We start from the raw sequence: 455749 nt of genomic DNA, 5'->3' as shown, positions 1-455749 counted from the left end.
AGCGACCGGTAGGTCCGGAGCGCCTCAACCGGTTTGAACAGCGTGTCGTCCCAACCCTGAATCAGGAAAGTCGGCGCGTTCACGTTCGAAATCTCGTCGGCGGGCGACCGCTGAGCGAACGCGTCTTTCGCGTCTTGGGAGAGTTCGTTGTTCCACGCCGCGTCGAGGTACCAGTCCCACAGGTCGGCGTCGAGTCCATTGCCGGTCTCGAAGTCCCACGACTTGATGCCGCCGAGTCCGAGCAGGAGGGTGAGCCACCCGATTTTGACGACCCCGTGAGGTGCTACCGCGTATTCGAGGTCGTTCCACGTGATTCGCGGGACGATGGCGTCGATGCGGTCGTCGGCCGCCGCCGCGAGCAGTTGGATGCCTCCCGAGTACGAGTAGCCGTCCATCCCGACTTTCGGGTCGCCGGTCCCGTCCATCAACACGTTGTCCCGGCCCGCGAGCCAATCGACGAGCGTCGAGGCGTCGTCTACCTCTTTGGGTCCGTCGAGACCGACTTCGCCGCCGGATTCGCCGAACCCGCGCGAGTCGTAGGTCAGTACCACGTAGCCGTTCGAAGCGTAGAGTTTCGCCTTCTCGGTCACGCGACCCGACTTGCGGTTCGACCCCCAACCGTGGGTCATCAGCACCGCCTCGTGTGCCTGCCCGTCGTCGGGTTCGTAGAGGGTCGCGGCCAGACTCGTCCCGTCGTGGGACGAGATGGTCAGGTCGGTCGTGGTGTACGACCCCGCGCTGGCGGGGGTCGCTCCGACCGCGACGGTCCCGGCGGCCGCGCCGGTGGTCTTCAGGAATCCTCTGCGGTCTATCTCGGCCAAGCGAACGTTGGGTTCGTCGCTCATGGAGCAACTCGATAATGTCGCTCCATCTAAAAATTATTTTTGCGCAGAATGAAATTAGAACATAAGTTGATTCGGCCCGCGGACCTATCGGTTCGGGTCGTCGGACTCCTCGCCGTCGTCCCTTTCGCCGCTCTCCACGTCGATTCGGAACGCCTCGGTCTCGCTCCCGCGGTCGGACCCGCTACTGCTCTCGCCGCCGAGGAACCGCGACCGGAGGTCGTCTGCGACCGACTGAACTTGGTCCCGGAGCGTCTCGACCTCCCTCTCGAACTGTTCGACCGTCCGCTCGACGTGGTAGACCCGCGAGGCGGGGATGCGCCGCACGAGGTCCCGGCCCTGCTCGTCCTCGCCGGTCTTGACTATCCAGTGGTCCTGAAAGTACGCGACGTGTTCGTTCTGGACCGTCTGGGTCTCGGTCTCGCCGTCCGGTCCCTCGTAGGTGATGGTAGCCTCGCCGAGGTCTTCTTCGACCATAGCGGTACGTCGTCCTCGAAACGGGTAGCGACTGTGGCCGACCGACCCGGCCGTCGGCGCGCCGACGGCCGTGACCCAGCGACTCGGGGCGCGATTCCGGCGCGACTACAGTTCCGGCCGGGGGTTCGAGGCGTGTGCCGGGTCCATCTCCTCGCCTTCGATGTCGTAGGGGTACTCGCCCGTGACACATCCCATGCAGAGGTCGGCACGCTCTTGGCCGAGGGCGTCGGCGACTGCCTCCGTCGAGAGGTACGCGAGACTGTCGGCCTCGATTTCGTCCCGAATCTCCTCGGTGGACCTGTCGGCGGCGATGAGTTCCTCGCGGGTCGCCATGTTGATGCCCATGTAGCAAGGAGCGGCGATGGGCGGCGCGCCGATTCGCATGTGGACCTCGGCCGCGCCGCAGTCTTTGAGCAGTTGGACCAGTTGGGTGGAGGTGGTTCCACGGACGATGCTGTCGTCTACGAGTGTCACCGTCTTGCCCTCCACCGTGGACTTGATGGGATTGAGTTTGAGGCGGACCGCGCGCTCGCGTTCGTCTTGGGTGGGCATGATGAACGTCCGGCCGACGTAGCGGTTCTTCATCATCCCCTCGGCGAACTCGACGGTCGCGCCGTCCTCTTGGGCGGCTTCGGCGTACCCGCTGGCGAACGCGCGCCCGGAGTCGGGCACCGGCATCACTACGTCGGTGTCGATGCCGTTCTCCTCCCAGAGCTTTCGGCCGAGTTCCCGGCGGACCTCGTAGACGAGACTGCCGTCCACGACGCTATCGGGCCGGGCGAAGTAGACGTGTTCGAAAAAGCAGTGGGCGGTGTTCTCGCGCTCGAACAACTGGTAGGAGTCGAAGCCCTCGCCGTCGGACTGGAGGACGACGAGTTCGCCGGGTCGCACGTCCCGAACGAGTTCGCCGTCCAACGTGTCGATGGCGGCCGACTCGCTGGCGACGACGTAGCCGTCTTCGACTTCGCCGATACATAGCGGGCGGTTTCCTTCGGGGTCGCGCACCCCCAGAACCGTATCGTCGTGCATGATGGTCAGCGAGTACGACCCGTGGATGCGACCCATCGTGCGTTTGACCGCGCGCACGAGGTCTGCCTCCAGCAGGTTGCGCGCCAAGTCGTGGGCGATGACCTCGGTGTCGCCGTCGGAGGTGAACGCGTGGCCCTGCGCGGCGAGTTCGTCGCGCACCTCGTCGGCGTTGACGAGGTTGCCGTTGTGACTCAGACCCAAGGCTCCGCTCCGGAACGAGACGGTGAACGGTTGGGCGCAGGACTTGTCCACGCTCCCCGCGGTGGGGTACCGAACGTGTCCGATGCCCGCGCTCCCGCGCAGGGACTCTATGTCCTCCTCGTCGAAGGCGTCTCCGACGAGTCCCATCTCCACGTGGTCGTGCTGTTGGAACCCGTCGTGGGTCACGATTCCCGCCGACTCCTGCCCGCGGTGCTGGAGCGCGTACAGAGAGTAGTAGAGCGGTCGCGCGGCGTCTCGCTCCGCGAGCGAGACGCCGACGACGCCGCACTTTTCGGTCGGCCCGGAGAGGGCGTTGTCGGACTGGCCCGAAGGGGCGCTCTCGGTCGGACTACTGGGGACCGGGTCCCGGCCGTCTGGCATGGTCGAAGCTACTGGGCCACCGTAGTAAAAACTCTCGTTATCGTGCCGAATTTTCGCTCCGACGGACAAGAAGTATGCACGTTTACGGATACTCCTCGGCGTGCGGGCGCGGCGCATACGCGCCGCGCCCGTCCGCGAGCGGTCTTCGGGTCGAGAAGTCGCTCTCTGGCGCGCCGTCGGTTTCCGCTCGCCGTCCGCGGAACGAACCTCCGAGTGGAGAACGACACGAGATGCTTAAACAATGGAAAATGTGTGTTAAACGCAGGTATATATTTCTCGACCACCGAACCCGCTCTCGCCCCACGCCCAAGCGCGCCCGCGAGAACGGACACAACAGTTAATCGACGGCGGAACGTGGGAATCGAGGATGGGAACGGGTCACGACGCGGGCGACCGATGCACGCACCGCGAGGGGGAGAGCGAAACCGACCAACACGGAGCGACCATCCCGCAGTCGGAACTCCGGTGGGTGCAACTCGACGCACCGCGACACGCTATCGAAATCGGACCGAACGGCCGAATTCTCGACAGTCGTTATCACGGGGGGTACGACGCGTGGGAAGTCCTGTTGGAGACCTACGAGGGCGAGGTGTCGGGGTGAGCGGCGGCGCGGCGACCCCGGCGCGTCAGAACAGGTAGAGCAGTAGGTACACCACGACGCCGAGCGCGAACGAAGTCAGCCACAGCGACGCCGCGACTCGGCCGACGCGCGGGTGGTTCGTCGCGGGGAGTTCCGACGCGGGACGGGTCAGCGCCAGCAGGAGAACGTAGTAGAGCAAGGGGATACAAATCACCGCGAGCAGGACGTGAATCGCCAGAATCGGGTAGTAGACGAACTGCTCGACGACCGCCGGTCCCTCGAAGTGAGTCGGCCCGAGGAGCGCGACTCGGTAGAGGTACAGCGTCAGGAAGGCCGCGAACAGCACGACGCCAGCGAGCATCCCGACGCGGTGTTTCTCGACTTCGCCTTGTCGAATCCATCGCCACGAGGCCGAGACGACCCCGAACGCGACGACGCTGATGACGGCGTTGACGTGCGGGATGGCCGCGAGAACGGGGTCGGGCGCGCGCGGGAGCGATCCTGCGGGCACGACGCGGAGCGCGGCCGCGAACACCAGCGCGAGCGAGACGACGGTCAACAGGCCGGTCAGCGCGGGGACGTGACGCTCTGCGAGTCGTTGCATGGACGCAGGTAGGGAGTCGAGGGAAATACGCCTTGCCGTGTGCCTCGATACCGTCCCGAAGTTGAAACGAAAGGCATTTTATTGGGGTAGCGTCTACAAGTGAATGCAGAGAAAGACACCGCGAGCGTGGGTAGCCAAGCTAGGCCAACGGCGCAGCGTTGAGGGCGCTGTCCCGTAGGGGTCCGCCGGTTCAAATCCGGTCCCACGCATCGCACGCGTGGCTTTGCCACGTACGAGGCGGCTTTGCCGCCGAGGACGATGCAGGTGGAGTCCCTTGGGACTGCACCCACGCACAATTCCTTTCGGACGCTAACTTCTGAGCGACAGTTCTACGCGGACTTGCGGGCGCTGTCCCGTAGGGGTCCGCCGGTGAGCAGTCGCGTAGCGACTGCGAACGTCGTCACGGAGCGAAGCGGAGTGACGGAAGTTCAAATCCGGTCCCACGCATCGCACGCGTGGCTTTGCCACGTTAAAAGCGCGGGTTCGCCCGCGATATTCGAGGCGGCCTCGCCGCCGAGGACGATGCAGGTGGAGTCCCTTGGGACTGCACCCACGCACAATTCCTTTCGGACGCTAACTTCCGAGCGAGCTCTCGTCGCCGTTCGACGGCGACGAGAGCCCTCGGGAGCCCTTACTCTCTCCGGGAACGCGTCCCCCACGAACTCGTCGGGCGAAACCCCACCGTCCGAAATCGGTCCGACGGGACGCCCCGCACGTCCACGACGCGATACGACCGCGACGGCGGCAGGTCACACTGCGGTCCCGCCAGAAGCGTCGTCGGTTCGCCATCGACTCGGACCGCGACCGCTCGGTACATTCGCGTCGGTCCGGCGTCGTCGCTCGGCCGACGGACGAGTCTCGCTCCGCGGCGGGCGTGGTCGCTCGGCAGAAGTCCGCAGACGAACGTCTCGTCGTCCGATACCGGACTCGCGGCGTCGGTCGCGTCGTGGAAGTCGTTCACTGACCACGTTTTCACTGACGGGCGAATAAACGGTCAGGACGGTTCAGTCCGACTCCAGTTTCCCGGTCGAAACGCCGGGCGATGAACGATACTACTGGGGTCGTGAACGGTTCTGTGGAGGTACAAACGGTTCGCGCGCCGGGGAAACCAGAGCTTACAGCCCTTCGAAGTCGCGTATCTGCTTGCGCCACGCGTCGGGAATCGGCCGCGAGGACTTTGTTTCGCTATCGACCGCGACCTGTACCGTCTCGCCCGTCGCCGCGACGTGGCCGTCGGCCCGGACCTCGTACTCCATCGGAACCGACGACTCGCCGAGTTCGGGCACTCGGAGCGCCACCGTCACCTCGTCTTCGATTTCGACCGGTCGCCGAAAGTCGATTTCGAGGCTGGCGAGGACGGACTCGATTTCTCGGAGGGGCACGTCCAGCACTTCCTCGAAGTAGGCCACGCGCGCCTGCTCGAAGTAGGAGGCGTAGACAGCGTTGTTGACGTGGCCCATCGTGTCGAGGTCCCGATAGCGAACGTCTACGTCGACGGTAAACCAGTCGTCGGTCATCGGTGCCACCTCGTCGCGCCCGGTAGTTCCGTCTATCGCTTTCGGGCGTCTGTTCGGAGTGAAGTCGCGGACCGTCACGCCTCCCTCACCCGTAGGTCTCGCGCAGATACTCGTCGATGTCGGCGACCAACTCGGGGTCGTAGGTCCAGAACCCGCGGAAGAAGTCCGAGTCGGGTTGGACCTCTTCGGCGACCAGCGCGCAGGCCTGCCGGTCGTCGTCGCCGCCGTCGAAGACCACGAACCAGAACGCGCCGAGTTCCTCGCTCTCCTCGGCGTGGACCGTCGTGCCGGGCACGTCGGGCGACCAGTCGGGTTCGCCGTAGACGTGAACGTCGAGGAGGTTCTCGGACGCGAGCGTGGCGTACACGTCGCGCTGGACCTTCATCGCCGACAGCGACTGGAAACCGGTCCGGAGCGTGCCGGTCCCCTGCCGGTAGGCCCGGTCCTCGATTTCGCGGGCGGTCAGCAGCATCTGGCGCTTGTCGAACGAGACGAACGTCGTGTCCGCGAGGAGGTCGAGCAGTGCCCGCGTCGGGTCGTCCGTGCCGGGTTCGAGGTCGGTCTCCGTCGGCGAGACGAGGTGGTTGACCGCGGTTCCGCCGACGCTCCCGACGAACTCCCCGCTTTCGGTCACGACGACGAACCCGCCGGAACTGTCGTCGGGAATGTACTCGTGTTCGACCGCGACGTTCCGCGTCTCGAAGTGCGATTCGAACGCGCGGTTGGGTTCCGGTGCGAACACGGTGATGGTCTTCCGGCGGTCGGCCACGGCGTCTAAGAACTCGTGGAGACCCATCCTGTCACCCCGCGCGGTGGTCGGAGACTGACCTGTCGGACCGGTCGGCGGCGTCACGCTGTTGGTCGAGAGACCGGTCGAGGACGGTCTCTGCGAGTTCCGGAAGCAGTTCGAGCGTCACGTCGTCGGTCTCGGGGTCGTAGCGGACGTACTCCGCTTCCGCGAGTTTCGGGAGGTGGACGTGGTGGAGCGCGGTTCGCTCGCGCTCGCGGTCCTCGGGCGTGACCACCTTGCCCGCGTCCTCGCGGGTACCGAGCCATCCGGCGAGAATCGTCGCCAATTCGTCTACGGTCGCGGACTCTCGGTCCCGCAGGTAGTAGAGGGCGTATCGCCGGTGAACGTCTGAGAGGACGCCGAACACCGCATCTACCTCGGCGGTCGCGTCGGCGTCCGGCGCGTCGTCGTTCATGTTCTCTCACGCCACATTAGTCACGAACAAGTATTAACTTTGGGCGGGGGAACGGAGCGGTGACGGGGACGTGAACGGCAAGCGGGGTATTCAAATGTGTCGTGCCCTAACTGGTTCCCACATGGCTAAATACTCGACTGGCGGGTCGTCCGGCGGTGGTAGCGGCGGCTCGTGCGAACTCTGTGGTACGTCGAGCGACTCGCTGACCGAGGCGAACGTCGCCGGAGCGCAGTTGCAGGTGTGTTCGGACTGTGCGTCCTCGCACAACGACAACGCCAAGACCGAGACGACCGGCGACGACCGAGAGCGCGAACGCAAGCGCAAGGCCGCCCAGAACACGGCGAAGGCCAGCGGCGTCTACGACGGCGATTCGAGTCGCTGGGAGGAAGAGGGCACCAACTACGACGACGACCCCCTGCCGTATCTGGTCACCGACTACGGCGAGACGGTCGAACAGGCCCGGCGGGACGCCGGTCTCCAGCGCGGCGAACTCGCCGACGAACTCGACGTGCCCGAGAACGACCTGCTCGCGGTCGAACAGGGTCGGGCGAATCAGGCCAACGTCGGCGGGACGCTCATCGAGGCGCTCGAAGACCGACTCGACGTGCAACTCGCCGAGGGTCGGTAAGATTCGCCGACGTTTCCGGTCCCGTAATCTTATTCACTACGTTCGTAGTGAGTAGAAACGTATGGATATTGGCGTTCACACACCACCCTTGTACGGAGAGTCGTTAGAAGACGCGATGGCGTACCTCCACGGCATCGGCGTCGATGCAATCGAACCGGGCGTCGGCGGACATCCCGGCGACACCCACCTGCCCCGCGAAGAGTACCTCGGCGACGACGAGGCCAAAGACCACCTGTTCGACCTGTTGGACGAGTACGAGATGCGCATCTCGGCGCTGGCGACACACAACAACCCGCTTCATCCCGACGACGAGACTGCCGAGGAAGCCGACACCGAACTCCGCGAGGCCATCGAACTCGCGGACCAACTCGATGTAGACGCGGTGACGTGCTTTTCGGGGCTTCCCGCCGGGAGTCCGAACGACGAGACGCCCAACTGGATTACGGCCCCGTGGCCGGGCGAACACGCTGAGGCCCACCGCTACCAGTGGGAAGAAGTCGCCATCCCCTACTGGCAGGACATCGCCGAACACGCCGCCGACCACGGCGTGAACGTCGCCATCGAGATGCACCCCAACATGCTGGTCTACGAACCCTCGGGGATGCTCCGCCTGCGCGAGGAGACTAACGAGCGCATCGGCGCGAACTTCGACCCCTCGCACCTCTACTGGCAGGGCATCGACGTGACCGACGCCATCCGGTTCCTCGGCGAACACGACGCCATCCACCACTTCCACGCCAAGGACACCAAAGTCTACGACGCCCAAGCGCGCTACAAGGGCGTTCTCGACACCACGCCCTACGACGAAGAGTCCGACCGCTCGTGGCTGTTCCGGTCGGTCGGGTACGGCCACGACGAGGGCCACTGGAAGGACATCGTGAGTACCCTCCGGATGGTGGGCTACGACGGCGCGCTCTCCATCGAACACGAGGACTCGCTGACCAGTTCCAACGAGGGTCTCGAAAAGGCGGTGTCGATGCTCCAGCGCGCAATCTTCCGCGAGCAACCCGGCGAGGCGTACTGGGCCTGAATCGCGCGTCGGGGGCATTCGCCCCGGTCCGATTCTTCGCGGCGTCCTCCGACGTACAGAACCACATCTGTTTCTCTAACAATTCTATAGAACTGTTATGTGTGTCTATAGGATTGTCTACGGGCTACCCGCACGTCTCGCTCGGTGTCGAACGTCGTGGGGCAAGTGGACGACGTTTCGATAGTCTCCGAAGTTTTCCGAGTCCTGCGACAGGACCGCCAGCAAATCGAGTTGCCCAACATGGCGCAGTTTCAATCCCTTCGTGGGTTTTCTGGGTTCTGCGACCGCTGTCGTCCGAGTCGTCCGAGTCGTGTTTCAATCCCTTCGTGGGTTTTCTGGGTTCTGCGACGTGCGCTCGGGGAGCGTCGTCCGCTCGACGATGTGTTTCAATCCCTTCGTGGGTTTTCTGGGTTCTGCGACGCTCTTTCAGGTCCGACTTCGAGACGGTCGGCAGGTGTTTCAATCCCTTCGTGGGTTTTCTGGGTTCTGCGACGCGTCTCGACTTCCCGCCGGTTCTCGTCGTCCTCGTGTTTCAATCCCTTCGTGGGTTTTCTGGGTTCTGCGACGTGACAGTGCCCGTCCCTGTGTTCGGGCCGAGGTCCGTGTTTCAATCCCTTCGTGGGTTTTCTGGGTTCTGCGACCACTCCAGTACTTCACCATGGGCTTGTCGCTGTTGGTTTCAATCCCTTCGTGGGTTTTCTGGGTTCTGCGACCATCCCGACGCCGCCCTGTCCGGCGTCCAACTCGCGGTAGTTTCAATCCCTTCGTGGGTTTTCTGGGTTCTGCGACGGTTCTGCGACGGCGGCCCGTCCCACGACCAGCCTGCACTGTTTCAATCCCTTCGTGGGTTTTCTGGGTTCTGCGACAGGGGGTGAAAATCCGTCTAGCGACCAAATAAACCTTTCTCACCCCGTCGCTCTCCACCCGCGATTCGTGGACCCCCGCTGTACACGGACTTTAAAAAGGTCCACGAAGACCGGGAGACCTTCGGTCTAACTCCCTCGCCACCTTTCTATCTCCTCGGGCAAAACCTCGGGGGTCGATTCCCGAGTCGCCGGGACCGCCACTAGCACTTTTCCTGCTGTGTGTTGACGGAGGGGGTATGGGGGAAATTGTCTCGGACGACCTCGCCGACCAGTTAGTCAGTACCTGTCGAACCGCCGTGGGTGACGAACTCCGGAGCGTGACGTACTTCGACGAGAACGAGGAGGAACAGCTCTACCTTCGCGGGGACCTCGAAGCCGACGCCGACCTCGTGGGCTTCGCCGACAACGAGCGACTCGGGTTCCACTCCCAAGCACTCTACGAGGAGACCGAACTCGGCCCGTACCAGTTCACGATGCGCGTGTTCGACCACGGCTACCTCACGCGGGTCATCGTCGGCGACCACGGCGCGTTCGTCACTACCGACGCGATGGAGATGGACCGGTTCAGGGAACTCGCGTCGGCGATGGGGTCAGTCCTCGAAGGAGAGTAGCGGACCCGAGACTTCTTTTCTCGCCGTCGCGTCGCTCGACGGTTCCGCCGTCTCTCACCGAGTGGGAACCGCCTTCCCGTCTTATGCCCGCTCGGTGCCCACCTTCTGATAGAGGTGAGACTCCGTGACCACCACACTCAAAATCGCCGCGACGGTCCTGATTGCCCTCGCAGTCTTCGGTCTCGGTGTGACCGCGACGGCGGGCGCTCACGTCACCGACTTCGCGGCCGACCCCGTCTCGACCGTCGGGCACGTCTGCGACCAGTGGGGCCTCCAGAACGACTGGGGAGACCACCGGCACGGCGACGACTGGACGAACCATCCCCACCACGGCGACGGTGACGGCCACTACGGGCAACCGGGTCACCACGGCCCGCACGGGGGACCCCACGGTTCGCCGGGAACCCACGGCCCGCATCACTGACCGACTCCTGAAAAACTAAGCGTCTCCCCCGAGTACGTCCGACGACATGACTCTCGAAGTCGGAGTTCTCGGCTACCGTTTCATGGGTAAAGCCCACGCCAACGCGATGGCGCGACTACCGATGTTCTTCCCGGACGCCCCGGACGTGGAGCGCCACGTCCTCGTCGGGCGCGACGAGGACGCGCTCGCGGACGCGGCAGACCGCCTCGGGTTCGAGAACATCGCCACCGACTGGGCGGACGTGGTAGACGAGGTAGACGTTTTCTACAACCTCGGTCCGAACCACGTCCACGCCGACCCCTCCATCGCGGCGCTCGAAGCGGGCACGCCCGTCCTCTGCGAGAAACCGCTCGCAAACGACCTCGAAAGCGCCGAGCGCATGGCCGACGCCGCCGAGTCCGCCGGGGTGCCGACCGCCGCGGCGTTCAACTATCGGTACGTCCCGGCCATCCAGTACGCGAAGAACCTGATAGAGAGCGGTGAAATCGGCGAGATTCACCACTTCCGCGGCCAGTACCTACAGGACTGGCTCGTGGACCCCGAGGCCCCGTGGTCGTGGCGCAACGACGCGGAGATGGCCGGGAGCGGAGCCTTGGGGGACCTCGGCGCGCACACCATCGACCTCGCGCGGTTCCTCGTCGGCGACGTAGCGCGCGTCTCGGGCCACCTCCGGACCTTCGTGGACGAGCGACCCGTAGACGGTGGAGACGAAGCGCGCCCGGTCACGGTGGACGACGCCTACTCCGCGCAGGCCGAGTTGGAGGGCGGCGTGATGGCGACCCTCGAAGCCTCCCGGTTCGCCACTGGCCACAAGAACGACCACAGCATCGAGATTCACGGCTCGGAGGGGAGTCTGAAGTTCTCGCTCGAACGCCTGAACGAACTGGAAGTCCTCCGCGGCGACGACCGGGGCTACGAGACGATTCTCGTCACCGACGAGTCGGACCCCTACGTCGAACACTGGTGGCCGCCGGGCCACGTCCTCGGGTGGGAACACACCTTCGTCCACGAGAACTACGAATTCCTCTCGGCGGTCGAGAGCGGCGACGAGCACCACCCCGACTTCCACGACGGACTCGCGGTCCAGCGAGTTCTGGCGGCGATTCAGGAGAGCGACGAGCGCGGCGAGTGGGTCGAAGTAAACTGAACCCGCTCGGTGTGCGGGCTAGAACTCCCGGACGCCCTCGTCCGTGACCACCGCGTCGAGCAGGTCGGTCGGGGTCGCGTCGTAGGCCGGATTCTCGACGGTGAAGCCCTCGGCGGGTTCCAGCAGGACCTCGCTGGGCGACCGGAAGTCGTTCTCGAACCGGAAGCCCTCGCCGACGAGTTTCGCCGACGACCCGACGACGGTGACGGGAACGTCTACGTTCTCGGCGGTGGCGGCAAGCGGGAAGGTGCCCACGCGGTTGTAGAGGGTGTCCTCGACGATGCAGTCCATGCCGAGGAACACGCGGTCGCACTCGGGGAGGTAGTGACCGCAGGCCCCGTCAACGACGAGGTGGGCGTCCACGCGGTCCATCTCCGCGAGGGCGCGGGCGGTCTTTCGCCCGAGGTAGCGCGGCCGGGCCTCGGTGACGTACACCGTGAGGTAGCGTCCGTCGGAGACGGCGCGCTCGATGGCCTCCAGCACCGTCGATGAGTAGTCGTGGGTCAGGATGGTCGCGCCGTCCTCCACGAACCGCATGGCATTCTCGGCGGCCCGGCGCTTTGCGGTCTCGACCTGCTCAACCACGTCGCCTACTGCCTCGCCGAGGGCGTCCTTGGCGTCCGCGACCGTCTCGGTCCCGGCGTCTTCTACCATCGAAACGATGGCGCGCTGGGTCGTCACCAGCGAAGCGTGGGAGGGGTTCGCACGCCGGAGGGCCGACGAGTTTCGTTCGAGGTCGCGCTCGAAGTCCTCGACCGACGCGAAGTCGCGTTCGAGCAGGTCCTCCAGCGCGCGGGCGGCCTTCATCGCGACGACGGAGGAGCTATGGGTCTGCATCTCCCGAATCTCCTCGACCGTCTCGTCTATCATACCCGAAGGGTCTCCGCCGCGGGCCAAAGGTCTTGCTTCTCGGTGCGCGAGGCGGTAGGCTCGGGGATTCGGTGGGGGTCTCGGTCGGATTCGGCGGGATTCTCGGAGCGTCGCAGATAGGCCGGACGCGCTCGAACGACCATTCACCACGGCGCGGATGCCTCGCTTTTCGACCGGCGCGTGCGGGCGTGGCGTACGAGCGCCGCGCCCAACCGCGCGAGGTCAGTCGGGAGCGGAGCGACCGATGGCTCGCCGGAACTCGCTTCCGACGGCGGACGCGGGAGCGAAGCGACCGCGAGGTTGGGGAGGTGTGAGGTCCGCGGTGCGGGGCGGTCGCGGTGCGGTATGATTGGCGTCGGCAGTAGTTCGCGTCTCGGAACCGGTTCCCGGAGGTCCGTGAAAGAAAGACGAACTGAGGAACGTGGGGAACGAACCGAGGACCGCGCCTAGGCAACAGTCGAAAGTAGCCGCCGCGCCTACCACCGACCATGACCGACGTTCGGTACTACTGCCCGCGATGCGGGGCCGTCGCCGCGCTCGACCGCGAGGGGTATCTCGCCGACAAGTGCGTCACGCCGACTCCGCTCGACGGGTGGGAGTACGCCGACGCCTACGACGACTTCGAGGCGGCCGACGGCGTGCAAATCGTCTGCGGGGCCGACGAGACCGACGGAGAGGGATGCGGCGAGGTGTACTACCTGAGTTTCGTGAAGTTCGAGGACGGCCGCGAGGTTGACCCGAAAGACCGGTCGTTCGTCCCGCCGTCGGTCGAAGGGCCGTCGATAGACGACTCGGACGACGCGGACGACGACGGGCCGCGGTTCGACTTCAAGCCGTAGACCACGCGGCGCTCGCACCTCGTCACTCGGACTCGTCGCTCCCGCGCTGTTTCAACCACCGGTCGAGAAGTTCGCGTATCGCGGCCTCGCGGTTGTCCCGGTGGTCCGCGAACGCGATGTCGTCGATTTCTTCGAGTTCCTCCTCGCCGAGTTCGAGCGTGACCGACTCCATGTCGAGGTGGTCCTGATTCATATTGGAAACCCACCGAAGCACGGACACAAATAGATTCGTCAGACGAGCGGCCGACGCGCGTCGAAGTAGTCGAGCAGGAAACGGAACGGAGAGAAGAGGGGGACGATGGTCGGTCTACTGTCGGACGGTCGGAGTCGCGGGCGCGTCGGTCGCGGGCGCGTCGGTCGGGGTCCGGGCGAACATCGCGTGGCCTATCATGCCGACGGAGACAGTGCCAGCGAGCGGAACGGCGGTGGTGAGACCGAACCCGAGAGTCGTGAGGACGGCAGTCAGGCCGAGGAGCGCGAGCGGAATCAGACCGAGAATGAGGTCGTAGTAGTTCATGCGTACTACATACTACGGGCCGTATCTATATAAATCCATAGGGTTGGAAACGGGATGGGTAAGAAAATAATCGGTATAACTTATGCGAGCGCCCCGGTCCGAACTCGGCCGCGGTCCCGCCGCGCTCGGCCCGACGACCCGCTACGCTCTGGCGGCGCGTCGGTCCACGTTTGGCCGACGGCGAGGGCCGAGACGAACGCTCGGTCCTCGCCGATTCGGACACAATCTCGTTTGCTTTAGCGTTGAAAATACGCGTCTAACGATTACTAACGATGCCGAAACGACGGTACTTCCGTCTCCCTACTCGGCGGTGCGGCGCTCGACCACGACCTCCTTCGTCGGTTTGGCGTCGATGCCGAACAGGAACCCCGAGATGAACAGCAGTTCGTTGCCGAGGTAGTACCGGTCCACGATTTGGTTCACGAGGGCGATGTCGGGCGTCGTGGTCCCGAGGACGACGAGGACGAGGGCGACGATTGCGGCCAGACCCGCGAACCACCGGACCACGCTCCCCGAGACGAACCCGACGAAGAAGACGAGGAGTGCTTCGAACAGAGCCATCGCTCGGAAAATCGGTGGGCCGACGTATCAACTTCCGGGCAAGGGGGTCGGCGGGTTCGCTTCGTCCGAGTCACCCCTTGATGTTGCACACCGGGAACGTCCGGGCCACCTTGTCGCCGATTCCCAGCGCGTCTGAGACCCGAACCACCTCGTCCACGTCCTTGTAGACGCCCGGCGCTTCCTCGGCGACCGTCGCGCCGCTCTGGGCCTTGACGTAGATGTGTTCCTGTTCGAGTTCGTCCTGCACGTCGCCGCCCCAGTAGTCCTTCTTGGCCTGCGTGCGACTCATCGTCCGGCCAGCGCCGTGGGCCGTCGAACCGAAGGTGAGGTCCATCGACTCCTCGCCGCCCCGGAGAACGTAGCTTCCCGCGCCCATGCTCCCCGGAATGATGATCGGCTGACCCACGTCGAGGTACGCGCCGGGAACTTCCTCGTGGCCCGCGGGGAACGCGCGAGTCGCCCCCTTCCGGTGGACGTACAACTCCCTCTCTTCGCCGTCTTCCACGGTGTGGGTCTCCTTCTTGGCGATGTTGTGGGCCACGTCGTAGAGCAGGTCCATTTCCATCGACTCCCAGTCGCGGCCGAACACCTTCTCGAACACCTGCCGGACGCGGTGCATGATGAGTTGGCGGTTCACCCACGCGAAGTTGATGCAGGCGCACATCGCGTCGTAGTAGTCCTCGGCGAGGTGGCTCCCCGCGGGCGCGGCGGCGAGTTCCTTGTCGGGCAACTGGTTCAGCAGGCCCGCGTGGGCCTTCTCGATGTCCCGCAGGTAGTCGGTACACACCTGATGGCCCAACCCGCGACTCCCGCAGTGGATGAGGACGACGATTTGGTCCTCTTCGAGTCCGTAGGCGTCGGCCACGTCGTCCAGATACGTGTCGGTCACGCGCTGAACTTCGAGGAAGTGGTTGCCAGACCCGAGACTGCCGATTTGGTTCTTCCCGCGGTCCTTGGCCTTCTGGGAGACCTTCGCGGGATTCGAATCGTGGCGCACGCCCTCGTCCTCGCAGTGGGCCAAGTCTTCTTCGACGGCCCACCCTTCTTCGAGCGCCCACTCCATCCCCCGGTCGAGGATGGCGTCCACGGCGTCGATGTCGCCCTCCACGATGCCGCCACCGCCGAGACCCGACGGGACGTTCGCAAAGAGGGCGTCCACGAGTTCCTCCTCGCGGCCCCGCACGTCCTCGTAGGAGAGGTTCGTCTTCATCATCCTGACGCCGCAATTAGACACGACGAACTGATTTGCGACGAAGTTGTGTGCATCGTGTTCGACACCAATGTCGTAGACAGTCTCGGAACCCGCTTCGGAAATCGAGTCGATAGTCGTTTTGACCGTTAGGTTCTCTTGAACCTCCGTTGCTTCGCAGAACTCCTCAAAACTGGGGAAGTCCGCGGGTGGTCGTGGTCGTCCGTCTCGACCACTCCAGACGCTTCGCTCGATGAAGCGACCGTTAATGTCGTACTGAGTCTTGATTTCAGAAACCGCTGTACCTCCATCCGCAAGTACGACTGCTTTCTCGGCGATGCGCTCGCGTTTTTCGATGGCTTTCTCTTTCGTCTTGAGATACTGCGTTGCTAAGACTGCTTTCGTCCGCTTTTCTCGGTTGTATCGGTAGCCGACAGTCGTGAAGAACCGAACGAGGTTCTGTGAGTCGTTCGTAATACCGAGACGGAACCGTCGCATCTCGTGGTTACGGTTCGAGTCGGTATCGAACGACTCGATTTCGTTCGTTTCAATTCCGAGTTCACCAAGGTAGTCGGCCATCTTTTCGAGGAATCGTCGCCCCGCTTCGGCGTTCTCTACCGTTCGGTTCTGCGAAACCTTCGGGCAGTAGAGGTTCTTGTCGGCCATTGCTGACGGGGCACTCATCTCTGCACCGAAGAATGCCGAGAGATAAAGTGCGCGTTGCCAGTTCGTGAGACGGTCGAGGTACGATGGGATAGTAAAGTCTGACTCGACTTTTCGCCCCTCGGGAGCGCCGAGTTTCACCAGAAGACGCTGGAATGCTTTTGAAGTGGACCGAACGCTGTGTTCCGTTCGAGTGAACTCCGTCCCGTCGATGTCGTGGTCTCGCTCACGGGAGTAGATTTTCGACGGCTTGAATCCAACCCGTCGGATGTCATCCTGAATCGCTCGGAGGTCCGCTGGTTCGCCGTAGAACCACGTCTGACCACCGTGGCCGATAGCACCGTCACCGGTATGGAAGCCGACTAATTTCAGAAGCGGCGCGAGTTCGGAGTCAGTTGACTTCAAGGGAAGAACGTCACGCTCTTTCAAGACGCGGACGAGTTGCTGGCTCTCTTCTTCGAAGTCCGATTCGTCGAGAAGGACGAACTCGTCCGGGTCTTCGTCTGCAACCCCCTCGAAAGGATGGGTGTAAATCTCGTCGCCCTCCGAAAGCTCACTAAGCTCTTTCATACCTTCCGGAGTGGAAAAGGGATGGTCCGCGGTCGCCTCGACAGTCTCACCCGTTTCCGTCTCAACTTCGTAAACGGTCTCGTCGTCGGTCTCTGTGTACAGGCGAATCTGGGATTCGGTTAGCTCTTCACCCGCAACGACGGCGCTTTCGTTCTCGAAACGACTGGCGAGTTCAGCAATTTCCCGTCGTCGTCCGTCTTGTAAGAGGACTTCCGAATCTCCCGAAAGGCAATTGATGTCGTATCCGACCGCTCCGGGGGAGATACAGCCTTCCTCGGCGTCGATTCCGGCCACGCCGCCGACCGGGAACCCGTACCCCTGATGGCCGTCGGGCATGCAGACGTTGTACTTCCGGACGCCCGGCAGGTGCGTCGAGTTCCGCAACTGTTCGAGCGTCTTGTCGTCGGCGATTTGGTCGAGCAGGGTCTCGCTCGCCAGCACGCGCGCCGGAGCGCGCATGTCTCCTTCTTGTGGAATCTCCCAGACGTACTCACGGACCTTCTGGAGCGTAACGTCGCCCGCCTCGTAGGTATCTCTCGCGTCGTCGTCGGTCATACTCGTTGGTTCGTCGTCCGACCGGAATACGTTTCGCCATTCGTCTTGCTCCATGACGTGCCAAAAATAGATAAGATTACATACTGGGGTATCGAACCCATAAATATCATAGAAACAGATAAATTATAAAAGTATAAATATTTAGGTATTTATGATTAGGTATGGTCAAAGGAAACCACGACAACTCCGATGTAACGAAGCTCTCGCGTCGCAGTCTCATGGCGCTCGGCGCGGCACTCGCCGGAAGTGCGGGCGTAACAGCATTCAGCGGAACAGCATCTGCGCACAATCTCATGGAGTTCCGTGATGCATACGTGGGTGACGATGCCGAGAAATCAGGACTCGGCTCTCGCGGTTGGTTGTTTTTCGCCGAGGACACGGGGAAAATCTACAAGCACAACGGTAGTGAATGGATAGAAACGGGGATTGGTAGTTCTGCTTCGGAGACGACGCATAGTACTACTTCCGTATATCTCTCGTCCGACCAGTCTATAGCTAAGAGTACGCACGAGATAGTTCAGTTCGACACGGTTGAGTGGGACGAGCTAAATGCATTCGATACGACAGCAAATGAATTCGTCGCTCCGACGGCAGGAACGTACAAAATCAAGACGAGCGTCACGTACAACTCTCTCGGTGGGGACCACGTAGTGACTATAATAGAAATAAACGGGGAGGATTATGAAGCGAGATGGTCCACGACGCCGAAGGGAGACTGGGAATCAGTTCCGGTATCGACGATTGCTCGTCTCTCCAAAGGCGATTCCGTAACAATCACCGCCTGGAATCAAGACAACGACGACACATTGGTCGGTGAACGGTTACGGACTAATCTGCAAATTGAACAAATAAATTAATTTTTACACGTCCAACACGACGTAAGCCCGCCATCCCTCGTCGGTTTCGGCCAGTTCCATCTCGGAGTAAGTGACGGCCTTGATTTCGCGGGCCGAAATCTCGCCGAGTGGAACGCCGCGGGCGCTCCCCGACACCGCCCACTCGCCGGTTCCGTCCTCGCCGTCCTCTCGCCGAACTTCGGCCTCGTTCTCGACGGGCAGGACCGCCCGCACGTCTCGCTCGTAGATGAGTTCGTCCAAGTAGTCGAACAGCAGTGCCTCGCGGCTTTCGGCCCGAACGTCGAGTTCGAACCGGTCGCCGGACTCGGGCACGTCCTCGCACATCGCGGCGGCCATTCCGTCTGCCGCGGCCGCGAAGACCGACCCGAGGTTCCGACCGGTCGCTTCCACCGCAACGTCTGCGGTGTGGTCGCGGAGTTCGTAGCTCATACTGCTACCCACGGAACGCCGCGGGAAAGGTTTCGCTATCTCGTCGGTGTCGGAACCCGTCGCTCTCCGACCGTCCCGAAAGTCGCCTCCCGGAGCGTAGACGAACCTATTTCCCGGTTCCACACCTACGGTCGGACGACACGCATGAGTCGGACCACGCGGACCGCGGTGGCGCGAACCGCAGAGCGAGCCATCAGATACGGACTCGTCGCCGTGTTCGGAGAGGGATTCCGCCGCCGAAATCCGGGCGCTATCGTCAACGCCGTCGTCGCGCTAGCGGCCACGTTCTTCCCGAGCGCCGTCGAACGCTGGTACGGCGTGGAGTTCCGGCCGTGGCAACGCGTCTACGCCGGGATTGCGATGCTCGCCCACGCCATCGGGATGCTCGGACCGTACGACGACACGTGGTGGTGGGACCACGTGACCCACACGCTCTCGACCACGATTCTCGCCGGATTCGTCCACGCCGCCGCCGACCGCCGCGGCAGGGACCCCGCGCCGCGGGTTCTAGCCGTCGTCGTCTTCGCCGGACTGCTGTGGGAACTGCTGGAGTACGCCATCCACGCGGTGTCGCGTCGCCTCGGCATCGAACCGATTCTCGTGACCTACAGCAGGAAAGACACGCTACTCGACCTCGTGTTCAACATGGTCGGCGCACTCCTCGTCCTCGCGTTCGGCGACCGCTTGCTCGGGAACTTCACCCGGCACGGGGAGTGAGGGAGAGGCGGAGTATCCTGTCTCCGACCGCAGAAATGAATACTCACTCACACATCAGAGCGTTTTTGTACGCCCAATAATGTAGATAAATATATGCAAGATTCCGAAGAGGTGAAGCTAGACGGGAAGTTCGCAATCGCCTTCATAGAAGCCGTAGCCGACGTATCCCCGGCGTTCGAGGACAGAGCGCGCACGTTCCTCGAAGAAAACGGTATCTCGGAACCGTCGGCGGACGAAGCGTATCCGGCCGACGCGTTCGTAAACGCGTTCGAGCAGATTACCGACGAAATCGGCTCTACGACGACTCGAAAGATTGGGATACGAGTCATCGAAACCGTCGATTGGCCGCCGGGAATCGACTCCGTTGAGAGCGGATTTGATGTTCTCAACGAGACGCACGCGGAAGTCTACGGCGATGCCCCCGAGAGTATAATCGGCCGCTACCGGTTCGAGAAGACGGGCGACCGGGAAGCGCGCGGTGCCGTCACCGAGAACTTTCCCTATCCGCGTGCGTGCATCGAGGGTCTCTTCGAGGGCATGTTAGAGGAATTCACGTCGGACTCGGTGTTCCCGAACGTGTCGGAGACCGACGCGCGCGACGACGAGAAGTACGCCTTCGAGTTGAGTTGGTAGACGACCGAAGGTGGCGTCCGACGACGCAGAATCGCTCTGTAGGACCGATTCTGCGGACTACGCCAACCAGTCTTCCGGCTTGGTGTCGTAGTCCACTTCGGTCGCGGCGATGTCCTCGACTTCGCTCCACTTCAAGTCCTCCATCGTGAACGTCTCGCCGTCGTAGCGCAGGAGTTTGCCGACCTCCTCGGGTTCCGGTTCGCGGTCGCGCCGTCGGGCGATTTCGGCGTCCCGGTCGTCCACCTCCTTCACGATGGTCTTGAGGTTCACCGGCCGACCCCACAGGTCGAACACGCGCTCCAAGGTCCGCTTGGCCTGCTCGATGTCGAGCATCACGCCGTTGTAGTGGTGGCCGAGCAACAACTCGTTACGGTTGTTGTAATTGCCGTCGTACACCGCGACGGTCGGTTTACCGAAGTTCGTGAACTGGAGCATCAGTTTCTTCTTCACGTCCTCGTAGTCCGTGCTGGCGACTCTGTAGTCGCCCGTGGTCTGACTGAACTCGTAGGTGAAATACTGGTTGTCCGTGACGAACTCTTGGGTCAGATAGCTGTCGAGGAAGGTCACGTCGTTGTTCGACGCCCGAACGTCGCGCATCTTGTCCCATCCGGTGGTGTAGTCCACGTCCGCGATGGCTTGCTCGACGGACTCGAAGCGCGCGTCGTCCACGATGTAGCGCGCGAACTGCTCTAAGTCCTGTTGAGAGACCGACCGCAGGAACCCGCGGTTCTGGCGCTTGCACAGCGAGAAGTGGCGCTCGGCCAGTCCTTCGTAGGTCAGAACCTTCCACGGATAGCTCTCGACATCAATTTCATTGTTCTTAGCCTTCTCTAGATTTTCTTCGTCCACTTTCTCAGGTGCGAGCGCGTCCAACTCGTCCAGACTCTCGGGGTCGATGCCGTCGATTCTGGGGTCGGGCGCGAGCAACTCCTGCACTCGGTCGAAGTCCACCGTGTCGTGGAAGTTGCGCCACGTAACGCCCTCGGTCCGGAGGAGTTTCCGGCAGACCTCCCGGCGGTTCTCGGTGTTCTCGATGTACTCCCAGAGTTCCTTGCCGAGCTGGTAGGGGTTGAGTCCCGGCGAGTTCAGGACCCGCGCCTGATGGTCGGCGTACAGCAGGAACTCGTCGTCGCCCGCGAACGCCTCTTCGCCCATCATAGCCGATTCCCAATACGCGGCCCATCCCTCGTTCATCACTTTCGTCAGCTTCTGGGCCGCGAAGTAGTACGACTCCGCTCGAAGCATCTCCAGAATCTCCTTCTGCCACTCGGTCATCTCCTCGGCCTTGCCCGACTCCTCGTCGTAGGCCTTGCCGTGGTCCCGGAGGAACGCCAGCACGTCTCTCTCGGGTTCGTCGAGTTCGGCGGCGTCGGCCTGCTCGTCTAGCCACTCCTCGTCGAACACCTGCTGTTTCACCTCGTCGGAGAGGTCCATCTCTTCGAGTCGCTCGGCCAACTCGTCGTCGGGCATCTCGTCTTCGTCGTCGTCCTCGCGCTCGAACTGGCGCTTGAACGGTTCGTGCTGGTCGATGTTGTCCTCCAGACACAGCACGCTGTCTATCCACTGCTCGACCGCCTCGCGGTCGATTTCCGGGTCGGACATGTACTCCTCGATGCGCCGAGCGTGGCGTTCCAGCATCGCCGCGGCGTCCAACTCGTCGGCGAACATCCGGTACCACCGGTTCTTGGCGAAGAAGTCGGCGTGGGCCTCGACGTGGGTGATGACCGCCTTCTGGTCGGCCACGGCGTTGGACTCCTGCAGGAAGGCGTGGGACGGGTCGTCGTTGATGACGATTTCGAAGGCCTTCCCGCCGGTGTATTGGCCCTGCTTCTGCTGGCGGTCGTACTGCATGCCCCACCGCCAGTGGGGGTAGCGCTCTTGGAAGCCGTTGTACGCGATGAGTTCGTTCATCTCGTCGTAATCGACCACCCAGTAGTTCACGTCGTAGGGGTCGAGTCCGAGTTTGTGGGCCAGATTCCGGGCTTCGTCGGCCGGTTCCCGCAACGGTTCGGCTGCCTTCTCGGTTCGGGGTCGGTCTCTCATGATTCGGCCTCCGTGCTGAGAATCTCGTAGATGGCGTCGGTCACGTCCTCGGGACTGTTGACGTAGCTCACGGCCACCTCGTTCGACTCGCCGAAGTGTTCGTCCACTTCCTCGGCGTGGGTCGCGTTGATTGCCTTCCCGTCGGGTTGGGTCTCGACGTAGGCGTGGAGGTTCGCCGGAATCTCGTCCATCATCGGGATGACGTTCTCGCTGGTGTCGTTCCGGGAGTTTTCGCTGTCCCCGGCCGCGAACACGTAGCGGTTCCAGTCGGTCCACGGGTAGCGCTCGTCCAAGATTGCGGCGGCGAGTTCGTAGGCCGACGAAATTTTCGTCCCGCCGCCCGACCGAATCCCGAAGAACTCGTCGCGCTCGACTTCCCACGCCTCGGCGTCGTGGGCGATGTAGACGAACTCGGCGTTGTCGTACTTGCCGGTCAGATACCAGTCCAGCGGGGTGAAGGTTCGCTCGACCAACTCGCGTTTCTTCTCGCGCATCGACCCGGACACGTCTCGGATGTTGACGACCACGACGTTCTTCTCGCGCTCCTCGATGATTTCGGGGTAGCGGTAGCGCTCGTCCTCCTTCCGGAAGGGGACGTGGCGGATGCCCTCCTCCTTTATCTTCTGGGCCGTACTCCGGTGGGGGACGCTCTCTTCGACTTCCTCGATGGACTCGTACGTCGTCTTCTCGTCGTCGGGAATCTGCTTGTAGGCCTCTTCGAGCCAGTGTTTCGAGACGTTGATGGAGTTCTCGCGCGCCCAGTCGAACGTCTTGTCCGGTCCCCACCCGTCGATTTTCAGCACCTCTTCGAGGAAGTCGGGGTCGAAGTCCATCGCTAGCTTTCGCTTCAGACCCTCCTTGAACATCCGCTCGAAGTCGAGGGTGGAGTCCGGGCCGGTCCGGGTCATGTCGGTGAAGTCGCCCTCTTTCTCCTCTACGACCTCCTTGCCCTTCGGTTCCAAGTCGAGACCCAACTCGTCGTCCAACTCCTCGGCGAACTCCTCGGGGTCCATCTCGTAGTAGTCGTGTTCGCCCGACTCGTCGCCGGGGTCGCCCTCCTCGTCGCCGTCGCCGGGTTGGGGTTGTGGCTCGCCCACCGGGTCGCCCACGTCGGGGTCGCCCTGCCCGATGCCGCCCTTGTCCATCTGGTCGTAGGCGAACTCCGGCAGGTCCACGATTTTGATGGGGATGTTGATTTCGTCGGGCAGGCTCTGGCCGAGGTCCCCGTACTGGATGAAGTCGGCGAGGTCTTGGCGCTTGTCCTCGCCCACTTCGCGGTACCGTTCTATGTCCTCTCTCAGTCCCATTTGTAGCTCACTTGGTCCATGACGTGTTGGCTGGTCAGCTCGGCCGACGCCTCGGTGTAGCCGAACATCTCGACTAAGTTCGAGACGGTCTCGTCTTTCACCGCCGCCGTCTCGGTGTCGCTCGGCGGGTCGGCCCACTGGTGGGGGTCGAAGTCCTCGTACACCCGGCGCACGTCGTCCCAGTCGTAGTTCGCCAGCACCGTCTTGATGATGGGAATCTCTTTGGGGTCGATGTCCGACACCGAGAAGTCCTCGTCGCGGTTCTCCCACGCGTGACGGTTCAGCGCGGTGATGACCTTGTTGCGCCGGAACTCCTCGACCGCCGGGGCGGGTTCGTGGTCCGACCCGTAGCTGTCGGGCGAGAACCGACCGAGGTGGTCGGTCTCGAACACCTTCATCTTCAAGGCGTCCGGTTCGACGCGCTCGCCGCGGTCGTTCTCGACGGTGTCGTCGGTCGCCCACGCGTAGACGTGTTCGATGTACTCCTCGACCGTCTCCTCGTCCACGCGCTTGTCCCGCATCATCGCGTCGAGAACGTCCTCTTCCTGCTTTTGGAAGATGTGGTTTTTCACGGGGACGAGTCGGTTCTCGTACTCGGTTCGCTCGGCCGTCGAGAAGACGGGCGCGCCCGTCAGGTCCTCGGCCATCGCGTTCAGGATGTCCCGAGGCATGATGACCTCCTCGACCGGGTAGTCTGCGTGCGCCCGGTCGCTCTCGTCGTTGAGCAGGTCCGCAATCACGTCTCTGGTGTAGGTGACTGGGATGCCCTGCTCGCCGTCGTCTGCGTCGTCGCCGAACTCGAAGTCGTCCTTGTCGAGTCGGTCGTCGCCGTCGAGCAGGTAGCCTCTGTCGAAGAGTTTGGCCTTGTCCACCAAGTCGAGACCCGCGGGCACGTCCTCGCCGTCGAGTCGGGAGACGACGCTGTAGAGCGCCGCGGCCTCGATAGCGTGGGGCGCGAGTTCTCGCTCGCCCACGCCAGCCCCGTGGTCTTCCTTCCGGACGCGGACCGAGAGGGGTTCCCGGATGAGGTTTTCGAGTTCGTCGTAACTGTCGGCCTTCCACACGTCGGTCTCGTTTGTCAACTCCCGGCGGATGAGTTCGGCCTCCAGACTCAGGTTGGTGAGGTACTTGAACCGCCGCCGGTCGAGTCGGCGCTTCAGGGCCTTCAGCGGGTCGGCACCGCCCGCGTCGGCGTGCTGGTTGAGTTGGGCCTCCAAGTCCGGATTCGAGATGATGAGCAGTTGGGTGTCGATGTCCATCTGGATTCCCTTGTCCAACTTGACGGTCTTCTCGTCGGGCACGTTCAGGAGCTTCTGGAGCAGGTCGGCGTGCTGGGCGGCGTCCTCCACGATGGTCAGCAGGCCGTTACCCTGCGAGAGAACCCCGTCGTAGCTGAACGCTTGGGGGTTCTTCCGGCCGCGGGAGTCGAGTTCCTGCAACATCCCGCGCATCCACGACCCGACGAGTCGCTCCTTGGGCGGCCCGGAGTCCTCCGAGTGGAGGACGCCGATGCCGTGGCCCACGTCCACGACGTAGTTCTTCACCCGGAGGTGGTTCGGGTCGGTGATGGCGCTGAACAGGTCCTCCTCGCCGGTCCGCCGGTACTGCTCTTCGAGGTAGTCGTAGGCTTCCCTGCTGAAGGGGTCGAGCGCGCTATCGACCGTCACGTCGATGTGGTCGGAGACGCCCTCGTTGACCTGCGCGAGGATGTCCTCGCGGACCTCCTCGGGGAACACCGTGAGGGGATTGGTCTGCACCGGACTCGGGAACCAGTTCTCCTCGTCGGCGGCCGCCCGTTCCTCGCCGTAACTCAACCCTCTGGTCTCGCTGGCGCTGGCGATGTTCCACTCGACGGTGTACCGGCGTCCCGCCTCGGTCTTCGAGAACTCCCGGAGGCCGTTGACGAGACACCGCTTGAGTTCGGACTTGCCCGTCGCGGTCGGGCCGTCGAACCAGATAATCTTCTCGGCCTTGCCGCGCTCGGCCGCGATGGACCGCAGGTCGTCCACGAAGGCGTTCAGGACCTCGGTGTTGCCGAGGATGGCGTGTTCGCCGTCGTTGGCGGGGTCGTCGAAGAACAGGTACCGCTCTTTCTCCTCGCCCTCCTCGATGACGGTCCGAGTGCCCATCGACTCGATGGCCTCCAGCAGGTACTTGCTCGCGTGGGCCGCGACGGTGGAGTTCTCGAACGCCTCGTCCACGAACTCGGGGAGGCTTTTCGGCTCTTCGTAGGTCTCCCGGAGTTCGCGGTCTGCGGCCTCCACGAACTCCTGTCCGTCCGGTTCGTCGCCGTCCCCGTCGTCTCGGAACCCGTCTCGGCCGGTAGCGTCGTCGCGGCCGGTCCGGTCGTCGTGGCCGGTCGCCACGGTTAGTCCTCCATCTCCGCGCGAGCGACTTCTGCGCCAGCGAACTCCAGCACCTCCTTCGCGCCCTCGCGGGAGTAGCCTTGGTCGGTGAGCGCGTCTATCCACGCGTTCTGCTCGTCGTCGTCCATCTCGTTGGACGACACCAGCGCCGAGAAGTTGATGTTGTGCTTCTTGTCCTCCCAGAGCTTGCGTTCGAGGGCGCGGCGCAGGCGGTCGTTGTCCTGCGGGTCGAAGGGCGACCCCTCGCGGGCGCGCCGGGACACCCAGTTGCTGACCTCTTGGCGGAAGTCGTTCTTCCGGTCGCGCGGGATGTCGAGTTTCTCCTCGACCGCTCGGAGGAAACTCTCGTCGGGTTCCTGCTCACGGCCCGTGAGTTCGTCTTCGACGGTATCGTCGTCGATGTACGCCATCACGTGGTCCATGTACTTCTCGCCCTGCCGCTGGATTTCCTCGATGTCGTAGGCCAGCGCGTGGCGCACGTCCTCGATGGCGCGGTCCTTGTACTCCTCGCGGACCATTTCGAGGTAGCGGTAGTAGGTGTCGAAGTTCTCCTCGGGGATGGAGCCGTGATTTTCGAGGTTCTCCTCGAAGTGGTTGAACACCGACAGGGGACTCAGGAACCCGCGGTCCCGGTGGGTCGAGTTCATGATGGCCTCGGCGATTTCGTCGCCGATGAACCGGGCCGAAACCCCTTCCATCCCCTCGCCGATGTCGGCGGTCTCCTCGCCCTCCTCGCGGAGTTTCTTCACGTCAACGTCCTCGCCGTCCTTTATCTCGCCGTTGTAGGCTTTGACCTTCTGCATCAGGTCCACCGTCTCGGAGTCGGGTTCCTCGATGCGGGTCAGGACGCCGAACAGTCCCGCCATTTCGAGGGTGTGTGGCTCGATGTGAACGTCGGGCACGTCGGCGTTGCCCAGCATCTTCCGGTAGATTTGGGCCTCCTCGTCGTATTCGAGGACGTACGGGAAGTCGATGCGCTTGGTCCGGTCGTTGAACGCCTCCATCTTCTCGTCGCCCTTCTTGTCGCGGTACTCGGGCATGTTCGTCCGGCCGACGATGACTTGGTCGATGTCGATTCGGGGGTTGTTCTTCGGTTTGATGGTCTGCTCTTGGGTCGCGTGGAGGAAGTCGTAGAGGAACTCGCGCTGAAGCTTCAGGAGTTCCTCGCCGCTGAAGATGCCGCGGTTGGCGTTACAGAACGCCCCCGAGTAATCGAAGGCTCTGGGGTCGGACTCGCCGTAGATGGCGATTTTCGAGTAGTTCACGTCGCCCGTGAGTTCGGTTTCGTCCTGATTCTTCTTGTCCTTGGGTTCGAAGGTCTCGACGGCTTGGCGCTTGTTCTCGTCTGCGGTCAGGCGGATGACTTCGACGTGGTTTTCCAGCACCTGCTGGATGTCGTCGTCGTAGTACGCCAGCAGTGCGTCCATGTAGAACGCCGACGCGGGGTCGAGGCTCTGCTCGTTCTGGATGGTGTAAGGAGCGTCGAGGTTCTCGTTCAGGTCGTCCACGACCCGCTGGCGCTGGTCGAGGGGGAGCAGGACGAGGGGGTCTTGGTTCATCGGCGACCGGACCGTGTCGTCGGCCGGGTCTTGGTCGTGAATCACGTCACAGAGGTTGGTCCACTTGTAGGTGTACATCCGACCCTCGTCGCTGAGGGTGTAGTCCTCGAAGTAGGTCCGAACCTGCCGGTCGAAGTCGGACTTGCCGGACCCGACCGGGCCGAGCAGGAGTTTGATGCGCTTTTCCGGCCCGAGTCCGCGCGCGCCGGACTTGACCTTGTTGACGAACTCGTGGATTGCTCGGTGAATCTCGTGGCCGTAGAAGGTGTTTTCGCCGTCGTGAAGCGGGTCTTCCGAGGCCAGTAGGTACTCGACTACTCCGGCGTCTTCGTCGTACTCGGTGCCGTAGTAGTCGAACATGTCCGCGACCCGCTGGTGGGCGTTTCTGGCGATTTTGGGGTCGGCGTACAACTCGTCGAGGTACCAGTCGAACGACTTGGTCTCTCGGAGGTCTTCGGGCATCGATTCTTGGTACCGCTGGCTGAGTTCTTCCAGTGTTTCTGTCATCGTATCACGTGTTTCGTTGGGAGAGGCGAGAGAGGCGAACGGCTGACCGGTGGTTTGGCAATTTGCGGTCGAAATATGTGGTAGTCGTACACGTACAAAGGTGTGACGGCTAGTTTGGCAACTGACAACTCATCACGGACATGGCGGTGTCGGTGCCACGTCGCCCTGCCGAAGATTCCTTCGGTCTCGCTCGTCCGCGAGACGCTCCGTTGCTGGTCCGTCATGTGCGTGCCATCCCCACACCCCATTCACGGCGACGACACGGCAGAGGGCGACGAACTCGTTCGGTCGTGACGGGGCTTTGGTAGGTGTTACCGAGTACCGCGTGGGTCTCTACCACCGATACTATTTAATGGATGGGATGAGACAATATATAACTGTTGGCTCGACTCACATGCTACTTAATATAAATTAATATCTTTGAAGGACGACGACTGACGCGGGCGAGAGGTGTCGTCGGTTCGTTGGCGGTTGGTAGCATATACCATCTTTAAGTCCGGACGCGCGAGGGGGCGTCAGTCGGCCGTGTGCGACCGCCAACGCCTTATCGCGCAGGACCGAATCGGCGTGCATGAGCGACGGCGACCCATCGGCGGACGAGACGCCGCGCGGCGACGACCCCGACGCGCCCGACGACGCGGACCTCCCGGAAGGGTGGCGCGTCTGGAACGACGAACCCGGCGGGCGGCGAATCCTCGCGTACCGACCGGACGTGTTCGACGCCGCCCAGTTCCCGGCGGCGTGCATGCCGACGCTGTACGTCGCGGCGGGCGCGCCCAACCGCCCGGCGTCGGAGGCCGAGTACGGGACGACTCGCGTCTGGCGCGTCGAGTTCTTCCTCGAACCGGAGGTCGAAGTCGTCCCCGCGCGGACGTACGACACCCGCGAGGAGGCGCTGGCGGGCGCGCGCGAACTCGCGGACGAGTTCGCGCGCGGCGAACTCGACTACCGCGGCGCGTACCAAGTCCCGCGCGAGGAATATCTGGACGAACTGGACGAGTTGACCGGCGAGTGACGTGATTCGGCCGTGGAACCGTCGTCGGAGGCGACGACTCCCGACCGACCAACACACCCCAGACGCTCGGCCCGACAACCGCCGGGAGGATAAAGGGGCCGCCCGCTCGCGTTCACTTCAGTCGTCTCCGCGGGGCCCCTATTCGACGCGCCGAGCGAAGCGAGGCGCGAGAATATCCCGCGGAGCGACCGCGAGCGGGCGGGGGCTTTCTGGACGCTCACGGTCCCGATTCTCGCGGTCGATGTCACGACTCCAGCGATGCGTAGCGAACGGGCGAAGGCGTTCCGAACCGACTCGACGCAGGGACGGAACCACCGAGTAGAAGGACGAGACCCTTAACCGGGAGGCCCGCATACGCCTCGCTATGTCAACTATCACCCTCATCGGAACCCGCCTCGCCGACGCCGGACAGGAGTTCGTCTATCAGGGCGAAGCCTCGGCCTGCGAGGGGTGTCCGTACCGCGACCAGTGTCTCAACCTCTCGGCGGGCGTGCGCTACCGCGTCAGCGACGTGCGCGACGGCGCACAGACCCTCGACTGCGGCGTCCACGATACGGGCGTCACGGCCGTCGAAGTCGAACCGGTCGGCGTGAAAGCCAACGTCCCGGCGAAGAACGCCTACGCCGGGAGCAAGGCCAGTCTCGCCGGGCCGTGTCCGCACACCCAGTGTCCGAGCCACGAGTTCTGCGAACCCGCGGGCGCGGAGTTCGAAGAGGACTATCAGATTTCCGAGATTCTGGGCGAACCGCCACACGACTACTGCATGCTCGACAGGGACCTGACGCTGGTGGAGTTCGCACCCGAAGACGAGTAGACGTTAATCTGCCATGCTTTCGCATAGATTCTTGTTTTCCTTAGAAACATCCACGTTGCTTAGACGGTCGTATAGTTGTTCGAGACAGGGGGATTTCTCCGTCCGTGGGCGCGGCGGCGACGGGGACGGAAAATCGGTAGGAGTGACCGGCTTGAACGACGGACGCCTCGCACCGCGACCGCACGGCACCGCACAGCAACGCAGACAGAAATTCGTAGAGTTGGCGACCGGCTTGAGCCACTGAAGACCGCACCGCGACTGCGAGCCACGTCCTCCCCAACCGACTGCGTTCCCTGCCGACGTTCGCAGGTCAGCGAGACGCTTCGCGTCTCGCAAGCCTCGCCCCTCCGGTCGCTGTGGTACTCGTCCACCGGAAGACAAACCGCGTCTTCCGAGCAGTCGGCCCAGAGCGCCGACGACGCCAGCGCGCGCGGGTCGCAGGCCGTGAAGTCCGCACGCGCCGAGTCGCGGACGGGGAGGCGTAGTGGGGAAGCTTATTTTATACGCGGGACACTACCGTACCGTATGATACCACTCGAAGAGGCGGTGACTGCCCGCCTCGAATCTCACGGCGAACGGTTCGAGGTACTCGTAGACCCGGACGCGGCGCTGGAAATCAAGCGCGGCGAGTTCGAGGGCGAACTGGAGGACGTTATCGCCGCCGAGGACGTGTTCGAGAACGCGAGTCGCGGCGACCGACCGGCCGAGACCGCCCTCGAAGACGTGTTCGGCACGACCGACCCCCTCGAAATCATCCCCAGAGTCATCGAGGACGGGGAGATTCAGATTACCGCCGAACAGCGCCGCGAGATGCAAGAACAGAAGCACAAGCAACTGGTCAACCGCATCACGCGCAACGCGGTCAACCCCCAGATGGACAACGCGCCCCACCCGCCCGAGCGCATCGAGTCCGCCTTAGAGGAGACCGACTTCCGCGTGGACCCGATGGAACCCGTCGAGACCCAAGTGGACGACGCCTTGGACGCGCTCCGACCCGTCATCCCCATCCGGTTCGACGAGGTGACGGTCGCGGTTCAGGTGCCCGCCGACTACGCCGGGAGCGCGCAGGCGAAGATTCGGCAGTTCGGCGAACTCGAACGCGAGGAGTGGCAGAACGACGGCGGATGGGTCGGCGTCCTCACGTTCCCCGCCGGGATGCAGAACGACTTCTACGACCTCGTGAACGAACACACCAGCGGCGAGGCCGAGACTCGCATCATCAAAGACGAGGACGACATCAGTATGCGGTGAGATGGCGCTCGTAGACGTGCTGGCGTACGACCTCCCCGACGGCGAGACGGCGTATCGGGCGGTCGAAGCGGGACGCGCCAGCGAAGTCGTCGCGGCCCACGAAGACGAGTACCGCAAGCGCAGAATCCTCCTCCGGGCATTGGTCGGACTGGTCGCGACGGTGATGGTCGGCTACAGTCTGCTCGTCGTCCAGCGACCCCTGTTCGGCGTCGCGGCGGCGCTGGTCGTCTTCGGACTGGTCGAGTATCGGTCGAAGAACGGGGAGACGCTCGTTCCGAGCGTCGTCGCGGAGCGAATCGACCGCCGCGAAGCGGCCGAAACCCACGGTGTGGACGCTACCCCTTCCGGAAACCGAGCAGGAACCCGCCGGTGAATCCGGCACCCACCGAGAGCGTAGAGAGGATGGTCGTCATCCACGACGGCGGCGTGCCGCCTTGGGCCGCTTCGCCCGCTTTCAGCGCGCCCGCGGTGAGTCGTTCCCAGTCCACCGTCAGGATGCCGCGCGATTCGAGGAACTTGAAGAGAGCTAGTTCGAGACCGACGATGACGGCGATGAGTTTCGCCACCTTCTTGGCGGCGAACCCGATGACGCCGCCGACGACGGCCCCGGACCCGAATTCGAGTCCGAGCTGTTGGGGGTCGATTTCGAGGGGCATACGACCAAACCCACATCGACGGAATAAGACTCTTGTGGTACTCTCAGTGCGGCGACACCGGCTCGTCGCATCATTGAAATGGAACGGGGTCGTAGACCGGGACATGGGCACCGTGGGTGCGGAAACCGAGGTGAAGGCCCGGCGAGGCTAGCGTCGTCGGCGTGGACATCAGCGGCCGCCACGAGGAGTCCGGCGAGTACCTGATGGTGGCCGCGGCCGTCTACGCCAGCGTCGGCACCACCCGACTCCGGAACGTTGAGGGGATGGGGTTCGCCACGAGTCGGAACCCGCCGACCTTCGAGAACGCCGCGAACGTCGTGGCCGACGCGGTAGCCGAACTGCCCGACCCGCCCGAGGGTCCCGTCGTCGCCGAGAGAGGCGAGTTCTACGAGGAACCGGAAATCAAGGTCGAGCAGTTCCTCGGCCCGGATTTCAAGTACGTCGAGAGTATAGCCGAACGCAAGACCGTACAAGCCGCACACTACGCCGCGTACGCCGCCCGAAAACTGTTCCTATGAAAGCGATAATCGTCAAGCGAGTCGATTCCGGCACGCCAGACACCGAAGAGATACGCGACCTCGCCCGAGCCGCGGGTTACGAAGTCGTCGCCGAGTTCACCCAGTCGCGCAAGGAGGACCCCGCGCTACAGGTCGGCGAGGGGAAAGCCGCCGAAATCGGGCGCGCAGTCGCCGAGTCGGGGGCCGAAGTCGTCGTCTTCGACAACGAACTCGGCCCGTACCAGACGTACAACCTCGGCCAGCAGTTCCCCGAGGACACCAAGGTCATCGACCGATTCAGACTCATCCTCGAAATCTTCGGCCAGCGCGCACAGACCCGGAAGGCCCAGTTACAGGTCGAGTTGGCCGAACTCCGGTACGAACTCCCGCGCGCGGAGGCCAAGACGAGTCTCGCCAAGCGCGACGAGCGACCGGGGTTCATGGGTCTGGGCGAGTACGACGAGAGCCGCGAGCAGGACATCAAAGACCAGATTTCGAACATCAAGGACGAACTCGACTCCATCGCCCGGACCGAGGCCGACCGCCGGGACAGGCGGCGCGAGTCCGGATTCGACCTCGTGGCGATGGCTGGCTACACCAACGCCGGGAAGTCCACGCTGATGCAGAGTCTCGCGGCCGACATCGAGTTGGGTGAGAACGAGGAGTTGCATCCCGACTTGGACACGACGGCCGAGGCCCAAGACCGCCTGTTCACGACGCTCGGGACGACCACCCGGAAGATGGACATGGAGCGCCGCGACGTGTTGCTGACCGACACGGTGGGGTTCATCAGCGACCTTCCCCACTGGTTGGTCGAGTCGTTCAAGTCCACGCTCGACGCGGTGTACTACGCCGACCTCGTGTTGCTCGTCGTGGACGTGAGCGAACCCATCGAGGAGATACGCGAGAAACTCGTCACCAGCCACGACACCCTCTACGAGCGCAACGAGGCCCCCATCGTGACGGTGCTGAACAAGATAGACGCCGTGGACGAGGAGGAACTCCGCGAGAAGACCGAGGCGCTCTCGGCGCTCGCTCCGAACCCCATCGCCGTCTCGGGCAGAGAGCAGATAAATCTGGAGGGCCTGCGCGACCGAATCGACGCCGAACTCCCCGACTGGGAGCGCGAACGACTCGTCCTGCCGATGACCGACAACACGATGAGCGTCGTCTCGTGGGTTCACGACCACGCGCGGGTCAACGACGTAACTTACACCGCTGACGAGGTAATTCTGGACTTCGAGGCCCGACCGTCTATCGTGGAACGCTCGCGGGCGAAGGCGGGCGAGTTGACCAGCGCACCGTCGGCGTGAAGACGCGGGGTAATCCTCGTTACGACTCGGGTGGGTCCAAGTAACGGATATATCCGCGAGCGGTCGGCTACGCGCCGTTCGGCGGTTCGGTGATTATTTCGACGCGCGACTCGGGAGCGCGGCGAATAACAAAGTAGCCCTGACCGGCACATTCCCACGGCAGGAATCGGCCGACCGACGGGAGTACTCGACGCTGGACGCCTGCCGTACAGACGATGGCCCGCGAATCGAATCCGACGCGGGTGGCGTGGCCCAAAGTGTACCTCGTGCTGACCGCGCTCTCGACAGGCCTGCTCGGACTACTCCGGTACGACGTTCCGCCGTTCGACCGCTTACCTCCGGTCGCCGCGGCCGTACTCATCGTCGCCGTGTTCGCGGCGGCGAGCGTCGGCCACTGGTACGACGTGAATCGGAGAGAACGCCGGGCAGAGGACGCGCCGCCCGACTTTCCCGCAACCCTCGACGAGGAAATCGCGTATCGGGAGACCGATGAACCGGACGAAAAGAGAGACGGCGACGGGAGAGGGGACGACGACACCACCGACGAGACGTGAGTCCGAGACTACAACTCGCGCTTGGTCTTCTCGACCACCCGCACACGGTCGATTGACGTTTCGGGATACTGGTCGTCGGCGTTCTCCGCGCTCTTCTCCGCGGCTTTCACCATGTCCCACACCACGTTCAGACCGGTCGTCACGCCCTCCAGCGCCTCCATCTCGCAACCGGTCTTGCCCGTCGTCTCGACGGCGACTTCGAGGGTCACGCGGTCGGCGAACAACTCGAAGTCGGTCTCGACGTTCGTGATGGGAATCTGGTGGCACATCGGGATGGTCTCCCACGTGTGCTTGACCGCCTGCACCGCGCCGACGCGGGCGGTGGCCAGCACGTCGCCCTTGCTCACCTCGTCGTCGCGGATGGCTTCGACCGTCTCGGGTCGGAGGTTGATTTCGCCCGCGGCGACCGCTCGGCGGGCCGTGTCGGGCTTGTCGCCCACGTCCACCATCTGGACCTCGCCCTCGGCGTCGGTGTGGGTGAGGTCGGTCTCGTCTCCGGCGGTCTCGCCGTCTTCACTCATCGTCGTCACCCCACAGGGCGCGGGGGAGGGCGTCGAGTAAGTCCGAGGCCAGCAGACCGTCGTGGCGGTCCTCGTCCAGCAGTTCGGCCGCCCGTCCGTTGGCGTAGGTCGCCATGCACGCCGACTGGAAGGGGTCGTGCGCGCCGAGCAAGCCCGCGACCGCGCCCGCGAGCGTGTCGCCCGTGCCGCCGACGCTCATGCCCGACGTGCCCGCCGTCGAGACGCGAGTGCGCTCGCCGTCGGTCACGATGTCGTCTCTGGCCTTTGCGACCACGACGTGGCCGAGGTCCGCGGCGAAGTCCTCGATTTCGTCGGCGTGGTCGCGCAGGGCGTCGGCGCTCTCGACTTCGGGACCGCCCATCTTCGCCAGTTCCTTCCGGTTCGGGGTGCAGACGAGGGTCGCGTCGGTATCAACGTCGGGGACGACCGGGAGGGCGTCGGCGTCCACGACCGCCCGGCCCGAGAACTCCGCGAGGAACCGTTTCGCGGCTTCGAGGGTCTCGTCGGCGTTGCCGAGACCCGGCCCGAGGACCACCACGTCGTCGTAGCTCTCGGCGGTGTCCACGAGGTTCGGGACCTGTTCGGGCGCGAGTCGGTCGCCGTCGTAGGACTGGACGATGAGGTCCTCGGCGTAGCTCTGAATCTGGGGCGCGACGGTCTCGGGCGCGGCGACGAACGAGAGGTCCGCGCCGGTCCGGAGCGCGGACTGGGCCGCGAGCGCCGGGGCACCCGTGTAGGGGCCGCCGCCGACGACGTAGGCCCGGCTATCCTCGGGTTTCGCGCCGCGCCGGACCGGGAGCAGGTCGCCCGGCCCGACGAGTCGCTCGGCGGCCGCGGGGATGCCGATGTCCGCGACTGTCACCGCGGCGTCCAGCGAGTCGAGACCGGGTTTCAGGTCGTGGAACGTGACCACGCGGTCGGCCTCGACCGCGGTACCTTCGGTCTCCCCCGTGTCCGCGTTCACGCCCGAGGGCACGTCCACCGAGACTACGGTGGCGTCGGCGTCGTTGATTCGCTCGGCGGCGGTGGCCTCGGGTTCGCGGAGCGCGCCCGTGACGCCGGTTCCGAGCATCGCGTCCACGATTACGTCGCAGTCGGGCAACTCGAAGCTACGGGAGTCGCCGACTTCCTCGACTTCGTACTCGCCCTGCCGGAGTGCGTCCCAGTTCCGTCGGGCGATGTCGGTCGAGATGGTCTCGGACCGTCCGAGCAGGTGGACCGAAACCTCGTAGTCGTCCAAGAACCGGACCGCGACGAAGGCGTCCCCGCCGTTGTTTCCGCGGCCAGCGACGACGGCCACGCGCGCGCCGGGGTCGGCCGCCTCGCGGACCGCGCGGGCGACGGCGTTGCCGCTCGACTCCATCAACTGCTTCTGTGGGACGCCGAGAGCGGCGGCGTTGGCGTCTACCTGCGCCATCCTGTTTGCCGAAATCATGCCGGGTGATTGGTCGGCAAGCGCGTTAAGTCCTGTCGTCGCGGACGACGGCGGCGGTTCCGCGAATCGTCACCGACGGCGGGATGCACCCGACCAATCGACCACGGGACGCGCACCGCGAGCGCCGGTCGGCGCTCGCGGTGCGGGGAGGCACGGGGCGCGGTGCTGTGCGGTGCGGTTGCGGTATGATTGGCTCAAGCCTGAAGCTAGTTCTTCTCGATTAGTCCGTTTATCGCCGAGCAGTCTCGTTTACCTCCGACGAGTCGGTCTCCCTCCGAGTAGTCCCGTTCGACTCCGACGAGGTGTGACGACGGTCCCCCTCGTCCGAGAGAACCCTATAGAAGTACTAAAGAATGCAAAATATTGCTAAAAAACAAGTAAACATATCTAAAGCGCGAATGTCAGCCCACTCTAGCCAGCACCGATAAGAGTCTCGCGGGCCGAACGTTCGGCGGGGAGATTACCGATGTCGAACGACCAGTACCGACGGGGCGGCCGCGAGGAACCGCGATGGGGACGAACCACCGAAGAACGCGGGCGCGGCGACCCGCGAAGTCCCGAACAGGTCGAGTCGGCGGTCAAACGGCGGATGCAGGGCGAGGAACTACTGATTCCGGTCGGCGACGAGGACCAGTCGGCGGGCGGGGACCGGGCGAGTTTTCGCTACGGTGCCGAGGCGCGACAGCGGGGCGACCACGTTCCGCGGGAGTCGTCGCGCCAGAGCGAAGGGACGGGCCAGCCGTCGCAGAACCCGGAGGAAAGCCGTCACGGACTCCAACACGGCGGCGAGTCCCGCCACCAGTCGAGTCACGCCGGGCCACCGCACGGCGGCGAGCAGTTCTCCGAGCGAGAGCGGAACGCGTCCCGACAGCAGTCGCGGGGGCGGGACCCGTCCGCCGAGCAGTCGCCGGAGCGACGACCGTCGCCACAGCAGACTCACCAGCAGACGCCGACGGAGCAGACGCCCTCGAAGCAACCGCACCAGCGGCCGACGGAAGGGAATCAGCGACCCACCGAACAACCGCATCAGCGACCCGCCGACGACCGGTCGTACTCCCGGCGTCTCGAAGAGTCGAGACGCCGGACGGAAGGGCCGTCCGGCGACGAACAGGCCCGGAGCGGTTCCGCTCGGACGCGGCGGTACGGGAGTCGCCGGACCGTGAGTCAACGCCGCGGTCACGACATCCGCAACCAGCAGACGCAGGGCCGGGAACGCGACCAGTCCGGGAGCGACCGATTCGAGCGGTTCGGTGGTCGGAACGACGACGCCGACAGTCGGGACGCGCGCCGCGACGACCGGTACTGAATGCCGGAGTTCCGACCAGAGTCTCTTCTTTCGGAAGCGCGGTCCCGCTATCGTCGAATCCGGAAGCCGTCTTCGCCTTCGGGGTCGCCGTACTCGACTGTCACGTCGTCCACGTCGGCGGCCGGACTGCCGGTGTGACACCACTCGACCATCGACTCCACGTCGTCGTCCGGTCCCTCGAAAACCGCTTCGACCCGGCCGTCCGCGAGGTTCTGAACCCACCCGTCGATGCCCTTCTCTCGGGCGGTGTCGCGGGTGTTCGCTCGGTAGTAGACGCCCTGTACCCGCCCGGAGACGAAGACGTGCGCTCGGGTTCGCTCGTCGTTCTGGGAGTCCTCAGGCATTGCCGGTTGTTCGGCGTTCTGACTTTTAAAGGTGGGTCCCGGCGTCCGCGTTTCGGGTCGGCGAAGCGGTCGAGTCGGACGTTACAATCTTTAATATTAATTCTTTGCGCGTGCGAAGAGTACCGGCGCTCTCCCGCTCTCCGGACGCGCGCTGGCGGGCCGTCGGGAGCGGAGAGACCGACGGCCCTTACCCTCGGTTTCGGAGGTAGTGGAACACGTAGGTCTGGGCGTACCCCGCGAACTCGCCGCCGAACGCCGCGCGAATCGCGTCGGAAGTCTCGGCGTACGACCCCTTCTCGCAGTCGGGGTAGTAGTCGGCGATGGCGGTCTGAATCCACGTGTCCAGCGGAACCGCCTCCAGATAGCCCAGCGAGAACAACAACACGCAGTCGGCCACCTTGTCGCCGACGCCGACGAACGTCTGCATCGCTTCGCGGGCGTCCGCGTAGTCGAGACCACGAACGTCCTCGGAGGTGGCCTCGCCGGAGGCGACCAGTTCCGCCGACCGCCGGACGTAGGGAGCGCGGTAGCCCAAGCCTAACTCCCGGAGTTCGTCCTCGGTGGCACGCGCGAGGCGGTCGGGCGTCGGAAACCCGTGGTAGGTCTCGCCGTCGAAACGCACCGTCTCGCCGAACTCGCGGGCGAGGGCGGTCTGCATCCCGTGGATGCGCCCGACCCGCATCTGGGCCGAACAGATGAACGACACGAGACACGGGAAGAAGGGGTCGTCCACGATTCGGAGGCCCCGGTAGGCGTCGCGGGCGTCCGCGAGCAGGGGGTCGTCGGGGATGCGGTCGAAGATGGCGGGCAGGTCGTCGTCGAGTCGGAGTCGGTCCGCCAGAAGCGAGTCGGCGTCGGTCGTCGCCTCCCACTCGACCATCCCGTCTCGCTGTCGCGCCCGGACGACTTCCGGGTCGGCGTCGTCGTTCCAGCCGACGACGGTGTAGTACCACGCCGACCCGCCGGTCGCGTCGGCAGTCTCGTAGGCGCGTCCGTCCTCGCGCCGCCAGAGGAACGTCTGGCCGCTCTCCAACGTCGCCTGCAAGTCGAGACCACCCGAGAGGTCGCCGACAGGTATCGAACCCGAGTCCATCGGGAGACCGAAAGGTTTGGCACGGTGGAAGTCTTTCGCTTTGGGGCCAAAGTTGATACTGTTGGCGCTACAACTTCTATGCGCCTATGAACTGCAGAGTTGTCGTGGAAGCCGCAGTCCCGGTCTACGACGTGGAGACACCGGACGAGGCAGTCCGCATCGCAATCTCCAAGACCGGAGAGTTGCTCAACCCCGACCTCAACTACGTCGAAATCAACATGGGGGGTCGTTCCTGCCCTCACTGCGGGGAGGAACTCGAACCGGCGTTCATCGCGGCCGACGAGAGCCTCGTCGCTCTCGAACTGGAGATGTCGGTGTTCAACGTCGAACGCGAGGAACACGCCTCGCGCATCGCGCGCAAGGAAATCGGCCAGCGCCTCGAAAACATCCCCCTCACCGTCCTCGAAGTCGAAGTCATCGAGGAGGACGACGACGAGTCCGAGGAGACCGACGCCGAGGAAACCGATTCCGAAGAGGCCGAAGTCGAATCTACGGGTCAGAGCGACAGCGACGATGAAGTCCTCCCCGAGTTCGAGGACCTCATCGAGTGACGACCGACTCTGCTAGCCCCTCGCCTTCGCGCGGCGTGACGGGCACGTCTATTCTCCGGTAGCCGATACTCGTAGCTTACTGTTTCTCGGTCGAAACGTTTCGCACCGTCTCGTGGGCGGTTCGGCCGGGAACTATCGAGTTGTTCGCAGAACAGAGACGCCACTAGCGAGTCGTATCGAGATTTCGAGGAACGTCGTTCGCAGTTCAGTCGGCCTTGGCGGCGACTTTCTCGTCCGCCTCGGCTTCGTGCATTTCGGAGGTTATTGCTTTCGCCATAGCGAAGACTGCCGCTTTGTGGTCTGTCTTCGACTTGTGAATAGAAGTTGGTCGTACGCCGAGCGAATCGTACTCGGAAAGGTCGACTTCGGTGCTGTTCTCTTCCTCGAAGTAGTTCCCGACCTCGGCGAGAAGGCCGTGAAGGTGGATGAGTTCCTGCTTCTTCATAAGCAAACGAGGCTAACAGTTGCAGGGTTATAGTATTATCTTGAGTCCCGTTAACACGGAGTACGAATTACTCCGTCATGTAACGCCATAATCGCAACGAAGCGGGAGTAAGACGATGTTGTGAAACGGTTGCAAACTGTTGTGTCCGTTTCACTTCGGGGCGCAACCAACCGCCCGGCACGCTGGCCGACCCCCATAGTTCCCTTCGAGTCTGAAAGGTTTTTATCCGATTGCGGCCCTTGAGCCAACCATGAAGGGCTACGACGACCATCTCGAACGGGCGATGGACGAAACGCCCGAAATCGACGGTGACGGCGACCGCTTCGAGGTTCCCGACGCCGAAGTGCGCCAAGAGGGGAACGCCACCGTCTACGAGAACTTTCAGGACACGCTCGACAGACTCGGCCGCGATGAGGACCACGTTCTGAAGTTCCTACAGGACGAGTTGGGGACCAGCGCACACATAGACGAGAGCGGACGCGCGCGTCTGACCGGCGAGTTCAGCGAGCGCCGAATCGACGACGCTATCGACGACTACACCGAGGCGTTCGTCCTCTGTCCGGAGTGTGGCTTGCCGGACACGAAACTCGAACGAGAACAGAGCGCGCTGTTGTTGCGGTGCGAAGCGTGTGGCGCACGCTCCGCGACCAGCAACTGACTACTGGAACTGTTTTAGCGTCTCTAAGTCCCGTTCAGTCCGCGTGAACTCCGCGGTCCGACGACTGGCGTGACAGTTCGGACAGTGGAACATCTCGTCGTGGGACGGGAGGTCGTCCGGTGACTCTTCCCAATCCTTGCTACATTCCGGACACACCAGCCGTACGTACGTTTCGTTCATACAGATGTGCCATGCGCGTGGCTGATAGAAAAAAGTTGTCGCAAAACCACGCTCGGTAAGAACGAGCGACGACCAAAATAGCTAAGTTGTACCATGCTAAACTCAGATTTAGATATGTCTAAAACACCCTCGAATGCGCATTTCACGGTCTCGGAGGCCGAAAGAGATGGCGAGTAGTATCGAGATATTCGTGGCGTCGGTCCGCGACGGCTACGTCCAAGTCAGTGCGTTCGTCGCGGTCACGGTCCTGTTGTTCGGTCTCGTCCAGTACCGGACCGGCGGCGCGCTGGTCGAACGACTCGGCGAGAACGAGCGCGCACAACCGCTCGTCGGCGCGGCGATGGGACTGACGCCCGGATGCGGCGGGGCCATCGTGATGATGCCCCTCTACGTCCGCGGGACGGTCAGTTTCGGCACCGTCGTCGCCACGCTCATCGCTACTGCGGGCGACTCCGCGTTCGTCATTCTGGCGCTCGCGCCGAAGGCGGCCGTCTACGCCTACGGACTCGCGTTCGGGGTCGCCATCGTCTCGGGGTACGTCATCGACCGCTTCGGGGTCGGCGTCGGCCGCGTGGACGCCGCGGTCCGGAAAATCGACCGGACCGCGACCGACGGCGGCGCGGCCGCGACCCCTTCGAAGGCCGCTACCGGACCCCACGACTACGACGACGGGAGTTGCGCGACTCACGACCACTCGCCCGCGAAGGAGTCGCCGGTGCTGACGCCGGTGTCCCACGCCGCCCACGCCCTCTGGTGGGTCGCCGCCGTCGCCGCCCTCGGACTCGGGATTACGTACCTCCTCGCGGGCGCTCCCGAGGTGCCCCTCGAAGTCGGGACTTCGTTCGCGGGCCTGTTCACCGTGGTCGGTATCACCGGGACCACGCTGTCGTTCTTCCTCTACTTCGTCGGCCGCCGGTACCTCGGCGACGGGCAGGTCGGGCGCGCCCGAGAGTCGTTCTCGGGGACCTACGATACGCTCGTCCACGCCGCGATGGAGACGAGTTTCGTCACGGTGTGGGTTCTGGCGGCCTACCTGCTCTACGAGTACGGCGTCCTCGCGCTCGGGGTGGACGTGGGCGCGCTCGCGGCGGCCGCGGGCCTGCTCGCACCCGTCGCGGGCGCGCTCGTGGGGCTGATTCCGGGGTGCGGCCCGCAAATCGTCCTCGCGGGGGTGTACGCCGAGGGCGCGATTCCCTTCTCGGCGCTGACGGCCAACGCCATCAGTCAGGACGGCGACGCGCTGTTTCCCCTGCTGGCGGTAGACAAGACGGCGGCCGTCGTCGCCTCCATCTACACCACGATTCCGGCCCTGCTCGTCGGCATCGCGCTCCACCTGCTGTTCGGTCCGATGTTCGGGTTCGGGTTGCTTGGATAGCCAGCCACCAAGTCCAAGGACGTTCTCGGGCAATCATCTTCCGGGGGTTTCGAAGATGGCTAATCCGCACAGAGAACAGCGACGGCGCGAAGCGGCGAACGAGGACCGACTCCACGAGAGCGGCGAGACCCGACGCGGCGACCACCCCGCCGACGAACGACACACGAACGAGTACGGCGACGCCGCCGACCGGGACCGAGAACGTCGCGCCCGACAGTTGAGGCACGACGAGACCGGCCACGGACACGCGAATCGGTGGGGGAGCAACCGGACGACCGAAACCGAGACGACTCACTCCGATACTGAGTCCCCGAACGCCGGGAGTCAGCGGGGCAGTCACCGCGAGGACGGAATCTCGGGGCGGATAACCGGCCAGCGAGGTGAGACCACCCGCCACTCCGACCCGAGCGACTCGTCCTTCCGCGAAGGGACCGGCGGCGAGCGAGAACACCGTCACGGCGGCCGAGAAGGGACGAGCGAGCGCGACCGGCGGTACGGCAGTCGCCGCGGTCACGGGAGCGAACGCGACACCGAGCGCCGCCACTCGTCGCGCTGAGACGAGTCCGAACCGCCGACTCTCGACGCTAAAGCAACTTGTTTCGTTCTTTTCCGATTAATATCATATTTTAGAGGGTTCCACGAACGTCTCTCGTCAGTACGGCCCGCCACCGCCGCCGTCCCCGGTGGTCGTTTCCGTCGCCGTCCCGCCTGTCGTCGTCCCGCCCTGTGTCACCTGCCCTCGCATGCTCTCGGGGTGGTACTCGCAGTCGTAGCGCGCGAGTCGGTCGGTCGCTTCGAAGACGACCGACCGACTCGCACCGACGGCCGACGACGAGGAAGTCGAGACGACTTCCTCGTCGTTTCCGTCGAAGACGCGCAGTTCGTGTTCCACGCCGTCGAGGTTGACCCACACGACTTCGTAGACGGTCCCCGGTCGCATCGTGAGCGTCGGGTTCTCCCGTCCCTGAATCTCCGACGGCGCGAGACCGTACCAGTACTCGACCTGTCCGCCGAGAACGACGGTCTCGTCGGATTGTCGGGCCGTGGTCGTCTCCCCAGTCCCTTCGGTGGTCGTTTCGGTCTCCTGTCGGTTCTCGCTCGCGCCCGCGTACCCCGCAATCGACCCGGCGACGCCGAGCGCGGAGGCGCGCAGAACCGTCCGTCTCGTAGGTGCCATGCTAGCGAGTATCACGACAGGGGTAAAATCGGTTTTCCAAACTTCGCGTCAGGTCTCGTCCAAATTCACCGCGTTCGGGCACGGAGAGTTACGTTTCGGGGGTGCTTCCCGCAGGAGCGCCCGCCGGTCGGCGGGGTCGCCGCCAACTGGCAGTCTCCGGCCTACACCGTGAACAGGTGGCCCTCACGGGGCACGTCGAACAGACCAACGCGCGCGCCCGCGTCCAACCAAGCGTGGCCGTACGAGAACGACGCCAGCGCGTTCACCAAGTCGTCTTCCTCCCGGAAGTGACGGCCGTCTTCGAGGTAGGAGGTCGCCATCTCCAGACACTCCGCCGCGGCCTCACCCATCGGGGTGTCCTCGGGCGGCGCGATTTCGGCGGCGGCTACGGCTTCGGCGAGCAGACCTTCGTAGCGGTCGGTCTTCTCTTCGAGGTCGGCGGGCATACTGGTGGTAGGGTCAAACGAGAAGTAAAGACTTCGACCTTGCTACGCGACGCAGTTACTCGTCTTCCGAGTCGTCTTCGGTGCCGGATGTGTTCCCGTTACCGAAGGTCGTCGCTCCGGGTTCACCGAGGTCGTCCGGGGTAATCGTGACGTTTCTAGTACCAGCACTGCTCTCGTCCATGCTTTACGCTTGAGTGTATATGCTCAAAAGCATTCTACCGAGTAGCATCATTATCGCCCCTAGAAAGGCCAGTAGCGAGTACTCTATCCACTGCTCTTTTTCGTCGCTCTTTTCGACACCATTCTCTATCCACTTCGGGTATCCGAGCGTGAGTACCCAGTTTAGATACTCGTCTTCGCGTAACTTGTACTCGGTCAACTTGTCGAAGGCATCTGTACTGACACCTCCGTCTACGGTCTGTCTCGTATAGCTCAGCGTAGCAAAAAATGCGGAACCGATGAAGAGTAACACGGCCCCAACCGACAGTACGTTGACGTACGTTCGGAGATTACGTACGTTTGACGAAACTGCCACGAGAATAGTGAGAACGAGACCGTTGAGACGAACGAGTCGAAACGCCGTGTCTGAGAGGTCGGAGAACGTTTGAAGAGTCTGCTCTAGAACCAGTTGGGCGTCCGAATGCGCTCGTTCCAAAGCGTCGGGGTCGAGGTCACGTTCCTCGGCTACCTGTTTCAATTTTGCTTCCCGATCGTCGGGCGCTTCGTTTCCCTCACCGAGCATTTTAGTCGATAATAACTATATTAGTGGTATACAAAATCCGACGAGTTCCGACGACTCCCGAAACCGGAAAGCCGACGCGACAACACAAGCTAAATACCTCCCCGGTAGCAATATTGTACTATGGCCGAACACCCGCACGTCGAGATTTACTGCAAGGAGAACTGCCCCTACTGCGAGAAGGCCAAGGACCTCTTCGACTCGAAGGGCGTCGAGTACGAGACCTACAACGTCACCGGTGACGAGGAGCTATTCGAAGAGATGGTAGAGCGCGCGAACGGCCGGAAGACCGCCCCGGAGGTGTTTATCGACGACGAACTCATCGGCGGGTACGACGACACGAAGGCGCTGGACGAGTCCGGCGAGTTGGACGAGAAGTTGGGCATCGCCACCGCCGATGGGGGGAGCGCTGGGCCGCAGGGCCAGCGAAACGGAGGCGGTGTAACCGCCGAAGTCGAACACCGCAAACTCATCATCTCGGGGAGCGGCATCGCGGGCCTGACCGCGGCCATCTACGCCGCGCGGTCGAACAACGACCCCCTCGTACTGGAGGGCGACGAACCGGGCGGTCAGTTGACTCTGACGACCGACGTGGAGAACTACCCCGGATTCCCCGAGGGTATCAGCGGTCCGGACCTCATCAACAACATGAAAGAGCAGGCCACGCGCTTCGGCGCGGAGGTCAAAAACGGCGTCATCGCGGACGTTGACGACTCCTCGCGGCCCTACCGCGTCGAACTCTCGAACGGCGACGTGTACACCGCCGACGCGTTCATCGCCGCCTCGGGCGCGAGCGCACGGACCCTCGGCATCCCCGGCGAAGACGACCTGATGGGCTACGGCGTCTCGACGTGCGCGACCTGTGACGGCGCGTTCTTCCGCGACGAGGAGATGCTGGTAGTCGGCGGCGGAGACGCCGCGATGGAGGAGGCCAACTTCCTCACCAAGTTCGCCTCGAAGGTGTATCTGGTCCACCGCCGCGAGGAGTTCCGCGCCGAGGACTACTGGATAGACCGCACCGAACAGAAGGTCGAGGAGGGCGAAATCGAGATTATCGAGAACGCAGAGGTCACCGAGATTCACGGGTCGGTCGAGGAGGGCGTCGATTACGCGCAACTGGTCCGCCACCCCGAGGGCCACCCGACCGACAAACTCGACGACCCTGAAACCGAGGAGTTCGAGATGGACGTGGGTGCTGTCTTCCTCGCCATCGGCCACACCCCCAACACCGAGTACCTCGAAGACACGGCGGTCGAGATGGACGAAGCGGGCTACATCAAGACCGAGGGCGGCAAGGGCGGCGGCCAGACGAAGACCGGCGTGCCGGGCATCTTCGGCGCGGGCGACGTGGTGGACTACCACTACCAGCAGGCCGTGACCGCCGCGGGCATGGGATGTAAGGCGGCGCTCGACGCCGACGACTACCTCGAAACCGCGGAAGTCGAGGCCGAAGAGGGTGCGACCGAGGCGGCGGCGAGCGACGACTGAGGACGCCCGTGCAAGCCATCTCCGTCGTTCTTTCGCAATCAGAAATATTTTCTAAACATAGGTAGCTATATCTCCGCGGTGGCCGACGGCCACCGCGGACGCCTCGGCCGACCGCCAGCGAACGCTCGGCCAATCAGCCGATAGGATGCGCTCGGCCGACCGACCGCCAGCGAACTCCCGAGGCGAGAATCACCCGCCGAACCCTGACAACTGTTAACGTAGGCTCGTCGCGTGCTTAAACCTGCCGGGGATACTTTTTAGATTGCCAGTGACAATCGTTCTCATATGGAAGGCGAAGTGACTGTCCGGGACGTGATGTCTCGGGAGTACGTCGGCGTCAGCGAATCTGATACGGTTCTGGGAGCGGTCAGACTCATGCGCGAAGAGGGAGTGGGGTGTGCTATCGTCCTTCGAGGGAGCGACCCGGTGGGTATCGTCACCGAGTCGGACGTTCTCGCACTGGTCGCCGACGAGGGCGTCCCGGCCGAAACCGAGGTGTCGTCGGTGATGTCCGAACCGGTCGTCTCGGTGAACGCCGACCGCGAGTTGTCCGACGCCGCGGGCACGATGTCCCGCGAGGACATTCGTCGTCTGCTCGTGACGAACGACGGCGAACTCCTTGGCGTCCTCTCGGAACGCGACGTGATTTCGGCGTCGGCGTCGCTGTCCGGCGTCCCCTCGCTCCGGGAGGAACCACTCGGCGGCGAACCGATGGGTAGCGAATCGATGGGCAACGAGCGATTGGCGAGCGAATCCGCCGAGACCATCGCAGACGACGGCGGGGACCGCTACGACTACTCCGACCGGAGCATCTGCGAGACCTGCGGCACCCTGAGCAGGGAACTCACCAACGTCAACGGCCAACTCATCTGCGCCGACTGCCGGGACGTGTAATCGCTCTATTTCTCGGTCTCGAATCCCTCAGCCGTCGCTCTCACCTCGTATCCTCCGGCCGTCGGGGTGTGAAAAAGCGCAAGACACAAATAGGTCGGGCTTGCGAGATACGATATATGGTAGGTTGTGACAGGCAGACACGCGAGGTGGTCGCACGTGCCACCTAGCACTGGGTTGGCAAATGCGATAGTGACCGGCTTAGTTACCGGCAGTATCGTCGCACTCGGCGCTATCGGACTGGCGCTGGTGTACAATATCGCAGAGGTACCGAACTTCGCGCACGGGGAACTCCTCATGCTCGGGGCGTACATGGCGCTATTCGTCAACAAACCCGACACCGTTCCGGTGTTCGAGGAACTCGTGACGGCCTCCCGGACGCTCGACGCGGTGGGGATGGCCGTCCTATTCGCACTCGCCACTGGGTCCGTACTAGCCGCGGTGTACCTGCTCGGCGGCATGCGGGCGCTGAAGGGGTCGTGGTGGCCGGGCGACCCGAGTCCGGCGGTGGCGCTCGGGGTCCACTCCCTCGCCGCCGGTGTCCTCGGTGCCGTCGTCGTGGTCGGGTTCCCCTCGATATGGGCCGGACTGCTCCTGTCGGCGCTGATGCTCGCGTGGATTGCACCGTTCCTCGAAAAAGTCGTCTTCCAGAAGTTCCGCGCGAAAGACGCGTCGCTGGCGACGATGCTCATCGTCACGCTGGGTCTCTCGTTCGTCCTCCGGTTCGGGACCCAAGCGTTCTACGGCGGACAGGTCCGGACCTACGTCGTGCCGCAGGTCGGTAGCGTCTTCGGCTACGACGTGGGACTGTCGGCCGCGAAGTTCTTCGACTTCTACGTCACCGGGAGCGGTCTCACGATGCACGTCATCGACACGGGACCGAACCCCGACCAAGCGATGTTCACCGCGGCCTACTCGTGGCTGGCGCTCCTCGGACTGGTCGTCCTGACCCTCGGGGCGGCGCTCGCGGCCTATCGCTGGCGAAGCGGCGGCGCGGAGGGCTACGGCACCAGCTACACCGTCGGCCCGAAACTCAGCGCGGCCGTCGCGGGTATCGTGACGTTCGTCGCGTTGCTGTTCCTGCTGGCTGGCGGCGGGTCGATTCCGCAGTCGTCGTCGTTCTCGACGCGGGTCCGCCTCTCGGTGATGCGCGCATCGGTCATCTTCATCGCCGTCGGGATGATGGCGTCGTTGCACTTCCTGCTACAGGAGACCAAACTCGGCAAGGCGATGCGGGCGTCCAGCGACAACATCGACCTCGCCAAGATTACCGGCATCAACACCGACCGCGTGATGATGGCGACGTGGATTATCGCCGGGGCGTTCGCCGCGGTCGGCGGCGTGATGCTCGGCGTCCTGTTCAGTCAACTGACGGTCAACATGGGGTTCTTCCTCCTGCTCCCGATGTTCGCGGGCGTCATCCTCGGCGGACTTCAGTCGGTGTACGGCGCGATTCTCGGGAGCTACATCGTGGGTCTCTCGATGGACGTTGGCATCTACGCGATTCCCAACGTCGGTTCGACCTACCGCATCCCCATCGCGTTCGCCATCCTGTTCGTCGTCCTGCTGGTCAAACCGGAAGGCATCACGGGAGGGAGCTAACATGGCACTATCATCCAGCCTCGTATCGCTCGGCATCATCGTGGGTATCTACGCGATACTCGCGCTCGGACTGAACATCAAGTTCGGCTACACCGGCCTGCTCGACATCGGTCACGTGGCGTTCTATCTGGTCGGTGCGTACGTCACTGCGTTGCTGGTCTTACCACCCGCCAGCGAACAGCAGTTCGCCACGTACATCCTCGGGTGGAACTGGCCGTGGCTCCCGGCAATCGCCGTCGGGACGCTTGTGGCCGGGTTGCTCGGCATGTTGGTCGCGCTCCCGGCGATACGTCTCCGAGAGGACTACCTCGCAATCGCGGTGTTGGGAATCTCGGTCATCCTCAAGCGCGTCGTCCAGTCGGAAGGCTGGCTGGCGAACGGGCCGGGGTCGCTCCGCGGGTTCAGCCAACCGTTCCGCGAACACTTCCCGCTCCCCGGTGACACACTCGCGGCCGCGGCGCTCCTCGGGTTCGTCGTCCTCGTCCTCTGGACGGTGGCGACCTACCTGCTCGCGCAGGTGGGCACCGAGCGCGGAGGCGAGATGGCCACGGACGGCGGAAAAGCGAACCGGACCGACGGCGGCGTCACCGCGGGCCGAACTATCTCGGATACGCCCGGCATCGGCGGGTGGGTCGTAGACGGCCTACTCGCGCTGACGACGCTCGGCGTCGGCTACGTCGCGGCTCGACGCTCGCGCATGGAGACCAGCGAGTCCGAACAGCGCCTCTTGCTCGGTGCGGGTGCGCTGTTCGGTCTGGCCGCCGGTGCCGTCGCGTGGCAGGCGTTCGAGTGGTGGACCGTCTTCGGCGTGAGTCTGAATTGGTTGTTCGGCGTCGTCGTCTTCGCGGGCGTCACCGCGGGATTCTACGGCGCGAACCGTCGGTACGCGCCGATGGCCGGGGCAGTCGTCGCGGCCGCCGCCTTCGGAGCCGCGTTCGTCGCGGGCGACTCGCCGATGGTCGCGTTCGTCTTCCTCGCGGCGATGTCGCTGTTCGTGTGGGTGTTCGGTGCCGTCGCGGTCGCCCGCCGGTACAGCGACCTCTCGGGGCGCGACTTCGCCATCGCGCTCGGTCTCGCAATCGTGTTCGTCGCGTGTTTCGCCCCGCTCATCGTCCTCGGCGGCGGGTCGGGCGACGCGATGAGCAGTATCGGCCTGTTCGTCACGATGGGTCTGCTCGCGGCGTTCCTCTACGGCGTCTACTACCTCGGGTCGAACTGGGGACGGTTCGGGTCGGGCGTGGAGTTCGTCCGCATCGTCGGCGTCGGCGCGATTTGGCTGTTCGTCATCCGGTACTTCGTGATGGCGAACATCGTCCCGTTCCAGCGCGCCGGGGTCGGTGCGGCGGTGAACAACACCGTCCAGAACCTGCTGTGGCTGATGAAGTTCCAAGCCGGGACCGCAGAGTTCGACTACTCGCGGTTCCTGCTGGTGTTGACCCTCGCCTCGCTCGGCATGCTCTACTACCTCTCGGAGATTACGGTCGAGTCGCCGTTCGGCCGGGTGCTGAAGGCCATCCGAGAGGACGAGGACGTGGCGACTTCCCTCGGGAAGAACACGTTCGCCTACAAGGTCCAGAGCATGATGCTCGGGTCGGCGCTGGCCGGATTCGCCGGTGGCCTGACCGCCATCTACTTCCAGAGTCTGGTCCACACGATGTTCGCGCCGCGGGTGACGTTCATCGCGTTCCTCGCGCTCATCATCGGCGGTACCGCCAACAACAAGGGGATGATTCTGGGCGCGACCATCTACTGGGCGTTCCAGAAGGCGACTGCCGACATCGCGGCATTCTTCCCAACGGCGGCCCGGTCGTCGGTGCAGGCGCTCCGCCTCGCGTTCATCGGCGCGCTCCTTATCGTCATCCTCTACTACCGCCCCGAAGGGCTGTGGGGCGAGAAACGAACGGTCGCGGAGGTGGCAGAAGAATGAGCGAGACAGTCGAATCCGAACACGAGACTCACGGAACCGGCGAAGCGATACTCGAAGTAGACGGCCTGCGAAAGACGTTCGGCGGCATCACGGCCGTCGATGGCGCGACGTTCGAGGTCGAAGAGGGTACCGTCACGGGTCTCATCGGCCCGAACGGTGCCGGGAAGACCACGACGTTCAACCTCATCAGCGGGTTCTACGAACCCGACGGCGGAGAAGTCCGGTATCGCGGCACCGACTTGCAGGACATCATGCGCCCGAGCGACACCGAGCAGGGCATCTGGATGAGCGCGTCGGGGATGACCTTCGGCGGCGTCGGTCTCGCGGCGGCGGCGTCGGCGGGGGTATCGACGCTCGCGACCGGTGGCGCGGCGCTCGTCGGCGCGGGTATCGGCGCTGGCGTCTATCAGGCCGAGGAGAAGGTCAAGAACGACTACCTCGACGTGAAGAACAAGCGGCCGTTCCGGGTCTCCCAAGAAGGTCTCTCCCGGACGTTCCAACTCACCCGCGAGTTGCAGGGACTGACAGTGCTGGAGAACCTGATGCTCGCGCCCCAAGACCAGCGCGGCGAGAGTCTCACCAACGCGTGGCTTCGCCGTAGCGCGGTCGCCGACGAGGAGCAGGGGGTCCGCGAGCGCGCGCTGGAGATGCTCGAATTCCTCGAAATCGACCACCTCACCAACGAGTACGCGGGCAATCTCTCGGGCGGTCAGCGCAAACTGCTGGAGTTGGGTCGCGTGCTGATGACCGACCCGGACCTCATCCTGCTGGACGAACCCGTCGCCGGGGTCAACCCCGCACTGACCGAAAAGCTGTTGGAGCGAATCGAGAGTCTGCGAGAGCAGGGCTACACGTTCTGCATCGTCGAACACGACATGGAGGTCATCATGAACCTCTCGGACACCATCATCGTCATGGACCAAGGAAAGAAACTCATGCAAGGCACGCCCGAAGAGGTACAGAACGACCAGCGAGTTGTGGACGCCTACTTGGGGGGATAATCGTGGCGCTACTCGAAGCCCGCGACATCGTGTCGGGGTACGGCGACGCCCAAATCCTCCACGGCGTCTCGATGGACGTGGCGGACGACGAAATCGTCTGCATCATCGGGCCGAACGGTGCCGGGAAATCGACGTTCATGAAGGCCGTGTTCGGTCTCATCGACTGCTGGGACGGGTCGGTGAACTTCGACGGCGCGGACATCACCGACCTCCGCCCGGACGAAATCACCCGCGAGGGGATGTGTTACGTCCCGCAGGTCGAGAACGTCTTCCCGAACCTCACCGTCCGGGAGAATCTGGAGATGGGCGCGTACATCCTCGACTCGATGCCCGAGGACGCCCTACAGGAGGTGTTCGACCGCTTCCCGATTCTGGAAGAGCGCCAGAACCAGAAGGCCGGAACGATGTCCGGCGGCCAACAGCAGATGCTCGCCATGGGCCGGGGCCTGATGGTGGACCCGGACCTGATGCTGGTGGACGAACCGAGCGCGGGTCTCGCGCCGGACCTCGTGGACGAGGTGTTCGAGAAGATAATCGAAATCAACGAGTCGGGCACGGCCATCCTGATGGTCGAGCAGAACGCGCGCAAGGCCCTGCGGAACTCCGACCGGGGCTACGTGCTGGAGATGGGCGAGAACCGCTTCGAGGACACCGGTGACGCCCTGCTCGACAACGACGAGGTGACGGAACTCTACCTCGGCGGTGGCGGCGGCGAAACCGGCGAAACCGGTGAGACCGCGACGGACGACTAGAGACCACTTTTTTCTCGTCGGGCGTCCTCACGCCCTCGCTTCGCTCGGTCGTTGCGGACACCACTCCCCGAAAAATCTGGACCAAAAAGGCCGCTCGCTCGTCGCGTCGCTCCTCGCTCGCGGTCGGTCGCGGACCGTGGAGTTGGCTCAGCCCTCTCGGGGTAGTCGGACTGGCGGTTCCGCGGCGCGCGGGTAGTGCCCGCGCGCCGCCCGCGCCCGGAACCGCGCGAGGCGTCCGCGCCGAGTTCGTCCCGTCCTCGTACTTGAACCCTCGCGTCGGTCCTCCCGCGACGCGCCCGGTCGGACGTTCGCGCCCGGAGAAATGCTTAGCTTTGTTTGAGAAATCGAAAAGTTGCTCAAGAAAACAAAGATAGTTCTCCCGGCCGTCTTCCCGTGGTCGCCTGCGACCCTCAAAAAGGTGGTTCGGATTCGCCGCCGCTCGCTTACAGTTTACCGCGGAAGAAACTCCGCGGAATCGTCTCCAGCGTCTCGGTCGAACCGTCGTCGGCCACCTGCAGGATGGCGAACTGGTTCAGCGGTTCCAGCGACTCGTTGAGGTTGACCGGACTCGACGCGCCCTGATAGTTGATGTCCTCGCCGTTCGACAGCAGGTCCTTGGCCTTCTGGAACTCCCCGACCGTGACGGTGGCGGCCTGCTGACCGCCGCCGCCATCGACGCCGTCCGCGGCGGTCGTCGCGGTCTGTTGGCTCGCGCCCTCCTCGGGCCGCGAGACCGACCGGATGTTCTGGGCGATTGCCGTCCCGGTGGCCTCGCCCGCGGCCTGTATAGCGAGTGCTTGCAGGAAGAGTCCGTCGTAGGCGTGGGGCGCGAACAGCGTCCCGGCTTGGTCGCCCATCTTCTCCTCGAACGCGGTCCGGCCCGGCGTCTGCTCGGGGTTCGGCGAGGCGAGGTACATCCCCGACGTGATGTTGCTCAGACTGCTCAGGAAGTCCGAAGAGTTCAGTCCCTCGCTGAGGACCCACTCGCCGCCGTAGCCGCCGTTGTTCCACTGGTTGAGGATGGTCCGACCGTTGCCGGGGTAGCCGATGAATCCGATGGCGTCGGGATTGTTCTGGAACAGCGAGTCGAGCGTCGAGGTGTAGTCGCTGGCCCGTTGGCTGTAGCCCACCATCCCGACCGTCTCGCCTTGGAACTGCGCGCGGGCTTTCTCGGCCAAGCCCTGTCCGTAGGGGTTGTCCACGAAGAGGAACGCCGCCCTGTCCGCGCCGATGTACTGGTCGTCGTTCAGGATGCGGCCCATCACGATGCCCTGTTGGGCGTCGTTGGGCGCGGTCCGGCCGAAGTACTTGATGCTCTGGTCTTCGTTGTAGCCGATTTCGGCCAGCGCGGGCGACGTGCTGGCGTTGCTCATCTGCATCACTCGGTCGGCGGCGACGTTCTGGGCGAGCGGTACCGAGACGCCGCTCGACGCCGCCCCGACGAACCCGATGATGTTCTGCTCGTTGACCAGCGAGTTGTACTGCTGGATGGCCCGAGACGGTTGGGTCTGGCTGTCGGTGTTGGACATGTTGATTTGCCGACCCAGCGGCCCGCCCGCGTCGTTCACGTCTTGGACGGCGACGTTGACCGCTCTCTGCATCCCGCTCCCGTACGCGCTCAGGTTCCCCGTGATTGGCAGAATCGACCCCATCGAGATGGGTCCGCCCTGCGCCGCCCCCGCGGACGCCGACAGTCCGGTCAACCCGGCCACCCCCGCGGCCGTCGCGCCCTTCAGATACGTCCGTCGCGTCGTTCGATATTTCTCTGACATCTCCGTCGTATCACACAACGCGACAGTAATAAACAATTGTGTATGATTCCCGTGAGGCGACAGGATAGTTCAACGAAATTCGAGAGGCGACCCGGAAGAAAGCCGCGTTTGCGCGTGGTTCGAGCGACGTGAGAGTGCCGACGGGAGCGTCACCCTCGTTGTCGGTAGCTTACAGTTTCCCCTCGAAGTACGTCCGCGGAATGGTCTCTAGTTCTTTCCGCTTGGCACTTTGGACCTGCATGATGGCGAACCGGTTGAGCGGTTCGAGCGACTCGTTCATGTCCACCGGACTCGACGCGCCCTGATAGTTGATGCTCTCGCCGTCGTCGAGCAAGTCCTTGGCCTTCTGGAACTCGCCCGCGTACACCTTCGTTCCGTCGCGGGACACCGACTGGAAGTTCTTGGCGATGGCCTCGCCGGTCGCTTCCCCGGCCTTGTGGATTGCGAGCGCCTGCAAGAAGAGTCCGTCGTAGGCGTGCGGTGCGAACAGCGTCCCCGATTGGTCGCCCATCTCGCCGTCGAACGTATCGGCGCTCTTGGTGGACTCGGGACTGGGGGACGCGAGGTACATCCCGTCGGTGATTTCCTTGAGATTCTCGAAGAAGCCTTTGTCGTTCAGACCTTCGCTGAGAACCCACTCGCCGCCGTAACCGCCGTTGTCCCACTGCTTGAGGATTGTCTTCCCGTTACCGGGATAGCCGACGAATCCCACGGCGTCGGGGTCGTTCTCGAAGAGTTTGTCGAGCGTCGAAGTGTAGTCCGAGGACTTCTTGTCGTAGGGCACCATCGCCACCGTCTCGCCGTCGAAGGCGGCTTTCGCCTTCTTCGCCAGTCCTTCGCCGTAGGCGTTGGCGACGTGGAGGAACGCGGCCTTGTCCGCGCCGATGTAGTCGTCCTCGTTCATGATGCGGCCCATCACGATACCCTGTTGGCCGTCGTTGGGCGCGGTCCGCCCGAAGTACTTCGTGTCGCCCTCGTAGCCGATTTCGGCGAGCGCCGGAGTGGTGCTGGCGTTGCTCACCTGCATCACGCCGTCGGACGCGACGTTCTTAGCGAGCGGGACCGACACCCCACTGGACGCCGCCCCGACGAACCCGACGATGCCTTGCTCGTTGACCAGCGACTTGTACTTCTGGGAGGCCTTGCTCGGTTTGGTCTCGCTGTCCTTGTTGTGTACTTTCACCGTGCGCCCGAGGGGACCACCCGCGTCGTTGATGTGCTTTTTAGCGAGGTTGACCGCTTCCTGCATTCCGTTACCGTAGGCGCTCAGTGCCCCCGTAATCGGCAAAATCGAACCCATCTGGATGGGGTCGTCGCTCCCGCCGCTACCACCGGAGATGCTACCGATACATCCGGAGAGACCGGTGAGACCGGCGGCACCGAGTGCCGCCGTCGTCTGTAGATACGCACGCCGCGACTTTTCCGTGCCTGTCATAGTCTATCAGAAGGTCTCACACCGGGTATAAAAAAGTTTGCAAAACGTGAACCCGTCACAGAGGCGCTGAAAGTTCACTCGGAAGCGAATTTGTATTTGTCGCCTGCCCCGACACATATTTCACTCGGGCTGTCGGAGTCACGTACATGCCGATAGAGACCCTGGACGACCTCGCCGTCCAAGGGACCACGCTCGGAGTGCGTATCGACATCAATAGCCCGCTGACCGACGACGGGGAACTCGCCGACGACGCCCGCTTGCGCGCCCACGTCGACACCCTCTCGGAACTGCTCGGACGCGGCGGACGGGTCGCCGTCCTCGCCCACCAAGGTCGTCCCGGCGGCGACCAGTTCAGAAACCTTCGCCCGCACGCGAACCGCCTCGACGAACTGCTCGACGCCCCCGTCGAGTACTCCGACGCCACCTTCTCCGCCGACGCCCGCCGGTCCGTCGAGAACTTGGGCGACGGGGAGGCCGTCGTGCTGGAGAACACCCGCTTCTACAGCGAGGAGTACATGGAGTTCCCGGCCGAACGCGCCGGTGAGACCGAACTCGTGGACAAACTCGTCCCCGCGCTAGACGCCTACGTCAACGACGCCTTCGCCGCGGCCCACCGGTCTCAGCCCTCCATCGTCGGCTTTCCGTCCCGGATTCCGGGCTACGCGGGCCGCGTGATGGAACGGGAACTCGACGTTCTTGGCGACATCGAGGGGACGCCCGAACCCCGGACCTACGTCATCGGCGGCGCGAAAGTTCCCGACTCGATGGCGGTGGTCGAGAGCGTCCTCGAACGCGAACTCGCCGACGAGGTGCTGACGACCGGCGTCGTCGGTAACGTGTTCCTGTTGGCCGACGAGACCGACCTCGGCGACGCCAGCGCCGATTTCGTCTACGAACAGGGCTACTGGGACGAAATCGACCGGGCGGCCGACCTCCTCGCCGAGTACGGCGACCGCATCCGACTCCCGGTGGACGTAGCGGTCGAACGCGACGGCGAACGCCACGAAGTCGCGGTAGACGACCTTCCCCCGCGGGAGGGCGAGGCCGCGATGGACGTAGGCACGGAGACGGTAGACGCCTACGCCGAAGTCGTCCGCGACTCGGGCACGGTCGTTCTCAACGGTCCGGCGGGCGTCTTCGAGGACGAGACGTTCGCTCGCGGTACCCGCCAACTCTTCTCGACTGCCACGGACGCCGAGTACAGTATCGTCGGCGGCGGCGACACGGCGGCGGCCATCCGAAAGTTCGACATCGAGGGATTCGACCACGTGAGTACGGGCGGCGGCGCGGCGCTCAACATGCTCACCGGCGAGGACCTGCCCGCGGTGGAGGCGCTCAGGGACTGAATGGTCTCCGTCGAACTCGGAAGTATCGAGGACGCGGACGCGGCGGCCGACCGGTGGGTCGAACTCGCCGCCGACCAGCGCGGGTTCGGGTCGCACCTGCTGGCCGACGAGAACCGGGCGACGATTCGGGAGGCAATCGCCCGGAGCGCCGTCTCCGACGAACTGCTGGTGGCGCGCGACGACGCGGGCGAACTCGTCGGGTTCGTCACCTTCGGCGTCGAGTCGAGCAACTACGAACAGGACGCGACTCGCGGGTTCGTCCAGAACATCTACGTCGTCCCGGACCGCCGCGACGAGGGCGTCGGGTCGGAACTGCTCGGGGCCGCCGAGACGAAACTGGTCGACGACGGGGCCGACACCCTCGCGCTGGAGATGATGGCCGACAACCGCGACGCCCGGCGGTTCTACCGACGCCACGGCTACGCTCCCCACCGAGTAGAGCTGGAAAAATCGGTCGAAAGCGATACGCTCACAAAGGAGTAGCGAGAACGGAACGGTACGCGCCAGGGGAGCTTGGGCGGTTCAAGCACCCGACTTGTAATCGGGAGTTCGTGGGTTCAAATCCCACCCCTGGCTTCCTGTCGCTGGCAACGTCGCCAGCGACGGAACCGGTTCGGTCGGATTTGGACCCTGCCAGTCACGGCCCGCGGAGCGTAGCGAGCAGGAATGTCTGGCTTCGGGTCAAATCCTACCCCTGAGTTCGTTTCCGTCTCGAATCGCCGTCCGCACCTCCGGCGTGCCGGAGGTGCGGACGGCCGCCGTTCTCGACGGCTTCTACGCGTAGAACGCCGTCAGGTGGTCGCCGAGACTGGCGGCCGTCTCCGGCGCGTCTTCGTCTCGGTTCGCGTCTTCTAGCCAGTCGCGGACTGTACTCAACTTCGGCGACGGAACGACCGTTCCGTCGTCGTACTTCACGACGCCAGCGTCGGCCAAGCGCGGCAAGTGGTTGTGATGAAGTGCGATGCGCAACTGCCGCCGGGTCGTCCGGTCGGAGTCGCCGGTTTCGAGGCGGGCGAGGAGTTCGGTCGTCAGTTGCCGTCGGGAGACTGGGCCAGTCTCGTCGAGGGCGGCGACGACGAGGCGTCGATGTTCGTTACTCAACAGGTCGAACGCGGTTTCGAAATCCATGACTGAGGAGACGACACGCATCTTACGTGTCGGCAGTTAGTCCATTCGCTTCGATGGTAATCAATCCTGTTGCCGTTGCATCCGTTCGAGTTCGTATCGCGCCGCTCGCCGAAAATTCCTATCCCGACTTGAACTGAAACGGTCCGGGAGTCTGACGGCGTTTTAAATATCGCACCCCTGTTCTGACGAGTGGGCGGTAATCGACCGCCGCGACGTGCTTCGACTCGCGTGCCAGAGTCTACGTCGAAACTCCGCCGCGAACCCACCGAACGACTCCCGTTCGAATCTGCTTTGTCTGTGACGATGGGTTTCCGCCGGGCGCACACTACTCGCTCGGCGGCCCGCCGACGCTCGGTGTCCGGCCGTCAGTCCGCCGGACAAAGGGGAAGACGACGCTCTCAGGCCGTCTCGTTTTCGTACGACAGTGCCGCAATCCGGCCGTCGCCGTAGGTCGCCAGTATCTCGGCCGCCGGGTCGTCGTCCACGTCGGCCAGCGTCGGATTCGTCCAGAGCGGCGTCTCGCGCGAGTACGTCGCCAGTATCTCGCCGGAGGCCGGACTGACGACCGCGATTCGACCGTCGTTCGACGCCGCGACGAGTTCGGCGTCCCCGTCGCCGTCCACGTCGCCCAGAACCGGCGGCGGCGTCATCTGGGCGTTGACCGTGGTGAGACTCGTCGTCCACTCCACGTCGCCCGACTCGGCGTCGATGGCCCGGAGGTTCCCGTCCCGCGCGGTGGCGTACACCTCGGCGGTGCCGTCGTCGTCGCCGTCGCCGACCGCATCGACTGCGGCGTACGCGCTGAACGACTTCCGCCAGAGGCGGTCGCCGTCCTCGCCGTCGAACAGCGAGACGTTCCCGCCGGAGGTGGCGGTCACGAGTTCGGCCGGTCGGTCGTCGTCGACCTGCCCGGTGGTGAACCACGTCACGGAGTCGCCCGCGCCGACCGACCGGTTCCACGCCACGCTTCCGTCGTTGTCGAGTAAGGTGAGTCGCCCGTTACCGAGAGCGACGGCGAGTTCGGGCGACCCGTCGCCGTCGAAGTCCTCGACGTGGGGTTGGCCCCACACGTAGTCGGCCGGAAGTTTTCGGGTCCAGACGGTCTCGGCGTCCGCCGATTCCTCGCCGCCGGGTCGGACGACGAAGACGGTCCCGTGAACGTCCACCACGACGACTTCCGGCCGGGAGTCGCCCGTGAAGTTCGCTACGACCGGCCGGGTGTAGCCGTAGGCCGAGAGGTTGCGCTCGAAGGCCACCTCGCTCGTCGCCGCGTCGAACGCGACGACGGTCTTCTCGGTCGAGGTGGCGAGAACTTCGCGCACGCCGTCCCCGTCCACGTCGGCCAGCGTCGGGTCCGCGACGGAGTGGATGGTGCAGTTTTCGGGGGGCACCTCGTAGGTCCAGCGGACGCCGCCGTCGGTCCCGTTCAGCGTGACCAGTCCGCACCCGGCGGACGCGCCCGATTCGGCGCTCCCGTGGTCGTGGCCGTGGCCGTGGTCGTGGCTGTGACCGTCGTCGTGGGCCTCGCCGCTGATGGGCGCGAACACGAGCGACCGGTCGCCGACGGTGCCCCCGACCGCGACGTGGTGGTTTCCGGTGACGTTGCGCTCCGTGTCGCTGACCCAGTTGGCCGTGAGCGTCGCCCCCTCCTCGGCGTCGGTTCCGCCGTTCTGCGTGGTGACGACGCCGACTCCCACGAGAACGACCGACGCGAGGACGGCGACGGCGACGAGGACTCCCTTCGAGTTCGCTGTAGACATGACGAGAAATCACCCGATTCAGGTACTTCCTCGACAGTCGGGGCGCGACTGGAATAAGCGCCTCCATTCGGCGACGGCCGACGTTCCGGAACGTGACGGCTGGCCGACCATCCGACAGGACGCGCTCGGCGGAACAGTCCACGGGGGCACGCCCGGCGGAACAGTCTACGGGGCGCGCCTACCCGACCAACCCGCTGGCGAACCCTCGGCGAACCGACTACCGTAGAGACGAAGGGACCCCCGCTCGCGGGACCGCGTGCGGGCGGTCCCTTTCTGGACGTTCGTCGCCTCTCCGGTTCCTGCGGTCGCGGCCACGATTCGGAGGGGCTAGACTTCCGAGAGCGGGACGACCGACACCTCCGACAGAGACACGAAATAAATCGTTAAGAAATCTTATTCGAAGCTCTAAGAACGAACTACAATTACAAAAGCAATCTTTGAATTGCCGATGCGCGGACGCCACGCTCCGTCACTCGAACTTCCCGATGTTCGAGAAGTCGTCGTCCTCGCAGGTCGAACACTCCTTCGGTTTCGAGATGAAGACGGCCCCGCATCCTTCGCACTCGTAGAGGTCGGGACCGTCGTCTCGCGTGGCGTCGTCCTCGTCAGCGTCGGAAGCCGACGACCGCATCAGACCCTTGACCCGGTCGGCGACTGCGGAGAGCAGTTGCTTCAACGTGGGTGGATGCATACCGGGGATACAAAATCTTTGTCACCGTTCAGGCGCTCTGATACGTCTGAATTCCCGACTATTCGGGACGGACGCGGTTCGGACTATCGGTGAACGACGACGGTCCCCGGTCGCCGGTCGGCCCACGGGGACCGACTACTCCTCGGGACGCGGGAGCGCCACGAAAGACAACTGGACGATGCTGAACGGGTCGTACACCGACTGGTGACACTGGCAGTAGATTTCGTTCTCCGCGCCGAACTTGCTACTGTCCGGGAGCGTCTTGAACCCCGGCACGCAACAGAAGTGGGTGCATTTGTTCAAGTTAGCGAGGAACCCCTCCTCGGTGCTGGCCGAGAGCCACTGGTCGCCTTTGTCCGCCATCCGCTGAATCCGGGGACTCCGGAGTATCTGGACCGGCATCGTCCCGCTGGCGGGCACGTCCTGCGAGCGCCACGTCGCCAGCGCGGGTTTGCCCAGACCGTCCTCTCCGATGCCGTTGCCCCACGTCTCGTAGTCGCTGAAGTCCTCGACGTTTACCCTGTCGCCGGGTTCGACTTCCTCCTGTTGCCACTCGTACGGTGCCGACCCCGAGTACCGGAAGAAGTTGTCTTGGTCGGCGTCGGGTTCGACGCCGGGGTACGTCTGGACGCCGCAGTACTGGAACCACTCGCTGGAGTAGGTGATGCCGCCCAACTGCGTCTCGGCGACAATTATCTCGCGGCCCTGTTCGGTCACGGTCTGGGGTTCGGGCCAGACGCCCTTGAGGAACCCCTCGTCGTCTATCTCTATCGGAATCTGGGGCATCGCCCGCGGCGCAGGCCCGGCGACGTTCTCGACGCCGAAGTACTGGATGATACCGCCACCTGCCCCGGTCGGCGCGGTGGCGGAGTTGATGCTCGCCGCCGCCGCGGTGCCGACTCCCGTGAGCGCGGCGCTCCCGACGACGCCCTTCACGAACCGCCGTCGCCCCGATTCCTCGGGATACTTGTCGTCGGCTTCAGCCATACTGCCCCCCTCGAATCCTAATCGTGTTACTACTAAGCATACACTCCCCCGTCGTAACACTCCGGCGTCGAGCGACAAAAGGGTTGCCGGGTTTCGCCGGTTTCGGGTTCGCCGCGGGTCGTTCAGCAGTCAGATTCCGAGAGAGTGGCCACCGTCTTTTTGGTGTTGCCGTGAGTCCCAACGGGTATGCCCCTTTCAGAAGACGAGCGTGAGCGTATCGAGCAGTTCGTAGCGACACCGCGCTACCAGCGCACGCCCGACCAGCTCTGTCCCGAAGAGGAAAAGGAGTAGCTACTCGGCCACTGCGAACTGTTCGTCTCGTTTCTCCACGAGTCCGCGCTCGCGGAGCGTCCGAAGGATACTGTACAGCGTGATTTTCTCGACATCGAGGTCCGCCTGTAACTCGTCTATCGACGCCGCCGCGGGTCGAAGGTACAAGTAAATTAGTTTCGCGCGCGGCGACTCCAGTTCCGTCGGCAGTTCTCTGGCGGGTGTCGTCGGTCGTTGAACGCTCATTTCGGTATTGGATGCCAGAACTTCGACGATAATAAATCCCGTCTACAACGATTGTCGAAACCCGGCGGGTCGTGACCGCGCCGGAGCCGCCGGTCCCGTGCGCGACCCGTAGCTTTCGCGAAAACAGGCGGTGGGTTTATGTGAAATCGAACGGTAGCGTATCCCAATGAGTCCGATGCCGGACGGCGGCCGAGACACCGACGAACGCGTCCCTCTGCGGCCTGACGAGGCCAAAGGTAGCGACGACGGGTCGGCGCTGTCACCGGACGAACTCGACATCGAAGAAGAAGAGCAAGTCGTCTCGCTGGACGACGACCGGTACGTCATCGGCACCGACGACCGGCCGAGTGTCCCCGACGACGCTGGCGGTGGCGGTTCGACTGGCGAGTCGTCCGCGGCGGTCCCCGCCGCGGACGACGACCCGACCGACGACGCGCCTCCGGCGGGCGAGGTGGACTCGGGCGCGGTCAAGCAGTGGCTCGAAGACGACTTGCAGGGGGTAAGCGCCCAGTACGGCTTCCACGTCAGCGCGAAGGCCGAGGACGCCGTTAGCCACCAGCAGATGTTCTCCGACGACGTGGGTACCGTCTTCGACAGTCTCCTGCGGTGGTACGCCCAGCAGTTGACCACCGAGACGGCCGTCGAAGACGTGTTGGGCATCCTCCTCACCGAGTCGAACGTCCGTGTGCGCTACTCGCCGTCGTGCTTGCAGGCCATCCTCGAGGCCTACGACCTCGGTCCCGACGACACCATCGCCGACCTCTTCGAGAAGGTCCAAGACGACCGCGGGATGGTCTTCCCGCCGGAAAACGTCTGACTCGGACCGAATAGAAATGACATTATAAATTACTATTCGGACGCCGAGTAGGAATTGTTTTGCCGTCGGCATCGAAAACGACGAACTACCCATGACTGCCGAACACTCCGACCAATCACTCCTATCGCACGTCCTCCTGCCCGTGGCGGACGAAGAGGACGCCGAATCGTCGTCGCTCGCGCTCGAACCGTACGCTCCCGAGCGCGTGACTACCCTCCACGTCGTTGAGAAGGGCGAAGGCGTCCCGGACAAGACGCCGGTCGAGCAGTCCGAGGACATCGCACAAGCGGCCTTCGAGACCGTCCGTCAGGTGTTCCCCGACGCCGAGGACCGCACCGCGTACCGCCGGGACGTGGTTGAGGCCATCCTCGAGGTGGCCGAGGACGTAGACGCGAGCGCCATCGCGTTCCGCCCGCGCGAGGGAGGCCGACTCGCCCGATTCCTCTCCGGCGGTCGCACGACCCAAATCGTCACCGAGGCCGACCGGCCGGTGGTCGTACTCCCGCGGGAGGGTGAGGGCGGATGAGTTCGGACGACGAGGAACTCGCCAAGGACCTCGGTCTCCTCGCGGCGCTGACCATCGGCGTCGGGACGATGATTGGCGCGGGCATCTTCGTCCTGCCGGGGCAGGCGGCCGCGGCCGCGGGTCCGGCAGTTGCGCTCTCGTTCGTGGTCGGCGGCGTCATCTCACTTTTCACCGCGCTGTCGGCGTCCGAACTCGGCACCGCGATGCCGAAAGCCGGTGGGAGCTACTACTACGTCAACCACGCGCTCGGGCCGCTGTTCGGGTGTATCGCCGGATGGGGTAACTGGATGGGGTTGGCGTTCGCCAGCGCGTTCTACACCCTCGGATTCGGCGAGTACCTCGCTACGTTCCTCCCGATTCCCGCAATCGGACTCGGAATCGTCACGCTCTCGTCGTTCCAAATCGGCGCGCTCGCGGCCGGTCTCGTCTTCATCGCCGTCAACTACGTCGGCGCGAAGGAGACGGGTCGCCTACAAGTCTTCATCGTCGTCACGCTCGTCGGTATCCTCACGCTGTTCTCGGTGCTAGGGTTCCTCCAGACCGACCTCTCGACGCTCCGCCCGTTCTTCCCCGCCGAGACCGGCGGTGCGACCGCGATTCTTCCGGCGACGGGTCTAGTGTTCGTCTCGTTCCTCGGGTTCGCCAAGATTACCACGGTCGCGGAGGAACTCAAGAATCCGGGGCGAAACCTCCCGCTGGCCGTGGTCGGGAGCGTCCTCATCGTCACGACGATGTACGCCATCATCATGGTCGTCCTGATGGGCGTCATCAACTGGCGGCAACTCAGCCCCGAGTTCACCAAGACGCCGGTCCTCGACGTGGCGGAAATCGCGTTCGGAACCGTCGGTCTCGCGGCCGTCGGCGTCGGACTGCTCACGTTCGCCGGACTGCTCGCCACCGCGTCGAGCGCGAACGCTTCGATTCTGGCCTCCTCGCGCATCAACTTCGCCATGGGGCGGGACAGACTCATCAGCCCGAAACTCAACGACATCCACCCGAACTTCGCCACGCCGTACCGGAGCATCGCGGTCACGGGCGGTCTCATCCTGCTGTTCATCGTGGTCGGCGACGTGAAGACGCTGGCGAAGGCCGGGAGCGTCCTCCACCTCATCGTCTACGGTCTGTTGAACGTCGCGCTGATAATTATGCGCGAGTCGAACAGTGAGGAGTACCAACCGGAATTCGAGGTCCCGCTATACCCCATCGTTCCCGTCCTCGGCGCGTTGACTTCGTTCGGTCTCATCGCGTTCATGAAACCGATAGAAATCGGACTCGCGCTCGTCTTCGTCGTGGGCGGCGTCGTCTGGTACTTCGCGTACGCTCGCTCGAAGACCGAAAAGCAGGGCATCCTCTCGGAGTTCATCCTCTCGCGGAGCGAGGAGATGCCCGACTCGGCGGTCACGGCCGCGAGTTCGATGAAACCCGACGGCGGCCAGTTCCGGGTGATGGTGCCGCTTGCCAACCCCGAACACGAGAAGGACCTCATCACGCTGGCCAGCGCGTTCGCCAGACAGCGAAACGGGATTCTCGAAGCGGTCCACATCATCACGGTGCCCGACCAGACCTCGCTGGAGTACGCCGCCGACCACCTCGACGAACACGAGCATAACTACCACGAGATTCTGGACGAGGCCCAGCGAGACGCCGAGACGTTCGGCGTGGACGTGGAGACCCACACCATCGTCTCCCACCGGTCGTTCGAGGAAGTCTTCTCGACGGCCCGGTCCCACGACGCCGACCTCGTGGTGATGGGATGGGGCGAGGACGCCCACGGGTCGCCCGGACGGGTCGAGAGTGCGCTCGACGACCTCGGAATGGACCTGCCCAGCGACTTCCTCGTCCTCAAGGACCGCGGGTTCGACCCGGAACACGTCCTCGTGCCGACCGCGGGCGGTCCCGACTCGGACCTCAGCGCGGAGGTGGCGCGACTCTTCCGGGACGCCTACGACTCGGAGGTGACGCTCCTCCACGTCGCGGACGACGCCGCGGAGGGCGAGGCGTTCCTCGAAGAGTGGGCCACCGACCACGACCTCGCGCACGCCAACCTCCGGGTCGAGACCGGCGACGTGGAGCAGGCCATCGAACGCGCCGCCGAGGACTGCTCGATGGTCATCCTCGGTGCGACCGAGCGCGGTCTGGTCTCGCGGTTGGTCAGCGGGTCGCTGGTCGCGGACGTGGCCGAGGGCGTGGACTGCTCGGTCCTGCTGGCCGAACGCGCCCACAAGCGCGGCATCGCCGACCGACTGTTCGGGCGCTGAACCCGGCTTTTCTCGGCCGTCGCGCTCGTTTTCCGGTTCGGCGCGTTCTCCCGTCTCGGTCTGTTCTCTCGTCTCGATTCGGTCTCTTTCCACCTCCGGGTGCGCTCGTTCCGATGCTCTCTCCGGCGCGCGCGGGCGCGACCGCGCAAGCGGGTCGCGCCCATGTCGTGCGAGGGACGACCGAACGAGCGCCGAAGGCGCGAGTGAGGGAGTCGGTTGGGGAGGGCGTGGCCCGCGGTGGCAGTGGGGTAGCGGTCTTCATCGGAGTCGGCAATAGTGTCGTTCGCGGTGGCGGTGCTGTTCGCAACGACAGTGTGGCGGCGGTGCTGTCCCAGTCGGCGCGACTCGACTCCGAACCTGCGCTTTCGCCCACGAATCCCACGACCCCGCTCGGAAACGGAACTCTACTTCTAAGCAACCGAAATAATGCCCAAGAACAACTATACGAATGCTAAAGCAACCGGAACGCGTCCGAAACCTGATTTCGACCCCCGCGACGAACCCCCCGACTTTTCACATTTAACCTCTGTGGCCAATTATCATCTCCGAGAGACGAGGCTGGGTTTTATATTCTCGGGTTCGATGATTGTATCAGAGAGTGCCATGCAGGTCGAAGAGACCGACGCCGAACCCGGTGACGGAACCGACGCGCCCGACTCCCCCGAAGTCGAGGACGTTGCGACCAGACAGGTCGTGGAGTTCCGACTCGGCGAGGACTACTGCGCGGTCGATATAGACGAGGTGGACAGCATCGTAGAGATAAAGAAGGTGACGCGCATCCCGCGGACGCCCGACTCCATCGACGGCGTGATGGACCTCCGCGGGGAGACCACCGCCATCATCAACCCGCGGACGTTCCTCGGCATCGAGGGCGACGCGCCCGAACGACACGAGCAGAACATCCTCGTGTTGGACCGTCCCGACGACAAGCAGAAAATCGGAATTCGAGTGGACGAGGTGTTGGAAGTCGCCACCTATCCCGAGGACAAAATCGACACCGACGAGGACCTCTCGGACCTCGACACGCGAGGCATCGAGCAGAAGGTCTCTCGGGGCATCATCCGCAAACCCAACGGCGACGGTCTCGACCTCGTGGTGTGGGTAGACATCGACGCCATCATCGACCAGTTGAAATGAGCGCGAACAGTCCAGACGTGAGTCGCGTCGTATCGGCCGACCGATGCCGCGGTGTCGTCCCGCGAGTTCCAGAGAGCATCAGTCGTGATAACTACAGGGGAGAATTTATTTCACCCCGTTTCAAATCAACCGCTTGGTGACTATCGCATGGCTAAGAACGTACTCATCGTAGACGATTCGGAATTTATGCGGAATCTACTCCGGGAGATACTCGAAGAGGAGTTCGAAATCGTGGGCGAGGCCGAGAACGGCGTCGAGGCGGTCGAACTCTACGAGGAACACCGACCCAACCTCGTGATGATGGACATCGTGATGCCGATTCGTGACGGCATCGAGGCCACTTCCGAAATCAAGGAAGAGGACCCCGATTCGAACATCATCATGTGTACGAGTATCGGACAGGAAGAGAAGATGAAAGCCGCAATCAAGGCGGGTGCGGACGGCTACATCACGAAACCGTTCCAGAAACCCAGCGTGATGGACGCCATCGAGGACGTAGTCTCAGCATGACGCGGGCAGTCGTCGTCGATGACTCCCACTTCATGCGGACGGTCATCTCCGACATCCTCGAAGAGGGTGGAATCGAAGTCGTCGCACAGGCCGGAGACGGCGAGGAAGGGGTCCGAGCGGTCGTCGAACACGACCCCGACGTGGTGACGATGGACGTGGAGATGCCTTCCATGGACGGCATCGAGGCCGTCGAGGAGATAATGGCGACGAACCCGACCCCCGTACTGATGCTGTCGGCCCACACCGAGGACGGCGCGGAAGCGACGTTCGAGGCGTTGGAGAAAGGCGCGGTGGATTTTCTCGCAAAACCGGGCGGCGAGGTTTCGACCGAGATTTCGGCCCACGGAGACGCGCTGGTCGAGAAGGTTCGGTCGGCGACTCGCGCGGACCCCGAGTCGGTCGAGGAAGTGGACGACCCCGCCGGAACGGTCGATACAGACCACGGATACGTCGAGAACCCGACGCTCGTCGTCGGGGCCTCGACCGGCGGACCCCGCGTAGTCGAGCGCGTCCTGTCGAGTCTTCCGCTGGAGGCCGACCTCCGGGTGTTGGTCGTCCAGCACATGCCCGACGGTTTCACCGGTCGGTTCGCGGAGCGACTCGACCGTCGGAGCGAGTACGACGTGTGCGAGGCGACGAACAACCTCCGAATCGGCGGCGGCGAGGCAGTCGTGGCGAAAGGCGACTACCACATGGAAGTCGCCGGTTTCGGAAACGGCCGACTCCGCCTCCGCCTCCAACAGGAAGAGGCGATACACGGCGTGCGCCCGGCCATCGACGTGACGATGGAGACGGCCGCCGAGAAAATCGACGGGCCGCTGACTGGTGTCGTCCTCACCGGGATGGGTTCGGACGGCGCGGCAGGTATCGAAGCCATCAAGCAGGCGGGCGGGGCGACCCTCGCGCAGGACGAGGACACTTCTTCGGTGTTCGGCATCCCGGCCCGCGCTATCGAGACCGGATGCGTCGATTCGGTGCGTCCGGCCGACGAGATGGCGAAGGCGATTCTCGACACGATTCGTGATAACGGGTGAAAATAAATGGAAGATTACTTACAGGATTTCATACGTGAGAGCGAAGAGAACGTCACGGAGTTGAACAACTCCCTGCTCGAACTGGAAGACGACCCCGGCGACGAGGCCGCGATGGACTCGATATTCCGGACGGCCCACACGCTGAAGGGCAACTTCGGCGCGATGGGCTTTCAGGACGAGAGCGACCTCGCACACGCCATCGAGGACCTGTTAGACGAGATTCGGCAGGGTCGGATGGAAGTCACGCCCGAAATCATGGACCTCGTGTTCGCGGGCGTGGACGAAATCGACCGTGCGCTCGGCGAAATCGAGGAGGACGGCGAGTCCGACATCGACCCCGAAGACATCATCGCGGACATCCGTGAGGTCATCGAACGCGGCGGCGCGGCGGCCGACGGTGACGACGCCGACGAATCCGCCGACGAGGACACCGCGGACGACGAGAGCGCCGACGCCGACGAGTCGGCGACGGCGCTCGACTCGATTCCCGTCGAGGACCTCGACGACCCGGAGGCACTCGCTACCGCCGACGGCGACGTGTTCCACGTAGACGTGGACATGGGCAACCCCGACATGAAGGGCGTAGACGCGATGTTCGCCCTCGAGGGTCTGAGCGACGACCTCGAACTGCTCGGGGCGGTCCCCGACGTGGACTCGCTCAACGACGGTGAGTACGACGACGGCTTCGACGCCTTCGTCGTCGGCGAGAGCACGAGCGACGTGAAGTCCGTCATCGAGTCCGTCGGCAAAATCTCGGGCGGGACGGTGACGCCCCTTGACGTGGATGCAATCGACGTGGATGCAATCGACGTGGAGAGCGCGGGCGACGCGAGCGCCGACGGGTCTTCCGGAACCGACGCCGAGACGAGAGACGAGAGCGAGACGACCGACGAATCGGCGAGCGGTTCGACCGACACCGCCGACGACGTGATAGAGACGGGCGGCGACGATGCGGACGACGGGTCGTCGGGTTCCTCCAGCGACGACTCCACCGCCGAGGAAATCGAGGCGATTCAGTCGGTGCGCGTGGACGTGGACCAGTTGGACGACCTGCACGGACAGGTCGAACAACTCGTCACGAGCCGAATCAAACTTCGCCGGTCGGTCGAACAGTCCCAGCTCGACAGCGCCGAGGACCACCTCGACGAACTCGACAAGATTACGTCGAGTCTACAGGACACCGTGATGGACATGCGGCTAGTCCCGCTGAAGAAGGTGGTCAACAAGTTCCCGCGCCTCGTTCGTGACCTCGCCCGCGAACAGGAGAAGGAGATAGACTTCCGGATGGAGGGGACCGACATCGAGTTGGACCGCACCATCTTGGACGAGATTAGCGACCCGCTGATGCATCTGCTCCGGAACGCGGTGGACCACGGCATCGAACCGCCGGAGGAGCGCGAGGCGGCGGGCAAACCGGCCGAGGGGAAGATTCGGCTCCGAGGCTTCCGCGAGCGTGACCGCGTGACCATCGAAGTCGAGGACGACGGCGGCGGCATCGACGCCAACGCCATCCGGACGAAAGCCATCCAGAAGGACATCCTGACCCGCGAAGAGGCCGAGAAGTTGAGCAAGGAGGAGGCCCAGAAACTCGTCTTCCACGCTGGCTTCTCGACCAACGACGAGGTGACGGACGTGAGCGGACGCGGCGTCGGCATGGACGTGGTTCAAGATACCGTCTCCCGACTCGACGGCGAGATTCGGGTGGACAGCGAACCCGGCGAGGGGACGACAATCAGCCTCTCGTTGCCGGTCACGGTCGCCATCGTGAAGGTTCTCTTCGTCCAGTCGGGCGACGAGGAGTACGGCATCCCCATCAAGAACGTGGACGAGATTCGCCGGATGGAAGACGTACAGACCGTCGAAGGCGAGGAAGTCGTCACCCACGACGACACGGTGTATCCCCTCGTGCGACTCGGCGAGGCGCTGAACGTCCCCGGCGAGACGAAGAACGGCGACGGTATGCTGGTTCGGGTCAAGGAGTCCGAGCGGAAAGTCGCAATCCACTGCGACGCCGTGAGCCGTCAGGAAGAGGTCGTCGTCAAACCGTTCGAGGGCATCCTCAGCGGCATTCCCGGCCTGTCGGGTGCCGCGGTTCTCGGCGAGGGCGACGTGGTGACGATTCTGGACGTTGAAACACTGTAACAGAGGAGAGAGATATGAGCCGAGGTGACGATAGAAACTTGCAAATCGACATACGAAAGCTGAACCTGTTCAACCAGATGGCCAAAGAGGGGGCGAACACGGTCGCCAATCACCTCAACCAGATGACTGGAATGGAGACCGAGATGGAGATTACCAAAATCAACTTCCTCGACATCGAGGACATCAAGACCCACGTCGGTCACAACAAGCAGGTCGGTACCCACATCGAACTCGTAGAACCACCCCACGGCTACATCCTGTTCCTGTTCAGTGCGAGCAGTGCGAAGAAACTCGCCACGGGGATGCTCCCCGGAAGCGCCGACCCTTCCTCGAAGGGCTTTTCGGACATGGAGCGCTCGGCGGTCCAAGAGATAGGCAACATCATGACCAGCGGTTTCATCGACGGATGGGCGAACGTCCTGAACACCACCATCGACATCTCGACGCCGAAGTTCACCTACGGCGCGGGGTCGAAGATGGTCGAGAACCTCGTCGGCGCACGCCGAGACGAGATGGCACTCGTGTTCGACTCGCGCGTACACGCACGCGAGGCCGACGTGGAGGTGAAGGTCTACACGTTCCCCGAACTCGAGGAACTCGTTTCGCTGATGCAACAGATAGAGATATGATACCATGAACGTCGATATCGAGTCGTTGGGAACGTTCAGTAGAACAGCCCAGACGGGTGCAGAGCGCGCCGCCCAGAACCTCACCGGGATGACCGGTATCGAAACCGCAGTGGACGTAACGGAAGTGACGTTGGCGTCCGCCGACGAACTCGGCCGTGAGGACGAGCGCATCGGCGTCGTCATCGACTTCGAGGGCGGTATCGACGGGAAGAGTCTGTTGACTTTCTCGCCGGAAGGCGTCGAGACGCTGTTAGATACCCTCCTGCCCGGTGCTGGCTTCGAAGAGAGCGCGGTCAAGGAAGTCGGCAACGTCGTCACCAGCGGTTTCATCGACAGTTGGGCCGACCACCTCGAAACGACCATCGACATCTCGCCGCCCGAGTACGTCGAGGGGTCGGGCGAGGAACTGCTCGACGCCACTGGATTCGAGCGAGACCGGGCGTTCGTCTTCCGGAACCGCGTCGGCGCAGTCGGCGAGGCACTGGACGTGGAGTTCCACATGTTCCCCGACCCCGACTCCATGCAGGAGATGCTCTTGGGCGGCGACGAGAAGATTCCGGTCGAGAAGTTCGCCACCCTCCGCGAGATGGCGGAAACCGGGGCGGAGACGGCCTCCGAGACCATCTCGGCGATGACCGGCATCGACACGGGCGTAGACATCACCCAACTGAACTTCGTCCCTGTCGAAGACGTGCCCGCGGAACTGCGCGACCAGAAGTACGTCGGCGTCGTCCTCGAGTTCGAGACGGCGCTCGGGGGGTACGTCATGATACTGTTCGACGAGGCGTCGGCCCGCGAAGTCGTCGCGGCCTTGGTCCCCGGCACCGACGAGGTGGAAACGTTCGACGGCAAAGAGCAGTCGGCGATGAAAGAAATCGGTAACGTGATGACCAGCAGTTTCATCGACGGGTGGGCGAACGTGTTGGACACCACCATCGACATCTCGCCGCCGCAGTTCGTCCACGACATGGGTCGGGCAGTCGCCGAGTCCGTGGTCGCGCGCCTCGGCCAGCGACAGGCGTTCGCGTTCCTGTTCGACGCGACCCTGCGCGCCGACGACCGGGAGTTCGACTGCGAAATCTACGCCATCCCCGACGAGAGCGAACTCCGGGCCGCCTTGGAGGACCTCGACCCGGACGCGACGGCCGAGCGAACGACGAAAGCAGGGTCGTTATGAGTATGACGACGGAACGCCAACCTCTCACCGACGACGCACCCGACCGCGTGAAAGTCGGGGTCGCCGAACTCGCAGTCGCCAGTGGCGACACTCGACTCACGACCAGCGGTCTCGGTTCCTGCGTCGGCGTCGCAGTCGGGGACCCGACCGCCGGTGTCGCAGGGTTGGCCCACGTCATGCTCCCCGAGGCGACCGGGGACGACAGAGGCAAACCCGCGAAGTCGGCCGACATCGCGGTCGAACGACTGATAGCCGCGGTCGAAGACGCGGGGGCCGACCCTGCTCTCACGGAAGCCAAACTCGCGGGCGGCAGTCGGATGTTCGACTTCTCGGGGGTCAGCGAAGGCGTCGGCGAGCGAAACGTCGAGCGGACGCGACAGGCCCTCGAAGACCGAGACGTTCCGGTCGTCGCCGAGGACGTGGGCGGCGGTCACGGCCGGTCGCTCGTGTTGGTCCCCGAGACGTGGACCCTGACGGTGACGAGTACCCACCAAGGAGACGAGACGCTATGACGCCCGACGACGAGGCGTTCGACCGACTCTTGGACTACGTGGAGACCGACCTCGGATTCGCCACGAGTTACTACGACGACGCGTACTTAGACCGGCGGGTCTCCTCGCGGATGCGCCGGACCGACACCGAGGGGTACGACGGCTACCTCGACTTGCTCGAAGACGACGAGCGCGAACAGGAGGCCCTGCTAGACGCCTTCTCGGTCAACGTCACGAGCTTTTTCCGAAATCCCGAGGTGTGGGAACAGCTACGGTCGGTCCTCCGGACGCTCTCGGCCGAGCGCAACCGAGTTCGACTCTGGAGCGCGGCCTGTTCGGACGGCCGGGAACCCTACTCGCTGTCGATGCTGGCGCTCGACGACCCCGAAGTCGACGACTCGGCCATCGAGATTACCGCGACCGACATCGACCGCGAAATCCTCTCGGCCGCCCGGCGCGGCGTCTACGAGAGTACGCGCACGACCGACATCGGCGAGCAACTCGCACCGTTGGACGAGTACGAGCAGTACGTCGAACGGGACGGCGACCGGTTCGCCGTGACCGACGCGGTGAAAGACCTCGTGTCGTTCGAGCGCCACGACCTCATCAACGGCGACCCGAAGTCGAACTTCGACCTCGTTATCTGTCGGAACCTCTTTATCTACATCGACACCGAACACAAACTTCCGATTCTGGAGACGGTCTCGAAGTCGCTGTCGAAAGACGGCTATCTCGTCATCGGTAAGACCGAGACCCTCCCCGAACTGCTCAAGCCAGCGTTCGAGCCAGTGGCTCGACGGCTCCGTATATATCGAAAAATAGATAGTATATCAATCCAGCAGTAACTACTACGAAACGAGACCGCGGGGCGTTCTGTGGCGGCTTAAGAGCGGCTGGGCTGGCAGTATCAGAGTTGATAACTCAGGGGGAAGATTAATGTGCTGGAAGTTCGCTGTTGACGACAATGAAACTTATCGGTCTCAGCGACCAGTTCGTCTACCTCCTCGGGACGGGCTTGGTCGGCATGGGAATCATGGATTTCATGGACGAAGAGGAGGGTGAGAGCGTCGAAGCCGACAGCGGCGGCGGTGGCGGCGGCGACGACGACCTCTTCGGCGACGGTATGGGCGACGACGGGGGCGGCGAGATGGACGACGACTTCGGCGGTATGGACGACGGTATGGGGATGGACGGGGAGATGGACGACTGGGCCGACGGGGGGGGAGACGACGAGTTCGACATGGGCGACGGCGGGTCCGGGCCGTCCCAAGAACTGGAGAACCGAATCGACGACCTCGAAAACGAAGTCGCGGAAATCTCCTCGACGGTCGGAACCGTCAGGAGCGAGAACGAACAGATTAGCTCGAAGGTGGACGAGACCGAGGAGAACGTCCGGAAACTCCTCGAAATCTACGAGATGGTCACCCGCGGCGTCAACCCGTTCGTGGACGACGTTCAACAGGGCGGCATGGGCGGCGGCGACGGGTTCGGCGACGACGGTGGCGGTGGCTTCGGCCTGTTCGACGGCGACGAGGAGGAGGAGGAGCAAGAAGGCGACCTCAACGAAGACATCGCCGACGCCGAGGCCGAGAGTTTCTTCGACGACGACTTCGACGAGGAAGAAGATTTCGAGGAGACCGACGATTTCGAGGAAGAAGACGATTTCGAGGAGACCGACGATTTCGACGACGTAGACGACTTCGGCGAAGAAGACGGCCTCGAGGACGACGAAGACGACTTCGAGGAGGACCTCGGTTTCGACTCACCCGACGAGGCCTTAGACGACGACCCCGCGATGGACGCCGACGAGGGCGACGAAGACGACGGCGGACAGGCAGGCGGTTCGACGTTCGCGGAACTCAAAGAGGAGTACGAGTCGGGGGAAGCAGACTGGGCCGAGGAAGGAGAAGGCGCGCCCGAAGGGGGTCCCGACCCCGAGCAGACGCTCGAAGCCGAGGCTACGTCGGACGACCCCGCCGACGGCGACTTCGAGTTCGAGGAACCCTCCGACGACGAACCCGCTCCGCCCGATTCCGCGGAACCCGCTACGCCCGCCGCGGGGAACTCCGCACGCGGGGGGAAACCCTACCTCGCGGAACTCCCGAACGGTTACGTCTCGGACCTCGTGGTGATGGAGTGGTTGGAGTTCCTCGTCACGGAGTTCGGGGCCGAGGACGCGGTTCGCACGATACAGTACTACGGCGACATAGATTGGATTAGCGAGTCGGTCGAGGAGGAGCTTCTGGCGTTCGTGAGCGGATTCGCCGACGTGGACTCGGTAGACACCGAGGAAACTGGTCCTGCCACACTCGAAGTTGACGACCACATCCAGAGCCTCACCTTCCTGAGCCAGCTGACCGGCGACGCCGTCCAGCGGAAAATCGTCGAACACTGCGCGCAGATTCGAGGTGGGCGCGATGGGATTCAGCGTTAGCGGCGCGACGGTGGTCCTGTTCCTCGGGATATTCATCAGCTTCGGAATCGCGTACTCGGCCGCGAACGACGGCTTCGAGCGCGTGAACGAAGCCTACGAGGAGAACACCGACCACGAGTTGGTGCGCCAGAACACCGACGTTAGCATCGCCGACGCCTCGGTCGCAAACGCGGGTGGCGAGACGTACCTGAACGTGAACGCGACCAACACCGGTTCGACTACCCTCTCGGTTAATGACACCGACATTCTTATAGATGGAAACTACACGCCTCAAACGAGTCAGAAAATGGTGACGGTGGAAGTCGATGGAAACAACGAGACCGACCTGTGGCTCCCCGGCGAGACGCTTCAACTCAACGTCTCTGTCGCCGACCCCGACCGAGTGAAGGTCGTGACCGGACCGGGCGTCGCGGCGTCGGAGGTGGTGTGAGTGGCGAGCGTATCCAGTTCACACCTCATCCTGTTCATCGCCAGCCTCATCATCGCCGCGAGCGTGGCTGGCACGTTCACGCAGGGCGTCCAGCGCCTCTCGTCGGCGCTTGGCGACCGGAGCATCGACGTGAGCGGCGACATCCGCACCGACATCTCCATCATCAGCGACCCCGGTAGCGGCGCAGTGTACAACGAGTCCGAAAACAACGTGACGGTACTCGTGAAGAACACGGGGTCACGCTCACTCCCCGCGGAGAGCGACCGCATCGACGTACTGATAGACGGCCAGTATCAGGCGACGGCGACGGTGACGGTCCTAGACGGCCCGTCGTGGCGCGTCGGCAACGTCGCCAAAATCGAGTTTTCCGAGACGCTGGCCGAGAACGAAGACCATCGCGTTGCGATTATCGTCAACAACGACAAGGAGGTGCTGAAGTTCAGAACATGAGCCAAGACAATCTCTACTCCCTCGGCCTCGAAGACCACGACCGACTGAACCACGAACTCGGCGGCGGCATCCCCCGTGGCTCCATCGTCCTCATCGAGGGCGACTACGGTGCCGGAAAGTCGGCCATCAGCCAGCGGTTCAGTTACGGCCTCTGCGAGACGGGCCACTCGGTCACGCTCCTCTCGACCGAACTGACCGTCAGCGGGTTCATCGACCAGATGCACTCGCTGTCGTACAACATCGAGGAACACCTGCTGGACGAGCGACTCCTGTTCCTCCACGCCGACGTTGACACCGGCGGCGGGCGGTTGACCACGACCGAAGACGAGGACGGCAACCGCAAGGAACTGCTCAATCGACTGATGAACGCCGAAGCGATGTGGCACGCCGACGTTATCGTCATCGACACGTTCGACGCAATCCTCCGTAACGACCCCAAGTTCGAGGCGCTGATTCGCCAGAACGAGGAGCGCCAAGCCGCCCTCGAAATCATCTCGTTCTTCCGTGACCTCGTGTCCCAAGGGCAGGTCATCGTCCTCACGGTGGACCCCTCGACGGTGGACGAGGAAGCAATCGGCCCGTTCCGGGCCATCGCCGACGTGTTCATGGAACTCCAGATGGTCGAAGTCGGCAACGACGTTCGCCGGAACATTTCGGTTAAGCGGTTCGCCGGGATGGGTGAACAGGTCGGTGACACCATCGGGTTCTCCGTGCGGGCCGACGCCGGAATCGTCATCGAGAGTCGTAGCGTCGCCTAACGACCGTTTACATCTACTATGACAGAACACGGGACCGCACAGATTCAGGACGACCTTCGGGAAGTCGCCATGCGGCGACCCCACCTGCGGGACTATCTGAAGCGGTTCAAACAGTTCACCGGGGAGTTCCCGCGACTCATAGACGAACCGGACGACGAGTGGGAGGCCGAAAAGCCCAACGTCATCTACCCGGTCGGCGGTCCCATCTACTGTCACATCTACGGTGACGTGGGCCAAGACACCGAGTACTACGCGGTCGAACCCGAACTCTCGGGCACCGAACAGGAGCTGTTCGGCAAGGTCCGCGGCGAGATTCTCGAAAAGAGCGTCAAGAAACCCGCACCCCAAGACGAGGCGGAGTACGACGACCGAATCGAGGAACTGCTCGACGACACGGTGCTGGTCAACGACGGCGAGAACGGCGGCGGTGGCGGCCGGATGAACCTCCAGAACGTCTCGGCCGAGCAGATTCTCAACTGGATAAAGAACGTCTCGTACAACGATTTCAAGCAGGGCGTCCGGACGTTCTCGACCGACGACATCGTGCGGGTCGTCAAGGACTTCACCAACATCGGAACCTACGAGGTGTCCGAGCAGACCTACGAGAACATCCGGTACCGCCTCAACCGCGACATCGTGGGGTTCGGCCCGCTGGAACCCATCATGCGCGACCCGGCCAACGAGGACATCCACGTCATCGGTCCCCACGAGACGTACGTGGACCACGGCACCTTCGGCATGCTCGGGACCAGCGTGGACTTCGGGTCTCCCGACCGGTTCGACAACTGGCTACGCAACATGGGCGAGCGAATCGGCGACCCCGTGAGCGACTCCGACCCCATCGTGGACTCCACTCTGCCCGACGGGTCCCGTATCAACATCATCTACTCCGACGACGTGAGTCTGAAGGGACCGAGCCTCACCATTCGTCAGGGCGAGGGGACGCCGCTGTCGGTGGCCCAGATTACCAAGTGGGGGACGCTCTCGCCAAAACTGGCGGCGTACCTCTGGCTCTGTCTGGAGAACGAACAGACGGTGTTCGTCGTCGGAGAGACGGCGTCCGGGAAGACCACGACGCTGAACTGTATCATGTCGTTCATCCCGCGGGACTCGAAGATTTACACCGCGGAGGACACCTCCGAGGTCCTCCCGCCACACGACACGTGGCAGCAACTCCTGACCCGCGAGGGCGGCGGCGAGGACTCCTCGGACGTGGACATGTTCGACCTCGTGGCGGCCGCGCTCCGTTCTCGCCCGGACTACATCATCGTGGGTGAGGTCCGTGGCGAAGAGGGTCGAATGGCGTTTCAGGCGGCACAGACCGGCCACCCCGTGATGCTGACGTTCCACGCTTCGGACATCGTTTCGATGATTCAGCGTTTCACCGGGGACCCCATCAACATCCCCGAGACGTTCATGGACAACGCCGACGTTGCGCTGTTCCAGAACCGAGTCAAGCAAGGCGACGACGTGCTTCGTCGCGTGACCTCCGTGCAGGAAATCGAAGGCTACTCCAAGGAGATGGGCGGCGTCGTCACCCGCCAGTCGTTCTACTGGGACCCCGTGGAGGACGAAATCGTCTTCCAAGGCATGAACAACTCCTACGTCCTCGAAGAGCAGATTGCGACCCTGCTCGGGTACGAGAACACCCGCGACATCTACGACGAACTCGACTTCCGCGCCGAACTCATGGAACGGATGATAGACGAGAACATCCTCGGCTACCACGAGGTCAACGAGACCATCGAGGCGTTCCAGCGCGGCGGCGTGGACGAACTGCCGTTCGACATCCACCGGTCCATCGACTAGCCGGGTTTTGGTCGCTGTTTCCGGTGGTCGGTCGCTTTTTCGCGTCGTCGGAGTGTGCTGTTGTCGGTGTCGTCGCTGTTGTCGTCTCTGTCGTCGGTGTTGGAATTGCTGTTTTTGCGGTCGAGGTCGGTGTCTCCGTCGCTGTCGCCGGAGATGGAGAGTTTCGAAAGCCCCCGCCCGCTCGCTACGTGACGACACAGCAACTGCAACCGCAGGAACCGTCGTGACGAACGCCCAGAAAGCCCCCGCCCGCTCGCGGTCGCTGACCGACATATCCGTCGCTCGCTTCGCTCGCTCGGATAGTGGTCGCTCAGACGACTAAAATGGACGCGAGCGGGCGGCCCCTTTATCCGCCCGACGGCGGGTGGTCGGCCGAGCGTTTGCCGTCGGTTGGTCGGTCGGGCGCGTTTCCGTGGAGTGGTCGGCCGGGGCGTCCGGTGGTCTGTCGGGCCGAGCGTTCGCCGGTGGACCGTTCGGTCCCGGCGCGCGGCGTCGGGAGCGAAGCGACCGACGCCGCGACAGTCGCGCGCCCGGCGGCGCAGTGAGCGGGACCGTCTCCGAACGGCACCGGCGAAGGAAAGCAATATTTGTGTTTATTATCCATAGATATTTATTTCTTTAGGGAATATATGTTTACCCGGCCGCCGTCCCGCTCGTCGCGATGCGTCGCGACGAGCGGTCGTAGTAGGGCCGCTACCTCCCGACGACGGGTCCGTGGCCGGTCGAACGCCGAGCGGCCCGGACTCGGTTGCCGACGAGTCGCTCGATAAAGTATCAATACAAATACTTCGAGGGAAAAAGAGATGAAGGTGGGACGAAAATCCCGCGAACACCTGCTCCCCAACTGACCACCATGGCGACCAACGAACAATCCGGGGAACCGTCGAAGGACGCCAAAGACCTCCTCGCTAGCTTCGCGTCCTCGACCATCGAGTCCTACCAGCACATGGAGACGCCCGTCTCCCGATACCTCGCGCTGGTCGTGGCCCCCTCGATACTGTTCTTCCTGCTGACGGTGGCCGTCTACGTCGTCACGAGTTTCCCGCCGCTCATCGCCACGCCGATTCCGTTGCTCGGTCTGCTGTCGCTGGTGGTCGCGGTCATCTACCCGAAGATTCTGCGCGACCAGAAGCGCAAGGAGATAGAGGACCGACTCCACCTGTTCATCACCCACATGACCATCCTCTCGACGGCGAACATCGACCGCGTGGAGGTGTTCCGGACCCTCGGCGAGGAAGAGGAGTACGGCGCGCTGGCCGAGGAGATGCGCCGCATCACCCAACTGGTGGACACGTGGAACCAGAGCTTAGACGACGCCCTGCGCCTGCGGGCGAACAAGTCCCCGAGCAAGCCCTTCGCCGACTTCTTGGACCGCCTCGCGTACACTATCAACGCCGGACAGGAGATTCAGGACTTCCTGCTGAGCGAACAGGACGTGGTTATCGAGAACTACGTCACTATCTACGAGGGGTCGCTGGAGAACCTCGAAGTGATGAAGGACCTCTACCTCTCGATGGTGCTGTCCGTGACGTTCGCGCTGGTGTTCGCAACCGTCCTACCGATTCTGACGGGAACGAACCCGACGATGACCGTCAGCGCCGTCGTCGTCATGTTCGCGTTCGTCCAGACCGGATTCCTCGTGATGATTCGCAACACCGCGCCCTACGACCCGCTCTGGTACCACCCCGAGGGCCAGACCACCGATAGCGAGTGGCGCATCCGCATCTCCGTCGCGGCCGGTCTCGTCCTGACTCTGCTGGTCATGGGCGCGTGCCTGCTGATTCTGCTCGGACGGACCGGCATCGACCCCGACTCGATTCCGTTGCCGTTCTACGCCGCGATTCCGTCCACGCCGCTTCTGATACCCGGCATCGTCGCGCGCAAGGAAGAAGAGCAAATCAAGGAACGCGACGACGAGTTCACGAGTTTCATCCGGGCGCTGGGTGCCACCGAGAGCGCCAAGCAGAGTACGACGACGAAAGTCCTCGAAAGTCTCCGCGGGAAGGACTTCGGCGCGCTGACCGACAACGTCGACGACCTCTACAAGCGCCTCAACATGCGCATCGAACCCTCGATGGCGTGGCGACACTTCACGTCGGACTCGCGGTCGTACCTCATCCAGAAGTTCAGCGAGATGTTCCTCGTCGGCCGCCAGATGGGTGGCGACCCCAAGAAACTCGGGGAACTTATCTCCAGCAACATGAACAAAGTGTTACAGCTCCGCGAGCGCCGCGCCCAGTCCACCGTCACCCTCATCGGCGTCCTCTACGGGATTACGGCGGCCTCTACCTTCGCGTTCTTCATCGGTCTGGAAATTGTGGAAGTGCTGTCGAGCATGTCGGTGGGTCTCAACACGAGTCAGTTCGACTTCGGGACCATCATCCACACCGACGTGTACGACATCCCGACCATCGAGTACCTGCTCATCATCATCATCCTGCTCAACTCCGTGCTGTCGTCGCTGATGATTCGCATCGCCGACGGCGGCCACAAGATAAACGCCTACGTTCACTTCGTCCTGCTGACGTGGATTTCCAGCAGTATCGCGGTGTTCACCCGCATCGTCGTCGGGTCGTTCCTGAACGTCTGAGATTCCGTTTTCGCGTCACGTCCGGTGGATGACGGTGAACGCCGCGAGTCCGCCGAGCGCGAGTGCGAACCAGTAACTCGCCACCCGGTAGACCAACGCCACGCTCGCGGCGAGGTCGGTCTGAAGTGCCGCCAACGCGACCAACAGGCCGACCAGCGCGAACTCGACGCCGCCGACGCCGCCCGGCGTGGGGACGATACCCGCGAGCGAACTCGCCGGGACGACGAACAGCACCAGCATCGGATTCAGGTGGACGCCGAGGGTTCGGCCCGCGAGGTAGAGCGGCGCGGCGAAAAACAGCCACCCGACGTACGCCAGAACCAGCGTGTAGCCGAGTTGCCGCCGACTGTCCGCGATTCGGTCCACGAGACCGTAGAACTCCCCGATTCGGTCCCGGACGCTCTCGGCGTCGATGCGGTCGGTGCGGGCCGCCACGGGCGACAGCACCTTCACCACGAGACGCTCCACGAAGTTCCGGTGGCGGTACGACCCGTAGATGGCGAGCGGAAGGACGATGGCGAGCGTCCCGAGTCCGGCGACGAGCATCTCCGCCTGTCGGGGAATCTCGCCCTGAATCAGGAGCGCGACGGTGCCGAGTCCCGCGAAGGTAAAAAACGGGAGCAGGTTCAACAGGTCGGCGGTGACGACGCTGGCGAGACTGTCCTGATAGTTGGCCTCGGTGTCGGCGGCCAGCACGTAGGCGATGAACGGGCCGCCACCGGCCTTCCCGAACGGCGTGGCGTAGTCGGCGAAGGTGGCCGCGAAGTAGGTCACGACGATTTTCCAGAAGGGCACGTCGATACCCACCGCGCAGAGAATCACGTCCCACGACTTGGCCCAGATGACCAGCGAGACGACAGTCGAGAGACAGGCCACTCCGAGCCAGACCGGTTGGGCGCGCCGGAGCGTTCGCAGGATTTCGCCCCACCCGATGACCCGACCGAAGAAGTACAGAAGCACCACCGCCACCCCGAATCCGACGACGACCTTGAGGGTCGTGCGCCGGTCGAACACCTCGCCGGACGTTTCGGTGGACATCTACACACGAAACGGCGACGAGGCAGTTAGGTCTCGTGGCTCCGGGGGTCGCGCGCAGAACTACGCGTCTGGGGCCACACGCCGCGCGCGGCGGGTCGCGCATCCTGTGCCCGCACGCGCGCCGCGCTTCGTGCGCGGCGCGCGTCCGAGAGAAGACGCTCTCGTCTCGATGGACCGAAAAAATATTTACCCTTACTGAGAATTGCTCTTCAAAGAGAGACGCGCCGACCGCGGGCGTCGCTCGACAAACCATGTCCGAAAAGGTCATCGCCGACTTCGTCGCACGCTTCAGCCTCGATACGTTCGATTCGCCCGAACCAGTCAAGGGTCGAATCGTCCTCAGCCAGAAGCGTCTGGTGCTTGCGACTACGGACTCGAAGACGACGGTGCCGCTCACCGACATCTTCGACATCAACGTCGGGCACGTTCCGGGCGACTTGGAGTCGTTCTTTCAGGACACCATCACTATCGCCTACCGGGACGGTGACAGTCGCCGGGTGGCAGTCGTGGAGGCGGGAACCGAGGAAGTCTCCCGATTCAAGACCGTGCTGTTCAAAGCCGAACTCAACGGTTCGGAGGCGAAAGTCAAACACCCAACGCGGGTCGGCGGCCGAGTCACGGGCGCGTCGTTCCGTCCGGCGAAACTCAAGATAGAACCCGGCGCGGTCCGGTTCGTCGGTTCCGAGTCCGTCACGGTGAACCTCAACAACGTCACCTACTTCCAGAAAGAGAAGCGCGACATCGGACTCGTCCTCGTCGTGCGCCACGCCGCCGAGGGGCAGGCCGTGACCTCCGAGTTCGCCGTCGGGAGCGACCGCAAACTCAACTTGCTCGGGCGCTACCTCCGACTGGAGTACTCCGAACTCGCTCAGGAGGTGGAGGACGTGAAGACTTCCGAGACGGAGATGGAGGCGCTCGTCGCCATCTACTCCGGCGCGCGAAGCGGGGACCTCGCCGGAACGCTCGGTGTCGATTCGAGTCGGGTCACGATGCTCCTCAACGACCTGCGCGAGAAGGGTCTCATAGACGAGGGCGAGAAGGGACTCTCGCTGACCGCACAGGGGCAACTCTTGGTCAGCGACCGCATCGAGACGGTGAACACCTAAGATTTACCGTCCGTCTCGCCGTTCGGCAATTTATTCCGGGCTATATATTTCTGCAACACTCCTATGGATTTTTATACTAATGAATGGTAACAATAACCATAGTATGGGGAACGCCATCCGCGTCCTGCTGGTGGACGACGACTCGGCCATCGCGGATTTGACCGCTACGTACTTACAGCGGGCGAACGACCGGATAGAGACGGTCGTGGAGACCGACCCGGACGACGCACTGGCCCACGTAGTCGGCGGGGAGGTCGATTGCGTGGTCAGCGACTACGAGATGCCCGAGATGGACGGACTGGAGTTCCTCGACCGAGTTCGGGAGGCCGCTCCGTACCTCCCTTTCGTCCTGTTCACGGGGAAGGGGAGCGAGGAAATCGCCTCGGAAGCGATTTCGGCGGGCGTCACCGACTACCTCCAGAAGGGGACGGGCACCGACCAGTACGCGGTGTTGGCCAACCGCGTCGAGAACGCGGTGGCCCAGTACCGCGCCGAACGCGAGGCCGAGGAAGCCGACGAGCAGATTCGGCGCATCTTCGAGCGCATCACCGACGCGTTCTTCGCCCTCGACGACGACTGGCAGTTTCGCTACGTCAACGAGCGCGCGGCAGACTTCTTCGGTCACGACCCCGAGCAACTGCTCGGCGAGGACATCCGCGAGGCGTTCGACGTGGAGATGGGCCAGCAGTTCCGCGACGCCTACCGAGAGGCCCTCGAAACCCAAGAACCGGTCACGCTCGAAGCCGAGTCGAAGTTTCGGCCGGGGACGTTGCTGGAAGTGCGCATCTACCCCGCCGAGGACGGCCTGTCGGTCTACTTCCGGAACGTCACCGAGCGCCGTCGCGCCCAGTTGGAACTGCGCGAGACCAAGCAGAAAATCGAGGCGCTCCACGACGTTGCCGCCCGAGCGGTCGCCTGTGAGTCCGAACAGGAGGTCTACGACCTCGCCATCGAGACTGCCGAAGAGATACTGGCGTTCGACCTCTGCACGGTGGACGCCCACGAGGACGGCGCGCTCCGGACCCGAGCGGTCTCTAAGATGGTCTCGACCGACGACTACTACGACGAGACGCCGATAGACGCCGAGGACAACCTCGCGGCCCGAGCGTACCGCGAGGGCGAGTCGTCGCTGGTCGAAGACCTGCGCGAGACCGGTGCGGTGCCCGCCGAAAGCGAGTATCGGTCGGCGCTCACCGTCCCGATAGGCGACTTCGCGGTGTTTCAGGCGGTCACGAAGGAACCCGACGGGTTCGACGCCGACGACCGCGAGTTGACCGAACTCCTCTCGGCACACGTCTCGGAGGCGCTGGCGCGCGTCCGGACCGAGACCGAACTCCGGGCCGAACGCGACCGGTTCGCCGCCCTGTTCGAGAACGTGCCAAACTCCGTGTTGCGCTACGAGATAGACGGTGCCGACGCGGTGTGCAAGTCGGTGAACCCGGCGTTCGAGGACGTGTTCGGGTGGTCCGAAGACGTTATCGTCGGCGACCCGGTGGACGACTACATCCTCCCCGAGGACTGCCACGAAGAGGGCAGGTCGCTCAACGAGCGAGTGCGCCACGGCGACCGAATCGAGGGCGAGGAGGCCCACCGCCGGACCTGCTGTGGCGACCGGGACTTCCTGCTCCACACCGCTCCGGCGGGCAACGGCGAGACCGAAGCGTTCGCCATCTACGTCGATATTACCGAACAGAAAGAGCGCGAGCGCCAACTAGCCCGGCAGAACGAGCGACTCGAAGAGTTCGCCAGCGTTGTCAGCCACGACCTGCGCAACCCGCTCAACGTCGCGCTCGGCCGGTTCGACCTGCTCGAATCCGAGTGCGACAGCAGTCACCTCGCTCCCATCGGTCGGTCGCTAGACCGGATGGACTCGCTGGTCGAGGACTTGCTCACGCTCGCCCGGCAGGGACAGGTCGTAGACGAGACCGAACCGGTCGCGCTGTCGGCGGCCGCGGAAGCCGCGTGGGAGACTGCCGACACGAAGGAGGCCACTCTGTCGCTGGCGGACAACGTGGTGGTGGACGCCGACCCCGCTCGCTTCCGGGAACTGCTGGAGAACCTCTTCCGGAACGCGGTGGAACACAGTTCCCCGGGCAGTCGCTCCGAGAGTGACGACGCCGAGGAGCGCGGCCCCGCGAGCAACCGGCCGGGGGCCGATGACGCCGCGGAACGTGACGACTCGGTGACTCGAATCGAAGTCGGCGTCCTCGACGACTGCACGGGGTTCTACGTCGCCGACGACGGGCCGGGCATCCCGCAGGACCTGCACGGGAACGTCTTCGACCACGGATTCACCACCGACGAGGAGGGAACGGGCTTCGGACTCGCTATCGTGGAGTCCATCGCCGACGCTCACGGCTGGTCGGTCGATATTGCCGACGACCGGGACGACGAGACGGGCGCGCGTTTCGAGTTCTCGCGCGTGACGGTCCACGAGAGCGAACCTGCGGAACGTTGATAGGCCTCCCGGACGGAGGTTCTGGCTGTACGCCGACCGTGGAAGGGTAGCTCAGTGGTAGAGCGTCACCGGCTCTCCCGGTGGTCGCCTTACAGGCTTCGCGTGGTTCGACTCCCGCCCCTTCCGTTCTGTGGCTCCTAAATCGGCGAGTACCGCGTAGCGTGTACTCGCCAGACTGTGAGCCACAGAACGAGCAGAAGGGAGTCGAGCAGACGAGTCGCAGGCCCGGAACGGCGCGAAGCGCCGCACGCCCGGACCGTCTCGGCGAGTTCGACTCCCGCCCTTCTGCTTTTCCGACGGACGTTAAGGAAACCTCTAGAATCCTTTTAGACACCTATAGGTATTCTTCAAATAGATACATATTTGCAAAAGATTGCTATAGATGTCTCCCTGTCGGACCTGCACGGCACCGTGACTGCTACCGTACCGTCGAAGCGGCTAGCTGTCCGTGAACCACTCGGACCGCGACTGCGAGCGAAAACGACGACGCTGGCTTCAGGCTCGAACCGATGAAGACCGCACCGCTCCCCCGTTCCTCCCCGCACCGCTCGCGCCTGTCGGCGCTCGCGGCGCGCGTCCCGTGGACTGTGACACTCCGCGCGTCCCGTGGTCCGATGTCTCGGTCGCGCGGATTTCGACGCTTCAGCGGTCTCGGTTGGCGGGAACGAGTAGTAGAGTCGCGTCGAGTTGTCGAAAAGAGACGGAGAAAGCGCCCACCTCGTCCGGAAACCCCCAGTTCCCAGTTCTCGGTTCTCAGTCCGAAGTCGCTCAGCGCGGGCCGATGGGTTCGCGCGGAAGCGGTTCGTCGTCCTTGACCTCGGACGCGATGGACCCCATCGTCTGGACCCGGAGCGGCGTCGTGTCCCGGACCTCCGCGAGGTGTTCGAGGATGGTCTCCATCCGCTCGAAGTCCCGTTCGTCGGTCAGGTTGTTCGGGTGGAACCACATGTGGAACACGCCGTCTTCGGTGCTGGCGCGGTCGATGCCCCGCTTCGCCATGCTGACGATGGGGTCCTCGGTCACCCGCTCGACGGCGTTTCGCGCCCGGCCCTCGAAGCAGAACAGATAGAGCGAGGCCGGGACGTTGACCAGTCCGTACTCGTCTTCCTCCGGCGTGACCAGCGTGGGCGAGACTGCCCCCGTGGGCCACCCGAGCAGTTTCGACGCCGACCCGAAGACCCCCCGGTCGTACCACCGCCGGGGTTGGGTCCCCCGATAGCTCTTGACGCCGTAGGCCGCCAGCACGTCGCGGTGGCCCACGTAGTTGCGCGGGTAGACCACCGAATCGACCGAGAGACCCCGGCGTTCGGCGAGTTCGACGCAGGTTCGCATCTCCGCCGACGCGATTTCCCGCGTGGTGTGGCCCATCTCGACGTGCGAGAAGGTGTGGCTCCCCACCTCGTGGTCGGCGTCGGCGTCCTCGATGGCGTCGATTAGCTTCGCGCCGTACCACTGCTCGTCCCGGCCCTCCCACGTTCCGGGGTCGCGGTCGAACCAACCGTCTTCGGCGGCGGGGTGGTCGGCGTGTTCGCCGTCGCACGAATCGAGGAGCAGGTGGCCGACGACCGCCCACGTCGCCGGGACTCCGTAGTCGTCGAACAGTTCCAACAGTCGAAGCCACGACTCGCGGGCCGTAGTCACCCGGTCTTCGGGCATCGCCTCGCGGTCGTGGAACCCCCACGCGAGTTCGGCGTCGAGGGAGAGTACGACAGAACCCATCGTATCGTTACTATGCGTCGGTCGGCGAGTAAATCGGGCCGACTGTTCAACAGTGTTCTGCACGGTAATCGTGGGTTTCTACTCGACGGTCACGCTCTTTGCGAGGTTTCTGGGCTTGTCGATGGCACGCCCGAGCAGGTCGGCGGCGTGGTACGACAGCAGTTGCAACTGGACGTTCGCCAGCACGCCCGCCACGTCCGGGTGGGTGTCGGGAATCGTCAACACCTCGTCGGCGTACTGGTGGACCGACTCCTGTCCGTCGCTGGCGACCGCAATCACCGGCGCACCTCGCGCCTCGGCCTCCTTGACGTTCCCGAGGGTCTTCTCGTCGTTGCGCCCGGTGAACACCGCGAAGACGGGCGTCTCGGGCGTGACCAGCGCCAGCGGGCCGTGCTTCAACTCGCCCGCGGCGAACCCCTCGGCGTGTTCGTAGGAGATTTCCTTGAACTTGAGCGCGCCCTCCAGCGCCACCGGTCGGACCGACCCCCGGCCGATGAAGAAGTAGGCGTCGCTGTCCCGGTAGCTCTCGGCGATGCGCCGGGCGCTCGTGTAGTCGAGAATCTGCTGGACGTGGCCCGGCAGGTCCGAGAGGGCTTCGAGTCGCTCGCGGGCGTCGTCGGTCCGCGAGTCGGTCACGTCCCGGACGAGTCGCTCGCCCAGAAGCGCCAGCGAGACCACCTGCGAGGAGAACGTCTTGGTCGCGGCCACGCCGATTTCCGGACCGGCCCGGATGAAGAGCGCGTCGTCGCACTCGCGGGCGGCGGTCGAACCCACCACGTTCGTCACCGCGAGGGTGGTCGCGCCCGAGGCGTTCGCCCGCCGGAGCGCCGACAGCGTGTCGGCCGTCTCGCCGCTCTGGGTCACGCCGATTACCAGCGTCTCGTCGTCCACCGGCGGTTGGGCGGTGGCGTACTCGCTGGCGAGGAACGCTTGGGCGGGCACGCCGCCCTCCGAGAGGAACTGCGCGCCGACGAGTCCGGCGTGGTACGAGGTGCCACAGGCGACGAACTGGACGCGGCTCACGTCCTCGAACGTTCCCGCCGGGAAGTCTTCGAGGTCGATGTCGCCCGTACTCGGGTCGGCCCGGCCCCGTAGGGTCTGACGGAGCGCGGCGGGTTGCTCGTGAATCTCCTTGAGCATGTAGTGGTCGTACCCGCCCTTCCCGGCGTCCTCTGGGTCCCACTCGACCGTCTGGACCGACCGCTCTACGGTCTCGCCCTCTTCTGCCGAGATGCGGTGGCCGTCGGGTTCAACGACCACAACGTCGCCGTCGTCCAGATAAATCACGTCGTCGGTGAAATCGAGGAACGCGGGCACGTCGCTGGCGAGGAAGTACTCGCCGTCGTCCACGCCCAACACCAGCGGCGACCCCCGCCGCGTGGCGTACACCGCGTGGTCGCGGTCGGTTATCATCGCCACGGCGTAACTACCCGAAAGCCGGTCGAGCGTCCGCCGAAACGCGGTTTCGGGGTCGGCCCCCACCGCGAGTTCCTCCTCCACGAGGTGCGGGATGACCTCGGTGTCGGTGTCGCTCTCGAACTCGTGGCCGCGGGCGACCAACTCCGATTTGAGTTCGTCGTAGTTCTCGATGATGCCGTTGTGGACGACCGCCACGTCGCCGGTGCAGTCGGTGTGAGGATGGGCGTTCGCGTCGGTCGGCGGGCCGTGGGTACTCCACCGCGTGTGTCCGATGCCGAGTCCGCCGTCGGGAACCTCGTCGGCCAGCGCTTCCTTCAGGTTCGAGATTTCGCCCTCGCGCTTGAAGACTTCCGGCCCGCCGCCGTTCTTGATGGCTAGTCCGGCCGAGTCGTAGCCGCGGTACTCCAGATTTTCGAGTCCGGTGAGCAGTTCGTCTACTGCGCTGTCGTCGTCACCGCCGATACGGGCGATGATTCCACACATCAGCAGTACACCCCCGTCGTCTCACGCGCCAGCATCGTGTTGGTAGCTATCATGGTTAGAGTCTCGTACTGCGATAGTTCGGGACGGTGCCGCACAGTCCGTCACGTAACCTCCGCCTATCGTTCGCGCCGTTCGGTCCATCGCGCATTGTACCGTCCTGACCGCCCCGACGTACGGAAGCGGGTGCTGTTCGACAGATTGCCACCAGACCCCTTTGTTATACGCTCGCTGATTGGGCGGTAGGAGAAAATACGCCCCGCGTAGGGCCGACTTATCCCGAGTCGCGCGGTCATTTGCCCCGCCCGTACCGGCGTCGGTCCGACCCGCTGGGTCTCCATTAATCGGGAGAAGCGTCCGCCATCGGTTCGGTACCTCCCACTTACCGGCGCGCAAGGAGATGGTAACAAAGTCTCCGCCCCGAGTCTGTCCCACGATGACAGCCCAGAGCGTTCAGGCAGTCGTCCTCGCGGCGGGCGAGGGTACTCGGATTCGGCCGCTGTCGGCGTCACTCCCCAAACCGATGTTGCCGGTCGCCGACCGACCGCTGGCCGCGCACGCGGCCGACGCCGCGGTGCAGGCGGGCGCGGACGAACTACTTCTCGTCGTCGGCTACGAGGCCGACGCGGTGCGCGAGTACTTCGGCGATGAGTACGCGGGCATCCCGGTCAGTTACGCGGTCCAAGAGACTCAAGCCGGGACCGCCGACGCGGTGCGGGCGGCCCGCGACCAGTTGGACGGTCCATTCGCGGTCCTCAACGGCGACAACCTCTACGACCCCGACGCTATCGCCGAACTGTTCGATTCGGGACCCGCGGTGGGCGCGTTCCGGGTCGAGGACCCCTCGAACTACGGCGTCCTCTCGACGGAAGGCGGCGTCGTCACCGACATCGTGGAGAAACCCGCCGACCCGCCGACGAACCTCGCAAACACCGGCGCGTACCTCTTTCCCGACGAGGCCCGCGAGTGGCTCGACGTACCGGAGAGCGAGCGTGGCGAGCGCGAGATTACCGACGTTCTCGCCCGCACCGTCGCGGAGTACGACGTGTCTGCGGTCGAACTCGACCGCTGGTTAGACGTGGGCCGACCGTGGGAACTGCTGGAAGCCAACGAGTGGAAAATCGACGAGTTAGACCGCGAGATACGCGGCGAGGTCCACGAAACGGCCGACCTTCGCGGTCCAGTCGTCGTCGAAGAAGGCGCGAGCGTGGACGCCGGAGTCGTTATCGAGGGTCCCGCGCTCGTCCGGGCGGGCGCGAGCGTCGGCCCGAACGCGTACGTCCGCGGCGCGACCCTTCTCGGCGAGGACGCTAAAGTCGGCCACGGCGTCGAGGTCAAAAACAGCGTCCTGATGCCCGGCGCGACTGTCGGCCACCTCAGCTACGTCGGCGACAGCGTGCTGGGCCGGAACGTCAACTTCGGCGCGGGGACGAACGTCGCCAACCTCCGCCACGACGACGAGCCCGTGAAACTCACCGTGAAAGGCGAACGGGTTTCGACCGGCCGCCGGAAGTTCGGCGTCGTCGTCGGCGACGACGCCAAGACCGGCATCAACGTCTCGCTGAACGTCGGCACGAAACTCTCGCCGGGCGTCGGAGTTCCGCCGGGAGAAACCGTCACGCGCGACCGATAGGAAGGGAAACCGGGTCGCCGACTCAACTGTTTATCTCGGCGGGTTTGACCCACACCACGAAGTCGTCGTCCTGCCGGACGATTCCCCGGACCGACCCGCTCTCGACGCTCTCGTCTACGTCGTCGGTGTCGATGCTGACGACCTGCGTCACCGCGTCGATGAGCCATCCGACGTTGCCCTCGCCGTCGCTCTCGAGGACGACGACGCGCTCGCCGGTTTCGGTCTCGTCTAAGTCCAGCACCTTCTTGGGGTTGATGATGGTAGTCGTGGTTCCGCGGAGGTCCATCACGCCCTCGACTCGCGGGTCGGAGTTCGGAAGCGGCGTCAGTTCCTTCTTGTCCACGATTTCGTCCACGTGCGCGATGTCGATGCAGTACTTCCGGTCCTCGAGCCGAAATTCGAGGACCTGAACGTCGCCGACGGTCTCTGACATACTCGATGAAATCCGCGGCGACCACTTTACTGTTCCGACGCCGACCAATCCGGTCGAGTGACGAGTCGCCTACGGTACCTTTTTAACCCGCGTTTTCAAACGCGATAATTGATGGAGGCCGTGGAACTACTCCGGGTACTCGGCAACAAGTACAACGCCGAGATACTCCGTGCCACGAGCGAACCCAAGTCGGCCCAAGAGTTGAGCGACGAACTCGAAATTCCGATAGCGACGAGCTACCGCCGGATAGAGGAACTCACGGAAGCCGACTTGCTCGAACTCTCGGGCAGAGAGTTCTCCGACGAGGGACGACGAACGAAAGTCTACCGTCGGAACGTGGACGCGCTCGAAATCTCGTTCGAGGACGCGAGCATCGACGTGTCCGCGGAGGACCGCCCGAACGTGGAGAACTCGCTGGCCGACGTGTGGCGCGACCTCAAAGCGGAGTGACGCCCGGAAGCGGCGACCACGGCCGTCGCCGGTTCGGACGCCGTGCCCAGACGGACGGCCTCTCAGCATAGAAAACCATGCAAACGATAGAACTGCTGTACGTCGTGTTCAGCCTCACTCTCGCAACCGCCGGTCTCTCGATGGTCGGATTTGCGGTACGTGCCTACAATCGAACTTCTCGGCAGGCGATGTTTCACCTCTCGATAGGTTTCACGCTCATCGTCGCCGCGGCCATAGCGACGACGGTCAGCGCGTTCGTGACTCGCTTCGAACAGACCCGACTGCTGTTGTCGGTCAACTACCTCATCACGACGGTCGGCTACCTGTTCGTCATCTACAGTATCACTGCGGGCGAATGAGTCACCTCGGCTTACGTCTCGCTCTTCGGAGGATTCTGCCGAACATCGGGCGATTTATCGGATTTCGGTCGTGTGTATAGTCCAATATCACGTCTGATAATCGCGGCCGTAGATTTATTACGGAGGTTCGTTTCGTTCCGGATAGAGTCCGTAGTCAATGTCACATTGACATTCGGACAGGACGTGAAAAAATGAGAGACAAAATAAAACAACGACTAACTGACAGAGGTCAAGTTGGTATCGGTACGCTCATCGTGTTCATCGCGATGGTGCTGGTCGCCGCGATTGCCGCAGGCGTCCTCATCAACACGGCCGGGTTCCTCCAGACTAAGTCCGAACAGACTGGTCAGGAATCCAGCGCACAGGTGTCGAACCGCGTGCAGGTCGTGAGTGCGTTCGGTAACGTCGGTAACGAGCGGGTGAAAGACATCAGTCTGACGGTCATGCGCGGGTCCGGTTCCGACGACATCAACCTCTCGGCCGCCACTATCGAGTGGATTGGACCGGAGAAGGCCAAGACGCTGACCTACAACGAGAGCGGCACTGGCGCGTCGAACTTCACGGTCAACACCATCAAGGACCCCGACAGTTCCTCGCCCGTCCTCAACACGCAGGACGACCGCCTCGAAGTCAACATGAGCGCAGAGGAGATTTCGAGTCCGCTCGGTGAGGGCGAAGAGGTCAAACTCAAGCTCACCACGCAGTACGGCGCAGTGACGCTCTACCGCGCCAACGTGCCCCAGTCGCTCTCCCAAGAGAGCGCGGTCACGGTCTAACGCGAACAGTCCGCCAACCGACCTTCCTCTCGATTTTTCGACCGAGTACCGCAACGTTTTTTCTCGTACCAACTCGATTAAACAGTCGTGACTTCGCTGTTCGAACTGGAGAAGACGGGCGACGTAGATAAACTCACCACGCTGTTGACCCAGAGCAACAGCGAACCGGTTCGTCAGCGCTCGGCCGACATCCTCGGTGAGGTAGACGCCGAGGACCACGAGGTAGTGGACCCGCTCGTGACGGCCGCCCAGAGCGACGACAGCGAAGCCGTTCGCGCCGCGGCCATCGACGCACTCGACCAGCGTCACGAAGTCGAACGACTCGTGGCGGCGTTGACCGGCGAGGAGATTCCCACCGACGGCGCGGAGTGGGCGCGGGCCGAAGCGTTGGTCGAGACGCTCTCGGCAGACCAACCCGAACTTCGGATGGCGTCGGCCAACGCGTTGGGCCGACTCGGGAACAAGGCGGGGACGAAGGCACTGATTCAGCGCCTCGGCGACCCCGACCAGCGGGTTCGAGCGCGCGCGGCGCGGGCGCTCGGACGCATCGAGGACCCGCGGGCAATATCCGCGCTCCGGAAGCGACTGAAGGACCCGAGCGTCGAAGTCCGGCGGGAAGCCGCGGACTCGCTCGGGCGTATCGGCGGCGAGGAGTCGCTGGCGGCGCTCCTCGACTTGCTCGACGACGAGAGCGAGACGATTCGGCGCATCGCGGCCAACTCGCTCGGCAACTTCGGGAGCGAAGAGCCGTTGGACGCGCTCGTCTCGCTGTTGACCGACGAGAGCGAGACGGTCCGGCGCGCGGCGGTGTTCTCGCTCATCGAACTCCTGTCGAACGCGCCGGGTCAGAAGAGCCACGACTTGCGCGAGCGGATGGTCGAGAAACTGAGCGCCAACGACCACCGGAGCGTCGTGGACTCGCTGGTGGACATCCTCGACCAAGGGACTCAACCCCACCAGCGCCGGAACGCGGCGTGGCTACTCGGCAGAGTGACCGGTGAGCGGAACCGCGAGGCGGCTATCGAGGCGCTGGCGTCCGTGCTGGACGACAAAGACGGCATGACCGCCCAGTTCGCCGCGACCAGCATCGCCAAGGTCGGCGGCGAAGTCGCCGAAGACGCGTTACTCGACGTACTCGACGACTCGGAGGCCAGCAGTGACGCCCGAGCGAAGGCGGCGTTCACGCTCGGGAAGGTGGGCGGGGAACGCGCACAGAACCGACTCGACGACATCATCGACAACACCGACGACGAGGAAGTTCGGAAACGGGCGTTCTCCGCGCTCTCGAAACTCGGCGGGCGAACGTAGACCGACGAACACTCGGAAGACTCTCCGAGAAGGTCGTTTTTTGGTGCGTAGCCGACACGACGACGGCCCGGATTGGCACGCGGTAGCAGGGTTATCGCGCGTGAAATTTGCGTAAAACTTTATATCCGGTTGGTGTCTCTTTCCAGAACAAGATGGTTAGGGACCGGTTGAGGAAAATTCTAACGCGCTTACGTGTAGGGGAAAATCAGACCGACCGGCAACGAAACGTGACGTTCGACGGTGGGACGCACACCGGGGACGTGTCCGTCTCGGCCGGGGGGACCGTCACGCAGTCACAACTGTCCGAAACGTATCGAGACACCGACGCGAGCGACGACCTCCAGCAGGCCCAAGCGGTCCACCTCGGACAGGTCATCGAGGACCCGGCGGACGCCGCCGAGGACGCGACCGACCTCGGGCGACGGCACGTCGAGGCGGAGGTGTCGGCCGCGACGTTCGCCGGGACCTACGCCGCGGGGGTCGAGCAACTGGTCGGCGAGACGTTCGAGCGACTCGAACACCGACTGGGCGCGGACAACGAGGCGGTCGCCGAGGAACTTCGGCGTGCGGAGGGGGAACTCCAGTCGGCGCTCTCGGCGACGTTGGCCGACATGCAGACCGGACTCGACGCCTACGACGCGCCCGCCGAGACGGAGGACGAACTGGCCACGGTCGAGACGGAGGACGAACCGGCCGACAGCGAGGACGACGAACTCAACGTCGAAGACGACGAACTGCTCGACGGCATCGGGGTTCCGGTGTTCATGATAGACACCCAGCGCGACGAGGTGGCGGCGTGGAACTCCGCGCTGGAGGAACTCACCGGCGTCTCCGCCGAGGAAGCCCTCGAAACCACCACCGTCAGCGAGGCGTTCTACCCCGACGGTCGGCGCGTGAAGACGCTCGCCGACAAGGTTGCGGAAGCCCCCAAGTCCGCAGACGCCGAGTTCGACGTGGACCGGGCCGACACCACTCAGACGCTCTACACCGACGAGAGTACCATGGTTGACCGCGACGGCGTGGAGCGCAAGATAGAGTTCTCGGCCATGCCGCTGTACGACGACGAGGACGAACTCATCGCCGTGGTCGAGACGGTCCGCGACCGGACCGAGGACATCCGGCGTCAGGAGGGCGTCACCTCGCTGGTCGAGGAACTCATCGGTACCCTGACCGCGATGGAGATGGGCGACCTCTCGGCCCGCGCGTCGTTCGAGGACGAACACGACGTTGTGGACGACTCGCTGGTCGAAGTCGTAGACCAAGTTAACGACATGGCCGACCGGTTCGAGCAACTGACCGCGCGCGTCGGCGAGAAGGCCGACGACCTCGAAGGGTCGGTCGAACAGGCCGCCGAGTCCGCCAGCATCATCGACGAGCGAGTGGACGAACAGACCAGACAGCTCTCGGAAGTCGCCACCCAGATGGAGAACTTCTCGGCGAGCATGGAGGAAGTCGCCGCGAGTTCCGACGAGGTTGCGTCGGCCGCCGAGCAAGCCAAGGCGTCGGCCGACAGTGGTCTCGAATCCAGCGAGGGCGCACGCGAGGCCACCAAAGAGGTCATCGAGCAGAGCGACGAACTCGTGGAGACGGTGACGGAACTCGAATCGCAGATGGACGAAATCGAGGAGGTCGTCGAAGTCATCGCCGAAGTCGCCGACCAGACCAACCTGCTCGCGCTCAACGCCAACATCGAGGCCGCACGCGCCGGAGACGCCGGAAGCGGGTTCGAAGTCGTCGCCGACGAGGTTAAGGAGCTAGCCAACGAGACGCGCGAACACACCGAAGAGATTGCCGAGCGCATCGAAGACGTGCAGGCGCAGGCCAACGAGACGGCGACTGCGGTCCAAGAGGGCAACGACCAAATCAAGGTCGCTGGCGACGAAATCGAGGACGCACTCGTCGCACTCGAAGAAATCGCCGACGCGGTAGAGGAAGCCGCGACCGGCGTGACCGAAGTCGCACAGGCGAACGACGAACAGGCCGCGAACGTCGAGCAAGTGATGGCGACGGTTGAGGACGTGCGCGACCAGACCCGCGAGGTTGAGGACGCGACCGACGACATCGTGAAGGCGACCCGCCAGCAGACCGACGCTATCGACGAGCTATCGGCGCGAGTCGACGACATGCGAACCGAATCCTGAATCCCCGGTCCCTGCTATGACCGTATCGAACACCAACGAACGGCGTCCCTTCGAGGAACCACGAGGCGAGCGCGGCCGACCAGAGCAACCGCGCCGAGAACGTAGACACCACGCATGAGCAAGGAAGGCGAGCACAAGATAACAGACACGAAGGGGAAGTTCCTACAGGTCGTGAAGAACGGCCGCAAACTCAACGACCCCGAATGGACTAGCGGCCGCGTTCTGCTGTCGAACAAGCGACTCGTGTTGGCGGGCAATCAGGGCAAGCGCTCGATTCCGCTCTCCGAGGTGAAGGGGCTGAAAGGCCGCTACGACGTGAATCAGGCGGTCGCATCGGTCTCGGACTACCTGAGCGTCGAGTTCGGCAAGAACGTCGTCCTCATCGGGACCAGCATGGACGTAGAGGAGTTCGAGACCGACCTCTACGGTGCCCTGCTGAACCAGAAGATGATTCTGACCAAGCACCCCGCCGTCGAGGGGGGCGTGGTGCAGGACACCGACTGGGAGAAGGCCCGCATCAAGATTACCGAGGGGATGGTCAACGTCGCCATCGCCAGCGGGACGTTCGTCGGCATCGAACTCGACGACATCGGGTCCGTAGAGCGCGCGACTCGGACGGTCAAGGGCGAACAGCGGACGGTCCTCGAAGTCGAACACACGCAGGGCGACACCAGCGTCCAGACGTACGTCTCGGGCCAGACCCGGCGGTGTGCGCTCCTCGAAACCCTCTTCGAGAAGGGCGAGCGCAAGAACGAGGGCGGCGTCGAACTCGACGAGACCGAGAAGGAGGTCCTGATGGCGCTCTACTCGGGCGTCTCGTCGTTCGAGATTCCGGACTTCCTCGGCATGGATGTCGAGGAAGTCGAGAGCATCTTCGAGCGCCTCATCGAGGTGGACGTGCTGGAGGAGGTTCGCAAACGCCGCGAGGTGAGTCTGAAGACCCGCGGCCGGAACATCGCAAGCGAGTCCATCAACGAGAAATAGCTGTCTTTAGGGCTTGCACTGGATTTCATGAAGTCTATTTACAATTGCTAAAGCAATGTTTAGTTATGTCTGGGCCGTTTCGGGGGGTTCGACGGCGTATCGGGCGACCGAGGAACGCGACGGTGTAGAAGGACGAAAAAAGCCGACGACAGGCTTGAGCCAATCAGACCGCACAGCACCGCCACCGCGGACCACACCCTCCCCAACCGACTGCGTTGCTCGCTTCGCTGCGCTACTCATCCACCGTCGGAAGCGAGTTCCGACGAGCAGTCGGTCGCTTCGCTCCCGACGACGCCAGCGCGTGCCGACCGCACGGTACCGCAACTGCACTGCAATCGCACGGTACCGCAACCGCGTCTCACTATCTCGGCGCGGGTCCGTCGAACTGGGGCGTCGCTATCCTTGACCGTCCGCGTGCGGTGCTGTGCGGTTGGGTTTTGATTGGTTCAAGTCGTAGTCGTCTCGTTCCTGCCGTCTCTGCGGTGCCATGCGTGCAGTTGCGGTGCGGTCACGGTGCTGTACGCTTGCGGTTCTGACCGTCCTAGTCTCCGGTTTCTGTAGTCTCGAACGACGCGGGTGCAGTCCGGAAAACGGCACTCGGACCCCTCGGAGAACCCTCTCCGGAAGCGAGACGGACTCGGAAGGACGTGAAAATCGAGAGTCGCGCCGTTATCGGGCGCGCTTGACGAGTCGGCGGAGGTCGAGGTGGCCCGCGCCGTGGTAGAGTTCGCCGCCGGGGGCGTCACGAGCGGTCTCCTGAATCATCGCCTCGACTTCCTCGACGCTGGCGTCGGGTCGGAGCGAGCGCACGAGCGCAACCGCGCCCGTCACCTGCGGTGCCGCCATCGAGGTGCCCGCCTTCCACCCGTAGCCAGCCACGGGTCCGTTCTCGGTCTGTTCGACGACGGTGGAGAACACGAGGTCGTAGTACCAACCCGGCACGTCGTTGGCCGCGGCTTCGAGGTCGGCGTCCCCGCCCGCCGCGCTCACGTCGGTCCCCTCGCCGTAGTTGGTGTAGAAGGCTGGCGAGTCGGTGCCGTCTTCGAGTTTCACGAGCGCCTTGTCCTCGCGGCTCGCCTGCTTGTCGTCCCAGAGGTAGCCGATGGGTCCGGTCGCCGAGACGCCGAAGATGCCCTCGACTTCCGTCGGGAGGCTGATAACGTCGTCGGGGGTCATGTCGATGCCCGCGTTGCCCGCCGAGTTGACGATGAGCATGTCCTGCGAGCGGGCGTACTCGGCGAGTCGCCGGTAGGCCATCTTGACGCCGGACACCCACTCGTCGGTCTCGGGGTTGGCGGGCGGGTAGCCCACGCTGAAGTTCGCGGCGTCACAGCCTTTGGTCGCCGCCGCCGCAAGCGCCGCAACCGTGTCGCCGGTCGATGCGCCCTCGCCGGGGACGCCAGAGAAGACGCGGTGGGCGACGATTTCGGTCTCGGGCGCGGTGCCGAGGATGCCCTCGCCGTCGGCGTTCGTCCCGGCGATGGTGCCCGCGACGTGAGTCCCGTGGTCGCCCGCGCCGTTGGGTCGGAAGTCGTACTGGTCGGTCGTGAAGTTCTCCGACAGTTCGGCGTTCACCACGTCGGCGAGGTCCGGGTGTCCGTCGTAGACGCCCGTGTCCACGACGGCGACCCGACTGCCTTCGCCCTTCGTCGTGTCTTGGACCGTCTTCCCGTCGCCGGGGTTCTCGGTCAGGTCGCCCACGCGCTGTTCGCGCTTGTCCCACTGGAGCTCCGTCGCGGTGGGTGCGCCGCTGTCCCACGCGGGGCCGTTGCCGCCGCGCGCTTTCGCGTCGCGTTCTTTCACCGGACCGCCCTCGTAGGTGCTGTCCCGGTAGACCGTCACGTCCGGCGTCGTGGACGCCGTGCCGGGGACCGCCTCGGGGTCGCCGCGGGCCGCCAGCAGGTCGAGTTCCGCGATGTCGTGGACGACTTCCACGTCCTCGGGCACTTCGCTTCGGGAAACTTCCCGCAGGTCTACGAGGAACCGCGTGTTCGGGGTCTCGCTTCCGCCTGCGCTGACCGTTCCGCTCACCAGTGCCGCGCTACCGACTGCGCTCCCCGCCGCTTTGAGGAACGTCCGCCTGCTTTGGTCTGACATTACATCCCACACTTCACCCACATTTCTTATAAATGTTTATATTTGAAATATAAACTGGTTCCGGTGGAGATGTTGGTTTATTCTCGCTGTATCGCCCATATCGTAAATGATGGAAGGGTGATTGGTTTCGGAACGTCTAGCCGAGCTAGAGCGTCGAGTCCCGGACCGACGCCGGACTTCCGACTACCGGAGTCCCTTCTCCTCGGCCAACTCCCGGAGTCCCGTCTCCAGCGACACCGCCGGTTCGTAGCCGAGTTCCGACCGCGCCTTCGAGATGTCGGCCTCGCTGTGCCGGATGTCGCCGGGTCGCGGGTCAACGTGGGTGATTTCGGCGTCGGAGTCCGTCACCTCGACTACCGTCTCGGCGAGGTCCCGAACCGTGACGCTGTGGCCCGTCCCGACGTTGAACGGTTCGCCCACGCGGTCGGTGGTCGCCGCGAGCAGGTTCGCCCGCACCACGTCCCGGACGTGAACGAAGTCGCGGGTCTGTTCGCCGTCGCCCTCGACGGTGACGGGACCTCCGTCGGCGGCCTGCCGGAAGAAGACGTTCACCACCGCGCTGTACTCCGGATTCTGGCGCGGGCCGTAGACGTTGAAGTATCGCAGGGGGACCGTCTCCAGTCCGTAGAGGTCGTGATACCGCCGCGCGTAGTGGTCGAGCGCCAATTTGTCGATGCCGTACGGCGAAGTGGGGTCTTTCGAGTCGCCCTCCGAGACCGGCACCGACTCGGGGTGGCCGTAGACGGCGGCCGACGACGCCAGCACCACGCGGGCGTCCTCGTCGCGGGCCTGTTCGAGCAGGTTCACCGTCGCCGCGGCGTTGATTCGGTTGCTCTCGGGCGGACTTTCGACCGACTTCTCGACGGACACCAGTGCGGCCTCGTGGAACACGAGGTCCGCGCCGTCCATCGCCTCGGCCACCGTCTCGGAGTCGCACACGTCGCCCTCCACGAGGTCCGCGCCCGCGGGGACGTGTTCGCGCACGCCGCCCGAGAGGTCGTCTAACACGCGTACCTCGTTGTCCGCGACCAGCGCCTCCGCGAGGTGACTCCCGACGAAGCCAGCGCCGCCGGTTATCAGCACGGTCCGGTCCGACAGGTCGGCGCTCGCGTCGGACGCGAGTAGCGCGTCCGACGCGGCAGGCGTGGGTTCGGCGTGAGCGTCGGTTTCGTGAGTCATCTCGCTAGCCTCGCTACGCGCTTATTTATAAATTGAACGAAGTTTTTGAAGTCTTTCGGCGCACTCCGGGGGACCCGCGGGTCGGAGTCCGACATCAGTCCATGTAGCCCAGTCCCTTGAGGCGCGACTCCACCTCGTCGAAGTCGGCGTCGTGGGACTCGTCGGTGCCGCGTTCGACGTAGGCGCGTTCCTCGACGCCGCGCCTCGCGGCGGCCGAGTCGGGCGCGAACACCTCCGAGAGGACCCGGCCGTCGGCGTCGGCCGGGACGGGTTCGCCGACGCTGTGGAGGAGCGTCGGCGCAACGTCGGCCACCGTCGCCTCGTCGGGTTCGCTTCCGGGTTCGACCGACGGACCCCACGCGAGAAACACCCCTTCGGGCCGGTGGGTGGCGTTCATTTTGCTCTCGGTGAACACCGAGTCCGCGAGCGAATTTCCGTTCAGATACCCCTCGTCGGTCCGACCCCGGACCACGAGGTCCGGCGACTGGTCGTCGGTCTCGAACACCTCGTCGCCGTCGAACACCCGCAGGACGCGCTCGCCGGTCTCGGGGTCTTGAAGTCCTTCGAGCGCGGTCCGGAGTTCGGCCTTGACCGCGGGTCGCTGGTCGGGCGCGACGACACCCTGCTCGAATCGTTCGGTGTCGTTGACGTAGAGGTTCCCCTCGCCGTGGGTGAACGCCACCGTCTCCGAGAAGTCCACGTCGAACAGTTCGTGGCTTCCGGGGACTTGGGAGGCCACCGACTCGATGACCGTCTCGGGCAGGTGGTCGTAGAGGTCCTCGACGGTGATGCCCGCGGTCCCGAGCAGGTTCTCCACCCGGTCTTTCGTCAGGCCGAGTCGTTCGAGCGCACCGCGACCAGAGCCGGTTTTCCGACTCAGGTAGCCCTCGCGTTCGAGGAAGGTGTTGGTGTGGACGTAGGTGTCGATGGGACCGAACCCGTGGTCCGAGACCACGAAGAGGTTGGCACCGCGTTCCTCGACGTACTCCAGCACCTCGCCGAGTACGTCGTCTAACTCCCGGTAGTGGTCGCGTAGCACCTCCTCGTCCCACACCAGATGCTGGAGTCGGTCGGGCGTGGTGAGGACGAAGAAGAACAGTCGCCAGTCCTCGACTTCCATCTGCATCCGGAGAAGTTTCGTCTGGGTGGCGACCAGCGTCTCGAAGTCGTCGAGGAACGCCTCCCGGTCGTCGTGGTACTGCTCCCACGGGAGACCCACCTGATACTCCGGAATCCGGTCCAGCACCTCGTCGGCCAACTCCGGCGGGTGGGTGAACCCCTCGCCGAATCCGGGCGTCATCATGCCCGTGACCATCCGGCCGTCGATGTCGTCGGCGGGGTAGGTCATCGGGACGTTGCCGACGACTGCGGGCGAGAGTACGTCCCAGAGTTCCGGGCGGTCGAGGTCGTTGCTGGTGTTCATCTGGTTGGTGTAGTCCGACTGGACTTCTTGGAAGGAGTAGACGCCGTGCTTGTCGGGCCAGACCCCGGTAGCGATGGTCGGCCACGCCAGCGCCGTGGTCGGCGGCGTCGTGCTCTCCAGTCGCCCGGCCGACCCCTCCTCGACGAGGCGCGCGAAGTTCGGCAGTTCGCCGTCCGCAACCAAGTCTTCGAGGAGATACCACGGTACCCCGTCGAGTCCGAGAACGACCGCCTTGTTCGGGTCTGTTGGTTTCATCGACATAGTTTGTCGGGCGGGAGATTCCCCGCCGCTTGAACGTTCGCAGGCCGCCAGCGACCTTTGTTATACCCCGTCTGCCGAAGATTACGAGTCGTCTGTGCGCGCGTAGGCGGTTCGTTCGGCCGCGAAACCTGCTGTCGGGCGGTCGGTGTCCGACCGCCCGGCGACCTTGCGCCGTCAGGAGAGAACCGAGACGACCCGGTTGGGGTCGAGCAGACCCCGGCGACCGAGAGTCCGGCCCACACCGCAATCCCGAGCGGGATTGCGGCGGCGACCGCGAGCGCGCCGGAGGTCGCGGTCATCACGAAGTAGACCGCGACCGACATGGCGACCGTGACACCGGCCACCGCCGCGAGGTGGCGTGCGAGTCGCCGGACCGACAGCGAGAGTTCCGAGTGGATGACCGCGACGTTGACCGCGGTGTAGCCCCCGAAGGTGACGACGGTGGCGGCGGCGGCACCGACGACGCCGAACTGGGGAATCATGACGAGGTTGAGCAGGAAGTTGCCTATCGAAGTCGCTCCCTTGGCGTAGGCCCGAGAACGCGCCCGGCCGAGGTAGTCGAGGGCGTCGCTGGTCACGAAGGCGACGGCTTGCAGGACGACGTAGCCCGAGAACACCTGCAAGACGGGCGCGGCCGGACCCATGTCGGAGCCGAAAATCAGGGTAATCGTGGGTTCGGCGACGAGGACGATTCCGGCCGCCGCGGGCACGTAGAGCAGGAGGGTGTACTTCAACGTCGTCTCGTAGATTCGGGCCGCGCGCTCGGAGTCGCCGTCGGCCTTGTGTTCGCCGTAGGTCGGCGAGAGGGTGAACCCGAGCGACGCCGCGGGTGTCTGGACGAACCCGACGATTTGCTTGGCGAGGTAGTAGTAGCCGACCGCGACCGGGCCGATGAAGTAGCCCACGAGGATGGTGTCCACGCGCTTGTCGATGACGTTCGCGCCGCGGGTCACGGTCAGCGGGACGCTGTACCGCAGGACCTTGCGCGCCAGTCCGTCCTCGGGGGTCTCGGCGCGTTCGGCGTCCCGGTAGCCCACGACGTACAGCAGACTGAGACCGAGGACGGCACCGACGCCGTAGCCGACGATGTAGCCGGTCAGCGCACCCATCGCGCCGCCGAAGACCGCGACGAAGAGGACCGCGAGTCCGAGGCGCGAGACGGTGCCGACCGCGCGGATGGCACTGCTGTAGGTCACCCGGTTGAACCCCTGAAACAGGACTTGGGAGAACGTGAAAAGCGAGTGGACCGCGACGTAGCCAGCGCCGAGGACGAGCAGTGGCCCGATTTCGGGTTGACCGATGAGGTCGGCGACGAGACCGCCGAACAGCAGGAATCCGCCAGCTACCACCGCGACCGCCGCGATTCGGTAGGCGAACGCGGCCCGGAGGACGTGGGGAACTTGGTCGGGTTGGGTCTCGCGGTACTCCGTGACGTAGCGCGCGGCCGCTTTCCCGATGCCGAGGTCCCCGAGCAGTTGGGCGACTCCGAGAACCGCCAGCGCCGACCCGAGCAGACCGTACTGCTTGCTCGACAGCAGGTAGCGCACGAGGACGACCATCAGCAGGCCGCTGGCGACCATGTGGAGCAGGCGCGCGCCGAACGTCGCCTTCAGTCCGCGCGAGACGCGTTTCAGGTCCATGTTAGCTCGTTCCGTTGATTCGGTACATCTGGAAGCCGCCGTTGGCCTGCACGCGGTTCAGTCCGGGCGCGGAGTCGAGCGACCGGAACCCCCGCCTGTCGAACCGGAAGCCGTCGTACACCCGTAAGTCCTGCTGGCGCGCGCGGTCCGTGAACGCGAGGTACTGCCCCCCGTAGTGGCGGGCGACGTAGCCCCCGGTGAAGTTCTCGCCGACCGCGGGGTGTGTCTCGTCGGCGTAGAGGCTACCGGCAGACAGACTGCGCTCGCGGCTCCGTTCGTAGCCCAGAACCGCGTCGGTCCACCGCTCGCCGTTTCCGCGGACACCGACCAGCGGTCCCGCGCCGTGTCCGACCGCCGTCTCGTACCCCTGTATCTGGGCCTCGGAGACGTGGCTCGAACTCTGGTACATGTACGGCGACTGGTAGAGCGAGAGGGTGGACAGCGCGAGCATGGCGACGATGGCGACTCCGACCGCGGTTCGGGCGCTCCGCGGCGACAAGCGGGTCGAGAGGGCGTCAACGCCGCGGGCCAGCGCGACCGCGCCGAGTATCGTCACCGGAACCATCACGAAGCCCAGTTGCCGAAAGTGGAGTTGCTCGTAGCTCACGACGAAGAACGCGGCGAACAGGACGCCGAGCGGGACCAGCGCGAACCCGAGATAGCGCGAGAACGCCGCCACGTTCCGGTCGTCGAACCGGCCGAGGAACCCGCCGAGGACCAGCAGACCCGCGAGCGCGCAGAACACCAGACTCACGGCGAAGAGCTTTGCGAACAGCACTTCGATGGACCCGCCGACCGACGCCACCGACCCGGCGCGCTGGGTGGTCTCGGACCCGACTCGGAACCCGTTGGCCAGCATGTTGACGAGCGCGGAGGTGGCCCCCGACGCTCGCTCGTGGCGGGGTGCCCACACCGCGAACACCCCGGCGAGGAATATCGTCTGGAGCGCGAGCGTCCGGTGTCGGGTCTCGAAACTCCCGACGAACCGGGCGAGCAGTTGGAGCGCGAGTATCGACCCGAAGACGACGAGGACGTTCGCGGCCTGTTGGGGGTGGACCAGCACGATTGCGACCGAGGTCAGCGCCAGCAACGCGCCCGTCGGCGTGCCGACGAACCGGCCGTCCCGGTCGGTCCGCGTGAGGTATCGCGCGGTCAGATAGAGGACCAGCGGCAGGAACAGGATGGCCTGCGTCGTCGGGTGGGGCATGTCGTAGACGCTGATGTTGTTGACGGGGAGAAAGAGCAGTCCCGACAGCGCCGCCAGCGCCGTCGCGGTCCGGTCGCGGGTGATGGTCCACGTCGTCAGCGGGACGAAAAGCAGGAAGATTGCGGTGAACGCCGTCACCATCACCAGCATCGAGCGATGGAGCGCCATCCCCGTCGCGTCGGCCAGCAGGACCGCGACGGTGTGCGTGCCGGGGTAGAGAAAGCCCAGAACCGACATCTTCTCGGCCGAGATGTCTTTCGCCCACGCGAGGTGAGTCAGCGAGTCCCCGGCACCGAAGAAGTAGTACGACCGCAGGACGGGGAGCGAAGCCACCGCGAGCATCGCCAACCCCGAGAGGACGAGCGCGAGTCTGCGCCCGACGCCGCCGTCGCGGAGACCGACGAAGATTCCGACCAGTAGCGCGACGCTCGCTCCGACCCAAAACGCCACCGGCGTCCCGGCGTAAATCGAGAGTTCGTACGCCTCCGGCGGCGACCCGTGGGCGACCAGTATCGCCGCGGCGAGCGAGACGAAACCGACGATGAGTGCGCCTTTCTCCCATCGCTGGGAGGTACGTGTGTCCGTAGCCATGGTAATCAAATCGCGTCCGACCGGACGCGGAGTTACTTCCCAGACTCCCCGCGTCGGGGCTTTGTTATGGGCCTCCTGTCCCGGCGTAGGCGACGAAAACGCCGTTTCGAGTCCCCCGAAACGACGACCGGGCTTCAGAACGATTTGCGGGGGCTTCAGAACCGTCGGCGGGTCGGGCGGCCGTGAGCGGCCGCCCGACCCGCCAAAGACTCTTTTATATTGCTTAAACAATTCTAGAAGTTTCTAAAGAAAATCTGGAGGTGTCTGAAAGCGGCCGGACGCCGACCCCGAAGACGGTCGAATTGGCGTCGCGGTACTCCTCGACGCCTCGCGCGGAATCTCGCACTCGCCGACTTACCGAACGGTTAGCGAAGCCTTATCAGGGTACGGCGGTAAGTTACCGATAGAAACCCGCTTACCAGATACAAGTGAGAGACATCCCAATGACCGAGAAATACGACAACGAGAACAACAGGGACGAAGACGAGTTCGAGACCGACCGCTACGCCGCCGTCAGCGACGGCGCGGGCGAAATCGGCGTCTACGACACCGAGAACACCGCCGCGTGGCTCAAATCCGACGCGGCAGTCGAAGTCGGCGAGATGGCGTAGCGGAGCGCAGTCCTAATCGAGCGTCTTCGGCCGTCCGTCCGGCGAGTCGAGCGCGCTCACGTCCGGGTCGCGGCCGCCCGCGGGACCGCGGCCGACCGCGCGGTCGGCCGCGACCGCACGCTCGTAGACGCCCGCGAGACGCGCGGCCACTCGCTCGACGCGCAGGTCCGCGACCGACTCCCGGCCGTTCGACCGGCGCGGGTCGGTGAGAACGTCGGCCAGCGCCGCGGCGAGTTCCTCGTCGTCGTCGGCGACCGCAGACGGCGAGACCCCGCGCAGTCGCTCGCGCACGTCGCCCACGTCGGTCGAGACCACCGGGAGGTTACAGCAGAGCGCCTCCTTGACCGAGTTCGGAAGCCCCTCGTGTTCGGATGTCAACAAGAGCGCGTCCGCGGCGTTCACGTAGGTCGGCATCTCGCCGTGGTCCACGTCGCCCAGCGGATGGAGTTCCACGGGGTCGCCGACTCGCTGGCGGGCCGCCTTCACCACGCGCCCGGCCCGCGGGAAGTCCTTGACCGCCCGGCCGGGGTCGTAGGGAAACAGGACGTGGCGGGCGTCGTCGGTCCACCCGACGGCGGCGCGGGCCTCGGCTTTCGGCGCGGGCCGGAACTGCTCTGCGTTCACGCCGTGGGGCACGACGTGGGTCTCCCGGTCGAGTTCGGCCGCCATCCCCTCCGACATCACGACCACCTCGTCGGCGCGCCGGGCGCAGGCCCGCGAAAGCCACCCGAACTCCCCGAGCAGGTCCGACCCCCACAGCGAGACGACGACCGGAAGCCGAATCTGCGCGAGTGCGGCCGGGGCCGTCAGTCCGTAGTTCGCGTGAACGAGGTCGTAGTCGCGCGTGGACTCGGCCAGCACCTCCGGGACGAACCGGAGGTAGTCCACGACCGACCGGCCGGTCTCGGCGTCTCCGGGCACTTCGAGCGTGGTCCGCTCGACACCTAACTCCGACAATGCGTCACTCTCCCGCCGGTAGAACCCCGGCACGTTCGCGGTCACGCTCAGCACTCTCATTGGTCTCGGTGGTCCGCTCGGACCTCTCTGCCCGCGACGTTAGCGAGGTTCGACCTTTGTAATTCGCTCGTTGAACCGGCGAAACGGAGCAGTGGGACGAAACGGCTCGACGGCCGATTCGGTAAGCCGCTCCACTCGGAGAAACAGTTCGGCTCCGCGACTACTCACCCCGCCGGGAAGCTCACTGTACCAACTTGTACGCTCGCTTGGCGACGTTCATCGCCGCGCCCGACGACTCCACGACGTAGTAGGGCACGAGGTCCGCGCCGAACTTGGCCTTGTACCGGCAGAGTCGCTCGGTGTTCGCGCCCATCAGGTCGTAGTTCGTGACCGACTCGACCGGCGGGTCCGAAACGAGGTCCTCGATGAGTCGCCAGTGGATGAGGCTGTTGACCGCGGTGCCCTCGTAGATGGCCTTCGCGCCGCCCTGCCAGAAGTAGGCGTGGTCGTTGGAGTACAGCGCCGTGATGCCCGAGAGGTACTCGCCCGAGGAATCGCGGGCGACGTAGGCCCGCGCCCGGTCGTCGTCGGCGAGCGCCTCGAAGAGGTCCCGGACGTAGGGCCACGTCAGCGGGAAGGGTTCGTCCTGTTCGGCGTAGCGCTCTCTGGTCGCCCGGAACACGTCGCGGGCACCCTCCAGTCCCTCCGTCTCGACGGTCACGTCGAGGTCCTCGGCGTCCCTGATGTCCCGGCGAAGGCTCTTGGAGAACGACTTTCGGACCTCCTCGGCGCTCCGGTCGGCCACGTCGAGGAAGTAGGTGAAGTTGGGTTCGACCTGCAGGTTCCCCCACGCGTAGGGCCGGGGGTCGCCGTAGGCCGCGTTGCACTCCATCCGGAAGAGGGTCAACCGCGAGTCAACGTCTAAGGTGTCCAGCATTCGCTCGGCCATCGGCGACTCGACCCCGGCCGCGGCGAGTCGCTGGTCCAACTCCAAGTCAGTGCCGACCTGCTGGAGGACCTTCTCGGTGAACTCGTTGTTGACCTTCTCCTGTTTGCGGCGCTTGGGACTCGTCGGCATCAGTATCGGGCCGAGACGCGGAATACCCATGCTCGGCGGCGGCGACGTGACCGCGGTCCCGACCGACTTCTGCTGGACGAACACCGGCAGAAGCGCGATGGGTTGTTGACCCTTGAACCCGCCGAACAGTTTCATCTCGGCGTCGGCGTGGTTCGCGACCACCTCCAGCGCCCCCGGCCGGTGAAACACTTCGAAGCCGTCGCTCGGCAGTGCAGACTCCCACTCCGACAGTTCGAGTTGCTCGACTCTCATCCTGTTGACTCGGTGTTCGCGCCGGTTTTCACTTTGTTATCCTCCACCTGCGGCGAGCGTAGGCGACTCCTGTAGTCGCTCTCGGCCGCGGTTCTGTTCGCTCGCGCCTCGTCGGCGGTTCCTTCGGTTTCGGTCGCCTCGCTCGCCTCCGTCTCGCCGCCGGGGTGGTCCATGAGGTCGTAGTAGTCGCCGGGCGAGCCGACCCACGCACCCATCTCTAGCGCGCGTTCGATTAGCCGCCGGTAGAGTCGCCGATACCCCGGAAAGTCGGTCTCGGTGAACAACCGGGGGTGCCACAGCGCCGACATCACCGCGTCGTTGGCCGCCGCCTCGTCCAGCAACCCCTCGCACTCGGCCCACGCCGTCTCGAAGTCCTCGCCGGGGTCGGTCAGCGCCGCCTCCATCACGGTCAGCGGGAAGACGACGAACTCGTCGTCGAAGGGTCGAAGCGGGAGGTGGCCGTGGTCGAAGCCGAACGTCTCGCTCGACCCCGGACTGGCGTCGTACCGGAGACCAATCGAGCGGTGGTGTTCCCACGTCCGGGGACCGCGGTTGAGGTGGTGCTGTCGGCCGCCTCTCACCTCGTCGCCGAGGGCCGACTCCAGCGTCTCCTTCTCGACCCGGAGGCGGTTCCGGTCGTCGTAGGCGTCGTAGGACCCGTGGAGACCGACTTCCCATCCGCCTTCGTGGAGTCGTTCGAGCAGGTCGGCTATCTCGGGGGTCTCGGGGTCGTAGCGACCGAAGTGTTCTATCCAGTAGAAGGGGTCGAACCAGTCGCTCGGCGGGCGTTCGAGCAGATGTCGCTCGCGCAGGAAGTAGAACGCCGACCGGACGCCCAGCGACGCTTCGAGACTTGCGATGGTCTCGAACTGCCACCACGGGTTCTCGCCGGGCAACAGCGCCCTCAGTTGGCGGGGGTCGCGGCGCTCGATTGCGTGGTAGAGCGACTGGACCGTCTTGTAGGGCCGGTCCACGTCGTGGGTCAGCAACAGCGCGAACTCGGCGTCCGCGACTGCCGAGGGTGACCCGGCGATTCGGGGGTCGGAAATCTCAGGCATCGTCTAGCAAGTTGGTAATCGTCGCCGCGGCATCTCCGTCGCCGTAGGGCCGGGGCTTGTCGGCGGGCGGTTCGGCGTTTGCCAGCGCGCGCCGGATTGCTTTCTCGTTCGCGCCGACGAGCGTGTTCCACCCCGCTTCGACCGTCTCGCGCCACTCGGTCTCCTCGCGCATCGTCACGCAGGGGGTGTCGAGGAAGAACGCCTCCTTCTGGACGCCGCCCGAGTCGGTCGCCACCACGTCGGCGCAGTCCTGCAAGCGCACGAAGTCGAGGTAGCCCGCGGGGTCGGTCAGCGTCAGTCGCTCGCGGGCGTCCTCGTACATTCCGTATTCCCGCATACGGTTTATCGTCCGGGGGTGTGCGGGCAGGACGACTTCCCGCGAGTCGCCCGCCAGCGCGTCGAGGATGGCCGCGAGGCTCTCGGGGTCGTCGGTGTTGGCCGCGCGGTGGACCGTCGCTAGCACGTACTCGTCGGGTTCGACGCCGAACTCGTCGAGTATCTCGGAGTGTTCCTCGGCCCGTTCGCGCGCCCACAGCACCGCGTCGTGCATCACGTCGCCGGTGTCGTGGACCGCGCCGGGGACCGACTCCTCGCGGAGATTTTCGACCGCGCGCCGGGAGGGTGCAAACAGCAGGTCCGCGGCGTGGTCGGTCAACACTCGGTTGACCTCCTCTGGCATCTGGCGGTTGTAACTCCGGAGTCCGGCCTCGACGTGGGCGAGGCGGGTGTCCATCTTCGAGGCGGCCACCGCCGCCGCCAGCGTCGAGTTGGTGTCGCCGTAGACCAGCACCGCGTCGGGGTCCTCCGAGTCGATGCGCGCTTCGAGTCCGGCTATCATCTCGGCGGTCTGAGCGCCGTGGCTGTCCGACCCGACGCCGAGATTGTCGTCGGGTTCCGGCATCCCTAACTCCTCGAAGAACACGTCCGACATCTCCTCGTCGTAGTGCTGGCCGGTGTGGACCAGCACCTCGTCGTGGCGTCGCCGGAGTTCCCGGGACACCGCGGCGGCCTTGACGAACTGCGGGCGCGCGCCGACGACGGTCAGGACCTTCATCGCTGGCCCTCCCCGTCGTCGGGTCGGTCCGCGCCATCCGGCCGGAATTCGTCCTCGTCGGCGTCCACGGTGACGTGCAGGTCCTCGTTCTCGGCGGCGTCGAACGCCATCCCGACGCCAATCGCGGCGAGACCCGCCAGCGTCGTCACGAGGCTCCCTCCGTTCGTCGCTTCGCTTTGACAATCGTCCGTCCGTCTCTTAGCATGATTTTCATTTTCTTTAGCATTGTTTTGGTTTCTAATAGCATCGTCTCACTCTGTCGCTCGGCTCGCTTCCGTCGAGGGCGTCCCGAACCGTCGCGTAGGTTCCGGCCAGCGTCCCGACGACGCCGAGTCCGTAGAAGGCGACGAGCGGGTGGGACTCCCGTCGGACGTGCTTCTCGGCGAGTCGCCACCCGAACCCCTTGGCCAACAGCGCCGACAACTGCGGGACGAACGTCGAGTACCGGATGCCGCTCTCTTCGTCGCCGTACTCGGCGGGCATCGGCACGTCGGCGACCCGCGCGTCGGCCACGTTGAGGTGGACCAGCATCGCGTTGGCGAACCCGTAGTCGTCGAACACCGAATCGACGGTCTCGTCCGCTCTCGCGCCGGAATTGCTCGTCTCCGTCGCGCTCGCGCCCGAACCGCCCCCGGCGGCGTCCGGTCCGGACTCGTCCGGACCGGACGCGCGGAACTCCCCGCGCCGTCGGCCACTCTGTCGCCGCGCCCGTTCGTCCGCCGCGCCGCGGACCGAATCGCGGCCCACGTCGCGTCCGTCGAGGCGTCGTCTACCGGGTACACTCGGTCCACGAACGCCGGAATCGTGTCGATTACCTCGCCGACGAACCCCGCTTCGTCGTGCGCGGGGACGACGACGGTGACGGTCTTCTCCCGGTACATCCGTTAGCCGCTCCCGATGGTGTAGACGCGGTGGTCGGTGTCGTCGAGCGCGAGGCTCTGGCGGCCGTCCACGACCACCAGCGGGTCGAATCGGTCCCACGAGACGCTCTCGAACTCCTCGTGGGGCGTCACCAGCACCACCGCGTCCAAGTCCCGTTCGTAAAGCCTATCCTGCGATACCTTTTCGGCGGCGAACCCCTCGGCGTCGTCCAGCATGGGGTCCACCGCGAGGACTTCCGCGCCGAGGTCCGAGAGTCGCTCTGCGATTGGTTCGGCGGGCGTGGCGCGGGTCTCCTCTACGCCCGGCCGGTAGGTCAACCCGAGAACCGCAATCGTGGCGTCCTCCGGCGACTTCCCTTCGGCGTCGAGTTCGCGGGTCAGCGTCTCGACGGTGAACCGGGGCATCGAGTCGTTGACCTCGCGGGCGGTTTCGAGTAGCGGCGAGTCGGCGTCGAAGCCGTTGATGACGAAGTAGGGGTAGTAGGGGATGCAGTGGCCCCCGACGCCGGGACCCGGAGAGTGAATCTCGCAGAACGGTTGGGTGTTGGCCGTCTCGATGGCCTCGTTCACGTCGATGCCCAACTCGTCGGTCAGCGTGGCGAGTTCGTTCGCCAGCGCGATGTTCACGTCCCGATAGAGACCCTCGAACACCTTCACCGCCTCCGCGGTGGTGGCGTCCGAAACCGCCAGCACGTCGTTGTCGGTGAGTTCGCCGTAGACCAACTCGGCGACCCGCGTACTCTCGTCGTCCGCGCCGCCGACGACTTTCGGGTACGCCCCGCGGATGTCTTCGAGCGCCCGCCCGCTGGCGGTTCGCTCGGGGCAGAACGCGAGTCCGAACTCGTCGTGTCCGGCCGCGTCCGCGAGCATCGGTTCCAGCAGGTCCTCGCAGGTCCGGGGCGGCACCGTACACTCCACGATTACGAGGTCGCCGGGGTCCAAGCCCGACCCGATGTCCTCTGCGACAGACCGGAGGATGGAGAGGTCGGCCTCCCGGTCGTCGGTGATGGGCGTGGGCACGATGACGACGTGAATCGCGGCCCGACTCGCGGCCGCCGCCGGGTCGTCGGTCGCCTCGAACGCGCCGTCCGCGACGGTTTCGGCGACCAACTCCGGCAGACCGGGTTCGCGCTCGACGTGGCACTCGCCGTCGTTGACCGACGCGACCACCTCGCGGTCCACGTCCGCGCCCACGACGTTGCCCGACACGTCGGCGTACACCGCCGCGAGCGGAAGCCCCATCTTGCCGAGACCGTACACCCCGACCGGGACCCGGCCCGACCGGAACGCCTCTCGCTGGTCGGACTCGGGCGCGTCACTGCCGTACAGGTGGACGACCTCCTGTAGACTCACCGGACGCTCACCTCCGCCTCCGGTCTCTCGTCGGCCGCGATGCCGTCGATTTCGCGCGCGACTTCGAGGACGCGCAGGCCGTCCTCGCCCGAGACCACCGGGTCGGCCTCCGAGGTGGCGGCGGCGACGAACGACTGCAACTGGTTTTTGAGCGGTTCGCCCGTCTCGACGGTGGGTCGCTCCACGATGCTCTCGTGACGGTAGCGCACGTCGCCGTTGTCCTCGATGTACTCGGGGAGCGAGTGGCGGTGAATCTCGACCGAGCGGTCGATGTAGTCCACGTTGACCCGACACTCCTCGGCGGTAATCGAGAGCTTTCGGATTCGTTGCTGAGTTACCCGACTCGCGGTCAGCGTCGCCACCGCGTCCGGAAATTCGAGGCTCGCCGTGGCGTACTGGTTGTTCCTGACGCCGCGGGCGTTCACCTCGTCGGGTTCGCCGTCGAGAATCGCCAACACCACGTCGATGTCGTGAATCATCAGGTCGAGTACCGCGCTCTCGTCCACCTGTCGGTCGCCCGGCGGCGGGCCGAGTCGCTGGGCGTCCACGGCGATTACGTCGAGGTCGGCCACGATGTCCGCGAGCGTCCGAATCGCCGGATTGAACCGCTCGACGTGGCCGACCTGAACCGTCACCCCCGCTTTTTCGGCCCGGTCGAGCAGTTCCCTGCCGGTCTCGGGGTCGTCCACGAAGGGCTTCTCGACCAGCACGTCAACCCCGTGTTCGATGCACTGGGACGCTATCTCGGCGTGGAACTGGTTGGGGACCGCGATGGACGCCACGTCCGCGGCGCGGACGAGCGCTTCCATGTTCATCGCGCGAGTCCCGTGGTCGGCGGCGACCTCGCGGGCCTGTTGGTCGTCCACGTCGAAGACGCCGACGAGGTTCACGTTCGGGAGTTCGCTGTACACTCGCGCGTGGTGACGACCCATGTTGCCGACGCCGACGACGGCGGCGTTCGTCGCGTCCGGGGAATCAGCGTTCATACTCTTGGATGGCGGAGGCGATGGTTCGGAGGTCCTGTTCGGAGACGTTCGGGTGGACCGGAAGCGAGAGTACCTGTTCGGCGGTTCGCTCGGCGACCGGTGCGGCGTGGGCCACGCCGTCGTAGGCAGGTTGGTCGTGGATTGGCGTCGGGTAGTAGACGCCCGTGCCCACGCCCGCCTCGTCGAGGTACGCCGCGAGTCCGTCCCTGTCGTCGGTCCGGACCGTGTACTGGTGGTAGACGTGTTCGCAGTCGTCGGGGACGGTCGGCGTCACCACGTCGGCGTCTGCCAGCGAGTCGGTCAGATACGCCGCGTTCGACCGGCGGGTCTCGTTGTAGTCGGGTAGTCGGTCGAGTTGGACCCGACCGATGGCCGCGGCTATCGAGGTCATCCGGAAGTTGTGGCCGACCCGGACGTGTTCGTAGCCACCCTCGGGCGGTCGCCCGTGGTTGACGAAGCTACTCGCTCGCTCGGCCACGTCGTCGCGGTCGGTCGTTATCATCCCGCCCTCGCCCGTGGTCATGTTCTTGGTCGGGTACATCGAGAAGCAGGCGGCGTCGCCGAACGACCCGACGCGCCGACCTCGGTACTCCGCGCCGTGGGCTTGGGCGGCGTCCTCGACCACGGCGAGTCCGTAGTCGTCGGCCACGTCGAGGAGGTGGTCCATCTCCGCGGGGAGACCGTAGAGGTGGACCGGCAGGACGGCGGCCACGCCGTCCTCGCGCCGGGCGACTTCCTCGACTGCCGTCGGGTCGAGGTTGAAGGTGTCCGGGTCGATGTCCGCGAACACCGGCTCTGCGCCCGCGAGTCGAATGGCGTTTGCACTGGCGATGAACGAGAACGGCGTCGTCACCACCTTGTCGCCCGGTCCGATTCCGAGCGCTTCGAAGGCGGCGTGGAGCGCCGTCGTCCCGTTACTCGTAGCGACGCCGTGGTCGGCCTCGCAGAACGCGGCGAACTCCGACTCGAACTCCCGGACTCGGGGACCGTCGGCGATTCGGCCCGACTCGATGACCTCCCGGACGCGCTCGACTTCGCGCTCGCCCAGTTCGGGGTCGGCGATGGGAACGTCGGTCATGCGATGTCGTTCCCCCCTTCCAGCACGTCGGGAAGCGGCCGATGCTCGGCGGGCGCACCCAGCGCCAGCGTCTCCGGCGGTACGTCGTCGGTCACGACTGCCCCGGCCGCGACGAACGACCCCTCGCCGACGGTCACGCCGGGCAGGATGGTCGCGTTCGCACCGACCGAGACGTGATTTTCGAGCGTCGGACCTTCGAGTTCCACGTCCTTCCGAATCGGGTAGGGGTCGTTGGTCAGGACCGCGCGGGGTCCGACGAACACCTCGCTCCCGATGGTGGTGTCGGTCGGGACGTAGACGCCCGTCTGGAGGCTGACGTGCGACCCGATGGTGGTCGTCCCGTCGATTACGGTGTCGGTGCCGACTACCACGTCGTCGCCGATGGTGGTGTTCTCGCGCACGAGAACGCGGTGGCCGGTCGTGAAGTCGTCACCGATTTCAACGTCGGCGTAAACGATGCTCCCGGAGCGAATCGTGGCGTTGTCGCCCAGAACCGGCGGCGAAGCGTCGTCGCGGTGGCGGTGGCCGACCGTTGCACCGGGGGAGACCTCGCAGTCGTCGCCGAGTCGGGGGTCGATTCGGTCGTCGGTGTCCGACCGGGTATCGGCTTTAGCCACGCGGACGCACCTCCGCGTCGGAACGGGGGACCGGTCGAGCGATTGCAGTCGATAACGGAATCATAGTAGGTCAGTCGATTTGCCCGGCCAATCGCCGGACCGCGGGCCGGGCGTTATCGTCTCAATGCCTTGCGCACCTCTTTGTTATACGCCGCTTGGGTCGAGGGTACAGGCCGCCTATCGGGGCATAGCCGGGCGAATACGGTCGTACGGGTCGGGGTCGGAGACCGGGAACGGCGGGCGTCCCGCGTCCTCCGGCCGACTCGGGTAACTGGCGGGTACCGTGTGGCGAAGCGGCCGTACCGTGCCGTTACCCCCGAACAGCAACTGGGTAACAAAGTGACAACACGCCAATTTCGAGGGTATGCGGCGGTCTCACCTGCGGACATCCTCCCACTCCGGTGGCTCCGAACGTGCATCGCCTCCGACGACCTGCCGAATACCACGGGAGCATGTCTCGCGCTGACGAACTCTCTCAGGACGAGGTGTTCGAGGTCCTGAAGAGTCCACGACGGCGATACGCCCTGTACTACCTCCGACGGGAGGGCGGCGAGACCGAACTCTCGGACTTGACCGAACAGGTGGCGGCGTGGGAGAACGAGACCACGCCCACCGCGCTCTCTACCGAACAGCGAAAGCGAGTCTACATCTCGCTCTACCAGACCCACCTGCCGAAACTCGACGAGGCGAACATCGTGGAGTACGACCGCGACGAGGGCATCGTGCGCCTCGGCGACCGGGCGTCTGACCTCGACATCTATCTGGGCGACGTGTCCCGCGAGGAGTTCCCGTGGGACCGGTACTACCTCGGACTGGTGGGGGCCAGTTCGGTGCTGGTGGCGGCGGTGTGGCTGAACGTCTACCCCTTCAGTCTGATTCCGGGGCTGATACTGGCGACTCTCATCCTCGTGGTGTTCGGCGTCTCGGCGGTCGTCCACTACGTGGCGTACAGACGCGGCGGCGACGTGGGGACGCCGCCTGAACTCCATCGCGCGAACGGACAGGAAAATTAAGATGTTCGGAACCAGTGGCATCCGCGGACGAATCGGCGACGAAGTGACCTGCGACCTCTCGCTGTCGGTCGGCCGGGCCGTGGCCAGCGAGGGCTACGACCGGGTGGTCGTGGGACGAGACGCCCGCGAGAGCGGCGAGATGCTGGCCGACGCCGCGGTTTCGGGTCTCCGGGAGTGCGGCGCGGACGCGGTTCGCCTCGGCGAGGTGGCGACCCCGACGGTGTCCCGGAGCGTCGGGTGGGTGGACGCGGACGCCGGACTGATGGTGACTGCGAGCCACAACCCGGCCCCGGACAACGGCCTGAAGCTCTGGAACCCCTCGGGACAGGCGTTCGGCGAGCGCCAGCGCGAGGCAATCGCCTCGCGCGTGCGCGCAGAGAACTTTGAATTACGAGCGTGGAACGAACTCGGCGAGGTCGGCGAGTGGAACGAGGCGACCGAGCGCCACGCGAGGGCGCTTGTTCGCGGGGCCGCGCCCGGCGACCTCTCTATCGCCGTGGACGTGGGAAACGGCGTGGGCGGCGTCACCGCCGAGGCGCTCCGGCGACTCGGCCACGAGGTCCGGACGCTCGACGACCGGCCCGACGGGTCGTTTCCCGCCCGACCGAGCGAACCCACCGCCGAGAACTGCCGGGCGCTCTCGGAGTTCGTCGGAGCGACGGACGCGGACCTCGGCATCGCCCACGACGGGGACGCCGACCGGATGCGGGCGGTAACGGGTCGCGGCGAGTTCGTCTCGGGCGACCTCCTGCTCGCGCTGTTCGCCCGCGAAGCCGCGAGTCCGGGCGACGAGGTAGCGGTCCCGGTGGACACGAGTCTGACCGTCGCGGACCTGCTCGAATCGCAGGGCGTCTCGGTCTCGCGAACGCGCGTCGGCGACGTGTACGTGGCCGAGCGCGCGACCGACGCCGGGGTCGCCTTCGGCGGCGAACCCAGCGGCGCGTGGATTTGGCCCGACGAGACGCTCTGTCCCGACGGTCCGCTGGCGGCGTGTCGGCTCGCGGGACTGGTCTCCCGTCAGGGGTCGCTCGACGCGCTGGTCGGGGAAGTCGAGAGCTACCCGCTCCGGCGCGGGAGCGTCGAGACCGGGCAGAAAGAGGCGGTCGTAGAGCGCGTCCGCGAGCAGGTTACGGCGGCCTACGACGACGTGGCCACGATGGACGGCGTGCGCGTCGGGACCGACGACGGGTGGTTCCTCGTGCGCGCCAGCGGGACCCAACCGCTGGTCAGGGTGACGGCGGAGGCCAGAAGCGAAGCGCGGACCGACGAACTGTTCGCGGAAGCCCGGGCGCTGGTAGAAGACGCGAGTCGGTAGCGTCGGCGGGGGTCGCTGACTCTCAGATGCGGTCTATCACGTCGCACACCGAACAGGCGTCGGCGACGATGAACGCCTCCTCGCGGAGCATGTCCTCTTGTTCGGGGAGAAACATCAGGTGGCCCCGGTCGTTCTTCCGGGCGCGGATGACCTCCCAGTCGTCCATCTCGTAGCCGAGGTCCGACGGTTCCGGGTCGCGGGGGACCTCCTGCCAGCCCTCGGTCGCGTCTTGGGCGTTCTTAGGAGCCATCCTGCACCTCCACGACGGTCGAGCCTTCGAGACTGAACTGCGTGATTTCGCCCGAGAACCGGAAGCCGTCCCGACCGTTCCACACCTCGCCGGATGCGTCGCCTCCGTCCGCGGCGTCCCCGCCCTGCACCGACCCGAGGTCGGCGCTCTTGGCCGCGTCGCCGGAGACTGTCACCGTGCCGTCGCCGTTGTCGGTCACGCTGTCGCCGCTCTCGGCGACGTAGCCCGAGTCCGTGCCCGAGGTGCGCTTGCGGACGTTGCCCTCGACGGTGAACTCGTACCGGAGGTCGGCGGCGTCGTCGGCCGAGACGAATTCGAGGAGTGTGCCGGAGGAAGACGAGTCACCGGAGGAAGACGACCCGTCGCCACCGGAGTCGCTGGAGGAAGTCGAGGACGCGCTGGCGGCTTCCTCGGCGGAGGTGGGGACGCCCTCGGGCGGGGAGGTGTCGGCGGCGCTCCCGATGCGCGAGTCGTTTTGCTCGATGGAACCGCCGTCGCGGGTGGCGAGCGCGGAGCCGTAACTCCCGGTCTTCACGTCCCAGTCGTGGAGTTCGACCGGTCCGTCCCACGCCCAGACGCCGCGGGCGTTGACCGCGCCGGGCGACGAGCAGTTCGTCTCGCAACCGTTGACCGAATCGTCCACGTGGATGGTCGTGTTCCGGACGTGGCTCGTGCCAGCGGAGGAGCCGAGTCGGACGTTCGCGATGTTGTTGGAGTTGAAGTACGAGTCCTCAACGTGGACGAGTCCGGACTGACCGCGGTGGCCGGGGGCCGACCCGTAGAGTCCGTTGTTCGAGGAGTGAGCCACGTTGACCCGCCGGAACGTGAGTTCGCCCTCGTGTCCGGGGTCGTAGTGGACGTAGATACCGCCTTTCGAACCTGCCACTGCGCCGTCGCCGAGGTAGACGTTCTCCACGAGACCGGTCGCTCCCGCGCTCGGGACGCACACCTTCAGGAAGTTCTCTTCGCCGGGGTGGACGCCCTCGATGCCGACGTTGCGGACGGTGAAGTCGTCGGCGAACGCCGTGAGGACGACGCTCGCGCCGTCGGCGGTGATGTCGACGAGTTCGTTCTCGAACGCCTCGCCGTCACCGACGGAGATGCGTCGGGTCTCGCCAGCGGAAACCGTAATCGTGTCGTAGGACGACCCACTGGCGGCCGCCGCGGTTCTGGCCCCGACGACTGTCGCCGCGGCCGCGCCCGCCAGCTTGAGGTACGAACGCCGGTCGAGGGGGGCCGTTTCGGATTCGGAGTCGCGTGCCGTCTCGTCGCGTGCCATGCAGTCTTCAATGCATCATTACCGGTTGAAAAAGGTACCGACTTCCATTCAATGCTAGCTTACTGATTTAAGTTCCAATTTCCCCGGTGGGAGGACCGACCGGTTCTCGTTCCCGTCCGTTCGTCCCGACGGACCGCTCCGAGGTAAGTTCTCCCCTGCCGACGCTCGGCGGTAAGCCCTCATTTCCGGCCGCCGGTCCGCGTGAAACGTCGCGCAACGGTGACTGAAGTGACAGGTTCGTCCTCTGTTCGGCGCGCTAACCGCTAGTCGGTCGGCGGCGGTGCGCGACGGGTCCAGTTGGTATACGCGAACCGACGCGACCGACCGGGGTCGGTCGTCCGCGACGAATCGGTCGATTCGTCGCGGACGGCGCGCGGTGGAACTTCGATAGACACGTCTCTACCGTTCTCTAGAAAATAGAAATATGTCTCAAAGAACTGTAAAAGTATCTCAAGAAACGAATTTCGAAGGGTCAGGTCTCGGAAGAAGGGCACCGAGACCCGTCGTCGCAAGCGAGGGGGAGTCGCGGAGGGCGGGCGCGAAGCGGGGTGTCGCAGGCGTGTCGAACGGGAGTCGCGTGGGGGAGTGCCGAACGAGGGAGGACGCCGAGCGTCAGTCGGGGGACGCGCCGAACGCGGGTTAGGACCCGTCTTCGACGCTGATGTTGGCGGGACCGTCGAGGTCGAAACCGGTGACTTCGCCGGAGAACCGGTAGCCGTCCTTACCGCCGAACACGGTACCGGTAACCGTGCCGTCCGAAACGGTGTCGCTCTTCTGGACCGACCCGAGGTCGGTACTCTTGCGGACCGCGCCGCTGACCTCGAAGGAGTAGTCACAGGCCTGCCGGGGCCGGTTGCCGCCGTCTACGACCAGTTTGTTCGGGAGGGTCAGGTCGTCCGCGTTGACCTCGCTACCGGCGTAGCGGAGGGTCCAGACGCTCTCGTCCAGATTCATCGACGTGATGGCCCCGTCCACAAAGAAGGCGTCGCCGTAGCCGTTGCCCGCGACGCCGGAGACTGTCACCGTGCCGTCGCCGTTGTCGGTCACGCTGTCGCCCGCCTCCGCGGTGGGGTCGCCGGAAGTCTTCTTCCGGGCGCTTCCCTCGACCGTGAACTCATACTTGACCTTCGAGGCGTCGTCGGCGGCGACGAGTTCGAGCAGGTCGCCCTGTCCGTCGGTCGAGTCGCCGGACTGCTGGTCGCCGGACTGCTGGCCGTCGCCCGAGGAGGGCGAAGTCGTGCCGTCCGACGAGTCGATTTTGCCGGAGGCGGCTTCCTCGGCCGACATCGGGACGCTGGCGGGCGGCGAGGTGTCGGGACTGCCCGAAACGTTCACCTGTTCGACCGGCCCGGTGACGGGACCCTCCACGCGGCAGTTCTCCAGCGTGCCCGACCCGCTGTCGCTGGCGAACACCGCGTGGGAGCCTGTAACCGAGATGTCGCAGTTGATGGCCTTCATGCCCGACTGCTCTTTGAACCAGAGACCGCGGGCGTTGACCTGTCCGGACTGGTTCGAGGAGACGGCGTCTTGGCTCTCGACGTGGATTACGCTGTCTTTGATGTAACTGCCGGGCGTGCCGAGCCGACAGTTCTCGATGTTGTTGTTCTTGAGGAAGGCGTTCTCGACGTGAGTTTCGCCCATGCCGTGACTCTTCGAGACGCCCGCGTGGGACATGTACATCCCGTCGGCCGCCCAGCCCTGAACGTGAATGTTGCGAATCGTGACCGTCCCGTGGTTGTCCCAGTCGGACATCGCGGCGTGACCGCATCGGTCCACCGCGCCGTCGCCAAGGTAGATGTTCTCGGCCAACCCTTCGCCCTCCTCGGTGCATCGGAGGTAGAACGTGCCGTACGTCCCGCTCATGTTGTTGTTCTGGCCCTTCACGCCGACGTTTCGGACCGTCCAGCCGCTTCCTTCGGTCAGAAGCTTCACGTGCGCGCCGTCGGCCGTGATGTCGATGAGTTTGTTCTCGAACGTCTCGCCGGGACCGACCTTGATGGTCTTCTTCGAGTTGGCGGGCACCTTGATGGTGTCGTAGGACGCCGCCTTCGCGGAACTGCTCGATGCGCCTGCCGCGGCGACCGACGCGGCCGCCGCACCCGCAAGCTTGAGGTACGAGCGTCGGTTGAGGAGCGATTCTTCCGAACTGCGTTCGCGTGCCGTCTCGTCGCGTGCCATGTGATTTTCAATGCGAGCCTATCTATTCTTAAAGGTTCCGACTTCCGTTCAATGCTACATTACTGATTTAAGTGTAACGGCCGTCTGTGAAACGGTCGTAACGAAGCGTCGGAAACTGTTGCTTTCCCACGGGTAACACGGACTTAATCCACCGTTCCACCGATAGGTCTTGTTTGTCGGGTGACAGACGGCCCATAACAAAGACCGAACGAACGGTGGTAGACGGTACATGGCTGACTACCCGCAGACGAGCATGCAGACGCTGTTGGTCGGGTTGGACGCCGGGTGTCGGTCCGTGCTTGGTCCGCTGTTCGAGGCCGATGCGGTCCCGAATCTGGAGTCGGTAGTCGAGACGGGGGCGTCCGATGCGCTGGAGTCCCAGATTCCGCCGTGGACTCCGAGCGCGTGGCCCTCTCTCTACACCGGGGTCAACCCCGGTAAGCACGGCGTATTCGGCTTCCTCACGTTCGACGGCTACGACTGGGACGTGGTGAACGCGACCCACGTCCGGGAGCGAACTCTCTGGGAACACCTCGACCACCACGGCAAATCCAGCGTCGTGGTCAACGCGCCGGTGACCCACCCGCCGCGGGAAATCGACGGCGCGGTCGTTCCGGGCTACACCGCGCCCGAGGACCCCGACTGCCACCCGCCGGGACTGTTGGACGAGATTCGGGAGGAAGTCGGCGACTATCGGGTGTACGCCCCGCGGGACGCCGACGGCCGCGAGAAAGTCGAGTGGTACGAGCGACTGGTCGAGATGCGGGGCCGGGCGTTCCGGTATCTCGCCGACCGCTTCGACCCCGAGTTCGGTTTCGTCCAGTTCCAGCAGACCGATACCGTCTTCCACGAGTTCCCCGGCGACCACCGGAAGGTCCGGACCGTCTACGAGGCGGTGGACCGGCAGGTCGGCACCATCCTCGACGAGTGCAATCCCGATACCGTGGTCGTTGCCAGCGACCACGGCATGGGCGAGTACACCGGCCGCGAGTTCCGACCCAACGAGTTCCTCCGCGAGCGCGGACTGGTCGAGACGACCACCGAGGGCGAGGGGATGCCAACGTGGTCCACCATCGCCGACAACCAGTTGCAGGACGGCGAGGAGGGGAAAGTCGAGTCCGACGACGACCCGGCGCTCCTCGAACGCGGCGTAGCGGCCCTCGCTAGCGTCGGCGTGACGAGTCAACGCATCCGGGCGGCCCTCGACGCGGTGGGTCTCGCGGACTTCGTGGCCGCGCGCGTCCCGACCGAGGTGGCCCGCGCCGGGTCCGAGCAGGTGGACTTCCCGGCCTCGCGCGCGTACATGCGCGACCGAATCGAACTCGGCGTCCGGGTGAACCTTGCGGGCCGGGAACCCGAGGGGGTCGTGCCCGAGAGCGAGTACGACCGACTCTGTGCGGACCTCGTGGACCTGCTGTCGGGCGTCGAGACGCCCGACGGAAAGCCGGTGTTCGAACGAGTCGCCCACCGCGAGGAGGTGTTCTCCGGGCCGTACGTCGAGGAGGCCCCCGACGTGATTACCGTCCCGCGCGAGTACGACGAGTTCCTCTCGACGCGCGTGGGCGACGGCCGGTTCGCGCCGCCGAGCGAACCGTACAACCACAAGCGTGAGGGCATCGTGGCGCTCTCGGGCGAGGGTGTAACGACGAGCGCGGACCTCTCGGAGGCCCACCTCTTCGACGTGGCCCCGACGGTGCTGGCGACGATGGGGGTTCCGGCGGCCGACCGGATGGACGGGTCGGTTCTCCCGGCGGTGGAGGCGGTCGGCACGGAATCGTACCCCGCGTTCGACGCGGGCGAACAGGAAGCGACCGACGACGGAAACGTCGAAGCGCGACTCGCGGACCTCGGTTATCTCGAATAACATGAGTGTGACAGTAGAGCAGAAGGGTATCACTATCGGACGTGTAACGGAATTCGAACACCACGATTGGAACGACCTCGTGGACCGGTCGCCACAGGCCAGCGTCTTCCATTATCGGGAGTCGCTCGCGGTGCAGGCCGACCACGCGAACGCTCGGGTCCACCCGCTCGTCGGCTACAAGGGACAGGAACCCGTGGGGGTGTTTCCCGTCTTCGAGACTCGAAAGGGCGGGATGACGATGGCGTTCTCGCCCGCGCCGGGTCTCTGGGTCACGTACGCGGGACCGGCGCTGTTGAACCACCGGAAACTCAAGCGCCGCAAGCGCGAGCGCCGGAACAAGCGGTTCGTGCAGGGGTGTCTCGACTGGATAGACCAGCGACTGAACCCCAAGTTCACGCTGGTTCGGCCCGGTCCGGACTATCGTGACGTGCGACCCTTCGAGTGGGCCGACTTCGACATCGACGTGCGTCACACCTACTCGGTTGACCTCACGCCGGGCGAAGACGACGTGCTGATGTCGTTCTCGAGTGACGCCCGGAACAACATCCGGACCGAGGGCGACTACCGCATCTACGAGGGCGGTCCCGACGAAATCGAGGCTATCGTCTCGCAGGTCCGGGCGCGCCACGACGAACAGGACGAGAGCTACGGCGTCACGTCCGCGTTCGTCACCGACCTCTACGAGCGACTGCCCGAGGGCGCGGTCCGGCCTTACGCCTGCGAAATCGACGGCGAAGTCGCGGGCGGGATGATTGGGCTGGAGTTCGGCGACACCGTGTATCGGTGGCAGGGCGGCGCGAAACACGACCACGACCTGCCGGTCAACGACCTCGTGGACTGGGCCATCATGACCGACGCGATGGACCGCGGCGTCGAGAACTACGACCTCGTGGGCGCGAACGAGGAGCGACTCTGTGGCTACAAGGCCAAGTTCGGTCCCGAACTCCGGTCGTACTACAGCATGGAGAACGGCTCTCGGGTCACTAACGCCCTGTCGAGCGTCTACAAGAAGATTCGTTGAACTGTCCGCAACCGACGAAGGTTTTATTTTCTTCCACGAGGTATGTTAACTATCGACGGAAGCGACCGCTCCGTCCTCGATTGGTTCGTTGCTCTCGCGGCGTCTCGCCGTGACGGGGTGGGTACCGAGAGGGAAACGACTCCGGTCCCCGAACCAATGACCTCCAAAGACTCCGACTCGAAACCCGAGACCGACCCGACCAGCCTCGTGTGGGCGAAACTGCGTCTGCGCGTCGAACGCGCGAGCGTTCCGACGCTGGGCGAACTCGAAGGCGTCAAACTCGTCGTCGAGACCAACTCCGGCGGCCGCCTCGCCAAGGTGGTACTCGTCGTCCTGTTCGTCCTCGCTCTCGCGTACTTCGGAATCGTTCCGGTGCCGTGGTAATCCCGGACTGTCGGCGCGTTCAGGTCGGCCGTAATCGGCCGCAGGTGGCGTCAGCCACTTCGCTCGTCGGTCTGCGGTCGGCGCGGGTCGCGCGTCCGTTCGGCCCGACCAGCCGCCGCAATCAACTGCAACAGAAGTTGTTAAACGTCCAATGTGTGGGGGCTAAGCGCCCGACAACAATACCGCGCGGCGTCGTAGTCGTCTCCGACAGCGGTCGCGAAAACACCGGCCGCGAGACACCGATGTCGAACGAACACAACACGGTCGTTCTCGGATTCGACGCATTAGATTTCGACTACCTCGACCGCTTCGAGTCGTCGCTCCCCAACTTCGCGGCGCTTCGGGAGTCCGGCGTCGAGGCACCGCTCGAGTCTACGTTTCCGCCGTGGACCGGGAGCGCGTGGCCGTCGATGTACACCGGCACCGACCCGAGTCACCACGGGGTCTACGGCTTCTTCCACCACACCGACGACTACCCCGACGAAGACGTGTTGGTCACGCGCGACCACGTTCGGAAACCCGCCGTCTGGAACTACCTGACCGCGCTCGAAGAGCCAGTGGTCGTGTTGAACGTCCCGGTCACGCACCCCGCCGAACCGGTCGAAGGCGTCCTCGTGCCGGGGTATCTCGCTCACGAAGAGGACGCCGGATACCCGGAGGGCGTCCGCGACGAGTTGTCGAACGCTCTCGGCGAGGAGTACCGCATCTACTCGGCGGCCGAGACCAGCGAGGAGTGCGAGGACGAGCGCGGGAGTTCGCTCGACCTGATTCGGATGCGCGGGGCGGCCGCCGAGTACCTGCTGACCGAGTACGACTGGCGGGTCGCAATCGTACAGGTCCAGAAGACCGACACGGTGTTCCACGAGTTCGACGACCGCGCGACGTTCAGGCGGGCGTACGAGCGTGCGGACGACGTACTCGGGCGCGTGCGCGAGGCCGCGAGCGAGGCCAACGTCGTGGTCTGTTCGGACCACGGCATGGGCCGGGTCGATGGCTACACCGTCTACATCAACGAGATTCTGCGTGACGCCGGGTTCGTCGAGACCACGACCGACTCGTCGGGGCCGAGTCTGATGACCGAGAAGGCCACGCTGACCGGAAAAGCGGCGGACGACGTTGCCGGGGGCGGCGCGACCGGCACTCGCTCCGTCACCGGACAGGTCGTCTCGGCGGCGACGGCCACCCTCGGCCGGGTCGGGATTTCGCCGGGCGACGCCTACGCGCTGGCGACGCGCCTCGGCGTCGGCGACTTCCTCTCGGAGGTCCTGCCCTACGAGGCGGTGTCGGCCGCCAGCGAGGGCGTCGATTGGGCGAACTCGACGGCCTACTGCCGGAGCGTCGAACTCGGCGTCCGGGTGAATCTGGCGGGCCGGGAACCCGCGGGCGTCGTCACGCCCGAGGAGTACGAGGGGGTCCGCGACGAGTTGATTCGGACGCTCTCGAACCTTCGGACGCCCGACGACGACCCGGTTTTCGAGTGGGTCCGGCGGCGCGAAGACGTGTACGACGGGCCGTACGCCGAGTACGCCTGCGACGTGCTGTTCATGCCCGCGGAGATGAACCACGTCCTCAGCACGAACCTCATCGGCCAGCGGTTCGTGCCGGTAGACGACCACGACCACCAGCGAGACGGGGTGTTCGTCGCCGCGGGTCCGGCGTTCGAGGACGCCGACCCCGCCGCCGTCCCCGACCGCTTCTCGCTGACCGACGTAGCCCCGATTGCGATGGCGTCCGCGGGTCTCGACGTGCCCGCCCGGATGACCGGCGAGGTGCCCGCTGGCCTGCTCTCGGCGTCGGTCTCGCGGGCCGACTACGGCGAAGTCCCGTTCGGAACCGACGCGGCCGAGGACCCGACCGACGACGGGTCGGTCGAGGAGCGACTCAGCGACCTCGGCTACATCTGAGGGGTCCGCCGAGGGCGGATTTTCCCGTTTTCACCGGCGCGCGCTGGCGGACCCTCGTGGTCCGCCAACTCGTGCGAGGGATGACTGAACGAGCGAAGCGAGTGAAGGAATCGGTTGGGGAGGGCGTGGCCCGCGGTTGCGGTGCGGTGCTGGGCGGTTTTGATTGGTTCAAGCCCGACGCTAGTTCTCTCGTCGGAGTTCTCGTACTGTTCTCCGAACCGGTTCCCACCGCCATATTCGAGTCCGAAGCTATGCTCTAGTCCCTACCCCTCGTGCCCGGCGTCGTCGGCCAGTCCGTCTAACAGGTACTCTGCCGAGGTGCGGGTCGTCGCCATCGGCACGTCGTGAACGTCACAGAGGCGCAACAGCGCGGTGATGTCCGGTTCGTGGGGTTGGGCGGTCAGCGGGTCGCGCAGGAAGACGATGCCGTCGATGTCGCCCTCCACGACCTCCGCGCCGATTTGGGTGTCGCCGCCGATTGGTCCCGACTCCTTGCGTTCGACCGCGAGACCGGTCTCCTCGGTGATTCGCTCGCCGGTCGTGCCGGTTCCCACGAGGTCGAACGTCGAGAGGACCGACTCGTACTCGCGGGCCAGCGAGACCACGACCGGTTTTTCGTCGTCGTGCGCGATGAGTGCGACTCGGGGCATACCCGTTCGTCTGTGTGCAGGGACAAAAGCGTACGCTATAGAGAAACTTCTGGCGTGCTTTGAGAAACAAAATGATTTCTTTCGCAACGAAAAAATAGTCCTCTACCTCGGCTAGCACGACCCGTCGGTTCGGACGCCGCTGGTCGTCACCGTCGCGTCCTCGCTCCGAATCGCCTCGCCGGTCACGTCGATGGTCGAGTTCCGGACCGAACACCCCTCAGAGTGGGCCACCGAGACGCCGTGGCGCGACCCGCGGGGGTGGCGGACGCAGACGTTCTCGAAGCGACAGTCGTCCCGGCGGTTGGCCCGGACCGCGGTGCCGTCGCTCGCAGTGCCGACTATCCGGACGTTTCGGGCCGTGAAGCGCGTCCGCGACGGGAGCGACTCCATGCTCGGGATGCGCTGGCCGCGCATGCTCTCGATGGGGTTCCGGACGTGGAGGGCGTAGGCGTCGGTGTCGGTCCGAATCCGGGTGTTCTCCACCACCGCCTCGCCGAACTGCCGTCCCACGACGATGCCACCCGAACTGTAGGTGCCCGTGAGGTCGGTGACGGCGATGTCGCAGTTCTCGACGCGGACGAATCCGCCCTCTTCGGCCCAGATACCACGCATGTTCGGCTTGTTCCGGGGCCGTCTCGGGTTGTCCACGCGCACGGTCACGCCCCGGACGAGTGCGCCCGCCGTCCCGCCGCCGACGCGGACTTGCTCGATGCCGTTGTTGGCGTAGTAGCCTCCAATCACCCGGAGCGGTCCGGAGTGGTACGCGGCGTACAGGCCCTCCTTCCAGTGTTCGACCCGGCAGTTCCGGAAGGTCAACCGGCCGACGCTCTCGGGGTAGACGTAAATCGCGTGGCCGTTCGCCGACCCGTCGGGCATCGAGAGGTTCTCGAACCGGAGGGTCGCGTCCGGGGCCACCGCCTCGACTTCGAGGGCCGTCGTCGCCGCGGGACGGTGGCCCCGGACCGTCACGTCCCGGACGACGTTGGTGCCGCCCGACACCGATAGGTGGGTGATGGGCGCGACGTTCTCGCCGCGACAGTCGATGGTGAACCCCGCGAACAGAAAGTCCCGGAGGTCGCCCCACATCAGCCAGTAGTTCTGCTCGCCCTCGGGGGGAACGAGCGCGGCGTCCTCGCCCACGACGCCGAGGTTCCGATAGCCGGTCGCTCGCCACTCGGTGAGTCGGTACCGTCCCGGCGGGAAGTACAGCAGGGTGTCGTCGCCGGTTCGCCCGTCGAGAATCGAGTCGATTGGCTTCCCGCCCGTCGGGTCCGCGCCCGCGTCGGCGACGTTCACTACGGTTCCGTAGTCCGCGGCCTCGACCAGTTCGGCGGTGGTCGTCTCCCGTCGCTCGGGGTCGCCGCGGGAAGTCGTCTCCGCGGTCCCGACTTCACGCGGCGTCTCGCGCGCCGTCGTCTCGGTCGTCTCCCGCGTGGTCTCGGTCCCGAACTCGCCGCACCCCGCCAGCAATCCGGCCGTCGCCGTCGCTCCGACGGCGCGGAGATACGCGCGCCTCGTCGCCGAACGCTCGTCACCGTTCACGCCTTCCTCTCCGATAGTCGATACCTTTGTTATGGTCGGCCTGTGGCCCGCTACGGGGAGGCTTCGGTCTCGGTCGGCCTGCCTCGGCGACGGAGCCACGACCACAGCGACCCGAACGGCGGTGCGCCGTCGGCCACCCACAGCAGGACGACCGACGCCAGCAGGCCGAGTTCGACCGCGACGTACGCCGACACCTCCCCGCCCGCCAACTCCGAGACGTATCGGGCGAACAGCGTCCGGACCATCTCGGCGAACCCGACGCTCGTCTCGGACGCCGACGCCGGAACCACCGGCCAGAACAGGAAGTCGTAGTTCGGGACGCCGCCGACGAGAACCGGATAGAACACGTCGCCCGGCAGGTGGCTGAGATAGCCGAATGCGAACGCCGCGCCGACCCTCGGCCGCCCGAGCGCCCACGCGAGCGTGACCGCGAGCGCCGCGGCCGGGAGTGCCGCGAACAGCGAGTGGGCCAGCGAGTGACCCGACGGCAGGACGCCGAACGTCCACGCCAGCGGCTTGTCCACGAGGTCGGGGAACTGCGTGCCGAGGGCTACTGCGACGACCGGCCACGCGCGCGGCGCGGTGCGTCCGAGCGCGCGGACCGAAAGCGAGTAGCAGAGATAGCCGACTGCGAGGTGTTCCCACGGCCACATGAGAGAGCTACGCGGTCACGTTCACCCAGACGTGGACGCGTCGGTAGGCGTTGTCGGTGGTCGGTTCCGCCGGGGGTTCGCCCTCGTAGACGAGGTAGACCAACCGGAGGTTCCGGCCGGTCATCGTCGGCGTCACCTCGTGGGTGGTCCGCCACTGCTGGCCCGCGCCGACCGTCGGCGTGAACGTCGCCAGCGTTCGCTCCTGTAGCACCTTCGCGCTCCCGTCGCCCGACTGCCTGACTCGCTGAAGTTCGACCACGACCGAGTAGTCTGTGCGCTCGCCCTCGCGGTTGTTCAGTTCGACTACCAGTGGCCTGCTCTCGCCTCGCTGGAATTCCTTCGGGTAGTCGTCGGCGACGAGTTCGCCGGTCTCGTTCTGCGAGAGCAGGGAGACGCCGGTAAACTCCTGTCCGCCCCCCGGCGCGGCGACGGCGTAGCCCATCGCGGCGAACGAGACGAGGACGGCCGCCGCGAGTCCGACGTTGACGGCGCGGTCGGCCAGCGACCCGGTGGAGACGGCCCGGCGACCGCTCGCGGACCACGCTCGAATCGGAAGCGAGAATCGCCGGTCGGCCGGACGCCGGAGTCGCCGAACCGCCGCGGCGACCGAGAGTCCGGCCGCCAGTCCCGCCACCGACAGCAGGACAGTCGCGGGCGCGATTGTCCACGGCGAGAGCGCGAGTGCGACCCCGACGAGCGGCAGGAGCGCCACGCTGAGACCGAACCCGAGCGCGGCGCGTTCGCTCTCGACCAGTCCGTGCTGGCGGACCTCGGTGAGGGTCCGACCGCTCGCGGCGTCGTCGGGGACCGCGCCGGGGAATAGCAACGAGACGAGCGCGTACCCCGGCGCGAACAACAGCAACGGCAGGCCGACAGCAACTGCCAGCGGAGACCCGTACACGCCGGGTTGGGACAGAACGACCACCGCGACTGCGGCGTAACCGACGACCGCCAGCAAGTCTACCGGGAGCGCCGGACGCGCGAGTCGCTCGACCAGCGTCCCGTCGGGCGTTTCGTGACTCATGAGTGGTTCGGCGAGGCGACGACGTTCGTTCGAGACCGACCGAAGGCGGTTCGACGGCTCATTACGTCGGCAAACGCGAGGTTGCCACTTTGTTATCTGGCGACTGTGGGGGTATAGCTCCGGGCTACCGACGTTTGGAGACAGTTGCGACGCTCTCAACGTCGCCGCCTTCGGGGGTTCGAGACCCGACGAAACGACGGTCAGGTGGCGATTACTCGCTTTCAACGCACGTATAACAAAGGCTCGGACGGCGACACATACGAACTAACGTTCGCTCCGGCGTTCTCTGACCGGAGAGAGCGACTACAACGGGGGAATAAAACCCCGAAACCATCCAATACCATGTTCTCGAACGACGATAGAGCGACTCCCGAACGGAGGACGGAAGCGTGAAACGAGCGGTTTGGGCGACCGTGTTCGCCTTGCTCGTCGTCGCGGCCCCGATTACCGGACCGGCCGTGGCCGCGAGCGCACCCGACGACGCGGGCAACTCCGCGGACGACTCGCCCGGCGAGTCGTCCGCCCCGTCCGAGCGATGGACGCGGACGCTCGGCGGCGGCGACGACGACAAACTGGCGACCGGTCTGAAAGTGGACGACGGCTACCTCGTGGTCGGGTGGTCGAACAGTTCGGCGGACGACGGCCACGACGACGGCTACGTCGCCATGCTCGACCGGGCCGGACGAACCACGTGGGAGAACACCTACGGCGGGCCGGGAACCGACCGAATCTACGACGTAGAACGCGTCGAAGACGGCTATCTCGTCGTCGGGATGGCGACCGAAGAGTCCGGGGAACCGTGGCGAGGGTGGCTGATGAAACTCGGTTCCGACGGCGAGAAGCGCTGGGAACGGACCTACGGCGAACGCGAGGCCGGAGCGTTCTGGTCGGTCGCGAGCTCCGAGGGCAAGACCTACGTCGGCGGGTGGCAGGACGACGGCGGGTCCGCCGAAGGTTGGCTGATGGAAGTGGACGCCAGCGGGAACGAGCAGTGGAGCGAGACCTACGAGACTGGTCGCTCGGGTGCCGACGAGTACGTCAACTCGGTGTTCGTGACGGTCGACGACGAACTACTCCTGACCGGAACCACCGAGGGGAGTTCCGCGGACCCGGCCGACGCGTGGGTGCTTCGGGCCGACGGCGACGGCGACGTGGAGTGGAGCGAGACCTACGGCGGGGCCGAACTCGACAGGGTTCACGACGCGACGGCGGCGTCCGACGGCGGGTTCGTCCTCGCCGGGCGGACCGCGAGTCGGGGCAACGGCGGGGAAGACGGTTGGTTGCTGAAGATTGGCGGCGACGGCGAGAAGCGATGGGAGCGCACCTACGGCACCGACAAGTCCGACGCCTTCTTCGGGATTCACGACGACCCCGACGGCGGATACGTCGCCTCGGGCACGAAACACGTCCTCGGTGACGCGGGCGCGGACGGATGGGTCATGAAGACCGACGCCGCAGGTAAGCGCGACTGGCAACGAACCTTCGGCGAGAACTACTGGGACAAACTCTGGCCGGTCGTGGAGGGTCACGGCGGAGGCTACCTCGCGGTCGGCGAGTCCACGAGTTACGGCGACAACCGCGACGGGTGGGTCGTCCGGGTCGGTGGCCCCGCAGTCGCGGCCATCGAAGACGCCGACGCTGACGAGTCCGGGACGACAGTGCGATTCGACGGGTCGCCGGTCCGGGCGGTCACGCTCTCGGATGCGAACGTCTCGGGCGTCCTCGCGGTGGCCGAGCGGACCGACCTCTCGGCGCTCTCGCCGCCCGGCGACCCCCTCTACGCGGTGACGATGAACGGCACCGGCGCGCCCGAGGGGTCGGCGCGCGTTGAGTTCACGGTTCGGACCGAAGCGGTCGAGGCCGACCTCTCGGACGTGCGAGTCGCCCAGCGGACGGGCGAGGGCGACAACTGGTCGGTGCGCCGAACGACGGTCGTCTCGGAGACGAACGGGACCGCGGTTCTCGCGGCGGAGACCGACGGCGCGGGGACGCTGGCCGTGACTGACGTGCCCGCACCGACCGCGAGCATCGACGCCGCCGAGTCGGTGCCGGTCGGGGAGTCGGTCGAACTGTCGGCGGACGGGTCGCTGGCCGGGAACGCGACGCTAGCGAGTTACGAGTGGTCGGTCGGCGACCGGTCGGCGACCGGCGAGCGCGCGAGGTTCAGCTTCGAGAGTCCCGGCGAGCGCACGGTGAACCTGACAGTCACCGACGAGTCGGGACTGCGCGACACCGCGACGGCGACCCTCGTGGTCAACGACCGGCCGGAAGTCGGCGTTCGGACGCCCGACACCGCGACGGTCGGGAAAGCAGAGCAGTTCTCGGCCGACGTGAGCGACGACGTGGGCAACGTCACCGTGACGTGGACGTTCGGTGACGCGAGCGTGACGGGCCAGTCGGTCGAACACAGTTTCGGGTCGGCCGGGACGAAGACGGTGACGGTGGTCGTCGAAGACGAGTACGGCGCGTCGGTGAGCAAGGACGTGCAGGTTGAAGTGCGCGCGCAGGGCGACGGACCGACGACCGGTACGCAGACGGACGCCGACGGCGGCGTCCCCGGATTCGGCGTCGGCGCGGTACTGGTCTCACTCGTCGGGGCCGCACTCCTCGCTGGCCGACTCTGGGGGTGAAACGGCCCCGGAAGGTTCGTTTCGAACCGTTTTGTCGACGGTACGAACGCCGTAACCTCCCGTTACGGTCGGAACGGTGGTGTATACTAAAGGGCGTACCGCGACCAGTGGGTAGTACGTCGAACCGAACGACGGTGATTTACCCTGAGTTGGACCATCCCCACCACGGACCTCGACGAATCGTTCGAAGAGGGAGAAGTCATGTTCGCTGTCGACGACAGCGACGACGAGCGCACGACTGTCATCGCCGACGTGTCGAACGACGAGGCGTATCTAGCGATGCCCTTCGAGAAGTCGAACACGCTCTCGCAGTGGCGATAACGCGGCGACCGGTTCGTCGCTTCGGTCTCCGCTGTCGGTATCAGCGTCCGCGCGAACCGGCGCTGTCGGACGAATCGATTCTCGACGCGTTAGACCGCTACAGCGCCTCGTTCACCGAGCGAAGACGGGATGGTGAGTCGATACACGCGGACGATTCCGTCTCCGGTCAGCAGGCGTAACTCTACGCTTTGGTCGCTCGTGAGTGGCCGTTTCCGAATCGAAGTCACGTCCATCACGAGTTCGAACCTGTCGCTCTCGGTGAGAAGCGGGGCGGACGTGTCCGGGTCTCGAATCGGGACGACGGTGAATCGGTCCACCCTCTTCGGGGCGTCCGCGTCTGCCGTCGGCGCGTCCCGGTAAACGAGCGTCACTCTCCTGTCGGGACCGAGCCACGTAATCGTGACTGCGGAGAAGTCTACGTCCGTGGTCCCGTGCGCGACTGTCAGGTTCACGTAATCGACCGTCCCGTTGGCCGTGACGTTCGCGGAACCGCCGACGATTTTCGCGTGGGCCACCCCCGCGTGGTCGCCGTCCCTCCCGAAGTCCCGTTCGGGGGACTGCTGGAGAACGCCCGTGCCGACGAGTACGCCGCCGGTCGTGGCACTGAAAACGAGTGCTATCACGACGACACGTCGTATCGTACTGTCGAACTCGTCACGACGAACTTCCTCGTCCATAGTTCCGGTCTTCCGACTTCGTGTAACCTCTCGTCCTCGCTAAATAGTTAAATAAGTTATTGTTTTGCGGTGATGAGAACTGGTGCGTGGCTCGGCTCGTCCGACTCGCGCGCGTCGAGCGTCGTCCCCGACTCCACCGAACCAGAAACGGCTTTTGAGTCCGAGCGCAACGCCGACAGTATGAACGTCACACTCACTCTGCTGGCACTCCTGACGGGGTTCCTCACGGGCGCGCTGTTCACCCTCCTCGGGATTCCCATGCCCGCGCCACCGGAACTCCCCGGCGTGGTCGGCATCTTCGGCGTCTATCTCGGGTACAAGGCCGTCGAACACTTCGACGTGGGCGTGGACATCCTGTCGATGCTCGGACTCGCCGGGTGAACGACCCGCGTCTCTCCGCGGGCGATTCTCCCGCACCGACGAGTCGGCCGTCTTCGCCCTGAAAGCAACAATTTCCATTCTTAAAGACGCCCATACATGTCCCTACAACGTGAAAATGTTCCCGAGACGCCCGAACGTTCAAGTACGAGAAGGGGACGAACTCGGCCCGGACGCCTCGCGCGGTTCCGGGCGCGCCGCGGGACCGCCAGTCCGACTACCCCGAGAGGGCTGAGCCAGAACGACTTCGGGCGCATCGGTAGCAGTACCGCGAGCGACCGTCGAGCGAGCGGCATCGCTGTCGCTCCGCATTCCACCGCGGGAACACCGGTAGCGACTGCTGGCGGTGAGCGAGTCGCGTCGCCAGCGGTTGTGCGAAGACACGTGACCCGAACGAGTACGGGCGTAGCCAGACCGAAAACGGTAGCGCTCGCTCGGTTCGAGTCACGCAGACGGCGGGAGCGGAAACTACGGGTTTGCATCGAGGAAGACCCCACAGCGCCGCACCGCGACGGCCGAAAACAGACGAGAGAGGCCGTCAGTAGCTACGCTCTTTCGGTTCGTAGGTCTTCGCTTCGCCTTCGAGGATGACCGGCTTGTACCAGAGTTCCGGACTGCCGTCGTTCCACGAGAGCATCGTGTGCTTGAGCCACTCGTCGTCCTTGCGCTCTTGGTGGGCTTGTCGCCAGTGGGCACCGCGGAACTCGTCGCGGGCCAACGCACCGAGCGTGATGGCTTCCGCGAGGTCGATGAGGTTCCGCGTTTCGATAGTGTGGATGAGGTCGGTGTTGAACGTGCGCGACGGGTCGTTGACGTACACGTCCTGATACGCCTCGCGGACCTCCCGGATGTCTTCGAGGGCCTGCTTCAGGCCCTCCTCGTTCCGGAAGACGTTGACGTTCGCCGTCATCGACTTCTGGAGGTCCTCGCGGAGTTCGGCGTGCTGGATGCCGTCGTCTTTCTCCATCAGTTCCTCGATGCGGGTGCGCTCGCGTTCGACCGCAGTCCGGACCGTCTCGTCGGGTTCGACGACTGCGGCCCCGCCGTCGGCGACGGCGTCCTCGTCGCTCGCGCCGACCGCGCCGGGTTCGACGGGCGTGTCGAGACCGTCCTCCTGCTCGATTTCGGGCGTCTTGCCCTTCGTAATCTCTGCCTCGCCGAGGTCCGCGCCCGCGGCGTGTCGGCCCGCGCGAGCGCCGAAGACGATGAGTTCCGGCAGGGCGTTGCCGCCGAGTCGGTTCGACCCGTGGACCGAGACGCAGGCGCACTCGCCCGCGGCGTAGAGTCCGTCGATGAGGGTCTCGCCGTTCTCGTCGGTCTCGATGCCGCCCATCTCGTAGTGCTGGCCGGGCTTGACCGGCATCGGTTCTTCGAGACCGTCCACACCCTCGAAGTCCCGCGCGAGGTGGAGGATGTTCTCCAGTCGGTCGGTGATGCGCTCCTCGCCGAGGTGACGCATGTCGAGGTAGACGTACTCGTCGTTGACGCCCCGCCCCTCGTTGACCTCCGTGAGTTCGGCGCGCGACACCACGTCGCGGGAGGCCAGTTCCCCGGCGTTGTTGGCGTATCCGTACTCGAACATGAACCGTTCGCCCTCGGCGTTGTAGAGGATGCCGCCCTCACCCCGGACGCCCTCGGAGATGAGGACCCCCGTCGAGGGGAGCGTGGTCGGGTGGAACTGGACGAACTCCATGTCTTCGAGCGGGACGCCCGCACGGTAGGCCATCGCCGCACCGTCGCCGGTGTTAGCCACCGCGTTGGTCGTGTGGTCGTACACCTGCCCGGTGCCACCCGTAGCGAGGATGACCCCGTTGCGGGCCTTGAATCCCTCGACCGCACCGGTCTTGATGTCGTAGGCGACGACGCCGTGACACTCGCGGTCGGCGGGGTCGTCGTGGTCGGTGACCGCGAGGTTCGAGACGTACCACTCGTCGTACACCTGAATCCCTCGCTTGACCACCTGCTCGTACATCGTGTGGAGCATGTGGTGGCCGGTCTCGGCCCCGGCGTAGGTCGTCCGGGCGAAGGATAGTCCGCCGAACGGTCGCTGGGAGACTCGGCCGTCGTCCTCGCGGGAGAACGGCATCCCCCAGTTTTCGAGTTGGATGGTCTCTTCGGGACTGTCCTGTGCGAGGGTCTCGATTGCGGGGGCGTCACCGAGGTAGTCCGACCCCTTCATCGTGTCGTAGGCGTGGAGTTCCCAGTCGTCTCCCTCGCGGAGCGCCGCGTTGATACCGCCTTCGGCCGCGCCGGTGTGACTCCGAACCGGATGGAGTTTCGTGACGATGGCTACGTCCGCGCCCTCCTCGTGGGCCGCGATAGCCGCACGGAGTCCGGCACCGCCGCCGCCGATTACCAAAACGTCGTGTTCGTGCATAGTTTTACCAGAATTTCAGGTTTTGCTTGACCGCTTCGCGCTTGAGTTCCTGAATGTGTTCGGTCAGCGGGATGTCCTTCGGACAGACGTTCGTACACGAGAACTGGGTCTGGCACCGCCAGACGCCGTGTTCTTGGTCCATGACGTTCAGGCGGTGTTCCTTCATGTTCTCGCCCTCGCGCTTGTCCATGGCGAACCGGTAGGCCTTGTTGATGGCCGCCGGGCCGAGGTACTGGTTGTCCCCGGCCGCGACGTTACACGAGGACATACAGGCACCGCACCAGATGCACCGCGTGGACATCTTGATTTTCTCGCGGTTCTCGCGGGTCTGTCGGTACTCTTCTAAGTCGCCGTCCGACTCCTCTTCGGGTTGGAAGAACGGCTCGACCGCGTGCATCTGGTCGTAGAAGTGTTCCATGTCCACCACGAGGTCTTTCACCACGTCCTGATGAGGTAACGGTTCGACCCGGACGGGACCTTCGAGGTCCGAAATCTGGGTCTGACAGCCGAGTCGCTGTCGGCCGTTGATGAACAGGGCGTCGGAACCGCACACGGCCTGTCGGCACGAGTGGCGGAACGTCAGCGTGGTGTCGTAGCGGTCGCGGGCGTAGATGAGAGCGTCGAGGACCGTCATCCCCTTCTCTCGGGGAATGGCGAAGTCGTCGAAGCGCGGTTCCATCTTCCCCTCGACTTCGGGGTCGTAGCGGAACACCTTCAACTGGAAGGTGTCGCCCTCGATTTCGGCGGGCGCGCCCGACACCGACTGCTGGCGCTTGGCGTCGCGTTCGGCACGCCGCCGGTCGCCGTGGGACGCCGGTTCCTCTTCGACAGCGGTCTCGGCCTCTTGTTCTACGCTCTCGGGTTGCTCTTGGTCTTGCTCTTCTGGTACTTGTGTACTCATGTTACATCACTCCGGACATGACGAGTGCGAGGTAGACGCCCTGTGCCGCCAGTGCGAGACCGGCGATAGCGAGGACACCTTTCACGGCGGTCTTCTTCGTTCCCGTCAGTCCCTGATTCAGTAGCGCGGCGTAGACGCCGTTGACGCCGTGGAACGTCGCGGTCAGGAGGAACAGAACCATGGTGGCGAGATAGCCCCACTGCTCCATGCGGGCAGTGGTCCCGGCGAACGTCACCTCGGAGGCGTGGTTCACGAAGTGGAGCAGGAAGAAGTGGAACGCCAGCACCACGACGAGAAACGCCGCCGTGACACGCTGGAGAAGCCACGAAAGGCTTCCGCTCTGGAACGAGGAGTAGCGCTCGGCCATCTTAGAACGCCCCCTCGAGGAACGTCGGGATACTTGCCAGCACGATGACGCCCGTAACGACCAACGACGCGTAGAAGCTCTTGTCCTGCGACTCCAGTCCGAGTCCGAGGTCCACGAACAGCAGGCGGACGCCGTTCAGAATGTGGAAGACGGCGACTGCCAGCAGTCCGACCTCCATGACCCGAACGAGAAGCAGGCTTTCGAGCCCCTGAATCGTGTCGGTGTACGCGTTCGCACCGGAGATAGCGGTACTCAGCACGGCGATGTGGGTGAACAGGTAGCCGACGAGTACCCACCCGGTGAACTTGTGGAGTATCCAGGCCCACATCCCGGCCGTGAACTCCCGCCACCGGCCGAAGTCTTCGACGAGGCCTCGATTGTACGATTGACTCATACTTGTCCGTTCGGGAGGTTGGACTGTGGGCAAATAGAAGTTTCTACCTACTGCCGGAGTCGAACTCCCTACCGACGTTCGGATTTCGACGCCACGTCCCGAAAGACGCTCAGGCGAGTCGCTCGCTCTCGAACTTCCGGGCGGCCCGTCGATACTCGTCGTACACCGACTCGGCCCACTCGCGCACCGCCTCGGCGTCGGTCTCGATGAGCGCGCGGGGCATCCCGTCTTCGTCCTCGACGCCGACGTGGACCAACTCGTCGTAGAGACCCAGAAAGTACGGAATCGACCCGTCGTACACCCACATCTCGACCCGCCCGGACCGCAACATCTCGGCGATTCGGTCGGCGTAGTGCGGTCGTTCTCGGAGGCGTTCCGCCACGTCTCGCTCGACCACGATGCGCTGGCGCTGGTCGCCCTCGACTGCGGCCTCCCGCCCGGCCTCCAGTTGGTTCAGGCCCACCGCCGGGAGAAGCGCCCGAAAGTTCTCGGCCTGCGACGCCACGTCCGCGTGGTGGTTGGCCGGTGCGTAGGGGTCGTCGGGCGTCGAGACCACCAGTTTCGAGTCGGTGAGCGTTCCGAAGTCGAGGTCGAACTCCTCGACCGGAAGCCACTCCAGCGCGGGCTTGAGTCGCTCCAGCGTTTCGACGCGCCGCTCGAACCGTCGGTACTCCTCGACCGCGAGTCGCCCGAACGTCGTCGGTCGGTACTCCCCCTCGGCGTACTCCACGAGGTCGTACGACTCCAGTTCCCGAACCGCCCTATCGACCGTCGAACGCGAACAGTCGAGACTCCCGACGAGTTCGCGCTTGTCTCGTCCGTCGTCCAAAAGCCGGTCGAGAACGTCGATACGTCGCTCCACAACGTCCCGTAGTGCCGTTTGCCGATACTGTGAACACACGAGTTCCACCCCAAAACTAGTCGTCACTAGCGTCGGAAATATACGTATTGGACCCGAACACCGCGTTTCTCTTCGGAACTAATCAGTCCGGTTCGTTCTGTCCTTTTCGGCAGAGGATTTTTTCTATCTCCGCTCTCTCGGCGAGCGATAGTCGGAGAAGACCCGGAATAGATACGAAACTGCTACAGGCCGTTCGGAGTCGTGGGCGGTGGGGTCGGCGTCTCTCTGGTCTCGCTCCGGGCGCGGTCGCGCTTGAGCGCCTTCCGGGTCTTGGCCGAGAGTTCGACCATGTGACACAACGGGTTGCCGGGGTAGACGACGGGGTTCTCAAGCACCCCGACGAGCAGACCGGTGAACGGCGCTTCGACGGGTTCGCTGTCGGTCTTGAATGGGTTGGTGATGGTACAGATGGTGTCGCCCTCGTAGACCAGCGACCCGCGGTCGTGGTGCATGTCTACGAGTCCGCCCGCGTCGGCCCGAATCCACGTCTTCTCCTTGGCGTCGTCGATTACCGTGCGCCATCCCGGCCACTTCACCGCCTCGGTGCGGTGGACGCCGTACTCCGAGAGGACGCTCTCTACCCCTTCGAGACCCCGGTCGATGAATTCTCGCTGGAAGCGGTGGGCCTCGCCCATCTCGATGGTGATGGTCGGGATGCCGTAGTCGGTGGCCTCCCGGCGGAGCGACCCCGTGGGTCCCTCCGAGGAGATGATGACGTTCGACCCGAACGCCTTGGCGAGGCGGGCCACGTCGGGGTTGTTCACGTCTCCCCGGACGTGTAACATGTTTGTTCGCCCGCGCGTGGAGGTGTGGAAGTCCAGACCAACGTCGCAGGGCGCGAGGAAGTTCCGGAATATCTGGTAGGCCATCCGCTTGGCGCTGGTCGAACCCTCCCGGCCGGGGAACGACCGGTTCAGGTCCCGGTCGTAGATGGGGAGGTAGCGCTCTTGGGCGAGAAAGCCGGGGACGTTGAGTACGGGGAGACAAACCAGCGTTCCGCGGAGGTCGTCGTGGTTCCACTCGTGGGCCACCTCGCGGACCACCTCGATGCCGTTGAGTTCGTCGCCGTGGGCCGCCGCCGAGAGGAACACCGTCGGTCCGGGTTCGGTCCCGTTGACGATAGTGACGGGGATGCGAACCGGGTCACCCAGATACGTCTCGCTGATGCCGTATCGGATGTTCTGGGTCTCGCCCGGTTCGACGATTCCGCCGTTGTAAGTAAACGCCTCCGGGTCTGCGTCCGAACCGGTCATACCACTCACTCGGACCCCGGCATATATAAAGGCGTGGCAGTCGCCGCGGTATCAATTACCGGAGGGTTGTTCGATGTTTTCCCTTTTTAAGGGAGGCCGTAGAATAGATAACCACCAATGACTGCAGACGGTTCAGGTGTGCGGGTCGGTGTACTCAGTCTCCACAACAGTAAAGAAACTAAGGCGATTCTCAACGCAATCGACGACCTCGGTCACGAACCCTTCTGGCTTCGGGAGGAGAACACGGCGGTTCGGGTGGCGGACGGAGAGGTCCACCTCGAACCCGACGTTGACATCGTGACGAATCGACTGTTGCTGTCGAACACCGAGCAACCCTCGGAGGCGCTCGGTCTCGCCAAGATTTACGACTCGGTTCTTCCGGTCCTCAACGACCCGAGTTCGGTCATGACGGCCATCCACAAGTTCTCGGCCGCCACCGCGATGGCCAACGAGGGCCTGCCGGTTCCCGACGCACTGCTGGCGCTGTCGAACGACCGACTCAACGACGGCCGGGGAGAGTTCGGCGAGGAAGCCGTCTACAAGACGGCAATCGGGACCCACGGCGGCGGGACGTGGAAGGTCGGCCCGGACGAACTCGTCAACCCGCGGGTAGGCGACCGTCAGGCCTTCCTGCAGGAACTCATCGAACGCGACGACACCCGTCACCGGGACCTCCGGGTGTACGTCGTCGGCGACCGCATCGTCGGCGCGATGAACCGCTACGCGCCCGAAAACGACTGGCGGACCAACGTCGCGTTGGGCGGCGACGTGGAGGACGCGACCGACAACCTGCCGCGGGAAGTGGCCGACATCGCCCGAGACGCGGCCGACACCATCGGTCTCGACTGTGCAGGCGTGGACCTCATCGAGGGTCACGACGGGTGGTACGTCCTCGAAGTCAACCCGACCGCTGGCTTCAAGGGCCTGTTCAAAGCGACCGGCAAGAGCGCCGCGCCGTACATCGCCCAACTCGCCATCGAACGCGCGGGCGGCACGGTGGACGAGCAGAGAGTCAAGGAGTTGACCGCCACGCTGGACGACTCGGTGCCCGCGTGCAAGCCCCGACCGAAAGAAACGGGGTCGGGCGAACCTATCGTCATCGGCTACACCGAGGAGGTCATCCTGAGCGGGACGAGTGGCTCAGAAACCGTGGTCGCCAAGTCCGACACGGGCGCGACCCGGACCAGCATCGACACCAAACTCGCCGCCCAAATCGGTGCCGGTCCCATCAAGAGCATCGCTCGCGTCAAGTCCGGGAGCAGTAAGTCGAGTCGCTCGCGGCCGGTCGTGGACGTGGTGGTCGGCGTCGGCGGCAACCGACACACGGTCACGGCGAGCATCGAGGACCGCGGTCACATGGACTACCCGGTCCTGCTCGGCCGGGACATCCTGAAGCACTATCAGGTGAACGTCCAGAAGCGCGTGGACGCCGAGGAAGAGGCCGAAGAGGAAGAAGAAGAGACCAACGAATAAACCGGCGGTTCGGCGTCGGTTTCGGGAGTCACGGACGCTGACCTCGCGCCTCGCTCTTCGCGTCTCGCTGATTTGCGACCGTCATTCCCAAACGTCGAAGCCAGAAGCGACCGGAGGGAGCGACGACCGAGACGCCCAGTCGGTTGGGGCGGGGTGAGGCCGTCGCGGTGGCAGTGCAGTGGCGGTGCGGTAGCGGGGCAGTGCGGTGGCGGTTCGGTTTTCAGCGGCTCAAGCCTGTAGCTGACTCCGTTCTTCTCCGCTCACGGCCGCTCTCCCTTCTCCGTCCACCGTCGTCGCGTTCCACGTCCACCGTCGTCGCCTCCCGATTGTCCGAAACCCCGACACCCCATCTTTTTGCCGGTAGCCGTGTTCTACCGGACGATGGCCGACCGTCGGGTCGAACCGACTCACTCCGCCGACCGGGACCAGTCCCACCCTGCCAGACAGACTCGCGCGGCCGAAAGTCGCCGTCGCCAATCGTGGTCCGGGTGGGGCGAGGGCCGAGTCACCGAGAAGGACGGCGTGGGCGTGTTCTTAGACGACGTGACATACGCCTTCGCCGACATCTCCGTCCTGAGTCTCCCGGTTCTGTCCGTCCTGCTGATGGCCGAGACGAGCGAGTGGTTCGGCCTGAAGGCGTTCGCGCTGGTCGCGTGGGCGACGATGGTCGTCTGTGCGGCGCTGATTCGGGGCGGGTGGGTCACGCCGCCCGCCACCGACGCCCCCGGATGGGTGGCGATGACGCCGTTGCTGGTCGCGCTTCGACTCGGCTACTACAACGGGACGCTGGCGCTCGCGGCCTACGGCGGGCGTGCGCTCGGACGGTCGGGGTCGCCGCTCGCGGGCGGTGCGTTCGCGCTCCTCGCGGGCGCGCTCTCGGTGGCGCTGTTCCCGCGAGTCGCCGAATCGTTCTACGGCGTCGTGGGGAAGTGAAATTTCTTTAGTTGTCCTTTAGAAATGTTTTTGTTTGTCTTAGGTGTGTATAAACGACCTTCAGAATAGTGGAGTTGTGTCCAGCGTCACCTCTCGTCGCGGCCGTGGCGCGCGCCGTCGGAGTCGCCACGACGACCGCTACCGCAGGAACCGCTAGAAAGAAGTCCTCGAAAGCCCCCGCCCGCTCGCGGTCGCTCCGCGGGATATTCTCGCGCCTCGCTTCGCTCGGCGCGTCGAATAGTGGCCCGCGGAGACGACCAAGCGTTGCGCGAGCGGACGGCCCCTTTCGTCCACCCACACCGTGGTTGGTCGTGCCGAGCGCGTTCCGGCAGTTGGTCCGCTTTCGCGCTACCGGCGGTTGGTCGGCCGAGCGTCTGCCGACCTGTGGCGTCTCGACGCCGGGCACCGGCGTCGAGACGCAGGGCGCGGTGCCGCGCGCATCTCTCTTCACGTAAGCCACACGCTCATCTACCTCCGGACCCTACGCCCGGCCGAATGACCGACGACGCAATCGCGGCGCTCCGAGACGACCGGTACATCGGTCCGCTGGTCGCCGAGTACGGCCCGCTCACCATCGACCCCGCCGAGAACTTCTACTCGCGGTTCGTCACCTCCATCCTGCGCCAACAGGTGTCGATGGCGTCGGCGGCGGCGACCCGCGAGCGACTCTTCGACGCCGTGGAGGTGACGCCCGAGGGCGTCCTCGCCGCCGACCCCCAGACGCTCCGGGACGCCGGACTCTCGCGCCAGAAGACCGAGTACGTCCGGAACGTCGCCGAAGCGTTCGTGGAGGAAGGCTACTCGCGGGCGTACTTCGCCGACGCGCCCGACGAGGAGGTGCTGGCCGAACTCACCTCCATCACGGGCGTCGGGACGTGGACCGCGAAGATGCAACTCATGTTCTCGCTGGGCCGCCCCGACGTGTTCCCGGTGGGTGACCTCGGCATCCGGAAGGGGATGGACGCGCTGTTCGACGCCGACCTGACGCGCTCGGAGATGGTCGAACGCGCCGAGCGGTGGTCACCCCACCGGAGTTACGCCAGCCTCTACCTCTGGCGGGTAGACGAAGACGTGACCGAGAGCGTCGGCGAAGTGACGACGCTGTAGGAACGCCGGAGGACTCCGGCACAACCGGCCGGGGACGGAACAGGGCTGAAAAGTGTGAAAAGAGCAAGAAGAGCGAAAAACAAGAAGAGTGAAAAGAGCGAAGGGGAGAATAGTGAGCCAAGAGGGAGGCCGCCAGAGCGGAGAGCGAGGGGGAAAGCGGGGACCAGTACGCGAGGACGGCGAATCGAAACGAGCGGGGAAGGGCGAACCGCCAGAGCGCGGTCGGAGAGTCCGTAGCGTCGGGGGACCTCGGGGCCGAAGGGTCGCGGGGGACGGGCGACGGTCTCCGCCTCAGACCACGCTCTCCTCGCTGGCGGCGAGGTCGAGGTACTCCACGAGCGGCGTGTCCTCGCTACTGGCGAGCGACACGTACTCGTCCTCGGCGTCGAACGTGACGGCGTCGGCGTCTTCGAGTCGGGGGAGTTGGCTGTGGTAGAGGTCGGCGAGGACCCGTTCGAAGTCGGGCGCGTCGTTCACTGACGGCGGACTGCTCGGCGAGGCGTGGTCGTCTACTTCGCGTTCCCACGTAGCCACCTGTTCGGCGAGTTCGTCAAGCGTGACCGCGCCACCCTGTTCTCGGAGGTAGTAGAGGACGTACCGTCGGCGGCGGTTCGAGAGGAGGTCCAGCGTGGCGTCGAGCGTCGGGGAGACGCCGCGGTTCTCTCCCGCGTGGCCGTCGGTCACGTCCGGAGTATCCGTATTCATCATACGATGAGTAGTGAACACTCCGGCACAAAAAGCACGGTACCTAAACGATTAGGTCCTGTCGAAGATTATCAGAGAATCTAAACTTTCTCCGGGGAACGCGGTACTAATTCGCGGAAATTCGCCGTTACTCGCGGCGTCGTCTCGGCGTCGGACCAGCATCTCCGGGGACCGTCGGAAATGCTTAACCGCCGCGAGCGCCAATCGGTGCGTGCGTACCTCAAGTCCCCGCCCGAGCAATCCCACTCGGGAGCGATGACAGCGCGGAGAACCCGGGTACGCGACACAGTGGTTCGTCACACCCGAACGTGACCGTCTACCGGTTTCGCCGGGACGACGCCCGGCGCTGGTGACAGCGCCCGTTCGCCGGACGATACCGGTTTCCAAGTCGTGGCGTCTCTCGCCACGCACGCCCGGCACGAGGGTTTGCCAGCAGACTCGGCACGCCGCCACGGATGATGCTGGAGGTTAGTGTTCCGGGCGACACTCACGCACGACAGAGCCTTCTCCGTCACTCGTCGGTTCTCTCGACGCCATCGACCGCGAGTGCTACGTCCTTCCCGAACGCTCCGGCGGGCGTCTGAAAGCCGGTCGGAGCGTCCCCGTCCCGGACCCGTTCGACCAGATGGAGCGCGCTCTGGGCGGTGAACTCGTAGGACTCGGGCGTCCGCATCCGCGAGACGACGGTCTCGTCGCCGTTCGACGCGCTTCCCCAGACGTACGTCGTGGCTTCCGCGCGCGCCGTCTTGTCCGGGCCGTCCACGAACCGGTCTACGAGACCGTGGAGGACGGATTTGACGGGCCGGGTTCCGAGAAGCCAACCGAGTTCGTTCGATAGTCGCATAAACTGGACCGCCCGCTCCGGTTGGGCGATGTAGACGGTGACGTTCGGAATACCGGTCGTGTAGTACGCGGTCGAAACGTCGCCCCACGGAATCGCCGCGGCCGTCGTCGGACCGTCGCCGAAGTCGATGGTCCGCACGTCGTGGGCCACCGGAACCTGCCGAATCGTCCCGTCGCGCCTGACCGACCCGCCCTCGCCGAGCGAATCGACGGCGGTGTGGGCGGTGCCCGGCGACATCTCGTCGAGTCCCTGAAAGCCAAGCGAGAGGTGGGTCGCGTCGGGGAGTCGGTCGGCGAGGTGGGCCGCGAGGCTGTCGGTCGGCACCACGTCGAATCCGACGCCCGGCAGGAGTGTCACGCCCGCGTTCTCGGCCTCCTCGTCGCGTGCGGCGATGGTCTCGAACACCTCGATTTCCCCGGTGATGTCGAGGTAGTGGGTTCCGGTTTCGAGACAGGCGTCCACGAGCGGTCCGCTCGTCTCCGCGAACGGTCCCGCACAGTTGAGGACGACGCTCACGTCTTCGAGCGCCTCCGCGACGACCTGCGGCGAAGTGAGACTGAACACCCTGTGGTCGAGTCCGTACTCGACGGCCTGCCGTTCGACCTTCGCGGCGGTCCGACCCGCGACGATTGGGTCGAGTCCGTCCGCGACTGCCTGCTCGGTCACGAGTCGGCCGGTGTAACCGTACGACCCGTAAATGAGGATTCGGTTGCTCATAACCGAACTGGGCCGGGCGATGCAGAAAGGAACTTCGTCTCCTCCCCGAACGAGGACTGGGCTTTTACTCTTCAGGCCCCTACCGTGGTTGATGGTCCAGCAGAACTGGAAACACCGCGGCCAGTCCGCGGAGACGGCGCGCGCCGAGACGAGCGAGTCCCAGACCGCAATCGCGGTCGAGGGACTCCGCAAGCGGTTCGGGAGCGGCGACGAGGCGGTGACTGCGGTCGATGGAGTGTCGTTCTCGGTCGAACAGGGCTCGGTCGTCGGTCTGCTGGGACCAAACGGCGCGGGCAAGACGACCATCATCAAGTCGATTCTGGGGATGGTCCTGCCCGACGCGGGAAACGTCCGGATTCACGGCATCGACGTGTACGACGACCCGCGGGCGGCCTACGCCCACGTAGACGCGATGCTCGAAGGTGCCCGCAACGACTACTGGCGGTTGACCGTCCGGGAGAACCTCCGATATTTCACCACCATCAGCGGTATCGACCCCGACTCGATAGCCGACCGCCACGACCGACTGCTGGAGAAACTCGACCTCGCGGAGAAGGCCGACGAACCGGTCCGGACCCTCTCGCGCGGTATGAAACAGAAAGTCTCGCTGGCGAGCGTCCTCGCCAGCGAGTCGGACGTGGTGTTCCTCGACGAACCGACGCTCGGTCTCGACGTGGAGAGTTCGCTGACGCTCCGCCGGGAACTCCGCCGAATCGTCGCGGAACGGGACCTGACAGTGGTGGTGAGTAGCCACGACATGGACGTTATCGAGGACATCTGTGACCGGGTGGTCATCGTCAACGACGGGCGAGTCGTCGCCGACGACACCGTGGCGAACCTTCTGCACGACTTCGACACGCGAGGCTACCGAATCACCAGTCCCGACTTCGGCGCGGCGGTACTCGGGGGTCTCCGCGACCGGTTCGAGGTCACCGCGGTCGAGCAGTTGGGCGACCGGACCCGCGTCGAAGTAGCGACCGACAGCGACGGGTTCTACGCGCTGACGGCGTACCTCCACGCAAACGATGTGACGCTCGATTCGGTCAACACGGTCGAACCGGACTTGGAGGACGTATTCGTGGAGATGACGGGCGGTGAGTCACGATGAGCGACTCACCTCCTAACTCCAGCGACCCGCGACCTGCGGGCTATCGACACCTCGCGCGCGCGGTTCTCTACCGGGAGTACCTCGTCTTCGTGCGCTACCCAGCGAACGCAATCGGGGGCATCGTCGTCTCGCTTTTCTTCTTCGGACTGCTGTTTTACGGCGGTCGGATGATTGCGGGGCAGGCGTTAGACGACTCCATCGAGGGTCTGGTCGTCGGGTACTTCCTCTGGACGCTCTCGGTGGGCGCGTACTCGGCCATCTCGAACGACATCGGGGCCGAAGTGCAGTGGGGAACGCTCGAACGCCACGTCACGACGCCGTTCGGGTTCGCGCCCGTCGCCTTCCTGAAGGGGATGGCGAAACTGGTCCGGACGTTCGTCACCTCGGCGGTCATCCTCGCCGCGATGCTGGTCGTGACCGGGACGAGCCTCCAAATCGACGTGCTGACGGTCGTTCCGGTCGCCGTTCTCAGCGTCGCCTCGGTGTTGGGGTTGGGGTTCGCGGCGGGCGGCGTCACGGTTCTCTACAAGCGCATCGGGAGTTGGCTCGGTCTGCTCCAGTTCGGGTTCGTCGTCCTCATCTCCGCGCCAGCGTTCGGTCTCGGGTGGACGAAGTTCCTTCCGCTCGCGCTCGGGAGCGCCCTGCTCCAGCGCGCGATGGTTGATGGGACCCACCTTTGGGAGTTTCCGCCCGGAGACGTGGCGATTCTCGTCGGGACCGCAGTCGGCTACGTCGCGTTCGGGTACGCCGTGTTCGCTTACGCCACCCGGCGCGCTCGGCGACTCGGCGTCCTCGGCGACTACTGACGAGTGGGGTACGCGCTCCGCGAGCGACGTGACACGTCGCTTGCGTCCGTCCTCCGGCGACGAGACGGTGCGAACGTCGCCGACAGAGGACTTCCGGACGGCTATCTATCCACGGGGCGGACGATTCTCGCAACGGTGGTCACGGCTATCGCTGGAAATATATTTTTGCTTTGGTCGTGCGCGCTCGCGTACGCGAGCGCGAACAACAATCGCTAGAGGATGAACGTCCGCCGCCGGTTCGTATCGAAATTCTACCAGTAACTACTCGTTGAGTCGTACGGGAACGTACCTCTATGTAAAGGTCCCTCAATGGACGTTCGATTCGATGGCCTTAAATTAGTCCGGGGCATTCGTAATGATGTAGGCGGCGTCCCGTGGTTCGACGCAAACGGGACGCCCGAGATTCAGAACGCTTAAGTGGGGTAGTCCCCTACTACTGAATCCGAAGAAAGACTCAACGTGATGGTCGGACGTTCGATTCGTCCGACGCTCACACCGATGAGGATTCCACCCCTGCGGTCCGCCGTACACGATGGAATCTGATGTTAGCCTTGGTAGTTCGGTGATACTCGGTTGGTCACACGACCGGTGTCGTCGAACTAACGGACCATAGAAGATAGACACGATACATGTGTCTCCGCCAGAAACCCACCGAGCCTCTGCGCTCGGCAACCATTCCGGTTGATCCTGCCGGAGGCCATTGCTATCGGAGTCCGATTTAGCCATGCTAGTCGCACGGGTTTAGACCCGTGGCAGATAGCTCAGTAACACGTGGCCAAACTACCCTATAGACCACCATAACCTCGGGAAACTGAGGCTAATGCTGGATACGAGTTCCACTCTGGAATGACGGAACTCAGAAACGCTCCGGCGCTATAGGATGTGGCTGCGGCCGATTAGGTAGACGGTGGGGTAACGGCCCACCGTGCCGATAATCGGTACGGGTTGTGAGAGCAAGAGCCCGGAGACGGAATCTGAGACAAGATTCCGGGCCCTACGGGGCGCAGCAGGCGCGAAAACTTTACACTGCACGACAGTGCGATAAGGGGACTCCGAGTGCGAGGGCATATAGTCCTCGCTTTTCTACACCGTAGGGCGGTGTAGGAATAAGGACTGGGCAAGACCGGTGCCAGCCGCCGCGGTAATACCGGCAGTCCAAGTGATGGCCGCTATTATTGGGCCTAAAGCGTCCGTAGCCAGCCAGACAGGTCCGTCGGGAAATCCACTCGCTCAACGAGTGGGCGTCCGGCGGAAACCAGCTGGCTTGGGGCCGGAAGACTTGAGGGGTACGTCCGGGGTAGGAGTGAAATCCCGTAATCCTGGACGGACCGCCGGTGGCGAAAGCGCCTCAAGAAGACGGACCCGACGGTGAGGGACGAAAGCTAGGGTCACGAACCGGATTAGATACCCGGGTAGTCCTAGCTGTAAACGATGCTCGCTAAGTATGGCACACACTACGAGTATGTGCTGTGCTGTAGTGAAGACGAGAAGCGAGCCGCCTGGGAAGTACGTCCGCAAGGATGAAACTTAAAGGAATTGGCGGGGGAGCACTACAACCGGAGGAGCCTGCGGTTTAATTGGACTCAACGCCGGACATCTCACCAGCTCCGACAGTAGGAGTGACAGTCAGTGTGATGAGCTTACTAGACCTACTGAGAGGAGGTGCATGGCCGCCGTCAGCTCGTACCGTGAGGCATCCTGTTAAGTCAGGCAACGAGCGAGACCCGCATCTCTAATTGCCAGCAGTACCCTCGTGGTAGCTGGGTACATTAGGGAGACCGCCACGGCTAACGTGGAGGAAGGAACGGGCAACGGTAGGTCAGCATGCCCCGAATGAGCTGGGCTACACGCGGGCTACAATGGCCGAGACAACGGGTTCCCACCCCGAAAGGGGACGGTAATCTCTTAAACTCGGTCGTAGTTCGGATTGAGGGTTGAAACTCACCCTCATGAAGCTGGATTCGGTAGTAATCGCGCTTCAGAAGAGCGCGGTGAATACGTCCCTGCTCCTTGCACACACCGCCCGTCAAAGCACCCGAGTGAGGTCCGGATGAGGCCACCCACGGTGGTCGAATCTGGGCTTCGCAAGGGGGCTTAAGTCGTAACAAGGTAGCCGTAGGGGAATCTGCGGCTGGATCACCTCCTAACGCACGGGACCAAGCGACACGCTTGGCCCACCACCCGTCCGTCACTACGACGGACACACGAGGGTTCCTCGACAACACTGTTGTGAGACCAACCGAGCACCTTAGAACTACCAAGGCTGACGCACACCTTCCCCGACGAGGGGAACGGGCCCATAGCTCAGTGGCAGAGCGCCTCCTTTGCAAGGAGGAAGCCCTAGGTTCGACTCCTAGTGGGTCCATACCCCGGACTGGAGTGAAACCGTGTCCCTTAAGTGGGAGACGGCGTAACGTTCAGGTCCGGAAGACCGATGCACCACCCCGTGAAAGCGCGGGTGGGAAGGGTTCGATGCACGCTCCTATACCACCTATAGGACGTGGCAATGACGACCGTATGTACGTGCAATCCAGGCGTCCACTGGATCCGACCGACCGGGTCACAGTGCGACCAACAATTCCAACAGCGTGGCTACTGTGCCAGCTGGTGGATGGCTCGGCTCGAGCGCCGACGACGGACGTGCCAAGCTGCGATAAGCCTAGGGGAGCCGCACGGAGGCAAAGAACCTAGGATTTCCGAATGGGAATCCCCACCGCAATTGCTTCGCGCAATGGGGAACGCCGGAAACTGAAACATCTCAGTACCGGCAGGAAAAGAAACCGCAAGAGATGTCGTGAGTAACCGCGCGTGAAAACGACCCAGTCCAAACCGAAGCCCTCACGGGCAATGTGGTGTTCGGACTGACACTCATCGCTCGACCAGTCTCGTGAAGTCTCCTGAAACGGAGCGCGATACAGGGTGAAAGCCCCGTAACGAGACTCAGTACGGCGTGCGTCAGCTCCAGAGTAGCGGGGATTGGAAATTCCTCGTGAATATCGCGGGCATCGACCGCGAAGACTAAACACGTCTCGAGACCGATAGCGAACAAGTAGCGTGAGCGAACGCTGAAAAGCACCCCACAACGGGAGGTGCAACAGAGCCTGAAATCAGTTGGCGATGGAGCGACAGGGCACACAAGGTCCTGCGAAAAATGACACGGGTGCAAACCCACAGTAAGAATCGTAGGAAGCCGGTGTTCTGTCGTACGTTTTGAAAAACGAACCAGGGAGTGCATCTGACTGGCGAGCCTAACCGGTGTATCCGGGCAGGCACAGGGAAACCAACATGGCCGCAGCCTTCACAGGCGAGGGCCGCCGTCTTCAAGGGCGGGGAGTCATTCGGATGCGACCCGAAACCAGATGATCTACGCGTGGGCAAGGTGAAGCGTGGCGAAAGCCACGTGGAGGCCTGTTAGGGATGGTGTCCTACAATACCCTCCCGTGACCTACGTGTAGGGGTGAAAGGCCCATCGAATCTGGCAACAGCTGGTTCCAACCGAAACATGTCGAAGCATGACCTCCGCCGAGGTAGTTCGTGAGGTAGAGCGACCGATTAGGGGCGCCGACTTCGAGAGAAGTCGGCCCCCTTGTCAAACTCCAAACTTACGAACGCCGTCGACGCGGGGAATCCGGTGTGCGGGGTAAGCCTGTGCACCAGGAGGGGAACAACCCAGAGCTGGGTTAAGGTCCCAAAGTGTAGACTAAGTGCAATCTGAAGGTGGTCTCAAGCCCTAGACAGCCGGGAGGTGAGCTTAGAAGCAGCTACCCTCTAAGAAAAGCGTAACAGCTTACCGGCCGAGGTTTGAGGCGCCCAAAATGATCGGGGCTCAAGTCTACCACCGAGACCTAGCCGCACCCGTAACACGGTGATCGAGTAGGTTGGCACTCTGTTCGGACGGAAGCGCGGACGAGAGTTCGTGTGGACCGAATAGGGACGAAAATCCTGGTCATAGTAGCAGCGTTAGTCGGGTTAGAACCCCGACGACCTTACGAGTAAGGGTTCCTCGGCAATGCTGAACAGCCGAGGGTTAGCCGGTCCTAAGTCTCACCGCAACTCGACTGAGACAACAGGGAAACAGGTTAATATTCCTGTGCCGCTATGCAACAAAACCAACGCCTTGGGAACCATCAAGCCGGGCTTTCGCCCGGTCAAATCCGAGAACTTCGTGGAAGCCGTAACGGCACGAAGCGAACGAATCCGGAAATAGCGCAAGTTGATGCTACCTAGGGCCCGTGAAAAGGGAGCATAGCGTCCGTACCGAGATCCGACACAGGTACTCTGGCGGCGAAAGCCAAGGTCTGTCGGGAACAACCGACGTTAGGGAATTCGGCAAGTTAGTCCCGTAAGTTCGCGATAAGGGATGCCTGCCTCACATAGAGGCAGGTCGCAGTGACTCGGACGCTCCGACTGTCTAGTAACAACATAGGTGACCGCAAATCCGCAAGGACTCGTACGGTCACTGAATCCTGCCCAGTGCGGGTATCTGAACACCCAGTACAATGGGGCGAAGGACCCGTTAACGGCGGGGGTAACTATGACCCTCTTAAGGTAGCGTAGTACCTTGCCGCTTCAGTAGCGGCTTGCATGAATGGATCAACGAGAGCGTCACTGTCCCAACGTTGGGCCCGGTGAACTGTACGTTCCAGTGCGGAGTCTGGAGACCCCCAAGGGGAAGCGAAGACCCTATAGAGCTTTACTGCAGGCTGTCGCTGAGACACGGTCGCTAATGTGCAGCATAGGTAGGAGCCAGTACACAGGTACCCGCGCCAGCGGGCCACCGAGGCAACATTGAAATACTACCCGTTAGTGACTGTGACTCTCACTCCGGGAGGAGGACACCGGTAGCCGGGCAGTTTGACTGGGGCGGTACACGCTCGAAAAGATATCGAGCGTGCCCCAAGATTTCCTCATCCGCGTCGGAAACGCGGAACAGAGCGCAAGAGCAAAAGGAAGTCTGACAGTGTCCTGCACAACAAGGGACGCTGACGCGAAAGCGTGGTCTAGCGAACCTATCAGCCTGCTTGATGCGGGCGATAGATGACAGAAAAGCTACCTTAGGGATAACAGAGTCGTCACTCGCAAGAGCACATATCGACCGAGTGGCTTGCTACCTCGATGTCGGTTCCCTCCATCCTGCCCGTGCAGAAGCGGGCAAGGGTGAGGTTGTTCGCCTATTAAAGGAGGTCGTGAGCTGGGTTTAGACCGTCGTGAGACAGGTCGGCTGCTATCTATTGGGGGTGTTACGGTATCTGACGGGAACGATCGTATAGTACGAGAGGAACTCCGATTGGTCACCACTGGTTTACCGGTCGTTCGAGAGAGCGCGTGCCGGGCAGCCACGTGACACGGGGTAAGAGCTGAACGCATCTAAGCTCGAAACCCACCTGGAAAAGAGATACCAACCGAGACCACTCGTAGAAGACGAGTTCGATAGACTCGGGATGTACGCGTCGAGGCAACGAGACGTTCAGTCCGCGAGCACTAACAGGTCAACGCCACACACTCATATTGCCGCACTGCACCCGGAAAGTCGGGTCCAGGCGCTATCTGGATTGCACGTACATACGGTCACACCATCGAACTACCGACGTTGGACACATGGTTCGCGGTTCGATTCCGCGAGTCGGCGTTAAGGCGGCCAGAGCGGCGGGGCGACACCCGTACCCATCCCGAACACGGAAGTTAAGCCCGCCTGCGTTTCGGCAAGTACTGGAGTGCGCGAGCCTCTGGAAACCCCGATTCGCCGCCTCCCATTCATATCAGACCCCGCGACGGCATCCCGCCGTCGCGGGGTTTGTTCATTCTGAACCACGCCCGCGTAGCGACGGCTATCGTCGGCCGGTCGGTGGCCGTCTGCGACGGCCACCGACCAACGCAACGTTCATGACTCGTCCTTCCGTCCACCAGACGATGACAGTCGCACGCACAGTCGAACTCGAGGGTCACATCATCGACTCGGGGATGATGCAGCGGTGTTTCGGCGTGGTGATGGACCTCGGCGGCAACTTCGACGTGGAAGTCTTCGACGTGGGCAAGCACAAAGACGAGGAGTCGTACTGTCGGATGTTGGTGACGGCCGACGACGAGGAGTCGCTTCGGGAAATCCTTCACGAACTCCACCAGAGCGGTGCCCACCTCCCGGACCCACCCGACGCGACGCTCGAACCCGCGCCCGCGAACCAAGTCGTCCCTCACGGCTTCTACTCCACGACGAACCATCCGACGCAGGTCAGATACGACGGCGAGTGGCTTCCCGTCGAGAACGTCGAGATGGACTGCGCAATCGTCGTGGACCCCGACGCCGACGGTGGCGCACGGGCGTACACGAAAGTTCTGAACGCTATCGACGGAGGCGACCTCGTGGTGACCGACGAGGCGGGCGTCCGCGTGGACCCGCCCGAGCGACCGCGGGACTCGAACAGTCCGTTCGGATTCATGCAGGGCGGCGTCTCGGCCGAGCGACCTTCCGAGTCACTCATCAGGGAAATCGCCGACGCTATCGAGGAGACCAAAGCCGACGGCGGGTCGGTGCTGGCAGTCGCCGGGCCTGCGGTCGTTCACTCGGGCGCGGGCGACGCCTTGGCGCGCCTCGTCCGTGAGGGCTACGTAGACATGCTCTCTGCGGGCAACGGCTTCGCGGTCCACGACCTCGAACGCGGTCAGTACGGCACCTCGCTCGGTATGGACGTGGAAACGCTCGAAAGCCCTCGAAAGGGCCACAAACACCACATCTACACAATCAGCGAGATAATCCGTGCGGGCGGCATCGAGGAGGCGGTCGAGCAGGGACTCGTCGAGGAGGGCGTGATGTACGAGTGCGTCGAGAACGACGTGCCCTACATCCTCGCGGGGTCGATTCGGGACGACGGTCCGCTCCCCGACACCATCACCGACTCGGTGGAGGCCCAGAACGCCATCCGCGAACAAGCACATGAGGCCGACCTCGTGGTGATGCTCTCGACGCTCCTGCACTCGGTCGCGGTCGGTAACTGCTTGCCCTCGACCACCCGCGTCGTCTGCGTGGACATCAACCCCGCGACGGTGACCCAACTGCTGGACCGCGGGAGCGCCCAAGCGATTGGGATGGTGACGGACGTGGGAACGTTCGTCCCGACGCTCGCGGACCAGATTCTGGACGAGTCGTAGTCTCACCCTCGGGCGTCGGCCAACGCCTCTCGATACCGACTGACCAGCGTCGCGCCGAGTCGTCGCTCGACTTGCGTGAACCCGAGCAGTTGGAGCGACTTGGCGTACGCGACTAGTCCCGCTACGCTCCCGACGACCGGAGCGGCGGCCCCCGAAACCGCGGCTTTGACGCCGAGAGCGACCGCCGCCAGCGGTATCGCCGCGACGAGGGGTTTGGCGTGGAGTCGCGTGAACGGTTGAAGTCCTTCGAGATAGTACAGCACCGCCACCTCTAGCCCGTTGTTCACCGTGAGCATCAGGACGTAACCCGCGACCAACCCCGCCAACCCGAATCGCCTCGTGAGCGGAATCGCGGTCACGGCTAGAAACGCGGTAATCACGACGTTGACCACGAGTAGCGCCCGCTGGTTGTCGGTCATCGTCAGCAGGATACCGACGCTTCCAGCGGCGCAGGCCGCGTACTGCGCGACGATGAACCCCGGCAGGAGCGGCGCGTACTTGACGAACGTCGGGCCGAACAGTCCCATCACCGCTTCCCGGTAGACCACGACCGGAATCGAGAGCGCGGTGACACCGATTAGCACGAGTCTGCTCGTGACGTGGTAGAGTCGTTTCAGCGCCTCGCGGTGGTCCTCCTCGTTGAGCGCCGCCGCGACCGGCGGGATGAACTGGTTGATGCCCATCAGGGGCAGTCGGACCAGCGTGCCCAACAGGACTCCGACCGCGAACACCCCGCCGGCGACGCTCGACAGGAACACCGCGATGAGCGGGTAGAAGCCGAGTCGCTGGGTCGTCGTGGCGAACCCGCCGAGGAAAAGCGGGAGCGTGAACCGCAGGTACTTCCGGCGGAGTCGGCGTGCCTCGGCCCCGCGGAGTCGCGGTCGGAACCCGCGTTCGCGGACCAGCCAAATCGCGGCCGCGACCCCGACCAGTCCCATGGCGGCCAAGACGCCAACCGCGGCCACCGCGAGGTCCTCGAACACGTAGGTAGCGATTGCACCGACGACCAGTTGCGCGGTCGGAAAGCCGACCCGGAGCGCGAGGTTCAGCGGGCCGACCGCTTCGATGCCTCGGAGAACCTCGGTGACGGTGAACAGCCACACTCCCGCGGGGAGTCCGACCGCGAACACGCGCAGGAGGAGTCGAAACGTCGGTCCCTCGTTGGCCGCCTCGGTCACGAGCGGTGCGGCCGCGAACAGCGCGACCCCGAACGCGGTGGCGACCCCGACCAACAGCAGACTCGCAAACGTGGCGAGGGCGTCACGCTCGTCGTCCGACGCCGCGTTGGGCAGAAATCGGCTCAAACCGCTCCGGAATCCGAGCGTGAGTCGGAGGAGGAACCGCTGGAGTCGTCGCGCCAGCGCGAACGCCCCGTAGGAACTCGCCGCGAATCCGTTGGTCAGGATGGCGGTGAACGCCAGCGTCAACCCTCGCTGGACCAGAATGGCCGGTACCGAGACGGTCGCGCCGTGGGCGACTCGCTCTAGGGCGTCTTCGAGGCGCGCCTCCGCGGGGTCGTCGGCCCGGTTCGAATCGGAAGCCACGGGCGCACTTGCCCCAACTGGTGGATAAATCCGCTGGTGTCGGGCGACCGTTTCCGCGGCATCGCGCCGAGCGTATTATTTGTTTTAGGTATTTGGTTTGTATTTACATATTAACCTATGGTTAGATTATCGTTCGATACGTGGTACCTCGTGTCACGTCATGAACTACGATAGACGAACGTTCCTCAAATCGGCCGGAAGCGCAGTCGGTGCGGCAACCGTCCTCGGCAGTGCTGGCACTGCCGCGGCCTCTGGGTCGTACACGAACCACTACTACAGCGGTTTCGACTACTGGAAGTACGTTCCGGATGGGGTCGGCGCTGGCGACCCCCTCGTGGTGATGCTCCACGGGTGTTCCCAGACCGCAGACCAGTTCCGCGAGGAGACCCAGATGAACGCGGTGGCCGACCGCGAGGGCTTCGCCGTCATCTACCCCGACCAGTACAACGCCAGAAACACCTACCAGTGCTGGAACTGGTACTACGACGCGAACACCACCCGCGGCGACGGCGAGGCCGCGGTCATCGCCGGGATGACCCAAGAGACCGTCGAGGCCGAAGGGTTGGACCCCGAGCGGGTCTACATCGCGGGTCTCTCGGCGGGTGCGGCGATGGTCCCCAACATGCTCGCGGAGTACGCAGACATCTACGCCGCGGGCGGCATCCACTCCGGACTGGAGTACGACGCGGCCGAAACCTCCTACGGCGGCACGATGGCGATGACCTACGGCGGTCCCGACCCGCAGGACCAAGGGACGCAAGCCTACGAAGCGATGGAGGACTACGGCATCACGAGCAACCTCCCGACCATCGTGTTCCACGGCACCGACGACACCACGGTCTACCCTATCAACGGCCATCAGGCCACGGAACAGGCGACCCAGACCAACGACCTCGCCACCGACGACACCGACGACGACGGGATGGACTACGACGCCGACGCGGTGAACGACGGCTACTCGGACTCCTACAGTTACACCTCCTACGAGTATCACGACGAGAACGGCCGGTCGATGGTCGAGAAGTGGATGGTCGACGGCATGGGCCACGCATGGTCCGGCGGTGCCTCGGGCGGCGAGTACACCGCGCCGGGCGGTCCCAACGCCAGCCAAATCATGTGGGACTTCTTCAAAGGCTGGACGCGGAGTGAGTGACGATGGAGATGCAACGACGCACCCTGCTGAAGTCGCTCGGAAGCGCGGCGGGCGCGGCGGCGTTCGCCGGAGTCGCCGCGGGCGCGGCCGGAAGTTACACTTCCGAGACCTACAGCGGTCGGACCTACACCAAGTACGTCCCGACCGTGGCCGACGGTTCGACGCAACTTCCGCTGGTGGTGATGCTCCACGGGTGTACCCAGAGTCCCGACGGGTTCAAAGACGAGACCCAGATGAATCAGGTCGCCGAGCAAGAGGGCTTCGTAGTCATCTACCCCGACCAGACCACCAGCGCCAACTTCAACGAGTGCTGGCAGTGGTTCAACGACGCCAACACGACGCGGGGCAACGGCGAACTCGCGCTCATCAAGGGCATGGTGGACCAAGTGAAAGGCGACCACGCTATCGACGATTCGCGGGTCTACGCCGCCGGATTCTCGGCGGGCGCGGCGTTCGTCCCGAACCTCGTCGTGGAGTACGCCGACGTGTTCGCCGCGGGCGGGGTCCACTCCGGTCTGATGTACGACGTGGCCGAGACCCAATCGGACGGGTCGATGTACATGTCCAGTTGTAGTTCGGGTCCGTCCCCGTCCGAGGAGGGTCAACACGCCTACGACCGGATGGAACAGCACGGTATCACCCGGCCGGTGCCGACCATCGTGTTCCACGGCACCGACGACTACACGGTCTACCCCTGTAACGGCGACGAGGAGACCGAGCGAGCGACCGTCACCAACGACCTCGCACTCGACGGCACCGACGACGACAATCTGGACTACACCGCCGACGAGACGATAAACGGGTCGGGCGACAGTTTGAGTTACACCCGGAAGAAGTACGCCGACGACGCCGGAACCGTCTGGGTCGAGAAGTACAAGGTCGATGGCATGGGCCACGCGTGGTCCGGCGGTGCCTCCGGCGGGTCCTACACCGCGCCGGGCGGTCCCGACGCCAGCCAAATCATCTGGGACTTCTTCAGTCGGTTCACCCTCGACGGCAGTTCGGGCGGCGGCGACGACGACAACGCGGCCCCGACCGCTTCCGCGAGCGCCAACCCGACCGACCCCGCGGTGGACGAGACGGTCTCGTTCGACGGGTCGAACTCGTCGGACTCCGACGGGTCCATCGCCTCCTACGAGTGGGACTTCGGCGACGATGCGACCGCGACCGGGCAGACCGCCAGCCACAGTTACAGTTCCTCGGGAGACTACACCGTCACGCTGACCGTGACCGACGACGCGGGCGCGACCGACACCGACTCGGTGACGGTTTCGGTCGGCGGCGGGAGCTTCGAGGGCTACTGCGGCACCGACGACAACTACTCGCACGTCCAGAACGGTCGGGCGTGGACCGACGGAAGCTACGCCTACGCCGAAGGCTCCGACCAGAACATGGGCCTGTACAACACCTTCGAGACCACGACGCTGAAAGAGACCTCGGAGGGCTACTACGAAATCGTGGACAGTTGCTGAAGCGCGCCGGACGGTAGGTCGCTGTCGAAGACGGCCGCGGCGTGTGCCGCGGCCGTCCTCGGCACGGTACCGTCTTCGGACTTCGAGCAATATTCTGATTTCCTTTGAACGGAACGAGATTTTTCGAGGATTCCTATCCCAGCCTCTCGTCGCAACCCAGACGAAAACGCTGTCCCACTCGCCCGTCGTCACTGAGAATCACTCTCACGGGGGGAGAGGCTTATATCTCCCGAGCGTCAACGGTCGTATCCATGATGGTCGGCCACGCGATGCTGGCGTTCGCCGTCGCTACCGCGGTGACGGCGCGGTGGTGGTCCCGAGAGCGCGCGCTGGCGTTCGGTCTGGTCGCGGGCGCGTTCGCGGCGGTCCCCGACGTAGACATGCTCTACGCGGTGTTCGGACTGGCGCAGGTGGGTCTCGCGAGCGTCTGGACCATGACCGACGCGTTCTGGTCGAGTTCCCACGTCGTCCACCGGGCCGTGACCCACTCGCTCGTCGTCGGTGTCATCGCGGCGGTAGCCTTCGCCGCGAGCGTCGTCGGCCGCGGCGGTAATCGTACCTACGCCACCGACGGCGGCAACGTGACCGACGACCCCCGCCTCGCCGACGCCACGGCGGGCAACTGGTCACGACTCGTCGCCGTCTCGCTCGTGACCGGACTCGCCGCCGTCGCGTACGTCGAGAGCGGCCTGCTCGGTGGCGCGGTCATGCTCGCGTTCCTCGTCGCGGGTCTCGCCGTCGCCGCCGTCGCCTCGCGCGCGACCGACTTCGGACCGCGGGCGGTGTTCGCCGCGGCGCTGGTCGGCCTGCTCACTCACCCGTTCGGCGACGTGTTCACCGGCGCGCCGCCGCGGTTCCTCTACCCGCTGGACTTCCGACTCCTGACCGAACGCGTCGTCCTCCTGTCGGACCCGACGCTCAACCTGCTGGCGGTGTTCGGCGTCGAACTGGGGACGATTTGGCTCGCGGGGTACGTCTACCTCCGCGCGACCGACCGCCGGGTCCTCTCGCACGTGGACACGCGCGCGGCGTTCGGAGTCGCCTACGCTATCGCGGCGGTGGCGATGCCCGCGCCGACGATGGAGGTGTCCTACCACTTCGTGTTCTCGATTTTGGCGGTCGGTGCGGTCGGGGTCGCACCGAACCTGCTTCCCTCGCGGCCGATGATGTCGGCGGATTTTCACGAGGCCGTGACGTGGGTGATAACCGGTCTCACAGCCGTCAGCGTGGCCGCGCTGACCTACACGCTGGTCTACGTGGTGTATCCGCTCCCGTGAGTTTCGGGTCGGTGACCATCCGCGAAACGCCGACGACTCCGGCGCTACCTGCAGAGAGTTCGTCTCGACACCCGAACCTTTCTTATCCCCGGTTGTCTACGCCACGACATGGCACGTCGCGCGGGCACGCTCGACCGGGTTGTAGAAGACGAGCGCGTGAACGCCGGACTCGGGTGGGCACTCGTCGCGTTCCTCGCACTCGTCGCGGCCGAGGAGGTACTCGACGAACACTTGCTCTGGGCCGGGTTCACGGCGTTCGTTGCGACACTGGCGCTGATTCCGTCCGCCGTCCACCGTGACTGGACCGTCATGCTCCCGTGGGAGGTGTTGGTCCTCGCGGCGCTCCCGATACTCGGCCGGGCGCTGGCGACACTCTCGTACACCTCGCGGGTGACGACCTACCTCTCGGTGGCGGCGCTGGCGCTCATCGTCGCCGTCGAGTTGCACGTCTTCACGCCCGTCGAGATGACCCACTGGTTCGCGGTGCTGTTCGTCGTGGTCGCTACGATAGCGACCGCTGGCGTCTGGGCCGTGGTCCAGTGGCTCTCGGACCTCTATCTCGGGACGGCGTTCCTCCAGAGCGAACACCGACTGATGTGGGACTTCGTGGCCGCCACCGTCGTCGGCGGAGTGGCCGGGGTCGTCTTCGAATGGTACTTCCGCCGGTTCGCACGTGTCGAAACGCGCCTGCCCGACGAACTCGGTGAGAATCTGTGAGAGTCCGCGACCGACTCGGCATCACCGAGCGACGACAGAAGCAACTCACCCGAGCGATGGAGTTGGGACTCGTCGGCATCCTCGCCATCGGTCTCGACCGCGGAAACGTCGGTATCGTGGTCAACTCGGGCATCGCGCTCGCGGTCACGTTCCTCCCGGCGATGCTCGAACGCGACTACGACATCCCGATGGACGCCGGACTCACGCTCTGGATTACGACCGCGGTGTTCCTCCACGCGCTGGGAACCATCGGACCCTACCGTGACCCGACGCTCTGGTGGTGGGACCACGTGACCCACGCCCTGTCGTCGTCGCTGGTCGCGGCCATCGGCTACGCGACCACCCGCGCGCTGGACGAACACACCGACGACGTTCACTTTCCGCCGCGGTTCATGTTCGTGTTCATCCTCCTGTTCGTGATTGCGTTCGGCGTGGTCTGGGAGGTCATCGAGTTCGGCGTCGGCGGATTCGCCACCTTACTGGGGAGCGACAAGATACTCACCCAGTTCGGACTCGAAGACACCATGAAAGACCTCCTGTTCGACACGGTAGGTGGTCTCCTCGTCGCGGCGTGGGGCACCGCCTACCTCTCGGACGTGGTGGGTGCGCTCACCGACCACTTCGACAGTCCCGGACAGCGAGCGGACTGACTGTCTGCCGACCACTTCGACAGTCCCGGCCCTCGCGCCGGGGTCGCTGGCCGCGTAGCTTTATACGTCTCTACGTGGTACCCGAGACGCACCATGGTTTTCAAGAAAATCACGCTCATCGGGACGAGCGACGAGAGTTTCGACGCCGCCGCGGACGACGCCATCGACCGGGCCGAACGGACGCTGGAGAACGTCAAGTGGATAGAGGTGGACGAGTTGGGCGTCGAGATAGCGAGCGCACCGGACCGCGAGTATCAGGCCGAAGTCACGGTGGCCTTCGAGTTGGAAGAACCGCGAAGCTAACGCCGCCGACCGGTTTCCGGAGGCTCAGCCCTCTCGGGGTAGTCGGACTGGCGGTCCCGCGGCGCGCGGGCAGTGCCCGCGCGCCGCCCGCGCCCGGAACCGCGCGAGGCGTCCGAGGGGAGTTCGTCCCGTCTTCGCGGATAAACCTTCGCTCGGAGACGCGTCCGAACCGGCGTCAAGATTAACACCCCCGACACCTAATCTCCCTGTATATGAGTACCGATACCGCACCCGACGGGAACCCGACGCCGAAAATCGAGGTGTCGGAAGACGCCGCCGCCGAAGCCCTCGCGCTACTCGAAGGCGAGGAGTTGGACACCGACATCGCCGGTCTTCGCCTGTTCGTCCAGCAGGGCGGGTGTGCGGGTCTCTCGTACGGGATGCGCTTCGACGAGGAACCGGAAGACGACGACACGGTGTACGAACACCACGACCTCCGGGTGTTCGTGGACCCCGCGAGCATGAACTACATCGAGGGGAGCGTCGTGGACTACGAAGACGGCTTGCAGGGCGCGGGGTTCCACGTGGACAACCCGAACGTCGTCAGCGAGTGCGGGTGTGGCGAGAGTTTCCGGACGTGACCCGGCCGAGACGCCGACGAACGCTCGCATTCCCCGAAACGTGAGTAATATTTTTGGTATTGGATTTGGTATGTGTCGGTATGAAACGAAAGCGAACGCGCCGCGGATTCCTCGCGGCGCTCGGTAGCGTCGCACTGGCGGCCCCGGCCGCCAGTGCGACGGCGGACGAAGGTGTCGAAATCGCGAAGTTCGAGTTCGAGAGTGGCCGAATCGACGTGACCGACGACGAGACGGCGACCGTCTCCGTGACCTACCGGAACCCCGCCGACTCCGACCGGACGATTTTCCCGTCGTTCACGCCGTTCCGGAGGGAGACCGACGAGTCGGGCGAAGTCGATTTCGAACCGGTCGCGTGGTGGAACGGCGACGTAAGCGGCCGTGAGGAAGTCGTCCCCGCGAACGGGACGGTCCGCCGGGAGTACGAGTGGTCGCCCGACCCGATTTTCGACCGAAACGCGACCTACGGTGCCGAGTTACAGGTCCACCCGGCCGACGACGACCGCTGGATGCACGTCTCCGACAGCGAGCGAATCTCGACCGCGTTCAGCGTGTTCACCGAAGGCGACTGCGAGGGTGCGACCCCCGACGAGACGGCCGGGACCGTGTTCGTGGTCCCCGGCGACGGCGAGTGCGAGGCCCGTGGGTCCGACGACGAGGACGACTGGCACGACTGGTGGGACGACGACGATTGGGACGACGACTGGGACGACGGAGACGAAAACGAGACCGACGACTGGTGGGGCGACGACGAGGACGACTGGGACACCGGTGACGAGGACGACTGGGACACCGGTGACGAGGACGACTGGGACGACGACTGGTGGGGCTAGGGCGGTTCGGCCCTCAGTCCTCGAAGCGCTTGCGGACGCTCTCGGCGTGGGCCTCCAAGCCCTCGGCCTCCGCGAGGGTGGTGACGGTGTCGCCGAGGTCCGAGAGGGCCTCCCGGTCAAGTCGCTGGACCGTGGTCTCCCGCAGGAAGGTATCGACCGACAGGCCGCCGGTGAGCTTCGCCAGTCCGGTGGTCGGCAGGACGTGGTTCGTTCCGCTGGCGTAGTCGCCCGCCGCGACCGGAGTGTACGGGCCGAGGAAGACGCTCCCGGCGCTGTCGATGCGGTCTAAAATCGCCTCGTCGTCGTCGGCCTGAATCGAGAGGTGTTCGGCGGCGTACTCCTCGGCGAACAGGACCGCCTCGCTCGGCGACCGGGCCAGCAGGACGCCGCTGGCGTCGCTTTCGAGCGCCTCGCGTGCGATGTCGGCGCGTTCGCGGTTCTCGACCTGCGTCTCGACTTCCTCGGCGATTTCCTCGGCGGTCTCTTCGTGGTGAGTCACGGCGACCACCGAGGCGTCGGAGTCGTGTTCGGCCTGCGCCACGAGGTCGGAAGCGACGAACGCGGGGTTGGCCGTCTCGTCGGCGAGAACGAGGACTTCGCTCGGTCCTGCGAGGAAGTCGATAGTCACGTCGCCACGCACCTCGGCTTTCGCGGCCGTGACCCACTTGTTTCCGGGACCGACGATTTTCTGCACGCAGTCGATTTGCTCGGTACCGTAGGCGAGGGCGGCGACGGCCTGCGCGCCGCCGACGTTGAACACGCGGTCCGCGCCCGCGACGTGAATCGCGGCCAGCGTCACGGGGTTCATCTCCTCGGCGGGCGGGGTCGCCACCGCGACCTGTTCGACGCCAGCGACCTTCGCGGGAATCACGCCCATCAGCGCGCTGGAGGGGTAGGCCGCGGCCCCGCCGGGGACGTAGACGCCGACGCGTTCGAGGGGTCGGAAGCGCCGCCCCAACTCGCGGCCCTCGGAGAACTCCCGTCGCCAGTCGTCGGGGAGTTGGGCCTCGTGGAACTCCCGGACGTTCTCGGCCGCGGACTCTATCGACTCGCGCACGTCGTCGTCTATCTCGTCGTAGGCGCGTTCGGCCTCGTCGGTCACGTCGAGGTTGCCGACCGACACGCCGTCGAACTCCTCGCAGAACTCCCGGACGGCCACGTCGCCCTCCTCGCGGACGCGACCGATGATGTCGCGCACGTCGTCGCGTACCGCCTCGATGCCCGCGTCGCGGTCGAACAGCGCCCGCCGGTCGTCGGGCCGGAGGTCCGCCACCTTTCGAACGTTCATGGGAGAGGGTTCGGAACGCGGGCGAAAAACGGTTTCCTTCCGGCGAGACCACGGTCTCGGAGTCGGTGGACCGTCGCCCGTTCGAGCAACGTTCGATAGTCCTAGACAAACAATAATAGTTCTTAGACGTTTCGAGATGTATGTGAAAGAATCCTCTACGATTGTCTAACGGTCGCCGTCGAAAGCGGTGAAAATCGGCCCCCGGCAGTGGTGTCGTCGTCTGCCGGGGTCGGTCGGAAACACTCCAAAGACGGCTCGGGTCGCCGCGCGAGCGGGTGTGGGCCGCGAATCGGCCGTCCTCCAGTCGTGCCCGCACGGGGTCGAACCAACCTCCCCCGTTTAGTCCGACCCTCGTGCGCGCGCTCGTGGCCGTTCGTCGGTCCCCCCGCGTAGCGGTCCCCCGCAGGTCCGGTCGTGCCGTTTTCGAAATTCTCGCCCGCCGAACGCGCCCCCGTCGCGTCCGTCGGGGCGTTATCTCGTAGGCCGGACAGCCGAATAAACCGGTGCGACCGTTTCGTCCGTTCAGTCCGTCCAACGACGTGTTTCCCCGACGCCCAGAGACTCCGAGCAGGTCAACGCCGCGTTACGTCCGGCGGCACGTCCCGACAACGCGGTGATAACGCCGGGTATCGGGTGGAACTTTTTAAGTCGTCCGGGACCGATACCACGCGACATGGTGGAGAAACCGGACGTTGGCGAGTTGACACCGCCGGACAGAACGCTCATGGGGCCCGGACCGAGCGAGGTCCACCCGCGAGTGCTTCGCGCGATGAGTACGCCGCTGGTCGGCCACCTCGACCCCTCGTTCATCGAAATCATGAACGAGGTCCAAGACCTCCTGCGGTACACGTTCCGGACCGACAACCAGTGGACGATTCCGGTCTCCGGAACCGGGTCGGCCGCGATGGAGGCCGCAATCGGCAACGTCGTGGAACCGGGCGACACGATGCTGGTCCCGACCAACGGCTACTTCGGCGGCCGGATGGCGGAGATGGCGACCCGCGCGGGCGGCGAAGTCGTCCACGTCGATGCGCCGTGGGGCGAACCCTTAGACCCCGCCGACGTTGCCGACGCGATGGCCGAACACCAACCCGACGTGTTCGGGTTCGTCCACGCCGAGACCAGTACCGGCGTCCTCCAACCCGACGTGGCCGAACTCACCGACGCGGCCCACGACCACGACGCCCTCGTGATTGCCGATACCGTCACGTCGCTCGGCGGTGTCGAGTTGAAGGTGGACGACTGGGCCATTGACGTGGCCTACGCCGGACCGCAGAAGTGCCTGTCGTGTCCGCCCGGCGCGGCACCGCTGACGCTCAACGACCGCGCGATGGAGAAAGTTCTCTCGCGCGAGGAGGACGCCCGGTCGTGGTACCTCGACCTCTCGCTGCTCGAAGGCTACTGGGGCGACGACCGGTCGTACCACCACACCGCGCCCATCACGAACGTCTACGCGCTCCGGGAGGCCCTCCGCCTCGTCGCCGAGGAGGGCATCGAGAACCGGTGGGAGCGCCACCGCGAGGTAGCGGGCGCGCTGAAGGCGGGCGTCGAGGCGATGGGCGTCGAGATGAACGCGCCCGACGACTACTGGTTGCCGAGTCTCAACGCCGTCCGCGTCCCCGACGGCGTGACCGATACCGACGTGACCGACTACCTCTTAGACCAGTACGACCTCGAAATCGCCACTGGTCTGGGCGACTTGGACGGCGAAATCTTCCGCATCGGTTGCATGGGCTACTCGGCCCGCGCCGAGACCGTCTCGTACCTGATGGCCGCACTCGGTGACGCACTCTCCGAACAAGGTGCCGACGTGGACGTGGAGGCGGGTCTCGCCGCGACTGCTCGGAACCTAGGCGAACAGTAGGACAGAGAGTCGAAAAATCGGAAGTCGAGCGAAGCGGCGCGCCGGGAACCGGCGCGCCGACGATTCTGCGTGGAAACGAAGTTAGACCGCAGTCCGTACGCTCGGTGGCGCGCGAAAGACCTCGTAGTCGCCGCCGTCTCGAACGCCGATTATCGCCCACTCGTACTCGGGGTCGGTCCGTCGGAGTCGATTCCGGAGTTCCGACGCGTCGTCGTCCCACGTGACGAAACATCGAAGGTCGCCGTCGTCTGGCGTGTCGTCGGAATCGGTTACGGCGGTGACGCGGACGACTCGCCACTTTCGTTCGGCCCGGAACTCCTCGCCGTCGCCGGAGACGTTGTATCCCAAGTCGGCAAAAATCGTCTTGGCGTGGTCGATGGGCGGTGTGCTAACAGTGGCCATCCGAGTGAGGGTACCACGCAAGAGGTAATAAACTTTCCTGCGATTACGGAACTCTGAGCGTCGGGTCTCGATGTTGAGTTGCGAACGCTTCGATTTCGCCGTTTTTCCGTAGCTCCTTTATCCGCTTCTCGGTGTCGGACTTCTCGATGCCCGCGACGGTCTCGGCCACGCGAATCACTTTCGGTTGGGGCACGCCCCGTTCCTCCGTGACCGCTTCCTGCCGGTCGCCCTCGGGTTCGGTGACTTCGGCCTGAATTACCTCGATAACGTCGCGGATGTCGTGGGTGTCCGAGACGGTCTCGTGCCAGTCGAGCGGATAGGCGCTGATTCGGTCGCCGAGGTCGTAGAACCGCCCGCCCGCCTCCCACTCGTCGCTGTCTGTCAGTCGCTCGTCCACCGCGTCGAGGTCCACGTCGAAGTACACGGCGTCGGCGTATTCCGCGAGCAACTCCCGGTCGATGCCCCTCCCCTCGTCGCGGTGGTGGGTCTCTATCGTCTGGACGAACTCTTCGAGCGTGAGCGTCTCGCTGTGACTGTCGAGTTCCTCGACCACGTGTTCCCGTACGTCGGTCATGGGAGTCCTTCGGGAATCGCGTGGAAAAGTCGAGTGGCCGACCTACTCGTGGGCCGCGTCCCACTCGGTCGGCTTTCGGACGTTCCCGCAGACGTTGCATTCGATGCGGCCCATCGGGTCCATCGCGTTGTCGATGCGCTCGCAGTTTCCACAGAGGTAGCCGTAGCGGTTCTGGCGGCCCTCGTCGCCGTAGACGACGAAGAAGGGACCCTTCGAACCGCGGTCGCCCTCGTCGCGCGAGACGTACACCGTCCGTCCCTCGGTCGTCGTGGTCGCGTCCATCACCTCCGAGTAGACTCCCGAGGGGTTTAGGCGTGCTGACTCCCGGTCCGTGCCGAAGGAGTCATAGCCGACGCCTCGCAACTCCGAACAAATGGCTCCCCGTCTCGTCCACTACTCCGACGTGGAGAACGTCTACGACACCCCCGAGCGCGTCGGTCGCCTCGCCGGACTCCTCCGGGAGTTGCGCGAGAAGGCCGACGGAAACGCTATTCTCGCCGGGTCGGGCGACAACACCTCGCCGGGCGTCCTCTCGCTGGTTGAGGACGGCGCGCAGGCGCTGGACTTCTTCGAGGCGGTCGAACCCGACGTGGAGACGTTCGGCAACCACGAGTTCGACCACGGCATCGACTCGCTCCGGCGACTCGTCGCCGACTCGCCCCAGACGTGGGTCAGCGCCAACGTCTGGGCGGACGCCGAGACCGGCGCGCGATTCGCCGGAGATTCGGGCGTGGTTCCTTCGACCGTCGTGGAGACCGACGAGGGGTCGGTCGGGTTCGTCGGCGTCACGACCGAGCGAACCGCCTCCATCAACCCCGACGCGACCGCGCTCGGCTTCACGGACCCCATCGCCGCCGCGCGGGACGCGCTGGCGGCCCTCGACGCCGACTACTCGGTCGTCCTCTCGCACCTCGGACGCGGCGACGAGGAACTCGCCCGCGAAGTCGAGGCCGACGCCATCCTCGGCGGACACGTCCCGACCGAGCGCCGGGACCGAATCGACGGCACTTTGCTCACCCGACCGGGCGACGGCGGGTCGGTGGTGCTGGAGGTGGACCTCGCTGGCGACGTGACGCGACACCGGGTCGCGGACGCGCCCGTCCACGAGGGCGTGGCCGCGGCCATGCGCGAACGACTCGCCGAGACGGGTCTGAACGACGTGGTGGCGACCGTCGAAACTCCCATCGACCGCGGGGAGGAGACCCTCTTCGGCGGCGAGTGTCGCCTCGGCAACCTCGTGGCCGACGCATACCGGTGGACGACCGGCGCGGACGTGGGACTCCAGAACAGCGGCGGCGTCCGGACCGGCGACGACTTGGCGGGCGAGATTACCGCCGCGGACCTCGTGAGCGTCACGCCCTTCGAAGAGCGTATCGTGGTCGCGGAGGTTCCGGGGGTGGCCCTCCGGGACGCCTTCGAGTGGGCCGCCGGGCCGGACCTCGGGTTCGCGGAGTCCGACTGGTGGCACGCGCAGGTCAGCGGTGCAGAAATCGCGTGGGACCCCGAGACCCACGCCGTCGAGTCGGTCCGGGTCGGCGGCGACCCCATCGAATCGGACCGAACCTACTCGGTCGCGCTTTCAGATTACGTCCTGCACACGGACGACGAGTTTCCCTCCCTCCGGGAGTCCCATCGAGTCGCTACGGCCGGAGTCCAGTACGAGGTGCTGGTCGAGTACGCCCGAGAGACCGGGGTCGACCCCGAAATCGAGGGGCGAGTCGCCGAGACCGGGGTCGACCCCCGAGCGACCGAGAGGTAAAAGGGTCCGGGCGGCGTCGGCCGAGACGTGACTCGCGTCGTCGTCCCGGTACGCTACCCGCTGACCGACCACTCCAAACGGACGCTCGCGGAGGCGATTCGCGTCGCCGAGGAACGCGACGCGGCGCTGACCGTCCTGCACGTCAACCTCTACCACATGGGGCGAGAGGTGTCGCGTGCGGAACTCAAGCGCGCGGTCGAAGCCGAGTTCGGCCGGGTGTCGAACGCCCGGTACGTCGTCCGGGAGGGGTTTCTGGTCGAGGAGACCATCCTCGAAGAAGTCGCGGCCGAGGGTGCCGACGTGGTTGTCATCGGCCACAAACAGGCCGGGCGCTGGCGGCGCATGCTCCGGAAACTCACCTCCGACCCCGACATCGAGGGCTACCTCCGCGGGAAACTCGACGCCGAAGTTCTCACGGTGGGGAAAAAGTAGGCCGGAGTCGTCCGGTCGGACGACTCCGGCCGGGTCAGTCTGCCGGACGGGACCGTCCCGTCGGGGTCAGCCCGGCGGGTCGAACTCCTCGGGTCGTGGCTGGCGCTGGCTCTCTTCGACTTCGACGCGGGCGGTGCCGCTGGTCTCGTCGAACACGAGGTGCTGGTGGGGGTAGGCGATGTCCACGTCGGCGTCGTCGAGTTCGCTCCAGATGCGCTCGTTAATCTTCGACCGGACGCGGGGCACGTAGTAGGGGTCTTTCACCCAGTAGCGCAGGTCCAACAGGACGCCGTGGTCGGCGTACTCCTTGATGTAGGAGACGGGCGCGGAGGGATAGCGCGCGCTCCCAATGCGGATGTCCGGGCCGCCCTCCACGACTTCTTGGGTCTCGCGAGCCGCACGCTCCATGATGGCGCGGGCCGCGTCGAGGTCCCCCTCGTAGGTCACGAGCAGTTCCAGCGAGAGTCTCGACCGGGTGTCCTCGGCGGAGTAGTTGATAACGTCCCGGTCGCGCATGTTGGAGTTCGGAATCACGAGGAAGGTGTTTTCGAGCGTGAATATCTTGGTGTACCGGAGCGTGATGTCCTCTACGTACCCCCGCGTGTCGCGGTCCACGAGTTCTATCATGTCGCCGATTTCGTAGGGCTGGTCGGCCAGCAGGAACAGGCCGTTGATGACGCTCCCGATGATGGGCGCGAGGACCAGACCGAGGACCGCGGAGAACACCGTCACCGACAGCAGGATGTCTCCCGGCTTGAACCCGAGTTGACTGGCGGCCACCGACGCCGCGAACACCATCACGATGGCCCGAATCCCGCCGAGGACGGTCTTGGTCAGACTCGGCCGCTGGAACCGCCGGGCGACCGGACGGCCGAGAAACCGGATGAGAAACCGACTGCCGTACCACGCGACGACGAGTATCAGCGTGACCACGACGTATCTCGCGCCCGGCAGACTCCAGAAGGTCTCGATTGCTCCGTCGAGTACGTCCGCGACACCGACCATGGAAGCAACCTTTCCCGCGGTTGGCAAAACGTTAGGGGTTCGTTCGTCGGGTCGCGGGGGGTTGGTGATTATCGTGGGGTCGGAAGTCGCTCTGTTCGGCGGTTTCTCTCCGGTAGTCGAGTTGGAAGAGCGACTGGTCGTGTTCGAGTCGAAGGAGCTAGCTCCTGCTCAAGTCGAGTTAGAAGAGTAGCGTCAGGCTGGAACCGATGAAGGCCCCACGGCTCGTGGGAGCGACGCTCCCACGAGCCGTGACTCACTGCGTTCGTCACGACACCGCTCCGCACCGCGACCGCGGCCCGCGCGCTCCGACCGCGACGTGGAACGAGACATCTATCCCGTTCCCAAAGAAAGAAAAATAATTTTCTAGGGTTGATAAAGAAACCTCAGAGAACGATATTCCCGTCCTCGACGGAACGCCCGAGGATTTAAATCCGAGGACGGGGTGAACTCGTCGCGTGCCGAACCCGACCGCTCAGTCGAGTTCCAGACCGCGAATCGCCACTGAGTCGCCCTCTCGGACCTCGCCGACGACTCGGCCGTCGGTCTCGTCCGCGAGCGACTCGGCGTCGTCCTCCGGAAGCGCGACCACGAATCCGGTGCCCATGTTGAACGTCCGGTGCATCTCCTCGTCTCCCACGTTGCCCTCGCGCTGGACGAACTCGAAGACCGACTGGGCGTCGAACGGGTCGGTAATCTCGTACCGGTGGTCGCCCATCCGCGCGAGGTTGGTCCACCCGCCGCCGGTGACGTGGGCCGCGGCGTGGACCTCGCGCTCTCGGAGGTGGTCCAACAGGTACGTGTAGATGCGCGTGGGTTCGAGCAGGACCTCGCCGACCGAGGGCTTTCCGTCGCCGTCGTCCGCTACGCCGAGCGGGAAGGTGTCGTCGTAGTCGTATTCGCGGGTCGCGGCCTCCCGCGCCAGCGTCAGGCCGTTCGAGTGGATGCCGCTGGACGGGAACCCGACCAGCGCGTCTCCGACCTCCGCTTCGCCGGGGAACACGGCGTCTTTCGGTGCCAGTCCCACGCACGCGCCCGCGAGGTCCAAGCCCTTGATGACCTCGGGCATGACCGCCGTCTCGCCGCCGACCAGCGCCACGCCTGCCTCCTCTGCCCCGGTCGCGAGTCCGTCGCCGACCTGTTCGGAGAACTCCTCGCTGGGTTCGTCCACCGCGAGGTAATCCACGAACGCGACGGGTTCGACCCCCGACGCCACGAGGTCGTTGGCGTTCATGGCGATGCAGTCGATGCCCACCGTGGAGTAGTCGCCGAGGGCCTCCGCGACCAGCAGTTTCGTGCCCACGCCGTCGGTCGCCAGCGCGAGGTAGCGGTCGCCGATGTCGAGCAGACCGGCGTACTCGCTCTCGTCTATGTCGCCCACCGCGCCGACCAGCGCCGAGGTAGCGGCCTCGCTCGCCTCGATGTCCACCCCTGCCTCCGCGTAGGTGAGTTCCTCGTCGTCGCTCATGGTCGAACCGCCGCGACGCGCGAGTAAAGTTCCACCGTTTGCGCTCGGGGGTCGGGTCGTCTCGAACTATTCACTTTTCATCCAGCGCGCGGGAGCGACCGCGTAGCGTGTCGCGCCCATCCGCGCGAGAGACGACCGAACGACCGGAGGGAGTGAGGGGGTCGGTTGGGGAGGGCGTGGCCCGTGGTCGCGGTGCGGAGCGGTGTCGTGACGAACGCAGTGAGTCACGGCTCGTGGGAGCGACGCTCCCACGAGCCGTGGGGCCTTCATCGGTTCCAGCCTGACGCTAGCTCTCGTCGTTCTCGGAGAACGGCGCGGACACGTTAGAACGAGAGAAAACGTCGAGGAGACGAAGAGCAACCACCCACGCTAGAACCCACCCGAAACCCACGCCTCAAAACGCCGCGAGACTCGACTGCAACTCTCGGTCGGTCGCCTCTTCGGAAATCTCGTAGCCAACCACGTCCCGCAGGTCCACGGCGTAGGTCGTGCCGCCGCGCTCCAGCACCAGCACGCGGCCCTGCACGCCGAGAATCTCGCCGGTCAGCACGGTTTCGGCGACCGGCGCGGCGTCCAACTCCAACCCGTAGTCGAAGTCGAACGTCTCGATGGGGTCGAACGCCGCCAGCGTTGATTTCCAGTCTTCGGCGTCCACATCGCGGTGCAACCCCGAAACCTTCGCGGGCACACGCACGCGGTCGGTGTACTCCTCGGCCAGTTGCGACTCGATTTCGCGGGCGACTCGGCCGTTCTCGACCGTCCGGAGGTGGGCGGCGCGGTCCGCGCCTTGCTCGCGCAGGCGCGTGCGGAGTCGCCACTCTTTGGTCACGCCGACCTTGAACGTCGCGGGCGCGAACGCCGCGAGGTAGAGAGCGTGGTCGTCGTAGCAGTCCATCTCGTCTTTGAGACACGTGCCGGTACACCGGGCGCACACCCACGTACTCGCGTGCTGGCCGCAGTAGGGCGCGGTCTCGTTCTCACAGTCGTAGTGGGTCGTCCCGTCTAACGCGCCCGCACACCGGCGCTCGCCGAGCGAGTAGCCGAGACTCCCGCCCTGCGCCAGCGGTTCGCGGCGTACCTCTCGGCCGTCCGCCACGAACAGCGCCGGTCGTCCGTCGTCACGTTCCGTCTCGTACCCGACGATTTGCACGCCCGCGGCTACGCGCTCGGGTCCTAAAGGCGTGCCGTTCGGTCGAAATCAGACGGAATTTGACAAGAGAAAGAGAATTTAGGGATAGAATGGCAAAAATCAGAGTCGTTAATTTAGTAATGCCATCTAGAAAAAATTTTATTATGAATGGGTATAATGTACAAATGTCATGGCACATAATGACAAAGGTGTGTCGAGGCGAAACGTTCTGAAAGGCGTCGGTGCGTCCGTGGCGACCGCAAGCGTCGGAAGCGGTCTCGCGGCGGCGAAACCCGACGACACGGTGGAAGTCAACGTCGGATTCGCGTCCGAACGCGGGCGAAAAGCGGCACTGGACAAGGCCAGCGAGACGGTTCGGGAGTTCAACTCCATCGACGCGGTTACGCTCCGCTTGCCGAAGAAGGCGGCGACGGCACTCGAGAAGAGTCCCAACATCCGCTACGTCGAACAGAACGGGACGATGGAAGCGCTCGCCCAGACCCTACCGTGGGGTATCGACCGCGTGGACGCCGAAGTCGCTCACGCGAACGGCGAGACGGGCGCTGGCGCGGACATCGCTATCGTAGACACGGGAATCGACGACGACCACCCCGACCTACAGGGCAACCTCGGTGCGGGCGAGTCGTTCGTCTCCTGCGGTAACGGCGGGTACTTCGGCAACTGCGCGTGGTCGGGTAACAGCAACTCCTGTAACCGGTCGTGGTCGGACGACAACGACCACGGCACCCACTGCGCCGGGACTGCCAACGCGGTCAACAACGGCGAAGGCGTCGTCGGCGTCTCGACCGAAGCGACCCTCCACGCGGTCAAAGTACTGGACTGTGCCGGGAGCGGGTCGTTCTCGGACATCGCGGCGGGCGTCGAGTACGTCGCCGACCAAGGCTGGGACGTGGCTAGCCTCTCGCTCGGCGGCGACTCGAGTTCTCAGACGCTCAAGGACGCGGTGCAGTACGCCAACGACAGCGGCGTCCTCGTGGTGGTCGCGGCGGGTAATCCCGGTCCATGTACCGACTGTGTGAAGTACCCCGCGAAGTACGAAGAGGTCGTCGCGGTCTCCGCGACGACCGAGAGCGACTCGCTTGCGGACTTCTCCGCGCAGGGTCCCGAGGTGGACATCGCCGCGCCCGGAAAGGGCGTCTACTCGACGGTGCCGAGCGGATACGCCAACTTCGACGGTACGTCGATGGCCTGCCCGCACGTCGCGGGCGCGGGCGGCCAACTCATGGCCAGCGGCAAGTCCAACTCCGAGGCTCGAAACGCGCTCGAAAGCACGGCCGAGGACATCGGTCTGTCGAGCAACGAACAGGGCAACGGTCTGCTCGACGTGGCGGCGGCGCTCGGACTCGACTCAAGCGACAACTGAGCGCGTCCCGACTCACCGGTTCCCGGTTTCTTTTCGAGCAATCACCCTTCTTTCCCAAAGTCTTTTAAAATTAAAATTATGGGTTTAAACAATTAGGTCATAATTTTAATCTGTTATTCGATAATAGTTAAATTGCTATGTTCCAAAATAGCAGTGGTGTGTCGAGGCGAAACGTTCTGAAAGGCGTCGGTGCGTCCGTGGCGACTGCCGCGGCGGGGAGTGGTCTCGCGGCCGCGAAACCCGACGATACGGTCGAAGTCAACGTCGGGTTCAAGTCCGAGAAGGGTCGCAAGCAGACGCTCGACGCCGCGACCGAAGTCGTCCGCGAGTTCGACTCGCTCGACATCGTGACCGCCAAGATGCCCAAGAAGGCGGCGAGCGGTCTCGAAAACAATCCGAACGTCGAGTTCGTCGAGGAGAACGGGACGATGCACGCGCTGGCCCAGACCCTGCCGTGGGGTATCGACCGCGTGGACGCCGAAGTCGCCCACGCGAACGGAGAGACGGGCGCTGGCGCGGACATCGCCATCATCGACACCGGAATCGACGACGACCACCCCGACTTACAGGGCAACTTGGGGTCGGGCGAGGCGTTCGTCAACTGTGGCAACGGCGGGTACTTCGGCGACTGCTCGTACTCGGGCAACAGCAACGCGTGTAACTACACGTGGTCGGACGACAACGACCACGGCACCCACTGCGCTGGCATCGCCGACGCGGTGGACAACAGTCGGGGCGTCGTCGGTGTTTCGACCGAAGCGACCCTCCACGCCGTGAAGGTGCTGGACTGTTCGGGCAGTGGGTCGTTCTCGGACATCGCGGCGGGTATCGAGTACGTCGCCAATCAGGGCTGGGATGTCGCGTCGATGTCCCTCGGCGGCAGTTCCGGGTCGTCCACGCTCAAGAGCGCCGTCGAGTACGCCCAGAGCAACGGCGTCCTGCTGGTCGCCGCGGCCGGTAACTCCGGTTCCTGCACCGACTGTGTGGGCTACCCCGCCGCCTACAGCGAGGTCATGGCCGTGAGTTCGACCGACTCGAACGACGACCTCTCGGACTTCTCGTCGCAAGGTCCCGAGGTCGAAATCGCCGCGCCCGGCACCGACATCTACTCGACGGTGCCCGGCGGGTACGACACCTTCTCGGGTACGTCGATGGCTTGCCCGCACGTCGCGGGCGCGGGCGGTCAACTCATGGCGAACGGTTACACCAACGGCGAGGCCCGCGACCAACTGAAGTCCACGGCCGAGAACATCGACCTCTCGGACAACGAGTCCGGCGCTGGTCTGCTCGACGTGGCGGCGGCGCTCGGACTCGACTCCAGCGACAGCACGTAACGACTCCGAAGTAGCTTTTTTCGGCCGCGCTCTCGGCGTCGTTCGACTGTCTCACGACGAACCGGTACGAGTCTCGCGCGCGTAGATTTTAAGTAAATAGGTAGAAATTTGATTATTAGTTCCATTGCTCATTCGAACGTCATGTCCTATAATGACAACGGTGTCTCAAGGAGGAACGTACTCAAAACGGCGGGCGCGTCCGTCGCAACTATCGGGGCAGGGGGTCTCGCGGCCGCGAAACCCGACGATACGGTCGAAGTCAACGTCGGGTTCGAGTCCGAGAGCGGCCGGAAAGTGGCGTTCGACGCCGCGACCGAGGTGGTTCGGACCTTCGCGTTCGACGCTCTGACCATCCGCCTTCCCAAACGGGCCGTCGCCGGACTCGAACGGAGCGCCGGGATTCGGTACGTCGAGGAGAACGGGACCATGGAGGCCCTGAGTCAGACCCTGCCGTGGGGTATCGACCGCATCGACGCCGAGGTAGCCCACGCGAACGGCGAGACGGGCGCTGGCGCGGACATCGCCGTCATCGACACCGGAATCGACGGCGACCACCCCGACCTACAGGCCAACGTCGGGGCGGGCAAAGCCTTCGTGGACTGCCGACCACTGCAAGGTCGGCCGAACGGGTGTCGGTACGGAAGCAGAACGAACGACAACCCCTGTAACTACGCGTGGTCGGACGACAACAACCACGGGACCCACTGCGCCGGTATCGCCGACGCCGTGGACAACACGCAGGGGGTCGTCGGCGTCTCGACGGAGGCCACCCTCCACGCCGTGAAGGTACTGGACTACTGCGGGAGTGGGACGTTCTCGGATGTCGCGGCGGGCATCGAGTACACCGCCGACCAAGGGTGGGACGTTGGGTCGCTGAGTCTCGGCGGCGGCAAGTCCCAAGCCGTCGAGGACGCCGTAGAGTACGCCTACGGGAAGGGCGTCCTGTTGGTCGCGGCGGCCGGGAACGACGGTCCCTGCACCGACTGCGTTAGCTATCCCGCGGCCGAACCCGAGGTCGTCGCGGTCAGCGCGACCACGGAGAACGACCAGTTGGCGAACTTCTCGTCGCAGGGTCCCGAAGTCGAACTCGCCGCGCCCGGTACCGACATCTACTCGACGGTCTACGGCGGGTACGCCTACTACGGCGGCACGTCGATGGCCTGTCCGCACGTCTCGGGGACCGGCGGGCAGTTGATGGCGAACGGTTACACCAACACCGAGGCCCGCGACCGCCTCCACGCCACCGCGGAGGACATCGGTCTCTCGGACGACGAACAGGGGTACGGACTGGTCGATACGGCCGCCGCCCTCGGACTCGACTCGTCGGACAGCACGTAGCGTCGCAACCCTCCGACCAGCGAAATTTTCCACCAAAATGCACTTGTAATTTTATAGTAATATATCTGAAGAAAAATTTATTATTCTCCAACAACTTATTTAATTTGCCATGTTAGGTAACGACAATGGTGTGTCGAGGCGGAACGTTCTCAAGATGGCCGGTGCATCCGTGGCAACCGCCGCGGGAAGCGGACTGGCGGCGGCAAAGCCCGGCGACACGGTGGAGGTCAACGTCGGGTTCAAATCCACCAGCGGTCAGAAGGCGGCGCTCGACGCCGCGAGCGACGTGGTTCGAAAGTTCGACTCGCTGGACATCGTGACGATTCGCGCCGCGAAACAGGCCGTCTCGGGTCTGGAGAACCGCGCAGACGTGCGATTCGTCGAGGAGAACAGCGAAGTTCACGCGCTGGCCCAGACCCTGCCGTGGGGTATCGACCGCGTGGACGCCGAAGTCGCTCACGCCAACGGCGACACCGGCGCTGGTGCGGACATCGCCATCATCGACACGGGAATCGACGGCGACCACCCCGACCTACAGGCCAACGTCGGGTCGGGCAAGGCGTTCGTCAAGTGCCGCGGCAAGGGTTGTAACTACAACTGGTCGGACGACAACGACCACGGGACCCACTGCGCCGGTATCGCCGACGCGGTGGACAACAGTCGGGGCGTCGTCGGCGTCTCCACCGACGCGACCCTCCACGCCGTGAAGGTGCTGGACAACAGCGGTAGCGGGACGCTCTCGGACGTGGCGGCCGGTATCGAGTACGTCGCCAATCAGGGCTGGGACGTTGGTTCGATGTCTCTCGGCGCGTCCTCGGGCGGTCAGACGCTGAAGAGCGCGTGTACCTACGCCTACAACAACGGCGTGTTCCTCGTCGGCGCGGCCGGAAATTCGGGTCCCTGTACCGACTGCGTGGGCTACCCCGCCGCCTACAGCGAGGTCATGGCCGTGAGTTCGACCGACTCTAGCGACAATCTCTCCGGGTTCTCCTCGACGGGTCCGCAGGTCGAAATCGCCGCACCCGGTTCCAGCATCTACTCGACTGTCGTCGGTGGCTACGACACCTTCTCGGGTACCTCGATGGCGACCCCGCACGTCGCCGGTGCTGGCGGTCAACTGATGGCCAACGGTGCCAGCAACACGAAGGCCCGCGACACCATCAAGAGTTCCGCGGAGAACATCGGTCTCGCGGACAACGAGTCCGGCGCTGGTCTCCTCGACGTGGCCGCCGCACTCAACTACGACTCCAGCGACAACTAAGCGCGTAACGAGGGTTCGCCTCCGTCATCACCTACCATCCCTGCCTCGTTTTCGCCGCGTTCCCGTTTCGTTGCGCTTTCGCTTCGCCGCGTTTCTGTTTCCGTCGCTTCTCGACCAGTCGCCTCGAAGCGACTGCCGAGTCCCGTCACCGAGCGCCGACTTCGAGGAAGTCGGCGCTCGTCTCGCGCGCCGTCGCCGATTCCGACCGAGGCGGCTCGTACTACTCCACCTCTTTTTAATACTTCGTCAGATGAAATCGGAATCGTAAGAAAATACGGCCTCAGAGAGTTATTTTCACAGCAAAATAAGAAAAACTTATTAGTAACCGGCATTATGGATTAATTGCCATGCTAGATAACGACAATGGTGTTTCGAGGCGGAACGTTCTCAAGATGGCCGGTGCGTCGGTGGCGACTGCGGCGGCAGGCAGTGGTCTCGCGGCGGCGAAACCCGACGACACGGTGGAGGTCAACGTCGGGTTCAAGTCCGAAAGCGGGCGTCAGAAGGCGCTCAGCGCGGCCGACGAAGTGGTCCGTGACTTCAACTCCATCGATGTCGTGACGATGCGCGCGGCCAAGAAAGCCGTCTCCGGATTGGAGAACAACCCGAACGTGCGCTACGTCGAGCAGAACGGCACGATGCACGCGCTCGCCGAGAGTCTGCCGTGGGGTCAGGAGCGCGTGGACTCCGACGTTCTCCACGCCAACGGCGAACTCGGCGCGGGTGCGGACGTGGCCATCCTCGACACGGGTATCGACGACGACCACCCCGACCTGACCGACAAACTCGGCGCAGGGAAGGCGTTCGTCTCCTGCAACACGAGCGGTGGCTGTCGCTACGGTGCGAAACCCGCGAACAACACGTGTAACTACTCGTGGACCGACGACAACAACCACGGCACACACTGTGCCGGTATCGCCGCAGGCGACAACAACAGTCAGGGAGTCGTCGGTGCCGCGCCCGACGTGACCCTCCACGCGGTGAAGGTCCTCGACAAGTGTGGGAGCGGTTCGTTCTCGGACATCGCGGCGGGTGTCGAGTACGTCGCCGACCAAGGCTGGGACGTTGGGTCGATGTCGCTCGGTGCCAGCTCCGGCTCCTCGGCGCTCAAGGACGCGGTGCAGTACGCGACGAACAACGGCGTGTTCCTCGTCGCGGCCGCGGGTAACTCCGGACCGTGTACCGACTGTGTGGGCTACCCCGCCGCCTACAGCGAGGTCATGGCCGTGAGTTCGACCGCCAGCGACGACAGCCTCTCGGACTTCTCGTCGCAAGGTCCCGAGGTCGACATCGCCGCGCCCGGTACCGACATCTACTCGTCGGTCGCGAACGGCGGCTACGACACCTACTCGGGGACCTCGATGGCGACCCCGCACGTCGCCGGTGTCGCGGGCCAACTCGCCTCGAACGGTACGACCGGCAGTAACATCCGTTCGACGCTGGCGAACTCCGCCGAGAACATCGGTCTCGCCAGCAACGAGTCCGGTGCCGGTCTGCTCGACGCCGCGGCCGCACTCGGCTACGACTCCAGCGACAGCACGTAAACCCTTTCCCGGTTTTTTCGGTGTCAGTGTCTGTCACTCTTTCCCTTCGGTCGGCGTCCCGGTTCGCGTTCGTCTAAACCAGTCAGGTCAGGTCTCGTTTCGGGACGCTCCGGCCGCTACAATTATTTTTCCTAACTATTTCTACATAGCAATTGTTGGATGTTTATTATTTTAACGATAAAAAAGAAAGTATTTTATGCACGTGGTGGTTGCTATCGAGTGCAATGTTAGGTAATGACAATGGTATGTCGAGGCGGAGTGTTCTGAAAGCGGCCGGTGCGTCGGTGGCGACTGCGGCCGCGAGCGGTCTCGCGGCGGCAAAGCCCGGCGACACGGTGGAGGTCAACGTCGGGTTCAAGTCCGAGAGCGGGCGTCAGAAGGCGCTCAGCGCGGCCGACGAAGTGGTCCGTGACTTCAACTCCATCGATGTCGTGACGATGCGCGCCTCGAAGCAGGCGGCCAAGGGTCTGGAGAACAACCCGAACGTGCGCTACGTCGAGCAGAACGGCACGATGCACGCGCTCGCCGAGAGTCTGCCGTGGGGTCAGGAACGCGTGGACTCCGACGTTCTCCACGCCAACGGCGAACTCGGAAGCGGCGCGGACGTGGCAATCCTCGACACGGGTATCGACGACGACCACCCCGACCTGACCGACAAACTCGGCGCAGGGAAGGCGTTCGCCACGTGTAAGACCAAGGGTGGCTGTCGTTTCGGCGCGAAGAAGGCCAACAACACGTGTAACTACTCGTGGACCGACGACAACAACCACGGCACCCACTGTGCCGGTATCGCCGCAGGTGACAACAACAGTCAGGGAGTCGTCGGTGCCGCGCCCGACGTGACCCTCCACGCGGTGAAGGTCCTCGACGGCTGTGGGAGCGGTTCGTTCTCGGACATCGCGGCGGGTGTCGAGTACGTCGCCGACCAAGGCTGGGACGTTGGGTCGATGAGCCTCGGCGGTAGCTCTGGCTCCTCGGCGCTCAAGGACGCGGTGCAGTACGCGACGAACAACGGCGTGTTCCTCGTCGCGGCCGCGGGTAACTCCGGACCGTGTACCGACTGTGTGGGCTACCCCGCCGCCTACAGCGAGGTCATGGCCGTGAGTTCGACCGCCAGCGACGACAGCCTCTCGGACTTCTCCAGTACGGGGCCGGAAGTGGACATCGCCGCGCCCGGTACCGACATCTACTCGTCGGTCGCGAACGGCGGCTACGACACCTACTCGGGGACCTCGATGGCGACCCCGCACGTCGCCGGTGTCGCGGGCCAACTCGCCTCGAACGGTACGACCGGCAGTAACATCCGTTCGACGCTGGCGAACTCCGCCGAGAACATCGGTCTCGCCAGCAACGAGTCCGGCGCTGGCCTATTGGACGCCGCGGCCGCGCTCGGTTACGACTCTAGCGACAGCACGTAATCCGTCCCCCTTCGGAACCGACTCTTTCTTTCGACGCCCGCATCGAGACTCCGACCAGCGGCAGTGTTTTACGTTACCAATCCCCTCCACGAAAATAGCTGTCAATATTTGCGAATAAACACTGCCAAATAATTCTTTAAGCAACCAAATTAATTGCATCGTTATGATACACATTCTCTGAAGCAACGAAAACATATTTCGTATCCCATATATAGATATTGTTCCTAACATCTAGTTCTAGAATAAAACTTTATTGTTGGCCAACATCTTCGTTCAACTGCCATGCTCGAAGAAAACAACGGCGTTTCCCGTCGTAAAGTTCTGCAAACCGCCGGTGGTTCGCTCGCCGCCCTGAGCGCGACCAGTCTCGCGGCGGCCAAGCCCGACGACACGGTAGAGGTCAACGTCGGGTTCAAGTCCGAGAAGGGACGACAGAAGGCGCTCGACGCCGCGAGCGACGTGGTCCGGAAGTTCAACTCGCTCGACATCGTCACCATCCGTGCGCCCAAGAAGGCGGTCACGGGTCTCGAACAGAGTCCGAACGTCCGCTACGTCGAAGAGAACGGCCAGATGCAGGCCCTCGCCCAGACCCTGCCGTGGGGCGTCGACCGTGTGGACGCCGACGTTCAGTCCGCCGAGGGTAACGGTGCAGACGTAGCAATCATCGACACGGGTATCGACGGCAACCACCCCGACCTCGAAGCCAACCTCGGCGCTGGCGCGTACGCTACCCAGTGTAGCTCCTACTCCGCCGAGTGTACCTACGGCTGGGGAGACGACAACGGCCACGGTACTCACTGTGCTGGCATCGCTGGCGCAGTCGACAACTACGAGGGCGTCGTCGGCGTCGGGTCGGAAATCACGCTCCACGCCGTGAAGGTCCTCGGTAGCAGAGGCGGTGGGTCGTACTCCGACATCGCGGCGGGTATCGAGTACGTCGCCGACCAGGGCTGGGACGTTGGTTCGCTCTCGCTCGGTGGCAGTGCGTCCAGCTCGGTCCGAGACGCGGTGCAGTACGCCGACAGCCGAGGCGTCACGCTCGTCGCGGCCGCCGGGAACTCCGGTCCCTGTACCGACTGCGTGGGCTACCCCGCCGCCTACCCCGAGACCATCGCCGTCTCCTCGACCAACTCCAACGACGACCTGTCGAGTTTCTCCTCGACCGGTCCGGAAGTGGACATCGCCGCGCCCGGTTCCGACATCTACTCGACGTACGTCGGTGGCGGTTACGAGACGCTCTCGGGTACCTCGATGGCCTGTCCGCACGTCGCCGGTGCCGCTGGCATCCTCCGTGCGCAGGGCTACTCCAACTCCCAGACGAAGAACCGCCTCCTGAGCACCGCCGAGAACATCGGTCTCGCGGACAACGAGTCCGGCGCTGGCCTGCTCGACGTGGGCGCGCTGTAACGGCGACAACTGCCATCTTACCAGTCGGCGAGAGACCCGGCGTGGGTCGCTCGCTGGCGTAAGTCCGCCCGACCCCGCTTTTCTCGCGCCAGTCGGATAGCGACAGCGTTGAACCTTCAGAATATTGTTTCATTTATATTAAGTACAAAATTATTTTATCCTAAGAACACTTTGCAGTATACTGATGCTCCCCGAACAGGCTGTCTCCCGACGCACCGTGCTGAAGACGACCGGCGGTTCGCTCCTCGCTGTCGGCGCAGGTGGTCTCGCCTCGGCCGACCCCGACGACGTGGTACGAGTCAACGTCGGGTTCGACTCCGAGGCGGGTCGCGCCGCCGCGCGCGAGGCCGCAAGCGAAGTCGTCCGCGAGTTCGACTTCGACGCCGCGACCCTCCGACTCCCGAAACGCGCCGCGACTGCGCTGGCCGACCGCGGTGGCGTGCGCTACGTCGAACACGACGGCACCGCACACGCCCTCTCGACGACGTGGGGCTACGACCGCATCGACGCCGACGTGACCAACATCAACGGGTACACCGGCGACGGCGTGGACGTGGCTATCATCGACACCGGCCTGCCGTGTAACAGTTCTTGTCTGCCGAACGTCGGTGCCGGCAAGGCGTTCGTAGACTGCACTTCGAGTTGCTGTGCGCCGTGGGACGACGACAACGGCCACGGGGCGAACGTCGCGGCGGTCATCGGCGCGAGCGAGACCTGCGACTGCACCACCGGCATCGCGCCCGACGCGACCCTCCACGCCGTGAAGGTGCTGGACGACTACGGCGCGGGGTCGTACTCCGACATCGCCGCGGGCGTCGAGTACACCGCGAATCAGGGGTGGGACGTGGCGAACATGAGTCTCGGCGGCAGTTCCGGGTCGTCGGTCCTGCGGGACGCTTGCCAGTACGCCCAGAACAACGGCGTCGTCCTCGTGGGCGCGGCGGGCGGAAGCGGTCCCTGCACCGACTGCGTGGGTTACCCCGCCGCTTACTCCGAAGTCGTCGCCGTGGGCGCAACCAACGAGAACGACGGTCTCGCGTCGTTCTCCAGTCAGGGTCCTGAAGTCGAAGTCGTCGCGCCCGGCACCAACATCACCACGGTGGACCCCGACGGCTCGTGCATCACTCTCTCGGGCACGTCGATGGCGACGGCCCACGCCTCGGGCGTCCTCGCCCTCCTGATGGGCGCGGGATACACCAACACCGGCGCTCGCACCCGCCTGCGCGACACCGCTGAGGACCTCGGCCTGCCGAGCGACGAACAGGGCTACGGACTGGTCGATGCGGCCGCGGCGCTGGGACTCGATTCGAGCGACGACTAAGGTCGTCGCTCTCCGCCGTCTTCCTCTCGAATTTAAGATAGCTAGCTTACAATTTTAATAGCGGCAATTCGGTAACTTCGCCACATGCAGTTCGAAACCAACCTCTCCAGACGTGCCGTCCTCCGTGCGACCGGCGGTTCGCTCGTCGGGGCTACCGCGACCGGTCTCGCGGCGGCGACCCCCGGCCGGTCGGTCGAAGTCAACGTCGGGTTCGCCGCCGAGAGCGGGCGGAGGGCCGCGCTCGACGCCGCGGGCGAAGTCGTCCGCGAGTTCGATTCCCTCGACGCACTGACGATGCGCGCGCCCAAGCGGGCCGCGACCACACTCGGCAAGCGCGCCGACGTGCGCTACGTCGAGGAGAACGGCCGGATGGAAACGTTCGCCCAGACCCTACAGTGGAGCGTAGACCGGGTAGACGCCGACCGGACCTCTGCCGACGGCACCGGCGCGGACATCGCAATCGTGGACACCGGCATCGACAGCGACCGGTCGGACCTCGAGCAGAACCTCGGCGAGGGAGTCGCCGTCGTCCCCTGTTCGGACGAGAGCTACTGCAACGGCTGTAAGGTACCGTGGGACGACGACAGCGGTCACGGGACGCAGCTAGCGACTCTCGTCGGGGCGGTGGATAACTACGAGGGGACCGTCGGCGTGGCACCCGGCGCGACCCTCCACGCGGTCAAAGTCTTCGGCGCTGACGGGTCGGGGTCGTACTCGGACATCGCGGCGGGTCTCGAAACGGTCGCGGACAAGGGTTGGGACGTGGCGAACATGAGTTTCGGCGGCAGTTACTCCAGCACGCTGTACGACGCAATCAGGTACGCCGACGACGAGGGCGTCACCCTCGTCGGTGCGGTCGGAAACAGCGGCTCTTGCACCGACTGCGTGAGCTATCCCGCCAAGTTCGGCGAAGTGATAGCCGTCAGCGCGACCAACCGGAACGACTCGCTCGCGTACTTCTCGGCGACCGGACCGGAAGTCGAACTCGCCGCGCCCGGCACCGACATCTACTTCGAGTCCTGCGACGCGAGCGACGGCTACCAGTCGCTCTCGGGGACTTCCTACGCCGCCGCGCACGTCTCGGGCGGCGCTGGCATCCTCCGCGCGCAGGGGTACACGAGCGACGGCGCTCGCACCCGCCTCCGGGACACCGCCGAGGACCTCGGCCTGTCGAGCAACGAACAGGGTTACGGTCTGCTCGACGTGGCGGCCGCGGCGTGAATCGACCGACCGAACGACATCGACGGAAGAACCATGACACGACACACCCCCATCGACCGACGAAGCGTCCTGCAAGCGACCGGCGGCGCACTCGCCGGACTCGGAGCGACCGGTCTCGTCTCGGCCGACTCCACCCCCGTCGTAGTCAACGTCGGGGTCGCCGCCGAGAGCGGCCGAAAGGCCGCTCTCGACGCCGCGGGCGAGGTGGTACGCGACTTCGACTCGCTCCCCGTCGTGACGGTCCGAGTCCCGAGACGGGCCGCGAGCGAACTCGGCAAGCGTCCCGACGTGCGCTACGTCGAGCAGAACGGCCGGATGCACGCGCTCGCCCAGAACATCTCGTGGGGTATCGACCGCATCGACGCACCGGAGGCCCACCCCTGCGCGAAGGGGAAGGGAACCGACGTAGCCATCATCGACACGGGCATCGACGGCAACCACCCCGACCTCGAAGCCAACCTCGGCACTGGCGCGTACGCCGTCTCGTGTAGCTCGTGGTCCGCCGAGTGTACCTACTCGTGGGGCGACGACAACGGCCACGGCACCCACTGCGCCGGAATCGTCGGGGCCGTCGATAACAGCCAAGGCGTCCTCGGGGTCGCGCCCGAGGCGACCATCCACGCCGTGAAGGTGCTGGACAGCAACGGCGGCGGGTCGTACTCGGACATCGCGGCGGGCATCGAGTACGTCGCCGACCAAGGTTGGGACATCGCCAACCTGAGTCTCGGCGGAAGCGCGTCCAGCGCGGTCAAAGACGCGGTGAAGTACGCCGACAGCAAGGGCGTCCTGATGGTCGCGGCGGCGGGCAACTCCGGGCCGTGTACCGACTGCGTGGGCTACCCCGCCGCCTATCCCGAGACCCTCGCCGTGAGTTCAATCGACTCCAGCGACAACCTCTCGGGATTCTCCTCGACCGGTCCGGAAATCAACATCGCCGCGCCCGGTTCCGACATCTACTCGACGTACGTCGGCGGCGGTTACAAGACGCTCTCGGGCACCTCGATGGCGGCACCGTTCGTCAGCGGTGCGGCGGCGTTGCTGATGGGCGACCCGTTCAACTACACGCGCTTCAAGACGTGGAACATCCTCTGCGAGACGGCGGAAGACATCGGTCTCTCGGACGACGCGACCGGTTGCGGTCTGGTGGACGTGCAGGCCGCGGTCGACTGCTGAAGTCGCTCGCACGAAAAGTTTTCAGGGACACGCGATGCAGTAGAAACCATGACGCTTCAAAGCTCCGTCACCGCATCCGTCGAGTCCGACCGCGTGGTCTTCGAGTACACCGTCGAGAACGTCGGCGACTCCCCGGAGGACGTTCAGCTCCGGAGCGCGCTGACCGCCGACTTCGCCGTCCTCGAAGACGGCGAGGAAGTCTGGCGGGCCAGCGACGGCCAGATGTTCGCCCAGATGATGCAGACCGAGACCATCGACGCCGGGGACGGCGAGACGTTCCCCGGCGAGTGGGACGACCCCGAACCCGGCGACTACACCGTGGTCGCGGAACTGAACGCGACCGGCGACACGGCCGAGGCCCGGACCGACTTCTCGGTGTAGGTCGCCCGGCCGAAATTATACTCTGCTTTACCAAATCTCGTTTCAGCGAGCTTTCAAGTCGCTCGTCTCCGAACCACGAGACGAGAAACGCCATGTCTCCGAACACCGACGCCTACCTCTCGCGCATCGACCTCGACCCGGCGCGGGTCGAAACCGCCGACCGCGGGACGCTCGAACGCCTCCAGCAGGCCCACGTCGCCGCGGTTCCCTTCGAGACGCTGGCGGTGACCGGCGACCCCTTCGGACCGGCCGACGGCGAGGGCGTGACCCTGACCCTGCCCCACCTCTACGAGAAGGTGGTGGAGCGAGAGCGCGGCGGGTTCTGCTTCGAGTTGAACGGCCTGTTCGGGTGGTTGCTCGCGGAACTCGGCTTCGACGCCGACCGAATCGCCGCCCGGATGCTGAGCGACGACGGCGACCCCCGGCCGCCCGCGAACCACCACAGTCACCTCGTCTCGCTGGACCGTCGGTACGTCGTGGACGTGGGATGCGGGACGCCGCCGCTCCGCCGACCGCTTCCCCTCGACGGAAGCGTCAGCGAGGACGCGGCGGGGGTCGCGTGGCGCGTGGTCGAGAGCGACCGGTCCGACGCCGAGTACCTGACCCAGTACCGGACGCCGGGCGGCGAGTGGTCCGACCGGTATCTGTTCGACACGACGCCGCGGAAACTCGGCTACTTCGAGGCGACCTGCGACCACCTCGCCACCGCGCCCGAGTCGGCGTTCACGGGCGACCCGACCGTCTCGATTGCGACCGAGCGGGGGTATCAGAAGCTCTCGCCCGAGAAGTTCACTCGAACCGAGCGCGGCGACCGGACCGAGCGCGAAGTGACCGAAGCCGAGTGGTCCGACCTGCTGGAGTCGGAGTTCGGCCTGCGGTACGGGTGGACGTGACGATTACGGAGTGACGACTGGCCCTCTTAGTGACATTAACTTGACTGGAAAGACGAGTAGTCCGGTGTGAGGTCGGTACGGCCGTTCGCTAGTCGCTAACACAGCCACGGAATCAAGTCTAATCGGTCGCAGGGACCGGGAATGAAGACACCAGTACCCCCACCACCGCCACCGCCACCGCCACTACCACCACTACCACCGCCGATACCGGGGCGCGGGTCGTCGTCCATCGGTCCGACGGAAATTCTCTCTACGTTCTCACTGGCTGAGGGCGCTGGAGACGTTTGACCGGACGCGCTTCCCGCAACGACGGTTCCGAGCAATACGACCGCGACGACGAGAGTGAGTAGCGTTCGTCTCATCAGATTATCGTTGACGTATGACACATCAACGAATATTCTGTTCTTCTCTTGATTTATAATTTTTGTGCTTTTTTGGGTGCGCCCCGTTCCGAAACCCCCTAACCCGCCGACCACCGATGCACGGGCATGCAAGGCGAACCCGAGGTTGCGGTCCTCCGACTGGGCCATCGGCCGGGCCGCGACGAGCGAATGACGACCCACGTCGGCCTGACCGCGCGGGCGCTGGGGGCCGACCGCGCGATTCTGGCGGGCGACGCGAGCAAGTCCGAGGGCACCGTCGCGGACATCACCGACCGCTTCGGCGGCCCGTTCGAGGTGGAACTGACCGACAGTCCGAAGGCCGTCATCCGCGACTGGGCGGGCCGGGTCGTCCACCTGACGATGTACGGCGAACGGATTCAGGACGTGGAAACGACCGTCCGCGAGTGCCACGCCGACGGCGAACCAATCTTGGTCGTCGTCGGGTCACAGAAAGTCTCGTTCGACGTGTACGAGGCCGCAGACTGGAACGTCGGCGTGACCAACCAACCCCACTCCGAAGTCGCGGGGTTGGCGGTGTTTCTGGACCGCCTCTTCGAAGGCCGGGAGTTGGACCGCGAGTGGACCGACGCCGACCAGACCGTCGTGCCGCGGGCGACCGGCAAGAAGGTCGTCCCGGCCGACGAGGAGTGAGGCGGTCACGGAGCAATCTCTACTTATATATAACAATCCAAAATTTATCTGGAAAGTATCTACATATTGCTAATCAAAACCTAAATTTATCCTCTGCACGGCTCACGCCTCCCGGAGGCGACCCTCTATCTTCGCGTCGAGTCCGTCCTCACGGACGTACTCGACGATGGCGTCGTACTGGACGCCGAACGACTCCACCACGTCGTCGGTCGTCAGCGTCTCAACCGCGTACTCGACCACGTAGGCGTTCGTGGCGACCGATAGCTCCGCCTCGGGGTCCAGCGAGTCGCCGTCGTGTCGGACTTCACGGATGCGCCCGTCCTCGGGGTCGTGGACGATTTCGAGACCGGCGAAGTGGCCCCGCCACGTTCGGCCCTCCGGGTCGTCGGGGGCGTAGGACTCGGCGACGAGTTCGCGCACTCGCTCGCCCGTGAGCGAAACGGTGTGTAACTCGCCGTCGAACGGCGAGACGCCCACGAGGTCGGCCACCGTCACCTCGCCCGAGAGCGCGGGACCGTCGCGGAGACCACCGGTCTGTGTGAACCCCACGTCCGCGCCGGTCGCCCACCGGTAGGCGTCGGTGACGAGGTTGGCGAGGCGACACTCCCCGCCGTAGTGCCGTTCGGCCTCCCGGACGATTGGGTCCTCGACGCGCCCGACGACTTCGGTAAGACCCGTCGCCTCCATCCGGTCGCGGAGCGCGCTCGCTACCGTCTCGTCGCGCGGGCCGTCGGCCACGGCGTGTCGGGTCGCCGTCGCTCGCTCGCCCAGTTCGACCTCCCAGACGACCCGGCCGTTCGCGCCCGGTCGCAGGAGGAGGGTGTCTTCCACTCGGTCGTGGCGCTCGCTGTGGACGTGCCCGCCGAGGACGGCGTCTACGCCGTCGAACTCCGCGATGGTGCGCTCTGTCGAATCTCGGAGGTGCGCGAGGACGACCACGTAGTCGGTCCGCTCGCGGAGCGCGGGTAGCGCCTCGCGCACCTCGTCCACCGGGTCGGTGACGGTGAGTTCGTTCGCACCGACCGAGATGTCGGGCGTCTCCGGGTCGGTCACGCCGACGAGTCCGATTCGCTCGCCGCCGCGTTCGACCACGGCGGTCGGGTCCACGTCGGCGAATCGGCCGCCGTCGGTCCCGTAGACGTTGGCGCTCAGCCACGTCTGGGGCGAGTCGGCGATAATGCCTCTCAGTTGGTCGGTGTCGAAGTCGAAGTCGTGGTTGCCGAACGTCTCCACGTCGGGTTCGACCGCCCGGAAGAAGTCCAGCGACTGTCTGCCGTCGGTCCGGAGCGCGAGGACGCCCGGCGCGGTGTCGTCTCCGGTCCCGACGACGACGGTCCGGTCGTCCCGGAGCGACTCGATGGTTCCGGCGAGACGACCCACGCGCTCGGGGTCGTCGTAGGCGTTCTCGATGTCCGAATACTGGAGGATGCGGGGGGTCATCGGCGGGATTTCTCGGGGAGCGGGCAAGGGCGCTTCGGTTCGCCGACCGGCCGACGAGATGGCTTCTCCGATGGTTTTAAACGCTCCAACGCCCCACTACACGATAATGGCTTTTGAGGACTTACTGGAGGACCCAGTAATTCAGAAATATCTTCACGAGTTGGTCGGTCCGAAGGGGATGCCGGTCGCCGCGGCCCCGCCGGACGGCGAAGTCACCGACGAGGAACTCGCCGAGGAGTTGGACCTCGAACTCAACGACGTTCGACGCGCGCTGTTCATCCTCTACGAGAACGACCTCGCCACGTACCGCCGCCTGCGCGACGAGGACTCGGGGTGGCTGACGTACCTCTGGACGTTCCAGTACGAGAACATCCCGGACAACCTCGAAGAGGAGATGTACCGCCTGCTAGACGCCCTCGAAGCGCGCCAAGAGTACGAGTACCAACACGAGTTCTACCTGTGTGAGGTGTGTTCGATTCGCTTCGAGTTCGGCGAGGCGATGGACTTCGGCTTCGAGTGCCCCGAGTGCGGGTCGCCGCTCGAATCCATGGAGAACAGCAGGCTCATCGACGCGATGGAGCGACGAATCGAGAACCTCCGAGGCGAACTCAACGTCGAACACCGTGAAGAGGCCGAGGCATAGATGGTCGTACTCGCCACGAAGGTGTACGTGCAGGGCGACGCCCGCGAACGCGCACTCGACGCACTCCGGTCGCTCGTCGGTAACGAAATCGAGGACCTCGACGTGGAGTACACCGTCGGCGTCCGCCGCGACGAGTTCGCGGTCGTGACCATCGAGGGCGACGACGAAGTAGTCGCCCGAAACGTCCTGCGCGAGGAGTTCGGCGAAGTAACCCCCGACTTCGAGTCGGGCGAGACCTACGTCGGCACGCTCGAAGCGTGGGACGACGAGGGCTTCGTCCTCGACGCGGGCGAGGAGATTCGCATCCCCGCGAGCGAACTCGGTCTCGGACAGGGGACGCCGGTCCAAATCGTCGAGCGGTTCGGGTTGGTCCAACACATGCCGCTGACGTTCGTCTACTCGGACCCCGACGCCGAGAGCCACCGCCTCGCCGACGCCGAACGCGACCGACTCTACGACTGGACCCGCGGCGCGGGCCGAGTCAACGTCAACAGCGCGACCCGCGGCGAGGTGCGCGCGACGGTCAACCGCGCGGGCCACGCCCGGGACATCGTGACGGTCGAACGCCTCGGACTCCTCGAACAGAGCATCGTCTGCAAGGACGAGACTGACCCGCCGGGCCTGCTCGCGGCTATCGGCGACTACCTGCCCGCGGAGATTCGGTGCGTGATTCCGTAACCACAGCATGAATCGGCGACTCTTACTCGCGTTCGCGTCGGTCGCACTGCTCGCTCTCACCGCCGGATGCGCGGGTATCTTCGGCGGCGACCAGATAAGCGAGAAGCGTCTGGAGGGCGACGGCAACGCGACCTACGAGTGGAACAACTCCGCCGCCGTGACGCTGAACGTCACCGGCGGCCAGTATCAGGCGGTCTACGACTTCGACAACCGGTCGCAACTCGCCATCTTCGAACGCGAGTCGCTCGGCGAGAAGACGCCCGTCGAGGTGGGGACGGTCAGGTTCCAGTACCCCAACGGGACCGTCGTCACCCTCGGACAGGAGCGCGTGCTGAAGAAAGACTCCAAGACGGTGTTCCTGCTCCCGGTCTCGGACGGGAAACTCGCATACACCGCGCCCCACCGCGGCAAGTCGTTCAGCACGCCGACCTACGTCGAAGGCTCCTACGAAGTCGTCCTCCCGTCGGGGATGCGCGTCGGGATGCCGATTCTGAGTCAGGTCCGGCCGAACGCCGACGACAAGGCCCAAATCGACGGTCGGGTCCACCTCTCGTGGGCCGAGGTGACGGCCGACAACGTGGTGGTGCGCTACTACCTCGCCCGCGACCTGACCATCTTCGGCGGCATCATCGCCGCCGGTATCCTCGTCGCTCTGGTCGGGTTGGCTTACTTCCGCCTCCAGATTCGGCAACTCGAACAGGAGCGCGAGGAGATGGGCCTGAACGTCGATACCGGTGACGACGAGTTCGACCAAGGGCCGCCGCCGGGGATGGGCTAGCGGTTTCGGCTCGCAGTTTCTGATTCGTTTCGCGGTCTCGAATCGCCGTGATAGTCGTCGCGCTACTGGTGGAAATCACACTGAGCGCACGCTGTCGGTCGCGGCGCTTCCGGCGACCGCCGGAAGCGCCGCCATCCGAGAAGTCGGACGTGCCGCCGAGAAGGGGAGAAGAGAGAGGCGGAACGCCCTCTTTTTGGTCGCTCGCCCCCAACCAGAACCCATGCAGGTAGCCCTCGTCACCGTCGGCGACGAACTGCTGGCGGGCGACACCGTGAACACGAACGCCGCGTGGTTGGGCCAGCGACTCGCCGACCGCGGCGCGAGCGTCGAGCGCGTGGTCGTCGTTCCCGACCGGGAGGCCGACATCGCCCGCGTCGTCAACGAGTTGCGCGCCGACTACGACGCCGTTCTCGTCACCGGCGGTCTCGGGCCGACCCACGACGACCTGACGATGGAGGGCGTCGCCGCCGCCGTCGGCGTTCCGGTCGAGGAACACGACGACGCCGTGGCGTGGATAACCGACCACACCGACTACGAACACGCCGACCTCGTGGAGGGGACGACCCACCTCCCGAAGGGGTCCCGGATGCTTCCCAACCCGGAAGGGGTCGCGCCGGGGTGCGTCGTCGAAGGCATCTACGTCCTGCCGGGCGTCCCCGACGAGATGGAGGCGATGTTCGAGTCGGTCGCAGACGAGTTCTCGGGCGCGTACCGCCACGTCCGGACCGTAGAGGCCGACGAACCCGAGAGTGCGCTGGTGGACCGACTCGCGGAGGTCCGCGACCGGTTCGACGTGACCGTCGGAAGCTACCCCGGCGACCACGTTCGCATCAAGGTCCAGAGTACCGACGAGGACGAACTCGAACGCGCGGTCTCGTGGCTCAGCGAGCGCGTCGAACCGACGAGTAACTGACTTGTATCGCGGGGGAGTTTCGACGGTCGTATGCGCGACATCGTAGCCCAAGCCCTCGAAAGCGCGGCCGAGACCCGGGAGGATGCCGAAGACGCGGACGACGACCGGGACCCCGAGGCGTTCGGACCTCCGCAGTTCGCGCTGGTCGGGTGCGGCGAGGCGGGTATCGACAGAGCGAACGTCGGCGTCCAGTCGCCGTCGAGAGACCGGTACTCGTTCGAATTCGACGTGACGACCGTGGCGGTCGGCGCGCCCTCCTCGTTGGACTCCGACCGCGCGGACGTGTGCGTGCCGGTCGAAACAGACGACCGGAGCGCAGTCGAGTCGAGCGACCTCTCGGCCGACGACGCGGCGCTCGAATCCCGACTCGAAACCGTCGATGTCGCCGTCGTGACGGCCCACCTGTCCGCCCCGGAGACGGCCGAGTTGACCGCGGCGGCCGCCGACTGCCTCCCGTCGGACGCCACCGTCGTCGCCGCCGTCTCGGTTCCGGAGTCGGTTCCCGCCACCGACCGGTTTTCGGCGGGATTCGAGCGAGTCGCCGGGGCCGCGGACACCGTGGTTCCTCTCGACTTCGCTCACCTCCGGTCGGGGTTCGACGCCGCGTTCGAGGACTCGACCGACGCCGACGACCCGCCGGTCCGTTCGCTCGCCGACGGTCTCGTCCGCGAGTTGACGACCGACTGTTTCGAGGTGATTCAGGCACCGCTTTCCGCCCCCGTGAACGTCGTCCGTCTCTACGACCTGCTCGACACCGGCGGAATCGCGCTGGCGTATCGAGGGGTGGGAACCCGAGACGACGTGGCCGCGGAACTCCTCGACCACGCGGTCGCTCACCGACTCTGCGACGGCGACCGTTCGACGGCCGATGGCGGACTCGGCGTCTGTCGGTTCGGTGAAGCGTTCACTCTGCGTGAGTATCAGGACTTGTTCGGGACCGCCGCCGACCGCTTCGGGACGGCGGTCGAACCCGACCGATGGGTCCACGCCGGAAACGCGACGACTGGGCTGGGCGAGGAGTGTCGGGTCACGATTCTGCTGACGGGCGTCGAACCGTCGTCGCTCCGGTTCTTCGACCTCGCGGATGACGGCGCGGGAGCAGAACGCCCGCCGGAAACCTATCGGTAGAGATACGCCAGCCACGCGACCGTAATCAGGAGTCCGAGGACGCCAGTGACGATACCTGCGGCGTTAGCCGGAACGCTCGCCGATTCTGCGAGTACGAACATGCCCGACGGTTCCGGGCCAGTTCCCTTAACGCTTGCCAACCCCGGCCGGGTCCCCCGGCTTCGGCCGTCGAAACCCGTCGTTGACGCCGCGAACGATTCGGAAACGTCCGCGTAACCTGACGTTTGTTTCCCCCCGGAAATCGGTTTTTTCGACCCCGAACGACCGGAAACACACCGTTGCTCGATTGAACAATTGCCAACGGTCGGCCCGGTTTATCTGTATTTCCGGCGAACCGGAGTTTGCCCGCTGAGGGCGTCTTCGAGTGTAGGAGACGCCTATGCGGGGGAGTGAGTAATAATGTCAGAGCAATACCAGCAACCGACGGGTAGCATGGGACAGCAGACGTACGGACAGACCGGCGGACGACAGACAGGACAACCGATGCAGGGTTCACAGGTAGGCGGCCAGATGGGTACGCAGCAGTCCGGCCAGAGCCACAAGATGACTCACGAACGCGTCGGCCAGCAGTTCGAATCGGAGATGACCAACGAACTGAATCAGGCACTCGAATCCTTCGACCGCGTGGTCGAAATCTCCGAGTGGTGTGCCGACAAGTGTATCGAGAGCGGTCCGCAGATGGCCGAGTGCGCCCGACTCTGCGAGGACCTCGCGGACCTCGCGTCGCTGAACGAGAAACTCATCGCACGCGACTCCATCAACGGTCCGGAGGTCGCCGAGGCGTTCCTGAAGGTGGCCCAGCAGGGCCTGCCGATTCTCCAGCAACACCAGCAGTCGCCACACGTCCAAGAGACGTATCAGGCGGTCCAGCAGGCCCTCGACGCGACGAACAAACTGCTGAACTCCATCGGTGGAGGCCAACAGAGTCGGACGACGGGCATCCGCGAGCAGGTTCAACAGCAGGGCCAGCAGTCGATGGGCCAGCAACCGCAGGGCCAGTCGTTCCAGCAACCGCAGGGCCAGTCGTTCCAGCAACCGCAGGGCCAGTCGTTCCAGCAACCGCAGGGCGGACAGTTCGGCGGCACGCAGAACTACTGAACCGCCTGCGACTACTGCGCCGGTAGCGTCTTCTTTCTTTCGACGGAGCGCCGCATCGGGCCGTTTTTGCTCCCGACTCGCGTAGCCACGGCCATGCGAACCATCGGCGTCGTCGTCAATCCAATCGCCGGGATGGGCGGTCGGGTCGGCCTGAAAGGGACCGACGGAAAGGTCGTGGAGGCCCGCGAACGCGGCGCGGAGGCGCGGGCACCCGACCGAGCGCTCGCGGCCCTGCGCGCGGTGGCCGAGCGCGCGCCCGAGACCGAAATCGTGACCTACGGCGGCGAGATGGGCGAGCGAGAGGCCCGAGACGCGGGGTTCGGCCCGGAAGTCGTCGGGGGTCCCGAGAGCGAGGCGACCACGACTGCCGCCGACACGCGCGAGGCGGTCCGCCGATTCGCGGCCGAAGGGGTGGACCTGATACTGTTCGTCGGCGGCGACGGAACCGCGGTAGACGTGGCCGAGACCCTAAAGGAAGAAGGCGTCGAGACTCCGACTCTCGGAGTCCCGGCGGGCGTGAAAGTTTACTCCGCGGTGTTCGCGGTCACGCCCGAGGCGGCGGGCCGGGTCGCCGCGGATTTCGACCGGACCGAGACCCGCGAGGTCAACGACATCGACGAGGACGCCTACCGCGAGGGGGAGGTCCGGGCCGACCTGAAAGCGCTGGCCGAGGTGCCCGTCGCCGAGGACCTCCAATCAAGCAAGCAGGTCGGCGGCGGCACCGTCGAGAGTCTGGCCGCGGGCGTGGCCGACGACGCGAAGGCAGACGAGGGCGCGACGTACGTCCTCGGTCCCGGAAGCACCGTCGGCGCGATAAAGTCCGAACTCGGCTTCGAGGGGTCGCCCCTCGGCGTGGACGTGTGGCGCGACGGCGAGGTTCTGGTGGCGGACGCCACTGCCGACGAGATTCTCGACCACCTCGGCGACCGGAACGTCGTCGTGGTGTCGCCAATCGGCGGGCAGGGGTTCGTCTTCGGTCGGGGCAACGACCAGATTTCGCCCGAGGTGATTCGCCGGTCGGAAGTGGAAGTCGTCGCCTCGAAGTCGAAACTCGACGGCGTGGGCGTCCTCCGGGTCGATACCGGCGACGACGGGGTGGACGACTCCCTCCGCGGGTGGCGGAAAGTTCGGGTCGGCCGGTTCGAGCGCCGGATGATGAAGGTCGTTTAAGGCACAATAATTGTCTACTAGTGAAGTTTAAGGTCTTCGGGGGCAGAGTGGAAATACATGGAAACGCGAAAGGTGCAACGGTTGGGTCCCTCTACGCTGGCGATGACCCTCCCCGCGGAGTGGGCGTCGGAGAACAACGTCGAGAAAGGCGACGAAGTGTCGCTTCGCATGGGCGGAAAGGGGACGTTGACGGTGCTTCCGGAGTCGGCACACACCGAGGAGTCCGAGGCGGTCATCCACGCCGAGAATCTGGACGCCGACGCGGTGGAGCGAGCGATCGTCGCCCAGTACGTCCTCGGGCGGCGGGTCATCCACCTCGAAAGCGAGGAGACCCTCGACAGCGCCCACATCAACGCGGTGTACAAGGCCGAGACCCAACTGATGGGTCTGGGCGTGGTCGAAGAGACGCCCAACAGCATCGCCATCCGGTGCTCGGTGGACCCCGAGGACTTCAGCCTCGACAACCTGCTCGAACGCCTCGAAAACACGGGTTCGACCATGCGCGGCGAGGCGGTCAAAGCCCTCGCGCACGGCAACCCGGACCTCGCTCAGCGCGCGCTCAACCGCGAGCGACAGGCGAACAAGATTTTCGTCCTTCTCCTGCGTCTCATCTTCACGGCCTACCAGAACCCGACGCTGGCGCGAGCGGTGGACTTGGACAGCGGGTTCCCCCTCATCGGCTACCGGTCTATCGCCAAGAACCTCGAACTCATCGCGGACAACGCCGAGGACATCGCCGAAATCGCGCTCGAAGCGGAGGGTCACACCTTGGACGTGGACGGCCAGACGATGCGTCGCATCCGGGAGTTCACCGACCAAGTGGACGAAATCACCGCGAAGGCGGTCCAAGCCGCCGTCGAACGCGACTACGACAAGACGCTGGAAGTCCGGGCGCTGTTCCACGAAATCGGCGACAGGGAGAGCGACATCCTGTCGGACCTGCCAGAGATGGACAACGACGCCCTGCTCGCAGTCCGGGAGGTGCTGGTCAGCCTCCAGCAGACCGCCCAGTACGCCATGCGAAACGCCGAAATCGCGGCCAACCTCGCGCTGAACGAGGAGAGCGAACACACGACCATCAACTGACTCCGGGGGAAACGTCGCCGAGACGCCGCGTCACCGGACCGAGCGCCGACCCCGATTCGGTCGCCGAGACGCGGCGCATCGCGCCGCGTCTCGGCGAACTCGGCTCTCGGAGAATTCGCCGCGCCGTGACCTCGCTTCTCGGGAAAAACTCGGTCGCCGGAGCGTCGGCCGACGCTCCGGCGACCGAGAACCGTTTCGCTGTCCGAAACAATTCTCAATCGTTCCGAAAGCAATAATTTAGTTGCGCAGACGATGCGCTACGCGGCTTTTCACCTGCTAGAAGTTTGTCGATGATACTGCACGACGCCGAAACCGGGGTGTGACGCGCTCAGTCCGCGCTCGCCACCTCGCTCTCGTCGCCGGTCATCGTCTTCTCGCGGGCCTGTGCCTCGTTCGTCTTCTCGGCGGTCAGCGGGTTCCGACGGGTGATGTCGCAGTCGAACGCCGGGTGTTCGGCGAAGTGGCGCACCAGCATGTGGCGGCGCGACCCCGTGATGCCCGTCCGTCCCACGTCGTCGGCGGTGAACTCGACGGGCAGTCGGTCGAACATCCGGCGCAGGGCCTCGAAACTCTCGAACACTTTCGAGTTGCCCGCCGAGTCCGCACCTCGGCGCGTGACCTCGTAGGTGCCGTCCTCGCGGTGGACGCCCGCGGTCCGGAAGAACTCCCGGCGTTGGGTCAGGGCGTCACCGACCGCCTCCTGCAGGTCGGTAGCCTCGTCCCTACTCAGTTCGTAGTCGCGGCCATCGACCGCCAGAACTATCGACTCGCCGTCTCGTCGGACCGAAACGTCGTTCTCATCGCCCGAGAAGAACTCGATCAGGAGCGTCTACACTCCGTGTCATGTGTTTCTACGTCCCGTCGCTAAGTATAAAGCTCTACCGACGGATACGAATTTCTGCGCCTTTCTTCGAGAACTCACATCCGCGAGAGAAGCGTCTCGACCGAATCGGCCGTCCAACCGAGGAGTCACTGCCAGCGATAGCCGGAACTTACTCCCCGGTAACGCCGACTTTCCCCTTCCGTTCGGCCCCGCGACGAACGCGCCCGCCGGAACGTCTCGCCTCGCTGACCGACGAGTAGAATGAACTAAGTCCCGGCCGACAGAACCGCCACGCATGGCCGAACACGAGACTGTTGGGAGCGACAAGGGCATCGGACTCGCTACGCTGTTCACGCTACTGGCGGCCGGGGCCACGGTTGCGATGTTCGTCGCGCCGGGCACCGAACTCGCCGCGTGGGGATTCGCCGCCGCCGTGACCGCCGGTGTCCTCGCCGTCGCCGCCGTCCACCTCTTCTGGTAAATCCCAACCTACTCACGGGCGCGGTACAGGTCTACGAAGTGAGCGATTTCCCGCGGGAAATCGTTAAGGGTCACAACGCCCTACGTAGTAGTGAGGATGACTGATTACACCGACGAGGAACGGCGTATCATCGCGTATCTCCGCGAGAGCGTCTCTAAAGGCGAGCGTTACTTCCGCTCGAAGAACATCGCCGAACAACTCGGTCTCTCTTCGAAGCAGGTCGGTGTCAGACTTCCGGAACTCGCCGAGAAGAGCGAGGAAGTGGACATCGAGAAGTGGGGTCGCGCGAAGTCCACGACGTGGAAGGTCACGCCGGGATAACCCGCCGAGAGGTCCGGCGGGTTTTTGACACCGCGGCCCGAAACCCCGATATGACTGTCCGGGTGGAGCGAACGTTCGACCTCGGGGTTTCGCCGGAGAACGTCTGGAATTTCATCGCGGACCCGGAGAAGCGGGCGAGCGTCATCAGCGTCGTCGCCGATTTCGAAGAGACCGGCGAGAACACCTACATCTGGCACATCCGACTCCCGATTCCGTTTCTCGACACGACGGTACCGGTCGAAACCGAGGACGTGGAGTCGGACCCGCCGCGCTACGTGAAGTTCGTCGGCCGGTCGTCGGCGCTCCGGGTCACGGGCGAACACGAGGTTCGGGAGGCCGAGAACGGGTCTCGGTTGGTCAACCGGTTCACCGTCGAGGGCAGAGTCCCGGGCGTCGAACGCTACTTCAAGAAGAATCTGGACGACGAACTCGACAACCTCGAAGCGGCGCTCAGGGAGGAAGCCGCGGCGTGAGACTCGCACTCGCACAACTCGACGTGGAGGGCGGTGCGGTCGAGGCCAACCGCGAACGCGCGGAGGCGGCTATCGCCGAGGCCGCGGACCGCGGCGCGGACCTCGTTGCGCTCCCCGAGATTTTCAACGTCGGCTACTTCGCGTTCGACACCTACCAGCGCGGTGCCGAACCCATCGAGGGTCCCACGCTCGCGCGCATCGCGGACGCCGCGCGCGAGTACGACGTGGGCGTCCTCGCGGGGAGCATCGTGGAGGACCTCGCCGAAACCGAGAGCGTCGAGACGCCCGCCGACGAGGGACTCGCCAACACCTCCGTCCTGTTCGACCGGGAGGGAAAGCGACTCGCGGTCTACCGCAAACACCACCTGTTCGGCTACGAGTCGGCGGAGGCCCGGATGCTCGTCCCCGGCGAGACACTCGGGGTCGCCGAGTTCGAGGGTGCGACCGTCGGGATGACGACCTGTTACGACCTCCGGTTTCCGGAACTCTACCGCGACATCGCCGCGGAGGGCGCGGACTTGATTCTGGTTCCGAGCGCGTGGCCCTACCCCCGCGTCGAACACTGGAAACTCCTGCCGCGCGCTCGCGCGGTCGAGAACCAACTGTTCGTTGCGACCATCAACGGGTCGGGCGAGTACGACGACGCCACCCTGCTCGGGCGCTCGACGGTCTACGACCCGTGGGGGACGACGCTGGCGAGTACGGGCGACGACCCGGCCCTCGTCGTGACCGACGTGGACCTCGGCCGAGTCGAACGGGTCCGCGACGAGTTCCCGGCGTGGGACGACCGGCGAGTCTGACGCGAGTCAGACGGCCACAAGACTCAAAACCCGAATATTAATTACGGAGTAGCAACGTCTAGACAATAATAGACAGATGGCTGAAGCGAAAACTGTGTCCTCCGCTTCGAACGTGGGTGGGGAGGCCGAGCAGGGTCCCTCGCGGGAGGTGATGTTCGACCTTCTCGGGAACTCGCGCCGCCGCCGAGTCCTCCGTCACCTGCTGGACGAGCGCGAAATCACCCTGACCAACCTGAGCGCGCGCATCGCGGCGTGGGAGAACGACACCACCGTCGCCGACCTCTCCTCGCGCCAGCGAAAGCAAGTGTACTCCTCGCTCTACCAGACTCACATCCCACGACTGAGCGAACACGACATCGTGGCGTACGACTCCGAGGACCGGCGCGTCCGACTGACCGGCGACCCCGAGCGACTCCACCGATTCCTCGACGTGGAGGAAGCGCCGTGTAGCGGGTTCTCCCACCAGTGGAGTCGGTACTTCTTCTGGACCGCCGTGGTCGGGAGCGCCGCCATCGCGGGCAACTGGCTCGGGACGACCCCGGCGACTCACCTCGGCACCGAGAGCCTCTACGGTCTCCTGACGGTGGTGTTCATGATGCTCAGTGTCTCGTTCGTGATGGCCGTCGAGGGACCCAAGATACTCCGTCTGGTGGACTAACTCCTTCGTTCTTTCGACATTCTTTTTGTTTGTCTTCGGTGGGTAATTGTTTACTTCGGAAGTGTTTCAGTTGGCCCGTCGGTAGCCGCGTTTCCCGCCTCCGAGCGGCGCGAGTCTCGTCAGCGACGGGGGCAGACGACGGGGGACCGCGACACGCGTCGCGGTCGCGCCCGTACGCGCCGAAGTTGAAAAAGAAAATCTCGTCGTTCGCGTCTCGGTCGTCGCGCTCGTCTTAGTCGTCGCTTTCCGTCTTGATGTCCGCGCTCAGACCCTGCGCCATCTCGATGTCCTTACTGTTGTTCAGCGTCCACGCCGTGCGCTCGGTGACGGCTTCGATGGCTTCGCGGGCGCTCGGGTAGCCGTTGCCGGACTTCTTGACGCCGCCGAACGGCAGTTGGACCTCCGCGCCGATGCACGGGAGGTTACCGTAGGCCAGACCGAGTTCCGCCTCGTCGCGGAACTGGTTGACTTGGCGGTAGTCCTCGGAGATGACCGCCCCGGCGAGTCCGTAGGGCGTGTTGTTGTGAATCTCCATCGCGCGGTCCATGTCGCCGGAGTACTCGATGAGCGCGACGTGCGGGCCGAAGACTTCCTCTTGGATGCACCGCAGGTCCTCGTCGTAATCGACTTCGTAGACGAACGGGCCGACCCAGTAGCCGTCGTCGTGGCCCTCGGGAATCTCGTCGTCGTCCAACTCCTCGCGGTCCACGAGGACGTTCGCGCCCTCCTCGCGGGCGAGTTCGTTGTACTTGCCGAACTTCTCGACCTGTTCTTCGTTGACCATCGGACCCATGAAGGTGTCCTCGTCGAGGGGGTCGCCGACCGAGACGTTCTTCGCCAACTCAACGTAGCGCTCCTTGAACTCGTCGTACACGTCCTCGTGGACGATGAGTCGCTCGCTGGAGACACAGCGCTGGCCCGTCGTCTTGAACGAGGACATGATGGCCGAGTGGACCGCGATGTCGAGGTCCGCGTTCTCGGTCACGACGATGCCGTTCTTGCCGCCCATCTCGCAGGCCGCGAGTTTGCCGGGTTCGCCGCCGACCTTGCCCGCGATTTTGTGGCCGACCTCGCTACTGCCCGTGAACAGCACGGTGTCCACGCGGTCGTCTTCCACGATGGCGTTTCCGGCGTCGCCGAAGCCTTGGACCATGTTGAAGACGCCCTCGGGGACGCCCGCGTCTTCGAGCATCTCGGCGATAATCTGGCCGCACCACGGCGTCTGCTCGGCGGGTTTCCAGACGACGGTGTTGCCCTCGACCAGCGCCAAGGCCATGTGCCAGAACGGGATGGCGACCGGGAAGTTCCACGGCGTGATACACCCGATGACGCCGCGGGGCTTGCGGCGCATGTAGGCGTCCTTGCTCCCGATTTCGGAGGGCACCACGTCGCCGTGGGGGTGGCGGGCGTTGCCCGCGGCCCACTCGACCATGTGCGCGGCCTCCACCACGTCGGCCTTCCCCTCGGAAATCTCCTTGCCGCACTCCTTGGTGACGACTTCGCCGAGTTCGTCGGTACGCTCGCGGAGTTCGTGGTACACGTCCCAGAGGTACTCCGCGCGGTCGATGTACGAGAGGCTGGCCCACTCGTCCTCGGCCTCCTTCGCGGCCGCGAGCGCCTCGTCTACGTCTTGCTCGGTCCCGCGGTGGAACTCCCCGAGTACTTCCTGATTCGAGGGGTCTACGCTCTCGAAGGTCTCGTCACCGTGGCCTTCCGTCCACTCGCCGCCGATGTAGTGCTCGTACGTCTCCTCGCTGGCTTGCTGGCTCATACTCAGGTGAGAATTGCGTGGGGCAAACTAAAAACCCTCTCTCTTGTCGCTCCAACTCACCAGAAGACACTTGTTATTTCTGTGCTACTTTTTTAGTATGCAACGTCGTACAGTCCTCAAGAGTTTATGCAGTGGAACTATAACCAGCTTCCTTACTGGCTGTATCGGTGCTAAAGATGATAGCGGTGGTGCGGAAACCGGTGAGAGAAACACCTCCGTAAAGGGGTCTACTAGCACACGCGTATACCAGACAGAAACAAAATATACATCCAAACAAACAACAAGTAGAACTACAAAAACTAGAGAAGACAGAAAGACTACAAACGACACGACGACCGTGGTTCCATCCTGTAACGAACTCCGAGAACCAGATTTCTCTTTTAACGAGAACGAAATCACGTATGATTCGTTAAATGGCTTTGAACTCAAAGCAACCCCAAAAGTAGTTAGAATTGGGGAGAAAATTATATTCGAACTCGAAAATACTACTCAAGAGAATCGTGAGACAGGAAACAAACAAAAATACGATCTACAATACCATTCAAAAGATGGCTGGAAATCGATTTTTAAATTGAAACACAGAGGATGGAGTAGTCAAGCATTCTCTCACCCACCAAATGAAGGATTTGTCTGGAAACAGAATTTTTCCAAGACCGGACTATCATCAGAACACAAATATGACCCGTCGTATTATGTTTGCTCAGAAATCCGAACTGGAACGTATCGTTTTCTCTATTGGGGGCTCACAAACACAGAAAAACACAGCGTGTTAGCAACAAAATTTACTGTGAAAAAATAGGGGATTAGTAATTTAAATAGTTACGTTGAATTCGTTTTCAGCTTTACCAACCCAAATCGCGCCACTATACGAACAACCCGAATTTTCACCGTAGCTGTGTATCCCTGCGATGGAGAAATTCTTCTCGCGGTTGTCCCCATACACTTCGTCGTAATGGGGGCCTCCAGAATCCCCATCGTTGGATACGGCCGAAGTTTCGAATGTCTGATTAGTAAATGCAGTTGTGACTTCTCCAGATTGTCGCCCCGACGTTCGCCCTTGTCTTTTTATAGTAAATCCATCTTTTATTAGATCCCAGCCGGTTCGCCCAACGATACTTTCTATTGAATATGTTCCGTCGTCCTCTGCGAAAGTATAGCTTACGTCCACACCACTATCTGGTGTGATTGTGGCACAGTCGAATGCTCTACTGGCGTCAGCGTCCTGATCACCAGAGTCTTTGTCATTCCACCTCCAAACAGAAGCGGCACAGTTTCCGATTTTAGTTCCAGACTGGTTTACCGCATCTCCTTCACCGTTTTCTCCGAAGAGATGAGCACAAGTTAGTAGTTGTTGTGCACCTGTGCCATCGTTTTGTGCGGGTGTGCATACTGTTCCTATTCCACCGCTGGAAATTTGGCACCCCCCGGGAACATTATCGCTAAAGTCTTGATCATAGTAGGGTGTGTCCCAGCTACAGGTAGCGGAAGTCGCCAACTCTCTTTCGTCAAACGTCACTTCGATATCTGATACAACCTCCGAAACGTTTTTATTGCCTGCGTTGCCGTCAATCGCGGCTGGAAGCCGCTCTGAGAGTTCCTCTATCGAGATATTTGCTTGCTGAGAACGGTTTGGTAGCTTGTCGCGTCGAACAACTACAACAGGCTTCGAACGATGACCTGTCGTCTTTTCTGTTACTCCGACACGCACAAGCGAAGAATTCGTTATTTTACGAACTTTTTGTTTTATCCGGTTCGCTGCATCGTGTGCACTTTCCACTTGAACCCATTTGTCGCGGGGAATTGTGTAGTAAATCGGTTCTCGCTTGGGAGGTTTCCCATTCTCCACCTCTTCGTGGTTCGTATGCACTAGTGCCTTTAGGCGTGGCACCTCCTTTTTAGGGTTGTCTGTCACCTGAGCCAGGACATCTTTACTCATGTGTTGCAAAGCTTCACCAGAAATCCCGAGTCCTGCAAGTGTGCTTAGGAATCGCCGCCGACCCATCTTGAACAAATCTCTTTGCATCTGCAATTTATCCTCCCCCACCTATATTAAAAAAAGCTACCGATGTCATCGGTATACCACTTATGCCGCTATCTTCTCGATTTCGCCCTTCACCTGCACCGCGTCGAAGTCGTGGTCGGGCCGGATGTTCACGAAGTCCAGGAACTCGCGGGCCGCGAGCAGTTGGTCGGGCGAGTAGTGTTCGGCGGCGGCCGCCACCGCGGTTCGCGCGCCGATGAGGGGTTCGAGCGCCGCGAGCGCGCACGCGAGGTCGTACGACCGGGCCTCCTCGATGGCGTCCTCACGGACGCTGGTCGCGTCGATGAAGTACACCTCGCCGTCCTGCACCAAGACGTTCTCGCCCCGCAGGTCGCCGTGGGCGAGTCGGTTGTCGTGCATCACCGACAGCGCCGCGAACACGTCGGGCGCGAAGCGTTCTACCTCCTCGGCGGTCAGGTCGTCGAGAATCCGAAACTCCGGTAGGTACTCCATCACGAGGACGCCCATGCCGTCCACCTCGAACGACTCGACCGGCGCGGGGACGTTCAGACCGATTTCGCGCATCCGGCGGGTCGCCTCCAGTTCGTGTTCGCACATCTCCATCGGGTCGGCGAAGTGTTCGAAAAATCCCTCGGTGCCCGACGAGAACGCCCCGAGGTTTCGCGCGCCGGTGAAGACGGCGTGGACCAGCGAGTTCTGGTCGGTGACGATTTTCACGAACCACTGGTCGTCCACGACGCAGGGCGTCGAGAGCCAATTGTCGGCGTCCAGAAACTCCACCCGGAGTCCCGACTGGTCGTACCGACGAGCCATCTCTTCGAAGACCGCTTCGAGACGCTCCCACTCGATAGTGCCGCGTACCAGCCGCCGGATGCTCATCGGAGGCGACTAAGCGTCCGGCCCTCAAAAAGCCACTTGCCCGACTCAGAGCAGTGCGGTGACGCCCGCCGCGGCGTAGCCCAGTGCGGCGACGAGGGTCAGGACGAGAATCGACCGGAGCGAGACGAGCGAGTCGGTGTCGAGCGACTCTCGCGTCGGGAGCGAGAGCGACGACCACCGGAGTTCCAGACCGCCCCAGACGGCCACCGCGACGACCAGCGCGAACGTCGCCAACACGTCGTACAAGCCCATCCACCACGGGAAGAAGTAGCCGAGCAGTCCGTTTTGGACCTCGATTGGCACCGCGTCGCGGACCGCCTCCTCGAACTGCTCGGCCGGACCCGACGGCGGTTCGGCCCGCCGCGATTCGAGGTCTGCCGACGCCGCCGAGGGACCGCCCGCGCTCTCGTCGCCCGTGCCGAGGCGTTCGGCCTCGTACGCCCGGTCTACTGGAACCTCCCAGACGATTTCGCCCTCGCGGTTCACCTCGAACACTCGGTCGCCGATGGTGTCGGTGACGAGGGTGTTACCGTCGGGCAGGCGGTCGGCGTCCCGCGACCACTGCATCTCGTCGTCGGACCACACCCACGTCCGAGTCCACTCGCCGCCTTCACGCTGGTACTCCACCACCCGGTCGTTCTCGGAGTCGGCGACGACGACGGCAGGACCGCCCTCCGAGGCGGGGATGTAGTCGGGGTTGTGCTGTTCCCGAAGCACGTCGTAGTCGTCGTCGGTTCCGAGCGTCCAGTTCTCCACGATGCCCGTCCGGTTCAGGAAGGCCACCTTGTCCTGATTCCGGAGGTCTACCATGATTCGGCCGTCGTGAAGGTACTCCACGTCGTTGAGGTGGACCCAGTCTTTCCTGTAGTCGCCGCCGCCGGTTATCGGCAGTTCGCTCTCGGCGGCCCACGTCCACTCACGGATGCCCGACGAGGTGTTGACGACGAACACCGCTTCGTTGGCGATGTCCCCGACGAGGATGTGGGTGTCGTTGATAACGTCAACGTCGTGCCACCGGCCCCCCTCCATCCGATAGCTGTAGAGTCGGGTCCGCTCGCCGGTGGTCAGGTTCAGACGCTCGACCACGTTTCGGCGGCAGTTCCCCCGGTCGGCCAGCATCGGACCGCCGCCGCACACAGATTTGTTCAACCACTCCGTGGCGACGTAGGTGACGGTCCGGTCACCGCGGGGACTCGGGTCCACGTCCCAGTAGGTGCTGTAGCGCTCGGACTGGTAGAGGACCGTTCCGTCGGGTCGGAACGCGACGATTTCGCCCGAGAGGTCGCGCATGTCGCCGCGCTGGGCCGTGATGACGGTGACGCCGCTTCTCGGTTCCACGACCTGTTCCTGTGCGGTGGGAGCGACTCCCGCCGACCGGTCGTATCGTTGGTTGGGCGACTGGCCAGCGGTCACGAATCCGGCGGCGAGCGAGAGGACCAACCCCAAGACGACGACGGCGAGGACGGCTCTGGACGACGTGCGACGATTCACGTTTCGCGGCTACGCCCGGTTGTAATAACAGCGTTTCGATGACCGTTCGATAGTTCGACGGGTCCGATTGTCGTCGCTTCGCGCCGGTCGGCGTCGTCGCTCGCTTCGGAGATTTTATACTGCTACTGCCGCAAAATTTGCGTATGGATTTCAGCCTTCCCGACGAGCATCGGATGATTCGGGACACCGTCCGCGAGTTCTGTGACGAGGAGATAGAACCCATCGCGCAGGACGTAGAGGACGAACACCGCTTCCCCGAGGAAATCTTCGACCAACTCGCCGACCTCGACATGATGGGCGTCCCCGTCGGAGAGGAGTACGGCGGACTCGGCGGCGACCAGTTGATGTACGCCCTCGTGACCGAGGAACTCGGCCGGGTGTCGGGGTCCATCGGTCTCTCGTACGCCGCGCACGTCTCGCTGGCCTCGAAGCCCCTCGAACTGTTCGGCACCGAGGAACAGAAAGAGCGGTGGCTCGAACCGCTCGCGGAGGGCGAGTACCTCGGGTCGTGGGCGCTGACCGAACCGAGCAGTGGCTCCGACGCCAGCGACATGGACACAATGGCCGAGAAGGAGGGTGACGAGTGGGTTCTGAACGGCACCAAGCAGTTCATCACCAACGCCAACGTCGCCGGGTCGGTCCTCGTGAAGGCGGTCACGGACCCCGACGCGGGCTACGACGGCATCTCGACGTTCATCGTGGACCCCGAGGAGGACGACGGCTTCGAGGTGACGACGGTGTGGGACAAGATGGGGCTGAACGCCTCGCCGACCTGCGAAATCAAGCTCTCGGATGTGCGCCTGCCCGAGAACCGACTGCTCGGCGAGGAGGGCGACGGTTGGGACCAGACCAAGAAGACGCTGGACGGCGGCCGAATCTCCATCGCGGCGCTCTCGACGGGTCTCGCGCAGGGCGCGTACGAGGCGGCCAAGGAGTACAGCAAGGAACGCGAGCAGTTCGGCCAACCCATCTCGAAGTTCGACGCCATCCGGAACAAGGTGGTCTCGATGGACCGCAAAATCGAGCGCGCCCGCCTGCTGACCCACAAGGCGGCGTGGAAGTACGACCAAGGCGAGTCGGTCAGCCACGAGAGCGCGCTGGCGAAACTCGACGCAAGCGAGGCGGCCCGTGAAGTCTCCGAGGACGCGATTCAGACCCTCGGCGGCTACGGCTACACCGAGGACTTCGCGCCCCAGCGGTTCTTCCGCGACGCGAAGCTGATGGAAATCGGCGAGGGGACCAGCGAGATTCAGCACCTCGTCATCGGGCGCGAGTTGGGTCTCTGAAGACGCGCGACGCCGGGCGCGAGACGCAAACGTCCGGGCGCGCGGGCGGCGTCGCCGCCCGCGCGTTCGAGTCCGAGGAACCGACGCTAGGAACGAATATCCATTCTCTAAGAAATATTTTTATTTCCAAAAGGCCACCGAAAATGGCCGAACAGCGCCGTCGCCGGACGGCGCTGTTCGGCCCGAGAAGAGAGAGAAAAGAACCGTCGGCGGAGTCGAGGAGAAAAGAACCGTCGCAGATGCGACGTGGGTTACAACTGGACGGCCTGCTTGTTGGTCAGCGTCTGCGGAACGCTGTGGTGGTACGTCACCGCGCCTGCGGACGTGACGATTTTGACCGTGAAGTCCTCGCTCTCGCGCAGGCCGTGCGTACCGTCGGTCAGGACCGTCGCGTCGAGGGTGACGCGGAATCGGTCGCCTTGTTTCACGAGGACCGGAAGGGTGTTGTCGATGTCCTTGATGGCCGAGACCGTGAAGTTGTCGGCGGTGGCCGAGTCACCTTCCGTCAGAATTTCCGCGCCGTCGGGTCCAAGCCACTCGACGGTGGCCGTCGAGAGGTTCACGTCACCGGACCCCGAACTCTTCATGACGGTCATGTTCACGCCGTGAACGGAGTCGTCATTACCGACGGTTCCGACCGTACTGACCACGGTTACGCGGTTGGTCACTTGCGCAGTGGACTCTTCTCCTGTTTGCTCGGACTTCGTTTGGAGGAAGCCCGCAGTGTTGATGAGGACGCCCGCCGCGATAGCGGCAACCAGCACCATGGCGATAAACACAATGAGGGTGCCGATGCCGACCTGTGCGCGGTCGGCCCGCCCGTCTTCGATGTCGAACATGGTTCTCTTCTGAACAACTTTTCTCGGACGTAGGACATAAAACCCCGATACCATTATCAGAAATGAAAATAAGACTAAATCCGAGCGAAACGGTCTCATGCTGGATTCTACGGCAATCCCTCGAAACGACTGTCAGAGGGCGGGAAGTACGTTACTTCGGAAGAAAACGCGCTCGAACCTGTTGACGGTTCGGACGCCGCGTCAGGGCCAGTTGCCGCTCTCGTCGTAGGCGTCTACGACGCGCTGGATGGCGACCACGTAAGCGGCGGTGCGCATGTTGGGCGCACCCGTCTCCTCGTAGGTCTCGACCAGATTGTCGAAGGCGTCGGTGATGATGCGTTCGAGTTCCTCGTTGACGCGCTCTTCGGTCCACGAGAACCGCTGGCGGTTCTGGACCCACTCGAAGTACGAGACCGTCACGCCGCCCGCGTTGGCGAGGATGTCCGGGAAGACGTAGGTGTCGGTGTCGCGCAGTACGTCGTCGGCCTCGGGCGTGAGCGGCCCGTTCGCGGCCTCGACGACGACATCGGCCCGCACGTCCTCGGCGAGGTCACCGTCGATGGCGTTTTCGAGGGCCGCGGGCACCAGCAGGTCCACGTCGAGGGTGAGCAGGTCGTCGTTCGAGAACTCCTCGTCGGCACCGTGGTAGCCGGTGACGCTTCCGGTCTCGTTCTTGTGGCTCTTCACGTCCACGGGGTCGAAACCGTCCTCGTTGTAGACGGCACCGCTGGAGTCCGACACAGCGACGACGTTCGCGCCGAGTTCGTGGATGAGTTTCGCGGCAATCCACCCGGCGTTTCCGTAGCCCTGCACCGCGACGGACGCGCCTTCCATGTCACGGTCGAGGTAGTCGAACGCTTCGCGGGCGGTGAGCATGGTCGAGCGACCGGTCGCTTCGACGCGGCCCGCGCTCCCGCCGCTGTCGGGGGACTTGCCCGTGATGACGCCGGGTTCGGTCGTGTTCTCCAGCGTCTCGTAGGTGTCCTTAATCCAGTTCATCTCGCGCTGGCCCGTGTTCACGTCGGGCGCGGGGATGTCCTTGTCCACGCCGATGAACGGACGCAGTTCCTTGGCGAACGACCGAGTGATGCGTTCGAGTTCGCCCTCGCTGTAGTCGTCGGGTTCGATGACGATGCCGCCTTTCCCGCCGCCGTAGGGGATGTCCACGACGGCGCACTTGTAGACCATCCACCCCGAGAGGGCTTTCACCTCGTCGCGGTTGACGCCGGGGTGGTAGCGGATGCCGCCTTTGTACGGGCCGCGGTCGCCGTTGAACTCCGACCGGAACGCCTTGAACACTTCTACGTCGCCGTCGTCCATCTCGACCGAGAGGTTCGTCTCCAGAACGCGCTCGGGATGTTTGAGTCGCTCGATAACGTCGTCGGAGACGCTCATGTATTCCGACGCGTCGTCTATCTGTTCTTGGAGGCTCTCGAAGGGATTTGCTTGCTCGGACATGGGTGGTAAATTCTCTCGTCGCGTTACAGATTTGCCGTAGCCACTCATACAGTTTCCGAAACTGGAACGGTCGTTCGCGGCGTCGTTCGGCCGCAGACGGCCGATTTTGTCTAACCTATCCCCCATCCTCGGAGATGTGTAAGTATGTGTATAAGGACCTAAGATGAGTCTATAACATTAATATTTTATGCGACTACGGGAATCTACGCCTACGATGCGTCGCCGTGACGACTCGCGTCGGTCTCGGGGGACTCTCTCGCCGGTGCGGGAGAGCGGAGACGCGACGTGCGAGTCGCCGCCGACGTGACGATACACCATGCCTTCAGGAACTGTCGAAACCACGGAAAAGCAGGGTAACGACGAAGAGACCGACCAACCCGAGTCCGCACTCGAAACGGCCCGTCGGCAACTCGAACACGCCGCGGCCCACCTCGACGTGGACGAGGGCGTCATCGAGCGACTCAAGCACCCGACGAAGGTCCACCGAGTCGCGGTTCCGCTCGAACGCGACGACGGGTCCGTCGAGGTGTACACGGGCTATCGTTCCCAACACGACGACGTGCGCGGTCCCTACAAGGGCGGCCTGCGCTTCCACCCGCACGTCAACGAGGAGGAGTGTGTCGGTCTCTCGATGTGGATGACGTGGAAGTGCGCGGTGATGGACCTGCCGTTCGGCGGCGGGAAGGGCGGCATCGTGGTGGACCCGAAGGACCTGAGCGGCGACGAGAAGGAGCGTCTGACCCGGCGGTTCGCCGAGGAACTCCGCAAGTTCGTCGGTCCGAAAAAAGACATCCCCGCGCCCGACATGGGGACCGACGCCCAGACGATGGCGTGGTTCATGGACGCCTACTCGATGCAGGAGGGCGAGACCATCCCCGGCGTCGTCACGGGTAAACCGCCCGTCGTCGGCGGGAGCGAGGGCCGCGAGGAGGCACCCGGTCGCTCGGTCGCAATCGTCGCACGCGAGGCGGCCGACTACTACGACTACGACCTCGAAGACACCACCGTCGCCGTGCAGGGATTCGGTTCGGTCGGTGCGAACGCCGCCCGTCTGCTCGACGACTGGGGCGCGAACGTCGTCGCGGTCAGCGACGTGAACGGGGCCATCTACGACCCCGACGGTCTGGACACCCACGCGGTCCCCTCTCACGAAGAGGAACCCGAGGCCGTGATGACCCACGACGCGCCCGAGAAGCTCTCGAACGAGAAGATTCTCGAACTCGACGTGGACGTGCTGATTCCGGCCGCTATCGGCAACGTCGTCACCGCCGAGAACGCCGACGACGTGCAGGCCGATGTCGTCGTCGAGGGCGCGAACGGCCCGACCACGTTCGCGGCCGACGAAATCCTCGAAGAGAACGGCGTCGAAGTCATCCCGGACATCCTCGCCAACGCGGGCGGCGTCACCGTCTCGTACTTCGAGTGGTTGCAGGACATCAACCGCCGCCAGTGGTCGCTCGAACGCGTCAACGACGAACTCGAGAAGCACATGCTCTCGGCGTGGGACGAGGTGCGCTCGGAAGTCGAGGCCCGCGACGTGAGTTGGCGAGACGCCGCCTACGTCGTCGCGCTCTCGCGCATCGCCGAGGCGAAAGAGACCCGCGGTCTCTGGCCCTGAAAATTCGTCGCTGACGCTCGGTTCGTCCTACTTCTCGTCGGACGCCTCGGCGTACGCCAGCACTCGTTCTGCCTGCGAAATCAGGGGCGCATCTATCATCTCGCCGTCCACCCGGAAGACGCCGCGGCCCTCGGCGTCGGCGTCGCGTTTCGCTTCCAGCACTCGCTCGGCCCACTCGACGCGTTCGGGGTCGGGCGTGAACGACTCGTTGATTGGAGCGACCTGCGCTGGGTGAATCGCCATCTTGCCGTCGTAGCCCAGTTGGATTGCGAACTCGGTCTCCTCGTGCAGGCCCTCGGCGTCCTCGATGTCGGTGTACACCGTGTCGATGGCGTCCACGTCGGCGGCGCTGGCCGCGAGGACCACCTGCTCGCGCGCGTGGAGGACTTCGGTGCCCTCGTCGGTCCGGGTCGCGCCGATGTCGGCCGCGAGGTCCTCCGCGCCGAAGACGAGGGCGTCCACGTCGGGGACCGCCGCAATCTCCTCGGCGGCCAGAATCCCGGCGGCCGTCTCGACCAGCGCGAGAATCGGCACCTCGGCGTCTCGTTCGGCCAGCAGGTCGGCCAGCGTCTCGGCGTCCTCGGCGTCTTCGGTCTTCGGGAGCATCACCGCGTCGAGGGTCTCGGCGGCGTTGCGGGCCGCTTTCCCGTTTCCGAAGACGCCGTGAAGGTCGTCGTCCGCGGCGATTCCGGCCGGGTTCACCCGGACACAGACCTCGCAGTCCGGCGAGAAGTCGGGGTCGGCGAGAACCTCCCGCACCGCGGCGCGGGCCTCGTCCTTGTTCGGGGGAGCCACCGCGTCTTCCAAGTCGAAGACGATTACGTCGGCCCCGGCACTCGGCGCTTTGCGCATCATCTCCGGGCGGTCGCCCGGCGTGAACATCACGCTTCGTCGTGGCATGTTCGAGACGACGCGCTCCGACGGTTCAACTATTCCGAAAACGAAAGCGCAGTGACGGCCGCGCCGCAGTCGGTCACGTGCGCGTCCCACCCGAGGCGGTCACGGGTGCGACCGCGGCGTCGTCCGCCCGGCACCACCACAGTACCGTTCCCTCTTCCCTGTCTATCGCGTCGACGTTCCCTGCGTCGGTCCCGAACTCCCACCGGTGGTCGCCGGTCGCGGCGTCGAATGCGAGGACCGTCCCAGTCCCACCGTCGAACGCGTGCGTGCAGTCGCTCGCACAGTCGAGAAACACCGTCCCGTCGCGGACCGCGGGCGCGGTTTCGGCCGAACCAGCGCACCGAAACCGGAATCGAACCCGCGGCCGCTCCGAAGTCGCAAGTCGGCCGTCCGCGGCGGTCACACGCCTGTCACGCGCGTCTGCCCTCGTCGGACGCGTACGCCGTCGGCCCGTCGCCTCGCGTGCGTCCGACCCACCGGCCGAGGGCGTCAAGCCCTGCGGCGTCCCTCGCGCCGCGTTCCGGCCAGTGCCAGAGCAGACCCGCTCTTCCCCTGTCTGCGGTCGCGCCCACTCGAACCGACTTCGGTCTTCGGACATCGTAAGCCTCGACTGTGACTGACTGCAAACAGTGTTACTCGCGTGTTACCCTTTGTTATGTGCTCCTTACCGAGTCTCAGGCGCGGCCTGAAACCCGACGACGGCGGGGTCTCACCCGAAATCGGCGGGATTTTTGGCCCGACGCGCCGACGGTTCGCTCATGAGTGGTCTTTACTACGAGGAGTTCGAGGTCGGCCAGACAATCGAACACGACAAGCGCCGAACGATAAGCGAGAGCGACAACCAGCAGTTCTGCGACATGACGATGAACCAGCAACCGCTCCACCTCGACGCCGACTTCGCCGAGGACACCCAGTTCGGCGAGCGGTTGGTCAACGGACTCTACACCATGAGTCTCGCCGTGGGCGTCTCGATTCCGGACACCACCGACGGCACCATCGTCGCCAACCTCAGTTACGACGAGGTGGAGCATCCCAACCCGGTGTTCCACGGCGACACCATCCGCGCCCAATCGACCGTGACCGACAAGCGCGAGACTTCCGACGGCGAACGCGGCGTCGTGACGATGCACGTCGAGGCGTTCGCGGTCAACCGCAAGGACGACGACGGCGAGGAGTTGCTGGTCTGCGAGTTCGACCGAACCGTCCTGTCACTGAAGAAAGCGAACCAGTAGCGCCGACCCGTCCTGCCGCCGGGTCGCCAGTCGGCGAGCGAGGGAACGCAGTGACCGAGCGAGCGCGACGCCCACGCCCGCAGTCCTCCCTCGTCGTCACAGCAACTTTTTCAATTGTTAAAGAACTTTTTTGATTGTTTAGTAGGCGTAAAGGTTGCTCGCACTAAGTTGCCCGGCCGTGGTGGTCTATCGGTTTGACGACCGGGCTATCGTGACGACGGGATAGCTACTGATAGGGTAATATACCTTATAAGCTAAAGTGACTATCTAGTCAAAACATTAATTATACATTAACATAATGTTAAATTGCGATGCAACGACGAAAACTACTCAAATCACTCGCTGCGAGTGGTATGGCGGCAATTAGCATCGGTTCGGTCCAAGGACGAACTGTCCCGAAAGGGCAGGTCGAGGGCATCGACACGCTCCACGTCGTTCGGGACGGTGAGAAAGTCGAGACTGTCGAGAACCCGACCCACAAGCAGTTCCTCGAACTCGAGTTGTCGCTCGGGAACGATGAAGGACTCAAGGCCAACGACGCGGAATACTGCGCGTCCTACTGCAAGGAGAACTGTCGCGCCAATTGCGAGGACGATTACGACCACTGTAGCTACGAGTGTACCTGCTCCGACTGCAAAGTGTGTTGTAGCGTGTCAGAGAACTAGTAAAACACGCTTCCCGTCCGGCGGTCTCTTTTAAGTGGAATCGTGCCCATGAGTGCCGGTAGCGCCGCTGGCCGACGAACAAAACGGTGCTACAGCACGACGGCGTACAGAGAGAGGTTGACGACGACGGCGGCGCTCCACGGCACCGCTAACCCGGCCGGAACCAGCGCGCCGTGTCGGTCCGGGAGCAGTTGGCGACATGCCACGCCGACGCCCAGAGCGAACAGTTTCAGGACCACCATCGCCGAGAAGCCGAACTGGTCGAGCGCGGCCTGTGCGACCGGGTTCGACTCCGTGAGACCGATTCGGAGACCGTAGTAGGTCGTGAGCAGGTCCCCGACGAGCGCGACTCCGACGAGCGCCCAGAGCGCCCGCTCTCGGGCGCTGATGCTCGCCAGCGCGGTGGTCACTCGTCGGCGGCCCGTGCGGGTCAGCGTCGGCCAGTGGCGTCCGTCAGAACTCATAGTGAAAACCCGGCGCGGCGTGCGCCTCGTGACGGACTGACCGACGACGAGACCGACCATTGTTATACGCCTCCTTAGCCGCTGATACGCGGGATTAATCGGACTGCGACGTGACCTACCGGCCGACGACCGACGCCCGAGAGACGACGTTCTTAGCGCCTCTACGTGGCGAAATCTGCGATTACGTGGTCGATACGTCCCGACAGCGATGCGTTGCCGAAGCGGCTCTCGGCGCGGACGGGAGGGTTTTCCGCGTCCGAGTACCTACCCCCGGATATGTCCCGAAGCGGTCCGCGCCGCACCGTCGAATCGGCGTTCGGTAGAGTCGCCTCGTCGCTTCCCCCGTCGGCCACGCTGACGCGCGCGGGTCTCGGCGCGATGCTGGTCGCGGCGGGCGTCCACAAACTGCTCGACCCGGCGGCGTGGGCCGTCTACGTCACCGATTGGTTCGCGCCCTTCCTCGTCGTCTCGCCCGTCGCCTTCATGCTGATAAACGGGTGGCTCGAAATCGGGTTCGGACTCGCGTTGCTCGCGGACCGTTACACCGCGTTCGCCGCCGCAGTCGCCGCCGTCTCGCTGTCGGCGACGATTCTCTACCTGCTGGTCGTCTGGGTCACGACCGGACTGTTCGGCGACGTTATCGCGCGAGACGTGGGACTGGCGGCGCTGGCGCTCGCGGTGTTCGCGGATAGCGCGAGCGACGACTAATAGTTAGATAACTAGAGTTTTATGGTTGACCAATCCGTTGGTGCGTTTGCGCCATGAAACGAAGACAAGTCCTCGAAGGCGTTGCGACCGGAAGCGTCCTGACGCTCGGAATCGGCAGTGTGGCCGCGTCCGGACGGACGGACGGAAACCACCGTGAAATCGGCCGAGAACCTCGACGAGGTACACGTCGCGGGTGCCGACGGAAGGGTCGTCCGGACCGTCGAAGACCCGAGCGAGACCGACCTCCGACGACTCCGCACGGAAATCGGTCCGGACGAGCAGGTGGTGAGTCCCGAGTGTACGGTCAAGTGCAGAGTCGACTGTGGGTACACCTGCTGTGGCTACCGATGTGAGTGCAAGACCTGCGACGACGGGTCGAAAGTGTGTAGCGATTGCTCCTGTCCCGACGGTTGTTAGGCCGACGGTATCGCGGCGGTACGTCCGACTCGTCGGGACCGTATCGCTCGCGATTCGTCGGTCGAATCCCCGCCGCGACCTTTCCCCTTAGCTAGAAAATAATTTATTTCCAACTATTACGTAGTAGTTGTCGCGCCATGAAGCGTAGAAACCTCCTGAAAGGCATCGCGGCGAGTAGCGTCCTCGGTACCGGCGTAACCAGCGCGGCCCTCGAACCCGGTGTACAGGTGAAGGCCATCGACCAGTACGACAGACTCCGCATCGTCAGCGACGGTGAGACGGTCGGCACCGTCGAGAGTCCGACGTGGGAGAAGGTCCGGGAAGTCGAAGCCACCTTGGACGACGACCAGACTCTCGTCACCCCCGACGACGAGTGTACGGCGTTCTGTGCGAGCAACTGCCCCTGCGAACCCTGTGCGGTCGGCTGTTTCGACTGCTGTAACCCCGACGAGAGCATCTGCGACTGCTGTAGCGAGTTCGACAACCCGGACGAGGTGACGTGCTGTGAGGGGTGCTGAGACGGCGTAAGCCCGAGAACCCGCAATCTCCCGCCGAATTTATAATATCTAGACTACAAATTTATACGAGACGAAATCGACGTTCCCGCCGGACATGAACCGAAGACAGGTCCTCAAGCGCGTCGGTGCGGGCGGTCTCGTGACTCTCGGCGTCGGAAACGCGGCCGCGAAACAGTCGGGCGGGGTCAGCGTCACCGACCTCGACGCAGTTCACGTCGAACGCGGCGAAGAGGTCGTCGCAACGCTCGAAAACCCATCGCGGTCGAAGGTCCGCCGCCTCCACGCCGAAATGGACACCGACGAGGAACTCGTCACGCCGAACGAATGCTGTCTGAAGGAGTGTCGGGTCGATTGCGCCTATTGCGACTACGGCTGTTGCGACTGGATGCGAGAGTGCTGACCGCACTCCCGACGCGGGCGACAGCGACGTTCCGAACGCTCCCGCGACTGTAGTCGGCGGAGTGCCGACTACAGAATCGTGCCGTGCTTCTTGTCCGGCAGGTCCTTCTCGATGCCCTCGTAGAACGAGAACCGATTGTCCAGTTCGGTCCGGAGCGTACTCGGCGGCACGATGTCGTCGATGACGACTTCGCTCGCCATCCGATGCACGTCGATGTCCTCGCGGTACTCCTCGCGGAGTTCCTGCTCTTTCTGCGCTCGCTCGTCGTCGTCCTCGATTTCCGAGAGCTTTCGGGCGTAGACCGCGTTGATTGCGGCCTCCGGACCCATAATCGCAATCTCGCCGGAGGGAAGTCCGATGACGCTCTCGGGGTCGTAGGCCGGGCCACCCATCGCGTAGATGCCCGCGCCGTAGGCCTTCCGGACGACGACGGTCTGTTTCGGGACAGTGGCGGACGACGTGGCGTAGATGAACTTCTTGCCCTTCTCCAAGATTGCGTCCTCTTCGACCTGCGACCCGGCCATGAATCCGGGCGTGTCACACAGGTACAGCAGGGGAATCTCGTAGGCGTCGCAGGTCCAGATGAACTCCGCGGCTTTCTCGGCGGCGTCGGGGAAGATGGCCCCCGCACGCTGTGCCGGTTGGTTCGCCACGATGCCGACCGGTCGGCCGTCGATGCGGGCGAACGCGGTGATAATCTCCTTTCCGTACTCGGGTTTGAGTTCGAAGTAGGAGTCTTCGTCCACCACCCGGTCGATTACGTCGGTCATGTCGTAGCCCTTGTTGGGTTCTTGGGGGACCACCGAGTCGATTCCCTCTGGCGACTTCAGGGGCGGTTTGCCCTCGGTCTGCGGGGGCTTCTCGTCGGCGCTGTCGGGCAGGTACGACACCAAGTCGGCGACGAGTTGCCGGGCGTGTTCCTCGTCGTCGGCCACGAGGTCCGCGCTCCCCGACTTCTGGGCGTGAACGTCAGGGCCGCCCAACTCTTCGAGTTCGATGTCCTCGCCCGTGACCATCTGGACCATCCGCGGCGAGGCGATGGCCATCGCGGACATGTCCCGGACCATGATGGTGAAGTCGGCGAAGACCGGGGTGTAGGCCGCCCCCGCGATGCAGGGACCGTAGAGGACGCAAATTTGGGGCACGGCACCCGAGAGCATCGAGTGGTTGTAGTAGTACTTGCCGATGCCCTCGCGGTTGGCGAAGAAGCCGGTCTGCTGGTCGATGCGACCCCCCGAGGAGTCCATCAGGTAGAGGACCGGCTTGCCGTTCTTGAGCGCGCGCTGTTGCATCCGGAGGAACTTCTCGACGCCCTTCTCGGCCATCGAGCCAGCTTTGACGGTGAAGTCGTTGGCCATGAAGTGCAACTCGCGGCCCTCGAACTCGGCCGCGCCGGTGAGCAGTCCGTCGCCCGGCAGTCGGTCGTCGTTGTCCTCGCCGACTTCGGGGCTGTCGGGGTGCCACGCGTCGAAGTTGGCGAACTTGCCGTCCTCGAACAGCATGCCGTCCTCGCCGAACCAGAGGTCGAGTCGGTCGCGGACGAAGAGTTTGCCCTGCTCTTCGAGGCGGTCTTTGTACTTCTCGGGACCGCCCAACTCGATGTCCTCGATTTCGTCCCAGAGCGCGTTCTCGCGCTCCGTCGGCCCGAGGTCGTCGGACTCGGCGATGGCCTCGGCGGTCGCTTCGGCGGCCACTCCCGCGGCCCCGGCGGGTGCCTCGCGGACCACCGCGGGCGAGTCGGCCTCGCCCACGAACACTTCTACCTCGTCGCGGACGTGTTGGGCCAGCGCCTCCGCGATGGCGGAGGCCTCTTCGTCGGTCGCACCGTCGCTGACGCGGACTTTCATACAGTGGAGTCCGGCCAGCGATTTCAAACAGTTTTCCCTTTGGATTCGACCGAATCTTGCCGAGGACCCTCACCCGAGCGCGATGAGCGAGATGCCGACGATTGCGACCGCACCGGCGACGAGTCGGAGCGCGAAGCGGTCCTCGCCGAGCAAGAGACCTCCGAGGACCACCGCGACGATGGCCTGCGTGTTGAGAATCGGCGAGACCACGCTCGCGGGCAGGACCGCGAACGCCTGAGTCATGGTGTGGGTCGCCACTGCGACGACAGCGCCCAAGACCGCGAACTTCGGCGCGGCCGAGGCGAACTCGTCGGGCCACTGGCGGACTGCGATTGGCAGGAGGACGGCCGCGACCCCGCCGGTGTAGACGAGGACCCACACGTCCGACCGGACTCCGACGCCCTGCAACAGCACGCGAGTCCCCACGTCCACCGCGCCGTAGAGCGCGGCGCTCCCGAGCGCCAACTGTGCGGGCCGATTCGTCGCGGCGCGACGAATCGGCGCGAGCAGGCCCGTGCGTTGGTAGTTTGCGAGGTAGACCGCGAGCGTGGCGAACCCGACGCCGACGACCTGCGAGGGCGCGAGTCGCTCGCCGACCAGCACCACTTCCAGCGGCAGGGTGAACGCCGGAACCAGTTTGCCCAGCGGCGCGACGTAGGACACGTCTCCGGCGGAAAGGGCGTACAGGAGCGCGAGGTACGCCGCGGCGCTGGCGAGCAACACGAAGGCGACCAGTGCGAGCGCGGAGGGGGTCAGTTCGCCCGCGACCGGCCCGTCCGCGGGTCGGAGCAGGACCACCGGGAGGTACCACGCGACCCCGGCGACGTTGGCGGCCACGATGACCACCGCGGGCGGGTACCCCGAGAAGTACCGCTTCAGGCCGAAGAGATAGCCTCCCCAGAGAAGCGCCGAAATCGTCGCGTACCAGATGCCCAGTTCTACCACGTCGCGGCCTTCTCGGTCGGCCGGGAAGAAACGTCCGGCCGAGGCGTGCCGGGGTACCACCACCCTTTCCGGCGTCCGGGCCGAGGTGCCGGACGTGAACCTCGATACGTACCTCGACGACTTCGCCGCGCGCGACTGGCAGACCGCAGACGAGGGCACTCTTCGAGTGGCTCTGCTCGGTCTCGGCGGGTTCGCGCGCGAACACGTCCTACCCGCGCTGGCGGGGGGCGCGGGAGGGGACCGCGAGAGAACCGATTTCTGCGAGGTCACGGCGCTCGTCAGCGGGTCGCCCGAGAAAGCCCGCCGGGTCGCCGACGAGTACGGCGTCGAGTCGGTCCTCGACTACGACGAGTTCGAGGCGGGCGAGGGGACGGAGGACTTCGACGCGGTGTACGTCGCCGGACCGAACGCGCTCCACCTCGACTACGCCCGGACCGCCGCCGACCACGGCAAGCACGTCCTCTGCGAGAAACCCATCGAGGTGAGCGCCGACCGAGCGCGCGAGATGGCCCGGGCCTGCGAGGAGGCGGGCGTGACCCTGATGGTGGCCTACCGGCCGCAGGTCGAACCCGCGATGCGCCGCCTCCGCGAGATGGTCCGCGACGGAGTGTTGGGCGACCCGGTGCAGTTTCACGGCTGGTTCTCGGGCCACATCCTCCGGCAGGGCGGACCCGACCAGTGGCGACTCGACCCGGAGATGGCCGGTGGCGGCGCGCTGATGGACGTGGGCGTCTACCCCCTGAACGCGGTTCGGTTCCTGCTCGACGCGAACCCGGTCGCCGTCCGAGCGACGACCAGCACGCCCGACGAGACCTTCGAGGGCGTGGACGAACACGTCGCCTTCCAGTTGGAGTTTCCGGAGGGAGCGACCGCCTCCTGCACCGCGAGTTACCGCGCGCAGGCCGACGACCGACTCCGACTCGTCGGCACCGAGGGCCAAGCCACCCTCGAACCGGCGTTCAACTCCGAGATTCACCCGACGCTCGCGGTCGAACGCGGCGACGAGCGAGTCGAGTACACCGGCCCGTACGTCAACGAGGTCCGCGAGGAGTTCGACTACTTCGCCCACTGCGCGCTGACCGACGCGACTCCGGAACCGGACGGCCGGGACAGCGTTGCCGACATGGAGGCGGTAGAGGCCGTCTACGAGTCGGCCGAGACCGGCCGACGAGTCGAGGTCGGCGACGTGGACGTGTAGTCGGTCGGGTGCGCTCGGTGTCACTAACCACGGTGGGTGGACTGAAAGGGGCCGCCCGGTCGCGTTTACCGTGGTCGTCTCAGCGCGGCCCTATTCGAGGCCTTTGTCACGAGGACTTCCGCAGGTGCTGTAACGATTCAGAGCGAACAGACGGCCGACTCTCCCGCCGTCGCCGATACCGAAAACCCCGAACAGGCAAACGCAAAGTCCGTTACGCCGCCGCCGACCGACTGAACGCTCCCCCGGATTCAAGAGGGTCAGCGTAGAGTAGTAGCCTATGGCCTCTGAGGGGGAAATCGCGGTCGTACACTACACGGGGCGGGTCGCCGAGGGCGAGGACGCGGGGGAGGTCTTCGACACGACCGACGTGGACGTGGCGATGGAGTCGGGCATCTACCACGGGCACCGCGACTACAAACCGCTGGAGTTCCGCGTCGGCGAGGGGAAGGTCGTTCCGGGACTGGACGAAGCGGTCGAGTCGATGGAAGTCGGCGACGAGCGAACCGTCCGAGTCGAACCGAACCGGGCGTTCGGCGAGCGAAACGAGGGGAAGGTAGTCGAGATGCCGCGGGCCGACCTCGAAGCGAGAAGCGACGCGGCCGCCGAACCGGGCGAACTCGTCCGGTCAGAGACCGGCGAGACCGGGTGGATTACCGAGGTGGACGACGAGACGGTGACGGTGGACTTCAACCACGAACTCGCGGGGGTCGCCGTCGAGTTCGACGTGAAACTGCTCGACGCCTACGACGACGGGTGAGGCTGACACCGGAGAGCGACGTGGGCCGAGGAAGCTACGACGATGTGGTCGTCTGGGCAGTCGTCGTCTCGCCGTCGCCGCCCTCGTCGGACTGGACCGTCACGGTCACGCCGTGGGGTTCGTAGGCGGTGTTGGCGTAGCCGTCCACGTTCCACGGGAACTTGTCGTCCCGAATCTGGCGCAGGCCCTCGTCGGGGGCCGAGACGGTCGCCGGTTGGGTCCGACCCTTTCCGTCGGTGGCCCGCGAGTAGAGGGTGTGTTCGCCGGGGCTGGCGTCCCACATGTACCGGAACTGCCGCCACGAGTACGGACCCTGCCGCGGACCGAAGAACTCGGCTTCGTTCCACGACTCGCCGCCGTCGGTCGAGACTTCGACCTGCCGGACCCGGTCGTCGCCCGCCCACGCCACGCCGAGGACTTCGACCTGCCCGTCGGGTCCGGGTGAAATCGTGGCGTCCTCGCCGGGGTAGCCGATGAGCGACTTGACGATTTGGTCGTAGATGAACGGTTGCTGGATGTTGCCGCTGTTCATCTGGCGCTGGGTGTCGAAGACGCCGATTCGGGGCCGGGTGTTGGCCTCCTCGCCCGCCGGGATGATGCGGTAGGAGTACTGTTGCCAGTGGGTGTACAGTTGCTGGTCGCCCCGTTCCCACTCCTCGCCGTACACCATCCGGTCCATGACGTGCATCCGGTCTACCCACTTGACGTTGTTGTTGCCGAACCATCCGGGGACGAGCAGGCGGACCGGGAAGCCGTGGTCGTCGTTCATCGGCGCGCCGTTCATCTCGTAGGCCAGCAGGCAGTCTCGCTTCACCTTCGACATCGGAATCGACCGCGTGAAGATGTCCTCTCCCTCCGGGGCCTCGCCGCCCATGACCGAGAGCCACATGTCGTCGCTCGTGTTCGCGCCGTACTCGTCTAAAATCTCGGCGACGGGCGTGCCGGTCCACACCGTGTTTCCGACCGCGCCGAACGTCCACGGGTTGCCACCGACCTGCGGTTCGAAGTAGGCTCGGCCGTTGCCCGAACACTGCATGGTGTGGGTGACTGTCTCGGTGGAGTATTCGCGCTTGATTTCGTCCATCGACAACTCGACTTCCTCCTCGACCATCCCGGTCAGCGAGACGGTCCACTCGTCTTCGTCGATTTCCGGCGTCGCGTAGTGGTTCCGGATGTAATGCTCCTCGCGCGGCGTGACGAAACTCTCGTAGGTGCTTCGGGACTCGGCCTCGGCGTTCTGCGGGTCCGCGGAGATGATTCGCAGGCCGGGGTACTGCTCGGCCAGCGACGGTTCCTGTCCGCCGTCCTGTCCCTCGGTCGTGGTCTCCTGCCCGCCGACGTTGCCCGCGAGGACGCCGACGCCCGCGAGCATCCCCGACGCCATCATGAACCGCCGCCGGTTCAGATACCGTTCGCGTCGGGCGGGTCGATTCTCGGTGTCGCTGTCGTTCCCCTCGTCTCCCCCTGACATACGGGCAACTGGTTCGGCCCATCGCGGCTTAACCCTCCGTCTGAGGTGACACGCCAGTCGTGATAAATCGAATTCCTTTTTCGGGCGAACTATTCGGTCACGACCACCGTGCCTATCATCCCCTCGCCGACGTGCGGGACGCAGACGTACGTGTACTCGCCGGGCACCGAGAACGCGTGTTCGTAGGTTTCGCCCTCCGATACGACGCGAAACGACTCACCCTCGGGGTACGACGAGAACGGTTGCGCGCCCTCCGGCAGACTCACCTGTCTCGCGGCTTCCGGTCGGGCCGAGACGTTGTGACCGGCGCTCTCGAACCGCCAGCGGACGGTCCCGCCGACCGGAATCTCGACGCGTTCGGGGACGAACCGGAAGTAGTCGCCCTCGGGTCCGACCGCGACTTCGGCCACGCCGCCCGACCCGCCGCCAGCGGTCGTCTCGTTCGCCTCCGCGGTCTGGTTCGCTTCGGTGGTCTCACCGGCCGCCCGCGTCGTCGGAAACCCCTCGCCGAGTTCGACCGACCCGTTCATCTGCTCGGGGTGGAACTCGCAGTCGTAGCCTGCGAGTTCCGGGCGTCCGCGAAATCGGGTCGCGCGGGTCGCTCCCCGCTGGTCGGACGGCCGGGTTCGGTTCACGACGTTCCCGTCGGCGTCGAGCAGTCGGAAGCGGTGTCGCGCGCCGTCGAGGTCGACCCACACGATTCGGTACCGGTCGCCCTCGCGCAACCGGAGCGTCGGGTTCCGCTGGCCCTCGATGGCTCTCGGTTGGAGTCCGAGCCAGTAGTCCCGGCGCGCGCCGAGGACGATGGTCGTCCGGTCGTCTTGGGCCGCGCCGCGCTCCGCGACCGTCGGCGCGGCCGCGAGCGCAGTCGCGCCGCCGAGCGCGCGCAGGACGCCTCGGCGGGTGGTCGGGCCTCCGCTAGCGGTCGATTCTCCGCAGGTGGTCGGTCGCAGGTGTCGCGAGTCGTTCTCGCGGTCGGTTCGAGCCTCTCCGGTCGCGGTCGTCTCCCCGTCTTCCCCCATAATCGACCGTACCGTCGGTTCTCGCCGAAAAAAGCGTTCGGGTGGCGCGGGTCCGCTTCGCGTTACTCGGTCGTCGTCTCCCCGCTCCGGGCGTACTGGCCGACGTAGCGCGCCCGGTCGAGAGCGTTCCGCATCACCGCCTCGACCACGGCGGGGTACTCCGCGCCCGGTTCGAGGTCCAGCGGCGCTTCGAGCGCGTAGAGGCTGAACAGGTAGGTGTGGCGCGGGTCGCCCTCCGGCGGGCACGGGCCGATGTAGCCGAGTTCGCCGGTGCCGTTCGCACCCTGCACCGCGCCGCCGAGGGCGTCTATCGTCTCGCTGGTCGGGACGCTCTCGGGTATCTCGCGCGCGTCGGCCGGGAGGTTCCACAGCAACCAGTGGACGAACGGCGGGTTCGGCGCGTCGGGGTCGTCCATCACCAGCGCGAACGCTTCGGTCCCCTCCGGCGGGTTCGAGACGGTGAACGGCGGCGAGACGTTCTCGCCCTCGCAGGTGTACTGCGTGGGGATGGTGCCGCCGTTCTCCCACGCGTCGGTGGCGATAGTGAACTCCCCGCCACCCGCCGTCGTCGTCTCACCCTCTTCCGTCTGCTCTCCGGTGGTCGTGTCCTGTGCGTCGGTCGTCTCCTGCCCGTCGCGGTTCCCACTCGCAACCAGCGCGGTCCCCCCAATCGTCGAAGTCGCCGCGGCCGAGCGCAGAAGCGTGCGTCTGCGCATGCGACGGTGCTTCCACGCCGTGGCAGAAATAGTTACTCCACCCACAAGTTCGGGCGCGGTGACGCCCGGTGAAACAATCCACGAGAGGGTGCGCTCGGCCGACCAACCGCCGGATTGCGCTCGGCGAATCGGTCCACGGGAACGTGCCTGCCGCGACCAACCATCCGCGGACGCTCGACTGACCAAACCACCGTAGGCGGGATAAAGGGGCCGCGCACTCGGCGAACCCCAGCGACGGAAGGACGCCGGGAGGAGCGGAGCGACGACCGAGGACCGCACCGAGCCGCGGGAGTCGAGCGAACGGGGGCTTTCTGAGCGTTCGTCACGGCGATTCCGGAAGAGCTGTAGCAATTCGTAGCGGGCAGAATTCCGAGACTGCAAGTCGATTCGGCCGAATCGCGTCTAATATCCGACTGGAGAACGAGATTATTGAAAATCCGGCAAACCCTGAGGTAGCAGCGTAGTTTATCAACCCGTGCGTCTTTTTCTCATCCGATGACGGAACTGGACCCACCGAAAAAACGAGAGTGCCAGCGGTGCGGCCGACGCGACGTGTGGGACGACGAGGAACGGAACTGGCGGATTCAGAACGACGCAAACGCGGGCGACCCCTTCTGCATCCACGAGTGGGACATCACGGGGTCGTACCAGCCAGTCCGGGAGTAGACGAACCGCAGTCGGAAACGGCGTCACACCGACCGGACCGAACCCGGTCCGCGACGAGACAACTTCTGCATTTGTTTCGGCATTGTAACGGTTTCTTAGACAATTCTTCGTCATTCCTGCGCGAGCGGTGCGACCGAAATCGTCACCCGAAGGTTCAAATCCGAGAGGGCGACGAACCGGGGGTATGTTAGCCGTCGCCGGAGGAAAGGGCGGAGCGGGGAAGACGACCACGGCGCTCGGACTCGCGGGGGCGCTCGCGCGCCAGCGCAGGACCGTCGTCGCGGCGGACGCCGACAGGGAGATGCCCGACCTGCACGCGATGGCAGGCGTGGCGCGCGACCCCGGACTCGACGCCGTGGCCGCCGGGTGGCCCCCGCGGATGGTCGCCGGGACCGCAGACGAGCCGACGCCCGGCGTCGGGGTGCTACCCGCCGCGAGCGGACCGGCGGTACCGGCCGCCAGCGGACCCGCGACCGGCGGTGGCGGCGATAGCGCGCGCTCCGCCGCGCGAACCGGGCGACCCCCACACGCCACCCAAACGTCACTCGCTCGCGTCCGGGGATGCGCCGACGCCGTTCTCGTAGATTGCCCGGCCGGTGCGGGACCGGACGCCGTTGCGCCGCTCCGGGCCGCGGACGCCGCCGTCGTCGTGACCACCGCCGACCCCGCGTGCCTGCGCGACGCGTCCAAGACCGCGGCGATGGCCCGCGAACTCGACACGCCGGTCGCGGGCGCGGTCGTCTCGAGGGCCGCCGACCCCCGGAGGGCGTCGGCCGTCTCCTCGACTGTCCGGTCCTCGGCGTCGTCCCCGAGGCTAGAGCCGACGGTTCCGCCGCCGACGCTCCGCGGGCCAGAGAACCGCTAGCAAGCGAGGAGGTGCGGGCCGCACACGACGACCTCTTGTCAGCCCTTCAGCCCAAATATTTATGAAACAACGTTACCTAAGCGTGCAAATACGTGGCACGGCGTCTCTCGACGGGCATCGAAGTGTTAGACCGCAAACTAGACGGCGGGCTACCGAAAGGGAGCATCGTCTCGCTCTCGGCCCCGCCCGCGAGTCAGGCGGAGTTGTTGCTCTACGAGTTCACTTCGGCCCGACAGACGCTCTACCTCTCGACGGACCGCGACGAGGCCGCCGTGACGAAGGCGCTGGAGCGCGCGCCCGGCCAGACGGGACCCCCGCCCGACGTGCGCCGGGTCCCCGGAGACGCACCGCTGGACCACTCTCAGCGCCTCTTCCGGCGACTCCCCGAGGACTCGAATCTCGTCGTAGACCCGGTTGACCTGCTCGAAAAGCAGGACGAAGACCGCTATCGGAACTTCCTCAACGACCTCCAGAACCACCTCCACAACACCGAGGGCGTCGCAATTCTGCACTGTCTCGACGGCCGGTCGGTTCCCGACGCCCGCGACGTGACCGAACACGTCGCCGACGTAGTGTTTCAACTCCACACGGAGTACTCCACCGACACGGTCGAGACCCGACTCGCCGTGCCGAAGTTCCGCGGCGGCCGTGCGCTCTCGGAGACCATCAAACTCGAACTCGCGGAGACGGTCCGCATCGACACGAGTCGGGACATCGCGTAGACGGTCGAGACCCCGATTCCCGATACGACGACTCGATAGTCACGTCCGGCTGACGCTCCGCTATCGGCGAAAAAGAAAGCAGGAACGAGTCGGGATTACTCTTCGTCGCCTTCGGCGTCTTCGAGTTCCTCGACGATTTCGTCCTCGTCAACGTCGGCGTCTTCGAGTGCTTCTTCGAGGTCAGCGCCGCCCATGCCGCCGCCCATCATGCCGCCCATCGGACCCATGCCGCCGCCGTCGATGGTCTCTTGGATGATAACGCGGTCGAGACCCAACTGGTCCATGACGCTCTGGGCGATTTGCTGTTTCTGGAACATCCACTGCTGGTTCATCGCCAGTTGCGGCGTACTCTCGATGTAGAGCGTCTCCTTTTCGACGGTCTCGGTTTCCGTCTCGGGTTCTCCTTCTTCGTCCTCGTCGGATTCGACGACCGTCTCCTCTTCGACTTCCTCGGTCTCTATCCACATGTCGAGGTCGGCGTCGATGTACATCGAGATGAGACCCTGCGCCTGTTCGACGCGGTCCTCAACTTCGCCGACGACTTCGTAGTCGTACTCGACATCTTCACCGGCCAGCGGGTGGTTGAAGTCCACGCGGGCGCGGCCGCCGATGATGGTCTCGACGTGGCCGTGTTCGCCGTCCACGTTGACGTGTGCGCCGGGGTAGCGCTCGTCTTCCGGAATCTTGTCGGCGCTGACGGTCTTGACTTGGTCGGGGTCGTACTCGCCGAACGCTTCCGCGGCGGGGATGGTCGTGCTTCCGGAGTGTCCGACTTCCTCGCCGATGATGGCCTCTTCGACGCTCTCGAAGATGTGGCCTTCGCCGAGGACGATAGTGCGCGGTTCGAACTCGCGTTCTTCCTCGTCGAGACCCTCTTCTTCGGCTACCTCGGGGTCGGTCGTGTCCACGACGTTGCCGTCCTCTACGGTGCGCGCGGTGTAGTCGAGGCGGATGAAGTCGCCCGTCTGGAGTCCCTCGTTGGCCTCGTCTTCTGCTTCCGTTTGTTCTTCGTCGTCGGCCACTTCGGCCTCTTGTTCTTCACTCATACCCGAAACGTCGCTCGTTCCCCCCTTAAGAATCACGTTTCGGACCGCGCTCGGCCGCCGGGAGTTTAGAGAGCGTCGAAACGCCCCAATCTACTCGTTGGGGACGCTCACCGTTGATTCGCCGCGAGCGCCGGGAGAACCGACGGCTCTATCGAAACGATTTAAAGTCGCGGTCGGGTAAGGAGAGGTATGAGTCAATCGAAACAGACGCAGGCGCGACGATGCGTCTCCTGTGGGATTAACATCTCCGGGACGAACGCGGCGTCGTTCAAGTGCCCGGACTGCGGCCAGCAGATTTACCGCTGTGCCAAGTGTCGCAAGCAGAGCAACCTCTACGAGTGCCCCGACTGCGGGTTCATGGGACCGTAACCATGGGAAAGGTAGCCGCTAAAATCAAGGTCATGCCGCAGAGCCCGGAAATCGACCTCGACGAGCTTCAGGAGAAACTCGAGGACTCGCTCCCCGAGGGAGCCAAAATCAACGGCTTCGAACGCGACGACGTTGCGTTCGGTCTCGTCGCTCTGCTCCCGACCGTCATCGTCCCCGACGACACGGGCGGGACCGAAGCGGTCGAAGAAGGCTTCTCGAACGTCGAAGGCGTCGAGAGCGTCGAAGTCGAGAACGTCGGCCGAATATAAGCGACTTCTGCGGTTCGGTGCGGTTTTCGCGCGTGGCTTCGGTGCGTAGCTTCGGCGTTCCGTCGATAGGTGGGTTCTGGGGGTTGGGGACAATAAATAGGTGGTGAAGAGACAGCTACAGATAGCTGAGGAAACGGAAGATATGGTTGTAGCTAGCGGAGCTAGCTACTGCCGACTCCTGTCAGACTGCACAGCACCGCCACTGCCACCGCGGGCCACGTCCTCCCCAACCGACTCCTTCGCTCCCTCCGGTCGCTCAGTCGTCCCTCGCGCGGTGGGCGCGGCCACTTGCGGGCCGCGCCCGCACGCGCCGGGGTGGAAAATTCTCAGGACTCCCGTCTCAGACGCCCGCGCCGGTCGGCGCGTCGGGCAGGTCGAACTTCTCGGCGTCGATACCTAACTCGTCCAGCGCCTGTTCGAGGTGGCGCTCCTCCGCGAAGTCCGCGCCGTCCTCCTCGCGGATGCGCTGGGCCGTGGCGAGGACTTCGCCGCGCCGGTCGTCGGGAATCGCCCACTTGTCGGTCGAGAGTTCGATGGTGAGACCGTTGTGGTCCCGCGTGTACAGCGAGTGGAAGATACCCCGGTCGAACTCGTTGTAGCCCCGTCCGGCGTCTTCGAGGGCCTCGCGGACCGCCACGAATCGCTCGGGGTCGATACCGAACGAGAGGTGGTGGACCCCGCCGACGGGCGTGCGCCGGGGCCGGGGGTCCGAGTCCCGGTCGTCGTTCACGAAGAACGTGAGGACGCGCCCGTCGCCCGTGTCGAAGAAGAGGTGGGTCGAGTCGGGGTCGTCCAGATTGGGTTGTCGCAGGACGAGAGGCATCCCGAGCAAATCGCGGTAGAACGCGATGGTGTCCTCGGCGTTGCTCCCGACGAGCGTGATATGGTCGGTTCCGGTGGTGTGCATCGGACTGTCCGGCAGGTCGGCCGAGACTTCGAAGTCGTCTGCTGGTCGGCGGTCGTTGGGCATACCTCCGGGTAGGCGGCCAGTGGGTATAGACTTCAGGTAACACTGGTGTCACCGCGAGACGGCGATACCTTCCGGAAGCGAGAACGTGGAGGGTTATTCCAGCGACTTCTCGAACGCCTGCTGAAGGTCCGCCTTCAGGTCTTCCACATTTTCAATCCCGATACTCGCGCGAATCAGCCCATCCCGCAAACCAGCCGCAACGCGCTCCTCCTTCGGAATCGCGGCGTGGGTCATCGTCGCGGGTTGCTCGATGAGGCTCTCGACGCCGCCGAGACTCTCCGCGAGGGTGAACACCTCCGTCTCGCTCACCACGTCGGCGGTCTCTTCGAGGGAGGCGTCCATCTCGAAGCTGACCATCCCGCCGAAGTCGTCCATCTGTTCGGCCGCGAGTTCGTGGTCGGGGTGCGAGTCGAGACCGGGGTAGTAGACGCGCGCTACGTCGTCGTGGCTCTCCAGCCACTCGGCCAACTCGCGGGCGTTGTCGCAGTGGCGGTCCATCCGGACCGGGAGGGTCTTGGTCCCGCGGAGGACGAGGAAGCAGTCGTGCGGGCCGGGGGTCGCGCCGACGCTGTTCTGGTAGAAGCCGAACTGCTCGTCCAACTCCTCGTCGTCGGTCACGAGCGCGCCGCCCACCACGTCGGAGTGGCCGCCCATGTACTTCGTGAGCGAGTGGGTCACCACGTCCGCGCCGAGTTCGAGCGGACGCTGGAGGTACGGCGTGGCGAAGGTGTTGTCCACCGCGCAGAGCGCGTCGTACTCGTCGGCGATGTCGGCGGTGCCTTCGATGTCCACGACGTTGAGCAGGGGATTCGTGGGAGTCTCGACCCAGACGAGTTCGGTGTCGTCCTGCATCGCGGCCTCCGTCTCGTTGAGGTCGGTCATGTCCACGAAGTCGAATTCGAGGTCGTACTGCTCGTAGACTTGCGTGAAGATGCGGTGGGTGCCGCCGTACACGTCCTCGCTGGCGACCACGTGGTCGCCCGATTCGAGCAGGTTCAGAACCGTGTTTATCGCGCCCATCCCGCTGGAGAACGCCCGGCCGTACTCGCCGCCTTCGAGGCTGGCGACGTTGGCTTCGAGGTCCGTGCGCGTGGGATTGCCCGTCCGGGAGTACTCGTAGCCGCGGTGGTCGCCCGGCGCGTCCTGTTCGTAGGTCGAGTTGGCGTAAATCGGGGTCATCAGCGCCCCGGTCTCTTCGTCGGGTTCCTGTCCGGCGTGAATCGAGCGCGTCTCGAATCGGAACTCGTCGGAGTCGTCGGTCATGTGGGAAGCGAGGAACGGACGGCAGGTTACTCTTGCCCTTTCGACACGCTCGGTCGGACCGCCGGAGTCCGGGACTGGCGGACCGGCGGACTCCCGAAGAACGCGGAACGTGCCATTTATAACGGAGACAGAACAACAGTGGGGTACGACTATGCCGAGTTCGAACGGACCCTACCACAGCACTCGTGACAAACTCTCGAACGACCCCCGAGAGCGCGGTACCTCCCCGCCTCAGCGCGCAGTCCAGCAGTACGAGGAGGGCCAGAAGGTCCACCTCAAAATCGACCCGAGCGTCGAGAAGGGTCGTTTCCACCCGCGGTTTGGCGGTCAGACCGGCGAAATCGTCGGCGAGCAGGGCGCGGCCTACAAGGTAAGCGTCAACGACCGCGGCAAGGAAAAGACCCTCATCGTCACCCCCGCGCACCTGAAAGCGCAGGAATAGCATGACGATATTCAAGGAGAAAGTCGAGGAGGAGTACCTGACCACGGCGGAGGCCAAGGAGCTTCTCGCGGATGTCGAGCAAGAGCGCGCGCTCGACGAGGACCGGGAGATGCGCTACGAGTTGGCTCGCGCCATCGAACACGTCAACCGGTTCGCCACGCTCGAAGCCGAGGAGTCGCGTGAACTCGTGGAGCAACTGCTCGAACTCGACAAGGTGGACGAGCCGACGGCGTACAAAATCGCCGACGTACTACCGCAGGACCGCGACGAACTCCGCGCGGTGTACGCCCAAGAACGGTACACGCTCTCGGGCGAGGAACTCGACGACATCCTGAACGTCGTCGCCAAGTACGTCTGATTCCCACCAACTCTTTAAGTAGCTCGTCGCCGTAATCCATGACAATGAGCGAACAGAACGACGACGAGAAGCAGATGCCAGCAGTCGTGCTGGACTATCTGCCACACGGTCGCGCCGACGACGACAGGCCACAGCACCAGAAGTCCGCGCTGGCGTACGCGCTCGGTATCGAGGAGTTCCGGCTGTTCGAGGTCACCCTAGAGGAGGACGTGAGCCTCACTATCACCGACCGATTCGACGCCGACCGGTCGAACGACCTCGTGGCGAGTCTGCGGGAAATCGAGTACGAGGACCTCTCGGGAGCGGCCCAGTCGGAACTCGAACACGCCATCCGGGACGTGGTGGAGAGCAACGAACGGCGGTTCGTGGACTTCTACAACGACGCTCAGCCGATTACCCTCCGTCTCCACCAGTTGAACCTCCTTCCGGGAATCGGGAAGAAACTCCGGAACAACATCTTGGAGAAGCGAAAGCGCAAGCCCTTCGAGAGCTTCGAGGACTTGGAGGGTCGGGTGTCGGGGCTTCACAACCCCAAGGAGGTGCTGGTCGAGCGGATTCTGGAGGAGATTCGGGAGGAAGACCTGAAGTACCGGACGTTCGTGCGCGTCGAGGAACAACAGCAGTAGGCGATTTTCTTCTTCGAGGGAGTCCGTTGATGGGGTAGTACGAGGGTGAAAGTGCAAGACGTGTGAACGTGGAAGAGCGAAGAAAGCTAACGACGGGCTTGAGCCGATCAGAACCGGCCCGCAACCGCGGGCCACGCCCTCTCCAACCGACTGCGTTGCCTGCGACCGTCGGTCGCAGGTCGGCGGGACGCTTCGCGTCGCACAAGCCTCGGTCGTCGCTCCCTCTGGTCGCTCCTTCGTTGCGCTACTCGGCCACCGTCGGAAACGAGTTCCGACGAGCCGTCCGTCGCTTCGCTCCGGACGACCTCGCACGCCGTCGGCGCGGCACGCTCCGCGGCCGCGCCAGCACACGCCGACGGTGGACCGTTCGCTCCTCGAAAACAATATTGATTGCTAGAGAAACGAAAAAGAATCTTTTACATATCTAAATACGTCCATCACCTGACGAGTCGTACGGCCTTGAACTTTGACATCTTCCGGCGGACTCGGTGGGTTTACCCACGTTCGGTTTCTACCCCGAGGTAACATGACCGACGCACGCGACACGGGAACGGCCCTCCGAGACCCCGACGCCCTGCTCCGGCGGGCGGGCGTCCGGGGCAACCCCGACAGAGACCAGCACTTTCTCGTAGACGACCGGGTTCTCGACCGTCTGCCCGACTACGGTATCGACGCCGAGTTCGACCTCTCGCACGTCCTCGAAATCGGTCCCGGGACCGGCGCGCTGACCGACCGACTGCTCGCCGTCGCCGACGAAGTGACCGTCGTGGAACGCGACTCGAACCTCGCGGCGTTCCTGCGCGAGGAGTTCGCCGACGAAATCGCCGCGGGTCGCCTGACCGTCGTGGAGGGCGACGCGCTATCGGTCGAACTCCCCGAGTTCACCGCATCGGTCTCGAACCTCCCCTACGGCGTCTCCAGCGAGATTACGTTCCGCCTGCTCCCCCGCGGCAAGCCCACGGTTCTCATGTTCCAGAAGGAGTTCGCCGAGCGCATGGCCGCCGACGTGGGGACCGACGACTACGGTCGCCTCTCGGTTTCGGCTCAGCACTACGCCGACGTGGAAGTGGTCGAACCCGTCCCGAAGGAAGCCTTCTCGCCGCCGCCGGACGTGGAGAGCGCCGTCGTCCGGACCACGCCGCGGGACCCCGACTACGAAGTCGGCGACGAGGACTTCTTCCTGCGGTTCGTGAAGGCCGTGTTCACTCAGCGCCGCAAGACCCTCCGAAACGCCATCCGGAACACCGGCCACATCTCCGGATTGGACGACGCCGACGCACCGGTCGCGGCCATCTCGGAGGGGAAGACGGAGTTGGACCCCGACGTGCTGAGCAAACGCGCGGGCAAGATACCACCCGAGACGTTCGCGGCGCTGGCGACGGTGGCCGACGAGTACGGGAGAGGTGGTGACGCGGCGTGACCGGCCCCCTCGCCGGAATTCTCTCTACCATCGACCAGTTGGCGAACTTCACCGAGACCCAACAGGTCGCGGCCACCGTCGTCATCTTCGTCGGCGTCGTCGCCGCGGCGTGGGCCGCCCGGTACGTCCGTCCGAAACTCCGCCGCCGATTCCCCCGGCACGTCGGCGACGTGTTTCTGTTCGCCGCACTCGCCGGAATCCTGCTCGTGGCGACGGTCAGTCTGCTCGTCCTCTGGGAGCAGGGAACGACCACCGCCAACGCGCTCGACCAAATCAACAACACCGCCGGACAGGGCGTGAAAGTCCTCGTCGCACTGGTCGTGCTGGCGGGCGCGTACATCGTCACCGGGTTCGTCAAGAAGGCCATCGACCGGTTCACCGACGGCCACGAGACCATCACCCAGCACCAGAGCGAAATCGTCTACCGCGTCTCGCAACTCACGGTGTACGTCTCGGCCGTCGCCATCATCCTCGGGATGTGGGACGTGAACCTCAGCGGTCTGCTGGTCGGTGCCGGGTTCCTCGGTATCGTCGTCGGTATGGCCGCCCGCCAGACGCTCGGTGCCCTGCTCGCGGGGTTCGTGCTGATGTTCTCCCGGCCCTTCGAAATCGGCGACTGGGTGGAGGTGGACGACGAGGAGGGCATCGTGACCGACATCTCAATCGTCAACACCCGCATCCAGACGTTCGCGGGCGAGTACGTCATGATACCCAACGACATCGTGAGCGGGACCAAAATCGTCAACAAGAGTCGGAAGGGCCGACTCCGCATCGAAGTCGAAGTCGGCGTCGATTACGAGGCCGACGTGGAACGGGCGGCCGACCTCGCCGAGGAGACGATGAAGGAGTTGGACGAGGTGCTGACCGTGCCGACCCCGAAAGTCGTCCTCAAGGAGTTCGGCGACTCGGCGGTCACGCTCGTCCTGCGCTTCTGGATAGACAAACCGAGCGCCCGCAGGCAGTGGCGCGCCCGCACCGCGGTCATCGAGTCGGTGAAGAAGACCTTCGACCGCGAGGGCGTCAAGATTCCGTTCCCCCAGCGCGAACTCACCGGCCGCGAGGAGTCCGGCGGTTTCCGACTCCGCGGCGAGACCGACGCGCCGGAGGCCACCGCCGACGGCGGCGTGACCGCCGACGAGACGGCCGATTCCGACGAGGTGAGCGAGGAGTGACCGACCTCGCCGACCGCCGGGACGCCGAGACCGAGGTGTACCAACCCGCCGAGGACTCCCATCTGCTCGCCGACGCCGCCGTCGCGGACCTCGGTTCCCGCCCTGCGGACGACACCCCGCTGGCATTAGAGGTCGGAACCGGGTCGGGATACGTCGCCGAACGAGTCGCCGACGAGACCGGGGTTCGCGTCCTCGGGTCGGACGTGAATCCTCACGCCTGCGCGCAGGCCCGCGAGCGCGGAGTCGAAGCGGTCCGGGGCGACCTGCTCGAACCCTTCCGTTCGGGCGTCTTCGACGCCGTTCTCTTCAACGCGCCCTACCTGCCGACCGACCCCGACGACGCGCGCGACGACTGGATGGAAGTCGCGCTCTCGGGCGGCGAGGACGGCCGCGCGGTCGTCGAACCGTTCCTCGAAACCGTCGGGCGCGTCCTCGCGCCCGACGGCGCGGTCTACCTGCTGGTCAGCAGTCTCACGGGCGTAGACGAGGTTGTCGAGTTGGCCGCAACGGAAGGCTTCTCGGCGGTGGCGCTCCGCGACGAGTCGTTCCCCTTCGAGACGCTGACGGTGCTGAAGCTAGTTCGGTGAGTTCGTCGCGTTCACGGGGTTGGGAAACTGGTAGAGGTCGGCGGCGGTGTCCTCGTTCTCGACGGTCAGGAGCGTCCGGCCGTTCACCGCAATCTCGAAGTCGCTGTAGTCGGTCGGCAGACTCGCGGCGAGGCGTAGGTCGGTCGCCACGCGACATCCCTCCAGCGGCGACTTCTTCGCGGTCCCGTTCGCCGACTCGCGGCCGTCGGCGACGGTCCGGAGGTCGATTCGATACCGTCCCGCAACACCGCGGTTCACCTCCGCCTCGACGGTCTGGCCCCGTTCGTGGACCACAGTCGCGTTCAGCGTGACCGCGAACGAGTCGCCGACTGCGACTTCGTGGACCCACCCGGCGTGCGCTCGAACGTCGAGGCAGTTTCCGCCCGCCGTACTCAGCGAGTACGGCGGCGACTCGGGGTCGGGACCCGAGTCGGTGGGGGCGACTGCTCCACCGAACCCGGCCCACGCCGTCGCACCGACGACGAGTCCGACCGCGAACGCGGCGAGGACCGCAGTAGGAAGTTTCTTCATCGTTTCCACTCGACGACGAAACCGAAGTAGCTTCCCATCGACTCGTGAGTGACCTGCGAACGAGTCGTGGGCCGTGCTACCACCGCCCTATGCCCGATGGTAATTTCCTGAGAGGAAAATATTAAGCATCGGCATTCCGTAGGCCGTTGTACATGACAGAACGCGTCGCTACGACACCGGGGGTATACCCGCTTCCGGATTGGGCGAAAGAGGACTTGGCCGACCTGAAAGGACACCAGAAACACGACCTCGTAGACGGTGACGAGGGCGAAGAGATAACCGCCGTCTACGAGCAGGCCCGAGAGGAGGTCGTCGGCCGACAGCAGACGGCCGGACTCGACCGCGTGGTCGAAGGGCAACTCCGCTGGGACGACATGCTCGCCCACCCGCTCGCGGTCCACGACGCGGTGGAGACCCGCGGCATCGTCCGGTACTACGACAACAACAACTTCTACCGAGACCCGGTAGTGACCGACGAGTTGACTTTCGACGGCGACATCGCCGGAGAGTTGGAGGCCGCGAGCGAGTTCGCGGACGCCGAGTCGCTCCAAGCGGTCGTACCCGGTCCCTACTCGCTGGCCGACCTCGCCACCGACGAGTTCTACGGCGACGACGCCGACTTCTTGGACGCCATCGCCGACTTCCTCGCGGGCGAAGTCGAGGCGTTCCCCGAGGTGGAGACGCTGTTCGTCCTCGAACCGTCGCTGGTCGAGAACGCGCCCAGCGAGGGCGAGGACGAACGCGCCAGCGAAGCCATCGACGCCGTGACGACCGCGGCCCCGGACGACACCGACGTAGTGGTCCACACGTACTGGGGCGCGCTGGACGAGAAGGTCCACGCTCACCTCTTGGACGCCGACTTCGACGCCCTCGGATACGACTTCGTGGCGAACCACGAGGACAACCTCTACAACATCAACGAGTACGGCACGAAGGACTCCATCGCCGCAGGCGTCGTGGACGGCCAGAACACGCTGGTCGAGGACCCCGAGCAAATCGCCGAACGCGCCGATTGGCTCGAAGAGAACACGCCCGCCGCCGACTTCGAGACCATCTACCTGACGCCGAACACCGAACTGTTCTACCTGCCGTACTCGACGTTCGAGGAGAAACTCGCCGCGCTCGGCGAAGCAACCGACATCGCAGAGGTGAAAGCATGAGCCAGAACCGCGACCAGTTCCGACCCGCGAACCACCCGAACGACCACTTCCTGCTGACGACCGTCGTCGGTTCGTACCCCAAGCCCAAGTGGGTGGACCGCGCGCGTGACCTCTACGAGGACGAGGACGCCGACTTCGGCGAGGAAGAGTGGCAGGAGGCCAAAGACGACGCCGCGCGACTCATCACCGGCGAACACGAGCGCGCCGGACTCGACGTACTCGTAGACGGCGAGATGCGGCGCAACGAGATGGTGGAGTTCTTCGCCCACCGCATCGAGGGCTACGAGTTCAACGGCCCGGTGAAGGTGTGGGGTCACAACACCTTCGACAAGCCCTCCGTCGTCTCGGACGTGGAGTACGACGAGACGTGGCTGGTCGAGGAGTACGAGTTCACCGCGAGCGTCACGGACCGGCCGGTCAAGGTCCCCATCACAGGGCCGTACACGCTGGCGAACTGGAGCTTCAACGAGGCCTACGACGACACCGAGGCGTTGGCGAACGACCTCGCGGACCTCGTGAACGAGGAAGTAGAGCGGCTGGTCGAAGCGGGCGCTCGCTACGTCCAGATAGACGAACCCGCGCTGGCGACGACGCCCGACGACCACGCCATCGTCGGCGACTGCCTCGAACGCATCGTGGACGGGATTCCCGAGGACGTGCGCATCGGTCTCCACGTCTGCTACGGCGACTACTCGCGCATCTACCCGGAGATTCTTGACTTCCCGGTGGACGAGTTCGACCTCGAACTCGCCAACGGCGACTACGACCAGTTGGACGTGTTCAAGGAACCGGAGTTCACCGCGGACCTCGCGCTCGGCGTGGTGGACGCCCACGTCGCCGAGGTGGAGTCGGTGCCCGAAATCAAGGAGAACATCCAGAAGGGGCTGGAAGTCGTCCCGCCCGAGCAGTTGACGGTGAGTCCGGACTGCGGGGTGAAGTTGCTCCCGCGCGAGGTGGCCTACGAGAAGATGGTGAACCTCGTGCGCGCCGCCCGAGAGGTCGAACAGGAACTCGACGCCGGGGAAATCGAAGTCGAGCGGTCGGCCGTGACCGCGGACGACTAACCGCGACGGCTACCGACGGCTCTCCCGGTGGCTGATGGCTGACAGGCGGCGCGCTACGGTCGCTCCGGGACGCCGCGCGCCGCGCAATCGCTGACGCGCCCCGGCCGGATTCAGGTCACGGGCCGGATTCGTCCCGTTTTCGTACTTGAAGGTTCGCTCGGACGAGGTTTCCGTAGCTGTCGCGCGGTCGAACTTTCTATCCGGCGCGTACGGGCGGGCGCGACCCGCGAGCGGTCGCGTCCGCCCGCGAGAGGTCTTCCGGAGCGAAGCGACCGATGGCTCGGCAGAGCGTGCCTCTGACGGTCGATGAGCGGAGCGAGTGAGCGAATCGGTTGGGGAGGCGTGTGGTCCGCGGTCGCGGTGCTGTGCGGTCTCGATTGGTTCAAGCCCGAGGTAGTTTCCCCGCCTCGCCGCGCTCGGCGGTTTACCTACCTCGCAATCGAAGGCCGTTTATCCCCCTCGTGTCTACCCCCGACCACAATGCGACCGCCCGGAGCCGACACCGTCCTCGTGCGTCACGCCGACGTGGGCGTCAAAAGCGGGAAAGTTCAAGCCGAGATGGAGCGACGGCTCCGGGACAACATCGAAGCCATCGTCCGCGACAGGGGCATCGACGCCGAAGTCGAGCGGCGGTGGTCGCGCATCCTGCTCCACGCCGACGCCGACTCGGTGGACGCCGCCACCGACGCCGCCGCCGACACGTTCGGCGTCCGGTCGGCCAGCGCCGCGGTGGTGGTTCCACCGGAGCGAGACGCCATCGTGGACGCGCTGGCGCGGACCGCCCGCGAGCATCGGGATTCGGTCGGCGACACCTTCGCCGTGCGTGCCCGGCGCGCGGGCACCACGGACGCCCATCCGTTCACCAGCGAGGACTTGGAGCGGGAGGGCGGCGCGGCGGTCTTCGAGGAGCTTTCGGACCCCGAGGTGGACCTGAACGACCCGGACACCACCTTCTCCGTCGAGTGCCGGAAAGACGAGGCGTTCGTCTTCACCGGCAAGCGCGACGGGCCGGGCGGTCTGCCCCTCGGTTCGCAGGCGAAGGTCGTCGCGCTGGTCAGCGGCGGCATCGACTCGCCCGTCGCGGCGTGGGAGGTGATGAAGCGCGGGGCACCAATCGTGCCGGTCTACCTCGAACTCGGCGACTACGGCGGCCCCGACCACGAGGCCCGTGCGATGGAGACGGTCCGGCGACTCGCCGACTACGCGCCCAACTACGAGATGGGCGTCCGGAAGGTACCCGCGGGCGACGTGATGGACCTGCTCGCCGAGGAAGTCGGCCCGGCCAGAATGCTGGTCTACCGGCGGTTCATGTACCGCGTGGCCGAACACGTCGCCCGCGAGACGGACGCGACGGGCATCGTGACCGGCGAGGCCATCGGCCAGAAGTCCTCCCAGACCGCCCGGAACCTCGGGGCGACGAGTCGGGCTACCCACCTGCCGATTCACCGCCCGCTCCTGACGATGGACAAGTCCGCGATTACCGAGCGCGCCCGCCGAATCGGGACGTTCCGCGACTCGACGATTCCGGCAGGGTGTAACCGCATCGCGCCCGACTACCCCGAGACCAACGCCACGCCGGAAATCGTGACGAACGCCCAACCCGACGACATCTACGAGCGAGCGGAGCGAGCGGCCGCGAACGCGACGCTCGTGGACATCTGAGGGCGTGGGGAAATCGGTCGGCGGCGTGCTTCAGTTTTCTCGGAATCGGTCCGGCGTGCGCGAGCAACGCGCGAGGGACGAGTGAACGACCGCAGGGAGCGAACGAGGAGGTTGGAGGGACGAGGCGGCGGTGCGGTTGCGATTTTGATAGGCTCGAGCCTGTAGCTAGCTCTCCGTCGTCAATCCTCCCGACGAACTCGTCCGCTCGATTTCCGTCTCGAACGCCGTCGGTTGTAACAACATATTCATATGGTAAAACAATACGAGCGTATCTAAAAGCAATATTTACAATGCTATAAGCCGACGGAACCGTTTTTCACCCCGCCGGTCGCGCCTCCGTTCGGAGAGAGAGAACGATGCAACCCGTATCGAGGCGGCGCGTCCTCGCGGCGCTCGGAACCGGCGCGTTCGGGTTCGCGCGTCGGCGGGACGCCGACGCGCTCGCCGAGGATTCTGAAACCTTCCGCGCGCTCGTGGACGACGCCGAATCCGTCGCCACGGATTCGCTCGCCGACGAATCCGCGACTTTCGGCGCGTGGCTCACCGGCGCGAACGAGCGCCCGCCGGTCGCAACCGACGCCTTCGGGTTCGCCGTCTTCGCCGTCGCGCCCGGCGAGCGAGCAATCGACTACTGGCTGGTCGTCGCCGACGTAGAGAACGTCGCGGAATCGCACATTCACAAGGGACCGCCCGACCTGAACGGGAACGTCGTCGCGTACCTGTTCGGTCCCGCGCAAAAGCCCGTGACGACGACCGGCCCGCTCGCGTCGGGGCGACTGACCGACGACGCGATGATTTGGCCCCTGACCGACGTGGCCGGGATGGTCGAGCAGATGCGCGCCGCGAACGTCTACGTCAACGTCCACACCACCGCCCATCCCGCGGGCGAGATTCGGGGGCAGATTCGCCCGCTCCGCGGCTGAGACCTCGCCACGGAACGAAATCGCTTTACGGCGCAGGGTCCATCCGTAGCGTGTGACTCAGGTCTGTCTCGTCGGTTCCGAGGGCGTGGACCTCCGCACCGAACTGGTCTCGCGCGAGACCGCGCGCGAGGCGCTGGCTACCTACGACCCCCGCGAGGAGTTCCGCAACTCGCTGACGGTCGAGACCATCAGTCTCGGGTCGGCCGTCGCCCTCCTGAACGACCTGAACTGGTATCTCGTCCGGTTCGCCGACGACGCGTTAATCCTCGAACCGAGCGTCAGCGAGACCGAGTGGCTCTCCCGTGACCTCGCGGCGGCGGTCCGCGACGGCGAAGTCGAACCCGAGACGACCGACCAGTATCTGAAGGTGTACGGCGTGACCGACGACGACGAACTCGTCGAACCGATGTTCGTCGCCCGACGCGACGACGGCGAGATTCCGGGCTACGACCTCCGGGACGTGGACGACACCGTGGTCGTCCGGGTCGCCGAATCGGAGTTCGGCCGCTGAGAAGCCCCGCGCCGCTACTCGGTGCGCCGACGAAGCGCGCGCCACCCGACGACGCTGAAGGCCACGAGAAGCGCGCTCGTGCCGAGGAGTCCAATCTGCGGGTGTCGCGTCGGCGCGGCGTGGGCGAACTGGAGACCCGCGAGCGGCGGCGCGAACGCGAAGAGCGCGACCCCGCCGCGACTCGCCGCGCCGTCGAGGACGCCCGCGAGGGCGATTGCGAGACCACCGGCGAGCGTGAACCCCACGACCAGCACCGGCCCGAGCGCGACCCACGCCCCGAACGGGTTGACGAGTTCTTTCTCGACCGCGACGTACAGAACTGCGGGGAGGTACGCCGCCGCGGTCAACACGACGCCGTGGACCGCGACGAGCGCCAGAATCGACGCGACGGTCTCCGTCGAGGCGTCGTGTTCGAGTTCGGTCGCGGTCGTGATGCTTCCGAACTGCCAGCCGTGGAGCAGGACCGACGCGAAGGTGAACCCGACGATGCTTCCGAACAGGCCCACCAGATACGGTCCGTGATAGACCAGCATGACCAGTGTCGCGGCGTGAGGCCACGCGAGACCGGAGTAGTACGCCGACGCCGTGGTCCGGACCGCTTCGCGGGTCGTCGGCGTGAGCGTGCCGGGGTCGAACCCGGTCGAGACGACGAACAGCGCCGCGACGAGACCGCTGGCGACCGACCAGAGATACAGTCGCCGACGTGCGAGCAGTCGGCGCGTCAGTTTCTCGTCCATGCGCGAAACCTCTCGCCAACCGGACAAAAATCGGACGTTCCCGTCCCGCCGTCGCTCAGAGTTCCCGGTCGCGGACGTACTCGGCGAGTCCGTTGACCGCTTCGCGGAGGTCCGGTAGCTCCTCGTCCGGCCACCCGAAGTACACCCACTCGCGGTACTCCTCGTCCTCGTGGCGCTTCGGCCGGTTCTTGCGCTGGGGGTCCGCGACCGGCGCGGCGTCGAGCGCCCGGTCGGAGAGTCCCGTCTCGACCTCCACGAGTCCGCGGTACTGGATGGCGTCGGCCACGCTCGTCCGCTGAATCTCGCAGTTTCGACCCTTGTACGTCCATCGCTTCGCAGTCTGCCAGAGTATCATCGGGGGTATCGCTCTGGCTACGTCGTATCGGGGTAGGGAAAATAGCTTTCGGTGTTTTACGGGCGAAGGAAAGCGGTCGTGAGGTCCGGCCGATTTTCTACTCGAACATCCCGGTCGAGAGGTACCGCTCGCCGCTGTCGGGGAACACCGTCACCACGAGCGGGCAGTCGTCGTAGCCGTCGAGTCCGCCGCCGTCCGAGCGGAGGCCCGACGACTCGGCGGACTGCTTGCCGCCGTCGGAGGCTATCAGTTCCTCGATTTCGTCGGGGGTCTCGGGGCAGTTCAGGTCGGGTTGAGCGATGCGCTCGGCGACCCGGTTGGCCGCGACCGAGGCCGCGCCCGACGACTGGCCGACGAGGATGCCCTCTTCGCGGGCGAGTCGGCGGGCCTCCGCCTCGGCGTCGTCCAGCGCGACGGTCTCCACCGAGTCGATGAGGTCGGTGTCGAGCAGGTCGCTGACGAACCCCGGACCCATCCCCTGATAGTCGTCCTCGCCGGACTCGCCGGTCGAGAGGACCGCGTTCTGCTCGGGTTCGACAGCGACGACTTCCATGTCGGGGAACTCCTCCAGCAGGCGCGAGGCGGTGCCGGTGATGGTGCCGCCGGTGCCCACGCCCGCGACGAAGGCGTCGATTTCCCGGCCCTCGACCTGTTCGAGAATCTCCTCGGCGGTGGTTCGGTAGTGGGCTTGGGCGTTCGCAGGGTTCTCGAACTGGCCCATCTGGACGACGCCCTCCTCCTCGGCGAGGCGGTCGGCGCGCTGGCGGGCCGAGTCCATCTCGCCCTCGACCAGTTCGAGGTTCGCGCCGTAGGCTTTCAGGAGCTTTCGGCGCTCGGGCGACTTCGAGGCGGGCATGACGATGGTGAGGTCGTAGCCGCGGGCGGCGGCCGCGACTGCCAGACCGATGCCGGTGTTGCCGCTGGTGGGTTCGACGAGGTGGTCGCCCGGCGAGATTTCGCCCGCGCGCTCGGCGGCGGCTATCATCTCGCGCGCTGGCCGGTCCTTCGCGGACCCGCCGGGGTTGAACCCCTCGACTTTGGCCGCTATCGTCGCGCCCTCGGGGGCTGAGACGCTGACGAGCGGGGACCCCACTGCGTCGAGGATTGAGTCTTTCATTACCTGCGAGTAGGAACGCGCGGTATAAACGAATGACGACTGGTGACACTACGTGCCGGAAGTGCCAAACTTGCCGGTTCTCGTGGCGTGCGCTCGTAACGTCTTCCACTCCCGGCGCGTGCGGGCGCGGTCTTGCTGAGCGAAGCGAAGCAAGGCTCGGCAGACGCGGTTCGTCTTCCGGTGTCATCGGAAGCGAAGCGACCGATGGCTCGGCAGAGCTTGCTCTGCCGGTGTCTGCGCGAACGGACGTGAGCGCAGGCTCGTCGGAACTCGTTTCCGACGGTGGCCGAGGACCGCAGGCCGCAAGGCCGAGGCTTGTGCGACGCGAAGCGTCCCGCCGACCTGCGACCGACGGTCGCAGGCAACGCAGTCGGTTGGAGAGGGCGTGGCCCGCGGTTGCGGGCCGGTTCTGATCGGCTCACGCCTGTCGTTAGCTAGTTTCCTCGTCGTCGTCTCGTCGCCGTCCCGTCGCTCTCTCGTCGTCTTGCAACGTCAGCTCAACCAACTACACCATTCCTTCACGAACAAAAATAGCTACAAAAGCAATAAAGACAATCGTCTGACTCCCGTGCAGTCTCCGCCGGGACCCGTGCGACTAAAGCCATCGAGCGACAAGCCCCGGACATGGAGACGACCGAACCGAACCCGACGTGGGACGCCAAAGCACACAGCGAGACCGTAGACGTTCTCGAATCCGCTGTCGCCGAAGTCACCATCCGAGTCTGGGGTGCCGACTGGTGTGGAGACTGTCGCGCCGCGCTCCCCGACTTCTTCGCGGCGCTGGAGTCCGCGGGCGTCCCGAACGACGAGGTGGAGGTCTACGAGGTAGACCAGAACAAGGACGGCGAGAAGGTCGATGAGTACGACGTGTCGCTCATCCCGACCATCGTGGTCGAACGCGACGGCGAGGAGGTTGCCCGCTTCGAAGAGAGCGAGGACCGCCCCGCCGCCCAATACCTCGCCGACCAGTTGGTGGACAGCGACGCGATGGTCTGAGACGCGCCGCGCTCTTTCTCCGCTTCCGACCTATTCGCTCGCGTCCGCCTCGGGGAACCACTCGTCCGTCCAGAGCAGTTCCTCGCCGACGACGACCGGTGCCGAGTAGTCTCTGAGACTCGCTTCGAGTTCCGCCCACGAGTTGGTGAACGTCTCCAGCGGACCGGGGACGACGTAGAAGTCGGGGTCGTCGTCGCTCTGGAAGTGAGGTTGGGCCGCCGACCCGATTGGGAACTTGGTCGTGGCGTAACTGACGACGGTGTTCGAGACGGTCTCCTCGGAAGTGAGCGCCGCCATCGAGTCGCAGTCTAACTCGAACAGAAGCGGGTTGCCGTTCTCGCACTGGGCGATGGTCACGCTCGGGTCGCCGACGACGACGTAGTGGCGGCCGATGGCGGTGAACTCCTCGACGATTTCGAGCGCACTACCGACGCCGAACCCGTAGTTGAGCAGGCGCGCGAACGTCTCGCCCACCTCGACCGCCCCGAGGTTGTCCACGTCGCCCCAACTCACGATGGCCGCCCGCGCGCCCGCCTCAACCAAGGAGACTCCTTGGTCGTGGGACCGACAGGCGTTCAACAGGATGGTGGTCGCGCCGGTCTCCGCGAGCGTTGCGGCGTCCAGAATCCCGTCCCGGCAGGCGAACCCGCGGCCGTCGATGTGGCCGATGAAGTGGAACAGGTCGTGGTCCTCGGCCAACAGCGTCCGGAGTTCGTCGGTCGAAACGTCGAACCGGCAGTCCACGTCGAACGGAATCATCTCGCGCGTGCCGTACACCTGCGAGACGGTGTCCCACTCCTCGCGCATCCCGTCGTCGTTGCACACCACCGTCACGTCGATAACGCCGTCAGTGGGTTCCGACCGGTCGTGGTCGAACGCCTCGGCGAGGAGTTTCGCGCCGTGGACCGGCGTGCCGTCGCCGACCCACGCTCGCTCCATGGCGTCTGTCTCGGGCAGGGGTACGTACTCGCTGGAGTCGGGCACGCCGGTCGCTCGTTCCTCGGCGTCTGTCGGCAGGTCGAGACCCTCGTCGAATCGGGGACTGCGCTTAAACGAACTCAGCGCCTCGCGCTCTCGGGCGCGCCGCGCGTCGGGCGACGGCGACGACTCCGCGCCGGACTTCACGCGGACCAGCGAGAGGTCGTTGACGACGAACGGGAGGAGTTCGACGCTCTCGGCGACGGGACGGACGTGAGTGACGCGACTCCACGACGGCATCGCGTCGGCCAGCACCGACCGGGGTACCGAGAGGTACGCCGCGAGTTGCTCGCCGAGGGGTGCGCCGTACAGGTCGGCGAAGTCGAGGTCAACGACGGGTTCGACCGCGCGGCGTTCGGCCGTGTCCATCGGGTGAATCCCCTCGGTCCGGGTCACGCAGTCGAGGAGGAACACCTGTCTCAGGACTCGAACCACCTCGTCTTCGAAGCCACGCTCGGTGTCGAGGCGGTGGACGAATCCGTTCCCGGCGGTCAGTCGCGGCGTCTCGCCGGGAACCACGTCCGCGCCGAGGTAGTACGCCAGCGGCGCGACCGTACAGACGTGTTCGTAGTCGGCCGGGACGTGGAGCGTGACCCCCGTGCCGGGCGCGTCCAAGTCGTCGGGTATCGCCAGCTCGTCGCCGCGTTCGACCCGCGGCGGATGGCCCCGAAGATTCGGCCACGACCGCTCGCACGCCGTCGTCTTCAGCGCCGACCCGAACGTCGAGACGGCCGCCATCGCGTCCTCGGGGTCGTCGGAGACGGTGATTGTCGCGGCGGGCGAGTTGTGCGAGGACCGCGCGCCGAGTTCGATTGGGGTCGGGCCGCCGAACTCGAACTCGACCGCTTCGGTGGTCGCTTCGACCGACAGCGACGACGAGACCCGGACGTAGAGTTTGACGGGCGCGCTCACTTCGAGCAGATAGTCGTCGTCGGCCAAGTCGAAACTCCCGTCGTGACCGGCGTCGAGGATGTGTGACCCGTCGCTGGCGTCGCGGACCGCGACGGGGACGTTGTACGGGAGCGTGACCGCCGAGGTGGTGATGCGACGGGCGACCGACACCGGGTAGGCGAACGCCTCGGTGTCGGCAGGGGTCAGCGACACCTCTTCGGGCGTGTAGAGAACGTAGCGGTTGCTTTCGATGGGGTCGAGAATCTCTACCCCCGTCGAGTCACCGAGTGGGTCGAATCGTGGGCGCATACTGGTTGACCGTCCTACCGTCGAATCGTCGGAGGGCGACCGAGGCGGGGTCTCAAAGCGGGAGCCAGTTGGTCGTCAGGTCGTGGCTCGGAACGTGCCAGCGCTCTTCGGCGTGATGGTTGTGTTTCTCGGAGTCCACAGCCCGAACCTCCACGACGGCGTCGAACTCGCCCGCGAGTCGCTCGACGCGGGTGCTGTCGTACGGTTCGGTCAGGACGTAGTGGCCCATCGCGTCGTAGTCCCGGACGTAGCCAGTGACGACTTGCAGACAGCGACGGACCACGTTCTCGTCGTAGTGTTCGAACAGGGCACCGAGCGAGTCCACGCCGACGCGCAACTGGGCGGGACTGAGCGTCCCGGCGTGGCGGTTGAACGCCGCCATCGACTCGGCGATTTCGGCCTGTAGACCCGCGAGTTGCGGGTCCACGACTCGCCGCTCGGAGAGGGCGTCGAGCGATGGCGCTTCCGACTGGCCGCCCGCGTCCACGACCGACCGCGGCGGCGAGGCGTGATTGATGATTTCGGTCATCTCGGTGAACGTTCCGGCCATCTCCTCGGGGTCGGGCAGGCGCTCGACCACACTCTGGGCGCTCGCGTCGGTGACCGCGAGCAGGCGGTATCGAGGCTCGTCGGTCCCGCCGAGCAGACCGCCGCTGGCTTCCGTAAACAGGCGACGGGGCGCGTCGCCGACGACCAAGAGGTTACAGCCGTCGGCTTTCAACTCCCGCAGCACGTCGAGAAACCGCGCCGAGCCGTCCGACTCTGTGAGGTCACTTTCGGAGCCGTCGCCGCGGTAGCCCGAACTCCCTGCACTCATTCGCCAAATAGTTGAAGATGTATGTTTAATAAACTTTCGCACACGGGTGACGGAAATCTGACGGCGAACGGCCCTCAGCGCGCCGCCCTCGGTTCCCGCGGACCCGGCCTGCGGCCGTCGTCACTCGCCGTCCGCCCAGTCGAGCGCCTCGGCGAGGTCGGTGGTCGGCGGCGAGCAGGTGAAGTTCCGACAGACGTAGGCGGTGGGTTCGCCCCCGCGCTGGTTCCGGTCGGCCCAAATCGGCGGGACCTCGCCGAGACCGAGGCGGTCGAGCCACGTCGATAGCTCGTCGTCCTCCGGCGGGCGACGCGACAGCAGGCGAGTCGGCAGGTACCGCGCGGCGAGTTCCTCGCGCCACGGCGCGGGCACCCGGTCGGCGACCACCGTCACCTCCAGCGACCCGCGCGCGTGCCGGTCGGCCGCGAGCGCGAGCGAGGCGTGCTGGAGCGGATTCGAGCGAACCTGCTGGCCGCGAGTTTCGAGGACTCGCTCGGCGATGTCGGCGAAGTCGTCGTCTGCCCGGAAGTGCGAGAGCGCGAGCAAGGTGTCGGCCGCGACGCCGAGGCTCGACGGGGTGGACTGGTCGTGTGGTTCCTGCGGGCGGGCGACCAACTCCTCGCCGCTCTCGGGCGTGAAGTAGATGGTCCCGGCGTCCGGGTCCCAGAACTCGGTCCGGACGGCGTCGGCGAGGTCCAGCGCGAAGCCGAGGTGGTCGGGGTCGCCGGTGGTCTCGTAGAGGTTCAGCGCCCCGCGAGCGAGGAAGGCGTAGTCTTCGAGGTAGCCCTCTATCGCCACGTCGCCGTCCTTGAACCGCCGGGACAGCGTGCCGTCCGCCTCGTCCCAGAGCGTCTCGCGGACGAATCCGAGGGCGTCCGCGGCGAGGTCGGTCCATCGCGCGCTGTCGTCCAGCACCAGCGCGCCCTCCGCGAGCGCCGAAATCAGCAGGCCGTTCCAGCCAGCCAGCACCTTCTCGTCGCGCCGGGGTCGGACGCGCTCGGCGCGGGTTTCGAAGACCTGCTGGCGGGCGCTCTCGACGGTCTCCTCGACTTCGGACTCGCTCATCTCGTACTCGTCGGCGAGGGCGGGGATGGACTCGCTGACGGTGAGAACGGTCTTCCCCTCGAAGTTGCCAGACTCGGTGACGCCGAAGCGGTCACAGAAGAGGTCCGCGGCGGTGTCGTCGGCCACCGCGTCGCGGATTTCTTGGGGCGTCCAGACGTAGAACTTGCCTTCCTCGCCCTCGCTCTGGGCGTCGAGCGTGCTGTAGAATCCGCCCTCGGGGTGGGTCATCTCGCGCTCGACGAACTCGAAGGTCCGGCGCGCGGCCTCGGCGTACCGGTCGTCGCCCGCGACCTGATAGCCCGCGAGCATCGCGCGGGGAATCTCGGCGTTGTCGTAGAGCATCTTCTCGAAGTGGGGGACGACCCACTCCCGGTCCACGGTGTAGCGGTGGAAGCCGCCGCCCGCGTGGTCGAAGATGCCGCCTTCTGCCATCGCCGAGAGTGCTTCGGTGGCGACTTCGCGGTACTCGTCCGCGGTCTCGTCGTCGCCCCGGTCGTCCGCGCGGTCGGCGGCCCGCAGGAGGAGGTGGACGCGTCCGGTTTGAGGGAACTTCTGGCCGGTCCCGAACCCGCCGTGTTCGCGGTCGGCGGACCGGACCGCGGCGTCGGCGGCCGATTCGAGCAGGTCCTTGCCGGGTGCCTCGCCGGGGTCGGGGACCGATTCGAGTTCGCCCTCGATGGCGTCGGTCCACTGGTCGGCCCGGTTCTCCATCTCTCGGCGGTCCTCGTCGTCGGCCCACGAGTCGGCGATGCCGGTCAGCAGGTTCCGGAAGCCGGGTCGCCCGCGCTTGCCTTCCTTCGGGAAGTAGGTGCCGACGTAGAAGGGTCTGCCGTCGGGGGTAAGCCACACCGAGAGGGGCCACCCGCCCCTGCCGGTGACGGCCTGCGAGATGGTCTGGTAGATGCTGTCGAGGTCCGGGCGCTCCTCGCGGTCAACTTTGATTGGGACGAAGTTCTCGTTGAGAATCCGGGCGATGCCCTCGTCCTCGAAGCTCTCGTCTTCCATGACGTGACACCAGTGGCAGGCCGAGTAGCCGACCGAGAGGAAGATGGGTACGTCGCGGTCCTCGGCGGCGTCGAGGGCCTGTTGGTCCCACGGTTGCCAGTTGACGGGGTTGTCGGCGTGCTGGCGGAGGTAGGGACTCTCCTCCTCGTCCAAGCGATTGCGCTCGGCGGGTCCGGCGTCGGTGTCGGTCATGGCTACACCGAGGGGCTTGAGCGACGTAAAGTCGGGGCTTCGGGGACGGACTTCCGGACCCCCGGACACGCCGTCTTCGACCCTTCCCCCGGCGCGCGCCGCCCCTAACTCTCGACCCCGGCGCGTGCTGGCGCGACCGCGTAGCGTGTCGCGCCCACGGCGCGCGAGGGACGAGCATCGGAGCGACCGGAGGGAGCGAGACGCGCAGTCGGTTGGGGAGGGTGTGGCCCGCGGTTGGCGGTGCGGGGCGGTGCTGTGCGGTCTTCATCGGAGTCGGGAGTAGCTAGCTCCCATGACTTTCGGCCGTCACGCCGAGAGTAGAAATCCGGCGGGAGTCGGGAGTAGCTAGCTTCTCTCGGGGTTCGTCGTTCTCGTCGCCATGTCCACCACCGACGACATTCTCATTCCACAACTCTCTCTCACTCCACACCTCTCACTCCACACCTCTCACTCCACACCTCTCACTCCCGAATCCCTTCCATCCGCTCGGTGTAGTCCCAACTGTACACCCGCCGCGGCCGTATCCGAATCCGCACCTCGTCGCGGTCCGGCGAGAGCAACCATCGCGCCAGTTCCGAGTCCGTCCCGCCCAGATACCGCTCCAGCAGGTCCCGGAGGACCGCCTTGTCCTCGTCGCGCGAGAGAGTGGCACTGCCGTTGCCCCGGACGCCGCGGTACGGCGGGTCGTTCGCCGACACCTCGAAGGCGACTTCCGAGTCGTTGCGGAGGTACGTCACCACGTCGGCCTCCGCCCACGTCGAACACTCGAAGGTGCCGTCGCGGTAGCGGTACCAGAGCGCGACCATCCAGAGCGACTCGTCGGGCCGGTGGCAGGCGACCCGAATCGGGACCGCCGCCTCGTCGAGGTAGTTTTCGACTTCCTCGGCCGTCCACGCACCCCTGAAGGAGGTCATGAGTCGTGGTACCACGCGGCGGTAGATAACTCTCCGGTCGCTTTCGCCCGAGCGAAGAGAACGAATACCCGATTCTTAAGAAATAGAAATATTGCTTAGAGAACGAAGGATGTGTCCGGGTTTCGCCCAGATACATTGATGCTCGCTCCCGACGTAGTAGACTCGATTATGACCGAAACAGACGTATCTGAAGCGTTCGGCGACAGCCTCGTGAGTACCTGCCGGACCGCGCTCGGCGACACGCTCCGGACCGTGGTCTACTTCACGCCAGAGGCGTTCGACGTGCTGTACCTCCGGTCGGACCTCTACGCGGGCGACCCGAAGCGCGTCCGCGACGTGAAAAGCCGGTTCGTGGACAACGAGCGACTCGGCTTCGACTCCCAAGAGACTTACCGGCGTCTCCACGAGGACTCCGACGCCGAACCGGACATCGGCGAGTACGAGTTTACCATCCGGGTGTTCTCCGACGGGTTCGTGAGTCGCGTCATCGTCGGCGACCACGGCGTTCTGTTGACCACCGACAGCATGGACATCAAGAGTTTCGAGGAGTTGGCGATTTCGCTCCGGAAACTACTGGCCGACGAGTCGTCGTAGGGAACCGCGACCGCCAGTGAAATCCACATTCTTGCACACTTTCGGCGGCGATAAGAGCAACCTTTACACTCCCTTGCCTACACCTTCCGAGCATGAGCGAAACAGTCCTGCTGGTCGGTGGCGGCGGCCGCGAACACGCGATTGCCCGCGCGCTCGGAGACAGCGAGGCGGACCTCTACGCCTGTGCTGGCAACCGCAACCCCGGCATCGCGGCGCTCGCCGAAGAGTTCGAGACGCTGGAGACGACCAACCCGAAGGCGGTCGTCTCCTACGCCGAGGACGTGGGCGCGACCCTCGCAGTCGTCGGCCCGGAGGGTCCCCTCGCGGCCGGAGTCGCCGACGCGCTCGACGACGCGGGAATATACGCCTTCGGCCCGAACGAGGCCGAGGCCCGCATCGAGACCGACAAGGCTTACCAGCGCCGGTTCATGCGCCAGCACGACGTTCCGGGGTGTCCCGACTTCGAGACGTTCGACAGCATGGACGCCGCCTGCGATTACATCGACGACTACGACGGCGACCTCGCGGTGAAACCGGCGGGTCTCACCGGCGGCAAGGGCGTCCGGGTCACCGGCGACCAAATCACGAAAGAAGAGGCCAAGGAGTACCTCCGCGATTCGGACTACGACCGCGTGGTCCTCGAAGAGCGACTGGTCGGCGAGGAGTTCACCGTTCAAGCGTTCGTCGCCAACGGCGACCTGCGCGTCACCCCGGCGGTGCAGGACCACAAGCGCGCCTACGAGGGCGACGAGGGACCGAACACGGGCGGGATGGGAAGCTACAGCGATTCGGGACTCGCCCTGCCGTTCATGACCGAGGACGACTACCACGAGGCGGTCGATGTCCTCAAGGCCACCGTCGAGGCCCTCGACGGCTACAAGGGCGTCCTCTACGGCCAGTTCATGCTGACCGCCGAGGGCGTGAAGGTCGTGGAGTTCAACGCCCGGTTCGGCGACCCCGAGGCGATGAACACCCTGCCCGTCCTCAACACCGACTTCCTCGACGTACTCACCGCCGCCCGCGAGGGCGAATCACTGCCCGAACTCTCGTTCGCGCCGAAGGCGACGGTCTGCAAGTACGCCGTCCCCGAGGGCTACCCCACCGACCCGAAGGCGGGCGCGAAAGTCGAAGTAGACGAGGAGAGCGTGGCACGGAGCGCCACGGAGTCGTCGAGCGCCGGAGACGCCCTGCTCTTCTACGCCAGCGTGGACGAACGCGACGACGGCATCTACACCACCACCTCCCGCGCGTTCGCCGTGGTCGGGGTGGCCGACACCATCACCGAGGCCGAGGAAATCGCCGAGGACGCCCTCGCAGTCGCTGGCGAAGAGGGTCTCGACGTGCGCCACGACATCGGCAAGCCCGACCTCGTGCAGAAGCGCATCGACCACGTGAACGAACTTCGGGGCGAGTAGACCGTCGTTTCGCGTTTTCAGCGGCCACCTGAGACGCCGAAGGCGACCCATAACAAACCCCCTTCTGGTCGTTGGCCCGGACATGTCCAAGCCCGACGACCTCGCCGCCGAGTCGTTGACGCCCGACCAAGCCCTCGACCTTCTCGGCGACGGCCAGCGACGGCGCGCAGTCGCGGTCCTCCGGGAGTCCGACGGTCCGATGACGCTCGGCGAACTCGCCGCCGAGACGGTCGCTCGGGGCGACGAAACCGACTCCGGTCCCGACCCCTCGGAGGTGACGACCGACCGGCGCGAGCGAGTTGCGACGCGGTTGCACCACGTCCACCTGCCGCGACTCGACGACGCCGGGGTCGCGGAGTACGACCCGATGGCGGGAGAGGTCGAGTTGACCGAAGTGGTCGAGGAGTTGGACCCGTACTTCGAGGTGGTGGAAGGGAGGTAGACAGTTCGGTGCTATCGGTGGATGGAGCGCGTAAGAGTAAAGAGGAACAACGCGATTAACAACGCACCGAAGAAAGCTTCAGTTGTCGCTACGAGCCGTGCTGATAGTTTCTCAAACTCACCCGGACTCGCGTGAACAAGCGTTGTGAACGATTCCATACTTGAGACAACACTATGTACTAAAATTGACTGTTCTCCATCAATATTCCCCCAATTAAGGTACTTAATCCCCATCAGGAATATAATTGCAAATATAACAGTAATAATAAAAGAGGTGCGGATAACGCGGAGGGGTTTTTCACCATAGCCGGAGGCACATTCAAATAATTTGTTACCTAAGAACTGTGCTAAATGTGATTGGCTGAAATTTTGAAGCCTTGAGTGGGCAGATTCTTTTAAATATTTTGAAATCATTTTAAATCCTCCTATATTACTCTCTGGAGAAAACCATTTCATTGCTACAGACTCCACATTGCCCAGCCATGTTTATCCAACACGGTCGACCCGGATTTTATAATGGATTGTGGCTAGACATCTAGAACCCCTGTATTCCGCCATATGAAATTAGAGTGTGGGAGGATACGGTCGAAAGGACCGTCCGCCATCGTACGAACTAAAGACCGACCCGACTAACGACATCGTGTGACCGACGAGAGCGACGACACCGACCCCACGCGCCGCCACGACCGAATCGCGCGCCACGCCACCCCGGGACCGGGCAACTCCCTCCAGTCGTGGACCCGCGCCAAGCATCCCCTCCGCGTCGCGCTGAACTACGTCGTCGTCGTCCTCGCGCGCATCTCGCCGAGTCTCACGCTCAAGAATCTGCTCCTGCGCTCCATCGGCGTGACGGTCGGCGAGGGCGTCTCGTGGGGACTCGAATCGACGCCCGACGTGTTCTGGCCCGAACTCGTCACCGTCGAGGACCACGCCATCGTGGGCTACGACGCGACGATTCTCTGCCACGAGTTCCTGCAGGACGAGTACCGGACCGGCGAGGTGGTCGTCGGCGAACGCGCGATGATAGGCGCGGGGGCCGTAATCCTGCCGGGCGTCGAAATCGGCGAGGGCGCGAGCGTGGCCGCCAACTCGCTGGTGACTCAAGACGTGCCGCCCGGCGAGACGGTGGCCGGGGTGCCCGCCACGCCGATGGGGTCCGAGGAGTCGACCGACTGACTACCCCAGCAGGAACCGTCTGACGCCGAACTCCGCGAGCGCGAGGATGCAGATAGCGACGACCACCGGCGGTCCGAAGACGAGGGGGTAGAGCGCGATTGGGTCGGTTTCGCCGTTGACGCCGAGGAACAGGAAGAGGACGACCACTGTCCCCGCGAACGCTCCGGCGAGCGGTGCGACGAAGCGCCAGCCGGCGTAACAGTAGTACGGAATCGCCACCTGCAGGCCGACGACGAGGAAGTTCAGCGTCAGTACGACCGCGAAGGTACCGGGTTGGTCGAGCGCCGCGGACGGCAGGCCCACCGTGGCGAGTCGCGCACCGGCCCAGACCGCGAGACAGAAGGTAGCGTAGGCCGCGCCGCCGCCGATTGCGAGGACCGCGGGCCGGGGGAGCGACTCCCGAAAGCCGTAGGGGAGCGTCGCGACGAGTGCGCCGACGGCCGAGGCGACTGCGAGCGTCAGCGCGTCACTTCCTAACACTGGGTCGGGTGTGCCGGGCATCGAAGTCGTCCTCCGGTCGAATCAGTCCCGAATCCGGACGACGCCCTGCTGGAACACCCTGCTGTTGGGGATGATGTACTCCTCGCCGTCGTTTTCGATGCGGGTGACGAACACGTCCACCTCTTGGACGATGCCCCTGTCGTCGCCGACCCGAACCTCGTCGCCGATGCCGTAGGGTTGGTTCAACAGGAGGTAGACGCCCGCCGCCGACGAGCGCAGGAGGTCCCACAGCGCCACCGCGCCAAAGAGGATGACCGCGAGGACGTAGGCCCCGAGTAGGATGAGCAGGGCCTCGATAGCGACGTTGACCTGTCCCAGCGCGACCAGCACCGCGAGGTAGACGATGGTGTACTTGACGAGTCGCGGGATGACGCCGACCTCCGGGAGTTTGACCGACCGGAGGCGCTCGCCCACGACGAGTTCGGCTTTGTCGGCCACCACGAACCCGACGATGAACACGAGGATGGCGATGAACAGGTCGGGGATGAACGTCAGCACGCCGTTCCAGAACAGGCGGGCGTTCAGGAGTTCCGCGACGTTCAGCGCGATGAGGACGCCCACGCCGTAGATGAACCACGAACTCAGTCGGGAGACCAGCGAGACGGTGTCTGTGCCGAGGCTCTGGGCCGTGCGCTCGAAGGGGGTACGCTCTACCGCCTCGGGGACGCCCGCGGCGGTCAGGAGTCGTCGGTTGAGTCGGCCGACGACGTAGCCAGTAATCAGGCCGACGACGAGGATGAGAAACGCGAGGACGAACTGGAACTGGTCGCGGAGGAGTACGTCGAACTCCCCCTGCATCAGTACTCCTCCGGGTCGAGTTCGAGGACCAGCTCACCGCCCTTGAACGCCCGGACGAGTCCGTCGCTCTCCGAGAGGACGATTGCCGTGGCGTTGGTCTCGCGGGTGATGGCCCCGGCCGCCATGTGTCGCGCACCGAGTCCCTTCGGGATGTCCACGCCCTCTGCGGAGGGTTCGAGGTAGCGGTACGCCGAGACGATTTTGCCCGCGTCGCTGATGACGAACGCGCCGTCCAGACGCGAAAACTCCTTGAGCATCACGTTCACGATAGGGTCGCCGACGTGGACGTGGGACTTCTCGAAGGGGTTGTACGAGAGGGGCCGGGACTTGTTCATCACCTTCCCGGCGTCGCCGACGACGAACAGCGCGCCGACCGGTTCGCCCTTCTGACCCTTCTTGCCGAGTTCGATGGCGACTTCGAACACGTCCCGGATGACGCCGGGGTCGGCCCGCGAGTTGGCGAACAGGTCGTAGACGCCCGAGTGCATCGAGTCGCTGGCCCGCGCCCGCGTCACGGTGTCGATGCTTCCGTCGAACATGCTGACTGCGCAGACGACGACGTCGCCGTCCTCGACGAGACCCTGCTCCATCGCACCCTCGATGCCGAATCGAATCCGCTCGTGGACGCTTTCGAACTCCAGCGGCAACTCGACGAACGAGTCGGCACCGACCGAGTTCTCCGGACCGACGACCACGAGGTCCAAGTCGGCGTCGAGGTCCGCGTAGCGGTCGTAGTAAGACCCGCTGGGCGAGAACAGAAAGGCGGCGTCGGCGTCCTCGGTAATGTCCCCCAAGAGTTCGCTCAGGTCAGCCATTACCCGAAACGACTCAGCGACCGGAGAAAAGGTTTGTGGGTGTATATGTCACGATATTTCCTATTTTGGGCGTGTCGATTCGACGCCGCTACCGGAGTCGCTCCGACGACGAGCGAGTCTATGCCAACGGTCGGACCGGTTACGGTTCGCGGTCGAACAGTCCGTGGTCGCTGTCGGTCTCGCTACGGGCGGCCGACGCCCCGGCGTCGTCCCTGTCGCCGTTGGCCGACACGACCACGGATTCGATGCTCCCGAACGTGTCGCCCTGTCGTCGGTCTCGCTCCGAGTCCGGCCCTGAGTCGGCGGAGTCGGCGACGAATCCCGCGCCGAACACCGCGAGCAGTCCGACCGCGTACGCGCCGACGGCCGTCGGCGGCAGGTCGGCGAGGTGGCCCGTCCACCCTCCGGGGAGCATCGTCCAGAACGTCACGAGACCGACGGCCGCGACTGCGGTTCCGCCGCCCGCGAGTCTCCGGGACCGACTGGTCGTCGCTGTCCGCGCGAACAGAAGCAGAAACGCGACTACCAACAAGACGCCGCCGAACAGGGCCGCGACTTTGAGCGCACCGGCCTTCCCCAAGCCGAATCCGGCCACCAGACTCGCGGTAGAGGCGACGACTCCGACCACGGCCACGAGGCTGCCACCGAGTAGGAGTACGGCCCGTGCTACTGCCCGCCAGCTAACCCTCTCGGCGTAGATTCCCTCCAGCTCAGACATATACTCCCTGATATGTCTGGGTGACGGAAAAGCATACCGGACGGTATCATCGCTGATACTCTCGTCTCGGTGGGGGGAAAACGGCTACCATCTCGAAGGTCGATTGATAGTAATTACCACAATCCTTATCCGCAGATTCGACTTCGACCGACGTTGCAGGTCCCCGGAGACAGACACGCTACGTGGCGCTCGCCGAGTCGTTCGCGCCGAAAATGCGCGGGACCGGATTTGAACCGAGTGCAAGACGGTCCGGGCATGCGGCCTGCGGCCGTTCCGGGCGTGCGACTTGCAGGGTTCAAATCGCTCCTGCTCTTCCGCATTTTTCGCTTCGCTCAAAATTCGTCATGCGCGGGACCGGATTTGAACCGGCGGACCCCTACGGGATAGCGTCCTAAGCGCTACGCCGTTGGCCTGGCTTGGCAACCCGCGCGCACTCTCCACTTCCGCCGAGGGCGACAAGAAACTGTCGTTCTTCGGGCCGCGGGTTCGACCGACCGGACCGCGTTTCGCGGACGGGGGACCGACGGAAAGAAACCTATACAATTGTCTAAGCAATTTATATAATTCTTTAAGAAATATAAAAATTTCTAGGGGTATCCCGACGGTCCGACCGGACCGTCGGGACGCGCTCGGCCGACCAACCGCCAGCGAACGCCGGACTCACCAACCGCCGGGCGGGGCTTTCGAACCGGCTTCGTCGTGGCTCCTGCGGTCACGATACGGTATTCAGCGAACGAACCGCGACCGCCAATCCGAAGCGAGCGCGATTTCGGCGTCGAACCACCCGAGACCCTTATGTGAATCGGGTCGCAAGGACTCGGCGTGTATCGGGCACGCGACTACGTGGAAAACGAGCGATGGCTCGCCGAAATCGAGCAGGCCGCGGACCGACTGGAACTCGGCACCGCCGCGCGCTCGCGGGCGACGGACCTCTTTCTCTCGACGGTCTCCGACTGGGAATCCACCGAGGAGCGAGACGCCGACTCCCGGCGGGCAGTCGTCGCGGCCAGCCTCTACGCCGGGTCGCTCATCGAGGGCGACCAGCGCTCTCAAAGCAACGTCGCCGACGCGGTGGGGGTCGCGCGACTCACGATTCAGCAACGGTGGAAGGACTTGCTCGAAGAGGCGGGACTTCAACCGCCGTCGTGGTAGCGCGCCGGAGGCGAGGTGGTTTGGTCCGGGTACGGTCGAGGGCACGCCGAGGAGGGCCTCACAGACGCCTCTCGCGCCGGTATCGACCAAAACTCAAAGTCGTGAGAAGTCCCGGAGTCGTGAAAACCAGAGGTCGGGAACTCACTCGCGCTCGGCCTGCCGACCCTCTCGTTCGGGTGTCAGATTCCCGTACTGGTCGATTTCGCCCTTGACGATGCGGGTGCTGGAGATGATGTCGCCGTCCTCGGCGTGGACGTGGGCGACCACCTCGACTTCCAGCGGGTCGAACCCGCGCTCGCGTCGAATATCGTTGATGCGCTCGGCACCGTCGGTCGTCTCCGGGGAGACGACCAGCGCGTCGAACTGCGATTCGGTGGCGATACCCGTCGGTTCGGTCAACTCGCGGACCTCGAACTCCCGGTCGTACTCGTCGGCGAACTCCGCGAGTACGGCCTCCAAGTCGGCCTCGCGCTCGTCGAACGGGCGGACGTATCGGTCCTCGTGGCGCGTCTTCGGCGCGAGTTCGTCGCTGGTCAGACCGACCGTCACGTCGCCGAGTTCGAACGCGCGCTCGAACAGCGCGCGGTGGCCGTCGTGGACCGGGTCGAAGGTCCCGCCCAGGGCAACCCTCATACCCCCGCGAAGGGTACCCCGCGGCTTAGTGCCTTCGGAATAGCGTCCGGCGTCCCGAATTTTACTCGTCGCCTTCTTCTTCCTCGGCGGGGTCGTCTTGCTCCTCGACGCGGATGCTGACCGGTTCGCTGGTCTCGGCAGTCTCTTCGGGTTCGAGGTGGTCGTCCAAGTTGAACACCGTGTTGAGTTCGTCCTGAATCTGGCCGACGATGCCGCCCACGAGGTCGCTGGGCGCGATGGCGGTGTACTCGTAGGGGTTGTTGCCCGCGCCCTCGCTCTCGCGTTTGCGGCGCTCTACCTTCTCTTCGTCGTGGAGTTCGGCGAGCGACTCCCGGACCGTCGAGGGATACAAGCCGGTTCCCTCGGCGATTTCCTCGCTGGTGCTGTAGGGCTGTTGGCGGAGGTAGACGTAGATTCGCGCCCGCGTCTCGGTGTCGAGTACCCACGACAGCAGGTCCACGATACTCTGGTCGAACTGGTCTACCGCTCGGTCGGCCTCCTCTTCGAGGCGCTCGCGGCCCTTCGAGATTCGGTCGCGTTCACCCTCGCCTTCGACCGGCACGTCCTGTTCGACCGACAACTCCTCTTCACCGGCCACCTCGACGTTCACTTCTTCGGTGAGGTCGCCCTCGTCGTCCGCTTCGAGTTCTTCCTCGACTGTCACGCCGTCGTCCACGTCCTCGATTTCCGCCTCTTCTACGGTGTCGTCCTCGACGTTCACGTTCTCGTCGTCTGTGTTTTCCCCGGACATGTCCTCTCTACGAGGACAAAAGCCACGGGCGAGTAAAAACCTTGCTTACGGGTACTGGGCCGTCTCGACTCCGATTCGGGCGGCTACTGCCGGGTCAGGACCAGCGACTCGTAGAGGGCTTCGACGCCCTCCTCGTCCCGAATCCGTCGCTGGCGGGTCGCGCCGCTCTCGCCGTCGTAGATGTCTCGGATGCCCGAGACGCCGAGTCGGTCGCACTCCCGGTCCACGACTTCGCCGAGGTCGATTTCGCCCTCGCGGTCCCGCCGAATGAAGGCGGCGTCGTGGCCGTAGCGCATCGCGCGCCACTTGTTCTCGTCCAGCAGTTCCCGGCGGTGGCGGTATCCCGACTCTCCGTCCTCGTAGCGCGCCGCCAAGTCCCGGACCAGCGCGTGGGTGTACTCCACGAACGCCATCACGCGGTCGGGATTGACCTGCCCGTCGGGGGTCCGGACTTCGACGGTGCCGAGACCCGTGTGGGGTCGCACGTCGTACCAGAGTTCGCCCCGGTCGGCGATGGACTCCGAGCGGAGCATCGTCTCCTCGAACGCCGCGAAGTCGTCGTAGGAGTCGAAGCAGGTCGGCATCCCGGTGTTGGGCAGGGCCTCGAAAATCTTGGCCCGCGCCGACTGGAGACCGGTGTCGAAGCCGTTCCAGTACGGCGAGTTGGCCGACAGCGCGAGCATCACCGGAAGGTACCACCGAATCTCGTTGGCTATCCAGACGGCTTTGTCGGCGTCGTCCACGCCGACGTGGACGTGGAGACCGGTCGTGGTGTTTCGGTGCTGGGGGTACTGAATCCGGTCGAGTTGCTTGCGATACCGGGGCTTCTCGGCGTGTTCGAGTTCGCGCCACAGCGCTCCGGGGTGGAGTCCCGCCGCCGCGATTCGGAACCCCTCGCTCTCGGCGTGGTCCACCAGCGCGTTCCGGACCGCCAGCAGGTTCTCGCGGGCGTCCGCGAGGCGCTCGATTTTCGGCGTCTGGGTCTCGATGACGCACTTGAACAGTTCGTGGTCGAGTCGCTCGTCGAGTATGTCGGGCGGGTCGGTCTCGTAGACGAGTTCGTCGGTCCCGGCCGTCGGGCGGCCCCGTCGGTCCACGACGTAGAACTCCTCTTCGATGCCCAACGTGCCCATCTCCGCGAAGCTCTCAGCCGAACCCGAGTCCATTTTCCGGAATTTCGCAACCCGACCTATAAATAGTTCCGGAGACGGCACGAACGGGCGCGAGAGGGTCCGCGCCCGAGACGCACCTACTCGGGGCGAGCGACCACGCCGAGGTGGTCGTCGTGGTACGGTTCGAGTCGCGCCGTCTCCAGCACCTCGTAACCCTCCCGGAGGTCGGCCAGCGCGTCCTCGAACACGTCGTCCGGGTCGCGGGTCACGTCCTCGCTCCGGGCCTTGATAGCCGCCAGTAGGCGGCCGTCCTCCCGGAGGAACCGGCGGTTCTCGACCGCCACGCGCGCCTGTCCGCGCGTGGCTACGTCCTGTACGATGGCGTCCACGTCTGCCTCCACGACGTGGGCGTAGGTCTCGGGCTTGCGGGCGTCCTTCAGCAGGGGGAAGAGGTTCGGTCGGTCCTCGGCGACCCCAACGAGGTCCCTGACGGGACGGGGCGCGAACTCGACGGCGTAGGTGGGTCCGGCGAAGTCGGCGACGTGGCTGACGGTCGTTCCGCTGGCCGCGCCCAGATAGAGAACCGTCTCGCCGCCGTCGAGACCGGTGTCGAGTCCGGACTCTATCATCGCCGCGAGTTTCGACCGCCCGGCGTCCCAGAGCCGCCACTCCTCGTCGGTGGGTTCGCCGTAGACCGGCGGGCCGCGGGTCGCCAGTCGCTGTCGGCCGTCGAACGCGCGGCGTTCGACGCCCTCGGGGAGGTCGGTCACGCCTCACCACCCGCCTGCTCGTCGGCGTTCTCCCCGCGGATTTGGGCCATCCGGCGCTCCAACTCGTCGTCCAACTCCGGCCTGCGCTCTCCCGAATAGTAGTCCACGCGCGCGGCGATGGTCAACTTCCCGGCGAGCGCCCGCGCCGCCGACCCGCGTTTCTCGGGTCGGGTTCCGCGGACGAACTCGTGGGTGAAGATGACGCCGTGCTTGGGCGAGGGCGCGCGACCCCGGAGGTGCGCGAACAGCGAGTCCTCCGCGCCGAGGACCTGCACGGTCCCGGAGGGCTTCTTGGCGAGCGGTTCGAGACCCCCGGCGAGCGAGATTAGCCGCGCCGCCAGAGTCGGCCCGGCCAGCGCCGCGAGGTTCGGCGCGACTTCGGGCGTCTCGCGTTCGATGAACGCCCGGAGCGCGTCGGACTCGTCGGCGAGGTCCGCGGTCCGGCGGGCCAGCGAGACGAGACGCTCCTCGACGGGCGACTCGGGTTCGCGGGCGGCGAGTTCGCGGGCGTACCCGACGCCGGTTCCGGCGTCGGGGTAGCGGCTTCCGGCCCACTCCGCGACTCGCTCGGCGAGTTCGTTGGCCTCCGACGCGGCGTCGTCCATCGCCCGGACCGCGTGGACGAGTTGCTGGTCGTCCGCGCGCTCGCGCTCCGCCGCGCTCTCGCGTGCCGCGCGCACGGCGGCGTCGTGGAGTCTCGCGTAGTAGTCGTCCTCGTCGTCGGCGAACTCCGCTTCGACTGCCCGGCGGGGCCAGTCGTCGGGCGCGTCGGCCCGCCCGTCGCGGATGGCGGCCGCGCCTGCTTCCGCGTCGTCGGGCGAGACGCCCTCGAACCACCCGGCGCGCTCGGCGTCGGGGTGGGTTCCGTCGTCGGTCATGCCCGAGGATTGCGCGCCGTCGCGTTTAAACCTACGCGACTCGTCTCGCTGTCGCTCGGCCAATCAACCGCCGGGACGCGCCCAGTGTGACAGTCAACAGGGGATGAAGGGACCGCCCGCTCACGGTCACGCGAACGGGCGGGGCTTTCCGGGCGTTCGTCACGACGATTCCGGCGGTCGGGGTGCTGTCACGGAGCGACCGGAAGAGAGCGTTCGAGACGAGACGCACGCCGAACCCGAAAGCTTACTCCGGACGCCGAGACACCCGAAACTGTTAGATAAGCTTCAACCCGCTCCCGATGGACGTGGACCGCCCGGCTCTGTGGCTCGTCGCGTTCGTCGCTATCGTGGCCGCTGGCACGGGTCTCGGCGTCGGGTGGTCGAAGTCGCAGGTGTCGCTGGTCGAGGTGGAGGTGGCCGATTCCGGGACCGACGCGCCCGTGAAAGTCACGCTGGCGCGCTCGGAAGACGGGAGTTCTCGGACCGTCCGAGTGGCGACCCTGAACGCGAGCGACGGCGACGAGTAGCGCGCCGGACGGTCGTGCGCGACCGTCCGACGCGCGCCGACGGCACGCCGTCGGCGCGCGAAAGCAATCTAAATACGTCTTAGAAAAAGATATAACTTGCTTAGAGACATCGAAACGTGTCTGGGGCGCTCGGACCGTCCCGGCGTTCGCGGCCGACCGCCGACACGTCGGCGGTCGGCCGCGGGGAGTCCTGCCGGGTCTCGGTCCCGGAAATTCGGCCGGGTCTCGACCCCAGAAATTCGGCCGGGTCTCGGCCGTCGGAACGCAGACCCCACACCTTGCGTTCTGTCACCGTCTCCCACGTTCGGATTCCCGTTTCGAGAGATTCAAGGAGCGTCCGGCACCGATACAGTACCAATGCGGGACGACCACTTACTAACTGCAAAACAACTCTCCCGAGAGGACGTAGAGGAGGTCTTGGACCGGGCGGCCGAGTTCGACGCCGACCCCTCGGCGTTCGGGGACCGCCACGAAGACGCGATACTCGGACTCTGCTTTTTCGAGCCGAGTACCCGCACCAAGATGAGCTTCGAGACCGCAATCAAGCGTCTCGGCGGCGACTCGGTGGACATGGGTACCGTCGAGTCGTCGTCGGTCAAGAAGGGCGAGAGCCTCGCCGACACCGCGCGGGTCATCGCTGGCTACGCCGACGCGCTGGTGCTTCGCCACCCGAGTCAGGGCGCGGCCAAGATGGTCGGCGAATTCGTGGACGTGCCGCTCCTGAACGCGGGCGACGGCGCGGGCCACCACCCGACCCAGACCCTGCTCGACCTCTACACCATCCGAGAGAACGCGGGCTTGGACGACATCACCATCGGCATCATGGGCGACCTGAAGTACGGCCGGACGGTCCACTCGCTGGCCCACGCGCTGACCAACTTCGACGCCGACCAGCACTTCATCAGCCCCGAGAGCCTCAAACTCCCCCGGAGCGTGCGCTACGACCTCCACGAGGAGGGCGCGAACGTCCGGGAACACACCGAGTTGGACGAGATTCTGCCCGCCCTCGACGTGTTGTACGTCACCCGCATCCAGCGCGAGCGATTCCCCGACGAGAACGAGTATCAGGAGATAGCGGGCGAGTACGGCATCGACCTCGAAACCCTCGAACCCGCCAAGGAGGACCTGACCGTCATGCACCCCCTGCCGCGAGTGGACGAAATCGCGCCCGAGGTGGACGACACCGACTACGCGACCTACTTCGAGCAGGCCCACAACGGCGTGCCGGTCCGGATGGCACTGCTCGACCAGATGCTGGAGGCAGACCGATGAGCGACCACCAACTCCGCGTCAGCAAGATTCCGAGAGGCACCGTCATCGACCACATCCGCGCCGGACAGGCCCTGAACGTCCTCGCCATCCTCGGCATCGACGGACTCGGCGGCGAGACGGTCAGTATCGGGATGAACGTCCCGAGCGACCGGATGGGTCACAAGGACATCGTGAAAGTCGAGGGCCGCGAACTCAGCCAAGACGAGGTGGACGTGCTGTCGCTCATCGCGCCCGAGGCGACCATCAACATCATCCGCGAGTACGAAGTCGTCGAGAAGCAGTACCTCGAACGCCCCGAGCGCGTGGTCGGGGTCCTCTCGTGTCCGAACCACAACTGCATCACCAACGCCGACGAACCCGTCGAGACGAAGTTCGAGGTGCTGGACGACGGCGTTCGGTGCGAGTACTGCGAGACCATCGTCCGCGAGGACATCGCGGCCCACATCGCCGTCGAGTAGCGCGCGGCGTGCCGACGCCGCGCCCGACACTGCGCCCATCGCCGCCCTCTAGAGGTCCGCCAGCGCGTCCCGCGCTGGCGGATAAGTGGCGGCTACTCGCCACGAAACGTCCCGTTACGCTGGAAAACGGTCGGAACGGTCGTTTTCGTTTATCTTTCGCGTCGGAGTACGACCGAGACATGAGTCCACGACCACTCCCCGTAGTCGCGCTCGCGACGTTGGTCCTGCTGGCCGGAGTCGGACCGGTCGGCGAGACCGGACCGGTCGGAGAAGACGGCACGTCCGCGGCCGTCGCCGCGAACGTGCCGACGGACCGAGCCGACGCGTCAATCGACCGCACGGACGCGACTGCCGACCGCGCCGCCGTGCCGGTCGAACGCGCCGCCGCGCCGATTCGCCGGAGCGCGGACGCCTTCCAGTACAAGGTGTCGCTGAACAACGTCACCATCGAGACGTGGCTCCTGCGCGACTCGAAGGTGGTGAACGCGACCATCGAGAGCGTCGTGGTCCGCAACGCGACCACCGAAAACGGGAGTCGGACGAACGTCACTCTCTCGAACGTGACGGTCGGCCGGTTCGCCCTCGAACGCGCCCGCCTCAAGAACGTCACCGCCCGGAAGCTCGTCGTCCGGAACAAGTCGGTCCTCGACATCCCCGGCGGCGGCTTCATCGACCCGAACGTCGAGAATCGGACGCTCGAACGCCACTGGACGAGGAACACGACGGTCTCGGGCGTCGTCATCGACCGGATGGCCGTGGACGCCGCCGTCCTCTGTGAGAACGCCACGCTCGGCCAGCGAGCGAGCAATCCCACCGCGTTCGACCCGACGGCGAGCGACGACAAGCCAGCAATCACCGTCGAGAACGGCACGGTCGGAGAGGCGCTCGTCATCCGCGGCGAGGCCACCGGGTGGTCGGTCGAGTCGGTCCAGCAACCCGACCCGACCAGTTCGAGTCTGCCGGACGGATGCGGTCGCGGGTAGCGAGGCCGGACGACCCGAGAGCGAACCACTTACCCCGACCGCGAGCCAACCGCTTGTATGTTCGGCGTCGTCACGCGCAACGAGGAAGAACTCGACTGGTCGGAGTTCGACGTGGGATTCTACGAGGTCAAGGACGTGACCGGCCGGTCGGCACAACCGGTCGCCGAGGCGGTAAACATGGTGTCGTGCTTCGGGGACAACGCCGCAGTCGAGGCGAGCCCGGACCTCGCGCCCGTCAGCGACGAGGGCGAGCGAGCGACCCGCGAGCGACCCTACTTCGACTGGGCCTACGTCTGTCCGACGCGCGAGGACTACCGCGAGGGCGTCCTCGAAATCGTCTCGGACTGCGCCGAGGTCACTCCCGACGTGCGCTTGGACGACGTGGGCTTTCCCCGCGCGGAGTACTGTCACTGCGACCGGTGTAACCGCCAGTTCGAGGCGAGCGACTTCGAGGACCGCGCGGCGTGGCGCGCCGACGTAATCACCGAGTTCGTCGCCGAGGCGACCGACCGGATTCCCGGCACGACCTACTTCACGCTCTACCCCGACCCGTATCCCGGACACCTCTACGACCGGGCGGGTCTGGACCTCGACGCCCTCGCTTCGTACGTGGACGAGTTCGTCGTCCCCCTCTACGACATGGCCTACACGACGACCTACTGGCTCGAAACCATCGCCAGCGGCTTTGAGGACGCCTTGGACGCCCCGTTCAGCGTCGAACTCTACGCGGTGGACGTGGACGTGGACAACCTGATTCACGCCGCCGAAGTCGCCGAGGCGTACGCCGAGAACGTCGTGTTCGGCTACGACGCCAGCAACGCGCGGGCGGCGCTCCGCCGGATGAGAGCCGAGTCGCGCGACGGCGTGTCCCACGGGTGAGGGCGCGAGACACGGGTGGAGGCGCGGGAGCGTGACCGGTCGCACCGCGACCGGTCACGACCAACCGGTCACGCCACTGTCAGTCACGCGGGCGGGTAGATTTCCACGTCGCCCTCGGCCCCGACCACTACCTCGTGAGCGGCGAGCGAAAACTCGACGCATCCCTCTTCGCGGACGTGTCCGCCGGGCGTCCGCCGGAAGATGTCGTCTAGGGCGTCCGGGTCGAGCGACTCCCGAAGCGGTTCGAGGTCCAGCGGGTCCGTCTCCGTGACTGCGGCGACGGCGGTCACGACGACCGTACTCGTCGGGTGTTCGGTCGAATCGTACCGCGCGCGATAGCACCCGTCCGACTCGTCGCGTTCGATTTCTACGCCGCTCGGAAGTACTGTCGTATCGTTCGTCATACTTGGTCCCATCTCGCTCTCGGTCCCTCGGTTTCGTACCGAAACCGTCTACGATTCGAGGAAGTCGAGCGTCGAATACACGGAAAGTACTCCACGTAAATAAGTCCCTACCCTCGAAATTACCACTCGGGTCACTTCAGCGCGAACTCGCGCCACGCCAGCAGGTCCTCGCGGTCCCGCGTGTCCTCCGGAAGGTCGGCGAACCACCGCGCGTCGGTGATTTCGCCGTCGGGGTCGTCGGGGTCGGGCGTCGCCTCGCCCTCGACGCGGGCTTCGAACAGGGGTAGGACGCCCCACGTCGAGTACTCGCCGCACCGAATCTCGACCCGGACGTTCATCGCCAGTCCGTCGTAGGTCGCTTCGACGCCCGCCTCCTCCGCCAGTTCGCGCTCGGCGGCCTCCCGGAACGACTCGCCGGGGTCGGGTTCGCCGCCGGGGACGACCCACATCCCGACGCCCGCGTGCCGGACGAGCAGGAGTTCCCCCGACGGCCGGTAGACGACCGAGTGTGTGCCGTAGGGCGCGCCAAACTCGGCGATTCGCTCGGCGAGCGTCCGGAACCGCGGCCGGGAGACCCGCCGGGCGTGACGGCGTTCGAGGAACTTCTCGTGAGCGTCGGTCAGGCGATGGTGGACCTGTTCGGCGCGCTGTTCGGCCCGCGTGGTGAGATACCAGAGGTCGTCCACCGCAGTCATCGCGGCGACGACGAGGCGACGGCTTGCGGCCTGCGAATCGACGGCCTGCGAATCGACGACCGGTACGGCGACGGACTGGGGAGCGGAGAGCGCGAAATCATACCCCGAAAATTGTCGGGCCTGCCGAATAAGCCTTCGGTCGGAACGCTCGCCGCGAGCGGACTGCTCTGTGGGGCCTCCGCCCGTCTCGGCCGGTCTCGCCCGCGACCCGAACCGGGTCGTTTTTACCGGCCGCGAAGCTATCACGACCCATGAGCTTCGAGAAAGAAGACCGCGTGATTCTCCACGACGAACACAGCGACTACGACGGCGAAGAGGGCGAAGTGACCCAAGTGATGGACACGATGTTCGGCGACAGCACCTACACCGTCAGTTTCGAGGACGGTCAGGAGACCGGCATCCCCGAGGACTCGCTGGAAGCGGTCGAAGACGAAGAGTAGCGACTGCGACTTCCGTTCGTTTTCCGCGGTTGGGGTGATTCTACTTGCGTGGGTAGCCTTTGGTCTCTTCTGAAAGGTGGATGGGAGTTGTGAGACGAGAGGGGTCGGGAGAAGACTAGACAACCGGGACATGACGAGAGAAGCTAGCTTCAGGCTTGAACCAATCAGACCGCAACCGCACCGCCCCGCACCACAACCGCGGGCCACGTCCTCCCCAACCGACTGTGTTGCTCGGCCTGCGGCCTGCGCTACTCGTCCCTCGCGCGGATGGGCGCGGCCACGAGAGGCCGCGCCCGCGCGCGCCGGAATGAAAACAACGCGCAGTTAGAAAACAGTCAGAACCGCCCCAGAGTCGAGCAGTCGCCGCCCAGAGCCACCCGAGAAGTTCTGCACCGAACGAAACGCCTTTTTCCGTTCGGGGGTCCTACCACCGCTCGATGGCCGAAGTTCCGTTCCACTACATCGACCTGCGGGCGTTCTGCTACGCGACCGAGGACGACAAGCGCGTCGAGCAAGCCCTGCGGACCTACCTTCCCGACGAGTTCGAAATCGAGCGAGCGACCAGCGAGGGTCACCACGGCGACCGAATCCTCGTCCTCTCGGCGCGCGTCGAGAACGCCGACGAGATGCGCCGCGTCCTCTCGAGGGTGGCCGAACTCCCCGACGCCGACGGCCTGCTGGACGAACTCGACCAGCGAGTGGACGACAACTGCTCGCTGTTCCTCCGTCTCGACAAGCAGGCGGCCTACCGCGGCGAGGCCGAACTCGGCGAGGGAATCACGTTCCGCGCGAAGGTCGAAGCCTACCCCGCCAAGAAAGACGCCGCCGTCGAGAACGCCCGCGAAGCACTGACGGCGCTGTAGTCGTCATCCTGCCGCCTGACGCGCCCGAAAAGAGAGTAGTTACCGCCTAATGCGCCGAGAACCCGTCTATCATCCCGTCGCAGTCCGGACAGTTTACGAGTTCTGAACCGGTCGATTTACCGCCGAGAGGTTCGCCGTTGCGTCGCGTTTGACTCTTCGTTTGCCGATTCAGGTCCGAACCGCAGTGTGGACATTCTATCATACGTCTCACCGGGTTCCGCGTGGGAACAGCTACCAATACCCGCACTACGTTGATATACTTTGTGTTATAGAGTTTGAACATTGACATTTTCACGAGAGGCGTGAACGAAATTTTCACGACCCCGGCAGAATGTCGCCGAGAGCGCCGCCGAGAGCCATCGGAGCGAACGTCACCGTGGTCTGACACACCGCGAGCCACGGGTCGGTCCACTCGACGCGCCCCCACCCGGTCATCAGCGCGAGCGCCGTGGCGAACGAGATGGCGAGGACGCCCACGAGTCGGCGCGGGACCACGCCGAAGAAGGGTCGGTAGATTTCGACCTGCTGGATTTCGGCGACGTACAGCACGCCGACGACGACCCCGACGGTCCCGACCAGCGTGGCGAGGAAGGCAACCGGATGGGTGGCGAGGTGCGCCCCGATTTCGAGCGTCCCGCCCTCGACCAGCATCGGCACGCCGACGACGATGCTCCCGACCAGCGATTCGGCGGCGTCGTGCCGGTCGAACCCACGGATGACCCGGCCGAACGCGCTCGGGGTCGAGACCCGCCGGGCGACCCGTATCGTCTCGCGGACCTGTTCGACTTCCTCGGGGTCGTCTACTGTCCTCTCCAGCGTTTCGAGTTCGTCCAACAGGTCGTCGAGTTCGGGGTCCGGCCCCGGATTCGACTCGCCCGCGGCGGCGTCGGTTCGGGGGTCGCTCATGGGTCCGGAATCACGCCCGGCAGTCATAAACGCCAAGGTCGCGGACGCTCGTCGTCGGGGTATGCCAGCGACACTCGTCACCGGGTCCTCTCGGGGTATCGGCCGAGCAATCGCCGAGCGATTCGCGCGCGACGGCTACGACGTTGCCGTCAACTACGCGTCGAGCGCACAGAAGGCCAGAACGGTCGCCGAGTCCATCCAGCGCGGGACCGACAGCGAGGCCGTCGCGGTCCGGGCCGACGTGAGCGACCCCGACGACGCGGCCGACCTCGTGGACGCGACGGTCGAAGCCTTCGGCGACCTCTCGCACGTCGTCAACAACGCGGGCATCGACCAACACGTCTACACCGAGGACCTCTCGCCGGAGGACTTCGACCGGGTGATGAACACCAACGTCAACGGCGCGTTCAACGTGACGAAGGCGGCCCTGCCCCGCCTGAAGGAGTCCGAGGACTCCCCGACGCCCTCGGTCACGAACGTCTCGTCGATTCTGGCCTACACCGGCGCGCCGGTAGAGTGCCACTACGCGGCGTCGAAGGCCGGACTCCTCGGTCTCACGAAGAGTCACGCTGGAGACTTCGCGCCCGAGGTCCGGGTCAACGCCGTCGCGCCCGGCCACGTCGAGACCGACATGACCGCCGACCGGACCGAGGCGGAGAAGCGCGAGGAGATGGCGAAGATTCCGCTCGACCGATTCGGCCGACCGGAGGACATCGCCGAGGCCGCGGCGTTCCTGCGCGACGCCGGATTCGTCACCGGCGAGACGCTGAACGTCAACGGCGGAGAACTGATGCGGTAGCTACAGTTCATACGGTTCGACCCAATCCGGCGTGGTCCCCGCCTCGACGACTCTCTGCTCGTGGTCGTAATTCACGAGTCCGTACTCCGCCAACTTGGGGAGGTGGTTGTGGTGGAGTTGGATGGCGACTCGCTCGGCGGGCGTCTCCTCTGCCAGTTGCTCGGCGAGGTCCGAGAGCGCGACTCGACCCACCTCGGGGCCGAGCGTCCGAAGGACCTCTCGCCGACGCGAATCGCTGAGAACGCTCCACAACTCCTGTGGGGTGATGCTCGTCTCGTTCGACTCGGGAGACGCCCGCGGGGGTCTCGTGTCGTCTCGGTTTCCTATCATCGGTGTCACCTCGGCGGCGATTTACCTGATAGAAGACGGCCGGGATATTTGATTGTAATCGACCGGACCCGTTTCGGCGGCCGGACCGCATTCGGGAGTCCGAGATGCGTTTCGAACCTCGAAACGCGTCTCGGTCGGCGGACCGAAGGTAGACGGTTTGGACCCGCGATAGGTTCCAAAACGAATACGTCCCTCGAACTGAAATACAGAGAAGTGCCACGACTGCGAAACACTGTATGACTGACGACACCGACCTCCACGACGTAATCTCGACCGTCGTCAAGCGCGCGTCGTTTCTCGACCGGTTGACCGACGGACCGACCAGCAAGCGCGACCTGCGCGACGAGCTGAATCTCTCTCGCTCGACGGTGTACAAGGCGGTTCGGGAACTCGAAACGCACGGACTCGTGACCGAATCCGACGAGGGCGTGGAACTCACGCTGGTCGGACGCCTGTTGGCCGACCAGTACCGGGAGTTCGAGGCTCGCGCCGCGGGAGTCTACGACAACGAGTCGCTCCTGTCGGTGCTTCCGGACGACGCCCCCGTGACGACCGACCTCTTACTCGGGGCCGACACCGTTCTCGCGGAGCGACACGCCCCCACCCGCCCGGTGACGTACATCGAAGCACTCGTCCGGAACGCCGACAGCGTGTCCGGCGTCGTTCCGGTCGTCCTCCCCCAGTACGTGGACCTCTTCCACGGGGAACTCGTCACCGACGACCTGACCGCCGACCTCGTGTTAGAGGACCCGGTGGTGGAGTACCTGAGCGACGAACACGGCGAGCGCTTCGGAGAAGCGCTCGCTACCGGACGGCTTTCGATTCGACGAACCGACGAGACGCTCCCGTTCGGCCTCATCGCCGCCGAAGGCGACGGTATCATCCTCATCGGCTACGAGGGGGGCGGCGAACTCCGGGGCATCATCCGCAACGACACCCCCGCGGCACTCGACTGGGGCGAACGCGTGTTCCGGAACTACTGGGACGAGGCCGACGAGGTGCTGTAACTACTTCCCTTCCCACTCCGGTTCGCGGTCCTCGAAGAAGGCGTCGATGCCCTCGTTTTTGTCCTCGGAAGCGAACAGGTGCGCGAACAGTTCGGCCTCGTACTCGATGCCCTGCTCCAGTTCCATCCGACTGGAGGCTTTCACGGCTTTCTTGGCGAACTCCAGCGCGAGCGGACTCTTCTCGGCCATCGACCCGGCGAGGTCGTACACCCTGTCTTCGAAGTCGTCTTCGGCGTGAACTTCGTCCACGAGTCCGATTTCGCGGGCTTGCTCGGCGTCTACGAGTTCTCCGGAGAGGATGAGTTTCATCGCTTGACCCTCGCCGACGAGTCGGGGGAGGCGCTGGGTGCCGCCGCCGCCGGGCATGATGCCGAGGCTGATTTCGGGTTGGCCGAGTTTGGCCCCCTCGCGGGCGATGCGCGTGTCGCAGGCCTGCGCGAGTTCGCACCCGCCGCCGAGCGCGTGACCGTTGATTGCGCCGATAACCGGCTGTTCGAGGTCGTCAACGTACTCGTAGACCCGCGGGCGCTTGCTGGCCTCGCGCTGTTCGAGGGGACCGCGCTCGCGGAGTTCGGTCACGTCCGCGCCCGCGACGAACGCGCCCGACTCGGACGACCCCGTGAGGACGACCACGCGCACGTCGCTGGCTTCGATGGCGTCCAGCACGTCCTTCAACTCGGCGCGGAGTTGGGCGTTCAGGGCGTTGCGGGCGTCCGGCCGCGAGAGCGTGACGGTGGCGACGTTCTCGACGCGCTCGCCGACTTCGACGTTCACGGTCTCGCACTCGGCGGCGACCTGTTCGGGCGTGCCGACCGCGGCGTCGCCGCGGTCGGCGGTCGCGGTCTCGTCGTCACTTTCGCTCTCGTCGCTCATTCGTCGTCACCCCAGTCGCCGGAGGTGCCCACGATTTCGCCGTCCTCCCAGACGTAGAACCCCTCGCCGGTCTTCTTGCCGAGTTTCCCGGCCCGGACCTTCCGGCGGAGGATTTGGGGCGGGCGGAACCGCTCGCCCAACTCCTCGCGGAGGTGTTCGAGGATGTCGAGGCGCACGTCGAGTCCCACCACGTCGCCGAGTTCGACCGGACCCATCGGGTGGTTGTAGCCCAGTTCCATCGACTGGTCGATGTCCCGCGGGCTTGCGACGCCCTCCTCTACCATCCGCATGGCTTCGACGCCGAGGGCGACGCCGAGGCGAGAGGAGGCGAACCCCGCGGTGTCTCGGACTTCGATGGCAGTCTTGCCGATGTCCTCCACGAAGTCGGTGGCGGATTCGACCGTCTCGGGGTCGGTCTGCTCGCCGACGACGACTTCGACCAACTGCATGATGTGGACCGGGTTGAAGAAGTGAAGCCCGATTCCCCGGCCGGGGTCGTCCAGTGCCGAGACGATTTCGGTGACGGGGAGCGACGAGGTGTTGGAGGCGATAATCGCGTCTTCGGGGGCCGCCGCCTCCACGTCCTCGAAGGTCTGCTTCTTGAGGTCCACGTCCTCGGGGACCGCCTCGACCACGAGGTCGGCGTCCGAGACGGCCGCTGCGAGGTCGGTCGTGCCCGAGATGCGCTCTAGGGCGGCGGCCTTCTCGTCTTCGGTCACTTTGTCTCGCTCGACGCCACCTTGGAGGTTCGCCTCGATGGACGCGATGCCGTCGTCCACGAGGTCCTGCTCTATGTCCCGAATCGTCACGCTGTTGCCCGCCATCGCGGAGACCTGCGCGATGCCGTGACCCATCGTCCCTGCTCCGAGTACGGTGACTTGCATGTCGGAGGGAGCGACCGGAGCGCGGTTAAGCGTTTATCTCTCGGGCGCTCGTCACCTCTCTGGTCGGGTCGGAGCGACGAGACCGAGACCCCGTTTCGCCCGCGGGTCCCGTCGGTCAGTCGTCGGCCGGGACCGCCGCGGCGTCCGCGTCGGGCGCGGACGACTCCTTGCGCGAGAAGTACGAGGCCAGCGCGGGACCGCTCACGTTGTGCCAGACGCTGAACAGCGCGGGCGGGAGCGCCGCGGCGGGCGAGAAGAAGGCGGTAGCGAGCGCCACGGCGAGTCCGCTGTTCTGGAGTCCGACCTCGAACGCGCAGGTCCGGGCGCGGTCCTCGGACATGCCGGTGAGTCGGCCGACGCCGTACCCGGTGGTGAGACCGATACCGTTGTGCGCGACGACCGCTATCGCGGCCGCCGCACCCGCGGTCAGGATGGTCCCCTTGCTGAGTCCCACGACCGCCGCGACGATGGCGACGATGGCGACCACGCTGACCGCCGGGAACACGTCGAGTCCGGCCTCCGCGACGTTCGGGGCCTTCCGGTCCAAAGCGTACCGGAGCGCGAACCCGGCGACGACCGGGACGAACACCACCTGCACGATGCTGGAGAACATCTGAGCGAAGGTGACGTTCAACTGTTCGCCCGCGAGGAAGACGACCCACGCGGGCATGACGACCGGCGCGGCCAGCGTCGTGACCGTGGTGATAGCCACCGAGAGCGCCACGTCGCCCTTCCCGAGGTAGGTCATCACGTTCGAGGCGGTGCCGCCGGGCGCGGCACCCACGAGGACGACGCCGACGGCGAGTTCGGTCGGGAGCGACAGGGCGACGGTGAGCGCGTACGCCGCCACGGGCATGACGACCCACTGCGTGACCGCGCCGATTGCCACGTCCCGCGGTTGTTCGACCAACCGCCGGAAGTCGTCGGGTTGGAGCGTCAACCCCATCCCGAGCATGATGATGCCGAGCAACGGCGTGATGTAGGGCGCAATCCACGTGAACGCCGACGGGACCGCGAGCGCCACCGCCGAGAACGCCAGCACCCAGACGACGAAATACCGGTTCGCAACGTCGCTGACCCGCCGAACGACGCCGAGCGCACTCACGACGAACTCCTCCGCGACCGTGATACGACTTGTCGTAACATCTCGTTGTAGCCTTCCAGTTTTAGATTTTATTTCTATCGGTCGAACAGTCGTCGGCAATTTTATCCAGAAAGTAGGATTTCGATGGTATTTCAGTACGACACCCGAATCACGCGCCGGTCGTCGTCGTCCCGGACCGTCACCACGTCGCCGGTGTTCTTCCAGACGGCGCGCGAGGCCCCCCAGTAGAGGTGTTCGTCGGTGTCCTCGCCGGACCCCGAGTGGAGCGTCACCGACCGGTTCGGGTCGAGGGCGAACTCGTCGGGGAACTCGTAGGTCTTCCCGTCGGCGTTCTCGACGGTCCACCCCGTCAGGTCCAGCGGTTCGTCGCCCTCGTAGCGGAACACGAGGTACTCGTCGTTCTTGTTCCAGTGGTCGTACCCGAGGGCGTCCTCGTGAATCTCGTCCACGACGAGACCCGCGGTGAGTCGCGCCCCCTCGCGCCGTCGGCCCAGCACCTCGTCGGGGACGCCTTCGGCAGTCGAACCCCGCGCCGGGTCGGTGTCTGGGCGTGACTCCGGTCCGGCGTCCGCCTCACCGCCGGATTCGGTCCCCACCGGCGTCGTCTCGACTGCGACGGCGGTCACGTCCGCCTCCGGCACCTCGGTCACGCCCGTCTCCGCGCGGTTCACGAACCGGTAGAAGTAGCTCTCTTCCCCGCTCTTTTTGGTCTCCTGATACCGGAACGCGAGGTCCTCGGTCTCGAACTTCCCGAAGAAGTCGTCCCACGAAATCGCCTCGAGTCGCGGGTCGGGGTCCTCCTCGGGGAAGTCGAGTCGCAGGATGCCAACGTCGTCGCCCTCGCCGGTGGCGACGACGTGGGCGGGGTCGGCGTCTCTGGCTTCCGCCCACTTCCGGATGGTCTCGCGGTCGGTCGTGGTCTTCGTCCGGCCGGGCATCGCGTCCCGACTCACGAACCGGTGGAAGTAGCTCCGCTCGCCGTTCTGCTTCTCGTCCTGATACCGGAACGCGAGGTCCGCGGCGTCGAACTTCCCGAAGAAGTCGTCCCACGAGACGTGTTCGAGGTTCGCGTCCGCCTCCGGAAAGTCGAGTCGCAGGATGCCGAGGTCATCGCCCTCGCCGGTGGCGACGACGTGGGCGGGGTCGGCGTCTCTCGATTCGGCCCACGCCCGAATCTCCTCGCGGTCGGTCGTGATTCTGGTCGTCCACGGTTTCTGGTCGGTCATTCCCGTTCCCCCGGGCAGAGAAGCGACCTACGACCGCTTAGCTATTCGGACCTATCGCCGGGGTGAGACGACGGCGACCGTCACCCGAGAGCCACGAACACCGCGTACGGCAGGAGGAACAACGCGACGAACATCGCCAGCAGAATCGCGCCGTACCCGGCGAACGTTCCGAACGCGGTCAGCCACGAGGGGTGGTCGAAGTCGGCAGGCAGGTTCATGTCCGAAGCGAGGCGACGGTGGTCCTTAGTCCTATCTGAAGGCGACTCCCCCGGTTTCGAGGCGGGGGCGACCTACCGAAGGATGTCGCCGATTCGCCGCGCTTGGCCCGAGAGGTCGGGGTCCTCCTCGACGATTCTCAGGACCTCGTGGTCGGTCACGTCGAAGTAGGACTTGCCGGTCGCCCCTTCGATGAGGTCCTTCGAGAGTCGGAACTCCGTCCCCTCGTACACCACGTCCACGCCGTCCTCGTCGAACGCGAGCGTCGTCATACCCCCGCGTTTGGCCGCCCCATTTAAAAACCCATCAGAACGTCGCCGAGGAGTGTCCGTTTTCCGGTAGTTGTCTGACGGAAGTTTATTAGCGTCGAACCGGAACGTTCCGGTGTGCCGCTTGGTTCGGACCCGTTGGACGAGTTAGCGATTCCGGACGGTACGACCGTCGAAGAACACGACCTCGTGACCGACGGCGACGTTATCGTCGGCGGGCAGAGTACGGTCGAGTTCGGCGTCCGCGGTCACAACGTCATCGCCGGGGAACGCGTCCAGTTCGGCGGCCACATCGAGGCCGAGGCCGACTGCCGCCTCGACATGTGGTCGGACGTGGAGGACAACGTGCTGGTCGGCCGGGACGCCTACCTCGGCGAACGCGTCCACGTCGGCGGTCGCCTGATGGTGAGTGGCGACTTGGACATCGGCGACGACGTGGACATCGAAGACGGGTTCGAGGCCAACGGGTGGATAGTCATCCGGAACCCGATGCCGACTATCGTCTTCGTCTTCGTCTACCTCCAGCAACTGTTGCGCATCGGCGAGGAGGAGGCCGCCGAGGAAGTCGTCTCCGAGTTGCTGGAGAACGAGGAAGTCGAGGCCGACCCCGTGGTGGTCCCGCGCAACGGCCACGTCTCCGACGACTCGTGGCGGGTCTCGACCCCCGCGACCATCGGCGACGACTGTAGACTCCACGGCAACATCCGGGCCGAGTCCATCGAGGTCGGGAAGCGAAACGACGTGTTCGGCAGTCTCCGCGCCCGCGGCGACATCTCGGTCGGCGAGAGCACCGTCATCCACGGCGACGTGACCACCCGAAACGGGACGGTCGAACTCGCCGACGACGTGGAGGTCCGCGGCGACGTGTCGTGCGAGGACCTCCACTTCCACGACGGCGCGGTCGTGGACGGGACGATGCGCGCCAGCGGGGAGATGTCGATGGTGAAAGCCGGTGCCCACGAACACATCGCGGCCGACGGCGACGGCGGCCGAAAGCGGTTCCACGCCGACGAGTCCGGCGAGAGCGACGGGGGAGAGACCGGCGACGGGGGAGAGACCGGATTCGAGTTCCGGACCGGCGAGTAGTCGGTCGGAATCGGCGTTCGACGGCGGGTACTTTTCCAGCGCGTATTTCGGAATTCGACGGACGAGTCCGTCGAATTCCGGCGATAGGTCGGCACGTTTCGAGGGAGTGGGTCGGCCAGCGTCGGCGACGACGCCATCGACCGATGGCGTCGTCGCCGACCCGTTCGCTTTCGGCAAGAAAAATATTTCTAAGAGAATGATATTTGATTTCTTAGGAAATATATTTATTTTTCAAAGAACTGCTCGTCGGTCTCGCTCCCCCCGCGCTCGGGCGGCCGGTGTCGGTCTCGGGGATAATGTAATAAACGTTGGCGATGAAATACCTACGGACATGGGAGAGAGGCTTACTCACGAGAGGTGGTATCGATGCACTCGGTAGTGCTGACGAAGGGCGTCCCCGACTTCCGGGAGGGACAGGTGTCGTTCGACGAGGACGGCCACCTCGAACGCGGCGCGACCCCCACGGTGATGAACCCCAACGACGAGTTCGCGCTACAGGCCGCCCTCCAGACGAAGGTCAAGTGCGGCGGCCGGGTCAGCGTGATGAGCATGGGACCGCCGGGTTACGAGAGCGTGCTGGAGGAGGCGATGGGCGTCTACGCCGACGACCTCTACCTGCTGTCGGACCGCGAGATGGCGGCGGCCGATACGTGGTCCACCGCGATTACCCTCTCGGGTGGCGTCGAGAACGTAGACGAGGAGTTCGGTGAGGACCCCGACATCATCTTCGCGGGGTTCAAGACCGCCGACGGCGAGACGGGCCAGACCGGGCCACAGACCAGTTGGTGTCTCGACCGGCCCGTCGTGACCCACGTCATCTCGATGGAAGTCGAGGAAGACGAGGGCCGACTCCGCGCCAAGCGACTCGTGGAGGGCGACGCGGACGAGATAGAGACCGTCGAGGCTCCCCTGCCCGCGTTCGTCGTCACCGACCCCGAGTTCGAACCTTCCTACCGGCGGGCCGAGCATCGACTCCGGCACAAGCGACTCAAGGCCGAGACCGAGGAACGCGTCGAGAGCTACGAGGACCACCTCACGACGTGGAGCGCCGAGGACCTCGACTTGGACCCCGACTTCATCGGACTCGACGGGTCGCCCACCATCGTCTCGGGCGTGGACCCGATTCCGAAGGCTCCCTCCGAGCGCGAGGCCACGATGGTCGCGCCCGACGACGCGGACGGGATGGAACAGGTCCTCGGCGAGATGCGACCCCTCGCGGGAGGTGACTGACCGTGGCCGACGACGTGAACCTCGACCCGACCGAGTACACCGTAGACCAACTGAAGGAGAAACTCGCCGCGGTAGACGACCCCGAAACACTCGACGCCGCCCTCGCCGCCGAACGCGAGGGCGACGACCGCAAGACCGCCAGAGAAGCGATTCAGACCCGAATCGAGGCACTGGACGAAGAGACCGAGGGCGGGGAACCGGCCGACACCGACCACGAGGAAGAGGACGCCGACGAGGGCGAGGTCAGTTACGAAGTCGAGAACCACACCCGGGACAAGAAGCACGTCCGGGCGCTGAAGGGCGGCGAGTACCGCGACATGTGGGTCTACTGCGAGACCCAAGGCGGCGAACTGCTCGACGTGTCCAAGGAGATGCTCGGGAAGGCTCGCGAGCTGATGGACACGTACAACCGCGAGTACGACGAGTCAGAGCGAGTCGTCGGCGTCCTCGTCGGCGACGAGATGACCGACCTCGCCGACGAGGTACTCGCCTACGGCGCGGACGTGGCGCTCTACCACGAGGACGACCGACTGGAGCGGTTCCGCCACAAGCCCTACACCGAAATCGTCTCGGACATGGCCCGCGGCGGCGCGGAACCACCGAACTGGGCGACAGGAAATCCCGGTACCGAACCCACCGCCGAGTGGCGCGACTACGACAAGCCCCGCTACTTCCTCTTCCCGGCGACCAACAACGGCCGGGACCTCTCGGCGCAGGTGCAGGGCGAACTCGACTCGGGTCTCGCCAGCGACTGCTCGGGCCTGTTCATCGAAGAGGAACTCATCTCCAACCCGGTCAAGACCGGCGAACCCGGCGAGAAGGTGGAGTTCGAGCGCGTCCTCCACATGAAGCGCCCGGACTTCTCCGGGTTCGAGTACTCGACCATCCTCTGTCTCGACAACCCCGGCCGGGAGTTCCACCCGCAGGGATGCTCGGTCATCCCCGGCAGTTTCGACCCCATCGACCCCGACTACGAGAAGGAGGGCGAGCGCATCGAACACGACCTCACTCTGCCCGACGACTGGTTCCGGGTGGACGTGACCGAGTTCGACCGCTTGGACGAGGGCGTCGATTTGACCGGCCACGAGGTGGTCGTCGCCCTCGGCCGGGGCATCGGCGACGACCCCACGAGAGGCATCGAGTTGGGTCTCGACTTGGTGGACGCCTTCGACGACGCCGCGCTCGGACTCTCGCGCGGCGTCGTCACGGCGTCCTACGACGTGGACGGCCACGTCGCCGACTACGTGGCCGAGGAGCGACAAATCGGCGAGACCGGCCAAGAGGTCGCACCCACGCTGTACGTCGCCGCGGGCATCTCGGGCGCGGTCCAGCACAAGGTCGGGATGGACGAGTCGGACACCATCGTCGCGGTCAACACCGACCCCGATGCCCGCATCCGGGACTTCAGCGACTACTTCGTGGAGGGCGACCTGTTCGAGGTGCTTCCCCGCCTCACCGAATCCGTGAAGGCGGGCGAACTGAAGGCGAAAGCGGAGGCGAGCGATGACTGACGAACACGAACACTACGAGGCGGTCGTCGTCGGGGCCGGACCCGGCGGTGCCGCCGCCGCCGCGGTACTGGCGCGAAACGGCGTGGAGACCCTCGTCCTCGAACGCGGGGTCGAAGCCGGGGCGAAGAACGTGACCGGCGGTCTCATCTACGCCGAGGAGTCCGCGCCCTACACGGTGGACGCGCTGTTCCCCGACTTCCGCGAGGAAGCCACCGAGCGCCCGGTCACGGACTACTACCTCCACAACGTCGCGGGCGAGAGAGTCGAGACCTTCGACATCACCGACCTCCACGAACACGACACCGCGTGGTCCGACGCGGTGCTTCGCCGGAAGATGGACTCGTGGATGGCCAACCGGGTTCACGAGATGGCCAGCGAGACCGGCGGCGGACTGCTGACGAACGTCCGGGTCAACGGTCTCCTGCGCGAACGCGGCGAAATCGTCGGCGTGACCTGCGACGAACTCGACCCCATCCGGGCCGACCTCGTGGTCGCCGCCGACGGCGTGAACTCCGAGTTGGCCCGAGACGCTGGCCTGATGGACTGGGAGGACCCCGACGAGTGGTTCCAAGGCGTGAAAGCCGTCGTGGACGTGCCCCCCGAAGTCATCGCTGACCGGTTCGGTGTGGCAGACGACGAGGGAGAGGCCCACCTGTTCTCGGGCGACCTGTTCGAGGACGTGCGCGGCGGCGGGTTCGTCTACACGAACGAGGACTCGCTGTCCATCGGGTCGGTGTTCCACCTCGACAGCATCGTGGAACAGGAGGCCGAACCCCACCAGTTGCTCGACAACCTGCTGACCCATCCCCTGCTGGCCGACTGGTTGGAGGGCCACTACGACGAGGTGGAGTACAGCGCGAAACTCGTGCCCGACTCGAAGAAGGCCGCGATTCGCTCGCCCCACGAGGGTCGCCTCCTCGTGGTCGGAGACGCCGCCGGACAGATGCAGGCACAGGGTCCCATCATCAAGGGGATGAACCACGCCGTGAGCGCAGGCGCGCTTGCGGGCGAGGCGTTCGCCGAGGCGAAACTGCGCGGCAAGCCCGAGAAGGCGGGCGAACTCTACGAGCGGAAACTCCGCGAGGAGGGTGTCATGGGCAAACTCCGGCCGAAGGGGTATCGGGTCGCCAGCGCGCTCGGCGAACACGACGCCGTGACGGACCTGCTGGACTCGGTTCTCACCTCGTCGGTCGGTCGACTCGGGGTACGACTGACCGGCGGCCTGCTCGAAGACCTCTACTCGTCGCCGCGTCTCTCCCAAATCGTGCCCGACACGCAGACGCCCTACGTCACCCTGCCGACCGTCATCGCCGAGGAGTTGGGCGAGCGCGTCACCGGCGAGGCCGACTACGAACCCAAACCCCTCGTGGAGCGCATCGGCGACCTGACCTACGACACCGACGTTGGCAACCCCCACATCGAACTGCGGGACGCCTCGGTCGAAGCCAGCGGCGCGGCGGTCTACGCCTGTCCGGTCAGCGCGCGGGACTTCGGCGGCGGATGCTACCGCGAGGAGACGGTCAAGACCAACGGGAACGAGGAGAAACGGGTCAGCCTCGACACCCAACCCTGCGTCGAGTGTGGCACCTGCGCGGTGGTCGCCGACACCGACTGGGAACACCCCCGCGGCGGCAAGGGCGTCGAGTTCAGGGAGGGGTGAGACAGACGCGTGAGCGACTACCACGACCGAATCGAGGCGCTGGCCGACCGCGCCCGCGAGGACCGCCGGGGCTTCGACCCGCCCGAGGACCCGCCGGACGAGGAGCGCGCCGTGAAATTCCTGCGCGAGGGCGTCGGCGAAGTCGTCGCGGTGTACGTCGAGGCCCGAACCGGCGAGTACGCGCCGCTGGACCGCGCGGAGATGGACGGACTGGAGCGAGCGACCAACGACTGGTTGGCGCTGTACGCCCGATGTCACGGCCGCGAGATAGCGCCCGACTTCACGGTCCGGGAAGTCGCCGAGGCGGTCGTCGAGACCCGCGACGTGGTGACGACGGCCCAACTGCTGACGGGCGTGCCCGACCGGGAGTCCGGGGTCGCGTGGCGGCCTCGCGTTCGGTAGGCGAACGCTCGGCCTATCAGCCGCCACGGACGCGCTCGGCCGAGCAGACCACGGGGCGGGATAAAGGGGCCGTCCGCTCGCGTGACCGCGGGCGGGGCTTTCTGGGCCTTCTCCGTTTCGGTCTTCCCGGTCGTCTTGGCCGTGTCGTTGCGGAGCGAGTAGACCGCGCTCGTCAGAACACGTCTCACGACGACCCGAGACGAGAGCCGGAACGTCGTAACCAACCCCGTCCGAGTGCGAGAAAAGATTAAGTAATCGCGGAGTGTGTTATCATTGAACATGAAGTTCTCCGAAACGCTGGAGTTCGGCCACGAGGACCGCAAGCGCATCTACGAGTACGTAGAGAGCCACGGCGAGGTGGACGCGGAGGAGGCCCGCGACGTGTTGCACGTGGACCACGGCGGGTTCCGCCACCACGTCGCCATCCTGAAGCGCGACGGCTACCTCGAAGAGCGCGAGGGGATGCTCCGGGCGTCGTTCGAGGAGGGTGCGGCCGAGGAGTACGAGGTCGATGGCATCGAGTTCACGGTCCGACCGGCGCGACAGGAGGATCTCTCGGGTATCGTCGGCGCGATTCGGCGGGTCGCCGAGCAGGGAAGTTACATCGTCGCCGAGAGCGTAGCCGACGAAATCGACCACGACGAGGCTCTGCTCCGGCACAACGAAATCGAGTCGCGGATGTTCTTCGTCGCCACCGTCGGTGACGACGTAGTGGGGTGGGTCCACCTCTACGCGCCGGAACTCGACAAACTGGCCCACACCGCGGAGTTGACCGTCGGTGTACTGGACGAGTATCAGGGCCACGGCATCGGGAGTCACCTGCTGGAGCGCGGTCTGGAGTGGGCGGCCTCGAACGGCTACGAGAAGGTCTACCAGAGCGCGCCCTCGACCAACGAGTACGCCATCGAGTTCCTGAAAGACCACGGGTGGGAGACCGAGGCGGTCCGCGAGGACCACTACAAAATCGGCGGCGACTACGTGGACGAAGTGATGATGGCGGTCGACCTCTGAGTCACCAGAGTCACGCCAGCAGACCCGCGGAGACGACCGGCAGGCCGACGCCGTAGAAGAAGTAGGCGAGTCGCGGGGGCGCGAGACCGACGCCTCGCCCTCTCTGGGGCCGTCTCTCGACAGCGCCAGCGACGCGGCCGCGGGGCCCTCTGCGGTCGGACCGTCGGTGGCGCTCCCGCGCATCACCGACCGCACGAGTAGCGCGACGCCGACCCACGCGAGTACCAGCGGAACGAGTCCGGTCCGAAACGTGGCGTAGGGCACGCCGACCGTGAATCCGGCGGCGAGGACCGAATACCGTACCCCCACCGAGCTATCAGACGCTTGTCCATAACGGACGTGGCGGTTCGCGGGTGGTACGTTTTCGGGAGCGAAAAGAGCGGCCGTTACTCGGTCGCGCTGGCGTCGCTCGGTCCTACTCGGTCGCGCTACGTCACCCCTGCTGTTCGTGGACCGGGAACGCGACTTCGACGGTGGTCTTGTACTCCTGTATCTGGCCGTTCTCTACGTCGGCGGTCCAGTCCTCGACCTCGACGCCGTGGATGTCGTCGATGGTCTTGCTGGCTTGGTCCACCGCTTCCTGCGCGGCCTGCTCCCACCCCTCCTCGGAGGTGCCGAGGACCTTGATGATTTTTACTGCCGTCATGGCCAGCGACGGTACGACGGGATTCGTGTAGCGTCTTGTGGCCGTTTCGAGGCGGCGGTCGCTGGTGGCCCGTCCGATTCGTACGGGGACTTGCGACACCGACGGGACTGATTCGGCGGGGCTAGCTTCAGGCTTGAACCACTGAGTTACCGCACAGCACCGCCCCGCACCGCGACCGCAGGCCTCACGCCTCCCCACCCTCGGCGGCCGCGGACGCGGCCGCCGTCCCTCGCGCGCGGCGCGACGCCCACGGCGTCGCGCCCGCACGCGCCGAGCAGAAAGACGCGTTTAGAATTGTTATAGAAATGTATATATTGTCTAGATATTTGTATACAATTCTTCACCGCGCTCCTGCCGTCTGTTCGGTCAGCGCGCGCCCGGTGGACCGTCCGGCGGGAAGTGCCGGACGGAATCGACGCCGCCGACGAAATCCCGAACCTGCAGAACCGAAAGGGGCTTTTCTTCGACGCCGGTAGCACCTAGCATGATTTCCATCGCGCTGGCGGGCAAGCCCAACGCGGGCAAGTCCACCTTCTACAAGGCCGCGACGATGGCCGACGTGGACGTGGCCAACTACCCGTTCACGACCATCGACGCCAACCGCGGCGTGAGCCACGTCCGGACGGAGTGTCCCTGTCTCGAACGCGACGAGCGCTGTGGCGACGAGAACTGCCACGACGGGAAGCGCTACGTCCCCATCGAACTCTTGGACGTGGCCGGACTCGTCCCCGGTGCCCACGAGGGCCGCGGACTCGGCAACCAGTTTCTGGACGAGTTGACGAACGCCGACGCAATCGTCAACGTCGTGGACGCCTCCGGCGGCACCAACGAGGAGGGCGAACCCGTCGAAATCGGGTCCTACGACCCCGTAGAGGAAGTGGACTTCATCGAGGAGGAGATGGACCAGTGGCTGGCGAGCATCGTCGAGCGAAACTGGGAGAGCGTCGAGCGCAAGTCCCGGTCGCCCGACTTCGACATCGACGACGCGCTGGCGGACATGTTGACCGGGTTCGGCGCGACGGAGGCGGACGTAGCCGCCAGCCTCCGCGAACTCGACTACCCCGAGGACCCCATCCAGTGGACCGACGACCACCGCGAAGCCCTCGCGCGCGACGTGCGCGCCCGGACCAAACCCATCATCCTCGTGGCGAACAAGGCCGACGTTGCCCCGCCGGAGAACGTCGAGCGACTCCGCGAGACCGGCAAGCCAGTCATCCCCGCCACCGCGGAAGGCGAGTTGGCCCTGCGACAGGCAGAGCAGGCCGGGGCCGTCGATTACGACCCCGGCGACGACGACTTCGAGGCGGTCGGCGACCTGAGCGACGACCAGCGGGCCGGACTCGACCAGATTCGGGAGGTCATGGCCGAGTGGGGCGGCACCGGCGTCCAGCAGGCGCTAAACACCGCGGTCTACGACCTGCTCGACCGGATTACGGCCTACCCGGTCCAGAACGAGACCAAGTGGACCGACGCGAAGGGTAACGTCCTACCCGACGCCTTCCTCCTGCCCCGCGGTTCGACGCCCAAGGACCTCGCTTACGCGGTCCACTCAGACATCGGCGACGGCTACCTCCACGCGGTCAACGGCAAGACCAACCGCGACATCAGCGACGACTACGAGTTAGAAGAGGGCGACGTGGTGAAAATCGTGAGTACGGCGAAGTAGTCGCTCGTGCGTCTCGGTCCGTTCTCTCCCACCGACCAGTCCCCGGAAATCTTACATCGCGTTTTTCCTCGTCGCTGTCGCACACTACCTATGGCATCCGTCGATACGGACCTCGCAAACGAGTTGTCCCACCACGACGAGTATTTCACCGCCCGGGAACTCGTCCAGTACCTCGAACGCCACCACGCCGTCGAGGGTCCCGGCGTCCCCCGCGACCTCGTGGAAGCCTACGCCGAGGAGTTGGACTACGACAGCGAGCGGTTCGACACCTCGCTGGAGGACCGACTCACCGACGCCCGGTCGTGGCAACCCGGCGACCGAATCTACCGAATCGGCGACAACGTGAGTATCTACCCGGCCTCGTGGCACGAACGACTCGCCGACACCACGGACCTCGCCGACTACGTGGAAGTGATGCTCGAGAGCGTCAGAGCGCCCGAAGGCGTCGAAATCGACCGCGGGAGCCTCGGAGTTACCCAAGACGACCTGTTGACCGCGGTCGAAATCGTCGGCGAGATGGACCGAAGTGACTCCCGTCGACTCCTGAAGAACCAGCGTCTGGAGGGGTCGCTGGTCCTCTACGCCTTCCAGAACCCCGAAGAAATCGTCCGCCTCCCAGAAGAGACGGCGACCGACGTGTGAGTCACTCCGCGAAGAACGCCGCGAGCAGTTCGGTCACTTCCTCGGGTGCCTCCTTCTGGACCCAGTGGGTCACGCCGGGCAGTCGCTCGACGCGCAGGTCCGGTACCCACCGCTCTAAGTTCTCGGTCTGTTCGACCACGAGCGCGGAGTCCGCTTCGCCCCAGATAATCTGGGTCGGGACCGGAACCTCTCGCGGTGGGCGTTCGCGGCCCAAGAGCGCCCCAATCTCCTCTCGGAGTCCGTCGCGGGCGAGCGCCCGGTAGTAGTTCAGCGCCGCGGTCAACGCGCCGGGACGACAGATGGCCTCGCGGTAGCGCCGCAGGTCCGCCTCGCTGAAGGTGTCGGGGTCCGCAGTGGCCCGTAGCAACGCCCCGATTCCCGCACACTCGAACGCGCCCAGTAGCGTCTCGGGAAGCCACGGTATCTGGAACGCCGCGGCGTACCACGACCGGCGGCGCTGTTCGGGTGAATCGCGGAGTACCTCCCGATACCGCCCGAAGTGAGGCGCGTTCAGCACCGCGAGTTTCTCGACCACTTCCGGGCGACGACTCGCCGTCTCCCACGCGACGATGCCACCCCAGTCGTGGCCGACGACGTGGGCTTGCTCCCGGCCGAAGTACTCCACGAGTCCGGCGACATCGCCGACCAGTCGCTCGACTCGGTAGGCTTCGACTCCGTGAGGCTTCTCCGACCGGTTGTACCCGCGCATGTCCGGTGCAACGACTCGGTATCCGGCGTCGGCGAGCGCGGGAATCTGGTCGCGCCACGAGTTCCAGAAGTCCGGGAAGCCGTGGAGGAGGACCACGAGGGGGTCGTCCTCGTCGCCCGCCGCGACGTAGTGCAGACGCACGTCGTCGACGACGGCGTGGCCGTGGGTCCACGGGCCATCTGCGCCGCGTCCTCGCTCGGAGTCGGCGGAGACCTGTCTCTCCATGCCCCGCAATTGGCGGGAAAACGATTAAAATGTTGGCCGCCCGGAGCTGTCGTCAGGCCGTGGTGGTCTCGTTCGCCGTCGTCTGCTCGCCGAAGGTGGCGTCGATAACGTCGTACTCCACGATGACGTACGCCGTCTCGACGACCGGCGACCCGTCCATCACGTAGGGGTCGTCGGCCTCCGGGAAGTCGTACCGCTGGTTGTCGTTGGTGTCCAGATGGGGCATGGCGACGAGGGTCTGGCTATCGTTGATACTCCCGTCGAGTTCGACCACGACGTTGCTGTGGACGCCGGGTTCGAGATACGTCGAGTTGCCCACGACCGGACCCACCGAGACGTTCTCGGCCGACGCGTAGTCACCGCTGACGTTCCGGGCCTCGTGAATCACGAGGAATCCGCCCTCGGGGACGACGACGCGCTCCAGCGTCACCGTCGTCGTGTTCGGTGCCCCGTCGGTGAAGCTGAATCCGGCGGACTGGTTCAGGAAGATGACGCTCGCGGTGGCTTGGCCGGTCGGCGTCTGCGTCGTCTGTGCGGTCCCTTCGGCCGTTGTCTCCGCCGTCGTGGTCTGGGTCGTCTGGTTTCCGCCCGCCGTGGTCGTCTCCTGTGCCATCGGTACGCCGTCGGTCGCACTCGTCTCCGTCGGACCGGTGCCCGCGGCCAGCGCCGCCGACGTTCCGGCGAGGAGTAGCGCGACTACCGCCAGTACTATCGTCTTTCGTGTCATGTGTCTCCGCCGAAGTTACGGCAATCGGGGGCAAGAGCGTGTCAATCGTTCATCGGTCGAACGCCGGGATACTCGGAGCTAGGTCGGGACTGAACTCGCGTAATCAGGGATTTGGTTCGCGCGTCACCCAAGCGGCCGGAACCACACCGCCACGAGCAACAGGGCGAGGAAGACGTACGACCCCCGGACCAACAACATCGTCGCCACCTCCGGGTCGGCCCGGCGAGCGACGGCGGCGACGGCCCCGAATCCGGCGACGGCGGCGACGCTACTCGGCGGGAAGACGGCGAGGGCGGCGAGCGCGACCACCAGCAGGAGCGCCGTCGCCATCAGCGCGTAGGCCGCGGTTCGGGCGCGCGCCGGGCCGACCGCCACCGCGACGGTGCGCTTGCGGATGGACCGGTCGTAGTCGAAGTCCTGCGCGTCGTCGATTACCTTCACGCCCGAGAGCAGGACGAGGAACACCGCCGCGAACGCGACGGGCACGGCAGTCAGCGTCCCTGCCTGCACGTAGTAGCCCCCGAGGAGCGCCAGCGCGATGCCGAGCGGATAGCCCGTGGTGGCGGTAACGGGGTTGGTGTCGAGTTGCGGGGCGTGGTGGTAGGCGACCAGCCACGTCGGGAGGGTCAGCAGGGCCGCGCCGACGCCTGCGAGCGCCCAGAGCGCGAGCAGGCAGACCGAAAACAGCGCGGTCGAACCCGCGAGCGCGGCCTTGCACCCCCGTTCGGAGAGGGGGTGGTCGTCGTCCTCGTTGCGGACGTAGAAATCGACGTAGCCATCCTTGACGTGGGCGGTGTACACCGCCGCGAAGATGGCCGTCAGGTGGGCCAGACCCGCCAGCGGCGCGAACGTGCCCGCCAGCACGCCGCCGAACAGCGAGCAGGCGACCGGCGGGAGCATGAACACGGGGTGGACCTGCGAGGCCAGTGCGCGGGCCGCGGGGACGACGCCGGACTCCCGGCGCGAGATGGGCATGGTACCATCGGACGGGAGCGAGACGCATAAAATCTCAGGGCGGTCGGTGTCGGCTATCGGTACGTCTCCGCGTCTTCGTTGATGTGTTCGTGCGCCTTCCGCATCGCTTCGGTGGCGTCGGAGTCCGACCACACGCCGAATCCGGCGTAGATGTCTCGTTCGTCGTCGGTCAGTCGTTCGAGGAGGTCGGTGACACTCTCGTCGTCGCCCTTTCGCGCTTCGAGTCGCTCGTCGGTTTCGTCGCTGATGCGAATCTTCCCCTCCACGTGCAGACTCGTGTACGTCCGCGTCTACATTTGAGTGTTTTGTGGACCCTGACGGCGGTGCGACTCCGGCGAACTCCGACGACAGCGCGAGTTGGCTTGAACCGATGAAGACCGCACCGCAACCGCGACCGGGATACTCTCTATCGTCGTAGAGAACGATAGAGTAGTCTTTAAAAAATTTGTGTCGTGGTCAAAAACCTAAAAACGATTCCTAAGCAAATGAAAATCTATGTCTGGTCGGCCTACCGAACCGCGTTCGTCGCCTCGCGCATGATTTCGATGGCTTCCTTCAGCGACTCCATGTCGGTGGCGTAGGAGATGCGGGCGTAGCCCTCGCCGTGGTCGCCGAAGGCCTCGCCGGGCACGACCACGACGCCGCGGTCCACCACTTCGTCGGCCCACCCGTCGGGAACCTTCGGCATGGCGTAGAACGCCCCGCGCGGCGTCGGGCAGTCCAGACCCATCTCTGCGAACCCGTCGAGCAACACGTCCCGGCGCTCCTCGAACGCCGACACCATCTCCTCGACCGGTTCCTGCGGGCCGGAGAGCGCCGCCTCCGCCGCGTACTGGGCCGGGGCGCTGGCGCAGGCCTGCACGTAGCCGTGGACCCGGAGCATGCGCTCGATTCGGCGCTCGCTGGCGGCGACCCACCCGAGTCGCCATCCGGTCATCGAGTAGGTCTTCGAACAGGCGTTGACCACGACCACGTTGTCCGAGTCGGCGTAGGCCATCGGCGAGTGGTGTTCGCCGTCGAAGACGATGTGTTCGTACACCTCGTCGGAGATGCAAAGCACGTCGTGTTCGTCGGCGATGCGGGCGAACTCCCGCATGTCTTCCTCGGTCTGGACCGCCCCGGTCGGGTTGGCGGGACTGTTGACGATGAACGCCGCGGTGTCGTCGGTGATGGCCTCTTCGACCGCCGCGGGGTCCAGAGTCAGGTCGTCGCGGACCGCGACCGGTTTGGGTTCGCCGTCGGCGATTCGGGTCAGCGCGTCGTAGGAGACGAATCCGGGGTCGGGGAAGATGACTTCCTCGCCGCCGTCTACGTGGGCCTCGATAGCGAGGTGAAGCGCCTCGCTCCCGCCAGCCGTCGCTATCAGGTTCTCCGGCGGCACCGAGAAGCCGTTGTCTCGGTCGTGCTTCGCGCTAATCGCCTCTCGGAGTTCGGGTATCCCCTTGTTGGAGGTGTAGGCGTCGGCCTTCCCCGCTTCGATGGCCTCGACTGCGGCCCGTCGCGCGTGTTCGGGCGTCGGGAAGTCGGGTTGGCCCAGTCCGAGGTTGATGGCGTCCTCGCCCGCCGCCTCGAACACTTCGCGGATACCGCTAATCGACACCTGCTCTACTCTGTCGGAGAACTCGGTCATGGTTGCGAATGGACGCTCCGGTACGATAATTCTTGATACTCTTCGGTTCCCGCAGATTTCGCCAGACGCCGCCTCTCGAAAATCCTACGACAACCGCGCCGCGATGTCCGCCTCGGTGATGATGCCGACCGTGTTGCCGCGTTCGGTGACGACGACGGCCTTGTGGTGGCCGAGGTCGGTGCTGAGTTCGTCGAGCGTGGCGGTCCGGGACTTGGTGGGGAAGCTCTCGCCCATGAACTCGCTGACCGGTTGGTCGCGGGCGTCCTCGCCGACGCTCATCAGGTCCTCGAAGCTGATAGAGCCGACCGGAACGCCGTTTTCGATGACGGGCATCTGGGAGAAACCCTCCTCCTGCATCTTCGAGACGGCGTGGCTCACCGAGTCGTCGGGACCGACGCTAACTACGTCCTCGTGCATCAGGTCGCCCGCGCGAACGATGTCGCCTTCCGACTCTTCGAGTGCGTCCACGATGTGCCGGAGCGTCGAGAGTCGCGGGTCAACGTCCCCGCCCTCGATTCGCGCGATGAGTGGCTGAGAGACCCCTGCACGGTCGGCCAACTCGCTCTGGGTCAGGCCGAGTTCGGTCCGGCGCTCCCGAATGTCTTGGGGCGTCGGTAACTCCATGTGGCCGGATAACTGCCGGTAATAGATAAACCTTCGGACTACGCGCCGGGCGCTCCTACTCGCCTTCCGGCCCGCGCGGGCGAATCTTGAACCCGTACCGCGTCACGCCCTCTTGGGTGTAGACCCGGCGCATCGTCGTCTCCACGGGGTCGCCGATTGCCACGTCCGAGGGGTCCGCGGCCACAACCTGCGCCGGGACGCTCGCCGAGTCGCCGTCGGGACCGTCCAGTGCGACCACCGCGACGGCGAAGTCGCCGGACTGGGCCTGCTGTTCGGCGAACTCCGGCGGCGCGCCGCCCTGCGAGATGACCGTGGCCGCCTCCACCGTGCCCTCGCCGGTGAGTCGAACCTCGTCGTAGCCGTCCACGAGCGCCTTGCAGTCGTTGCAGGCACCTTCGGGCGGGAAGTTGAGACCGCCACACTCCGGACACCGGCCCGCCAGCAGGCGGTGGCGCTGGTCCAAGGTCCGTCGCCACGACGGGACGCTGACGTACGCGCCGCCGCCGTCGGGCGGTCCCGAGGTCAACTCGCCGCGCTTACGGAGGTACTCGGCGTAACTGACGGATTCGCCGTCGTCAAGCGCGAGCGACGAAGGGATTCCGTCGGCGTCGCTCCCCCCGCCAGCGTTCTCGACCAGCAGAGCGTCCGCGCCAGCGCCACTGCCGAACGAGGCCGCGAGAACGGTCTCCGCGCCGTCCGCGAGCGCGCGAGCGAGCGCGAGCGGAACGCTCGCCGCGGCGGTGTCGCCCAACTCGTGGACGGTCGCACACGCCCCAATCCGGTCGGTATCGACGCCGAGCGCATCCGCCGCGCGGTAGGGGAGTTTGCCGTTCGGGGCTTGGACCGCCGCGGCGTCAACCTCGCTCGCGTCGGCGAGGTCTAACTGCTCGACTGCCCCGGCCAGCGTCTCGGTGAACGCTCGGCGCTCGTATCCGGTCGCGCCGAGCCCTTCGACTGCCTCCGACCCTGCGCGCCGGAAGCGCGTGCCGGGGTACTCGCTGGCGTACTCGGCGCGTTCGCGGACCTCTGCCCCGCCCGCACTCCCGCCGGACTCCGAGAGGACGAACGCGGCCGCGCCCGCTCCGGCGGCGTGGTCCTCGTCGCTGTCGGGTCGCCCGCGCGGGCAGTCGGCGGCGACGACGAGGCCGACCGACTCGCCGGAGGGCGGCGAGTCGTCGGCCTCCTGCTCCCACGGCCCGGCCGACAGCGCGGCGTCGAGCGCCCGCGTCCCGGCCCGCGTGCTTCCCGTGAAGACGTGACGAGTCGCGGATTGGGGTACCGACAGCATCCCGCCGAGTCGGGCGGTCAGGTCCTCCTCGGCCAGCGGCGGCGTCGTGGACGCGAACGCGAGGAACGACACGTCCGCTCCCGCGCGGTCGGCCGCGTCGAGCGCACGCGAAGCCGCCTCGTACGCCATCGTCACGGCGTCCTCGTCGGCGTCGGGGACTGCCTTCGAGTTCACTCCGGCGGCGTGGAACTGTCCCCACGCCTCCTCGAAGGCTTCCGCGGAGACCCGGAACCGCGGCGCGTAGGCTCCGACGGCCTCGATTTTGGGATTCATTTCGCCACCTCCCGCTCCTTCTCTCGCGGCTTCGCCGCTCGACTGTTCGAGGCGCTTCGCGCCTCGCGCTCGAAGACGTGGACGACTGCCGCGCCGCCGCTCCCGCCGACGTTGTGGGTCAGGCCGCGGGTCGCGTCCTCGACCTGTCGGTTCCCGGCGTCGCCCGAGAGTTGCTTGAAGGCCTCCGCGACCTGTCCGGCCCCCGTCGCCCCGATGGGGTGGCCCTTCGACTTGAGACCGCCGGAGGTGTTGACCGGCAGGTCGCCGTCGAGCGCGGTCGTTCCGGACTCGGCGAGTTCGCCGCCCTCGCCGGGTTCGCAGAAGCCCAAGTCCTCGTAGGCCAGAATCTCGGCGATGGAGAAACAGTCGTGAACCTCCGCGAAGTCGATGTCGTCGGGCGTGACTCCGGCGCGCCGGTAGGCGGTCTCGGCGGCGCGCTGGGAGGCCTCGATACCGGTGTAGCTATCGCGCTGGAACAGGCCCACGGCGTCGCTGGCCGCGCCGACGCCAGCGACGCGGATGGGGTCGTCGGTGTACTCGTCTACCACGTCTTCGCTGGCAATCAGGGCGACTGCGGCCCCGTCGGTGGTCGGACAGCAGTGGTAGAGCGTGAGGGGGTCGGCGACGGTCTGGGCGTTCTCGGCGTCCTCCAGCGAACACTCGAAGCCGAGTTGGGCGTGGGGGTTCTTCGCGCCGTTGCGGTGGTTCTTGACCGCGACGTGGGACATCTGTTCGGTCGTGGTGCCGTACTCGGCCATGTGCGCGTCGGCCATCTGCGCGTAGACTCCGGCGAAGGTGGTCCCGGAGAGTCGCTCCCACTCGGTCTCGCCCGAGACGCCCAGCCAGTACTTGGTGGCGTCGCCGGACATGTCGGTCATGATTTCGACCCCGCCCGCAAGCACCACGTCGGCCATCCCGGACCTGACGGCCTGCACCGCCTGCCGGACCGCGTACCCGGAGGCGGCGCAGGCGTTCTCGACTCGCGTGGTCGGGATGCCGTGGAGTCCGACGTGTTCGGTTGCGGCCGGTCCGGACAGACCCAGTTGGCGGCCGCCCACGCCGAGGGTGCCGACGACGGCCTCGTCCACGTCGTCGGAGTCCATACCCGCGGGCACGGAGTCGCGGGCCGCCTCGAACGCGGTGCGGAACAGCGACCGGTAGCTTTCGTCGGGGAACGACCCGAAGTCGGTCTGGGCCGCGCCGACGAGATAGGCGTCGCGCATAGCTAGGGCGTGGATGTCTCGGAGGAAATAGTTGCTGTTGTCGGTCGGTTCGGCAGTCGTGACCGCCGTCGGTCGGCACGCACCACCGTCGTTTATTTCCGGAGCGTGCGAGTTCCACCGCGTGAACTCCCCGAACCCGAAGGACGCCCTCCTCGCGGTACTCGTCGTCTCCCTCGCCGTCACCGCCCTCGAACCCGGCGCGGTGAACGCCCTCCCCGGCTTCTCGGACCACACCGGACCCTCCGAGATGCGCGTCACGTCGCTCGAACGCCTCGACGCGGGGTGTCGGGACTCGGTGGCGAACTACGCCCGCGGGTCGGTCAGCGGCGGCACGTACACGCGGGTCACGTTTATCGAGACCGACGACCCGGACGCCGACCTCTCGGCGTGGGTCGAACGCACCTCGCCGCCGGGCGCGGACCTGAGTACGTTCCGCGTCTACGTCGAGTCCCACGCGAGCGAAGCAAGTGAAGTCGCAAGCGCGACGACCGACGACTGCGAGACGGGCGTCCAGTACCGCATCGAGGCGACCACCAGCGGCGGAAGCCCTGCCGGAGTCCTGCCGGACGCCCACGGCGTCCGCGTCCGGTGGTTCGAGAACGGCGAGGAGGCCGGATGTTCGGGAAGCTACACGAGTTCGCTCCGCGGCGGGTGCGGACAGTTCCGCGAGGACGAGCGCCCGGACCGGACGTGGGCCAACGCGACGACCAAACTATAGTGAGCTATAGAAATCGCAAAAGAATCTTTTAGTATTAAATATCATTGTTAAAGAAGCATTTATGAGTCCCACGGCGGGAGAGTCGCGGGCCGACGGCCCGCGACTCGGCGACCGGCCGGACGGTCCACCGGCACACGCTCGACTCACCAATCGACAGCGAACGCTCGACTCACCAATCGACGGGGGATAAAGGGGCCGCCCAGTCGCGTTCACTTCAGTCGCTTCTGCGGGCTACTATTCGAGCGAGCGAACGGAGTGAGCGAGCGAGAATATCCCGCAGAGCGACCGCGACCGGGAGGGAGCTTTCTGGACGTTCTTCTCCGTAGCTCTGGCGGTAGCGATGCGAAGCGAACAGAAACCTTCCGAGGCTTTCCCGTCACCATTCCGCGGTGGCCGTAACCACCCCACGACGAGACGACGACCAAACAGTTTAGACCCCTTCTTGCGAATTATTATTCGATATGGTCTACAGCGACATCGAGACCGCCCCGCGTGAGGAACTCCGCGAGTTGCAGGACGAGCGACTCGCCGAGACCGTCGAGTACGCCTACGAGAACGTCGATTTCTACCGCGACGCACTGGACGAGGCGGGGGTCGCGCCAGAGGACATCGAATCGGTCGAGGACGTGTCGAAGCTTCCGTTCACGACGAAGGAGGACTTCCGCGACGAGTACCCGGACGGCCTGTTCGCGGTCGAACACGACGAGGTGTGCCGGATTCACGCTTCCTCGGGGACGACGGGCAAGCCCAAAATCGTGAGCTACACCGACGAGGACCTCGGCGTGTGGCGCGAAGTCATGGCCCGGTCGCTGTACGCCGCGGGCGTTCGGCCCGAACACGTCGTCCAGAACGCATACGGCTACGGCCTGTTCACCGGGGGTCTCGGATTCCACGACGGCGTCGAGGAGTTGGGGGCCTGCGTCATCCCGACCGGCGGGGGCAACACCGCCCGGCAGTTGGACATGCTACAGGACCTCGAAAGCGACGTGCTGTCGTGTACGCCCTCCTACTGCCTCTACCTCGCGGAGGCCGCCGAGGAGCGCGGTATCGACCCGAAGGAACTCCCGCTCTCGACGGTCGTCATCGGCGCGGAACCGTTCACCGACCCCATGCGCGAGGAAATCGAGGAAGCACTCGACGTGACCGCCGTGGACGTGTACGGTCTCTCGGAAATCATCGGGCCGGGCGTCTCCATCGAGTGCGAGGAGGTCCAGAACGGACTCCACGTCTGGGAGGACCACTTCTACCCCGAAGTCGTGGACCCCCAGACCGGCGAACCCCTTCCCGAGGGCGAGGAGGGCGAACTCGTCGTCACCTCGCTGACCAAGCAGGCCCTGCCGGTCCTCCGGTACCGGACCGGCGACATGACTTCGCTGACCTACGACGAGTGCGACTGCGGGCGGACCGTCGTCCGGATGGACAACGTGACCGGCCGGACCGACGACCTCATCATCGTCCGCGGGGTCAACGTCTACCCGAGCCAAATCGAGGAGGTCATGGTGGACATCGAACACGTCGCGCCCCACTACCGCATCGACCTCTACCGGAAGGGCAACCTCGACACGATGGAACTCACCGTCGAGTACACCGAGGATTACGAGGGCACTCACGAGGAACTGGAGCGTGACATCCGGAACGAACTGGAGGAGACGCTGGAAGTCAAACCCGACGAAATCGAAGTCGTCGGTCCCGGCGTCGTGGACCGGACCGAGACGGGGAAGGTCAAGCGCGTGTTCGACCACCGCGACGAGGAGTAATCGACGATATCTTAGGTCTCAGCTGGCCTTTAAATCACCTAATTCTAAGAAATTCAATATCAAAAAAAAACATTTAAATAACTCTTCATTCCGATCCTGTGTTAGAGAAGTTTATAGATTCTGGCAAATAGAGCTGTAAAGCGAACAACCTTTGTGGATAGGTCTGGTATTTCAAGGCTCAATGAGGGAGGATGAAGGCCATAACCCGGAGAAAGCAGAATCGATAAGAAACGAACTTAACAATACGTTTACCCATAATCTAAATAGTCGGAATCATATTCGCGACCGGGCGGCAACAATTCTTTCCGCAGATCTCGTGCTTACAGGGTTAGTAACCGGACTCGCAGGCTCACAGCAAGCTACGTTGTTAATATTTAGTGGAATTATCTCCATTATCGTCTCGATTTATTACTGCGCGCAGACATTAACATCTAATGACAGATATATTGGCCTAAATCCAAAAGGTGCGAAAGAAGCATTGGAGATGGGATCTAAAGCGTACTACAATAAACTAGCGTTGAAATATGAAAAGTGGATTGACCGGAATAATAAAGTAAAGAAAGATATGACTAAGAACTTAAATAGATCTATATGGGCAGCCTTCGCCGGGCTGTTATTCTTTGCTACCTCGGCATTTCCAGCCATTACGAAAATTGATACGTATCCTATTCTCGATATAGTGAGTATCATTATTATACCCGTCTTATCATACTACGGCCGTGAAAGAACCAAATTTTTGCAAGAAAGTCGGAGGGACAAAAAATTCTTTTAGTGTTTCTAGATATCACGTCTGCTCCCAAAATATAGTCAAACAGCAAAAACGAGCAAGTATCCCGACCTATAAGACAAACATTGATGAATAATAATGGGGATGACGATGACTGGGACCAACTTGACGAAGATATCGTAGATGACGAGCAAGATGACGGAAATGGTGAAATCGGGGTGGGCAATCAAGTAGACGAAAACAGAGTGGACCAACAAGTGATTGATACAAGTGCTTTAGAAGACTTACTTGAGGATGTAGCAACGACAGACGAGTTTGTTGCTGAACTAAATGAAGAAGTTATTGGTATGGTTAGCACCGCACGGAAACGCGCTTTGACGCAGAATCGTGACTCCATCCAGCCACGAGATTTGCCCCGAATTAACAGCGAAAAAGACGACGAGTGGGACCAACGAGATGGTGATAGCCCCTAAGGAACAGTTATAAATGAGTTGACACGGGTAAAACGTAGACTTTCCCTCGGACTTCGCGGGGAATCAGTCCGTCACGCTGATTCCGCCGAAGGCGACGAACCCCGTCACCACGAGGTCCACGTCCTCGCTCTCCTCCTCGCGGCGGGGTCGGTCGTCCTCGGCCGCGCCGAAGACCGGAAGCACGTCCACCCGGACGTTCCAGTCGCGGGGCACCACCACGTCGATGCCGCCGAAGAGGGCCGTCGCCGACACCTGCGCCGGTCTGTCGGTGAGTTCGGTGTCACGCAGGTCGAGTTCCGCGCCGCCGAAGAGGGCGGTGAGGTCGGCCCCCGCGAAGGATTTCGAGGTCGAACGCTTCTCGCTCCCGCCGAAGAGCGCCAGCGCCGACACGTAGTCGTCGGGGACCGTGTGGGCGCGAGCGCGGTAGCGCGCCAGCACGACCGAGAGACCGAACGCGATGACGAACACCGGCCAGAGCGGGGCGAGGTCCGCGAACTCGACGACGCCGAGCGCGACGAGTTGGGACCCGCCCGCGAGCAGGGCGACGACGAGCGGTCCGGCGACGTTCCGGAACTCGCTGGCGACCATCGCGTACAGCGCGACGAGAACGAACAGCGACGGGACGTAGGTCAGCAGAGCGCCGGTGTCGAACACGCCGGTCGTGTCCAACAGGAGCAAGACGCCGATGAGAACGACGAGCGCGCCGAAGATGGTCTGGCTTGCGGGTCTGCGACCGAGGTTTCGGGATTTGGTTTCTGTAGCCATACTTGTAGTACGACCAAGAGAGATATAACCCTACTCGCGGATTCTCGTCGGGCGAGAACCGTGCCAGTGAGCGTCACGCGACCGAGAACGTGACGCGATACCGGACCGTCGAACTGCCGTCGCTTTCTCCGTCGCTCTCGCCATCGCCGCCGTCGCTCCGCACGCCGAGCGAACTCTCGACGGCGTACTCGCCGGGCGGGAGGTCGGCCGGGACCGCGTAGGTCTCGGCGACCGACTCGCCGGGACCGAGCGTCGAGACGAGGGCGAGGTCGTTGACCGACGCGATTCGGCGGCCGTCGGTCCGAACGTGGTCGCTGTCGGCGTAGGCGTCGGTCCAGAGCAGGCGGTGCGCCGAGGAGTCTGGCGCGTCCGCCGGGCGACAGCGGACGACGCCGAACGGTCGGGGTACGCCGCTGGAGAGGCGAACGTCGGCGTCTCCGTCGTTGCGGAGCGCGAGGCGGAGACGGCCGTCGCGGACCTCGGCCGACACCGAGACCGGAACCGGGTCGCGCTTCTCGACGTAGGTCGTGTAGAAGGTGTCGTCGAGGCGGACGTACTCGTGGGACCGGAGGGCCGCGAGCAGGCCCGCGGGTGCGCGGTCGAACCCGTACGCGCCGCGGGCGCGACCCGCGCGCCGGACGAGTCGGCGAGTCCGCTCGGACTCCGCGCTGGCGTTCCACACCGACCCGCCGACCGCCTTCGAGACCGGCACCTCGGTCGCCGACATCTCGTAGGGCGGGCCGGAGTCGGTGACTTCGACCGAGAATGAGACGACTTCGCCGTGGTAGCGTACGGCGTCGTAGGTCTCGAAGAACTCCCGGAGCGACGGCCAGACGTAACTCAACTCGATTCCCTCCCGGCGAGCGATTCCCAAGAGACCGCTGGTGACGTAGCCGTCGTGGGTGACGGCCCGTTCGTACTCGTCGTAACTGGCGACTTCGCCGGACACGTCGGACTCGGCGGCGGACTTCGCGGTGACGCGGTAGGTCGGGAAGGTGTCTTCGAGTCGGTAGTAGGTCGCGTCGCGTTCCACGAACGGAGTCCCGCTGGCGAATTTGCGAAGCCACATCGCCGGGTCTCGGGTCCGGTAGGTCCCGTCGATGGCGGTAGCGACGACTTCGCGCTGGCGGTCGGTCAAGTCCGAGAACGCGGTGACGCCGCCGCCGGGGTCGTCGCCGAGGTCGTTCAGGCGAACCACGTAGTCGAACGTCTCGACGCCAGCGACCGAGAGGGCGGCGTCGTCGCCCGACTCGTCGGCGGCCGCCATCCGAGTCGTGGCAGTGGGCGAGACCGTCGCGTCGGCCGGTCTCGCGTCGGTGTCGAACCGGCCCAAGCAACCGGCGGTCGCCGCGGCCGCGCCGACCGCGAGGTGGAGGAACGGGCGGCGTTTCATACCGGTTGATGACACTCGGGGTTCAAAAATATGCATGAATTGAAGTAGAAAACTGGTGTCGCGCCGTCGGGCGAGCGACCGCCCACGGTCGCTCGCCCGACACTCACGTCCGGCAGTCGCTCGCCCGCCGTTCATTCGCCGGGGAGGTACACCCGGCCGCGGAAGGTGGCGATTTCGTCGCCACGTTCGTCGGTGACGGCGACGCGGTAGGAGGCGGTTCGACCCCGCCGGTGGATTCGCTCGGCGTCGGCGGTCAGCGTCCCGCCGACTTCGACGGTCTCGTAGTAGGAGATGTTGGTCTCCATCGCGAGGGCGGCGTCGCCCTCGCTGTTGGACGCGGCCGCGAACGCGGCGTCCGCGAGCGAGTAAATCGCGCCGCCGTGGGGCGTGCCGTGGAAGTTGAGCAGGTCGTCGGTGACTGTCAACTCGGTCGTGGCGGTGCCGGGACCGAGTTCGGCCAACTCGACGCCCAGTTTCTCGCAGAAGGGGTCGGCGGCGATTCGCTCGCGGCGGTCGTCCGGAATATCGGTCATGGCCGTAATTGACGCGACGAATACTTATAGTTTGGTCGTAGCAATGATAATAATGCTGAGGAAATTGTCTCTTCATGTTTAAGACATATATAGTTATTCGGACCGGAACGCTCGTTCCGAAAGCGCGCCGACCGATGTATCCGACTCCGGGTCGCGCCCATCCGCGCGTGGTCTGCGCGAACGGACGTGAGTGCAGGCTCGTCGGAACTCGCTTCCGACGGTGGATGAGCAACGCAGGCCGGAGGCCGAGTAGCTCAATCGGTTGGGGAGGCGTGTGGCCCGCGGTGGCGGTGCGGTTGCGGTATGATTGGCTCAAGTCTAGAACTAGCGTCTCACGTCAGTCTCCAGCGTAGCGTCGTCTTCCGTGACGCCAAGCACTCACCCGTTCCCGAAACCCACAACCCCAGAGCAACTAGTCGCCTGCACCCGAAATACCATAGAATTTTATCGCCACCGGGCGAACCCCGAAATATGCCCTACAGCTACACGCCCCACCACTTCGAGGACTTCGAGGAGGGCCAGACCTTCGAGAGCGTCGGTCGGACCGTCACCGAGTACGACTTCGTGATGCACTCGGCGTTCGCGGGCGACTGGACCGAACTCCACACCAACAAGGAGTACGCCGAAGAGGAGTACTTCGGCGAGCGCGTGGCCCACGGCCCGATGACGTTCGTGCTGGCGACCGGATTCGTCTACCGCACCGGCATTCTAGAGCGCACGGTGCTGGCGTTCCTCGGGATGAACTACATGGACATCCCGAACCCGGTCCACATGGACGACACCATCAGCCTCGACATGGAAGTCGTGGAGACGAAGGACATTTCCAGTCGGGACGACGCCGGACTCGTCGTGATTGATACCGTGATGACGAATCAGGAGGATACCGTCGTGTTCGAGGGTGACATGAAGTTCCTGATTAAGAAAGAAGAGGCGGACGACGCGTAGTTGGCCATACGTAGCCGCCGGTATTTTAATTCAGAAATCCTCTAACGTCGTACTCTCATGCATTTCGGAGACACCTGCAAGGTCGATAACTTCGGTTTCGCTAGTAGTGTCCTCGACGAGAACCTCTGTTTCGTCACCTGCCTCGCGCTCACGCAGTTCGACTAACGCCTCGACTGCTCTTTTTAATTCCTTGACTCGTCCTTCGAACCCAATTGCGGTCATGACCGCTTTATCTAGTACATCCCGTTCTGCTTCGAGCTTTTCTGAATCAGTCTCTCCGCCGAGTTCTTTCTCGGCCTTTAGTAGTTCCTCGAAGGCATCGAGAATTGCGTCTCGCTTACTTTGACTAATTTCAGATATTTTTGGGAGTAGAATCGAGTTGGCCTCGTATACTTTGACTTCTGAGCGAGTCATTCCTTGCCCACCTGCTTGCCTTCCTTCGATTTCCCGTGAGAGCCACGCAAGACGGGAATTCAAGCACGCACATAGCAAGCGATAATCTGCTGTGCTGTTCGGTTCGATATTGTAGAACTGGGTCGTACCGACACCATCTTCAGTGTTCCAGAGAACGACGTTTTCTCGCCACGCAAATCGAGGGATGAGCATCGGCGCGACATCCATCTCACCGAGGTCGTACCAAATGTCTCGTCGTTCGCAAGTTGCGTTCGTATCGTACCCTTGTTGCTCACCCCACACGATGTACTCGTGAAGTAACTCATAGCCGTTTTCTTCGAACCAGTTCTTTACTCGCTCTGCCGGGTCGTCGTTCATAAAGTTGTCCGACTCCTTCCGGGCTTTCTCAACGAGGTCGTGAATGTCGAGAATCACCCACTCTTTGGCCTGTTCACCTTCGAACGAAACTTGTCGAACCTGTCCGCTCGCTTTCAGTAGTGGGCGGGTGTACGGTTCGAGACCGAGGTCGTTCATCTCTTCGGTCCGGCCGATAAAGAACTTGTTAGCACCGCTTTTGATACCGTAACTGAGGTCTGCGACTTCCCCGAGTCGGGTTGTATTGGGAGTCTTTTCCAGTTCGAAGTAAAGTGTGGGGGCGATGAAATACCGGTTCCACTTATCTTGGTTTTTAAGTGCGTGTTGTGGCTGTGTCACTAAGCGATACTGTTCGTTCTTTACCAACTGATTCGCGTCCCACTCTTCTTCTACGAGACCTGCAATTTCTTCGACATCCATCCCACGCCGAACACGAAGGAACTTGGTAACGTTCTCGTCACGGAGTTCCGAATTGGGTTCCTTAGTAAGAACGAAAATCGTAGAACCAACGAGTGCATCGTCAAACGCTTGCCGGTCAAATCGGATGACGGCATCTATACAGTACTGTTCAAGCATGAACTGTTGTAGGTCCGCTCCGTAGTTGGTGTCAAGCCAACGGTCAGACGTAATATAACTCAGCTTCCCACCATCTGCGAGGAACTCAGTTGCGTGTGTGACGAAGTAAGAGTAAATGTCGGAACGCTTCGAAAGGTATCCCGCATCAACATCACCGTTTTCGAGATGCTCTCTGACCGTATCTTTGTCAGAAATCATCTCCTGTCTTATGTATGGCGGGTTGCCGATAATCGCGTCAAATCCTCCGAGTTGGTCGTCGGTGTACGCATCCTCCTTTTCGGTACCACTCGTTCCTGCTGATTCCCCACCAAACTCGGTGTAACCTTTCACGTCGAAGAAGTTCCGTATCTTGATGTTAACGTCTTCAGTGTAGGAATCGAGGTCTTGAATTGCAAGATTGATAGCAGAGAGATGGGCGGGAAAGCGGTTGGTTTCTACGCCGTAGATTTGATTGAGGATGCGTTCGTGGCTTCCCGCTGGTTCGGCGAGTTGGGACTTAAGTCGGTCGTAGGCAGAGATAAGGAATCCACCGGACCCACATGCTGGGTCGAGTATGTCATCCGAGCCAGAATTGATAGTGAGGCGAGTAATGAGGTCAGTGACTGCAGGTGGTGTATAATACTCGCCGTATTCTCGACGACGGTCAATCGGAATCACCTGTTCGTAGATACGACCGATTACGTCGGAATTGAACCCTGTGAGGTCCCGTTCTTCGAGCTCGAGAATGAAATCTCGGACTCGCTCTTCGACACGGCCAAGTGGGATTTCGCTATAAACGTCATCGTGTTCGTAGACTGCTTCGAAGTCGATATTGTCAACAACGGTCTCGAAGTGTTCGTTTAGGTCTTCACGGAGATACGAACGACGAACGTCAAGCGGGTTAATTTCACTATGATATGCCGTGCTTTGTTCTAACATCTTGTAAAAGAGAATTTTGTTGATAAGAAGGTAAGCGGATTGTTCGCTAAATTCGGCGATGATTTCTTCTTTGAGGGAAGTCGAAGATTCTTCCCAATCTATGTTTTGTTTATCAGTCCACTCGAAGAACGATTCGCGGAATGCATCATCGTTCTTGAGTTCGCTCTTGACAGTTTTCTCGAGTTCAGGCGCGATGAATCCATGTAAGGCCCGAATCCGTTCAATAAAGAAGGCGTCCAGCGAGTCCCAGTTTTCGTCACCGCTATGCAATCGGCTAATTTCGTCAAGAAGGGTGTTGGCGAACTCTTTCGGGTCGCTAATTTCATACGATTTAGTGCTTCGCTGGAGAAGAGGAACGCCCTGCGTGAAAGCGTCGAAGATGACGAGTCGATTACCGTTGTAAGTGCAAAAGAAGGGTGCCCCGAGGCTACCTGCGTAAGCGAATGCTTGGCGGATGACCGTTGGTGCGAATGGGTCGATGTCTCGACCACCACCGGGTCGTTTTGCTTCAATTACGAAAATGGGGTCATCATCGTGGTTAAATACCACGATGTCTGCACGTCCATTGATGTTACGAGCGTGTTCAGGACTAACTTTAGAATACGTGATGTTCCCTCTACTGGGTTTCTCTTCAATTGCGTTTTGAAGATGTCGATAAAATTCGAAGTGAACATCTGCTTCTTTCATATTCAAATAAAATTTTCTCTTTTATATAATAGTTATTATATTATTTAAAATGTAATTATACGCCGTTTTACGGGGTTCACAGACATCCTTCGCACGATTTTTCACCACACTCCACGAACACCACTCCATGCCCAAACTCGACGTAGTAGCCGACCATCCCGACGACAACCCCATCATCGACACTCACTGCCACCAACCCACCGAGGAGTTCCTCCACGACGCGGGCGGACTCATGATGGAGGACGCCGCCGAGAAGTTCGGCACCTCTATCGAGACCGACACTTACGACTCGCTCATCGAGGAGTACCACGAGGTCGGTATCGGGAAGACCGTTCTCTTGGGGTGGGACGCCGAGACCAACACCGGCAACCCGCCGGTGCCCAACGACTACGTGGCGGAGGTCCGCGACGAGTACGACGACTTCTTCGTCGGGTTCGCCAGCGTGGACCCCCTCAAGGACGACTGCGTGCAGGAGGCCGAACGCGCCGTGAAGGACCTCGACCTCTCGGGGTTCAAGTTCCAGCAAATCGCGCAGGGCTTCGACCCGAGCGACCCCGAACACGAGGAGCTATTTGCGACCATCGAGGACCTCGGCGTCCCCGTCGTCTTCCACGGCGGCAACTCCACGCTCGGGGCGGGCGCACCGGGCGGGCGCGGACTCAAAATCAAGCACGGCAACCCGATGCTGATAGACGACGTGGCCGCCGAACACCCCGACCTCCAGATTCTCATCGCCCATCCCGCCTTCCCGTGGGAGAAAGAGCAACTCGCCATCTGCCAGCAGAAGGGCAACGTCTACATGGACCTCTCGGGGTGGATGCCCCGGTACATCGACGACCAAGTTCTCCACTACGCGAAGAGTCTTCTGAAGGACAAGGTGATGTTCGGTACCGACTACCCGATGATAGAACCCGCGCCGTGGCTAGACCAGTTCGAGGAACTCGACTTCCCCGAGGAAGTCCAGCGGAAGATTCTCTGGGAGAACGCCGAATCCTTCCTCGGACTGTGACCGACTGACGCCGCAGTCGTCGGTCAAAAAAGTTCGAATCCGAGTACCGGTCCGGCCGAACGTCTCGTTCGGCCTCGTTAGGCCGTGATGGGACTGTTCGTAATCGGACCGTCGGCCGTGATAGGTCCGCTACCCGTGATAGGCCCGTGACCCGTGATGGGGGCCTTGGCCGTGATGGGCGCGTTACCCGTGATGGGCGCGTTCCCTGTGATGGGACCGTGACCCGTGATGGGGGCCTTAGCGGTGATGGGCGCGTTACCCGTGATGGGCGCGTTCCCTGTGATGGGACCGTGACCCGTGATGGGGGCCTTGGCCGTGGTGGGAGCGTCGGCCGTAATCGGACCGGCGTCACTACTAGCTGCTGCGGGCGAAGCCGCGAACCCGAGCGCCGAGACGAGCATGATTCCGACGACGAGGAGTCGCGTCGTTCCATTCATGGTAAGTCACGCGTGCGATTGGCTCGCACGCAAGTAACTTTCTATCGTATTCATAAATAAGAATTCTGCCAATAGAAATATATACCTGTTAGGGGGTAAATTCAAGCAACTTCCAGTCAGGTTACTTCCCGAAAGCGACAGACCACTGGAAACCGCGATTTTTGTCCGTAGCGCGCGTCCCGGTACGAGACGTTCGGGAAGAGCGCAGTCGGACTACGAGGACGACTCGTCGTCGGTGACGACAGTCGTCTCGTCGCTTCTCGCGTGTCGAATCTCGACTTCGTGGCGGGTGTGTCGCGCGTGAGTCTCGGCCCACCGAGTCGCGGCGTCGTTGGCGAGTCGCTCGGCAGCCTCCGGGCAGTTCCGGCACGTCGCGCGCCACGTCCGGATGTCGTCGGGGAAGTGGCCGGTGTGACGCTTGTGGTCGAGAGCGAACTGTTCGACGGCGTGGTTGCCGACGCCCAACTCGTCGAACTCCGTCGAGAGGTCCCACGTCCGGTCGCACCGCTCACAGGAGACGGTCGGCGCGTCGAAGTCGTCGGCCGAGTCGCCGCGGGTCGGGTCGCCGGAGGGGTCCCAGTCGTCGTTTCGGTCGGACACGTCGCCCGGTAGTTCGCCCGGCCCCTTGAGTGTATCACTCCCGGCCAGCTACTCGAACTCGGGGTCTCGGCCCTCCAAGAACGCCGAGACGCCTTCGGCGTGTTCGTCGGTGGCGTAGGCCTGCGACTGGACGACGTTCTCGTAGTCTTGGGCCTCCCGCCAACCGCGACCCATGTTCTCGTGGATGGCGCGCTTGGTGAGACCGATGGTCTTCGTCGGTCGCTTCCGGAGGGTCTCCAGCAGGTCTTCGACGGTGGCGTCGAGTTCGTCGGCGGCCACGACTTCGTTGACCAGTCCCATCTCGGCGGCCTCGGCCGCCCCGAAGAACTCCCCGGTGAAGGCGAGTCGCTTGGCAGTCCGGAGTCCGACGATTCGGGGGAGCAGGAAGCTCCCGCCGGTGTCGGGGATGAGTCCGACGCGGACGAACGCGCAACTGAACGTCGCGTCCTCGACGGCGTAGGCGAAGTCGCTGACCGCGGTGACTGCGAGTCCCGCGCCCACGGCGTCCCCGTTGACCTTGGCGACGATGGGCACGTCGGCGGCGAGGGCCTCCTCCACGAGTCGGCCGAACGTCTCGGTGACGCGGTCGTAGGCCTCGTCGGGCGACTCCTCTCGGTCGGCCATCGACTCGATGTCTCCGCCCGCGCTGAACGCCGGACCCTCGCCGGTCAGGACGATGGCGTCGTGGTCGTCGGCGTCGGTCTCGGCGAACACGTCTGCCAACTCCGCGGCGATTTCGGGCGTGAACGCGTTCATCACCTCGGGGCGGTCGAACGTGACGGTTCGGATACCGTCGTCGTCTGAGATGTCCATGTTTCACCGTCCCGGCCCACCACGATAAGGATACCTCACTCCGACCGAGGTCCGGCGAGAACTCGACCGGCCGAGCGTTTAAGCACGAGGGCGTCGCCCAGAGACCGGGGGAACGAATGTCACGCAAGCGACGACCGAGCGACACGCGACCGAGACCGACCATCGACGTGGACGTGGCCGACCGGGGCGACGACTACGTCGTGACCGCCGACCTGCCGGGGATTCGCAAGCAGGACGTTGACGTGCGCGTCAAGAAGAGCCGAGTCCAGATACTCGTGGACCCGGAAGGCGAGAGCGAAACCGGAGGCGCGTTCGCGCGCCGGGCCAGAGAACACGGCCCAATCACCAGAATCGTCCGCCTGCCCGAGCGAGTCGACGAGAAGCGGACCGACGCGGAGTATTTAAACGGCCAGCTCCGAATCACGCTCCGCAAGCGCCAGCGCCGCCGTTCGGTCGAGGTGGAGTGACCGAAAACCCGAAGGTCACGCCCGCCCTCGTCGGACCGATGAACGTCGAACTGTTCGGTCGGACCGTCGAACTCGACGAACGCTACGTCGCGGCCCCGGAGGGCGAACTCCGCGAGCAACTCGCGGAGTTCGCCGCGGGCGACCGCCGAAACTTCGAACTCTCGGTTCGCCTGCCCGACGACTTCGCGGGCGACGTGATGGCCGAGATGCGCGCGATTCCCTACGGCGAGACCCGGACCTACGGCCAACTCGCCGACGCACTCGACACCGCGCCCGTCGCGGTGGGGCAGGCCTGCGGGCGGAACCCGGTTCCGCTGGTCGTGCCCTGCCACCGCGTCGTCGGGGCGGACTCGCTCGGCGGGTACTCGGCGGGCGACGGACTCGCGCTGAAACGCCGACTGCTCGAACTCGAAGCGGGACACCCGACCGAAACGGATTCGTAACTCGACAACGCCGGTGACGTTCCAACGCTAGATATTTTTCGGACTACGGCCATAACGATTAAGCTGGTCGTCCAAAATGGCTAAGATGCGGTTGCGTCCGGTTGCGCCGCGACTCTGGTCCATGACCGTGCCGCCCGGACCCGCCTGTCATCCGATAGCCGCGCTCCTGCCATCTGACGCGGTTCCGGTGCCATCGAGTTCCAGCCCTCCGCGCTCCGCCTTTCGTACCACCGACTCGACTCGTTCTGTGAACTACCGAAAAAAGTAGACCGTCAGTCCGTCGTCACGCCGCGTCCACGGTGAAGGTCGTCGCGTCGGTGACGACCGTTCCGTTCTCGTTGACGAGTCGCACCGTGACGGTGTGCTGGCCGTCGGCGAGGTTGGCGACCTGCGCGCCGCCGATTGCGGGCGTCCCGCCGAGTCCCTGCCACGCGCCGCCATCGACTCGGTATTCGAGGTCGGTCGCGTTCGCGGCGTCGGGGTGTCGCGTGACGAACCGGAGCGTCGGGTTCGGGGTCCCGACGACGCCGCCGTCCGCGGGCGCGAACACCGCGACGTTCGGTTCGGCCGGGAGCGCGGTCTCACCGACAATCGGCGTGGTCCCGAACTCGCCGCCGAATCGGACTTCCGAGGCGGGCGTCCCGGAGGGGACGGCCCGATACCGAATCTCGGTGACTTCGCCGCGCACGTCGAACGACAGCGTGCCGTCGGCGAACGTGACGTTCTCGACGCTACCCGGCCCGTCGGCCGTGAGGTTCGCCACGTCTGCCTCGTAGCCTGCGGGCAACTGCTCGGTGACGTGCAGGTCGGTGTCCGTCGTCGCGTTCAGCACGAACAGTCTGGCGTTGACTCCCTCGTCCAGCACGTCTTGGACCGTCTGGTCGTCGGTCGGGGTCTGGAGGTCCCGGACGACCGCCGTGCCGACCGCACCGGAGACGCGCGTGCCGTTGAATCGGTCCACCGTGCGGGTGACGGTTCGGTCGGACCCGGCGACGGTGACGAACCCGGCGTCCAGCACGTCGTGGGTCCACGAGTCGTACACGGTGGTCTCGTGGCTTCCGTTCGTCAGGTCGGGGCTTCGGGCGTCGTACCCCGAGGGTCGGTCGAGCGCGCGGCCGTGACCGTAGGTGTAAATCCACCCGCCGTTACCGCCGCGAACGTCGGCGTAGGCGTCCACCGAGCCGCCGTCGCGGTCCTCGACGTAGAGGGTGGTCTGATAGCCGCGCGGGACCGTCAGCGTGCCGAGGTCGGTGGGTCCGTCCACGGCCACCGACTCGCGCATCCACGCGTCGGCGACGCCGTTACCGGGCGTCTCTTCGGTGACCCAGACGCCGTAGGTGCCGTCGGGGACCGCCGTCGAGAAGTTCCCGGTGGCGGTGGTCTCGATGGTCTCGAAGACGCCGGTCGAGAAGTTGATGACGTGGACCGTCGCGTCGTCCACGGGACTTCCGTCGGGGGCGACCCACTGGCCGTCGAGTCGGGTGGGTCTATCGACCGTGAGCGTCACGTCCCGGTCGGCGGTGAGGGTGACTTCGGTCGCCTCGGGTTCGTAGGGACTGGCCGACGGCGGTCGGGCAGTCACGTCGATGCTGTCGTTGACCTCCAAGCCGACCTCGGAGTTGGGCGGGTGGTACATCCGACCCTGCGCGTCGGTCGGCAGTCCGTCCTCGTGGAGGTAGTGGTACGCGGAGGTCCAGATGCCGCCACCGCGGTCCACGAGTTGGACCGAGGCGTTCTCGACGGGTGCGCCCGTCGCGTTCTCGACGGTGACGTTCAGCGCGTGACCCACCGGGAGCGTGAAGTCCCGCGTGTCGGCGGTCGTCGTGGTGTTGTGCCACCCGAGGGCGGCGAAGTCGGCCACGCCGTCGCGCGGATAGGCGACGTTGGCGGGTTCGCTCGCGTCCACGTCCGAGAGGTCGGCCTGCCACGTCGTCACTTCGTAGTCGTGGTTCTCGCGGACTTGGGCGGTGTAGGTGCCGTCGGCGTCGGTCACGACTTCCTCGAAGTCGTGACCGTTCTGGTCGGTCCACCACCGGAGGGTGACGTTCTCGGCCGGAGTGCCGTCGGGGTTCGTGACGGTGCCCGAGACGGTGGTCGTCCGGTAGAGGTGCAGGGTCTCGTCGCGGGGTGCCTGCACGTCGAACTCGGTGTAGTTGCTACCGTAGTCGGTGCCCGCCGGTTCCTCGACGTAGACCGTCGTCGTGCCGTTGACCTCGACGCCGGGTGCGTGGTTGTCGGGGTGGGCCATCCGACCCCGTTCGTCCACCGGAACGTCCCCGCTCCGATAGCCGTAGAAACTGGTCTTCTCGTCGGTCTCGGGGTGAGTGTCAGAGACTTCGACTTCGGCGGCGGTGACGGGTTCGCCCGTCGCGTTCTCGACGGTGACGTTCAGCGCGCTACCCGCCAGTAGCGTGTAGTTGGTCGTGGCGTCGCCCGAGACCGAGACCGGGCCGAGGTTGCCGAAGTCGGCCACGCCGTCGCGGGGGTAGGTGACGTTCCCGGCTCGGATGTCGCCCTGCCAGTAGGAGACGCGGTAGTCGGTCGCGTCCCGGAGTTGGACCGAGAAGCGACCCTCGGCGTCGGTCAGCGCTCGCCGGTCGTCGGCCGCGTCGTTCACGTCCTCCCAGTCGAGGGTGACGTTCGCGGCGGGGGTTCCGTCGGGGTTCGTCACCGTGCCCGAGACGGTCGCCGTCTCGTGGAGGACGACCGTCTCGTCGCGGGGTGCCTGCACGTCGTACTCGGTGTAGTTGTCACCGTAGTCGGTCCCGGCGGGCGGTCGGACGTAGACGGGCGTGGTCCCGTTGACCTCGATACCCGGAGCGGGGTTGTCGGGGTGGGCCATCCGACCCTGCGCGTCGGTCGGGACGCCGCCGTCGCGGTAGCCGTAGACGTAGCTTCGCTCCTCGGTGGTCGGGTCCTCGTCGGACACTGCGACCGAGGCGTCGGCGAGACCGACGCCGGACTCGTTTTCGACGGTGACGTTCAGCGACCGACCGGACAGGAGCGTGAAGTCGGCCGTGGTGTCGCCGGGGACACCGACCCGACCGAGGTTGCCGAAGTCGGCCACGCCGTCGCGCGGGAAGGTGACGTTTCCGGCTTGGGTATCGCCCTGCCAGTAGGTGACGTGGTAGTCGCCGGTCGCGTCGACCTGCGCCGAGAAGCTACCGTCGGCGTCGGTGAGAACTTCGGCGAACCCGGAGGTGCCACCGATGCCCTCCCATCGAAGAGTGACGTTCGAGGCGGGCGTGCCGTCGGGGTTCGTCACCGTGCCCGAGACGGTGGCCGTCTGCTGAGCAGTCAGCGTCACGTTGACGTTGCGGTCGCTCGTGACGGTCCGGTCGAGGTACTCGTCGTCGTAGGACGTGCCGTCGGGCGCGCGGACCGACACGTCGGTCGTGCCGTTGACTTCGAGACCGGAGTAGCCGTTCGCGGGATGGGACATCCGGCCCTCGCCGTCGGTCGGCAGGCCGTCTAGGTGGAGGTAACTGTAGACCGACGAGTAGGTGGTGCCCTCGCGGTCGGTCAGTCCGACCGAGGCGTCCTCGACGCCCGCGCCCGACTCGTTCTCGACGGTCACGTCGAGAACGTGGCCGACCGGGAAGGCGTAGTCCCGCGTCACGTCGCTGGTGGAGGTGTTGAGCCATCCCAGCGCGGTGAAGTCGGCCACGCCGTCGCGCGGGTAGGCGACGTTGGTCGCCTCGCTCGCGTTCACGTCCGAGAGGTCGGCCTGCCAGAGTTTGGCGTGGTAGCTACGGTTCGCTTCGAGCGTTGCGGTGTACGACCCGTCGGGGTCGGTCACGACCTGCACGAAGTCGGTCTCGCCGCCGTCCTCGGTCAACCACCGGAGCGTGACGTTCCCGGCGGTCGTTCCGTCGGGGTTCGTGACGGTTCCTGAGACCGTCACCGTACTTCCGGTAGTCGTCGCGGACGCGACCCCTGCGGTCGCGCGTTGGTCTGTCGATGCCGGTACCGTCGCAGTGGCGACCGGCGCGAGCGTGCTACCCGTCAGCGTCAGAACGACGACTGCGAGGGTAGCGACGGCTCTGAGCCAGTTCTGCGTGTTCGCTCGTGTCATGAATCGTCGCGAATCGAGAGTATATTACGAACGAAGACTTATAAAATTATATTTATATACTATACGTATGTTTTATATCTCTACGCCCGGCGCGGGCGTCCGAAAGACAATTATCTCTATCTGACAGGGTGAATTTTGTTTCTAAAAACAATATATACGATTCCAAAACGGCAGAAAATATTTCTCGGCGTCGCGCCGTCCGCGGACGGCGCGACGCCGAGTCTCCCGGTTACTCGAACTTCTCGAAGGGTTGCTCGCAGTCGTTGCAGTAGTGCATCGACCGGCAGAGCGACGGGCCTTTGGGATGTTCGCGTTCGGTTTCGGTCGAACCGCAGTAGGGGCACTCGGCCCCGCGGTCCTCGCCCGAAGTCTCGACGCTGGGGTCTGGTCGTCGGTTCATGGTCAGATGCTCAGGCCGAAGTCGTTCAGGTCGTCTCTGCCCTGTTCGGTCACCATCTCGATGGACCACTCGGGACTCCAGACGAGTCGCAGGTCCACCGACTCGACGCCGGAGACGCCCGCGACGGAACGCTCCACCTCGTCGGTCAGCATGTCGCGGGCGGGACACCCCGAGTAGGTCAGCGTCATCAGGACCTCGGCGTGGTAGCTTCCGGCGGTTTCACCGCCTCTACGAGACTCCTCCGGAGCCTCGCTGTCCACTCGTTCCGTGACCTCCACGCCGTAGATGAGACCGAGGTCCACGATGGAGACGGGCATCTCGGGGTCCTCGACGCCGTAGAGGGCGTCCCACACGTCGGCTTCGACGCCCTCCGCTCCCTCGCCGGTCGCTGGCAGTTCCTCGACTTCCTCGCCCTCGACGTACTCGGTGTACGCACAGAGCGCGGGGTCCCCGCAGTCGTCCAGACCGGGAATCCCGCCGGTGCCGGGAACCTCGTCGGCGTCGAGGTCCTCGGGGTCGTTCTCCCGGAGGTCCGGAATCTCGGGGTCGTAGGGCAGGTCGCTCGACACGATTTAGGCCACCTCGTCGGGGTCTTTCATGATGCGGGTCGCCTCGGTCCGGTCGAGTTCGCGGTAGGTGTTGGTGAACTCGTCCCAGAGGTCGTCCCAGTCGTCGGTGTGGGACTGGTCGCGCCCGATTTCGTCGGGGAGTTCGAGACCCTCGTGGTGGGTGTCGTACTGCTCGGGCAGTTCGGCCTCGTCCACCGAGAGTCCGAGTCCTTCGAGGTACGGGACCACGGTGTCCAGCCACTCCTCGCGCATGTCGGCCAGCGACTCGGTGCGCAGGCCCAACTCGTCGATGCGGGCCTCGATGTCCTCGTCGGTCGGCGCGAAAATCGTCAGCGCGTAGGGCAGGAGGCGGTCGAGCGCCTGTTGGACGCGCCGCTCGCCCTCGTCGTCCTCGGTGAGTCGTTCGAGCCAGTTCTCGGCGTGTTCGCGGTGGTAGTCCTCTTCGCCCTGAATCTTGCCCACCCGGTCACGGATGCGGGCGTACGACGAGTCCACGAGGGCTTCGAGGCGAATCTCCTCGGCCACGTCGTAGAGGTACGACCGCAGGATGGGGTCGGCCCAGTCGCCCTCCTCGAAGGGGAGTTCGGTCAGCGTGCTGTGACGCCACTCGCCCGCGGGTCGCTCCCAAATCAGGTCGGGTTCGTCCGGTCCGAAGTCCTGAAGCAGGTCGTACCAGAGGCGGGCGTGGCCGAGTTCGTCCTGCGCGATGTTCGCCAGCGCGAGGTCGGATTCGAGCGTCGGCGCGCGGACCTGCCACTCGGTGTATCGCTCAGCAATCACGAACTCGTCGTCCGCGAGGCGGAACAGCAGGGTCTCGACCGCTTCACGTTCGTCGTCCGAGAGGTCCTCGGGACCCGGCAGTTGTTCGGCACTCGCCATCAGTCGTCACCTCGCTGGCGTTCGGCCTCTGCCTGCACTTGCTCGCTCTCGGACTCGGCGACTTCCTCGGCCGCCGCCTCGAAACTGTACGACTGTGCCCACCGGTAGGACTTGTCGGTCGTCCCGCCGAACTTGGCGTCCTCGGTGTCCACCTCGCCGATTTCCTTCTGGGGGACGACCCAGAGGCTGTTGGTGGGCTTGCGCCGCCCGTGCTGAATCTCGGCGAACATGAGCGCCATGTCGCGGTCCGGCGCGTGGACGTTTCCGCAGTGGGTGTGATACTCCCCGGCTTGGTCCTGTCGGAATACTTCCCAAATCATGGTTAGTCTGCCGCCTGCGGACTCGCGCCCGCGCTCTTGGCTTCCCAGTCGTCCATGCTGTTGCGAACCCACTCAACCGCCTCTTGGGTGCGCCTCCGCTTGCCGATTTGCTCGTGGCTCCCCTCGTAGTCGTTCTTGGCGATGGTGAAGAACTCGTCCCAGTTCAGGTCGTCTTCCACGACTTCGTAGGTGCCGTCGCCGTTCTCGCGGATGCGGGGTTCGTCGGGGATTTCGAGACCGTACTTCTTTGCCTTCGGGACGTAGGCGTTGAGGAAGGCGTTTCGCAACTCGTCGTTGGTCATCGTCTTCAGGCCAACGTCGGCCGAGAAGTCGTGGTGGGTGGACTTGTCGTCGGTCGGCCCGAAGAACTGGATGATTCGGGGCCACCACGTCTCGAAGGCCTCTTGGGTCTTTTCCTGTTCGGCCTTCGAACCGGTCATGAGTTCGTAGAGGATGGCCTCGCCGTGCTTGACGTGGAATCCCTCTTCGAAGCACACCTTGTCCATCGCGTGGGCGTAGGGTTCCCAACTCGACTGCTTGAGCGTGGCCTGTCGGCGCATCGCCGCGCCGTCCACGAAGAACGCAATCATCGGCGTCTCGACCCACGACTCCAGCGGGTAGTGGAAGCAGTTGAGGAACTTGCCTTCGCCGTTGGCCAACTCGTCCAGCATCTCGTCGCGGGTCTTGATGCCGAGCGATTCGGCGGCCCGGTAGAGCAGTTGGCCGTGGCCGATTTCGTCCTGCACCTTCGCGGAGAACGCCAGTTTCCGGTCGAGACTCGGCGCTTCTCGGATGAAGGGTCGTTCGAGGTACGCCCCCATGATTTCGCTGTTGGCGTGGAACTGAATCATCCGAGTCGCGGCCTTCCGGTACTTCTCCGGAAGGTCGTCTTTCGGACTGAACTCGCGCGGCCCGGCGCGCTCTTTGAGTTGGTCGATGTCCATGTCCCGATACTAGCTCCCGACCACCAAACAGATTAACCCGTCCATGGAAAGGGTTTAAATACTACGCCGGGCAAGCTTCCGACATGAACGACGGGCCGACGGTCGGCCGCCGACGCCCGGCCGACCGTCCACCGGCGAGGGATGCCGACAGTCCACCCGAAATCGTCGCCGACAGTCCACGGGGAAGCGACGCCGACCGTCGCCCAGTCGCGCGACGGCCGACCGAACTACCGCGAACGCTCCGCCAGTCAACCGCCGTGGGTGGGACTGAAAGGGGCCGCCGGGTCGCGCAACGCTCGGTCGTCTCCGGCGGCCCTATTCCGCGCGCAGTTCTGCGCGCGGAATATCCGGCGGAGCGGCCGCGACCCGGCGGGGGCTTTCTACCCAACCGTTTCGGAACCCCCCACGACAGCAACGACACGAATCGAACTACCGGAGGTATCGACTCGTGATAGACGAGTGTCTCGTCGTGGAGTTCAGCGTGACCGGCGACGACTGTCCGCTTGCGGAGGCGTCCCGGACGACCGGCACTACCATCGACGCCCGGCCGCCTCAACTCCGGTCGGACGACAACGCCCTCCTGCGGTTCTCGGCGGGAGAGGGGGCCGACGACCTCGCCGAAATTCTCGACGACGACGACCGGATTCGGTACCTCCACGTCTCGCGGACCGACAGTCGGACCAACTTCCGGTGTCTCTCGAAACACCCCTGCGCGGTCCACGAGTTGACCGACGCCGGATTCATGGCCGAGACGCTCCAGTACCGGGAGGGAACCGAACGCTACACCGGCGCGGTCGTCGGCCACGACGTGCTACAGGGCGTCCTCGCGGCGGCCGCCGAGACGGTCGGCGTCTCGCTCGAACGGGTCTTCCCCCTCGGGAGCGAGGACGACGAGGCGGTCGCTCAGCGGTGGGACGTGACGCCCGCCCAAGAAGTCGCGCTCCGAACCGCGCTGAAGATGGGCTACTTTGCGGTCCCGCGCGAGGTGACGGCCGCGGAGGTGGGCGACGAGTTGGGAATCAGCAAGTCGGCGTTTCTGGAGCGTCTACGCCGCGGGCAGGCGACCCTGTTCGCGCAACTGTTCGGTTGAACAGTCACCCCGTCTTGTAAACACCGCGCGCGTCGGCTACCTGCGCGTCGTCGTCTACCGCGTAGACTTCCACGTCCACGACGCCCACGTCGCTTCCACAGCGCACCACGTCGGCCTCCGCGCGCAGGTCGCCGGTCCCCGCTTCGAGGTAGTCGATGCGCATGTCGATAGTCGGGACTGGCTGGTCCACCAGCGAGACCAGCGCCGCGCCGCCCACCGTGTCGGCCAGCGTGAACGTGACGCCGCCGTGAGCCATCATGTGGTCGGCGTTCCACGAGAGTTCCTCGCGCATCTCCAGTCGGCCCTCGGCGTGGCCGTCCTCGACTTCGGTCACTTCGACCCCGAGCAGGTCGGCGAACGGCATCTCCTCGAAGAAGTTCTCGACGTTCATACGGGCGAGATGTGGCCGGGAACGGCTTAAGGATACTTCTTCGGCTACGTCGATGCTGTTCGGTTGATTTGGAGTCGATAGGTTGAGGGGCCGGTGTTCGCTTGCTCCGGACCTACCGCGACGGCAGGTATCACCGGGGAGAACGTTTCTTCGTTTCTCCCGTCGCTTCACTGCCCTCTCGCCTCACCGACTCCTCACGCGACTTCCTCGTCGCGCCACGCCGCGAACGACGCCAGCAGGTCGTCCTCCTCGAATCGCTCGACGCAGGGCACGTCGTAGGGGTGGAGTTCCTCGACGCGCGCTTCGAGGCGGTCGTAGGCGTCGTCGGTGGTCTTCGCCAGCAGAATCACCTCGTCGTCGCGGTGGACCTCGCCCTCCCACCGGTAGACCGAGGTGCAGGGGAATCGGTTGACGCAGGCCGCGAGGCGTTCCTCGACGAGCGTTTCGGCGATTTCCGGCGCGTCCTCCGCAGGCGCGGTGACGTAGGCAGTCGGCATACCCGTGACTCCGGTGTCGTCGGCCATAAAGCGGGCGACTGACTCCTACCCGCGGACTCACACCCGCGGACTCACGCCCGCGCTCGGAGGTCCTCCAGCACGCTCAGCGTCGCCGCCGAGTACGACTCGTCCAGCACCACGTCGGCGGCGCGCTTGGCCTTCTCGTCGGCGTTCGCCACGGCGTAGGACTCCCCCGCGACTCCGAACGTGGACACGTCGTTCTCCGAGTCGCCGACGGCGACGAACTCCTCGGGACTGCGGTCCAAGAGTTGTGCGACCGACTTCAGGCCGATGCCCTTCTCGATGCTCGGCGACTTGACGTGGTAGGCGAACCCGGTGTCTACGACTTCCAGTCCGTGTTCGGCCGCCAACTCCTCCAGCGGACCGAGCGGTCGGTCCCGAGCGACCGCGATTTCGGTCTCGCGCCAGCGGTTCGTGAGGTCGGTGGGTCCCCACCCGAGGTCGTACCCCGCCGCGACGTACTCCTCGGCGACTCGGCGCGCGGCCTCGCCGTCGCCGTTCGTCGTCACCTGCTCGCCCGAGAGGACGACCCCGCCGTTCTCGGCGATGACGTTCTGCTCGACGTACATGAAGTGACAGAGCGCGACCGGGTAGGGGAAGGCCTTCCCGGTGGCGAGGACGACCGGCGCGTCCCAGTCGGGAAGCACGTCGAAGAACCGCGGGTCTACGGAGTCGTCGGGTCGGGTCATCGTGCCGTCGATGTCGAGGACGAGCGGCGGAACCATGCAGTAGCGTCGGGGCGTCAGCCACAAAAAGCGGTCGTTCGGAAGCGGTCCCACTTCAGAGACCGAGCGTCGGCACCCAGACGCTCTGGGGGAAGACGCCGACGATGGTCAGCACCGCGATGAGGAAGGTGCCGACCACGATGGCCGCGGCGGGCGGGTCGAAGTGGGTGTCGGCGTGGGCGTAGAAGATTCGCTGGACGACTTCGCCAGCGAGCGCACACACCGCGCCGAAGATAGCGCCGACCACGAGCGCGGACAGGAGCGGAATCGCGGCCGCGACTTCCGACGGCGGGGCCGACGATACCGCCATTCCCGCCGGAGCGAGCGCCAGCGCCGCCGTACTCGCCGGGAGACTGATGTGGTGGGTCACGGGAATCTTCTCGACGCCGCAGTTGAGGAACACGAGGCTCGCCGCGCTGATGCCGAACGCGAGAAACGGACTCCCGGTCGTGTACGCCGTGAACGCCGCCAGAATCCCCACGACCAGTCCGAGCATCGTCACGTTCGCCCACTTGTACTGGTGGGGGAGCCACGGTTCGACCACGAATCGGCCCTCGGCGGTCCCGCCGTCGGCGGCGGGTTGGTCGCTCCCGTCGCCGTCGGCAGTCGCCGCCTCGCCGATGATGCGCCGGTCGCCGTCCTCGAACGGCTTCATGTTGAGGATGCCGCCGCTGGTGTCGCCGATGAGGTCGTAGCCGAAGACGATGCGGTGGACGACCGCCGACAGCACGACGCCCATCGCAATCGGGTCGTAGGGCATCCCGGCCGTCGAGGACGCGACCGTCAGCCAGTAGCCGAGAATACCGAACGCGCCGCCGACCGCCAGCACGTCGGGTTTGGTGCCCTGTGCGAACGCGATGTCCTTGGCGTTGTGGTAGTCGAATCCGGACTCCATGTAGCCTTTCTTGGCGGCGTATGCGGCCGCGGCCGCGCCGCCAGCGAAACTGATGGCCGGTGAGAAGACGGGTCCGAACGCGATGGACCCGGTGATGCCGACCGCCGCGAGTTCGTTCGCCGTGCCCGCGTCGGACGCGCCCGCGACGGTCTTGCCGATGACGTTGGCCGCTTCGCCCGCGATGACCATGAATCCGGTGAAGATGAACGCCGGGAGCGCCCCGAGCGCCGCGCCGAACGCGCCGCCCGCGAACGCCGCCACGAGCATCTCCAGCGCCCAGAGGTCGCTCCACGCCATTCAGTCGTCACCTCCGTCGCGCGCCCAGTCGCGGGAGCGTTCGACGGCCTCGGCCCATCGGTCGTACATCTCGTCGGCCTCGGCGTCGTTCATGTCCGGCTCGAACTCGCGGTCCACCTGCCAGTTGTTCCGGAGTTCATCGGGGTCGTCCCAGTAGCCGACCGCGAGACCCGCGGCGTAGGCCGACCCGAGCGCGGTGGTCTCGTCAACTTCGGGGCGGGCGATTTCGGTGCCGATGATGTCGGCCTGCAACTGACAGAGGAAGTTGTTCTTGACCGCGCCGCCGTCCACTTTGAGGTTGGAGAGTTCGATGCCGCTGTCGGCGACCATCGCCTCGGCCACGTCGCGGGTCTGGTAGGCGATGGATTCGAGCGTGGCCCGGACCACGTGTTCGCGGCGCGTCCCGCGGGTCATCCCCACGATGGTCCCCCGAGCGCGCTGGTCCCAGTGAGGTGCCCCGAGACCGGTGAACGCCGGGACGACGTAGACGCCGTCGGTCGAATCGACGCTTCGGGCGAGCGTCTCGGACTCTGCGGCGTCCTCGATGAGCGTCATGTCTTCGAGCCACTCGATGGCCGCGCCCGTGACGAAAATCGAGCCTTCCAGCGCGTACTGGACGGGTTCGCCCGACCGCTGGAACCCGACCGTGGTGAGCAGGCCGTGGTCGCTGTCCACCGCCTCGTTGCCCGTGTTCATCAGGAAGAAACTCCCCGTGCCGTAGGTGTTCTTGGCGTCGCCCGCGTCGAAGCAGGTCTGGCCGAACAGCGCGGCCTGTTGGTCGCCGAGTGCGCCAGCGACCGGAACCTCCGCGCCGAGGAAGCCCTCGGAGTCGGTCGTCCCGTAGTAGGCTTCGTCGCTGGAGGGGCGTACTTCCGGGAGACACGCCTCCGGGACGCCGAACTCGTCCAAGAGTTCGGCGTCCCAGTCCATCTCGTGGATGTCGAACAGCATCGTCCGCGAGGCGTTGGTCACGTCGGTGACGTGATTGCCGGTGAGGTTGTAGATGAGCCACGAGTCGATGGTCCCGAACAGGATTTCGCCCTCGGCCGCGCGCTCTTTCAGGTCGGCGGGTCGGGCGCGTTGGGTCTTGATGGGGTCGGCGTTGTTGAGCAACCACTCGGCTTTGGTGGCCGAGAAGTAGGCGTCGGCTTCGAGACCGGTCTTTGCTCGCACGTCTTCGACCTTGCCCTCCGCTTCGAGTTGTTCCACGCGGTCGGTCGTCCGGCGGTCCTGCCAGACGATGGCGTTGTGGACCGGCTTGCCGGTGTCGCGGTCCCAGAGAAGCGTCGTCTCGCGCTGGTTGGTCACGCCGAGTGCGGCGAGTTGGTCGGCTTCGATGCCCGCGTCCGCGAGCGCACTCTCCGCGACCGACTTGGTGTTCTCCCAGATTTCTACCGGGTCGTGTTCGACCCAACCGGGTTCCGGGTAAATCTGTTCGTGTGTCTCGTACGAGTTGGCGACGACTTGGCCGCCGTGGTCGAAGACCATGAAGCGAGTACCGGTCGTCCCTTGGTCGATTGCTCCGACATATGTTTCCTTGCTCATGTGTTAGTCACCAGTGGGTTCGCCCCGGCCACTTTCCGGATTCACGACACCGTGCGTACTTTACGCTCGGTGACGCTCTATCAGTAAACAATATTGACTTTCATTATAAAACTTTCGCCGAGACGCGCTCAGTCGGGTTTATTTCTTCCAGTACCGAAGAGATTACCAGCGTACCACACCCTGTTTACTCTGAAGGTAGCAATGGCGGTAAAGTAAAGTATCGCGGGTACTATCTTGGAAAAAACGGATGACCGATACTACAGACGTTCTCGTCATCGGAGGGGGGTCCACCGGTACCGGCATCGCTCGGGACTTGGCGATGCGCGGGGTCGAAACCACTCTCGTCGAGAAAGGGAACTTGACTCACGGGACGACGGGGCGGATGCACGGTCTGCTCCACAGCGGCGGGCGTTACGCCGTCTCCGACCAAGCCAGTGCGAAAGAGTGCATCGAGGAGAACCGCGTCCTCCGGGACATCGCCAGTCACTGCGTCGAGGAGACCGGCGGCCAGTTCGTCCAGTTGGAGGGCGACCCCGACGAGTACTTCGAGGAGAAGTTGGAGGGGTGTCGGGAGTGCGACATTCCCGCGGAGGTTCTCAGCGCCGAGCAAGCCCGCGAGGAGGAACCCTATCTCACGAAGGACGTGAAGCGCGCGATTCGGGTTCCGGACGGCGCTATCGACCCGTTTCGGCTCTGCGTCGCCAACGCCATCAGCGCGGAGAACCACGGTGCCCGCATCGAGACCCACGCCGAAGTCGTGGACCTGTTGGGCGACGACGAACGCGTCACCGGCGTGAAGGTCCGCCACGAGAGCGGCCCCGGCAAGCGCTCGCACGGAAAGTCCGGCGAAATCGAGGAGATTCGCGCGGAGTACGTCGTCAACGCGACGGGCGCGTGGGCCGGACGAATCGGGGAGATGGCCGGAGTAGACATCGAGGTCCGGCCCTCGAAGGGCGTGATGGTCGTGATGAACTGCCGACAAGTGGATACGGTTATCAATCGCTGTCGGCCGAAGGGGGACGCCGACATCGTGGTGCCCCACGAGACGACGGCCATCCTCGGGACCACCGACGAAGAAGTCTCGGACCCCGAGGACTACCCCGAGGAGCGCTGGGAGGTCGATTTGATGATAGACGAGTTGAAGCGACTCGTCCCCATCCTCGAAGAGGCCCGGACGGTCCGGTCGTTCTGGGGGGTCCGGCCGCTGTACGAACCGCCGGAAGTCGGGAGTGCGGACCCGACCGACATCACCCGCGACTACTTCCTGTTGGACCACGAGGAACGCGACGACCTGCACGGCCTGACCTCCATCGTCGGCGGCAAGTTCACCACCTACCGGATGATGGCCGAGGAAATCAGCGACCACGTTTGCGACCAACTCGGGGTCAGCGCGACCTGCCGGACCGCCGAGGTCCCCCTGCCGGGGAGCGAGGACGAGTCGGTCTTGGACGCCGGGATGGACCGCTTCGGCCTGCGCTCGCCGGTCGCGCGCCGGAGCGCCCAGCGACTCGGAAGCAGGGCGGACGACGTTCTCTCGTCGGTAGAGCCGAACCCCGTCCTCTGCGACTGCGAGGCCGTCACCCGCGCCGAAGTGCAGGACGCCATCGACCAGTCGGGCACCGACCTCAACGCGGTCCGCATCCGGACCCGCGCCTCGATGGGCAACTGTCAGGGCGGGTTCTGCTGTCACCGGATGGCGGGCGAACTCCACCCCGAGTACGACGAGCCGCAGGCCTACGCCGCGCTGGACGAACTGTTCGAGGAACGCTGGAAGGGCGAGCGCCACGCCCTCTGGGGCGAACAGCTCTCGCAGGCCGCGCTGAACTACGCGCTCCACGCGACGACGATGAACCGGGACCGCGACCCGGTGGCGGACGGCCGGACCGACGGGGACGCCGAATCGCTCGACTTCGGCGCGTTCGACGCCGGAGAGTCGCGGACTGCGAAACCCGCGGCCGACGGAGGGAAAGATGGCGATTGAAGACGACGTGACGGTAATCGGCGGCGGCATCGCCGGGATGACCGCCGCGCTCGCCGCCGCCCGCGAGGGCGCGGCAGTTCGGGTCCTCTCGCACAAGGACTCGACCCTCCGGAGCGCGAGCGGACTGGTGGACGTACTGGGCTATCCGCCGCGTTCGTCGGACGACGAACGCGGCGAGGGGTCTGCATCGGAAGAGTCCGAGACGACGCCCGACGGTCCCCTCGCCGACCCCTTCGACGCGATTCCGGCGTTGCCGGAATCGCACCCTTACCGGACCGTGGGCGTCGAGGGCGTCCGAGAGGCCCTCACCCTCTTCGACGAGGTGGTCGGCGACCGGTACCGCGGCGGCCACACCGACAGGAACGCCCTCGTGCCGACCCACGGCGGGGCGGTCAAACCCACCGCGCGCTATCCCGCGAGCGCGGCGGAAGGACTCGCCAGCGACGACCGGAACGCGCTTCTCGTCGGGTTTGAGACGGTTACGGACTTCGACGCGCCGTTGGCGGCCGCCCACCTCGAATCGGCGGGCGTCCCGTTCGTCGCGCGCGGCGCGACCGTCTCGTTCCCCGGCGACTTCCGGGTGGACGCCAAGATTACGCGCTTGGCCGATGCCCTCGACGCCGACGAACGAGTCTCGATAGAGGGCGACGGCTACACCACCGAACTCCCGGCCCGGAAAGCCCTCGCGGAGACCGTGAAACCCCACCTCCGCGGCGAGGCGCGCGTGGGCTTTCCCGCGATTCTGGGCCAGCACGAGACCGAGGCGGTCCGGGCCGACCTCGAATCCGAACTCGGCGCGGCGGTGTTCGAGGTGCCGATGGGTCCGCCGAGTCTGCCGGGGATGCGACTGGAAGGGGCGTTCCTCGCGGCCTGCCGGGACGCCGGGGTCCGGTTCACCACCGGCAACCCGGTCGTGGGCTACGAGGAAGACGACTCGGGCGCTGTCGCGGCGGTCCGCGTCGAGCGAAACGGCGCGACGATTCCGTTCCACGCCGACCAGTTCGTGCTGGCGACCGGCGGACTCGTCGGGAAGGGCATCGACTCGGACCGCGAGGGGGTCGAGGAACCGATTTTCGACTGCCACGTCCCCCACTCGGGCGACCGGTACGACTGGTTCGCCGACGACGCCTTCGGCGACCACCCCTTCGCCCGGTTCGGCGTGGAGACCGACGACGAGTTGCGACCTCTCGACGCGGGCGGAGAACCGGAGTTCGAGAACGTGCGCGCCGCCGGAGCAGTGCTGGGCGGTTACGACTTCGCCGCCGAGAAGTCCGGAAGCGGCGTCTCGCTCGCTACCGGGCGGACTGCCGGACGGAGCGCGGCCAGCGAGGTGACTACTTATGAGTGACGCAGAACAGCCAACCGACGCGAGTGACGTGACCGACGTGCGCGAGGAAGAGACAGTCTCGGACGACGAGTTCGAACCGGTGCAGGTGTTCCCCGAGAGCGAGGAGATGGACCTCCGTCCGGGGAGCGACGACTGCTACAAGTGTTCGACCTGCGATACCAACTGCCCGGTCGCGGAGGTGGACGACGACTTCCCCGGTCCGAAGTTCCAAGGTCCCGAGCAGTGGCGACTCAAGCGCAAGGAAGACCACGACGTAGACGACTCGGTGATGTCGTGTTCGAACTGCATGCGGTGTGACTCGGCGTGTCCCTCCGACGTGCCCCTCAGTCAGATGCACAACACCGCCCGCGGCGAGTACGTCGAAGACCAGATGGAGAAGTTCTCGCGCGAGTACGTCCGCAACCGGATTCTGGCGAACTACCGGACGATGGCCGAACTGGGGAGCAAGGTGCCCCGACTCACCAACTTCCTGATGGGCAACTCGCTCGTGCAGGCCGCCAACGAGAAACTGCTCGGCATCACCGCCGAACGCGAGTTCCCCGAGTTCGCCGAGGAGACGTTCCGCGAGTGGTGGGACGAGCGAGGCGGCCCGCAGGTTCGCTCCGAGGACAAGCGAGTCGCCTACTTCCACGGATGTTACTCGAATTACAACACCCCGGAAGTCGGCAAGGCGATGGTCCGCCTCTTCGAACACTTCGGCTACGAGGTGGTCGTCCCCGTACAGCGGTGTTCGGGCACGCCGATGTTCGCCAACGGGATGTTGGACGACGCCAAGCGCGCCGCCGGAGTCAACGTCGAGAACTTCTCGGGACTCGTCGAAGAGGGCTACGACGTGATTGCGTCGTGTACCTCGTGTTCGATGTCGCTGCGCCAAGAGTACCCGGAACTGTTCAGCTACGACGGGACCGCGAGCGTGGCGGCCCACACCTACGAGGCCCTCGAATACTTGCGACTCCACGAGGACTTGGAGGGTGCGCTCGAATCGGCCGAGGTAGACGCGGGCGAGTTCGCCTACCACGCGCCGTGTCACGCCCGAAATCAGGGACTCGCCGGGCAAGCGGTCGAACTCCTCGACGGTCTCTCGGGCGCGAACGCCGAGGACGTTGGCGAGTCGTGTTCGGGCATCTCTGGCACCTACGGGTGGAAGGAGGAGAAGTACGAAACGTCCATGAAAATCGGCGAAGAGATGTTCGAACACATGGAGGAAACCGACGCAGAGACGGGTATGACGGAGTGTCCGACCTGCGCGATGCAGATGGAACACGGAACGGGCTACGAGATTCGCCATCCGCTCGAAGTGCTGGAGGAGGCGCTCGTCGGCGAGGGGAGCAACTGAGCGACGATGGATCTCGAAGAGCGAATCGCCCGGCGGCAGGCCACGCGGGACGACGACCTCATCGTGGACCGGAGTCCGCTGAACCCCGCGGTCCACCTCGCGGACCCGGTGGGCCGCGGTCCCGTCCTCGAACGTCTGCTGGACGTGTTCGACCCGGTGTTCGACCAGCGACTCCCGCCCGACGCCGCTGTGTACGGGCCGAAAGGCGCTGGCAAGTCCGCGCTCGTGAGCGCGCTGTTCGCCCACCTGAGCGACCAGTTCGGACGGCGCAACCAGCGCATCGGCACGACCACCCGCGCCGGGACCGCCACCGACACCGTGGAGTTCGCCCACGTCGATGCCTACCGCACGACCAGCGAGTTCCAGTTCTATCACACGCTACTCGACGCCATCGTAGACGAGTCGGTCCCGCGGCGGGGCGTCGGGACCCAGCGACTCCGCGAGCGATTGGTCGAACACTTCTCGTCGCCGACTCGACGCGCCGTCGTCGCAATCGACCACGCTGGCGAGAACTCGCCGTCCGGGTCCGAACTCCGGGAGTGGCTCGAACCGGTCGGCGACGACGTAGCGCTCGTCGTCGTCGGCCGCGCGGTTCCCGACGGATGGAATTCCGTGACCGTCCACGTGCCGGAGTACCGCCAGCACGCGCTCGTGGACATCCTGACCGAACGGGCGTCCCGTGCGCTGACGAGCGGTGCGCTCAGACACGGACAGGCCCGGCACGTCGCGGAGTGGGCGAGCGGAGACGCCCACGACGCACTCGCCGCCGCGTTCGGCGCGGCCGACATCGCGGACGCCGAGGGTGCCGACCGAATCCGCGCAAGTGACGTGGACGCCGGTATCGCGGACGTGCCCGAGGACGGCATCCACGTCGGGCGGGTGTTCGTCCTGCCGGAGAACCGACGGAAGGTACTCTCGGAACTGCTGGCGCTCGACCCGACGCCGCCGATAGACGAGGCGGCCAGCGCCATCGCCGAGCGGTCGGACCTGTCGGCGGCGACGGTCAAGCGATTCCTCTACGAACTCGCCGAGCGCGGCGTCCTCGAACGGATTCAGACCGGTTCGACCGACGGGAGCGGTCGCCGTCCCAGTCGCCCCGAACCCCGGTTTCCGACGCTCCCGTTCCTGCGGTTCGACGGGCGAACGTCGGTGGAGTAGTCCGCCGCCGTCAATCGTTTCTCGGCGCGGGCGTGGGTTCGGTCGGCGGGTCGCCGCCGTACTCCAAGTCGTCGGTGTAGTAGTCCACCAACAGCACCGCGAAACCGCCGACCAGACCGGCGGTCAGGACCGCGGCGACTCGGGCGGGCGTCCACGCGCCGCCAGCGCCGAGGACTTCTTCGGCGGGGAGTCTGAGCGCGCCCACCATCAGCGCGACGAGGAACGTCAGCGTGACCTGATGGTGTTCGGACAGCGCCCACTCGACCACGCGGGCGAAGGTGAGGATGCCCACCGCCGCGCCCGCGACGAACGAGACGACGCTGACGAACGGGTCGGTCACGGCCGAGAACGGGCCGCCGCGGACGAACTCGACGCCCGCGTCGATGAACCCGTGGAGCGACTCGGACATGAAGACGTACTGGCCCAGCAGGATGAGCAGAAACGACCCCGAGACGCCCGGCAGGACCATCGCGCTGATTGCCAGCGCGCCCGCCAGAAACAGCACGACGGGCGTGTGGGGGACGCTCGCGGAGGCCGAGATGCCCGAGACGAGGAACGCCACGATGAAGCCGACGACGGCGGCGATTACCTCTTCGCGGGCGTCGAGTCTGACTTCGCCCCAGAGCGCGACGGCCGACGCCGCGATGAGACCGAAGAAGAACGCGTACAGCATCGCGGGGTTCGACTCCTTGACCTGCAGGATGACGCCCGTCACCGCGACGACGGCGGTGACGACGCCTGCGCCCAGAACCGCGAGGAACGCCACGTCCATCTCGCGGAGCAGGTCGGCGATTCGCCCGCGGGCCTCCGGGTCGTAGGCCCGCGGCAGGTCGGCCAGTACGTGCGGGTCGAAGGCCGCGATAGCGCCGACGAGTCGCTCGTAGATGCCGGTTATCAGCGCGATGGTCCCGCCGGAGACGCCGGGCACGGCGTCGGCGGCACCCATGAACACGCCCTTGAGGTAGATGGAGAGCCAGCCTCGCATTGGGAGTTTGGTACTACGACCGGCCGGAAAACGGTTTGCTTTCGCGCGAGGCAGTGACAGGGGTTCGGCGTGCCTTTAGGAGTCTTTTAACAATATTTAAAATTGTTAAAGACAACTTTTCGTTGCTCTGGCGGGTCGGTCCACGTCGGTACCTCGTCTTTCCGGCGCGCGCTGGCGCGACCTCGTGTCGCGCCATCTTCGCGCGAGGGACGAGGACCGTAGCGAGCGAAGCGAGCGAGGACCGGAGGAGGTTGGGGAGGACGAGGCGGTTGCGGTGCGGGGCGGTTGCGGTCTTCATGGGTTCAAGCCTGAAGCTAGCGTCTCCTGTCAAGTTTGTTGCTGTCGCGGTACTGTGCGGTCTTCATGGGTTCAAGCCTGAAGCTAGCGTCCCCGTTCTCAAAGACTCACGTCCCCGAACGCCCCCACCCACGAACCGCCGACTCGCCGCGTAGTCAGTCCGACACCGAAAACCGCAGAAACAGCGTCCCGAAAGCCGCGCTTCGGTCCCGAAGCGATTCAGTCCCGACTGCCGACCGCGAGCGCACCCGCGGACGCCGCGACGAGACCGGCGCGGACCGAAGTCGGCCCTGCCTGCGTCGAAGTCGGCCCTGCGAGCGCCGAGGTGTTCGCGGCACCGCCAGTCTCGTTGCCGGGCGCGGACTCGTTCGTCGGCGCAGTCGTCTCCTCACCCGGCGCGGACTCGTTGCCGGGCGCAGTCGTCTCGTTCTGGGTCCGCTGAATCGAGACCGACTCCTCGGTCAACTCGACCGTGGCGGTCTGGTCGCTCTCGCCGACGACTTGGGCCTCCGTGACCTGCGTGGAGGCGTTGTGGAACGTCAGGTTGCCGTCCTCGACGCTCTGGGGCGTGTAGAACTGGTATGGACCAGTCGCCCGCACGCTGACGTTGGTGTAGCCCTTCTCGGTTCCCCACTCGTCGTATCCCGTCGTGGAGTAGGGCAGGGTCATGGTGAACTCCCCGTCGGGTCCGGTCTCGGCCTGCTGGCGGTAGGTGAACGCGTTGCCTTGGCCGGTCGCCGAGAGTTGGACCTGCGCCGTGACCGTCGTGTTGGCCGGGGCGGTACCCGTCACCGTCGCGCCGGGCACGCGCTCGAACGTCTTGACCCACGACGGCGCGGTCTTGAACATGCTCTGGGGGTTGACGCCCGCCTGCTGGAGCAGTCCCATCTCGCCCCGGAGCGTCTGGGCGTACTGCGAGGAGTTCGCGCCCGACGCCTCGCTCTGCTTGACGACGCGGTAGTGTTCGAGCGCCGGAACCGGTTCGCTCGGGAACGGCCCGATGCCGCCGACGCGGGCCGTCGTGTCGTTGGCGACGAACTGGCGGGCCTGTTGCATCGTGGAGAACCGCCGGACGAGGGTGGCGTTCGGTCCCGACTCGCTAATCTTGTACGAGGCGGTCTCGCCCTCGGGCGTCTGGTAGGTCTGGGCGCGCCAGTCCACGACGATGGGCCGGGGTTCGGCCCGACTGCCGTGGTAGAGGTAGAGGCGCGCGACCTGACTGTCGTAGTAGCGCTGGTTCTTCATCCGGAAGGCGAACTGCGGCCCGTTCTGGGTCTGCTGGTAGACCGGACTGTAGAAGTCGCGGGCCGACACGTTGTCGTCGAACACCGTCGGCGCGGAGAACTTGGAACTCGGTTCGGCCATCTTCCAGTCCACCATCACGTAGCGGGTCTCCTCGCTGTCGTTGCCGAGGTTCTGGAGGATGTTGTTGGCACGCTGTTCGCTCGGCGCGAGCAGGTACCGCGCGGCGGTGGTCGCACCCTCTTGGAACGGGTTGGCGTTCGGGATGCGCTCGCCTTGGACCGTAATCCAGTGACCGTAGTCCCACCACGACATGACGCCGTACGCGCCTTCGGGGTAGGGGTAGTCGTTGTCGTGCTGTTCGTAGGTGCCGTAGTAGTCGAGTTGCTCGGCGTTGTTGGCGTCGCCGTAGTCGCCCTCGGCGGGCGTGTTGTTCGCCATCCAGTCGAGCGACCCGTCCCACTTGGTGACGGCGCGCGGCGCGGTTTCACCGGCCGCCATCGCGGTGTTGGTCTCGTCGATGGAGGGGTAGCCCGACGACCCGATGCTGGCGGGCGCGACCAGCACGGGAACCACCAGCAGGACGACGAACACGATTGCGAGTACCTGATACCCCTCGACATCCGTCAGCGACTTGCGGTCGGTGACGTTCGCCATCGAGAGGACCTGCTTGACGAGGAAGGCGTTCAGTACCGCGACCGGCACCGCGAGGTAGTAGTTGAACCGGACCTGCGTGAACGCCGCCGCGGTGATGAACGCGGCCCACACGAGGACCAGCAGGTGTTCGGCGCGGTGGTCGTCGGTCCGGTAGGTCCGCCACACCATCCAGACGGCGGCGGCGACGGCCGTGAAGAACATCAGGCCGTACTCTTGGAGAATCACGTCGTACCACTCGATGCCGAACCGGGGTTGGGTCCGCGAGAGGAACGGTTGGGCCTCGCCGATGGTCCGGGTCTGTGCGCCCGCGCTGAAGCCGACGATGCGGACGAGGTTCCGGCGCACGAGGTTGAAAAGCGACGGGAGCGCGACGTAGACGAACCCGACGAGCGCGAGGATGATACCGCCGACCGTCGCGGGGTAGAGCGCGGTCCCGAGGTCACGAGCGTCCCACTCGCGGGCGAGCCACGCCATGAAGACGGAGCCACCGGCCACCGCGAACGCCAGTAGCGGCTGGAGCGGCGAGAACCGGGTCGGACTCATGTCGAGCGTGCCGAGCGGAACCAGCAGAAGCAGGCCCGCGACGGTCATGCTGACCGCGCCGACGAACGCGAGGTGGTCCGGACTGACGCCCCGAACGTAGTCGGCGGTCAGCTTGATACCGAAGAAGATGCCGAAGATGCCGACCAGAAGCACGCCCGGCGGCCACGTCCAGAGGTAGAACGCGGTGGCGATTCCGGCCAGCGCGCTGTAGACCAGCGGCGCGCGGAGCGCCTCGAAGTCGCGGTCCGCGAGCAGTTCGTAGACGGGTTTCTCGCGCTCTGCGACGGTCAGCGCGACCATCATCGCAAAGACGGCGAACGTCTGGAAGAGCGGCTCGGCGATGTTGTGGTCGGCGAATCCGACCAGTCCGCGCCGGAGGAACGTGCCGGGGAACAGCGCGAGGACGACGACGGCGAACAGGCCGCCGGGACGCCCGCCGAGGCGCTTGCCGACCAGATACGTCGGGATGGCGACGAGCGCGCCGAACACCGCGGGCGCGACCAACAGGGTCTTGGCTACCAGCGTGCTGGAGGGGTCGCCGAGTCCGACGACGAGCGCCGCGGTAGCGACGAGTTGGTCGTAGAGCGTCCCGAACTGGCCGACGCTCGTGCCGAACGGGAAGTACGTCCACGGGTCGTACGGCATCGTGGACGGCCAGTTGTTCACCGTGTACTGCACCTGCCGGAGGTGATACCACGCGTCGTTACCTTTGAAGAACACTTCACCGTTTCTGATGAACTGTCCGTACGACTGGAGCCGCACCCACAGCATGAACGCGATGGCCGCGGCGAGCACGGGGACGTGATACCAGTCTTCGAACGAGTCGAGGACTGAATCCACCGAATCGGCGGAGTCCTCGACCTGCTCAGTCTGCTGGCTCATTGAGTTGATGAAGTGCCAAAACGCGCATAAGCCTTGTCATCTACCCCCGGTACGCCTCGGGATTCTGATGACAGCCCTCGGGTACGCGCGGGGGAAATTCCCGACGGAGCGGACTCGAAGCTAGCCGTCGGACTGCTGGCCTCGCCCGAGAACTTGCTGGTAGACCGGTCCCAGCACGTTCGCCAGCGTGAGGCGGAAGTGGGAACTCGTGACCGCGAGGACCGCGAAGTAGACCGCCGCGCCGAAGGCGACGAGCGCGACGACCGGGAGCCAGTAGTTGAGCGCCATCGCGTCGCGGGCCTCGGTGATGACGCCGAACATCGCCAGCGCGCTGACCGTCTGGGCCGCGATGGGGGCCGGGAAGATTGCGCCGCCGAACAGCTTCCGGCAGAGAAGCTGAAAGCCGAAGAACATCATGACCTCGGCGAACAGCGTCGCGCCGATGACCCCGAGCAGGCCGTACTCCCGTGCGAGGACGATTGCCAGCGGGATGTGGACCAGCAGTCCGGCGGCGTTCACTCGGAAGGTGAGTTCCGGCCGGTCGGTCCCGCTGATGGCCGATTCGAGCGGAATCTGGTAGATGTAGAAGACGTAGAACAGCGCGATGCCGACCAGCGCCACGCCGCCCTCGCCGAACCCGGCCCCGAAGAACGTCCGCATCAACACGTCGGGGAGCGCCAGCGCGCCGAAGAACATCGGGATACCGAGCAGTCCGGCGTAGGTCATCGCGTTCGACACGTCCTCGCGTACGTCCTCGCCGAGCGACGACGCGCCGCTGACCTTCACTTGCAGGGGGTTGGAGATGCTGGCGGTCAGTTGGGAGGCCGGAAGCACGAGTCGGAGCGCCGTCTCGTAGAACCCGACCGCGCCGGTGCCGACGAACAGCCAGATGAGGATGGGGTCGGCGCGCTTGTAGAGGTCGTTGATGACCGAAGTGGGGATGCTCCACCGGGCGAACTTCCCGGTGTAGGCGAACGTCTCGCGCGAGGGAAGCGCGGGCCGGACGCCGCTGACGACGGCGACGACGCCCGCGGTGACGAAACTCGCTAGGGCCAGTCCGAGCAGGATGCCGAACGCCTCCATCCCGACGAGCAGTAACGCGAGTTGGAACACGAGGGTCACGACGCTGCGCACCGTGTCCAGCCAGAACGACCGGCCGGGGAAGCCGATACCGGCGTAGAACCGGTTTAGAATCTGGAAGGACCCGACGCTACTGAACACGAGGACGATGCCGAGAACGTCGTCCACCGTGATGCCCTTGACCGGCAGGGCGGGCGAAAGCGCGACGAAGATTGCGGTGACGACCCCGACGTAGAGAACGTGAACTGCCAGACCGAGACCGAGGTACTCCGCGGGGTCGGTATCGACTTCGCTGACGCGCTTCTTGATGGCCTTGCCCAGACCCGCCGAGACCCGGACCAGCATCAGCGCGATGGCGAGGGCGGTGTAGTACCGGCCGACGCCGTTGGACCCCAGTACTCGCGCGAAAATCATGACGCCGACGAACCCGAACGCCGACATCGTGAACTTCGCGGCGACCGAGACCAGCGCCTCCCTGCCGATGTCGAGGTCAGCCGTACTCATCGCTCAGAGGTAGCCCAGTGCCTCCAAGTCGTCGTGAGGGAGTTCGTCTTTCGTCACGGGTCGTTCGGCTCTGCTCTCGTACTCCTCTTTGGCCGCCATCAGGTCGTCGTCCTCGGCGGGGTCGCCGTCGAGGGTCACGACGCCCTCGTCGGTCGCAACGTGGTCGCGGTTCATCGCGGCGTGGTTGCCGTTCGAGGCCGCGTAGGCCGTCTCGCGCTCGAACGACCCGTGGTTGTACTCCTCGCCGAGCAGGAGCGTCGGCACGTCCACGAGGCTCAGGACCTCGCTTTCGATGGGGATGTTTCGGGTCGCAAGCGGCAGTCTGAGCAGTTCCGGGCACATCGTCGCGTGGTGGCCCCACTCGCCGAACTCACCGAGGAGTTCGCCGTGGTCGGCGACGAACAGCACCCGCGTCTCGTCGGGAATCGTCTCCCAGAGTCGCGCGAGTCGGTCGTCCAACTCCTCGACCTCGCCCTTGTAGAGTTCGCGGGCGAGTCGCTCGTCGCGCTCGCTCGCCCGGCCGTTCAGCACCCGCCGGGTGATTTGCTGGGCCTCGCCGCGAGAGACTGGCCCGTCGTCGGGGTTGTAGGGGTGGTGGGGTTCCATGAAGTGGAGCCACCCGAACCACTCGTCTCGGCCCTCGGTCGCGTCTAAGAACTCCGCGATTACGTCGGCCGCGGGGCGGTACTCCCGGTCTACCGACGAGACGCGCTGTTGGACTCCCTGCACGACGTTCCAGACGCGCGAGGCGATGCCGAACAGCGTACTCTGGGGCGTCATGTGTTCGGCCACCTTCGCTTTCAGACCCTTGTCCTCCCGACTCGGCGCGCTGAAGTGGTCGAAGCCGAGGTCGTAACCGTACCGATTCGAGAGGAATCGGTTGGTCGAGACGCCGTACTTGTACGGCGAGTCGATTGCGACCCCGACGTTCGAATCTTCGTCCACGCCGACTTCGCCGGGGTAGATGCCGCCGACGATAGACTGGAAGCAGGAGGGCGTGGCGGTGTTGGTGGCGAACGTCGCCGGGTGGGACTCGCCGAGAAACTCCCTCGTCGCGGTCATGTACTGGTAGTGGTCGTACCGGAGCGAATCGACCGTCACCAAGAGTGTCGTGTCAGTCATTGAAATCACTTGTAGCCAAGCGCGCTTAAGCGCTGTTCAACGTCGTCGTCGGTCACGTCCACGCTCTTGGCCTCGACTGCGGGTTCGTACTCGCCGGAGTCGGTCGCCGAGAGTTCGACCCACGGCACGTTCTTGAGGACCGGAATCGGGACGTGTCGGTAGTGGCCGTAGAGACCCCACTCGCCGAACGCCTCGCCGTGGTCGCTCGACACGACGAGGGTGTCGGCGTCCATGTTCGACAGCAGGAGTTCGACCTCTTCTAGAACCCACCGGAGGTTCTCCAGATACGCGCTCCACGCGGCCGACCGGGGGAGTTGGCCCGCCTGAAGCAGGTCCCAAATCGCCCTGTCGTCGTCGTTGGCGAGTATCCGGGCCGCCTCGGGCGCGAACTCCTCTAACGCGGGGTAGGGCGCGTGGGGTTGCATGTAGTGGACGATGAGTCGCTCGGGGTCGCGTTCGCGGGCGACCGAGATTGCCCGGTCGGTGACGGGGCGGGGCGGATTACCGCTGAGGTCGTCGTCCCACTCGTACTCCCACACCTCGTCCAACAGGCCGAACGCGTCTGGCGACATCGGGAACTCGTCGCCGAACCGCCGAGTGTGGGGGTTGGCGGTCACGTACGCGGTTTGGGCAATCTCGTCGCGGTACTCGTCGGTGAAGTTGTCGTGCATCCACTCCCACGAGGTCGAACCCAGCGAGGTGAACGACGGCACCGACGACGGGAGGAAGTCGAACTCGTCGCTCACGGTTTCGAGCGCGTCTATCCGACAGGTGTCCAACAGGACCAGCACGTCCCAGTCGCGCTCGTAGATGGGCGTGCCGTGGGTGTCGAGACCGAGGTTGTGACAGAACCGACGCGCGGCACCGCCCCAGAAGTCGAACGCGGCCGAGCGCGCTCCCTTCCGGAGACCGTAGGCGTCGATTTTGTACTTCGATTCCCGAACCCAGTCGCCGAGCGTCATTTGTAGCCGAGGGCTTCGAGGCGGTCTTCGACCTCGTCTTCGGCCAGCGCGGTTTCGTCGGGTTCGATGTCGGGCGTGTACTCGCCGCTGTCGGTCGCGGACGTGTGGACCCACGGGACGTTCTTCAGCACCGGCACCGGACAGTACGGCGGGTGGGCGTAGACGCCCCACTCGCCGAACGACTCGCCGTGGTCGGCGGTGATAACCACGTCGTCGGCGTCCATGTTGTTCAACATGAGGTCAACGCCGTCGTCCAGCACCCACCGGAGGTTGTCCCGATAGGCCTGCCAAATCTCCTGTCGGGAGATGACGCCGTGGCGAAGGTCCTCCCACATCTCGCGGGCGGGGTGGGAAGGGTCGTCCTCGCCCGGACCGGGTTGGACGCGCCACTCGGGGAACTCTTCGAGCATCGACCGATACGGCGCGTGGGGTTGCATCAGGTGGACGACCATCCGCTCGGGGTCGTGTTCGCGCATCACGTCGATGGCGCGGTCGGCGACGACTTCCGGCGGGGTCGTGCAGTCGTCGTCGTTCCACCCGTAGCGCCACACCTCGTCCAGCAGGTAGAGGTCGTCGGGGTCGATGTGTTCGGAGAAGAGATTCGAGGTGACGTAGGCCGTCTCGGAGAGTTCCTCGGCGTAGTCGTCGTTGGTGAAGTTCTTCTTGACCCACTCGATGGAGGCCGACCCGATGGAAGTCTCCGAGGGCACGTCTCGCGGGACGTACTCGTACTCGTGGGCCACGTCTTCGAGTACGTCGGGACGACAGGTGTCCAACACCAACAGCACGTCCCAGTCGTGTTCGAAGATGTGGGTTCCGTAGTTCCAGCGGTGGCCGACGCGACAGAGCGCGCCCTCCCAAAACGCCTTGGCGGAGCCTTGACCGCCGTTGAGCAGGCCGTGTTCGTCGATGCGTTCCTTCGATTCGTCAATCCAGTCTTGCAGAGTCATGGTTACATGTAGCCGAGTGTGCGCAGTCGCTCGTTCACTTCGTCGGGCGTCGGGTTCTCGTCGCTCTCGGGGGTTATCTCGGGTTCGTAGGTCCCGCTGTCGGTGGCGGTGGTGGTCGCCCACGGCACGCGCTTCAGGACGGGGATGGGTGCCGTGCTACTGTGGCCGTAGTACCACCACTCGCCGAACGCCTCGCCGTGGTCGCTGGTGATGACCACGTTATCGGCGTCCATGTTGTCGAGCAGGATTTCGAGGCTGTCGAGGACCCACCGGAGATTGTCGCGGTAGGCCTCCCAGAGTTCCTCGCGGGAGACCCGACCGGTCCGGAGTCGCTCCCAGAGGACGAACTCCGGGGTGTCCTCGGGGTTGTCCATCCCGACCGAGAGGCTGAACCAGTCGGGGTGTTCCTCGACCAGCGACCGATACGGGGAGTGGGGTTGCATGAAGTGGACGACGAGTCTGTCGTGGTCGCCCGACCGATGCACGTCGATGGCCCGGTCTACGACCGTCTCGGGCCGGACCGTCCCGTGGTCGTAGCTCCACCCGTACTTCCAGAGTTCGTCCACCAGCGCCAACTGGTCGGGGTCGGGCACGTCGCGGGTGTGGGGGTTCGCGCTGACGTACGCGGTGTCTTCGAGTTCGGGACCGGCGACCGACTCGGGGTCGAACGTCTTGCCTATCCACTCGGGCGAGCGGGACCCGATGGAGTTCAGCACGTCGGCGTCGGGGTCGTAGTCGGCCAGAAATTCGTACTCGTCGGCGACTTCCGCGAGTACGTCGGGGCGGCAGGTGTCCAACACCAACAGCACGTCCCAGTCTTCCTCGTAGACGTGCGTGCCGTAGTTGTAGACGTGGCGTCCGAGGACGCCCAGACCGCCCTGCCAGAGTTCCTGAACCGCTCCGTAGACGCCCGTCGCCAGTCCGTCGCGGTCGAACCGGTCTTTGGCGTTTTCGGCCCAGTCTTGGAGGCTCATCGCTTAGATACACCTCTATTCGAAGCCGGAGAGGTTTTCTGCGTGTCGGTTTCCTCGTGCGGGGAGAGGTCGGCGTCGGCGACTGCCTCCTCCACGACTGCCCGCATCTCCTCGCGGAACCGCTCGGCACCGAACTGCTCGGCGAACGCCGCGATTTCGTCGGCGTCCCACGCGACGCCCTCGCGCTCGAACGCCTCGATGGACTCGCGGACGCTCGCGGCGTCCGGGTCGTGGACCAGTCCGTTCTCGCCGTCGAGAATCTGGTACTTGGTGTAGCCCTCCTCCACGCCGAGGACGGGGGTCCCGCTCGCGAACGCCTCGATGGGGATGATGCCGAAGTCCTCGTTCATCGCGTTGAAGACGACGGCTTTGGCCTCCCCGAGGCGTCGAATCTTCTCCTCTTCGGACATGTAGCCCACGAACTCCACGTTGTCGGGCGCGAGTCGTTCGAGGTTCTCGCGCTCGTCGCCCGCCCCACCGACGACGAGTTTCGCGTCGAGACCCTCGAAGGCCCGGACGATGGCGTCGATGCGCTTCTCGGGAATCAACCGCGAGTAGGTCAGGTAGTAGTCTTTCGTCTCACGACGCTCGTACTGGTCTACGTCCACGGGCGGGTAGACGACTTCTATCTTCTCGTCGGGGACGCCCCAGTAGCGCCGGAGGCGACGGGCGACGAGTTCGCTGTTGGCCACGAACTTGTCGGGGAACTTCGTGTTCGGGAGGAACATCGTCCGCGCGACGAAGGCGTACAGCCGCGAGAACACCGAGTTCGCGCGCTGTTGAAACAGGTCGTAGGGAATCCGCGGGGTGCTGTGGGTGTAGTGGACCACGACCTGTTCGTCCTCGGGGACGTACCAACTCAACTCGTTTTTCGAGAGGACGACCACGTCGTAGTCGGTGAGTTCGGGGATGCGCTGGGCGTTCCACGCGTAGTAGAGGTCCCGAAGGAACACCGACCGCTTGACCGCCGAGAACGGGGAGTCCTCGTAGAGGCTTCGGGCGTCCACGTCGTCGGAGACGTGTTCGTCGCTCCCGAACCCGTAGTACAGCGGCGCGTCGAACGTGCGGGCGAGTTCGTCCGACAGCGTTTCGGCACCGCCGCGTTCAAGGTAGTTCCCGTGGGCGATGGCGATAGACTGGTCATTCATGCTATTCTATCGGTTCGGGATTTTCCTGACGGAGGTTTAAGTTTGCTCATTCGAAGGCCTCGCGCAACTCCTCGTCCACTTCCCACGTCCCGTCGCCCTTCCCGCGGAGCAGTTCGACCGCGGCGTGCAACAGCGACACCTGCGAGTCGAAGACGGCGTAGACGGCTTGGAGCGGACCGAGCAGGTCCTTCTGGCCCAACCAGACGAAGACGCCGAGCGCGGCCGGAACCGCGAGACCCGCGACTCCCGCCACGGAGACTCCGGCGGCCGTGAGCGCCAACACGTCGATGGCGACCAGCCACGGCGAGACGACCATGAACCACCAGTTGAACGGCAGGACGAGTTTCCCGTAGTTGCCGTACTTGCCGAGGGCGTCCCGGTGTTGAGCGAGCAGGCGAATCAGGCCCATCCCTCTGCGGTCCTTCTGGAGGCGGCGCTTGCCGAAGTCAGAGTGGGACGCTTCCTTGTACCGGACCGCGGGGTCGAACAGCACCCGGTCGCCGCCGCGACGAATCTTCAGGGCGAGTTCGGTGTCGTCGGCCAGCGAGTTGGGGTCGATGGGGACGATGGCGTCGTTCTCGAACGCCGAGAAGGGACCGTGGAAGATGAGCGTCGAGTCGAGGTGCGATTCGAGCGTCTGGATGTGGGCCTGCACGCCCCGATACCCGGCCTCGACTTCGCTCCCGCCGAGGACTTCCGCGTTCTGGCCCGTGACCGCGGCCACGTCGGGGTCCGCGAGGTTCGCGGCCGCCTCCCGAAGCGCATCGTCGGCGACGTACGAGTCGCAGTCGGTCTTGACGACCATCTCGTTCCCCGCGGCGGCGTAGGCGTCGTTGAGCGCGGGCGCGAGACCACGACGCTCCTGTTCGCGGATGAGGTTCAGGTCGGGATGCTCCCGGTCGGCGAAGTACTCCTCGATTCGGTCGGGCGTCTCGTCGTCGCTGGAGTCCACGACGACCAACTCGACTTTCTCCATCGGGTAGTCCAGCGACACCACGTCGTCGAGTTTCTTCTCGATGATACCCGACTCGTTGTACGTCGGGAGGACGATGCTGACCGTCGGTTCTGACTCGCGCTTGTCGGCGGGCGAACCGCTCGGTCCGACCGCCGCGTAGAGGGCGAGGTACGCGAGGTACGGCAGAGCCGTGACAGCGACGAGTGCGCCAGCAACGGCGACGAGAGGGTTCATACGACCGGGTATGGAATCGGGCTATAACACACTGTTGGTCGCTCGTCGTGACGGCGTGACGAAAAATGAAACGCGGACAGGACGGAATGAGAGGAAGGTCTGCCGCGTTTTAGACCGTGACCGCGCTCTCTTGGGAGAGCGACTGGGGCACGTTGGCGCGATAGAGCGTCACTGCGCCGTACTGCGTGGTGAGCTTGAGCTTGACTTCTTCGCCCTCGCTGAGGGCGTTCGAAATCTCCTCTGCGCTCATGTTGACTTCGAGGCGGTCGTCCTGCGTGTTGAGGACGGGTGCGGACTTGTCGGGGTCCTTGATGGTGTTGACCGTGAAGTTCGACGCGCCAGTACCGCTTTCCTTGTAGGTGAGCGTCTTGGCTTTGTCCGGACCAATCCACTCGATAGTGGCGGCCGAGAGGTTGATGTCGTCGGAACCGGACCCGCGCATGACCGTCAGGCTAATATCTTTGACTCGCTCGTTTGCGACGTTACCGAACGCACTCACGACCTGCACGCGGTTCGAGACCTGCGCGCTGGACTCCTGACCGGTCTGTTCGGACTTGGTCTGGAGGAAGCCAGCCGTGTTGATGAGAACGCCTGCCGCAATCGCGGCGACCAGCACCATCGCGATGAACACGATGAGCGTACCGATACCCACCTGACCGCGGTCGTTGACCGCGCCCTCGATTCTATCTTTTACTGCTGAGAGACCATTTCGTATCATTATTCGGACCGTATTGTAGTCGGGAACTTTCCCAACGGAGAAGTACCACTAACGATATATATAACGTTCGTCCGTTTTCAGGCGTGATAATCGGAACGGGAATCGGTAGCTCGCCGACCGCAGGAAGTCGTACGGAGACGGCCTCTCGGTCCCGGACACGCTAGTTGACGGGATTCGAATAGTTTAAGTTGGTGTCGGCTAGGGGCCACTTTCCGGATTCGGTCCGCAGTTCGGGGCGACTCGCGCATCTCGCCCCTGCGCGCCCGTCCGCGACGAACGCACGCGGAGGTGTCGAATGGAGGGCCGACCACCGGCCTCCCGACTGCGGTACGTGAACGACGACCACGCACCGAATGGTTGTGCAACGAACGGTTGGAAAGCCTTTTGCGCTCGTGGTGACCAGTCACTCTCAATGGCCGACCGCGAGGACGTGTGCGTACTCATCCCGACGTTGAACGAGGGCGAGACCATCGGCGAGGTCATCGACGGGTTCACGAGTCGCGGGTTCGAGAACGTCCTCGTCATCGACGGGAACTCGACGGACGGGACGCCCGACGTGGCCCGCGACCACGGGGCGCGAGTGATACAACAGTCCGGGAACGGCAAGGGGCAGGCGATTCGGGAGGCGATAGAACACATCGACGCCGAGTACGTCCTGATGCTCGACGGCGACGGTACCTACCGCCCGGAGGACGCCGACGACATGCTCGAACCCATCGTAGACGGCGACTACGAACACGTCATCGGCGACCGGTTCGCCGACATGGAGGAGGGCGCGATGAGCGGACTGAACCAGTTCGGCAACGGGATGTTCAACTGGGTGTTCCGCCACATCCACGGCAAGAACTTCGAGGACATCCTGAGCGGCTATCGGGCGTTCACCCGCGAGTCCGTCGAGAACTTCCTCCTCGACGCCGACGGGTTCGGCGTCGAGACGGAGATGGCCGTCGAGTGCGTCAAACACGGCGTGGCGACCACGGTGGTCCCGATTCGGTACGAGGCCCGACCCGACGGGTCGGACACCAACCTCCACCCGATTCGGGACGGCGGCGTCATCCTCGTCACCCTCTACCAACTGGCGAAGACGAGCAACCCGCTGTTCTACTTCGGGAGCGTCGGCGTGGCGAGTTCGCTCGTCGGCGTCGTCATCGGCGCGTACGTCGGCGTCGAGTGGGTGACACAGCGAATCTCCCACGAGGTGCTGGCGGTCGTCGCGGCGTTCGCTATCCTGTTCGGCGTCCAACTGCTGATGTTCGGCGTCCTCTCGGACCTCATCGTGACGCTCCACCGCGAGCAGATGCGGCGTCTGGACTGACCGCCACGCCGCCCTGCCCGGCGTTCGACTCGTCGCGGGACATTTTTGCGCGATGAAAATCGACGGTACAGTTATTCTTCCCACCGGAGTAGGGACGGCCGTATGGCAGAAAGCCACAACCTTCCCGACTACGACGACGTGCGCGAATCGTTCTCGTGGGACGACATCTACGCGGAAGCCGACTGGGACGCCCCCGACGAGTTGAACGTCGGCCACGAGGTGTGTGACCGACACGCCGACGACGGGGAGAACGTCGCCCTCCGACAGGTCGGCACCGACGGCGACCTCACCGAGACGACCTTCCGGGAACTCGCCGACCGCTCGGGCCAGTTCGCCAACGTCCTCGAGGAGTTGGGCGTCGAGGAAGGCGACCGGGTGTTCTCCTACATGCCCCGGATTCCGGAACACTACATGGCGTTGGTCGGGACGCTCAAGCGCGGTGCCGCCTTCGGCGGCGTCAACGAGCGGTTCGGACCCGACGGCATCTCGTATCGACTCGACGACTGCGACGCCTCGGTGGTCGTCACGACCAGCGACAACCGGGGCACAGTGGCAGACGCGCTCGAAGACGCACCCTCGGTCGAACACGTCGTCACGGTGGACCGCGGCGAGGGTGTCGAAGAGGGCGACCTGACCTTCGCCGACGCGCTCGACGGCGCGAGCAGGGAGTACGAGGCGGCCGAGACCGGCGGCGAGGACGACGCGCTTCTCTACTACACCAGCGGAACGACCGGACTGGCGAAGGGCGTCCTCCACAAACACCGGTGGGTCGCCGGTGTCGCGGCCACCCAGAAGTACGCGGTGGACCTCCAACCGGGCGACCTCTACTGGTCCACCGCCGACTTGGGGTGGCTGACCGGTCCCATCAACACGCTCGGGGCGTGGTTCTGGGGCGCGAGTCTCTTCACCTACGAAGGCGAGTTCGACCCCGAGACGTGGGCCGAGTTGCTGGACGAGTACCCGATTTCGGTGCTGTTCAGCGTCCCCACCGCCTACCGGATGCTCCGGGAGAAAGAACACGTACTGGAGGGCGTCGATTTGGACCTGCGCCACGCCCTCTCCATCGGCGAACCCCTCTCGGCGGGCGTCGTGGACTGGGGCGAGGAGACGCTGGGCGTCACCATCCACGACACCTACGGCCAGACCGAGACGGGCAACATGATTATCAACAACTACCCGACGATGGAGTTGAAGCCCGGAAGCATGGGCAAACCGCTTCCGGGAATCGAAGCCGACGTGGTGGACCCCGAGACGGGCGAACCCATGCCGCCGGGCGAGACGGGCGAAATCGCCGAGCGCGGCGACTACCCCTGCTTCTTCGCGGAGTACTGGGAGAAACCGGACAAGACCGCCGACTGCTTCGTGGACGGACCCGACGGCGAGTGGTACCTCTCGGGGGACCTCGCCCGGAAAGACGAGGACGGCTACTTCTGGTTCGAGGGCCGGGCAGACGACGTGATTCTCTCGTCGGGGTACCGCATCGGTCCCTTCGAAGTCGAAAGCTCACTGGGCGAACACCCCGCCGTCGCCGAGGCCGCGGTGGTGCCCAAACCCGACCGCGAGCGCGGCAACATCGTGAAAGCCTACGTCGTCACCAGCGAATCCGCCGAGACCAGCGAGGACCTCGCGGAGGACATCAAGACCCACGTCCGCGAGGAACTCTCGGCCCACGAGTACCCCCGCGAAATCGAGTTCGTCGAGGAACTCCCGAAGACGGTGACGGGGAAGATTCGCCGGACGGAGTTGCAGGACGACGCCGAACAGGAGGCCGAAGTCGAACGGGAGTGAAGTCGGACCGAAGGCCGTAGTCGAACGGGAGACCGAATTCGAACCGGCGATTTCGAGGGATTCGACCGACTACCCGGCGCGCGCTGGCGGACCCTCGTGGTCCGCCATCTCCGCGCGAGGGATGAGGACCGCAGGCCATCGGCCGAGGACCGCAGTCGGTTGGGGAGGCGTGTGGCCTGCGGTGGCGGTGCCGTGCGGTCGCGGTCTGATTGGTTCAAGCCTGACGCTAGTTTCTCTTCTCGTCCTTCTCCGTCACCCTTCACCGTCCTCTCGTCCTTCTCCGTCACCCTTCACCGTCCTCTCGTCCTTCTCCGTCACCCCTCATCGTCGTCCCGATGCATCCGCCCAAACCCCTCGACAGCCCCGAACGAAACCCAACCGAAAGCGAAGCGCAGAAAAACCCGAGTTCAGAGCGGGAGCGCGGACCGGACCCGTTCGATGACACCGGGTGTCCGCGAGTTGCGATACCGCTCGAAGACCGGATGGAGCGCGTTCAGAAACTCCTGTTTGTCTTCGAACCGCTCGCGTTCGACCTCCGAGACGGCCTCCGAGAGCGGTACGGTGTGGCCGTCTGCGTCGTACTTGATGCGAGGGTTCGACAGCGACTCAACGACTTCCGCGCCGGTCGCCGGGAACGAGAGGTTCCCGCCGTCGAGTTCAGCGGCGACTTCGGCGATACCGAACTCGATAACGTCGGGTCCTCCGTCCGAGTTCGACGGTGGTGGCCTCACGCCCATGCCCGTGGGTTCTGGCTCCCGCAATGAAAAACTGACTCATCGGGATTCTAAGGTGTGTCGGGCGGGCGTTTCGCGAGAGAATACTCGCTATTTGGTAGCTACTTCTTTTTCTTTCTTTAGAATAACTATAGATATGTTTCGAGATTGTATAGATTTCTATACCGCGTCGTCTGCGATGGCTTCCGTCCGCGCGGGCGGCGGGCACGAACGACGGGGCGGCGACCGCACGGCACCGCGAACTCCTCGGTTTCAAGAGAGCTAGCTTCAGGCTTGAACCTATCAAACCGCACAGCACCGCGACCGCGGGCCACGTCCTCCCCAACCGATTGCGTTGCTCGGTCGTCACTCCCTCCGGTCGTTCCTTCCCTGCGCTACTCATTCCTCGCGCGGTCGGGCGCGACACGCTCACGCGGTCGCGCGCGCACGCGCCGGAGGTGACAACAAAAAACAAAAAGCAGAGACGAAACGAAGACCCCCGAATCACCCGACGAGCGAACCCCGACCAGCGGCGTCCGAACTCCCGACCAGCGGCATCCCTCGGGTTTCTTTCGGACCCTCCGGCGAGCGCGAGACCGATGCCTTTCTTAACAGTCCATCACGAAGATAGATGCATGACAGGCGTACGAGTCGCAGGGGTCGGTCTCACCCACTTCGGCAAGCATCCCGAGCGGACGGGCCGGGACCTCTTCGCGGAGGCGTGCCAGCGCGCGTTCACCGACGCGGGCGTGGACCGCGCGGACGTAGCGCAGTTGAACTACGGCAACTTCATGGGCGAACTCGCCGAGCATCAGGGCCACCAAGGGCCGCTGATGGCCGAGGCCGCCGGTCTCGACGCGCCCGCCACGCGCTACGAGAGCGCGTGCGCCTCCTCGGGCGTGGCCGTCCGCGAGGCCGTCAAGGACGTGCGAAACGGCGAGGCCGACGTGGTGTTGGTCGGCGGAGCCGAGCGCATGAATAACCTCGGCACCGCGGGGACGACCGAAGCCCTCGCAATCGCCGCCGACGACCTCTACGAGGTCCGGGCGGGCATGACCTTCCCGGCGGCCTACGCGCTGATGGCGCGGGCCTACTTCGACCGGTACGGCGGGAGCAAGGAGGACCTCGCGGCAATCGCGGTCAAGAACCACGACAACGCCCTCGAAAACGAGTTCGCGCAGTTCCAGAAGGCAATCTCGGTCGAGGACGCCCTCGACGCGCCGATGATTGCCGACCCCCTCGGTCTCTACGACGCCTGTCCCATCACCGACGGGGCGAGCGCCGCGGTCCTCGTCAGCGACGAGTACGCCGAGGAGAACGACATCGACGCGCCCGTCTCGGTCACCGGCACCGGACAGGGCGGCGACAAGATGGCGCTCCAAGACCGCCAGTTCCTCGCGCGCACCCCCGCCGCCGAGCGCGCCGCCGAGGAAGCTTACGACGACGCCGGAATCGGCCCGCAGGACGTGTCGGTCGCCGAGGTCCACGACTGTTTCACCATCGCGGAAGTACTGGCGCTCGAAGCGCTGGACTTCTACGCGCCCGGCGAAGGCATCGGCGCGGCGGCCCGCGGCGAGACCACCCGCGAGGGCGACCGGCCGGTCAACCTCTCGGGCGGACTCAAGGCCAAGGGCCACCCGGTCGGCGCGACCGGAACGAGTCAGGTCGTGGAGATGACTCGCCTGCTTCGCGGGGACCACCCCAACAGCGACGCGGTGTCCGGAAACGTCGGCGTCACCCACAACGCGGGTGGAACGGTCGCAAGCACCACGGTTCACGTCTTGGAGGTGGAAGAATGACGGAAGAACAACGAGTCCGCGACGAGGGCTTCGACGACTTCCTCGACGCCATCGAGTCGGACGAGGGCTTCTACCTCGAATGCCCCGAAGGACACGGGTCGCTCCCGCCGCGGCGGGTCTGTCCCCACTGCGGCGCGCCCGACCTCGAAGAGACTCCGCTTCCCGAAACCGGCGAAATCGAGACGTTCACGACTGTCAACGTCGCTTCCCCCGAGTTCGAGGACGACGCGCCCTACGTCACGGCCGTCGCGGACTTCGGCGGCGTGCGCGTGACGGGCATCGTCCGCGACATCGACCCCGACGACGTGGAAGTCGGCACTGAAGTCGCGCCCGGCGTCGGCGAGACGGAAACCGCGGGCGAGCGCGTGCTGGTCTTCCGGGCGGACTGAACGCCCACCTGCAGTTCGTTTCTCCCGGACCTACTGCGTCGTGACGTTACTTCCGGCCTCTCGGTCTTCCTCGGTCAACTCGTCCAGTAGCACGTCGAGGAAGGGACCGGGATGCTCGGCGTGGGGGAGCAGTTTCGCCTCGTCGAACACGACGAGTTTCGCGTCCGCTCGCTCGGCCAGCTCCTCGCCGTCCTCCAGCGGCGAGACCGTCGCGTCCCGACCCCAGACGATGGTGACGGGCACGTCGAGGCGGGCCAACTCCTCGCCGAGGTCCACGTCGGGGTCGAGATAGCCCGAGACGAACGAGGCGGGCGCGAAGCGCGCGCCGGGTTGGTGGGAGGTCTGCCACTGATACTTCACGTCTCGCTCGGTGTAGGACGCTTCCGTCGAGTACGCCTCCCGGTTGTCGAAGACGTGGAGCGACCGCTTGCTGGTCAGGAGGTTGAACAGGCCCTGTCCGACCACGGGCGACCGGAACAGCGACCGGAGCCACGTCCGCCGGGACCCGGTGTCGCCGGTCGGCGCGACGAGGAGCAACCGCGAGAACGCGCCGGACTGCTGTTGGGCGAGCGTGGCGTACGCGCCCGACAGCGAGGTTGCGACGCAGGCCGCGTCCTCGGTCAGGTCCTCGGCGAAGTCGGTGACGAAGGCTGTGTAGAGCGCCGCGGAGTAGGTCAACGGCGGCCGGTCCGAGCGTCCGAATCCGGGTAGGTCGGGCGCGATGACGTGGTGAGTCTTGGCGAGTTGCTTGAAGATTTGGTCGAACTCCTTGTTGGAGGCCGCGGCGTGGACCCCGTGGAGGAGGAGTACGTCGGGGTTATCGGGGTCGCCAGCCTCGGTGTAGGCCACGTCGAACCCCCGCCAGCGGTAGGTCTGCTGTCTCCCCTCCAGCGCAGGTTGGAGGTCGCCCGCTTTCCACGCCAGCAGTCGGTTGCCGAGCGCGGCGGCTCCGAGTCCACCTGCGGCTCCAGCGACGACGTTTCGTAACTTCATGCCCGGATATTCGGGGGCGGGCAAGTTAGCCGTTGTGCCGTAGGTCGGCGTCGAGGGCGATGCGAGTCAGAAGACGGTCCGTCGGCCGGTCGTCGGTGACTCGCCAGAGGCCTTGAGGATAGAACCCCTCCTTGTAGCCGAGTATCGAGTTGACTTCGGTCGTGTCGAGGTCTGGCGATTCGTTGTACCCCTTGACCGTGAAGACGCTCGTCGCCGGACCGCCCTCCCAGTGTTCGTCGCGGACGTACTCGGTCTCGAACATCCGCCCGACCCGGCCAGACGCAGTGTACCGACTCTCGCTGTTGCGGTAGAACAGGAGAGCATCCCCGGACTCCATCCGGTTCCAGTTGCGTCGGTTTCGCTCCCAGTCGCCCTGTTCGCGGTCGGTTCGGACGCCCCAGACGCGGGCGCGGTCGGGAATCCCGCCGTCGGGACGGTCCGACTCGGGGACCGGCGTCAGGTCGATGGGGGATTCGAGCGTGCGGCGAAACGACGGTTCGTCTACCGGCACGAGAAACAGCGAACTCATACGATGGACGACAGATTGCTGGTACAAAAATCTACTTCAACACGCCGAGTCGGTCGTAGAGGAATCCCCAGCGGTCGAGTTCCTCGGCGACCACCATCGAGGTAGGTCTGCCGGTCTTGTGGCCCGCGTCGGTCTCGGTCCGGAGCAGAATCGGGTTCTCGCTCGCGTTCGCGGCCTGCATCCGAGCGGTCATCTTCCGGGCGTGACCGGGGTGGACGCGGGTGTCGCCCGCCGCCGTCTCGAACAGGACCGCGGGGTACTCGGTTCCGCGTTCGACGTTGTGGTACGGCGAGTACTCCCGGAGGTACGCGAAGTCCTCGGGGTCGTCGGGCGACCCGTACTCGACGGTCCACGACTCGCCGAGCAGGAACCGGTGGAACCGGAGCATGTCGAGCAGGGGGACGGCACAGGAGACGGCACCGAACAGGTCCGGGCGCTGAGAGACTGCCGCGCCGACCAGCAGGCCGCCGTTCGACCGGCCCATCGCGGTGAGTCGCTCCGGGCGGGTGTACTCGCGTTCGATTAGCCCCTCAGCGACCGCAAAGAAGTCGTCGAAGACGTTCTGCTTGTTCTCGCGCATGCCCTCGCGGTGCCACCGCTCGCCGTACTCCTGCCCGCCCCGGAGGTTCGCCTGCACGTAGATGCCGCCGTCTTCGAGGAACGGCGTCCGGAATCGGTCGTACTGGGGCGTGAGGTTGTTGCGGAAGCCACCGTAACCGTAGAGGACGGTCGGATTGTCGCCGTCGCGTTCGACGCCCTCGCGGTGGACCACGAACGCCGGAACCTCGGTGCCGTCCGCGGACTCGAAGAACTGCTGTTCGACCACGAGGTCGGGGAGAGCGCGGTCGGTCTCGGACTCGCGTTCGGTAACGACGGTCGTCTCGCCGGTTTCGGTGTCGGCGCGCGCGACCCACGGCGGGCGGTCGAACGACTGGGCGCGGACGAAGAACTCCGGCGCGTCGGGGTTCGCCCGGAAGTCCTCGCGGGCGATGGCGGCGTACTCCGGCAGGGCAACGTCGTGGCGGTGGTCGCCCGACCGGTCGTAGACCGACAGCGACGAGTGGGCGTCTCGCTGGCGGTGGACGACCAGCGAGTCGCCCGCGAGCGTGCAGTCCATCAGCGTAGCCTCGGTCTCGGGCACGACTTCGCGCAGGTCGTCGGGGTCGGTCCCGGTCGCGTCCGCGTCGCAGGCGACCACCCGCGAGCGCGGGGCGTCGTAGTCGGTCACGAGGTAGACCGTCCCGTCGCTCACCCGCGGTCGGAAGGAGGCGTCGGCGTCGGCCACGAGGCGGACGAGTTCGCCGTCCCCGCGACCCTCGCCGTCTCGCTCCCACCGGAACACCTCAGAGCGGGTCCACCCCTCGTGGAAGGCGACGACGAGCGTGTCGTCGGTGATTTCGAGGTGGCTCCAGACGCGCTCGCCCACGTCCTCGACCAGTACGGGGTCGTCGCCGGTCTCGGTGTCGAGTTCGTGGTAGCGAATCTCTTGGTCCAACTGGCCGCCCTCGTCGGCGGACCCGGTGGTAGCGTAGTAGAAACCCGAGTCGGTCCACGCCATGCCCACCGGACCGATTCGGCCGCAGTCGGGGAGCACGTCCACGGGTTCGCCGGTCTCTACGTCCAGCACGGTCACGTCGTAGTTCTCGCGCCCGCCCTCCGCGACGCCGTAGGCGACGAGCGACCCGTCGGGCGAGGGGTGGAACCAGTCGAGGGATTCGCCGTCGTCCCACTCGTTGGGGTCGGCGATGACGGTCGGGTCGGCGTCGGGGGACGACCGGACGACGAGTTTCGCCCGGTCGTCCCCGGCGTCCTCGACGCGCTGGAAGTATTTGTCCCCGCGCGCGTGAACGACGCCGTACTCGGGAACCTCGGCGCGCGCCTCGAACCGCGGTTCGAGGCGCTCGCGGGCGTCGTTTTCGAGGAATCGGTCGGCGTACTCGTTCTGGCGCTCGACCCACTCCCGTACCTCCTCGGTGTCGTCCTCCAACCATCGGTAGGGGTCGCGTATCTCCTCGCCGTGCATCTCCTCGACGACTTCGCGGCGTTCGGTCTCGGGCGGGTCGGGCATACTCTTGGTTGGTTCCGCTATCGTACATAAACTTCGGGGAGGGAGCAAGATGGAAACTTGAGTACTGAAACTCCTATAGATGTTCTAGAGAATTTCTATTCTATATTTAACATACTTATAGAATTGTCTTAGACAACTGGCGCGTGCTGGCGCGGCCCTCGTGGCCGCGCCAACCGCGCGAGGGAGTCGGCCGCCGGAGGCGGCCGACGAGGTTGGGGAGGTGTGAGGCCCGCGGTAGCGGGGCGGTGCGGTCTCCTCGGAGTCGGCATCAGTGCGGTTCACGGTCGCGGTGCTGTGCCGTGCGGTGCGGTCTTCATGGGTTCAAGCCTGAAGCTAGCTTCTCCGTCGAGTCTCCCGTCTCGGTGGCGGTACGTTCGCGGTGCTGTGCGGTTGCAGGTGGTGCTGTCCTCGGTAACTCCACAGACAGCAAACCCACTGACGACTCCACAGACAGCAAACCCACTGACGACTCCACAGACAGCAAACCCACTGACGACTCCCCAAACAGCAAACACCGACGACACACCACCCGAACCCCCGCCTTCTCCCAGTCGCCTTCGCAAACGAATTAACCCCCGGTGCGGAAGCCTCCAACATGGTCGTTTCGAGCGCTCCGGGCAAGGTCTACCTGTTCGGGGAACACGCGGTCGTCTACGGTGAACCGGCGGTACCCTGCGCCATCGAGCGACGGGCGCGAGTCACCGTCGAAGCGCGCGACGACGACAGCCTGCGAGTTCACGCCGAGGACCTGAGTCTCGACGGGTTCACGGTGGAGTACAGCGACGGAAGCGACGACGACCCCGACGTGGACGTGTCCGAATCGCTGGTCGATGCGGCGATGGGCTACATCGACGCCGCGGTCGAACAGGCCCGCGACGCCGCGAACGCGCCCGACGCCGGATTCGACATCACCATCGAGAGCGAGATACCCCTCGGCGCGGGTCTCGGGTCGTCGGCGGCGGTCACGACCGCTGGCATCCACGCCGCGACCCGCGAGTTGGGCGTCGAACTCCCCACCGAGGAAGTCGCCGAGCGAGCGTATCAGGCCGAACTCGAAGTACAGGGTGGCGACGCCTCGCGCGCCGACACGTTCTGCTCGGCGACGGGCGGGGCGGTCCGCGTCGAGGGCGACGACTGCCGGGCCATCGAAGCCCCGGACCTGCCGTTCGTCATCGGGTTCGACGGCGGCGCGGGCGACACCGGACGACTCGTGGCGGGGGTCCGCGCGCTCCGCGAGGAGTACGACTTCGCGGCCGACACCGTAGAGAGCATCGGCGACGTGGTGCGCTACGGCGAGCAAGTCCTCGCGGAGGGAGACATCGAAGAACTCGGCAGACTGATGAACTTCAACCACGGCCTGCTCGAAGCCCTCGGGGTCTCCTCGCGGTCGCTCGACCAGATGGTGTGGGCCGCCCGAGACGCGGGTGCGCTCGGGTCCAAACTCACGGGCGCGGGCGGCGGCGGGTGCATCGTCGCGCTCGACCCCACCGACAGCACCGAGACCGCACTCGACTACACGCCGGGGTGCGAGGACGCTTTCCGCGCGGAACTCGACACCGACGGCGTGCGCGTGGAGGAGACCTGAGATGACGACGGTACTCAAACTCGGCGGGAGCGTCGTCACCGACAAGGACCGCGCCGAGGCGCTGGACGGCCCGGCACTCGACGCGGCCGCGGACGCCGTGGCCGACGCCCTCGCCAGCGGCGACACCTCGGACCTCGTGGTCGTCCACGGCGGCGGTAGCTTCGGCCACCACCACGCCAGCAAACACGGCGTCTCGAAGACCGAGGGCACCGACGACGCGGGCGCGGCACTCGAAATCCACGCCGCGATGAAGACCCTCAACGACTTCGTTCTCTCGCGTCTCCACGAGCGAGACGTGCCCGCGGTGCCGGTCCACCCCTTCTCGGCGGCCTGCCGGAACCGCGAGGCGGACCTGACGCTCATGACCGAACAGGTCGAGACGATGCTCGGCGAGGGGTTCGTGCCGGTCCTCCACGGCGACGGCGTGGTCCACGAGGGGAAGGGCGTCACCGTCCTCAGCGGCGACGAGGTGGTGACGGCCGTCGCGGAGGGAATCGACGCCGACCGCGTGGGGTTCTGCTCGACCGTACCGGGCGTGTTGGACGACGAGGACGCCGTGATTCCCGAAATCCGGTCCTACGACGAGGTGGTCGAGTTCCTCGGCGGAAGCGACTCGACGGACGTGACCGGCGGGATGGCCGGGAAAGTCCGCGCACTGCTCGCACTCGGCGCGCCCGCCACGATTTTCGGTCCCGACGACCTCCGGGCGTTCCTCGCGGGCGAGACGCCGGGCACGCGCATCGACGGCGGGTGAGCGTATCGACGGCGGGTGAGGGTCGGCGTACGCCGAATTATATTTTTGACCCGGCGCGCGCGGGCGCGGCCCGCAAGTGGCCGCGCCCACTCGCGCGAGGGAGTCGGCCGCCTCCGGCGGCCGACGAGGTTGGGGAGGGGTGAGGCCCGCGGTTGCGGTGCTGTGCGGCCTTCATTGGTTCAAGCCTGAAGCTAGCTCTTTCGATACTCCGCATTCCTAACGACAGTAACTCCCTGACCCTCCGACGACAGTAACTCCCTGACCGACTTCCCCGAGGAGAACGGGAACCGACGCCTCCCGTCCCGGGGTGCCACCGGCCGGGAGCGACCCGAACGTTTCACCGAAGTCCGAAGGCGAATCCCGATTCTCGAAAAATTCCACGCTTTCCGCGTTTGATTTCAACTCGTTCGGGGTATTCGGCCAATCCCGGCAGTTTTTATTACCGGGGAGCGTAACGCTCCTATAGACCGATAGCTCGGGGGTACGTGGCTTCGCCACCGCGAGGTCCCACCGACGGCTGTAAGACGCCGCGGCAGGGGTCTCGTCGCCCCGAGCAGGTTTACGTGCGTACGGTCGCCGTCGGGGTGACTTCGCCGCGGGAACGCGGAACGCGACGCGGCGTCGCCACCACCGACGGCTTTGCGTACATAAGGTGAAACTATGGAAATCGAAATTGCAACCATCGGCGGTTACGAAGAAGTCGGACGGCAGTGTACTGCCGTGCGCGCAGGCGACGACGTTGTTATCTTCGACATGGGGCTGAACCTCTCGAAGGTACTGCTCCACGACAACGTCGAGACGGAGAAACTGCACAGTTTGGACCTCATCGACATGGGCGCGATTCCGGACGACCGCGTGATGTCGGACCTCGAAGGCGACGTGCAGGCAATCGTGCCGACCCACGGTCACTTGGACCACATCGGTGCGATTTCGAAGCTAGCACACCGGTACAACGCGCCGGTCGTCGCCACGCCGTTCACCATCGAACTGGTGAAACAGCAGATTCAGGGCGAGGAGAAGTTCGGCGTCGAGAACGACCTCGTGAAGATGGAAGCCGGGTCCACGATGTCCATCGGCGACTCCGGACAGGTCGAGTTGGAGTTTGTCAACGTGACTCACTCCATCATCGACGCCATCAACCCGGTTCTCCACACGCCGGAGGGCGCGGTCGTCTACGGTCTCGACAAGCGGATGGACCACACGCCCGTCCTCGGCGACCCCATCGACATGGAGCGGTTCCGCGAAATCGGCCGCGAGGGCGAGGGCGTCCTCGCCTACATCGAGGATTGTACCAACGCGGGCCGGAAGGGTCGGACGCCGAGCGAGTCGGTCGCTCGCAAGCACCTCAAAGACGTGATGTACTCTATCGAGGACTACGACGGCGGTATCGTGGCGACGACGTTCTCCAGCCACATCGCCCGCGTCAAGAGCCTCGTGGAGTTCGCCAACGACATCGGCCGCGAACCCGTCCTGTTGGGTCGGTCGATGGAGAAGTACTCGGGCACCGCCGAACGACTCGACTTCGTGGACTTCCCGGAGGACATGGGCATGTTCGGCCACCGCAAGTCCGTGGACCGGACCTTCAAGCGAATCATGAAGGAGGGCAAGGAGAACTACCTCCCCATCGTCACCGGCCATCAGGGTGAACCCCGCGCGATGCTGACCCGGATGGGTCGCGGCGAGACGCCCTACGAACTGGACGACGGCGACAAGGTGCTGTTCTCGGCGCGCGTGATTCCGGAACCCACCAACGAGGGCCAGCGCTACCAGTCCGAGCGCCTCCTGAAGATGCAGGGCGCGCGCATCTACGACGACATCCACGTCTCGGGCCACCTCCGCGAGGAGGGTCACTACCAGATGATAGACGCGCTCCAACCGCAGAACATCATCCCGGCCCATCAGGACATGAAAGGGTTCGCGCCCTACGTGGACCTCTGTGAGAGTCAGGGATACAAACTGGGTCGTGACCTTCACGTAACCCGAAACGGCAACCTCATCCAACTCGTCGAGTAACATGAAAGACGCGAGCGCCGAGATACTGGAAGCTCAGGTACAGAGCGCAGTCGAACAGCGACGGGAAATCGTCAACGCGGCCATCGGCGAGGAACTTCCGGTCGAAGACCCGGAGCGTCTCTACGAGGCTGTTCGCCACCTACTCGACGCTGGCGGGAAGCGCCTGCGACCGACCGTGTTGATGCTCATCGTCGAGGCGCTCGCGGACGTAGACGCCGACCCGACCGACATCGACTACCGCAACTTCCCGGACGCTCACGGCGAACCGTTGGACGTGATGTCGGCGGCGGTCAGCCTCGAAGCTATCCAGACGTTCACGCTCATCCACGACGACATCATGGACCAAGACGACCTGCGTCGTGGCGTCCCCGCGGTCCACCGAGCCTACGACACCGAGACGGCGATTTTGGCGGGCGACACCCTCTACTCGAAGGCGTTCGAGATTCTCATCGAGGCGGACGCACCCGCCGACCGCGTGGTCGAAGCGATGGACGTGTTGGCGACGACGTGTACCGACATCTGCGAGGGACAGGCGCTCGACATGGCCTTCGAGGAGCGAACCGACGTACTCCCCGACGAGTACCTCGAGATGATAGAGGACAAGACGGCCGTGTTGTACGGCGCGACGACGGCGATTCCCGCCATCCTGTTCGGTGCCGACGACGAGACGGTCGAAGAACTCTACCAGTACGGCATCGACGTGGGCCGGGCGTTCCAGATTCAGGACGACATCCTCGACCTGACGGTTCCGAGCGAGGAACTGGGCAAACAGCGCGGGAGCGACCTCGTGGAGGGCAAGCAGACGATTATCACGCTTCACGCCCGCGAGCAGGGCGTGGACGTGGACGAACTGGTCGGAACCGACGACGTGGACGCCGTTACCGAGGCGGAAATCGACGAGGCGGTCGCTCGCCTCGAAGACGCCGGGAGCATCGACTACGCCAAGGACAAGGCCAACGAATTGGTCACGAGCGGAAAAGACCACCTCTCGGTCTTGCCGGACAACGAGGCCCGCGACTTGCTCGAAGGAATTGCGGACTACCTCATCGAACGCGGCTACTGACGCCGCCCGCTTTCTCGGGAAATCGCGTCGGCGACCGGCGTGTGCCGTCTGGTTCGAGAGGGGGACAGAGCCAGAAGTCAGCAGGGGACCGAGAAGTCAGGAGAGGGAGCGTCAGCGGGGACTGACGGAACCGCAGTCGCTACGAGGAGACGGGCCGCGGGCGTCGTTCCGTCACTCGTTAGCAAATTCCTTGTAGTGGGTGTGTTCGAGATACTCTTCGAGCGTCGGTTGTCGCCAGTAGCGTACCGTGTCGCTTCGCTCGTCGAACTCTACGATGTCGGCCTCCGCGAGGCGCGGGAGGTGGGTCTCCCGGAGTTCGTCGGCGATGTTCTGTCGAAGGGAGTCCGTAATCGGTTCGTCACCGGTACGGGCCTCCCACATCGCCACTTCGTCGGCCAACGTCTCCACGTCGGCCAGTCCGTCGTCGGTTCCGACGAGCGCATACAGCGTGTAGCGGCGACGACTCTCCGCGAGGAGGTCGAAGAGCGTATCGAACGAGGGCGTTTTGACTGCGCGACCGTTCTGGAAGGCGTGGTTGCCCTCGATACCCGACCGAATGGAATCGTTGTTCATGACGGCTGACCTCCGCCCGAACCTTCAGGCAGAGGGGACAACAAACCTATGCCTCAATAATGAGGTACACCCGGTAGAGAGTGTCAAGCGGTGAATATCAACCGTCTTAGGGGTCGAACGAACGTTCACTCAGCCAACTGTTTGGCGGAAACGAGGGGCCGGTCGCCGACCGCTATCGGTCCAAGAACGTGCCGACGAGTTTGCGCTGGGCCGCCTGCAAGTGCTGGTGGAGCGTCGGCGACGAGATGTCGAGCGACTCGGCAACGTCTTGACCGGTACTTTCGCGGGGATACTCGTAGTACCCGGCGAAGTAGGCGGCCTGAAGCGCGGTTCGCTGTTTGTCGGTCAGGTCTTCGCCGAGTCGCTGTCGGAACTCGTGTGAGGTATCGACCGGTCGGTCTACCTCCTGCTTGCTCACGAGTTCGGCGTCGGGGTAGGCCGTCCGAAAACTGTCCACGACGCTCCGAACGTCCACGTTCGAGGACGCCTCGGCGACGTACCGGACGACGCCATCCTCGGCCACCGCCGACTTGACCACGGTCCCGGCCTTGACGAGTTTGTCCACGCCGGACCACGCGAGGTCGAGTTCGAGCAGACACTCCTCGTCGTCTTCGGTGACGATTCGGGCCTCCGTGACGGTTTCCATCCCCTCCAACCGGTCCATGACCGTCGAGGCCGACGCGCCCTCGACGGCGACGTATTCGAGCAGTCGGTCTTCGGCGATTGGGACGACGCCTTCGAGCGCGAACCGACAGTCGAGTTCGGTCGAGAGTCGGCCGAACCCGGAGTTGGAACTATCGACCCGGAACTCGAGTTCGACCGCGGTGTCCGACAAGAGTAGGTTCCTGTTTTTGACCGAGTTCATGGCGAACGCGACCATCTCACCAAGCGTTTCGAGTGCGGTGAGTTCCCGGTCGCGGTACGCGCCGGTACACGCGCCGCTGATACCGAGGACGCCGTAGTTGGTGTCGCCGTACGTCAGCGGAACGAGAACCGCCGACGACATCCCCAACTCGCGCATTATCTCCCTCTCGTCGTCCGAAAGCGTCTCGGACTCGTCTACGTCGCTGACGACGACCGACGTTCCCTCGGCGACGACTCGGGCGAGCGAGTTCTCGTCGTCGGTGCGTGCGCTCGTGACCTCCACGAGTTCTTCGACCTCCTCGCGGTCGATACCGACGACCACGCTCGGACTCATCCGCTCGTCTTTGACCCACGGCCCGCCAATCCACGCGAACTCGTAGAACTCCGAGTTGGCCAACTCCTCGCAGACGATTCGCTCTATCTCCTCGCGGGTCGCCGACGCGACCAGCGACTGGACGATGCTGTGAATGAGACCGTTGATTCGGTTGAGCCGAGTCAGCGCGTCCCGACTCTCGGCGAGGCGGCGCTCGTTCTCTCGGCGTTCGGTCACGTTGCGGGCCACCCAAACGACCGCCTCGCGGCCGTCGATGGTACCCAGTGGCGCGGTCCGTCCCTCGTACCACCGGTCGCCCGCCGAGGTCTCGGCCCGGTACTCGATGGTCTCGACCCCGCCGGTTTCGAGGGTGGTCCGGATGAGTTCGAGAAACCGGTCGGCCTGCGACTCGGGGAACGCGTCGTGGAGTCGCCTGCCGACGAGTCGCTCCTGTTCGACGGTCCGGAGGTCCTCGGTCCCCGGTCCGGAAATCACTTCGAGATACCGGCCGTTCTCGTCGATTATGAACGCCACGTCGGGGAACGCGTTGGTCAGCTCCCGGAGTCGGTCGCCGGTGAGACCCGAGTCGGACTCGACGCTTGTCGTGGCGACGGCGCGGCCGATTCGCTTCCGGAGTCGCTCGCCGCTCACGTCTTTGGGGAGGTAGTCGGTCGCGCCCATCCCGACGGCCTCGCTTGCGACCGCCTCGCTCCCCGAGTCCGTGAACAGGACGAACGGCAGGTTCGGGTGGTCGTGGCGGACGGATTCGAGCAGTTCCAGTCCGTCGCCCTCGGGGAGGTCGTACTCGCTGACGACGCAATCGACGCTCCCGTCGGCGGTGAGTCTGTCGCGGGCGGCCTCGGCGGTCGAGACGACCGAGAGCGACACGTCGTCGGCCGAGAGTTCGGGCGGCGGGTCCTCGTCGTCCACGTAGAGGACTCGAACCGTCTTCGTCCCGGAGTCGCGCGTCGCTCGGTCGGACATCGACCGGTCGAGAGTCGGTCGGAGGTCACTTCTGGACGTTGCTACGCCGCCGCGAACGTAAGGGTCTTGGTTAGCGTACTGAGGAGTTCGGAGTGAACCGAATCCGGACGAGTTTTCCCGAAGACGCTCCAAACGGTGGGTAATGAACGACGAACTCCGCGAGCGAATCGAGACGGAGGCAGAGAAACACGCCCTCGTCAACGCGGTCAAACACGAGAGCGAGGCAGACGTTGGCGCGGTCATGGGTCCGCTGATGGGCGAGAACCCCGACTTCCGACAGCACGGCGACGAGATTCCGGGCGTCATCGCACCGGTCGTCTCGAAGGTCAACGACTCGACTGTCGAAGAACGCAGGGAGCGACTCGCCGAACTCGCGCCCGACTGGTTGGAGGAAATCGAGAGCGAAGACGAGGAAGACGACACCGCGCTCCCCGACCTGCCCAACGCCGACGAGTACGACGAGATTCGGATGCGGTGTGCGCCCAACCCCAACGGCCCGTGGCACGTCGGCCACGCCCGGATGCCCGCGGTCATCGGGACCTACGCCGAGGAGTACGACGGCGAGTTCATCGTCCGGTTCGACGACACCGACCCCGAGACCAAGCGTCCCATGCTGTGGGCCTACGACGAGATTCTGGAGGAAATCGAGTATCTCGGCTTCGACCCCGCCGAGGTCCTGCGGGCTAGCGACCGCCTCGAAACCTACTACGACCACGCGCGCAGACTCGTCGAGAAGGGCGGGGCCTACACCTGTTCGTGTTCGGGCGAGGAGTTCTCGGACCTCAAAAACTCGGGCGAGGCCTGCCCGCACCGCGACAAGGACGCCGAGACCACGATGGACGAGTTCGAGGCGATGATAGACGGCGAGTACGAGTCGGGCGAGATGGTCCTGCGTGTCAAGACCGACATCGAACACAAGAACCCGGCCCTGCGCGACTGGGTGGGCTTCCGCATCATCGACACTCCGCATCCCCGCGAAGAGGCCGAAGAGTACCGGTGCTGGCCGATGCTGGACTTCCAGTCGGGCGTGGACGACCACCTCACGGGCGTCACCCACATCATCCGGGGCATCGACCTACAGGACTCCGCCAAGCGCCAGCAGTTCGTCTACGACTACTTCGACTGGGACTACCCCGAGGTCATCCACTGGGGCCACGTGCAGGTGGACGAGTACGACGTGAAGATGTCCACGTCCACGATTCGGGAACTCATCGAGCAGGGCGAACTCGACGGGTGGGACGACCCGCGCGCGCCGACGATTCCGAGCGTCCGACGGCGGGGCATCCGCGGCGAGGCCATCGTGGACGCGATGGTCGAACTGGGCACCTCCACGACCAACGTCGATTTGGCGATGAGTACGGTCTACTCGAACAACCGCGAACTCGTGGACGACGACGCCGACCGCTACTTCTTCGTGCGCGAGGACCACGCCGACTTCACGCTCGCGGGCGACCACCCCGACTCGGCCCACCCGCCGGTCCACCCCGAACACGAGGACCGAGGCACCCGCGACATCGACGCCGGGAGTCGGGTCCGCATCGAGGAAGGCGACGTGCCCGAAGACGGCGGGCGAATCTGGCTGAAAGGCTTCGGATGCTTCCGACGCGAGGACGACGACTTGGCGTACGTCGGCGACGACATCTCGGCGGTCCGCGAGGAGGGCGTGGACGTGATTCACTGGGTCCCGGCCGACACCGCGGTCCTGACCCGGATGCGAACCGTCCGCGGCGACGTGATGGGCTACGCCGAACCGGGCTTCCACGACACCGAAGTCGGCGAGATGGTCCAGTTCGAGCGCGTCGGGTTCGCCCGCGTGGACCACCACGAGGAAGACCACGAGACGGTGGCGTACTTCGCCCACGAGTAGGTCTCTCGGCTTCTTCTGCGGGTTTTCGGACACGACTGACCGGACCACCGAGTGCGCTCGACTGACCGACCGACAGGTGGGGGCTTTCGAGGACTTCTTCGTCGCAGTTCCTGCGGTCGCGGTACGGGACGAGTCGGAGTTTTCTACGCCGACAGCGACGACCTAACGACCGAAACGACAGCGACGACAGCGAGGACCGCTACCGTGACTACGCTCGAACCAATCAGACCGCACTGCCACAGCGACCGCACTGCAACCGCGACCGCACTGCCACAGCGACCGCACTGCAACCGCGACCGCACTGCCACAGCGACCGCAACGACCGCAGTTACGACCGCGGCCGCACGGTCTAGAGACATAATAAAATAATTCTTAAGAAATCAAAGACATTGCTATAAGGAACGCGGATGTTTCCGAGACGCAGACGGGGACACTTATCGGCCGCGAGGTAGTTCGTCAACGCATGGAAGTGCTGAATCCGCGCGTCCGTCTCGTCTGGAGCGTCGGCGCAGTCGTGACCGCGCTGATAGTCGGCGTCGTCGCGGCGGCGGTGGACCGGTTCGCCCTCGGCGTCGGTCTCTGGGTCGGCGGGGTCGTCGCGCTCGCGGCGCTCGCGCTCGGCGGGGTGTACGTCGCCCTCAAGTACCGAATCTGGCGGTTCGAGGTGCGCGACGACGACGTGTACCTCGAACGCGGCGTGCTGACGCGGGTCGAGACCGTGGTCCCGTTCGTCCGCGTCCAGCACGTCGATACTCAGCGCGGGCCGGTAGAGCGCGCGCTCGGACTGGCGAGCGTCGTGGTCTACACCGCCGGGTCCCGCGGCGCAGACGTGACGATTCCGGGGTTGACGCCCGACCGGGCCGACGACCTGCAGGAGCAACTCCGTCGCCTCGCCATCGAGAGCGAGCGCGAGTCCGACGCAGTATGAAACTCCACCCGCTCTCGATTCCCTACCGGGCGCTCTCGCGGGGCGCGAGCGTCGGTCTCATGCTGTTTTTCGTCGGCCAGTCGCTTTCGGGGAACGACGCCCTGCCGTTCCCGCTCGCGGGCCCGGCACTGGTCACGCTCGCGGCCGTCGGCGTCCTCGCCGCCGCGCTCTGGCAGGTCGCGTACTACCGGCGGTTCGAGTACGAACTCACCGACGACGGTCTCGAAATCGCGTCGGGCGTCGTCTCCCGGCGGAACCGCGAGATTCCGCTCCGCCGGATTCAGAACGTGGACATCTCGCGCAACGTGGTCCAGCGCGCGCTCGGCGTCGCGGTCCTCGACCTCGAAACCGCGGGCGGGGGCGGCACCGAGGCGAGTCTCCGGTACGTCGGCTACGACGAGGCCAAGCGCCTCCAGCGCGAGATTCAGCGCCTGAAGCGCGGCGCGACCGAGACCGGCGCGGAAGCGACCGAGGCGGGCGACGAGCGCGAGGACCTCCTCTTGGAACTCGAGACCGGGGAACTCGCCCTTCTCAGCGCCCTTCAGTTCGACTTCCGGTACCTCTCTCTGCTCGCGTTCGGCCCGGCGGCGTTCCCGTTCGTACCCGGCGTGGCGGAACTCGCCGTCTTCGGCGGGATAGTGCTGGTGGCGTTGCTCGTCGCGGCGCTGTGGGCGCTCAGCGCCGCCGTCACCTTCGCGCGTTACTACGGCTTTCGACTGACGCGGGTGGGCGACGAACTCCGGTACGAGCGCGGCCTGCTCCAGCGATACGACGGGTCGATTCCGCTGGCGAAGGTCCAGACGCTCACGCTCGACGCCAACGTCCTGATGCGACGGTTCGGCTACACCACGCTCGCGGTCGAAACCGCGGGCTACGGGCCGGGACAGGCCCCCTCCGGCGGGTCGGAGGCGGCCGTCCCGCTGGCGACCCGCGAGCGCGTGCTTCGTCTCGCTCGCGAGGTGGAGGACTTCGAGTTGCCGGAGTTCTCGCGCCCGCCAGAGCGCGCGCGGACTCGGTACGCCGTCCGGTTCGCGCTGGGTCTCGGCGCGCTGGTCGGCGTGCTGTGGGTCCTCTGGCAGGCCACGGGCCGACCCGTCGTCTGGTACGCGCCGCTGCTCCCGCTCGGGTTCGTCGTCCTCGCGCCCGTCGCGGCCCACCTCAAGTGGCGACATCGGGGGTACGCCACGGGCGAGAACCACGTCTTCACACGGAACGGCTTCTGGACCCAGACGACGAAGGTAGTGCCGTACTACCGGGTCCAGACCGTGATTCAGACCGGGACGGTCTTCCAGCGCCGCAGGCGACTGGCCAGCGTCGTCGTGGACACCGCGAGTTCGGCGGGCGGCGTGGCCGCGGCGGTGGACGTGGACGCGGAGACGGCCGCGGAGTTGCGCGAGTTCGTCGCCGAGAAGTTGCAGGAGAGTCTGCGACGCCGGGTAGACGAGTCGGCGAGTCGGAACGCCGACTGAACTCGCCCGAAGCATCAGGTATAAATTTTTAACCAGTACTGTCATCCCGTCTACGGAAAGTTACCTTTTCCCCGTGAAATTTGATAAAGCTACGATAGCGTTTCGGGACGACGACCTCGCCAGCGATCTCCCTCACAGCAACGTCGAACTGCTCGACAACGGGTGGGTGAAGGCGACCAAGTTCAACGAATCGACCGACGAGGGCATCGATGTCTACTTCTCGCTCGACGAGGTGAAGTACGTCCAACCGCTCTGAGTGACTCGACACTGCGGCCACAGCGTCAGCACTCCAGTTCCCCGATACCGGCACGGCCGCTCCGCGGTCACGCGTCCGCACGCCGATTCCAGACTAAACGGTTTTTTACTCTTCGCGCTCGGAATGGCGAGTAATGACCGAACACGACTACGAGGACCTCGGCCTCGTCGCCGGACTGGAGATTCACCAGCAACTCGACACCGAGACGAAACTGTTCTGCAACTGTCCGACCGAACTCCGGGAACCCGAGGAGGCCGAGCGCCGGTTCACGCGCTTTCTCCACCCGACCAAGAGCGAACTGGGCGAACTCGACGAGGCGGCCCTCGAAGAGAGTCGCGTCGAACGCGAGTTCGAGTATTTGGCCTACGACACGACCTGTCTGGTCGAGGACGACGACGAACCGCCCCACAGACTCGACGCCGAAGCCAGAGAGGTCGTCCTCGAAATCGCCCAACTGCTGGACATGGACGTAGTGGACCAAGCCCACGTCATGCGGAAAATCGTCGTGGACGGGTCGAACACCTCCGGCTTCCAGCGCTCGACGCTGATGGCCTCCGACGGCGAGATTTCGACCAGCGAGGGCGCGGTCGGCATCGAGGACCTGATGCTCGAAGAGGAGTCCGCCCAGCGCGTCGAAGAGCGCGACGAGGGCGTTCTCTACTCGCTGGACCGCCTCGGCATCCCGTTGGTCGAAATCGGTACCAAGCCCGACATCCGGTCGCCCGAGCAGGCCCGCGAAGCGGCCGAGCAAATCGGCATGCTCTTGCGCTCTACCGGCAAGGTCAAGCGCGGACTGGGAACCATCCGCCAAGACGTGAACATCTCCATCGCGGAGGGCGCGCGCGTCGAGGTCAAGGGCGTCCAGAGCCTCGACGACATCGACGACCTCGTGGAAAACGAGGTCCACCGGCAGGTCCGCCTGCTGGAGATTCGGGACGAACTCCGCGAGCGCGACGCCGCGGTCGGCGACGTGGTGGACGTGACCGACACCTTCGCCGACACCGAGAGCGGCGTCATCAAGTCGGCGCTCGAATCCGGCGGGAAGGTCACGGCGGTCCCGCTCTACGGCTTCGACGGACTCGTCGGCGCGGAGATTCAACCCGACCGCCGCCTCGGGACCGAACTCTCCGACCACGCCAAGCGCCACGGCGCGGGCGGCATCTTCCACACCGACGAACTCCCGGCCTACGGCGTGACCGACGAGGAGGTCGCGGCCCTGCGCGAGGCCGTGGGCGCGGGCGAGGAGGACGCGGTGGCAATCGTCGCCGCCGACCCCGAGACGGCCGACCTCGCAATCGAGGCCGCCGCGGAGCGCGCGGAGACGGCGCTCGAGGGCGTCCCCGAGGAGACCCGCGGCGCGAACGAGGACGGCACGACCCGCTACCTCCGTCCGCTCCCCGGCGCGGCCCGGATGTACCCCGAGACCGACGTGCCGCCGGTCGAACCCGACCCGAGCGAGGTCGAGACGCCCGAACTCCTGACCGAGAAGGTAGAGCGCTATCAGGACGAGTACGGTCTCGACGCGGGACTGGCCGAACAGGTCGCCTACGGCGAGCGCATGTCCCTGTTCGAGCAAGCGGTCGAGTCGGGCGTGGACGCCACGCTCGCGGCCGGGACCGTCGAGAGTACCGTCACGGAACTCCGGCGCGACGACGTGCCGGTCGAGAACCTGCGCGACGACCACTTCCTCGGCACCCTCGAACTGGTCGAGGACGGCGAGACGGCGAAGGGCAACGTCGGCGAGGTGCTGACCGCCCTCGCGGAGAGTCCCGACCTGACGGCGGCCGAGGCCGTCGAACAGGAGGGTCTCGGGAGCGCGGACGAGGACGAGGTTCGCGGGGCCGTCGTGGAAGTCGTGGAGCGCAACGCCGAGCAAGTCGAGGAGGAGGGCATGCAGGCGTTCTCCGGACTGATGGGCGAGGCGATGGGCGCGCTCGGCGGGAAGGCAGATGGTGATACCGTGAGCGAGTTGTTGCGCGAGGAGATTCAGAAGCGAGCGTAGAGATACGAATCTGTTTCTTTCCCGTGTTTTTACCTGTCTTAGACGATTTTATTTGTTGCTTAGAAAAATGTATAGTTGGTTAGCAAGGCGGAGTCAGAAAGACGGTGACGAGCGTGACCGACAGAAGACGGAGAGTAGCTACTGCTTGAACAAATGACTCGTTCCACCGAGCGCATCCCGGTGAAAAGTTTCGCCGGCCGTTCCCGGTGGTTTGGTCGGCCGGTGGGTCCGCGGACTGTGGAAACTGCGACCCGAGTCGGAGACGCCCGTCGCTACTTCGTCTCGTCGTGCAGACGGTCTACGGACTCGCGGATGCCCTCGATTCGCTCGACCTGTTCGTCGGTCGCCGACGCGACCGCCGCCACCTCTTGGGCGATGTCGTTGGCGTGGCGCGACACCTCGTCGGCCATCGCCGAGACCTGTTCGGCCGCGACCGCTTGCTCGTCGGTCGCCTCGGCGACTTCGCCGATGCCGTGTACGGTCTCTTCGACCGCCTCCACGATGTCCTGTAGGGTCTCCATCGAGGACTCGACGTTCTCGACGCCCTGCTGGATGCGGCGCTCGGTCCGGTCCAAGCTTTCGACCGTCTCGTCGGTCTTGCCCTGAATCTCGCCGACCATCGACTCGATTTCGCTGGCCTGCTCTTTGGACTGCTCGGCGAGACCTTTCACCTCCTCGGCCACGACCGCGAACCCGTCTCCGGCCTCGCCCGCGCGTGCGGCCTCGATGGAGGCGTTGAGCGCCAGTAAGTTGGTCTGCTCGGCGATGTCGTCGATTACCTCGACCACCTCGTCGATTTCGGCGACGGTCTTCTGGAGGTCGGCCATGTCGCCGGTCACGTCGGTCCGAGCGTCCTCGATGTCCTCCATCGCCTCCATCGCGTCGCTGGCGGTCGTCTGACCCTCGGTCGCCAGTTTCTTGGCGTGGCGACTGGTCTGTTCGACCTGTTCGGCGCTGGCCGCGACTTCCTCGACGGTGGCGCTCATGTTCTCGGTCTCTTCGGCTATCTCGTCTATGTCCGAGGCCTGTTCGCGGGTCAACTCGTGCATCTCGTCGGCGCTGTCGGCCACGTCCTCGGCCGACTCCGAGAGGTCGTCTAACGAACTCTCCACGTCGTTCGAGATACCCTCCTGAAGCATCTTGAGTTGGTCGTTGGCGTCGCGTATCTCGTCGCTGTACGACTGGATGTAGGTGTCACAGACGACCTGCATGTCGAGGTTGACGATGCGGAACAGCGAGAGGATTTCCTCGATACCGCGGGAGAACTCCTCGCGGACGACTTCGGCCGCCTCGTCGTCCACGCGTTCGACCGCGCGGTCGATAACTCGGTCGCCGATTTGGGGAACGAGGAAATTGAAATAGAGCGCGTAGGCCCCCAGATAGTGTTTCATCGGCATGTTGAGCATGTCGTGAACCTTGCCGATGCGCGCGCGGTCGGCGAAGTAGTCCCGGTCGTACTCGCCCTCGCCTAGCGATACGAGGTACTCCGCCTGCGTCTCCTTGAGTTGTTCGACGCTCCGGGTCGAACGTTCGAGGACTTCGCTCGTCTGGTCGTAGTCGGTCAGATGGTCGTAGAACTCCTCGACCGCTTCGTCGGCGATAGACTCGAAGAGACCCGACATATCGGAAAGCCGTTCGGCGTCGTCGTCGTCGAATCCGGTGAACTCCTTGCGCCAGCTAACTTCGTCGTCGTCGATGTCGAGGTCAGCGAGAAGAGCGTCACCGTCGATTTGTTCGGCCAGCCGGCCGTCGGGTGCTGCAGTTTCCATGTTCCTTTGGAGGGAATCCCCGCGACTTAACGCCTCTGAAAATTATCATTCGTGAAAAGTCCACGGCAGAGTGTGCCGAAGAACCGCGACCCTGCTCAGGGCCACGCGTATCGCCGGATTCCCGACACGAATTCGCGGGAGACCACCGACCACCGAGGGTCGCTGACCCGTTGGGAGAGTCGGTAGGCGACCCACACCAGTACGACCGCGAACACCGCGTCCGTCACCCAGTGGACTCCCAGATACAGCGTCGAGAAGACGATGGCGACAGCGAGGGTCGCCGCGGTGTAGGCGTACCGGGTGTCGGATTTCTGGGCGTAGAGCGCCGCCAGCACCGACAGACCGGTGTGGAGACTCGGAAACGCCTTCACGAGGGTATCCGTCGAGAAGATGCCGTACTGGATGGCCGGACTGAGTTCGTACATCAGCGGTTCGACCGTCGAGAGGTACAGCGACGACACCTTCACCGGGAACAGGAGAAAGAAGGGCACGGCGCAGACGACCACGATGATGTACGCCAGTGCGTAGCGCTGTGCCTCCTCCTCGTCGTGGGCCTTCAGTTTGAAGTAGGTGAACAGCACGACGAACGGAAAGCCGACGAGGTAGACGCCGGTGGCTAACACGGTGAGCGGAACGACCGTGACCGCCTGAAACGCCGCGACGGTCGCGCCCTCGACGGCGTAAATCGCGCCGGTGAACGTTCTGGCGACGTGGAAGTGGAGCGCCAGCGTGTTCACGATTTCCGTGACGACCCACGCGGCACCGAGGTACTTCCAGTCGGTCTTCAAAAACTCCACGAAGAGGGTCCGGAAACGCTCGTCGGGCAGGAAGAGTCGCTTTCCCACGAGCATGGCCGCGATGCTCGGGACCGCGACGAGGAGGGTGAACTGCGTACCGAGCGGGAGGGAGGCAAACATACTCGTAGGTAGTTACGCACCAATCCGATAAAAGATTTGACTATCTGTCCGCCGACGACGAGTTCGCCCGGTCGTGCGACCGCGTAACACTGACTGAACTCTCACTGGCTTCTCTTCGAAAACGTATGACGGGCGACAGGGAAAACCGTTCGGGCGAAACTTCGCCTTTCGAGTTCTAACGCTCGTCGTCGGCGTGGTAGATGGCCCGCCGGAGGACGCCCCTGAGCGTCCGTACCTCCCGGCCGGTCGGATGCGCGCGCCCGAGGAGTCGGCGGGCGAGTCGGAGGGTCTTCGCGCGCTTCTCTTCGGGGTGGTCGATGGCGTCCAAGAACTCGCCGAAGTGGTCGTAGAACCCCTCTATTTCGGCTTCGTCGGCGCGTTCGCGCTCCACGTCGGGCAGTTGGGTCTCTTCGAGGGTCAACTCGCGGAGTTCGTAGAGGGTGACGGTCGCGGCCTGTCCGAGGTTCAGCGACGAGTAGTCGGCGCTGGCGGGAATCGAACACACTTGGTCCACGCGGGCCATCTCGTCGTTGGTCAGGCCGTTGTCCTCCCGGCCGAAGACGAGGCAGGTGTCGGCCTCCACGTCCCGAAGGTCGTCGGCCAACTCGTCGGCGGTCGTGAACGGGAATCGGCGGTGCTTGCGGGCGTCCTCGTTGGTCGTCGCGGTCAGGCCGACGGTGTGGTAGTTCTCCACGAGGTGGTCGAAGCTCACGTCGTCGTAGTTCGGCAGGATGTCCTCGCGGGCCTGTCCAGCGAAGCCGTAGGCCTCGCTGTCCCGGCCGAACTCCGGCGGGTTCACGAGTTTGAGGTCGTGCATGCCGAAGTTCTTCATCGCCCGCGCGATGGTGCCGACGTTTCCCGGCGTCTTCGGTTCCACGACGGCGACGGCGGGCGGATTCATGACGACGGGTAGTCCTGTCCCAAGTCGAGGTCGTCGAGGTCCGAGTCCTCGACTTCCTCGCCTTCGCGCTCGTCGGACCCTTCGTCGGTCTCGACTTCCCGGAGGTCGATGCGCTTCCGTTCGTCTTCGGGAACCTCGACGTTCAACTCGTCTTGGTCGGGTTCGGGCGGTTCCGGCACGTCCTCGGGGTCGGTATCGACGTGTTCGACGCCGCCGTAGCCGTCGGGCGCGCGGCCGCCGTCGGCGAACCACTCGTGAAACTCGTCCTGAAGCACGTCTTCGCCCTTGAACCGGTCGCCGCCCGCTTCGGTGAACCAGTACAGGAAGTCGGGTTCGTGGTCGGTACAGAGAACGACTTCGCTGAGGGGTTCGCCGTAGACGACTTCGGCGACGTTGCACTCGTGAATCTCCTCGTCGCCGTGAATCAACCAGCAGGCGTCACACGGCGCGTTGACCAGCGCCTGCAAGCGGATGAGTCGCTTGCGCGGGTCGTCGGGAATCTCGTCCATCGGCCGGAAATCCCCCTCCTCGGTGAACACCTCGTCCTCGTCGAACCGCCAGCCGCGGAGTCCGATGCTGACTTTGGCCATTTGGTCGATAGCTTGGAGTTCGGTGGTGAAAAAGAGCGCGTTCTACGCGCGTTTCGGTCGCGTTCTCCCTCTCGGCACGGGTCCGTGTGTTCGACACAACTCGTCACGGCGTGGTCGCAGTTCAGACCACCCTTATCAGGAACCGGACTGTACCCGAGTACGATGACACGCACTGTCACGCGACGGGAGGAGTCCCGATGACCGACCACACCGACCGCTTCTCGGTCGGCGGGCGAACCGCCGTCGTCACGGGCGCGAGTTCCGGCATCGGGCGGGCAATCGCCGAGGAGTTCGCCGCCGACGGCGCGAACGTGGTGGTCTGCTCGCGCGAGCAGGAGAACGTGGACCCCGTGGCCGAGACCATCCGCGAGCAGACCGAAGAACGGGGCGGCGACGCCCTCGCCGTGGAGTGCGACGTGACCGACCGCGAGGCGGTCGAGGCGCTCGTGGAGGCCACCGTCGAGAAGTTCGGGAGTCTCGACGTGTTGGTCAACAACGCCGGAGCGAGCTTCATGGCCAACTTCGAGGACATCAGCCCGAACGGGTGGCAGAAGATTCTGGACATCAACCTCGGCGGGACCTACAACTGCACGCAGGCCGCCGAACAACACCTGAAGGACGGCGGCGGGAGCGTAATCAACGTCGCCAGCGTCGCGGGCCAGCAGGGTGCGCCCTACATGAGTCACTACGGCGCGGCGAAGGCCGCGGTGGTCAACCTCACTTCGACGCTCGCGTTCGAGTGGGCCGGAGACGGCGTGCGGGTCAACTGCATCGCGCCGGGGTTCGTCGCCACGCCGGGTCTCGCCAGTCAGATGGGCATCTCGGCCGACGACGTGGACCGCGAGGAAGTCGAGCGCCGGGTCGGGGTCAGCGAGGAAATCGCCGACGTAGCCCGGTTTCTCGCCAGCGACGCCGCCTCGTTCGTCGTCGGCGAGACGATTGCGGCCGCGGGCGTGCCCGACGTGATGGAGTCGCCCGACGTGTGATTCAACTCCGTTCCCGGTCCCGATAGTTGGCAGGGAACTATGGTGGCGGCGTTCGTTCACACGCCCATGACCGACCGAACCACCCGTTCCGACCGAACGATTCACCTGCCAGTGGCGGCCCGACCGAGCATCGCCGACATCGTATCGCTCGCCCAACTCGCTGAAGACCGCGGCTATCGCCGGGCGTGGCTTCCCGAGACGTGGGGCCGGGACGCTCCGACCGTCCTCTCGGCCATCGCCGAGCGAACCGACGACATCGGCATCGGCCCTTCGATTCTGAACGTCTACTCGCGGTCCCCCGCGCTCGTGGGCCAGACCGCCGCCACCCTCCAAGAACTCTCCGGCGGTCGGATGCGCCTCGGCATCGGACCCTCCGGTCCCGCGGTCATCGAAGGCTGGCACGGCCAGAGCTTCGAGCGACCGCTCCGTCGGACCCGCGAGTACGTCGAAATCGTCCGGAAGGTCCTTTCGGGCGAGACGGTCAACTACGCGGGCGACGTGTTCACTATCGGCGGCTTTCGCTTGCGGTCCGACCCGCCGGAGACACCGGTGCCAATCGACGCCGCCGGGATGGGTCCCAAGTCGGTCGAGTTGGCGGGGCGCTTCGCCGACGGGTGGCACGCCCTGATGCTCACGCCCGACGGGATTCGGGACCGCCTCGAAGACCTGCGGCGCGGTGCCGAGTTGGGCGACCGGGACCCCGACGACGTGCGAGTCACGCTCTCGCTGACCTGCGCGGTGTCCGAGGACGGCGAACGCGCCCGGACCCTCGCGCGCCAGCACCTCGCGTTCTACGTCGGCGCGATGGGGACCTTCTACCGGGAAGCCCTCTCGCGGCAGGGCTACGAGGACACCGCCGAGGAAGTCGCCACGGCGTGGGGCAACGGCGACCAAGACGCCGCGCTCAAAGCAATCGACGACGAACTCCTGAAGGACCTCGGCGCGGTCGGCACCCCCGAGGAGGCCCGCGAGGACCTCGAAAAGTTCGTGGAAATCGACGGCGTGGACCGCGTGGCGGTGTCGTTCCCCCGCGGCGCAGAGCAGGACGAACTCGAAGCGACCATCGACGCGCTCGCACCCGAGAACTGAACTTTCGGCGGGTTCGGCCGGGCGGCGGCCCGCGGGCCGCCGCCCGGCGTGCGCTCGCTGGGACTTACCACGGCAAACGCTCGGGGCGACTTTCCACCGGGACACGCCCGGCGAAGGAACCGACAGGACGCGCTCGGCGAAGCAACCGACGGGGTGGGATGAAGGGGCCGCCCGCTCGCGGCCGAAGGCCTGTGGTCGGCTCTGCGGGCCCTATTCGAGCGAACGCAGTGAGCGAGAATATCCCGCAGAGCGACCGCGAGCGGGCGGGGGCTTCGAGAAACGTTCACAGCGACGATTCTGCGGTTCGCACTCATCATCTTGCCACTAGAGACTGCTCTAAACTAGCCTACCAAAGAAATATATTGCTAAAACAAATATAAGATTATCCGAAAGCAAAATACTACCAAAACTCACCCAACACCTATCTCGTCCGAAGTCACACACGGAACCCATGACAGACCCCACAGAAAGTCCCGAACCACCGGAAATCCGCGTAGACCACGTGGGCATCGCTGTCCACTCCGTAGACGACGCCGAACCCCTCCTAAATCTTCTCGGGGCCGAGAAACTCGCCCACGAGGAGGACCCCACCGGCGCGTTCCGGTGGGCGTACTACCTGCTCGGGGACGCCTCGCGGGTCGAACTCATCGAACCCGTCGCGGGCGAGGACTCCTTCCTGACCGACTTCCTCGCGGCGAACGGTCCCGGACTCCACCACGTCACGCTGGAAGTCGCCGACATCGACGCCGCCATCGCGGTGCTGAAGTCCGAGGAGATTCGCGTCGTGGACCGGACCGACTACGACGACTGGAGCGAGGCGTTCGTCTCGCCGGGGAACCCGACGGGTGTCCTCTGGCAACTGATGGAGTACCGCGAGTCGTTCTCGGAGGGTCGGCCCGCGCCCGACCGCCTCTACCTCGGCGGGGGACGACTCGGGAAGTGATGCGTTCGTCGGGTCGCATCCAAAACTGTCGTGAGGGATGTTTCGAAAGTCCCGCCCGCTCGCTTCGTACACTCACCGCGACCGCAGGAACCGTCGTGATGAACGCCCAGAAAGCCCCCGCCCGCTCGCGGTCGCTCTGCGGGATATTCTCGCTCGCTTTGCTCGCTCGAATAGTGCCCGCAGAGCCGACCACGGGCCTTCGGCCGCGAGCGGGCGGTCCCTTCATCCCACCCCGTCGGTTGGTCGGCCGAGCGCCCGCGTTCGTCGAGACCCGGAAAAACTGACCACGGCATGGAAGTTTATCCGCGTCGGGCACGAACCCGTATCCATGCGAACAGTCGAAGTTCGGGAGTTCGGCGACAGCGACGTACTGGCAGTGACCGACGCCGAGAAACCGGAACCGGCGGCAGGCGAGGTCCGCATCGAAGTCGAGGCCGCGGGCGTCAACTTCGCCGACATCATGCAACGCCGGGGCCACTACGTCGGCGGTCCCGAACCGGTCTACGTGCCGGGGATGGAGGCCGCGGGGACCGTAGACGCCGTGGGCGAGGGTGTCGAGCGCGAAGTCGGGGACCGCGTGGTCGGGATGACCGGCCGGGGTGCCTACGCCGAGTACGCGCTCGCAGGTGCCGACTCGCTGTTCGAGGTGCCCGAGGGAATGTCGTTCGCGGAGGCCGCCGGGTTCCCGGTCCAGTTCCTGACCGCCCACGCCGTCCTCCACGAGTGGGGCGGCTTGGAGGAAGGCGAGCGCGTCCTCGTCCACGCCGCGGCGGGCGGGGTCGGCACTGCCGCGGTCCAACTCGCCAGCGCCGCGGGCGCGGAGGTGTTCGGCACCGCCAGCACCGACGCGAAACTCGAACTCGCCGAACGCCTCGGCTGTGACCACCCCATCAACTACGAGGCGGCGGACTTCGCGGAGGAAATCGACGCCGTTACCGACGGCGGAGGCGTCGATTTGGTCCTCGACGGCGTGGGCGGCGAGACGTTCGCGCGGAGCCTCGACGCCCTCTCGCACTTCGGGCGCGTCGTGGCCTACGGCGCGGCCAGCGGCGAACCCGGTGAGGTCGAGACCACGCGACTCCTGTTCGAGAACAAGTCGGTACTCGGCTTCCACCTCGGCAACGCGCTCCAGCGCGACCCACAGCGAATCCTCCAGTCGGTGCCCGAACTCGAAGCGATGCTCGCCGACGGGGACTTGGAAGTCGTCGTGGGCCAGCGGTTCGACCTCGAAGACGCGGCCGACGCCCACGCCGCCATCGAGAACCGCGAGACGACCGGCAAAGTCGTGTTGGAACCCTAGTCCGGGAAATCGTTCACGCGTCCGGAAAGTCGGTCACGTCGATTCCCTCGCGGCGACCGTCCAGAATCTCGAACTCCTCGCCGCGCCGAACCTCCAACCACCGGAGCAGTCGCGCGGCCCACGCCAACTTCTTCGCTTTCGCCTCGCCGACGGCGGGGTCGTCGAAGTCCCATCCAACGAATCGGAGTTCGGCCGCGCCGAGGTGGTCGGCGAGAAACGCCGCCCGGTCGCCGTCGGTGAACCCACCGAAGTTCCGGACGTGAGCGACCGGCCGGGCCTGCGTGGTCGGCAGGACGCTCCCGGCGTCGAATTTGGGCACCCACTCGCGGACCGCCGGAACGTTGTCGCCGTGGGCGTGGGCCGCGACCGGGACGCCTTCCGCGGTGAGCTCGCGGGCCGTCTCGGGATTCTTGTCGAGGTCCGTGACCATGCAATCGACCCCGATTCCCGCGTCCCGCAGGTCGTCGGCGGCCGTCGAAGCCGCGAACACGGCGTCGGCCCCGCGAGCGCGCGCGAGCTGGTCGGCGTCGGTCAGCGACGGACCAGCGCCCGCGACGGCGACAGTCCGGCCCGACACGTCGAGGTCGGCGAGTTCGAACGGCCGGGTCAGTTCGGCCAGCACGTCGCGGGCGAGCTCGTCGGCCTCGCGGCCGAACCCGAAGTCCGACAGGACGCGCTCGTAGATTGGTCTCCACGTTTCGTAGTTCATGTAAGAACCGTCTGAGCCGGAAGTTCGCTTGCAAGTACCCCTACCCGCGAGCGCCCTTCCAGCTTCCCAACAGCGGTTTCTTTCTCCCCCGGCATAAGTTTTCTCTTACCGTTTCGGCCGAGTCACGGTATCGAAAATCGCCCCAAGACGGTCCGAAGCGCCGGTTACGGCGTCTCGCAGGCGGGCGAGCGCGGCGGGCGACCCCGCGAGCAAGTCACCCGCGGTGCCGGTGGTGAAGACGACCCCGGCGTCGGCGGCGGCCGCGGCCAGCGTCTCGCGCTCGGCGGCGGCGAGACCCGAGAGCTCGAAGACGCGGGTCGTCGCGTCGTCGGCCCGGTCGGGGTCGGCCCCGAGACGTTCGAGGTGCCGCGCAGTCTCGGCCGCGGAGGTCACGTCTAACTCCTCGACGCCGAGTTCGTCGTCGCCCAGTCGCTCGCGGGCGAACGCCGCCCCGATTTTCGCGGCGTCTGCGGTCTCGGCCACGTCGTGGGTCCGGACGACGTGCGCGCCGCGTTCGACCGCCATCGAAGTCGCGGCGAGCGAGACCGGCAGGGCCTCGTCGGTACTCCGGTCGGCGAGTTCCCGGAGGAAGTTCTTCCGGTTGATGGAGACCAGAATCGGCTGGCCGAGACCACGGAACTCCCGGAGGCGGCGGAACGTCTCGCGGTCGTCCGCGAGCGTCTTGGCCTCCGACCACCCGCCGAACGCCGGGTCCACGATGGTCTTGTCGGTCAGGCCCTCGCGCTTGAGGGCGTCGTAGATGTCGTCTACCTTCTCGATTGCGCCGGGGCGTTCGAGGTCCGGCGGACTCGCCATTTTCACCACCGCGGCGTCGTGGTCCCGGCACACGTCTGGCATCCGTGGGTCGGCGAACCCGCAGATGTCGTTGACCATATCGAACCCCCGCGAGAGAGCTTCGTCGGCGACTTCGCCGTAGCGCGTCTCGATGGAGAAGACGGCATCGCCCGAGACGCTCTCGATGGTTTCGAGGGCGGTGTCGAGGCGGTCCAGTTCCTCCTCTGCCGAGAGAACCTCGAAGCGCTTGTTCGCGGATTCGAGACCCACGTCCACGATGTCCGCGCCCTCCGCAATCAGTTCGGAATCGACGTACTCGGCGGCCTCGCCGGGGTCGTCGTAGACGCTCGGGTCGTAGGGCGACTCCTCGCTGACGTTCAACACGCCCATGATTCGCGGCGGGTAGTCGTCGCCGATGCCCAGTCCCGCGGCGATGACGTTTTGCATGTACGGTCCAAGCGACCCCCGGATAAAAAGTCGGACTATTCGGCGTCGAACGCTACGACTGGTCTTTCGGGTCCACTTCGGGACCGCTCGGCGAGTCGGCACCGGAGAACGCGGGCGGTTCTTTGACGCCCTCGTCGGTGTGGAGAACGGTCATACCACCCTGTTCGGACATCGCGCCGTACACGCCGCCGAGGGTGAAACCGCGCTCGGCGACTGCGGTCCAGAAGGACACGCCGTCGGGGTCGTAGCTGGCGACTTCAGTCGGAGTCGAGGGGTCGGTCACGTCGTAGACTCTGACCCCGCCCTCGTACCACGAGGCGTGGAGTCGGTTCTCGGTCACGTCGAAGTTGTGGGAGGTGCGGAACCCGCTGACGTTCGGCGGGTCGATGCGGCCGACCTGCGTCGGCGCGCTGAAGTCCGACACGTCCCACACGTCGATGCCGCCGGGACCGCCGAGGAACGTCTCGGCACCGACGTAAACGTGGTCGCCGTCGGGCGACGGTTGGACGTAGTGGGCGTTGCCGGGGGCCGCGTAGTAGCGGGCCAGCGGAAACACCTCGGCGAAGTACTCGTCGATGGTCTCCTCTTCGACGCGCCACGGTCGGATGACTTCGTCGCCTCTCGGGGCCGCGCCGAACTGGGTCACGAACTCGGGGTCGGTCGGGTCGCTCGCGTCGAGGACGACGGTCCCGGCGTCCCAGAACGCGGCGTAGACGAGTCCGTCTTGGGCGTAGAGGTCGTGACACGGATTGACCCCCGCCTTCGCGTACGCGGGCAGTTCGTCCTTGAGATACCACGTACTCGCGTGAGTGGGGTTCGCGGGGTCGCTCACGTCCACGATTTCGACGCCCGCGTCGCCGAACAGACGAGCGAGGTCACGCTGACCGTCGCCGTCGGTGTCGATGTTCCACGGTTCGCCGAGCGCGAGGTAGGCGTAGTCGCCCACGAGGTGGCAGTTGTGGATGTTCGCCGACGGGGTGGGTTCGTAGAACGACTGGTACTCGGGGTTCGTAGGGTCGCTCACGTCGTACAGCGCGATGCCGCCGGGATTCTCGGTGTCGTTGGCGAGGGCGGCGACATCGCCGTCTACCTTCACGTCCTTGACGCTCAGGGTCGGGTCGGCGAGTTCGTCGTTCAGGTCGGCCACGGCGACGGTCTGCGGTCGGCCGGGGTTCTCCCAGTCTACGACGGCCATCCCGGTTCCGTTCGCCACGTACGCGTACCGTCCCTGTGCGACGGTCTCCATCGCGCCGTCCACGGCTTGCTGTCCGAACAGACGAAGCGACCCGAGGTCGGGGGTGGCACTCGCCGTGCCGACGGTTCCAGTCAGTGCGGCCGTACTTCCGAGCAGTTTGAGTATCGTGCGACGGTTCTTTTCTATCATCTGAACAACCAGATGGTGAATCGGTGAGATGGGACTTCGTTATGATTCGTCAGAAGCGATTCTGGTGGAGTCTGAAACGGTCTACGCCCGGAAAAAGGCACTCGATTTCGGGGACGGTATCGCACGCCGAAAACGCCGTCCGGAAGCCCGGAGACGTTCGACGTTTCGCCACAACGATACTATACATTCAAATAATCGTTGTTTCGCGGCGAGACGAGTCTCGTCTCGCCGCGACGACTCGGGTCCCGCGCCGGACGTTATTCCGATATGATGTCGAATTCGGAAATATATAGAATCGCTTCAAAACTATTTTTCTATGGTAAACAAATGTTTATCTGTCTAACGGTGCGTGCTGGCGCGGCGTCGCCGGTCGCTTTACTCCCGACGACGCCGCGCCAACCTCACGAGGCCGTCGAGCGAGGCGACCGAACACTGCCAAGTTATAACACGCCACGACGCCCACCAACCTTCATGGACGACCCTTCGGAACCCTACGGCCCGAATCGCCAGCGCGAGGTGTACGCCAGCGGGATGCTCGCCGACCAGCGCCCGGACCTCCCAATCGCGCCCGACGAACTCCGCGCGGAGGCGATGGACGCTCTCTCGGAGGAAGCGTACGCCTACGTCGTCGGAAGCGCGGGCGGTGAGGACACCGCCGACCGGAACCGCGAGGCGTTCGACCGGTGGCGCATCGTCCCGCGGATGTTGCGCGACGTGGCCGAGCGAGACCTGTCGGTCGAACTGTTCGGCCGGAGACTCCCCGTCCCGGTCCTGCTCGCGCCCGTGGGCGTTCAGTCCATCGTCCACGAGGGCGGCGAACTCGCCAGCGCGCGGGCCGCCGCCGACCTCGGGGTCCCGTTCGTCTCCAGTTCCGCGGCGTCGGCCACGATGGAGGACGTGGCCGACGAGTTGGGCGACTCGCCGGGATGGTTCCAACTCTACCCGAGCGCGGACCCCGACGTGACCGAGAGTTTCGTGAGTCGCGCCGAGGACGCGGACTACGAGGCAATCGTCGTCACGCTCGACACGCCCACGATGGGGTGGCGCGAGCGCGACGTTGCGAACGCCTACCTGCCGTTCTTAGACGGCGAGGGCGTGGCGAACTACCTCTCGGACCCCGCGTTCCGCGACTCGCTGGACGCCCCGCCCGAGGAGGACGAGCAGGCCGCCCTCTGGCGGTTCATCGAGCAGTTCGGCGACCTCTCGATGGACTGGGAGACCGTAGAGCGCGTCCGCGACCTGACCGACCTCCCGGTCGTCCTGAAGGGCGTCCTCCACCCGGCGGACGCCCGCGAAGCGGTGCGCCGGGGCGCGGACGGACTCGTCGTCTCGAACCACGGCGGCCGACAGGTAGACGGCGCGATTTCGGCTGTCGAGGCGCTCCCACGAATCGTGAACGCCGTGGCGGAGGAAAATCCCGACGACGACTTCGCGGTCCTCTTCGACAGCGGGATTCGGCGCGGCGCGGACGCAATCAAGGCAATCGCGCTCGGCGCGGACGCGGTTGTTCTCGGCCGCCCCTACGTCTACGGTCTGGCTATCGACGGCGAGGACGGCGTTCGGGAAGTCGTCCGGAACTTCCTCGCGGACGTGGACCTGACGCTGGCGCTCTCGGGCCACGACGAGGTGGCGAAGTTGGACGAAAGCGTACTGGTCGAACGGGACTGACCTGTCGGGCCTTCGACTCCGACCCCCTCGTTTGACGGTCCGGCGTTCCTAACTCCCGAGCATGAACGTCCACTGGCACCGCCGGGACCTCCGGGTCTCGGACAACCGGGCGCTCGCGGAGGCCGCGAGCGGCGAGTCGTCCGCCGACGAGTCGGCGGACGACGGCGGGGTCCTGCCCGTCTTCGTCCTCGACCCCGAAGTCCTCGCCCACGCCTCCCCGCCGCGGGTGGCCTTCATGCTCGACGCGCTCGAATCGCTCCGCGCCGACTACCGCGAGTCGGGCGGCGACCTGTTGGTCGTCCGCGGCGACCCGCGCGAGGAGTTGCCTCGAATCGCGGAGTCACACGGCGCGGACGCCATCTACTGGAACCGCGACTACTCCGGACTGGCGCGCGAACGCGACAGCGAGGTCCGACTCGCGCTGGACGACACCGGGGTCTCGCGGGCGGCCTACCACGACGAACTCCTCCACGAACCCGGCAGTATCCGGACGAACAAAGGCGAACACTACTCGGTGTTCACCTACTTCTGGAAGAAGTGGCGTGACCGGGAGAAAGACGCGCCCTTCGACGCGCCCGGCGAGGGCGAAGTCGTCGCGCCCGACGACGCCGGGGACCTGCCGACGCTCGCGGACCTCGGGTTCGACGCCCCCGAGGCCGAGGTTCCGGCGGGCGGAACCTCGCCCGCCCGCGACCGACTGTCGGCCTTCTGCGAGGACGCCATCTTCCGGTACGCCGAGGACCGCGACTACCCCGGAAGAGACGCGACCTCGCGGCTCTCGGCCCACCTCAAGTGGGGGACCGTCGGGATTCGGGAAGTCTGGCAGGCCACCGACGCCGCGATGGAGCAGGCCGACGGCGACCCCGACGAGGAGGGCACCGAGGCGGCGTCTGTCCGCGAGTTCCAGAGCCAACTCGCGTGGCGGGAGTTCTACGCCCACGTCCTCTCGGCGCGACCTGACGTGGTGAGTCGCAACTACAAGTCCTACGAGAACAACATCGACTGGCGTGACGACGGCGAGGCCCTGCGAGCGTGGAAGGACGGGCGGACCGGCTACCCCATCGTGGACGCGGCGATGCGTCAACTCCGCGAGGAGGCGTACATGCACAACCGCCTCCGGATGGTCGTCGCCTCCTTCCTCACGAAGGACCTCCTGCTCGACTGGCGCGAGGGTTACGACTGGTTCCGCGAGAAACTCGCCGACCACGACACCGCAAACGACACCGGCGGGTGGCAGTGGGCCGCCTCGACCGGCACCGACGCCCAACCGTACTTCCGCATCTTCAACCCCACGACGCAGGGCGAGCGCTACGACCCGGACGCCGAGTTTATCAGAGAGTACGTGCCGGAACTCGCGGACGCCGACCCCGACGAGATTCACGGCTGGCACGAACTCGGTCCCGAAGAGCGCGAGCGAATCGCACCGGACTACCCCGCGCCCATCGTGGACCACGGCGAACGCCGCGAGGAGGCCATCGCGATGTTCGAGCGAGCGCGCGGCGACGACTGAGTTTCCGCGCGGTCGGCGCTCTCAGAGCGCCGACCGCGCTCGCTCCGCCGAGGCGGGACGTGCCTGTCCGCGAACCCGCATATCGCCGATTCGACTACTGGCTTAACACTTAACCGCGTGGCCGTTGCCCGAGAGACGGGGGAAGAGGATGGCTACTTACGAACTACCGGAACTACCGTACGACTACGACGCGCTCGAACCGGCGATAGACCAGCGCATCATGGAACTCCATCACGACAAGCACCATCAGGGCTACGTGGACGGCGCGAACGCCGCCCTCGACAAACTGGAGGAGATGCGCGGGAGCGGCGACTGGGGCGACGTGCGCGCGGTCAAGCGAAGCCTCGCGTTCAACCTCTCGGGCCACGTCAATCACACCGTCTTCTGGCAGAACATGCACCCGGACGGCGGCGGCGAACCCTCCGGCGAGTTGGCCGACGCGCTGGACGACCACTTCGGCGGCTACGACCAGTTCAAACAGGACTTCTCGGAGGCCGCGAAGGGCGTCGAAGGTTCCGGGTGGGGCATGCTGGTCTACGACCACATCGCCGACAAGCCGATGGTCGCGGCGGCCGAGAACCACCAGAACCAGCATCCGCAGGGTGCGACGCCGTTACTCGTCTGTGACGTGTGGGAACACGCCTACTACCTCCAGTACGAGAACAACCGCGGGGAGTACGTGAACAACTTCTGGGACGTGGTGAACTGGGACGACGTGGAACAGCGCTACCAGCAGGCACGGCAGGCCGACGCGATTCCGACCCACACCGGGTCGCACTGACCGACCGTCGCCCCGGTCTGACGCCACCGCGGAACCATAATTTTTCTTACTTAAATGGCCTTCACCAGCCGGTGGCCAAACGACGGCGTGAGAACCGATAACGACGGTTCGGGACTCATCTCGTGGCGTGTTACCAATCGACTTCTCAAAGTTTAAGAGTGAAAGGAGGCATATATAGAGACGAGGTTCAATTATGTCCGAGCAATCAAACCCCGAACTGCCACCGCTTCCGTACGACTACGACGCGCTCGAACCCCACATCAGCGAACAGGTGCTGACGTGGCACCACGACACCCACCATCAGGGCTACGTAAACGGACTCGACAGCGCCGAGGAGACGCTGGCCGAGAACCGCGAGAGCGGTGACTACGGCGGCACCGCGGGCGCGCTCGGCGACGTGACCCACAACGGCTCGGGCCACTACCTGCACACGCTGTTCTGGGAGAACATGGACCCGAACGGCGGCGGCGAACCCGAAGGCGACCTGCTCGACCGCATCGAGGAGGACTTCGGTTCCTACGAGGGCTGGAAGGGCGAGTTCGAGACGGCCGCGAGCGCCGCCGGTGGCTGGGCGCTTCTCGTCTACGATCCGGTCGCCAAACAGCTTCGTAACCTCGCCGTGGACAAGCACGACCAAGGTGCCCTGTGGGGCGCACACCCCATCATGGCCCTCGACGTGTGGGAACACTCGTACTACTACGACTACGGTCCGGACCGCGGCGACTTCGTGGACAACTTCTTCGAGGTCGTCGATTGGGACGCCGTGGCGGAGAACTACGACGACGTGGCTGGCACGTACGAGTAATCCCGGAGCTACCGCTTTTCTTTCGGTCGGTTCGTCCGCGTAGCCTCGCGTCCGCTCGCGGTGACGGCAGTTCCCGCGCGTCCGACAGTCGTCTCTCCGTTCGGATACGTCCCCGTTCCGAGAGCTACGACTGACAACAGTTCCCAAACTCTACCCTAACATGGTGAAACTGTCCCAATAGAGAGGAATATATAGATAACGAGAAAATATATATTTTATTCGGTGGTTTTATCTTACCGTCCGGGCATCGTCTACCCGATGACAGGGAAATCGACTCGTCGGAAGTTCTTGACCGCTACGGGGACAAGTAGCGTACTCGCACTCGCGGGTTGCATCGGCGGTACTGGCGGTTCGGGAACGACCGAGGGCGGGAAACAGGACGACTCGGACGGAGGTTCGAAGAGCGGCGGCCAGAGCGACAAACTCAAAGCCGGTGGCTCCTCTACGGTGTACCCGATTACGAGTACCGCGGGGTCGGTGTGGTCCTCGAACCCGCCCGCCAGCGACGAGGAGTACTGGGGACCGGGACAGTACGACATCGACACCGACGCCCGCCTCGCCGACTACTGGGCGGGTCTCTACGGGTTCGAGTCCACCGGAAGCGCCGCGCCGCCGTTCGACGTGTCGGTCGGTCTGAGCCACTCCGGGACCGGACTGGAGAAACTCAAGAACGGTCTCGTGGACCTCGGCAACGCCAGCGCACCCGTCTCGGCCGAACTCCCCGACGCCAGCGAGGAGGAACTGGAGAAGTACACCGACCACGTGGTCGGCGTGGACGCACAACCCATCGTCGTCAGCAAGGAAATCTACGAGGCGGGCGTCGAGAAACTGACCGCCGAACAGGTCCGGAAAATCTACACTGGCGAAATCGAGAACTGGTCGGACATCGACGCCTACACCGGCGAAGACCGCGAGATTCAGGCCGTCGGTCGCGCCGAGGGGTCGGGCACCGACACCGCGTTCCGCGTGAACCTCTTGGACGGTCCCGACGCGAAGATGCCCGGCGTGGACGTGCGCAAGGGCCAGAACCAGCAGGTCAAGACGCTGGTCTCGAAGTCCGACAACGCCATCGCGTACATGGCGCTGGCGTTCGTCACGGGCGACGTTCCCGCGGTCAAACTGAGCTTCGACGGCACGGTGTACGAACCCGGCGAGAACCTCGCCGACGAGAACTACCCCCTCTCGCGTGACCTCCACTGCTACACCTACGACGGCACCTCGAAGCAGGAAGCGGCGTACCTCCGGATGATTATCAGCGACTTCGGGCAGGAGAACTTCGTGAAGACTCAGGGCTACGCGACCCTCACGGACGAGCGCCAGAAAAAGCAGACGAGCAACCTGCCGGAACCCGAGCAGTAACGTCGGGTCCTCGCCGGTCGGTCGCGCCGCCGGAGACGGCCGCGCCGCGGTATCTGTCGTCCACTTTTCGCCGTTTTCAGTCGCTAATCTCGTCCGTCAGCGCCGCCAGCACGCGCTCGTAGGGGGCCGACACCGCCACCGTCTTCTTCGAGGACGACGCGCCCTGCGCGAGTCGCGCGGGCGCGTCGAGCAGTTCCGAGACCGCTTCGGTGAGTTCGGCGTTCGCCCGGCCCTCGCGGGCGGGTTCGGAGAGTCGGGCCTCGAAGCGGTCGCGCCACTCGTTGAAGTCGCTCGGGACCTGCCGGTCGGCCGCGCCGGGGGTCACGTCGAACGCGACCAGCGTCTCGTCGTCCGATTCGGTCAGCGCGTCTTCCGGGTCGCCCGTCGCCATGACCGAGGGTAGGTAGAGCGCCGGGATGAACCCTGCGTTGGGTCGCTGGGTCGCTGAGTCGCGGTCAGTCGGGCGCGAACTCGTCGGTGGGGTGGTCGTCCACGACGCCTTCGACTGTCTCGTGTAACGCGCCGAAGTCGTAGCCCCCGTCCCGGCGGTCGAAACTGGCGAACACGCCGAGTTTCCGGTCGGCGTCGTCCAGAAACGTCCGGAACTGCTCGAAGCCGTCGAACCCCCGGACGGTGTACTCGTAGGAGGCGTAGTAGAGGTCGTCGTAGGCGTCTCTGGCGACGTAGCCGTAGCGCTCGTTGTCCACGAACCGGGGCACGTCGAGGTCGGCCACCTTCTCTTCCACGTCCTCGCGGAGGTACAGGCCCTCGTAGGCGTGTTGGTCGAACAGCCACGCGTCCCGGAGGGCGTCGGTCCCGAACGCCGAGAACGCCTCGACGAGTGCGCGCTTGGCGTCTCGGGTCGAACCGCCGTCGTCGTCTCCCATCGTCAGAAAACGTTCGTTTCAATAGAGTATAAAAATTAGGGCGCTGTCGTCTCGTAGGGGAAGCGTCTCGTCGGAGTGCGTTCCGTGGGCGTCCTGTGGGCGTCTCGGTGGAATAGTCGGCGCTCGGTAAACGGTGGAACTCCCGGCCCGGCGCGTAGGAGAGGAACCTTCGACCCGGCGCGTGCGGGCGCGGCCCGCAAGTGGCCGCGCCCATCCGCGCGAGGGAGCGGCCGCGTTCAGGCGGCCGCGAGGCTGGGGAGGCGTGAGGCCGCGGTCGCGGTGCGGTTGCGGTCTCACTGGAGTCGGCAGTAGCTAGCGTCCCGGACGCTTCCGCCGTCCTCGCGGCGCGGTGGCGGTGCTGTGCGGTCGGGGAGAGTCGGCAAGAGTCGCCCCGGAGTCGATTCCGAAAGCTCCCGCCCGCTCGCTACGTGTCAACACAGAAATTGCCATAATCGGGGCGAAGAAGTCCTCGAAAGCCCCCGCGAGCGGGCGGCCCCTTTATCCCACCCACGGCGGCCGGTCCGCCGAGCGCATCCTGTCGGCTGATTGGCCGAGCGCATCCTGTCGGTTGGTTCACCGAGCGCGTCCGGACGCCGCCGTCGAAGTCGATAACCCTGAAGGAACGAGATACATTGCTGAAAGAAATGTCTACCCACGAAAAAGAAATAAAAACAATTCCCGTCGCGTTCCGTCGCCGTCGCCGACGAAGAGACGAACGATTTACCCCGCGCTCGGTCGTACGTCCGGCCATGCCCCGACCGAAGTCGGATTTCGACCAGTTGCACCCCTGCGACTTCTACACCGCCGAAGAGTTGCTCGAACCGGACCGGATGTACACGGTCTACGAAATCGCCCGACTCCTCCAAGAACTCGACCCCGACGCCGAACTGGAGGCCCAGACCGAGGACATCCTGCTCGACTGGGCCATCCCGTGGGTGATGACCAACGCCGCCGACCTCGTTATCGCCGAACCCGAGGCCGACGACGAACCGGGTTACTACGGTCTGAAGACCGACGGCGAGTGAGACGCGTGAGACTACTCGTCACCGGCGGCGACCGGGTGGACGCCGGGAAGACTACGTTCACCACCGGCCTACTCAACCGACTCGGCGCGGTCGGGTTCAAGCCCCGCGCGGGCAACGACCACTGGTTCGACCACGACGACTACCGCCGGGCGGTCGGCGACGGCCGACTCTACGGTAAGGACGCCAAGCGCCTCGCGGCGGCGAGTTCCGGCGACTTCGCACCCGAGGACCTGAACCCCGTCCACCGACTCTGGCGACCCTCGCCCGGTCCCGACACCGGACTCGTCGGGCAGGTCCACCGCGAGTTCGTCCTCGACAGGGTTGGCGAGTCGTTCGTCGTGAACGCCCGCGCCGACGTGCCCGAGTCCGCCCGCGAAAATCTCCCGCTCGAAGACGCGCCGACCGTCGAGTCCGTCGAGGAGTTGAACGAGATTACCCGCCAGTTGCACCTCCCGATGTTCGAGGGGTTCGCCGACCGCCTCCGAGCAATCGAGGGCGAGACCGGCGGCGACGCCGTGGTCGAGTCCTACGGCGACGTGGCGGTTCCGATTCGCGGCGTCTCGTTCGACGCCGCGGCCGTGGTCGAACCCGGCCGAATGCGGGCCTACGACGGCGACCGCTTCCTGAAGGCCTGCGAAGTCGCGGGCGGGAGTCCCCGCGACGGCCGACTCGAAGTCCACACGCCGGACGTGACCGAACTCACCGACCCGAAGGCGACTGCCTCGCTGTCCGCGCTTCCGGACGACGACCGCCGCGACCCGAACGCAGTCGCGCGGGCCTACGAAGAGGCCTACGACGAACTGCTCGCAGTCGCCGAGCAGTGAGTCAGAAGCCGATGTGTGAGGTCGAACTCGGCATGCCGTCGTCATCACCGTCGTTCAAGTCGTCCGACCTCGACTCGCCCGACTCGTCTCCGCCGTTCTCGATACTGCCCTCGTGGGCGAACTCGTAGTCCTCGTCGGCGAGGTAGACCGCGCCGTCCTCGACTTCGACTTCGACCGAGACGAGCGTCGTGTCCGCGGCCTCGCCGTTGTCGCAGTGGCCCGAACAGGTGTCGAACAGCGACCCGTGTTTCGGACAGACGAGTTGGCCGTTCCGAACCGGCGCGCCGAATCCCCGGTCGAACCGCTGGGCCTCGTGAGTGCATCGGTTGACCCACGCCTCGACGCCGGATTCAGGGGCCGAGTTCTCGGCCGCCGAATCCGCTCGCTCGCCGTCTTCGCAGGGCACGAGAAGCACTTCGTCCAGTTCGTCGTATGGGTCACGGACCGTGAACAGCCACGACCCCTCGTCGCGGACCGTCTCGGTCGTCGTGAGTCGGGTTCTCCCGGTCACGCCGCGAGCAACGAATCGACGGAAAATAAAACTGGCCGACTCGTCACCGCATCCGGGCCGCTCGCCCCGCCAACTCCACGTCGTGATACGGGTCGGTGGTGACGCTCGGGCCGTGGCCGACGTACATCGCCGCGAGGTGTTCGTCTACTCGCTCGCTCACCCGGTCGATGCTCTCGACGAGTCGGTCCCGGTCGCCCTCTTCGAGGTCCGTGCGGCCGAAACTCCCGTTCTGGAAGACGAGGTCGCCAGCGAACAGGACGCTCGCGCTGTCGGAGTAAAAGCACAAGTGGTCGTTCTTGTGACCGGGCGTGTGGAGCGAGGTGTAGTCGTGGTCGCCGATTCGGACGCGCTCCTCGTCGGCGATGGCGTGGTCTACGCCCGGTTGGTCGGTGTCGTAGCCCCACGCTTCGACGCCGAAGGCGTCTTTGACGGCTTCGAGGTTCCCCACGTGGTCCGGGTGGGTGTGCGTGAGGACGATTGCGTCGAGTTCGGCATCCCGGTCGCGGATTCTGCTCACCGCGTCGAAGTTCGACCCGGTGTCTACCAACACGGTCCGGTCGCCCTCCACGAGGAAGGCGTTGCTCGTGAACGCCTGCACGCCGCGCGCGATGTTCGTAATCATGCTCGGGAGTAGGGATGGAGGGGGTTTGTGGGTGTCGTTGTCAGTTTGGACGATGAGTCGATTTATGTAGTCGGGCGCTACTCGTCTCACCCATGGAAGTCCAACTGCTGGAGGCCACCGACGACCCGGAGGAGGTCGTCTGTTCGGCGGCGCGCAACGACTACATGGAGGAGTTCGTCGGGGACAAATCGTTCAAGGAGGTCATGGCGACGATAGAGGGCGAGACCATCGAGGAGAAGAAAGAGACCCTCATCGGACACCTCCTGAAACAGGGTCACTTCGGTCCCTTCGAACACCCTCAAGCCACTTTCGCCGTGAAGGGCATCAGTCGGTCCTGCATGGCCCAAATCACGCGCCATCGTCACGTCTCGTTCGACGTGCGAAGCATGCGCTACGTCTCGTTCGACGACGTGGACCCGGAAGACGTGGCCGAGGGTGAACTGGTCGTCACGCCGCCGTCGGCGACCGACCCCGATTGGATTGGTCGGAATCAGGAGGGCGGAGCGGTGGACGACGAGACGGTCGAAGAGCGTGAGGCAGTCTTCCAAAAATCAGTCAAGCGTTCGGTCGAGGATTATCAGGAACTCCTTGACCTCGGGATGCCGCCCGAGGACGCTCGGTTCGTCCTTCCTATCGGGACAGAGGTTAACATGGTCATGTCGATGAACGCTCGGATGCTGATGCACGTGGCTGACCTACGGGCCGCGGCCGATAGTCAGTGGGAGATTCGGAACATGACGGAAGAAGTCCTCGACTTGGCGAAGGAGTGGTGTCCCATCACGTTCGACTACTACGAGGAGAACATGAAGAACCGGAAGAACCGACTCGCGCCCTAACGTCTCACTCGTCGGCCAACTCTTCGACCAGCGTCTCCAAACTGTAACTCTCCAGCGGATTGTCCGTGTCCCGCAACGACGAAATTACGAACGTCGAGTTGGTGCGCTCGACGCCCTCTACGGCCTCGAAGTCGCTGATGAGGCGTTCAACCGCGTCGCTGTCGGGGAGGCGCGCGACGACGATGAAGTCGGTCTCGCCCATGGCGAAGTAGGCTTGGGTCACGCCCTCGACTTCGAGCAGTTTCTCGCCGAACTCCTCGTAGGAGTCGCTGTAGTCGGCCAGTACTTCCACGAGGACCGTGACGCCGAGTCCCGCCCGCTCCAAGTCGATGTCGTAGAGGTCGTTTTTGATGACGCCCTCCTCGCGCAGGTTGTTCAGGCGGTAGTGGATGGTCGAGACCGGGATGTCGGTCTCTTCGCTCAGTTTCTCGGGACTTCCGGTCCCGAGGTCGGCGATGGCCTTCAGAATGGTCACGTCGCGCTCGTCCATCGTTCGTCCACGTTGCGCCCCCGCCTACTTAACGTCCGTTTTGTCGGCACGACTGCCGACGACGCCGATTTTCTCCCCGTCGTCAGAAGTCGGCCGAGCGCGATAACGTTAACTATTTTTCTCAGAACTATCTCAATATTCGATTCGTATTCGATTAGATAGCGATTCTTTGTAGAAGGACTTAAGGCCGCGAACCCACGATAGTTGTAACAGAATCATGATTTACGGAGATATTGAAAGTCGAATTCCACTTCCAGCCCTGATGTTCGCACTGCTTGCAATCTTCTGGGGCGGGTCGTTCGTCGCCATCGAAGTCGGACTCCACTACTTCCCGCCGTTGGTGTTCGCCGGGCTTCGGTACGCCGTCGCGGGCGCGGTCATCTTGGCCTACGCCGCGCTCAGGACCGACCGCTGGCGGCCACGCGCACGCGGGGAGTACCTCGCCGTCGGCGTGGTCGGCGCGCTGGTCATCGCTGGCTACCACGCCTTGCTCTACCTCGGCGAGCGACACGTCTCGGGCGCGATTGCGGCGGTCGTAGTCAGTCTCTCGCCGGTCCTGACCGCCGGGTTCGCGGCCGTGGTGCTTGACGAACGCCTGACGCTCACGAAGGGCGTGGGCTTCGCCCTCGGCATCGCGGGCGTGGCGGTCGTCGCGGGCCTGAACCCCGCGAGTGCGCTCTCGGCGAACGTCCTCGGCGTGGGTCTGGTCTTCCTCGGCGGCGTCTGCTTCGCCCTCGGCGCGGTCCTGACCCGGCCGCTCCGACACGACCTGCCCGCCGCGTCGTTGCAGGCGTGGGCGATGCTCGGCGGGGCGGTCCTGCTGTTCGGCGGGGGTGCGCTACGGGGCGAGTCGCTGTCTGCGATTCGGTTGACACCCACCGCGCTGGCGTCGTTCGCCTACCTGACGCTCCTGTCGGGCGTCGTGGCGTTCCTGCTGTACTTCCGACTGCTCGAACAAATCGGGCCGACGAAACTCCACCTCGTGGGCTACCTCGAACCGGTCGTGGCGACCCTCGTGAGTTGGGCGCTGTTGGGCGAGTTGGTCTCGTCTTCGACGCTAGTCGGGTTCGCCGCCATCTTCGCCGGGTTCGCGGTCCTGCATCGGGGCGCGATTCGGTCGCTCGCGGATTCAGTTCGGGAGTCGGCGTTTGCGGACTCGGTTCGCTCGTCGGTCGGACGCGGCGCGCCAGACGCCGCCGATTCGGAGTCGGGCGAGAGCGCGTGGTCGGGGTCCGCGGGTCCCGCGGACGACTGATTTGGCCTTCTTAGTCGTTGTTTTAGCCTCGTATATATTTCCTAAACATATCCATAGAACTGTCCAAGCTGGTGTTTTCCGTGTCCGAAAGGGACTTTTCAACCGTAAGTCCCTTCGTCACGGAAGCAGGTCGTCCGAGAGGTAGTCACCACAGTCTATCGGAATTGCCTCCCACGCGGCTTGGACGGCCTGATACCCAGTCCATCCTTCTCCTTTTAGGATGTCACCGCACGCACGGCAGAACTCGGCTTTCGTACACGCACCGCTATCGAGGAGAAGGTACAGGAGAAACGGCGGAGCGACGGCTTTTCCGGTCTCGTCTCTCCTATCGAACACTCGGTTAATCGCTCTCCGACCGTGTTTGTCCATCAGGATAGCGTAGGTGTACGTTGTTGCGTTCTGTTCGACTTCTCGTCTTACTGCTTTCTCTCCGGCGTCCTCTCCGTGCGGGCGAGGGACACACGAGACGGTGGTGAACGCCCCGTTCTCCTCGTCGGCGAACGGTCGGAGTGCGGTCTCACTTCCGTCGTGGACCCACCGTTCTCGTGTCCCTTCCGGTGCGTAAGCTGACTTCTCGCGGACGTGTCGTTCGAGTTCGTGGTAGCAAACGTTCGTCGTCGTGACGTGTAGGTTGTCGGTGAGTCGCGGCCAGAGACCCGTGTTGGCCACGGCGATGAGTGCGTCAGTATCTACGATTATCGGATGTCGAACCTCGTCGTCCACACAGTCTCAGTCCTGAAAAACTCCGTCGGTGTCGAGTTCTGCCGCGTCTTCGAAGGCAGTCCGCTCGCGTTCGATTTCTTCGATGGCGTCACCGAGCAGGATTTCGGCAACCGGGTCGGAAATTTCGCCCCGTTCGTACTGTTGGTGGAGTTGGATTTTCTCCTCGTCCGAGAGCGTCTCACGCAGTTTTTCTTGGAGTCCCCGACGAGCGAGTTCGCTGACGTTGATACCGCCGAGTCGCATCTGGTCGAGTAGCTGACTCGCGCGCTTTTCGGCCCCTCCACGGAACTGGATTTTGTCGTTCTCCATCGCCATCGTATCTTGACGTACTTGCTCCACGAGGATAGATGTTGTGACTAGCCATCCACGTCATGACTACGACGATTACACCTAAATAGTCTGTAAATCTGTTGTCGGCAGTGGTGAAAAAGGCTAGCCATCTGTAAGCGAACCCGACTGCACCGCGACCGTGCTACGACTGCACCACGACGACGGAAATCCGGGGTGCTAGCCTCTCCCGACTCCTGTGGGACCGCACCCGCACTACGACCATGGGCCACACCCTCCCCGACCGACTCCTTCGCTCCCTGCGGTCGCTCAGTCGTCCGCCGTCAGTGGCACGCTCTGACGAGCCTGCGCGAACTGACGTGAGCGCAGACATCGGAAGACGCCGTTTGTCTTCCGAGCCGTCGTCGCACCATCGACCGACACCCTCCACCACCCCACTCCCGGCCCACCGCCGGGCGATTCTGCGCCGAGCGCACCACTTTTCGGCCCCCCGTCCGTATGCCGCGGTATGGCTACGCACGACGCGGGAGACCCCGCCCGCGACCCCCGCGCGGACTACGACTACCGGTCCGACGAGGTCGCACGCACGGGGTTGGTGTCGGACCTGCAGTCGCTCGTGGACGGCGACGTGCGCTTCGACAGCTACTCTCGACAGCTCTACGCGACCGACGCCAGCGCCTACGAGGTGACGCCAATCGGCGTCGTCTTCCCCACCGACACCGGCGACGTGGCGGCGGTGATGGACTACTGCGCCGACCGGGAGATTCCGGTCCTCCCCCGCGGCGGCGGGACGAGCCTCGCGGGACAGGCCGTCAACGAGGCGGTGGTTCTCGACTTCACGCGACACATGGATTCTGTCCTCGAAGTCTCGCCCGACGCCGAGACGCCGACCGCCCGCGCTCAACCCGGCGCGGTGCTGGCGGAGTTGAACGACGAACTCGCGCCCCACGGTCTGAAGTTCGCTCCCGACCCCGCGTGGGGCGACAAGTCGGCGCTCGGCGGCGCAATCGGCAACAACTCGACCGGAAGCCACTCGCTGAAGTACGGCAAGACCGACGCCTACGTCGAAGAAGTCGAGGTCGTCCTCGCCGACGGCACCGTCACCACTTTCGGCGAGGTCGAACTCGCAGAACTCCGCGAGCGCGCCGACTCCGACGGGGACCTCGAAGCCCGTATCTACGCCGAAGTCGCCCGGATTCTCGACGAGGAGACCGAGACCATCGCGGAGGCGTATCCCCAACTCAAGCGGAACGTCTCGGGGTACAACCTCGACCGGCTCGTGGACGAGACGCGCGAGGCGCAACGCGCCTCGAATGCGAGCGGTGAAACCGCGAGCGAGGATGGCGCGGTCAACCTCGCGCGCCTGCTCGCCGGGAGCGAGGGGACGCTGGCAATCGTGACCGAGGCGACGGTCGGACTCGAACCCGTCCCCGAAACCAAGTCGATGGCGCTGTTCGCCTACGACGACCTGCTCGACGCGATGGAGGACGTGGCCCCCATCCTCGACCACGACCCCTCGGCGGTCGAAGTGCTGGACGACGTTCTTATCGACCTCGCACGCGACACCGAGGAGTTCGCCGACGTGGTGGGGATGCTTCCCGAGGGCACCGACTCGGTCCTGCTCGTGGAGTTCTACGCCGAGAGCGACGAGGAAGGCCGCCAGAAGGTCGCGACCCTGCGCGAGGACCGCGAGGGCGAACTCGCCTTCGCCGGGATGGAGGCCCACGACGAGGCCGAACGCGCCCGGTTCTGGAAGCTCCGGAAGTCCGGGCTTCCCATCCTGCTCTCGCGCACCTCCGACGAAAAGCACATCTCGTTCATCGAGGACGCCGCGGTGCCCCCCGAGAACCTGCCCGAGTACGTCGCCGACTTCCGGCGAGTCCTCGAAGACAACGACACCTTCGCCAGTTTCTACGCCCACGCCGGGCCGGGGTGTCTCCACATCCGACCGCTCGTGAACACCAAGTCCCCCGCGGGCGTCAACCAGATGGAGAACATCGCGGACCGAGCCACCGACCTCGTGGTCGAGTACGGCGGGTCGGTCTCGGGCGAACACGGCGACGGCCGCGCCCGGACCCAGTGGAACCGGAAACTCTACGGCGAGGAAGTCTGGCAGGTGTTCCGCGACCTCAAATCGGCCTTCGACCCCGACTGGTTGCTGAATCCGGGCAACGTCTGTGGCGACCACGGGATGACCGAGAACCTGCGGTTCGACCCCGACTACGAGTTCTCGGCCGGGTTCGCGCCCGAACTCCAGTGGGAGAACGAGAACGGCTTTCAGGGGATGGTCGAACTCTGTCACGGGTGCGGAGGATGTCGCGGCGGGCAGGTGACGACCGGCGGCGTGATGTGTCCGACCTACCGGGCCGCGGACGAGGAAGTCACGAGTACCAGAGGCCGGGCCAACATGCTCCGTCAGGCGATGAGCGGAGAACTCCCGGAGGGCGAGCAGTTCGACGTGGAGTTTATGGCCGAGGTGATGGACCTCTGCATCGGGTGCAAGGGGTGCGCCCGCGACTGCCCGAGCGAGGTTGACATGGCCAAACTCAAGGCCGAAGTCGAACACGAGTACCACCAGCGCCACGGGTCGGACCTGCGCGAGCGACTCTTCGCCAACGTCGCCGCCCTCTCTTCGGTCGGGAGCGCGCTGGCACCCCTCTCGAACTGGGCCAGCAAGGTTCCCGGCGCGCGAGGCCTGCTGGAGCGCACTCTCGGCATCGCCAGCGAGCGCAGTCTCCCGACCTTCCACCGAGAGACCCTCGAAGACTGGTTCGAGTCGCGCGGCGGTGCCCGGATTCCGGAGTCGGAAGCCATCCGGAAGGTCGCGCTGTTCCCCGACGCCTACACCAACTACAACCACCCCGACGCCGGGAAAGCCGCGGTCCGGGTCCTCGAAGCGGCGGGCGTCCGCGTCGAGATTCCCGACGGCGTGACCGACAGCGGACGCCCCGCCCACTCGAAGGGCTTCCTCGACGCCTCGCGCGAACGCGCGCAGACGAACGTGTCCGCGCTCTCGGCGCGCGTCCGCGACGGGTGGGACGTGGTAGTCGTCGAACCCTCCGACGCCGTGATGATTCAGTCGGACTACCTCGACTTGCTCGGCGAGCGAGGCCCCGAGTCGAGTCGCTCGGGCGAGCAGTACGCCGAACCCCGGACCGCCGACCCGGAGGAGCGACTGGACGACTCCGGGGAGGAAATCGGAACCGCGGCCGAACGGGTCGCCGCGAACACCTACGGAATCTGCGAGTATCTGGACATCTTCGAGTTCGACCTCTCGTTCGACGCGCCCGACGAGACGCTGACCTACCACGGCCACTGCCACCAGAAGTCGACCAAGAAGGACACCTACGCCGCCAGCGTCCTCCGGGACGCTGGCTACGAAGTGGACGCACTCGACTCGGGGTGTTGCGGGATGGCCGGGAGTTTCGGCTACGAGGCCGAACACTACTCGATGAGTCGGAAAATCGGTGAGATTCTGTTCGAGCAGGTCGAATCGAGCGACGGCGACGCCGTGGTCGCGCCGGGCGCGTCCTGTCGGGCGCAACTCGGCGACAGAGAGGGGACCGATGGCGAACCGCCCCACCCAATCGAGAAGGTCGAAACCGCGCTCCGGTAGGGCGTAAATACCCGTTGTTTTAAATAACAGAGACGACAATATTTCCGTACCTGTCGAGCTACGGAGCGAAAAATATGGGATTTGACACGCGGGCGGAGTCCGACAGGGGCCAAGTCGGTATCGGCACCCTCGTCGTCTTCATCGCCATGGTACTCGTCGCCGCGATAGCCGCGGGCGTCTTGCTGGAGACGGCCGGAACGTTACAGAACCGGGCCGAACAGACCGGTCGGGAGGCGACCGACCAAGTTTCGAACCGACTGACGGTGGTCAGTTCGTACGGCCACGTCACCGACGACGTGAAGAACTCGGCACCGAAGTCGAGCGGGGACATCATGCCGAACGAGAGCGTCGATACCGTGGAGTTGACTGTGAAACTCTCGCCGGGGTCCGGGCCGGTCAACCTCTCGCGGGCGACCATCTCGTGGGTCGGTCCGGAGAACTCGACCACGCTCGTCCACGGGAAAGTCGCGTCCTACGCGCCGGGCGTCGTGGACCGCGGCGAACCGGGGACGTTCGGCGTCGGTGGCGGCGGTGGCGGTAGTCAGACCGACGACCAGAGCCACGCTCACGAGGTGTTCAACACCCACGCACTCGACGGCGGCGACGGCACCGTCCTCACCGAGCAAGACGACCAAATCGAGATACGCGTCAACGCCGGACTCGTCGAGGCGGGCACCCGCGACCCGCTCACGCCGCCGTACTCCGAACCCCTCCCGTCGGGTTCGGAAGTGACGCTCCGCATCACCACCGCGTCGGGCGCGAGTACACTCCACCGCCTCGCCGTCCCGGTGTCGCTGACCGAGAAGTCGTCGGTCTCGCTCTGAGTCAGAACCCGCTGAACTTGTCGCGCCGGTAGATGTCGAGTTCGCTTATCGTGGATTTCTCCTGTTCGGCCGCGAACGCGATGGCCTCCGCCACCTCCTCGGGTTCGGTGACTTCGCCCTCCGCGAATCGCTCGGCGAACGACTCGCCGTAGGCCCCGCCGAACTCGGTCCGGACCTCCGAGGGGTTGACCACCGTGACCGCCACGCCGTCCGCGCCGACGTTGCCCTCCATGCTGTGGGCGAACCCCCGGACCCACCACTTAGTGGCGGCGTAGACCGGGTTGAACGGCCGGGGGTACTGCCCGGCGAAACTTCCGACGAAGACGAGGTTGCCCTCGGTCTCTCGGAGGTGAGGAACCGACGCGCGCGTGGCGTAGAACACGCCGTCTACGTTGGTCTCCATCATCCGGCGGTACTCGTCGGTGCCGAGGTCCGCCACCGACTCGCCGCAGGCCATCCCCGCGTTGTTCACCAGCACGTCGAGTCGGCCGAACTCCGAGACGACCGACTCGACGGTCCCTTCGACCGAATCCTCGTCGCGGACGTTGGTCTGGACCGCCAGCGTCTCGGCGTCCCACTCGCGCTCTATCTTCTTCGCCACGTCGTTCAGCGCCTTCTGGCGGCGGGCCGCGAGCGCGACCCGCGCGCCGTCGCGCGCAAGCGCGTGGGCCGTCGCCTCCCCGATACCCGAACTCGCGCCCGTGACCAGTGCTACCTTTCCGTCGAGCGGGTCGTCTGCCATACCCTCGATGCGACGGCGAAGGGGTTGGCTCTTTCGCCGGGGCCGAGTTGCGGACCCTCCCCGACCAGTTCTCGCGGCGAGTTAAGCCAGAGTTAACCGCCGACTCTCCGAGGAGACGACGCCGAGATGCCGCTACCCCGAGGTTTAGGGTGGAGCGTGCAAAGTGGTAAATATGCTCATACTTCGAGGCGGGACCGTCGTGGACGCCGACGGGCGGCGAGAGGCGGACGTGGCGGTCGAAGACGGCGAAGTCGTGTCAGTCGGTGACGTACCGGACGAATCCGACGAGGAAATCGACGCGACCGGCCAGTTCGTCGCGCCGGGACTCGTAGACGCCCACGTCCACCTCATGATGGACGGTCGGCCCGACCCGAGCGAGGTCCACGACGACAGCGAGGCGACACTGGCCTACCGCGCGACGGCCAACCTCCGGGACGCACTCGACGCGGGCGTGACGACGGTCCGGGACCTCGGCGCACCCGGGTCGCTCGCGCTCGACGCCGGAACCGCCGTCGGGCGCGGCGTACTGGAGGGACCGAGAGTTCTCGCCTGCGGCGAGAACGTCGTGATGACCGGCGGACACGGCCACTGGTTCGGCCGGGAGGCCGACGGCGTGGCCGAGGTGAAGAAGGCGGTCCGCGAGCAACTCAAGCGCGGTGCCGACGTGGTGAAGTGCATGGCGACCGGCGGCGTCCTGACCGAGGGCGCGCTGACGGGCGCGCCCGAACTCGACGAGGCGGAACTCGACGCCCTCGTGGACGTGGCCGACGCCAAACGGGTTCCCACGGCGGCCCACGCCCACGGCACCGCGGGCATCAAGAACGCGGTCCGGGCCGGGATTTCGAGCGTCGAACACGGCACGTTCATGGACCGTGAGGCGGCCGAACTGATGGCCGACCGGGGCACTTACTGGGTGCCGACCGGGAAGGCGCTCTACGGCATCGTGGAGGCCGGGACCGAAGCCGGAATCCCCGAGTTCGCCGTCGAGAAGGCCGAAAAAGCCAAGGAAGCGTGGGACGAGGCGTTCGAGTACGCGCTCGACGCTGGCGTCGAAATCGCCATGGGGACCGACGCCGGGACGCCGTTCAACTACCACGGCGACATCCCCGAGGAACTGGAGTTGATGGTCCGTCACGGTCTCTCGGAGCGAGCCGCGTTGGAGGCGGCGACGGTCAACGCCGCGGACTTGCTCGGAGTAGAGGGCGTCGGAACGGTCGCCGAAGGCACTCGTGCGGACCTCGTGGTCCTCGGGGACGACCCGCTGGACGACGTGACCGCGTGGCAGTCGCCAACACGTGTCGTGAGGCGTGGAACCGTGGTTCGGTGACAGGCCCACGTCAAAAGGTCTTTTATACCGGGCAATGGAGGATTAAGGTACATGAGACGGCTGCTGGCTGTCGCCCTTGTAGTCGTGATACTCGTCGGGACGGCCCCCGTAGCGACGGCTTCGGGCAGTCACGATGCCCGCGAGGTGTCCGCCGCCCCGCAGACGCTTGCCGTGACCGAGAACTTCGACAGCGTTGAATTCCACATCACCGTCTACGAGAACGGCACCGCAGAGTGGACGTTTACCTACCAGCGGACCCTCAACAACGACACCGAGCGCCAGCAGTTCGAGCAGTTCGCCGACGAGTTCAACAACAACTCCACGCGACTGTACGAGAACTTCAGAGAGCAGGCACGCCAGTTGACCAGCGCCGGGCACAACACCACCGACCGCGTGATGAAGGCCGAAAGCTTCTCGAAGAAGGCCTACATCGGCGGACTCGTCAACAACAACCGTGGCATCGTGAAGATGTCCTTCCAGTGGACCGGATTCGGCTACTCCGAGGACGACAGCGGCAACATCATGATAGGCGACGTGTTCGAGGGGGGACTCTACATCGGGCCGAACCAGTCGCTGGTCGTCCACAGCGGTCCCGGTCTCAAGTTCGAGTCGGTAGGCCCCCAGCGGTCGGCGACGCCCTCGGGTGACACCCTGACGGCCAGCGAATCGGTGACGTGGCAGGGCGAACGTGACTTCACCGACCAGCGCCCCCGCGTGAAGTTCGAACCTATCAAAGGAACGACAACAACGACGACAGAATCCGGCGACGGGAATGCGACGACTGTCGAGAAACCCAAGAACGCGACTCAGCCACCCACCGGCGGCGACGACTGGTCGCTCCTGATGGCGTTCATCGCGGCGGTCGTCGTCTTGCTCGGTCTCGCGGCCGCGTTCGCGTGGCGACAGGGCGACTTCGGGTCGTTCTCCGCCGACAGCGACACCTCGGGCGGCGACGGCGGCGGCGGGTCCGCGACTGCCGGAAACGGCGGGACCCAGACGACCGAACCGTCGGTCAGCGACGAGGAACTGCTCACCGACGAAGCGCGCGTGAAGAAACTCTTGGACGAGAACGGCGGCCGGATGAAGCAGGTCAACATCGTCGAAGAGACGGGATGGTCGAAGTCGAAAGTAAGCATGCTCCTCTCGGAGATGGAGGAGGATGGCGACATCAGCAAACTCCGGGTCGGCCGGGAGAACATCATCAGTCTCGAAGGTCACGAACCCGACGCCGCCGGGTCGCCCCTCGAAGGCGAGTAGGACTCGCGGTCCTCACCCGCCGACGCGCATCGTTCACCTCCGTTCACGCTGACTGGTAACTCGGAATGTATCCCTGCCGAACGGCGTAAATCGGTGGTTTCGCGCGCTGAACGATTCGGGACCGGCGCGAACGTGCGGGACCGAAACACGGCGACGGGAAAGCGCAACTGTTAAACAGTCCGTCCAACTACGATTGAGTGCAGACGCGCTCCGTTGGTGTAGTCCGGCCAATCATCTTGCCCTCTCACGGCAAGGACCAGGGTTCAAATCCCTGACGGAGCACTCTTCTGAGCGAACGTAGTGAGCGAGGAGAGACGCGCACCGAAGGGCTTCTGAAGTAGACGAGTCGTATCTCACCGTCTCAGCGACGTTCGCACAACGTTGTCGAATCGAATCAGCACTCGCTCGGGGACGAACTGGTCGAAGGTGACGCGGCCGTCGGGGAACCCAATCGTCACCCGTCGGCGCGGGGAGTCGTCGCGGTCCGTCGCGGCGTCGTCGGCGACGGTGACGAGTCCCGTCGCGGCGTCGATTTCGCAGTCGCCGCGCCGAAGCAGGGTCCGGACGATAGCGTCGTGGCGAACGTCCGAGACTCGCCCGTCGTCGGACTCCTCCGAGCGGACTTCTATCTCCCGCGTGTTGTCCCCCGCGTTGGTGTTTCGAAGCCGGAGCGTCGAATAGCCGTCCACGCAGGCGTCCTCGAAGCGCCCGCGGAATCCGCCGTCGAGGAACGAGACGCGGGTCGCGCCGTCGGCGTCGAGATACCGCGTCACGGCCCGGACAGTCGCGTCCGCGGTGCCGTCGTCGGGCGCGCGGACCGCCAGCAGGTCCGTGCCCGGTTCGAAGGTAGCGACGGTCGTGGGCCGGTTCTCCTTCGAGAGCGTCAGTTGCGTCTGGGTTCCGGTCTCGGGGACGTTGCAGACCACGTAGATTCGGTCGTGGTCCCTGACGGCGGTCTGGACCTCGGGACCGTACGCGCCGGGCGACCCCACGTCGCCGGTCGGTCCGGTCGCACCGTCGGGGGAGACCCGACGCAGGCCGTCGATTCGGTAGTAGTAGACGGTCCGCGCTCCCGCGAAGCGGAGTTGGGACGCCGCCCGCCGGAGTTGGATTTGCGAGAGTTCGTCTAGCGTCTCGGCGAAGTTCCGGTCGTCAACGTCGATGGATACGTCGGCCGCCCGGAGGACGCGGCGGCGCGCCGCCTGCGAGGGAAGCCTTCGGACGAGTTCCTGCGGTGGTGCGTCGTTCTCCGTCGGGTCGAGTGGGAGGTCCATCGTCCGAGTGTACGAACGCGAGTATTGGAATCTTTCCACTTCGGTGGCCGACACCTCGGCGGGTCGGCGCTCACTCGGCGTTCGGCGCTCGCTCGGCGTCCGCGCCCTCGGCGTAGAGACATCGAAATCAGTCTATAACATAGATATACAATTCTTTAGGCTCCGTATAGTTATGTTTGAGAACGGGTTTCCGTTCCCTACATCGCGGAGCGCGGGACCGTCCAGCAGTGGGTCGAGACGACGGCGACGGCGGGCCTTCGAGACGGGTCGTCCAGTCCCGTCTGCGCCCCCGAACGCTGTCGTCCGGAGCGGGGACGCACTTTTTAAATAGCCCCTTCGGGAAGGGACGGGTAAGACCACGCATGTCTGAGCAGGAACACGCCGACGAGTCGGCGGCGGGGCGGACGGGACTGCCCATCGAACGCGGGTTTCCGATAGAGCGCGTCAACGAAATCGCCGCCAAGGAGGGCCGAGCGAAGCAGTACTACCGGCCAATCTACACGATGCACAAGTGGTGGGCGCGACGGCCGGGGTGTCTGTTCCGGGCCATCTCGCTCTACTCGCTTCTGGACGACGAGACGAGCGTCGAGGATGTCGAGGTGTACGAACCCGGTCGGAACCAGCAACTCGGCACCAACGGACTCGACGCGGCGGACCTCGTGGACGCAATCGGCGAGGTGGACATGGAGAATCCGGAGTCGCTGTGGGAGTTCTACCCCAAGGACGTTCGCGTGGCGGACAAGAAGATTCTCGACCCCTTCGCTGGCGGCGGCACCTCGCTGGTGGAAGCCTCGCGCTTCGGCGCGGAGTCGGTCGGCGTGGACCTCAACCCGGTGGCGTGGTTCGTCACCAAGAAGGAACTCGACGCCGGGGAGACGGACGTGGCGGAACTCGAACGCGCCTTCGAGCGAGTCCGCGACGACGTGGCCGACGAGATTACCCAGTACTACCGGACGCCGTGTCCCAACGCCGACCACGACGGCCGGGAGGACCACGACGCCGACGTGATGTACAACTTCTGGGTGAAGGAGTTAGATTGCGTCTCGTGCGGGCACACGGTTCCGCTGTTCAAGGACTACCGGGTGGCGAAAGGTCGCTACGAGAACGACGACCAGTACAACTGCCTCTGCCCGGACTGCGGCGCGGTGACGCTGGTCGAAGACTGGCAGGACGACAGCGAGTGCAACGAGTGCGGAAACCAGTGGGTTCCGGAGGACGGGAACGTGAGTCGCGGCGGATACTACAACTGTCCGGAGTGCGGGCAGAAGGAGGCCATCACGGACGGGATTGCCGAACAGGACGGCTACGACCTGCGACTCTACGCGGTGGAGTACTACTGCGAGGACTGCGACCAGCAGGGTCTAGAGAAGAGTTCTTATAAGGGGTACAAAAAGGCGGAGGCGGCCGACAAGCAACTGTTCGAGGAAGCAAAGCGAGAGTGGAACACGCGGACAGACCTCCACGAGTACGTCCCGGACGAGGAAATTCCGCCGGGGCACATGACTGTCGAACGAAATCCAGTTGACGACCACGGGTATGAAGAGTGGACGGACATGTTCAACGAGCGTCAGCTACTGTGTCTGAGTAAACTCCTACAGGCCATCGGTCGTGTATCCGACCGGGATTTAAAAGAGCATCTTCTCACAGCTTTCTCTGATGCTCTTCGGACGAACTGTATGATGACCTCGTATGACCCGACCAGAAACGGTATGGACCACATATTCCGAACAAACGCATTCGACCCTCCAATGTACCCCGCAGAGAACAACGTTTGGGGGACAAGGTTCGGACGAGGAACGTTCACTGCAATGTTCGAGATGGTCAAGAAAGGCGTCGAGTACGCCAACGCCCCCACCGAGCGACACGTCGAGGACGGCGAGACCGTCGAAACCGACGAGTTCGCCAAGCCAATCGGTCTGAACTCGCAGGTCTACCAAGACGACATGCGCAACATCTCCGCCGAGGACGAGTACGACGCGGTGATTACCGACCCGCCGTACTACGACAACATCATCTACTCGGAGGTGGCCGACTACTTCTACGTCTGGCAGAAGATTCTGCTCGAAGGCGAGTACCCCGGATTCGACCGCGAGAAGACGCCCCGCGAGGAGTCCATCGTGACGAATCCCTACCTCGGCAAGACCGCCGAGGACTTCGAACACGAGATGGGCCAAGCCCTCTCGGTCATCAACGACGCCTTGAAAGACGACGGGACGCTGGCGTTCACCTACCACCACAGCGACGAGGAGTCGTGGGGCGAACTCCTCCAGTCGCTCTGTGAGAACGGGTTCGAGGTGACGGCTACCTACCCCATCAGTTCCGACCTGAACAAGTTCATCGGCGGGGAAGCCGTCTCGTTCGACATCGTTATCGTCGCGCGACCCACCGACGACCGGGAACCCATCTCGTGGAATCGGCTTCGTCGGCGCATCGTCAAAACCGCCCGGAAGACCCACGAATCGCTCGAAGAGAACCGGGACCTCGCCAGCGGCGACATCGGCGTCGTGGAGATGGGCAAGTGCTTCCAAGAGTACTCCAAGCACCACGGCGCGGTCCGGCGCGCGGGCGAGTCCATGACCGCCAAGGCAGTCGTCGAGGAAATCTACGGCATCATCCAGCAGGGCGAACGCGGCGAACAGGACGTGTACCTCGACCTGCGCGAGGAGCGCGGTCCCTCCTACAGCGACCTGAACAAGCACCTCAAGCGCTCGGACGCCTCCGAGGAAGCGATGAAGGAGATGAAGTTGTTCCGCGTCGAAGACGGCGACTTCCTGCTGTGCGACTGGGACGACGAGAAGCGCCAAGCCTACGTCCAGACCAGAGTCGAAGGCGACGACGGCGACCTGACCGACTTGGACCGCGCGCACTTCCTGCGCTACCGCTACGAACACGACCGGTCGCGCGAGGAGTTCCTCGCCCGGTGGGACGAAGACGACCTGCGGGAACTCTGCGAGGACCTCGCCGCGGTCACTGGCGACGGGACGTACCTCAAGATGCTCGGCGTCGATACCACCTTCGCCGAGGGCGACTGGTAGGGGCGTCGGGAGTCGCGCGCGTCGCGCCGCTAATCTCGGCGAAGCGAAATTCTCACGTCCGAAACTCCGAGTACTCTCCGGGGACGCTCGGTTGAATATGCAGTTTCATAAGCGACCGGTTCGTGGTGTCGGTCATACATGGGTGCCGACGGAACTCTCGATACTACAATCGACGACGTGCTGACGCTCAGTCCGGAACTCACCGAGGGCGATAGCCTCGTCAAGGGCCAGATTCGCCTCTACGATGTCGATAGCGACGCCGACACCTTGGAGTCCGACGCCGAGCGATTCTTCGGCCGCACGCTTCTGACCGGGGGGTTGGAGGACTCGCTGAAGCGACTTCGGGACACCCTCCGGGGGGAGGACCACAACCGCCTCCACGAGATGTACGGTCCCTACGGCACCGGGAAGTCCCACCAGATGGTGGCGCTCTACCACTGCTTCCGGTCGCCCGGCGTCGTCGGAGACTGGGCAGACGGCCGTATCGAGGGTCTGGGCGATGCGCTCCCCGACGACGCCCTCCCCATCGTCGTCTCCCTCCAGAAAGAGCAGTACGAGTACCTCTGGGAACCGCTGTTCGAGCGCTTGGACTACGAACCCGACGAGGAACGCTACGACGAGGACGGCGGCTATCCCTCCATCGACGTGATTCAGGAAGCGGTCGGCGACCGGACCGTCGCGTTCTTCATGGACGAACTGGAAGACTGGTTCGGGTCGCTGTCCGGTCGGCGCAAGGACGCAAACCGGGGGTTCCTACAGGCGCTTTTCGAGACGACTTCTCGGCCGACCACAGACCTGTTCGCGTTCGTCTCGGTTCTCCGCGAGGGGTCGGACGTTCACGACATCCTCTCGCGCGAACCCGAACGCGTGCAGGTCAACATGTCCAATCAGGTCGATATTCGGGAGGTACTGCGCCACCGATTGGTCGATTCGGTGGACGACCCGTCGGCGATGCGCGCGCTGGTCGACCGCTACGTCGAGGCCTACGCCGACACCGACTACGTGGACCTCCCCGACGGACTCCGAGAGGAGATGTACGACACCTACCCGTTCCACCCCGTCCTCATCGACTCGCTGAAGACCCGCTACTTCGCCGAAACCGAGTCCGGGGCCACTCGCGGGATGCTCTATCTCTTCGCCAAAGTTCTCGTGGACAAGTACCGAGACACCGACCTGCTGACCCACGGCGAAGTCGATGCGGTCGAGTACAACGACGAACTCACCCGAATCAACGTCGAACACTCCCGGCCCGACCGGTGTTACGACGACATCCGGGAACGCCTCGCCGACGCCGACATCACCTACGGTCGCCCCATCCTGAGTACCGTCCTCGTCTACTCGCTGACCCCCGGACTCGCGGAGGGCGCGACCACCTCCGACATCGTACTCGGAACCTACCACGCTGGCGACCGAATCAACGACATCGTGGTGGACCTCGAACGACTGCAGGGCGAGGTGTATCACCTCTGGCGCTCGGACGACCGCTACGTCATCCGCGAGGACGAGAATCCCCGGTCGCTCGTGAAGAACGCCGCCCGCGACGTGCCCGACGAGGACGCGATGGCGCTCGTCGGCGAAACCGTCGAGAAACTGTTCGGTGCGGGCGCACACGCCGTCGGGTTCAACGTCGAGGGCGAACTGGAGAGCGTCCCCGACAGCCAGAACGTCAAGACCGTCGTGAAAAACGGCCCGTGGGACCAAGATAGCGTCGCGGAGGTCATCAAGAACCAACCCGCTGGCCGCCAGTGGCGAAACACCCTCGTCTTCGTCCAACCGAGGAACGGCAAGACCATCTCCCAGTCGTCCCAACAGGAGAAGTTCCTCGGGAAGGCCAAGGAGGTCATCGGCGCGGAAATCCGCGGGAGAGACGAGAACTTGGCCGAGGAAATCCGCGACAGGATAGACGAGTTGCACGACGACTACGAGGACGACCTGCTCGAACGCTTGGAGAGCGCCTACGGCGAAATCATCGACGGCGACGACTTGCTCAACGAGTTCGACTACGCGGCGGAGATGTCGCTGACGAACTTCGTCGCCGCCGAACCCGTCTTGGACGCCAGCAACGTCGCCGCCGCGGTGGAGGCCGACCCCTTCGACCTTCAGCGTCACGTCTGGGGTCTCGTCAGCGACCGACTCGACAGTCGCTCGGAGACGACGATAGACGAAATCTACGAGCAGTTCCTGATGGAACCGACCTACCCCATCCCCGGAAGCGCCCGCGCAGTCGTCAACGCCGTCGAGGACGGACTGGAGGACGAACCCCTCCTCGCACACGACGGGAGCGGTTTCACCGACGACCTTCGCGGTCTGAGTCGGGACACGGTACTCGCCTTGGAGAGCGAAGTCGAGAAGTGGTCTACCGAGGAAGTCGTCTCCGAACTCCGCGGGCGGTTCGGTGAGGGGACCAAGGAAGTCGATTTGGCGACGTTCGAACTCGACCTCCGCCAGCGGACCGACGTGTGGGTTCACGACCAAGACCCCGAGGACGCCGTGAAGATGGCCGCCGGGCGACTGACCAACGACGACCACTACGTCTTGGTCAGCGGCAACGAAATCCTCGACAAGGTGCGGTCGGACGCGACCCTCCGGGACGTTTCGGACGCCGAGACGATTGGTCCGACCGAAGTCCGCACTCGAATCGAGGAGACGATTGAGGCCGCGGGCGAGGCGGATACGAGTCAGGTCCTCACGACGATTCGCAACGACACCGAGACCCATCTCCCGCAGGACGACACCGCCGCCGCGTTCCGCACCGCGGTAAGTTCGCTCCTCTCGGAGGGCTACAGGCTCAAGACCGGCGGCGACTACGTGGGCACCCTCGGCGACCGCGACCCCACCTCGGTCGTCGTCGCGCCGATGGTGCCCGGCGATGTCGGCGACAGCATCCTGAATTTCGTCGGCGAACTCGACGAGGAAGAGACGTTTCAGGTCCAGTCGGTTCGGCGCGAGTGTGCGCCCGACCAGTCCGAGGCCGCGGTCGAACACTTCCTGCTCGCCAACCTCGGCGAGGAGCGTCCCCACTACGTCGTCGGTGCCACCGGGTCCGACGACCCCGGCGACTGGTTCCCCGGCGCTGGCTTCCGCGTCCCGCCCGAAGAGGGGTGGACCTTCGAGTACGAGGGCGACAGCGCCTCGGAGATGCGCGAGGAGTGGCAGGAGTCCCACGAGTCCGGGTCGGTCTCCTACGGGTCGCTGTCGTTCACCACGAACGGCGACGGCGCGGCACCCGGCCGACTCCAAGGAGTCGGCGAGTTCCAACAGGCCCAGACCGTCCTCCAACTCGAACTGGGCCAGTCCCACGAAGTCGTCGCCGACATCTTGGAGAACGTCCCCGAGTCGGCCACGAACATCGACGCGACGGTCCAGTTCGAATGATACGTACGTTCAAATACGAGGACGGGACGACTGCCACCCATGTCTGACTCCGACCCCGACTCGCGGGAGCGACTCCCGATAGAACGGGGATTCCCCGTCGAGCAGGTAAACGACCTCGCGGACCGCGAGGGCCGGGCGAAACTCCACTACCGGCCCCTGTCCACCATCCACAAGTGGTGGGCCAGACGACTCGGGAGCGTCTTCAGGGCGATTTCGCTCTACTCGCTGGTAGACGACCCCGAGACGGTCGAAGTCCGCGAACCGGGCGGCGAGGACGTGGACCTCTCGGACTTCGGCGACGACTCGGCCGACTCCGCTGGCGACGACATCGGCCAGTTGCTCGACTCGGTGAGTCTGACAGACCCCGACGCCCTCTGGGACCTCTACGCGAAGGACGTTCGCGTCGAAGGAAAGAGCGTCCTCGACCCCTTCGCAGGCGGCGGGACGAGTCTCTTGGAGGCGGTCCGTTTCGACGCGGACGTGACGGGCATCGACCTCAATCCCGTCTCGTGGTTCGTCACCAAGAAAGCGCTCGAAGCCCACCGAATCGACGTTGAGGACCTCCAACAGGCCTTCGAGGAGGTTCGAGCGTCGGTGGCCGAGGAACTCCGCTCGCAGTACGAGACGGCCTGCCCGCACGACGACGGCCACGTCGCAGACGTGATGTACGCCTTCTGGGTGCGGAAGCTAGACTGCACCTCCTGTGGCGAGACGATTCGACTCTTCAAGGACTACCGGGTCGCGGCGGGACGCTACGAGAACGACGACCGGTACAACGTCTTCTGTCCCGACTGCGAGTCGGTCTTCCTGACCGACGACTACCGGACCGACTCGACCTGTTCGGAGTGCGGCCACGAGTTCGTCCCCGCGAACGGCCCGGTGACGCGCGGGGGCAACTACGGGTGTCCCTCCTGCGGCCTGAAGTATCCACTCGTGGACGCCATCGCCGACGGGCAATCCTATTCGGCGGACCTCTACGCCGTCGAATACTACTGCACCGACTGCGAGGACGAAGGCGGAGACCGGTCGTCGTTCAAGGGGTACAAGGCCGCAACGGAGCGAGACCGTACCCAGTTCGACGACGCGAGCGAGGCGTGGCACTCCGCCGACGACTTGGACGAGTACGCGCCCCGCGGCGACATCCCGGAGGGAGCGATTACCGCGTCGTCCTCGATAAACGGCAACGACGTGTTCAGTCACGGGTACGAGACGTGGCGAGACATGTTCAACGACCGGCAACTCTACTGTCTCTCGACGTTGCTCTCGGCGATAGACGACGTGGACGACCGGACGATTCGGGAGTACCTGCTCGTCGCGTTCAGCGACTCGCTCATGTTTCAGAACGACTTCGCGCTCTACAACGTCACCGGGACGAAAATCGAGGGCATCTTCCGGCGCAACTCGTTCACTCCCCGAGTCGAGTACGCCGAGAACAACGTCTGGGGGACGCGCGCGGGACGGGGCACCTTCGAGAACACGTGGGAGAAAATCCGCAAGGCGGTCGAGTTCGCCGACAGTCCCTCGGAGCGCCACCTCGAAGACGGGGAACTCGCACGGACCGACCCCTTCGACAAGCCAGTCGGCGGGGAGTACACGCTCCATCAGGGCGACGTTCGGGACGTTGCCCTCGACTCGGAGTACGACGCGGTCATCACCGACCCGCCCCACTACGACAACGTCGTCTACTCGGAGGTGTCGGACTTCTTTTACGTCTGGCAACGACTGCTTCTGGCCGACGAGTACCCCTGCTTCGAGTCCGAGACGACGCCCCGCGAGGAGAGCATCGTGGAGAATCCGGCCGTCGGCAAGGACGCCGCCGACTTCGAGTCGGAACTCGGCGAAGCGTTCTCGAAGATACGCGACGTGTTGAAAGACGACGGCGTTCTCGCGTTCACCTACCGACACACCGGAACGGAGTCGTGGGCGAGTCTGCTCGGGTCGCTCTGCGAGGAGGGATTCGACGTGACCGCGACGTACCCGATTTCGGCGAACCTCAGCGACTTCGTGATGGGCGACGAACTCAGCTTTAGCGTCGTCGTCGTCGCCCGACCCGCCGCGGACCGCGAACCGATTAGCTGGTCGTCGCTTCGACGACGGATGCACCTCGCCGCCAAGCGAGCGCGAGACGAGATTCGGGAGGGCCAGACCCTCTCGGAGGGCGACATCGGCGTCGTGGAACTCGGCCGATGCTTCCGGGAGTACTCCAAACACCACGCGAAAGTCCACCGCGACGGGTCGGTCATGACCGTCGGCGAAGTCGTCGGCGAGATGTACGACATCGTGGCCGGGAACGTCTCGCCCGACGACATCTACCTCCAACTCTCGGCGATGGACCGCCCCACGCGCGAGGACGTGACCCGCCTCTGTCGCGGGACGGAAATCGACCCCGAGGACCTCCGCGACCGGGCGCTGTTCGACGCCGACGACGGCTTTCGACTGACCCGGTGGGACGACGACGAACGCCTCTCGTACCTCCGCGGGAAGGCCCGCGACGAGTTGTCGGCGCTCGGACTGGTCCAACTCCTGCGCTACGACGCCGACCGGAGGACCGAACCGATAGACGAACGCCGCGACATCGAGGTGACGGGGGAGCTAATCGACGTTGCGACCGACCTCGCCGAGCGTACCGGCGACGAGGAGTACCGGAACCTCTTCCGGGACTAACGTATTTCACCCTCCGGTGAGTCGTCCCGACTGACATGAGTGACACCGACGCGGTAGCCGGGATGTACAACGTCGTCGTCGTCGACGAGTGGGAGTCGGCCGACTACAGGGTGCCCGTAGACGAGTTCGTCTCCAAGTTGGAGAGTCGGGACCTCCCCGACGAAATCTGCGTGACCGGTCTCGAAGAAGTCCTCACGGGCGAGGAGGACCGCCGGGACCGACTCGTCTCGACGATGCGTCGGGAGATGGACTACCTCAACAGTCAACGCCCGCTTCCGGCGATTCAGTTCGTCGTCGGCGGCGATGTCCAAGGTGCCGGTGACACCTTCGACGTGGAAGTCGACGGCGAGTTTCACTCGCTGGAACCGATTTTCGGTCGCCGAATCAAGAGACGGAAGTCGGGTTGGCTGGTCGTCCCGTTCCGGGTGTAGGCGGTCACATGAGCGCCCACGGTCCCTCCGTGCTGACCGAAGCGCCCTCGTCGCCGGATTCGAGGAAGTAGAGCGTGACCGTCCCGTGGTCGTCGTTGCCGTCGGGGTCGTAGATAGGGACGCAGGTCGTCTCGTGTTGGGGATACGTCCGACGGCCCTCGTCGTCGGTTTTCTCGCAGGCGTCCCGGATTCGGTCTTTCGTCCATCTGCTCTGGTGGTCCAACTCGGGTTTGTTCGGTCCGTAGGACGAGAACGTGATTGCCGAGATGATGCGGTCGGCGAACGTCGCGGGATTGCTGATGCCGAACGGCCCGTTCGGGTCGCGGACCTTCGAGAGGTCCTCGTCCGTGACCTTGAGACAGAGGTAGTCGTCGGTCGCGGCCTCGAATATCCGGAGTTCCGGATACCGGAGCGCCAGCGTCTCGAAGACGTACTCGTAGACGCGGTTCTCGTACTCCTCGCAGGTGAAGTCCTCGCGCGGCGAGACGAGTCGGATTTCCCCGCCGGTCTGCCGGACCGGGAGTCGGTCCGGCCGGTGGTGGGGACAGAGAAACGCCATCCGGTCCGTGTCGGTCAGGTAGGCGTACGCGAACATCCGGGACCGAGGCCCGGAATCGGTCGCCGGGTTCTCGCCCTCGCGGTAGTACTTCGAGTCCAGCACCGCGAGCGCCTCGCCGTCGTCACAGAGGAGATGGTCGGGTTCGTGATAGCTGTTCACGTCGCGTCCGAAGGGGTACAGCGACGGTTCGTGTTTACACTCCACCGACGAAAGCTGATTCAGGTAGTCGATGTCGCCCACGGAGTTCACCGTCTGCTTCAGGACTCGCTGAGAGTAGTCCTCGAACAGCGTTTCCATGCTGAGCGCGTAGTCCACGAGCAGTTCCTCGGGACCGCCTCCGATTTGGCCGAGCAAGGTCGAGGCGAGAATCGACTGGGCGGTGTGGAACGCGCGCCGGTAGTAGCGGCGCTGTCGCGGCAGGTCGCCCAGCGAGAGGCGACGGTACTCGCCGATTCGCTTCCGACTGCTCTCGATTCCCATCTCCTCCATGCGTTCGACTTCCCGATGCACCATCGAGACGAGCAGGTCCTGTCGGGGATGTCGGTTGCCGTCCCGGTCCTGTTGGAGCAACCGGAGGAGGAGTTTCCCGGCCATGTGGACCGCGGCGTTCACGGGGTTGGCGTACTCGACGTTCGTCTCTATCCACGCGGGCGAGGGGTTTCCGGAGGCGTGGTTCATCAGCGTCCGTTCTACGTCCACGGAACCGAACCCCTCGAACCCGTCCCGTCGGCGGACGTTCAGGTCCCGGATGAACCCCTTCCGGCGGACGGTCCGGACGCCGCGGAGGTAGTTAATCGCCAAGATTGCGAGGATGCGGGTAGACTCGACGCCGCCCGAGACCAACTCGTCCAAGGGAACGCCGTAGTACGACTGGGTTCGGTCGATGTCGTAGACCGTGAGCAACATCTGAACGACGTGCTCCCACTTCACTTTGGGTTCGATTTGGACGCTCGTCCCCGGAACCAACCGCACCATGCCCACAACGTCGGCGGGTTCAACGTGGAGTGTGTCGTCTACGACGCGGACCGTGAGGACCTGAAGCCCGTCCGGTTCGTCGTCCCGGCCGGACCCGGTTCGCAGTCTGGGGCGCTTTTTGACGAACTTGCTCCCCTCTCGGACGAAGTTCGCGGCGCGAAGTTCCGACCGGACGGTCTCGGGACAGTTCTCGACGACGAGTTTCCGGCTCTCCTCGACGGGACAGAGGGAGGTACCGTAGTCGTAGTGGGGGGTCTCACTCATACGCGCTGACGCCCATCTCGCGCTCTTCGGCCTCGGCCTGCCGGGTCGCGAGGTCCACCGCCGGACCGAGGTCGAACGCCTCGAACTGGTCGTCCAAGGTCTCGTAATGGCTCGCCAGCCGATTGATTTGGGGGAGTGCGGCCGCGTTCAGGAGGCGCGGGGCGACGTAGGTGGCGAACGCCTGTCCGACCGCAGTGGCTTGCTCGCCCTCGTAGGGACCGTCGCTCGCGCAGGCGTGGGCGAGAAACTTCGTCACGTCCTCGTAGTGCATCGGCCCGAACTCCATGATGGCGTCCCCGCTACTCGTGGTCGTGCCCTCGTTGATTCCCCGGTGGTGGCGCTCGAAGAGTCTCCGGAGTTCGTCGCGGTCGATTTCGACTTCCGACCCGAGACCCCCAATCCAGCGGTCGAACAACGACGCGCGTTCGTCGTCGCCGTACCGACTGAGTTCTATCATCGCGAACCGGCGGGTGATGGCGTCGTCGAGTTCGTTCACCGTCCGGTCGGACATGTTCATCGTGCAGATGATTTTCACGTCGTCGTCGAGGGTGAGACTCTCGCCGTCGTCGTTCCGGAAGACCACTTGGTCCTCGTCCTCGATGGCGGTGTAGAGCGGCCCGAACACCTGCGAGATGTCGGCGCGGGTGATTTCGTCCACGATGACCGCCCAGTTGTCGCCGTACTCGTCGGCCTTCTCGATGCCCTGTGAGACGCACCCCGCGCGGCGTCGGTACTCGATTTCGCCGTCTTCGGTCTCGGGTTGGATGCTCCCGGTGATGTCGCCGGGCGTCCACGTCGGGGTCGCGGTGTGGATGGAGTAGTCGATACAGGTCTCCAGCGCGAGTTGCTTGGCGAAGTAGGTCTTTCCGGTCCCGGTGGGTCCGTAGAGGACGATGGGCTTGCCGACGCTCACGGCCGTCTTCGCGTTCTTCTTCACGGTGTCGGGGACGAGGATGTCGCCCAAGTCCTGATTGCGCTGGGCGACGGTCTGTTTGACTTCGAGGGGTGCGACCGACGAGGTGAGGAGTTTGTTCTTGATTATCGTCCCGCCACCGGGTACGTCGGTGTCGATGTTCTGCTCCTCTACGAGAAACTCCAGTGCGCTCGGGTCCTCGGTCCTCTCGATGAACTCCTTGGCCGTCTCCAGAGCGATTGTGATGTAGTGGCTGTGTTCCTCGGCCTCCTCCCGGTCGTATCGTTCGAATCTCGGTTTCCCTTCGTTCATTACCTGTTGGATTCTGCGGGGGTATCATAAAACAACATGTCCGGTCGAAGTCCCTCCGGGTTCGACCGGCCGACGAACCCGACATCGGTCCGGGGCGTCTCCGGCGAGAGGGCACGCCGTTCGATTCGGCGTCTCGGGAGTCGGGGGGTTCTGGGGAATCGGCGGGGTTCTCGGGAGTCGGCAACGAGTCTCGGGAATCGGCGGCGAGTCTCGGGAATCGGGGGAATCGCGGGGACCGACCGCGGGGAGTCGCCCGCGGGCGTCGGGGCGATGTCGCATACATTTATGGGCGGTAGCTATCTTGTAGACACACATTCACCATGTCCCACGACGAGTCCGGCGAGCGGTCCGGGGAACGGACACAGCTTCCAATCGAGAAGGGGTTTCCGATAGAGCGCGTCAACGAAATCGCGGCCAAGGAGAGTCGGGCCAAGCAGTACTACCGGCCAATCTACACGATGCACAAGTGGTGGGCGCGACGGCCGGGGTGTCTGTTCCGGGCCATCTCGCTGTACTCGCTTCTGGACGAGGAGATGGACGCCGAGGACTTCGAGGTGTACGAACCGGGCCGGAACCAGACCCTCGGGGGCGCGGGGAGTCGCCGCGAGGACCTGAAACGCAAGATTGCGGACGTGGACATGGAAGACCCCGAGTCGCTGTGGGAGTTCTACCCCAAGGACGTGCGGGTGAAAGACAAGAAGATTCTCGACCCGTTCATGGGCGGGGGAACCTCGCTGGTGGAAGCCTCCCGGTTCGGCGCGGAGACGGTGGGCGTGGACCTCAACCCGGTGGCGTGGTTCGTCACCAAGAAGGAACTCGAAGCGGGCGGGACCGACGTGGCGGAACTCGAACGCGCCTTCGAGCGAGTCCGCGACGACGTGGCCGACGAGATTACCCAGTACTACCGGACGCCCTGCCCGAACGCGACCCACGGTGACGCCGACGGGAACCACGACGTGGACGGGGGTCACACCGACGCCGGACACGAGGGCCACGACGCCGACGTGATGTACAACTTCTGGGTGAAGGAACTCGACTGCGTTTCCTGCGGCCACACGGTCCCCCTGTTCAAGGACTACCGGGTCGCGGCGGGACGCTACGACAACGACGACAAGTACAACTGCCTCTGCCCGGACTGCGGCGCGGTCACGCTAGTCGAGGACTGGCAGGAAGAGAGCGAGTGCGACGACTGCGGCAACGAGTGGGTGCCCAAAGAGGGGAACGTGAGTCGCGGCGGATACTACAACTGCCCGGAGTGCGGGCAGAAGGAGTCGATTACGGACGGGATTGCGGAACAGGGGAAACCTGATACCCGTCTCTACGCGGTGGAGTACTACTGTGAGGAATGCGACCAGCGAGGTCAAGAGAAGAGTTCTTATAAAGGATACAAAGGAGCGGAGGGTGCGGATAAACGGCTTTTCGAGGAAGCAAAGCGAGAGTGGAACACGCGGACGGACCTCCACGAGTACGTCCCCGACGAAGAGATTCCGGAAGGTGCGATAACCGCGGCGTCGTCGGTGAGCGGAAACGACGTGTTCCAGCACGGGTTAGAAGATTGGACGGACATGTTCAACGAGCGGCAGTTACTTTGTCTGGCGAAGTTGATGCGTTCGGTCGAATCTATTGATGGAGAGGCTAGGGACTACCTACTGCTGGCTCTCACAGATTCAATCCTTTTCTATAATCTGTTGACTATGTATAACTATACTGCAAACAAGATTGAGTCTGCTCTTCATCGGATGAAGGCTTTCCCTCCGCAGAACGATTTAATCGAAGGGAATCCGTGGGGTGCGGAGTTCGGTCGTGGCAACTTCACTAACATGTTCGATATGGTGAAAAAGGGCGTCGAGTACGCCAACGCCCCGACAGACCGCCACATCGAAGACGGCGAAACCAAAGAAACCGGTGAGTTCGCCCAACCAATCGGCCTGAATTCCGAAGTTCACCAAGGCGACATGCGCAACATCACCGACGAAGACGAGTACGATGCGGTAATCACGGACCCGCCGTACTACGACAACATCATCTACTCCGAAGTTGCCGATTTCTTCTACGTCTGGCAGAAGATTCTACTCGAAGACGAGTACCCCGGATTCGACCGCGAGAAGACCCCGAGAGCCGAATCCATCGTCACGAACCCCTACCTCGACAAGACCGCCGAGGACTTCGAACACGAGATGGGCCAAGCACTGGAGGTAGTCAACCGCGCCCTCAAGGACGACGGAATGCTGGCGTTCACCTACCACCACAGCGACGAAGAGTCGTGGGGCGAACTGCTCGAATCGCTCTGCGAAACTGGCTTCGAAGTGACGGCCACGTATCCGATAAACTCCGATTTGACGAAGTTCATCACCGGCGAAGCAGTCGCCTTCGACATCGTAATCGTCGCGCGTCCGGTCGAAGACCGGACGCCGATTTCGTGGAACTCCCTCCGGCGGCGCATCGTCCGCACGGCGAAGGAGACCCGCGAGACGTTGGAGAACAACCGCGAACTCGCCAGCGGCGACATCGGCGTCGTGGAGATGGGCAAGTGTTTCCAAGAGTATTCGAAACACCACGGGGCGGTCCGACGCGGCGGCGACTCGATGAAAGCCAAGGAGGTCGTACAGGAAATCTACGGCATCATCCAAGGCGGTGAAGTGGGCGAACAGGACGTGTACCTCGACTTGCTCGAAGCGTCCGACCCGACCTACGACGACCTGAGCAAACTCCTGCGGCGCTCCGACGCCTCCGAAGAGCAGATGCAGGAGATGAAACTCGTCTCCGCGGGCGGGGACTTCGAACGCTACGACTGGCGCGACGAACGACGACAGGCCTACGTCCAGACGAAAGTCGAGGAGGACAACGGCGACCTGACCGACTTGGACCGCGCGCACTTCCTGCGCTACCGCTACGAACACGACAAGTCCACCGCCGACTACCTCGAACGGTGGGACGCCGACGAGTTACAGGAACTCTGCGAGGGTCTGGCGGAGGCGACGGGCGACGGGACGTACCTCAAGATGCTCGGCGTGGACGAATCGCTCGCGGACTTCACCGACGAGTAGTTTCGACGCTCGCCGACCGCGGGACTAACCCATCTATCTATTTACTTCGGCATTCTATTCCGTTCTCTAACGTGTCTATACAATTTTGAGAGCAACCTCTGTCGTTCTTTTCCGGGTCGCGTACGGGCGGGACGGGCACGACCACGGCCGCGGCCACGCGGACGCGGGCGGCGTGCAGACGACGCGGACGCGGGCGGCGTGCAGACGACGCGGACCCACGGGCGGGGAGTTCGATGGCCGACTGCACGACGCTCGTTGCACTCCAACTCGACAGTGCAGGTGGCGCGGGGTCGGGAGCATCTGCATTCGATTTACTCCAGAGAATGCAATTTACGTGCCGAAACTTAGCTTCGAGTTCGATTCACCCCGCCAACTTTTTACTTAGAGACTTCGAACGGTTTCTACGTTCGATGAACACCGACGAACTGGCGGATTCGGCTCCGGGCGAACTCGTTCCCTACGGACGGCGGCCGTACTACAGACCCGACCCACTGCCGCCCACCCCCGAGTTAGCGTTGAGTCCGGAGTTCTACGAGTTGTTGTCCGACGCGACCTTCTGGTTGGGGAAACTCGACGGACTCAGTACGACGGTGGATTTCTCCCCGGTCCTGTACACGTCGCTACGCAGAAAGGAAGCGATGGAGTCCGCCGAGATAGAGGGGGCCGACGTTGATTTCAATACGGTCTTCAGCGCCGAAACGCAGTCGCGCGTCGAGACCGACGACCCGTCTGCTCCGTCCCACTCAGGCGAGTCGGACGCGACCAAGAACGCCCGAGAAATCCTGAACTACGAAACCGCCCTCGAAAACGGAATTGCGACCCTCGACGAGGGCGGGACCATCACGACCGACCTCCTCCATTCGCTCCACGAGACGCTCATGAGTGGGTTGCCCGATTCCCGGTGTGAAACCGACACTATCGGCGAATTCAAGCGAACGCCGAACGTCGTCGGGTCGTTTCTCCCACCGCCACCGGGGAAGGTCGAAGGGATGATGGACGCGTTCGTGACCTACCTCCAGACCGGCGGTAGCTACCATCCGCTCGTTGACCTTGCGCTCGCCCACTACCAGTTCGAGACGATTCACCCCTACGGCGACGGTAACGGACGCGTCGGTCGCCTCCTCGTCGTTCTCCAGTTGTACGACTCGGGATACCTCGAACACCCGAACCTCTATCTGAGCGAGTACCTCAACCGGAACAAACAGACCTACGTTGACCGGATGGGAGCGGTCAGAGATTCGGGGGCGTGGGAGGAATGGCTCACGTTCTTCGTTACGGGACTCAAAAACCAAGCGCGTGAATCCGTCGAACGGTTGCGCGAACTCCGTCGGCTTCAACAACAGTACGAGGACGATTACGGCGGAAGTACCCGCTCCGACGCACGCTTGGCCAGACGACTGTTCGAGAACCCGTATTTTACTGCGTCCGAGGTCGCCGAGATGCTAGATGTCGAGCGCTCGACCGCCTACCGAGCGATAGAGACGCTCCGAGACGACGGTGTGCTCGAGGAAGTCACTGGAAAGGAGCGGTACAAGGAGTTCCGTGCGACCGAGATATTCGACATTCTCGAACGACCGCCACAGACCTACTGACGCACTACCGACCGGCTACGAGTAGGCCAACCGCGCTACACAACCTATTTGTCAAGCTAGTCCACTTCCCGTTAGTATGAACGATAGCGACCTCGTGGACATCGAGGTCACGCACGACGACCCCGAGGAGGTGGTGGCCGACTACGCCGCCGGGAGCGCGGACTTCTCGTTTCACCGCCACACCGTGGTCGCGAATCGCCTCTCGGCCGGGCAACCCGACGCCGAACTCCGGTCGCTCGCCAGCGTGGACGACGAGCAGGTCAAACTCCTCGAACATCAGGTAGAGGCCGCCCACCGCGCGCTCTTCGAGATGGACGGCAAGGCGCTACTTGCCGACGAGGTGGGACTGGGCAAGACCATCGAAGTCGGGATGATTCTCAAGGAGATGCACTACCGCCAGACCGACGACTCGGTGCTGGTTCTCACCCCCGCCCAACTCGCCAAGCAGTGGCAGGGCGAACTCCGCGAGAAGTTCGGTCTGGAGTTCGTCTGCAACTACGACGACGAGTTTCGAGGCTTCGACGCCCACGACCGCGTTATCGCCAGCATCGACACCGCAAAGAGCGACCGCCACCGCGCCGCCGTCCTCGCGCGCGACTGGGACGTTCTCGTGTTGGACGAGGCCCACTACGTCAAAAACGAGGAGACCGACCGCTACGCCCTCGTGGACGGTCTCACCTACGACTACGCCTTCTTCCTCACCGCGACCCCCATCCAGAACGAACTCGCCGACCTCTACAACATCGTCTCGCTCCTGCGGCCCGGACTGTTCGGCAGTCGGGAGACGTTCCACCGCTACTTCGTGGAACGCGACGAGGAGACGCTGGTGAACCGCGACGAACTCCAGCGGCGTCTGAGTCAGGTGATGATTCGAAACCGCCGGGCCGAGACCGACATCGACTTCACCGACCGGGTTATCGACACCCGGCGCTTCGACCCGACCGAGGCCGAGATGGACCTCTACGAGTCGGTTTCGGACTACGTTCGGTCCGCGTACAGCGAGGACGGCGGCCAGAAGCTCGTCCTGATGCTCCTCCAGAAGGAAGTCGTCAGCAGTCCGGCCGCCTTAGAGCGGACCATCCGCGAGCAACTCGACGACCACCGAGAACTCGCCCACCGCGACGAACTCGAAACGATTCTGGACGAGATAGCCGCCATCGACACCCCCACCAAGCAACGCCGACTGTTCGACATCGTGGAGGAGGCCCGCGAACGCGTCGAGATGGGCCGGGTCATCGTGTTCACCCAGTTCCGCGAGACCCAGCGGCGGGTCCTAGACGCCTTAGACGAACGGGGCTACGAGACCCACGCCTTCCACGGCGGCCATTCGAGCGACGAGAAAGAGCGAATCGTGGACGACTTCCGCGAGGACGGCGGCGTTTTGGTCTCGACCGACGCGATGAACGAGGGGCGCAACCTCCAGTTCTGCAACGTGATGGTCAACTACGACCTGCCGTGGAACCCGATGAAGGTCGAACAGCGCATCGGCCGGATTCACCGCATCGGCCAGAAGCGCGAGGTGTACGTCTTCAACGTGGCGCTGAACGACACCGTAGAGGAGTACGTTCTCGACAAACTCTACCACAAAATCGACCTCTTCCAGCAGACCGTCGGCGAGTTGAGTACCATCCTCACCCGCCTCGAAGACTCCGGACGGAGCTTTGAGGACGAAATCTTCGACCGACTCGTAGACGCCGACTCGGAAATCGACCTCGAAAACGACTTCGAGGGGATGGCAATCGACCTCGAAGAACAGCGGGACCTCTCCCGGAAAGTCGAGCAGTTCAACACCGGCGTCTTCGAGAGCTTCGATTTGGGGGCCGACGATGACTGACGCGACCCACCCGATAACGCAGTCGGCGCTACGGGCGTTCGCCCGCGAGTACCTCGCCGGTCTCGGGGCGTCGCTCCGCGAAGACGGCAACCGGTGGCGCGTTCGCTTGCCCTCCCACGTCGATGTCGGCTTCAGCGACGACCGGGAGTTCGAAGTCGTCCTCGGCGACGAGCGACGAGACGACACCGACGAGTCGCACCTGCTGACCCCCGACAGCGAGTTCGCCCAGCAGTTGCTCGCCGAAGCGTCCGAGATGGCGAGGGTGGGACGACTCGCCCTGACCGAGGACCACCTCGCTGGAGACTATCGGTACCCCGCGTGGATTACCGCCGGGAGCGCCGAAGTCGCCGACGCGACGTTTCACCCCTACTACGACCGGACGGGGGTCTGTGCGTTCGTCCGAATCGGCGTCGAAACCGTCAGCGAGTACCAGACCCAGTTCCTGCGAGCGGTCGCCGTGGACGCCGAATCGGAGACCCGTCTCCCCGGTATCGCCGAGCGACTCGTGACTGAGTTCTACGCCCCGAAGTCCGAACCCGCCGCCGACCGGACCACCGAGACCGACGACGCGACGATTTCGCCCGACGGACTCGCCGACGCGATAGCCGCCGGACAGCGGACCGCGACCGAGACAGTCCGGAGCGAAATCGAGGAAGTCCGCCGGTCGGCGACCCGCGCGGCCGATTCGGAGTTCGAGGAGTACCGTCAACTCCGGGAACAGCGACTCGACGAACTCCGGGACGAAATCGACTCCGTATCGAACCGACTCCAGACGATAGCCGCCGAAGCGGACGACGCGGAGTCGCGCCAGCGACGGGTCGAGATTCTGGAGAAACGGCGGGAACTCAAAGACCGGAAAGCGGACGTGGAGGCGGAACTCGAGAAGGTCTGCCGGGAGAAAGAGCGGGGATACGCCGAGAAGCGCCGCGAGATTTACGACCGCCACGCGCTCGACGTGACCACGACGCCGCTCGCGGTGACGCTCGTAACCTACGAACGAGGTGAAATCGACCTGCGCCTGCGCGAGGGGGGTCGAACCGAGTCGGTCCGCGTCCCCTACGCAGTCGGCGCGGGAGTGACCGACGAAGTGACCTGCGAGAACTGCGGCGAGCAGTTGACCGGAGCGAACCCGGTTCGCGTGACTGGGGATGGACTCGGTTGTCGCACCTGCCGGTGACTCGACTGCCGTCCGGGAGCGAGGGGCGACCACCGACCACCGGCCCGTTTGCGTGAACTTAAGTGCGCGCCGAATAATCTCCGAGTATGGCTGAACGAGTACTGGAGTCTCCTCCTGTGGAGTCCGAGCGCACCCTCTACGTCGGCCGAGACCGGCCGATTCGAATCAGCGCCGGGCACCGCATCCGCCACCACGACGGCAAGTGCAGTCGCCCCCACGGGCACAACTACGAGATTACCGTGAAAGTCGTCGGCGAGTTGCGCGAGGAGGGATGGGTCGTGGACAAGGGCGACGTGACTTCGGTTATCTCCGAGTGGGACCACCGATTCCTGCTGGAGGCGGGCGACCCCCTCGTAGAGGCGTTCGAGGAGTCGGGCGACGGCGACGGCGTGGTCGTGTTGGACGCGCCCCCGACCGCCGAGGTCATGAGCGCGATACTGGAGCGCCGACTCGCCGAGAAGTTGCCCAGTAACGTCTCGGAAGTCGCGGTGCAGGTGAGCGAGACGGCCGAACTCTGCGGCGGGTCCACCTTCTGACGATGCCCGTCTCCAGCGACGTGGACCGCGCGGACGCCGAGGACGGAGAGTTCGACGGGGAGGGGGACGCCCTCCCGGTCAACGAACTCTTCGAGTCGTTGCAGGGCGAGGGCCGACTCGCGGGCGTTCCCAGCGTGTTCGTCCGCACTTCGGGGTGTAACCTCCGGTGTTGGTTCTGCGACTCGTATCACACCTCGTGGGAACCCTCCCACGCGACGATGAGCGTCGAGGAAGTTCTGGCCGAAGTCGAGTCCTACGACGCCGACCACGTGGTCGTCACGGGCGGCGAACCAATGATACACGACGCCGTAAAGTCGCTCCTCCGGAAGCTCGACGCGCGGGACTACCACACCACCGTCGAGACCAACGGTACCGTCTACCGGGACGCGCCCATCGACCTCGCCAGCGTCAGTCCGAAACTCGCCTCCAGCACGCCGACCCCGGAGCGAGACCCGAAGGGCGACGGCGAGTGGGCCGACCGCCACGAGAATCGACGCATCGACCTCGACGCGCTCGCCGCGCTGGTCGAAGCCTACGACTTCCAACTCAAGTTCGTCGTCAGCGACCGGGAAGACGTGGACGAGATTACCGACCTGCTCGGTCGGATTCGGGACGCCTCCGCGGTCGAAATACGGGACACCGACGTTCTGCTGATGCCCGAGGGCGCGACCAGAGACCGAATCGAAGAGACCCGCGCGCTCACCGCCGAACTCGCCCGAGAGTACGGCTTTCGGTACACGCCGCGCCTCCACGTGGACCTCTGGAACGACGCGCCCGAGACGTAGTTCGAGTCACTCCAGCGAGTCGAGGCAGTCGGCGTAGAACGCGACCTGATACGTCGTGCCGAACGCCGAGACGACTGCCGAGACGACCAGCGACAGGACGCCGCCGAGGGCGACCATGCCGACGCCGAACTCCGAGGGGGTCGCCGAGAGACTGCCGCCGAGTCCGCCGAGAATCGTGACGAAGATGCCCGCGACGCCCGCCACGAGACCCACCAGCATCGTGAGAGCAGTGTATCCGAGCGTCGAGACGAAGTTTCGGCGGACGAGTCCGGCGCTCCGCTTGAACGACGCGACGACGCCGAGGTCCGAGACGACGATGGCCGGGGCGTAGAACTGGAGGAAGAACAGCGGGAGCATCGTCCCGAGACCGACGAGCAGTCCGACGAGAGCGAAGGCGGCGATACCGGCACCCGGCGAAGCCACCGACCCGCCGAGACCGGACGTGCCCATCCCGAGGACGAACACGCCGACCACGGCGATGCCGATGACGAAGATTGTCGTGATGGCCGTCATCACGACGGCGAACAGCAGTAGCGCGCCGAGAATGCTGAGGTAGTACTCTTTCCCGCCCTCGACGAACGTCCCGAGTCGGGTAACGCCGTCCAACCCTTCGGCGGCCATCGAGAGCAGTCCGCCGAGCAGGAACGGGACGGCGAGTAAGACGAGTCCCGACACCGGGAGCGAGACGAACGGCCCGACGGAGGCCGGTAGCAGGGCCACCACGCCGGAGGGGAGAGCGTTTACCAACAAGGCGACGAACGCCGCGACGACGAGGACGCCGTTCCGCTTGAGCGTCCCGGCCGCGGTCGAGAAGGCTGAAATTGCACCCATACTAGAATTACCAAATCTAATTGGTTTATTCCTGTCGATGGCCGTCTCGAAACCGTGTGGCTCTTGGTATTCCCAAGCGAGTATCCAAGTATGACTGACAGCACACCGAAGCGCGCGGTCGTCCTCGCCTCGGGCGGGATGGACAGCGCGACTGCGGCCTACGTCGCCGACGAGGAGGGTTACGACTGCTACCTGCTCCACACCTCCTACGGGCAGGAGACCGAGGGCAAGGAGTACGACTGCGCCCGCCGACTCGCCGACGAGGTGGACGCCGCGGACTTCCTCCACGTCGAGACTGGCCACCTCGCCGCCGTCGGCGGGTCGAGTCTCACCGACGACGAGATGGACGTGGCGGACGCCGACCTCGAATCCGAGGAGGTGCCGACCTCCTACGTCCCGTTCCGGAACGCCAACCTGCTTTCGATGGCGGTCTCCTACGCCGAGACCAACGACTGCGGGGCCGTCTTCATCGGCGCGCACAGCGAGGACTTCTCGGGATACCCCGACTGCCGCCCGGCGTTCTTCGACGCCTTCCAGCAGGTCGTCGATACGGGGACCAGAGACGACACCGACATCGACCTCCGCGCGCCGTTCGTGGAGTGGTCGAAGACCGACATCGCCGAGCGAGGAACCGAGTTGGGCGTCCCCTACGAACACACGTGGAGTTGCTACCGGGCGGAAGCCCCGGCCTGCGGGACCTGTGACGCCTGCGCGTTCCGGTTGCAGGCGTTCCAGAACCTCGGCGTCCGGGACCCCATCGAGTACGAGCAACGGCCGGAGTACGCGGAATAGACCCCGTTTCGGGCTTCCGTCTGCTCGCTTCGCGTCGTTACGACGACCGCAGGAACCTCCGAGACGAAGGCTTCGAAAGCCCCCGCCCGCGGGCGGGGGCTTTCGTCCGCCCGGACCGGAGTCCGGCGGGCCGAACGCCTTCGAGTGTCCCACCGTGCGCGGGCGTCCGGCCGACTCCTTCGCTCCCGCCGGTCGCTCAGTCGTCTTCTCGCGGGCGGGCGCGGCGCTTGTGCGCCGCGCCCGCCCGGTCGGTTAGACAATATTCCGACCACTAAAAGACAAGTATGAACATGTATAAGAAGTAGATTTGATTCCAAAGAAACGAATTTAGTTGCTCTCGGGCGCGCGAGACACGGCTCGGAATTTTCGCCGGACTCGTACTAAACCATACCCATCCGTCGGAAACATTATAATATTCCAACTTGTATCCTACTGCGGAAATGAGAGGCGTTACCACCCCGCGACGAAAGTTCCTGAAAGGCTTCGCCACGACTACCGCCGTCGGTCTCGCGGCGTCCGCCCCCGCGAGTGCCGACGAGCAGGTGACGTACCTCGTCACCGCCGCGAGCGACTCAGCGAAGCGAAACGTCGAGCGAGCGGGCTACACGGTCCGCAACGAGATAGCCGCCGCGAACGTGCTGTTGGTCGCTGGCCCGACCGACGCGGCCGACGACATCCGGAGCGTGAACGGCGTCCGACGGGTCGCCACCGACGCCGCCTACGAGTTGGGCGACTCGCCGGTCGAGGCGGCCGACCGGACCGAGGACGCCGAGTACGCCGACCGCCAGTGGGACAAACAGGTGACCGAAGCGTTCGACGCCCACGAGACGGCCACCGGCGAGGGCACCCGAATCGCCGTCGTGGACACGGGCGTCGATGCCACCCACCCGGACCTCACGGACAACGTGAACACCGACCTCGGCCGGTCGTTCATCGACGGGGAGTCGGGTCCCGACAGTGGTCCCGTACACTACCACGGCACGCACGTCGCGGGCATCGCCGCCGCCACCGGCGAACGGGGCGTCGTCGGCACCGCGCCCGACGCCGAAATCGTCCCGATTCGGGTCTTCCCGAAGGAGGGGCCGCTACTCGAACGAATCAGCGACTGCCTGCTGGCGCTCGACTACGCCGCCGAAATCGGTGCCGATGCCGTCAACATGAGTCTCGGGTGGAGTCCCCGACCGCCACGGGAGAACCAGACTTCCCGTGGCGTCCGTCGGGTCGTCTGCGAACGAGTCTGTCGGAGCGTCCTCCAGCGAGGGACCAGCGTCGTCGTCTCGGCGGGCAACTCCGACGCCGACCTCCAGCACGGCGGCTACCGGTACATGTGGTCCAGCCTCCAGAGTACGTTTGCCGTGAGCGCGACCGGCCCGAACGACGAACGGTCGTTTTACTCGAACTACGGCACCAACACCATCGACGTGGGCGCACCCGGCGGCGGGTACGAGACGCTGGAGAAGACCCTCTCGCCAGACACCGACTGGCCGTATCCGACCAATCTCGTCCTCTCGACGGTTCCCGGCGGGTCCTACGCGTACTTGGCGGGTACCTCGATGGCGTCCCCGCAGGTCGCGGGTCTCGCCGCTCTCGTCCGGGAACTCGCGCCCGACGCGAGTCCCCAACAGGTCCACCGGGCAATCGAGCGGAACGCCGACCTCACGCCGGGCGCGAGCGACCCCGAACTCGGTGCGGGCCGGATAAACGCCGCGCGGACCGTCGAATCCCTCACGGAGTAGACCCGGACCCTCGACGGACGGCGGTCATCGGCGGGTGCGGGCCGACAGCGCGACCAGCAGGGCCGCGACCAGCGCCACCGCCGCCGCGCCGACCCCGAATCCCGGCACGGCGGGCGCAGTCCGTCCGTCCTCGCCGTCGCCCCCGGACTCGACCTCCAGCGCGGCCGTCTCGTCGCCCACCCTCGCGGTGTAGCTTCCCGGTGCGTTCACGGTTCGGGCGAACGTCACCCGTCGGGTCTCGTGGGCCGGGACCCGGACCGTCTTCGTCGCCAACTGCTCGCCGAACAGGGTCAGTGCGACCGTCCGCTCGCCCGCCGCGCTCCCGGTGTTCTCGACGGTCGCCGCGATTGCGACCCGCCCGCCCGCCGGGATAGCCGACGAGTTCAGCGACACGTCGGCCACGCCGAGGTCCGCGGTGGGTTCGGCCACCGACACGTTGCCGACTCGCCGACCGCCGAGTCCGACTCGGTGGGTACCCGGTGCAAGCGTCGCCTCGACCGTGACCCGCTTGGTCGCGCCCGCAGGCACTTCGACCGTCTCGGTCGCTACCACCTCGTCGTCTACCGTGAGGTTCGCCGCGAACTCCTCGGCGCGGTCGGCCTCGTTCCGGAGTGTCGCCGTCACGGAGACCGGTTCGTCGGCCTCGACCTGCGCCGCGTCGAGTTCGGCGTCGGCGAGCGTCACCGACCTGTCGGCCCCGAGCGCAATCGGTCCGAACCCGTCGGTTCGGACCCGGAGGACGACGGTCTCGCCGCTCGAGACGACCGACGCGTTGGCCTGCGCCCACGCCTCGCGCGCGCCGCCTGCACGCTCGCCCGCGTCACCCGCGGCGCTCGCGCCGCCCGTGCGCTCGTACGCGGTCAGGTCCGCGGGCGCGAGACCCGCGTCGGCGAGGCGGGACCGCTCGATTGCCACCTCGTAGGTGACGCCCGCGACGGTCCGCGACCGGACGTACTTCGATTCGACCGACAGCGACCCGAGGGTCACGTCCGCCGGGAGCGAGGCGTTTGTCGCTCCCGCGGCGGGTCGGGCGGTCCGGACCGCGAAGTGGGTGTCGTCGTCTGCGAGGTCCACCGCGATTTTCCGGAACGTCACGCCGGTTCGGTTGGCGACTGCGCTCGCGGGCAGGTCGGCCCGAATCGTCTCGTCGGCCCGGCCGTTGCGCACGTCCACGAGTCCGGCGTTCGGCCCGCGGGACTCTGAGCGGGTGACGACCGGCGGCGGGCCGAGACTGGTCGAACCGCCGCCAGCGTTCCCGCCGTCGTCTCCGCCCTTCCCCCGGTGGGCCTGCCGGTCCCGTTCCACGCGGACGGAGACGGCCGCCTCGTCGGGGTTGCCCGCCTCGTCCACGACGGTCACGCTGGCGTCGTAGGTGCCGTTCGAGTCGTAGGCGTGGCGGACCGTCGCGTTCCCGGTCGTGCGCTCGACTTCGCCGTCGCCGTCGAAGTCCCAGCGATACTCGGCGATACCGGACCCGCCATCGTCGGTCGAGTTGCTCGCGTCGAAGGCGACTTCGGTGCCCGTCTCGGTCCGATTGGTCCCGACCGAGAGGTTCGCGGCGGGGTCGGTCCGGTCGGGCGGTCGGACGACCACGGTCACGTTCGCGGTGGCCGCGTTGCCTCCCGCGTCGGCGACGGTGACCGTCGCGTCGTAGGTCCCCGCCGAGTCGTAGGCGTGGGTCGCCCGCGGACCGGTCGCGCCGGTCCCGTCGCCGAAGTCCCAGCGGTACTCCGAGACGCCCCGGTTGTCTGATGAGTTGGCCGCGTCGAACGAGACTAGCGCGCCCGCCGTGACGTTGGTCCGGTTCGCCCGAACCGTCGCGTTCGGGGCCGTCTCGTCGGCGGGCAGGACCTCGACTTCGGTCGTCGTCGTGGCGTTGTTGCCGCCCTCGTCTACGACCTCCAGCGTGACGGTGTAGGTCCCGTTGGCGTCGAAGGTGTGGGTCACGCGCTGGCCGGTCGCCGTCGCGTTCCCGCCGAACGACCAGCGGTACGCCGCGATGCCGGTGTCGTCGGTGGAGTTGCTCGCGTCGAAGGTGACGGGCGACCCCTCGGTCGGTGCGTCGGAAGTCCGGAAGGCGGCCTCCGGCGGGTCGTCGGTCTCGACGGTAATCCGAGCCTGCGCGCTGTCGGCGTTGCCCGCCTCGTCCACGACGGTCACGCTGGCGTCGTAGGTGCCCGTCTCGCCGTACTCGTAGGCGACGGTCGGGTCGGTGGTGGTTCGCTCTACGTCGCCGTCGCCGTCGAAGTCCCACCGGTACGCCGCGATTTCCCGGTCGTCCGACGACCCGCTGGCGTCGAACGAGACCGGACGGCCCGCCACGCCGTCTTCGCCCGAGAGCGCGGCGCTCGGCGGGGTTTCGTCGGGCGTGCAGTGGCCGGTCCGAATCGTCACCGGGGCGTTCATGTCGAGAGCGACGGTCTCGGGATTCCCGACGCTCCCCGTGAGGAACTGCCACGCGCGGGTCTCGCCCGACCGCTGGACGGGAGCGTCGTAGAGGGCGGCCTGCTCGTCGAACGCCGGGACGACCGTGACTTCGGTGCTACCGCGGTCGAGACCCCGGAAGGCCGCGCCGTCGGTCCGGTCGCCGTACCACGACCAGTCGATGCGGTTGCGCGAGAAGCGGTCGTCCTGCCCGACGTAGTTGTCGTCTTCGACCACCCAGTCGCCGCCGCTCGGGAGTCCGCGGAACCGGAAGGTGGCGGCGCTCCCGTCGCCGCCGTCGCCGCCGTTCGCGTTGTGGACCATCACGAGGCTCACCCCGTCGGGACCCTCGTAGAGGAAGAGTCTGCTCGCGTCGGCCCGTTGGAGTCCCGCGGGCATGTAGGAACTGTAGAGACCCCGCGGGGCGTTCCCAATCGTCCGGTAGTCGTAGAACGAGACCACGCCGTCGTCGCCGCGGAGGGGCGACACCTCGACACACCGGTCGCCCTGTTCCACGACGAAGGCGTGTTCCGCGGCGGCGGCAGTTCCCCCGGAGGGAGCGAGCGGAACTGCCGAGGCGACCAGCAAGAGAGCGATACCGACCGTAGCGAGTCGCGTGCGTATCCGTGTCATGGGTTTCGGAGGGCCGCGACCGGCCGGGAACCTCCCGGCCGGTCGCGCGTTCGCGTCTTCGACCGCCAGCGAGCGGGCGGTTGCCACGACGTTCCCCGGAAACGGCCTTTGTTATACGTCGTCTGTCGGGGGGTAGCCCCGGCCGGACGCCCGGCGTCGTCGGCACTTAACCGGATACAGTCCGGGCTTAGCCGGACCGTTGCACACCGTTTCGACCGCCGACGCCGGTCTCTCGCCCCATTCTCCCGACTACCTACCTCTTTCTTTCCCAAAGATTCTCATTTTTCTCCACCACCTATCTCTTTTTCTCCTACTTCTATATCTTTGTTTAACACTTCCAGAGGTGGCGGCGTCCGGCCGCGACCGGACGCGGCCGGACGCTCGCCTACGAGACGACTTCGGGGAAGAACTCGCCGTGGAACCCGAACGGGATGTGGTGGGGTACCTGTGCCCGCGCGAGTTCCTCGAACGTCTCGCCGTCGAGGACGACCAACAGCGACTGCTCGGACTCGGTGTCGAGGGCGGGCGCGAGGACGACGCCGCGGTCCTCGGGGACCGCGGCGTCGTCGGGGTTCGGGACGAAAATCGGCTCCCCGGCGTAGTGGCCCTCGGCCCACCACTCGGTGGCCTCGCCCGTCTCGACGTTCACCTTGACGAGTCCGTTCTGGCCCTCGCGTGCGGTGGCCTGCCCGTAGGCGAAGCGGTACCGGTCCATCCGCGCGCCGGGCGCGACCCGCGGGAGTTCCGTGCCCGTGTAGCGGTCCCGGCGCTCTACTGTCGTTCCGGTCCCTTCTTCGACCGGGACCCGGAAGCGCGCCAACTCGCCTTCGGCGGCGTCGAGTTCCGGCCCCGAGTCGGGGCGGCCCGCCTCGCCCTCGACGGAGGACATGAAAAGGTTCTCCACGATGTCGGCGTCCTCGTAGGCCACGAGGTCCACGACGACGTGGCCCTCCGCGTCGAAGGCGTTGACCGTGTGGAAGAAGAAAAACGGGGCCGTCCGGCGCTCGGCGGCGAGTTCGCCCGACTCGCGGTCGAAGACCAGAAACCGAGTTCCGCGCTCGGGTCTCCACCGGTAGTTGTCGATGAACCCACCGCTTCCGGGCAGAAGGAAGCGCATCGGGTTCACGACGAACGGCGGTTCCACGAGGACCGCGTACCGCCGCGTGAGCGCGAAACTGTGGAGGTAGGCCGGGCGTTCGACTTCGAGAGACGCCACGGGGACGCGCTCTGCGCCCGCGCCGGGTCCGGGCGGGTCGTCTGGCACCCGGTAGATTCGATACCGGTTCGTCCGGCCGAACTCGGTGGCGTAGCCCACCGTCTCGCCGCGCCGGTCGTCGCGCTGGAAGTGCGCGGTGACGTGGTGGCCCGGCACGTCGTCGGCGGGCAGGTCGCCCCGGACCGCCAGCGTCTCGGGGTCGAAGCGCACCCGCCGGGGGGTCTCGGTCAGCGCGAGGTAGTCGCCGCCGACGCGGGCGACGTTGACGTTCGCGTTGTCCGTCGGGTCGCCGAGAAACGACTTCAACTGGTCGAGATAGCTCCCGGAGGTGGCGAACTGGCTGGCGATAGTTCCCTCCTCTACGGCCCGCCGGTAGGTCTCGGTCCGGAGAAAGCGGTTCGAGTAGGCCACGTCGCCGCCGTCGAACCGGAACTTGTGGAGCATCGCCAGTCCGTCGAACCAGTGTTCGACGCGCCGACCCCCGACCTCGAACTTGCCGGGACCGTTGCGGACCAGCGACCCCGAGAGCCACGCCGGAATCTCGCCGTCAACGTCGAGCGAGAGGTCGTCGTGTTCGGCGTCGAGCGACCGGAATCCGGGGCTGTAGGCTGGCATTCGTCTCCCCAATCGCGCCGCACCTCGAAAACGCTGGCGGCGCTCGGGGCGGCGCGACGGCCGGTCCTCTCCGACCTCGCGGCGGCCTACTCCCGGTAGCGCCGGACGTGACCCACCCACGGCCCGGTCACGGCCAGCGAGTCCTCGTCGGCGTCCAGTCCCGTCCCGCGGTGGTGGCGGGGGACCCAACCGCAGGCGTCGGTTCCGGCGTTCTCGGCGACTCGGAAGCGATCGCGCGCCTCGCCAGTCTCGGCGTCGAGGACGTGGACGAGTCCGCGCTGGTCGAGGACGAAGGCGTGCGCGCGGTCGGACGAGAGGTCCCCTATCGGAGCGTCGGCCGAGAACCGCCACCGCTCGCGCCCGGAGTCGCGGGCAAGCGCGACCACCGCCCCGGACTCGGTGCCGACCAGCAACGACCGGGAGTCGCGCTCGGTTGCCCGCACGCTCGCCGCGAGCGAGGCGGTCCAGCGCTTCTCCCCCGACTCCGGATTCAGCGCCGCGACCTGCCCGTCCACGCTGGCGGCGTGGACTCGCTCGCGGTCGGCGAACAGTGAGTGGCGGACCGTCGTCGGGACGACGGTCCGCCAGCGTTCCGTGCCGTCGGCGACTCCGAACCCGTAGACGCTCCCGGCCTTCGTCGCCGCGACGACCGTCTCGCCGACCGCGACCGGACCGGTCTTCGCCATCGCGTCCACTCGCTCGGACCAGACTTCCTCGCCCGACTCGGCGGCGAGGGCGACGACGCGGTGGGTGTACGCGCCGCTGTCGGTCGGGGGCGGGTCGGCAATCTCGGAGTGTGAGACGCCAGCGACGACGACACCGGCGACTGCGGCGGGTCGGCCCCACGCTCCCCCGCCGTAGGTCTCGTGGCCTCCGGCGTCGTAGCGCCACTCGACGTGGCCGGTCCGCCGGTCGAAGGCGTACACCCGGTCGTTCCCGGTGCCCACGTAGACCGCGCCGTCGGAGACGCGCGGAGCGCCAGCGCCCGCGCCGACCACGGTGAAGACCCAGTTGGGACTCCCGTCGCGGGCGTCCAGCGAGGCGATGCGGTGGGGCGCGTCCCTGCCGGTGATGCCGTAGCCTTCGGAGACGAAAGTGTCCCCGTCGTCGCGGGTGGGCGGCGACCAGTACCGGCCGTCGAGGGTCCAGTCGGGCGCTCTGCGGTCGGGACAGCGGCCATCGCTGACCCACCAGTAGCCACCGACGCCAGCGGTGCCGAGGGCGGCGAGGAGTTTGCGACGGGACCAATCCATCGGCCGAAAGAGACCGCTCTCGCGTGATAAGTGTTCTACTCTTCGCTTGCGCGAGGTGAGACGTATTCGTCTCGCTCGCGCCCGTGCGTGCCAGCGCCGGGCGCGCTCGCAGGGGTGCGCTCGCAGACCCGCACGTCCCCGAGCGCGCTCACACGTACACACCGGCGCGTGCGGGCGCGACCGCGGAGCGTGTCGCGCCCATTCGCGCGAGGTCGTCCGGAGCGAAGCGACGGACGGCTCGGCAGACGCGGTTCGTCTGCCGGTGTCTGCGCGAACGGACGTGAGCGCAGGCTCGTCGGAACTCGCTTCCGACGGTGGACGAGCATCGCAGGCCGAAACGAAGTGGAGGCCGAGAAGCGCAGTCGGTTGGGGAGGGTGTGGCCCGCGGTCGCGGTGCTGTGCGGTGCGGTTGCGGTCTGAGGGGAGTCGGCAGTCGCCCGCGTCTCGGATGCTCCGTCGTCGCGGAGCGGTCCGACAGGTTCGAGCCTGACGTTCTCCGACTTCTGCGACCGAAACTGACCACTTCCGAATTCCGCAAACCGAGAGCGCGCCGTTTCGCCGACCGGAAATCCGACGACACCGACGGCCAACTCCGAAACGACCCGACCGCCGAATCAGTCGTGAACCAGCACGTCCAACACGTCCGGGCCGTCGCGGTCCAGCGCCGCCTCCAGCGCGGGACCGATTTCCTCGGGGTCCTCCACGAGTCGGCCCCGAGCGCCGTGGCTCTCGGCGTTCGCCGGGATGTCAACCGGCGGGTCGAAGTCCATGCCGACGAACTCGTAGTCCGATTCGTCGCCGCCGAAGAGGTCCAGCGCGTTGTCCTTCAGGATGCGGTAGTTGCGGTTGTCCGGAATCACGACGGTCAGGTCGGCGTCGTAGCGGGCCGCCGAGTAGAGCGTCTGGGGGTAGTAGAGGTACGACCCGTCGCCGACGAACCCCACCACGTCGCGGGGGTCGTCGGTCTCCGATTCGGCGATGGCCGCGCCGACGGCGGCCGGGAGTCCGTAGCCGAGTCCGCCGCCCTTGTTCGAGACGTACTGCTCCGGTTCGAAGTCCCACCGGGTCAGCATGGCGTACTTGGCGGTGACGCCCTCGTCTACGACGTAGGCGTCGGGGGCGACTTCCTCCATCGCGTCCACGAGTTCGGCCTTCGACGCGCGGGGGTCGTCGCTGTGGTCCTCGCCAATCTCGGCCATCCGGCTCTCGACCATCTGTTTGACCATCTCGACGCGCTCCAGTCGCGCCTCGCGGCCCGCGTCGTCGATTCGCTCGCGGAGTCGGTCGGCGAGTTCCGAGAGAACCCGGCCGGGGTCGCCCACGACGGCGGCGTCCGCCGGGTGATTCTTGCCGACCTGCCACGCGTCGTCGCTGACGTGGACGCAGGTGGTGTCCTCGGCGACGAGGGGTCGGTCGTGGCGGGTCAGCGTCGTGTTGGTCGAAGTGCCGACGAAGACGAGGTTGTCCGCGCCCAAGAGCGTCGCGGCGAGGTCCTCGTCCGGCGGGACGTAGGAGACCCACTGGCCGTGGTCGGTCGGGAAGTCCACCTCGCAGGCCAGAATCTCGCCGTGGACGCGCGCGCCGGACGCCTCCGCGAACTCGACGGCGGCCTCTACCGCATCGACGCCCGAGCGCGCGATTGCGTCGCCGACGACCAGCGCCACGTCCTCGTCGGGGTCCGCAAGCAGGTCGGCCGCGCGCTCGATTTGGGTCGGGTCGCCGCGCCCGGCGTCGGGAATCTCGCCGAGGCGTTCGGGCGACCGGTCGGTCGGGGCCATCATCACGTCGAGGGGAAGCGCCAGAAAGACCGGGCCGGTCGGCGGCGTCAGCGCGACCCGGAACGCCCGCCGGACCATCGCGGGCAGGGCCGACACGTCGCCCACCTCGGCGCTCCACTTGGCGAACTCGTCGGCCATGCTCACGAGGTCCCCCGACAGAATCGGCTCCTCGTGGCGGAAGTCGGTGCTGTGGTTCCCGGCGGTGACGACCAGCGGCGCGCCCGCCACGCTCGCGCCGTAGAGGTTGCCGAGTCCGTGGGCCAGTCCCGGCGCGACGTGGAGGTTCACGACGCCGACCGGGTTCACGTGGTCGTCGCCCTCGCGCTCGGCGCGGTGGGAGTGGTACCGTCGGGTGCTAGCGTACCCCGCGGCCATCCCGACGGCCACGTCCTCGTGGAGTCCGAGGACGTATTCGAGGTCGCTGTCGCCCAACGCCCGCATCACGGGCAGTTCCGTGGTGCCGGGGTTGCCGAAGACGCGCGAGACGCCGTACTCCGCCAGCGCGTCCACGAACAGGTCGGCCCCGGTGTACTCGTCGGTCATGGGTGTGTGATTCGGAATCGCGCGTGAAAGGTGTTGGTCCCTGTCGGTCCGCCCGGGGATTTCGGAACTGTTTGGTTGTCTTTGAGCATCTTTTATAATTCTCTTAGAATTAGAAATATATTTTTGAGCGACCTATTTGTTTCCTATCGGCGCTCGCAGACTCGAACTCACCACCGGTGCGCGCTGGCGCGGCCCTGTGCCGCGCCAATTCGCGCGAGGGACGGCGGCCGCGAACGCGGCCGCCGAGGTTGGGGAGGACGAGGCGCGGTGCTGTGCGGTTGCGGTCTTCATTGGTTCAAGGAGTAGCTAGCTTCTCGTCGGTCTTCGCGGTTCTCCGTCGAGCCCGACGCTGTGAACGAGGCAAACCCGAACGACCGACCCGACGAAGACCGCATCCGCCACCGCAATGCGAACGCGATTTGTCGAGAGAGCTAGCTTCAGGCTTGAACCGATGAAGACCGCAACCGCAACCGCGCCCCCGGACCTCCCGCACCGCTCGCGCCTGTCGGCGCTCGCGGTGCGCGTCCCGTGGTTAGTTCCGCGGTGCGCGTCCCGTGGTTGGTCCCACCGGGCGCGAACCGTTCTTGTCAAGCCGCCGAATTTCCACTACTCTTTTCACGTACCTCCGCGCACGTTGCATCCATACCGCACGCAGGGTCGTCGCGTCGAACGCCGGGCGTTGCGACGGCCCGCACGAACCGCCCGGAGTTCGACCGCACCGACATCCGACTGCACTGACATCCGCCCGCATCGCCACCCGACCGCACCGACCCCTGCGACTCGACCGCCCCCACTCCAAATCCCATGTCCGAGAAGCCGTCACCGCTCGTGCCCGACGACGAACAGTCCCGCGACCGACTCCGCGCCGCGCTGGTGCTGTGTTGCGTCGTCGCGGTCCTGCTCGCGGGTACCGTCGTCCCCGCCGTCTCCGGGGCCGGACTCGGCGGGACGCCGCTCGGGTCGGTCGTCCCGACGCCCAACGTCGACCCCTACGGACCCGCCGACGGCGGCGGCGGTAGCGCCGGAGGTGGGGGAAGCGGCCTCGCCACCGGCGGGTTGGGCGCGCTCAACCCCGGCCAGCAGGCCTCGCTCGGCGGGTCGCTCGCCAGCAACGAGAGCGCCTTCCGGTCGCGGAACGCCGAGACCCACTTCACCGTCCGGAGTTCGGCCGCCTCCTACTGGCGGACCGGCGCGTACGACACCTACACCGGGTCGGGGTGGGAGCAGTCCGGCGACCGCCGACCCTACACCGGACCAATCGAGGGCGAGGGGATTCAGGGCCGGAAGGTCGCCTACCGCGTCACCCTCCAGCGGTCGGCCACCGCCTTGCCGAGCGTCTGGCGCGCGAACGCCCTCTCCCGGACCGGCGCGGACTCGCTGTCGGTCACCGACCAGCGCGCGTTCGTGACCGACGACCCCCTGCCCGCCGGGACGACCTACGCGGGCGTCAGCCACCTCCCGCCGCGCGACCCCGCGGTCCTGAAGACCGCGGGCCGGGACTACCCCGCAGAAATCGAGCGCCGCTACACCGCGCTCCCCGAGGAGACCCGCCAGCGACTCGGGCCGTTCACCGACCGCCTCACCAGCGACGCCGACTCGCCCTACGAGTCGGCCCGGCGAATCGAGTCGTGGCTGGAGTCGAACAAGACCTACTCGCTGAACGTCTCGCAACCCGCGGACGAGGACGTTGCTTCCCAGTTCGTCTTCGAGATGGAGTCGGGCTACTGCGAGTACTTCGCCACCTCGATGGTGGCGATGCTCCGGTCGCAGGGCGTCCCCGCCCGCTACGTCGTGGGCTACTCGACCGGCCAGTCGGTCGGCGCGAACACCTACCGCGTCCGGGCGATGAACGCCCACGCGTGGGTCGAAGTCTACTTCCCCGACGTGGGGTGGGTCCGCTTCGACCCGACCCCCGGCGAACAGCGCCTACAGGCCGAACAGCAGGCGCTCGCCAACCGGACCGACGCCGACGCCGGCGAGTACACCCCCAACGAGTCGGGCAGTCCCGGCGAGCAGTTCTCGGTGAGTGACCCCGAGGAGACGACGACCCGCGAGACCGGAACCGCGACGACGCGGACGGCGACGAGCGACTCCGCACCCGGCGGGTCGAACGCCCGCACCGCGACGACCGCCGGAACCGCGACCGGGAACGGAACCCGGACCGCGACGGGTTCCGGTACTGCGACCGACACCCGCGAGACCACCCGCGGTCCCGGCGGGACCACCGTCACCGCGACGACTGTCGCCGCGACGACCACGACCACCAGCGACGGGACCACCGCGACCGACCCCGGCGAGTCGCGGGGACCCCGGACTCCCTACGAGGTCACGCTCAACCGGACGCCCGTTCCCGGCGCAATCGTCGAAGTCACGGTCCGCGACAACGCCACCCCCGCCGTCGGCGTCCCGGTCTCGTTCAACGGCGAACGCGTCGGCGTCACCGACGATTCCGGAACCGTGGTCGCGCCGGTCCCCTACACCGCCCAACTCAGGGTCGGTCTCGGAACCGACTCCGGCGACACCGCGGCACTCGTCGCACCGCCCGCGCCGACCGCCGCGCCGGGCGCGCCCGCCACGTTCGACGCGCCGATGGCGCTGACCGCGGGACCGCCCGGCGGATTCTCGTCGGGAGCGTCCCTCTCCGGGGCATCTTCCTCCGGCGCGTCCTCTCCCCGAACGTCTTCGTCCCGCGCGCTCCAGTCCGAAAACGGCAGTGACGACGACGGAACCGAGTACGCGCTGGCGACGAACGCCACGCTCATCGTCTCGGGCGAGGTGGCCACCGAGAGCGTCGTGGTCGTGACCGCGACGGTCCGGGACGTGCCGGTCCGGGACGCCGACGTGACCCTCGACGGCGAGTCGGTCGGCACCACCGACCGGAGCGGCCGGGTCCGGGTCGAACTCCCCGAATCGCCCGGAAACGTCACACTCGCGGTCTCCCGCGGGTCGGTCTCGGGCGAGCGCACGCTCACCATCCCGGACCTCGAAGTCACCGCGGACCCCGCCCTACCGGTCGCGCTCCCCGGCACGCCGGTCGAAATCCGCACGACCTACGGCGGCGACCCGCTCGCGAACGCCAACGTCTCCGTCGCGGGCGCGGTCCGGACCACCGACATCGACGGCACCGCCACCGCCACGCTCCCGTTGCGCGACAGCGCCCGAATCCTCGTCTCGGCCCGCGGCCAGACCCGCGTGAGGACCGTCTCGGGGCTGTTCGTCAATCTCGCCGGTCTCCTCGGAGGAATCGCGCTCGCCCTCGGCGTCGTCGTCGTCGCGGCGTCCCGACGAGGAGTCGGCCCGCGGAAACTCCTCGCACTCTTAGGCGGCGCGATTCGGGCGATTCCGGGTCTCGTGGTCGCGGCGCTGTTCGGCGCGGCCGACCGACTCTCGTGGGCGGTCGAAACCGTCGCCGACGCCCTCCGGGAACTCGCGGCTGGCGAGACCACGGTCGGCGAACTCCTCGCCAGACTCCGGGCGTGGCTCCGCGAACGCGAGCAGGCGGTTCGACGCCGGTCCCGCGGCGCGCTCGCTGGCGGTGCGCTCGCAGACGGTTCGGCGTCGGACGCGCCCGACCCCGACGACTACCGGACGCTCCGGGAGGCGTGGGAGTCGTTCCTCCGGTCGGTCTCGGTCCGACGGCCCTCGGCCTCGACGCCCGGCGAACTCGCGGACCACGCGGTCCGCGAGGACGACCTGCCGCCCGGTCCGGTCGTGACGCTCCGGGACGCCTTCCGCGACGTGGAGTACGGCGCGCGCTCGCCCGGCGACCGACTCCCGCAGGTCGAAGAGGCCATCGACGCCATCGAGCGCGCGACCCGACGCCGGACGGCAGAGGGGGACGGGGGCACAGACGGGGACGCAGACCCCGAATCGGGGGGTGACGAGTGATGCGCGCCCGCGTCTTCGGTTCGCTCGGCGCGCTTCTGACGCTCGCGGCGGCCGCAGTCGTCGTCTCACCGAGTCTCGCCGACTCGCTGTCGGCGGTGGTTTCGCCCCTCGAATCGCAGGGACCGAAGCGACTCCTGCTCGTTCTCGGGTCGGCCGTCGGCGCGTACGCGGCGTGGACCGCCCGCGCGAGTCCGCCCGACCGACTCCCGGAAGACGACGCCTCCCTCCGGTTCGCCGACGCGGGCGACCGACCCGAGCGCGTGACCGCGGCCCACCGCACCCGGACCGGCGAGGAGTTCGACGGCCGGGTCGCGGCGGCGTGCGCGGGCGAGGAGGGTGCGCTCCAGCGCGTCCGCGCGACGCTCGCGGACACGGCCGCGAGCGCGCACGCTCGGGCCGCCGACCGCCCGCGCGAGGAGGCCCGCCGCGCGGTCGAGACCGGCGCGTGGACCGACGACCCGACCGCCGCGGCGTTCCTCGCCGAAGAGTCCGGGCCGAAATTCCCGCTTTCGGCCCGCCTCCGGGCGTGGTTGGACCCCGCGGCCGAGCGACGGCGGCGCGTCCGGCGAACCGTCGCGGCGGTGGGTCGTGTGCTTGACGAACAGGAGGGTCCGCGCCCGACGGCGACGGGAGGCGAGCGATGAACCGCGAGCGAGTTCCCCGGTTCCGGGGTGCGCTCGCCGGGACGCTCCTGCTGACCACACTCGGCCTGTTCTACGCCGAACATCGACTGTTCGCGGTCGCGGTCGTCCCGCTGGCGTACGTCGCGTTCGGCGCGCTCTCGTCGCTGTCGGGTGCGGACGAACCTGACATCCGGCGCGAATTCGACGCCGCGCGTCCGCCGCCGGGCGAGGAAGTCGCGGTCACGCTCACGGTCCGCAACGAGGGCGAGTCGGCGCTCGCGGACGTTCGGGTCGTGGACGGCGTGCCCGACGAGTTGGCCGTCGTCTCCGGGTCGCCGCGGGCCGCGGTCGCGCTCCGGCCGGGCGAGGAGGCGACCTGCTCGTACTCGGTGGTCGCCAAGCGCGGCGACTACGACTTCGACGACCCCGCGGTTCGGGTCCGGACCGCCAGCGGGACCGACCGCGCGACGACCGAGATTCCGGCCGCGGGCGAGACGACCCTCTCGTGTTCGCGGTCGGTCTCGGACCCGCCGTTCGGTCGGCCCTCTCTCCGCCGGGTGGGGACCCACACGACCGACTCGGGCGGCGAGGGCGTCGAGTTTCACTCGACCCGCGAGTACCGACCCGGCGACCCCGTGAGTCGCGTCGATTGGCGGCGGTTCGCCAAGACCGGCGACCTCACCACGGTCGAGTTCCGGGAGGAACGGGCGGCCCGGACCGTCGTCGTGGTGGACGCCCGGCCGGTCGCTCGGACGACCCCGAGCGCGGGCTATCCCAACGGCGCGGAGCTTTGCGCGTACGCGGGCGAACGACTATACGACGCGCTGACCGCGGCGAACGTGGCGACCAGCGTCACCGCGGTCGGTCTCGGGGACGGCGACCTGCCGGGCGGACTCCCGGCCGACGGTCTGCCGTGGGCGGCCTCCGACGCCGACGGCGCGAGCGCCCGACTCGTCTTCGAGGCGGTCGGGCGCGCCGCCGACCGGGACGCGCCGACCGAGGTTCCCGGCGACGGGACCAGTCCGACTGAGAGCGTCGGTTCGACCGCGAGTCCCGACCCGGCCACCGCGAGCGCGGACGGCGGGACGCCCGCCGACGCCGGAACCCCGGCGGACTCCGGACCCCGACCGACGCCGGACCGCCGAGGAACTCGGCGGTCCGGCGACTGCTGGCCCGACTGCCCGCCGACGCGCAGGTCGTGGTTGTCTCGCCCGTCCCCGACGACTGGCCGGAGTCGCTGGCCCGGTCGCTGTCGGTCCGGGACCACGAACTCGCGGTCCTGAGTCCCGACGTGACCGGCGGTTGGGCCGACGGGAGCGAGTCGCCCGGCCGAGCGGTCGCCGGGACCCGGCGCACGATTCGACTCTGGGACCTCCGGACGGCGGGCGCGACCGTCGTGGACTGGGACGTGGACGACCCGTTGGGAATCGCCCTCGAACGCTCGCTGAGGACCCTGCTCTGACCATGACTGCATCCGAACTCGACGACGCGACCGACACGGAGACGAACTGGGCACCCACCCGCGCGAGTACCGCGGTGGCGCTGGCGGGCACTGCTGGCGGCGTGGCGGCACTGAGCGCCGCCGCGGGCGTCACGACGGGCGCGGTGGTCGCGGCGGCCGGGGCGACCTGTCTCGCGGTCGCGCTCTGGTTGCTCACGTTCGAGCAGTGGCGCGTGCCCGCGGCGTTCGCGGCGAGTCTACTGCTCGTCCCGGCGGGCGCGGGCGTGGCGACCGGCATCGGCTACGAGTCGCTGGTGGCGTTCGCCGAGTCGTTCCCCGCGGCCTCGAAGACCCGCGTGGTGGGCCAGATACTCCACATCGTCGGCGTGATGGCGGTTCTCTGGGGCAGTACGGTCGGCGTCTTCGGCGCGGCGTCGTCGGTCCGCGGCGTCGCCACCACCCGGTCGGTGTCGCGGTGTCTGCGTCTGGTGACGCGGGTCGCGCTTCTCCCGGCCAACCTCTTTCTCGCGCTGGCGGGCCACGCGCTGGTGACGAACTTCGAACCCGGCGTCTTCGGGGTCGTCGGCGACTTCGTGGCGGCGGCGACCGACTGGTTGCTCGCGCCCGAACCGGGGTCGGTCCACCTGTTCCAGTTCGGCGTGCTGTCGGCGGCGGCGAGTCTCGGGGTCTACCTCGCGCTCCGGGACCTGCCGACGCGCGAACTCGCGGGCGAGGCGTCGGTCGGCGGGGTTCGGGTCGCCGACGCCCTCGACGTGGTTCGGAAGGGTCTGGGCGCGCTGGTCGTTCTCGCGGTGCTGTCGGTGCCGCCTGCGGTCGTCGTGGAGTTCGTCGTCCCCGCGGAGGTGGGCCTGAACATCCTCCCTCCTGCGGGTCACGACCTGTTGGTTGCGCTCACCTCGTCGGCGGGTCTCCGGACCCTGCTGTGGTGGGTCACGCTCGTCTCGGGTGCGCTCGCGGGTGTCGCCACGCTCGTCCGCCGGTCGTCGCGCGCCCGGACCCGCGACCTGCTGGCCGGGTACGCGCCGTTCGCGGCGGGACTGGTGGTCGTCGCTGGCGTGGCGGTCGTCCACCGGCCGGTGTTCGACGCGCTGGTCGGGTTCGTCGCCGGGCGACTCGAACCGCCGCTGTCGGGTCGATTCCGTGACCTCGCGGCCGGAGTCGCGGAGTTCTACGGCACGGAGACGGTGGTCCTCGGCCTGACGGCGGGCGTGCTGGTGCTGGCCGCGGGCGCGGTTTTCGCGCTCTACGTGGCGTTCGCGCTCCGGGCCGTCTCCGACCGCGCGGCGGGTCCGTCGCTGGCGGGCGGCGGCCTGTTCCTCGCGGCGGCGTTCGCGGGGACGCTGGAGACGCCGCTGTGGGTCGTCCTCGGCGGCGTGGTCGCGGCGCTGGTGGTGTGGGACGCCGGGTCGTTCGCCACGACGCTCGGGTCCGAGGTGGGTCGGCGGGCCGAGACCCGCCGGGTCGAGCTGCTCCACGGTCTGACCGCGCTCTCGGTCGGCGGCGCGGCGGCGCTCGCGGCCACGGGACTGGTCGGCGTGGTCCCGACGGGGACGACTTCGAGCGAACTCGGCGGTCTCTCGGTCGCGCTGTTGGGTGCCGTCGGCGGCGTGGTCCTGCTGGTGATGGCGCTTCGGTGAGGCAACTGACCGCGGTGTCGGTAGCCGTCAGACGACCGAGCGACTGGAAGGAGCGAGGGAGTCGGGCGAGGGAGGAAAGCGGGGCGGGGTTCTCGCTGGCGCGATAGTAGCAATGTAGAAGCACACTAAACATAGAAATACAACTTTGAAGCAATTGTATAGTTGTCTTTAGCAAATGAGATAACGCCCGAGAAGCGGTCTCAGAAATCTCCCGTCCGCTCGCTACGTACCGCTACTGCGACCGCCGGAACTGCTAGGAAGAACGTTTCAAAAGCCCCCGCCCGCTCGCCGCCGGAAGACGTTCCTGCTCACTTCGTTGCGCGGGCGTGCGACTTCCGAGGTCTCGTTCACGTCCGTTCACGAGACGGTCGCTCAGTGACATCTCTCCGGTTCGCTTCGCTCACCTTCGAGAGGGGTCACTGAGACGACCACGGTAAACGCGAGCGGGCGGCCCCTTTATCCGCCCGACGGTGGACTGGTTCGCCGAGCGTCTGCTGTCGGTTGGTCGGCCGAGCGTCGTGGACGCTCGGCCCGCAGATTGGCACTGCTTCGGCTATCGCGTGGACGACTTCACCGCGGGCACCTCGATGCGGTCCAGCACGTCCGCGAGGACCTCGCTCCGGTCGGTCCCGCGGACCGTCGCCTCGTCGGTCAGGACGAGTCGGTGCGCGAAGGTGGGTTCGGCGACCCGCTTCACGTCGTCGGGGACGACGTACTCCCGGCCAGCGACGACGGCGCGGGCGCGGGCGGCCTCGAACAGGCGCTGGATGCCCCGCGGGGAGACCCCGACATCCACGCGGTCGTCCGCTCTGGTCGCCCGGCCGAGCGCGACCACGTAGTCCCGAATCTTCCCGTCCACGCGGACGGTTTCGAGGACGCGCTGGATAGCCGGGACCTCCCGACCCTGCATCACCGACTCGACGCTCGGAGCCTTCGCGGTCCGGTCGGCCCGCCGGTCCACGAGTTCTCGCTCGCCGTCGAAGTCCGGGTAGCCCATCGTGGTCTTGACGATGAAGCGGTCGCGCTGGGCCTCCGGGAGTCCGAAGGTGCCCTCCTGTTCGACTGGGTTCTGCGTTGCGAGGACGAAGAAGGGCGTCGGCAGGTCGTGAGTCGTCCCGTCGACCGTGACCTGCCCCTCGCCCATCGCTTCGAGCAGGGCGGCTTGGGTCTTGGGCGGCGCGCGGTTGATTTCGTCGGCCAGCACCACGTTGGCGAAGACGGGACCGGGCGAGAACTCGAACTCGCCGGTGCCCTCGTCGTAGACGTTCGACCCGGTGATGTCGGCGGGCAGGAGGTCGGGCGTGAACTGGATGCGCGAGAACGACAGGCCGAGGGCGTCGGCGAACGACTGGGCGGTCAGGGTCTTGCCGGTGCCCGGCACGTCTTCGAGCAAGACGTGCCCCCGCGCGAGGATGCCGGTGAGAACGGTTTCGAGAAACTCGCGGTCGGCGACGACGGCCGAGTGTACGGCGTCTAAGACGCGCTCGCATCGCTGTGTGGCCGTGGGTTGGTTCATGGTCGAAACTCTCAGCGAGCCATAAAGAAGGTTGGTACTCGGGGCCGGTTTAGCCCCCGCCCGCTCGCGGTCTCGGCTACTCCGCGATGTCGATTGCGGGGCGTCCGGGTTCGGCCTTCCCCGCCAGTTGGCCGTCGGCTTCCTCGGCGCTCCGGACCACTACGTCGGCACCGAACTCTCGTTCGAGCAACCACGCGGCGCGTTCGAGCGCGCCGCGTTCGCGCTCGGGGGGCAGTTGCTCGTCCAGCGCCTCCGACTGGGCGGCGAGGTCCTTGGCGAAGTCGGCGGCGTCCTCGCCCTGCGCTCGGAGTTGGTCGTCGCCCATGACGGTGCCGACGACGTTGCCGTCGGCGTTCATCGCAATCTCGTGGGCGCGGTGCTTCCACTCGGGCGCGACGGCGAGCGTGATGGTCTCGGGGTTCTCGATGCCGACCGTCTCCACGATGTCGCGCACGTCCTCGCGGGTGTTCTCCACGAGTCGGCGCTCGGCGTCGTAGTCCTCGGGCGCGTCGGCGTCGGGCCAGTCGGCCTCGGCCACCAGACCGTCGCGGCCCAGTCGCTCCCAGACCTCCTCGGCGAGGTGGGGCGCGACGGGCGCGAGGAGTTTCACGACCGTCACCAGTCCGCGCTCGAAGGTGTCGGCGTCGGGCGTGGTGTACTCGCGGTAGCGACGCAACAGCGAAATCGTCTCGCGGACCGCTTGGAGCGCGTGGTTGAACCGGAAGTCCTCGTACTCCGTGGTGGCGGTGGCGATAGTCGCGTCTATCTCCCGCGAGACGTACTCCCCGACCGACGAGTCGTCGCCGGACTCGCCCGCCGTGACCTCGCCGTCGGCGAACTCGTCGGCGAGTCGGTAGACGTTCTGGAGGAAGTTGTTCGCCGAGTGGACGCCCTCGGCGCTCCACGCGAACTCCTTCTCGGGTTGGGCCGCCTCCATGATGAACAGGCGGGCGGTGTCGGCACCGTACTCGTCGATGATGCGCTGGGGAGAGACGCCGTTACCGAGACTCTTGGACATCTTGTTGCCGTCCTCGCCCAGCACCATCCCTTGGTTGGTCAGGTCGGTGAACGGTTCGCGGACCCCTTCCAGCAGTTCGAAGTCGTCCAGCACCTTCGTGAAGAACCGGGCGTACAGCAGGTGCATCACGGCGTGTTCGATGCCCCCGACGTACTGGTCCACCGGCATCCAGTCGCTCGCTCGGTCGGCGTCGAACGGCGCGTCTTCGAGGTCCGGCGAGACGTACCGCAGGAAGTACCACGACGAGTCTACGAACGTGTCCATCGTGTCGGTCTCGCGGACCGCCTCGCCGCCGCAGTCGGGACAATCGACGTGCTTCCACTCCTCGGCGGCGTCCAGCGGGTTACCCGTGGTGTGGACGAACTCGGGGAGTTCGACCGGCAGGTCCTCGTCGGGGACCGGGACGTAGCCACAGTCGTCGCACCGAATCATCGGGATGGGGGTGCCCCAGTAGCGCTGGCGCGAGATGCCCCAGTCCCGGAGTTTGTACTCGGTTCGGTGTTCGCCGTCGAACTCCTCGACGAACTGCTCGCGGGCCTCCTCGCTGGTCAGGCCGTCGAACTCGCCGCTGTTGACCAGCACCCCGTCGGGCGTGTAGGCGTCCTCCTGCACGTCCACGTCCTCGGGGTCGGTCTCGGCTTCCGGGGACGGTTCCACGACTTGCTCGATGGGGATGTCGTGGGCTTCTGCGAACTCGTGGTCCCGGTCGTCGTGGCCGGGCACCGCGTACAGCGCGCCGGTCCCCACGTCGGTCAGCACGTAGTCGGCGACGTAGACCGGAATCTCCTCGCCGGTCGCGGGGTTGACGGCGTACTCGCCGGTGAACACGCCGGAAGTCACGTCCAAGTCGTCCTCGTCGGCGTGTTCGGCCTCGTGGATGTACTCGGCCACTTCGTCGTTCTCTTCGGCGATTTCTTGGGCGACGGGGTGGCCGGGCGCGAGCGAGAAGAACGTCGCACCGTGGATGGTGTCGAGTCGGGTCGTGAAGATGTCCACGTCGCCGTAGCCCGGAATCTCGAAGGACACGCTGTCGCCCTCCTGACGCCCTATCCAGTTGCGTTGCATCTCCCGGACGTTGGCGGGCCATCCTTCCAACTCGTCCAGCGCCGCCAGCAGTTCGTCGGCGTAGTCGGTGATGGTGAAGAACCACTGGTCCATCTCGCGCTGTTCGATGGGGGTGTCACATCGCCAGCAGAGTTCGGCCTCGCCCTCCACCTGCTCGTCGGCCAGCACCGTCTCGCAGGAGGGACACCAGTTGAGTTCGGCGCTCTGGCGTTCCACGAGGTCCTCGTCCAAGAACTGCTTGAACAGCCACTGGTTCCACCGGTAGTAGTCGGGGTCGCAGGTCGTCACCTCGCGCTCCCAGTCGTAGCCAAAGCCCATCGCCTGCAGTTGCTCTTTCATCGAGTCGATGCACTTCATCGTCCAGTCGCGGGGGTTGGTGTCGCGCTCCTCGGCGGCGTTCTCGGCGGGCAGGCCGAACGAGTCCCACCCCATCGGGTGGAGGACGCTCTCGCCGCGGAGTCGCTCGAACCGGGCGTAGGCGTCGGTAATCGTGTAGTTTCGGACGTGTCCCATGTGGAGGTTCCCGGAGGTGTAGGGGAACATGGCGAGGACGTACTCGGGGTCCTCGGCGCTGTCGGGGATTCGGAACACGTCGGCGTCGTCCCACTCGCGTTGCCACTTCGGTTCGACCTCGGTGTGGTCGAACCCTCGTTCGCGTTGGTTTCCGGAACTGGTAGTCATTATATGGAAATACGGGCGACCGCGATACAATAGCTTTGCCTTCTGTCAGTCGTCTACCCGACCGTCTAGACCGTCATCCCCTTGCTCCCGAGGACCGAACTGCCGCCATGCGCAGAGTCGGTCTCCGCGTTCTGATGGCACTCGTAGGTCTCGCGCTACTGGTCGTCTACGCGGGCGTCGCGTACCTCGGCTACCGACTGCTCGTGGCCGTCTGGTTCGCGCGTGCCGACCTGCTGGAGGTCGTCGTCTGGACGACCGGACTCACGATTCTGCTGGGTTATCTCAGCTACCGGTTCGGCACGGCGCAACTGCTCGCGCGCGTGGACGCGGCCGACCTCCCGCGGAATCGCGCGCCCGGGGTTCACGCCCGACTCGACCGACTCGCCGAGGCGATGGACGCGGGCCGACCCCGACTGCTGGTCGGTCGAATCGGCGCACCGAACGCGATGGCGCTGGCCGGGAGCGGCGGCGTGGTCGTCCTCGACAGGTCGCTGTTCTACCTGCTGACGGCCGACGAAATCGAGGGGTTGCTCGCCCACGAACTCGCCCACCTCGAAAGCCGGGACGGTCTCGTCCAGACGCTGGCCTACAGCGCCGGGCAGTCGCTGGTCTGGGTCGTCGTCGCGCTTGCGCTCCCGTTCGTCCTCGTCGGGTCGGGCCTGCGCCGGGCGTTCGACTGGATTTGGGGTCGCCCGCCCGAAGACGCCTTCGCTCCGGTCGCGGCGCTCCGCCGCCGCGTCGGACAGGTCGTGATGGTCGGGTTCGTCGCGCTCACGCTGGTCTTGCTCGCGCACTCGCGCAGGCGTGAGTACGCCGCGGACGACCGCGCGGCCGCGGTCACGGGTGACCCCCTCGCGCTGGCGCGTGCGCTCCGGAAGATAGAGCGCGCGACGAAGCCACGCTTCGGCATGACCTCGCCGCTCTACGTCCGCGGCGACGAGGACGGCACGCTGACGCGCCTGCTCTCGACTCATCCGGAGATGGACGACCGCATCGACCGACTGGTCGCGCGCGCCGACCGCGACCGGGATTCGGGCGGCCGGGGGTCGGTCTCCATCGAGATTCGGTAGGTTCAGGGCCGATACCGGTCGGACGAGAAGGGCGCGACGGTCGCGGTCCGCTGTGCGACCCACGCGAGTCGGAGGACGAACGCGAACAGGATTGCCAGCGGCCCGAACCCGACGACGACCCCGACTGCGACGACGGCGTAGACGGCGAGCGCCGGGACCGTCACCGCGCCGAGCGCGTTGTAGAACACCAACGCGAGACCGTCCACGACGATTGCGGGGACCCCGACGTACAGCAGGACCCGCGAGAGGTAGGCCAGTTCCTTCTGGACGTACACCGTCTTGAAGTAGTTTCGCGCCACGTCGATTTGGAGCAGGTGAGTCTGAAGCGCGTCGAGTACGTCGTCTACCTCCGCCGACACCGAGTCGCCGAACTCGTCGCGGACCGCGGCTATCTCCTGTAGTTGGCTGGCGTGGTTGGTCGCTATCGTCGCCGCGACGACGCTGAATACGCCGTCGTCGGCGTCGAGCGTGCGATTGACCAGTTCCACGTCGTCCGACAGCGACGAGACGAGGACTCCGAGGCGCTCGCGCAACGCGTCGTCCGCGAGGGTCGCGGCCTCGTCGAGTCGGTAAGCCCTCGACTCGACGCGTTCGTGGAGAAAGCGCAGGAACCGGGCGGGCGACTTCGGCGTGACGCCCGTCTCGGCCGAGTTCGCGCGAGAGGACGAGTTGGTTGATGGAGAGAACGACGGTGACGAGCGTCAGGTTGCCCGTGACGAGCGAACTGAACAGGAAGTATATCGGACTCTCCGACCGGACCGCGGCGAACCCGAACGACCACACGAGCGCGAGCAGTGCCGCCGAGATTCCCGCGAGGACGCCGCCCGCGACGACCAACCGGTCGCCCTCCACGAGAAGCCAGTCCGTCGCTCGGTCGGTCCGGCGTCCACTCTCGCCCTCGGCGTCTAACGTCGTCGCAGTGGCGTCCCGACCGGACTGCTCGGACACGCACGCCAGTAGGCCACCAACCGGCAAAAGCCGTTGGGCGGGGACAGGGCCGAAAGCGGTCGGCCGTGTGCTTATTCCCCCTCGATACCGTAGGCGGTATCATGAGACGGCGAACGTTCCTGAGCGCAGTGAGCGCCGTCGGGGTGGGCGGACTCGCAGGTTGCGGTGCCCCGAGCGGTGGTACCGAGACGGAGACGACTGCCGGTGGCGACACGACGACGGAGGACGGGACGACGGAAGGCGGTGGCGGAGACGGGACGACCACTGCGGGCGGACAAGGGGCGCAGGGCGGCGGGTCGATTGCGATGGTCACGGAGGGGAGCGAGTACTACTTCGACCCCATCGGACTGTTCGTGGAACCCGGAACCACCGTCGAGTGGGTCAACGAGTCGGGCGCACACTCCTCGACGGCGTACGCCGAGGGGACCGGCGGCGCGAGCGTGACCCGGATTCCGTCGGACGCAGAGCCGTGGAACAGCGAAATCATCTCCGAGCAAGGGGGGACGTTCAGCTACACGTTCGAGGTGTCGGGCACCTACGACTACTTCTGCATCCCGCACAAGGCCCTCGGGATGGTGGGTCGAGTCGTCTGCGGGGAACCCGGCGGTCCCGCGGAGGGGAGCATGCCGCCGGACGGCGACGTGCCCGAGAGTCAGGCCATCGTGGACCGAGGGACGATTTCCTACGAGGAGTTCGCCAGCGGGTAGCGGCTATCGGACCGTTCGGGCGGTAGACGACTCGGCAGTGGTCGATTCAGCGGTCGGACCGCTCGCTCAGCGCCTGTTCGCGCGCGGCGGAGAAAGAGTCGAAGCGGTCGTAGTAGGTCCGAAGCGAGTAGTCGCCGCGTTCGCGCACGTCTTCGGTCGTCGGGGCTTCGCCGAGTTCGTCGGCGAGGTTCCGGAGGTCCGCCAGTAACTCTTCTTCCGAGACGTTCTGGCGACTGCCGTCCAAGTTGGCTTCCGTGAGCGCCTCTCGCCACGACCCGAACCGACGGTGGTAGGTCACGGGCGCGTACTCGCCGCGTTCGTCCATCTCGGCCGCCTTCGGCGCGCGTCCGAGTTCGTCGGCGAGGCGCTCGATTTCCCGGAGGAGTTCGGTCTCCGAGATGCCGTCGTTGGTGTCGAGCATCGCTTCCTGTAGCGCGTTCGACCAACTGCCGAATCGGAGTTGGTAGGTGCGATTCGAGTACTGGCCGCGCTCGGTCATATCGCGTTGCGTCGGGGGCTTGCCGAGTTCGGTGTAGAGTCGCTGGAGTTCCGCCAGCAGTTCCCGGTCGGGGATGCGCTTGCTCCCCATCTCCTCGGGGTCGAGTCCGGCGGACTCCAGTGCCTCGTTCCAGCCCCCGAAGACTTCTTGATAGCGCTTCGGCGCGTACTGACCCTCTTCGTACATGTCAACTACTGTGGGTGTCTTGCCCAGTCGGGCGGCCAGCGACTGAAGCGCGGACCGAAGCGTCTCTGGAGAGACTTGCTGGCTCATCTATTTTTAGATACGTATGCCCTGTCTTAAATTTGAGCGTTCCCGTAATCGTCAGTTTTATAACGAATGATTCCTCTTAACTTTCGAGAGGGTATCAGATTCTATAATCGTATTTTCAGGTAAAGAAGTATTTATATAGGGGGCCTACGAACGGGCCAAATAAGCACGTGTCACCGAGAGAGAAGTGCCGGACTGGGGCGAATTTGGCGGCCCCCCGCCGACGAGTTTCCCTTACTCGTCGGGTCTCATAAAGGGTCTGGCCACTTCTCACCGATGATAACGTGCGGGAAAACGGAGACATACGAAACATGAACATCAAAGCACTTTTCGAAGACGACGGTGCGGTCTCGCCGGTCATCGGCGTCATCCTCATGGTGGCGATTACGGTGATTCTGGCGGCCGTGATTGGAACGTTCGTCCTCGGTCTCGGCGACCGAGTGAGTCAGGCCAGTCCGAACTCGCAGTTCACCTTCGAGTACGCAGACAACGCGAGCGACCAAGCAGGCGCGACGGCCGACTACGTGAACATCACCCACGACGGCGGTGACGGCGTGGAAAGTAGCCAGCTAAAGATTAGCGTCGATGGCGTGACCGCGTGGGACGAGAGCGGAATCAAGAGCAGTAACGGCTTCGCAGAACAGTCCGGTTGGTCCGGGAAGCTAACTGCTGGAGCCCAGATTTCCATCTACGACGACGCGGACGCTAAAATCGAGGACGGTCAAGCAGTGAAGGTCATCTGGACGGCCTCCGGCAGCGACAAGACCGCCGTCATCGGCGAATCCGAGGTCTCGCTCTAACGATGAATCTGAAAGCCCTCTTCGAGGACGACGGCGCGGTCTCGCCGGTCATCGGCGTCATCCTCATGGTGGCGATTACGGTGATTCTGGCGGCCGTCATCGGGACGTTCGTCCTCGGTCTCGGCGACCGAGTGAGTCAGGCCAGTCCGAACTCGCAGTTCACCTTCGAGTACCACACCGACAACCACGGGACGAACTACGCGAACGTCACCCACGACGGCGGTGACGGCGTCGAATCGTCTCAAGTGAACGTTTCGATTGGTGGTAACACGGCCTATAGTCCCGACGGTGCGACGAGTAACTTCGGGACGAACGCGACGTGGAGTAGCAAGTTGACTGCCGGGTCCACGGTAGAGATTAACGACGCCGGAAATCCGAGTAGCATCGAGGACGGCGACGCCGTGAAAGTCATCTGGAAGGCCTCCGGCAGCGACAAGACCGCCGTCATCGGCGAATCCGAGGTCTCGCTCTAACGATGAATCTGAAAGCCCTCTTCGAGGACGACGGCGCGGTCTCGCCGGTCATCGGCGTCATCCTGATGGTGGCGATTACGGTCATCCTCGCGGCCGTCATCGGAACGTTCGTCCTCGGTCTCGGCGACCGAGTGAGTCAGGCCAGTCCGAACTCGAACTTCGCGTTCGAGTACACTGCCGTCGGGAACAACAACGTCGTCAACGTCACCCACGACGGCGGCGACGGCGTGCAGGCGAGTCAGGCGAACGTCTCGGTCGGCGGAACGAACGCCTACGGGACCGACGACGGCGCAGTCAACGGATTCAGCGTCCACGCCGGAAGCGGATGGACCGGCAAGCTAACTGCTGGTTCCCAACTCTCGCTCGACGACAGCGGTAGTGCGACTATCTCCGACGGCCAGACGGTGAAAGTCATCTGGAATGCCGAAGGTAGCGACAAGACCGCCGTCATCGGCGAGTCGGAAGTGGACCTCTAACCCCCGCGCGATTTTCCGCTTTTTCGCGTCGATACCCGTCCTCGACAGTCCCGACTCCGAAGCGGCGGGATAGAAACCTCTACAATTTTTTGGGACAACTATTTATTGCTAAAAGACTCAAAAAAGTTTTCGAAGGCGGCTTACACGCTGTTGGCGTTCGGAAACGAGGTGGTCGCCAGCGTCCTCCACGGCGTCCAGCGCGGGAACCGATTCACGCATAACCACCGGCGCGTTACGCTCCGACGTGAGCGAGACTCGAACGGTCACGTCCCGCGTGGAGTTCGCCCGACTCGCGGGCGAACTCGACGCCCCGGCCCGAATCCCGGTCGAACTCCGCACGGTGGTCGGCGACCCCTACGACGCCTACCGGCGGGCACGCGACGAAGAAGGCGGAGTCTACCTCGAAACCACGGGCGGGCAGGACGGGTGGGGCTACTTTGCCACGGACCCCGAGCGGTGGGTGACGACCGACGCCACGGCCGGGACCCCCGACGGATTCGACGCCTTAGACGGTCTGCTCGCCGACGAGCGACTCGTCCGGGGCGACTGCGCGGTGCCCTACCCCTGCGGCGCGTTCGGGTGGCTATCCTACGACCTCGCCCGCGAGTTGGAGGAGTTGCCCGACGCGACCGACGACGACCGGGGTCTCGCGCGCCTCCAGTTGGGCGTCTACGACCGCGTGGCGGCGTGGCGCGAACCCCGCGAGGGTCCGACCGAACTCCGCGTCACGTGCTGTCCGCGGGTCGAACCCGGCGGCGCGGGTGCGCTCGCGGGGTCGGGCGCGCCCGACCCCGCGAGCGCGTACGACCGCGCGGTCGAACGCGCTCGCGCCCTCGCACGCCGCGCGCTCGAGGGCGACCCGACGACCGAGACCCCGCCCGCCGAAGGCGAGGCGGCGACGTTCCGCAACGAAATCGGCCGCGCGGAGTACGCCGACCGGGTGCGTCGGACCAAGGCGTACGTCCGGGACGGCGAGACGTTTCAGGCCAACGTCTCCCAGCGACTCGTCGCGCCCGCGGCGGTCCACCCCGTCGCGGCGTTCGCGGCGCTCCGGCGGGTCAACCCCGCGCCCTACTCCGCGCTGGTGGAGTTCCCCGGCGTCGATTTGGTCTCGGCCAGTCCCGAACTCCTGATAGACTGCGCGGGCGACCGACTCGTCACCGAACCCATCGCCGGGACGCGACCCCGCGGCGAGACGCCCGCGGCCGACCGCGAACTCGAACGCGAGTTGCTGGACAGCGAGAAGGAACGCGCCGAACACGCGATGCTGGTCGATTTGGAGCGCAACGACCTCGGGAAGGTCTGCGAGTTCGGGTCGGTCGAAGTCCCCGAGTACCGGCGCATCGACCGCTACTCCGAAGTGATGCACACCGTCTCGAAAGTCGAAGGCCGACGCCGCCCGGACGCCTCGGTCGCCGACGCCGTGGCCGCGGTGTTCCCCGGCGGGACCATCACGGGCGCGCCGAAACCCCGGACGATGGAGATTATCGACGAACTCGAATCCACGCGTCGAGGTCCCTACACCGGCGCTATCGGCGTGTTCGGTTTCGACCAGCGCGCGACCCTCAACATGGTCATCCGGACGCTGGTGCGCGCTGGCGACCGGTACTACCTCCGGGTCGGCGCGGGTATCGTCCACGACTCGGACCCCGACGCCGAGTACGACGAGACGCTGGCGAAGGGCCGGGCGCTCGTCCGGGCGATGGACGACGCGCTGGACGACGAGACAGCACTGCGGTTCGAGGACTGAAGTCGAGGTCGGAAACGGGCGGACCAAATCCGAGTCCGAGCGAAGAAACACCGGGATTTCCGAAGCAGATTTAGCAATCTCGAACCAACGTTCCTCACGGAAACCGAACGTCGAACTTCAAGCGATGTCCGTCCTCGTCATCGACAACTACGATTCGTTCGTCTACAACCTCGTCCAGTACGTCGGCCGGTTCGACCCCGACGTGGTGGTCCGGCGCAACAACGCCGTTAGCATCGCGGACGTTCGGGACCTCGACCCCGACGGCATCGTCGTCTCGCCCGGTCCGGGGACGCCCGACGACGCCGGAATCTCCGTCGCGCTGTTCGAGCGCACCGACTACCCGATTCTGGGCGTCTGTCTCGGTCATCAGGCGCTCTGTGCCGCCGAGGGCGCGACGGTCGGTCACGCACCCGAGGTGGTCCACGGCAAGCCCTCGGTCGTGACCCACGACGGCGAGGGCGTCTTCGCGGGTCTGCCCGACCCCTTCGAGGTCGGGCGCTACCACTCGCTGGCGGTCGAACCCGGCGAGGTGCCCGATAGCCTCGAAGTCACCGCCCGGACGGTCGGCGAACGAGACGGTGAGAGAGCGCGAGACGCCCCCGAACGGGTCGTCATGGGCGTGCGCCACCGCGAGCGACCTCACGTCGGGGTCCAGTTCCACCCCGAGAGCATCCTGACCGACGCGGGCGAGCGACTGGTCGAGAACTTCTGCGAGTTCTGTCGGCGCGGCGACTGGTAGGTCCCTACCGACGCTCGGACTCCGCGCGCCGGACGTGTTCGACCCACTCGTCCAGCCACGGGCGACGGCGATACCGGACGGTTCGGCGCTCGGGGTCGTAGGCCACGACGCCGTGGGACTCCAGTTTCGGCAGGTGGGCGTGGTGGAGTTCGACCGCCAGCGAGCGAGCGCCGGACGCGCCCGATTCGCCTTCCGGCGTCCCCTCTCGGACGACTGCCTCCGCCAGCGACGAGAGTTCGACGCTCGTCTCGTCGGCGTCCGCGAGGTGGTAGAGTATCTCCCGGCGGAGCGGGTCGGCGAGGAGTTCGAAGGCGGCGTCGAGTCGCTCGGAGGGTTCCGCTCCCGTGCGCAGGTCTGCGGTGGGAACGGCGTCCGGCGTCGTGTCGCCGGGGTCGGCGTCCGTGGTCCCCGTCTCGGGCGTCGTCTCTGATTTGGTTTCGGTCGAGTCCTTAGACATTAGGGGAGATGTACTAACAGAGTGTACTCGTCCACCGATAAGGAGATTGCATGCACTGTCAGGGTCGCTATCCTATCCGAACGTTAATTCCTCCGTTGGTCCTACTCGGAGACGTGTTTCCCGACATCGCGTACCTCGACTGGATTACCGGGCGACCCGCGCAAGCCGAGTTCGACCTCGGGTCGTCGGACCTCCATCGCGCGCCGCCCGAACCCGGTTCCGTGGTCCCGCCAGCGCTCAGCGCCGCGCCGACGCCCGAGACGACTGTCGAAGCACAACTCGCCGAACTCTACGGCGTCGCCCCCGAGAACGTCCTCGTGACTGCGGGCGCGACCCACGCCAACGTTCTCGCGGCCGCGACTGCGGTCTCGAAGGCCCAAGAGAGAGCAGAGACCGACGAAGACGCCGAGTCCGCGACCGACGAGACCCGCCGCGTGTTGGTCGAGAAACCGGGCTACGAACCCCTTCTGGCGACTCCGGACGGACTAGGCGCGACCGTCGATAGGTTCCGTCGGCCCGCCGAAGAGGGGTACCCCCTCGAACCCGAGCGAGTCGCCGCGGCGACGGTCGAAGACACCGCGCTCGTCACGGTGACGAACCGCCACAACCCGAGCGGTCGCCGGACGGGTCGGGACGTTCTCGCGGAAATCACCCGGCAGGTCGGCGACATGGGCGCGGAGTTGCTGGTAGACGAGGTGTACGCGCCGTTCGACAGTGAGGCCGGAGACGGGCCGTTCGGCGGTCCCACCGCGGCGCGACTCCCGAACACGGTGGTCACGAACTCGCTGACCAAGTTCCTCGGGTTCGGCGACCTGCGAATCGGGTGGTTGGTCGCGGACGCCGACTTCGTGGCCCGCGCCCGGTCGGTCAACCACCACTTCGTCCCCGTGGCGGAACCGAGCAGACGACTGGCCCGCCGCGCCCTCGCGGAGGCCGACCGACTCGCCGCCGAGTCCCGCGAGCGCATCCGGACCAACCGACAGGTCCTCGCCGAGTTCGTCGCGTCCCGCGACGAACTCGGCGGCCGGGTCGAACCGGGGTGTCCCTACGCTTTCCTGCGCCACGAGTCGGTCGGCGGTGACGCCCTCGCGGAGGCGGCGTGGGACGAGGGCGTGCTGGTGGTCCCCGGCCGGTTCTTCGACGACCCCGACGCCGTGCGCGTCGGCGCGTGCCGCGACCCGGCGACGGTCCGGGCGGGTCTCGACCGGTTGGGCGGCGTGCTGGACGCGCTCGAATAGAGATAGCGTGCCTTCGGAAATCTATTGATTTCCGAAGGCACACTATATGTTGCTATGGGGATTCTCCTTCGTGCCGAAAGAGAGGCGTAGGGCTACGCTGACTCGGCGGCTTGGGGTCCGCCGAACAGCGCTCGCAACGCCGCGACGAGTACCGCCAGCGTCATCGAAATCGCCCACAGCACGTTCCCCAGTTCGTGTTCGAAGACCGAGAGGCTGGCGAACGCGAGTCCCGCGAGAACCCCGGCGGCGACGACTCCTTTCAGTATCCGGAAGTTCCTCGTGAGCCAGTTCCCCTGCACCGTGTCCTCGACCTGACTGTTCGAGCTGTCAATAGCGTCGGAAACGTCGGGGATTGGGCGGTGGCGTTCTCGACGTTCGAAACCGCGACTGACGGCGACTTCCGGCGCGCGGCGAGTCGATACGGTCGGAACGCTGACGACCGCGGATGTTTTCGGCGGGTTCTGCCAAAAGTTAAGACCCGGCGAGACAATCGTTGTCCACATGGACGGAACACCGCAGGAGATTACGAATCTCGTCGGACGGGAGGTGTACTCCAACAACGGCGTCTTCGTCGGCGAAGTCGAGGACGTGCGACTGAACGTGGACGCGTGCGCCGTCACCGGACTCGCCCTCGGAGAACTCAACCGCGAG

429 protein-coding genes, 6 tRNA genes, 3 rRNA genes, 2 pseudogenes and 1 CRISPR repeat array (2 of these 441 cut by a window edge) are annotated in these 455749 nt (G+C 65.2%); of the genes and pseudogenes, 237 read left to right on the top strand and 203 right to left on the bottom strand.

Annotated elements, in window-relative coordinates:
- The 3 genes from P2T60_RS09260 to purF all read right to left on the bottom strand — a co-directional run.
- Positions 1-845: the beginning of a CocE/NonD family hydrolase gene (locus P2T60_RS09260; RefSeq protein WP_276278962.1), read on the bottom strand. The gene continues 1165 nt to the left of window position 1, outside the view; 845 of the gene's 2010 nt are visible here — the first part of the coding sequence; the start codon lies at positions 843-845; its stop codon lies beyond the left edge, outside the window.
- Positions 846-929: 84 nt separating this feature from the next.
- Positions 930-1319 carry a hypothetical protein gene (locus P2T60_RS09255; protein WP_276278961.1) on the bottom strand — a complete coding sequence of 130 codons (390 nt, stop codon included), beginning with the start codon at positions 1317-1319 and terminating at the stop codon, positions 930-932.
- A gap of 105 nt (positions 1320-1424) precedes the next feature.
- Positions 1425-2930 carry an amidophosphoribosyltransferase gene (purF, locus tag P2T60_RS09250; RefSeq protein ID WP_276278960.1) on the bottom strand — a complete coding sequence of 502 codons (1506 nt, stop codon included), beginning with the start codon at positions 2928-2930 and terminating at the stop codon, positions 1425-1427.
- 367 nt (positions 2931-3297) lie between these two features.
- On the opposite strand from purF, the gene P2T60_RS09245 reads away from it, so the two are divergent.
- Positions 3298-3531, top strand: coding sequence for a hypothetical protein (locus tag P2T60_RS09245; RefSeq protein ID WP_276278959.1), 234 nt, complete (start codon positions 3298-3300; stop codon positions 3529-3531).
- 25 nt (positions 3532-3556) lie between these two features.
- Here the strand turns inward: P2T60_RS09245 and P2T60_RS09240 are convergent, their stop codons facing one another.
- Positions 3557-4114: a DUF420 domain-containing protein gene (locus P2T60_RS09240; protein WP_276278958.1), complete on the bottom strand. Its 558-nt coding sequence runs from the start codon at positions 4112-4114 to the stop codon at positions 3557-3559.
- Between the two features lie 124 nt (positions 4115-4238).
- On the opposite strand from P2T60_RS09240, the gene P2T60_RS09235 reads away from it, so the two are divergent.
- Positions 4239-4323: transfer RNA gene (locus P2T60_RS09235), tRNA-Leu, on the top strand.
- 422 nt (positions 4324-4745) lie between these two features.
- Here P2T60_RS09235 and P2T60_RS09230 read toward each other — a convergent pair.
- From P2T60_RS09230 to P2T60_RS09215, 4 genes are all read right to left on the bottom strand, one after another.
- Positions 4746-5075, bottom strand: coding sequence for a hypothetical protein (locus P2T60_RS09230; RefSeq protein WP_276278957.1), 330 nt, complete (start codon positions 5073-5075; stop codon positions 4746-4748).
- 154 nt (positions 5076-5229) lie between these two features.
- On the bottom strand, positions 5230-5631 hold the full coding sequence (locus P2T60_RS09225) for an acyl-CoA thioesterase (RefSeq protein WP_276278956.1): 402 nt from the start codon (positions 5629-5631) through the stop codon (positions 5230-5232).
- An 85-nt stretch (positions 5632-5716) separates the two neighbouring features.
- Positions 5717-6427 carry a DICT sensory domain-containing protein gene (locus tag P2T60_RS09220; protein ID WP_276278955.1) on the bottom strand — a complete coding sequence of 237 codons (711 nt, stop codon included), beginning with the start codon at positions 6425-6427 and terminating at the stop codon, positions 5717-5719.
- Positions 6428-6431: 4 nt separating this feature from the next.
- Complete coding sequence (locus P2T60_RS09215) at positions 6432-6836, bottom strand: DUF7344 domain-containing protein (protein ID WP_276278954.1); 405 nt, start codon at positions 6834-6836, stop codon at positions 6432-6434.
- Positions 6837-6957: 121 nt separating this feature from the next.
- On the opposite strand from P2T60_RS09215, the gene P2T60_RS09210 reads away from it, so the two are divergent.
- The 5 genes from P2T60_RS09210 (at position 6958) to P2T60_RS09190 (ending at position 11542) form a co-directional block, all read left to right on the top strand.
- A complete protein-coding gene (locus P2T60_RS09210) occupies positions 6958-7464 on the top strand; it encodes a helix-turn-helix domain-containing protein (protein WP_276278953.1) in 507 nt (168 codons plus the stop codon).
- A 61-nt stretch (positions 7465-7525) separates the two neighbouring features.
- Positions 7526-8494 (top strand): sugar phosphate isomerase/epimerase family protein, encoded by a 969-nt coding sequence (locus P2T60_RS09205; RefSeq protein WP_276278952.1) that lies wholly within the window; start codon positions 7526-7528, stop codon positions 8492-8494.
- Positions 8495-8742: 248 nt separating this feature from the next.
- Positions 8743-9360: a CRISPR direct-repeat array (repeat unit 37 nt; unit sequence GTTTCAATCCCTTCGTGGGTTTTCTGGGTTCTGCGAC).
- 236 nt (positions 9361-9596) lie between these two features.
- Positions 9597-9971 (top strand): DUF7522 family protein, encoded by a 375-nt coding sequence (locus P2T60_RS09200; protein WP_276278951.1) that lies wholly within the window; start codon positions 9597-9599, stop codon positions 9969-9971.
- 124 nt (positions 9972-10095) lie between these two features.
- Positions 10096-10395 (top strand): hypothetical protein, encoded by a 300-nt coding sequence (locus P2T60_RS09195; protein WP_276278950.1) that lies wholly within the window; start codon positions 10096-10098, stop codon positions 10393-10395.
- 46 nt (positions 10396-10441) lie between these two features.
- Positions 10442-11542, top strand: a complete 1101-nt coding sequence (locus P2T60_RS09190; protein WP_276278949.1) for a Gfo/Idh/MocA family protein — start codon at positions 10442-10444, stop codon at positions 11540-11542.
- Between the two features lie 18 nt (positions 11543-11560).
- Here P2T60_RS09190 and P2T60_RS09185 read toward each other — a convergent pair whose 3' ends face one another.
- A complete protein-coding gene (locus P2T60_RS09185) occupies positions 11561-12412 on the bottom strand; it encodes an eIF2B alpha/beta/delta subunit family protein (protein WP_276278948.1) in 852 nt (283 codons plus the stop codon).
- A gap of 488 nt (positions 12413-12900) precedes the next feature.
- Here P2T60_RS09185 and P2T60_RS09180 point away from each other — a divergent pair, with 488 nt between their 5' ends.
- Positions 12901-13251 carry a DUF7969 family protein gene (locus P2T60_RS09180; protein WP_276278947.1) on the top strand — a complete coding sequence of 117 codons (351 nt, stop codon included), beginning with the start codon at positions 12901-12903 and terminating at the stop codon, positions 13249-13251.
- 22 nt (positions 13252-13273) lie between these two features.
- On the opposite strand, the gene P2T60_RS09175 is transcribed toward P2T60_RS09180, so the two are convergent.
- The 4 genes from P2T60_RS09175 to P2T60_RS21870 all read right to left on the bottom strand — a co-directional run bounded on the left by P2T60_RS09175 (position 13274) and on the right by P2T60_RS21870 (position 17087).
- Positions 13274-13444, bottom strand: coding sequence for a ribbon-helix-helix protein, CopG family (locus P2T60_RS09175; protein ID WP_276278946.1), 171 nt, complete (start codon positions 13442-13444; stop codon positions 13274-13276).
- Positions 13445-13558: 114 nt separating this feature from the next.
- Positions 13559-13768, bottom strand: a complete 210-nt coding sequence (locus P2T60_RS09170; protein ID WP_276278945.1) for a DUF8015 family protein — start codon at positions 13766-13768, stop codon at positions 13559-13561.
- 300 nt (positions 13769-14068) lie between these two features.
- The gene (locus tag P2T60_RS09165; protein WP_276278944.1) at positions 14069-14329 is read right to left on the bottom strand and encodes a hypothetical protein; all 261 of its coding nucleotides are present in this window, start codon (positions 14327-14329) and stop codon (positions 14069-14071) included.
- A 70-nt stretch (positions 14330-14399) separates the two neighbouring features.
- Entirely contained in the window at positions 14400-17087 is a 2688-nt protein-coding gene (locus P2T60_RS21870; RefSeq protein WP_420028711.1) for an RtcB family protein, read from the bottom strand.
- A gap of 380 nt (positions 17088-17467) precedes the next feature.
- Here P2T60_RS21870 and P2T60_RS09155 point away from each other — a divergent pair, with 380 nt between their 5' ends.
- Positions 17468-18163 carry a C1q-like domain-containing protein gene (locus P2T60_RS09155; protein WP_276278942.1) on the top strand — a complete coding sequence of 232 codons (696 nt, stop codon included), beginning with the start codon at positions 17468-17470 and terminating at the stop codon, positions 18161-18163.
- A gap of 3 nt (positions 18164-18166) precedes the next feature.
- Here P2T60_RS09155 and P2T60_RS09150 read toward each other — a convergent pair whose 3' ends face one another.
- On the bottom strand, positions 18167-18592 hold the full coding sequence (locus tag P2T60_RS09150; RefSeq protein ID WP_276278941.1) for an archease: 426 nt from the start codon (positions 18590-18592) through the stop codon (positions 18167-18169).
- Positions 18593-18736: 144 nt separating this feature from the next.
- Between P2T60_RS09150 and P2T60_RS09145 the strand changes: the two genes are divergently transcribed.
- Together P2T60_RS09145 and P2T60_RS09140 are read left to right on the top strand one after the other, a co-directional pair.
- Positions 18737-19309, top strand: coding sequence for a DUF2238 domain-containing protein (locus P2T60_RS09145; RefSeq protein WP_276278940.1), 573 nt, complete (start codon positions 18737-18739; stop codon positions 19307-19309).
- Positions 19310-19402: 93 nt separating this feature from the next.
- Positions 19403-19942, top strand: coding sequence for a hypothetical protein (locus tag P2T60_RS09140; RefSeq protein ID WP_276278939.1), 540 nt, complete (start codon positions 19403-19405; stop codon positions 19940-19942).
- Between the two features lie 57 nt (positions 19943-19999).
- Here P2T60_RS09140 and P2T60_RS09135 read toward each other — a convergent pair whose 3' ends face one another.
- From P2T60_RS09135 to P2T60_RS09120, 4 genes are all read right to left on the bottom strand, one after another.
- Positions 20000-21985, bottom strand: coding sequence for a SpoVR family protein (locus P2T60_RS09135; RefSeq protein WP_276278938.1), 1986 nt, complete (start codon positions 21983-21985; stop codon positions 20000-20002).
- A complete protein-coding gene (locus tag P2T60_RS09130; protein WP_276278937.1) occupies positions 21982-23292 on the bottom strand; it encodes a YeaH/YhbH family protein in 1311 nt (436 codons plus the stop codon). The genes P2T60_RS09135 and P2T60_RS09130 overlap by 4 nt, the downstream gene beginning before the upstream one ends.
- Positions 23283-25556: a PrkA family serine protein kinase gene (locus P2T60_RS09125; RefSeq protein WP_276282189.1), complete on the bottom strand. Its 2274-nt coding sequence runs from the start codon at positions 25554-25556 to the stop codon at positions 23283-23285. Before P2T60_RS09125 ends, P2T60_RS09130 begins: the two co-directional genes overlap by 10 nt.
- A 104-nt stretch (positions 25557-25660) precedes the next feature.
- On the bottom strand, positions 25661-27724 hold the full coding sequence (locus tag P2T60_RS09120) for a PrkA family serine protein kinase (protein WP_276278936.1): 2064 nt from the start codon (positions 27722-27724) through the stop codon (positions 25661-25663).
- A 571-nt stretch (positions 27725-28295) separates the two neighbouring features.
- Between P2T60_RS09120 and P2T60_RS09115 the strand changes: the two genes are divergently transcribed.
- The 4 genes from P2T60_RS09115 (at position 28296) to P2T60_RS09100 (ending at position 31177) form a co-directional block, all read left to right on the top strand.
- Entirely contained in the window at positions 28296-28739 is a 444-nt protein-coding gene (locus P2T60_RS09115; protein ID WP_276278935.1) for a DUF5820 family protein, read from the top strand.
- Positions 28740-29103: 364 nt separating this feature from the next.
- Entirely contained in the window at positions 29104-29553 is a 450-nt protein-coding gene (locus P2T60_RS09110) for a UPF0179 family protein (RefSeq protein WP_276278934.1), read from the top strand.
- Positions 29554-30078: 525 nt separating this feature from the next.
- Entirely contained in the window at positions 30079-30804 is a 726-nt protein-coding gene (locus P2T60_RS09105) for a ribosome assembly factor SBDS (protein WP_276278932.1), read from the top strand.
- Position 30805: 1 nt separating this feature from the next.
- Entirely contained in the window at positions 30806-31177 is a 372-nt protein-coding gene (locus tag P2T60_RS09100) for a hypothetical protein (RefSeq protein ID WP_276278931.1), read from the top strand.
- On the opposite strand, the gene P2T60_RS09095 is transcribed toward P2T60_RS09100, so the two are convergent.
- The gene (locus P2T60_RS09095) at positions 31140-31460 is read right to left on the bottom strand and encodes an FUN14 domain-containing protein (RefSeq protein ID WP_276278930.1); all 321 of its coding nucleotides are present in this window, start codon (positions 31458-31460) and stop codon (positions 31140-31142) included. The genes P2T60_RS09100 and P2T60_RS09095 overlap by 38 nt on opposite strands.
- A 161-nt stretch (positions 31461-31621) precedes the next feature.
- Between P2T60_RS09095 and P2T60_RS09090 the strand changes: the two genes are divergently transcribed.
- From P2T60_RS09090 to P2T60_RS09080, 3 genes are all read left to right on the top strand, one after another.
- A complete protein-coding gene (locus P2T60_RS09090; protein ID WP_276278929.1) occupies positions 31622-31978 on the top strand; it encodes a DUF2209 family protein in 357 nt (118 codons plus the stop codon).
- A complete protein-coding gene (gene hflX, locus P2T60_RS09085; protein WP_276278928.1) occupies positions 31975-33270 on the top strand; it encodes a GTPase HflX in 1296 nt (431 codons plus the stop codon). Before P2T60_RS09090 ends, hflX begins: the two co-directional genes overlap by 4 nt.
- A gap of 215 nt (positions 33271-33485) precedes the next feature.
- Complete coding sequence (locus P2T60_RS09080) at positions 33486-33824, top strand: hypothetical protein (RefSeq protein ID WP_276278927.1); 339 nt, start codon at positions 33486-33488, stop codon at positions 33822-33824.
- An 8-nt stretch (positions 33825-33832) separates the two neighbouring features.
- On the opposite strand, the gene moaC is transcribed toward P2T60_RS09080, so the two are convergent.
- Together moaC and P2T60_RS09070 are read right to left on the bottom strand one after the other, a co-directional pair.
- Positions 33833-34345, bottom strand: coding sequence for a cyclic pyranopterin monophosphate synthase MoaC (gene moaC, locus P2T60_RS09075; RefSeq protein WP_276278926.1), 513 nt, complete (start codon positions 34343-34345; stop codon positions 33833-33835).
- Positions 34338-35780: an NAD(P)H-hydrate epimerase gene (locus P2T60_RS09070; protein WP_276278925.1), complete on the bottom strand. Its 1443-nt coding sequence runs from the start codon at positions 35778-35780 to the stop codon at positions 34338-34340. The genes moaC and P2T60_RS09070 overlap by 8 nt, the downstream gene beginning before the upstream one ends.
- A 466-nt stretch (positions 35781-36246) precedes the next feature.
- Between P2T60_RS09070 and P2T60_RS09065 the strand changes: the two genes are divergently transcribed.
- Entirely contained in the window at positions 36247-37086 is an 840-nt protein-coding gene (locus P2T60_RS09065; protein ID WP_276278924.1) for a hypothetical protein, read from the top strand.
- Positions 37087-37133: 47 nt separating this feature from the next.
- On the opposite strand, the gene P2T60_RS09060 is transcribed toward P2T60_RS09065, so the two are convergent.
- Entirely contained in the window at positions 37134-37430 is a 297-nt protein-coding gene (locus P2T60_RS09060; RefSeq protein ID WP_276278923.1) for an acylphosphatase, read from the bottom strand.
- 187 nt (positions 37431-37617) lie between these two features.
- Entirely contained in the window at positions 37618-38523 is a 906-nt protein-coding gene (locus P2T60_RS09055) for a DNA-3-methyladenine glycosylase family protein (protein ID WP_276278922.1), read from the bottom strand.
- An 86-nt stretch (positions 38524-38609) separates the two neighbouring features.
- Between P2T60_RS09055 and P2T60_RS09050 the strand changes: the two genes are divergently transcribed.
- Positions 38610-39074 carry a DUF555 domain-containing protein gene (locus tag P2T60_RS09050; protein ID WP_276278921.1) on the top strand — a complete coding sequence of 155 codons (465 nt, stop codon included), beginning with the start codon at positions 38610-38612 and terminating at the stop codon, positions 39072-39074.
- Between the two features lie 205 nt (positions 39075-39279).
- Here P2T60_RS09050 and P2T60_RS09045 read toward each other — a convergent pair whose 3' ends face one another.
- Positions 39280-39519 (bottom strand): UPF0058 family protein, encoded by a 240-nt coding sequence (locus tag P2T60_RS09045; protein ID WP_276278920.1) that lies wholly within the window; start codon positions 39517-39519, stop codon positions 39280-39282.
- A 250-nt stretch (positions 39520-39769) separates the two neighbouring features.
- Here P2T60_RS09045 and P2T60_RS09040 point away from each other — a divergent pair, with 250 nt between their 5' ends.
- A complete protein-coding gene (locus P2T60_RS09040) occupies positions 39770-40177 on the top strand; it encodes a translation initiation factor IF-2 subunit beta (protein WP_276278919.1) in 408 nt (135 codons plus the stop codon).
- Here P2T60_RS09040 and P2T60_RS09035 read toward each other — a convergent pair whose 3' ends face one another.
- Positions 40178-40357 carry a DUF7836 family putative zinc-binding protein gene (locus P2T60_RS09035; RefSeq protein ID WP_276278918.1) on the bottom strand — a complete coding sequence of 60 codons (180 nt, stop codon included), beginning with the start codon at positions 40355-40357 and terminating at the stop codon, positions 40178-40180.
- A 166-nt stretch (positions 40358-40523) separates the two neighbouring features.
- On the opposite strand from P2T60_RS09035, the gene P2T60_RS09030 reads away from it, so the two are divergent.
- Together P2T60_RS09030 and P2T60_RS09025 are read left to right on the top strand one after the other, a co-directional pair.
- Positions 40524-41732: a putative manganese transporter gene (locus P2T60_RS09030; protein WP_276278917.1), complete on the top strand. Its 1209-nt coding sequence runs from the start codon at positions 40524-40526 to the stop codon at positions 41730-41732.
- Positions 41733-41787: 55 nt separating this feature from the next.
- Positions 41788-42288 (top strand): hypothetical protein, encoded by a 501-nt coding sequence (locus tag P2T60_RS09025; RefSeq protein WP_276278916.1) that lies wholly within the window; start codon positions 41788-41790, stop codon positions 42286-42288.
- Between the two features lie 96 nt (positions 42289-42384).
- Here P2T60_RS09025 and P2T60_RS09020 read toward each other — a convergent pair whose 3' ends face one another.
- The 4 genes from P2T60_RS09020 to P2T60_RS09005 all read right to left on the bottom strand — a co-directional run bounded on the left by P2T60_RS09020 (position 42385) and on the right by P2T60_RS09005 (position 44097).
- On the bottom strand, positions 42385-42909 hold the full coding sequence (locus P2T60_RS09020) for a hypothetical protein (protein ID WP_276278915.1): 525 nt from the start codon (positions 42907-42909) through the stop codon (positions 42385-42387).
- A gap of 161 nt (positions 42910-43070) precedes the next feature.
- Complete coding sequence (locus P2T60_RS09015; protein ID WP_276278914.1) at positions 43071-43355, bottom strand: DUF357 domain-containing protein; 285 nt, start codon at positions 43353-43355, stop codon at positions 43071-43073.
- Between the two features lie 55 nt (positions 43356-43410).
- Entirely contained in the window at positions 43411-43536 is a 126-nt protein-coding gene (locus tag P2T60_RS09010; protein WP_276278913.1) for a hypothetical protein, read from the bottom strand.
- Between the two features lie 3 nt (positions 43537-43539).
- The gene (locus P2T60_RS09005) at positions 43540-44097 is read right to left on the bottom strand and encodes a hypothetical protein (RefSeq protein ID WP_276278912.1); all 558 of its coding nucleotides are present in this window, start codon (positions 44095-44097) and stop codon (positions 43540-43542) included.
- Between the two features lie 120 nt (positions 44098-44217).
- Here P2T60_RS09005 and grxC point away from each other — a divergent pair, with 120 nt between their 5' ends.
- The 6 genes from grxC to P2T60_RS08975 all read left to right on the top strand — a co-directional run bounded on the left by grxC (position 44218) and on the right by P2T60_RS08975 (position 51755).
- The gene (gene grxC, locus P2T60_RS09000) at positions 44218-45582 is read left to right on the top strand and encodes a glutaredoxin 3 (RefSeq protein WP_276278911.1); all 1365 of its coding nucleotides are present in this window, start codon (positions 44218-44220) and stop codon (positions 45580-45582) included.
- 285 nt (positions 45583-45867) lie between these two features.
- On the top strand, positions 45868-46476 hold the full coding sequence (locus P2T60_RS08995; protein ID WP_276278910.1) for a CBS domain-containing protein: 609 nt from the start codon (positions 45868-45870) through the stop codon (positions 46474-46476).
- Positions 46477-46665: 189 nt separating this feature from the next.
- Complete coding sequence (locus tag P2T60_RS08990) at positions 46666-48075, top strand: branched-chain amino acid ABC transporter permease (protein ID WP_276278909.1); 1410 nt, start codon at positions 46666-46668, stop codon at positions 48073-48075.
- Position 48076: 1 nt separating this feature from the next.
- Positions 48077-50002, top strand: a complete 1926-nt coding sequence (locus P2T60_RS08985; protein ID WP_276278908.1) for a branched-chain amino acid ABC transporter permease — start codon at positions 48077-48079, stop codon at positions 50000-50002.
- Positions 49999-51003, top strand: a complete 1005-nt coding sequence (locus P2T60_RS08980) for an ABC transporter ATP-binding protein (RefSeq protein ID WP_276278907.1) — start codon at positions 49999-50001, stop codon at positions 51001-51003. Before P2T60_RS08985 ends, P2T60_RS08980 begins: the two co-directional genes overlap by 4 nt.
- Before the next feature lie 2 nt (positions 51004-51005).
- A complete protein-coding gene (locus P2T60_RS08975; RefSeq protein WP_276278906.1) occupies positions 51006-51755 on the top strand; it encodes an ABC transporter ATP-binding protein in 750 nt (249 codons plus the stop codon).
- Positions 51756-52198: 443 nt separating this feature from the next.
- Here the strand turns inward: P2T60_RS08975 and P2T60_RS08970 are convergent, their stop codons facing one another.
- Positions 52199-53527, bottom strand: coding sequence for an ABC transporter substrate-binding protein (locus P2T60_RS08970; RefSeq protein WP_276278905.1), 1329 nt, complete (start codon positions 53525-53527; stop codon positions 52199-52201).
- 169 nt (positions 53528-53696) lie between these two features.
- Positions 53697-54962 (bottom strand): ABC transporter substrate-binding protein, encoded by a 1266-nt coding sequence (locus P2T60_RS08965; RefSeq protein WP_276278904.1) that lies wholly within the window; start codon positions 54960-54962, stop codon positions 53697-53699.
- A gap of 146 nt (positions 54963-55108) precedes the next feature.
- Here P2T60_RS08965 and P2T60_RS08960 point away from each other — a divergent pair, with 146 nt between their 5' ends.
- The 3 genes from P2T60_RS08960 to P2T60_RS08950 all read left to right on the top strand — a co-directional run bounded on the left by P2T60_RS08960 (position 55109) and on the right by P2T60_RS08950 (position 56884).
- Positions 55109-56308, top strand: a complete 1200-nt coding sequence (locus tag P2T60_RS08960) for a phosphoglycerate kinase (RefSeq protein ID WP_276278903.1) — start codon at positions 55109-55111, stop codon at positions 56306-56308.
- Positions 56309-56791, top strand: a complete 483-nt coding sequence (locus P2T60_RS08955; RefSeq protein ID WP_276278902.1) for a GNAT family N-acetyltransferase — start codon at positions 56309-56311, stop codon at positions 56789-56791.
- Positions 56792-56810: 19 nt separating this feature from the next.
- Positions 56811-56884 (top strand) — tRNA-Thr (locus tag P2T60_RS08950).
- 198 nt (positions 56885-57082) lie between these two features.
- On the opposite strand, the gene P2T60_RS08945 is transcribed toward P2T60_RS08950, so the two are convergent.
- The 5 genes from P2T60_RS08945 to P2T60_RS08925 all read right to left on the bottom strand — a co-directional run bounded on the left by P2T60_RS08945 (position 57083) and on the right by P2T60_RS08925 (position 61390).
- Entirely contained in the window at positions 57083-57436 is a 354-nt protein-coding gene (locus P2T60_RS08945) for a DUF7344 domain-containing protein (RefSeq protein ID WP_276278901.1), read from the bottom strand.
- A gap of 398 nt (positions 57437-57834) precedes the next feature.
- The gene (locus P2T60_RS08940; RefSeq protein WP_276278900.1) at positions 57835-59196 is read right to left on the bottom strand and encodes an outer membrane protein assembly factor BamB family protein; all 1362 of its coding nucleotides are present in this window, start codon (positions 59194-59196) and stop codon (positions 57835-57837) included.
- Between the two features lie 469 nt (positions 59197-59665).
- Positions 59666-59887 (bottom strand): hypothetical protein, encoded by a 222-nt coding sequence (locus P2T60_RS08935; protein ID WP_276278899.1) that lies wholly within the window; start codon positions 59885-59887, stop codon positions 59666-59668.
- A 135-nt stretch (positions 59888-60022) separates the two neighbouring features.
- The gene (locus P2T60_RS08930) at positions 60023-60874 is read right to left on the bottom strand and encodes a Rieske (2Fe-2S) protein (RefSeq protein ID WP_276278898.1); all 852 of its coding nucleotides are present in this window, start codon (positions 60872-60874) and stop codon (positions 60023-60025) included.
- A gap of 291 nt (positions 60875-61165) precedes the next feature.
- The gene (locus P2T60_RS08925; protein WP_276278897.1) at positions 61166-61390 is read right to left on the bottom strand and encodes a TrmB family transcriptional regulator; all 225 of its coding nucleotides are present in this window, start codon (positions 61388-61390) and stop codon (positions 61166-61168) included.
- A 166-nt stretch (positions 61391-61556) separates the two neighbouring features.
- On the opposite strand from P2T60_RS08925, the gene P2T60_RS08920 reads away from it, so the two are divergent.
- From P2T60_RS08920 to P2T60_RS08845, 16 genes are all read left to right on the top strand, one after another.
- A complete protein-coding gene (locus P2T60_RS08920) occupies positions 61557-62207 on the top strand; it encodes a DUF7500 family protein (RefSeq protein WP_276278896.1) in 651 nt (216 codons plus the stop codon).
- A gap of 91 nt (positions 62208-62298) precedes the next feature.
- Positions 62299-62733: a universal stress protein gene (locus tag P2T60_RS08915; protein WP_276278895.1), complete on the top strand. Its 435-nt coding sequence runs from the start codon at positions 62299-62301 to the stop codon at positions 62731-62733.
- Positions 62730-64991, top strand: a complete 2262-nt coding sequence (locus P2T60_RS08910) for an amino acid permease (protein ID WP_276278894.1) — start codon at positions 62730-62732, stop codon at positions 64989-64991. The genes P2T60_RS08915 and P2T60_RS08910 overlap by 4 nt, the downstream gene beginning before the upstream one ends.
- Positions 64992-65573: 582 nt before the next feature.
- Positions 65574-66128: a chemotaxis protein CheW gene (locus tag P2T60_RS08905; protein WP_276278893.1), complete on the top strand. Its 555-nt coding sequence runs from the start codon at positions 65574-65576 to the stop codon at positions 66126-66128.
- A 147-nt stretch (positions 66129-66275) separates the two neighbouring features.
- Positions 66276-66638 carry a chemotaxis protein CheY gene (gene cheY, locus P2T60_RS08900; RefSeq protein WP_276278892.1) on the top strand — a complete coding sequence of 121 codons (363 nt, stop codon included), beginning with the start codon at positions 66276-66278 and terminating at the stop codon, positions 66636-66638.
- Positions 66635-67672 carry a chemotaxis-specific protein-glutamate methyltransferase CheB gene (gene cheB / locus P2T60_RS08895; RefSeq protein ID WP_276278891.1) on the top strand — a complete coding sequence of 346 codons (1038 nt, stop codon included), beginning with the start codon at positions 66635-66637 and terminating at the stop codon, positions 67670-67672. Before cheY ends, cheB begins: the two co-directional genes overlap by 4 nt.
- Positions 67673-67678: 6 nt before the next feature.
- Complete coding sequence (cheA, locus tag P2T60_RS08890; protein WP_276278890.1) at positions 67679-69814, top strand: chemotaxis protein CheA; 2136 nt, start codon at positions 67679-67681, stop codon at positions 69812-69814.
- A gap of 14 nt (positions 69815-69828) precedes the next feature.
- Complete coding sequence (locus P2T60_RS08885) at positions 69829-70443, top strand: chemotaxis protein CheC (protein WP_276278889.1); 615 nt, start codon at positions 69829-69831, stop codon at positions 70441-70443.
- 4 nt (positions 70444-70447) lie between these two features.
- Entirely contained in the window at positions 70448-71620 is a 1173-nt protein-coding gene (locus P2T60_RS08880) for a chemotaxis protein CheC (RefSeq protein WP_276278888.1), read from the top strand.
- A gap of 2 nt (positions 71621-71622) precedes the next feature.
- Positions 71623-72132 (top strand): chemotaxis protein CheD, encoded by a 510-nt coding sequence (locus P2T60_RS08875; RefSeq protein ID WP_276278887.1) that lies wholly within the window; start codon positions 71623-71625, stop codon positions 72130-72132.
- Positions 72129-72956, top strand: a complete 828-nt coding sequence (locus P2T60_RS08870; RefSeq protein ID WP_276278886.1) for a CheR family methyltransferase — start codon at positions 72129-72131, stop codon at positions 72954-72956. Before P2T60_RS08875 ends, P2T60_RS08870 begins: the two co-directional genes overlap by 4 nt.
- A 119-nt stretch (positions 72957-73075) precedes the next feature.
- Positions 73076-74545 (top strand): FlaD/FlaE family flagellar protein, encoded by a 1470-nt coding sequence (locus P2T60_RS08865; RefSeq protein WP_276278885.1) that lies wholly within the window; start codon positions 73076-73078, stop codon positions 74543-74545.
- Positions 74529-74975 carry an archaellum stator protein ArlF gene (gene arlF / locus P2T60_RS08860; protein ID WP_276278884.1) on the top strand — a complete coding sequence of 149 codons (447 nt, stop codon included), beginning with the start codon at positions 74529-74531 and terminating at the stop codon, positions 74973-74975. Before P2T60_RS08865 ends, arlF begins: the two co-directional genes overlap by 17 nt.
- Entirely contained in the window at positions 74976-75425 is a 450-nt protein-coding gene (gene arlG / locus P2T60_RS08855) for an archaellum stator protein ArlG (RefSeq protein WP_276278883.1), read from the top strand.
- On the top strand, positions 75422-76183 hold the full coding sequence (gene arlH / locus P2T60_RS08850) for an archaellum protein ArlH (RefSeq protein ID WP_276278882.1): 762 nt from the start codon (positions 75422-75424) through the stop codon (positions 76181-76183). The genes arlG and arlH overlap by 4 nt, the downstream gene beginning before the upstream one ends.
- Positions 76184-76201: 18 nt before the next feature.
- Positions 76202-77992, top strand: a complete 1791-nt coding sequence (locus P2T60_RS08845; protein ID WP_276278881.1) for a type II/IV secretion system ATPase subunit — start codon at positions 76202-76204, stop codon at positions 77990-77992.
- Here P2T60_RS08845 and P2T60_RS08840 read toward each other — a convergent pair.
- Complete coding sequence (locus P2T60_RS08840; RefSeq protein ID WP_276278880.1) at positions 77989-78201, bottom strand: hypothetical protein; 213 nt, start codon at positions 78199-78201, stop codon at positions 77989-77991. The genes P2T60_RS08845 and P2T60_RS08840 overlap by 4 nt on opposite strands.
- A 137-nt stretch (positions 78202-78338) precedes the next feature.
- Positions 78339-78560, bottom strand: coding sequence for a hypothetical protein (locus P2T60_RS08835; RefSeq protein WP_276278879.1), 222 nt, complete (start codon positions 78558-78560; stop codon positions 78339-78341).
- A gap of 285 nt (positions 78561-78845) precedes the next feature.
- Between P2T60_RS08835 and flaJ the strand changes: the two genes are divergently transcribed.
- Positions 78846-80582 carry an archaellar assembly protein FlaJ gene (gene flaJ, locus P2T60_RS08830; RefSeq protein ID WP_276278878.1) on the top strand — a complete coding sequence of 579 codons (1737 nt, stop codon included), beginning with the start codon at positions 78846-78848 and terminating at the stop codon, positions 80580-80582.
- Positions 80583-80597: 15 nt separating this feature from the next.
- Here flaJ and P2T60_RS08825 read toward each other — a convergent pair whose 3' ends face one another.
- A complete protein-coding gene (locus tag P2T60_RS08825; protein ID WP_276278877.1) occupies positions 80598-81620 on the bottom strand; it encodes a lysylphosphatidylglycerol synthase transmembrane domain-containing protein in 1023 nt (340 codons plus the stop codon).
- Between the two features lie 251 nt (positions 81621-81871).
- Between P2T60_RS08825 and P2T60_RS08820 the strand changes: the two genes are divergently transcribed.
- The 3 genes from P2T60_RS08820 (at position 81872) to P2T60_RS08810 (ending at position 85310) form a co-directional block, all read left to right on the top strand.
- Entirely contained in the window at positions 81872-82726 is an 855-nt protein-coding gene (locus P2T60_RS08820; protein WP_276278876.1) for a CheF family chemotaxis protein, read from the top strand.
- A 103-nt stretch (positions 82727-82829) separates the two neighbouring features.
- On the top strand, positions 82830-85184 hold the full coding sequence (locus tag P2T60_RS08815; RefSeq protein WP_276278875.1) for a PAS domain-containing protein: 2355 nt from the start codon (positions 82830-82832) through the stop codon (positions 85182-85184).
- Between the two features lie 40 nt (positions 85185-85224).
- Positions 85225-85310 (top strand) — tRNA-OTHER (locus P2T60_RS08810).
- 642 nt (positions 85311-85952) lie between these two features.
- Here the strand turns inward: P2T60_RS08810 and P2T60_RS08805 are convergent.
- Positions 85953-86903, bottom strand: a complete 951-nt coding sequence (locus tag P2T60_RS08805) for a polysaccharide deacetylase family protein (RefSeq protein ID WP_276278874.1) — start codon at positions 86901-86903, stop codon at positions 85953-85955.
- Positions 86904-86981: 78 nt separating this feature from the next.
- Complete coding sequence (gene glmS, locus P2T60_RS08800; RefSeq protein WP_276278873.1) at positions 86982-88805, bottom strand: glutamine--fructose-6-phosphate transaminase (isomerizing); 1824 nt, start codon at positions 88803-88805, stop codon at positions 86982-86984.
- Between the two features lie 433 nt (positions 88806-89238).
- Between glmS and glmU the strand changes: the two genes are divergently transcribed.
- Complete coding sequence (gene glmU / locus P2T60_RS08795) at positions 89239-90435, top strand: bifunctional sugar-1-phosphate nucleotidylyltransferase/acetyltransferase (RefSeq protein WP_276278872.1); 1197 nt, start codon at positions 89239-89241, stop codon at positions 90433-90435.
- A gap of 22 nt (positions 90436-90457) precedes the next feature.
- Here glmU and P2T60_RS08790 read toward each other — a convergent pair whose 3' ends face one another.
- Positions 90458-90868 (bottom strand): chemotaxis protein CheW, encoded by a 411-nt coding sequence (locus P2T60_RS08790; protein WP_276278871.1) that lies wholly within the window; start codon positions 90866-90868, stop codon positions 90458-90460.
- 111 nt (positions 90869-90979) lie between these two features.
- Here P2T60_RS08790 and P2T60_RS08785 point away from each other — a divergent pair, with 111 nt between their 5' ends.
- From P2T60_RS08785 to P2T60_RS08760, 6 genes are all read left to right on the top strand, one after another.
- Entirely contained in the window at positions 90980-91318 is a 339-nt protein-coding gene (locus P2T60_RS08785; RefSeq protein WP_276278870.1) for an ArsR/SmtB family transcription factor, read from the top strand.
- Positions 91319-91395: 77 nt separating this feature from the next.
- Complete coding sequence (locus P2T60_RS08780) at positions 91396-91677, top strand: DUF7521 family protein (RefSeq protein WP_276278869.1); 282 nt, start codon at positions 91396-91398, stop codon at positions 91675-91677.
- A 191-nt stretch (positions 91678-91868) separates the two neighbouring features.
- Complete coding sequence (locus P2T60_RS08775; RefSeq protein WP_382209380.1) at positions 91869-92453, top strand: archaellin/type IV pilin N-terminal domain-containing protein; 585 nt, start codon at positions 91869-91871, stop codon at positions 92451-92453.
- An 87-nt stretch (positions 92454-92540) separates the two neighbouring features.
- Complete coding sequence (locus P2T60_RS08770; RefSeq protein WP_276278868.1) at positions 92541-93761, top strand: HEAT repeat domain-containing protein; 1221 nt, start codon at positions 92541-92543, stop codon at positions 93759-93761.
- Between the two features lie 227 nt (positions 93762-93988).
- Positions 93989-95902 carry a methyl-accepting chemotaxis protein gene (locus P2T60_RS08765; protein ID WP_276278867.1) on the top strand — a complete coding sequence of 638 codons (1914 nt, stop codon included), beginning with the start codon at positions 93989-93991 and terminating at the stop codon, positions 95900-95902.
- Positions 95903-96016: 114 nt separating this feature from the next.
- On the top strand, positions 96017-96886 hold the full coding sequence (locus tag P2T60_RS08760; RefSeq protein ID WP_276278866.1) for a CheF family chemotaxis protein: 870 nt from the start codon (positions 96017-96019) through the stop codon (positions 96884-96886).
- Positions 96887-97555: 669 nt separating this feature from the next.
- Here the strand turns inward: P2T60_RS08760 and P2T60_RS08755 are convergent.
- The 5 genes from P2T60_RS08755 to P2T60_RS08735 all read right to left on the bottom strand — a co-directional run bounded on the left by P2T60_RS08755 (position 97556) and on the right by P2T60_RS08735 (position 105284).
- On the bottom strand, positions 97556-98983 hold the full coding sequence (locus P2T60_RS08755; protein WP_276278865.1) for a S8 family peptidase: 1428 nt from the start codon (positions 98981-98983) through the stop codon (positions 97556-97558).
- 183 nt (positions 98984-99166) lie between these two features.
- On the bottom strand, positions 99167-100162 hold the full coding sequence (locus tag P2T60_RS08750) for an NAD-dependent epimerase/dehydratase family protein (protein ID WP_276278864.1): 996 nt from the start codon (positions 100160-100162) through the stop codon (positions 99167-99169).
- A gap of 94 nt (positions 100163-100256) precedes the next feature.
- On the bottom strand, positions 100257-101846 hold the full coding sequence (locus P2T60_RS08745) for an alkaline phosphatase family protein (RefSeq protein WP_382209386.1): 1590 nt from the start codon (positions 101844-101846) through the stop codon (positions 100257-100259).
- Positions 101837-103486, bottom strand: coding sequence for an oligosaccharide flippase family protein (locus tag P2T60_RS08740; protein ID WP_276278862.1), 1650 nt, complete (start codon positions 103484-103486; stop codon positions 101837-101839). The genes P2T60_RS08745 and P2T60_RS08740 overlap by 10 nt, the downstream gene beginning before the upstream one ends.
- A gap of 1 nt (position 103487) precedes the next feature.
- Positions 103488-105284, bottom strand: coding sequence for a DUF6541 family protein (locus tag P2T60_RS08735; RefSeq protein WP_276282166.1), 1797 nt, complete (start codon positions 105282-105284; stop codon positions 103488-103490).
- A gap of 443 nt (positions 105285-105727) precedes the next feature.
- Here P2T60_RS08735 and P2T60_RS08730 point away from each other — a divergent pair, with 443 nt between their 5' ends.
- Positions 105728-105895, top strand: coding sequence for a hypothetical protein (locus P2T60_RS08730; protein WP_276282165.1), 168 nt, complete (start codon positions 105728-105730; stop codon positions 105893-105895).
- A 12-nt stretch (positions 105896-105907) separates the two neighbouring features.
- Here P2T60_RS08730 and P2T60_RS08725 read toward each other — a convergent pair whose 3' ends face one another.
- From P2T60_RS08725 to P2T60_RS08680, 10 genes are all read right to left on the bottom strand, one after another.
- Positions 105908-106912 (bottom strand): glycosyltransferase family 4 protein, encoded by a 1005-nt coding sequence (locus P2T60_RS08725; protein WP_276282164.1) that lies wholly within the window; start codon positions 106910-106912, stop codon positions 105908-105910.
- Positions 106913-107093: 181 nt separating this feature from the next.
- Positions 107094-108182, bottom strand: coding sequence for a GNAT family N-acetyltransferase (locus P2T60_RS08720; RefSeq protein ID WP_276282163.1), 1089 nt, complete (start codon positions 108180-108182; stop codon positions 107094-107096).
- Positions 108179-109240, bottom strand: a complete 1062-nt coding sequence (locus tag P2T60_RS08715; protein ID WP_337250843.1) for a polysaccharide deacetylase family protein — start codon at positions 109238-109240, stop codon at positions 108179-108181. The genes P2T60_RS08720 and P2T60_RS08715 overlap by 4 nt, the downstream gene beginning before the upstream one ends.
- Positions 109233-110294: a non-hydrolyzing UDP-N-acetylglucosamine 2-epimerase gene (wecB, locus tag P2T60_RS08710; protein ID WP_276282162.1), complete on the bottom strand. Its 1062-nt coding sequence runs from the start codon at positions 110292-110294 to the stop codon at positions 109233-109235. The genes P2T60_RS08715 and wecB overlap by 8 nt, the downstream gene beginning before the upstream one ends.
- Entirely contained in the window at positions 110291-110443 is a 153-nt protein-coding gene (locus tag P2T60_RS08705; RefSeq protein ID WP_276282161.1) for a hypothetical protein, read from the bottom strand. The genes wecB and P2T60_RS08705 overlap by 4 nt, the downstream gene beginning before the upstream one ends.
- A gap of 88 nt (positions 110444-110531) precedes the next feature.
- Positions 110532-111041, bottom strand: a complete 510-nt coding sequence (locus P2T60_RS08700) for a hypothetical protein (protein WP_276282160.1) — start codon at positions 111039-111041, stop codon at positions 110532-110534.
- Positions 111042-111178: 137 nt separating this feature from the next.
- Positions 111179-112528, bottom strand: a complete 1350-nt coding sequence (locus P2T60_RS08695) for a nucleotide sugar dehydrogenase (protein ID WP_276282159.1) — start codon at positions 112526-112528, stop codon at positions 111179-111181.
- Positions 112525-113514 (bottom strand): Gfo/Idh/MocA family protein, encoded by a 990-nt coding sequence (locus P2T60_RS08690; protein WP_276282158.1) that lies wholly within the window; start codon positions 113512-113514, stop codon positions 112525-112527. The genes P2T60_RS08695 and P2T60_RS08690 overlap by 4 nt, the downstream gene beginning before the upstream one ends.
- On the bottom strand, positions 113504-114592 hold the full coding sequence (locus P2T60_RS08685; RefSeq protein WP_276282157.1) for a DegT/DnrJ/EryC1/StrS family aminotransferase: 1089 nt from the start codon (positions 114590-114592) through the stop codon (positions 113504-113506). The genes P2T60_RS08690 and P2T60_RS08685 overlap by 11 nt, the downstream gene beginning before the upstream one ends.
- Complete coding sequence (locus P2T60_RS08680; RefSeq protein WP_276282187.1) at positions 114589-115170, bottom strand: acyltransferase; 582 nt, start codon at positions 115168-115170, stop codon at positions 114589-114591. Before P2T60_RS08680 ends, P2T60_RS08685 begins: the two co-directional genes overlap by 4 nt.
- Positions 115171-115661: 491 nt before the next feature.
- Here P2T60_RS08680 and P2T60_RS08675 point away from each other — a divergent pair, with 491 nt between their 5' ends.
- Positions 115662-116222, top strand: coding sequence for a DUF7344 domain-containing protein (locus tag P2T60_RS08675; RefSeq protein ID WP_276282156.1), 561 nt, complete (start codon positions 115662-115664; stop codon positions 116220-116222).
- A gap of 1 nt (position 116223) precedes the next feature.
- Positions 116224-117537 carry a phosphoglucosamine mutase gene (gene glmM / locus P2T60_RS08670; protein ID WP_276282155.1) on the top strand — a complete coding sequence of 438 codons (1314 nt, stop codon included), beginning with the start codon at positions 116224-116226 and terminating at the stop codon, positions 117535-117537.
- A gap of 22 nt (positions 117538-117559) precedes the next feature.
- On the opposite strand, the gene P2T60_RS08665 is transcribed toward glmM, so the two are convergent.
- The 3 genes from P2T60_RS08665 to P2T60_RS08655 form a co-directional block, all read right to left on the bottom strand.
- Positions 117560-117787, bottom strand: a complete 228-nt coding sequence (locus tag P2T60_RS08665) for a hypothetical protein (protein ID WP_276282154.1) — start codon at positions 117785-117787, stop codon at positions 117560-117562.
- On the bottom strand, positions 117777-119066 hold the full coding sequence (locus tag P2T60_RS08660) for a hypothetical protein (RefSeq protein WP_276282153.1): 1290 nt from the start codon (positions 119064-119066) through the stop codon (positions 117777-117779). The genes P2T60_RS08665 and P2T60_RS08660 overlap by 11 nt, the downstream gene beginning before the upstream one ends.
- Before the next feature lie 639 nt (positions 119067-119705).
- Positions 119706-121244, bottom strand: coding sequence for a right-handed parallel beta-helix repeat-containing protein (locus tag P2T60_RS08655; RefSeq protein WP_276282152.1), 1539 nt, complete (start codon positions 121242-121244; stop codon positions 119706-119708).
- Positions 121245-121473: 229 nt separating this feature from the next.
- Here P2T60_RS08655 and P2T60_RS08650 point away from each other — a divergent pair, with 229 nt between their 5' ends.
- From P2T60_RS08650 to P2T60_RS08635, 4 genes are all read left to right on the top strand, one after another.
- On the top strand, positions 121474-123108 hold the full coding sequence (locus P2T60_RS08650; protein WP_276282151.1) for an alkaline phosphatase family protein: 1635 nt from the start codon (positions 121474-121476) through the stop codon (positions 123106-123108).
- 1 nt (position 123109) lies between these two features.
- Positions 123110-124129 (top strand): lipid II:glycine glycyltransferase FemX, encoded by a 1020-nt coding sequence (locus tag P2T60_RS08645; RefSeq protein ID WP_276282150.1) that lies wholly within the window; start codon positions 123110-123112, stop codon positions 124127-124129.
- A 156-nt stretch (positions 124130-124285) separates the two neighbouring features.
- Positions 124286-124513, top strand: a complete 228-nt coding sequence (locus P2T60_RS08640; protein ID WP_276282149.1) for a hypothetical protein — start codon at positions 124286-124288, stop codon at positions 124511-124513.
- A 242-nt stretch (positions 124514-124755) separates the two neighbouring features.
- The gene (locus P2T60_RS08635) at positions 124756-126417 is read left to right on the top strand and encodes an alkaline phosphatase family protein (RefSeq protein WP_276282148.1); all 1662 of its coding nucleotides are present in this window, start codon (positions 124756-124758) and stop codon (positions 126415-126417) included.
- A gap of 263 nt (positions 126418-126680) precedes the next feature.
- Here P2T60_RS08635 and P2T60_RS08630 read toward each other — a convergent pair whose 3' ends face one another.
- The 4 genes from P2T60_RS08630 to P2T60_RS08615 all read right to left on the bottom strand — a co-directional run bounded on the left by P2T60_RS08630 (position 126681) and on the right by P2T60_RS08615 (position 130286).
- Positions 126681-127067, bottom strand: a complete 387-nt coding sequence (locus P2T60_RS08630) for a methylglyoxal synthase (RefSeq protein ID WP_276282147.1) — start codon at positions 127065-127067, stop codon at positions 126681-126683.
- A gap of 111 nt (positions 127068-127178) precedes the next feature.
- Positions 127179-128609 (bottom strand): hypothetical protein, encoded by a 1431-nt coding sequence (locus P2T60_RS08625; RefSeq protein ID WP_276282146.1) that lies wholly within the window; start codon positions 128607-128609, stop codon positions 127179-127181.
- 50 nt (positions 128610-128659) lie between these two features.
- Positions 128660-129262, bottom strand: a complete 603-nt coding sequence (locus P2T60_RS08620) for a metal-dependent hydrolase (RefSeq protein ID WP_276282145.1) — start codon at positions 129260-129262, stop codon at positions 128660-128662.
- A 7-nt stretch (positions 129263-129269) separates the two neighbouring features.
- Positions 129270-130286, bottom strand: a complete 1017-nt coding sequence (locus tag P2T60_RS08615) for a DUF1616 domain-containing protein (RefSeq protein ID WP_276282144.1) — start codon at positions 130284-130286, stop codon at positions 129270-129272.
- A gap of 389 nt (positions 130287-130675) precedes the next feature.
- Here P2T60_RS08615 and P2T60_RS08610 point away from each other — a divergent pair, with 389 nt between their 5' ends.
- Together P2T60_RS08610 and P2T60_RS21865 are read left to right on the top strand one after the other, a co-directional pair.
- Positions 130676-132916 carry a PKD domain-containing protein gene (locus P2T60_RS08610; protein ID WP_276282143.1) on the top strand — a complete coding sequence of 747 codons (2241 nt, stop codon included), beginning with the start codon at positions 130676-130678 and terminating at the stop codon, positions 132914-132916.
- A 144-nt stretch (positions 132917-133060) separates the two neighbouring features.
- A complete protein-coding gene (locus tag P2T60_RS21865; RefSeq protein ID WP_420028710.1) occupies positions 133061-133237 on the top strand; it encodes a DUF7556 family protein in 177 nt (58 codons plus the stop codon).
- An 89-nt stretch (positions 133238-133326) separates the two neighbouring features.
- On the opposite strand, the gene P2T60_RS08605 is transcribed toward P2T60_RS21865, so the two are convergent.
- On the bottom strand, positions 133327-133914 hold the full coding sequence (locus tag P2T60_RS08605) for a hypothetical protein (RefSeq protein WP_276282142.1): 588 nt from the start codon (positions 133912-133914) through the stop codon (positions 133327-133329).
- Positions 133915-134094: 180 nt separating this feature from the next.
- On the opposite strand from P2T60_RS08605, the gene P2T60_RS08600 reads away from it, so the two are divergent.
- Positions 134095-134295 (top strand): XapX domain-containing protein, encoded by a 201-nt coding sequence (locus P2T60_RS08600; RefSeq protein ID WP_276282141.1) that lies wholly within the window; start codon positions 134095-134097, stop codon positions 134293-134295.
- 535 nt (positions 134296-134830) lie between these two features.
- On the opposite strand, the gene P2T60_RS08595 is transcribed toward P2T60_RS08600, so the two are convergent.
- The 6 genes from P2T60_RS08595 to P2T60_RS08570 form a co-directional block, all read right to left on the bottom strand.
- The gene (locus P2T60_RS08595; protein WP_276282140.1) at positions 134831-136669 is read right to left on the bottom strand and encodes an FAD-binding protein; all 1839 of its coding nucleotides are present in this window, start codon (positions 136667-136669) and stop codon (positions 134831-134833) included.
- A 4-nt stretch (positions 136670-136673) separates the two neighbouring features.
- Positions 136674-137570 (bottom strand): succinate dehydrogenase/fumarate reductase iron-sulfur subunit, encoded by an 897-nt coding sequence (locus P2T60_RS08590; protein WP_276282139.1) that lies wholly within the window; start codon positions 137568-137570, stop codon positions 136674-136676.
- A gap of 1 nt (position 137571) precedes the next feature.
- Positions 137572-137937, bottom strand: a complete 366-nt coding sequence (locus tag P2T60_RS08585; protein WP_276282138.1) for a succinate dehydrogenase/fumarate reductase transmembrane subunit — start codon at positions 137935-137937, stop codon at positions 137572-137574.
- A 1-nt stretch (position 137938) separates the two neighbouring features.
- Complete coding sequence (gene sdhC, locus P2T60_RS08580) at positions 137939-138331, bottom strand: succinate dehydrogenase, cytochrome b556 subunit (RefSeq protein WP_276282137.1); 393 nt, start codon at positions 138329-138331, stop codon at positions 137939-137941.
- 109 nt (positions 138332-138440) lie between these two features.
- The gene (locus tag P2T60_RS08575; protein WP_276282136.1) at positions 138441-139193 is read right to left on the bottom strand and encodes a helix-turn-helix transcriptional regulator; all 753 of its coding nucleotides are present in this window, start codon (positions 139191-139193) and stop codon (positions 138441-138443) included.
- A gap of 221 nt (positions 139194-139414) precedes the next feature.
- Positions 139415-140485 (bottom strand): succinylglutamate desuccinylase/aspartoacylase family protein, encoded by a 1071-nt coding sequence (locus tag P2T60_RS08570; protein WP_276282135.1) that lies wholly within the window; start codon positions 140483-140485, stop codon positions 139415-139417.
- A 117-nt stretch (positions 140486-140602) separates the two neighbouring features.
- On the opposite strand from P2T60_RS08570, the gene P2T60_RS08565 reads away from it, so the two are divergent.
- The 4 genes from P2T60_RS08565 (at position 140603) to P2T60_RS08550 (ending at position 143998) form a co-directional block, all read left to right on the top strand.
- A complete protein-coding gene (locus tag P2T60_RS08565) occupies positions 140603-141958 on the top strand; it encodes an ATP-grasp domain-containing protein (RefSeq protein WP_276282134.1) in 1356 nt (451 codons plus the stop codon).
- Between the two features lie 381 nt (positions 141959-142339).
- Entirely contained in the window at positions 142340-142891 is a 552-nt protein-coding gene (locus tag P2T60_RS08560) for a DUF8215 family protein (protein WP_276282133.1), read from the top strand.
- A 311-nt stretch (positions 142892-143202) separates the two neighbouring features.
- On the top strand, positions 143203-143346 hold the full coding sequence (locus P2T60_RS08555) for a hypothetical protein (RefSeq protein WP_276282132.1): 144 nt from the start codon (positions 143203-143205) through the stop codon (positions 143344-143346).
- Positions 143347-143386: 40 nt separating this feature from the next.
- Positions 143387-143998, top strand: a complete 612-nt coding sequence (locus tag P2T60_RS08550; protein WP_276282131.1) for a DNA-3-methyladenine glycosylase family protein — start codon at positions 143387-143389, stop codon at positions 143996-143998.
- A gap of 291 nt (positions 143999-144289) precedes the next feature.
- Here P2T60_RS08550 and P2T60_RS08545 read toward each other — a convergent pair whose 3' ends face one another.
- The gene (locus P2T60_RS08545; RefSeq protein WP_276282130.1) at positions 144290-144703 is read right to left on the bottom strand and encodes a DUF7344 domain-containing protein; all 414 of its coding nucleotides are present in this window, start codon (positions 144701-144703) and stop codon (positions 144290-144292) included.
- Positions 144704-145214: 511 nt separating this feature from the next.
- Positions 145215-146264, bottom strand: coding sequence for a saccharopine dehydrogenase family protein (locus P2T60_RS08540; RefSeq protein ID WP_276282129.1), 1050 nt, complete (start codon positions 146262-146264; stop codon positions 145215-145217).
- A gap of 91 nt (positions 146265-146355) precedes the next feature.
- On the opposite strand from P2T60_RS08540, the gene P2T60_RS08535 reads away from it, so the two are divergent.
- From P2T60_RS08535 to P2T60_RS08505, 7 genes are all read left to right on the top strand, one after another.
- Positions 146356-147372, top strand: coding sequence for an ABC transporter ATP-binding protein (locus tag P2T60_RS08535; protein ID WP_276282128.1), 1017 nt, complete (start codon positions 146356-146358; stop codon positions 147370-147372).
- Positions 147369-148178 (top strand): ABC transporter permease, encoded by an 810-nt coding sequence (locus P2T60_RS08530; protein WP_276282127.1) that lies wholly within the window; start codon positions 147369-147371, stop codon positions 148176-148178. Before P2T60_RS08535 ends, P2T60_RS08530 begins: the two co-directional genes overlap by 4 nt.
- 674 nt (positions 148179-148852) lie before the next feature.
- Positions 148853-150323 (top strand): 16S ribosomal RNA (locus P2T60_RS08525).
- Between the two features lie 148 nt (positions 150324-150471).
- A tRNA-Ala gene (locus P2T60_RS08520) sits at positions 150472-150543 on the top strand.
- Positions 150544-150761: 218 nt separating this feature from the next.
- Positions 150762-153682 (top strand): 23S ribosomal RNA (locus P2T60_RS08515).
- 126 nt (positions 153683-153808) lie between these two features.
- Positions 153809-153930 (top strand): 5S ribosomal RNA (rrf, locus tag P2T60_RS08510).
- The 16S, 23S and 5S rRNA genes sit together here with 1 tRNA gene alongside, the layout of an rRNA operon.
- A gap of 158 nt (positions 153931-154088) precedes the next feature.
- Positions 154089-155324: an ornithine cyclodeaminase, nickel-pincer nucleotide-dependent gene (locus tag P2T60_RS08505; RefSeq protein WP_276282126.1), complete on the top strand. Its 1236-nt coding sequence runs from the start codon at positions 154089-154091 to the stop codon at positions 155322-155324.
- Positions 155325-155326: 2 nt separating this feature from the next.
- Here P2T60_RS08505 and P2T60_RS08500 read toward each other — a convergent pair whose 3' ends face one another.
- On the bottom strand, positions 155327-156868 hold the full coding sequence (locus tag P2T60_RS08500; RefSeq protein WP_276282125.1) for a lipopolysaccharide biosynthesis protein: 1542 nt from the start codon (positions 156866-156868) through the stop codon (positions 155327-155329).
- A 160-nt stretch (positions 156869-157028) separates the two neighbouring features.
- Between P2T60_RS08500 and P2T60_RS08495 the strand changes: the two genes are divergently transcribed.
- From P2T60_RS08495 to P2T60_RS08460, 8 genes are all read left to right on the top strand, one after another.
- On the top strand, positions 157029-158021 hold the full coding sequence (locus P2T60_RS08495) for an extracellular catalytic domain type 1 short-chain-length polyhydroxyalkanoate depolymerase (protein WP_276282124.1): 993 nt from the start codon (positions 157029-157031) through the stop codon (positions 158019-158021).
- Positions 158022-158029: 8 nt separating this feature from the next.
- Positions 158030-159493 carry an extracellular catalytic domain type 1 short-chain-length polyhydroxyalkanoate depolymerase gene (locus tag P2T60_RS08490; protein WP_276282123.1) on the top strand — a complete coding sequence of 488 codons (1464 nt, stop codon included), beginning with the start codon at positions 158030-158032 and terminating at the stop codon, positions 159491-159493.
- 251 nt (positions 159494-159744) lie between these two features.
- Positions 159745-160770 (top strand): metal-dependent hydrolase, encoded by a 1026-nt coding sequence (locus P2T60_RS08485; RefSeq protein WP_276282122.1) that lies wholly within the window; start codon positions 159745-159747, stop codon positions 160768-160770.
- A gap of 108 nt (positions 160771-160878) precedes the next feature.
- Positions 160879-161487, top strand: coding sequence for a hypothetical protein (locus tag P2T60_RS08480; protein WP_276282121.1), 609 nt, complete (start codon positions 160879-160881; stop codon positions 161485-161487).
- Complete coding sequence (locus P2T60_RS08475; protein ID WP_276282120.1) at positions 161484-162137, top strand: DUF2238 domain-containing protein; 654 nt, start codon at positions 161484-161486, stop codon at positions 162135-162137. The genes P2T60_RS08480 and P2T60_RS08475 overlap by 4 nt, the downstream gene beginning before the upstream one ends.
- A gap of 93 nt (positions 162138-162230) precedes the next feature.
- Positions 162231-162440, top strand: a complete 210-nt coding sequence (locus P2T60_RS08470) for a dodecin (RefSeq protein ID WP_276282119.1) — start codon at positions 162231-162233, stop codon at positions 162438-162440.
- A 212-nt stretch (positions 162441-162652) separates the two neighbouring features.
- Positions 162653-163021, top strand: a complete 369-nt coding sequence (locus P2T60_RS08465; RefSeq protein ID WP_276282118.1) for a HesB/IscA family protein — start codon at positions 162653-162655, stop codon at positions 163019-163021.
- 80 nt (positions 163022-163101) lie between these two features.
- On the top strand, positions 163102-163851 hold the full coding sequence (locus P2T60_RS08460) for a hypothetical protein (protein WP_276282117.1): 750 nt from the start codon (positions 163102-163104) through the stop codon (positions 163849-163851).
- A gap of 13 nt (positions 163852-163864) precedes the next feature.
- Here the strand turns inward: P2T60_RS08460 and hisD are convergent, their stop codons facing one another.
- Positions 163865-165139 (bottom strand): histidinol dehydrogenase, encoded by a 1275-nt coding sequence (gene hisD / locus P2T60_RS08455; RefSeq protein ID WP_276282116.1) that lies wholly within the window; start codon positions 165137-165139, stop codon positions 163865-163867.
- Between the two features lie 673 nt (positions 165140-165812).
- Between hisD and P2T60_RS08450 the strand changes: the two genes are divergently transcribed.
- Complete coding sequence (locus P2T60_RS08450; RefSeq protein WP_276282115.1) at positions 165813-167003, top strand: pyridoxal-phosphate-dependent aminotransferase family protein; 1191 nt, start codon at positions 165813-165815, stop codon at positions 167001-167003.
- An 81-nt stretch (positions 167004-167084) separates the two neighbouring features.
- On the opposite strand, the gene P2T60_RS08445 is transcribed toward P2T60_RS08450, so the two are convergent.
- From P2T60_RS08445 to P2T60_RS08435, 3 genes are read right to left on the bottom strand one after another with little or no spacing between them, the layout of a single operon-like run.
- Positions 167085-167405, bottom strand: coding sequence for a DUF7116 family protein (locus tag P2T60_RS08445; protein WP_276282114.1), 321 nt, complete (start codon positions 167403-167405; stop codon positions 167085-167087).
- A gap of 43 nt (positions 167406-167448) precedes the next feature.
- Positions 167449-167979, bottom strand: a complete 531-nt coding sequence (locus tag P2T60_RS08440) for a hypothetical protein (RefSeq protein WP_276282113.1) — start codon at positions 167977-167979, stop codon at positions 167449-167451.
- Positions 167980-168021: 42 nt separating this feature from the next.
- Positions 168022-168261 (bottom strand): DUF5816 domain-containing protein, encoded by a 240-nt coding sequence (locus P2T60_RS08435; RefSeq protein WP_276282112.1) that lies wholly within the window; start codon positions 168259-168261, stop codon positions 168022-168024.
- Between the two features lie 91 nt (positions 168262-168352).
- Between P2T60_RS08435 and P2T60_RS08430 the strand changes: the two genes are divergently transcribed.
- Together P2T60_RS08430 and P2T60_RS08425 are read left to right on the top strand one after the other, a co-directional pair.
- Complete coding sequence (locus tag P2T60_RS08430) at positions 168353-169738, top strand: bifunctional metallophosphatase/5'-nucleotidase (RefSeq protein WP_276282111.1); 1386 nt, start codon at positions 168353-168355, stop codon at positions 169736-169738.
- Positions 169739-169765: 27 nt separating this feature from the next.
- Positions 169766-170170 carry a universal stress protein gene (locus tag P2T60_RS08425; RefSeq protein ID WP_276282110.1) on the top strand — a complete coding sequence of 135 codons (405 nt, stop codon included), beginning with the start codon at positions 169766-169768 and terminating at the stop codon, positions 170168-170170.
- A 66-nt stretch (positions 170171-170236) separates the two neighbouring features.
- Here P2T60_RS08425 and P2T60_RS08420 read toward each other — a convergent pair whose 3' ends face one another.
- From P2T60_RS08420 to P2T60_RS08410, 3 genes are all read right to left on the bottom strand, one after another.
- The gene (locus P2T60_RS08420; RefSeq protein ID WP_276282109.1) at positions 170237-171175 is read right to left on the bottom strand and encodes a mechanosensitive ion channel family protein; all 939 of its coding nucleotides are present in this window, start codon (positions 171173-171175) and stop codon (positions 170237-170239) included.
- A 472-nt stretch (positions 171176-171647) separates the two neighbouring features.
- Positions 171648-172640, bottom strand: a complete 993-nt coding sequence (gene purM, locus P2T60_RS08415) for a phosphoribosylformylglycinamidine cyclo-ligase (protein WP_276282108.1) — start codon at positions 172638-172640, stop codon at positions 171648-171650.
- A 394-nt stretch (positions 172641-173034) separates the two neighbouring features.
- The gene (locus P2T60_RS08410) at positions 173035-173790 is read right to left on the bottom strand and encodes a DUF2797 domain-containing protein (protein WP_276282107.1); all 756 of its coding nucleotides are present in this window, start codon (positions 173788-173790) and stop codon (positions 173035-173037) included.
- 169 nt (positions 173791-173959) lie between these two features.
- Between P2T60_RS08410 and P2T60_RS08405 the strand changes: the two genes are divergently transcribed.
- The 13 genes from P2T60_RS08405 (at position 173960) to P2T60_RS08345 (ending at position 189478) form a co-directional block, all read left to right on the top strand.
- Positions 173960-175153 (top strand): S8 family peptidase, encoded by a 1194-nt coding sequence (locus P2T60_RS08405; protein WP_276282106.1) that lies wholly within the window; start codon positions 173960-173962, stop codon positions 175151-175153.
- 137 nt (positions 175154-175290) lie between these two features.
- Positions 175291-176487 carry a S8 family peptidase gene (locus P2T60_RS08400; protein WP_382209442.1) on the top strand — a complete coding sequence of 399 codons (1197 nt, stop codon included), beginning with the start codon at positions 175291-175293 and terminating at the stop codon, positions 176485-176487.
- A 141-nt stretch (positions 176488-176628) separates the two neighbouring features.
- Complete coding sequence (locus tag P2T60_RS08395; RefSeq protein ID WP_276282104.1) at positions 176629-177825, top strand: S8 family peptidase; 1197 nt, start codon at positions 176629-176631, stop codon at positions 177823-177825.
- 109 nt (positions 177826-177934) lie between these two features.
- Positions 177935-179086 (top strand): S8 family peptidase, encoded by a 1152-nt coding sequence (locus P2T60_RS08390; RefSeq protein ID WP_276282103.1) that lies wholly within the window; start codon positions 177935-177937, stop codon positions 179084-179086.
- A gap of 347 nt (positions 179087-179433) precedes the next feature.
- The gene (locus tag P2T60_RS08385) at positions 179434-180630 is read left to right on the top strand and encodes a S8 family serine peptidase (RefSeq protein WP_276282102.1); all 1197 of its coding nucleotides are present in this window, start codon (positions 179434-179436) and stop codon (positions 180628-180630) included.
- A gap of 245 nt (positions 180631-180875) precedes the next feature.
- A complete protein-coding gene (locus P2T60_RS08380; RefSeq protein ID WP_276282101.1) occupies positions 180876-182048 on the top strand; it encodes a S8 family serine peptidase in 1173 nt (390 codons plus the stop codon).
- 282 nt (positions 182049-182330) lie between these two features.
- Positions 182331-183455, top strand: a complete 1125-nt coding sequence (locus tag P2T60_RS08375) for a S8 family peptidase (RefSeq protein WP_276282100.1) — start codon at positions 182331-182333, stop codon at positions 183453-183455.
- 184 nt (positions 183456-183639) lie between these two features.
- Positions 183640-184776 carry a S8 family serine peptidase gene (locus P2T60_RS08370; protein ID WP_276282099.1) on the top strand — a complete coding sequence of 379 codons (1137 nt, stop codon included), beginning with the start codon at positions 183640-183642 and terminating at the stop codon, positions 184774-184776.
- 84 nt (positions 184777-184860) lie between these two features.
- The gene (locus tag P2T60_RS08365; RefSeq protein WP_276282098.1) at positions 184861-185997 is read left to right on the top strand and encodes a S8 family serine peptidase; all 1137 of its coding nucleotides are present in this window, start codon (positions 184861-184863) and stop codon (positions 185995-185997) included.
- Positions 185998-186030: 33 nt separating this feature from the next.
- Positions 186031-187170 carry a S8 family peptidase gene (locus tag P2T60_RS08360; RefSeq protein ID WP_276282097.1) on the top strand — a complete coding sequence of 380 codons (1140 nt, stop codon included), beginning with the start codon at positions 186031-186033 and terminating at the stop codon, positions 187168-187170.
- Between the two features lie 48 nt (positions 187171-187218).
- Positions 187219-187551 (top strand): BsuPI-related putative proteinase inhibitor, encoded by a 333-nt coding sequence (locus P2T60_RS08355; protein ID WP_276282096.1) that lies wholly within the window; start codon positions 187219-187221, stop codon positions 187549-187551.
- 92 nt (positions 187552-187643) lie between these two features.
- Positions 187644-188444 carry an arylamine N-acetyltransferase family protein gene (locus P2T60_RS08350; RefSeq protein WP_276282095.1) on the top strand — a complete coding sequence of 267 codons (801 nt, stop codon included), beginning with the start codon at positions 187644-187646 and terminating at the stop codon, positions 188442-188444.
- Positions 188445-188932: 488 nt separating this feature from the next.
- Positions 188933-189478 (top strand): tRNA (cytidine(56)-2'-O)-methyltransferase, encoded by a 546-nt coding sequence (locus P2T60_RS08345; RefSeq protein WP_276282094.1) that lies wholly within the window; start codon positions 188933-188935, stop codon positions 189476-189478.
- Between the two features lie 102 nt (positions 189479-189580).
- Here P2T60_RS08345 and P2T60_RS08340 read toward each other — a convergent pair whose 3' ends face one another.
- Positions 189581-190918 (bottom strand): bifunctional metallophosphatase/5'-nucleotidase, encoded by a 1338-nt coding sequence (locus P2T60_RS08340; RefSeq protein ID WP_276282093.1) that lies wholly within the window; start codon positions 190916-190918, stop codon positions 189581-189583.
- Between the two features lie 106 nt (positions 190919-191024).
- Between P2T60_RS08340 and P2T60_RS08335 the strand changes: the two genes are divergently transcribed.
- The 8 genes from P2T60_RS08335 (at position 191025) to P2T60_RS08300 (ending at position 198412) form a co-directional block, all read left to right on the top strand.
- Complete coding sequence (locus P2T60_RS08335; RefSeq protein ID WP_276282092.1) at positions 191025-191561, top strand: transcription factor; 537 nt, start codon at positions 191025-191027, stop codon at positions 191559-191561.
- Positions 191562-192239 carry a DUF2110 family protein gene (locus P2T60_RS08330; RefSeq protein WP_276282091.1) on the top strand — a complete coding sequence of 226 codons (678 nt, stop codon included), beginning with the start codon at positions 191562-191564 and terminating at the stop codon, positions 192237-192239. It begins immediately after the preceding gene.
- Positions 192240-192246: 7 nt separating this feature from the next.
- Positions 192247-193017 (top strand): DUF5803 family protein, encoded by a 771-nt coding sequence (locus P2T60_RS08325; protein WP_276282090.1) that lies wholly within the window; start codon positions 192247-192249, stop codon positions 193015-193017.
- Between the two features lie 220 nt (positions 193018-193237).
- Positions 193238-193930: a competence/damage-inducible protein A gene (locus P2T60_RS08320; RefSeq protein WP_276282089.1), complete on the top strand. Its 693-nt coding sequence runs from the start codon at positions 193238-193240 to the stop codon at positions 193928-193930.
- Between the two features lie 30 nt (positions 193931-193960).
- A complete protein-coding gene (locus P2T60_RS08315; RefSeq protein WP_276282088.1) occupies positions 193961-195058 on the top strand; it encodes a hypothetical protein in 1098 nt (365 codons plus the stop codon).
- Between the two features lie 399 nt (positions 195059-195457).
- A complete protein-coding gene (locus P2T60_RS08310; RefSeq protein ID WP_276282087.1) occupies positions 195458-196156 on the top strand; it encodes a four-helix bundle copper-binding protein in 699 nt (232 codons plus the stop codon).
- A 93-nt stretch (positions 196157-196249) separates the two neighbouring features.
- The gene (locus P2T60_RS08305; RefSeq protein WP_276282086.1) at positions 196250-197326 is read left to right on the top strand and encodes an ATP-NAD kinase family protein; all 1077 of its coding nucleotides are present in this window, start codon (positions 196250-196252) and stop codon (positions 197324-197326) included.
- A 57-nt stretch (positions 197327-197383) separates the two neighbouring features.
- Positions 197384-198412, top strand: a complete 1029-nt coding sequence (locus tag P2T60_RS08300; protein ID WP_276282085.1) for a phosphate uptake regulator PhoU — start codon at positions 197384-197386, stop codon at positions 198410-198412.
- A gap of 328 nt (positions 198413-198740) precedes the next feature.
- On the opposite strand, the gene P2T60_RS21860 is transcribed toward P2T60_RS08300, so the two are convergent.
- Positions 198741-199142: a DUF7528 family protein gene (locus P2T60_RS21860; RefSeq protein WP_382210384.1), complete on the bottom strand. Its 402-nt coding sequence runs from the start codon at positions 199140-199142 to the stop codon at positions 198741-198743.
- A 388-nt stretch (positions 199143-199530) separates the two neighbouring features.
- Here P2T60_RS21860 and P2T60_RS08290 point away from each other — a divergent pair, with 388 nt between their 5' ends.
- From P2T60_RS08290 to P2T60_RS08270, 5 genes are all read left to right on the top strand, one after another.
- Entirely contained in the window at positions 199531-199716 is a 186-nt protein-coding gene (locus P2T60_RS08290; RefSeq protein ID WP_276282083.1) for a DUF7525 family protein, read from the top strand.
- Between the two features lie 96 nt (positions 199717-199812).
- On the top strand, positions 199813-200037 hold the full coding sequence (locus tag P2T60_RS08285; protein ID WP_276282082.1) for a DUF7123 family protein: 225 nt from the start codon (positions 199813-199815) through the stop codon (positions 200035-200037).
- A 50-nt stretch (positions 200038-200087) separates the two neighbouring features.
- A complete protein-coding gene (locus P2T60_RS08280) occupies positions 200088-200510 on the top strand; it encodes an SRPBCC family protein (protein ID WP_276282081.1) in 423 nt (140 codons plus the stop codon).
- Positions 200507-201310 carry a carbon-nitrogen family hydrolase gene (locus P2T60_RS08275; RefSeq protein ID WP_276282080.1) on the top strand — a complete coding sequence of 268 codons (804 nt, stop codon included), beginning with the start codon at positions 200507-200509 and terminating at the stop codon, positions 201308-201310. Before P2T60_RS08280 ends, P2T60_RS08275 begins: the two co-directional genes overlap by 4 nt.
- A gap of 94 nt (positions 201311-201404) precedes the next feature.
- Positions 201405-201968, top strand: coding sequence for a DUF7344 domain-containing protein (locus P2T60_RS08270; RefSeq protein ID WP_276282079.1), 564 nt, complete (start codon positions 201405-201407; stop codon positions 201966-201968).
- Between the two features lie 232 nt (positions 201969-202200).
- Here the strand turns inward: P2T60_RS08270 and P2T60_RS08265 are convergent, their stop codons facing one another.
- Positions 202201-203739: an aldehyde dehydrogenase family protein gene (locus tag P2T60_RS08265; protein ID WP_276282078.1), complete on the bottom strand. Its 1539-nt coding sequence runs from the start codon at positions 203737-203739 to the stop codon at positions 202201-202203.
- Positions 203740-203836: 97 nt separating this feature from the next.
- On the opposite strand from P2T60_RS08265, the gene P2T60_RS08260 reads away from it, so the two are divergent.
- Positions 203837-204538 (top strand): hypothetical protein, encoded by a 702-nt coding sequence (locus tag P2T60_RS08260; RefSeq protein ID WP_276282077.1) that lies wholly within the window; start codon positions 203837-203839, stop codon positions 204536-204538.
- 12 nt (positions 204539-204550) lie between these two features.
- Here the strand turns inward: P2T60_RS08260 and P2T60_RS08255 are convergent, their stop codons facing one another.
- The 3 genes from P2T60_RS08255 to P2T60_RS08245 all read right to left on the bottom strand — a co-directional run bounded on the left by P2T60_RS08255 (position 204551) and on the right by P2T60_RS08245 (position 208111).
- Positions 204551-205675, bottom strand: coding sequence for a chymotrypsin family serine protease (locus P2T60_RS08255; RefSeq protein WP_276282076.1), 1125 nt, complete (start codon positions 205673-205675; stop codon positions 204551-204553).
- A 147-nt stretch (positions 205676-205822) separates the two neighbouring features.
- Complete coding sequence (locus P2T60_RS08250) at positions 205823-206620, bottom strand: RIO1 family regulatory kinase/ATPase domain-containing protein (RefSeq protein WP_276282075.1); 798 nt, start codon at positions 206618-206620, stop codon at positions 205823-205825.
- A 45-nt stretch (positions 206621-206665) separates the two neighbouring features.
- Positions 206666-208111 carry an arylsulfotransferase family protein gene (locus P2T60_RS08245; protein WP_276282074.1) on the bottom strand — a complete coding sequence of 482 codons (1446 nt, stop codon included), beginning with the start codon at positions 208109-208111 and terminating at the stop codon, positions 206666-206668.
- A 143-nt stretch (positions 208112-208254) separates the two neighbouring features.
- On the opposite strand from P2T60_RS08245, the gene P2T60_RS08240 reads away from it, so the two are divergent.
- Positions 208255-209397 carry an acyl-CoA dehydrogenase family protein gene (locus P2T60_RS08240; protein ID WP_276282073.1) on the top strand — a complete coding sequence of 381 codons (1143 nt, stop codon included), beginning with the start codon at positions 208255-208257 and terminating at the stop codon, positions 209395-209397.
- Positions 209398-209648: 251 nt separating this feature from the next.
- Here P2T60_RS08240 and P2T60_RS08235 read toward each other — a convergent pair whose 3' ends face one another.
- Together P2T60_RS08235 and P2T60_RS08230 are read right to left on the bottom strand one after the other, a co-directional pair.
- Entirely contained in the window at positions 209649-210236 is a 588-nt protein-coding gene (locus P2T60_RS08235) for an archaellin/type IV pilin N-terminal domain-containing protein (protein ID WP_276282072.1), read from the bottom strand.
- A gap of 201 nt (positions 210237-210437) precedes the next feature.
- The gene (locus tag P2T60_RS08230; protein WP_276282071.1) at positions 210438-211694 is read right to left on the bottom strand and encodes a Glu/Leu/Phe/Val family dehydrogenase; all 1257 of its coding nucleotides are present in this window, start codon (positions 211692-211694) and stop codon (positions 210438-210440) included.
- Positions 211695-212010: 316 nt separating this feature from the next.
- On the opposite strand from P2T60_RS08230, the gene gdhB reads away from it, so the two are divergent.
- Positions 212011-213312: a glutamate dehydrogenase GdhB gene (gene gdhB, locus P2T60_RS08225; protein WP_276282070.1), complete on the top strand. Its 1302-nt coding sequence runs from the start codon at positions 212011-212013 to the stop codon at positions 213310-213312.
- A 27-nt stretch (positions 213313-213339) separates the two neighbouring features.
- On the opposite strand, the gene P2T60_RS08220 is transcribed toward gdhB, so the two are convergent.
- The 3 genes from P2T60_RS08220 to P2T60_RS08210 all read right to left on the bottom strand — a co-directional run bounded on the left by P2T60_RS08220 (position 213340) and on the right by P2T60_RS08210 (position 214784).
- Positions 213340-214212 (bottom strand): HpcH/HpaI aldolase/citrate lyase family protein, encoded by an 873-nt coding sequence (locus P2T60_RS08220; protein ID WP_276282069.1) that lies wholly within the window; start codon positions 214210-214212, stop codon positions 213340-213342.
- Positions 214213-214285: 73 nt separating this feature from the next.
- A complete protein-coding gene (locus tag P2T60_RS08215; RefSeq protein WP_276282068.1) occupies positions 214286-214615 on the bottom strand; it encodes an outer membrane protein assembly factor BamB family protein in 330 nt (109 codons plus the stop codon).
- Positions 214616-214622: 7 nt separating this feature from the next.
- Entirely contained in the window at positions 214623-214784 is a 162-nt protein-coding gene (locus P2T60_RS08210) for a hypothetical protein (protein WP_276282067.1), read from the bottom strand.
- Positions 214785-214970: 186 nt separating this feature from the next.
- On the opposite strand from P2T60_RS08210, the gene P2T60_RS08205 reads away from it, so the two are divergent.
- Positions 214971-215444, top strand: a complete 474-nt coding sequence (locus P2T60_RS08205) for a MaoC family dehydratase (protein WP_276282066.1) — start codon at positions 214971-214973, stop codon at positions 215442-215444.
- 353 nt (positions 215445-215797) lie between these two features.
- Positions 215798-216109, top strand: coding sequence for a hypothetical protein (locus tag P2T60_RS08200; protein ID WP_276282065.1), 312 nt, complete (start codon positions 215798-215800; stop codon positions 216107-216109).
- An 89-nt stretch (positions 216110-216198) separates the two neighbouring features.
- On the opposite strand, the gene P2T60_RS08195 is transcribed toward P2T60_RS08200, so the two are convergent.
- Positions 216199-216573, bottom strand: coding sequence for a DUF5658 family protein (locus P2T60_RS08195; protein ID WP_276282064.1), 375 nt, complete (start codon positions 216571-216573; stop codon positions 216199-216201).
- Positions 216574-216849: 276 nt separating this feature from the next.
- Here P2T60_RS08195 and P2T60_RS08190 point away from each other — a divergent pair, with 276 nt between their 5' ends.
- From P2T60_RS08190 to P2T60_RS08175, 4 genes are all read left to right on the top strand, one after another.
- On the top strand, positions 216850-217281 hold the full coding sequence (locus tag P2T60_RS08190) for a DoxX family membrane protein (RefSeq protein WP_276282063.1): 432 nt from the start codon (positions 216850-216852) through the stop codon (positions 217279-217281).
- Between the two features lie 153 nt (positions 217282-217434).
- Positions 217435-217698 (top strand): hypothetical protein, encoded by a 264-nt coding sequence (locus tag P2T60_RS08185; RefSeq protein WP_276282062.1) that lies wholly within the window; start codon positions 217435-217437, stop codon positions 217696-217698.
- 137 nt (positions 217699-217835) lie between these two features.
- Positions 217836-218216, top strand: coding sequence for a hypothetical protein (locus P2T60_RS08180; protein WP_276282061.1), 381 nt, complete (start codon positions 217836-217838; stop codon positions 218214-218216).
- Between the two features lie 94 nt (positions 218217-218310).
- Positions 218311-218616: a hypothetical protein gene (locus P2T60_RS08175; RefSeq protein WP_276282060.1), complete on the top strand. Its 306-nt coding sequence runs from the start codon at positions 218311-218313 to the stop codon at positions 218614-218616.
- 68 nt (positions 218617-218684) lie between these two features.
- Here the strand turns inward: P2T60_RS08175 and P2T60_RS08170 are convergent, their stop codons facing one another.
- Together P2T60_RS08170 and P2T60_RS08165 are read right to left on the bottom strand one after the other, a co-directional pair.
- Positions 218685-220463, bottom strand: coding sequence for an acyl-CoA carboxylase subunit beta (locus tag P2T60_RS08170; protein ID WP_276282059.1), 1779 nt, complete (start codon positions 220461-220463; stop codon positions 218685-218687).
- Between the two features lie 69 nt (positions 220464-220532).
- Positions 220533-221408, bottom strand: coding sequence for a DMT family transporter (locus P2T60_RS08165; RefSeq protein WP_276282058.1), 876 nt, complete (start codon positions 221406-221408; stop codon positions 220533-220535).
- A 94-nt stretch (positions 221409-221502) separates the two neighbouring features.
- Between P2T60_RS08165 and gfo6 the strand changes: the two genes are divergently transcribed.
- Positions 221503-222606, top strand: a complete 1104-nt coding sequence (gene gfo6 / locus P2T60_RS08160; RefSeq protein WP_276282057.1) for a D-xylose 1-dehydrogenase Gfo6 — start codon at positions 221503-221505, stop codon at positions 222604-222606.
- A gap of 277 nt (positions 222607-222883) precedes the next feature.
- A complete protein-coding gene (locus P2T60_RS08155) occupies positions 222884-223363 on the top strand; it encodes an FKBP-type peptidyl-prolyl cis-trans isomerase (protein ID WP_276282056.1) in 480 nt (159 codons plus the stop codon).
- 34 nt (positions 223364-223397) lie between these two features.
- Here the strand turns inward: P2T60_RS08155 and P2T60_RS08150 are convergent, their stop codons facing one another.
- The 3 genes from P2T60_RS08150 to P2T60_RS08140 all read right to left on the bottom strand — a co-directional run bounded on the left by P2T60_RS08150 (position 223398) and on the right by P2T60_RS08140 (position 226572).
- A complete protein-coding gene (locus P2T60_RS08150) occupies positions 223398-224834 on the bottom strand; it encodes a sulfite oxidase (protein WP_276282055.1) in 1437 nt (478 codons plus the stop codon).
- A gap of 89 nt (positions 224835-224923) precedes the next feature.
- Entirely contained in the window at positions 224924-225856 is a 933-nt protein-coding gene (locus P2T60_RS08145) for a plastocyanin/azurin family copper-binding protein (protein WP_276282054.1), read from the bottom strand.
- Positions 225857-225918: 62 nt separating this feature from the next.
- Complete coding sequence (locus tag P2T60_RS08140) at positions 225919-226572, bottom strand: YbhB/YbcL family Raf kinase inhibitor-like protein (RefSeq protein ID WP_276282053.1); 654 nt, start codon at positions 226570-226572, stop codon at positions 225919-225921.
- 495 nt (positions 226573-227067) lie between these two features.
- Here P2T60_RS08140 and P2T60_RS08135 point away from each other — a divergent pair, with 495 nt between their 5' ends.
- The 3 genes from P2T60_RS08135 to P2T60_RS08125 all read left to right on the top strand — a co-directional run bounded on the left by P2T60_RS08135 (position 227068) and on the right by P2T60_RS08125 (position 228825).
- Positions 227068-227238 (top strand): HEWD family protein, encoded by a 171-nt coding sequence (locus P2T60_RS08135; protein WP_276282052.1) that lies wholly within the window; start codon positions 227068-227070, stop codon positions 227236-227238.
- 184 nt (positions 227239-227422) lie between these two features.
- Positions 227423-228103 (top strand): MinD/ParA family ATP-binding protein, encoded by a 681-nt coding sequence (locus P2T60_RS08130; protein WP_276282051.1) that lies wholly within the window; start codon positions 227423-227425, stop codon positions 228101-228103.
- 92 nt (positions 228104-228195) lie between these two features.
- A complete protein-coding gene (locus P2T60_RS08125; RefSeq protein WP_276282050.1) occupies positions 228196-228825 on the top strand; it encodes an RAD55 family ATPase in 630 nt (209 codons plus the stop codon).
- A 95-nt stretch (positions 228826-228920) separates the two neighbouring features.
- On the opposite strand, the gene P2T60_RS08120 is transcribed toward P2T60_RS08125, so the two are convergent.
- Positions 228921-229871, bottom strand: coding sequence for an FKBP-type peptidyl-prolyl cis-trans isomerase (locus P2T60_RS08120; protein WP_276282049.1), 951 nt, complete (start codon positions 229869-229871; stop codon positions 228921-228923).
- Between the two features lie 189 nt (positions 229872-230060).
- On the opposite strand from P2T60_RS08120, the gene P2T60_RS08115 reads away from it, so the two are divergent.
- Both P2T60_RS08115 and P2T60_RS08110 read left to right on the top strand, forming a co-directional pair.
- A complete protein-coding gene (locus P2T60_RS08115) occupies positions 230061-230240 on the top strand; it encodes an HVO_2753 family zinc finger protein (RefSeq protein WP_163521904.1) in 180 nt (59 codons plus the stop codon).
- A 2-nt stretch (positions 230241-230242) separates the two neighbouring features.
- Positions 230243-230509, top strand: coding sequence for an elongation factor 1-beta (locus P2T60_RS08110; protein WP_276282048.1), 267 nt, complete (start codon positions 230243-230245; stop codon positions 230507-230509).
- 340 nt (positions 230510-230849) lie between these two features.
- Here P2T60_RS08110 and P2T60_RS08105 read toward each other — a convergent pair whose 3' ends face one another.
- Both P2T60_RS08105 and P2T60_RS08100 read right to left on the bottom strand, forming a co-directional pair.
- Entirely contained in the window at positions 230850-231479 is a 630-nt protein-coding gene (locus P2T60_RS08105; RefSeq protein ID WP_276282047.1) for a VOC family protein, read from the bottom strand.
- A gap of 93 nt (positions 231480-231572) precedes the next feature.
- A complete protein-coding gene (locus tag P2T60_RS08100) occupies positions 231573-232742 on the bottom strand; it encodes a cystathionine gamma-synthase (RefSeq protein ID WP_276282046.1) in 1170 nt (389 codons plus the stop codon).
- A gap of 151 nt (positions 232743-232893) precedes the next feature.
- Here P2T60_RS08100 and P2T60_RS08095 point away from each other — a divergent pair, with 151 nt between their 5' ends.
- The 6 genes from P2T60_RS08095 (at position 232894) to P2T60_RS08070 (ending at position 237347) form a co-directional block, all read left to right on the top strand.
- Complete coding sequence (locus P2T60_RS08095) at positions 232894-233184, top strand: 50S ribosomal protein L21e (RefSeq protein ID WP_276282045.1); 291 nt, start codon at positions 232894-232896, stop codon at positions 233182-233184.
- Position 233185: 1 nt separating this feature from the next.
- On the top strand, positions 233186-233542 hold the full coding sequence (locus P2T60_RS08090) for an RNA polymerase Rpb4 family protein (RefSeq protein WP_276282044.1): 357 nt from the start codon (positions 233186-233188) through the stop codon (positions 233540-233542).
- Positions 233543-233580: 38 nt separating this feature from the next.
- Positions 233581-234168, top strand: a complete 588-nt coding sequence (locus P2T60_RS08085) for a DUF655 domain-containing protein (RefSeq protein WP_276282043.1) — start codon at positions 233581-233583, stop codon at positions 234166-234168.
- 526 nt (positions 234169-234694) lie between these two features.
- The gene (locus tag P2T60_RS08080; protein ID WP_276282042.1) at positions 234695-235588 is read left to right on the top strand and encodes a 16S ribosomal RNA methyltransferase A; all 894 of its coding nucleotides are present in this window, start codon (positions 234695-234697) and stop codon (positions 235586-235588) included.
- Entirely contained in the window at positions 235585-236760 is a 1176-nt protein-coding gene (locus P2T60_RS08075; RefSeq protein WP_276282041.1) for a mechanosensitive ion channel family protein, read from the top strand. The genes P2T60_RS08080 and P2T60_RS08075 overlap by 4 nt, the downstream gene beginning before the upstream one ends.
- On the top strand, positions 236757-237347 hold the full coding sequence (locus P2T60_RS08070; protein ID WP_276282040.1) for a HemK2/MTQ2 family protein methyltransferase: 591 nt from the start codon (positions 236757-236759) through the stop codon (positions 237345-237347). Before P2T60_RS08075 ends, P2T60_RS08070 begins: the two co-directional genes overlap by 4 nt.
- Here the strand turns inward: P2T60_RS08070 and P2T60_RS08065 are convergent.
- Positions 237336-237878, bottom strand: coding sequence for a hypothetical protein (locus P2T60_RS08065; RefSeq protein WP_276282039.1), 543 nt, complete (start codon positions 237876-237878; stop codon positions 237336-237338). The genes P2T60_RS08070 and P2T60_RS08065 overlap by 12 nt on opposite strands.
- A 152-nt stretch (positions 237879-238030) precedes the next feature.
- Here P2T60_RS08065 and P2T60_RS08060 point away from each other — a divergent pair, with 152 nt between their 5' ends.
- From P2T60_RS08060 to P2T60_RS08040, 5 genes are all read left to right on the top strand, one after another.
- On the top strand, positions 238031-239038 hold the full coding sequence (locus P2T60_RS08060) for a 5-methyltetrahydropteroyltriglutamate--homocysteine methyltransferase (RefSeq protein WP_276282038.1): 1008 nt from the start codon (positions 238031-238033) through the stop codon (positions 239036-239038).
- Complete coding sequence (locus tag P2T60_RS08055) at positions 239035-240102, top strand: methionine synthase (RefSeq protein WP_276282037.1); 1068 nt, start codon at positions 239035-239037, stop codon at positions 240100-240102. Before P2T60_RS08060 ends, P2T60_RS08055 begins: the two co-directional genes overlap by 4 nt.
- A gap of 480 nt (positions 240103-240582) precedes the next feature.
- Positions 240583-241764 carry a tRNA sulfurtransferase gene (locus P2T60_RS08050; RefSeq protein ID WP_276282036.1) on the top strand — a complete coding sequence of 394 codons (1182 nt, stop codon included), beginning with the start codon at positions 240583-240585 and terminating at the stop codon, positions 241762-241764.
- 356 nt (positions 241765-242120) lie between these two features.
- Positions 242121-242687, top strand: coding sequence for a CHRD domain-containing protein (locus P2T60_RS08045; protein WP_276282035.1), 567 nt, complete (start codon positions 242121-242123; stop codon positions 242685-242687).
- 52 nt (positions 242688-242739) lie between these two features.
- A complete protein-coding gene (locus tag P2T60_RS08040; protein WP_276282034.1) occupies positions 242740-243198 on the top strand; it encodes a DUF5804 family protein in 459 nt (152 codons plus the stop codon).
- Between the two features lie 14 nt (positions 243199-243212).
- On the opposite strand, the gene P2T60_RS08035 is transcribed toward P2T60_RS08040, so the two are convergent.
- From P2T60_RS08035 to P2T60_RS08025, 3 genes are all read right to left on the bottom strand, one after another.
- Positions 243213-243935 carry a hypothetical protein gene (locus P2T60_RS08035; RefSeq protein WP_276282033.1) on the bottom strand — a complete coding sequence of 241 codons (723 nt, stop codon included), beginning with the start codon at positions 243933-243935 and terminating at the stop codon, positions 243213-243215.
- Between the two features lie 55 nt (positions 243936-243990).
- Positions 243991-244290 (bottom strand): hypothetical protein, encoded by a 300-nt coding sequence (locus P2T60_RS08030; RefSeq protein ID WP_276282032.1) that lies wholly within the window; start codon positions 244288-244290, stop codon positions 243991-243993.
- A 97-nt stretch (positions 244291-244387) separates the two neighbouring features.
- Positions 244388-245407, bottom strand: coding sequence for a PLP-dependent cysteine synthase family protein (locus P2T60_RS08025; protein WP_276282031.1), 1020 nt, complete (start codon positions 245405-245407; stop codon positions 244388-244390).
- A 624-nt stretch (positions 245408-246031) separates the two neighbouring features.
- Here P2T60_RS08025 and P2T60_RS08020 point away from each other — a divergent pair.
- Entirely contained in the window at positions 246032-246403 is a 372-nt protein-coding gene (locus P2T60_RS08020) for a thioredoxin family protein (protein WP_276282030.1), read from the top strand.
- A 30-nt stretch (positions 246404-246433) separates the two neighbouring features.
- Here the strand turns inward: P2T60_RS08020 and P2T60_RS08015 are convergent, their stop codons facing one another.
- The 4 genes from P2T60_RS08015 to P2T60_RS08000 form a co-directional block, all read right to left on the bottom strand.
- On the bottom strand, positions 246434-248581 hold the full coding sequence (locus tag P2T60_RS08015; RefSeq protein ID WP_276282029.1) for a CHAT domain-containing protein: 2148 nt from the start codon (positions 248579-248581) through the stop codon (positions 246434-246436).
- A gap of 52 nt (positions 248582-248633) precedes the next feature.
- Complete coding sequence (locus tag P2T60_RS08010) at positions 248634-249398, bottom strand: DUF7504 family protein (protein WP_276282028.1); 765 nt, start codon at positions 249396-249398, stop codon at positions 248634-248636.
- A 120-nt stretch (positions 249399-249518) separates the two neighbouring features.
- Positions 249519-251657 carry a thioredoxin domain-containing protein gene (locus tag P2T60_RS08005; protein WP_276282027.1) on the bottom strand — a complete coding sequence of 713 codons (2139 nt, stop codon included), beginning with the start codon at positions 251655-251657 and terminating at the stop codon, positions 249519-249521.
- 461 nt (positions 251658-252118) lie between these two features.
- The gene (locus tag P2T60_RS08000) at positions 252119-252571 is read right to left on the bottom strand and encodes a pyridoxamine 5'-phosphate oxidase family protein (protein ID WP_276282026.1); all 453 of its coding nucleotides are present in this window, start codon (positions 252569-252571) and stop codon (positions 252119-252121) included.
- 168 nt (positions 252572-252739) lie between these two features.
- Here P2T60_RS08000 and P2T60_RS07995 point away from each other — a divergent pair, with 168 nt between their 5' ends.
- The 3 genes from P2T60_RS07995 to P2T60_RS07985 all read left to right on the top strand — a co-directional run bounded on the left by P2T60_RS07995 (position 252740) and on the right by P2T60_RS07985 (position 255022).
- A complete protein-coding gene (locus P2T60_RS07995; protein WP_276282025.1) occupies positions 252740-253165 on the top strand; it encodes a DUF7522 family protein in 426 nt (141 codons plus the stop codon).
- A gap of 92 nt (positions 253166-253257) precedes the next feature.
- On the top strand, positions 253258-254580 hold the full coding sequence (gene purD, locus P2T60_RS07990; protein ID WP_276282024.1) for a phosphoribosylamine--glycine ligase: 1323 nt from the start codon (positions 253258-253260) through the stop codon (positions 254578-254580).
- A gap of 82 nt (positions 254581-254662) precedes the next feature.
- Entirely contained in the window at positions 254663-255022 is a 360-nt protein-coding gene (locus P2T60_RS07985) for a DUF7344 domain-containing protein (protein ID WP_276282023.1), read from the top strand.
- Positions 255023-255033: 11 nt separating this feature from the next.
- Here P2T60_RS07985 and P2T60_RS07980 read toward each other — a convergent pair whose 3' ends face one another.
- A complete protein-coding gene (locus P2T60_RS07980; protein ID WP_276282022.1) occupies positions 255034-255435 on the bottom strand; it encodes a hypothetical protein in 402 nt (133 codons plus the stop codon).
- A gap of 228 nt (positions 255436-255663) precedes the next feature.
- Here P2T60_RS07980 and P2T60_RS07975 point away from each other — a divergent pair, with 228 nt between their 5' ends.
- Entirely contained in the window at positions 255664-256197 is a 534-nt protein-coding gene (locus tag P2T60_RS07975) for an acyltransferase (RefSeq protein ID WP_276282021.1), read from the top strand.
- Here P2T60_RS07975 and P2T60_RS07970 read toward each other — a convergent pair whose 3' ends face one another.
- From P2T60_RS07970 to P2T60_RS07950, 5 genes are all read right to left on the bottom strand, one after another.
- On the bottom strand, positions 256198-256698 hold the full coding sequence (locus P2T60_RS07970; protein ID WP_276282020.1) for a hypothetical protein: 501 nt from the start codon (positions 256696-256698) through the stop codon (positions 256198-256200).
- 21 nt (positions 256699-256719) lie between these two features.
- Complete coding sequence (locus tag P2T60_RS07965; RefSeq protein ID WP_276282019.1) at positions 256720-257496, bottom strand: mechanosensitive ion channel domain-containing protein; 777 nt, start codon at positions 257494-257496, stop codon at positions 256720-256722.
- Positions 257496-258311 carry a diadenylate cyclase DacZ gene (gene dacZ / locus P2T60_RS07960; protein WP_276282018.1) on the bottom strand — a complete coding sequence of 272 codons (816 nt, stop codon included), beginning with the start codon at positions 258309-258311 and terminating at the stop codon, positions 257496-257498. Before dacZ ends, P2T60_RS07965 begins: the two co-directional genes overlap by 1 nt.
- 139 nt (positions 258312-258450) lie before the next feature.
- Complete coding sequence (locus P2T60_RS07955; RefSeq protein WP_276282017.1) at positions 258451-259029, bottom strand: cell division protein CdpA domain-containing protein; 579 nt, start codon at positions 259027-259029, stop codon at positions 258451-258453.
- Between the two features lie 345 nt (positions 259030-259374).
- A tRNA-Leu gene (locus P2T60_RS07950) sits at positions 259375-259459 on the bottom strand.
- Between the two features lie 392 nt (positions 259460-259851).
- Here P2T60_RS07950 and P2T60_RS07945 point away from each other — a divergent pair.
- Positions 259852-260181, top strand: coding sequence for a cyclin family protein (locus tag P2T60_RS07945; RefSeq protein ID WP_276282016.1), 330 nt, complete (start codon positions 259852-259854; stop codon positions 260179-260181).
- A 141-nt stretch (positions 260182-260322) separates the two neighbouring features.
- Here P2T60_RS07945 and P2T60_RS07940 read toward each other — a convergent pair whose 3' ends face one another.
- The 5 genes from P2T60_RS07940 to P2T60_RS07920 form a co-directional block, all read right to left on the bottom strand.
- Complete coding sequence (locus P2T60_RS07940; protein WP_276282015.1) at positions 260323-260814, bottom strand: phosphopantetheine adenylyltransferase; 492 nt, start codon at positions 260812-260814, stop codon at positions 260323-260325.
- Between the two features lie 61 nt (positions 260815-260875).
- The gene (locus P2T60_RS07935) at positions 260876-261343 is read right to left on the bottom strand and encodes a helix-turn-helix domain-containing protein (protein ID WP_382210385.1); all 468 of its coding nucleotides are present in this window, start codon (positions 261341-261343) and stop codon (positions 260876-260878) included.
- A 305-nt stretch (positions 261344-261648) separates the two neighbouring features.
- A complete protein-coding gene (locus tag P2T60_RS07930) occupies positions 261649-262731 on the bottom strand; it encodes a glutamate--cysteine ligase (protein WP_276282014.1) in 1083 nt (360 codons plus the stop codon).
- Between the two features lie 83 nt (positions 262732-262814).
- Positions 262815-263447: a fibrillarin-like rRNA/tRNA 2'-O-methyltransferase gene (locus tag P2T60_RS07925; RefSeq protein ID WP_276282013.1), complete on the bottom strand. Its 633-nt coding sequence runs from the start codon at positions 263445-263447 to the stop codon at positions 262815-262817.
- Positions 263444-264325 (bottom strand): NOP5/NOP56 family protein, encoded by an 882-nt coding sequence (locus P2T60_RS07920; RefSeq protein ID WP_276282012.1) that lies wholly within the window; start codon positions 264323-264325, stop codon positions 263444-263446. The genes P2T60_RS07925 and P2T60_RS07920 overlap by 4 nt, the downstream gene beginning before the upstream one ends.
- 305 nt (positions 264326-264630) lie before the next feature.
- Here P2T60_RS07920 and P2T60_RS07915 point away from each other — a divergent pair, with 305 nt between their 5' ends.
- The 5 genes from P2T60_RS07915 to P2T60_RS07895 all read left to right on the top strand — a co-directional run bounded on the left by P2T60_RS07915 (position 264631) and on the right by P2T60_RS07895 (position 268444).
- On the top strand, positions 264631-264852 hold the full coding sequence (locus P2T60_RS07915; RefSeq protein WP_276282011.1) for a hypothetical protein: 222 nt from the start codon (positions 264631-264633) through the stop codon (positions 264850-264852).
- A 357-nt stretch (positions 264853-265209) separates the two neighbouring features.
- Positions 265210-266124, top strand: a complete 915-nt coding sequence (gene pyrB, locus P2T60_RS07910; RefSeq protein ID WP_276282010.1) for an aspartate carbamoyltransferase — start codon at positions 265210-265212, stop codon at positions 266122-266124.
- A complete protein-coding gene (gene pyrI / locus P2T60_RS07905; RefSeq protein WP_276282009.1) occupies positions 266121-266582 on the top strand; it encodes an aspartate carbamoyltransferase regulatory subunit in 462 nt (153 codons plus the stop codon). The genes pyrB and pyrI overlap by 4 nt, the downstream gene beginning before the upstream one ends.
- A gap of 179 nt (positions 266583-266761) precedes the next feature.
- On the top strand, positions 266762-267565 hold the full coding sequence (locus P2T60_RS07900) for a hypothetical protein (protein ID WP_276282008.1): 804 nt from the start codon (positions 266762-266764) through the stop codon (positions 267563-267565).
- Positions 267566-267622: 57 nt separating this feature from the next.
- Positions 267623-268444, top strand: a complete 822-nt coding sequence (locus tag P2T60_RS07895) for a hypothetical protein (protein ID WP_276282007.1) — start codon at positions 267623-267625, stop codon at positions 268442-268444.
- 83 nt (positions 268445-268527) lie between these two features.
- Here the strand turns inward: P2T60_RS07895 and P2T60_RS07890 are convergent, their stop codons facing one another.
- Both P2T60_RS07890 and P2T60_RS07885 read right to left on the bottom strand, forming a co-directional pair.
- On the bottom strand, positions 268528-268848 hold the full coding sequence (locus P2T60_RS07890; protein WP_276282006.1) for a DdfA family disk-determining factor: 321 nt from the start codon (positions 268846-268848) through the stop codon (positions 268528-268530).
- 131 nt (positions 268849-268979) lie between these two features.
- Positions 268980-269543, bottom strand: a complete 564-nt coding sequence (locus P2T60_RS07885; protein WP_276282005.1) for an NUDIX domain-containing protein — start codon at positions 269541-269543, stop codon at positions 268980-268982.
- A 251-nt stretch (positions 269544-269794) separates the two neighbouring features.
- Between P2T60_RS07885 and P2T60_RS07880 the strand changes: the two genes are divergently transcribed.
- Together P2T60_RS07880 and P2T60_RS07875 are read left to right on the top strand one after the other, a co-directional pair.
- Positions 269795-269983, top strand: coding sequence for a DUF1918 domain-containing protein (locus tag P2T60_RS07880; protein ID WP_137287485.1), 189 nt, complete (start codon positions 269795-269797; stop codon positions 269981-269983).
- A 437-nt stretch (positions 269984-270420) separates the two neighbouring features.
- Entirely contained in the window at positions 270421-270846 is a 426-nt protein-coding gene (locus P2T60_RS07875; RefSeq protein ID WP_276282004.1) for an RNA-binding protein, read from the top strand.
- A 315-nt stretch (positions 270847-271161) separates the two neighbouring features.
- Here P2T60_RS07875 and P2T60_RS07870 read toward each other — a convergent pair whose 3' ends face one another.
- Positions 271162-271752, bottom strand: a complete 591-nt coding sequence (locus P2T60_RS07870) for a DUF2391 domain-containing protein (protein WP_276282003.1) — start codon at positions 271750-271752, stop codon at positions 271162-271164.
- A gap of 61 nt (positions 271753-271813) precedes the next feature.
- Between P2T60_RS07870 and P2T60_RS07865 the strand changes: the two genes are divergently transcribed.
- Positions 271814-272551, top strand: coding sequence for an SDR family NAD(P)-dependent oxidoreductase (locus P2T60_RS07865; protein WP_276282002.1), 738 nt, complete (start codon positions 271814-271816; stop codon positions 272549-272551).
- Here P2T60_RS07865 and P2T60_RS07860 read toward each other — a convergent pair whose 3' ends face one another.
- Positions 272552-272881 carry a DUF7344 domain-containing protein gene (locus P2T60_RS07860; protein ID WP_276282001.1) on the bottom strand — a complete coding sequence of 110 codons (330 nt, stop codon included), beginning with the start codon at positions 272879-272881 and terminating at the stop codon, positions 272552-272554. It abuts the gene before it with no gap.
- A gap of 236 nt (positions 272882-273117) precedes the next feature.
- Between P2T60_RS07860 and P2T60_RS07855 the strand changes: the two genes are divergently transcribed.
- Positions 273118-273888 carry a helix-turn-helix transcriptional regulator gene (locus P2T60_RS07855; RefSeq protein ID WP_276282000.1) on the top strand — a complete coding sequence of 257 codons (771 nt, stop codon included), beginning with the start codon at positions 273118-273120 and terminating at the stop codon, positions 273886-273888.
- Here the strand turns inward: P2T60_RS07855 and P2T60_RS07850 are convergent, their stop codons facing one another.
- The 6 genes from P2T60_RS07850 to P2T60_RS07825 all read right to left on the bottom strand — a co-directional run bounded on the left by P2T60_RS07850 (position 273889) and on the right by P2T60_RS07825 (position 278464).
- Positions 273889-274761: an enoyl-CoA hydratase/isomerase family protein gene (locus P2T60_RS07850; protein ID WP_276281999.1), complete on the bottom strand. Its 873-nt coding sequence runs from the start codon at positions 274759-274761 to the stop codon at positions 273889-273891.
- Positions 274758-275645 (bottom strand): 3-hydroxyacyl-CoA dehydrogenase family protein, encoded by an 888-nt coding sequence (locus tag P2T60_RS07845; RefSeq protein WP_276281998.1) that lies wholly within the window; start codon positions 275643-275645, stop codon positions 274758-274760. Before P2T60_RS07845 ends, P2T60_RS07850 begins: the two co-directional genes overlap by 4 nt.
- 115 nt (positions 275646-275760) lie before the next feature.
- Entirely contained in the window at positions 275761-276750 is a 990-nt protein-coding gene (locus tag P2T60_RS07840; protein WP_276281997.1) for a bile acid:sodium symporter family protein, read from the bottom strand.
- 131 nt (positions 276751-276881) lie between these two features.
- On the bottom strand, positions 276882-277976 hold the full coding sequence (locus P2T60_RS07835) for a lamin tail domain-containing protein (protein ID WP_276281996.1): 1095 nt from the start codon (positions 277974-277976) through the stop codon (positions 276882-276884).
- An 80-nt stretch (positions 277977-278056) separates the two neighbouring features.
- Positions 278057-278194 carry a hypothetical protein gene (locus tag P2T60_RS07830; protein WP_276281995.1) on the bottom strand — a complete coding sequence of 46 codons (138 nt, stop codon included), beginning with the start codon at positions 278192-278194 and terminating at the stop codon, positions 278057-278059.
- Between the two features lie 72 nt (positions 278195-278266).
- On the bottom strand, positions 278267-278464 hold the full coding sequence (locus tag P2T60_RS07825) for a DUF5800 family protein (protein ID WP_276281994.1): 198 nt from the start codon (positions 278462-278464) through the stop codon (positions 278267-278269).
- A gap of 114 nt (positions 278465-278578) precedes the next feature.
- On the opposite strand from P2T60_RS07825, the gene P2T60_RS07820 reads away from it, so the two are divergent.
- From P2T60_RS07820 to P2T60_RS07795, 6 genes are all read left to right on the top strand, one after another.
- Complete coding sequence (locus tag P2T60_RS07820; RefSeq protein ID WP_276281993.1) at positions 278579-279547, top strand: polymer-forming cytoskeletal protein; 969 nt, start codon at positions 278579-278581, stop codon at positions 279545-279547.
- Between the two features lie 366 nt (positions 279548-279913).
- Entirely contained in the window at positions 279914-280777 is an 864-nt protein-coding gene (locus tag P2T60_RS07815; RefSeq protein ID WP_276281992.1) for an electron transfer flavoprotein subunit beta/FixA family protein, read from the top strand.
- Positions 280778-280779: 2 nt separating this feature from the next.
- The gene (locus tag P2T60_RS07810; RefSeq protein ID WP_382209510.1) at positions 280780-282288 is read left to right on the top strand and encodes an electron transfer flavoprotein subunit alpha/FixB family protein; all 1509 of its coding nucleotides are present in this window, start codon (positions 280780-280782) and stop codon (positions 282286-282288) included.
- The gene (locus P2T60_RS07805) at positions 282281-283948 is read left to right on the top strand and encodes an FAD-dependent monooxygenase (protein WP_276281991.1); all 1668 of its coding nucleotides are present in this window, start codon (positions 282281-282283) and stop codon (positions 283946-283948) included. Before P2T60_RS07810 ends, P2T60_RS07805 begins: the two co-directional genes overlap by 8 nt.
- Positions 283949-283957: 9 nt before the next feature.
- Positions 283958-284350: a DUF8055 family protein gene (locus P2T60_RS07800; protein ID WP_276281990.1), complete on the top strand. Its 393-nt coding sequence runs from the start codon at positions 283958-283960 to the stop codon at positions 284348-284350.
- A gap of 279 nt (positions 284351-284629) precedes the next feature.
- Positions 284630-285361 carry a bifunctional helix-turn-helix transcriptional regulator/GNAT family N-acetyltransferase gene (locus tag P2T60_RS07795; RefSeq protein ID WP_276281989.1) on the top strand — a complete coding sequence of 244 codons (732 nt, stop codon included), beginning with the start codon at positions 284630-284632 and terminating at the stop codon, positions 285359-285361.
- A gap of 153 nt (positions 285362-285514) precedes the next feature.
- Here P2T60_RS07795 and P2T60_RS21970 read toward each other — a convergent pair.
- Both P2T60_RS21970 and P2T60_RS07790 read right to left on the bottom strand, forming a co-directional pair.
- A pseudogene (locus P2T60_RS21970) lies at positions 285515-285670 on the bottom strand (DUF8070 family membrane protein); the annotation flags it as partial.
- A gap of 124 nt (positions 285671-285794) precedes the next feature.
- The gene (locus P2T60_RS07790) at positions 285795-286007 is read right to left on the bottom strand and encodes a dodecin family protein (RefSeq protein WP_276281988.1); all 213 of its coding nucleotides are present in this window, start codon (positions 286005-286007) and stop codon (positions 285795-285797) included.
- A 484-nt stretch (positions 286008-286491) separates the two neighbouring features.
- On the opposite strand from P2T60_RS07790, the gene P2T60_RS07785 reads away from it, so the two are divergent.
- Positions 286492-287673: a redox-regulated ATPase YchF gene (locus P2T60_RS07785; protein ID WP_276281987.1), complete on the top strand. Its 1182-nt coding sequence runs from the start codon at positions 286492-286494 to the stop codon at positions 287671-287673.
- A gap of 90 nt (positions 287674-287763) precedes the next feature.
- Positions 287764-288315: a hypothetical protein gene (locus P2T60_RS07780; RefSeq protein WP_276281986.1), complete on the top strand. Its 552-nt coding sequence runs from the start codon at positions 287764-287766 to the stop codon at positions 288313-288315.
- A gap of 1 nt (position 288316) precedes the next feature.
- Here P2T60_RS07780 and P2T60_RS07775 read toward each other — a convergent pair whose 3' ends face one another.
- From P2T60_RS07775 to P2T60_RS07740, 8 genes are all read right to left on the bottom strand, one after another.
- Positions 288317-289249 (bottom strand): alpha/beta fold hydrolase, encoded by a 933-nt coding sequence (locus P2T60_RS07775; RefSeq protein WP_276281985.1) that lies wholly within the window; start codon positions 289247-289249, stop codon positions 288317-288319.
- A gap of 52 nt (positions 289250-289301) precedes the next feature.
- The gene (locus P2T60_RS07770) at positions 289302-289976 is read right to left on the bottom strand and encodes a DUF7282 domain-containing protein (RefSeq protein ID WP_276281984.1); all 675 of its coding nucleotides are present in this window, start codon (positions 289974-289976) and stop codon (positions 289302-289304) included.
- Positions 289977-290099: 123 nt separating this feature from the next.
- Positions 290100-290951, bottom strand: a complete 852-nt coding sequence (locus P2T60_RS07765) for a UbiA family prenyltransferase (RefSeq protein WP_276281983.1) — start codon at positions 290949-290951, stop codon at positions 290100-290102.
- A gap of 53 nt (positions 290952-291004) precedes the next feature.
- On the bottom strand, positions 291005-291217 hold the full coding sequence (locus P2T60_RS07760) for an antitoxin VapB family protein (RefSeq protein WP_276281982.1): 213 nt from the start codon (positions 291215-291217) through the stop codon (positions 291005-291007).
- A gap of 242 nt (positions 291218-291459) precedes the next feature.
- Positions 291460-292581, bottom strand: coding sequence for a pyridoxal phosphate-dependent aminotransferase (locus P2T60_RS07755; RefSeq protein WP_276281981.1), 1122 nt, complete (start codon positions 292579-292581; stop codon positions 291460-291462).
- 84 nt (positions 292582-292665) lie between these two features.
- Complete coding sequence (locus tag P2T60_RS07750) at positions 292666-293205, bottom strand: CBS domain-containing protein (RefSeq protein WP_276281980.1); 540 nt, start codon at positions 293203-293205, stop codon at positions 292666-292668.
- A 55-nt stretch (positions 293206-293260) separates the two neighbouring features.
- Positions 293261-294766 (bottom strand): OB-fold domain-containing protein, encoded by a 1506-nt coding sequence (locus tag P2T60_RS07745; RefSeq protein ID WP_276281979.1) that lies wholly within the window; start codon positions 294764-294766, stop codon positions 293261-293263.
- Positions 294763-295989 (bottom strand): thiolase domain-containing protein, encoded by a 1227-nt coding sequence (locus P2T60_RS07740; RefSeq protein WP_276281978.1) that lies wholly within the window; start codon positions 295987-295989, stop codon positions 294763-294765. The genes P2T60_RS07745 and P2T60_RS07740 overlap by 4 nt, the downstream gene beginning before the upstream one ends.
- A 121-nt stretch (positions 295990-296110) precedes the next feature.
- On the opposite strand from P2T60_RS07740, the gene P2T60_RS07735 reads away from it, so the two are divergent.
- The 4 genes from P2T60_RS07735 (at position 296111) to P2T60_RS07720 (ending at position 299664) form a co-directional block, all read left to right on the top strand.
- A complete protein-coding gene (locus tag P2T60_RS07735) occupies positions 296111-296707 on the top strand; it encodes a hypothetical protein (RefSeq protein WP_276281977.1) in 597 nt (198 codons plus the stop codon).
- 461 nt (positions 296708-297168) lie between these two features.
- Positions 297169-298464: a phenylacetate--CoA ligase PaaK gene (paaK, locus tag P2T60_RS07730; protein ID WP_276281976.1), complete on the top strand. Its 1296-nt coding sequence runs from the start codon at positions 297169-297171 to the stop codon at positions 298462-298464.
- A gap of 181 nt (positions 298465-298645) precedes the next feature.
- Positions 298646-299236 (top strand): hypothetical protein, encoded by a 591-nt coding sequence (locus tag P2T60_RS07725; protein WP_276281975.1) that lies wholly within the window; start codon positions 298646-298648, stop codon positions 299234-299236.
- An 83-nt stretch (positions 299237-299319) separates the two neighbouring features.
- Positions 299320-299664, top strand: a complete 345-nt coding sequence (locus P2T60_RS07720) for a hypothetical protein (protein ID WP_276281974.1) — start codon at positions 299320-299322, stop codon at positions 299662-299664.
- Between the two features lie 63 nt (positions 299665-299727).
- On the opposite strand, the gene P2T60_RS07715 is transcribed toward P2T60_RS07720, so the two are convergent.
- From P2T60_RS07715 to P2T60_RS07705, 3 genes are all read right to left on the bottom strand, one after another.
- Entirely contained in the window at positions 299728-300429 is a 702-nt protein-coding gene (locus P2T60_RS07715) for a LiaF transmembrane domain-containing protein (RefSeq protein WP_276281973.1), read from the bottom strand.
- Positions 300430-300502: 73 nt separating this feature from the next.
- Entirely contained in the window at positions 300503-301822 is a 1320-nt protein-coding gene (locus tag P2T60_RS07710) for a DUF8130 domain-containing protein (protein WP_276281972.1), read from the bottom strand.
- Between the two features lie 131 nt (positions 301823-301953).
- Complete coding sequence (locus P2T60_RS07705; RefSeq protein ID WP_276281971.1) at positions 301954-302355, bottom strand: PaaI family thioesterase; 402 nt, start codon at positions 302353-302355, stop codon at positions 301954-301956.
- Between the two features lie 471 nt (positions 302356-302826).
- Here P2T60_RS07705 and P2T60_RS07700 point away from each other — a divergent pair, with 471 nt between their 5' ends.
- Entirely contained in the window at positions 302827-303300 is a 474-nt protein-coding gene (locus tag P2T60_RS07700; protein WP_276281970.1) for a MaoC/PaaZ C-terminal domain-containing protein, read from the top strand.
- Between the two features lie 30 nt (positions 303301-303330).
- On the opposite strand, the gene P2T60_RS07695 is transcribed toward P2T60_RS07700, so the two are convergent.
- Positions 303331-306249: an N-6 DNA methylase gene (locus P2T60_RS07695; protein ID WP_276281969.1), complete on the bottom strand. Its 2919-nt coding sequence runs from the start codon at positions 306247-306249 to the stop codon at positions 303331-303333.
- Positions 306250-306376: 127 nt separating this feature from the next.
- Here P2T60_RS07695 and P2T60_RS07690 point away from each other — a divergent pair, with 127 nt between their 5' ends.
- A complete protein-coding gene (locus tag P2T60_RS07690; protein ID WP_276281968.1) occupies positions 306377-307258 on the top strand; it encodes an amidohydrolase family protein in 882 nt (293 codons plus the stop codon).
- 77 nt (positions 307259-307335) lie between these two features.
- Here the strand turns inward: P2T60_RS07690 and P2T60_RS07685 are convergent, their stop codons facing one another.
- From P2T60_RS07685 to P2T60_RS07675, 3 genes are all read right to left on the bottom strand, one after another.
- Positions 307336-307695 carry a hypothetical protein gene (locus tag P2T60_RS07685; RefSeq protein WP_276281967.1) on the bottom strand — a complete coding sequence of 120 codons (360 nt, stop codon included), beginning with the start codon at positions 307693-307695 and terminating at the stop codon, positions 307336-307338.
- Between the two features lie 213 nt (positions 307696-307908).
- A complete protein-coding gene (locus P2T60_RS07680) occupies positions 307909-308295 on the bottom strand; it encodes a DUF8062 family protein (protein ID WP_276281966.1) in 387 nt (128 codons plus the stop codon).
- Between the two features lie 48 nt (positions 308296-308343).
- The gene (locus P2T60_RS07675; RefSeq protein ID WP_276281965.1) at positions 308344-309108 is read right to left on the bottom strand and encodes an enoyl-CoA hydratase/isomerase family protein; all 765 of its coding nucleotides are present in this window, start codon (positions 309106-309108) and stop codon (positions 308344-308346) included.
- 116 nt (positions 309109-309224) lie between these two features.
- Between P2T60_RS07675 and P2T60_RS07670 the strand changes: the two genes are divergently transcribed.
- Together P2T60_RS07670 and P2T60_RS07665 are read left to right on the top strand one after the other, a co-directional pair.
- Positions 309225-309575: an Hsp20/alpha crystallin family protein gene (locus tag P2T60_RS07670; protein ID WP_276281964.1), complete on the top strand. Its 351-nt coding sequence runs from the start codon at positions 309225-309227 to the stop codon at positions 309573-309575.
- 38 nt (positions 309576-309613) lie between these two features.
- Positions 309614-310018 (top strand): methylated-DNA--[protein]-cysteine S-methyltransferase, encoded by a 405-nt coding sequence (locus tag P2T60_RS07665; RefSeq protein WP_276282184.1) that lies wholly within the window; start codon positions 309614-309616, stop codon positions 310016-310018.
- A 283-nt stretch (positions 310019-310301) separates the two neighbouring features.
- On the opposite strand, the gene P2T60_RS07660 is transcribed toward P2T60_RS07665, so the two are convergent.
- The 6 genes from P2T60_RS07660 to paaA form a co-directional block, all read right to left on the bottom strand.
- Complete coding sequence (locus P2T60_RS07660) at positions 310302-314093, bottom strand: carboxypeptidase-like regulatory domain-containing protein (protein ID WP_276281963.1); 3792 nt, start codon at positions 314091-314093, stop codon at positions 310302-310304.
- Positions 314094-314322: 229 nt separating this feature from the next.
- Positions 314323-314493, bottom strand: coding sequence for a 1,2-phenylacetyl-CoA epoxidase subunit PaaE (paaE, locus tag P2T60_RS07655; RefSeq protein WP_276281962.1), 171 nt, complete (start codon positions 314491-314493; stop codon positions 314323-314325).
- Positions 314494-314495: 2 nt separating this feature from the next.
- Complete coding sequence (locus tag P2T60_RS07650; RefSeq protein ID WP_337250846.1) at positions 314496-314966, bottom strand: metal-sulfur cluster assembly factor; 471 nt, start codon at positions 314964-314966, stop codon at positions 314496-314498.
- Positions 314967-315065: 99 nt separating this feature from the next.
- Positions 315066-315941: a 1,2-phenylacetyl-CoA epoxidase subunit PaaC gene (gene paaC / locus P2T60_RS07645; RefSeq protein ID WP_276281960.1), complete on the bottom strand. Its 876-nt coding sequence runs from the start codon at positions 315939-315941 to the stop codon at positions 315066-315068.
- Complete coding sequence (gene paaB / locus P2T60_RS07640) at positions 315941-316261, bottom strand: 1,2-phenylacetyl-CoA epoxidase subunit PaaB (RefSeq protein ID WP_276281959.1); 321 nt, start codon at positions 316259-316261, stop codon at positions 315941-315943. The genes paaC and paaB overlap by 1 nt, the downstream gene beginning before the upstream one ends.
- Positions 316262-316263: 2 nt before the next feature.
- A complete protein-coding gene (paaA, locus tag P2T60_RS07635) occupies positions 316264-317205 on the bottom strand; it encodes a 1,2-phenylacetyl-CoA epoxidase subunit PaaA (protein ID WP_276281958.1) in 942 nt (313 codons plus the stop codon).
- Positions 317206-317653: 448 nt separating this feature from the next.
- Here paaA and P2T60_RS07630 point away from each other — a divergent pair, with 448 nt between their 5' ends.
- On the top strand, positions 317654-318295 hold the full coding sequence (locus P2T60_RS07630; protein ID WP_276281957.1) for a helix-turn-helix domain-containing protein: 642 nt from the start codon (positions 317654-317656) through the stop codon (positions 318293-318295).
- Positions 318296-318299: 4 nt separating this feature from the next.
- Here P2T60_RS07630 and P2T60_RS07625 read toward each other — a convergent pair whose 3' ends face one another.
- The 5 genes from P2T60_RS07625 to glpK form a co-directional block, all read right to left on the bottom strand.
- Positions 318300-318686 carry a PaaI family thioesterase gene (locus tag P2T60_RS07625; protein ID WP_276281956.1) on the bottom strand — a complete coding sequence of 129 codons (387 nt, stop codon included), beginning with the start codon at positions 318684-318686 and terminating at the stop codon, positions 318300-318302.
- A 194-nt stretch (positions 318687-318880) separates the two neighbouring features.
- Positions 318881-319183, bottom strand: a complete 303-nt coding sequence (gene cutA, locus P2T60_RS07620; RefSeq protein WP_382210387.1) for a divalent-cation tolerance protein CutA — start codon at positions 319181-319183, stop codon at positions 318881-318883.
- A gap of 71 nt (positions 319184-319254) precedes the next feature.
- Positions 319255-319929, bottom strand: coding sequence for an HAD-IIB family hydrolase (locus tag P2T60_RS07615; protein ID WP_276281954.1), 675 nt, complete (start codon positions 319927-319929; stop codon positions 319255-319257).
- Between the two features lie 55 nt (positions 319930-319984).
- Positions 319985-321121 (bottom strand): DUF7973 family transport facilitator, encoded by a 1137-nt coding sequence (locus P2T60_RS07610; RefSeq protein ID WP_276281953.1) that lies wholly within the window; start codon positions 321119-321121, stop codon positions 319985-319987.
- On the bottom strand, positions 321122-322666 hold the full coding sequence (glpK, locus tag P2T60_RS07605) for a glycerol kinase GlpK (protein WP_276281952.1): 1545 nt from the start codon (positions 322664-322666) through the stop codon (positions 321122-321124).
- Between the two features lie 247 nt (positions 322667-322913).
- Between glpK and glpA the strand changes: the two genes are divergently transcribed.
- The 4 genes from glpA to P2T60_RS07585 are packed head-to-tail and all read left to right on the top strand — an operon-like array spanning position 322914 to position 328489.
- Entirely contained in the window at positions 322914-324647 is a 1734-nt protein-coding gene (glpA, locus tag P2T60_RS07600; protein ID WP_276281951.1) for an anaerobic glycerol-3-phosphate dehydrogenase subunit GlpA, read from the top strand.
- Positions 324637-325995, top strand: a complete 1359-nt coding sequence (gene glpB / locus P2T60_RS07595; RefSeq protein WP_276281950.1) for a glycerol-3-phosphate dehydrogenase subunit GlpB — start codon at positions 324637-324639, stop codon at positions 325993-325995. Before glpA ends, glpB begins: the two co-directional genes overlap by 11 nt.
- A complete protein-coding gene (locus P2T60_RS07590; RefSeq protein WP_276281949.1) occupies positions 325988-327331 on the top strand; it encodes an anaerobic glycerol-3-phosphate dehydrogenase subunit C in 1344 nt (447 codons plus the stop codon). The genes glpB and P2T60_RS07590 overlap by 8 nt, the downstream gene beginning before the upstream one ends.
- A gap of 6 nt (positions 327332-327337) precedes the next feature.
- Positions 327338-328489: a Cdc6/Cdc18 family protein gene (locus P2T60_RS07585; protein WP_276281947.1), complete on the top strand. Its 1152-nt coding sequence runs from the start codon at positions 327338-327340 to the stop codon at positions 328487-328489.
- A 10-nt stretch (positions 328490-328499) separates the two neighbouring features.
- Here the strand turns inward: P2T60_RS07585 and P2T60_RS07580 are convergent, their stop codons facing one another.
- The 10 genes from P2T60_RS07580 to P2T60_RS07535 all read right to left on the bottom strand — a co-directional run bounded on the left by P2T60_RS07580 (position 328500) and on the right by P2T60_RS07535 (position 341742).
- Entirely contained in the window at positions 328500-329474 is a 975-nt protein-coding gene (locus P2T60_RS07580) for a DUF368 domain-containing protein (protein ID WP_276281946.1), read from the bottom strand.
- A 516-nt stretch (positions 329475-329990) separates the two neighbouring features.
- On the bottom strand, positions 329991-333095 hold the full coding sequence (locus P2T60_RS07575; protein WP_276281945.1) for an oligosaccharyl transferase, archaeosortase A system-associated: 3105 nt from the start codon (positions 333093-333095) through the stop codon (positions 329991-329993).
- 120 nt (positions 333096-333215) lie between these two features.
- Complete coding sequence (locus tag P2T60_RS07570; RefSeq protein WP_276281944.1) at positions 333216-334679, bottom strand: lipopolysaccharide biosynthesis protein; 1464 nt, start codon at positions 334677-334679, stop codon at positions 333216-333218.
- A gap of 3 nt (positions 334680-334682) precedes the next feature.
- Positions 334683-335801 (bottom strand): sulfatase-like hydrolase/transferase, encoded by a 1119-nt coding sequence (locus P2T60_RS07565; RefSeq protein WP_276281943.1) that lies wholly within the window; start codon positions 335799-335801, stop codon positions 334683-334685.
- Between the two features lie 5 nt (positions 335802-335806).
- Positions 335807-336763, bottom strand: coding sequence for a sulfatase-like hydrolase/transferase (locus tag P2T60_RS07560; RefSeq protein ID WP_276281942.1), 957 nt, complete (start codon positions 336761-336763; stop codon positions 335807-335809).
- Positions 336760-337713, bottom strand: coding sequence for an alkaline phosphatase family protein (locus P2T60_RS07555; RefSeq protein WP_276281941.1), 954 nt, complete (start codon positions 337711-337713; stop codon positions 336760-336762). The genes P2T60_RS07560 and P2T60_RS07555 overlap by 4 nt, the downstream gene beginning before the upstream one ends.
- 2 nt (positions 337714-337715) lie before the next feature.
- The gene (locus tag P2T60_RS07550; RefSeq protein WP_276281940.1) at positions 337716-338687 is read right to left on the bottom strand and encodes an alkaline phosphatase family protein; all 972 of its coding nucleotides are present in this window, start codon (positions 338685-338687) and stop codon (positions 337716-337718) included.
- On the bottom strand, positions 338684-339835 hold the full coding sequence (locus P2T60_RS07545) for a glycosyltransferase (protein WP_276281939.1): 1152 nt from the start codon (positions 339833-339835) through the stop codon (positions 338684-338686). The genes P2T60_RS07550 and P2T60_RS07545 overlap by 4 nt, the downstream gene beginning before the upstream one ends.
- A 46-nt stretch (positions 339836-339881) precedes the next feature.
- Positions 339882-341024, bottom strand: coding sequence for a glycosyltransferase (locus tag P2T60_RS07540; RefSeq protein ID WP_276281938.1), 1143 nt, complete (start codon positions 341022-341024; stop codon positions 339882-339884).
- A 109-nt stretch (positions 341025-341133) separates the two neighbouring features.
- Positions 341134-341742: an archaellin/type IV pilin N-terminal domain-containing protein gene (locus tag P2T60_RS07535; RefSeq protein ID WP_276281937.1), complete on the bottom strand. Its 609-nt coding sequence runs from the start codon at positions 341740-341742 to the stop codon at positions 341134-341136.
- Positions 341743-342154: 412 nt separating this feature from the next.
- Between P2T60_RS07535 and aglJ the strand changes: the two genes are divergently transcribed.
- A complete protein-coding gene (gene aglJ / locus P2T60_RS07530; protein ID WP_276281936.1) occupies positions 342155-343057 on the top strand; it encodes an S-layer glycoprotein N-glycosyltransferase AglJ in 903 nt (300 codons plus the stop codon).
- A 102-nt stretch (positions 343058-343159) separates the two neighbouring features.
- Positions 343160-344845 carry an acetate--CoA ligase gene (locus tag P2T60_RS07525; protein ID WP_276281935.1) on the top strand — a complete coding sequence of 562 codons (1686 nt, stop codon included), beginning with the start codon at positions 343160-343162 and terminating at the stop codon, positions 344843-344845.
- 407 nt (positions 344846-345252) lie between these two features.
- On the opposite strand, the gene P2T60_RS07520 is transcribed toward P2T60_RS07525, so the two are convergent.
- A complete protein-coding gene (locus tag P2T60_RS07520) occupies positions 345253-345582 on the bottom strand; it encodes a hypothetical protein (protein ID WP_276281934.1) in 330 nt (109 codons plus the stop codon).
- Positions 345583-346193: 611 nt separating this feature from the next.
- On the opposite strand from P2T60_RS07520, the gene P2T60_RS07515 reads away from it, so the two are divergent.
- Entirely contained in the window at positions 346194-347357 is a 1164-nt protein-coding gene (locus P2T60_RS07515; protein ID WP_276281933.1) for a thiolase C-terminal domain-containing protein, read from the top strand.
- Entirely contained in the window at positions 347354-347746 is a 393-nt protein-coding gene (locus tag P2T60_RS07510; protein WP_276281932.1) for a Zn-ribbon domain-containing OB-fold protein, read from the top strand. Before P2T60_RS07515 ends, P2T60_RS07510 begins: the two co-directional genes overlap by 4 nt.
- Before the next feature lie 30 nt (positions 347747-347776).
- Here the strand turns inward: P2T60_RS07510 and P2T60_RS07505 are convergent, their stop codons facing one another.
- The 3 genes from P2T60_RS07505 to P2T60_RS07495 are packed head-to-tail and all read right to left on the bottom strand — an operon-like array spanning position 347777 to position 351336.
- A complete protein-coding gene (locus tag P2T60_RS07505) occupies positions 347777-348739 on the bottom strand; it encodes an alpha/beta fold hydrolase (protein ID WP_276281931.1) in 963 nt (320 codons plus the stop codon).
- A gap of 25 nt (positions 348740-348764) precedes the next feature.
- Positions 348765-349268, bottom strand: coding sequence for a hypothetical protein (locus P2T60_RS07500; protein ID WP_276281930.1), 504 nt, complete (start codon positions 349266-349268; stop codon positions 348765-348767).
- Between the two features lie 31 nt (positions 349269-349299).
- A complete protein-coding gene (locus P2T60_RS07495; RefSeq protein WP_276281929.1) occupies positions 349300-351336 on the bottom strand; it encodes a prolyl oligopeptidase family serine peptidase in 2037 nt (678 codons plus the stop codon).
- 595 nt (positions 351337-351931) lie between these two features.
- Here P2T60_RS07495 and mvk point away from each other — a divergent pair.
- The 4 genes from mvk to idsA3 all read left to right on the top strand — a co-directional run bounded on the left by mvk (position 351932) and on the right by idsA3 (position 356751).
- On the top strand, positions 351932-352921 hold the full coding sequence (gene mvk, locus P2T60_RS07490) for a mevalonate kinase (RefSeq protein WP_276281928.1): 990 nt from the start codon (positions 351932-351934) through the stop codon (positions 352919-352921).
- 1 nt (position 352922) lies between these two features.
- The gene (locus P2T60_RS07485) at positions 352923-353675 is read left to right on the top strand and encodes an isopentenyl phosphate kinase (protein WP_276281927.1); all 753 of its coding nucleotides are present in this window, start codon (positions 352923-352925) and stop codon (positions 353673-353675) included.
- Between the two features lie 660 nt (positions 353676-354335).
- Positions 354336-355688, top strand: coding sequence for a ribonuclease J (locus P2T60_RS07480; RefSeq protein WP_276281926.1), 1353 nt, complete (start codon positions 354336-354338; stop codon positions 355686-355688).
- Between the two features lies 1 nt (position 355689).
- The gene (idsA3, locus tag P2T60_RS07475; RefSeq protein WP_276281925.1) at positions 355690-356751 is read left to right on the top strand and encodes a geranylfarnesyl diphosphate synthase; all 1062 of its coding nucleotides are present in this window, start codon (positions 355690-355692) and stop codon (positions 356749-356751) included.
- Between the two features lie 171 nt (positions 356752-356922).
- Here idsA3 and P2T60_RS07470 read toward each other — a convergent pair whose 3' ends face one another.
- Positions 356923-357324, bottom strand: coding sequence for a DUF7344 domain-containing protein (locus P2T60_RS07470; protein WP_276281924.1), 402 nt, complete (start codon positions 357322-357324; stop codon positions 356923-356925).
- 172 nt (positions 357325-357496) lie between these two features.
- Positions 357497-359485, bottom strand: a complete 1989-nt coding sequence (locus tag P2T60_RS07465) for a bacterio-opsin activator domain-containing protein (RefSeq protein WP_276281923.1) — start codon at positions 359483-359485, stop codon at positions 357497-357499.
- A gap of 142 nt (positions 359486-359627) precedes the next feature.
- Here P2T60_RS07465 and P2T60_RS07460 point away from each other — a divergent pair, with 142 nt between their 5' ends.
- From P2T60_RS07460 to gatE, 5 genes are all read left to right on the top strand, one after another.
- Entirely contained in the window at positions 359628-361352 is a 1725-nt protein-coding gene (locus tag P2T60_RS07460; RefSeq protein WP_276281922.1) for a glutamate--tRNA ligase, read from the top strand.
- 463 nt (positions 361353-361815) lie between these two features.
- The gene (locus P2T60_RS07455; RefSeq protein ID WP_276281921.1) at positions 361816-362280 is read left to right on the top strand and encodes a PH domain-containing protein; all 465 of its coding nucleotides are present in this window, start codon (positions 361816-361818) and stop codon (positions 362278-362280) included.
- A complete protein-coding gene (locus P2T60_RS07450) occupies positions 362277-363749 on the top strand; it encodes a PH domain-containing protein (protein WP_276281919.1) in 1473 nt (490 codons plus the stop codon). The genes P2T60_RS07455 and P2T60_RS07450 overlap by 4 nt, the downstream gene beginning before the upstream one ends.
- Before the next feature lie 73 nt (positions 363750-363822).
- A complete protein-coding gene (locus P2T60_RS07445) occupies positions 363823-364005 on the top strand; it encodes a hypothetical protein (protein WP_276281918.1) in 183 nt (60 codons plus the stop codon).
- 133 nt (positions 364006-364138) lie between these two features.
- Positions 364139-366007: a Glu-tRNA(Gln) amidotransferase subunit GatE gene (gene gatE / locus P2T60_RS07440; RefSeq protein ID WP_276281917.1), complete on the top strand. Its 1869-nt coding sequence runs from the start codon at positions 364139-364141 to the stop codon at positions 366005-366007.
- Positions 366008-366279: 272 nt separating this feature from the next.
- Here the strand turns inward: gatE and P2T60_RS07435 are convergent, their stop codons facing one another.
- From P2T60_RS07435 to P2T60_RS07420, 4 genes are all read right to left on the bottom strand, one after another.
- Positions 366280-367776 (bottom strand): globin-coupled sensor protein, encoded by a 1497-nt coding sequence (locus tag P2T60_RS07435; protein ID WP_276281916.1) that lies wholly within the window; start codon positions 367774-367776, stop codon positions 366280-366282.
- Positions 367777-367871: 95 nt separating this feature from the next.
- Positions 367872-368693 carry a phosphatase PAP2 family protein gene (locus P2T60_RS07430; RefSeq protein ID WP_276281915.1) on the bottom strand — a complete coding sequence of 274 codons (822 nt, stop codon included), beginning with the start codon at positions 368691-368693 and terminating at the stop codon, positions 367872-367874.
- 175 nt (positions 368694-368868) lie between these two features.
- Positions 368869-369594, bottom strand: coding sequence for an RNA methyltransferase (locus tag P2T60_RS07425; protein ID WP_276281914.1), 726 nt, complete (start codon positions 369592-369594; stop codon positions 368869-368871).
- Complete coding sequence (locus P2T60_RS07420; RefSeq protein WP_276281913.1) at positions 369591-370184, bottom strand: DUF8114 family protein; 594 nt, start codon at positions 370182-370184, stop codon at positions 369591-369593. The genes P2T60_RS07425 and P2T60_RS07420 overlap by 4 nt, the downstream gene beginning before the upstream one ends.
- Positions 370185-370381: 197 nt before the next feature.
- On the opposite strand from P2T60_RS07420, the gene P2T60_RS07415 reads away from it, so the two are divergent.
- From P2T60_RS07415 to P2T60_RS07400, 4 genes are all read left to right on the top strand, one after another.
- Positions 370382-371170 carry an SDR family NAD(P)-dependent oxidoreductase gene (locus tag P2T60_RS07415; RefSeq protein ID WP_276281912.1) on the top strand — a complete coding sequence of 263 codons (789 nt, stop codon included), beginning with the start codon at positions 370382-370384 and terminating at the stop codon, positions 371168-371170.
- A gap of 66 nt (positions 371171-371236) precedes the next feature.
- Positions 371237-372259: a TIGR04024 family LLM class F420-dependent oxidoreductase gene (locus P2T60_RS07410; RefSeq protein WP_276281911.1), complete on the top strand. Its 1023-nt coding sequence runs from the start codon at positions 371237-371239 to the stop codon at positions 372257-372259.
- A gap of 451 nt (positions 372260-372710) precedes the next feature.
- Complete coding sequence (locus P2T60_RS07405; RefSeq protein ID WP_276281910.1) at positions 372711-373202, top strand: VOC family protein; 492 nt, start codon at positions 372711-372713, stop codon at positions 373200-373202.
- A 328-nt stretch (positions 373203-373530) separates the two neighbouring features.
- Positions 373531-374502: a quinone oxidoreductase family protein gene (locus P2T60_RS07400; protein WP_276281909.1), complete on the top strand. Its 972-nt coding sequence runs from the start codon at positions 373531-373533 to the stop codon at positions 374500-374502.
- Between the two features lie 13 nt (positions 374503-374515).
- On the opposite strand, the gene P2T60_RS07395 is transcribed toward P2T60_RS07400, so the two are convergent.
- The 3 genes from P2T60_RS07395 to P2T60_RS07385 form a co-directional block, all read right to left on the bottom strand.
- Positions 374516-375211, bottom strand: coding sequence for a 6-hydroxymethylpterin diphosphokinase MptE-like protein (locus P2T60_RS07395; RefSeq protein WP_276281908.1), 696 nt, complete (start codon positions 375209-375211; stop codon positions 374516-374518).
- Positions 375212-375316: 105 nt separating this feature from the next.
- Positions 375317-376453 (bottom strand): dihydropteroate synthase, encoded by a 1137-nt coding sequence (gene folP, locus P2T60_RS07390; protein ID WP_276281907.1) that lies wholly within the window; start codon positions 376451-376453, stop codon positions 375317-375319.
- A gap of 52 nt (positions 376454-376505) precedes the next feature.
- Entirely contained in the window at positions 376506-377837 is a 1332-nt protein-coding gene (locus tag P2T60_RS07385; protein WP_276281906.1) for an LVIVD repeat-containing protein, read from the bottom strand.
- Positions 377838-378308: 471 nt separating this feature from the next.
- On the opposite strand from P2T60_RS07385, the gene P2T60_RS07380 reads away from it, so the two are divergent.
- From P2T60_RS07380 to P2T60_RS07360, 5 genes are all read left to right on the top strand, one after another.
- Entirely contained in the window at positions 378309-379505 is a 1197-nt protein-coding gene (locus P2T60_RS07380) for an alpha-hydroxy-acid oxidizing protein (RefSeq protein WP_276281905.1), read from the top strand.
- 61 nt (positions 379506-379566) lie between these two features.
- Positions 379567-381015, top strand: coding sequence for a cryptochrome/photolyase family protein (locus P2T60_RS07375; RefSeq protein ID WP_276281904.1), 1449 nt, complete (start codon positions 379567-379569; stop codon positions 381013-381015).
- Between the two features lie 148 nt (positions 381016-381163).
- Positions 381164-381796 (top strand): superoxide dismutase, encoded by a 633-nt coding sequence (locus P2T60_RS07370; RefSeq protein WP_276281903.1) that lies wholly within the window; start codon positions 381164-381166, stop codon positions 381794-381796.
- A 193-nt stretch (positions 381797-381989) separates the two neighbouring features.
- Positions 381990-382601: a superoxide dismutase gene (gene sod, locus P2T60_RS07365; protein ID WP_276281902.1), complete on the top strand. Its 612-nt coding sequence runs from the start codon at positions 381990-381992 to the stop codon at positions 382599-382601.
- A 258-nt stretch (positions 382602-382859) separates the two neighbouring features.
- Positions 382860-383960: a PstS family phosphate ABC transporter substrate-binding protein gene (locus P2T60_RS07360; protein WP_276281901.1), complete on the top strand. Its 1101-nt coding sequence runs from the start codon at positions 382860-382862 to the stop codon at positions 383958-383960.
- Positions 383961-384036: 76 nt separating this feature from the next.
- Here the strand turns inward: P2T60_RS07360 and P2T60_RS07355 are convergent, their stop codons facing one another.
- Together P2T60_RS07355 and P2T60_RS07350 are read right to left on the bottom strand one after the other, a co-directional pair.
- Positions 384037-384351, bottom strand: a complete 315-nt coding sequence (locus P2T60_RS07355) for a DUF167 domain-containing protein (protein ID WP_276281900.1) — start codon at positions 384349-384351, stop codon at positions 384037-384039.
- A gap of 64 nt (positions 384352-384415) precedes the next feature.
- Complete coding sequence (locus P2T60_RS07350) at positions 384416-384847, bottom strand: DUF7522 family protein (protein WP_276281899.1); 432 nt, start codon at positions 384845-384847, stop codon at positions 384416-384418.
- A gap of 749 nt (positions 384848-385596) precedes the next feature.
- On the opposite strand from P2T60_RS07350, the gene P2T60_RS07345 reads away from it, so the two are divergent.
- Both P2T60_RS07345 and P2T60_RS07340 read left to right on the top strand, forming a co-directional pair.
- Positions 385597-385872 carry a DUF5827 family protein gene (locus tag P2T60_RS07345; protein ID WP_276281898.1) on the top strand — a complete coding sequence of 92 codons (276 nt, stop codon included), beginning with the start codon at positions 385597-385599 and terminating at the stop codon, positions 385870-385872.
- A 5-nt stretch (positions 385873-385877) separates the two neighbouring features.
- Positions 385878-386696, top strand: a complete 819-nt coding sequence (locus P2T60_RS07340) for an ATPase (RefSeq protein WP_276281897.1) — start codon at positions 385878-385880, stop codon at positions 386694-386696.
- 1 nt (position 386697) lies between these two features.
- On the opposite strand, the gene P2T60_RS07335 is transcribed toward P2T60_RS07340, so the two are convergent.
- Together P2T60_RS07335 and P2T60_RS07330 are read right to left on the bottom strand one after the other, a co-directional pair.
- The gene (locus tag P2T60_RS07335; RefSeq protein WP_276281896.1) at positions 386698-387207 is read right to left on the bottom strand and encodes a Rieske (2Fe-2S) protein; all 510 of its coding nucleotides are present in this window, start codon (positions 387205-387207) and stop codon (positions 386698-386700) included.
- A gap of 43 nt (positions 387208-387250) precedes the next feature.
- Positions 387251-387829: an MBL fold metallo-hydrolase gene (locus P2T60_RS07330; RefSeq protein ID WP_276281895.1), complete on the bottom strand. Its 579-nt coding sequence runs from the start codon at positions 387827-387829 to the stop codon at positions 387251-387253.
- A gap of 92 nt (positions 387830-387921) precedes the next feature.
- On the opposite strand from P2T60_RS07330, the gene thyX reads away from it, so the two are divergent.
- Positions 387922-388665, top strand: a complete 744-nt coding sequence (thyX, locus tag P2T60_RS07325) for an FAD-dependent thymidylate synthase (RefSeq protein WP_276281894.1) — start codon at positions 387922-387924, stop codon at positions 388663-388665.
- A 4-nt stretch (positions 388666-388669) separates the two neighbouring features.
- Here the strand turns inward: thyX and P2T60_RS07320 are convergent, their stop codons facing one another.
- A complete protein-coding gene (locus tag P2T60_RS07320) occupies positions 388670-389155 on the bottom strand; it encodes an Lrp/AsnC family transcriptional regulator (RefSeq protein ID WP_276281893.1) in 486 nt (161 codons plus the stop codon).
- Between the two features lie 262 nt (positions 389156-389417).
- On the opposite strand from P2T60_RS07320, the gene P2T60_RS07315 reads away from it, so the two are divergent.
- Entirely contained in the window at positions 389418-390410 is a 993-nt protein-coding gene (locus P2T60_RS07315; RefSeq protein WP_276281892.1) for a DMT family transporter, read from the top strand.
- Positions 390411-390527: 117 nt separating this feature from the next.
- Here P2T60_RS07315 and P2T60_RS07310 read toward each other — a convergent pair whose 3' ends face one another.
- Positions 390528-391133 (bottom strand): hypothetical protein, encoded by a 606-nt coding sequence (locus P2T60_RS07310; protein ID WP_276281891.1) that lies wholly within the window; start codon positions 391131-391133, stop codon positions 390528-390530.
- Positions 391134-391139: 6 nt separating this feature from the next.
- Positions 391140-391448, bottom strand: coding sequence for a DUF8065 family protein (locus P2T60_RS07305; protein ID WP_276281890.1), 309 nt, complete (start codon positions 391446-391448; stop codon positions 391140-391142).
- A 481-nt stretch (positions 391449-391929) separates the two neighbouring features.
- Between P2T60_RS07305 and P2T60_RS07300 the strand changes: the two genes are divergently transcribed.
- Together P2T60_RS07300 and P2T60_RS07295 are read left to right on the top strand one after the other, a co-directional pair.
- Positions 391930-395037, top strand: a complete 3108-nt coding sequence (locus P2T60_RS07300) for an FAD-binding and (Fe-S)-binding domain-containing protein (protein ID WP_276281889.1) — start codon at positions 391930-391932, stop codon at positions 395035-395037.
- Positions 395038-395111: 74 nt separating this feature from the next.
- Entirely contained in the window at positions 395112-395861 is a 750-nt protein-coding gene (locus P2T60_RS07295) for an archaellin/type IV pilin N-terminal domain-containing protein (protein WP_276281888.1), read from the top strand.
- A 1-nt stretch (position 395862) separates the two neighbouring features.
- On the opposite strand, the gene P2T60_RS07290 is transcribed toward P2T60_RS07295, so the two are convergent.
- Positions 395863-396603 (bottom strand): SDR family oxidoreductase, encoded by a 741-nt coding sequence (locus P2T60_RS07290; protein ID WP_276281887.1) that lies wholly within the window; start codon positions 396601-396603, stop codon positions 395863-395865.
- Positions 396604-396775: 172 nt separating this feature from the next.
- Here P2T60_RS07290 and P2T60_RS07285 point away from each other — a divergent pair, with 172 nt between their 5' ends.
- The 3 genes from P2T60_RS07285 to P2T60_RS07275 all read left to right on the top strand — a co-directional run bounded on the left by P2T60_RS07285 (position 396776) and on the right by P2T60_RS07275 (position 399469).
- Positions 396776-397930 (top strand): metal-dependent hydrolase family protein, encoded by a 1155-nt coding sequence (locus P2T60_RS07285; RefSeq protein ID WP_276281886.1) that lies wholly within the window; start codon positions 396776-396778, stop codon positions 397928-397930.
- 51 nt (positions 397931-397981) lie between these two features.
- A complete protein-coding gene (locus P2T60_RS07280) occupies positions 397982-399187 on the top strand; it encodes a helix-turn-helix transcriptional regulator (protein WP_276281885.1) in 1206 nt (401 codons plus the stop codon).
- 207 nt (positions 399188-399394) lie between these two features.
- Positions 399395-399469: transfer RNA gene (locus P2T60_RS07275), tRNA-Glu, on the top strand.
- A 71-nt stretch (positions 399470-399540) separates the two neighbouring features.
- Here P2T60_RS07275 and P2T60_RS07270 read toward each other — a convergent pair.
- On the bottom strand, positions 399541-400461 hold the full coding sequence (locus P2T60_RS07270; RefSeq protein ID WP_276281884.1) for a hypothetical protein: 921 nt from the start codon (positions 400459-400461) through the stop codon (positions 399541-399543).
- Positions 400462-400823: 362 nt separating this feature from the next.
- On the opposite strand from P2T60_RS07270, the gene P2T60_RS07265 reads away from it, so the two are divergent.
- The 4 genes from P2T60_RS07265 to P2T60_RS07250 all read left to right on the top strand — a co-directional run bounded on the left by P2T60_RS07265 (position 400824) and on the right by P2T60_RS07250 (position 409966).
- Positions 400824-403496: a DUF1156 domain-containing protein gene (locus P2T60_RS07265; protein ID WP_276281883.1), complete on the top strand. Its 2673-nt coding sequence runs from the start codon at positions 400824-400826 to the stop codon at positions 403494-403496.
- 138 nt (positions 403497-403634) lie between these two features.
- Entirely contained in the window at positions 403635-406871 is a 3237-nt protein-coding gene (locus P2T60_RS07260; protein WP_276281882.1) for a DUF499 domain-containing protein, read from the top strand.
- Positions 406872-406910: 39 nt separating this feature from the next.
- Positions 406911-409535 carry a DUF1156 domain-containing protein gene (locus P2T60_RS07255; protein ID WP_276281881.1) on the top strand — a complete coding sequence of 875 codons (2625 nt, stop codon included), beginning with the start codon at positions 406911-406913 and terminating at the stop codon, positions 409533-409535.
- 35 nt (positions 409536-409570) lie between these two features.
- A complete protein-coding gene (locus tag P2T60_RS07250) occupies positions 409571-409966 on the top strand; it encodes a DUF8076 family protein (RefSeq protein WP_276281880.1) in 396 nt (131 codons plus the stop codon).
- 4 nt (positions 409967-409970) lie between these two features.
- Here P2T60_RS07250 and P2T60_RS07245 read toward each other — a convergent pair whose 3' ends face one another.
- Together P2T60_RS07245 and P2T60_RS07240 are read right to left on the bottom strand one after the other, a co-directional pair.
- A complete protein-coding gene (locus tag P2T60_RS07245) occupies positions 409971-411764 on the bottom strand; it encodes a 5-methylcytosine restriction system specificity protein McrC (RefSeq protein WP_276281879.1) in 1794 nt (597 codons plus the stop codon).
- The gene (locus tag P2T60_RS07240) at positions 411757-412989 is read right to left on the bottom strand and encodes an AAA family ATPase (RefSeq protein WP_276281878.1); all 1233 of its coding nucleotides are present in this window, start codon (positions 412987-412989) and stop codon (positions 411757-411759) included. Before P2T60_RS07240 ends, P2T60_RS07245 begins: the two co-directional genes overlap by 8 nt.
- Positions 412990-413309: 320 nt before the next feature.
- Between P2T60_RS07240 and P2T60_RS07235 the strand changes: the two genes are divergently transcribed.
- The 6 genes from P2T60_RS07235 (at position 413310) to P2T60_RS07210 (ending at position 421960) form a co-directional block, all read left to right on the top strand.
- Positions 413310-416036, top strand: a complete 2727-nt coding sequence (locus P2T60_RS07235; protein WP_276281877.1) for a DUF1156 domain-containing protein — start codon at positions 413310-413312, stop codon at positions 416034-416036.
- Positions 416037-416446: 410 nt separating this feature from the next.
- Positions 416447-417628: a Fic family protein gene (locus tag P2T60_RS07230; protein WP_276281876.1), complete on the top strand. Its 1182-nt coding sequence runs from the start codon at positions 416447-416449 to the stop codon at positions 417626-417628.
- A 76-nt stretch (positions 417629-417704) separates the two neighbouring features.
- On the top strand, positions 417705-419462 hold the full coding sequence (locus P2T60_RS07225) for a DEAD/DEAH box helicase (RefSeq protein ID WP_276281875.1): 1758 nt from the start codon (positions 417705-417707) through the stop codon (positions 419460-419462).
- Positions 419455-420639 carry a hypothetical protein gene (locus P2T60_RS07220; RefSeq protein WP_276281874.1) on the top strand — a complete coding sequence of 395 codons (1185 nt, stop codon included), beginning with the start codon at positions 419455-419457 and terminating at the stop codon, positions 420637-420639. Before P2T60_RS07225 ends, P2T60_RS07220 begins: the two co-directional genes overlap by 8 nt.
- A gap of 86 nt (positions 420640-420725) precedes the next feature.
- The gene (locus P2T60_RS07215) at positions 420726-421175 is read left to right on the top strand and encodes a 6-pyruvoyl trahydropterin synthase family protein (protein ID WP_276281873.1); all 450 of its coding nucleotides are present in this window, start codon (positions 420726-420728) and stop codon (positions 421173-421175) included.
- A gap of 2 nt (positions 421176-421177) precedes the next feature.
- Positions 421178-421960 carry a 7-carboxy-7-deazaguanine synthase QueE gene (locus P2T60_RS07210; RefSeq protein ID WP_276281872.1) on the top strand — a complete coding sequence of 261 codons (783 nt, stop codon included), beginning with the start codon at positions 421178-421180 and terminating at the stop codon, positions 421958-421960.
- A 6-nt stretch (positions 421961-421966) separates the two neighbouring features.
- On the opposite strand, the gene P2T60_RS07205 is transcribed toward P2T60_RS07210, so the two are convergent.
- The gene (locus P2T60_RS07205; protein WP_276281871.1) at positions 421967-422791 is read right to left on the bottom strand and encodes a DUF7847 domain-containing protein; all 825 of its coding nucleotides are present in this window, start codon (positions 422789-422791) and stop codon (positions 421967-421969) included.
- A gap of 90 nt (positions 422792-422881) precedes the next feature.
- Here P2T60_RS07205 and queC point away from each other — a divergent pair, with 90 nt between their 5' ends.
- Both queC and P2T60_RS07195 read left to right on the top strand, forming a co-directional pair.
- Positions 422882-423583 (top strand): 7-cyano-7-deazaguanine synthase QueC, encoded by a 702-nt coding sequence (gene queC / locus P2T60_RS07200; RefSeq protein ID WP_276281870.1) that lies wholly within the window; start codon positions 422882-422884, stop codon positions 423581-423583.
- Between the two features lie 440 nt (positions 423584-424023).
- On the top strand, positions 424024-425319 hold the full coding sequence (locus P2T60_RS07195; protein ID WP_276281869.1) for a S8 family peptidase: 1296 nt from the start codon (positions 424024-424026) through the stop codon (positions 425317-425319).
- A gap of 24 nt (positions 425320-425343) precedes the next feature.
- Here the strand turns inward: P2T60_RS07195 and P2T60_RS07190 are convergent, their stop codons facing one another.
- The 4 genes from P2T60_RS07190 to P2T60_RS07175 all read right to left on the bottom strand — a co-directional run bounded on the left by P2T60_RS07190 (position 425344) and on the right by P2T60_RS07175 (position 433781).
- Complete coding sequence (locus P2T60_RS07190) at positions 425344-428376, bottom strand: COG1470 family protein (protein WP_276281868.1); 3033 nt, start codon at positions 428374-428376, stop codon at positions 425344-425346.
- 385 nt (positions 428377-428761) lie between these two features.
- A complete protein-coding gene (locus P2T60_RS07185; protein WP_276281867.1) occupies positions 428762-430207 on the bottom strand; it encodes a carotenoid oxygenase family protein in 1446 nt (481 codons plus the stop codon).
- Between the two features lie 86 nt (positions 430208-430293).
- Positions 430294-431460 carry an outer membrane protein assembly factor BamB family protein gene (locus P2T60_RS07180; protein WP_276281866.1) on the bottom strand — a complete coding sequence of 389 codons (1167 nt, stop codon included), beginning with the start codon at positions 431458-431460 and terminating at the stop codon, positions 430294-430296.
- 614 nt (positions 431461-432074) lie between these two features.
- Positions 432075-433781 carry a thiamine pyrophosphate-binding protein gene (locus P2T60_RS07175; protein WP_276281865.1) on the bottom strand — a complete coding sequence of 569 codons (1707 nt, stop codon included), beginning with the start codon at positions 433779-433781 and terminating at the stop codon, positions 432075-432077.
- An 804-nt stretch (positions 433782-434585) separates the two neighbouring features.
- Here P2T60_RS07175 and P2T60_RS07170 point away from each other — a divergent pair.
- The 5 genes from P2T60_RS07170 to P2T60_RS07150 are packed head-to-tail and all read left to right on the top strand — an operon-like array spanning position 434586 to position 441391.
- On the top strand, positions 434586-437669 hold the full coding sequence (locus P2T60_RS07170; RefSeq protein ID WP_276281864.1) for a transglutaminaseTgpA domain-containing protein: 3084 nt from the start codon (positions 434586-434588) through the stop codon (positions 437667-437669).
- Entirely contained in the window at positions 437669-438313 is a 645-nt protein-coding gene (locus tag P2T60_RS07165; RefSeq protein ID WP_276281863.1) for a DUF7269 family protein, read from the top strand. The genes P2T60_RS07170 and P2T60_RS07165 overlap by 1 nt, the downstream gene beginning before the upstream one ends.
- The gene (locus tag P2T60_RS07160) at positions 438310-439575 is read left to right on the top strand and encodes a DUF58 domain-containing protein (RefSeq protein ID WP_276281862.1); all 1266 of its coding nucleotides are present in this window, start codon (positions 438310-438312) and stop codon (positions 439573-439575) included. Before P2T60_RS07165 ends, P2T60_RS07160 begins: the two co-directional genes overlap by 4 nt.
- Positions 439491-439754, top strand: coding sequence for a hypothetical protein (locus P2T60_RS07155; RefSeq protein WP_276281861.1), 264 nt, complete (start codon positions 439491-439493; stop codon positions 439752-439754). The genes P2T60_RS07160 and P2T60_RS07155 overlap by 85 nt, the downstream gene beginning before the upstream one ends.
- Before the next feature lie 2 nt (positions 439755-439756).
- Positions 439757-441391 carry a DUF7519 family protein gene (locus tag P2T60_RS07150; RefSeq protein ID WP_276281860.1) on the top strand — a complete coding sequence of 545 codons (1635 nt, stop codon included), beginning with the start codon at positions 439757-439759 and terminating at the stop codon, positions 441389-441391.
- 553 nt (positions 441392-441944) lie between these two features.
- Here the strand turns inward: P2T60_RS07150 and P2T60_RS07145 are convergent.
- Positions 441945-442907 (bottom strand): AAA family ATPase, encoded by a 963-nt coding sequence (locus P2T60_RS07145; RefSeq protein ID WP_276281859.1) that lies wholly within the window; start codon positions 442905-442907, stop codon positions 441945-441947.
- A gap of 76 nt (positions 442908-442983) precedes the next feature.
- Positions 442984-445671 carry a leucine--tRNA ligase gene (gene leuS, locus P2T60_RS07140; RefSeq protein ID WP_276281858.1) on the bottom strand — a complete coding sequence of 896 codons (2688 nt, stop codon included), beginning with the start codon at positions 445669-445671 and terminating at the stop codon, positions 442984-442986.
- Positions 445672-445805: 134 nt separating this feature from the next.
- Between leuS and P2T60_RS07135 the strand changes: the two genes are divergently transcribed.
- Complete coding sequence (locus P2T60_RS07135) at positions 445806-446741, top strand: M48 family metallopeptidase (protein ID WP_276281857.1); 936 nt, start codon at positions 445806-445808, stop codon at positions 446739-446741.
- Between the two features lie 2 nt (positions 446742-446743).
- Here P2T60_RS07135 and P2T60_RS21965 read toward each other — a convergent pair.
- Positions 446744-447593: pseudogene (locus P2T60_RS21965) on the bottom strand (DUF7972 family membrane protein).
- A gap of 197 nt (positions 447594-447790) precedes the next feature.
- On the opposite strand from P2T60_RS21965, the gene P2T60_RS07120 reads away from it, so the two are divergent.
- Complete coding sequence (locus tag P2T60_RS07120; protein ID WP_276281854.1) at positions 447791-448396, top strand: plastocyanin/azurin family copper-binding protein; 606 nt, start codon at positions 447791-447793, stop codon at positions 448394-448396.
- Positions 448397-448442: 46 nt separating this feature from the next.
- Here P2T60_RS07120 and P2T60_RS07115 read toward each other — a convergent pair whose 3' ends face one another.
- The gene (locus P2T60_RS07115) at positions 448443-449168 is read right to left on the bottom strand and encodes a homing endonuclease associated repeat-containing protein (RefSeq protein WP_276281853.1); all 726 of its coding nucleotides are present in this window, start codon (positions 449166-449168) and stop codon (positions 448443-448445) included.
- A 308-nt stretch (positions 449169-449476) separates the two neighbouring features.
- Here P2T60_RS07115 and P2T60_RS07110 point away from each other — a divergent pair, with 308 nt between their 5' ends.
- The 5 genes from P2T60_RS07110 (at position 449477) to P2T60_RS07090 (ending at position 453403) form a co-directional block, all read left to right on the top strand.
- Positions 449477-449965 carry a type IV pilin N-terminal domain-containing protein gene (locus tag P2T60_RS07110; RefSeq protein WP_276281852.1) on the top strand — a complete coding sequence of 163 codons (489 nt, stop codon included), beginning with the start codon at positions 449477-449479 and terminating at the stop codon, positions 449963-449965.
- 2 nt (positions 449966-449967) lie between these two features.
- Entirely contained in the window at positions 449968-450438 is a 471-nt protein-coding gene (locus P2T60_RS07105) for a type IV pilin N-terminal domain-containing protein (RefSeq protein WP_276281851.1), read from the top strand.
- Positions 450439-450440: 2 nt separating this feature from the next.
- Positions 450441-450914, top strand: a complete 474-nt coding sequence (locus P2T60_RS07100) for a type IV pilin N-terminal domain-containing protein (RefSeq protein ID WP_276281850.1) — start codon at positions 450441-450443, stop codon at positions 450912-450914.
- Positions 450915-451158: 244 nt separating this feature from the next.
- Positions 451159-452664: an anthranilate synthase component I family protein gene (locus P2T60_RS07095; RefSeq protein ID WP_382209598.1), complete on the top strand. Its 1506-nt coding sequence runs from the start codon at positions 451159-451161 to the stop codon at positions 452662-452664.
- A 124-nt stretch (positions 452665-452788) separates the two neighbouring features.
- Positions 452789-453403 (top strand): anthranilate synthase component II, encoded by a 615-nt coding sequence (locus P2T60_RS07090; RefSeq protein ID WP_276281849.1) that lies wholly within the window; start codon positions 452789-452791, stop codon positions 453401-453403.
- A gap of 4 nt (positions 453404-453407) precedes the next feature.
- On the opposite strand, the gene P2T60_RS07085 is transcribed toward P2T60_RS07090, so the two are convergent.
- The gene (locus P2T60_RS07085) at positions 453408-453860 is read right to left on the bottom strand and encodes a DUF7344 domain-containing protein (protein ID WP_276281848.1); all 453 of its coding nucleotides are present in this window, start codon (positions 453858-453860) and stop codon (positions 453408-453410) included.
- 113 nt (positions 453861-453973) lie between these two features.
- Here P2T60_RS07085 and P2T60_RS07080 point away from each other — a divergent pair, with 113 nt between their 5' ends.
- Positions 453974-455098 (top strand): pyridoxal phosphate-dependent aminotransferase, encoded by a 1125-nt coding sequence (locus P2T60_RS07080; protein ID WP_276281847.1) that lies wholly within the window; start codon positions 453974-453976, stop codon positions 455096-455098.
- 92 nt (positions 455099-455190) lie between these two features.
- Here P2T60_RS07080 and P2T60_RS07075 read toward each other — a convergent pair whose 3' ends face one another.
- Positions 455191-455397 (bottom strand): hypothetical protein, encoded by a 207-nt coding sequence (locus tag P2T60_RS07075; RefSeq protein WP_276281846.1) that lies wholly within the window; start codon positions 455395-455397, stop codon positions 455191-455193.
- A 202-nt stretch (positions 455398-455599) separates the two neighbouring features.
- On the opposite strand from P2T60_RS07075, the gene P2T60_RS07070 reads away from it, so the two are divergent.
- Positions 455600-455749, top strand: partial view of a PRC-barrel domain-containing protein gene (locus tag P2T60_RS07070; protein ID WP_276281845.1) — the 5' portion only. The gene runs 144 nt beyond the window's last position; only the first 150 of its 294 coding nucleotides appear in the window; the start codon lies at positions 455600-455602; its stop codon lies off the right edge, out of view.

Origin of the sequence: Halorussus caseinilyticus (genome assembly GCF_029338395.1) — an archaeon.
Taxonomy (GTDB): Archaea; Halobacteriota; Halobacteria; order Halobacteriales; family Haladaptataceae; genus Halorussus; species Halorussus caseinilyticus.
The sequence above is the reverse complement of the archived record's forward strand: the minus strand, read 5'-3'. Positions and strand labels throughout refer to the sequence as shown.

Coding starts and splice junctions, on each gene's coding strand:
- P2T60_RS09140 (WP_276278939.1), top strand. CDS start 19,403: ATGCAAGATTCCGAAGAGGTGAAGCTAGACGGGAAGTTCGCAATCGCC.
- P2T60_RS09035 (WP_276278918.1), bottom strand. CDS start 40,357: ATGAACGAAACGTACGTACGGCTGGTGTGTCCGGAATGTAGCAAGGAT.
- P2T60_RS07780 (WP_276281986.1), top strand. CDS start 287,764: ATGGCATCCGTCGATACGGACCTCGCAAACGAGTTGTCCCACCACGAC.
- P2T60_RS09220 (WP_276278955.1), bottom strand. CDS start 6,427: ATGGGTCTCCACGAGTTCTTAGACGCCGTGGCCGACCGCCGGAAGACC.
- P2T60_RS08285 (WP_276282082.1), top strand. CDS start 199,813: ATGACTGATTACACCGACGAGGAACGGCGTATCATCGCGTATCTCCGC.
- mvk (WP_276281928.1), top strand. CDS start 351,932: ATGGTCGTTTCGAGCGCTCCGGGCAAGGTCTACCTGTTCGGGGAACAC.
- P2T60_RS09170 (WP_276278945.1), bottom strand. CDS start 13,768: ATGAACTACTACGACCTCATTCTCGGTCTGATTCCGCTCGCGCTCCTC.
- P2T60_RS08130 (WP_276282051.1), top strand. CDS start 227,423: ATGTTAGCCGTCGCCGGAGGAAAGGGCGGAGCGGGGAAGACGACCACG.
- P2T60_RS08110 (WP_276282048.1), top strand. CDS start 230,243: ATGGGAAAGGTAGCCGCTAAAATCAAGGTCATGCCGCAGAGCCCGGAA.
- P2T60_RS08150 (WP_276282055.1), bottom strand. CDS start 224,834: ATGTCAGGGGGAGACGAGGGGAACGACAGCGACACCGAGAATCGACCC.
- P2T60_RS08660 (WP_276282153.1), bottom strand. CDS start 119,066: ATGGCACGCGACGAGACGGCACGCGACTCCGAATCCGAAACGGCCCCC.
- P2T60_RS07180 (WP_276281866.1), bottom strand. CDS start 431,460: ATGGATTGGTCCCGTCGCAAACTCCTCGCCGCCCTCGGCACCGCTGGC.
- P2T60_RS07740 (WP_276281978.1), bottom strand. CDS start 295,989: ATGCGCGACGCCTATCTCGTCGGCGCGGCCCAGACCGACTTCGGGTCG.
- P2T60_RS09130 (WP_276278937.1), bottom strand. CDS start 23,292: ATGGGACTGAGAGAGGACATAGAACGGTACCGCGAAGTGGGCGAGGAC.
- P2T60_RS07195 (WP_276281869.1), top strand. CDS start 424,024: ATGAGAGGCGTTACCACCCCGCGACGAAAGTTCCTGAAAGGCTTCGCC.
- P2T60_RS08530 (WP_276282127.1), top strand. CDS start 147,369: ATGAGCGACTCACCTCCTAACTCCAGCGACCCGCGACCTGCGGGCTAT.
- P2T60_RS07085 (WP_276281848.1), bottom strand. CDS start 453,860: ATGTCTAAGGACTCGACCGAAACCAAATCAGAGACGACGCCCGAGACG.
- purD (WP_276282024.1), top strand. CDS start 253,258: ATGAGCGAAACAGTCCTGCTGGTCGGTGGCGGCGGCCGCGAACACGCG.
- P2T60_RS09200 (WP_276278951.1), top strand. CDS start 9,597: ATGGGGGAAATTGTCTCGGACGACCTCGCCGACCAGTTAGTCAGTACC.
- glmM (WP_276282155.1), top strand. CDS start 116,224: ATGTTCGGAACCAGTGGCATCCGCGGACGAATCGGCGACGAAGTGACC.
- P2T60_RS07170 (WP_276281864.1), top strand. CDS start 434,586: ATGTCCGAGAAGCCGTCACCGCTCGTGCCCGACGACGAACAGTCCCGC.
- P2T60_RS07505 (WP_276281931.1), bottom strand. CDS start 348,739: ATGAAGTTACGAAACGTCGTCGCTGGAGCCGCAGGTGGACTCGGAGCC.
- P2T60_RS07270 (WP_276281884.1), bottom strand. CDS start 400,461: ATGGACCTCCCACTCGACCCGACGGAGAACGACGCACCACCGCAGGAA.
- P2T60_RS08825 (WP_276278877.1), bottom strand. CDS start 81,620: ATGTCCACCGAAACGTCCGGCGAGGTGTTCGACCGGCGCACGACCCTC.
- P2T60_RS07575 (WP_276281945.1), bottom strand. CDS start 333,095: ATGAGCCAGCAGACTGAGCAGGTCGAGGACTCCGCCGATTCGGTGGAT.
- P2T60_RS07315 (WP_276281892.1), top strand. CDS start 389,418: ATGTTCGCACTGCTTGCAATCTTCTGGGGCGGGTCGTTCGTCGCCATC.
- P2T60_RS08665 (WP_276282154.1), bottom strand. CDS start 117,787: ATGGCTCCTAAGAACGCCCAAGACGCGACCGAGGGCTGGCAGGAGGTC.
- P2T60_RS07560 (WP_276281942.1), bottom strand. CDS start 336,763: ATGACGCTCGGCGACTGGGTTCGGGAATCGAAGTACAAAATCGACGCC.
- P2T60_RS07885 (WP_276282005.1), bottom strand. CDS start 269,543: ATGACTGCGGTGGACGACCTCTGGTATCTCACCACGCGGGCCGAACAG.
- P2T60_RS08930 (WP_276278898.1), bottom strand. CDS start 60,874: ATGGCTGAAGCCGACGACAAGTATCCCGAGGAATCGGGGCGACGGCGG.
- P2T60_RS09110 (WP_276278934.1), top strand. CDS start 29,104: ATGTCAACTATCACCCTCATCGGAACCCGCCTCGCCGACGCCGGACAG.
- P2T60_RS07405 (WP_276281910.1), top strand. CDS start 372,711: ATGACAGACCCCACAGAAAGTCCCGAACCACCGGAAATCCGCGTAGAC.
- P2T60_RS07185 (WP_276281867.1), bottom strand. CDS start 430,207: ATGCCAGCCTACAGCCCCGGATTCCGGTCGCTCGACGCCGAACACGAC.
- glmU (WP_276278872.1), top strand. CDS start 89,239: ATGACAGCCCAGAGCGTTCAGGCAGTCGTCCTCGCGGCGGGCGAGGGT.
- P2T60_RS08355 (WP_276282096.1), top strand. CDS start 187,219: ATGACGCTTCAAAGCTCCGTCACCGCATCCGTCGAGTCCGACCGCGTG.
- P2T60_RS09135 (WP_276278938.1), bottom strand. CDS start 21,985: ATGAGAGACCGACCCCGAACCGAGAAGGCAGCCGAACCGTTGCGGGAA.
- P2T60_RS08025 (WP_276282031.1), bottom strand. CDS start 245,407: ATGAAAGACTCAATCCTCGACGCAGTGGGGTCCCCGCTCGTCAGCGTC.
- P2T60_RS08180 (WP_276282061.1), top strand. CDS start 217,836: ATGAAGCGTAGAAACCTCCTGAAAGGCATCGCGGCGAGTAGCGTCCTC.
- P2T60_RS08065 (WP_276282039.1), bottom strand. CDS start 237,878: ATGAAGAAACTTCCTACTGCGGTCCTCGCCGCGTTCGCGGTCGGACTC.
- P2T60_RS09055 (WP_276278922.1), bottom strand. CDS start 38,523: ATGGACTCGGGTTCGATACCTGTCGGCGACCTCTCGGGTGGTCTCGAC.
- P2T60_RS07660 (WP_276281963.1), bottom strand. CDS start 314,093: ATGACACGAGCGAACACGCAGAACTGGCTCAGAGCCGTCGCTACCCTC.
- P2T60_RS07555 (WP_276281941.1), bottom strand. CDS start 337,713: ATGACTCTGCAAGACTGGATTGACGAATCGAAGGAACGCATCGACGAA.
- P2T60_RS07685 (WP_276281967.1), bottom strand. CDS start 307,695: ATGAATGGAACGACGCGACTCCTCGTCGTCGGAATCATGCTCGTCTCG.
- P2T60_RS08925 (WP_276278897.1), bottom strand. CDS start 61,390: ATGAGCGTTCAACGACCGACGACACCCGCCAGAGAACTGCCGACGGAA.
- P2T60_RS08010 (WP_276282028.1), bottom strand. CDS start 249,398: ATGAGTGCAGGGAGTTCGGGCTACCGCGGCGACGGCTCCGAAAGTGAC.
- dacZ (WP_276282018.1), bottom strand. CDS start 258,311: ATGGCTGACCTGAGCGAACTCTTGGGGGACATTACCGAGGACGCCGAC.
- P2T60_RS07525 (WP_276281935.1), top strand. CDS start 343,160: ATGGCAGAAAGCCACAACCTTCCCGACTACGACGACGTGCGCGAATCG.
- P2T60_RS09100 (WP_276278931.1), top strand. CDS start 30,806: ATGGCGCTCGTAGACGTGCTGGCGTACGACCTCCCCGACGGCGAGACG.
- P2T60_RS08960 (WP_276278903.1), top strand. CDS start 55,109: ATGCCGATAGAGACCCTGGACGACCTCGCCGTCCAAGGGACCACGCTC.
- gatE (WP_276281917.1), top strand. CDS start 364,139: ATGACCGAACACGACTACGAGGACCTCGGCCTCGTCGCCGGACTGGAG.
- P2T60_RS07160 (WP_276281862.1), top strand. CDS start 438,310: ATGAACCGCGAGCGAGTTCCCCGGTTCCGGGGTGCGCTCGCCGGGACG.
- P2T60_RS07470 (WP_276281924.1), bottom strand. CDS start 357,324: ATGAACAACGATTCCATTCGGTCGGGTATCGAGGGCAACCACGCCTTC.
- P2T60_RS07965 (WP_276282019.1), bottom strand. CDS start 257,496: ATGCAGGGGGAGTTCGACGTACTCCTCCGCGACCAGTTCCAGTTCGTC.
- P2T60_RS08985 (WP_276278908.1), top strand. CDS start 48,077: ATGGCACTATCATCCAGCCTCGTATCGCTCGGCATCATCGTGGGTATC.
- P2T60_RS08260 (WP_276282077.1), top strand. CDS start 203,837: ATGCAACGTCGTACAGTCCTCAAGAGTTTATGCAGTGGAACTATAACC.
- P2T60_RS08280 (WP_276282081.1), top strand. CDS start 200,088: ATGACTGTCCGGGTGGAGCGAACGTTCGACCTCGGGGTTTCGCCGGAG.
- paaK (WP_276281976.1), top strand. CDS start 297,169: ATGGTCTACAGCGACATCGAGACCGCCCCGCGTGAGGAACTCCGCGAG.
- P2T60_RS08480 (WP_276282121.1), top strand. CDS start 160,879: ATGGCACGTCGCGCGGGCACGCTCGACCGGGTTGTAGAAGACGAGCGC.
- P2T60_RS08320 (WP_276282089.1), top strand. CDS start 193,238: ATGCAGGTAGCCCTCGTCACCGTCGGCGACGAACTGCTGGCGGGCGAC.
- P2T60_RS08255 (WP_276282076.1), bottom strand. CDS start 205,675: ATGAGTAAAGATGTCCTGGCTCAGGTGACAGACAACCCTAAAAAGGAG.
- P2T60_RS08385 (WP_276282102.1), top strand. CDS start 179,434: ATGCTAGATAACGACAATGGTGTTTCGAGGCGGAACGTTCTCAAGATG.
- P2T60_RS08360 (WP_276282097.1), top strand. CDS start 186,031: ATGACACGACACACCCCCATCGACCGACGAAGCGTCCTGCAAGCGACC.
- P2T60_RS07345 (WP_276281898.1), top strand. CDS start 385,597: ATGCCCCGACCGAAGTCGGATTTCGACCAGTTGCACCCCTGCGACTTC.
- P2T60_RS07110 (WP_276281852.1), top strand. CDS start 449,477: ATGAACATCAAAGCACTTTTCGAAGACGACGGTGCGGTCTCGCCGGTC.
- P2T60_RS08815 (WP_276278875.1), top strand. CDS start 82,830: ATGGGGAACGCCATCCGCGTCCTGCTGGTGGACGACGACTCGGCCATC.
- P2T60_RS08650 (WP_276282151.1), top strand. CDS start 121,474: ATGGCTGACTACCCGCAGACGAGCATGCAGACGCTGTTGGTCGGGTTG.
- P2T60_RS08735 (WP_276282166.1), bottom strand. CDS start 105,284: ATGGCTACGGACACACGTACCTCCCAGCGATGGGAGAAAGGCGCACTC.
- P2T60_RS08905 (WP_276278893.1), top strand. CDS start 65,574: ATGATTGTATCAGAGAGTGCCATGCAGGTCGAAGAGACCGACGCCGAA.
- P2T60_RS08570 (WP_276282135.1), bottom strand. CDS start 140,485: ATGACCGGTTCGGACGCAGACCCGGAGGCGTTTACTTACAACGGCGGA.
- P2T60_RS08885 (WP_276278889.1), top strand. CDS start 69,829: ATGAGCCGAGGTGACGATAGAAACTTGCAAATCGACATACGAAAGCTG.
- P2T60_RS09050 (WP_276278921.1), top strand. CDS start 38,610: ATGAACTGCAGAGTTGTCGTGGAAGCCGCAGTCCCGGTCTACGACGTG.
- P2T60_RS08435 (WP_276282112.1), bottom strand. CDS start 168,261: ATGGACGCGACCACGACGACCGAGGGACGGACGGTGTACGTCTCGCGC.
- P2T60_RS07400 (WP_276281909.1), top strand. CDS start 373,531: ATGCGAACAGTCGAAGTTCGGGAGTTCGGCGACAGCGACGTACTGGCA.
- P2T60_RS08720 (WP_276282163.1), bottom strand. CDS start 108,182: ATGAGAGTCGAGCAACTCGAACTGTCGGAGTGGGAGTCTGCACTGCCG.
- P2T60_RS07090 (WP_276281849.1), top strand. CDS start 452,789: ATGTCCGTCCTCGTCATCGACAACTACGATTCGTTCGTCTACAACCTC.
- P2T60_RS07220 (WP_276281874.1), top strand. CDS start 419,455: ATGACTGACGCGACCCACCCGATAACGCAGTCGGCGCTACGGGCGTTC.
- P2T60_RS09020 (WP_276278915.1), bottom strand. CDS start 42,909: ATGGCACCTACGAGACGGACGGTTCTGCGCGCCTCCGCGCTCGGCGTC.
- P2T60_RS07585 (WP_276281947.1), top strand. CDS start 327,338: ATGGATCTCGAAGAGCGAATCGCCCGGCGGCAGGCCACGCGGGACGAC.
- P2T60_RS07145 (WP_276281859.1), bottom strand. CDS start 442,907: ATGAACCAACCCACGGCCACACAGCGATGCGAGCGCGTCTTAGACGCC.
- P2T60_RS07715 (WP_276281973.1), bottom strand. CDS start 300,429: ATGGCTACAGAAACCAAATCCCGAAACCTCGGTCGCAGACCCGCAAGC.
- P2T60_RS07875 (WP_276282004.1), top strand. CDS start 270,421: ATGGCCGAAGTTCCGTTCCACTACATCGACCTGCGGGCGTTCTGCTAC.
- P2T60_RS08490 (WP_276282123.1), top strand. CDS start 158,030: ATGCAACGACGCACCCTGCTGAAGTCGCTCGGAAGCGCGGCGGGCGCG.
- P2T60_RS08745 (WP_382209386.1), bottom strand. CDS start 101,846: ATGTCGATGAAACCAACAGACCCGAACAAGGCGGTCGTTCTCGGACTC.
- P2T60_RS08240 (WP_276282073.1), top strand. CDS start 208,255: ATGGATTTCAGCCTTCCCGACGAGCATCGGATGATTCGGGACACCGTC.
- P2T60_RS08135 (WP_276282052.1), top strand. CDS start 227,068: ATGACGGAACTGGACCCACCGAAAAAACGAGAGTGCCAGCGGTGCGGC.
- P2T60_RS08265 (WP_276282078.1), bottom strand. CDS start 203,739: ATGAGCCAGCAAGCCAGCGAGGAGACGTACGAGCACTACATCGGCGGC.
- P2T60_RS07580 (WP_276281946.1), bottom strand. CDS start 329,474: ATGCGAGGCTGGCTCTCCATCTACCTCAAGGGCGTGTTCATGGGTGCC.
- hisD (WP_276282116.1), bottom strand. CDS start 165,139: ATGAACGTTCGAAAGGTGGCGGACCTCCGGCCCGACGACCGGCGGGCG.
- P2T60_RS07350 (WP_276281899.1), bottom strand. CDS start 384,847: ATGGGAGACGACGACGGCGGTTCGACCCGAGACGCCAAGCGCGCACTC.
- P2T60_RS07435 (WP_276281916.1), bottom strand. CDS start 367,776: ATGGAAACTGCAGCACCCGACGGCCGGCTGGCCGAACAAATCGACGGT.
- P2T60_RS08645 (WP_276282150.1), top strand. CDS start 123,110: ATGAGTGTGACAGTAGAGCAGAAGGGTATCACTATCGGACGTGTAACG.
- P2T60_RS07570 (WP_276281944.1), bottom strand. CDS start 334,679: ATGAGTACGGCTGACCTCGACATCGGCAGGGAGGCGCTGGTCTCGGTC.
- P2T60_RS07460 (WP_276281922.1), top strand. CDS start 359,628: ATGAACGACGAACTCCGCGAGCGAATCGAGACGGAGGCAGAGAAACAC.
- P2T60_RS07835 (WP_276281996.1), bottom strand. CDS start 277,976: ATGACCGACCAGAAACCGTGGACGACCAGAATCACGACCGACCGCGAG.
- P2T60_RS09165 (WP_276278944.1), bottom strand. CDS start 14,329: ATGGCTCTGTTCGAAGCACTCCTCGTCTTCTTCGTCGGGTTCGTCTCG.
- cheY (WP_276278892.1), top strand. CDS start 66,276: ATGGCTAAGAACGTACTCATCGTAGACGATTCGGAATTTATGCGGAAT.
- P2T60_RS08235 (WP_276282072.1), bottom strand. CDS start 210,236: ATGTTCGACATCGAAGACGGGCGGGCCGACCGCGCACAGGTCGGCATC.
- P2T60_RS08105 (WP_276282047.1), bottom strand. CDS start 231,479: ATGCCCAACGACCGCCGACCAGCAGACGACTTCGAAGTCTCGGCCGAC.
- P2T60_RS09010 (WP_276278913.1), bottom strand. CDS start 43,536: ATGGACGAGAGCAGTGCTGGTACTAGAAACGTCACGATTACCCCGGAC.
- P2T60_RS07705 (WP_276281971.1), bottom strand. CDS start 302,355: ATGACCGATATTCCGGACGACCGCCGCGAGCGAATCGCCGCCGACCCC.
- P2T60_RS08915 (WP_276278895.1), top strand. CDS start 62,299: ATGACTGCCGAACACTCCGACCAATCACTCCTATCGCACGTCCTCCTG.
- P2T60_RS08115 (WP_163521904.1), top strand. CDS start 230,061: ATGAGTCAATCGAAACAGACGCAGGCGCGACGATGCGTCTCCTGTGGG.
- P2T60_RS07755 (WP_276281981.1), bottom strand. CDS start 292,581: ATGACCGAGTTCTCCGACAGAGTAGAGCAGGTGTCGATTAGCGGTATC.
- P2T60_RS08375 (WP_276282100.1), top strand. CDS start 182,331: ATGCTCGAAGAAAACAACGGCGTTTCCCGTCGTAAAGTTCTGCAAACC.
- P2T60_RS07105 (WP_276281851.1), top strand. CDS start 449,968: ATGAATCTGAAAGCCCTCTTCGAGGACGACGGCGCGGTCTCGCCGGTC.
- P2T60_RS07850 (WP_276281999.1), bottom strand. CDS start 274,761: ATGAGCGACGAGAGCGAAAGTGACGACGAGACCGCGACCGCCGACCGC.
- P2T60_RS08440 (WP_276282113.1), bottom strand. CDS start 167,979: ATGACCGACGTACGGGAACACGTGGTCGAGGAACTCGACAGTCACAGC.
- P2T60_RS08390 (WP_276282103.1), top strand. CDS start 177,935: ATGTTAGGTAACGACAATGGTGTGTCGAGGCGGAACGTTCTCAAGATG.
- wecB (WP_276282162.1), bottom strand. CDS start 110,294: ATGAAGGTCCTGACCGTCGTCGGCGCGCGCCCGCAGTTCGTCAAGGCC.
- P2T60_RS07745 (WP_276281979.1), bottom strand. CDS start 294,766: ATGAATCCCAAAATCGAGGCCGTCGGAGCCTACGCGCCGCGGTTCCGG.
- P2T60_RS07695 (WP_276281969.1), bottom strand. CDS start 306,249: ATGAAAGAAGCAGATGTTCACTTCGAATTTTATCGACATCTTCAAAAC.
- P2T60_RS07590 (WP_276281949.1), top strand. CDS start 325,988: ATGAGTGACGCAGAACAGCCAACCGACGCGAGTGACGTGACCGACGTG.
- P2T60_RS08090 (WP_276282044.1), top strand. CDS start 233,186: ATGACGATATTCAAGGAGAAAGTCGAGGAGGAGTACCTGACCACGGCG.
- P2T60_RS08630 (WP_276282147.1), bottom strand. CDS start 127,067: ATGCCCCGAGTCGCACTCATCGCGCACGACGACGAAAAACCGGTCGTG.
- P2T60_RS09155 (WP_276278942.1), top strand. CDS start 17,468: ATGGTCAAAGGAAACCACGACAACTCCGATGTAACGAAGCTCTCGCGT.
- P2T60_RS07295 (WP_276281888.1), top strand. CDS start 395,112: ATGGGATTTGACACGCGGGCGGAGTCCGACAGGGGCCAAGTCGGTATC.
- P2T60_RS08200 (WP_276282065.1), top strand. CDS start 215,798: ATGGCGGCAATTAGCATCGGTTCGGTCCAAGGACGAACTGTCCCGAAA.
- P2T60_RS08465 (WP_276282118.1), top strand. CDS start 162,653: ATGAGTACCGATACCGCACCCGACGGGAACCCGACGCCGAAAATCGAG.
- P2T60_RS08045 (WP_276282035.1), top strand. CDS start 242,121: ATGCAACCCGTATCGAGGCGGCGCGTCCTCGCGGCGCTCGGAACCGGC.
- P2T60_RS07265 (WP_276281883.1), top strand. CDS start 400,824: ATGTCTGAGCAGGAACACGCCGACGAGTCGGCGGCGGGGCGGACGGGA.
- P2T60_RS08600 (WP_276282141.1), top strand. CDS start 134,095: ATGAACGTCACACTCACTCTGCTGGCACTCCTGACGGGGTTCCTCACG.
- P2T60_RS07825 (WP_276281994.1), bottom strand. CDS start 278,464: ATGACGACGCTCGCGTTCGACGAGGACGGCGTGGACGTGGTGTACGAG.
- P2T60_RS09205 (WP_276278952.1), top strand. CDS start 7,526: ATGGATATTGGCGTTCACACACCACCCTTGTACGGAGAGTCGTTAGAA.
- hflX (WP_276278928.1), top strand. CDS start 31,975: ATGAAAGCGATAATCGTCAAGCGAGTCGATTCCGGCACGCCAGACACC.
- P2T60_RS08560 (WP_276282133.1), top strand. CDS start 142,340: ATGGCCGACCGTCGGGTCGAACCGACTCACTCCGCCGACCGGGACCAG.
- P2T60_RS09060 (WP_276278923.1), bottom strand. CDS start 37,430: ATGCCTGAGGACTCCCAGAACGACGAGCGAACCCGAGCGCACGTCTTC.
- P2T60_RS08325 (WP_276282090.1), top strand. CDS start 192,247: ATGAATCGGCGACTCTTACTCGCGTTCGCGTCGGTCGCACTGCTCGCT.
- P2T60_RS07545 (WP_276281939.1), bottom strand. CDS start 339,835: ATGAATGACCAGTCTATCGCCATCGCCCACGGGAACTACCTTGAACGC.
- P2T60_RS09095 (WP_276278930.1), bottom strand. CDS start 31,460: ATGCCCCTCGAAATCGACCCCCAACAGCTCGGACTCGAATTCGGGTCC.
- P2T60_RS07540 (WP_276281938.1), bottom strand. CDS start 341,024: ATGAACCCTCTCGTCGCCGTTGCTGGCGCACTCGTCGCTGTCACGGCT.
- P2T60_RS08615 (WP_276282144.1), bottom strand. CDS start 130,286: ATGAGTCACGAAACGCCCGACGGGACGCTGGTCGAGCGACTCGCGCGT.
- P2T60_RS09115 (WP_276278935.1), top strand. CDS start 28,296: ATGAGCGACGGCGACCCATCGGCGGACGAGACGCCGCGCGGCGACGAC.
- P2T60_RS07395 (WP_276281908.1), bottom strand. CDS start 375,211: ATGAACTACGAAACGTGGAGACCAATCTACGAGCGCGTCCTGTCGGAC.
- P2T60_RS07175 (WP_276281865.1), bottom strand. CDS start 433,781: ATGACCGACGAGTACACCGGGGCCGACCTGTTCGTGGACGCGCTGGCG.
- P2T60_RS08195 (WP_276282064.1), bottom strand. CDS start 216,573: ATGAGTTCTGACGGACGCCACTGGCCGACGCTGACCCGCACGGGCCGC.
- P2T60_RS09210 (WP_276278953.1), top strand. CDS start 6,958: ATGGCTAAATACTCGACTGGCGGGTCGTCCGGCGGTGGTAGCGGCGGC.
- arlF (WP_276278884.1), top strand. CDS start 74,529: ATGGGATTCAGCGTTAGCGGCGCGACGGTGGTCCTGTTCCTCGGGATA.
- P2T60_RS07510 (WP_276281932.1), top strand. CDS start 347,354: ATGACGGAAGAACAACGAGTCCGCGACGAGGGCTTCGACGACTTCCTC.
- P2T60_RS07240 (WP_276281878.1), bottom strand. CDS start 412,989: ATGAACGAAGGGAAACCGAGATTCGAACGATACGACCGGGAGGAGGCC.
- P2T60_RS08495 (WP_276282124.1), top strand. CDS start 157,029: ATGAACTACGATAGACGAACGTTCCTCAAATCGGCCGGAAGCGCAGTC.
- P2T60_RS09015 (WP_276278914.1), bottom strand. CDS start 43,355: ATGCCCGCCGACCTCGAAGAGAAGACCGACCGCTACGAAGGTCTGCTC.
- P2T60_RS07215 (WP_276281873.1), top strand. CDS start 420,726: ATGGCTGAACGAGTACTGGAGTCTCCTCCTGTGGAGTCCGAGCGCACC.
- P2T60_RS09245 (WP_276278959.1), top strand. CDS start 3,298: ATGGGAACGGGTCACGACGCGGGCGACCGATGCACGCACCGCGAGGGG.
- P2T60_RS07290 (WP_276281887.1), bottom strand. CDS start 396,603: ATGGCAGACGACCCGCTCGACGGAAAGGTAGCACTGGTCACGGGCGCG.
- P2T60_RS08640 (WP_276282149.1), top strand. CDS start 124,286: ATGACCTCCAAAGACTCCGACTCGAAACCCGAGACCGACCCGACCAGC.
- P2T60_RS07855 (WP_276282000.1), top strand. CDS start 273,118: ATGACTGACGACACCGACCTCCACGACGTAATCTCGACCGTCGTCAAG.
- P2T60_RS08030 (WP_276282032.1), bottom strand. CDS start 244,290: ATGATACTCTGGCAGACTGCGAAGCGATGGACGTACAAGGGTCGAAAC.
- P2T60_RS07500 (WP_276281930.1), bottom strand. CDS start 349,268: ATGAGTTCGCTGTTTCTCGTGCCGGTAGACGAACCGTCGTTTCGCCGC.
- P2T60_RS07710 (WP_276281972.1), bottom strand. CDS start 301,822: ATGAAACGCCGCCCGTTCCTCCACCTCGCGGTCGGCGCGGCCGCGGCG.
- P2T60_RS08035 (WP_276282033.1), bottom strand. CDS start 243,935: ATGGACGAGAAACTGACGCGCCGACTGCTCGCACGTCGGCGACTGTAT.
- P2T60_RS07980 (WP_276282022.1), bottom strand. CDS start 255,435: ATGATTTCAAAATATTTAAAAGAATCTGCCCACTCAAGGCTTCAAAAT.
- P2T60_RS08775 (WP_382209380.1), top strand. CDS start 91,869: ATGAGAGACAAAATAAAACAACGACTAACTGACAGAGGTCAAGTTGGT.
- P2T60_RS08095 (WP_276282045.1), top strand. CDS start 232,894: ATGCCGAGTTCGAACGGACCCTACCACAGCACTCGTGACAAACTCTCG.
- P2T60_RS08405 (WP_276282106.1), top strand. CDS start 173,960: ATGGCACATAATGACAAAGGTGTGTCGAGGCGAAACGTTCTGAAAGGC.
- P2T60_RS08790 (WP_276278871.1), bottom strand. CDS start 90,868: ATGTCAGAGACCGTCGGCGACGTTCAGGTCCTCGAATTTCGGCTCGAG.
- cheA (WP_276278890.1), top strand. CDS start 67,679: ATGGAAGATTACTTACAGGATTTCATACGTGAGAGCGAAGAGAACGTC.
- P2T60_RS07870 (WP_276282003.1), bottom strand. CDS start 271,752: ATGAGCGACCCCCGAACCGACGCCGCCGCGGGCGAGTCGAATCCGGGG.
- P2T60_RS08315 (WP_276282088.1), top strand. CDS start 193,961: ATGCGCGACATCGTAGCCCAAGCCCTCGAAAGCGCGGCCGAGACCCGG.
- P2T60_RS07300 (WP_276281889.1), top strand. CDS start 391,930: ATGGCTACGCACGACGCGGGAGACCCCGCCCGCGACCCCCGCGCGGAC.
- P2T60_RS08725 (WP_276282164.1), bottom strand. CDS start 106,912: ATGAGAGTGCTGAGCGTGACCGCGAACGTGCCGGGGTTCTACCGGCGG.
- P2T60_RS07430 (WP_276281915.1), bottom strand. CDS start 368,693: ATGTTTGCCTCCCTCCCGCTCGGTACGCAGTTCACCCTCCTCGTCGCG.
- P2T60_RS08345 (WP_276282094.1), top strand. CDS start 188,933: ATGCAAGGCGAACCCGAGGTTGCGGTCCTCCGACTGGGCCATCGGCCG.
- P2T60_RS07305 (WP_276281890.1), bottom strand. CDS start 391,448: ATGGCGATGGAGAACGACAAAATCCAGTTCCGTGGAGGGGCCGAAAAG.
- P2T60_RS08140 (WP_276282053.1), bottom strand. CDS start 226,572: ATGCGCAGACGCACGCTTCTGCGCTCGGCCGCGGCGACTTCGACGATT.
- P2T60_RS08060 (WP_276282038.1), top strand. CDS start 238,031: ATGACAGAACGCGTCGCTACGACACCGGGGGTATACCCGCTTCCGGAT.
- P2T60_RS07770 (WP_276281984.1), bottom strand. CDS start 289,976: ATGACACGAAAGACGATAGTACTGGCGGTAGTCGCGCTACTCCTCGCC.
- moaC (WP_276278926.1), bottom strand. CDS start 34,345: ATGAGTGAAGACGGCGAGACCGCCGGAGACGAGACCGACCTCACCCAC.
- P2T60_RS08485 (WP_276282122.1), top strand. CDS start 159,745: ATGATGGTCGGCCACGCGATGCTGGCGTTCGCCGTCGCTACCGCGGTG.
- P2T60_RS08845 (WP_276278881.1), top strand. CDS start 76,202: ATGACAGAACACGGGACCGCACAGATTCAGGACGACCTTCGGGAAGTC.
- P2T60_RS08635 (WP_276282148.1), top strand. CDS start 124,756: ATGTCGAACGAACACAACACGGTCGTTCTCGGATTCGACGCATTAGAT.
- P2T60_RS08430 (WP_276282111.1), top strand. CDS start 168,353: ATGGCTCCCCGTCTCGTCCACTACTCCGACGTGGAGAACGTCTACGAC.
- P2T60_RS08395 (WP_276282104.1), top strand. CDS start 176,629: ATGTCCTATAATGACAACGGTGTCTCAAGGAGGAACGTACTCAAAACG.
- pyrB (WP_276282010.1), top strand. CDS start 265,210: ATGCGGGACGACCACTTACTAACTGCAAAACAACTCTCCCGAGAGGAC.
- P2T60_RS07610 (WP_276281953.1), bottom strand. CDS start 321,121: ATGGCGTGGAGCGACCTCTGGGCGCTGGAGATGCTCGTGGCGGCGTTC.
- P2T60_RS08300 (WP_276282085.1), top strand. CDS start 197,384: ATGGAAACGCGAAAGGTGCAACGGTTGGGTCCCTCTACGCTGGCGATG.
- cutA (WP_382210387.1), bottom strand. CDS start 319,183: ATGCCGACTGCCTACGTCACCGCGCCTGCGGAGGACGCGCCGGAAATC.
- P2T60_RS07225 (WP_276281875.1), top strand. CDS start 417,705: ATGAACGATAGCGACCTCGTGGACATCGAGGTCACGCACGACGACCCC.
- P2T60_RS07320 (WP_276281893.1), bottom strand. CDS start 389,155: ATGGACGAGCGCGACGTGACCATTCTGAAGGCCATCGCCGACCTCGGG.
- P2T60_RS07890 (WP_276282006.1), bottom strand. CDS start 268,848: ATGACGAACGATACGACAGTACTTCCGAGCGGCGTAGAAATCGAACGC.
- P2T60_RS08995 (WP_276278910.1), top strand. CDS start 45,868: ATGGAAGGCGAAGTGACTGTCCGGGACGTGATGTCTCGGGAGTACGTC.
- P2T60_RS08205 (WP_276282066.1), top strand. CDS start 214,971: ATGAGTGGTCTTTACTACGAGGAGTTCGAGGTCGGCCAGACAATCGAA.
- P2T60_RS08920 (WP_276278896.1), top strand. CDS start 61,557: ATGAGTCCGATGCCGGACGGCGGCCGAGACACCGACGAACGCGTCCCT.
- P2T60_RS08740 (WP_276278862.1), bottom strand. CDS start 103,486: ATGGACCTGAAACGCGTCTCGCGCGGACTGAAGGCGACGTTCGGCGCG.
- P2T60_RS07330 (WP_276281895.1), bottom strand. CDS start 387,829: ATGATTACGAACATCGCGCGCGGCGTGCAGGCGTTCACGAGCAACGCC.
- P2T60_RS09185 (WP_276278948.1), bottom strand. CDS start 12,412: ATGATAGACGAGACGGTCGAGGAGATTCGGGAGATGCAGACCCATAGC.
- P2T60_RS08550 (WP_276282131.1), top strand. CDS start 143,387: ATGACCGACGACGCAATCGCGGCGCTCCGAGACGACCGGTACATCGGT.
- P2T60_RS07515 (WP_276281933.1), top strand. CDS start 346,194: ATGACAGGCGTACGAGTCGCAGGGGTCGGTCTCACCCACTTCGGCAAG.
- P2T60_RS07940 (WP_276282015.1), bottom strand. CDS start 260,814: ATGAGGGTTGCCCTGGGCGGGACCTTCGACCCGGTCCACGACGGCCAC.
- P2T60_RS08675 (WP_276282156.1), top strand. CDS start 115,662: ATGTCTCGCGCTGACGAACTCTCTCAGGACGAGGTGTTCGAGGTCCTG.
- P2T60_RS08880 (WP_276278888.1), top strand. CDS start 70,448: ATGAACGTCGATATCGAGTCGTTGGGAACGTTCAGTAGAACAGCCCAG.
- paaB (WP_276281959.1), bottom strand. CDS start 316,261: ATGATTTGGGAAGTATTCCGACAGGACCAAGCCGGGGAGTATCACACC.
- P2T60_RS08820 (WP_276278876.1), top strand. CDS start 81,872: ATGTCCGAAAAGGTCATCGCCGACTTCGTCGCACGCTTCAGCCTCGAT.
- P2T60_RS07815 (WP_276281992.1), top strand. CDS start 279,914: ATGCACTCGGTAGTGCTGACGAAGGGCGTCCCCGACTTCCGGGAGGGA.
- P2T60_RS07700 (WP_276281970.1), top strand. CDS start 302,827: ATGCCCTACAGCTACACGCCCCACCACTTCGAGGACTTCGAGGAGGGC.
- glpA (WP_276281951.1), top strand. CDS start 322,914: ATGACCGATACTACAGACGTTCTCGTCATCGGAGGGGGGTCCACCGGT.
- P2T60_RS08590 (WP_276282139.1), bottom strand. CDS start 137,570: ATGAGTACACAAGTACCAGAAGAGCAAGACCAAGAGCAACCCGAGAGC.
- sod (WP_276281902.1), top strand. CDS start 381,990: ATGTCCGAGCAATCAAACCCCGAACTGCCACCGCTTCCGTACGACTAC.
- P2T60_RS08865 (WP_276278885.1), top strand. CDS start 73,076: ATGAAACTTATCGGTCTCAGCGACCAGTTCGTCTACCTCCTCGGGACG.
- P2T60_RS08545 (WP_276282130.1), bottom strand. CDS start 144,703: ATGAATACGGATACTCCGGACGTGACCGACGGCCACGCGGGAGAGAAC.
- glpK (WP_276281952.1), bottom strand. CDS start 322,666: ATGAGCAAGGAAACATATGTCGGAGCAATCGACCAAGGGACGACCGGT.
- P2T60_RS08750 (WP_276278864.1), bottom strand. CDS start 100,162: ATGACTCACGAAACCGACGCTCACGCCGAACCCACGCCTGCCGCGTCG.
- P2T60_RS07845 (WP_276281998.1), bottom strand. CDS start 275,645: ATGCAAGTCACCGTACTCGGAGCAGGGACGATGGGTCACGGCATCGCG.
- P2T60_RS09225 (WP_276278956.1), bottom strand. CDS start 5,631: ATGACCGACGACTGGTTTACCGTCGACGTAGACGTTCGCTATCGGGAC.
- P2T60_RS08535 (WP_276282128.1), top strand. CDS start 146,356: ATGGTCCAGCAGAACTGGAAACACCGCGGCCAGTCCGCGGAGACGGCG.
- P2T60_RS07150 (WP_276281860.1), top strand. CDS start 439,757: ATGACTGCATCCGAACTCGACGACGCGACCGACACGGAGACGAACTGG.
- P2T60_RS08420 (WP_276282109.1), bottom strand. CDS start 171,175: ATGGTCGGTGTCGCGGACGTACTCGACGGAGCAATCGAGACCTTCTGG.
- P2T60_RS09030 (WP_276278917.1), top strand. CDS start 40,524: ATGGCGAGTAGTATCGAGATATTCGTGGCGTCGGTCCGCGACGGCTAC.
- P2T60_RS08945 (WP_276278901.1), bottom strand. CDS start 57,436: ATGGATTTCGAAACCGCGTTCGACCTGTTGAGTAACGAACATCGACGC.
- P2T60_RS08730 (WP_276282165.1), top strand. CDS start 105,728: ATGACCGAGAAATACGACAACGAGAACAACAGGGACGAAGACGAGTTC.
- P2T60_RS08335 (WP_276282092.1), top strand. CDS start 191,025: ATGGCTTTTGAGGACTTACTGGAGGACCCAGTAATTCAGAAATATCTT.
- P2T60_RS08460 (WP_276282117.1), top strand. CDS start 163,102: ATGAAACGAAAGCGAACGCGCCGCGGATTCCTCGCGGCGCTCGGTAGC.
- P2T60_RS07665 (WP_276282184.1), top strand. CDS start 309,614: ATGAACGTCGAACTGTTCGGTCGGACCGTCGAACTCGACGAACGCTAC.
- P2T60_RS07250 (WP_276281880.1), top strand. CDS start 409,571: ATGAGTGACACCGACGCGGTAGCCGGGATGTACAACGTCGTCGTCGTC.
- purM (WP_276282108.1), bottom strand. CDS start 172,640: ATGAGCGACGACGAGGAACTCACCTACGCGGAGGCAGGGGTGGACATC.
- P2T60_RS08450 (WP_276282115.1), top strand. CDS start 165,813: ATGGTGGAGAAACCGGACGTTGGCGAGTTGACACCGCCGGACAGAACG.
- P2T60_RS07830 (WP_276281995.1), bottom strand. CDS start 278,194: ATGAACCTGCCTGCCGACTTCGACCACCCCTCGTGGCTGACCGCGTTC.
- P2T60_RS07805 (WP_276281991.1), top strand. CDS start 282,281: ATGACTGACGAACACGAACACTACGAGGCGGTCGTCGTCGGGGCCGGA.
- P2T60_RS08505 (WP_276282126.1), top strand. CDS start 154,089: ATGACAGTCGCACGCACAGTCGAACTCGAGGGTCACATCATCGACTCG.
- P2T60_RS08330 (WP_276282091.1), top strand. CDS start 191,562: ATGGTCGTACTCGCCACGAAGGTGTACGTGCAGGGCGACGCCCGCGAA.
- P2T60_RS07355 (WP_276281900.1), bottom strand. CDS start 384,351: ATGGCGACGGGCGACCCGGAAGACGCGCTGACCGAATCGGACGACGAG.
- P2T60_RS07260 (WP_276281882.1), top strand. CDS start 403,635: ATGGGTGCCGACGGAACTCTCGATACTACAATCGACGACGTGCTGACG.
- P2T60_RS08350 (WP_276282095.1), top strand. CDS start 187,644: ATGTCTCCGAACACCGACGCCTACCTCTCGCGCATCGACCTCGACCCG.
- P2T60_RS08380 (WP_276282101.1), top strand. CDS start 180,876: ATGTCGAGGCGGAGTGTTCTGAAAGCGGCCGGTGCGTCGGTGGCGACT.
- P2T60_RS07880 (WP_137287485.1), top strand. CDS start 269,795: ATGAGCTTCGAGAAAGAAGACCGCGTGATTCTCCACGACGAACACAGC.
- P2T60_RS07900 (WP_276282008.1), top strand. CDS start 266,762: ATGAGTCCACGACCACTCCCCGTAGTCGCGCTCGCGACGTTGGTCCTG.
- P2T60_RS07245 (WP_276281879.1), bottom strand. CDS start 411,764: ATGAGTGAGACCCCCCACTACGACTACGGTACCTCCCTCTGTCCCGTC.
- P2T60_RS08050 (WP_276282036.1), top strand. CDS start 240,583: ATGCGACCGCCCGGAGCCGACACCGTCCTCGTGCGTCACGCCGACGTG.
- P2T60_RS08780 (WP_276278869.1), top strand. CDS start 91,396: ATGCAAACGATAGAACTGCTGTACGTCGTGTTCAGCCTCACTCTCGCA.
- P2T60_RS09190 (WP_276278949.1), top strand. CDS start 10,442: ATGACTCTCGAAGTCGGAGTTCTCGGCTACCGTTTCATGGGTAAAGCC.
- P2T60_RS07455 (WP_276281921.1), top strand. CDS start 361,816: ATGGAAGTGCTGAATCCGCGCGTCCGTCTCGTCTGGAGCGTCGGCGCA.
- P2T60_RS08445 (WP_276282114.1), bottom strand. CDS start 167,405: ATGGCCACTGTTAGCACACCGCCCATCGACCACGCCAAGACGATTTTT.
- folP (WP_276281907.1), bottom strand. CDS start 376,453: ATGCAAAACGTCATCGCCGCGGGACTGGGCATCGGCGACGACTACCCG.
- P2T60_RS07410 (WP_276281911.1), top strand. CDS start 371,237: ATGACCGACCGAACCACCCGTTCCGACCGAACGATTCACCTGCCAGTG.
- P2T60_RS07520 (WP_276281934.1), bottom strand. CDS start 345,582: ATGGGCGTGAGGCCACCACCGTCGAACTCGGACGGAGGACCCGACGTT.
- P2T60_RS08685 (WP_276282157.1), bottom strand. CDS start 114,592: ATGACCGACGTTCCCATCGCCGACCCCGAACTGGGCGAGCGCGAAGTC.
- P2T60_RS08595 (WP_276282140.1), bottom strand. CDS start 136,669: ATGCACGAACACGACGTTTTGGTAATCGGCGGCGGCGGTGCCGGACTC.
- P2T60_RS07190 (WP_276281868.1), bottom strand. CDS start 428,376: ATGACACGGATACGCACGCGACTCGCTACGGTCGGTATCGCTCTCTTG.
- P2T60_RS07495 (WP_276281929.1), bottom strand. CDS start 351,336: ATGCCCGACCCGCCCGAGACCGAACGCCGCGAAGTCGTCGAGGAGATG.
- P2T60_RS08365 (WP_276282098.1), top strand. CDS start 184,861: ATGCAGTTCGAAACCAACCTCTCCAGACGTGCCGTCCTCCGTGCGACC.
- thyX (WP_276281894.1), top strand. CDS start 387,922: ATGGAAGTCCAACTGCTGGAGGCCACCGACGACCCGGAGGAGGTCGTC.
- P2T60_RS07535 (WP_276281937.1), bottom strand. CDS start 341,742: ATGATACGAAATGGTCTCTCAGCAGTAAAAGATAGAATCGAGGGCGCG.
- P2T60_RS08100 (WP_276282046.1), bottom strand. CDS start 232,742: ATGACCGACGACTCCGACGAGTTCCGATTCGAGACGCGCTCGATTCAC.
- P2T60_RS09150 (WP_276278941.1), bottom strand. CDS start 18,592: ATGAGCTACGAACTCCGCGACCACACCGCAGACGTTGCGGTGGAAGCG.
- P2T60_RS07485 (WP_276281927.1), top strand. CDS start 352,923: ATGACGACGGTACTCAAACTCGGCGGGAGCGTCGTCACCGACAAGGAC.
- P2T60_RS08940 (WP_276278900.1), bottom strand. CDS start 59,196: ATGTCTACAGCGAACTCGAAGGGAGTCCTCGTCGCCGTCGCCGTCCTC.
- P2T60_RS07675 (WP_276281965.1), bottom strand. CDS start 309,108: ATGGACATCTCAGACGACGACGGTATCCGAACCGTCACGTTCGACCGC.
- P2T60_RS07550 (WP_276281940.1), bottom strand. CDS start 338,687: ATGAGCCTCCAAGACTGGGCCGAAAACGCCAAAGACCGGTTCGACCGC.
- P2T60_RS08175 (WP_276282060.1), top strand. CDS start 218,311: ATGAACCGAAGACAGGTCCTCAAGCGCGTCGGTGCGGGCGGTCTCGTG.
- P2T60_RS07425 (WP_276281914.1), bottom strand. CDS start 369,594: ATGAATCCGCCCGCCGTCGCCGTCGTGGAACCGAAGACGCCGGGAAAC.
- P2T60_RS08220 (WP_276282069.1), bottom strand. CDS start 214,212: ATGCCACGACGAAGCGTGATGTTCACGCCGGGCGACCGCCCGGAGATG.
- cheB (WP_276278891.1), top strand. CDS start 66,635: ATGACGCGGGCAGTCGTCGTCGATGACTCCCACTTCATGCGGACGGTC.
- leuS (WP_276281858.1), bottom strand. CDS start 445,671: ATGACTACCAGTTCCGGAAACCAACGCGAACGAGGGTTCGACCACACC.
- queC (WP_276281870.1), top strand. CDS start 422,882: ATGACTGACAGCACACCGAAGCGCGCGGTCGTCCTCGCCTCGGGCGGG.
- P2T60_RS08540 (WP_276282129.1), bottom strand. CDS start 146,264: ATGAGCAACCGAATCCTCATTTACGGGTCGTACGGTTACACCGGCCGA.
- P2T60_RS08370 (WP_276282099.1), top strand. CDS start 183,640: ATGCTCCCCGAACAGGCTGTCTCCCGACGCACCGTGCTGAAGACGACC.
- P2T60_RS07750 (WP_276281980.1), bottom strand. CDS start 293,205: ATGGAGTTACCGACGCCCCAAGACATTCGGGAGCGCCGGACCGAACTC.
- P2T60_RS08565 (WP_276282134.1), top strand. CDS start 140,603: ATGACTGCAGACGGTTCAGGTGTGCGGGTCGGTGTACTCAGTCTCCAC.
- P2T60_RS07210 (WP_276281872.1), top strand. CDS start 421,178: ATGCCCGTCTCCAGCGACGTGGACCGCGCGGACGCCGAGGACGGAGAG.
- P2T60_RS07380 (WP_276281905.1), top strand. CDS start 378,309: ATGGACGACCCTTCGGAACCCTACGGCCCGAATCGCCAGCGCGAGGTG.
- P2T60_RS08715 (WP_337250843.1), bottom strand. CDS start 109,240: ATGCCTGAGATTTCCGACCCCCGAATCGCCGGGTCACCCTCGGCAGTC.
- P2T60_RS07100 (WP_276281850.1), top strand. CDS start 450,441: ATGAATCTGAAAGCCCTCTTCGAGGACGACGGCGCGGTCTCGCCGGTC.
- aglJ (WP_276281936.1), top strand. CDS start 342,155: ATGGCCGACCGCGAGGACGTGTGCGTACTCATCCCGACGTTGAACGAG.
- P2T60_RS08965 (WP_276278904.1), bottom strand. CDS start 54,962: ATGACAGGCACGGAAAAGTCGCGGCGTGCGTATCTACAGACGACGGCG.
- P2T60_RS08250 (WP_276282075.1), bottom strand. CDS start 206,620: ATGAGCATCCGGCGGCTGGTACGCGGCACTATCGAGTGGGAGCGTCTC.
- P2T60_RS08310 (WP_276282087.1), top strand. CDS start 195,458: ATGTCAGAGCAATACCAGCAACCGACGGGTAGCATGGGACAGCAGACG.
- P2T60_RS08655 (WP_276282152.1), bottom strand. CDS start 121,244: ATGGCACGCGACGAGACGGCACGCGAACGCAGTTCGGAAGAATCGCTC.
- grxC (WP_276278911.1), top strand. CDS start 44,218: ATGGCCGAACACCCGCACGTCGAGATTTACTGCAAGGAGAACTGCCCC.
- P2T60_RS07285 (WP_276281886.1), top strand. CDS start 396,776: ATGCTCATACTTCGAGGCGGGACCGTCGTGGACGCCGACGGGCGGCGA.
- P2T60_RS07385 (WP_276281906.1), bottom strand. CDS start 377,837: ATGATAGAAAAGAACCGTCGCACGATACTCAAACTGCTCGGAAGTACG.
- P2T60_RS07415 (WP_276281912.1), top strand. CDS start 370,382: ATGACCGACCACACCGACCGCTTCTCGGTCGGCGGGCGAACCGCCGTC.
- P2T60_RS07860 (WP_276282001.1), bottom strand. CDS start 272,881: ATGATAGGAAACCGAGACGACACGAGACCCCCGCGGGCGTCTCCCGAG.
- P2T60_RS08145 (WP_276282054.1), bottom strand. CDS start 225,856: ATGGGGGAAGACGGGGAGACGACCGCGACCGGAGAGGCTCGAACCGAC.
- P2T60_RS07565 (WP_276281943.1), bottom strand. CDS start 335,801: ATGACTGACACGACACTCTTGGTGACGGTCGATTCGCTCCGGTACGAC.
- P2T60_RS09120 (WP_276278936.1), bottom strand. CDS start 27,724: ATGACAGAAACACTGGAAGAACTCAGCCAGCGGTACCAAGAATCGATG.
- P2T60_RS07725 (WP_276281975.1), top strand. CDS start 298,646: ATGAGGGAGGATGAAGGCCATAACCCGGAGAAAGCAGAATCGATAAGA.
- gdhB (WP_276282070.1), top strand. CDS start 212,011: ATGCCTTCAGGAACTGTCGAAACCACGGAAAAGCAGGGTAACGACGAA.
- P2T60_RS08605 (WP_276282142.1), bottom strand. CDS start 133,914: ATGGACGAGGAAGTTCGTCGTGACGAGTTCGACAGTACGATACGACGT.
- P2T60_RS09065 (WP_276278924.1), top strand. CDS start 36,247: ATGTCGAACGACCAGTACCGACGGGGCGGCCGCGAGGAACCGCGATGG.
- paaC (WP_276281960.1), bottom strand. CDS start 315,941: ATGGCGAGTGCCGAACAACTGCCGGGTCCCGAGGACCTCTCGGACGAC.
- P2T60_RS07670 (WP_276281964.1), top strand. CDS start 309,225: ATGTCACGCAAGCGACGACCGAGCGACACGCGACCGAGACCGACCATC.
- P2T60_RS07865 (WP_276282002.1), top strand. CDS start 271,814: ATGCCAGCGACACTCGTCACCGGGTCCTCTCGGGGTATCGGCCGAGCA.
- P2T60_RS08805 (WP_276278874.1), bottom strand. CDS start 86,903: ATGGGTTCTGTCGTACTCTCCCTCGACGCCGAACTCGCGTGGGGGTTC.
- P2T60_RS08340 (WP_276282093.1), bottom strand. CDS start 190,918: ATGACCCCCCGCATCCTCCAGTATTCGGACATCGAGAACGCCTACGAC.
- P2T60_RS08155 (WP_276282056.1), top strand. CDS start 222,884: ATGGCCTCTGAGGGGGAAATCGCGGTCGTACACTACACGGGGCGGGTC.
- P2T60_RS08585 (WP_276282138.1), bottom strand. CDS start 137,937: ATGGCCGAGCGCTACTCCTCGTTCCAGAGCGGAAGCCTTTCGTGGCTT.
- P2T60_RS09045 (WP_276278920.1), bottom strand. CDS start 39,519: ATGAAGAAGCAGGAACTCATCCACCTTCACGGCCTTCTCGCCGAGGTC.
- P2T60_RS08190 (WP_276282063.1), top strand. CDS start 216,850: ATGTCCCGAAGCGGTCCGCGCCGCACCGTCGAATCGGCGTTCGGTAGA.
- pyrI (WP_276282009.1), top strand. CDS start 266,121: ATGAGCGACCACCAACTCCGCGTCAGCAAGATTCCGAGAGGCACCGTC.
- P2T60_RS09215 (WP_276278954.1), bottom strand. CDS start 6,836: ATGAACGACGACGCGCCGGACGCCGACGCGACCGCCGAGGTAGATGCG.
- P2T60_RS08305 (WP_276282086.1), top strand. CDS start 196,250: ATGCGAACCATCGGCGTCGTCGTCAATCCAATCGCCGGGATGGGCGGT.
- P2T60_RS09040 (WP_276278919.1), top strand. CDS start 39,770: ATGAAGGGCTACGACGACCATCTCGAACGGGCGATGGACGAAACGCCC.
- purF (WP_276278960.1), bottom strand. CDS start 2,930: ATGCCAGACGGCCGGGACCCGGTCCCCAGTAGTCCGACCGAGAGCGCC.
- P2T60_RS09080 (WP_276278927.1), top strand. CDS start 33,486: ATGGCCCGCGAATCGAATCCGACGCGGGTGGCGTGGCCCAAAGTGTAC.
- sdhC (WP_276282137.1), bottom strand. CDS start 138,331: ATGAGTCAATCGTACAATCGAGGCCTCGTCGAAGACTTCGGCCGGTGG.
- P2T60_RS08760 (WP_276278866.1), top strand. CDS start 96,017: ATGAGCAAGGAAGGCGAGCACAAGATAACAGACACGAAGGGGAAGTTC.
- P2T60_RS07920 (WP_276282012.1), bottom strand. CDS start 264,325: ATGACCGACGACGGAACCCACCCCGACGCCGAGCGCGCCGGGTGGTTC.
- P2T60_RS07360 (WP_276281901.1), top strand. CDS start 382,860: ATGACAGGGAAATCGACTCGTCGGAAGTTCTTGACCGCTACGGGGACA.
- P2T60_RS08620 (WP_276282145.1), bottom strand. CDS start 129,262: ATGTGGCCGTGGGAACACCTCGCAGTCGGCTATCTCTGCTACTCGCTT.
- P2T60_RS07255 (WP_276281881.1), top strand. CDS start 406,911: ATGTCTGACTCCGACCCCGACTCGCGGGAGCGACTCCCGATAGAACGG.
- P2T60_RS07480 (WP_276281926.1), top strand. CDS start 354,336: ATGGAAATCGAAATTGCAACCATCGGCGGTTACGAAGAAGTCGGACGG.
- paaA (WP_276281958.1), bottom strand. CDS start 317,205: ATGGACATCGACCAACTCAAAGAGCGCGCCGGGCCGCGCGAGTTCAGT.
- P2T60_RS09070 (WP_276278925.1), bottom strand. CDS start 35,780: ATGATTTCGGCAAACAGGATGGCGCAGGTAGACGCCAACGCCGCCGCT.
- P2T60_RS08955 (WP_276278902.1), top strand. CDS start 56,309: ATGGTCTCCGTCGAACTCGGAAGTATCGAGGACGCGGACGCGGCGGCC.
- P2T60_RS09005 (WP_276278912.1), bottom strand. CDS start 44,097: ATGCTCGGTGAGGGAAACGAAGCGCCCGACGATCGGGAAGCAAAATTG.
- P2T60_RS07625 (WP_276281956.1), bottom strand. CDS start 318,686: ATGAACGTCGAGAACTTCTTCGAGGAGATGCCGTTCGCCGACCTGCTC.
- P2T60_RS07235 (WP_276281877.1), top strand. CDS start 413,310: ATGTCCCACGACGAGTCCGGCGAGCGGTCCGGGGAACGGACACAGCTT.
- P2T60_RS07790 (WP_276281988.1), bottom strand. CDS start 286,007: ATGACGGCAGTAAAAATCATCAAGGTCCTCGGCACCTCCGAGGAGGGG.
- P2T60_RS07375 (WP_276281904.1), top strand. CDS start 379,567: ATGAACGTCCACTGGCACCGCCGGGACCTCCGGGTCTCGGACAACCGG.
- P2T60_RS07230 (WP_276281876.1), top strand. CDS start 416,447: ATGAACACCGACGAACTGGCGGATTCGGCTCCGGGCGAACTCGTTCCC.
- P2T60_RS08470 (WP_276282119.1), top strand. CDS start 162,231: ATGGTTTTCAAGAAAATCACGCTCATCGGGACGAGCGACGAGAGTTTC.
- P2T60_RS08980 (WP_276278907.1), top strand. CDS start 49,999: ATGAGCGAGACAGTCGAATCCGAACACGAGACTCACGGAACCGGCGAA.
- glmS (WP_276278873.1), bottom strand. CDS start 88,805: ATGTGTGGAATCATCGCCCGTATCGGCGGTGACGACGACAGCGCAGTA.
- P2T60_RS07120 (WP_276281854.1), top strand. CDS start 447,791: ATGAGACGGCGAACGTTCCTGAGCGCAGTGAGCGCCGTCGGGGTGGGC.
- P2T60_RS07970 (WP_276282020.1), bottom strand. CDS start 256,698: ATGCCCGGCACACCCGACCCAGTGTTAGGAAGTGACGCGCTGACGCTC.
- P2T60_RS07370 (WP_276281903.1), top strand. CDS start 381,164: ATGGCTACTTACGAACTACCGGAACTACCGTACGACTACGACGCGCTC.
- P2T60_RS08015 (WP_276282029.1), bottom strand. CDS start 248,581: ATGCGCCCACGATTCGACCCACTCGGTGACTCGACGGGGGTAGAGATT.
- paaE (WP_276281962.1), bottom strand. CDS start 314,493: ATGAACCGACGACCAGACCCCAGCGTCGAGACTTCGGGCGAGGACCGC.
- P2T60_RS08120 (WP_276282049.1), bottom strand. CDS start 229,871: ATGAGTGAAGAACAAGAGGCCGAAGTGGCCGACGACGAAGAACAAACG.
- P2T60_RS07765 (WP_276281983.1), bottom strand. CDS start 290,951: ATGCCCATCTCGCGCCGGGAGTCCGGCGTCGTCCCCGCGGCCCGCGCA.
- P2T60_RS07995 (WP_276282025.1), top strand. CDS start 252,740: ATGACCGAAACAGACGTATCTGAAGCGTTCGGCGACAGCCTCGTGAGT.
- P2T60_RS08230 (WP_276282071.1), bottom strand. CDS start 211,694: ATGTCCGAGCAAGCAAATCCCTTCGAGAGCCTCCAAGAACAGATAGAC.
- glpB (WP_276281950.1), top strand. CDS start 324,637: ATGGCGATTGAAGACGACGTGACGGTAATCGGCGGCGGCATCGCCGGG.
- P2T60_RS08875 (WP_276278887.1), top strand. CDS start 71,623: ATGACGACGGAACGCCAACCTCTCACCGACGACGCACCCGACCGCGTG.
- P2T60_RS07985 (WP_276282023.1), top strand. CDS start 254,663: ATGTCCAAGCCCGACGACCTCGCCGCCGAGTCGTTGACGCCCGACCAA.
- P2T60_RS07135 (WP_276281857.1), top strand. CDS start 445,806: ATGGCACTCGTAGGTCTCGCGCTACTGGTCGTCTACGCGGGCGTCGCG.
- P2T60_RS21870 (WP_420028711.1), bottom strand. CDS start 17,087: ATGCCCGACGGCCATCAGGGGTACGGGTTCCCGGTCGGCGGCGTGGCC.
- P2T60_RS07785 (WP_276281987.1), top strand. CDS start 286,492: ATGATTTCCATCGCGCTGGCGGGCAAGCCCAACGCGGGCAAGTCCACC.
- P2T60_RS09175 (WP_276278946.1), bottom strand. CDS start 13,444: ATGAATCAGGACCACCTCGACATGGAGTCGGTCACGCTCGAACTCGGC.
- P2T60_RS07690 (WP_276281968.1), top strand. CDS start 306,377: ATGCCCAAACTCGACGTAGTAGCCGACCATCCCGACGACAACCCCATC.
- P2T60_RS09105 (WP_276278932.1), top strand. CDS start 30,079: ATGATACCACTCGAAGAGGCGGTGACTGCCCGCCTCGAATCTCACGGC.
- P2T60_RS09180 (WP_276278947.1), top strand. CDS start 12,901: ATGACCGACGTTCGGTACTACTGCCCGCGATGCGGGGCCGTCGCCGCG.
- P2T60_RS08170 (WP_276282059.1), bottom strand. CDS start 220,463: ATGAAAGTCCGCGTCAGCGACGGTGCGACCGACGAAGAGGCCTCCGCC.
- P2T60_RS08755 (WP_276278865.1), bottom strand. CDS start 98,983: ATGTCAGACCAAAGCAGGCGGACGTTCCTCAAAGCGGCGGGGAGCGCA.
- P2T60_RS08785 (WP_276278870.1), top strand. CDS start 90,980: ATGGAGGCCGTGGAACTACTCCGGGTACTCGGCAACAAGTACAACGCC.
- P2T60_RS08020 (WP_276282030.1), top strand. CDS start 246,032: ATGGAGACGACCGAACCGAACCCGACGTGGGACGCCAAAGCACACAGC.
- P2T60_RS08970 (WP_276278905.1), bottom strand. CDS start 53,527: ATGTCAGAGAAATATCGAACGACGCGACGGACGTATCTGAAGGGCGCG.
- P2T60_RS07450 (WP_276281919.1), top strand. CDS start 362,277: ATGAAACTCCACCCGCTCTCGATTCCCTACCGGGCGCTCTCGCGGGGC.
- P2T60_RS08085 (WP_276282043.1), top strand. CDS start 233,581: ATGACAATGAGCGAACAGAACGACGACGAGAAGCAGATGCCAGCAGTC.
- P2T60_RS07165 (WP_276281863.1), top strand. CDS start 437,669: ATGCGCGCCCGCGTCTTCGGTTCGCTCGGCGCGCTTCTGACGCTCGCG.
- idsA3 (WP_276281925.1), top strand. CDS start 355,690: ATGAAAGACGCGAGCGCCGAGATACTGGAAGCTCAGGTACAGAGCGCA.
- P2T60_RS09025 (WP_276278916.1), top strand. CDS start 41,788: ATGGCTAATCCGCACAGAGAACAGCGACGGCGCGAAGCGGCGAACGAG.
- P2T60_RS08080 (WP_276282042.1), top strand. CDS start 234,695: ATGACCGACGCACGCGACACGGGAACGGCCCTCCGAGACCCCGACGCC.
- P2T60_RS07205 (WP_276281871.1), bottom strand. CDS start 422,791: ATGGGTGCAATTTCAGCCTTCTCGACCGCGGCCGGGACGCTCAAGCGG.
- P2T60_RS08690 (WP_276282158.1), bottom strand. CDS start 113,514: ATGAACGCTGATTCCCCGGACGCGACGAACGCCGCCGTCGTCGGCGTC.
- P2T60_RS08910 (WP_276278894.1), top strand. CDS start 62,730: ATGAGTTCGGACGACGAGGAACTCGCCAAGGACCTCGGTCTCCTCGCG.
- P2T60_RS07795 (WP_276281989.1), top strand. CDS start 284,630: ATGAAGTTCTCCGAAACGCTGGAGTTCGGCCACGAGGACCGCAAGCGC.
- P2T60_RS08000 (WP_276282026.1), bottom strand. CDS start 252,571: ATGACCTCCTTCAGGGGTGCGTGGACGGCCGAGGAAGTCGAAAACTAC.
- P2T60_RS07775 (WP_276281985.1), bottom strand. CDS start 289,249: ATGGAGAGACAGGTCTCCGCCGACTCCGAGCGAGGACGCGGCGCAGAT.
- P2T60_RS07930 (WP_276282014.1), bottom strand. CDS start 262,731: ATGGACTCGGGTTCGGCTGAGAGCTTCGCGGAGATGGGCACGTTGGGC.
- P2T60_RS07615 (WP_276281954.1), bottom strand. CDS start 319,929: ATGGTTCCGCCGCTCGTCCTCGACATCGACGGCACGATGACCCGACCC.
- P2T60_RS07720 (WP_276281974.1), top strand. CDS start 299,320: ATGAATAATAATGGGGATGACGATGACTGGGACCAACTTGACGAAGAT.
- P2T60_RS08400 (WP_382209442.1), top strand. CDS start 175,291: ATGTTCCAAAATAGCAGTGGTGTGTCGAGGCGAAACGTTCTGAAAGGC.
- P2T60_RS07115 (WP_276281853.1), bottom strand. CDS start 449,168: ATGAGCCAGCAAGTCTCTCCAGAGACGCTTCGGTCCGCGCTTCAGTCG.
- P2T60_RS09145 (WP_276278940.1), top strand. CDS start 18,737: ATGAGTCGGACCACGCGGACCGCGGTGGCGCGAACCGCAGAGCGAGCC.
- P2T60_RS09240 (WP_276278958.1), bottom strand. CDS start 4,114: ATGCAACGACTCGCAGAGCGTCACGTCCCCGCGCTGACCGGCCTGTTG.
- flaJ (WP_276278878.1), top strand. CDS start 78,846: ATGGCGACCAACGAACAATCCGGGGAACCGTCGAAGGACGCCAAAGAC.
- P2T60_RS08005 (WP_276282027.1), bottom strand. CDS start 251,657: ATGACCGACACCGACGCCGGACCCGCCGAGCGCAATCGCTTGGACGAG.
- arlH (WP_276278882.1), top strand. CDS start 75,422: ATGAGCCAAGACAATCTCTACTCCCTCGGCCTCGAAGACCACGACCGA.
- P2T60_RS08935 (WP_276278899.1), bottom strand. CDS start 59,887: ATGCATCCACCCACGTTGAAGCAACTGCTCTCCGCAGTCGCCGACCGG.
- P2T60_RS08055 (WP_276282037.1), top strand. CDS start 239,035: ATGAGCCAGAACCGCGACCAGTTCCGACCCGCGAACCACCCGAACGAC.
- P2T60_RS07465 (WP_276281923.1), bottom strand. CDS start 359,485: ATGTCCGACCGAGCGACGCGCGACTCCGGGACGAAGACGGTTCGAGTC.
- P2T60_RS07895 (WP_276282007.1), top strand. CDS start 267,623: ATGTTCGGCGTCGTCACGCGCAACGAGGAAGAACTCGACTGGTCGGAG.
- P2T60_RS08290 (WP_276282083.1), top strand. CDS start 199,531: ATGGCCGAACACGAGACTGTTGGGAGCGACAAGGGCATCGGACTCGCT.
- P2T60_RS07420 (WP_276281913.1), bottom strand. CDS start 370,184: ATGGCCAAAGTCAGCATCGGACTCCGCGGCTGGCGGTTCGACGAGGAC.
- P2T60_RS08870 (WP_276278886.1), top strand. CDS start 72,129: ATGACGCCCGACGACGAGGCGTTCGACCGACTCTTGGACTACGTGGAG.
- P2T60_RS09255 (WP_276278961.1), bottom strand. CDS start 1,319: ATGGTCGAAGAAGACCTCGGCGAGGCTACCATCACCTACGAGGGACCG.
- P2T60_RS07280 (WP_276281885.1), top strand. CDS start 397,982: ATGAGACGGCTGCTGGCTGTCGCCCTTGTAGTCGTGATACTCGTCGGG.
- P2T60_RS07955 (WP_276282017.1), bottom strand. CDS start 259,029: ATGTCTGAGCTGGAGGGAATCTACGCCGAGAGGGTTAGCTGGCGGGCA.